This is a genomic window from Lichenicola cladoniae, assembly GCF_013201075.1.
Lineage (GTDB): Bacteria > Pseudomonadota > Alphaproteobacteria > Acetobacterales > Acetobacteraceae > Lichenicola > Lichenicola cladoniae.
Map to the genome: position 1 here is coordinate 2,698,415 of NZ_CP053708.1, position 461,373 is coordinate 3,159,787.

Consider the following 461,373-nt stretch of genomic DNA (forward strand, 5'->3'; position numbering starts at 1 on the left):
GGCGCAGTCACCTTCATCCCGTCGTGCATCGCGCGCAGGACGCCGTGGCAGCCGACCCGACGCGGGAGTGGTCGCTGGCCGAATTGGGAAGAGTCGCCGGGGCCAGTCCTCGCAACCTGTCCCGGCTGTTCTCGATCCATGCCGGCATGACCGTCACCGACAGCATCAGCCGAGCCCGCATCGCGCTCGCACGCGACCTGATCAGACAATCCGACCTCGGTATGGTACAGGTGGCCGAGCGGGCCGGCTTTGCCTCAGCGCGGCACATGCGTCGGGTGTGGCGGCGGTTTCATACGACCGCGCCGTCAGATACACGCAGAATGGTTGATCGTTGATATGAGACCGGTTTTCCAACATTCGCCCCGACTATACGTCCGGATCCGCCGTATCCGACAATCGCGCTGTCAGTGTCGCTCCAGGCATCGCGGACAGACCCGGCTGCGAACTCCCTAGCTTCAATCTGCAATTGACGACCAGGCCGCCAACGCTACGGAAAAATGACTGGCTGTCGGCACGCGGGCGTCCGGCACGTCCATCGTCAATCCGACAACGCGCCGTTCGATGTCGGCCACCGCGATATTTGCCGCTCCGCCACCCAACCACCCTGTGCCTCGGGCCCGATCGTCTGGTCCATTGCCGCCCCAATCGCATCCACGGGGCGATTATCCCAACCACTGGTTCGTCAGACCAAGGACCCGGCGCGACGGCTGACAGACCCTTTCGAACTGTGGGGCGGCATTTGGAACCCCAAGGTAACGGCGGCGTACGCAATTCCTGTATCCAGAAACTGGATAGGCGGCGACACTCCCCAATGAAGCGCTCACACGAAGCGCGGACGCTCAAAAATCAAGCCGGGGAGGCTATGATGCCGACTGCTTATGCCAGGCCCACCACGACCGCGGTCGATGAGACAAGAAGTGAACGGATCTCCGCGGACCCCGCGTTCCTGGAACTTGTACGGCGACGTGACAGGCTGGGCTTCGTGGTCGTCGGATCGATCGTCGTCATCTACTTCGGCTACATCCTGCTCCTGGCATTTGCGCCTGGATTGATGTGCAGCCATGTGACGACGACGATCACCGCAGGCTTCCCACTCGGTCTTGGGGTGCTGATCGCGACGTTCCTGCTCGTCGCGTTCTACGTTTGGCGGTCCAGGACGATCCTCGACCGGATGTCCGACGAGATCGTAAACAGGAGCGCACCGTGAACAGCCTCCTGCTCCTGTGCCGGCGCTCGGCAATCATGTGGTTGACCGCCGGAGTAGCCATCGCGGCTCCTGCCGTAGCCTGGGCCGCTACACCCACTGTTGCAGTGCACAAACAACCGCTCAACATCACGGCCATCGTGATGTTCCTGATTTTCGTGGCATTCACGCTGGGGATCACCTACTGGGCCGCGCGGCGCACTCGCACGGCCAGCGACTTCTACACCGCCGGCGGTGGGATTACCGGGTTCCAGAACGGCATGGCCATCACCGGCGACTACGTGTCCGCGGCATCCTTCCTCGGTATTTCTGCACTGGTGTATCTGAGCGGTTATGATGGTCTGATCTATTCGATCGGATTTCTCGTCGGCTGGCCGATCGTCGTGGCACTGCTCGCCGACAGGCTCAGAAATCTCGGCCGGTATACCTTCGCCGACGCCGTTTCATACCGGCTCGACGCGGGCCCGGTGCGGACCGTTGCTGCTGTCAACTCGCTCACCGTCGTACTGTTCTATCTCATCGCGCAAATGGTCGGCGCGGGGGCATTGATTCAGACGCTGTTCGGCCTCCCCTACAACTATGCCGAGATCGTCGTCGGTATCCTGATGATCCTGTACGTGACGTTCGGCGGAATGCTGGCGACGACCTGGGTCCAGATCATCAAGGCCGGCCTGATGCTGTTCGGGACGACCGTCCTCGTGCTATTGTCGCTGTCGCGGTTCGGCTTCAGTTTCGACAGGCTGTTTGCGGCCGCTGTCGGCATCCATCCGCTGCACGCGGCGATCATGGCACCTGCTGCACAGGTCGCACATCCGCTCTCCACGATCTCGCTCGGCATCGCCCTGATGTTCGGCACCGGCGGACTGCCGCATATTTTGATGCGGTTTTTTACTGTCCCGAATGCGCGTGCCGCCCGTTCGTCGATCCTGTGGGCGACGGGCCTGATCGGCTACTTCTACGTGATGACGTCGATCATCGGGTTCGGCGCGATCGCCCTCGTATCGAGCGATCCGTCCTATCTCGATGCAGCTGGAAAGCTGCGTGGCACGACCACGATGGCGGCACTCCACCTGGCACATGCGGTCGGCGGAAACCTGATGTTCGGCTTCATGTCGGCAGTTGCCTTCGCGACCATCTTGGCGGTGGTCGCCGGTCTGACGATCGCCGGCGCGAGCGCAGTCAGTCACGATCTCTATGCCAGCGTCCTTCGACAAGGGCGTGCGAACGAGCAGACGGAAAGGCGTGTGACCAGGGTCACAACGCTTGCGATCGGTCTCGTCGCGGTGATCCTCGGGATCATCTTCGAGGGCCAGAACGTCGCCTTCCTGGTTGGCCTGGCATTCGCCGTCGCTGCGAGCGCAAATTTCCCGGTGCTGCTGATGTCGATGTATTGGCGCAAGTTCACGACGCGCGGAGCGGTCGTGGGTGGGTGGCTAGGCCTGGTCAGTTCCGTCGGACTGACGATCCTCAGCAAGACGGTGTGGGTCAACATCCTGCATTTTCCTCACGCCATCTTCCCGCTCGATAGTCCGGCACTCTTTTCGCTGCCGCTCGGCTTCCTGGGATGCTGGCTGGGTTCAATCAGTGAGAACGGTCCACGTGCACTGGCGGAACGGGCACGATTCAACGAGCAATTCGTACGTTCGCAGACCGGCATAGGCGCGGCGGGGAGCGCCAGCCATTAGACGTGGGTCATCGCCCGATTGAGGATTGCGATACAGTTGATCTTTTCAGCAAGGTGCAAGGCCACGTGCCTTGCTAACCAAGTGACGATTCATCGCGGGCGAGAGCTTCCAGCTGGGCAAGCACAGACTCGTCGCGAATCAGATGGTCTTGGACAAGCATCAGGAGGTCGTCGACTATCATGTGCAATCGGACATCGTCGTGCAGCGCCAGGATGATGCGCGGTGGCTTCGGTTTGTCCGGAGGTGACCGGAGCGAAAGCACCAACTGGCGGTGGTCCGGGAGAACAAGTATCTCCCCGCTACCCAAGTGGATTTGATAGTCGTGGCGGCGGCCATGGACAATCGCGTGTTGTTCGCGGAGCTCAACGGTCCCAGTTGGCACTAGACTTGGCAATATCGTCTCCAGGACCTCTCGGCGGGTGCGAGCCACACCGCCGAAATGCGGCTCGCTCGGAAGAGGAATTTCCCCGAGCCCCGACTGGCGGCGCCACTCGCCGATCTCGGGGATGAACCGCAGATCCTCCGGTCCAACGTCGAGCGTGGTGGCGGCGACGCTGATCAGCAGGTCGATATCGCGCATGACCTCGGAGAAGACCACGGGGTCGACGTCGCCCAGCCGCACCGGTGTATCCGTGATGTGCAATTTGCGCGCACCGTCGTATCGCCAATTGCCGCGATCCTCGACCACACGGAATTGGACGCGGTCGGTGACGACGTGCGTGAAGCCTCGACCGCTCCGCCCAAGCTCGATGGCTCCCACGCCGGCGGTACGCAATTCAGCGCAGACCCCGAAGCCTGGGATCACCAGCATCCAGGGTTCACCCTCGCTGGAGGGAATATGGTGTACCAGGGTTCGGACCCTCCAGCCACGCGGCTGCGCCAGTTCGATCGCCTGGAACTGATGCAGGACACGGAATGCATAGCGGCGGCTATCCGGGGAGCTTTGGAGTTCGGCCTGGGTAACGACGTAGGTCTCGCGCCACGCCTGGCGGATTGGCTGCATGATCCCGAGGCGGGTGAGCGTCCGGCGCCACCGGGCCGCCAGGCTGCTGCCCGTCGCGTGGATCGGGTGCCACAGGCGCAGTACGGCGGCAGGATCGAGCGGCGGAGACGGCTCTCCGTCCGGGTCTATGACACTTCCATTATTTGCGAACATGCAGGTCCGGGTTGCATCGTTTGCGGTGGTCTCGGTCCAAATCTGCCGTCGCGCAAGCCAACCCAGCATCCCGTGATCGAGCCACCGCTCCTGAAAAGCCGCCGCTGACCAATTTTGCTTCGTCAACCACGACCGTTCCAGCCTCAGGCGGTGTTGCCTCATCTCCTCCGAGATCAACTTCGCATCCAACCGGAGCTTCCGGAGCACGCTCAAACACTTCGCGTCCTTCTGGATCGGAGATGGGAGTTTGCGGCAAGGCGTCCCGGTCGGGCTCTCATAATGAATCTTGCCTTGGCCTGATCCCGCGATCGTCAATACCGCCATAATCTCATCCGACACATGCTCCTGCCGGCCGAAAACGCCGATCAGTCCATGGTCCGGGGCTACGATCTCCTCCGCCTCGACCGTCGTCAGCCCGGATACCGCCGCCGCGTTTGCCATGGCGGCATCAAGTCGATTCAACATGGTCGTATGCCGTGTTCGCGTACGAAGTCGGGTCAGCCCGCGGATTGCCTCGTGTGTGCCGATCAATCCAATCGTCATTACCAGGCGGTTGAACGTCGTGACATCTTGTTCCGCCAACGCCTGTGAGCTCAGCACGAGCAGCCACTGGACGTCCTCCGCATGACATGCGGCAGCGATCGTCCAAAGACAGCCTGCCAATATGTCCGCGGAAATTTCGGGCACGATTAGCGGACCGCAGCAACCTTTCGATTTAACAACCGGTATCAATGGTTCGACTGTCCGAGGTCGAATGTGATCGTCCGCGCCAAAACGCATTGTGCCGGTGTCCGGCGGCTGACCATAGTGAAATGTGAAGCGCCAAGGGTGCCCTAGGATGCCCATAGCCGCCTCGTGAATCGACCCGGTCGTCTGAACCAGATCTGCAACGAACCCGGCAAAATGAGGTAGAACCGCAGCGCGATAAAGTTTTGGGGCCCTAAGGAAACCACCATACGTCTTTTCGATCTGAGTGTGCTGGCCTCTCTCTTGGACAAAGGATCTCGCGAACTTCAGGTAGCGCTGTCCATCGGGTTCGCCCAATGCCATCGCCAATCGTGCCAGCGTCTTTTTTGAAGGATGTGGTGCATCCGGAACCTGAAAGAAGTCGAGCAATGGATCCATAACGTCAACCGGAGTCGATACATCACGCCGCAGAACAACCTCGCAATACAGGCAAGGAAATTCCGATGATGTTTGCCTTGCATATACTAGGCTTTGGTCGAACCACTTCTCATCTGGAAGACTGCACAGGTTTTTGGAGAATGCATTAAAATATGCCGCCATATCGTTCCGCTTATGCATTCCAGCGTAAGATGGCGATTCGAACATTCGGCTGCTTTCTGGAAATATGCGGGAAGTCGCAAACCCGAGCGCGTGCGTAGTACTTTCTTTTGCAAAGTTTGTGAACCAGATGGGCGGCCGGGGAAGGCTGCTGAGTTCGAGAAGTTCGGGCATCATGCATGCCTGTAATGGCATGTGATACCGGGTCATATTATCAAGGAGCGGTTGCCGGGTGATATTGTACAGCGCTGCGATGCGCGACTTATACTGCTCTATCCAGGCTATTTCGATCTGGTAGAAAATGTTGGTTGAGACCTTCTCCATCTCCACCATCCAGTGAACAAGCTGGCGCTCATATATTCCGATCTCTACAAGGACCATCCGCGCAACTGCGAAATCAGGATCAAGGGTATCACCTTGCGTCAATACAGATACTCCGACTCTGTCCGAGTTTCAGAGGAGGCGTTCGGGTATAACGGTGGCGGATCACCTGTTACGATGGGTCGTTGTAGCTTTATATCCGAGAAAAAGCTCTGGAAGTTTAGAACTTTTCAGCCACCCCAGCACACCGGACATGCTCCTCGTCTCATGAACCCAGCTTTAGAGTTTCGCCGCGATGTCGTTTGAGGGAAGTGGGGCCGACGTCTGAAGCCGATCAGCAGGGAGAACGTCACGCGTGTGACGGTCGTGAACGCGCAGAGCCCGGTGCGTGCTATTTCCGCGCTGTGCGCCTATCAGATAGAACCGCGCGCGGACAACCGCGCGCGGTAGGAATCCAGGATCACCGCCAGGATAATCACCAGCCCAGTAACGATCTGGCGCACAAAGTCAGTAACCCCCATAAGGATCAACCCATTGGCCAACACGCCGATGATGGCCGCGCCGAGCAGCGTGCCAACCAGCGAGCCGCGTCCGCCGGACAGGCTAGTGCCGCCGATGATCACCGCGGCGATCGCGTTCAGCTCGAAGCCGATGCCCAGGATCGGGTTGGCGATGGTCAGGCGGGTCATGTAGACGATCGCGGCGATGCCGACGCACAGGCCGGTCACGGTGAAGGCCAGTACCTTGGTGGTGAACGGGCGATGTCCGGAGAGCCTGACGGCTTCCTCGTTGTTGCCGATCGCGTAGATCATCCGGCCGAACACGGTGCGGGTCAGCACCACCCAGCCGATGCCCAGCAGCACCAGCGCCAGCACGAAAATCACCGGCAGGCCGAGGATGCTGGCGGTGCCGAAGGCGTTGAAGCTGTCGGGGAAGTCGTAGATCGTGCGGGCGTTGGTCACCTCGAGCGCGGCGCCGCGCGCGACGTTCAGCATGCCGAGCGTCACGATGAAGGCCGGCACCCCCCAGAACGACGAGATAAAGCCGTTCAGCCCGCCGCAGATCATGCCGACCACCAGGCTGGCCAGGATGCCGAGACTGATCGCCTCGGGGTCCGACAGAAAGTCCAGCTTCAGGACGGTGCCGGCCACCACCGCGCACAGCGCCATGACCGCGCCGACCGACAGGTCGATCCCGCCGATCAGGATCGCGAAGGTCATGCCGGTGGCCAGGATCAGGTTGATGGTGATCTGCGTGAGGATGTTGGAAATGTTTTCGTGCGTGGTGAAGGACGGCGCCACGGCGGCGAAGAACACGATCATCGCCAACAGGGCGAGCCCGATGCCCGCCTCGCGCAGCACCGTGCGGGCGATGGCGTTGGCGCCGGGTCGGGCCGGGGTCTCGGGGGATGCGGTCGGTGGCAAGGATGCGGACATGTCGGGTTCAGGCTTCCTGGGCAGGCTGGCCGGCGTCTGACACCGGCTGCAAGAACTCGCTGTAGGCAAGGGAAAGGATGCGTTCTTCGCTGAAATCCTCTCGTGCCACCTCGCCGGCGAAATGGCCGCGCGACAGCACCAGGATGCGGTCGCACAGATGCATCAGCTCCGGCAGCTCGGACGAGACCACCAGGATGGCGCGGCCCTCGGCAGCGAGACGGCCGAGCAGCGCGTAGATCTCGGCCTTGGCGCCGACATCGATGCCGCGCGTCGGCTCGTCCAGCATCAGCACGCGGGCTTCGCCGAACAGCCACTTGGCCAGCACGATCTTCTGCTGGTTGCCGCCGGACAACTGAATCACCGGCTGCTCGGGGCCGCTCAGGCGCGTGCCGAGCTCAGTCGCCAGCCGCACGGAGGCGTCGCGCTCGACGGTCGGACGCAGGAAGCCGGCGGTCGATACCTTGTCGAGACGGGCCAGCGTGGTGTTCACCCGCGCCGCCATCGGCAGCACCAGCCCCTCGCCCTTGCGGTCCTCGGTCAGCAGGCAGATGCCGTGGCGGGTGGCGTCGCTCGGGCTGCGGATCGCGACCTCGCTGCCGTTTCGGAAGATGCGGCCACCGAGCCGGCGGTCGGCGCCGAAGATCGCCCGCACCGCCTCGGTCCGGCCGGCACCGACCAGGCCGGCCAGGCCGATGATCTCGCCGTAGCGGAGGCTGAAATCGATGCCGGGGCCCGGAGGCGCGCCGAGCGGACGCAGATGCTCGATGCGCAAAGCCTCGGCGCCGAGGGCAGCGCCGCCGATCGGAGCTTGGGCGGCGAGCGTGCGGCCGATCATCTGCCGCACCAGCTCGCCGGGATTGGTCTCGGCGGTGCGGCTGGTGCCGACCTTGCGGCCATTGCGCAGGATGGTGACGCGATCGCACAGCGAAAAGATCTCGCCCAGATGATGCGAGACGTAGATCAGCGTCATGCCCTCCGCCTTGAGCGCATGGATCTGCTCGAACAGGCGCCCGGCCTCGCGCGGGGTGAGCGTCGCGGTCGGTTCGTCGAGCACCAGCACCCGGCCGCGGGTGGACAAGGCGCGGGCGATCTCGACCAGCTGCATCTGGGCTATGCCGAGGCGCTCGACCTTCAGGCGCGGCGAGATCTCGTTCAGCCCGACCCGCGCCAGCAGCGCCTCGGCCTCGCTTTCCAGCCGGCCACGATCGACGAAACCGAAGCGGTTGCGGGGCAGATGCTCGAACAGCAGGTTCTCGGCCACCGAGAGCGCCGGCAGCAGGTTGAACTCCTGGTGCACCACACGGATACCGGCGCGGATCGCGTCGATCGGGGCCTGCGGGGCGTAGGGCTTGCCCTCCAGCGTGATCGAGCCGGCGTCGGGCCGGTGAATGCCGGCGAGCAGGCGGATCAGGCTCGACTTGCCGGCGCCATTCTCGCCGGCGAGCGCGTGCATCTCGCCGGCCTCGATCTCCAGGTCGACACCGTCCAGCGCGACCACGCCCGGAAAGCGCTTGGTCACGCCCTCCAGGCGCAGGATAGTGGACACTGGCTCAGCCGGCGGACTGGCCGGTGATCAGCTTGACCGGGGTCTTGATCCAGCCGGTCAGGTGCTGGCCGGCGATCTCCTTCATCGCGTTGTCGATGCCCATCGCGGCGAGCTGGGCGCCGAACTGGTCGACGGTCGCCAGCACCTTGCCGTCCTTGAGCAGTGGCTGGATCGCCGGGATGTTGTCGAAGCTGACCACCTTGATCTGGCCCGGCTTGCCGGCGGCGTCGATCGCCTTGACCACGCCAAGCGCCATAGAATCGTTGGCGGCCATGACGCCCTGGATGTCCTGGTGCGCGGTCAGCATGTTGGTGAAGACGGTGTTGGCTTCCTCGGTCTCCCAGTGGCCGGTGCGGCTGTCGATCAGCATCAGGCCGCCGGCGGCGATCGCGTCGGTGAAGCCGAGCTTGCGCTGCACGCCGTTCTCGGCGCCCGGATTGCCCTCGATGATCACCACCTTGCCGCCACGCCCGAGCGCCTTGGCGAGCACGTCGCCGGACAGGCGGGCGCCGGCACGGTTGTCCGGACCGACGAAGGCGATGTCCACGTGGTGCTTGCGCATCGAGGCGGGGTCGAACGCCACGTCGATGTTGATGATCTTGATGCCGGCCTTCATGGCGCGGACGATCGGCGACAGCAGCGCCCGGCTGTCGGCCGGGGCGATGACGATGGCATCGACCTTGCGGGTGATCAGGTTCTCGACCGCGGCGATCTGGCCGTCGATGTCGGTCTCGGACTGGATGCCGACCGGGATCAGGGTGAGGTCGCCACGCTCCTGCGCATGTTTGACGGCGCCTTCCTGCATGTCCTTGAAGAACTCGTTGGCGAGAGACTTCATGACCAGGCCGATGACCGGCTTGTGGCTGCCCTGCGCCCATGCGAAGCGAGGCGCAATGCCGATAGAGCCCGCGGCCGCGCATGCGGCCAGGAATGTCCGACGATCCATGTGATGTTCCCCCTTTTAGAGTCGGAGGTTGTTGTTCCTCCGTTTTGCGGGAGCGTAACGGCCTGCGGAGGCGGGCGAAAGGGGGCCTCTCATCGAGGCCGCTCCTCCCCGCGGCAGGGTCACAATCGCAGTGTACGAGACTTGTCGAAGAAACGGATACTACAGCTAGGCTAATCAAACGGCCTATATTTGCGCAATAACTCAAATATTACGCCTTTTCCGTTCAGTCGGCGTATGCTCTGCACTCGAAGGTTGGCTGGTAGGATCGAGAACGCCCGGAATGATCGAAGCCTTTGTCCACGAATATGATCTGCGTCTGGTTGCGCTAGCCGTCGTCATCTGCATCCTGGCCTGTTTCACCAGCCTCAAACTCATCTTGCGTGGACAAGCTACGGACGGAATTCCGTGGGGCTGGCTCGCCGCCGCGGCGTCCGTGTTCGGCTGCGGGGTATGGTCGCTGCACTTCATCGCGATGCTGGCCTACATGCCGGGCATGGTGATGGACTACGCGATCCGTCCGACGATCGTTTCGATTATTATCGCGATCGCAGGCACGTTCGCAGCGCTGCTGGTCTGGCAATCGACCAGGATAAAGTTCACGGGAGTCTGGTTCGGCGGGATCCTGCTAAGTCTGAGCGTCGCGGGGATGCATTATTGCGGCGTGGCAGCGGTGCAGGTATCGGACGGCATCCGATACGACCGCGCACTCGTGTTCGTGTCGATCATCGTCAGCACCGCCTTCGCACTTCTTGCTTTCGCGCGCGGAAGCGGACTGAGCCTGCTCACGCGACGCATCGAGATCACCGGCTGGCTCGTTATGTGCGTGTGCAGCGTGCACTTCATCGGAATGAGTGCCGTGACCATCGACGCACGCGACCCGATGTCCCTGCCCCGCGGCGTGCTGGGGACGGGCGCGCTCGCCGTTGCCGTCGGTTCGGTCAGTCTGGCGATCCTCGTGGTGAGCCTCGCCGCCACCCTCATGGAACAACATCTGCTGCAGCGCTCGGTGCTCGAACTCAGGCGAATGCAGCTGATGAGCGACATCTCCCATGAGATCCTGATCATCCAGAGAAAGGGGCTGATCCTCCAGGTCAACGAGGCCGGAGGCCGGTTGTTCGGGACCACGCCGGCAGACATGGTCGGGGGTCGGGTGAGCGACCTGGTGTCGATCGCGGATCATGCGATCGTGGAGCAGTACCTCAAGTCCGGGCCGGATCACCTGAAGCCGCAATCGATCCACGTGCGAGCCGCGGCCGGCCACCAGACCCCGGTTGAGCTAGCCGGCAGCACGATCGACTATGAGGGACGCCCGGCGATCCTGATGGCGATCCGCGACATGTCCGACCGGACCCGCGACGAGGCCAGGATCAGGCATCTCGCCCACCATGACGCGCTGACCGACCTGCCCAACCGCTTCCTCTTGCGCGAGCGCCTGACCTACGCAATCGATGCGGCGGCGAGGTCGCGCAGCAGGGTGGCGTTGCTGCAGCTCAACCTGGACCGGCTCAAGCCGGTGAACGAACTGCTCGGGCACATTGCCGGAGACGCGCTGCTGATCCAGGTCGCCCAGCGCATCCGCGCCGAACTCGATCCGACCGACACGCTCGCGCGGATCGGCGGCGACGAGTTCGCAATCGTCATGACGGCGGACCAGGTCGAACAGGTTGCCGGCCTGGCGGCTCGTGTGCTCGATACGATCGCGCAGCCTTTCGACCTCGATGGCAACCGGGTCAACATCGGGACGTCGATCGGGATCTCGCTGTTTCCCGACGATGGCGGGATTACCGAGACCCTGGTTCAGGCCGCGAATACCGCGCTGGATCGCGTCAAGGAAGAACGGGGCAATGCCTTCCGTTTCTTCGAAGCGCGGATGAACGAACATCTGCATGCCCGGCGCCAACTGGAACAGGATCTGCGCTATGCTGTCGAGCGTGGCCAACTCGAGCTCTACTACCAGCCACTCTTCAGTTGCTCGACAAACCTTGTGGAAGGGTTCGAGGCGCTGCTGCGCTGGAATCATCCCGCGCGCGGGATGGTGCCGCCGCTGGAGTTCATGCCGCTGGCGGAGGCGACCGGGCTGATCGACAGGATCGGGCATTGGGTGATCGAGACCGCCTGCGCGACCGCGGCCGGCTGGCAGCGTCCGCTTCGGATCGCAGTGAATGTCTCGCCGTCGCAGTTCAGGCGGGCCGGACTGGCCGAGACTGTCGCCGCGACGCTGGCGCGCGCCGGGCTGGCTCCGGACCGGCTGGAAATCGAGATCACCGAAAGTGTGCTGATGGAGCACACCGCCATCGCGCTCGATCTTCTCGGAGCACTCCGCGGCCAGGGCGTGCATATCGTGCTCGATGATTTCGGCACCGGCTATTCGAGCCTGAGCTATCTTCGCTCGTTTCGCTTCGACAAGCTCAAGATCGACAAATCGTTCGTCCAGGCACTCGGCAACAACGAGGATGCCACGATGATCGTTCGCACGATCATCGGGCTCGCGCATAATCTCGGCCTTTCGGTCGTTGCGGAGGGCGTCGAAAACCCGCGGCAGCTCGCGATCATCGGCGCTCATCTCTGCGATCAGGTACAGGGCTATCTGCTCGGCCGACCGATGCCGGTCGACAAGCTGGCGGCGTTCACCGATCAGGCTGCCGCCCTGCCCTCACGATCCATACAGACGCTGACCCCGACAGCGACGTTGGCCCACAGCGCGAGGCGCCACGACCGGACCAAGCCTGAGCATCATCCGATCGTTTCGCTCTCTCGATCGGATAAAGATGTTCGTTAAGACAAACCTCCAGGCCGGTGGCAGGCTTAGAGGTCGGCTACCTTTACAAGCAGCTTGCCGAAATTCCTGCCGGTCAGCTGTCCACGCAGGGCTGCGGGCGCGTTGTCTAGACCGTCGACGATCTCCTCGCAGTAACGCAGTTCTCCGGACGCGACGAGCGGTGCGGCCAGCGTCCGCCATTCGGCAAACCGGCCTGGCTTGTCACCGACGATGAAGCCCTCGAACCGGGCCCGCTTGTAGAGCAGCAGGTTGAGGTTGAGGACCGGCCGGGGATCGGGGTCGTCATACTGCGCGACCAGGCCGCAGACGGGAACGCGCGCGTGCGTGTTGAGGCGCTTCAGGATAGCCGCCTGCACGGCGCCACCCACATTCTCGAAATAGACATCGACGCCGTCGGGGCAGGCCTCGTCGAGTTGCGCATCCAGGTCGCCCCGATGATTGAGGCATGCGTCGAAGCGGGCTGTTTCCGTGACCCATCGGCATTTCTCCGGGCCGCCGGCGATGCCGATGACGCGGGCGCCTGCCCGGCGCGCGATCTGGCCGGCCGTGGCGCCGACGGGACCGCAGGCCGCGGAAACCACGACCGTCTCGCCCGGTTTTGGCTGGCCGATATCCTTCATGCCCGAGTAGGCCGTCGTTCCCGGCATCCCCAGGACGCCTAGGTAGGTCGAGAGCGGTGCGCCGTCACGCGGAACCCGGGTCAGACCGTCGCCACCGGACAGGATATGCGTCTCCCAGCCGAACGCGCCCGCGACGATATCGCCCGGCGCGAAGTTCGGGTGCGCGGATGCGACCACCTCGCCGATCGTCTCGCCGGTCATCACCGAACCCAGTGGAGTGCCGGTCGTGTATGTGGCGCCCTCGTTGAGACGGCCGCGCATGTAGGGGTCGATCGACAGCCAGAGCGTCCGGGTCAGCACTTCTCCAGGACCGGGGTCGGGGATGGTGCTGCTTCGAACGATGAACGTGTCGTCGGTGATCGCTCCGGCCGGCCGCTTCGCGAAGATGATGGACTGCCGGACCGACTGCGTCATGATCGTTTCCTCGGGGCTTACGCGCTCGCTGGAGCTGAGACATGGACGTCGTAATCCCGTTATCCAAGTGACGGGCCTGGGAGACTTCCTGCCGGTCGGGTGTCACGGTCACCCGATGCCGTTCGCGTCGTGACTCTTCGGTCGCGCGAGCCCCTGGCCGAACGCCTAGCTGATGAACATGCCGGCGATGGTGGCGCTCATCAGGTTGGAGAGGGTGCCGGCGAGCACGGCGCGCAGGCCCATGCGGGCGACTTCGGCACGTCGTCCCGGGGCGACGCTGCCGTAGCCGGCCAGCAGGATGCCGATCGAGGAGAAGTTGGCGAAGCCGCACAAGGCGAACGAGGCGATCGCGATCGCGCGGGTCGAAAATTCATGGGCGCGGATCATCGGCGAGAGATGCACGTAGGCGACGAACTCGTTGAACACGAGTTTCTGGCCGATGATCCCGCCGATCGGCCTGGCCTCGTGCCATGGAACGCCGATCATCCAGGCGAGTGGTGCGAACAGCGTGCCGAGCATGAGCTCGAGCGACAGTCCCGGATGGCCGAACCAGCTGCCTGCAAGTCCGATCAGCCCGTTCAGGCAGGCGATCAGGCCGATGAAGGCAATCAGCATCGCGCCGACTGCAACGGCCACGTGCACGCCGTTGGTGGTGCCGATGGCGATCGCCTCGAACACGTTGGCGGGGCGCTCGGCGTCGAACGACACGTTCAACTCGGTGATCCGCGACGGCTCGGTGGTCGGGACCAGCAGCTTGGCGAACAGCAGGCCGCCCGGAATGGCCATGACCGAGGCGGCAAGCAGGTATTCCATCGGCACGCCGAGGCCGGCATAGCCCGCGAGCACCGACCCGGCGACCGAGGCGGTGCCGCTCGACATCACAGCGAACAGCTCGGCGCGGGTGAGCAGCGGCACATAGGGCTTGAGCGCGATCGGCATCTCGCTCTGGCCCAGGAAGATGGTGGTGACCGCGGAGAAGCTTTCCACCCGCGACGTGCCGATCACCAGCCTGACCGCGCCGCCCAGGATGCGTGCCAGGGCCTGCATGATTCCGAAATAATACAGCAGCGCGATCAGGGCCGAGATGTAGATGATCTGCGGCAGCACACGGAGGCCGAACACGAAGCCGCCGTTGGGAAACAGCGTATCCATCCGGGGCGAGACGAGGCCGCCGAACACGAAGGAGATACCCTCGCTGCCATAGCCGAGCACTGCGTTGACCGCATTCGAGGCAACGTGCAGCACCGCGCGCCCGACCGGGACGAACAGGATCAGCGCCCCGAGGGCCATTTGGCAGCCGAGTGCGGCCAGCACCACGCGCGGCTGGATGCGCCGCCGGTTGGTGGAGAACAGGATGCCGACGGCGATCAGCAGCACGATCCCCGGCAGGCCGCGCAGGATGGTTTCAAGCAACCTCGGTTTCTCCAATCGCGCAGCCGGCCAGCACCATGCGCAGGATCATCGTTACGGCCGCCTCGTAATCATCCGGACGCAGACCGCTGCCGCGGCCGAGCACCGCCTCCATCTGCGGACTGAAATCGGCGTAGCTCTGGGTCATCGCCCAGATGCAGAACAGCAAATGCGGCGCCGAAACCGGCTGCATCAATCCCGCCTGGGCCCAGTATGCGAACACCTGCTCCATGCGCTGTACATGGGCGCGCAGATTGAAGCCGAGAAAGTGCCGGATCTGGTGGCCGCCCGCGAGCAGTTCGCCGGCGAAGATGCGCGATGCGTCGGCGCGGGCACGGGTCCAGGCCATCTTGGCGCGGATATAGCCAGTCAGTCCCTCGGAGGGCGTGCGTCCGGTCACGATCCAGATGTCGGCATCGCCGAGCCAGGTCGAGAGGATGTCCTCCAGTACGGCGCGGTAGAGCATGTCCTTGCTGCCGAAATAATAATGCAGGTTGGCCTTCGGCAGGCCGGCCGCATCGGCGATCGCCGCCATGGTGGTGCCGCCCAGCCCGTGCCGGGCGAACAGTTCCTCGGCGGCGCGCAGGATCTGGACCGTGCTGGTGCGGCGTGGAAGGCCCGGCGTCGCGGCATCGCGTGCCGGCGGGTCCGGCTGCTGACTGGTCGGTATGGTCATGGATGCCGCCCCGACCCCCGTCCTGGCTCCGTTCCTGGTCCTCGCTTGTCCGGCACAAGATGTCGGGACGCAAGGCCTGAATGTTGCATGAAGCGGTCATTGCGACGACCAATGGAGACGCTGGCCGTTAGGCCAGGCCCTGGTTCGCCATGCCCGAGGAAGCCCTGCCGATGCCTCACCCGGTCCCGCCACCGCTGCTGATCCGTGGCGGCACGATCCAGACCGCGGACACCACGTCGCGTGGCGACGTCCTGATCCGGGACGGCGTGATCGCGGCGATCGGTCGGGACCTCGAGGCGCCGACCGGAGTGGGGATCGTCGATGCGGGCGGGCTGCTGGTGATGCCGGGTGGGATCGATCCGCACACCCACATGGAAATGCCCTTCATGGGCGAGGTTTCCACCGACGATTTCCGGACCGGCACCGAGGCGGCCCTCTCCGGCGGCACCACGATGATCGTGGATTTTGCGATTCCGTCGCCTGGTGGTTCGCTGGTCGAGGCCTGGCGGGTCTGGTCCGAACGGGCGGCCAAGGCAGTTTGCGACTACAGCTTCCATGTGTGCGTGACGCATTGGTCGGACAGCGTGGCCGGGGAGATGGCGACCCTGGTGCGCGACCACGGGGTCAACAGCTTCAAGCATTTCATGGCGTACAAGGGTGCGCTGATGGTCGATGACGGCGTGCTGCTCGAGAGCGTGGGCCATGCGCTATCGCTCGGCGCCCTGTGCAACGTGCATGCCGAAAACGGCGATGCGGTCGCGCACTTGCAGAAGGCGCTGCTGGCGAGCGGAGTACGGGGCCCGGAGGGCCATGCGTTGTCGCGACCGCCCGCGGTCGAGGGCGAGGCGGCGCAACGCATCATCGCGATCGCCGATCTGCTCGGGGCGCCGATCTATATCGTGCATGTGTCGACCAAGGACGCGACCGACGCGATCGCCCGTGCCCGGGCCGGTGGCCAGCGGGTGTTCGGGGAGGTGCTGGCGCAGCATCTGGTGGTCGATGAGAGCGTGTATGCGTCGGGCGACTTCGGAAGCGTGGCAGCCCATGTCATGAGCCCGCCGTTCCGGCCGAAATCGCATCAGGCGGCGTTGTGGGCGGGGCTAGCTTCCGGGCAGTTGCAGACAACGGCGAGCGACCATTGCTGCTTCTGCGCGCCGCAGAAAGCCAAGGGCCGTGACGATTTCACGCTGATCCCGAACGGTACTGCCGGTGTCGAGGATCGCATGAGCGTGCTGTGGCATCACGGTGTCCGCACCGGACGTCTTACCCCGGCCGAATTCGTGTCGATCACCTCGACCAACACCGCAAAGATATTCAACATCCACCCGCGCAAGGGCGCCGTTTCGGTCGGTTCGGATGCGGATCTCGTACTGTGGGACCCGGACGGCAGCCGCACGATCTCGGCTCGCACCCATCACCAGCGGGTCGATTTTAATGTATACGAGGGCATGCAGGTGACCGGGCTGGCCCGCAGCACGATAACCGGTGGCCGGCTCGCATGGCACGACGGCGCGTTGCGCACGGTATCCGGGACCGGGCGCTACATATCCCGACCGCCGTTCGCACCGATTTGTTTCCCCGCAAGAGCCTAGAGAGTTTGTTCATGGACATGAGCCAGGCGACCCCGAACGATCTCGATGCGCTGTGGATGCCGTTCACCGCCAACCGTGCCTTCAAGCAGGCGCCGCGGCTGCTCGCCCGTGCGGAGGGCATGAGCTATTTCACCCCGGAGGGACGCGAGGTGCTCGACGGCACCGCCGGGCTCTGGTGCGTCAATGCCGGGCACGGACGGCGGCAGATCGTCGAGGCAATCCAGAAGACCGCGGCCTCGCTCGATTTCGCACCGGGATTCCAGATGGGGCATCCGCTGATGTTCCAGGCGGCGTCGAGGCTGGCGCAGATCACGCCGGCTGGGCTGGACCGGATATTCTTCACCAACTCGGGCTCGGAAAGCGCCGACACCGCGCTCAAGATCGCGCTGGCGTATCACCGGTCGCGTGGACAGGCACAGCGGATCAAGCTGATCGGCCGCGAGCGCGGATATCACGGGATCAATTTCGGCGGGCTTTCGGTCGGCGGCATCGGCGCCAACAAGAAGCAGTTCGGTCCGCTGCTGGGCAATGTCGACCATCTGCCGCACACGCACATGCAGTCGAACCTGTTCACCAGAGGGCAGCCCGAGCATGGGTTCGAACTGGCCGATGCGGTCGAGGACATGGTCCAGTTGCATGGTGCGGATACCATTGCCGCAGTGATCGTCGAGCCGGTCGCGGGGTCGACCGGCATACTCGTACCGCCGAAGGGCTATCTCGAGCGGCTGCGGGCCTTGTGCGACAAGCATGGCATCCTGCTGATCTTCGACGAGGTGATCACCGGGTTCGGTCGCATGGGAGCGAACTTCGCGGCGGATCTCTACAATGTCACGCCGGATATACTGACCATGGCGAAGGGGCTGACCAACGCTGCGGTGCCGATGGGCGCCGTCGCGGTCAGCAACGAGATCTATACCCAGGTGGTGGAGAATGCGGCGCCGGGGATCGAGCTGTTCCATGGCTATACCTATTCGGGCCACCCCCTCGCCTGTGCGGCGGCGATCGCGACCATGGATATCCATCGCGACGAGGCGTTACCGGCGCGAGCCAAGGCCATCGAGCCGGAATGGCAAGAAGCGGTACATTCCTTGCGCGACCGGCCGAATGTGATGGATATCCGGAATGCCGGGTTGATTGCCGGCATCGAGCTGAGGCCGCGCAACGGCAAGCCAGCCGATCGGGCCGGGCGCATCATGCAGCGCTGCTTCGACGCGGGCGTGCTGATCCGCACGACCGGCGATATCGTGGCGCTCTCACCGCCGCTGATCATCGAGAGCAGCCATATCGACCGTATCGTGACCACGCTCGGCGAGGCGATTGCGGCGGAAGCGGCCTGATCCAGGATGTGGGTCGGCTCAGCGAGCCCAGCGCTAATAGTTCGCGATGTCGGGTGAGACCACGGCTATCTTTTAGCTAGAGCGTCGGCACGGTCGCCGTAGCACTCGATGTCAGCACCAGTGGCGGTGCACGGCAGCTTTTACCTTGCACAACTTGATGACAGACGTGGCCCTCCGAAACGGAGCCAGATGCACTTCCGCAAAGTCCTGGATTTTGGCGGATACTCATATTTATCTACGGACGATTTGCACGCGACAGCAGGTTGCACCGCCGACGAACCGGCGAAAGAAACGAGAGACGGATAACGATCTGCGCCTATCGCCTTTTACCAATGACTGCGGCTTAGCCAGTGATACCGCATGTTAGGATGATGAAAGCGCAAACAGACTCATGCAAGCTATGCGTTTTCGGCAAGTCTGTTCCGACTCCGATCGTGGCGTCAAGGTGATAACGAGCGTTGCCCGGCAAGCGACTGGAAGGAGATGCCTGCAAGGAGCCTCGAAATCCCTGATCTTGCAGACCGAAATTCAGGGCTCAAGCTAGCGCCCCGCCCTTGCCTTTCTAAAGTTTCGAACCTGTTCGGCGTCTGTTGCATTATTGTGCAACAAAGTGCTAACCGGTTTGTCAGACAAGTCGGGATAACCCTGATGTCTGTAATCGACCTGTACGTATGTGAATAAAATATGCCGCTCAAGAACGGCATCACGAAACTCCAGGAGTCGAACAATGAAGAGACCAGGCATCCGCTACGGGCTGATGGCGAGCGCCGCCATACTGTCGCTGGCGGCGATAGTATCGGGCGTCCCGGCCCGGGCAGGAACGACCAGAAATGGCGTGAAGATAAACGCGCTGTCTGGAACGAGTTCGTTCACCCCGATCCGGCCGCCAGCTGTGCCGTTGGTCACGAGAGCCCCCTACAACAACGTCTGGCTCGAGACCCCGACCGGACAGGCGGCGCACACCTGGCCCACGCACTGGAACGGCAACGTCAAGGCGATCACCGGTGTCGCGATGATCGACAACAAGCCGTATCTGTTCCTCGGCGCGCCGAACACGGCGGGACTGGGCACGATGACGCAATCGTCGCTCACCACGACGGCAACGCAGTCGAAATTCATCTTCCAGGCGGGCGGCGTATCGCTGACAGTCGATTTCTTCTCGCCGGTGGAAGCGAACGACCTAAAGCGGCTGTCGATGCCGCTCAGCGACATCCTGACGAGCGCACAGAGCAGTGACGGCATTACGCACACGGTGTCGGTCTATTACGACATCAGCGGCGAATGGGCGCACGGCACCACCACGTCGCTGATCGACTGGTTGCCTAAAAGCATCAATCGCAACAGCGACGGATCGACCACCGGCGGCACGCTGTCTGCGTGGGAGGTAACGCCGACCAGCCCGACGGTGTTCGAGCAGACCAACGACTATCCGTCCTGGGGGACGATGCTGTTCGCGACCCAGGCCAGCGGGACGCTGACGGTACAGTCCGGCGCCGACGTCACCGTCCGCGCGCAGTTCGCCAGTTTCGGCACGCTGATGGGAACCAACGATACCAACCAGCCGCGCGCAATCAACAATGCCTATCCGGTGTTCGCCTTCGCCAACGATTTCGGCAGGGTCGGCACCGCCACCACCGTGCCGTTCAAGCTAATCCTCGGGCATGTTCGCGATCCTGCAATCAACTTCCACGGCACTGCGGTCAGTTCGTTGTGGCGGCAATACTTCTCCAGCCAGGAGAGCATGCTGGCGTTTGCCTACAACGATTCCGCGGGAGCGGTGAGCCGCGCCGACACCCTCGATACCAAGCTGTCCAGCGCTGCGAAAAGCGCCGGCAATGCGCATTATGCGGCGATCACCGCCACCGTACTGCGACAGGCGTTCGCGAGCACCGAGCTGACCGGAACGACGGCAAATCCGCTGCTGTTCCTGGAGGAGATCTCATCGGACGACAATGTGCAGACGGTGGATATCATGTATCCGGCGATGCCGGCGTTTCTCTACATGAACCCGGAGCTGGTGCGTTATCTGATGGAGCCGGTGATCGAGTATTCCGAGTCCGGATACTGGCCCGAGACCTTTGCACCACACGATCTCGGCAGCACCTATCCGAACGCGACCGGCCATGACGATGGCGGCGGTGAGAACATGCCGGTCGAAGAAACCGCGAACATGCTGATCATGGCGGACGCCTATATGCAGCACACGACCCCGGCGAATGCCTCGGCGTATGCGCTGCAGCATTATCGCCAGTTCAAGCAGTGGGCCGACTACCTGCTGGCCTATCCGGCGCCGAATGCGACCGAGTTCCCCTATCCGAACGCGCTGGATCCGCAATACCAGAACCAGACCGACGACTTCACCGGCAGGATCGCGCATAGCGCGAACCTAGCGCTGAAGGGGATCGAGGCGGTCGGGGCGATGTCGCAGATCTCGTCCTATGCCGGCAAGCCGGACCAGTCCACGCACTATCGCACCCGCGCCGAGCAGATGATCAAGATTTGGGGCAAGCTGGCGCAGAACAGCGACAGCACGCACCTGCTGCTGCAATACAGGGAGGTTGCCAACTCGCAGAGCCCGGATACCACGACCGAGCCGGACAGCTATTGGAGCCTCAAATACAACGGCTATCCCGACAAGCTGCTCAGCCTGAACCTGATCCCGAAGAAAATCCTTGCCGAGGAAGCTGCCTGGTATCGGACGCAGGAGCATCCGACCGGTATCCAGCTCGATCCGCGGACGCTGGCGGACAACAACGTCGTGCATACCTTTACCAAGGCGGACTGGGAAATCTGGACCGCTGCCAGCACCAATGATGCAACGCTGGCGAAGGACATCTATGACGAGGTATATAACTACGCGAACACCACGCAGTCGGGTGAACCGTTCTCGGATTACTATGATCCGAACAGCACATATGTCAGCGGCTTCCGTGCAAGGCCGGCAATGGGTGGAGCGTTCGCGCCGCTGACGCTCACGTTGAAGACGGGAAAGGGTAGCGGCCTTTAATTCCGAAGTTCGTAGAAAGCTCTTATCGACCCCGGATGAGGTTTCTCATCTGGGGGCTTGATGCTCAGGTTCGACACCATGCATTGAAGCGCTGCCTGCATCCCCAGGAAACGCCGATCCTAGGCCCCGCCTGCATAGATGATGGTCTTTCAGGATCGCTTAGTTATCGACGTTTGCCGGCGTGCTTCACGAGCCTATACCTGCAGAGGACACCGGCATCGCGAGCTCGCAATCGTGCTCGGGCGGCGGGTCTTCGCACCAAAGCACGCAAAGGATCCGCCGTGAACGAGCCAGGGACGATCCCACCTCTCGACCGCCGGCATTTCATTGCTGCCGCCTCCACGTTCGGGCTGGCGGCGTTGATGGCCCGTGCTGCAGTCGGGCGCGAGCCCACACGTCGCGCCACCGCGGACGGGCTGGCCTATATCGGCTGCTATACGCCCGGTCCGGACACGCAAGGCACGGGCTCCGGGGTGGCGCTGGTGCGGATGGATCTGCGGACCGGCCGGCTCTCGCTGGTCAACACGACACCGATGCCAAACGCATCGTGGGTGGCACTTGATCGGTCACAACGCACGCTTTACGCGTTGAGTGAGGACGAGGTCTATCATGACCCGAAAGCCGGAAGCGTCACCGCGTATTCCATAGATCCGGGCGATCATTCGCTCCGGAAGATCAATACCGTCAGCTCCGGCAGTCCGGTACCCTGCTACATCAGTGTCCATCCCTCAGGCCGCTATGTGCTGGTAGCGAACTACGACGGTGGATCGATTTCCGTACTGCCCATCCTGCACGAGACTGGCGGCCTCGGTGCCGCGATCTACGAGCAGAGCGACCAGGCGCCGCTCAATCCGGCCCATGCAAGAAGCAATCCTCCCGGCAACAACGCGCTGTCGGACCATTCCGGGCCTCGCATGCACATGATCCGGGCCGACCCGAGCGGAAAATTCGTGGTTGCTGTCAATGCCGGGCTCGACCGGATCCTGGTCTGGTCTATCGACCTCTCGACCGGGCATCTGATTCCGGCGACGGCTCCGGCGATCAGCCTGGAGCCGGGCAGCGCGCCGCGCCACCTGGTATTCGGACGGAACGGCCGGATCCTCTACGTCATCTGCGAACAGGACGCTGTCGTACGGTCGTTCCACTTCGATCCTCAGACCGGCAGCCTGGTACCGTTCGAGGTAGTCGGGACGCTCCCCAAGGACTACGCCGGCAGCAATCTCTCGGCCGAAGTGGTGATCTCCCCGGGCGGTCGATTCCTTTACGTCACCCAGAGACTGCACGATGCCATCAGCGTGTTGCGGATCGCGGAGGATGGCAGGCTAGACCTGATCGACGAGACGTGGACACGGGGCGACTACCCACGCGGGTGTGCCATCGATCCGCACGGCCGTTTCCTGTTCGCCTGCAACCAAAAAGCCGACAACGTTACCAGCTTCCGGATCGATCCTGACACCGGGAAGCTGTCCTTCACCGGCGGCTACCTCCCGCTTGGTAGCCCGGTGACGATGAGTTTCCTGAGCTGATCGTCCCGGGACCAGGCGTCGGTTTCAATGCATCATGACGCGATCATAGAGCGTCTGGAACATCCATGCGGTGAGGCCGATCGACAGGATCAGCAGCGGCACGTTCAGCATCAACGTCAGGGTGTTCCAGCGCTGGGCCTCGGAGAAGTTCAGGTGGAACAGGTAATACAGCTTGGCGATGGTGGTCAGGAAGGCGATGACCGAGATCGACGCCATCAGGTTGAAGGCGGACATCGCATGGCCCTGGACCAGCAGCAAGGAGATACCGAGCAGGCCCAAGGTTACCACATAGCCGATCAGGTAGCTGCGGCCGTTGGAGAAGGCGATCTCCGGATGTTCAGACGGTCGGGTATTGTCGACAGACATCAGATCGACCCTCGCAGGTAGACGAACGTATAGACAAAGGTCCAGATCAGGCCCTGGTAGAGCCAGTAGACCTTCAGGTTGGCGAGCCGGTAGGTGACCATCAGGGTGAAACCGTCGCGCGCGATCTGGAAGAACATCACCACCATCCAGAGCAGGCCGATCGCCAGATGGATACCGTGCACGACCACGACCGCCCAGAAGATGGACAGGAAGCCGCTTCGCTGCGGCGGTCCGCCGGCCGCGGCAATCCCCTGGAGCTCATGGACTTCCATTCCGATGAATGCGAGGCCAACCACCAGGGACAGCGACAACCATAGCATCGCGGGCCGGACGCGCTCGGCCTTGAGGTTCACCATCACCATGCCGTAGGCAAGCACGCTGGTGAACAGCACGATTGTCTCGGCATAGCCGTAAAGTGGGGACGCGACGTCGCGGGGCGTCGGGCCGCCCGCGAAGCTCATCGGAAAGCTCAGAACCTCATAGGCCGTGAACAGTGCGGCAAAGACGAGGGAATCGCTGAGCATGTAGAGCCAGAAGCCGAGCATGCGGGTGCTCATCATATCATGCTCGTGATCCGACTCCGCCCACAGGATGGGCTTGTCGCCGGGCAATGGGTCGTGCAGGCCCCAGTCCATGCCTTTGCTCACTCTGCGGCTCCTGCATTGAACGCGGTGACCGCACCGGGCACCAGACGGTCGGGTCGCCGTTCCGGTCCACGCGCGGCGAGGCGTTCCATACGGCGGACCTCGCTGCCCGGAATGGTCGTCCCGGTCGTGCCACCGAAGGAACGGAAGATGACAATCACGAAGATCGTAACCAGGGAGGCGATCGCCAGCCACCAGATGCGCCAGATCATCGCGAAGCCGAAGGCGGCCGTGCAGGCACCGATGAACATCGGCACCGGAGTGTTGACCGGCATTTCTATGTCGGAATACTCGGTCGGCATGATGTGATCGAGATGATGCTCGCGACGCCACGCCGCCTCGTCTCGGGCATTGATATGGGGGATGACCGCGAAATTGTAGTCAGGCACCGGGGAATGCGTGAGCCATTCGAGGCTTCGTGCGGTGCCCCACGGGTCCCGTCCGGCAAGGTTGCTGTTGCGGTCGCGGATGCTGACGGTGATCTGCCAGATGAACGCGGCCAGTGCCGCAATATCGACGAAAATACCGATTTCCTCGATCGCCAGCAGCGGCCACCAGGTCGCATACGGAACATAGGCGAGACGACGCGGCATGCCGGTCAGCCCGAGCATGAACATGGCGGTGAACACGATGAAGGACCCGCCGACCAGCAGCCAGAACACCCACTTGCCGCTGCGCTCGTCCAGGGTGAAACCGAACATCTTGGGAAACCAGAAAGTGGCACCGCCGATCGAGGCGAACACCGTCACCATCACGACGCAGTGGAAATGCGCGATCACGAACACGCTGTTGTGGGTCATGTAGTTGATTGCCGGGATCGCCAGCATCATGCCGGTCCAGCCGCCGATGATCTGCATGAAGATCGCCGACACCGCCCACAGCATCGGCGTCGTGAAGGTCAGCCGGCCGCGGACCATGGTCAGCGCCCAGTCGAAGACCTTCACACCGGTAGGGATGGCCACAAGCATGGTCGCGATGCTGTAGAACGCATTGACGACCGGCCCCGCACCCATGGTGAAGAAATGGTGCAGCCACACGGTCCAGGAAATGCAGCCGATGCTCATCGTCGCGGCGACCATGACCGGGTAGCCGAACAGTTTCTTTTCGGAGAATGTAGGGATGATTTCCGACATCATTCCCCAGGACGGCAGGATGATGAAGTACACCTCCGGATGGCCCCAGATCCAGAACAGGTTCGTGTAGAGCATGAAGTTGCCGCCGAGCCCGGTGGTGTAGAAATGCGTGCCGAGATAACGGTCGAGGCTGAGCAGGCCGATGGCGACGCCAAGCACCGGGAAAGCGGTGAGGCCGATCACGTTGGTAGTGAGCGAGGTCCAGGTGAACAGGGACATCCGCATCCAGGTCATGCCCGGCGCGCGCATCTTGATAATCGTGGCGATGATGTTCACTGCCCCGATGGTCGTCCCGATACTGCCGATTTGCAGCGCCCAGCTCCAGTAGTCAACGCCGACGTCGGGGCTGTAGGGAAGCTCGGTGAGTGGCGCGAGGCCGACCCAGCCGGCATGGCTGAAATCACCGACAAACAGTGACACCATGGTGAGCGCGGCGCCCACCGCGGTCATCCAGAAGGCGAGCGCGTTGAGATAGGGGAACGCCATGTCTCGAGCGCCGATCTGCAGCGGCACCAAATAGTTCATGAAGCCGGCAAGGATCGGGGTCGCGGCAAAGATCAGCATGATGGTCCCGTGGGACCCGTAGATCTGGTCGTAGTGATATGGCGGCAGGTAGCCGTGCTCGGCACCGAGGTATCCATGCGACAGGGGTCCGGCTGCCATCACCTGCTGCGTACGCATCATGATCGCGTCGACGAAGCCGCGGAACAGCATGACGGTACCGACGATCCCGTACATGATGCCGATGCGCTTGTGGTCGATAGTCGTCAGCCACTCGGTGTAGAGCCAGCCCCATTTGCGGTAATAGGTCAGCGAGCCGACGATCACCAAGCCCAGCACGGCTGCGAAGATGAAGGCGGTGCCCACGACCAGATTGTCATACGGCACCTGGGAGAGGGTCAGGCGGCCGAACAACCAGTCCCAATGGTCTTGGATATTTATCATCGCATATGGTCCTGCTCGGATGGGGCGGCGCCTTGGGTCGGTTGTCTGCCGCCGTCGACGTCGTGCGACTTCTTCTCGGTCATGCCGGAGGGAGTCTCATAGATGCGACCCATCATCACGTTGTAGACGACGTTGTCGAACAGGTTGTTCTGCACGCTGGAGAAGCGCAGGACGGTGTTCTTGGTGTTGATGGTCGGAGCCGCGAATTTCAAGAAGCCTGCCTCGTCGAGATGAGCGGGAGCATCCGCCATCGCTTTTGCCCAGATCTTGTAGTCGTCGGCCGAGACCACCTTCGTCTCGAAGCGCATCCAGGAAAACCCGGGCCCGTTATAGTCGGATGCGAAGCCCTGGTAGCTGCCGACGTTGTTGGCGATCAGCCCTTGCCAGGTCCGCATCCCGGGCATCACGTCGATCTGCCCGGCAAGCTGGGGGATGAAGAAATCGGTCGCCACGGTCGCCGAGGTCAGCCGGAACCTGATCGGGGTATGGACCGGGATGACGAGCTCGTTGGCAAGGGCAATGTGAAGCTCCGGATAGATGAAGAGCCACTGCCAATCGGTGGTGATCACGTCGATCTCCACGGCAGGAACCCTGGCGTCCGGGTTGTTGCCGACGGCCATGGCACCGGGATGCGTGGGCTCGGTCTGGAACGCGCCATAGGTGGAGTAGAAACCGAGGCCAATCACCACCAGCTGCGGCACGCCCCAGAATGTTGCCTCCAGCCCAACCGAATGGTTCCAGCCGGGAACGTACGCACCCTTTCCAATCCGGCGGTGGTAGCGCCAGATTGCCCACATCACCAGGAGCGTCGCCGGGCCGATGACCAGGAAGGTCGCGCCGGTATCGACTATCCAGGATTGTAATCCTGCTGCCGCAACTGGGCCGGCCGGGTGGATGAGCCAGAAACCCGCGGTCGAGCAACCGGTACAGAGCGCCGACAATGCCAGCGCGGCACTCCGAACGATGGCCTTGCCGTATCGATAAGCCAATCCGAACCTCTTGTCAGCTGATAGTGTCGGTGTTGCCGGGTGCGGTTCGGAGTGTGATTGGGCGGATCGCATGAAAATCAGTCTCACGACCGGAGATTCGATGACAGACGATATATAGTCAGACCTCACGGAAGCGGTCGGTTGGGCTGCATCACGCTTTCGAGTGGTGTTACTTAAAAGCACGGCCGACCTATTTCGTCTTTTTGCGCCGCTCTCGGGGGAACCAAACAAGAAGGTAATAATTGCGACGGGTACCGGTCGCCCGAATACAGCAAGGCGCGTGGTTACCAACCGAATATTGCAAGTCTTGGTCATGTAACAACAAGCGGAGCGGCCGTGTCCGTATGGGCCGGTCGCCAGCAATCCTGATCAGCGCAGGGAGCCCTTCCGGCAACACCAGCCGTGGTCCCTATGTCGATGCGGGATGCCCGATTGCAGTTTGGTAAGTGACATTGCCGTCAGGGACATGCAGTCGGGGCAGGCAGACACATCCGTGTTGCGGCCCCGCTCCATCGGCACCTCCATAATCGGCGCACGCCGCAGGCCGCTCCGCCCGCATTAGAATTCCGATCACAAGTCCGAACGAACTCACCGTTTTTCCAAAGTCGGTATGGTATCGGAACATTACGATGTTATACAGTTCGGGCGTTGCATCGCTTGGGCCGAAACTTTGCCCGCCCGTCAGATGCATCGGTGGAGCTGACTGCATGATTTCGACCCGATGGTTTCGTCGCGCACTATTAATGGCGCTGGGCGCCGTCGCCTTCACAGGGCCGGCCCGGGCAGTCGAGCCAACGGTGATCGGGTTCGACCCGGAGATGGTCCATCACGATCCGGACGGGTCGGCGTATCTATCGGTTCGTGACAGCTCCGGCATCTTCGACGCGATGGAACGTGGCGACGAGCCTGCCCTGCTGACCATCAAGGCACAGCTCGAAGCGGACTCGCCAGGGCGGCCATCCCTCGTCCAGACCATCGTTGCCGGTCTGTGCGATGTTGCGATTGCCCGGGTGCATGGCGATCTCGACACCGCGGACACGATACTAGACCGGTTGTCACGAAGCCTCGGACCGCTCGGCAGCCCCGGGCGATCGATCAATCCGCTCGGCTTCATGATCGACCTTACGCGAAGTGGGAACCAGCTTCTGCGTGGCGACGTGCGACGCTGGGCCGGGACCCAGGAGCAGCTTCAGCGCCAGTATTTCGAGCCGTTGCGCGCGGCCTACCACATGCCGGGATTGATCATCAGAAATGCCGACCTGATCCGGCTGGTGGTGCCGGCCGCATCCATCCCGGAACAGACGGTGGTTCTGTCGTCAACTGACGTCGTGCCGTTCACCCGGTGGAGCCCGATCATCGGCGGCAAGCAGGTCATCGACTCGATCGGCGACATCGTCATCGATGGTGACCGGCTGCCGGCCGTGTTCGATACGAATTCCTTCCTGGGGACCCTGCCGAAGAGCTACGTGACAGCGCACCGTCTCCGGGTCGTTGCCCAGTCCGGTGCGATGTCCGACGGGTCGGGACGCACCATGCTGCAGAGCCTCGTGCTGGTCCCGTCCATCACGATCGGCCACACCGTCTTCACCAACCAGCTCTTCTCGGTGGCGATGGTTGAGCGGCCCATTGTCGGCCTGCAGCTTCTCGCGCATCTGCGGCATGTGACGATGAACGCGAAGGGGCTGAGTTTCGGCTCTTCCGTCCCGTTCCAGTGCAGCCAGCCCTTGACGATCAGCTCGCTTCGGGGCGGCTACCAGGCAAGCCTTCTGCTACCGGTGATCCTCGACGGGCAGACGTTGATGGCGGCTTTCGGCAGCGGCGACGATACGCCGGAAGCCATGACCATCCGCACCAAGATGCTGCCCACCGGGCCGTCGAGCCATATCATCGACGAGAATGTCGAGACCATCCTGGGACGAAGCAGAGTGAAGATCGCGCTCGAGCATGCCGACCTGACGATCGGAGAGGCGAGAATGGCGGACATGGTCAAGTATGTCCTGACCGCGAAAGCCATGATCCCCAATATATCAACCCACGCATTTCGCTATGGAACGCTGCACTTCGACTGGACTGCGCACAGGGCCTGCTTCGACTAAATCAGACACCCCCTCTCCCTGGCGAGAGCAGTCATTTCCAACCTGCGATTGCGATCGCAGGTTGGATTACAACGGCTCAGCCTGCGTGCGCGTCGGCAAGGATCGAGGTGTCCGGCACGCTGACCGGCATCTCGTCGGTATAGACCGTGAAACCGGACAGGTTGCAGGAGCCGAAGGTGGTGGCGATCGCGACGTCGGTGGCGTCGCGGCCCCGGGCGATCAGGATGCGGCCGATGCGCGGCGTGTTGTTGCGGGCATCGAAAGTATGCCACGCGCCGCCGAGATAGACCTCGAACCACGCTGCGAAATCCATGACGCCGTAGGGCGGCGGCGTGCCCATGTCACCGAGGAAGCCGGTGCAGTAACGCGCCGGAATGTTCAGGCAGCGGCACAGGGTGACGGCCAGGTGGGCATAGTCGCGGCAAACGCCCCTTCGGTCGCGATCGGCATCGGACGCGGTGCGCGTGGAATCCGCATGCTGGTAGTTGAACACGATCCGCTCATGCGCGTAGTCGCAGATCGCCTGCACCAGCTCCCAGCCGGTGCGGCCGTCGTTGAACAGGGCCCAGGCGCGGTCCGACATGCGGTCGGTGTCGCAGTAGCGACTGCCGAGCAGGTAGACCAGCGTGTCGGCCGGGAGCGCCTCGACCGGGTGCTGCTGCACGCCGGGGCTGAGCGCATCGGGCAACCCGGTGTCGCTGACGACGATCCGGCTGCTGATCGTGAGGCGGCCCTGCGGTGCGAGGATGCGGGTGCAGACGTTGCCGAAGCTGTCGAAATATTGTTCGTGCGGAATGGGTGGGTCGAACTGCATCTGCTGTGGTGCTGCCAGATCTGCGTCCCGCGACGGATGCGGGCTCAGCAGCAGGATCATCGGCGTCGGACGCGGGCAGTCATAGACGATATCGTATCCGGCGTGGATCTGCATTTTGGATGGTTCCGGTTGCAAGGTTGGCGACGATCAGCTGCCGCAGCGGACCGACGGACCCCGAACGCAACAGCTTTGGACAGTCTACGAACATGACGATGCGGCGTCTGCCGGGCAAGCATTCTGTTCACCCGTCGAGCATGGGTGAGGTTCCGATCGACGACGACCGGTCGTAGAACGCCACCATGCCGCAACCGATCGCCGATCCAGCCGCACTCGAACCCGTGCCGCCCCTGCAGGCACCGCCGGCCGAGCATGACGGCCTGTACGGCGGGGCACGCACCCGCGCGATGCTTGCGGTGTCGTTGTCGGTGTTGCTGTCGGTCATGGACTACGCGATCGCCAACGTGGCCCTGCCGACGATCGCACACGACATCCATGCCACGACCTCGGCATCGATCTGGGTGATCAATGCCTACCAGCTGGTCTCGGTGATCTCGCTGCTGCCACTGGCCGCGGTCGGCGACCGGATCGGCTATGCGAGGATGTGCCGCTTCGGCCTGGCGCTGTTCGTGGTGGCGTCGCTGCTCTGCGCGGTCTCGACGACCCTGCTGGAACTGTCGCTGGCGCGCGGGCTGCAGGGCTTCGGGGGCGCCTGCATCATGAGCGTGAACGCGGCACTGCTCCGGTTCATCTATCCGACCCGGATCATCGGGCGGGGCATCGCGCTGAACGGGCTGGTGGTTGCCGCCGGTGTCGCACTCGGCCCGACCATCGCGGCCGGGGTCCTGTCGATCGCGAGCTGGCCCTGGCTGTTCCTGATAAACCTGCCACTGGGCGCGGTCGCCCTGCTGTTCGCGATCACCTCCCTGCCCCGCACGCCCACCCGCTACGTGGCGTTCGACGGCACCTCGGCGACGCTGAACGCGCTGGCCTTCGGCGGCCTGATCGTGGGGTTCGACTTCCTGGCGCACCGGGACGGATTGCCGGTCGCGCTGATCCTGCTGGGCATGGGCGTGGTGTGCCTGGTGGCGCTGATACGCCGGCAGTCCGGACGCAGCGACCCGTTGCTGCCGGTGGACCTGCTGATCCTGCGGGGATTCCGGGCGGCAGTGCTGACCGGGTTCCTGGGCTTCGTGGCGTCGAACTTCTTCATCATCTCGATGCCGTTCACCCTGGAACTGGTGCTGAATCGCTCGGCCGTGGCGACCGGGCTGCTGATCACGCCGTGGCCCCTGGCGATCGTGGTGGTGGCGCCGTTCGTCGGGCGCCTGTCCGACCGCTACCCGGCGTCGGTGCTGTCCTCGCTCGGGCTGTGCATGGTGGCCGGCGGCTTCCTGGCGCTCTGGCTGATGCCGGCACGGCCGACCAATCTCGACATCGCGTGGCGCATCGCGATGGCAGGCGCCGGCTTTGGACTGTTCCAGCCGCCCAACAATCGCGCGATGCTGCTGGCAGCACCGGTGACCCGCGCCGGCAGTGCCAGTGCCATGATCTCGGTGACACGGCTGCTGGGTCAGACCACCGGGGCAATGCTGGTGGCGATGACCTTCGCGCTGCTCGGAGCCGGCGCGAACCGGGCCTGCCTGGCGCTCGCCTCGCTGACCGCGCTGGCCGGGGCCGCGGTCAGTCTCGGGCGGCTGTTGCGCGCACCGGCGACCGCAGCTCCGGCCAGGTGACGTCGTAGGCTTCGATCATGAACTGCTCGAGGTCGATGGTCTCCGGCGGCGGCCCGAACTGCCCGGATCGCCGGTCGCCTCATTCGAAGAATTCGACGGTCCCGTCATCGAGGTCATAGCGGGCGCCGACGATCTTCAGCCGGCCTGCGCGCTGCGGCTCGATCAGCATCTGCTCGGTGGTGCGAAGGCGCTCGACGATACGCATCACGTTCATCCGAACCGAACGGTCGAGCAGGTCGTCGGTGCCGTCGCGGCGGGCGCGCAGCACGGCGGGGATGATCGGCTCGATCATCTGGCCGATGCTGCCAGGATAGGTCGCATCGTTCTCGACCACGTCGACCGCGGCCTGGACGGCGCCGCAGCGCTCGTGCCCCAGCACCACGATCAGTGGGGCACCGAGGACGGCGACCCCGTATTCGATGCTGCCCATGGCGGCGAGATCGACGACGTTGCCGGCGTTGCGAACGATGAACAGCTCGCCGAGCCCGCGTCCGAACAGATGCTCCGGTGAGACGCGGCTGTCGGAGCAGCCGACCAGGACGCAGAACGGACGCTGTTCCGTGGCGAGCATGGTGCGGCGCTCGTGCCCGGTCTGGTGCGGACGGACCGCATTGCCGCCGATGAAGCTGCGGTTACCCTCCTTCAGGATCGACAACGCCTGGTCCGGGGTCATCAGCGGGTGCGACGGTGGGGCATGGCTGGTCATGATCGGTGCCTCGTTCGGATGGGACCGGACGCCGGGACGCGTCCTACAACACCGGGACGCCGACCATCTTGGCCTTCGGCTCCGGCTCGACATGGATGTTGATCACGGCATCGCCGACCTGCTCGCGCAAGGCGGTTTCGATACGGTCGCAGATGACGTGGCTGTCGTCGATCGTCATCCGGCCCGGTACGACAAGATGGAACTCGACGAAGGTGACGCTGCCCACGGTGCGCGTACGTACGTCGTGCGCCTCGATCGCGCCGCCGGCATTCTCCGAGATCACCCGGCGCAGCACGCCGACCGCCTCCGGATCGGTCACCTCGTCCATCAGGCCGCCCACGGACTCACGCAACATGCCGTAGCCGGCCCACAGGATGTTCAGCGCCACGAATCCCGCGACCAGCGGATCGAGCCGCAGGTAGCCGGTCAGCGGCACCAGCGCGAAACCGACCAGCACGGCAACGGTGGTCCAGACGTCGGTCATGATGTGCCGGCCGCCGGCGATCAGCGCCGGCGACTTCCAGCGTCGGCCATAGCGGATCAGCACCAGCGCCCAGACGAGATTGATCGCGCCGGCGGCGCCGTTGAGCCCGATGCCGAGGAACGGCGTTGCCGGCGCATGCGGATGGACCCAGCCGAGCCAGGCCTCGCGCGCGATCGCCCCGGACGTCAGCAGCACCAGCGCGCCCTCGACCACGGCGCTGAGATATTCGGCCTTGTGGTGTCCGTACGGGTGGTTGGCGTCGGCCGGCAACGCGCTGAACCAGAGCGCGATCAGGGCGCCGATCGCGGCGACCACGTTGATCAGGGTCTCCAACGCATCGGAATAGAGCGCCACGCTTCCGGTCAGCAGGTAGGCACCGGTCTTCATGCCGAGAACGACGACGCTGATGGCAAGGCTGCCCCAGGCAAGTTTCAGGCTGCGATTCATGGTGGACTTCTACGCGGGCAAGGCCGGATCGTCATTCCCCGCCGCGTCCGCGCAGGCTGACCGCGATGCGAGGGCGGTGGTGGCCGGGACGAGGAGTGCGATGTCGTGGAGCCGGTCGCCGGCTGCGGCACCCGCGACCGGGAGGCGCCGGGCGGTTGCGGTCCCGCGGGTTTCGCATCGTTGCGGGACGAGGGTATCGCCGCCGATGAAGCCGGCTCCGGTCGGCGGCGTCTCGATGACCCGGGCCCTTATGTCTTGGCCGAGCGGAAACTCCTGCGCGGACGACACGGGGTTGCGACCTCGCATGGCCGCCCGCCTGAAGGGTCCAAGGCCGGCGCCTTGTTCTGACCACCGGCGATCCCAGCGGGTCGGGCAGGCCTGGATGCGAGCGATCACCAGCTCGAACGCGGGTAAACACATGTCGCGCCGACCGGTGACGGCGATCATGAAGCGGCCTTGACTGCGGAAGATGCAGGCCGTGCTCTAGCCAACGGGTGGATCGCGGCCAGCCGGCAAACGATCCGTTCCGTATCGGACGGCGGCCAAAACTAGTTGCCGACCGTTACGGTGCCGAGGCCGCTGATGTCCTTCTGCAGCGGGCCGTTCACCCGGGCGAGCCTGATGCTGCCGATGCCCGAAACCTGCGCGGTGGCGCTCTCGACGGGCGCGTCGATCCGGATGCCACCGGTGCCGCTGATGTCGAGGGTCGCCTGCCCGACCTCTCCGTGCGCGATGGTGATGTGTCCGGAGCCGGACACCGAGGCGGACAAGGCCGGCAGGTCGGCCTGGTCGATCGCCAGGCTGCCGGCGCCGGTCAGATCGACGCGCGCCCTGCCCGTCGCACGCGCAACGTCCACGCGGCCGAACCCGGATACCTGCGCATCGAGCGCAGTGACCTGGGCGTCCGTGAGCGTCACGCTGCCGGACAGGTCCAGGATGAGCGCACCCCCGATCGCGCCGACCTCATACCCGGCGGCTCCTGCCTCGTCGATCGACAGCGGCGTCCGCGATGGCACCCGGATCGTCAGGGCCAGCGTCTGCGTGAAGGATCGCGATCCATCCGGGCGCCAGCAGGCGGCCGGGCCGGCATGGATGTGCGGGCCGTCCTGGGTGTCGAACTTCAGCTGGGCGAGTTCCTCCGGATGGTCGGCGGTCGCATGGACAACGATTTCGGCCCGCAGCGTCGGATCGGGCTGGATGTCCACATGCCGGGCGCAGGGGCTGTCGATCGACAGGCGGTTACCGGCCAGGGTCTGGTCGCGATCGAGCGCAAAGGCGTGGACGGAGAGGATCGGCATCGCGAGAACCGCGAGCATGGTGGACAGCACGTGCCTGGGTGGCATGGCGTGGGACTCCAGATAATGGTCGTCATCTGAGTGCACGCTTCGTGCCGTGATCCAGGCCGTTGAAAGGCATAGGTCTTTTGGATCGCAGTCGGATCCGGCGCCGGGCAAATTGTGAAATACGCCAGCAACTGGCGTACCGGACCATGGCGTATCGCACGCCCCGGCACCGCCTGCCGATCGTCCTGGCGACGATGGATGTTCGATCCGAACCTGTAATAGACAGGGCGCCGGAGGTCCGGGGCCGCGACCTGTCCGGCGCGCGGCCCAGCTTCTTGCCAGGAATGGCGATCGGCGGGATTAGAGGTGGCATGGAACACGCAGAGGCGCCGCTCAACGACAACAGCCTGTATCGGATACTGGTGGATTCCGTCACGGACTACGCCATTTTCATGCTTGATCCGACCGGCGTGGTCATCAGCTGGAATGCCGGCGCCCACCGTTCGAAGGGATACGAAGCCGGCGAGATCATCGGCCGGCATTTTTCCCGCTTCTACACCGATGAGGACCAGGCAGCCGGATTGCCCGACCTGGCGCTGCAGACCTCCGCCACCAGCGGAACATTCCGGGGCGAAGGATGGCGGGTGCGCAAGGATGGCAGCCGTTTCTGGGCAAACGTCGTGGTGGATCCGGTCCGGAACGGCGCCGGGGAGATCATCGGCTTCGCCAAGGTGACCCGCGACGTCACCGACTGGAAGACAAGCCAGACGGATCTGGAGCAGGCGCGCGAAGGGCTGCTGCAGTCGCAGAAGATGGAGGCGATCGGACAGCTGACCGGTGGCATCGCACATGATTTCAACAATATGCTGGCAGGAATTTCCGGCTGCCTGGAGTTGATGCAGGCGCGGCTGTCGCAAGGGCGTATCGCCGACCTGGAACGCTATGTGGACGCCGCCCAGAATTCGACCAGGCGAGCGGCCTCGCTGACCCACCGTCTGCTGGCATTCGCGCGCCAGCAGACGCTTTCCCCGAAGGCAGTGGACGTCAACCTGCTGGTCAATGGGATGGAGGAGCTGATCCGCCGCACCACCGGGCCCGCGATCACGGTCACGACAGCTGGCACCGCCGAACTGTGGACCGTGCTGGTCGATCCGCACCAACTGGAAAACGCGCTGCTGAACCTCTGCATCAATGCACGGGACGCGATGCAAGATGGCGGCCGCCTGACAATCGAGGCCGCCAACAGGATGCTAGACGAGACCGCTGCGCGCACGCATGGCATGCTGCCCGGACGATATGTCTCCCTATGCGTCAGCGACACGGGAACCGGGATGACGCCGGAGACCATCCGGCGCGCGTTCGAGCCGTTCTTCACGACCAAGCCGGTCGGCAAGGGTACGGGGCTCGGCCTGTCGATGATCCACGGCTTCGCGAAACAGTCGGGCGGGCAGGTGCGGATCTATTCCGAGGCCGGTACCGGTTCCATGGTGTGCCTCTATCTGCCGCGCCATCACACCGACGCCGATCTCGACGAGGTGGCGGACCTGCCGCTGCAACACGTGAAGGCCGGCTTCGGGGAAACCGTGCTGGTCGTCGATGACGAGCAGACCATACGAATGCTGGTCTGCGATGTCCTGACCGACATGGGATACGCCACGAGAGAAGCGGGAACCGGCGCGACGGCGCTTGCGCTGCTGCAGTCCGATCTGCGGATCGACATGCTGATCACCGATATCGGCCTGCCGGGCGGGATGAGCGGGCGTCAGCTGGTGGATGCCGCCCGGGCAACCCGGCCTGCGTTGAAAGTGCTGTTCATCACCGGCTATGCGGAGAACGCGGCGACCAGGCACGGCATCGTCGAACCCGGTACGATGGTGCTGACCAAGCCGTTCGCGCTGGCGACCCTGGCCGACCGGATCCGGGGAATCATCACCCAGGACCAGGAGCCAGGCTCCGATCGGGATTCCCCCGCGGACTGAAGCGAGCTCTGGCCGGCGATCATGCGCGTGCCGGCAGGTGATGTGGACGCGAGGCTGCGATACCGGGGCTTTTGAGAAGCTTTGTGGCGGCAACATCGCCAGACCCACGGCGACTACCGCCGCGGCGGTGCGAAGCGAGTCTGCGCCTGGACGTGCCGTGCCGATGCCGTTCATCCTGGGCAAAACTCGGAGCTGCGGCTTGATGCGGATGTTGATGATTGCCGGCCTGGCAGGGGTGCTTGGCGGTTCGGGCCCGGCGGCACGGGCGGCCACGGCGGAAACCCCGCTGCACCTGTTCAAGACGGTGGCACTGGCGCCCGACGGCGCTCATGTCGCTGCGATCGAGAGCGACGACCTGCCGTCCGATACCGAGGTCCCGGTACGGCTGCTGATCCATGACCTCGCCGGCAATGCGGTGGCGATCCCGCTTCCCTGCGACGGCAAGCCCGGCTGTATTCCGTCGTCGCCGGCCTGGAGCCATGACGGAAGCAAGCTGGCCTTTCTGCTCGAGGAGCCCGGCGGCGCCACCAGCGATATCATGACCGTGGCTGCGTCGGGCGGCGTGCCGACGCAGCTGCTGGCGTTCAAGGGACCGCTCGACAGTCTCCGCTACGGCCCCGGCGATGCGATCGCGGTGCTGGCGACAGCGCAGGCGCATAAGCGACTGGGACGAAACCAGGCGGCGGCGGCGCTGCAGGGCGAGATCGGGGTCGAATCCGACGAGCAGCGGATCGCGGTCGTTGCATCGGGCGGGCTGCAGTTCGTCTCGCCGGCGGACCTGTATGTCTATGAATATGACTGGCGGCCGGATGGCGGGTTTGTCGGCACCGCGTCGCATGGCGACGGCGACGCCCACTGGTGGGTGGCCAGGCTGTATGCGTTCGATCGCGGAAAGGCCGCACGCGGGCTGTTCACGCCGGGTCCGCGCGAGCAGCTGGCGACCCCGAGCGTGTCCCCGGATGGACGCCAGGTTGCGTTCATCGGCGGCTGGATGAGCGATTTCGGCTCGACCGGCGGCGACGCTTTCCTGCTGGACCTGGACCGGCCGCAGGGTCCCCTCGATTTGACTCCGGGATCGCATGCGACGGTCACCGCACTGGACTGGCACTGCGGACCGGGATTGACGGCGGTGCTGCTGGCGGCGGGAAACACCTCGGTCATCACCCTGGAAACAGGCAAGGCAGCGACCCCGCTCTGGTCGGGGGATCGTGCGCTTTCCGCCGGCGGCGGCAACCAATCGCTGTCATGCGGACGGCACGCCACGGCCGCGGTCGCGCAGAGCTTCACCGCGGCGCCCGAGATCGTGGTCGGTCCGATCGGGGCCTGGCGGCCGGTCACCCATGCCAACACTGGGCTCTTGGCCCCGGCGACCGCGCGCTCGATCGTCTGGAAGAATGACGGGTTCGATGTGCAGGGCTGGCTGCTGCAGCCGGCGGGTGCAAGCGCCGGGACGGGAACGCCGGGCAAGCGGCCGCTGATCGTGGATGTGCATGGCGGGCCGGAAGCGGCAGCGGGACCGCGGTTTCCATCGACGCGCGGCACGGTCCGGGCGCTGCTGGCTCAGGGCTGGGACGTGTTCCAGCCGAATTATCGCGGCAGCTACGGGCAGGGCGAGGCGTTCGCTGCCGGCAGCATCGGGGATCTCGGCGGCGGCGACTGGCGCGATGTGCTCAGCGGCGTGGACGCGGTGCTGCGCCTAGGCGGCGTCGATCCGAACCGGCTCGGGATCACCGGCGGGTCCTATGGCGGCTACATGACGATGTGGGCGGTGACGCAGACGCACCGGTTCCGTGCGGGGGTCGCGGATGCCGGGGTGTCGGACTGGCTCTCGATCGAAGGCGAGGCGCCACAGGCCGGATCGGACCAGGTCAATTTCGGTGGATCGGTCTATGACGACCCGGCACCGTATCTGAGGGCGTCACCGATCACCCACATGAAGGGCGTCTCCACGCCGGTGCTGATCGCGGTCGGCGAACGCGACGTCGAGTGCCCGATGCCGCAGAGCCAGGAGTTCTATACGGCGATGATGGCCTTGAACGTGCCGACCAGCTTCGTGGTCTATGCCGGCGAGGGCCACATGCTCCGGCACCAGGCCAACCGCGACGACCTCAACCGGCGGACCATCGCGTGGTTCTCGCGATGGTTCGCGACATAAGGAGAGGTGGGGCCGGGCGGAAGTCGGGGCCGCCCGGTTCCGCTGGTTCGATAGCCGGGCCGTCGGCGTCGCCCCACCGTGTTAGGTCCGAGGAGCAACCGAACTGAAAACTATTACAATCACGGCACAATGGTCGCGCGACGGTTTTCTCTCATTCCGACGGGTAGCGGACAGGTTCGAGCGAAGCTCAGCAACTCCATGATGCGCTTGGAAGACTAAGAACCATTTCCTGGCCATCAATCCGTGTGTCTAATCTCAGGCGAACTTCTGGTTCCGTTAATACGCGCGCTGCTTTACGGTAAGCCGGCCCAGCATACCAGCTCCGCCACCATCGTGAAGAAGTTGCTGCGGTCTGGGCTGCAGTATCAAGCCGGACCGCACTCCTCAACTTTGGGCGCACAGCCGGCGGCTATTATTTTATCAACAGTTCCGGCTCGATAATCCATTCAACAAAGCGCTGAAGGGATTTACAGCTCTCTTAGAAGGCATCTCACGTTGAGGACCTCGAAGCCAAACCGTTGAGACATAGCCAAGTCTTGGTTTTTGCGAGCTTCTGCCCTTCTGTTAGAAATTGCCAATGCCTATGCGTGACGTGTGGAACTTCCGCATCAACAAATTTATCGGGAACGACCTCGTTCCAGAAACGCATAGTATGCGATGCGCAGATCGGGCACTTTGGATGCCTCCCGACAATAAACGCCCTACCTTCGTCATCCGGATCACAAGCCACTTCCCCATATAAGCGTTGAAGCAAATCGGCGCGCTTGTTGGCAGTTAAATGTGCCGTCTCAACTAGACCCCTCAAAAGCGTACTCACTTCCGGGTAGGTCGAATCAGCGAGAGCATCGAGATACGAGATCGATGTACCGCCTTCATCACGGAGCAGGAACTTTCCATAGGTGTTGAAGGGCAAGGCCGGAGCATTGAACTTGTGGCCAAGTGGCTCGCAGACATATTGGAAGAGTTGAAGTTTCATGGCTTTGCCGGAGCTGATGCTACAGGACTTGGTATCTCATTGTAGTCGTCCAAGATAACATAGTTCACTGTTCCTGGCACACGCTCGGAATAGAAACGAGGCGCATTATAGCCTCGTTCTCACGTCTGGGCACCGATGGCCTGAGTGCCTGAAGTGATCGGTCCGCCGACGTACTTCCACGCCGATGCGGTGTCAGGATTAGTTAGGCCTTGCACCGCCGACAATTCGGATCAGGTGGCGCTCTGGCCGCCATCCACGACCAGGACTTGGCCGTTGACGTAGGAGGCGCGGTCGGACAGCAGGAACAAGGCGACCTCGGCCATCTCTTCAGGTTCGGCAAGACGGCCGAGCGGGATGCCGTTTGCGAACGGATGGCTCTCGGCGCCTTCCGCATTGGTCTCGATCCGGGATGTCGTCATCGGCGTGCGGGTGATGGACGGGTTCACCGAGTTCACGCGGATGCCGAACGGGCCGAGCTCGACCGCGGCGGCCCGGGTCAGCGAACTGATGCCGCCCTTGCTGGCGCTGTAGATCGAGGTACCCGGGGCCGCGATGTTGGCGAGCACGGAACCGTTGAACACGATCGCACCACCGCCGCCCTGCTTGCGGATCTGGGCTACCTCGGCCTGCAGGCAGAAGAATGCCGATTTGAGGTTGGTGTCGACGATGCGATCCCACGCCGCTTCGTTCAACGTCTCGATCGGGCCGCCGCCGCCAACTCCGGCGTTGTTGAACGCAACGTCAAGGCGGCCGTACCGGGCCACCACTTCGGCAATGATACCCGGGATGCCACCGATGTTCCCGAGGTCGGCCTGGATGAAGACCGCCGTGCCGCCGGCTGCCTCGATCTCGGCCACCACCGCCCTGCCCTCCTCGATGCGGCGGCCGGTCAGCGCGACCCTCGCACCTTCGCGGGCGAACAGGATGGCGCTGGCGCGACCGATGCCGGATGTGCCGCCGGTCACGAGGGCGACCTTTCCCTCTAGCAAGTTCATGAAAGCTCCTTAAATTATGACTGACATCTAACGGTCGTTAGATGACGTTGATAATCTAAGCAGTCAAGGGGTGCTGGCGGTGGGCAGGGTTTCGCAGGAGCAGGCGGCGGAGAACCGGGCGAAGGTGGTGGCGACCGCCGCGTCGTTGTTCCGCGAGCGCGGCCTGGAGGGGGTCGGGATCGCCGAGCTGATGGCCGAGGCCGGGCTCACGCATGGCGGCTTCTATGGCCAGTTCGGCTCGAAGCAGGAGCTTGCCGGCGAAGCCTGCGCCCATGCGTTCGACAGCACCGAGCGGGCGTGGAGTTCGGTTGCCGTGGGCCAGGCGGCGGGACACGACACGAACCGGCTACGCCGGATGGCCGAATTCTACTTCACGCCGAGGCCACCCGCGGCCGGATGCCCCATGGCGACGCTCGCCGGCGATTCGGCCCGTGCCCCTGCCGGCGGACCGGTCCGGCGCGCGTTCACCGCCGGGTTGCGCCGGATGGCGGACCTGGTCGCCCGAACACCGCGCCAGCCGGTGGCCGGACCGGACGATGCGTGGGACGCGCATGCGCTGGCGGTCATGGCGGCGATGGTTGGGGCCTTGGTGCTGCGCCAGGCAAGCGACGATCCAGAGCTCGGCGATGCGATCGAGCGCGCGGTGATGCGTCTGGCCGGGGAGCAGCGGGCCTGACCGTGGCCCCGGCGGTGGCATCCGGCATTTCCCCCGGCCGGTAAAGCTGCTTCATCTGGCCACGAACAGGGCCGGCTCGACCGGCCCGCACGCGATGACGGAGCTTTCCACCATGGCCAAACCGACGATCTACGATTTCAAGCTCACCAGCCTTCAGGGCGAGACGCTCGACCTGTCACAGTTTGCCGGCAAGCCGCTGCTGCTGGTGAACACCGCGTCCAAGTGCGGCTTCACGCCGCAATATGAGGGCCTGCAGGCACTCTGGACCGGCGAGCGCGAGCGCGGGCTGACGGTCATCGGCATCCCAAGCAATAATTTCGGCAGGCAGGAACCGGGCGACGCCAATGATATCGGCGCCTTCTGCAGCAAGAACTACGGCGTCAGTTTCCCGATGACCGAGAAGATGCAGGTGCGTGGTCCGGACGCTCATCCGCTGTTCGGCTGGCTTGGCCGCGAGGGCGGGATGCTGTCGCGCCCGCGCTGGAACTTCTTCAAATACATCATCGCGCGGGATGGCTCGCTGGCGAGCTGGTTCTCCAGCATCACCACCCCCGACAGCAGCCGGTTCCGCACCGCGATCGACCGGGTCGTGCTCGGCGGCTAGCGCATAATCCATCGCAGGCGCCGTAAGAGGACACGCGCATCGTGCGATCGGCAGAATCGCCTTCGGCCTGATCTGTGCCGGCGCGCGGTCCGCCCTGGCCGATCCGCAGGGGTTGAACCTCGATCGACAGCCTGGTCCAGCTCACCGGAAACAGCCGCCTGCTGCCGGCATTGGCGCTGCACGGGTTCTACGAGATCCCCTGCGGCAGCGGACACAAATCCGCGCGGATACACGTTGTGCGGCATCGCCACCAGGCGACCCGACCAGATGGAAATTGCGGGCGGGATCTCGTTCCTGGTCGCCGCACACACGGCGATGGTGCTCGCCGTCGTGCAATGCGCGCAGGCGACGGTCGGCCACGACCAGAGCTTCATCGATGGGGGTTTCCTGCATGATATCGACGAGGACCGGTCGTTCGGCCTCGGAGCGGGAGCCGGGATTGCGCAGAATTCGCCGCAGCTCAGGGTGTTCGTGTCGCTGCAGCGCAGTTTCGAGCTGTTCTGACCGGGCGCCCTGACCGTCCGGGTCCACGTCTCGCCGGACTGACTTGCCGCGATCGTCGGACCCACGATCGTCGGTCAGGCGCCCACGAAGTAGAACGCCAGGCCGAACAGCAGGTACACCCCGATCAGCAGCATGCCCTCGAACCAGTTGGTCTCGCCGTCGGCGGAGATGGCGCGGACGATGAAGGCGGCACCGGCGATCGCAAACAGTTCGAGCGGGTTGAACACCAGGTTCATCGGGTGGCCGATCGCCCAGGAGGCCAGCACCAGGATCGGGGCAACGACCAGCGCCATCTGGATCGCCGAGCCGATGCAGATGCTGAACACGATGCTCATGCGATCCTGTCTGGCGAAGGCGACGGCGGCGAACAGATCCGCCGAGGTGCCGACCAATGCCAGCACGATGACACCGAGGAACGCCTGGGACACCTGCAGCAGCGTCGCCGTCGCTTCCACGGCGTCGGACACGAGCTCGGATTCGGCGGCGATGAAGATCGTGCCGACGATCAGCACGGTCAGCGACCTGGCGAGGCTCCAGGCCGAATTCCCGCTCGGTTCGTCGCCCGCGAACACGCCGCGATGGGTCACGAGGGTGAAGATCAGGTTCGCGCCATACAGCCCCAGCAGCACGATCGAGGCGCCGATGCTGAGCCGCTCGTCGACGGCGTCGGTGTTGGCCATGCCGGTATGCGCCTGGATGTCGAACATCGCCGGGAGCAGCAGCGCCACGACGACCAGGATCAACAGCGTCGACAGCAGCCCGGTATTGGCGCGGTTGAACGATTGCCGCTCGCGCCACAGCCCGCCGACCAGCATGGCCAGGCCCAGTCCGAGCAGGCTGGTGCCGATGATCGAGCCGGTGATCTGCGCCTTCACGACGTCGGCCTCGCCGTGCGCCAGGACGAACAGCGCCAGGACCAGCTCGGCGATGCTGCCGAAACTGACGTTGAGCAGGCCGCCGACAGCACTCCCGGCGCGTTCGGCAAGCTGCTCGGTGGCGCGCCGGACCCAATCGGCCAGGATCGCAACCGCGACCACCCCGGTCAGGAACAGCCAGATCGGCCCGGCCCCGACCAGATATTTCAGGGCCAGCGAGAGCGGGATGAAGAGCAGCAGGGCGAACGAGATCATTACGCGATCAGGCCATAGAACCGGGCGCTTGGCACGGTCGCCTGGCCCGATCGGACGGCGATGGCCGATCACTTAAGCGTTCGAAACAGGCTGCGTCCGAAGAGGAAGTTGCAGCTTCCGGATCGCGCGTGCCGGCATCGGCACCGGAGTGGAATTATTTTGAAATATTCGAAACCTTTACTCGGATTTGCAGTTCGTTACTACTTCGCTCGCCCTAACGGTCTTGAGTTATAATCGTGACCGGACAACCGGTCGACGTGACCTGAGACAGATCCAGAAACTTTAATGACGCCTCGCCAGGGCGGCAGAGTCATTCTCGTGACTAAGATAGCAGCATCGCGGGGCATCGCGTCCCTGACCGGTATTCGTGGCGTGGCCGCCAGCTGGGTATTCCTGCAGCATATCCAGGGCTTCGCGACACTTGCGCTGGCTGCTCCCTGGCTCATGCACCTGAGAGCGCTGGACGCGGCTCCGCGTGGCATCGAACTGTTCTTTATCCTGTCCGGTTTCATCCTCATGCATGTGCATGCACGGGAGTTCGTGCTCGTCGACCGCATTATGCTGCGCCGCTTCTATGTGCGGCGGTTTTTTCGCGTGTATCCGCTGAATACGGTCGTTCTGCTGGCGATCGTTCCGATCGTGCTGTTATTCCCAAGCTTCGTGGAGGCTTCGAAGCAATATCCAGGTGCGCATTACTCCTACAAGATCCATACGTTTGCGTGGCCCGGCCTGGTGCAGAGTCTGTTGCTTGTCCAGAGTTGGACCCTGGTCAAGCTCGGCGAATGGAACGGCCCGGCCTGGACCCTGAGCGCCGAAGTCCTGGGCTACATATTTTTCCCGTTCGTGGCCAGGTTCATGATGACCCAGCACAGCCTGCGTCGCTGCCTGCTCCTCGGAACGGGCAGCCTGCTGATGCTTTGCCTGGCGATGCTCGCAACCCATCATGTGTTCGAGAATACAAATCCATCCGGAACGATGGGTGCGGTCCGGATGCTGTTCTGCTCGTTCGCAGGCGTGTGCCTCTATCGCTGCTTCGCCATGATGGAGCGGCCGCCGGTTCATCCGGACCTGCTGTGCGGTATCGGCATCGCCGTGCCGGTCGCCACCATGTTCGTGCCGTTTGCCTCGATGCTGGATGTTTTCGGCTTCGCTGCCCTCATTCTTGGGCTTGCCTATCAGCGAGGCGCGATCAATCGCGCCTTCGCCAGCCGGCCTGCCCTGTTCATGGGAAAGATCTCGTTCTCGTTCGCGCTGGTGCACGGCGTGCTGATCGCGTTCACCGAATGGTGCCTGCGCAAGCCGTTCCTCGAACATTCGCGCCTGTTCGGAGCCGGCTGGCTCCTCGCGATCGTCCTGTCCTGCGTGCTGCTGGGGATATTGCTGCATGCGGCCGTCGAGATTCCGGGGCTGAGGGTCGGTCGACGTGTGAACGACGCTCTCGATCGTGCCGCCGGGGTTGCGCCACGGACCAGGCCGCTCACCACGAACCGATAGGCAACGGTGCCGGGATCGAGGTTCGGTCGTTGTCGCGAACGTCGATAGTTCGGCGGGCCAGGACGCAGGTGGGTGTACCGCCATCACGACCGACACCCTGTTCTTGTAGGGCCGCTATCGGCTGTGCCTGAGCGCGGCCAAGGCGAGCAGCCCGTCGATCATGATGTCGGCATCGTGGTTCTGGGTCCGATGGTTGACGATCGCGGCGCGGATGGCGCGAACACCGCCGATCGTGGTGGTGGAGGGGACCGCGATGCCGCTCTCGTGCAGGTCCTTCACCAGTTCGGCGTTGAACTGGTCCAGATCATCGGCGCCGCGACAGAACCGGAAGCAGACGATGTTGAGGCCGACCGGTGCGAGCAGTTCGAGATCGGGCTCGGCCTCGATCCGGGCGGCCAGGTGACGGGCGACCGCGCAGCACTGGTCGACCATTTCGCCCATCCGGTCGGCACCATAGGTGCCCAGCGTCATCCAGACCTTCAGGGCACGAAACCCGCGCGACAGGTCGGGGCCGAGGTCGCAGGGCCACGGTGCGTTGCCGGCGGCTCCGCGATCCTCGCGGCCGAGATAGGCCAGCGTCTGTGCGAAGGCGTCGGCCTGGGCGCCCGCGTCCCGCACCACGACGCAACCCGCGTCGTACGGAACCTGTGCCCATTTGTGGAAATCGAACGCCAGGCTGTCGGCACGCTCTATGCCGGCCAGGTGTTGTCGCAGCGTCGGCGACAGGGCGGCGAGCGCTCCGAACGCACCGTCAACGTGGAACCATATCCGCTCGCGGGCACAGAGCGTGGCGATCGCGTCGAGGTCGTCGATGGCGCCGGTATCGACCGAGCCGGCGGTGGCCACCACGATGAACGGATGCAGCCCGGCGGCGCGGTCGCGGGCGATCGCGGCTTCCAGTGCGGGCAGGCTCATGCGGTGGTTCGGGTCGACCGGGACCGCACGCAGCGCCTCGGTGCCGAGGCCGGCCATGTCGAAGGCGCGGGGTATGCAGCCATGCGCGCTGCTGCCGGCATAGCCCACCAGGCCAAGGCTGCCGACGCCGCCCGAGCGGACCGTGGGCCCGGCCCAGGCGCGACGGGCGGTGAGCACGGCGATCATGTTGGCCATGGACGAACCGGTCACCAGCAGGCCGGAACTGGTGTCCGGCATGCCGACCATCTCCGCCGCCCAGCGTATGACGGTGCGCTCGAGCTCGATCGGCGCATGGTCGCGGCCGCCGAGATTGGCGTTCAGCCCGGCGGCCAGCATCTCGGCCAGCATGCCGATGCCGGTGCCGCCGCCATGCACCCAGCCCATGAAGCGGGGATGGGTGTTGCCGAGCGCATACGGCACGATGCGCTGCTGGAATTGCTCATACAGCTCGGCAGGATCGGATGGTCCACGCGGCAAGGGCCGTCGCAGCGCCTGGCGTTCGGAGGCAGGCATCGGCTGCCAGACCGGGTTGTCGGCGGGATCGGCGTCGCTCGACTGGGTGGCCAGCCGGTCGATCATGTCGTCCAGCATGCGATGGCCGAGCGCCCGCAGGCTCCCCCAGTCTTCTGGATCCAGTCCGGCCATATGCACTCCTGCAGTTCCGAAGATCGGCGCTATGTGGCACGGATTGCGCCGGGACCCCATTCTGCCCGCGCTGAGGCTCTTCGAGGATGTGTTCGAGATGTTCTTCCCCGGCTTCCACTACGAGGAAATGACACTGTCCGGCACCCGTTACCGGATGCGTACCGGCGGCCTGGCCGGCTGGCGTTCGGTGCCTCTGCTGCTGCTGCATGGCCAGCCACAGACGCACGCGATGTGGCACCTGGTGGCGCCGGCACTGGCGGACGGGTTCAGCGTGGTGTGCGCCGACCTGCCGGCACACCTGACCCTGGCCGAACTCGCGCACGACATGCTGGTGCTGATGACCCGGCTCGGACATCGGCGCTTCGCGGTGGCCGGCCACGATTTCGGCGCCCATGTCGCCGCCCGGATGGCGCTGGATGCCCCCGACCGGATCGAACGGCTGGCACTGGTCGAGGCGGTGCCCCTGCTGGCGCATGACGGGCGCGCCGACATGGCATTCGCCCTGTCCGGATACGCCGCCTGCTGGTTCGCGCAGCTGCACCCGAAACCAGAGGCGCTACTGGTCAAGGCACCGGATGACTGGTTCCGGCTGGCCCCGGACGAGGCACGAGAGATCTTCCACCCCGAGGCGATCGCCGACTACCTGCTGGAAGGGCCTTGGAACGAGGATCTGCGCGGCCATGGGGCGGCGGCGGACGGACCGGTCCCGACGATCGACCACGAGCAGCGCAGCAGGCAGACCCGGATCACCTGCCCGGTCATGCTGGTCTGGGGCACCCGCGGCCGGATCGGCGGCTGGTACGATCCACGCACATTGTGGGCGGCCGGGATCGAGGGTGAGGTCTCCGGCGGACCGATCGAGGCCGGCCATTTCAGTCCTGAGGAAACGCCGGGGGAACTGGCGGGGCTGTTCCGGGAGTTCTTCGGGCGTGGGCGGAGCGAAGGCGGCGAGGCCACTGCGGTCGGAGAAACTACTTAAAAAGAAGTTTCCAGTGCGGTCCTCGTGTGTTCGCCAGTCGTCGGACGATGATAACCGGCCGTGGGATCGACGCGGCTTGGTGGATACCTTGATGCTTTCGGCATAGGTGTTCCCGATGCGCGGAAGTCGCCACACTATTCGCCTGAGTTCCGCCGTAGGATGATCGACCAAGGCTGTCGAGCGCAGAAGTCTACCGGTTGCACTGCTGTTCCTGCTTATTGGCAGCACAATCGTTTTATTCGTCCCTGGTAACCGGGGAGCGCTACCTCTCGAACCCGATCGCCAGTGCGATCTGACGACGGATGGCGGTAAGCTGGTCCTCCGTAATGCGAGAGGGCGTTGGCTCCTTCGCAGCGCGTCACCCCCGCCGATCGGCCAGCACAATCTGTCCGGCCCGGAGGACGAGAGGTGCTGCCTTAACCGGCATCGGTGCCCGGCGTGCACCAGCTCTCATAGAACGCGCGTGCTTCAGCGGAGGTCGCTACGTGACTGGCCACTGCTCCGCTCGCGTCACGGATCCGGGCACGCCGTGCTTCCCGCGCAGCCTGCGTTGCGAACTCGCGCGACAGGGTTCCGAGACCAATCCCACGGCTCCTGGCCTGAGTTTCAAGCTCGTGACGGACATCATCATCATCAAGGCGGATGGAGATCGGCACACCCATGACTCACCTCCACATCGCCAGAAATCCACTACATGAGTGTAGCGTGGATACACCCTGCAGATGCAGCGATCTGATCAGTAGCAGCGACCGCACGATCGACCTACGTGGGGCAGACCGGGGACAGCCTCGATTGATGCCGGCCATGGCCGATCCCGACACCCGTTTGATCATGCAGGCCTACCTCCAGCATCCCCATCCTGGACCCACCCTGAGCCGCTTCCGCACACGGGAGTGCGAAGCTACGGTGCAATGACCCAACGATCCGGAGCATCATGCGCCCTCTTTTTCCGCTCGCCCTGCTCGCCGCCACGTGCCTGGCAGGCGTCGTGCCGGCCGGTGCCGTGTCCACCGCCACCGGCTCGCCCGCCTACCTCACCGAGATCGAGGGCACGCAGGCGCTGGCCTGGGTGAAAGCCCACAACACGCAGACGCTTTCCACGCTGCAGGCCGACCCACATTACCAGCCGCTGTTCCAGCAGGCCCTGGCCCTGGCGCAGGATCGCGACCGCATTCCGGCCCCGTCGATGATCGCCGGCCAGGTCTATAATTTCTGGCAGGATTCCGACCATGTGCGCGGCATCTGGCGGCGCACCTCGCTGGACAGCTACCGCAGCGCGGCGCCGGCCTGGAGCACGGTGATCGATCTCGACGCGCTATCCGCGTCGGAGCACGCCAACTGGGTCTGGAAAGGCGCCGATTGCGCGGAGCCGACGGAGCATTTGTGCCTGGTGCATCTGTCGGATGGCGGCGAGGACGCGGTCACGCTGCGCGAGTTCGATTTGAGCACGGGCGGGTTCGTGAAGGACGGGTTCTCGCTGTCGCGCGCCAAGCAGGAAGTCGCCTGGGTCGACGACGACACGCTGCTGATCGCGCGGGACTGGGGCCTGGAACACGGCCACGCGACCGTCACGCCGTCCAGCTACGCCTTCGTGGTCAAGCAGTTGAAGCGGGGCCAGGCGCTCGGGCAGGCGACGGAGATCTATCGCGGCAAGCCGACCGACATGTCGGTGGCGCCGACCGAACTGGTCGATGGCGACGGGCACCGGGTGAGCCTGATCACCCGCGCGGTCAGCTTCTTCGAGTTCGAGTTCCGGGTCATGACACCGCATGGCCTGGTGCTGCTCGACCTGCCGAAGAAGGCGACCGTCGAAGGCCTGGTAGCGAACCGGCTGATCGTGAAGATCGACCAGGACTGGACCCCGAAGGGCAGCGCCATGGTCACCGCCGGAAGCCTGGTGTCTCTCGATGCCGGCCATCCCGACGCGCCGCCGATGGTGATCTTCAAGCCGACCGACCGGCAGTCGATGGACACCGTCTCGGTGTCCCGGGACCGCGTCGTCGCGGGGATCTACGACAATGTCCGCGGCCAGGCCTGGGTGTTCACGCCTGCCGATGCCGGATGGACGGCCAGGCGGCTGGCGCTGCCGGACAATGTTTCGATCGACGTGGCGGACAGCAACATCCATGACGAAAACACCTTCTTCGACGTCACCGGGTTCCTGAGCCCGACGCAGCTCTGGCTGGCGGACGCGGCCACCGGGACAGCCACGACCATCAAGTCGCAGCCTGCCAAGTTCGACGCCGCACCGTACGCGGTCGATCAGTACGAGGCCGTGTCAACGGACGGTACCAAGGTGCCGTATTTCGTGGTGCACAGGCGCGACCTGAAGACCGATGGCAGCAACCCGACGCTGCTGTATGCCTATGGCGGCTTCCAGGTCTCGATGACGCCGACCTACTCCGGGGCACTCGGCAAGCTGTGGCTCGATCGCGGCGGCGTCTATGTGCTGGCCAACATCCGTGGCGGCGGCGAGTTCGGGCCGCGCTGGCACGAGGCCGGCGTGCAGACGAAGCGCCAGCATGTGTTCGACGATTTCGCAAGTGTCGGACGCGACCTGATCGCCCGGAAGATCACCTCGCCGGACCGCCTCGGCATACGCGGCGGCTCGAACGGCGGGCTGCTGATGGGGGTCGAGTTCACCCAGCATCCCGAGCTCTGGAAGGCGGTGATCATCGATGTACCGCTGCTCGACATGATGAACTTTGAGACCATGTCGGCGGGGGCGTCCTGGGTCGGCGAATATGGCAGCGTGCATGTGCCGGCCCAGCGCAGGTTCCTGGCCGGGATGTCGCCGCTGCAGAACCTGAAGGCCGGGGTGAAATATCCCGAGCCGTTCATTTTCACCACGACCAAGGACGACCGGGTCGGACCGGTGCATGCCCGCCGCTTCGCGGCGCGAATGGAGGCGATGGGGCTGCCGTTCCTGTATTTCGAGCAGACCGAGGGCGGTCATGCGGCCGGCGCCAACCTGGTCGAGAAGGCCGAGGAACAGGCACTCGAATTCACCTACCTGACCCGGAAGCTGATGCCATGAAGACGATGAATTTTGCTGTCCCTGCGATGATGGGCCTGATGCTGGGCAGCTGGACCGCATCGCCCGCGTTCGCCCAGCCGGCGGATGTCCGGCAGGGCGGCATGGCGGCGCCGACGCCGGGCGTTGCCGCCAGGCGCGAGCGACTGCCGCCGGGGACCTACATGTCGGGCGCCCTGCTGCCGGATACGTCGCTGCTGCTGCCGCCGCCGCCCCTGCCCGGTTCGCCGGAACAGGCTTCGGACCAGGCGGTGTTCAGGCAGTCGCGGGCCTACAAGGACACACCGCGGTGGCGCCTGGCCCAGAACGACGCGCTGCTCTCGACGCCGGCCCTGCTGGCAGACTTCTCCTGCGCGCTTGGCTTCGCGATCGATCCGGCCAGGGCGCCGGCGCTCGTCTCTTTGCTGGAGCATGCCGGTGCCGACATGGGACCGGAAATCGACCGCACCAAGAATCTGTGGCAGCGCCACCGTCCGCATATCGGCAACGATGAGCCGATCTGCGTGGCACGGCATGGCAGCCTGGACCAGAGTCCGGCCTACCCGTCCGGCCACACCACCCTGGAGTTCGGGACCTCGCTGATCCTGGCGGAGCTGGTGCCGGACCGGGCGGCCGAGCTGGTCCGGCGCGGGCGGACGCTGTCGGAAAGCCGGATCGTCTGCGGCGTCCACTGGCTGAGCGACGTGCAGGCGGGCTTCCTGGAGGCGTCGTCGCTGGTGGCGGCGCTGCATGGGAGTGCCGCCTTCCGCACCGACATGGACAAGGCGCGCGCGGAACTGGCCACCCTACAACGACCCTCCCCGAAGGCACCGGACGCCGCTATGTGCCAGCTGGAAGCCGACGCCGCGTCGCACTCGCCACTGTTCCGCGAGCAGCCCGCCGGCCCATAATGGCCCATGACCCGGCGCGGCAAACAAACCTGTGTTCGGGCGTTTACTCCGGGAAGCCGGAGGGAACCATGCCAGCGACCGGAGGAAGCGCGCTCGGACGATTGAGCGCCATGCCGGTCGCCGATTGGACGAGGCGGATGTGGGAGCGTGTGCCGTCCCTGCCGCCGGGCTGGTTCGGTTTCTGCAGCCGGACCTGGATCGCCATCGTGCTGGCACTTGCGACCGCCTTCTGGCTGCAACTCGACAGTGCCGACTCCGCAGCCGTGTGTGCGGCGATCCTGGCGCAGCCGACCCGGGGCCAGTCGCTGTCCAAGGCGATCTACCGGATGGGCGGCACGGTGATCGGCGCCGCCGTGGCGCTGCTGCTGATCGGGCTGTTCCCGCAGGACCGGTTCATGCTGCTGGGTGGCGTCGGCCTTTGGGTGGCGATCTGCACCACCGTCAGCACGATGACCCGCGATTTCCGTGCCTACGCGGCGGTCCTTTCCGGCTACACCGTCTCGATCGTCGCCATCGCGGTCATCGACAATCCGAACGGCGCGTTCTCCAGTGCGGTGTCGCGCGTGGCGGTGATCGCGATCGGTATCGTCGCGATGACGGTGGTCAACGACGTGTTCGGGTCCCCGGAAACCTGGAAGCAGCTCGCCGACGGACTGAAGAAATCCACCGAGACGGTGTTCGGTATCGCCGACGCCGCGGTGCATGGCCGTGCCCTGCCGGCCGAGACGGACATTGCTGCCCTGGCCTCGGGCATACTGGCGCTGAGCACGCAGGCGAACTATTCGCGCACCGAACTGCAGGACGGGCAGCACCGGATTGCCGGGGCTGACAGCGCCATGCTCGGACTGCTGGACATGCTTTTCTGCGCACGGGCAATCGCATACGGCCTGCAGCGCGACGATGCGGATCCGGCGATCGTGCAGCGCCTTCCGGAACTGGCCGGTGCCCGATCGGATCGCGAGGCGTTCGCGGATGTCGAGATCCCGCATGAGCCGGTCGATGCCTTCCTGATCGAGCGTACAGCAGCACTCGCCCGCAACCGGCGCTGGGTCGAGGACGGGATGGGCGTGCTGTCAAACGGCGGGCGGCCGAAACGGTATGTGAGCCTGGAGTATCATCTGGATCGTTTCGCGGCCGGGCTGAACGCCACCCGGATCCTGATCGCGTTCGCGATCGGCGCCGCCTTCTCGATCCTGTCCGGGCTGTCGGACTCGACGCTGGCATTGATCCAGATTTCCGCCGTGTGCGCTCTGGCGGCGACCAACCCCAACCCAACCAGCTTCGCCTACGGCGTGCTGATCGGCGCGCCGCTCGCCGTCATTGCAGCAGCACTCATCAACTTCTTTCTGCTGACCCAGGGTTCGGCGATGCCGGTGCTGGCGATCGCGATCCTGCCGGCGGTGTTCATCGCCTGCACGCTGGTGATGTATCCGAAAACCGGCGCGATCGGCTTCATCATGCTGGTGTTCACCTTCGTGATGCTGAACCCGGCCAATCCGCAAAGCTTCGACCTGACATCGTTCGTCGAGCGCGCCATCATGTTCCTGTCGGCGGCGGTGATCGTGTTCCTGTCACTGGTGCTGATCCTGCCTGTGTCGCCGCGCCGGCGCGTCATGCGCGGGATGCTGGCGATCGCCCGGGATGTCGAGCGCGAGATGGACGGGCCGGCCCAGCACGAGGGACCTGCCCTGGCCAGCCGCCAGTACGACCGGCTGTCGCAGATGCAACAGTGGAACAGCCGGATCGGTTCGAGCGGCAGCCGGCGCTTCGTGCTGGCACGGCTGATCGGGCTGACCGATCTGGTCGGCGCGCTCGGCCGCGCTCGTGCCGGGCTGCATGGCATCGAGGCAGTCGAGCCGCTTTGCGACACCGCCACGGAGATCGGCGGCGGGTTGCGGAAGAACGACGTCGACGGGACGCTGGGCCGCATGGATGTCGCCGCACGGATGCTTCTGGACCAGGGCCATGCCGTTCCCGCAGTGCATCGTGGCGCGTTGCTTCGTGCGGTGTCCGGACTCTACGGCGCCGGGGCTGCCTTGCGCGCCAACCGGCGGATGCTGTTGCTGACCGGCACGGTCCGGACTTCTCACAAGTCGGCAGCGGCCTGAGCCATGACGCATGTGCTCGATCTCAATGGCATCCTGGTTTCCTCGTTCGTCGGACAGGCGTTGCTCGCACTGGTAATCCTGCTGATACTCCGGCCGATCCTGGCGCGGCTCGGGTTCCAGCGGGTGGTGTGGAACCCGCCACTCGCCGAGTTTGCTTTGGGCATTTGCATCCTCGGCGTCATCATTCTGTTGAGCTAGGAGCGCCGGGTCATTTTCCGTCGAGCAAGACGCCTGCTGCGTGTCATTTCAACCGTGACGATCCTGGTGGTCGCCGGGATCGTCATGCTGGCGTTGTGGGAGCATTACACCGCGCAGCCCTGGACCCGCGACGGCGAGGTGCGCGTGCAGGTCGCCAACATCGCGCCGCAGGTGTCCGGCCAGATCGTGTCGGTGGACGTGCACGACAACGAGTTCGTTCATAAGGGTGACGTGCTCTACACCATCGAACGTTTCGATTTCGAGGTCGCACTGGCTTCGGCCGATGCAACCGTGCGGCAGCGGCAGGTCGCCATGACGGTCAGCCAGACCCAGGCCGTGCGACGCAAGGAGCTGACCACCCTGTCCACGTCGCTCGAGGAAAAGCAGCAATACCAGGGAACCGCCGAGCAATCATCCGCCACCTACGCACAGGCGGTCGCGCAACAGTCGCAGGCGCGGATCAACCTGCAGCGGACCACCGTACGCAGCACCGTCAACGGCTACGTGACCAACCTACTGATGCGCGTTGGCAACTACGCGACCGAGGGAACGTCCAACATCCAGATCATCGACGCGGACAGCTACTGGGTCGACGGCTACTTCGAGGAAACCAAGCTGGAACCGATCCGCGTCGGCGATCCGGCACAGGTGATGCTGATGGGGTATCGCGACCCGATCCGGGGCCATGTGGAAAGCATCACGCGGGGCATCGCCACGTCGAACGCCGGTGCCTCGACGCAGGGACTTCCGTCGGTGGATCCGGTCTATACCTGGGTCCGCCTGGCACAACGCATTCCGGTTCGTATCCATATCGACCAGGTTCCACCGACGGTGGTGCTGGCCGCCGGCATGACGGCGACGGTCACGGTGCATCCGCTGCATCCGTTGCCGGCATCGAGGTACGATGGCCCGGGCGCCGGGCTGGTTGCGTGGACGAGCGACCAGATGGAACGGCAACGGACCGCACCGGCAACGACCGATGCCAAATAGGCTCAGGCTAAATTCGCAATCGCAAGACGGTACGTTGACCTCGCGGGATGAACCGATCCGTGTCGGGCTGATCGGCTACGGATATGCAGGACGAACGTTCCATGCGCCATTGATCGCGGCGACGGTGGGCCTGGAACTCGTTTCCGTCGCATCGAGCGACGCCGCCAAGGTCCGGAGGGACCTGCCGGATGTAGAAACCGTGCGCGACCCGATGGCGCTGGCCGGCACGGCCGGCATCGATCTGGTTGTGATCGCGTCTCCAAACGATACGCATGTCCAGCTTGCGCGGACGGCACTCGATGCCGGCAAGGCCGTCGTGGTGGACAAACCGTTGACCGTCGATCTTGCGGATGCGCGCGATCTCGCGGACCAGGCTCAACGACTCGGCCTGTTGCTGTCGGTGTTTCACAACCGGCGCTGGGACAGCGATTTCCTCAGTGTGAAGCAGGCGATCGAGGACGGCCTGGTGGGCCGTGTCACCCATTTCGAATCCCATATCGACCGGTATCGTCCGCAGGTGCGTGACCGCTGGCGCGAGAATTCCGGCAGCGGAAGCGGCATCTGGTTCGATCTCGGGCCACATCTGGTCGACCAGGCACTGCAACTGTTCGGCCTGCCGGATCGCGTCCAGGCCAACCTCGCGGCGCAGCGTACCGGCGCGAAGACCGACGACTGGGCGCACGTGCTGCTGGAGTGTGATTGCCGCCGGGTCGTGCTGCACGCGGGGATGCTGGTGGCGGGCGGCTCGAACCGGTTCGTCGTGCATGGCGAGACCGGCAGCCTGGTGAAGCGCCACTCCGACCGGCAGGAAGCCCAACTGGTGGCGGGCATGCGACCCGGCGCACCCGGATGGGGTGCCGACCCGGATGGGCTGATGGTCTACGATGCGGACGGTGCCGAACGGCTGCTCACGCCGGTCGATGGAGACTACCGTCACTATTATGCGGGGATCGCCAGGGCGCTGACCGGTAACGGCACCAATCCGGTGCCACCGGCGCAGGCGGTGGCGACCATGGCTATCATCGACGCGGCGATCGTGTCGGCGCGGACCGGGCGTGTCGTCGACATGGCGTTCACCGCGGCAGACCGTGCAGCGTTCGGCGTCTAGCCAGACGACAGGCCGACGGTCGCTGCAACCACGCCGGCGAGCACGATCCAGGGCGGAAGTTTCCACGAGACCAGTGCGACGAAGCCGGCCCCGGCCACCAGGAAATCCCGCGGCGCCAGCACTGCGCTGGTCCAGACCGGATCGTATAGCGCCGCCGCGAGAATGCCGACGACCGCAGCGTTGGCACCACGCAGTGCCGCCTGCGCCGACGCTCTCGCACGGAGACCGTTCCAGAACGGCAGGGCTGCCACCAGGATCAGCAATCCGGGCAGGAACACCGCGACCAGCGCCAGGGCCGCCCCGGCCACGCCGCCTGCACCCGGCTTTATCAGGGCACCAAGGTAGGCAGCGAAGGTGAAGAGCGGTCCGGGAACGGCCTGCGCGGCACCATAGCCGGCGAGAAACGTGCTCTCGCTCATCCAGCCCGGGTGGACGATCCGCGCCTGCAGCAGCGGCAGGATGACGTGACCGCCGCCGAACACCAGCGCGCCGGAACGGTAGAACGCGTCGAACACCGCGACGGGCTGCGAGCTGGTCGCGGCCTGGACCAGCGGCAGGCCGACCAGCAGCACGATGAACGAGACCAGGCACATGATCGCGGCTGCGGGCAGGACCGCAAACCGCAGCGAACTTGCTGCCGACGTGCGACCGTTCCGGCAGACCAACAGTCCAGCCAGGGCGCCGCCGGCGATCGCCCCGACCTGGCCGATCCCGCCACCGACCAGGGATACCAGGGCAAGCGCCGCGACCGCGATCGCGGAGCGGGCCCGGTCGGGAGCCAGGGTTCGCGACATGCCGAGCACGGCCTGCGCGACGATCGCCACCGCGACCAGTTTCAACCCATGGATGACGGCCTGGCCGAGCGGGCCGGAGAACGACGCCGCGCCATAGGCGAACGCGACCAGCAGCGCCGCCGAGGGCAGGGTAAACGCCGTCCAGGCGGCCAGGGCGCCGAGCGGTCCGGCACGCAACAAGCCGATCGCGAAACCGACCTGGCTCGATGCGGGGCCGGGCAGGAACTGGCACAGGGCGACAAGGTCGGCATAGTCGGCCTCATCGATCCAGCGCCGCCGGGTGACGAATGCATCACGGAAATAACCCAGATGCGCGACGGGTCCGCCGAACGACGTCAGTCCAAGCACGAGGAATGCCGCGAAGACCCCGCCGACGGAACCACGATCAGGCGCTCTGCCCGTATCCTCGACAGGCATCGCCACGGCCGCCGCCACCACGGCTCGCTCTATCGCATATCTGCGCAGAACCGCGCGATCCGGCGGCAGGCTTCGGCCAGGCTTTCGTCATCCGCCGCGACGCTGAGGCGCAGATACGGGCTCATGCCGAAGGCGCTGCCGGACACCACCGCGACATGCTGCTCGTCCAGCAGCGCCAGCGCGAAGTCATCGTCGGTGCGGATCGGCTTGCCCCCGGCACTGGTGCGGCCGAGGCAGCCGGCAATCCCGGGATAGGCGTAGAATGCGCCGTCCGGCATCGCGCAGGTCATTCCGGGAATAGAGCGCAACGCCTCCACCACCAGGTCGCGCCGGCGCCGGTAGGTGTCGCGCATCACCGGCAGCAGCTCCTGCGGTCCGTTCAGGGCGGCGACCGCGGCCGCCTGGCTGACCGACGACGCACCGGACGTGGCATTGCTCTGGATCACCAGCATCGCCTTGATCAGGCTGGCCGGGCCGGCGGCATAGCCGATCCGCCAGCCGGTCATCGCGTAGCTTTTCGACACGCCGGACAGGGTCAGGATGCGGTCGTGCAGCGCCGGCACCGCACACGCCAGGGACACATGCGGGACATCGCGGAATACCAGATGCTCGTAGATCTCGTCGCACAGGATCCACAGGTCGGGATGACGGAGCAGCACCTTGCCCAACGCCCGGAGATCGTCCGCCGGACACACCGCGCCGGTCGGGTTGTTCGGGAAATTCAGGATCACCCACTTCGTGCGCGGCCCGATCGCGCGCTCCAGCGCCTCGGGCTTCAGGCGAAAGCAATCGGCCTCCAGACACTCGGCAAACACCGGCACCCCGCCGAGCAACTCCACCGTCAGCGGATAACTTGCCCAGTACGGCGCGGGGATCACCACCTCGTCGCCGGGATCGAGCGTCGCCATCAGCGCATTGAACAGGATCTGCTTGCCGCCATTGGCAACCATCACCTCGTTCAACGCGTAGTCGAGGTCGTTCTCGCGGGCGAACTTGGCGACCACGGCCTGCTTCAGCGCGAGCGTGCCATCGACCGGCGGATATTTGGTCTGGCCATCCAGCGCGGCTGCGTGCGCCGCGTCGATCACATGCGTGGGCGTTGCGAAGTCGGGCTCACCCAAGGCCAGCGAGATCACGTCGTGCCCGGCGGCACGCAACGCCCGCGCCCTGATTGACATCGCGATCGTGGCGGGGGCGGATGCGTTTGAAAGCTTCGTTGCTAGCGCTGGCATGTTGTCCTCAGGCAGGGCGCTGCCCTGCACCCGCCAAAGGACGGTCGTCCTTTGGAAACCTGTTAATTCAAGGAGGCGCAGAAGCGCTGGATGCGGGTGCAGCCTTCGCGCAGGCTTTCGGTGTCGGTCGCGTAGGACACCCGGAAATGGCCCGGGAACACGAACGCGGTGCCATGCACGGTGGCAACGCCCTCCTCCTCCAGCAACGCGATCACGAACGCCTCGTCATCGACGATCGACGCACCACGGGGACTGGTCTTGCCGATACAGCCCTGCATCGACGGATACACATAGAACGCACCCTCCGGCGTGTGGCAGTTCAGCCCCGGTGCGGCGTTCAGCATCTCCACCACCAGGTCGCGACGCGCCTGATAGGTCGAGACCATGTCCGCAATGAAATCCTGCGGCCCGGTCAACGCCTCGAGGGCGGCGGCCTGGCTGATCGAGGACGGGTTCGACGTAGACTGGCTCTGCAGCTTGTCCATCGCCTTGATCAGCGACAGCGGTGCGCCGGCGAAGCCGATCCGCCAGCCGGTCATCGCATAGGCCTTGGAACAGCCGTTCATCGTCACCGTGCGGTTCCGCAGGCGCGGCTCGACCTGCACGATCGTCGCCGGGCGGAACCCGTCATAGACCAGCTTGTCGTAGATATCGTCGGTGAACACCCACACGTCCGGGTGGCTCAGCAGCACGTCGCAGATAGGACGCAATTCCTCCGCCGTGTAGGCCGCCCCGGTCGGGTTGTTCGGCGAGTTCAGGAAGAACCACTTGGTCTTCGGCGTGATCGCCGCCTCGAGATCCTCGGCCCGCAGCTTGAAACCGGAGTTCGGGCCGCACGGAACGATGACCGGCGTGCCTTCGGCAAGGGCGACAATGTCCGGATACGAAACCCAGCACGGCGACGGAATGATGACCTCGTCGCCGGGCTCGAGCGTCGCCAGCATCGCGTTGAAGATCACCTGCTTGCCGCCGGTCGAGACGATGATCTCTTCCGGCGAGTAATCGAGCCCGGAATCCAGCCGGAACCGCTCGGCGACCGCCTTCTTGAGGGCCGGCGTCCCCGACACGTCGGTGTATTTGGTCTGGCCCGCCTCGATCGCCCGGATCGCCGCCTGCTTGACGTTCGCGGGCGTGTCGAAATCCGGTTCGCCGGCCGACAGGCTGATGATGTCCCTGCCCGCCGCCTTCAGCGCGCGCGCCTTGGACGAGATGGCAATGGTCTGGCTGGGGCTGATCTTGTTCAGGCGGGCGGCGATGAGGTCCATGATGATCTGCCAGAGGCTCCGAATAATGCACGAGTGAAACGCCGCGAAAGCTAGTGCGAAATCGCCGCCTGGGGAAACCGGCGGTGCGACAGGGCTGCTGCCCGGATGGTCAGATACCGAGAGAGAACAGGTTGAACCCCCACGGCGGCAGGTCGAGGAACAGGCCGGCCGAGGCGATTTCGGCGCCGTCGCGCGTATAGCGTTCGGCATGCATCCGGTCGGTCAGCGTCACCAGCCCGTCCGCCAAGTTCGCACGCACCCGGCACTGGCCGCGATCCGGCCCGTAATTCACCACCAGCAGAAACCTCGGCCCGTTCGCGTCGTGCCAGAGTGCGGCGATGAAACGCTGGTCGCTGGGATTGCCGTCCCAGGCCGGCGACGGGGACAGCGGCTCGTACCGGCCCTGTCGAAACACCGGCTCGTCGAGCACCGGCAGCAGATGGCGATAGAACGCCAGCACCGCCTCATCCACCGGCTCGTCCGGACCGCGATCGAGATGGATCGGGATGTGCACCCGCATGCCTTCGAGTTGGCCCTGGTGCAGGAACCGCAGGCCGGGTGCGGCGAACGCCAGCATCGCCGCTGCCTGGTGCCGGGGCCAGTCGAACGCAGCGGCGGCGCGCGCCTCGTCATGGTTCTCGAGGAAGCGCGCCAGGTGCGCCTGCGCGGCGGGATCGACTGCCAGCAGCGCCCGCACCCGCCCGGCATCGCCCGCCTGCAGCGCGTCGTAGAGAGCCTTGTCGTAGGAGAGGTCGAACCCGTCCTCGATCAGCCTGTGCTCCAGGCCCCAATAGACCTCGGCCATGAACAGGAATTTGGGATGTGCCGCCCGGACGGCGCGGGTCGCAGCCGGCCAGAACGGTGCCACCATGCGGCCAGCGAGACTGGCCGCCCAGGTGCGCTCAAACACGTCCGGCAGCAGCAGCATCGCCATGTCGCAGCGCACGCCATCGCAGGCATCCGCCACCGACAGCAGGGTTTTCGCCATCGCCGCCTGGGTTTCCGGGTTGGCGTAGTCGAGCTGGACGGTGTCCGGCCAGCCGGAAAAGTATGGATCACGGCCATGCGCGAAGATGCCGGCCCCGAGCCTCACCCAATTGGCGCGCGCGTCCGCCAGGTCTGCTTCGGTGCCCTGGATGAACAGCGAGGGCTGGGCCGTGACCCATGGGTGATCGAGCGCCATGTGGTTCGGCACCATGTCCAGCATCAGGCGCAGGCCGGCCCGGTTGACGCGCGCGCGCAGCCTCGCCAGCGCGGCATCGCCGCCAAACGCTGCCTCGGCGGTGTAGCCGGCGATGGCGAACGGGGAGCCGCAGATATCGTCCGGGGTCAGGTCGGGCAGCGCCTGCCGGAAACCTTCCTGCCAGTCCGGGTTGGTGCGGGAGATCGTGCGGCCGGCCGCTCCGGTCTGCCAGACACCGAGGAACCAGACCCAGTCGACGCCCAGCGTCTTCAGCGCCGAAAGCGTCTCGTCCGGAACGTCGTCGAACCCGGCCGGCCGGCCGAGCAAGCCTGAGATGCTGCGCATCAGGACACGCGTGTTGATCTGGTAGAGCATCGGGTTTGACGGCAGGTCGGGCATGCAGGTTCCTCTGGCGGCGAGACTACGTCAGGGCATGGGACTCCCGCCAGAATTCGCATCGGTCCGAATGGTCCGCCGGGGTCACCCCGAGTCGCGCCTCAGGCGCTCCCAGCCAAGTGGCTCATGCGACAACTTGATGACGGGGATTGCCGAAAAGGTCACATGACTTGCGGAGGATGGGGGCGTCTGCAATAAAAGAGTCTGTTTCTAGACGGCGCACACTGACTGGCGTTTCGTTGGACTGATTGCCAGGCTTTCCATGCGGCGTCCTTGTAAGGATGCGCACTTGCCTGACGGCGGCCTGCACTTTCCTGCTCTTGTGCTCAACGCGGATTTTCGTCCGCTCTCCTACTTTCCGCTCTCGGTCTGGTCCTGGCAGGACGCGATCAAGGCGGTCTTCCTCGACCGCGTCTCGGTGCTGAGCGAGTACGACCGCGAGGTCCACTCCCCGAGCCTGTCGATCCGGCTGCCGAGCGTCATCGCGCTGAAGGACTACATCCCCTCCGCACGGCGCCCTGCCTTCACCCGCTTCAACGTGTTCCTGCGCGACAACTTCTCCTGCCAGTACTGCCTGGATCGGCTGCCCACGCACGACCTCACCTTCGACCACGTGGTCCCGCGCTCCCGTGGCGGCCGCACCACCTGGGAGAACGTCGTCACCGCCTGCGGCAGCTGCAACCTGCTGAAGGGGAACCGGCTTCCGCGCGAGATCCACATGCATCCGCGCAAGGTTCCGTGCCAGCCGACGACCTGGGAGCTCCAGGATAACGGCCGCGCCTTCCCGCCGAACTTCCTGCACGAGAGCTGGCGCGACTACCTCTACTGGGACACCGTCCTGGAGAACTGACAGCCATCACTGGGGCAGACAGTCTTCGTGCGGCTGCCAAATCGTTGGCGATGCTGCCGGCGGAACGATCCGGGCGCGACCGGCAATGTCCGCAGGGTCTCGTCCTTCATGCTTCGCACCTCCACAACTTGAGCCGGTTGCGGTCCAAGCGCCGCGTCGACCGAGGTGGCGCTGCTCGTTGGCGTCAACTGATCGGGTCGTTCACCGCGGCGACGGCGACGGCGGCCCGACCGGATGCCGCACCGCCGAGATCTCGGCGCTGGCCCGGGCGATCGTGCCCACCAGGATTTCCTGGACGCCGGAAACGACGATCTGCACGCCGATGCACAGAAGGATCAGCGCGACCAGCCGGGTGACGATCCGGGCGCCCGACCGGCCAAGCATGAGGACGAAGCGCGGGGCGCTGGCATAGGCGACCCAGACCATCAGACAGACAGCGACGGCAGCGAGGCACGTGCCCAGGCTGAACTCCAGCCGGGCCAGCATCCCGCCCGCTTCCGGCCGTTCGGCACCCAGCGCGATCGCCACCGAAATGCTTCCCGGTCCCACCGTGAACGGCATGGTCAGCGGAAAGAACGCGGTGGACGACACATCGGCGGCCGCGGTACGGCCCTCCTGGTGCGCCTGGCGTTCCTTGTTGGCCTCGTTCTCTTCCGGCGCCTGCAGCAGGCTCCAGGCGCGCACTGCCACCACCAGACCGCCGGCGATGCGCAGGGCGCCGATAGTGATGCCGAAGAAGGCGAGCAGGGTGCTGCCGATGAACAGCGACACCAGCAGGATCAGCAGGCCGTATACTGCCACCCGCCGCGCCAGCATCGCCCGCTCGGCACCGCTGCGGCCGTCGGTCACCTCCGCGAAGATGAGTGCCGCACCGATCGGGTTGACGATCGAGAACAGCGCCGGAAACGCCAGCAGAAAGGCTCCGGACAGGCTCGCGAAGTTTGCAGTCTCGGCACTCAGGTAGGCCATCGCTGCTCCGGATCAGGCGTGCGGTTGCCGGCAACCGGTCATAATGGAAAACTATGCGACGAGGCCGGACCGCCGGACCATAGACCGAGAGGACAGCATGTCGACATCCACCTCGAGGCGGCCGCACAAGGTGCTCCTGTTTACCGGCCTTCTTTACTCGCTTGCCGGCCTGGCCTTGGCTGGAGGCGGGCTGTGGCTCGCGTCGCTCGGCGGCTCGCTGTTCTACCTGATCGCCGGCCTCGGTATCCTGCTGACCGGCGTGCTGCTGGTCGCCAGGCGATCGGAGGCACTGTGGGTCTACGCTGCCGTGCTGATCGGCACCATGGCCTGGTCGATCTGGGAGATCGGCTTCGACTGGTGGCCGCTCGCCGCCCGTGGGGACGTGATCTTTCCGCTCGGGTTGTGGCTGCTGACGCCGTGGATCCGGCGCGGGCTCGACCCGGAATACGGACGCGGGTTCCATCGGAACCTGAAGCGCGCATCGGCCGGCGGGGCCTCGGCGCGGCCTGCACCGGTGCGTCGCGCCGGGGCCGGTCCGCTCTGGATCGGAGTCGCGGCCGGCGTGGTCGTGCTGCTGGTCGGACTGGTGACCACGCACAACGACCTGGCGGGCGTCATCGATAATGGCACGACCGGGCCGGCGCCGCAGGATTATGCCGGCCAGCCGGACGAGGACTGGCACGCGTATGGCCGCACCCAGTTCGGCACCCGCTTTTCGCCGCTGTCGCAGATCACCCCGGCCAACGCGAACCAGCTCAAGGTGGCGTGGGTGTTCCGCACCGGCGATGTCGGCAGCGACCAGGATCCGAAGGAGACCACCTTCGAGGTCACGCCGATCAAGGTCCGCGACACGCTCTATCTCTGCTCGCAGCACCAGAAGCTGTTCGCGGTGGACGCACGCAACGGCACCCTGCGCTGGTCCTACGACCCGAAGCTGTATCGCAACCCGACCTTCCAGCACCTCACCTGCCGTGGCGTCTCCTATTCCGACACGCCGGCCGGTTCGCTCGACACAGAGGGCAAGCCGGTGCCGGCCGAGTGTCCGCACGCTATATTCCTGCCGGTCAATGACGGGCGGATGGTCAAGCTCGATGCCGATACCGGCAAGCTGTGCGAGGGCTTCGGCGACCACGGCACGCTTGGCCTGATCGACGGCATGGGGGAGCGGACGCCGGGCTACTACGAGCCGACCTCGCCGCCGGTGGTGAGCGACCAGATCCTGGTGGTGGCCGGTGCGGTCATCGACAACTACTCGACCCACGAGCCGTCCGGCGTGGTGCGCGGCTTCGACATCCATACCGGGCGGTTGGTCTGGGCGTGGGATGCGGGCAATCCCGACGAGAACGAGATGCCGTCCGCAACCCACCACTACACCAACAATTCGCCCAATAGCTGGATGACCGCCTCCTACGATGCCAAGCTCGGCTTGGTGTATCTGCCGATGGGGGTGCAGACGCCGGACATCTGGGGCGGCAACCGCACGCCGGCGTCTGAGCGCTATTCCAGTGCGCTGGTGGCGCTGGACATCAAGACCGGCCATCGCGTCTGGTCGTATCAGACCGTGCATCATGACCTCTGGGACATGGATCTGCCGTCGCAGCCGACGCTGGTCGACCTCAACCGGCCCGAGGGTGTCGTTCCGGCGATCCTGGTACCGGCCAAGACCGGTAACCTGTTCGTCCTCAACCGCCAGACCGGTGCGCTGATCGTGCCGGCACCGGAAACCGCCGTGCCGGGCGGTGCGGCACCCGGCGATCACGTGTCACCGACGCAGCCCTTCTCGGAGCTGAGCTTCCGTCCGAAGCGCAACCTGGTCGGCGCCGACATGTGGGGCGCCACCATCTACGACCAGCTCGCCTGCCGGATCATGTTCCACCGGCTGCGCTACGAGGGTCCGTTCACACCGCCGAGCCTGCAGGGCACGCTGGTGTTCCCGGGCAATCTCGGCATGTTCGAGTGGGGCGGCGTGGCGGTCGACCAGGCGCGCCAACTGGTGATCGCCAACCCCATGGCGATCCCGTTCGTGTCGACGCTGATACCGCGCGGGCCGGACAATCCTGCCGCGCCGAACAACGCGCATCCGTCCGGGTCCGAGGTCGGCGTGCAGCCGATGTATGGCTCGCCGTTCGGGGTGAACCTGCACCCGTTCCTGTCGCCGATCGGACTGCCCTGCAAGCGGCCGCCGTGGGGCTACATGGCGGGGATCGACCTGAAGACGATGAAGATCGTCTGGCAGCATCGCAACGGCACCATCCGCGACGAGGCACCGCTGCCGATCCCGATCAAGATGGGCGTGCCGATGCTGGGCGGTCCGCTGACCACCGCCGGCGGCGTCGCGTTCCTGACCGGGACGCTGGACTACTACATCCGCGCCTACGACGTCCGTGACGGCCACCAGTTGTGGCAGGACCGCCTCCCCGCCGGCGGCCAGTCGACACCGATGAGCTACGCCGTCGACGGCAAGCAGTTCGTGGTGACTGCGGCCGGCGGACACGGCTCGTTCGGAACCAAACGGGGCGACTACGTGATCGCCTACACGCTTCAATAGGTCGCGCCGGCACCGCCGAAAGGGGCTTGCTTCCTCTTCGGCGGTGTTTTACATCCACCGCCACTGGCCATGTCCTGTTCGTCTAGAGGCCTAGGACGCTGCCCTCTCACGGCGGTAACAGGGGTTCGAATCCCCTACGGGACGCCAGTATTTCCACGCACTAGGCCCGACTTCCTCCAAACATCCTTGTGGCGGACATGTCGCTTGGCCGGACGGACGGTGACCCATGCATGGTTGTCATCGGGCCTATCGAGTGCAACCGTCGGCATCGGCATAACGATGACGCGGTAGCTCGCCATCATGACAACGACACCGACGTGGCTCGGCTACGTTCACTCATCATGATCCACGGTCGCGGTGCGCTCGGCCATCCTGCTGGCCCACCGATCCGTTCGCCCGGTTTAATCGACCGCCGCGCCGAAGAGATTGCGCGCTGTGATAGGTGTGGAGCCGGATCGCCGGGACGAAACCAATGAAGACTTTCTTGTCTGCAGCGTTGATGACGATCACGGCGTTGACCCCGCTGGCCGCATCCGCCGCTCAGTTGTCTGATTATTTCGGACATTGGAAGGTCGTTAAAATCGCGGGTTACGGGGATGCCAGCTCCGGTCAGGCCGGAGCCGACAAGGGACTTGGCAAATCGTATGTGATCTCAAGGACCAGCATCATGATGCCGTCCGGCCTGTGCGACAAACACGAGATCACCTATGACGTCGTGACTGTAGATGGCGTCATGAGCGAGGGATGGGAGGTCACGCGTAAGGACCTGGACCTCGGAGAGTTTCGCCTGGGAAACAAGGCCGGCTATATCAATGCCGTCTGCATGGATGGATTCGTGCTCGACAAGAATAACTTGCTGGTGCCCTCGGGCGACGGCGCGTTCTACATCGTTCGCCGTCAGACATAGCCTGGTCGGAGGCACTCGCATGGCAGGCCGAGAAAGGTCTGGATGCCATTCATCGCGATGGCGACCGACCCGTTCGTAAACGCGGCAGGCTTTTTCTCCATCCTGAACGCCGATCGCGCGGAGACGGTTCAAAGAATGCCTTCGGCAACCTGATGCGATCATCATTCAAGCCTGGCATGTGGAACCGGGCAAGCCGTGACCGGATATCCGTTGATCCAACGAATGATCCACACTTGCCAGTCGGAGAGCATGCCACGGCGGACGTGGATGACCACCTGATCGGCACCTGGCGCTTCGTGGAACAGGACGCGATCCTACGGGATGGGCAAACGACGCGCCCGCTCGAGGACCGTGCGGCCCGCACTTTGGCTGTGCTGTGCCGGCGTCGAGGCGAGATCGTCAGCCGGGACGAGCTTCTTGCCGAGGTCTGGCAAGGCCGCATCGTGAGTTCCAACAGCGTTGCCATCGTCATCGGCGACCTGCGACGGGCCCTCGGCGACGATGCCCGTCGCCCCACCCACCTCGTTACGATCGCCAAGCGGGGCTATCGTCTCAACGCGGAGCCCGCGCAGCCGCCGGAAATAGAGGCATTCTCGGGACATCAGCCACCAGATCGAGCCGGGCACCGATACGTCTGGGGCGTAGCGGCGGCCGTTGCAGTCCTGTTTGGGCTGTTGATGGTCGGTCTTCCGGCGCGTTACAGCCAGCTGCCGGAACTGGTCGTTGCGCCTGTGAGCAACGATACCGGGGTCGCAAGCTATCAACCACTGGCCAGCGCCTTGAGCGCGGTCGTGACTGATCGGGTGGCGCGCTTCGACTCGATCCGGATGATTGCGCCGGAAGCAAAAGCTGCGGCGCACGGCGCGGCCCCGGCTCTGCAACTGGTCTCGCACCTGATCCTCTGGAACGGGGTCCCCGAGTTGGCACTCAAGGCAACCGATGGTCGCACCGGGACGGTGCTCTGGTCCGGATTCGCTGCCGGCGGGGCGGCCGAGCTGGCAAAGTCGACGTCGCAACGCCTGGATGAGCTCGACCGCCGGCTCGACCCGAACGCACGGCGCCACAACCGATAATCCATTGATCATGAGGGGTTTATTGAAGGTTTACCCCTTCTTTACTCTTCCCCTGGGTCGGACCGTGCCACGGGAACCCTCCCCGACCGAGGAGATTTCACGTTGCGATACGCAAACCGGCCTTTCATGGCCGCCCCGATCCTCATCTTATGTCTACTCGCAACTCCCGCCCGAGCCCGGCAGGACACCAGCGGCGATACCGTCGATGTTCAGCATGTCATGGCTGCCTTCCATGCGGCCGTCGTTGCTCATGACGGAAAGAGGCTGGCTGCTTTGTTTACCTCTAGCGGAAGCAGCTGGTTCAACGTGCTCTCTGATCAGCGCTATGCGCTGGCTCGGGTGAAAGCGCCGGATGCAGCCAAGATCCGGATGAGTTCGTATCAGGATTTCGCCGACTTCGTGTCGAAGTCGAAAGCCTCGCTCGATCCCCAGCATTCCAACCTGCGGATCCAGACCGACGGTATCATCGCCTCGGCCTATTTCGACTTTCGCTTCATGATCGACGGCAAGGAGCAGAACCGGGGAAGCGAGACCTGGCAGCTGGTCAGGGGCGTCGATGGCTGGCGGATCGCGTCGATCTCCTACTCGTCCAACCTGCCGGGCTGATCAGAGCGTAATCGCCGTTCCGGCCTGGGCTCGATGATGCAAGGCCTGCCGGTGCGGCCCGCTACCTAGACGCGATGCTCGATGTCGCGATTTGGGCTTTCACCCTGTTACGGCCGGCGGATTTGGCGGAATAGAGCGCCCCGTCGGCAGCGGTGAACATCTCTTCCGCACTGGCCAGATTCAGTCTCGGAAACGCACTGGCCGCTCCGACGCTGATGGTCACGACATGCATCGGATTTGCATCGTGCTGAATTTGCAGGTTGAGAACTGCGCGCCGCACTGTCTCGCCGACCTCGATCGCGCCAAAAAGATCGGTGTTCGGGATGATCACGACGAACTCTTCCCCGCCATAACGCGCGACGAAATCGCCGGGACGGTGGACGCTGTCCTGGAGTGCCAAGGCGACCGCCTTGAGGACCGCATCTCCGGCCTGATGGCCGTACTGGTCGTTGTAGGTCTTGAACAAGTCCACATCGATGATGAGGATCGCGATCTCGCTCTCCGCGCGATAGGCGCGCTTCCATTCCTCGGCCAGGCGCGTATCGAAGGTGCGACGGTTCGCGACCTCGGTCAGGCTGTCGATGGCGGCCAGGCGGCCCAGTTCTTCGACCGCAAGTTTGAGTTTCAGCTCGGCTTCCTTGCGCCGGCTGACGTCGCGCAGAACCGCGATGAACCCGCCATCGCCGGCCACATAGCTGTAACGACCTTCCAACCAGATGTAGTGACCGTCTTTGTGGAGAATGCGGTAGTTCGTGTGGGTGTTCCGCAGTTCCCGTTGCGCCGACTTCGTGGTCGACTGGAATTCCAGCCAGTCATCCGGATGGATCCAGCTTTGCGGCGTCTTTCCGAGCAGGTCGGCCGGCTCATACCCATGCTTGCGGCATGACGGAGAAACATAGGTCCGGCGAAGCTGCCGGTCGAAGCGTATGATCATGTCGGACGAATTGTCGGCAAGCAGTCGATATCGGGTTTCGCTCTCACGCGCATTGTTCTCGGCCGCAAGCCGGCGACTCAACTCCGAGCGCAGTGTCAGCAGCAGGCAGAGGCTGATGACCCCCATGGTCAGCAGGCACAAGGTCACGAGCCATGCCCGCTGGCGCCAGGGCGCATAGACGTCGTTTTCCGACAGCCCGACATCCAGGACCAGTGGCCATCCACCCAGATGCGTGAACGAGTACACACGGCGCGTGCCGTCGAACACCGATCGCCCGGTATAGGTCCCGCTTCGTTTGAGCTCGAACTGCCGCATGATATTGGAACCGGCGACACTCTGTCCGACGTGCGTGGTGTCCGGATAGTGAGCGAGCATGGTTCCGTCGTCACGGAAAAGGCTGACGACATCGTGGGGTCCGAGTTTCAGCCGGCGGAACAGGTCGGCGAAATAGGCGACCTGGATGGTTCCGGTCACGATGCCGGCAAAACGACCGTCCGCCGTATCGAGGCGGCGCGACAGGGTGATGTCACCCCCGCCCGCCGTCCCAAGCCCGATTGGCCTGCCGATCGCAATTCCCATTGCATCGTGGTCCCGATGACGAAGCAATGCCTCCCGCTCAGCCGGACTAGCCGGCAGTGGAGCAAGCGTGGCCGCGTCATGGATCACATCTCCATCGCCGTCGATCACCCGGAGTGCGCCCTGGTAGGCGGCGGTGATGGAATGATCGAACAGCCCCATCTGCTGCAGATGCTGGTCGGCCGCCATGAGCGCCGGATCGTCCAGGGCCGATGACGTCGAACGCAGCGCGAGATCATAGATCGCGATGGTTCTCGCGATGTCGTCAGCCTCGGCGGCGAGGAGATTGCGCGAACTCTGGACATCATGCGCCCAGGTTTCCTGCCGCATCTCCAGCAACATTGTGCCTGAAAGCACCGAGAATCCGACGATGATCAGAACCGCTGCACCCGTGAGCAGGCTCAACTTCATCGCGGAGTGGCTTCCAATTTCGAACTACACTTCCTGCCCAGTCTCAAGTCTGAGCAAGGACGCATATCATGAGTTAAATTATATATTGCGACGCAGCCAATCGAAGGAAACCTTTGCTACATCGAGCTATAATTATAATCACATCTATCGATGATCGCAATACAATCTGGCAGTCCAGCCTTGCGCAGACTTGCTCGCTTTCTTTCCTTCCCCGACGCGTGTCTCGTCTTGAAAGACTACTCGGGCGACGTCGGGCCGGGGCCGAAGCCCCGACCGGTCATGGTAGCTCGGCGACCGTCAAAGATGCCCCTTCACCAGTTCATCCGCGACGGCCTGGTTCTTGTACACGGTCCTGAGCGCCGCCAGGATTGCCGACGTGTCCACCGCGACCGCCCGGTTCTGGCTGCCGTCATAGACGAAGTCGCCGCCGAGAGAGTGGATGTTGCCGTCGAAGATCAGCCCCACCGCATGTCCACGCGCATCGATCACCGGGCTGCCCGAATTGCCGCCGATGATGTCGTTGGTCGAGGCGAAGTCGAACTTCGTCTTCATGTCGAGGTGCGGTTTGGCGTCGATCCAGGGTTGGGTCAGCCGGAACGGGTCGCTGCCGGTGGCGCGGTCGTAGAGCCCGGCGAAGGTCGTGAAGGCGGGAACCTGCTTGCCGTTCTCGTTCCAGCCTTTGACCACGCCGAACGATAGCCGCTGCGTGAAGGTGGCGTCCGGATAGCTGCCGGCGCCATCGCGTGCGAACCGGGCCTTGGAGATGGTCTCGCTGGTCTGGCGCTGCACCGACACGATGTCGTTGTCCCACTGGTCGCGCAGCGCGCGTGCCGTCGGCTCGATGGTGCGGACGAGCACGATCATCGGGTCGGTCGAGGCATCGATCGCCGCCTGCCCGCCTGTCCAGAGCGCCATGCGCACGGCCGGGTCGGCGAGCTTCGAGCCATCGACCAGGGTGTTGGCCCGGATGTCCGGACTGTCCTGGCCGAGTACCTGATGCACGGTGGCATCGTCGGCGCCGAGCGCCTGGCGCAGCCGGGTCAGGGAGAAGGCGAGCAGCGTCCGGTCCAGGTCGGCATGCACGGGCGCCGGCGACTTGAGCGCGTCCTCGACCGCGGGCAGGTTGGCGTCGTGGAAGGCGGACAGGCGCTGCGCATCCGGCTTAGCCCGCTCGGCCGCACCACGAACCAGGATCTTGGCATAGTGGAACAGGTCGCTCTGGAAGCCGCGCGGATTACCGCGGGGCCCGCCTTCGATCATCGTATAGCGAACGTTGAGCGCGCGCTCCTTGTCGAGTGCCGAGCCCAGCTTCGTCCACGGATCGCCGTAGGTCGCCTTGCGGGCCGGATCGGCATCGATCCAGGCCCTCAGGCCGGTCTCGTATTTCTGCTTGGTTGCCATCATGGCCGGATCGGCCAGGGTCTGAAGCCAGCCCGCGTAGACCTTCAGACTGTTCTCGACGCCGAACAGCATGTCCTGCGCATCCTGGGTCTGCTGCGCGCCCTGGCGTCCGTACTGCCACAGCACGCCATCCAGCGTGGACAGGTAGCCATAGGTCGAGGGAAGCTCGAGATCGCGCGTGAGCTGCAACTGCGCAACCGGCTCCTCGCGGGAGGTCGAGCCCGGATTGCCGGAGGTGAACACCAGCTGGCCGTCCTTGGGACCCTCGGCGTCGAACGGGAAGTAGGTCACCTTCGCCGGATGGCCGTTCTCGTAGGCACGCAGGAAGGTCAGGTCGAGGTCGTAGCGGGGAAAGTTGAAATTGTCCGGGTCGCCGCCGAAGAACGCGGCGTTCTGGTCCGGTGCGAACACCAGCCGCACATCCTGGTAGCGCTTGTAGCGATAGAGGGCCGTCCGGCCGCCGTGGTAGAGCGTCACGACGTCGCAGCGCCAGTGGGTCGGGTCGCCGGCGACGCAGTCCTTCTGGATACCCGCCTCGGCGGCCTTCTGCGCCTGGCTGTAGGCAGCGCCCTGCTGGCCGGCGAGTGCCTTGCCCATGGTCGCGGTGACGTCGGTGATGCGGTCGAGCCGGTCGAGTTCCATGGCGGGGCACTGCGGCTCGGAGGCCTGGCCCTTGGAGGAGAAGCCGTTCTGGAACCAGTTTTCGCCCTTGGGCGACAACTCGGCCAGGCATTCGTTGGCGCAGTGGTGGTTGGTCATGACCAGCCCGTCCGCGGACACGAACGAGGCCGAGCATCCCAGCGTCAGCCGTGCGGAGGCCTGGGTGACCCGGCTGATCCATTCCGCCGAAGGGGTGAAACCATATCGCTGCTTGAGCTGCCTGGTCGGCAGGTTGTCCATGGTCCACATGCCTTCGTCGGCCCGTGCGGCCGCGCCGAAGGTGCTTGTCGCCAGCACCAGAGCCGTGGTCGATCGAAGAATATGCAAGCGGAATGTGCGGTATCGCATGGTGGGCCGATCCTGATGCGGTGACGCGCCCGGTTTGCGCAGCACCTAGGATCACCGCATGGGCCATTCCATGCATCGTCGAAGAGGCTGCCCAATACCGGAGCATTGCCACGACATCTAGAATATCCGGCCGGTCAAGTCACCGGCCGGCCCAGGCCCGATGGGGCCGGCTGCTCAGCTCATCATGATCCAGAGGCCGGCGCCGACGATGGCGGTGGCGACGACTGCGCCACAATTTATCAGGATCGAGCCCATGTCCCGGGTCGGGAGTGTGGGGGTCTTGGTGTGGCTCAGGGTGGTGGCCATTGGATGTCCTGCAGGTGTTTGGGCGGATCGATCCGTCCGGTTGACCGGAGAACTAGGCCGGCTCATCTGCCCGGTCCATGCACCAGTTTGCATAGCTTGTGTGCAGCGTTTGCTCGATTCTAGTGCAACCTTGTCTGAGCCCGGACTTGCCGACCATCACCAGGGGCCGCATGGCACCGTGTCTGCCCGCCGCTGCCTCGACAGCAGCATCGAGGCCTCGCCGCGATTGCAGGAAGCGCCGACCCCGACAACGTTGCTCGGGCCTATGACTGGCATGCTTCGGCAGGGCAACGTGGCCCGGGCAAGATCCAGGGACGGCGACGGCAGCGTCGATCGATGTCCAGCGGATCATCATCGGCGCAGACGGAACCGTCCGGCCGATGTAATCTGTACCGGATGCGATATGCCTGCGTACCACGGGCAGTCCGGATGCGGAGAAAGCGTTTATGACGGTCGAAACGGTCGCCTCATCGTCGGGCAAGCCTCGGGTGATGGTCGTCCATCCCCTCGTCGTGCGGATCACCCACTGGGTCAACGCGGTCGCCATTGTCATGATGGTCTGCAGCGGCTGGCAGATTTATAATGCCTCGCCGCTGATCCCATTCAGGTTTCCGGCCTGGATGACGCTCGGCGGCTGGCTCGGCGGCGGCATCGCATGGCACCTCGCCGCCATGTGGCTGCTGATCGCCAATTCGCTGGGGTATTTCGGCTACGGTCTGATCGGACGGCACTTCGTGCGCTCGTTCCTGCCGATCACCCCGCGCGCCTTCGGGCATGATCTCCGCGAGGCGCTGGCATTCCGGTTGAAGCACAAGCTCGGCACCTACAACGCGGTGCAGCGGCTGCTCTATATCGGTGTGCTGGTGCTGGGCGTCGCTGCCCTGGTATCCGGGCTCGGCATGTGGAAACCGGTGCAGCTCCAGCTCATCGACTCGCTGCTGGGCGGCTATCCGACGCTGCGCTGGATCCATTTCTTCGCGATGAGCGGGATCGTCCTGTTCGTTGTCGTGCATCTGGCGCTGGTAGCGCTGGTGCCGAAAACCCTGCCGGCGATGATTACCGGGCGTGCGCATCTCGATGCGTCCCCCGCCGAGGTGCAGTCATGAACGATATTAAACCGCAGGACGACCGAACGCCGGAGGCCCGGGCGGCCCGCCGGCAGCTGCTCGAGACGCTGCGGCCGAGACTGGAGCGGATCGAACGGCGGTCGTTCCTGCGCCAGGGCCTGTCGCTCGGCGCACTGACCATGCTGTCCGGCTGCAACCTCGCAGACGGAGATGCAGTGGACCGCGTGCTGCTGGCGATGTCGCGCTTCAACGACCGGGTGCAGTCGCTGCTGTTCAGCAAGACGACCCTGGCGCCGACCTATGCCGCCGACCGGATCACCAAGCCGTTTCCGTTCAATGCGTTCTACGGGATCGACGATGCACCCGACATCGACGGCGACACCTGGAAGCTGGAACTGTCCGGACTGGTCGCGGACAAGACGCCGTGGACGCTCGACCGCCTGCGAGCCCTGCCGCAGCAGAGCCAGATCACCCGGCTGATCTGCGTCGAAGGGTGGAGTGCCATCGGGCAATGGAGCGGCGTGCCGTTCCGCACCTTCCTCGAGCATATCGGCGCGGACCTGACCGCGCGCTATGTCGGCATCAAGTGCCTCGACCGCTACTACTCGTCGATCGACATGGAGACCGCGCTGCATCCACAGACGATCATCACGCTGGATTACGGCGGCAGCGAGTTGCCGACCGGATACGGCTATCCGATCCGGCTGCGCATCCCGACCAAGCTCGGCTTCAAGAACCCGAAATACATCGGCGCCATGTTCGTCACCAACACTTATCCGGGCGGCTATTGGGAAGACCAGGGCTACAACTGGTTCAGCGGCAGCTGAACCAGCGCGGCGAGCCTCAGGGCACCAGGTCGATCTCGGACAGTCGGGTGCCGCGGGCGAGGTCCCAGACCAGGATGCGGTCGGGACCGCCACCGGTCAGTGCGATCGACAACACCGTATCGGACTGACGGACCAGCGCGGTAATCCGGGTTCCGGCCGGCTCGCGCGCCAGGACCGGACGGTCCGACATCGGAGGCAATGGAGCGGCGGTGGCACCGAGCGCAGCCGCGTGGGATTGCGGATGGGCCAGCCGATGGATGACCACGGCGACCAGGCCGGTGGTTCCGGCGACGATCAGCACCCCCATGAAGATCACCAGCGCCATTAGCGCCTTGCTTGTACCCACTCCGGTCTCCCTGCGGCATCGTGCCGACGCGTCTTGTAGTCCGTCCCGGCGGTTTCGGATAAAGCACGCCGATGATTGAACCGGAGCATCCCGACCCGTCCCAGGAGCATGCCTCCGGACCAGGCGCGTTGTCGGTCGTGGCCGAGCCGTCGCATGACGGCATGCGGACCGACCGGTTCCTGGCCGAAGCGTCTCCCAGCCTGTCCCGGTCGCGCATCAAGGGCCTGATGGAAGACGGCCATGTGCGGCGCGGTGGCGCGGTATTGCGATCCCCGGCCGAAATCGTGCGGGCCGGCATGCGATTCGAGGTATCGCCGCCGGTGCCGGTCTCGGCCTGGCCGGCGTCGCAGTCGATCCCGTTCACCATCCTCTATGAGGATGACAGCCTGATCGTACTCGACAAGCCGGCAGGGCTGGTGGTGCATCCGGCCCCGGGCAACGAGGACGGCACGCTGGTAAATGCCCTGCTCGGCTATTGCGGCGAGACCCTGCCGGGGATCGGCGGCGAGAAGCGGCCGGGAATCGTGCACCGGCTCGACAAGGACACGTCCGGCACCATGGTCGTCGCCAAGACCGAACATGCGCTGGCGACGCTGTCCGCAGATTTCGCAGCACGCCGGATCGAGCGCAGCTACCTCGCTTTGTGCTGGGGCGTGCTGTCGCCGGCGGCGGGAGACCTGGAGGGCGCGATCGGACGCGATCCGCGCGACCGCAAGCGCATGACCATCGTCCCACGCGGCGGCAAATACGCCCTGACCCATTACCGGACGCTGGAGACCATCGACATGGCGGTCAGTTTGATCGAGTGCCGGCTGGCCACCGGACGCACTCACCAGATCCGCGTGCATTTCTCGCAGAACGGTCACGCGCTGCTGGGCGATCCGGTCTATCTGCGCCGGATCCCGGCCGTGTCGAAATTGCTGCCCGACCATGCAAGGCGGGCGGCGCTGGACTTTCCGCGCCAGGCCCTGCATGCGGCTATGCTGGCCTTCACGCATCCGGAAACCGGCGCCATGCTTCGTTTCGAGACGCCGCCGCCGGTTGATTTTCAGGATCTACAGAAAATACTGTTCACGGATCCTTAATCACGCATGGACGAGTGTTCAGGTCACGGAAAGGCCACATTAACTTGACCGGACCGCACCGGTCCGGTATCCCTTGTTCAATTCCGACGAGCGGGCGCGCCCGCCGGTCTGGGCGTCCTGAGCCGGCTCTGCCTTACATGGGGAGTATCTCGGGGACGTGAAGTCCAACCCGCGCCCATGCTGAACCTGCTGCGAAACATTGTCCCGTCTGTGCCGTAAGGACAGGCGAGATGCCGCAGCCGCTCAGGCGAAAGGAGCCTCCGATGGCAGTAGCCACCATTAATGTAAGTCCCGAAGGCAACCTCTCGCGCTACCTTCAGGAAATTCGCAAATTCCCGATGCTTGCGCCCGAAGAGGAGTTATCACTCTCCAAGGCGTGGCGCGACAGCGAAGATACCGCAGCCGCTCATAAGCTAGTGACGTCGCATCTTCGTCTCGTCGCCAAGATCGCGATGGGCTACCGCGGCTATGGCCTGCCGATCGCTGAGCTTATCAGCGAAGGCAATGTCGGCATGATGCAGGCGGTGAAACGCTTCGATCCCGAGCGCGGCTTCCGGTTGGCCACCTATGCGATGTGGTGGATCAGGGCGGCGATCCAGGAATACATCCTGCATAGCTGGTCGCTCGTGAAGATGGGCACCACAGCCGCACAGAAGAAGCTGTTCTTCAACCTGCGCAGGCTGAAGGGCCAGATGCAGGCGATCGAGGACGGCGACATGCAGCCGGAGCAGGTCGATCACATCGCGACGACGCTGGGCGTGTCCACCAACGACGTGGTGAACATGAACCGCCGCCTCGCCGCGCCGGACCACAGCCTCAACGCGCCGGTTCGTGCCGACAGTGAAGGCGAGTGGCAGGACTGGCTGGTCGACGATGCGGACAGCCAGGAGCAGACGCTCGCCGAAAGCGAGGAGTTCAGCGGCCGCAAGGCATTGCTGGGCGACGCGCTGCAGACGTTGAACGAGCGCGAGCGCCATATTCTGGTAGAGCGCAGGTTGAACGAGGAGCCTTCGACGCTCGAGGACCTGTCCCAGCATTACGGTATCTCGCGCGAGCGGGTGCGCCAGATCGAGGTGCGTGCGTTCGAGAAGGTGCAGAAGGCGATGAAGACGCAGGTGACCACGCGCCGGCTGGCGGATCAGGCCGCCTGACCGGGTCATCCCGGCTAAAGACCATGCGCCGCCGAGGGTAACCTCGGCGGCGTTTTCGTTTGTACTTGCCTGGAGCCTCAGGCCCGGGGTGGCAGCGGCCCCCATTCCTCTTCGAGCGTGACGATCGCGGCGGCCAGAGATCGACGAGTGCCGGCGGCCGCAATGTCGGAGCAGAGGCGCACGGCCAGTGTAGCAGCCTCGCTGGTGAACCAGCCGGCAAGGATCGAGACCCAGCTTGTCGCCAGGATCAGCGGCTGCCTGACCAGCATGATGGCGGCCGACAGGGTCGTGCCGTGGCTCCAGAACACGAGCAACGGGTGGACGCTGGCTGCCAGGCCGAACAGCGATGCGGCCTTCGCGACCCGTCCGGCCCCGCCATCCTCCGGTATTAGGGCGAACAGCGCGACCGGAACCATCAGGGTGGTCAGCAGCACGGCGCTGCCGGGCGATAGGACGACCATCGCCCCGCAGCCGAGGCCGCCCCACCAAAGCATCGCGCCATGCGGACCGGCCTTCGTGGCAGCGGAGATCGGCGCCGCCTCCTCGCGTGCGGCACGGACCATCAGAAGATGATCGCGGCCGCGACGGCGCCGAGAACGGCGACGATGCCGGTGGCCATCGCGATCTCGCGCCCGGCGACGCGGGCCGCCTGTGCACGCTGGGGGCCGGCTGCGAAAGACACTCGCTGGGCGGTCCGGAGTGCGTCCGCCTGGTTCCGCGCTGCGGTCAACGCGGCGTTGTCGGTGGACCAGGCATCGTCACGACAGGCGAGGTCGAGCATGGCGACGAGATCGCCCTCGATCGCTGCTTGCTCCAGCCGGACCAGACGCCGCTCGCGCCGCCCCTTCCCCGGCCACGCCTGCAGACGTTCCCGGGTCATCGGGAGCATGCGCGCCGCCAGTCCCGGGAGGCCAGGTGGCGTACACTCCGGGACACGGGACTGGCGGGGCGACAGCGCGAGATCGCGCGCCCTGGTCAACGCCTGAAGTTGCGCCTGCGCCAGCGCCTGCAGATCGAGCAGCCGTTCGTCGGCATCGGCGGGTATCGCAAGCTCGATGGAGACGGGCTGTTCCTCCGTCCGTGCCGCCAGCAGCGCCAGCATCTGCTGGTCAAGCAGGCGCGCGCCGGTCCCGAATGAAGCGGGCACGGATGCCATAGCCTCCAGTGCCAGGATGAGCTGCTGGGGAAGGACGACGCAGACACCGGCCAGGACCGGCGAGGTGCAGGCGAGATAGGGATTGAGGCTGTAGGCCAGCATCGGCAGGCGCAGGTTCGGGGCCGGAAGCCGCGCCGCCCGCGCCATGCGCCGCTCCAGATCGTCGATCACCACGCTCGCATTGCGACCGGTCAGGCTGGCCCAGCGTCGGAGCGCGCCGTAGCGCATCGCATCATGCAGCACGTCCACGCCGGTGCCGGCAATCATGTGCGCGGCCAGCATCGACGGCGCGGCATCCGGCCAGAACCAGGTTCCGGACCAGAACATCGGCGCCAGGGGATCGAGCAGCGCGATCGTCTGCATGAGGATCATGCTCTCGGCACCATCGACGCTGCGGTCGCGTGCCGACCGCACGGCCTCGTCGATGCGGCCTGCCGGCAGCGACTGTTCCAGCGCGCGCCGAAGCCACTGGTCGATCGTACCCGCCCGGAGCAAGGCCAATGCCTCGGCCGGCTGCGTGGCGAACACCATTGCCAGCATCCTGGCCGTCCATACCGGAGTCTTGCCCAGCATCAGTGGGCGCGGCGCACGCGGTTCCGGCCGCGGCGCCTTGGGCCGTTCGGCACCGATCCCGTTTTCCGACAATGCGGCCAGGGTGGGCCGGTTGCGGGGATCGTCCGACAGCATCACCCGCAACAGCGACACCAGCACCGGCGACAGCCGCTCGCCGTTGGTGAGTGCCTGGAAGCTGCCGAGCTCGAGCTTGCGGGCCAGGATCTGGTCGTCGTCCAGCCCGGCCATCGGCGGCCGTCCCAGCGCCAGCTCGAGCAGGACCACGCCTAGCGCATAGACATCGTCGGACAGCGCGCCATGGCCTCGTGCCGGCGGGCTGCAGACGCCGACCGACGGTGGTTCATAAAGGACCGGTTGTGCGAAGGCAGGCGGCATCACGCAACCGGGCGCCAGCAGGATCCGGCCGCTCTCGAGCGACCTGAACAGGTTGGCGGGCCGGACTGCGCGGTGCGCCAGGCCAAGCGACTGGAGGCGGCCGAGCGCCAGTGCCAGGGGCCGGAGATAGATCGAGGTCAGCTCGGCCTCGGTCGGCGGAAGCGCATTCTCGCCGATCGTGTCCCGCAGCGACGGGCCGGGCGGGGCATCGCAGACGATCCAGTAATCGGCGCCGCCCGGACCATGCGCCAGCGGCATCAGCAGGGAGATATTATAGGCGTTCAGGAAGTTGGGGAGGTTGGCGCGCGGCGGCGCATCGCGGCGTGTCCGGACCGCGATCAGTGGCGCCGGCGCCCGGTCCCGCCGGCGAGCGGGCTGGTCGGCGGGTTGATAGGGTTCCGCGACGAAGGCCGGCAGTCCCGCAAAGTCGCCGCACGGCATGTCGGGCAGGACCAGGAAGCGCTGGTCGATGAGGACCCCGCTGCCGTTCCGTCCATCATCCTGACGACCCTGCATGCTGACCCACAATCCCGAACCTCCGGGCAGTGTGGCGGCCGAGTGCTTAAGGCGTGGTTAATCACCGATTGCCGGAACGCCGGCAAGCCGTGGCATTCGATTGTCGTGTCGGTTCGGGCTTCTTGCAGTTTCGCCTGACCAGTTTCGATTATCTGCCTGTCATGGCCTGGGAATAGACGATCTCCAGGGCTGGGGAGCTGATGCTGACTTCGCCGCTGCAAGGATCGTCGAGTATGCCGACCCGGAAGATCATCAGGGTTGGCAGCGCGGGGATGAGGGCGGTCATCCAGAGATGCGTGCTGAAGCACGACCTATCGAAGAACAATGTGACAAGGCTCAGCCGTACTCGCCTGGCTTCCACCATTTTATTGAGTTGCCTGTGGATTGCTGCATGGAAGCGAAGCCACGGCGCTGCTGCGGACGGTTGATGTCGATCGCAGGGTGCGCGTGGCCTCCAGGATTACCTTCCAGCACATCCCGCCACGGTTCCGGGTAACCGTCCGCATTCGGTTCCCGGCGCGACGATCCTCAGACCGCCGACGCCTCGGCTTCCATGTGTGCGAACCTGACGCATTCGGAAACGGCTTCGGCCAGGCTGCCTGCATAGAAGTCGGCGCCGATCTGGCTCCTGAGTTCGTCGTCCGTCGCATGGTCGTCCGGAGCTCCCGATCTCGGATCACCCTCGGTCGAGGCCGGCCATAGACCCATCATGATCGGCACATCCGGGATACGCTGGCGCAGACGCCGGAGCAGACCGCGGATCCGGACGGGATTGCCGCTCAGATCGAGATACGAGACGCAGATCATCGCGATACCGGACACGTCGAACGTGTCGATCGTCTCGCGGGAAACATCGTTGTGCGATGCGACCCGCGCCCCGATCGCGTGCTTCTTGAGCAGCTGTGCCAGCATGGTGGATGCGGCGAGGTCGAGCGGGCCGCGTCCGGCAACGCACAGGATGGGACTATGCCCTTGCCAGTGGGACGGCAGCAATGTCCTGGCGGGAGCCGTATCAAGCGGCGGCGGCGTCACCGGCACTTCGCGGTCCTCGCGGCGCTTGCCGGCGAGCGGCTGCTCGGTCGCGCCCGGCGACGGGTCGAGATCGTCGTGCCCGTCCAGATCGTTCACCAGTTCCTGGACCGCCTGGTTGATCTGTATCGCCCGCTCCGGAAGCAGCGCGCCCCGCTGCATGTCGGCTGCCGCGAGCATCAGTCCCTTGAGCACGATGTCGTCGTAATACGAGGATAACGAGCGCTGTTTCAGCGACGTTCCTGCCTGGCGCAACATCTCGTCGTCGTCGTTGGCGAGCATGCGCTGGTAGAAGCTCTCGATCGGAGTCAGGGCCGGCCGGTCGCCGAGCAGGATATCCAGGAACTCCAGCCGCTCGATGTGACGGCCCATCACCACCAGGCATAGGGTCAGTGGCGTGGACAGGATCAGTCCGATCGGGCCCCAGATCCAGCTCCAGAAAATTGCCACCACGATCACCGCGACCGGCGACAGGCCCGTCGCATGGCCATAGACCAGCGGCTCCACGACCTGGCCCATCGCGCCTTCGGTCACCACGAACAGGGCGGCGGCCCAGGCGACCATCGACCAGCCCGGATCGACGGCCGCCGCGAGTGCGATCGGCAGGATCGCCGCGATCGCGGAGCCGACATACGGCACGAACCTGAGCAGCGTGCCGAGCACGCCCCAGAGGATCGGATTCGGAACGCCGATCAGCATCAGGCCGACGCCGATGATCACGCCGAACAAGGCGTTGATGCCGAGCTGGGTCAGGAAATAGCGCCCGAGGCGCGATCCTGCATCGTCGAGCGCCGCGGTCGTCCGGAGCAGGTCGTCCGAGCCGAACAACCGGATCATCCGATCGCGCAGATCCTCGCGCTGCATCAGGATAAAGATCGCCACCACGAACACGATGCCGATCGTCTCCAGTGGACTGACGATCGGGCTCAGCACCTGCTGCAGGAGATGGATCGGCGTCGGCGAGGGTTGCTGCACCACGACCGGCATCGGCTTCTGCCCGTCCGGCGCCGTTGGCGCCGTCGCCTGCGGCCCGCCGCCGGATGTTTCCTTGCCGATCTTGTTGGTGATCTCCCGCAGGTGGCCAGACGTGAAGCTCCTGACCGAGGCGACCTTGTGCTCGATCGTGCTCTGGTATCGCGGCAGATCGCTGCTCAAGGATGCAATCTGCGTCCCGATGATCCCGCCAAGGACCAGCAGGACGCCGAGCGCCGTGATGACCGATAGCAGCACGGCCGGAATTTTCGGAACCCACAGGCGCTGCAGCAGGAGAACCAGGGGTGCCAGCACGAAACTCAGCAGAACCGAGAGTGTAATCGGGATCAGCACCTCCCGGCCCAGATACAGCGCCGCGACGATCACCACGCCGGCCACGATCCCCGTCAGCTTCTCCGCGGGCGGCGTGTCTGCCGCCGGGACGCGGGCACGCGGAAGGTCGGCAGTTGGACGACTCGACGCGAACGACATGATGCACCTGCTGAGAATCGCCGGCCACTACGCCTGGTCGAGCGAGCGGTAACGTCGGCTGGTGCGATCTGTTGCTTGCAGATGGCCGAAGCCGCGGAACATGCCCGCCCCGGAAGCGACTTCCTCGCATTCGCGACTGTCGGGTATGCCTGCCGTGGCGGCGTCAGGACATTACCCGTAGTTCATCTGGCCGATCGAGCTTTGCTGTTATAGTAGAAGACTTGGCCCTGTATCGAGTTCGATCAGTCCTGGCCCGGTTTTGAAGGGTGACGTCAATCGTTCTACAAGATTGATCGCAAGTTCAGGATCAGGATCCCGAAGCCTGTAGCTCGAACCCAAGCGGTGCCGGGACTACGACCGTGTTTCCTGCGCCGCTGCGTCGTGCCGCTCAAGCTTCAGTGGTGTCCGAAGCGAAAAGGGCGGTAAACGAACGAGACTGTCACATATGCATCCTGGCCCGGTGACCAGCCAGACCACCTGCACGACCCGTCTTTGCTAAGGATCAGGCTGCCAATGTTCTCCTCGAACGTCCAGACGCGCGTAGAGGCATCGAGTCTCGCGGTGGTCGGTGCCGCCTGCCGCCTGCCCGGCGCGTCTAACGAGGACTCGTTCTGGCGCCTGCTGGATGGCGGTCAGTCCGCGATGGGGCCGTTACCGGCAGGCCGTTGGCATCCGGAACGCTATTTCCATCCGCGCCGGACCGAGGCGGGCTTCAGCTATTCGTTCGCCGGTGGCTACATTGCCGACCCGATGAGCTTCGATCCGGGCGTCTTCGGCATCTCGCCGCGCGAGGCCGAGGAGATGGACCCGCAGCAGCGGATGCTGCTCGAGACCGTCTGGAGCGCGCTGGAGGATGGCGGCATCTCGCCGGGCTCGATCGCCGGCACCAACGTCGGCGTCTATGTCGGAGCGTCCGGACTGGACCACGGCAACCTGCATGTGGCCGATCCAGGTTCGATCGACAGCCACTTCATGACGGGCAACACGCTTTCGATCCTGTCGAATCGCATTTCCTACATCTACGACCTGCGCGGCCCGAGCTTCACCGTCGATACCGCATGCTCGTCCTCGCTGGTGGCGTTCGCGCAGGCGCAGGCGGCAATCGCCTCGGGGCAGATCGACACCGCGATCGTTGCAGGCGTCAACCTGTTGCTTTCGCCGTTTCCGTTCATCGGCTTCTCGCGCGCGTCGATGCTGTCGCCGACCGGCCTGTGCCGGCCGTTCTCCGCCGAGGCCGACGGCTATGTCCGGGGCGAGGGCGTGGTGGCGATGGTGCTGACACGCCTCGAGACCGCGATCTCGTCGGGCCGCCGGGTGCGGGCGGTGGCCCTGGCATCGGGCGTCAACTCCGATGGCCGCACCAACGGCATCGCCCTACCCGCCACCGAAGGCCAGAAGATCCTGCTCGACCGGCTCTACGGGCACGCCGGGCTCGACCCGAACCGCTTGGCATTCGTCGAGGCGCACGGTACCGGCACCAGGGTCGGCGACCCCGCCGAGGCGACCGCGATTGGCCAGGCGCTGGGCCAGCGTCGCGATGCACCGCTGCCGATCGGCTCGGTCAAGTCCAACATCGGCCATCTGGAGCCGGCCTCCGGGCTGGCAGGCCTGTTCAAGGCGATCCTGGCGCTCGAGCATCGCCGGCTGCCGGCATCACTGCATCTGGCCGCGATCAACCCGGCCATCGATTTCACCGAGCTGAACCTGGCCCTGGCGACGCAGTCGCTCGCCTTGCCGGCATCCGGCACCTGGCTCGCCGGCGTGTCCTCGTTCGGTTTCGGCGGCACCAATGCGCACGTGGTGATCCGGCAGCCCGAATCGAGTGAACTGCCTGGACATCATTCGCATGACGCCCAGGGCCAGAGCGCCGAGTTGCTCGTGCTGTCGGCGCATTCCCGACAGGCGCTGCGCGATACCAGTCGCGCCTACGCGGATCTCATCGACGCGGGCAGCGATACCGCGCAGCTCGCCGCCGCGGTAGCCTGGCAGCGCGATCTCGCCGGCCATCGCATTGCCCTGCCCGTGGCCGAGGCCACGCCGGACGCGTTGCGCGGGTTCGCCGATAGCGGCGGGCTTGCCGGTGGCGCCGACGGGGTCGCGCCGTCGCAGCACCCACGGACCTGCTTTGTCTATTCCGGCAACGGCAGCCAGTGGGTAGGCATGGGCCGTGCGGCATTCGCCCGCAACGAGGCGTTCCGCGAGCGCTTCCGGGCCGTCGATGCCAGCTTCGCGCGCTATGCGGACTGGTCGCTGGTCGATGCGCTGCACGATCCGGACATCGCAAACTCGAAGAAACAGGCCGAGCTGGTACAGCCGCTGCTGTTCGCGGTGCAGTCCGCGCTGACGGCGGGTCTCGCGGCCTATGGCTGGAAGCCGGACATGGTTCTGGGCCACAGCGTCGGCGAGGTCGCCGCGGCTGAAGCCTGCGGCGCGCTGAGCCTCGACGAGGCGGTCCGCGTCATCTTCCACCGCAGCAGCCAGCAGGAGGCCGCGCATGGGCTGGGCGGCATGGCCGTCGCCAACATCTCACGAGACGGTGCCGAGGCGCTGTTCCTCGAGGGTGGTCTGCACGGCCTCGAGATCGCCGCGGTCAACAGCCCCGGTTCGGTGAGTATCGCCGGCCCGATGGACGCGATCCAGGCGTTCTCGCGGCTGGCGCGCAAGCGCCGGATCGCCGCACGCGTTCTGGAACTGCCCTATCCGTTCCATTCGAGCCTGCTCGAGAAGCTGCGCGAACCGCTGCTGGAGGCGTTCGGCACGATCGCGTCGCAGCCCGGCCGCGCCACCTTCGTCTCCACGGTCACCGGCGCGGTCACGCCGGGCGAGCGGCTGGATACCGACTACTGGTGGCGGAATGTGCGCCAGCCGGTGCTGTTCAGCGCCGCGGTCGAGACCGCCGGCCTTCAGGGTGCGACGGTCTTCGTCGAGATCGGACCCCGCCCGATCCTCCATAGCAGCATCGCCGACACGCTGGCTGAAGCCGGCTTCAGTGGCTCGGTGATCCCGAGCCTCATCGAGAGGCCGGCCGATGGCGACCCGTTGCTCAGGGTGCTGGCACGCGCCGTGGTGCTGGGGTGTGCCGTCGACAGGCCGCGCGTGTTCGGCGCCCGGCCATCCGGCCGCGTCCGCCTGCCGCCCTATGCGTGGCAGCGCAAGACATACCGGCAGGCGCAGACCAGCGAGGCGATGGACCTGATGGGGGATGCGCCGCGTCATCCGTTGATCGGCAGCCGCCTGCTGTCCGGAACGCCCGAATGGCGCAACCTGATCGATGCGACCGTGGTGCCTTATCTCGCGCAGCACCGTATCGACGGCGAGATCGTTCTGCCCGCGACGGCCTTTGCCGAGATGGCCCTGGCGGTCGCCCGCGAGGTGTTCCCGGCCGGCCCGATCGGGCTGGAGGATTTCGACCTGCTGCAATGGCTGACGCTGCAGCCGGACCAGATGCGCGAAATGTCCGTGCGGCTGCATGGCGACACCGCCACGGTCGAAATCTGGAGCCGTCCCCGCCACGGCACCATCGAATGGACGCTGCATGCGCGCGGCCGGATCGTCCAGGTCGCCTCGCCGGTGCCTGCGTTCATTCCACCGGTGCAGCTGCCCAAGCACCTGACCACCGAACAGGTATACGACGCCGCCAGCGCCAGCGGCGTCAGCTATGGGAAGTTGTTCCAGCGCGTGCTCAGCGGCGAGCGCAGCGATACGCTGATGGAAGTCGAACTGTCGCCATACGAGGAGGCGGCGGGCCTGTCCGGTCGTCGCCAGATCCTGCACCCGATCGCGCTCGATGCCGCCTTCCACGCCATGTTCGACAACATCAAGCGGCGGGCGGACGAGCGCTATGCCTACCTGCCGGTACGGTTCGGCGCGCTGCGGGTCGAACGCGACCACGCCATTCCCGCCCGCGCGCGGGTGGTGATCGACCGGGAGACCGACCAGTCGCTGTCGGTCGGCGTCACCCTCTACGACCGCGACGGACAGTTCATCGCTGGACTGACCGGTGGATTGTTCCGCGCCGTGGTGCTGGAACAGCGCGCGCGCGACAGCGTGTTCTTTCAGTCGCAGCCGATCCGCCTGTCGCGCGAGGCATCCGGGGTCGATCTGCATGCAGGCGTGATCGCGACACTCGAGCAGCTCGACGCTCAGACGGCGCCCGACTCCTGGCTCTATCTCGGTGCGTTCGCCCGGTCCCTGGCGTTCCAGAGCCTGCGCGGCCTGTTCGGCGATTCAGCGATCCGGCCGACTGCCGGAATCGTCGCGGCACGCTCGGTGCCATTGCTCAGGAGCCTGCTCGCCACCTTGCGGCACGCCGGACTTGCCACGGAGGCGGCTTCCGGCTGGACCCTGGCGGCCGAGAGCGGATTGCCGGACCCGCACGACATCCTGCAGACCTTGGCCGCCGAGTTTTCCGGCGCCAGCTCCGAGCTTGTGCTGGCCGCGCAGGCACTGGCAGGCACGGACCGCATGCTGCGGACCGGCGAGGCGCCGCAACGCAATGCCGGCACGACCGAGCGGTTCGAGAGCAGCTCGATCCTGCTGGTGCCGGTGCTGGATGCAGCACTTGCGATCTGCATCGACCTGCAGGCCCGGATCGCACCTGAACCCCTGCGCATCCTGGTTGCGGAGTCGTTCTGCCTGGGCATCCTGCAGAGCCTGGCGCCGCTGGTGCAGGATCGCCGCGTGACGATCACCGTCATCGGCACCGATCAGAAGCAGCTCAACCTGACCGCCGCACGGCACGGCGCGATCGCCGGCATCACCTTCCTGGCGGCCGATCCCGACGCGGCGGCCGCCATCGGGCCGTCCTTCGACTTGGCCCTTGGCCTGGCGCTCGGCCCGCTCTTCGCCGGCGATACGGCACTCGGGCGTGCCATTGCCCATCGCCTCGCCCCCGGTGCCCCTCTCTGTATCCTGCTACCTCCCGAAAACCCGGTGTTCGAGTGCCTGCTCGGCATGGACGAGGACTGGTTCGCGCAGTCATCCGGTGCGCGATCCGTCGTCGGTCGCATCGCGGCGGCACAGGATGACGGCCGGATGATCGGGAGCGCCGGGTTCGCCGACGTCCGGACGCATCGGCTCGGCGAAGAGGTCGGCAGCATCATCGTCGGCAAGACCAAGGCTCGCGATGTCTCTGTCGCCATGGCGGAACTGGCGCCAGTACTGTTGCTGCAGGACTGGCCGGATCTCGGCGAGGCGCTGGTCACCGCCGGTCGTACCGTCGTCGTGTGCAAGGGCGCCGGGATGGCGGCGATCGTCTCCAAGGCCAGCGGCATGAGCGAGCTGGTGTTCCAGGCCTACGGATCCGGGCAAGGCGGCCTGGACCGGTCGATCGCGGAGCTTTCGTCCGTGCTCGAACTCGTCCGCACCATGCAATGCCGGTTCTGGGTCGTCGTGCGCGGCCTGCGGTCCGACCGGGCGGCCGACATCGATCCGCTTGCGGAGGCGTTCTGGAGCTTCGTCCGCGTCGCGATCAATGAATATCCAGGACTCGAGTTCAGGCTGGTCGATCTTGCGCTGGAGCTCGACGTCGAGGACGCGGTGCGACGCCTGGTGGCACTCATGGCCCGGCCCGGTGAGGAAACCGAGCTGCTGCTGGACGCGACCGGCATCTCGGCCACCCGGATGGTCGCTGCCCCGCCTGCCACCGAAGCCGTCGAGGCGGTGCGCCTGCAGCTAGGCTCGCATGGCGCCATGGCGAGTTTCGGCTGGGTGGAAGCTGCTCGTCGCGCACCCGAGGCCGGCGAGATCGAAATCGAGATCGCCGCATCCGGTCTCAACTTTCGCGATGTCATGCTGGCCAGCGGCCTGCTCGACGACGACGTGCTGGATGACGGGCTGGCCGGCGCGGTGTTCGGTTTCGAGTGCGCCGGCCATGTGCTCAGGGTCGGTCAGGGCGTCACCCATCTCAAACCGGGCGACGCCGTCATGGGTTTCGGACGGGAGAGCTTCGCGACCCACGGCACCGCCGATTCGCGCGTGTTTACGCGGGTTCCGGATGGCATCCCGACCATTGCCGCCGCGAGCATTCCGGTGGCCTTCCTGACCGCCTGGTATTCCCTGGTCCACATGGCCCAGATCCAGCCCGGCGAATGGGTGCTGATCCATGGCGCGGCCGGCGGAGTGGGGATCGCCGCGATGCAGATCGCCCGACTGCGCGGCGCGCGCATCGCCGCCACCGTCAGCTCGCCGGAGAAGCGCGCGCTGGCCGCGGCGTTCGGTGCCGAGAAGATCTACAACTCGCGCAGCACCGCATTTCTCGACGAGATCCGCGCGGATATCGGCGGCGTCGATGTCGTGCTGAACTCCCTCACCGGGGAAGCCATGCTGGCGAGCCTGAAATGCCTCAAGCCGTTCGGTCGCTTCATCGAACTCGGCAAGCGCGACTACGTGCAGAATACGGCACTCGGACTGCGGCCGTTCCGTCGAAATTTAAGCTATTTCGGCGTCGATCTCGACCAGCTTCTCGCCGCCAACCTGCCGCTGGTCGAACGCCTGCTGGCGGAACTCGCGACGCATTTCGGCACCGGCGCGTTGTCGCCGTTGCCGCATCGCGCATTCGAGTGGCACGAGGTCGATCGCGCGTTCCACCTCATGCAATCGGCCGGGCATGTCGGCAAGCTCGTCGTACGCCCGGCTGCACGCCCGGTCGCCACACGCATCGCCCACATGCCGTTCAAGCCGAAATCCGGCGTGCATCTGGTCGTCGGCGGTGCCGGCGGGTTCGGCTTCGAGACCGCTGCCTGGCTTGCCGAACGCGGAGCCGAGACCATCGTCATCGCATCGCGCCGCGGCGTGATCGAGCAGCCGTTGCAGGCGCGCGCCGCGGCGATCCGGGCCGGCGGCACGACCCTCCTGGTCGAGACACTCGACGTGACCGACGCGGACGCGGTCGCGGCGTTGATCGACCGGCTGACGCGCACGCATAGGCGTCTGGCGGGCATCATCCATGCCGCCATGGTGCTGGATGACGGCATGATCGCCGGCATGGACCCGGTCCGCACGCGCGCGGTGCTGGCGCCCAAGATCGACGGCGCCGCCAATCTCGATCGTGCGACGCGCGGAACGGAACTTGATTATTTCGTGGCCTTCTCGTCGATCACCACGATGGTCGGCAATCCGGGCCAGGGCGCCTACGTCGCCGCGAACGGCTACCTGCAGGGGCTGATGGCGCAACGGCGTGCGGCAGGCCTTGCCGGACTTGCGGTCGGCTGGGGCGCCATCGCGGATGCCGGAATCCTTGCCCGCGATACGGAAACCGCTGCACGGCTGGCGCGGCTGACCGGTATCGAGGCGATGCAGTCCCGGGCGGCGCTGGCTCATCTGGAAACCTTGCTGTCCAGAACGGGCGAGTGTCCAGCAACAAACTATTGCGCGCTGCTCCGTCCGGGCGACGCGCTGCAGAGCCTGAAACTGCTGCAGACCCCGGCATTCGCAAACCTGTTCGCTACCGACGACGGTGTCGCCGTGATCGAGGTCGACCTTGCCACCCGCATCGCCGGCAAGAGCGCGGGCGACGCCCGTGCCCTGGTCGCCGGTCTCGTGGCCGCCGAGGTTGCACGTATTTTCCGCCTGCCCCCCGAAGAGATCGAAATGGCCCGCCCGCTCGACGAACTTGGACTGGATTCGATGATGAGCCTGGACTTACGCATGAGCATCGAGAAACGCTTCGGGATCGAACTGCCGGTCGTCGCGATCACCGCCGGTATCAGTGTGAACGATCTCGCCGCGCGGCTGATCACCAGCCTGCGCACCGGTCCGCAGACGGAGGACGATGCCGGCCTGCGCATGATGCAGCAGCACGGCCTGGACGACGCCAGCCTGGCCGCCGGAATGATCGCGATCGACAAGGCTGTCAGACAGCACGATGTCGCGAAAGTCCTGCTATGAGCATGGATGTTTCCAATGGTCGCCTGAGCGGGAGCGCGAAATCCGCCCTGCTCGACACCATGCGGCGCGCCGGTCCTGCGAAGGACACCGAGCAGGCTGCGTTCGTCGGGCACACCGGTCGCGACATGTCGTTCGAGAGCATCCCCGCGTATCAGAACCTGCGCAGTCAGCGGGCCATGGCCGACGCGTTGGGCCTGCGCTTCCCGTTCTATCAGCCCCACGATGTCCGTGCCGGCGCGCGCAGCGTCATCGACGGCAACCGCGTGGTCAACTTCGCCTCGTACGATTATCTCGGCCTCAACGGCCATCCCGAGATCACCAGCGCTGTCGCCGACGCGACCGCGGAATGGGGCACCAGCGTATCGGCCAGCCGGATCACCGCGGGCGAGCGCGATTTCCACCGGGATCTGGAACAGTCGCTTGCCGACATCTACGAGTCGGAAGCTGCGCTGGTGTTCGTCAGCGGCCATGCCACGGCGGTCTCGACCATCGCCGCGTTGCTGGGGCCCAAGGACCTGATCCTGCACGATGCCCTGATCCATAATTGCATCGTGGTCGGTGCACAGCTCTGCGGCGCCACGCGGCGGTCGTTCGCGCATAACGACATGGCGGCACTCGAGGATATCCTGGCCGGCAGCCGCGAGCGGTTCGAGCGCGTGCTGGTGGTGTCCGAAGGCCTGTACTCGATGGACGGCGACGGTCCCGATCTCGCGCGCCTCGTCGCCATCAAGGAGCAGTATGATTGCTGGCTGATGGTCGACGACGCCCACGCGTTGGGGATTCTCGGAAAGACCGGCCGCGGCATCTTCGAGATGGCAGGCGTCGATCCGAAACGCGTCGACATCTGGCTCGGCACCCTGTCGAAAACGCTGGTCAGTTGCGGCGGCTACGTCACCGGCAGCCGCGCGCTGGTCGACTACCTCAAGCTGACCGCGCCCGGCATGGTCTATAGCGTCGGCCTGCCCGCTCCCGCCTGCATCGCAGCATCGACCGCGATCCGGTTGATGCTGCGCGAACCGGAGCGTGTGGCACGGCTGCAGGCCAACGGCCGACGGTTCCTCGATACCGCCCGCGCGGCGGGCCTCGATGTCGGCACCAGCTGGGGCTACGCGGTCGTCCCGATCATCCTGGGCGATTCGCTTCGCACCCTCACCCTCGCCGACCGGCTGCTCGGCCGTGGCTACAACGCGTTTCCGATCATCCCGCCCGGGGTGCCCGAACGGTCGGCGCGGTTGCGTTTCTTCATCTCCTCCGAACATACCGACGCCGAGCTCGACGGGGCAGTCGTCGCCATCTGCGAGGAACTGGCCGTCATCGATGGCGGCGGAAATACGCCCCGCATGACGGCCAGGCCTAAGATGCCGGAGATCGTATCCTGACCGTGCCGGTGTTCGGCAACATTGTGATTACCGGTGCCTCCAGCGGCATCGGCGCGGCATTGGCGAAACTCTATGCCGGTCCCGGCGTCGCGCTGGGTGTGGTCGGGCGCGACCCTGGCCGGCTCGGTGCGGTCGGCACAGATCTGCGTGCGGCCGGGGCCGAGGTTCGCGAAGGCCTGTTCGACCTGCGCGATCGTCCGGCCCTGACCGGGTTCCTCGCCGGGTTCGAGGCAGACCACCCGGTCGACCTCCTGATCGTCAACGCTGGCGTTCTGGATGGCAGGCGGGCAGACGGCGCCCTGGAAACCGCCGATGCGGCGCGGCGTGTCATCGACATCAACCTGCTCGGCGCCGTCGATACAGTACAGGCGGTGCTGCCTTCCATGCTCGGTCGGGGCCGCGGTCATATCGTGCTGGTAAGCTCGCTGGCGGCCCTGTCGCCGGTGGCAGATGCACCCGCCTACAGCGCCAGCAAGGCCGGGCTGCTGGCCTACGGCAAGGCGCTGCGTGCGGCGCTGGCAGGGACCGGCGTCCATGTGTCGGTGGTGTGTCCCGGCTATGTCGAGAGCGCGATGACCGATAGCCATATCGGCAAGCAGCCCGGCAAGATGAGTTCCGAGGCTGCCGCGCGCCTGATCGCCACCGGCATCGCGCGCAGGAAGCAGGTGATCGGTTTTCCGCGCGTGCTCTACATGCTGGCCTTGATCACCCCGTTCGTGCCGGAAGCGATCAATCGGCTGGCGACCAAGGATATACGGTTCCACGTGGATCCACGCTGAACCGGCTGCGCGAACAAAGAGTGACGTCGAGCACGTGTGCGGACTTATCGAGCCGGGCGTCGTTTCTGCGGCGATCGACTCGTGGTGACGGTCAGCAAGCCGAAAGCGCACAGTACGGCGACGAAGGCGAACACGCTTCCCTCGGGTCCGACCACGCCACCCGTGATCAAGCCGGAGCCGTGCGGCGTGAAGTCGAGAAGGTGACCGCGATCGAGATATCCGCTGCCGGCCGCTCCGAACAGCGGGGCGCTCGCCCAGTTCCAGCCGGTATGATAGCCGGTCGCCCACCAGAACGACCCGGTGCGATAGACGGCATACGCAAGCAACGCGCCCTGCAGGAAAATCCGCAGCAGCCAGATCCAGCTCACCCCGGGATTGCCCAGATGCACAACCGAGAACATCAAGCCTGATACGAGAATGGCGCCTTTCCGACCGAACAGCCGCTCGGCGACAAGCAGGACCGCCACGCGTCCATAAAGCTCCTCCCCCATTGCACCGACAAAGTCGAAGAAGAGCCAGCCGGAGCCGCTGACCAAAGACGCAGCAGCCGACTGCTGAGCCAGTCGCACCGTTGCATGACCGGTCTCGATGATGAGCAGGATCGCGCCGGCCATGACGAGAAGACCGGTGGCGAAACCGAGCAGTGTCCGGCTCGCCATGCGAGGTCCGGTCAGCGGAAAACCGTTCAGCCGGCGGACCAGTATCGCGTGCACGCCGAATACGACGACGAGATCCAGACCGAGCCTCACCACCATGAGCAAGGCGTAGGGCGGCAGCCCCATCAGCCTGTCGGCGATCATGTGCCAGCCGAACACATGCGCCAGCGGCCGGTAGATCGCGTCTGCAGCAGGATCGAAAGCAAAGTAGGCGGCAACGAGAAACACGAGGCAGAGCCAGGATCTGATCGAACCCGCCCTGGTCGGCAACGACCCGCGCATCATCGGGTCGTTCGGTAGTCACCAGCGCCTTGCTCGACCAGAAGCAAGGCGGTTCGACGCTGGCGGGACGACAACTCGAACACGGATGGTCTTGTCAGCTCTCGAACGGGTCGCGCATCAGGATGGTGTCGTCGCGCTCGGGGCTGGTGGACAGCAGCGTCACCGGCGCCTCGACCAGTTCCTCGATGCGCTTCACGTACTTCACCGCCTGCGCCGGCAACTGCGCCCAGGAGCGCGCGCCGCGGGTGCTGTCCTGCCAGCCATCCATGGTCTCGTAGATCGGCTCGATGCGTGCCTGCGCGGCGGGGGCGGCCGGCAGATGGCGAACCTCCTGCCCGTCCAGCTTGTAGCCGACGCAAACCCGGATCTTCTCGAAGCCGTCGAGCACGTCGAGCTTGGTCAGGGCCAGCCCGTTGATGCCGCCGACGCGGACCGCGCGACGCACCAGCACCGCGTCGAACCAGCCGCAGCGGCGGGGGCGGCCGGTGACGGTGCCGAACTCGTGGCCGCGCTGGCCGAGCATCTGGCCGGTCTCGTCGAACAGCTCGCTCGGGAACGGGCCGGCGCCGACACGCGTGGCATACGCCTTGGCGATGCCGAGCACGAAGCCGACCGAGCCTGGACCGACGCCGCTGCCGGTGGCGGCGTTGGCGGCGACGGTGTTGCTGCTGGTGACGAACGGATAGGTGCCGTGGTCGACGTCGAGCATCACCGCCTGCGCGCCTTCGAACAGCACGCGGGTGCCGGCACGCCTGGCATCGTCGAGGCGTTCCCAGACCGGCTCCATGTACGGCAGCAGGCGCGGCGCCAGGGCGAGCAACCAGCCGAGCAGATGTTCCTTGGTGAAGGTCTCCCCGCCCAGGCCGGCCAGCAGGGTGTTGTGGTGCAGCAGGATCTCGTCGAGCTTCCAGTCGAGCGTTTCCGGCTCGGCCAAGTCGCACATGCGGATCGCACGGCGGGCGACCTTGTCCTCGTAGGCCGGGCCGATGCCGCGCCCGGTGGTACCGATCTTGCGGTCGCCGCGAGCCGCCTCGCGGGCACGGTCGAGCGCGCCGTGCACCGGCAGGATCAGGGTGGCGTTTTCGGCAATGCGTAGCGTCTCCGGGCCGACCGGCAGGCCCTGCGCCCTCACCCGGTCGATCTCGCCGAGCAGCGCCTCGGGATCGATCACCACGCCGTTGCCGATGATGCCCATCTTGCCGCGTACCAGCCCGCTCGGGAGCAGCGACAGCTTGTAGGTCTGGTTGCCGACGACGAGCGTGTGGCCGGCATTGTGCCCGCCCTGGAAGCGGACGACGATCTCGGCGCGGCTGGCGAGCCAGTCGACGATCTTGCCCTTGCCCTCGTCGCCCCACTGGGCGCCGATCACGGTGACATTGGACATGACGTGCTCCGGAGAATGCTTGAAAGAAAAGTCGGGACGGATCGGCGTTCGGGACGGTGTGAGACTGCGCTACGGCGGATTGGACGCGCTTCTATGCGCTGCCCGGCATGGGTTTGCGAATACCAAGGTGCTGGCCAGCCATTTACTCAGAGCAATGCGGCAGCCCCGTCGCGCAACAGATGGGTGCAACCGAGCCGTCTCGCCTCCCCGGCATCGTCCGCGACCGGGGATAACGATGCGACGGTAGCAAAGCCCTCGGCACGCAGTCGCCTGGCCACGTCCGCGTCCGCCTGCCAGGGCAACAGCAGGCGCGGACGCGCGGCACGCGCCGGTGCGGCGCGCAGCAGCGCCTCGGTTCGCAGGGTCAGGCCGCAAGCGGGCTCGTTGCCGCCGCTGAGGTAGCGTCCGCCACGGCCGAGCTCCTCGTGCCGCCCGGCCGAATAGACCGTGACGCAGATGCCGGTGTGGTAGCGCCAGCCCCGGAACTCGATCGGGTCGACGGTCAGGCGCAGGCCCGGCGCCCGCGCCTCGATGGCGGCGACGGTCGCTTCCAGGCGGTCGGTCAGGGCGCGTGCCGCCGGGGAAAGCGAAGCTGCGCGCAGCACGTCGAGCGCACGCGCGGCTGGTCCGGCGGACAGCAGCAGATCGGTCAGGATCTGCGCCAGCCGGCCGCCATAGCGGGTGACGTCGGCGGCATCCTTGCGGTCCAGCGCACGCAGCAGCGGCGCGCGGTCGGCGAGCGGCAACCCGGCCTCCTCGATCAGCGCGGGCGCCAGCGGCGGCAGGGTGAGATCGAAGCTGACCCGCGGAACGCCCAGCACCGCCAGCGCCTCCGCGCCGACCGCGACCATCTCCGCGTCGGCTTCCGGCGAATCCAGGCCGATTAGTTCGATACCAGCCTGGCTCACCTGGCGGTCGGAGCTGAGCGAGCCGCCATGCAGCTGGACACAGGCGCCGGTATAGGACAGGCGCAACGGACGTGGTGAATTGACCAGCCTGGTGGCGGCGATGCGCGCGACCTGCGGCGTCATGTCGGGACGCAGACCCATCATCCGGTGGGTGTCGGGATCCATCAGCCGGAAGGTCTGTTCAGCGACTGCCGCGCCGGATCCCGACAGCAGGCTGTCCTCGAATTCGAGCAGCGGCGGCTTTACCCGCTCGTAGCCATGCGACGCGAACACCGACATCAGTGCCTCGACCCCGAGCGCCTCGCTCTCGGCGTCGGGCGGCAGCAGGTCGCGCAGCCCGGCCGGCAGCAGCGCCGGGCTGGCTTCGGTCCCGAGATCCGGGTGTCGGGGCAGAATGTCCGTCATGCGCGGCCTTCTATCACCCGCAATGGGCGTCCAGTAAGTCGTGCCGTCACGCGAAAGCCGCGCGGGTCGAGGCGGCAGCCCAGTCGAACCATGGCAGGGCGGCTTCGATATCCGATGTCTCCACCGTGGCGCCACCCCAGATCCTGAGGCCCGCCGGCGCGTCGCGATAACTGCCGACATCGAGTGCCGCGCCCTCGGATTGCAGCAGCGAGACCAGGTGGGCATGCGCCTTGGCCTGGGTGGCGGCGGGCAATGTCAGGAACCAGTCGGCGGTCAGGCGCAGGCAGATCGAGGTGCTGGAGCGCGTCGAAGGATCCGGCGCCAGGAACGAGGCCCAGTCGGACCGGCTCTCCCAGTCCGCGACCGCGGCGAGGTTGGCGCGGCTGCGGGCAATCAACGCGTCCAGGCCGCCGATGCGCTCGGCCCATCTCAGGCCGTCCAGCGCATCCTCGACGCAGAGCATGGAGGGGGTGTTGATGGTGTCACCCTTGAAGATGCCCTCGATCAGCCGGCCCTTGGCGGTCAGGCGGAACAGCTTAGGCAATGGACGCAGCGCCGGCGTGGCTTCCAGCCGTGCCACGGCGCGCGGCGACAATGCCAGCATGCCGTGCGCAGCCTCGCCGCCGAGCACCTTCTGCCAGGACCAGGTGACGACATCGAGCCGGTCCCAGGGCAGCGCCATCGCGAAGGCGGCCGAGGTGGCATCGCAGATCGCCAGACCATCGTGAACGGCGGGGATGGAGTCCGCCCCGGCGAAACAGGCGCCCGAAGTGGTGCCGTTCCAGGCGAACACCACGTCGTGCGACCAGTCGATCGAGGCGAGGTCGGGAAGCGCGCCGTATTCCGCTTCGAGCACGCGGGCATCGGCCAGCTGTAGCTGCGCCACGATGTCGTGCGCCCAGGTGGCGGAGAAGCTCTCGAACGACAGCACGTCCACCGGCCGGGTTCCGAGCAGCGACCACAGCACCATCTCGACAGCGCCGGTATCGGAGCCGGGCACGATGCCGAGACGCCACCCGGCCGGCAGGCCGAGCAGAGCGCGGCTGCGGTCGATCACCTCGGCCAGGCTGGCACGGGTATCGGTGGCACGATGGCTGCGGCCGAGCAGCGCGCCGGACAGGGCATCCAGGCTCCAGCCGGGACGTTTGGCGCAGGGCCCCGACGAGAAACACGGGTTGGCAGGCCGGACGGACGGTCGGACGGGCGAGATCATGAAAGCCGGGTTCCGGACACGGGCTGGACGCTGAACAAGGACACGCCGAACCCATGCCCTGCGACGACCGGTTTTGGAAGCCCGGACAGTCGTGATGCGGCCGTTGCCGGGCCCGTCGGTGCGGCGCACAACGAGACTGCCGACATATCCGGTCAGGTAGCCGGCCGGTCGTTGCCGGTCATGTTCAGAGGAAAAGCGAAATGGTGGCCTACGCGATCTTCACGCGCGAGCGGACGACGAACCAGTCGGAAATGGACGTTTACTCGAGCGTTGTCGGTGCCGCCGGAGCCGGCCACGCCCTGACGCCGCTCGTGCATTATGGCGCATTCGAAGTGCTCGAAGGCGCGCCGATCGAGGGAGCCGTCGTACTGCAGTTTCCGACCATGGCGGAAGCGAAGGCCTGGTACGACAGCCCGGCCTACCAGGCGGCGGCAAAGCATCGTCATGCCGGCTCGGACTACCGCGTATTTTTCATCGAGGGAGTGGCGTAGGCGCGCAGGCAGCACGGCGATCGATGGTGCGGGTGGTCGGAATCGAACCGACACTCCTTGCGGAACCGGATTTTGAGTCCGGCGCGTCTACCAGTTCCACCACACCCGCACTGGTGCCTGATTAACAGCGGAGACGGCTGCGGCCAAGCCGGTCCGGTGACCGGCAGCCGTTAAAAGATGCGATCAGGCGACCGCCGAGGCGCGGTGGATGCCGCACTCGACCTTGGACAAGCCGGCCCAGCGCCCGGATCGCGCATCCTCGCCGACCGCGACGGACCGGGTGCAGACCGCACAGCCGATCGAGGCAAACCCGCGTTCGACCAGCGGATGGGCGGGCAGCCCGCGCAGCTTCATCTCGGCCTGCACCCGGGCACCGTCCCAGTCGGCGATCGGGTTCAGCTTGATACGATCGCCATCGCGCTCGACGAACGGCAAGGCGGTACGGGTGGCGCTCTGGAATCGCTTACGGCCGCTGATCCAGGCATCGAACGGTGCCAGCGCGCGATCCAGCGGCTGGACCTTGCGCAGGGTGCAGCAGGCATCGGAGTCGAAATACCAGAGCTCGCCGGTAGGATCCTCGTCAACCACAGACTGCATGCGTGGAGCGACGCTGCGGACGTCCGTCAGGCCCAGCATCGCGGCGAGTTCGTCGCGATAGGCCAGGGTCTCCGGAAAATGCTTGCCGGTCTCCAGGAAGATCACCGGGAGCGTCGGATCGATTTCGGCGATCAGCGACAGCAGGACAGCGGATTCCGCACCAAACGACGAGACGGTGGCGATCCGGGATGGCAGGACATCGCGGATGGCATGCAACAGGATCTCGCGCCCGTCGGCACCGGCTTGTTCCAGGGCGTGAAGCCGTTCGAACGCAACCTGAGTGCTGACCATGCACGGATCAGCCAAGCCGGACACGCGACGATCGAGTTGAGTGTCCGAAAACAGATCCATGAACCGATGCCTCTTGTGCACTGCCGTATATAGCTGTCGTCCGAACGTACGGAAGGGATTAAGCAGACCAACAGGGCAGAATTGTGTTTTTGTGGTAGCTTCGAGACACACCACGATTGCCGATCGGGGTTTGTAACAACCCGGCGGCTAAACCCGTCGCGTCAGGCGTGGACCACGGTGTCGCAGAATCGGCGCGCCAGCTTCGCGGAATCCTGCTCGTCGGGGATCAGTCCGATCAGCTTTAGCTCATCGACGTATTGTGCGACCTGCTCGCGTAGTTCCCGCCCGATCAGGTGCACGCCATGGCCCTCGGCGTGAAGCATCCGCTCGACCGCGGCGAGGTCCATGTCGGGAAGCTGGTCCGCCAACACGTTGGCGGCCACGTCTAGATGCAGCGCCACGGTCCGGGCCGCCTCCTGGATCGCCAGCACGAGCGCCACCGCCGCCGCCGGATCGGCCTTCAGGACATCCGCGCGCAGCCCGAGGGCGCGGACGATCCGGGTGCCGTAGCTGCCGGTCGTGCTGCTGGCCAGCTCGGTCAGGTGCAGAGACTCCCGGACCTGCCAGATGACCGGGTCATGCCCCACCACCGCCTGGACGCGCCGGCCCGCCAGCGCGTCGCCAAAATCGGCGGGAGGCACCTGGACCCAGTTCACGTCCCGGTTCGGGTCCATGCCCTTGCGGCGCATCATGACCGAGAAGAACAGCCGGTCTGCACTGGCGTGCGGGCCGGAACTGGCGTCGGGGATGCCGATCGACTTGCGATACAGGTCCTCTATCCGCTTGATCGGCGATTTCCGCGCGATCAGCAGGCGCGCGCTGCCGCTCTGAAGGCCGCCGACCAGTCGCGCATCGAGCCCGTCCATCAGCCGCGGCAGCCATGACAGCACCGGCGCGATGACCGCATCGGCGCCGCCGAGATGCAACTGGTCCAGCGCCTCCTGCCCGGATGCAAGCCCGTCGAGGATCCGGATGTCGAGGTTGTAGCGGGCAAAGATGCCCTGCCGCTGCGCGACGATCAGCACCGGATCATGCGCCGGATGCGGACAGGCAAGCGTCATTCGCCGGTAACGGCCATCCGGCCGCGAGGTCTTGTCGCGATGCGGGTGGCGGAACTGGTTGCGCACGACCAGGCCGGCGACGACTGCCGTGCCGATCCCACCCCCGATGATCGCGCGGCGGCTGACCTTCAGGGGCGTGGGCGCTGCCATGGCGAGACCTTTTGGACTGACGCGCGCCGGCGGGTGCTGCACGGAGCGCTGGCGGACCGCCACGCAAAGCTGTCCTCGAGAGGGCTTTACGTGCCGGCGCAGGCTCCGCTATAGGGTGCGCCGCCGGTCCCGGATAGCTCAGCGGTAGAGCAAGCGACTGTTAATCGCTCGGTCGTAGGTTCGATCCCTACTCCGGGAGCCAGCATTTTCCTCACGTCCCAGGTTGGTGATCAGTCACTGCGGTGCTTGGCAAGCGGCCGGGTTGGCGGCAAAACGTGCCATGACCGCCGCACCAGATCCCAACGCCCCCGCCGCTGCCCCCTCTTCGTCCGCAACCATGGATCACGACGCGTTCGCGCGCGTCGACATCCGCGTCGGCACGATCACCGATGCACAGCCGTTTCCCGAAGCCCGCAAGCCGGCCTTCAAGCTGTGGATCGATTTCGGTGCGCCGATCGGCATCAGGCGATCGTCCGCGCAGATTACCCGCCACTACAAGGCGGACCAGCTGATCGGCCGCCAGGTCTGCGCGGTGGTCAATCTCCCACCGAGGCAGATCGGGCCGTTCCTCAGCGAGGTGCTGACCCTTGGCATGCCCGACGCGTCCGGCGAGGTCGTGCTGATCCGCCCCGACCACAAGGTGCCGGACGGCGGGAAGCTGTTCTGATGGCGGTCAGCTACGCCACCGTCACCTGGGACCAACTGCACCGGGATGCGCGCCTGCTGGCCGAGCAGCTTATGCCGATGGGACCGTTCACCGGCATCGTCGCGATCACCCGCGGCGGCTTGATCCCGGCGGCGATCATCGGCCGCGAGCTGGATCTTCGGCTGATCGAGAGCATCTCGGTGATCTCCTACGACCAGGCGCGGGAGACCGGGGATACCGAAGGCGAGGAGGCGCAGGGACAGCCACGGGTGGTCAAGGCGCCGACCGCGGCCGGCGACGGCACCGGGTTCCTGATCATCGACGATCTGGTGGATTCCGGGGTGACCGCACAGGTGGTGCGCCGACTGCTGCCCAAGGCGACGTTTGCCTGCCTGTATGCCAAGCCATCGGGCCGGCCGTTCACCGACCTGTTCGTGGTCGAGGTGCCGCAGGAGACGTGGATCCTGTTCCCCTGGGATACCGCGCCGCTGTTCGTGCCGCCGCTCTCGCGCAAGGCCGCCGCCGCTGTCTGACCAGGGCATGCGCGCCGCGACCGAGACCGGCAGTCCGCGCCATGCGTGGCTCGATAGCTGGTCGGTGCGGGACCAGCTCGACGGGCTGTGGGAAAGCCAGATGGCGGCGGTGGCGGCGATCGGCCCGGCACTCGGGGCTCTCGCCGGTGCGGTGGAAGCATCCCTGCCCCGGCTGCGTGCCGGTGGCCGGCTTGCCTATGCCGGTGCCGGCAGTTCCGGGCGACTCGGCGCGCAGGACGGGGCCGAACTCGAGCCGACCTTCGACTGGCCGCGCGATCGGCTGGTGCTGCTGATCGCCGGCGGCATGCAAGCGCTGACCGAGGCGGTCGAGAATGCCGAGGACGATGCACCGGCGGCGCTGGCACAGGTGGCGGCGCACGAGATCGGACCGCTGGACGTGCTGATCGGTGTCGCGGCCAGTGGTGGGACGCCGTTCACGGTTGCGGCCATCCGCGAGGCCAGGCGGCGCGGCGCGTTGACGATCGGGGTGGCGAACAGCGCCGGCAGTGCGCTGCTGGATGCGGCCGAGCACCCGGTGCTGATCGCGACCGGTGCCGAGGCGATCGCCGGTTCCACGCGACTGAAGGCGGGCACTGCGCAGAAGGTGGCGCTGAACCTGCTCTCTACCGCGATGATGACCGGGCTCGGGCGTATCCATGCCGGGCGGATGGTCGACATGCAGGCCCGCAACGCGAAGCTGCGCGTGCGGGCGGCGGCGATGGTGGCGGAGCTGGCCGGCTGCGATGCGACGCAGGCTGCGGCGGCGCTGCTGGCGACGGGCCAGCGGGTCAAGCCGGCGATCCTGGTGGCGCTCGGGCTCTCGCCGACGGACGCCGCCGATGCGCTGGCCCGGAATGACGGCCATTTACGGCCGGCGCTGGCATCCGTTGCGAGTGGGCTTGCCAGCACTTAGGTCATTCCATAGGTTCCGCCCGGTTCGGGGCGTGGCGCAGCCTGGTAGCGCGCGTGTTTTGGGTACACGAGGCCCCCGGTTCGAGTCCGGGCGCCCCGACCAGTCAGATCGATTTCAGACAAGGTGGACGCCGATGCGTGCCCGGATCTTCCAGCAGCCGAAAAGCTCGATGCAGTCGGGTCAGGCGAACACGCATGACTGGGTTCTGGAGTATGGCCAGTCCGAACAGCGGCAGCAGGACCCGCTGATGGGCTGGTTCGGCAGCGGCGACACGCAGAGCCAGTTGCGGCTGCACTTCCCCGACAAGGAGGAAGCCGTGGCCTATGCCGAAGGGCACTCGATCCCATACGATATCGAACTGCCGCCGGCCCGCATCCGGCGCCCGAAAGCCTACGCCGACAATTTCCGCTTCGACCGCCGGCAGAACTGGACCCACTAGGTTCCGCTGCCTTAAGCCCGGTTGGATCGGGCGACAGCCGTCAAGGCGCTGTCCGCGCCGACCTGACTTCGCCGATCGAGGCGCGCCTGCGCCAGTCGGGCGGGGCATCCCGGACGGATCGGCCGACCGGCGATCAGTTCAGAACCTTTAATCTCGCGGCGGGATGGGCCGGTGGCGCGCCCGGAGGGAGTCGAACCCCCAACCAGCCGAGTAGAAGTCGGCTGCTCTATCCAATTGAGCTACGGACGCACGGCGCCGGTATAGGACAGCGTCCGATGAGCATCAACCGCCATGAGAACGGATCTGGCTACCGGCCGGTAGGCTGTTCCAGGGCTTCCCAAAAATCCGCGCCGCAGCACCTTCATGGTGGGATGTGCCCCTGCCCGCTCCGCCAGCTTAGCCGCGTGCGCATAAGCGGCTTTGATCGGCAAATTTATTGTTCCGGACCTGAAGCATTGAGCGTTCCACGGAGACCATGCAACCTGCGCTTCTAGGTTTTACAAACCACCGTGTCTTGCTTTCGTGGACGAGACTGTCTCGGGTGGCGTGCTCGCTTAGCGTATTACGATCGATGACGCAGATGGCTCCGAGAAACATAACGCGCGACTCACGACGATATCCACAGGATGGCTTGGATGCCGCCGCGTCGGCATAACATCAGCCATGCCGAAAACCTGAGACGAAATCATGATCGTCAGAGCCCCATGAAACCCGAGGGTCTCGAAACGGCATGAATTCGAGAAGGCTTGCCTGCACGTTTCCTATCTCTTCTCATGTCTGTGAACAGCATGGGTCTGTTTGAACTCTCGGTGTGGCAGTGGACGATGTCTACGCGGTGACGCCTTTGGTAGTCGCGTGCTGCGGGTCGGCGGATCGACCCTGCGAAGCGCATCGATACCAGCCCTGGCACGTTGCCGCGGCCCATCGTAAGCGGTGCCGGTAAAAGCTCCGATGACACGAGCGTAGAGTTTGCGAGCCTGCGTCGCGCAACCTCGTTTGGCAGTTGCGGCGGCTATGAGAATGTAGTCGTCGGCGGCAAGTTGCATGTCGCCTGGGCCATCGGAATAATGCAGTCGCAACTCGTGTTGGGCGCTCCTGAACTCCAGGTCGGGCATCATAATCAAAGCAGCGTATATTGGATCCGTATCGCAATCGGCCGTGCCGAGTGGGATTGATCCGGCGGCCAGGGCATTGGCCTGATGCTTTTGAAGCACCCCCTGGTGGAGGGCGGTCGCAACCGGATCGGTATCAGCGAGCGTGCCTTCAGGTGACGCTGCGAGAGACATGACTGTAACAAGGCCCGCGACAAGTCGTCTCATGCGATGCCTTTGGTCCAGAGCCTGGGCGGTAGTCCAAAGATCTAGCACAGCGACCGCTCAGGTCGAAATTCTAGGCTGACCGACATATTTTTGTGGCGAACGCTGGTCCCGAACTTGACCGGTACCGATGGTGGCGCTCGCGGTGCGGCGCTTCAGTCAGTCCGACCGACAAGGATGAATGGGGATAAAAATGACTTCTACCCACATCTGCTATTATTGTTGGAAACTATCTCAGGCCGCATCTCTACTTCCAAAAATGAAACAACTCTCGTCGCAATCCGGTTTAACAACGTTCTTTATTTTCCATATTCAACATCCAGCTCAGCCCGCGCTTCGTAAGGGGTCAGAGCCTGCAATTCGGCAGGCAACGTTCCGGACAAAGATCCATGGCGGGTATGTTGAGTAGTGAGCACGCAACCACGTCCAGCGGCTGCTTGATCCCGCTGATCGTGAATGCGCCGTCCGATGTCGTGCCGGGTTGTGAAACCAGTGGTTTCTTCAGCGGCATCGTCGTCGGGCTGGCTGCCATGGTCCCGTTCTGGACCACGACGATTTTGCTTGGAGCCAGGCTGTTAAATCACGTGTGAGAACCATCAGCGCGTTGCAGCCTGGCCGCGTCCCGAATGCAACGCGATGACCGCCGCATGTAAGCTTTTATCGGTTAACGTCGTCGAGCATGTCTGCAGAAACACGATAATACCATCAGGCTTCCGCGGCCGTCCGGACTCTCAATCCTGTCATGGATCGCACGGCTTTTAGTGACGCCGATTATTCCTACATGATCGCGCGCAGGTCGGTTTCACCCACGTTCAGCGTCAGCCATGACTTTACTGTCGCATCTCATCCCGCAGCACCCTCCGAAGCTCGTCCGCGACCGTCGCATCAGCATGCGCCTCGATCGCGTCACTCACGCGGCGCATGTGGCGGCGGGCGGCATACACCTGGTCCAGCAGCGACAACACCAGCGGCAGGGCCTCATCGTTGATGTGCATCTCGTCGCGCAATTCCAGGATCAGGTGGGCGCGGGCCTCGTCAATCGGGTGGAATAGATAATGGCCCGGCGCACCCTCGGGGCGCACCCAGGCACGCTCGATCCAGCCTTCCACCTCGGTGCGGCTGACACGTGCTAAGCGGATGCACAGGGTCTCGATGGTGATCATGAGGCGGCTCCCGCGCTGTCGGTGTCAGGGGTTTTGGGGGACCAATCGCGCAGGAAGGCCTTCAGCGCCTCGTCGGTCCGGCCGAGCACGACGCGCAAGGTGACATACAGATTGCCGGCCTCCCGACCACCATGCGCGGCGATACCCCGTCCGCGCAGCCGAAGCGTGCGGCCGGTGTCGGAGTCCGGCGGTACCGTCATTGCCACCGGTCCGGCCGGGGTCGGAATCTGCACCGAACCGCCCAGCACCGCCTCCTTCAGAGAAACCGGCAACTCCACCCGAATATCGTTGCCGTCGCGGGTGAAGCGCGGGTCGGGAGTGATCTGGATGCGGATCAGCGCGTCGCCGGCGGTGGCTCCTTCCTGCCCTTCGCCGCCCTTCCCGCGCAGGCGCAACGTCTGGCCGTCCTCGATACCGGGCGGCACCTTCACGTCGAGCGTCGCACCGGTCGGCAGGGTGATGCGGGTGGTGGCGCCGGTCACCGCGTCGGCGAACGAGACGGTCAGGCTGTAGCTGTGATCCTCGCCACGCCTCGGACCGCGCGGGGGCTGGGCCCTGCCGCCGCCACGGCCGAACAGGTCGCCGAAGATGTCGCCGAGATCCTCGTCGCCCCAGTCACCCGGGCCTGCTCCGGATGTCGAGGCACCGGCACCGGGTCCCGCCCGATAGCGTCGGCCTTGCGCGCCCTGTGCCTGCTCGCGGTAGTTGGGACGCGGTGGCGGTTTTTCCTGCCCGGAGCCGTCGATCTCGCCGCGGTCGTAGCGGGCGCGGGTCTCGGGATCGGACAGCAAGGCGTTGGCGCCGCTGATACGCTTGAAGCGCTCCTCGGCGGCCGGATCGCCCGGATGAAGGTCGGGGTGGCTCTCCTTGGCCAGCCGGCGGTAGGCCTTGCGGATCGCGTCCTTGTCGGCGTCGCGGCCGATCCCCAGGATCTCGTACGGCCCCTGCTCGGATTTATCGTCGGCCATGCCTCTCCTCGATCGCCTGCTTGGTGCAGAATGGTCCCAGGATGGGCGGCCGCGACCTCGGGATCAACTCGCGAGGCCAGCGGCTCAGCGCGGCGTTGGACGACAAGGTGGCAACATGGACATGACTCACGACGGGATCACCTCCCCCAGCCACTTCGCGCCGGCCTGGCGCCTGCCGACCGAGGCACGTCGACGCATCACCCTGGCGACGCGCCGCCCGGAGCCGGAATGCGTCGCCGAGCTGTTGCGCACCGCGCCAGTAACGCCGGACTCGGCTACGGCGATCGCGGTCAGGCTGGTCGAGGCGCTGCGGGCGCGTGGACGTCCCGGACCGGTCGAGGGCCTGATGCGCGAATACGCGCTGTCGAGCCAGGAAGGCATCGCGCTGATGTGCCTGGCCGAGGCGCTGTTGCGCATTCCGGACAGCGCCACCCGCGACCGGCTGATCCGCGACAAGATCGCTGGCGGTGACTGGCGCGCGCATGTCGGACGCAGCCCGTCGATGTTCGTCAATGCGGCAACCTGGGGCCTGCTGATCACCGGCCGGCTGCAGGATGGGCAAGGTTCCGCGCCAAAGACCGCCGGGTTGCAGGCGGCACTGCTGCGCGTGCTCGGCCGTGGCGGCGAGCCGCTGATCCGGGCGGCGATGGACCGGGCGATGCGTATCCTGGGCGAGCAGTTCGTAGTCGGCGAGACCATCGAAGCGGCGCTGAGTGCGGCACGCAAACGCGAGGCGGCCGGGTTCCGCTACTCGTTCGACATGCTCGGCGAAGCGGCGATGACCGATGCGGACGCGCGCCGCTATCTGCAGGATTACGAGCACGCGATCCGGGCGATCGGCGCGCACAACAACAAGCGCGGCCTGTTCGACGGGGCCGGCATCTCGATCAAGCTGTCGGCGCTGCATCCGCGCTACAGCCGGACGCAACAGCCGCGGGTCCGGGACGAGCTGTTGCCACGTGTTGCCGGACTGGCGAGCCTGGCCCGGCAGCACAATGTCGGGCTCAACATCGATGCAGAGGAAGCCGACCGGCTCGAAGTCTCGCTCGACCTGCTGGAAAGCCTGTGCGAGCAGGCGGATCTTTCGGGATGGGACGGGATCGGCTTCGTCATCCAGGCCTATGGACGGCGCACGCCGCTGGTCATCGAGCACCTGATCGAACTCGGCCGCCGGACCGGCCACCGGCTGATGGTCCGGCTGGTGAAAGGCGCCTACTGGGACAGCGAGATCAAGAAGGCGCAGGAAGCCGGCCTGCCGGACTATCCGGTGTTCACCCGCAAGCTGCACACCGATGTTTCCTACCTCGAGTGCGCACGCCGGTTGCTCGCCGCGCCGGACGCGGTCTTCCCGCAATTCGCCACGCATAATGCGCAGACGGTGGCGGCCGTGATGGCGATCGCCGGACCGGAGTTCGCTGTCGGGCGCTACGAGTTCCAGTGCCTGCACGGCATGGGCGAGAGCCTGTACGAGCAGGTGGTCGGCGCGGACCGGCTCGATCGGCCGTGCCGGATCTATGCCCCGGTCGGGACGCACGAGACCCTGCTCGCCTACCTGGTGCGACGGTTGCTGGAGAACGGCGCCAACAGTTCGTTTGTCAACCGGATTGCCGACCCGGCGGTGCAGGTGGCGGAGCTCGTATCCGATCCGGTGCTGCAGGCGGCAGCGTCGAACCCGATCGGTGCGCCGCACGCGACCATTCCGCTGCCGCCTGACCTGTTCGGTCCGGAACGCCGGAACTCGTCCGGGCTCGACTTGGCCTCGGAGGATGTACTGGATGAGCTTTCGCGGCAGATCGCCCGGTCCGGCGTGACCATTCCCTCGGCCGCGCCGCTGCTCGCGTTCCATGGACCGGCCCATGCCGGACGGGACTGTTTCGACCCGTCCGATCGTCGCCGGCTGATCGGGCACTGCCAGGATACCGATGCATCCGATGTGGGGCGTGCGGTCGGGGCCGCGGTCTCCGGCGGCGCGTTCTGGGCGACGACGCCGGCAGGCAAGCGTGCGGACTGCCTGGATCGAGCAGCGGAGCGGCTGGATAGTCTGCTGCCCGAACTGCTCGGACCGATCATGCGGGAAGCGGGAAAATCGGCGGCGAACGCGGTCGGCGAAGTGCGCGAGGCAGTCGATTTCCTGCGTTATTACGCGAGCCGGATCCGCGCGACACCCGGCATGGCGGGCGATGCGCTGGGCGCGGTCGTCTGCATCAGCCCGTGGAACTTCCCCCTGTCGATCTTCATCGGCCAGATCGCGGCATCGCTCGCCGCCGGAAACGCGGTGCTGGCGAAACCCGCCGAGGAAACTCCGCTGATCGCCGCGGTGGCCGTGCGCATCCTGCACGAGGCGGGCATCCCACGTAGCGCGCTGCAATTCCTGCCCGGCGACGGCAGCATCGGCGCGGCGCTGGTGTCGGACCCGCGGATCGGCGGCGTGCTGTTCACCGGCTCGACCGATGTGGCGCGCTCGATCGCGCGCGCTCTGGCGCCGCATGCGGATGGCGTGCGCGGGGCGATCCCGCTGATTGCCGAGACCGGCGGGCAGAATGCGCTGCTGGTCGATAGCGCGGCGTTGCCGGAACAGGTGGTGACCGATGCAATCGCGTCGGCATTTGATTCCGCGGGACAGCGCTGTTCGGCGCTGCGGGTTCTGTGCGTGCAGGAGGAGGCCGCGCTGCCGATCCTGGCGATGCTGAAGGGCGCGATGGCCGAGCTGGTCGTCGGCGATCCGCTGGTGCTGTCGACCGATGTCGGGCCGGTCATCAGCGAGGCCGCCCGGGAGCGGCTCGAGGCGCATGTCTCGCGGATGCAGGGCCTCGGCTGCCGGGTGACGCGGGCAACCCTGTCCGACGATTGCGCGAACGGTACGTTCGTGGCCCCGGCGCTGATCGAGATCGACGCGCTCGATCAGATCGGCGGCGAGGTGTTCGGGCCGGTGCTGCACGTGCTGCGCTTCGGCGAGGACCGGCAGGATGCGATGGTCGACGCGATCAATGCGACCGGCTTCGGTCTGACCTTCGGCGTGCACACCCGGATCGACGAGACCATGTCGCGGCTTACCGCGCGCAGCACCGCCGGCAACATCTACGTCAACCGCAACATGATCGGCGCGGTGGTGGGTAGCCAGCCGTTCGGCGGCACCGGCCTTTCGGGCACCGGGCCGAAGGCGGGTGGTCCGCTGATGCTGCATCGGTTGCGCCGTGCCTGGCATGCGGAGCCGCTGCTGCCGGGGCACGCCCCGCCGCCGGCCTTGCGGTTGCTCGAGTGTCTCGATGGGCATCCGGTTGCGGCGGCCTGCGCGGCGCTGGTGCAGCGAAGCCCAGCCGGGTTCAGCCGAGTGCTGCCTGGTCCGGTCGGCGAGCGCAACGTCTATAGTCTCGGTGCCCGCGGGGCGATCCTGTGCGTAGCCGACGACGAGGCGAGCCTGTTGCTGCAGATCACCGCTTCCCTGGCGAGCGGCAACCAGGCCGTCGTGCGCATGCCCGAGGCGGCCATGCCGACGCTGGACCGGGTGATGTCGGTATTGCCGCAGCATGTTTTGGACGAAACCGAGCGTTCGATCGTTTCGGCAGCACTCGCGACCGCATCGCGTCTGCCAGCACTCGTAGTCGACCTTGGCCGGTTGGAGGGCGCGATCGTTCCGGCGCACCGGCTCGACGAGCAGGAGACCGGGATGGCGCTGGAATGGCTGATGCACGAGCGCAGCCTGAGCATCAACACCACGGCGGCGGGTGGAAATGCCAGCCTGATGGCGATCAGCTAGGCGTCGGCTTGGTGCGCCGTCTGCCTCGCTGTAATGATCGGATCGCTATGAAACGGGACCGCACAGAATGAAGCCTTGGATGAACGTCGTTCTGCTGATCGGCGGGTTGTTGATCTTTCTCTACCTGATGAGCCTGGTCGGCGACCGGATCCCGACCTGAAAAACCGCCGGAGAAAGCCACCAGGTCGATGAGCCGACGCTGCGCTCCGAGCGGTCAATGGTCCGGATCGTCGGGGCGCCTGCCCACATCGGTCTCGAACTCGGTTTCGGAATCGGCGATCACCGTTCCACCCGTCTCGCGCTCCCGGCGACGACGCAGGATATCGCCGCCAGTCGATACGATCCCGAACGCGACAATCACGCCGAGTATCAGGACCAAGCCGATGATCAGGATGTAGTATCGCACTTGCTGGACACCAATCATCGTTGAAACAGGCGTGCCCCCCGCAGAAAAGCGGAGGGCTGCTGCTGTAGTAGTAACGAGAACGGATGTTACGGGTTGCTGGCGGTCTGCGGGAGGCCCGCCGGGGTGGCGAACGGAGCCGCCACATAGCGATAGACGATCGGGGTGCCGTTCCCGGTCGTGAAGTTATAGTTCCGAATTTGCGCGTGGTTTGTAACAACGCCGTTATAGCCGGGGATACGGCGATGGAAGGCAGTGGTCGGCAGGCTCGAGTTGTTGCCGAGCACGTTCTGCAAGGCGCCAAGCCCGTATATGTAGTAATTCAGGTTGCCCATGCGCCCGTACTGCTCGATCAGCATGGCGGTCGCGCCGGCCAGTTCGGGCGAGGCAACGCTGGTGCCGATCAGGCCATAGAACGCACCCTGGATCGCCACCATCACATATGATCGGTCGGTATTGCCGCTGCCGTTGAGCGGATTGTCGCCGCCGTTGCAGGGAAGCACGGCGATGCCGCCGGGGCAGCCACCGACCTGCATGCCGATATCAGGCAGCGTCCGGGCGGTGCTCGATCCGGTGTTGGTCAAAAACTGGTAGAGCGGCTTCTTGAACACGGTGCTGACGCCGCCGCCTGGTCCCCATGCGCCGCCGGACACGTTCGAGCCTTCGCCATAGATATCATACGCGATCTCGGGATCGCTGAAGGCATTCTCGCCGACATAGGTGGAATCCAGCGAGCCGGGCGTGTGTTTCGTGACGACGTTGGTGCCGCCCACGGCCGTGACGTTCGGATCGGAGGCCGGTGACGACACGCTCGGCACGAACACGCCGGCGGTGCCGCTGTCGACGTAGTTCTCGCTTGGGCATTCGAGGCCGGCTTCGTCGCCCGAGGAGGCCAGGAACGAGATGCCCTGTGCGTTACCCTGAACATACAGCTCGTGTTCGTAGCGCAGGATCTGGGCGCTCTCGGCGTAGGGCAGTTCACACCCGCCGAACGACGACGAGACGATATCGCTCTCGTTGTCGTCGATGATCCTGGTGTAGCCGTCGATGATGCTCTGATCCGACAGGTCGGGGATGTCGTAGAGAATGACGTGCGAACCCGGTGCGCCGGTCAGCGCCTCCTGCGTGTCGAGCTCGACCTCGTCGAGCGCGTTGCTGTCGGTCGTGGCACCGCCATCGACATACACGCGCTTGAACAGCTTCGGGTTGGAGGCCTGGCCCGAGTTGGCCTTGAAATGCTCGTGGTTGAACATCGCATCGATATCGCTGTCGAACACGTCGCTCGACATGAGGATCCCGATTGTGGTCCCGGTGCCGTCGAGCCGCTGCGTCTTGCCGTTCTTGCTGATGAACGTTTGGTAGGACGGATACTGGTAGGCCTGCTTGAGGTCGCCATACCAGTAGCCGCCGGTCGTCGATGTCCGATTCGAGGGCGCACTGAACGGGATCGGCGCCATGTTGGCACGACGCGACTGCGGATGCATCAGGTTCACCGACGAGGCAAAATCGACCACGAACGCACCGGCCTGCTTTGCCTCGGCGGGCATCGACAATGCGCTGGTCGCGACCAGATGCTGATGGCCATTGGGAAGCGCGCCGATGGCGAGCGAGGTATGCAAGGCGCTGCCAACGCCGGCGGCGGTGCCGCTGACATGAAGCGAGCGCGTGCCGGCCACGACGGTAAGCCCGCGTGCCTGGAAGCTTTTGGTCACGCTCGCGACCGTCGCGGCGTCCGGACCGAAGCGTTCGGAGAACTGCTGCGGCGTCAGCCATTGGTGGAACATCGGCGACGTGTTGTCGTGCATCTGCCGGATGAGCGTGTTGAGTTCGGCCTTGTTGCGCAACGGCAGCACGACGTTGAATTCGACGGGGCGGCTCGCGGCCGCTTGGCCGACCAGGGACAGGGTGGCGGCACTCGCCGTCGCGAGGCTGGCCAGCCCCGTGGCAAGTGCCGCGCCGAGGGAAATGGAGAAGGTGACGGAACCGGATTGTCTCATAAGGCAGCCCCTCTGTTACAACATATTGCAACGACCCTGACAGCCGAAACCGGGGTGTGCAAGCACGATAAGGCGCGCGTCCAGCTGCGAGTCTTGACGACGTGCCGGCAACACGCCAGGTGAATCGTATGAAGCGCATGATCCTGTTCTGGCTGTGCCTTGCTTGCACGAGTACCGCGCTCATCGGCTGCGCGGCGACTCCGCAGCAGCGCGGGCCTTTTCATGAATATCTTCACGATCACGCGCTCGAATAAGTGGCAGTCACCTTTTGGTTACGCGTTGATGGCATCCTGCTGACAGGTTCACTCTGAAGCTCTCCTGTCGGCGAGTGTGTACGGGATCAATCGACGTGGACGCGCTGAACATGCCCGGCCTGCACCGCCTTTTGGCAGCACGAAGCCGAATACCGTTTCCGGAACGGCGGTGCCGCCCTATCTCCAGCTGATGGCCACCCGGAGACTACGCACCAGCAACCGGACAGAAGTCGCCATCGTTGCAAGCCCGGCCTCGAAGCTGCCGGCCCGGTTCGCCGCTTGGTTCGCCAAACGCGGTTGGGCGGCACGGCCGCATCAGCTTGCGGTGCTGGAAGCCGTCGCGAGCGGAACAGACGTATTGCTGGTGGCACCCACGGGCGGCGGCAAGACGCTGGCGGGCTTCCTGCCGAGCCTGGTCGAGCTCGCGGATACCGGCGAGCGGGATATCCTGCACACCCTCTACATCAGCCCGCTGAAGGCGCTCGCCACCGACATCGCGCGCAACCTGACCGCGCCGGTCGAGGAGATGGGATTGGCGATCCGCATCGAGACGCGTACCGGCGATACCCCCGCCGACCGGCGTGCCAGACAGCGCGAGCATCCGCCGGATATCCTGCTGACCACGCCGGAGAGCCTGGTGCTGCTGCTGTCCCGGCGCGACGCACCCGCGATGTTCGCCGGCCTGCGAACCATCATCATCGACGAGGTGCACGCACTGGCCGGGCTGAAGCGCGGCGACCAGCTGGCGCTGTGCCTGGCGCGGCTGTCGATGCTCGCGCCGGGCGCGCGCCGGATCGGGCTGTCCGCGACGGTGGCGCATCCGGAGGCATTGCGCGCGTATGTCGGCCTGCCCGACCGGCCGGCGCGGCTGATCGAGGCCCCGCCCGGCGCGCCGCCGTCGCTGGCGATCATGCTACCGGACGCACGGGTGCCGTGGTCGGGACGGATGGGCATCGCCGGCGCATCGGTGATCCTGGAACGGATCGCGGCGTCCGGCATGACCATCGTGTTCGTCAACACCCGTGCCCAGGCCGAGCTTCTGTTCGCGGCGATCTGGCGCATCAACGATGACACGCTGCCGATCGCCCTGCATCACGGCAGCCTCGATATCGGCCAGCGCCGCAAGGTCGAAGCCGCCATGGCGCGCGGCCCGGACGCGAAGGACGGGCTGCGCGGCGTGATCGCCACCTCGTCGCTCGATCTCGGGATCGACTGGGGCGGGGTCGACCAGGTGATCCAGGTGGGCGCGCCGAAGGGGGTGTCGCGCCTGCTGCAACGGGTCGGGCGTGCGAACCACCGCATGGACGAGGCCTCGGACGCGATCCTGGTGCCGGCGAACCGGTTCGAGGTGCTGGAGTGCCAGGCAGCGATCCTCGGCGTGCAGGCGATGGAGCTCGATGGGGAGGCGCCACGGCCGGGTGGGCTCGACGTGCTCGCGCAGCACGTGTTGCTGATGGCGGCGAGCGCGCCGTTTACCGAGCAGGCACTCTATGACGAGGTCAGGCGGGCGGCGCCCTATGCCGGGCTGAGCCGGCGCGATTTCGAGGATGTGGTCGGCTTCGTCGAGGATGGCGGCTACGCGCTGGTGGCCTACGAGCGCTACCGCAAGCTGTTCCGGGACTCCGAGGGGCTGATCCAGATCCGCGGCGAGCGGGTGGCGCGCCAGGCAAGGATGAATGCCGGCACCATCGTCGAATCGCCGGTACTGAAGGTCCGGCTCGGCGGCGCACGTGGCTTCAACCTCGGCGAGATCGAGGAGAGCTTCGCCAACATGCTGAGCCCGGGCGACGCCTTCATCTTCGCCGGCCGCACCCTGGCCTTCACGCGGTTGCACGAGGGTGCGGTGGAGGTGACGGAAGGGGCCAGGGGCCAGCCGCTGGTGCCGACCTATGCCGGTAGCAAATATCCGCTGACCAGCGGGCTGGCGGCGCGGGTACGGCAGATGCTGCACGATCCGGCGGCCTGGGCACTCTATCCCGAGCCGGTGCGCGAGTGGCTGCAACTGCAGCAGGAGCGCTCGGTGCTGCCCGGACCGGACGACCTGCTGGTCGAGATATTTCCCCGCCACGGTCGGTTCTTCGTTGTCGCCTACTGCTTCGAGGGCCGCAACGCGCACCAGACGCTCGGCATGCTGCTGACCCGCAGGCTGTCCCGCGAGGGCGCGGCGCCGCTCGGCTTCGTGGCGACCGACTATGCGATCGCCCTCTGGTGCGCCAACCCACCACGCGATATTCCTGCTTTGTTCGCGGCCGACATGCTGGGCGACGACCTGGAGGCGTGGATGGCGGAGAGCTCGATGTTGCGGCGGACCTTCCGCAATGTCGCTGTCATCGCCGGCCTGATCGAGCGCCAGCATCCGGGCCAGACCGGCACCCGCAAGCAGGTCACCGTGAACAGCGACCTCGTCTACGACGTGCTGCGCCGGCACCAGCCGGACCATGTGCTGCTGCGCGCCACGCGGGCGGAAGCGGCTGGCGGCCTGACCGACGTCGACCGTCTCGCCGACATGCTGCTCAGGGTCGAGGGCCACATCAAGGTGGCACGGCTGGAGCGGGTATCGCCGCTGGCGATCCCGGTCATGCTGGATATCGGCCGCGAGTTCGTGCGCTCCTCCGAGGACGAGGACGCTCTGCTGGAGGAGACCGAGACGCTGCTCGCCGAGGCGATGGGCGAGGCGGAGCCTTCGACCGAGGAGCTGGTGCTGGCCCCCGGCCATGCGCAGGAGCTGCGCCGCCTCACCCGCACATCCGGCCAGCGCACCACCCGGCCGGATCGGGCCGCACGTGGGCGCTCGCGGTCGCAGCCACGCACGAAGCCGGTCTCGCCGTGAACCCGGCGCCGTTCCATATCGCCGGCGAGCGGGTGATGCTCGATCCGGCCGGGGTGCTCTATTGGCCGGCGGCCAAGCTGCTCGCGGTCGCGGACCTGCATCTGGAAAAGGGCAGCGCCAGCGCCCGTCGCGGCGCGCTGGTGCCGCCCTGGGACAGCCGCATGACGCTGGACCGGCTGGTCCAGCGGGTCGGGTTCTGGCGGCCGGACATCGTGGTGGCGCTCGGCGACAGCTTCCACGATCGCGACGGCCCTGCACGGCTGCCGACCGCCGAGGCCGACCGGCTGCGGCGCATTGCCGCTGCCGCACGGCTGTTCTGGGTGCTGGGCAATCACGATCCGGTCCCGCCGGCCGGCCTGCCCGGCGAGCACGGCGAGACCTTCCAGCTCGGGCCGCTCGCATTCCGGCACGAATCGCATGGGCGGCGGCCGCTGCCGCGAGACGAGGCCGAGCGGGCGGAAATCTGTGGCCACCATCATCCCAAGGCCAAGATCACCACACGCGGCGGGACCATCTCGCGTCCCTGCTTCGTGGCCGATGCCGGACGCATGATCATGCCGGCGTTCGGCGCCTATACCGGCGGCCTCGACGTGCTGCATCCGGCGATCTCCGGGCTGTTCCCGCGCGGTGGACGCGCCTTCCTGCTCGGGTCCGAACGGCTGTTCAGTTTCGGCCTGGCCGAGATCCGCGCCGCGTCATCATGACGATATCGTATCGCAACCCGACCGTGGGCTGAGCTGTTTCTCTCGAAATGGACGATCAGGGACGATGCAGGCGATGGTGGCCGACAAGGCAGGCGTGAAGACCAAACGACACGGTACGGGCGATCGGCTGGCTCTGCTTTGGCTCCGACAGGATCTGCGGCTGGCCGATAACCAGGCCCTGCATGCCGCGATGGCAGACGCCGACCGGGTGCTGCCGGTGTTCGTCCTCGACCAGGAAGCGGGCGGCCCGTGGGCACCAGGCGGCGCATCGCTCTGGTGGCTGCACCACAGCCTGGCCGCCCTCGGCGAGGCCTATGGCAAGCTCGGCACCCGGCTGATCCTGCGCCGCGGCGATGCAAGCACGATCATCACGGAGCTTGCGCGCGAGACCGGGGCGGACATCGTGCATTGCGGCATGGCGCACGAGCCGTGGCTGCGCCGACTGGACGCGGGTGTGGCTGCGTCGCTGCAGGCCGATGGACGAAAGCTCGCCACGCATCGGGTTGCGACCCTGTTCGACCTGGATGGAATCCGGTCCAAGACCGGCACCCGCTACGGCGTCTACACACCGTTCGCCAACACCTGCCGGGCACTGCCCGATCCGGAACAGCCGCTGCCGGCACCGAAAAAGATAGCCGGGCCGGTGCGGCTGCCGAACAGCGACCGCCTCGAGGATTGGTGCCTGCTGCCGACGGCCCCGGACTGGGCCGGTAGCATGCGCGACACCTGGACACCCGGCGAGGTGGGTGCCTCCAGGCGCTTGCACGATTTCCTGGACAGCCGGCTCGATGGCTATGGCGCCTCACGCGATATCCCCGGCGATCCGAAAGGGACCTCGATGCTGTCGCCGCATCTGCATTGGGGCGAGTTGTCGGCGACCCAGGTCTGGTATGCGGCGCGCGAGGCGGCGGCAAAGCTCAATGGTGTGCGGGCCGGCGGATTCGAGCGGTTCCAGGGCGAGCTGCTCTGGCACGAATTTGCGGCGTACCTGCTACGGCACAATCCGGCGATGCCGGAGGACCCGCTGCGGCCGGCCTTCGCCCGCCTGCCCTGGCGCGACGATGCCAAGGGCCTTCAGGCCTGGCAGCGCGGTCGGACCGGCATTCCGATCGTCGATGCCGGGATGCGGCAGCTCTGGCAGCTCGGCTGGATGCATAACCGGGTGCGGATGATCACTGCCTCCTACCTCGTGAAGCACATGCTGGTCTCGTGGCAGCAGGGCGAGGCCTGGTTCTGGGACGCACTCGTGGATGCCGACCTCGCGACGAACTCGGCAAGCTGGCAGTGGGTGGCCGGGACGGGAACCGACAGCCAGCCGTTCTTCCGGGTGTTCAACCCGGTGACCCAGGGCAGGAAGTTCGATGCCGATGGATTGTACGTGCGCCAATATGTGCCGGAACTGAAGTCGCTCCCGGACCGGTGGCTGCATGAGCCCTGGGCTGCCCCGGATGTCGTGCTGAAGAAAGCCGGGATCGTGCTGGACCACGACTATCCGCGGCCGATCGTCGGACTGGACGAGGGTCGCGATCGCGCCCTGAAGGCCTTCCGGGAGACGGTGCAGCACCGGTCGGACGAGCCCGAAGCCGACGAGGCGCAAGACGCGGCCGAATGAACGGTTCGCCCACCTCGGACCCGGGCTTCGAAGCCGGCGCTCTGGCCAGCCCCGGGATCGCCATCCCGGCCGACAGGCCGCTGCGGATCGTCGGCGACGTGCATGGCGACGCCAACGCGTTTAGCCACGCCGTGGCGACCGACCGGTTCGTGGTCCAGCTCGGCGACCTCGTCGATCACGGGCCGGACAGCGCCCGCGTGCTGCGCACCATGTTCAGCCTGATCGACGAGGGACGCGGGCTGTTCCTGCTCGGCAACCATGACCGCAAGCTCGGTCGTGCACTGGCCGGCCGCAAGATGCGTCCCGACCCGCCGCTCGAAGCCACGCTGGCACAGCTCGACGAACCACTGGCGGCCCGTGCCTACGAGGAGATCGGGCGGGCGCCGGCCTGGCTGACCCGTGGCCACGCGGTGTTCGTGCATGGCGGGTTCCACACCGGGATGCTGCACCAGGATCCGCCGCCCGGGCTCGAGCGGGTCACGCACCTGCTGTCGCGGGCCCTGTTCGGCGAGACCACCGGGCGCATGCAGGAAGACGGATTTCCCGAGCGCCGTTTGAGCTGGATCGACCACATTCCAGATGGCTTCACGGTCTATTGCGGCCATGACCAGCGCAGCACCGATGGACGTCCATGGCGCAAGCTGGGCCGGTCCGGCGGCCTTGCGGTCTTCACCGACACCGGCGCCGGCAAGGGTGGACATCTCGCCTGGATCGACCTGCCGGCGATGAACCCCCGCGGCACTTGATGCCGGGCCTTTAGGCGTGCAGGGATCGCGCCGGGTAGCAGGACAGGAAGATCGGGTTGGATTTGGGGCGGGAAACCATCAGCACGACGCAGCCAGACATCGTCGCCGAGGCCTCGCCCGGCGAGATGCTGACCTCGCTCCGCCGCAGCATCGACAACATCGACGCCGCCCTGGTGCACATGCTGGCCGAGCGCTTCCGGTGCACCCAGACGGTCGGCCGGCTGAAGGCACGCCACGACATGCCTCCCGCCGATCCGGCGCGCGAGGCGCAACAGGTGGCGCGGCTCCGCCGGCTCGCCGACGAGGCTCAGCTCGACCCGGATTTCGCCGAGAAGTTCCTGGCCTTCGTGATCCGCGAGGTGATCCGCCACCATGAGGCGATCGCCCGTTCGACCGGCCCGGCATGACGCGCCGGTTGCTGCTGCTGCGCCATGCGAAAGCAGTGGCCATTGCCGGCCCGGCCGGCGAGGCAGGCGACCATGCCCGCGACCTGTCGGACCGTGGCCGGCAGGATGCCTCGCGCCTGGGCGACGTGCTGCGCAGCCAGGGTCTGCAACCCGACCTCGCGCTGGTCAGCAGTGCCTTACGCACGCGACACACCTGGGATCTGCTGGCACCGTTCGTCGAGCCCGTGCCGACGCTGGTGATCTCGAAACGCATCTACCTTGCGGAAGCCGAGGACCTGTTGTTCCTGCTGCGTGAAACCGCCGAGGAGATCGGGGCGGTCATGCTGGTCGGGCATAATCCGGGGCTGCATGAACTTGCGCTGCATTTCGCCCGGGCCGGCGGCGATACGGTCGGCCTCGACAGCGGGATGCCGACCTGCGCGCTGGCGCAGTTCGACGTGATCGGACGATGGAGCGACCTGAAACCACTGAATACGGAGCGGTTCCAGATGATCCGAAGCTAGAAGCCGGGCCCGGTCCTGGCAGGTCGCTCTACACCTCTTTTCAGGCCCCCGATCCAGTCCCTATTCTGAGACGACATTCGAGCGTAATCGACGTTCGCAGCCGCCATCCTCCAGCGGCTTGCGGGCCTCATTGGCAACAGGAATTTCTCATGAGCGTGACCGCTACGTCCAACGCCACCATCAGCTACGATGGCAAGACCGCGACGCTTCCTGTGCTGACGGGAACGCTCGGGCCGGCCGTCGCCGACATACGCAAGCTGCAGTCCGAGCTCGGCGTCTTCACTTACGATCCGGCCTACGGCACCACCGCTGCCTGCGAGAGCAAGATCACCTTCATCGACGGTGACGAGGGGGTGCTGCTGCATCGCGGCTACCCGATCGACCAGCTGGCCGAACAGGCAAGCTTCCTCGAAGTGGCCTACATGCTGCTGAACGGCGAACTGCCGACCGGTGCGCAGAACGACGCGTTCGTCACCCAGATCAAGCAGCACACCATGCTGCACGAACAGCTCAGGCACTTCTTCAACGGGTATCGCCGCGACGCCCATCCGATGTCGATGCTGTGCGGCACGGTCGGTGCGCTGTCGGCGTTCTATCACGACAGCCTGGACATGCATGATGCGGAGCAGCGCGAGCTCGCTGCGATGCGGCTGATCGCCAAGCTGCCGACCCTGGCCGCCTGGTCATATAAATACACGCAAGGGTTCCCCTTCGTGTATCCGCGCAACGACCTCTCCTACGCCGAGAACTTCCTCTACATGATGTTCGCGATGCCGTCGGAGCCGTATACGGTCAGCCCGGTGCTGTCCCGCGCGATGGACCGCATCCTGATCCTGCATGCCGACCACGAGCAGAACGCTTCGACCTCGACGGTGCGCCTGGCCGGCTCGACCGGCGCCAATCCATTCGCCTGCATCGCCGCCGGCATCGCGGCCCTCTGGGGCCCGGCGCATGGCGGCGCCAACGAGGCGGTGCTGAAGATGCTCGCCGAGATCGGCACCAAGGAGAACATCCCCGACTTCGTGGCCAAGGTGAAGGACAAGAACAGCGGCGTGAAGCTGATGGGCTTCGGTCACCGAGTCTACAAGAACTTCGATCCGCGCGCGAAGATCATGCAGCAGACCTGCCACGAGGTGCTGGCCGAACTCGGCATCAAGGACGAGCCGTTACTGGACCTTGCGGTCGAACTGGAGCGGGTGGCGCTCGAGGACCCGTATTTCGTGCAGCGCAAGCTATACCCGAACGTCGATTTCTACTCGGGCATCATCCTGAAGGCGATGGGGATCCCGACCAGCATGTTCACGGTGCTGTTCGCGGTCGCCCGGACAGTCGGCTGGGTGAGCCAGTGGAAGGAAATGATCGAGGAGCCGGGCCAGCGCATCGGCCGCCCTCGCCAGCTCTACACCGGCGCGCCGCGCCGCGACCTGGTGCCGCTCGCCAGCCGCGGCTGATCCTGTAGCCAGGCGCCGGACATGTCCGGCGCCGCCTCAGACCGGATGCGTCAGTCGCAGTCGCAGCCCGGCGTCTGGCCTTCGGCTTGGCGGACCACGTGATGGTCGATCCACTCGGCCACCAGACGGCGGGCTTCGTTGATCGAGGCTTCCGGATGGTGGATGCGGTACAACGTCGTGCAGGCATGGAATGCCTGCATGTCGACCGTCCCGCAGTCCCGCAACTCACGATACGCGGTGACCACTGCGCGCTCGCAGCTTCGCGTGATGATGGGTGGCTGACCGTTCAATGCCCGGTCCTCGTCTCGAGAAGCATGTTGCAAACCGTTCTCAATTGCTGCCGACATGTTATGCACAGGCTCGACCGGCTAATTCAAGCACTCCGCTGCTCCAAAGAGTTGTCTGGATGCGATTGGAGGGCGGGTCGCCATCGTTGTAGAGATCAGATCATGAAGCGTCGGCGGATGGCCCGGGCGATCCGGCCTGCCTCATCCAACGGCGTGCGCGGCCACGGTTGCAGGCTGGACTGGAACAATCTTGCCTGGTCGAGGGCGATGAGCCGTTCCATCAGCCGTCGGCGCCGGCCGCGCGGTGCCGGCAATACGAACACCGGCGCGGTGCCGGCACAAGCCTCGCTGAGCGATTGCGCGCTGCTCCAGGCCGCCACCACCGCGTCCGCGCCGCCGAGGAAGCCGAGGGTCGGGTTTTCCCCGGGCTCGCCCTCGCGATAGATCAGGTGGATGCAGCCGGACAGCCCTGCACTGAATGTATCGGCGATCTCCGGCCGGCATTCCGACGAGGCCGATAGCAGGATGCAGCCGCCCTGCTCGCGGGCCATCCGCTGCAACTGGACGGCTGCGGTGTATGCCTCGGCCGGATCGGATACGCACCCTCCCAGCAATACCGCGATCCGCGGAGTCGGCAGGTGCGACAGCCGCTCCTCCCAGAGCTGGCGGGCCCGTGCCAGCAGTGCCGGCGATACCACGTGCGGCGGTCCCAGCGCCGGCATCAAACGTCCCGGACGGTTCAACGGCGCAGCCTGCGGCCCCGGTGGCTCGAGGCCGGCCAGCACCATCAGATCGAACGGGTAGCCGGCCAGCCGGTCCGGCACGGGCGGACGCGTGCTCGCACAATGCACGACGCGACAGCCATGCCTCGCCCGCAGCAGCAGCGCCCGTGCGCCCGACCGTGTGCCGGCGGTCAGCACAAGGTCCGGCAGGCTGCCCGGCCTGACCCTGTCGTCGGTTGCGCCGAAGCCGATCCGGCGGAACGGCAGGCCGAGCCGGCCAGCGATCGCGGAGGCCTGGCCTGCTGCCAGGGCGCCCTTGTCCTCGATGACCCAGACCGGGGCGTCCGGCAGCATCAACAGCCTGGCAATCCCCATCGACGCTTCTCTCCGACTCATGCCGAATTCAGCTCCCGTGTTGCGGCGTCCGCCAGCTTCTGGCGAATGGCGACCCTGGAGTTCTTTCGTCATGCTGGATAGTGGAGACTGCGCAGGCAGGAATGAAGGGATTATGATGATGAGCGCGAGCGATGGGCGCCAGGGGGCCGACCAGCCCGGCTATGCGACACCGGTGCGGACGGCCATGACCGACTGGGACCGCGATGCCGCGCTGACCACGGCAAGGCTGCTGCTGGAGATCAAGGCGGTCAACTTCCGCCCCGAGGAACCCTACACCCTCACCTCGGGCTGGAAGTCGCCGGTCTATATCGATTGCCGGCGGATTATTTTCTTTCCCCGCGCCCGGGCCAAGATCGTCGAGCTCGGCGTGGAAAAGATCGGCCGCCATGTCGGCTACGAGAGCATCGACGTGGTCGCCGGCGGCGAGACCGCCGGCATCCCGTTCGCGGCCTGGATTGCCGACCGGATGCTGGCGCCGATGGCCTATGTGCGGAAGAAGCCGAAGGGGTTTGGCCGGAACGCGCTGATCGAGGGCGACGTGCCGGAAGGCAAGCGCACCCTGCTGGTCGAGGACCTGACCACCGATGGCGCCTCGAAGATCATCTTCGCGAAGTCGTTGCGCGATGCCGGGGCGATCGTCGAGCACACGTTCGTGGTGTTCTTCTACGGGGTGTTTCCCGGCGCGCATCGCACGCTGAGCGACATGGGCATCACGCTGCACTCGCTCTGCACCTGGTGGGACGTGCTCGAGGCCTGCGCCGAGCGGCCGTATTTCTCGGAAGCCGCGGCGGCCGAGGTGAGGCGCTTCCTGGAGGACCCCTGCGCATGGTCCGCCAAGCATGGCGGCGTCGCCAGCGTCGAGGAGGCGATGGCGCTGAAGCAGCGCAAGCTCGCCGAGGGCTGACGCGCCGGCGATGACGCACCATCGGCTGCTGGCATTCGACTCCGGGATCGGCGGGCTTTCGGTGGTGCGCGAGTTGCGCGCGCTGCTGCCTGGGATCCCGATCGACTACCTCGCCGACAATGCGGTGTTCCCGTACGGCGAGCTGCCGGACGCGGTGCTGATCGAGCGGGTCTGCATGCTGGTCGGCGCGGCGCTGGTGCGCTTCCGGCCGGATGCGGTGGTGGTTGCCTGCAATACCGCCAGCACCGTGGCGCTGTCGGGCCTGCGCGCACGGTTCGACGTGCCGTTCATCGGCTGCGTGCCGCCGATCAAGTGGGCGGCCGAGGTCAGCCGGACCCGGACGATCGGGCTGCTCGCCACCTCGGCGACGGTGCGGCGGCCCTACCTGCGCGACCTGCAGAGCCGGTTCGCGCCGGACTGCACACTTCTCGCCCATGGGGCCCGGGGTCTTGCCGATATTGCGGAGGCGGCGTTCCGGCATCGCGCTGTCGATCAGGCGGCGATCGCGCACGAACTCGACCAGTTGTTCGGGCAGGATGGTGGTGACCGCATCGACGTCGTCGGGATCGGCTGCACGCATTACAGCTTCCTGCTGGATACGCTGCGGGAGCTGTCTCCGGCCGGCATCACCTGGCTCGATCCGGCAGCCGCGGTGGCGCGACGGGCGCAGTTCGTCTTGTCCACGCTCGCCCTGGGACTGTGCATGGCTGCAGGTCCGATTGATAGGGGGCGGGCCTGGTTCACCGGACCGGCCAAGGATGCCGAGCGCCTGCTGGAGGGTCTCGCCGGGTTCGGCTACGCGGAGATCATGCCGTTCGACGTGGATGCCGCACTGCCGGCTGCCACGCATCACGCTGCGGCCCCGCCGGCATCCTGAGCGACGGGACGATCTTCGTCTCCGCGGCGTCGCGGTAGGCGGGCACTCCGATCTCGGCGGCATCCCGATCGGGATCGCGGCGAAACGTCCCGTGCAGGTGGTCCCACAGGCTGAAGCCGCTCGACCAGTTGCTGTCGGTCTGCGAGTGGGTCGCCGTGTGGTGGGTCCCGTGCATGCGCGGCGTGGTCAGGAACCGTGACAGCAGAGCCTCAATCCCGACCGGCAGGCGCAGGTTGGAGTGGTGGAACAGCACCGACAGGAAAAAGAATGTCTGCCACCAGCCGAGTGCGCGCTCGGATACCCCCAGCAGCACGACCTGGCCGGCGCGCCACGGAACCGAGACCAGCATGTCGACGGCGTGGAAGCGCAGCGCGGTGCTCGAATCCAGGTCCAGGTCGATGTGGTGCACCAGATGCAGGCGCCACAGCAGCGGCACCTTGTGGGTCAGCACGTGCCAGACATAGATCGTGTAATCCATCGCCAGGACGGCGATCAGGTCGCGTGCCAGCTTCGGCAGCCTCAGGCTCTGCACCAGGCCCGACCGGTTCCGCTCCGCACGCCGCGCCAGCCGGCTCACCACCGGGCCCTCCACCGCAGCGACCACGATCATGCTGGCAGCACCGAGCACGAGATTGCCCAAGAGACGGTCGGGCTCCTGCTGCGTTTGCCGACGCAGCGGCAATCGCCGTTCGCCGGCGACGATCGTGACGACCGAAGCAAGCAGAAGCAGCGGCCTGATCGCCCTGGAGGGAAAAGACGCCATGCCCGCAAAAGTGCTTGCGGTCGCCGGCCGGCACAAGTCCGGTCCATCGCGATGGTGACCGCCCTGCCCCGGCTCGTGCTGTTCACCCGCTATCCCGACCCGGGCCGCGCCAAGACGCGGCTGATCCCGGCGATCGGCGCGGCGGCCGCAGCCTCGCTGCACCGGCGCCTGACCGAGCGCGCCGTCGCCACGCTGCGTGCCGCTGGCCGCAGCATCGAGTTGCGCACCACTGGCGCCGATCCTTGCCGGTTCTCGGCCTGGCTCGGTGACGGGCTGGCGCCGACCGATCAGGGAGAAGGCGACCTCGGGCAGCGGCTCGATCGCGCAGCCGCGCTACCGCCGGTCATCCTGCTGGGGGCCGACGTGCCCGACCTGCAGGTGCGGCATCTGGAGGCCGCGGCCTCGGCGCTGGAAACGTACCCGGCGGTGATCGGCCCGGCCGAGGATGGCGGCTACTACCTGCTGGGTCTCGCCCGGCCGATGCCGTTCCTGTTCGACGCCATGCCGTGGGGAACCGAGCGGGTGCTGGCGGAAACGATGGCGCGGCTCGACCGGCATGGGGCCTCGTATGCTACTCTGGAGACGCTGGCGGATCTCGATCGGCCGGAGGATCTGGCACGCTGGCCCGATCTCGCTGAATGACCGGCGTGGCGATCGTCATCCCGATGCTGAACGAGGCGGCGGCTCTTCCCCGGCTGTTGCGGTCACTGGCCGCCCTTCACCCTGCGCCGGACGAACTGATCGCGGTCGATGGCGGCAGCGGCGATGGCTCGGTGGCCTTGGCGCTGGACGGCGGCCTGACGGTGATCGAGCATCCTGTCCTGGGCCGGGCGACGCAGATCAACCGCGGCGTCGATGCCTGCCGGTCGCCGATCGTGTGTGTCCTGCACGCGGACACGCTGCTGCCGGATGATGCCATCGCGGTGATCCGGCGGACCCTGTCCGACCGGCGAACCGTGCTTGCCGGCTTCACGCCGCTGCTGTGCGGATCGGACACCATCCGGTGGGGCACCAGCGCACATAATTGGATCAAGACCTGGTACGCGCCGCTGCTGTTCCGGCCGCGCCTGTTCCTGCGCGGCTGCCGGTTGCTGTTCGGCGACCACGCGATGTTCTTCAGGCGCGAGCAGTTCCTCGAGATCGGCGGCTGCGACGAGCGCCTGCGGATCATGGAAGATGCCGCGTTGTGCATTGCGTTCACCAGGCTCGGACGCACCCGCCTGGTCGATCGCGTTGTGATGACGTCGGACCGGCGGGTCGCGGCCTGGGGCGGCCTGCGCGCCAACTGGATCTATCTGAAGGTCGGGGTCCAGTGGGGACTGGGTCGCAGGCAGGGTCTCGAGCGGCATTACCCCGATGTCCGGTGAATCCGGCTTCAGCAGCAGGCGGCGGGAACACCAGAGGCTTGGTCGAACGGGAGGGCGGTGCCGCAACCGGCGAAGATGCCGAGATGCCGGCCGCCGCCATCGAGAAACTCGAAATGCGGCCTGAGGCGCGTGTCGGCCAGCATCGACCAGGTGTTGCGGCACACTGGGAACACCCGCCCGGTCTCGAGCCGGTGGTGCTTGTCGAACAGGTAGAATGCCTCGGTGTCCGGCAAGGTGCCCAGGTAGCGCACCGCCTGGCCGTAATCCTCGCAGGCGGTATCGAGGCCCGAAAGACGGAACAGCCGCCAGGTCGCCGAGAAGAACCGGGCGCCGCCGAGCCTGGATGCGATCGCCGGATCGTCGATACCGAGCAGACGATCGGTGACGAGGCGCGGATCGATGAAGCCCGCCTGCCTGGCCTGGCCCATGAAGTCGCCCCAGTAGGATGCTCCGGCCAGGCATTCGCCATGCAGCACGGGATCGTCGCGCAAGCCGGGGGGCAACCGTCGATCGGCATAGACATCGGCGAAATGCATCTCGCCGCCTTCGCGCAGCAGCCGGTGCGCGCTCCGGAACACCGCGCCCTTGTCCGCCACCAGGTTGATCACGCAGTTCGAGACGATGAGGTCGAAGCTGCCTGGCGCCAGGTCGAGCCCGTCCAGATGCTCGATGTCGCCATGCAGGAACGACACGTTGGAGCGCGCATAGCCGAAGCGGTCGCGATGCCAGGCGAGATGCCGTTCGGCGACCGCAAGCTGCTCCGGGGTCGCGTCGATGCCGACTACCTCGCCATGCTCGCCGACCAGCTGCGCCAGCACGTATGAATCCTGGCCGGCGCCACTGCCGAGGTCGAGCACCCGCTTGCCGGCGATCGCTTCGGGCGCCACCAATCCGCAACCATAGTAGCGGCCTCGCACTTCCGGATGGACCTGCTCGAGTGCCAGGCGGATCGGTGCGGGCGGCGGGCTCATGGTGCAGCATGCATCGGTGCGCAGGTCCGACGAGCCCTGCAGCACCTGGCCGTAATAGTCGCGACTATTCTCGATGTTCACGCGGGCGTTTCCCAACCGATCGAACTCAAGGTAGTCGCTGGGCGAGCCGGCGGTAAGCGGCAGGAGGAAGGCCCGAGTGCGTTTTTCCCACGACGTGATCGTGATCGGCGGCGGTTCGGCTGGGCTCACCACGGCTGGCGGTTGCGGTCGGCTCGGCCTGCGCACCGCGCTGATCGAACGCGCACGCATGGGCGGCGAGTGCCTCAACAGCGGCTGCGTGCCATCCAAGGCGCTGCTTGCCGCGGCCGCGCGGGCGCAGTCGATGCGGGACGCCGGACGCGTCGGCATCCAGCCGGTCGCGCCGGTGGTGGTCTGGGCGGAGGTGCGTGCCCATCTGGCACGTGTGCAGGCGGCGATCGCGCCGCACGATGGGCGAGAGCGGTTCGAGGCATGGGGTGTCGAGGTCATTGCCGGGGAAGCCAGCTTCACGGGCCACAGGACGATCCGCATCGGCGAACGCGCGCTGTCGGCCCCGCGCATTGTCGTTGCCACCGGTTCGAGGCCGCGTATCCCGCCGATCGACGGGCTCGCCGAGGTGCCGTTCCTGACCAACGAGACGCTGTGGGATCTCGCGGTGTTGCCGGACCATCTGGTGATCCTCGGCGCGGGCCCGGTCGGGATCGAGATGGCTCAGGCGTTTCGCCGGCTCGGCAGCGCGGTGACGCTGGTCGGCCAAGTACCGCCACTGGCCCGCGAGGATCGCGATGCGGCATCGTTGCTGCTGGCGTGCCTGGCGGCCGAGGGAGTGACGTTGCGGTTCGACGCTACTGTCACCGCCGCCCGTGCCGTAACCAATGCGGTCATGCTCACCCTCGCCGACGGATCGGTCGTGCGGGGTAGCCATCTGCTGGTCGCAACCGGGCGGGTCGCCGATCTCGACGCGCTCGACCTGCTGCAAGCCGGTGTCGAGGTCGGACCGGACGGGATCGTCGTCGATGCGGGACGGCGTACGAGCAACCCGGCGGTCATGGCGCTCGGCGACTGTCGGGCCGGCCCGCGGCTGACCCATGCGGCCGGCGAGGATGGCGCGATCGCGGTGGCGCGGATCGGCTTCGGCCTGCGATCGCGCGTACAAACGAACGTGCCACGGGTCATCTACACCGAACCGGAGCTTGCACAGCTCGGGCCGACGGAAGCGGACGCGCGCGGGCGGCACGCCGAGGTCAGGGTGATACGGCAGGAACTGGGGGATAACGACCGGGCCCTGACGGCACATAGCGCCGGGGGCTTCGGCAAGCTCATACTGGTGCGCGGGCGGCTGGTCGGGATCACCCTGGTCGGCGAGCACGCGGGCGAGCTGATGCTGCCCTGGGTGATGCTGATGGGGCGGCGCACGTCGCTCTGGGGCCTGTCGGGGGCGGTCGTGCCGTATCCGACCCGGAGCGAGATCTCCAAGGCGCTCGCGTTCGCGGCCTACGAGGACCGCCTGTTCGGCCGGCACGCACGATGGTGGGCCGGGCTGCTCGCCTGGTTACGGCGCGGGCTGGCCGCACACTCCGAAAGCACTGCACGATGACGATATCCGCACCCGGCCCGTCGCCGTTCTTGGTTCCGGCGGCGTTGCCGATCGACCCTGCGAAATTCCGTGATCCGCACGTCACCGCGCGTGGCGAGCCCCGCGCCGGCGTTGCGTTCGACGGGCTGCGGACGCTCTGGTTCAACACCGGCACGCTCTGCAACATCGCCTGCGCACACTGCTATATCGAGAGCTCGCCGACCAACGATGCGCTCATCTATCTCGGTGCAGCCGACGTCTCCCGCTATCTGGACGAGATCGACGCCCTTGGCTGGGATACCGGGGAGATCGGCTTTACCGGCGGCGAACCGTTCATGAACCGTGAACTACCCGCCATGCTCGGCGATGCGCTCGGCCGGGGTCGCCGGGTGCTCGTGCTGACCAATGCAATGCGGCCGATGCGGCGGTTCGAGACGGACCTGCTGGGGTTGCGCTCCCGGCACGGCGACCGGCTGACGCTGCGGGTCAGCCTGGACCACCATACGCAGGCCGCCCACGAGGCTGAGCGCGGCAGCGGCACATGGGCGCCGGCGATCGACGGGCTGCAGTGGCTGGGGCGGAACGGCATCCGGCTTGCGGTAGCGGGACGTCATCTGGCCGGCGAGACCGACGCGCAGGCCCGCCATGCCTATGCGGCGCTGTTCGCATCGCTCGGCATCGCGATCGACGCGCAGGATCCGGCGCGGCTGACGCTGTTTCCGGAGATGGATGCGCGGATCGATGTACCTGAGATCACCGACGCCTGCTGGGGCATCCTGCACCAGCGACCCGATACGCTGATGTGCGCGAGCAGCCGCATGGTGGTGAAGCGGCGGGGACAGGAGCCGAGCGTGGTCGCCTGCACGCTGATCCCGTATGCGGCGGAGTTCGAGCTCGGGTCGACCCTCGAGGGCGCGACCGGGCGGGTAATGCTGAACCACCCGCATTGTGCCCGCTTCTGCGTGCTCGGAGGCGCCAGCTGCAGCGGCTAGGCTGCAGCAAAGGTGCTTCGGTGCGAGGTAGAGCACGACCCGGCCTACGGTAGCCGCCGGGTCTGGTGAGGACGGCGCAACGTGGCCCTCTCCAGTCGGTGGCCTATCCGTTCAACCCGACGAAGCCGCTCACCGTAGGCGGCCGACCATTCTTGGTCGAACCGCAAGCCGCTGCACGCGCCGGGGAAGAAAACCGACGTCCGCCATCGATGGATCAGGGATTCCCAAACCATCGACGGCGGCTTCGAGCATTGCATGCACCTACGGCTGCACGGGCAGATACACAGCACTTGCCTGGCCGGGGGCGTGGAACACACGCTGGGTTGCGGCATGATAATCCGAGGGCTGGGCGAAGAAGATGTTCGGCACGAACGTCTGCGGATTGCGATCGTAGAGCGGGAACCAGCTCGACTGCACCTGCACCATGAGACGATGGCCGGGCAGGAAAACGTGGTCGATGTCGGTCAGCGGCAGCTTGTATTCCACCACCTTGCCGGCGGGGATCGCGGTCGGATTGGCGGCGTCGTCGCGGTAGCGGCCGCGCAGGATATCCATCGAGACGGCGAGCTGGTAGCCGCCCATCTCCGGCTTGTCGGGGACGATGTCGGGGTAGACGTCGATCAGCTTGACCACCCAGTCGCTGTCGGTGCCGCTGGTCGAGGCGAACAGGTCGGCACGCGGCCGTCCCGCGATGTGCAGCGGCTTGTCGAGCGGGGCTGAGGTATACACCAGCACATCCGGCCTGGCGGCGGCGAAGCGCTGGTCGTCGACCAGCCAGCTGTGCCAGGTCGAGCCCTTCACGTAGGGGGCCTGGTTCGGGCGTTCTCGGTAGGTGACCGGCTTGGCCGGGTCGCTGATGTATTCGTCGAAGGCGGCGCCGGACGTGGGCGCGTGATCGAGGGCGAGCGTGCCGCCTGCGGCGAGATAGAGCGGCGTGGTCGCGTCGGCAACGGGCCAGTCGGGCAGCCGTGCCCACTCGTTGGTGCCGGTCACGTAGGCGGTGACGCGGGCGGTGTCCGCGGCTGGGGCACCGTCCTTCAGATGCGCGTCCAGGAACGGGATCATAACGTTCTGGCGGAACCACTTGCCGGTATCGGAGCCCCAGTCCAGCGCGCCAAGCTTGGAGCCGTCGCTGTTTTCCTCGCCGTGATACCAGGGGCCGAGCACGAGATGCAGGTTGTCGTCGCCCGGCTTGCCCTTGAGTGCGCGCCAGACGGAGGGCGCACCGTAGATGTCCTCCTGGTCCCACTGGCTGTCGACCAGCAGCGTCGGGACTGTCAGCGGCGCCTTCGCCAGGATCGTATCGACCGCCTGGCCCTGCCAGAAGGCGTCGTAGGCGGGATGCTGGCTCAGGCGCTTCCAGAACGGCAGCTGCTGCATGCCCATCGATGCGCCGAACGCGCCGGCGGAACCGGCATGCATGAAGGTGTCGTAGTCGTCGTAGTGCAGCGCGAACCAGTCCTCGCCGGAGTCCTTCTTCGCGGTCTGACCGTAGACGTAGCTCATCATCTCCTGGCGGAAGGCGCCGTTGTGGAACCAGTCGTCGCCCTTCCAGACATCGACCATCGGATTCATCGGCACCGATGCCTTGAGGGCCGGGTTCGGATCGACCAGGCTCATCAGCGCGGTGAAGCCGTCATAGCTGGTGCCGATCGTGCCGACCCGGCCGTTGCTCTCGTGCACGTTCTTCACCAGCCAGGCGATGGTGTCGTAGGCGTCGGTGGAATGATCCACCTTGGTCGGATTCAGCGACCCGCGCACCGGGCGGTTCATCACGTAGTCGCCGCCGGATCCGTATTTACCGCGCACGTCCTGCGCCACGATGATGTAGCCGTGCTGCGCAAGCTCGGCATAGGCGGGGAACAGGATCTGGGCGAGCAGCGGGCCGCCCTCGCCGCGCTTGGTCAGCTTCGACGCGCTGTAGGGCGTGCGGTCCAGCATCATCGGTGCATGCGTGGCGCCTTTGGGAACCACGATGACGGTGTGCAGCTTCACGCCGTCCCGCATCGGGATCATCACCTCGCGCTTGACGTAGTCGAAACCGTCGCGGACCGGCGTGAAGGTGCTGGGGATGTCGCCGGCGGCGACCGGGGCAACCCGTTCCACTTTCGCAGTGGTCTGAGCGATGGCAACGGGCGCCATGGTCATTGCCACGACTGCGCAGGCCATGCCCGGCCGAAAGGTCTTTTTCATCATCGTCGCCCCTGCCATTCGATTGCAGCGATTGAGCATGCGTCGGACGGCGAAACCAGAAGTGGAGGCTGTAAACAATTGGTAAGGAAGTGACATCCGTCCCCGATCGGCCTGGACCTGGCGTCTCTACCGGGCGCGGCTGACGGTGTACGCGGCGACATCGCCGAGCAGGCCGCGCATCTCGGATTCGGCGAAGATCGACAAGGCTGCCTGGGCTCGTGCAGCGTAATCGGATGCGTGGCGCAGGGTGATGCTGATCGCATCGGTCGCCGCGATCAGCCCGAGCGCATGCTCGAGGTCGGCCGGCTCCTGCACGCTCTCCTCGATCACCCGGCGCCAGAACACCCGATCCTCCTCGGTGCCGGCATCGTATGCCGCGAGCACCGGCAGGGTGATCTTGCCCTCACGGAAATCGTCGCCGACGGTCTTGCCGAGCAGCCGCTGGTCGGCGGCGTAGTCGAGAGCATCATCGACAAGCTGGAACGCCATACCGAGATTGGTGCCGTAGGCGTCGAGCGCCATTTCCTCGGCCCGCGGGCGATCGGCGACGATCGCACCGACCCGGCAGGCGGCCGCGAACAGGGCCGCGGTCTTGCCGTGGATGACCTGCAGGTAGCGCTCCATCGAGGTCGACAGGTCGTTCTGCGTCGCCATCTGCAGCACCTCCCCCTCGGCAATGGTGGCGGAGGCCTGCGACAGGATCGCCATGACCGGCAGCGAGCCATCCTCGGTCATCAGCTGGAACGAGCGCGCGAACAGGAAATCCCCGACCAGCACCGAGGCCTTGTTGCCGAACACCGCGTTGGCGCTGGCCAGGCCACGCCTGAGATGGCTCTCATCGACCACGTCGTCGTGCAGAAGGGTGGCGGTATGAATGAACTCGACGCACGCGGCGAGATTAACGTGGCGGGCGGCGAGCTCCTCGGCCGGATTGGCCGGGTAGCCGCACAGATGCGCCGCGGCCAGGGTCAGCAAAGGACGCAGTCGCTTGCCGCCGGCGGCGATCAGGTGCGCCGCCAGCTGCGGGATCAAAGCGACCGGACTATCCATGCGAGCTACGATCGCACGGTTGCAGGCCTGCATGTCGGCGGCCAGGAGATCGGACAGCGCCTTGAGGGCAGCCTCGTCGGCGCCTGCAGCACGCTCCGGGACAACGGCTGCATCGGTCGACGCGGGCTGGCCGTGACTTGTGGTCCCGGCAGAAACCGGCAGACTGGCGGCTAGGCCCACGCGGTTTTTCTCCAACTACTCCGGGCGTTCAACGAACGGCGAGGCACATATGAGCGGCGGCGGATGGGTGGTCAAGGCGGCTGGGCCGGCTCGTTGCTGATGCTGACGGAGGCCACCACGCACGGCACGCTGCTGGGCGGACGCGTGTCGTATCGTCAGTTCAGGGACGGCTACCGCACCGGTATCGAGCCGGTCCTGCTGGCCGCGACGGTGCAGGCCCGGCCGGGTGCAAGGGTGATCGAGGCGGGCTGCGGCGCCGGGGCCGGCCTGCTGTGCCTTGCCTCGCGCTTGCCAGGCGTATCCGGCGCCGGGATCGAACAGGATCCGGCAACCGCGGCACTGGCCCGGCGCAACCTGGACGAGAACGGGCTCGCCGACTGGCCGGTCCTGGTCGCCGGCGTCGAGGATCCGGCGATTCCCATGCTGGTGGAGGCGATACCTCGGTTCGACCATGCGATCGCCAATCCGCCCTGGCACCGAAACACCGCGACGATGTCGCCCTCGCCGCGCCGCGACCTGGCGCGGCGGGCGCCCGAGGGCGCATTGGCCGGCTGGACCGCGTCGCTGGTGCGTCTGCTGCGCGATGGCGGCACGCTCACGATGATCCTGCCGTCGGCACTGCATGCACGGGCGACGGCATCGATGACGGCCTGCGGTCTCGGCACGATCAGGTTGCTGCCCCTCTGGCCGCTCTCCGGCAAGCCGGCGCGCATCGTGCTGGTGCAGGGAACCGTCGGCGGGCATGGCGACGGCGTGGTTCTGCCGGGCCTGGTGCTGCACCGGCCGGGCGGCGGCTATACCGATGCGGCGGAAGCGATCCTGCGCTCCGGTGAGGCACTGCCGATGGACCTGTCGGCCTGACGAGGCCGATGACCGGCCAGACAAGCAAGCCCTCTGGATCGGCGGACGCAATCACCACATCCGGTGCACAGGAGAACACGATCATGAACGCTTCGAGAACCAGAATTGTGCTGATCGGGCTGATGCTGGCCGGTCTGTGTAGCCCTGCGCTAGCACAAGGCGCCGCACCGGGTCTTGGAAGCAGCCCGAGCGCCGGACTGGGCTCACCGGCCGCTGCGGGGCTAGGCCAGGCACCGCTCGGGAGCCCGAACATCGGGCAGAACAGCACGTCCCTTGCCGCCCCCAGCCCGAACAGCCTGGGCAATCCACCGATCGCGCCGCTGCCCAGTCTCGGCGCCACGGACCCGGTCACCGGAGTTCCGACCATCAACCCCTACAACCTGCCGGGACGCGCGGTCCGCCGGTCCGCACCAGCACCCCGCGGACACTAAGGTGTCCTATAGATCGAGGTCTGACAGGCCCGGATGATCGGCGGGCCTGGGACCGGCCGCGTCCCAGAAGAACCTCCGGTCGGAGCCCAGGATGGCCAGGTCGTTGATCGAGGCGAGCCGGCGCCGCATCCGGCCATCCAGGGCGAATTCCCAATTCTCGTTGCCGTAGGACCGGAACCAGTCTCCGGCGGCATTGTGCCATTCATAGGCGAAACGCACGGCAATTCGGTCCTCGCCGAACGCCCACAGCTCCTTGATCAGACGGTAATCCAGTTCGGCCTGCCACTTGCGGGTCAGGAAGCCGACGATCTCGGTCCTGCCGCGGATGAACTCGGAGCGGTTCCTCCAGTGGCAATCCGCCGTATAGGCGAGCGAGACGCGCTCCGGATCACGTGAGTTCCAGCCATCCTCGGCGCGCCTGACCTTCGCTATCGCCGTGTCCACCGTGAAGGGCGGCGCCGGCGGCATCGGATGGGACATCGAAGGCTCCAGGCATCAGTTCAGGCGATCATGTGTCGCAAGCCGCCCATGTCGCAAGCCACTCGTGTCGCAGGCCACCCGTGTCGCAGGCGTACCGCTTTATCGCACGCTGGCCGAGAGCACGGCCTCGCGCAGGGGCTCGGGTCGATGCAGCAGGTATCCCTGCCCAAAATCGATGCCAAGTGCGGTCAGCGCCTCGCGCTGGTCGTCACGCTCGATGAACTCGGCAATGGTTTTCACGTCGACCATCCGGGCGACGTCCCGAAAACATTTCACCGCAACAACGTCCAGGCCATCATGGGTAATCTCCTTGATGAACTGTCCGTCTATCTTAAGGAAATCGACAGGCAGCGTCTTGAGATAACCGAACGACGAAGCCCCGGCGCCAAAATCGTCGAGTGCCACTTTCACCCCTAGGCCACGCACCTCGTCGATGAATGATTTCGCGTCGTCGAACCGGGTGACGGCTGCCGTCTCGGTAATCTCGAGGCAAAGCTTGCCCACGTCGAACCGTGCATTCCGGATCATCCCGCAGAGCTCGCGATGAAAGGATTTGTCGGCAATCGACTGTCCGGACAGGTTAATTGAGATCATGTCGATCCGGTCCCGCAGGTCCGGCTCCTTTTCCATCCAGGCAATGACCTTCTCGGTCATACGCCGGTCGATCCGCGATGCCATGTGGAAACGTTCGGCCGCCGCGACGAAATCCCCCGGAAGGGTCAGGCTCCCGTCGGGCTCCCGGAGACGCAGAAGCACCTCGCAGCACACGCCGGCGCCCGGACCGGCCAGGGCCTCGATCCGCTGAGCGAACAACTCGAACTGGTCCTCCTCGAGTGCCTGCCCTAGCCGCGCCACCCATTTCATGTCCCCGAACCGGAGCTTGGTAGAGCGGTCGGCCTCGTCCCACACGTGCACGCGGTTGCGGCCGGCATCCTTGGCAGCGTAGCACGCGACATCGGCCGCCTGGATGATCAGCATCCGGTTCGCCCAGCGCCAGTCGAACTGCACGAGGCCAATACTGGCTCCGACCCTGAAACGACGGCTGTCCTGCTGGAAGCGATGCTGGTCGACCTTGATCCGTATTCGCTCCGCGATCCCCTCACCGCCCTCGATCGAACACCCTTTGAGGAGGATGCAGAACTCGTCTCCCCCGAGCCGGGCGACAGTGTCCACGTCCCGGACGCATTCCTTCAGCAGTGTCGCGACCTGGAGAAGCAGCATATCCCCGGCAGCATGCCCGCAACTGTCGTTCACGATCTTGAACTGATCCAGATCCACGTAGAGCAACACGTGCGACAGGCTCCTGTCGACATGCGCCTGGTTCAGCAACTCGTCGAGCCTCGTCTCGAAGCCGGACCGGTTAACGGCACCCGTCAGCGCGTCGTGATTGGCACGATACTCCAGTTCGCTGCTCCGCCGGGATTGCTCCGAGATGTCGACAAACACCACGACCGCGCCCAGCACCCGGCCGCCGGAGTCGCGGATCGGCGCGGCAGAGTCCTTGATGCTGTATTGAGCCCCGCCCCGCGACATCAGGATCACGTTGTCCCCAAGGGACACGACCTGGCCGAGGCGAAGGCATTCGCGAACAGGATCGGCATTTATCCGCGCATCGGACTCGTCCATGATGACGAGGACATCGGGCAACTCGCGTTTCTCGGCATCGCGGCTGGTCCAGCCGGTCATCCGCTCGGCCGCAGGGTTCATCCAGGTCACCCGCGCATCGAGATCGGTGGTGATCAGCGCCGCGTCGATCGAATTCAAGGTGACCTGGATAAGCTCCCGGCTTTCGGCGAGGTCACGCTCCAGCAGCTTCCGCGACGTGACATCCTGGAGCGTGCCGAATATTCGTATCGGCTTGTCGTCGATCACGTCTAGCGATCCGACGACGCGACCCCAGAATGGCCGGCCGGTCGCCGAGACGAGCTGAAGCTCGAGGTCGAATGGCTGTCCGGTCTCGAGACATTGTTGAAGCGCGTGCTCGATGACTGGCTGATCTTTTTGCATGTAGCACGCCAGTGCCTCCGCCAGGGTCGGGGCATATCCGGGCTCGCGATCATGCAGGCGGCAGAGCTCCGCCGACCAGACCACCTGCCGGGTCACGCAGTCGAACTCCCAGCCACCGATCCGGGCGACGGCGTTGGTCCGCTCAAGAAATTTCTGGCTGGAGACCAACGAGGTGCGCGCGGTATCCCGGGCGGTGACGTTCTCGATGACCGTGATGATCCGCAATTTCATACTGTCCAGGTCCCGGTCGGCGACCGATGATATCTCGACGTCAATGATGCCCCCGCCCTTGCAGGCCATCCGCGCCGGGACGGGCCCGTTGTCGACAGGCTCCCGGTCGCTCTGCAGGAGGCTGAAGCCCGAGCCGGGTGCGACCAGCTCGTCGAAACGGCGCCCCAGTATCTCGGACCGGTCATAGCCGAGCTCGGCGAGCCACCGGTCGCTGATGGTGACCAGGCAGCCGTGCTCGTCTGTCGACTGCAGCATCGCCGGGGTGGCCGCGTACAACCGCTCCAGTCGGGACCGTGTCAGTTCCATCGCCGCCACCGCGGCGATCGCCTTCTTGCGGGTTTCCAAGGCCCTGACGACAATGGATGCCAGCCGGCGCAGGGCCGCCAGCTGGTGGGTCGTCAGCTTCCTCGGAACCTGATCCACTACACAAAGAGCCCCGACGCAGGTGCCGTCGCCCAGGACCAAGGGCGCCCCGGCATAGAACCTCAGCGTCACGTCGCCGACTGTAACAGGGTTGTCCTTGAACGCGGGATCGAGCGCCAGATCCTCGATTTCCAGGACATCCCTGCCGGTTATGGTCGTAGTGCACACCGACAGCTCCCGCGGCATCTCCGGCAGCCCGAGCAGGCCGATCATCGCCTTCGACCATTGGCGGTCCCGATCGATGAAGTTGAGCATTGCCATGTCGACGCCACAGATGTCGGCGGCGATCTGAGTGAGAGAGTCGAATATTTCCTCTGGATGACTATCGAGGATCTCGAGTGCGACCAGACGCTTGACCCGAGCCTCTTCCGCAGCCATTTTGCTAGCTAGTTGATCCACAAGGAGCCTTTCCGAACCTCCCCGAAAGTCCGATCATAGGGCGGCGCTGGTGAACGATCACAGTATAGATCTGCAGGCTCTTAACGAAACGATTTATTGAGACTTGCTGTTTATGATTACTGTCCAATGGTTTTAAGATTTTGTCTCAACATACGATTAATCGTCTGCGGGGTGAAATCGCTTGCGGGTAAAGGCCCTGCCCGCAAGACCGAACTAGCCGGCGGAAAAAGGGACCGCGCTCCTGCCATAATTGAAGCAAAGCGGAGGCTGATCTAGGCTCAGGAGCTATTAAATTGCTTGCAGGATATGGATTGGCTGATTCTTTCGATGGCATCGAGGCGTGCTGCCGTGAATGATCTGATCTGGCTGTCCAAGGCGCGGATGCGGCGGATCGAGCCGCACGTCCCGCTGTCACACGGGGTGCCACGGGTCGATGATCAGCGGCATCATCTTCGTGATCCGCAACGGTCTGCGCTAGCGCCAAGCGCCCCGAGAGTGTGGACTGCATAAGACAATCTACAACCGCTTCATTCGCTGGCTTGAGCCCCGAAGGGGATCAAGCTCTGGTGTCTTCAACCGCATCTTTGCTGCTCTGGCCGCCAAGGCTTGCAAGCCCATCCAGTCGATGATCAACGCAACACACCTGAAGGCGTTCCGGACAGAGGCCAGCCTTCTGGAAAAAGGCCTCGACATAGACGTCGAGCCCCGACGTATCGGACGCACCAACGGCGGCCTGGACTGCAAGCTCCATGCCGTCTGTGATGGCCAGGGACGACCACTGGTCATGCTGCTCAGCGAAGGCCAGATGAGCGCCTACAAGGGCACTGCACTCATGATCGAGGCACTTTCCAAAGCTCAGCTCATGCTCGGCGACCGGGGCTACGACGCCGACTGGTTCCGTACTGCACTGCGAGAACCGGCATCACGCCGTGCATCCCGTCAAAGGCAAATCGCAAGCTGGCGGTGCCACACGACCGCATCCTCTACCGTCAGGGCTACAAGATCGAGAACATGTTCGGCAAGCTCAAGGACTGGCGGCGCATCCATACAAGCTACGATCGCTGCGCTCACACCTTCATGTCCGCCATCTGCATCGCCGCAACCGTCATATTCTGGCCGTGATCAGTGAGTCCTGAGCCTATTTACTTGAGCAATACGGATTCTGCACGTTCCGCGTATGCGGTCACCGGCGACGGTCGAAGACAGCCAGCTGCGCATGCACAATTGATCACGGAGCGATGGTGAGCACGAAGCCGGGGCACCCAGGGTGTCTACATGGCCGCAGCGGCGATCATGCGACACCGACAAACGGAAAGCGCCGGCCGACATGACGGCCGGCGCAACTTCTGGATCCTGCGGCTAGAACGTAAAGTTGACGCGGCCGTAATAGAAGCCGCCGGTGATCGGCACCTGGGACGAGGTGGTGTCGTAATAGGCGACACCGAGATAGGAGACGTCCAGCGGCTGGCGTCGCGGCCGCACGTTGAACAGGTTGTTGCCGCCGACTGCCATGTGCCAGCGCGGCGCGATCTGGTAGCCGACTTCGAGATCGGTAAGCCAGCGCGGCGTGTTCTTGAACTCGTAGAACTTCGAACCGGAATACTGAAGCTCCTCAGGTGCCTGGTCCTCGTAGGTCACGTCGTTGGTGGTCTGGCCATAGCGGGTCTGGCGCAGGTTGACGTCGAACTTCCCGATTTTCCAGAACGCGTTCAGGATGATCTTCGAGCGTGGCGAAGCCGTGGTCAGGTAGCCAACGCCCTGCGCGGTCAGGAATGGATTGCCGAACGCATCGGTGCCGACATGGTGGATGCGGGTACGGTTCAGGTCGATGCCGGCACTCCAGTTGACGGTGCCGTATTGCCGGAAATCGGTGAAGTAGTTGGCGTTGATGTCGATGCCCTGAGTGCGCGTGCTGGCACCATTAGCGAAGTAGTAGGCGGAGATGTCGTTCGTCTGGATGCCGGACGGCAACGTGGCGCCGGTCAGTGCGATGGCACTTTCTGCGCCGGAACCGGTGACGCCGCCGGCGCCGACGATGCGATCGCGGAGGTTGATCTGGTAGATATCGGCGGTGATGCTCATGTTGCGCATGGGCTCGATCACGAGTCCGGCGCTGGCATTGGTCGAGCGCTCCGGCTTGAGGGGCACGGCGCCGATCGATTGCGCACCCGTCGAGCTGACCGCGAGAATTCCGCTGGCGCCGGTCGGCGATACGTTGAGCGAGCTGTAGTTCTCTTCGGCAAGCGTCGGCGCGCGCGTGCCGTTGCTGATCGTGCCACGCAGCGCGAACCATTTGGTGAAGTCGTATCGGGTCGAGATCTTGCCGTTCTCGGTATTGCCGAAGTCGGTGTAATGCTCGAACCGGCCGGCAATGTCGATGTCCCAATGCTGCATGGGATGGATGTCGTAGTCACCGTAGACGGACCAAACATTGCGGCTGAAGCGTCCGGCATTGGCGGGTAGCAGTCCGGCAAAACCCTGTGTGCCACCTAGCAGGTAGGAGGCCGGGCTGCCGGCGCCGAGCGAGTAGTTCTCGCTGCGCTCCTCCGCTCCGAACGCGATCGTCGAGTTCTTTCCCATGATGGTGAGCGGCCTGGCGAAATCGGCGTTGTTGGTCCACTGCGCGTTGGTCTGGCTCTGCGCCAGGACGGTCGTCGGACTGAAGCCGATCGGATAACCGTACTGCGAGTTTCCCTGCTCGTAGAGATTGGGATTGCCGGTGTGCTTGTTGCCGATGTTGGTCTGGTCGGCGCCGTAGGTCGAGCTCAGGTCGACACGGAACCCGAAGAAGTCGTCTGCCTTGACGCCGAGCGTGGCTGCGTAATCGTTTTCCTCGTTGGTTTCCAAGGGTGAGAAGCCGTTCGGATAAATTTCCGGAAGTACGGTCGGTGTCCGGTAGTTCTCGTATGCCTCGCTGTGCCGATGGCCATAGGTGATCAGCCCGTAGCCTCGCACGCCGCCGAACAGGTCCGGGATCAGGGTCTTGCCGGCTTCGATACTCAACGTCTCCCGCGTTTCCTCTGGCTGGCCATTGATCTTGTTCGAGTTGCCGGGGAAATTACCCGCCGCGGCGCGGTCATCGACGGCAGGCGCCACGAAATGGTCGGCGTGATAGAACTGCCCGCCGATGTGGACATAGCCGTCCTCGCCGAACGATGCGCCCTTGTCGGCATCGAGCTGGTATTGCCAGCCATCGCCGTTATAGGCGTTTGCGCCGCTGAAGGCGCTGGCGGAGCCGCCATGGTCGGTCTTCTTGAGAATGATGTTGACCACGCCGGCGATCGCATCGGAACCATACTGTGCGGCGGCGCCGTCGCGCAGTACTTCGATATGGTCGATCGCGGCGGCCGGGATCATGTTGATGTCGACCGGCGTGGCACCCTGCAGGGGACCGGCATCGGCAGTGATGTTCGCGGTCGTGTGCCGGCGCTTGCCGTCGACCAGCACTAGGACCTCGTTGCCTCCGAGACCGCGTAGCTGGATCGACGAGGTCAGCGCGGCGGTATCGGAGCCCATCGCGGCGATGTTGATCGAGGGGTCGGTCCGGACCAGCTGGTCGCCGAGGTTCGGCTGGCCGGAGCGAGCCAGCGTCGTCGCCGAGATCACGTCGATCGGACTGGTGCTGTCGCGGGCTCTCTTGTTGAGGCTTCGGGTGCCGGTGACGATGATGCTCTCGCCCGCATCGGCTGCGGCGCGCGGGGTGCTACCGGAAGAACGAGCGTCAGCCACGCGGATAGGCGCGCTGCCGGCCGGGACGGCGGAGGGGTCGATCGCGGCAGCGGTTCCAGTCGCAGCAACTGCGCCAGTCGTTGCGGCCGAATGTGCCGAATGCCGGCGTGCGTGATGCTGGTGAGTGGCGACGGGTGCGGAGGTTGCTGGTGGCGCTACGGTTTGCGCGCGGGCTGACACGGACGCCGCTGCCACGGCGACGGGACACGCACTCAACAGCAACAGGCGCCGGAAGCTGACGATGGACCGCATCCCGGTTTGGCGCCTCATACGAACCACCGGGTTTTGCTCTCCAGCATGAGCGGCGGGACCGGTTCGAGTGAGTCGTCTGGCAGTCATGGTCATCCCTTTTAGTCGAGTACGGAAATGCAATGTCCTCGGCGGCCGGAACATGCCGATGTCGATCCACAGCTGAAATTTTTTCGAGAACAGGGGCGTGCTCTGGCGGACATCCCAGCTGTGGCTCTCGAACCAGCTTCTCCTTCATCCGAGACGGCATGATTTGCCAGACTGCTCAATATAACGGCTTCGATCAGAACTGGCCAGCCTTGCGCAACGTATTTCCGTCGCTTTTTTAATCGTTTTGACCGTAACGGTGTAACCCCCAAATTTCTCAGCCTGTTTTGCAGGCTTATGCTTAGTAAATAAGCCATGTGCGAGGTGAACTCAGTTCCGGACAGGTATCGTGGGCTGTGTAAAGCTACGGGCTGACGACCTCTTAATGGAGGCGCCAAGCGCCACGTCCGTTCAGGAAGTTTAATTCACCGGCTACGACAAATATCCTGGAGCGGCTTTCCAGCTTGACGAGCCGATGAGCGTTTAAAGAACTTGTCGGGATGGCATCGCCAATGCGGTCGAGCCCACCGCGAGGCGATCGATTGCTTCGTTCAGCATCCAGACCCGCAAGACGTTTCTCAGGCGACGCCGACGTGGCGACCAGGTCCGAAGCCATACGGATCGGACCGAGGGCCGGGCATTTGTTCCGTTCGACATCCCTGCGGGAAACTGAAATCAACGCGGCAGACAGGAGCGAGCCCGCGGTCGCGAACTTCAAAACCGATCTTTTAATCTATCGGATTCCCAATCACCACGGGCGGGATACCCGGGCTTATAAGGAATGTTGTTTTATCGCAACGGAACGGCACGATTTCGAATATTGCCTGGCACCGATGGTGCGGCCGCTTTGTCTAAACAGCGCAACCGCATGATGCAGGCAGACTGCAGGAAACGAGCCGGTCGCCTCAGCGTGCGGCGAGGCTCCGCCGCAGCCGGGTGATGGCGCTGGGTAAGCCGCGCACCTTCAGCACCCGGCCGATTTCGTCGTGTTCCTCGGACAGTACACGCGCGCTTTCATAAATCTCGCCAATCATGCCCTGCTTGGCATACGGCAGCACCAGCACGTCATCCACCATCTCCGCTTCGAAGAACGCGATGATGGTGTCGCGCAACGCACTGACATCCTCGGGCGCGTGGGCGGAGAGCAGGATGGCCTCCGGATGCTTCTCGATCAGGGCGGCGCGCCCGGCCTCGTCGACGCGGTCGAGTTTGTTCAGCACCAGTCGGGACGGCACCACGTCCGCGCCGATCTCGCGCAGCACGCTGCGGCTGACCTCGAGCTGCGCCTCGTAGGTCGGGTCCGACGCATCGACCACGAACAGCAGCAGCGAGGCCTCCAGCGCTTCCGCCAGCGTGGAGCGGAACGAGGCGACCAGGTCGTGCGGCAGTTGCTTGATAAAGCCGACCGTATCCGAGACCAGCACCCGGGGCCGGGTTTCCGGCTGCAGGGTGCGGACCGTGGTGTCGAGAGTGGCGAACAGCTTGTCCTCCACCAGCACCTGGCTCCCGGTGAGCGCCCGCATGAGTGAGGACTTGCCGGCGTTGGTGTAGCCGACCAGCGCCACGCGCAGCTGGTCGCGGCGGGCGGAACGGCGCTGGTCGCTGTCGCGCTGCACCGCCTCGAGCTGGTCCTTCAGTTCAGAGAGCCGGTCGCGGATCTTGCGGCGATCGAGCGCGAGCGCGCTTTCGCCGGCACCCGCACCCTGCTGGCGCCCGCCGCCGGAGGAGGATTCCCGCATGCGTGGCGCCACGTATTTCAGCCGCGCCATCTCCACCTGCAGCTTCGCCTCGCGCGTGTTGGCGTGGCGGTGGAAGATCTCGACGATGACGCCGGTGCGGTCCAGCACCTGGGCGCCGGTGGCCCGTTCGAGATTGCGGATCTGGCTGGGCGAAAGCTCGTGGTCGACGATGACGAACTCGGGCTTGCGGGCGGCGTCCGGATCGGGCTCGGCCGGCTCGAAGCTTCCCGTGGCCCCTTCGAACCTGGCCCGCGCCTTCGATTTCGGAGGCGGCGCCATCGTGCTGACCACGCCGGTGCCGCCGGTCAGTTCCGCCAGCTCGGCCAGCTTGCCGCTACCCAGCAGCGAGGCGCTTCCGGTGCCCGCGGCCTTCTGCGACATCGTGCCGACCACCTCGTAGCCGAGCGTCTTCACCAGACGCCCGAGTTCCTCGAGGCTGGCCTCGTGGGCGACGTCATCGACGTCCGGGGTCTGGATGCCGACGAGGATGGCGAGAGGAATCGGTAATTTGGTCTCCATGCGCGGTGACGTAGCACGGATAGGGCCGCACGTTCGGGCGTCAAGCGCTCCGAACGCGATCAGCCGGCGGGAACTCGCGTCCGGCAGAGTTCGGTCACGGCGGTCAGAGGCCCTGGAGCAGGGCGATCGACTTCAGGGTCGGGTATCCCAGCCGGGCGGCAAGTGCCTCGAAATCGGCCGCCTGTTCCGGATGCAGCACCGACGCGGACGCCAGCAGACGCGGCAGTACGCCGAGCACCCAGCCCGGCACCGGCCGGTCGGCGACCACCCACTTGCGGATGATCCGGTAGTCGAGGGTCGGGCGGGCCGACAGCGCATGATAGCGCCGGAGCTCGGTCGCCATTTGGCGGTGCCAGTCCTCGCCATAGAGAGCCTCGCCGCACAGGGTCAGTTGCTCCACGGGTGGTATCTTGGGCGGTGCCACGATGGCCTCCTGATGTGCCGCCCGGTCGGCGCGCGTGAACGGCCACGGGCCTGGAATGACAGGCCCTGGAACTGGAACAGGGCGTGAAATAGCCGTCGGCACCGGCCCTGTCCATCGGAGCGGGCCCGTTGGCCCTGCCCCGCTGCGCTGCGGCTTCCGTTAGCGCTTCAGCCTGTAGCCGGTCCTGAAGATCCACCAGATGACCGCAAGGCAGATCGCCATGAACACCAAGGTCATGCCGAGGCTGGTGCCGACGTTGATGTCCGAGGTGCCGAAGAACGACCAGCGAAAGCCGCTGACCAGATAGACCACTGGGTTGAACAGGGTGACCGTCTGCCAGAACGGCGGCAGCATGCTGATCGAATAGAAGCTGCCGCCCAGGAAGGTCAGCGGCGTCACGATCAGGGTCGGCACCAGGTTGAGCTTCTCGAAACTGGTCGCCCAGATGCCGATGATGAAGCCGAACAGGCTGAAGGTGATCGAGGTCAGCACCAGGAAGGCGATCATCCAGATCGGATGGGCGATCCCGAACGTGACGAACAGCCGCGCCGTCGCCAGGGTGATCAGGCCCAGGATGATCGACTTGCTGGCCGCAGCGCCCACGTAGCTGACGACGACCTCCACCGTCGAGACCGGTGCCGACAGCATCTCATAGATGGTGCCCGTGTATTTCGGCAGATAGATCGCGAAAGAGGCGTTGGCGACGCTCTGGGTCAGCAACGACAGCATGATCAGGCCCGGCACGATGAAGGCGCCGTAGCTGACCCCGTCGATATGGGTCATGCGCGAGCCGATCGCGGCGCCGAACACCACGAAATACAGCGACGTCGACAGCACCGGGGACGCGATGCTCTGAAGCAGCGTCCGCCAGGTGCGGTTCATCTCGAACAGGTAGATCGCCCGGATGGCGTGGAAATTCATCATGGTTCGGCGTGCACCAGGCTCACGAATATGTCTTCCAGGGAGCTCTGCCGGGTCCGCAGGTTGGCAACCTCGATGCCGAGCGCGTCGAGCTGGCGCAACAGGGCGGTGATGCCGGTGCTCTCAGCCTGGGCATCGTAGGTATAAACCAGCTCGCTGCCATCGTCGGCGAGCGCCAGCTGCCAGCCGGACAGGGAGTCCGGCAGCGTCTCCAGGCGCTGCTGCAGGTGCAGCAGCAGTTCCGACTTGCCGAGCTTGTTCATCAGCACGGCCTTGTCCTCGACCAGGATGATGCGGCCCTGGCTGATCACCCCGATCCGGTCGGCCATTTCCTCGGCCTCCTCGATATAGTGGGTGGTCAGGATGATGGTGACGCCATCAGCGCGCAGGCCGCGCACCATCTGCCACATGTCGCGCCGCAGCTCGACATCGACGCCGGCGGTGGGCTCGTCGAGGAACAGGATTCGGGGCTCGTGCGACAGCGCCTTGGCGATCATCACCCGGCGCTTCATGCCGCCCGACAAGGTGATGATCTTGCTATGTCGCTTGTCCCACAGCGAGAGCTCGCGCAGGGTCTTTTCGATGTAGACGGGATCCGCAGGCTTGCCGAACAGGCCACGGCTGAACGTCACGGTCGCCAGCACCGTTTCGAAGGCGTCGGTGCTCAGCTCCTGCGGCACCAGGCCGATCTGGCTGCGGGCCGCCCGGTAGTCGGTGACGACATCGTGCCCGTCGGCCAGCACGACGCCGCCGCTCAGATTGACGATGCCGCAGATGATGCTGATCAGCGTGGTCTTGCCGGCGCCGTTCGGGCCGAGCAGCGCGAAGATCTCGCCGGCACGGATGTCGAGATCGATCGCGTGCAGCGCCTGGTAGCCGGACGCGTAGGTCTTGGTCAGGTTCCTGATGGAGATGACCGGCGGCGCATCGGCGCGCCCGGCCCGTTCGGCGGGATCGGAAAGTGTCATGGGCCTCACATGCTGGATCGGGCCGGACCGCCCTCACCCGGCTTGTAGCAGACGTCGACGGTCAGCGCGCGAGTTGCCCTAGGTCGCGCACCGCACCACGGGCCGCCGATGTGGTCATCGCGGCATAGGCGCGCAATGCCATCGAAATCCGGCGCTTGCGCGGACCCGGCTGCCACGCCTCGGCGCCGCGTTCGACCATCGCCGCGCGACGGCGGGCCAGCTCGGCATCATCGACCGCGAGATGGATGGACCGCGACGGGATGTCGATCTCGATGCGGTCGCCCTCCTCCACCAGCCCGATCGCACCGCCTTCCGCCGCCTCGGGCGAGACATGGCCGATCGACAGGCCCGACGAGCCGCCGGAAAAGCGTCCGTCGGTGACCAGGGCGCAGAGCTTCCCGAGGCCCTTCGATTTCAGGTAGCTGGTCGGGTAGAGCATTTCCTGCATGCCGGGACCGCCCTTCGGGCCCTCGTAGCGGATCAGCACGATGTCGCCGGCAGCGACCCGGCCACCGAGGATGCCCTCGACCGCGGTATCCTGGCTCTCGAAGATGCGGGCGGTGCCGTTGAACACCAGGATCGCGGCGTCCACGCCGGCGGTCTTCACGATGCATCCGTCCTCGGCGAGGTTGCCGTACAGCACGGCCAGGCCGCCATCGGTGGAGAAGGCGTGCGCGGCATTGCGTATGGCGCCTCCGGCACGATCCAGGTCGAGTTCGCGGAAGCGGCGATCCTGGCTGAACGCAACCTGGGTAGGCACGCCGCCGGGTGCCGCCTTGTAGAAATTCTGCACGCCCTCGCTGGCGCCGCGCTGGATGTCCCAGCGGTCCAGGCCGGCCGCCATGGTCACGGCATGAACGGTAGGACCTCCGGTCTGCAGCAGGCCGGCGCGGTCCATCTCGCCGAGGATCGCCATGATGCCGCCGGCCCGATGGACGTCCTCCATGTGCACGTCGGCGACGCTGGGGGCGACCTTACAGAGCACCGGGACACGCCGTGACAGCCGGTCGATGTCGGCCATGGTGAAGTCGACCTCGGCCTCGTGGGCGGCGGCCAGAAGATGCAGCACGGTGTTGGTGGAGCCGCCCATGGCGATATCGAGCGACATCGCGTTCTCGAAGCTCGCCCGGTTGGCGATGTTGCGCGGGAGCACGCTGTCGTCGTCGCGTTCGTAGTAGCGCTGGGCGAGATCGACGATCGTCCGCCCGGCTTCCTGGAACAGTCCGCGGCGGTCGGCATGGGTTGCCAGCACGGTGCCGTTGCCGGGCAATGCCAGGCCGAGCGCCTCGGCCAGGCAGTTCATCGAGTTGGCCGTGAACATCCCGGAACAGGAGCCGCAGGTCGGGCAGGCCGAGCGCTCGATGACCGCGACGTCGGCGTCGCTGATGCTGCTGTCGGCCGCCGCAACCATGGCATCGACCAGGTCCAGGCTGCGCGACTTGCCGCCGATCATGGCCTTGCCGGCCTCCATCGGACCACCGGAGACGAAGATCGCCGGGATGTTGATGCGGAGCGCCGCCATCAGCATGCCCGGCGTGATCTTGTCGCAGTTGGAAATGCAGACCATGGCGTCCGCGCAGTGCGCGTTGACCATGTATTCGACGCTGTCGGCGATCAGTTCGCGCGACGGCAGGCTATACAGCATCCCGTCATGGCCCATCGCGATGCCGTCATCGACCGCGATGGTGTTGAACTCCTTGGCGACGCCACCGGCCGCCTCGATCTCGCGGGCGACCAACTGCCCGAGATCCTTGAGGTGGACGTGGCCGGGGACGAACTGGGTGAAGGAGTTGACGACGGCGATGATCGGCTTGCCGAAATCCGCGTCGGTCATTCCGGTCGCCCGCCAGAGGCCGCGCGCGCCGGCCATGTTGCGGCCGTGGGTCGTGGTGCGTGAACGATAGGCTGGCATCGGGCGGGTCCGTCTCTGATCAGTCCGTGGGACGGTTTTGCCTCCAGGGTCCGGGTTTATGCAAACCGGGGCCCGGTCCGGCCTCATCACGGACTGGTGTGGAGGTTTGAGTTTACCGGTCGGCTTTGCGTCGCCCCGGCCGCCTCGCGGCGCCGGACGATGTCGAAGTCCAGCCTGACGGACCAGCGTCTTTCTCATGGTCCCTCACGTGATGACCATTCTCCTTGGACCGGCGGTCGCCAGACGTGCGGCAGCCGATCGAACCGGCGGGGAGGTAAGCAGGATTAAAAGAGACAGGCTCGTTCGTGCAGAGACAAACAGGAGACCGATGAGTCGACCAGCGTTGCACCGTCCGGCCTACGATCGAGCGCAGTGAGCCAGTCACCATGCCTGGATAGAACGACCGGTCGACCAAGAAACCTGCATCCAAGCTTGCTTGGTGGCGACGATCGCAACGGACGGAATGCCTGTTCCAAATGGTTGTGCTATCGGAACGGTAACGCCTCGTGTGCTCGGATGTTACGGTTTCAAAATATCTTATCGGAGGCTCACAAACCTGTAGTCTTTCCTGTGGGCGTCGTTATGATGTGTTATTAACGTGTTTCACTCATTTCGCTCTTGACTTTTCATTATCTATTTCGAGCAAGTGGATAACCGCAACCGATGACCGGCACCAGACGGATCGTTATTTTCACGATCGGCACCGAAGGTGATGCCCGACCCTATGCGGCGCTTGGAAGGGGTCTCGCCGATTGCGGACATGACGTGACGCTGGCGACCAGCCGTGAATTCAAACCGCTTGTGCTCGAACATAATCTGAAGTTCGCGCCGCTGACTGCGGATTTCCTGGAAATGATGCGTCGGAACAAGTCGGTCATGGACCAGCGGCATCAGGTGGCGATGCTGAGAATGCTGATGGCCGAGACGCGGCGGATGGCAAAAGCCTGGGCGCATGAAGCGCTGGATGCCGCGAACGGCGCCGACCTGGTGATCGGGTCCGGTAATGTTTCGCTGCTGGCCGCCAGCGTCGCGGAAAAACTGTCGATCCCGTTTGTACGCTCGCAGCTGCAACCTTTCGATCCGAGCCGCAGCCTGCCTCCGGTATTGTTCCGTCCGCCCTCGAAGCCGCTACCGGGCTGGATCAACCTGGCGGTTCACCGCATTCTTCGCGTGATGGTCTGGCGTTTCATGAAACGCTCGGTTGATGGAGTGCGCCGCGATCTCGGCCTGGCCCCCTATCCATGGGTCGGCCCCTGGGCGCTCCCGCTCGGTGCGGGTGGCAACATACTCTATGGCTTCAGCCGCCACGTCGTCCCGCGCCAGTCGGAATGGCCGGATCGGATAGCGATCCCCGGCTTTTTCTCGAACGACCGGGGCGCGGCCTTCCAGCCGTCGGAGCCGCTTACGCGCTTCCTCGCAGACGGGCCGAAGCCGATCTATATCGGATTCGGCAGCATGGTTACCGAACGGTCGGCGGAGATGGTCGCCGTGATCGTCGATGCCGTTCGCGCCACCGGGCGACGCGCGGTGATCGCCAGCGGCTGGGCGGACCTGGCGAGCGCTGCAGGCAATTCCGACTACCTGTTCTTTATCCAGAACGTTCCGCATGCCTGGCTGTTTCCGCGTGTGGCGCTCGCCGTACATCATTGCGGTGCCGGTACGTCCGGAGCGGCGATGCGGGCCGGCATCCCGACGATTCCGGTTCCGTTTGTCGGCGATCAGTTCTTCTGGGCCTGGCAGATGAAACGGATCGGTGTCGCCACACCGCCGCTCAACCGGATCGGCCTGAAAGCCAACCAGTTGGCCGACGCGATCGACGAAGCGAGCGGAACCGCAATGGTCGATGCGGCAGCCCGCCTTGGTGAAAAACTGTGCGGCGAGAACGGGGTGGCCGCCGCGATCGCGCAGCTGCAAGCCTGGTCCCTGCTTCCGGCGCCCGGCGTCGCGGTTTCCGTCCGCCAGCCCGAACTCTTAACGGAGCCACTGTGATGCTGATGTTCCCTGCAATCGAGGCGAATCTGGTCGTGGCCGAGCCGGCCACGTTGCCGCTCTCGACGGCGCAGCGCGGCATGTGGGTCGGCGAGCAGCTGGCGCCCCCCGGTGCGATCTTCAACGTCGCCGAGGCGATCGGGCTGGACGGCGAGATCGATCCGATCCTGCTGCAGACGGCATTGCGACTGCTGACCGAGGAGGTCGAGACGACGCGCGTGCGTCTGGTGCGCGGCGTCGGCCTGCCGCGGCAGATCGTGATGCCGACCTACGAGCATCCGATCGATGTTCATGATTTTTCCACTGACGTCGATCCACGTGGCGCGGCCCGCCGCTTCATGATGGACGAGTTGTCGGGAAAGCCCGATTTCGAGAACGGGCCGCTCTGGTTCAGCGCCATTCTCAAGCTGTCGGACCGATCCTGGTACTGGTATCATCGCGCCCATCATATCGTGCTCGACGGGTTCAGCGGCGGCATGATCGTGCAACGGGTCGCCGAGCTCTATTCGGCGCTGCGACAGCAACGCGATCCGGTACCAGCCGGGTTGACCAGTCTCGGCGCGCTGGCGGCTGCAGACGAGGCCTATCGAAGTTCCGATCGTTTCTTCAAGGACCAGGCCTACTGGCACACGCATCTTGCCGACCTGCCGGAAGCCGTGACGCTCTCGCATCAGACGCGTCCACTTCAGGGTGGTCTGCTGCGTGCGACGGCGCATTTGCCGAACGCGCTGGTCCTGCAGCTTCGCGAGCGCCTGTCCGGAACCGCGATCACTCTGCCGCAAGCGCTGATCGGGCTCGTTGCGATCTACTACCATCGCATCTCCGGGGTCGCGGACCTCGTGCTCGGCATGCCCGTCACCGGGCGGTTCGGCGGCATCATGCGGCGCTGCCCGGGAATGGTGGCCAATGCGGTGCCGATCCGGCTTCGCTTCGCGCCGGATGACACCATCGCGACGATGTTCGCGCAGACTGCCCGTGTCGTGCGCCAGGCGTTGCGGCATCAGCAATATCGCTACGAGGATCTGCGTCGCGATCTCAACCGGCTGAAGCACGGCCAGCAGATCGCCCGCATCGGCGTCAACATCGAGCCGTTCGACTTCAGCTTCGATTTCGACGGCGTGCCGGTGGTGCTCGACAACCTGTGCAACAGCCAGATGGAAGACCTGACCATCTTCGTCTACGACCGTCACGACGGCGGCGGTCTGCGGATCGATCTCGACGCGAACCCGGCGCTCTACAGCCAGGCGGAGCTCGGCCGGCACAAGCAGCTTCTGTGCCGCCTGATCGCCCAGGCGGTTCAGGACCTGGAGGTGCCGGTCGTCGAACTCGATCTGCTCTCCACCGATGACCGCGCGCGCATCTTGCACCAGTGGAACGATACCGCGCCGCTCGCGACATCGACGGATCCCGATGTGGTCACGTTGTTTCGCAGGCAGGCGCTGATGACGCCGGACGCGCCGGCGGTCCTGTCCGAAGCCGGCTGCCTCCTCGACTACCGCGAGCTCGACCGGCGCTGCGCAACGCTTGCTGCGCGCCTGACCGACGGCGGGATCAGCGCCGGTACGCTCGTGGCCGTGGCGTTGCCCCGTTCGGAACTGCTGCCCGAGGCGCTGCTGGCGATCCTGAGGGCGGGCGCAGCGTATCTGCCGCTCGATCCGGATGGACCGCCGGAACGACTGGCGATGATCCTGGCAGACGCGCGCCCTGCCCTCGTGCTGACCGTGGAACGCCACGCTGCCCGCTTCGAGGGCCTGGGCATGCGATGCCTCCTGCTGGACCGGCCTCCAGGCATCGTGGCCGGCATGGTGCCCGATGCACCGCTCGACCCCGCGGCCACCGCCTACGTGATCTATACTTCCGGCTCCACCGGACGCCCCAAGGGGGTTTGCGTGTCGCACGCCAACCTGTCCAACTTCCTGCAGGGCATGGTCGACCTGCTGCAACCCGGTGCGCACGACCGGCTGCTTTCGGTCACCACGGCCACCTTCGATATTGCCGGTCTGGAACTGTTCCTGCCACTGATCAGCGGCGGACGGCTGGTGATCGCGACAGGCTGCACCGTGCGCGATCCGCTTGCGCTGGGCCGCCTGATCGCGGCGCACGGCATCACCGTGCTGCAGGCGACGCCCTCGCTCTGGCGCAGCCTGCTGGCCAATCGTGCCGCGGTGCTGAGCGGTGTGCACGCGCTGGTCGGCGGCGAACCGCTATCGGCCGAGCTTGCCGGCCGGATGCTCGAGCGCTGCGGTCTTGTCATCAACATGTACGGCCCGACCGAGACCACGATCTGGTCGACCGCGATGCGGCTATCGGCCGGCGATATCGAACCGCCGCCGATCGGCCGGCCGATCCGCAACACGCGCGTCTATGTGCTCGACGGCCGGATGCGGCCGGTGCCGGAGGGGGTGGCGGGCATGCTGTATATCGGTGGTGCCGGTGTAGCGCAGGGCTATCTCAACCGTCCCGAGCGCACGGGAGAAAGTTTCGGGCCGGATCCGTTCTCGGATGATGGACATTCAGCTGGGCGCCTTTATCGTACGGGCGACCTTGCACGCTGGCGGGCGGACGGGGTGCTGGTCTATCTCGGCCGGGAGGACCAGCAGGTGAAGCTGCACGGCTACCGGATCGAGCTCGGCGAGATCGAGACGGCCTTACAGCGTCACCGTGCCGTGGCGGATGCAGTGGTCGCGGTGCGGCCCGACCTGCGCGGCGAGCCGGCGCTGGTGGCCTATGTAGTCATTCCTCCCGGGCAGGATGGCGTGTCGGATGCGGCGTTGCGGCTGCATCTCTCGCGACACGTCCCGGACCACATGATCCCGTCGCTGTTCATGACGCTCGATGCGCTGCCGCTCAACGGCAGCGGCAAGATCGACCGCATTGCACTGCCGGAACCGTTCTGGGCCGACCGCATGGTCGTGCTGCCGGAGGAGCCGCGGACCGAGACCGAGCGCCAGCTATTCGTCATCTGGCAGGCCGTGCTGGGCCGGCAGGGCATCGGCATCCACGACAATTTTTTCGGCCTCGGTGGAGACTCGTTGAGCGCCGCGCAGATGCTGGTCGAGATCGCTGAGACGTTCTCGGTGGAGATCCCCCTCGACAGCCTGTTCCGCGCCGCCACGATCGCCGATCTTGCGAGCGTGCTGGATGGCGGCCGGACGACCGGTTCGCTGGACACACTGCTGCCGCTCAGCCAGGCCGGCGAGAAGCCGCCGCTGTTCTGCGTCCATCCCATCACCGGCATCGGCTGGGCCTATGCGGCACTGACCTCCCAGGTCGATGCCGGGCGCCCTCTCTATGCGCTCCAGGCGAAGGGGCTCGTGCAGCAGATGGCGGCGGATGCCTCCTATCCGCAGACCATCGAGGAAATGGCGGTGAGCTACGTGGCGGAGATCCGCACGCTGCAGCCTGAAGGACCCTACCACCTGCTCGGCTGGTCGCTGGGCGGACTGGTGGTGCATGCCATGGCGGTGCAGCTTCGTCAGGACGGCCACGAGGTGGCGTTCCTGGGTCTGCTGGACAGCTATCCGTTCAGGATCGGCGACGAAGCCGATGCGATCGACGAGGCGGCCCAGGTCAGGCTGGCGCTGCAGTTCCTCGGCCTGCACCAGAACCCACAGGACCCCGGCGCGACGATCCCGGACACGATGGCCGGGCTCGCGGACTTCCTGTGCATGAAATACGACCTGCTCTCGCAGCCGGTCATGCAGGCGATCATGCGGACCGACGAGGGCATCGTGGCGCGGCTCGAACAGGTGGTCGGCAACAACCTGGCACTCGCCCGCCGCTATGCGCCCAAGCCGGTCGATGTCGATGCCGTCTTCCTGTCGGCATCGGTGCGCACCGGAACCGGGCTCGACAGCGTGATCGAATACCAGCCGTCGGTGTGGCAGGACCTGGTCCGGACCCTGTCGATCTACGAGGTCGATTGCCATCACCAGGAGATCCTTTCGGCCGGCGCGGTGGATCAGGTCGGCCTGGTGCTGCGCACGCACCTGAAGGCCGCAAGCGCCATCGCGGCCAGCGCGTGAGTGGACCGCGACCGGGACCGGCCGGCGGTCGCTGGCAGGACCTGCCGCACGGGGTGGCGGTCATGGCGGGAATGATCCTGCGCGACCTGGCGCGGCCGGCCCCGATGCCGCTCTCGACGGCGGAACGGCTGGCCATGCTGCCGACATCCGGCCTGCCGGTCGCAAAGCCGGTCACAATCCATTGGGACCGGCACCAGATCCCGTTCATCGAGGCCGGCAGCGATAGCGACCTGGCGGTGGCGCTCGGCGCCGTGCACGCGCATCTCCGGCTCGGCCAGATCGAGACAATGCGACGGATCGCGCTCGGGCGGGTCGCGGAGATGATCGGCCCGCTCGGGATCGGCATCGACCGGAGCATCCGGATGATGGAACTCGGGCGCGCGGTTCCGGACATGATCGCAGCGCTGCCGGCGGCGACGCTGCAATGGGCGGAAGGGTTTCTTGCCGGGATCAACCATCACCTCCGCCACGCGGCGGAGCTGCCGCGGGACTGCAGCATCCTGGCGATCCGGCCCGAACCCTGGACCTTGACCGAGCTGATGACGCTGATGCGCCTGTCCTCGGCGGACATCAGCTGGCTGATCTGGTCGAAGCTGCTGCGCATCCGCACGCGCATGGCGCCGCGGGACTGGGAGTCGCTCTGGCCACGCCTGCTGGCGGGCGGCGCACCGGCCGACCCGACGCCGCGATCAATGGCAGCACGGGTCGCCGGGAGCATGGCACGGGCCGGCAGCAACGCCGCGGCGGTGTCCGGCGGGCGAACCGCCAGCGGTGCCGCGTTGATCGCCAGCGATCCGCACCTGCCGTACGGATTGCCCAATCCGTGGATGATCGTCGGCATGCGGTCGCCGGGATACGACTGCATCGGCATGATGATGCCGGGGCTGCCGTTCATGGCGCTGGGCCGCAACCCGGATGCGGCCTGGGGCGGCACCAGCCTACACGCGCAGAGCAGCGACCTGTTCGAGATCGACGGGCTCCCGGACGACGCGATCGAGGAGCGGTTCGAAACCATTCGCGTGCGTGGCGCCGCACCCCGCCGGATTCGGTTGCGGCGCACGGCGCACGGCCCGCTGGTGTCGGACGGGCTGCTGCTGCCGTCGCCGCGGCGCCTGGCGTTGCGCTGGATGGGGCACCGCCCGAGCGACGAGCTGACCGCGATGTTGGCCGTCGCGCGCTGTCGCGACTGGCCGGGCTTCCAGGCGGCGCTGAAGGGTTTCGCCGTGTCCGGCCTGAACATGGTGTTCGCCGGACGCGACGGCCAGGTCGGCCATCTGCTGGCGGCCTACCTTCCCGTGCGACCGCTGGCCCCGTCTGCCGACCTAAACCTGCCGCTGGCATGCGAGGCTGCATGGGCCTCGCATGCCGATGCGTCGGACCTGCCTGTCAGGACCAGCCCGCGCCACCCCCACGTCGTCTCGGCGAACCAGGCTCCGGTCGGGAGCGCGGTGCCGGCCGGATTTTTCTTCTCGCCGCCGGACCGCGCCCAGCGGATCGCAGCGCTGCTGGACGACGTCCCTACCGTCGGCGTGGATACGCTTGCGGGCCTGCAGTCAGATGTGGCGAGCACGCGCAGCCTGGGGCTCCGGGACCTGCTGCTTGCCCATCTCGCCATCCGCCGATGGACGCCCGGGCAGCAGGTGCTGCTGTCTGCGCTGAGCGTGTGGGACGGGCTGTACAGGGCGGATTCGCGCGGGGCGCTGGCGTTCGAGCTTCTGCTCGCCGGCACGGTCGGCAGGCTGCGTGGGTTGCAGTCGCGCCGGGCCTACGATGCCGTCTGGATGACGCAGACGCTGCTCGCCGACGATCTCGACGGGCTGCCGTCAGGGGCGCTCAGCCGGGCGATGACACGGGCGATGGCACCAACGGCGCGGCGGTTCGAGCGGCTGCATGACTGGGGCGGGCTGCATCGGATTACCCTGACCCATCCACTGGGACGCCTGCCGGCAATCGGGCGTCGCTATCGCCGGCCGGCATTCCGGGCGGACGGTGGGAACAACACCGTTCACAAAAGCAGCCACACGATCGGGGTGCGGCCGCATCATGCGCGCTTCGGCTCGTGCGCCCGCCATATCTCGGACATGTCCGATCCGGACGCCAACTTCATGGTGCTGCTTGGAGGCCAGGATGGCTGGTTCAACAGCGAGAACTTCGACGACCTGACGCCGCTGTGGCGGCGTGGGGATTATGTCAGGCTGCCGCTACGAGCCGGCTCGGTGGCGGCCTGGTCCGTGTTCAGGACCATCCTCGAGCCCTGACCGCCAGACTCAGTAGCGGATCACCACCGCGATCTTGCCGGTGATGAAATTCATGTGCGAACCCGAGCCGAAGCCCTTGGCCACGCAGACGGCCTCGTCCGCGGCCGGGGCAGCGGCGTCATGCTGAACGATGAGCTGCCGGACCGCGCCTTCGAAGGTCAGGTTATGCACGGCCTCGCGATGCTGGGTGCCCCTGATAGGATCGACCGGTGCGACTGAGAAAACGGGTTGGGTGGTCATGTCGGTCTCGCTGACGTCTGCCCGATCCTACCAAGGCAGTTACCCGATTCGAAACCCTGGATGCACGATCGAGGCAAAATCGAACCTCCCGATCACGGTTCGTTCTCGGTCGGCCGCAGCTGATCCAAGCCGTCTGGACCCGGACGGCCTGCCCGGAGGATGAGCCCGCCGGACAGTTGCAGGCGCCATGTGCGATTGAAGGATAGCGAGACACCGGCCAGAGGCGGCGCATCGACATGCCAGTATGCGGAGAGTGGTGCGCCCAGCACGCGCATCATCGTCAGGCGGATGACCGACGCATGCGTCACCACGAGCCACTGCCCGGAACCGTCCGCCTGCTGCGAAAGCCACGCCGCGCACCGTGCCGAGACATCTTCCAGGCTTTCCCCGCCATGCGGTGCGGCGGCGGGATCGGTCATCCAGTCTGCCAGGGCCCTGGCCTCGGTCCGCTGGATGTCGGTGAAGGTACGGCCTCGCCACCGTCCATAATCGCAGTCGCGAAGCAGTGGATCGATGACCGGTTCGAATCCCAGGCCGATCGCGGTCTGGCGTGTCCTGAGTTCGGGCGCAGCCATGCAGCGATCCGCTGGTCTGGGCCGGTGCGGCAGGGACCTCAGTCCCACTGCCGCCTGTGCCTCGATCGGCTCGTCATCCGAGAAGCCGGCGGCGCGCAGTGTCGCGGTCATGGCATGGACCGCCAACCTCAGCTTGATCGGCATTGGGAACATCTCCGATCAACCATGGGAAGTTGCGTGAACTCGAGAAGCAGAGACCTGCGTGTCCGGCTTGCATGATGCACTGCGTCTATCGGAGCAATCATGTCGGTCCCGTCGCGGGAACATCGCATGCGTCTTCGGCGAGGCATTTGTCACCGGACACTTGGCACGCGCCTCCTCCCAGCCATCTGCACCAGTTTACCGGTGTCCTGAACTATGCCGGCAGGAAACAAGGTGGCGCATGTGCCTGCCATGTCCATTCTTGCGGTCGATGGTTGGAGGAACCGCCTCCTCCGACGCCAAGGGTCGTTGCAGCATGCCATCGTCGAGACCGATGGTCACGCACGGTAAAGTGCGTGCATGATCGACCGTACCTGCTCGAAGCGAGCTCGACATCGGGAGAAACATTGTGAGACCGCCGACCATCATGGAATTTCGTACGCCAGGGTCCCGGGGTCGCGCTCCCCTCATAGGTGGCGGCATCGTCATAGCGGCCATCATAGTTGGTTTCGTGGCCCTCAATCCGTTCTACTCGGTCTCGTCGGGCTACATCGGCGTCAAGACGGTTTTCGGCGCCATCCAGCACGAGCAGCTCGATCCAGGCCTGCATTTCCGCACGCCGTTCATCTCGTCGATTCACGAAATCAGCGTGCAGCCGAACACCTCGGTTACGGACGAGACGGCGGCAACCCACGACCAGCAGAACGTCACCACACGCACCGCGGTGACCTGGAGCATCGATCCAGGCTTTGCCGATATCATCTACCAGAACTACCGAAGCCTGGACGCGCTGCAATCGATCATCCTGGCTCCGATTGTTGCAAACGATATGAAGGCCGTCATCAGCAAGTACGATGCGCAACAGCTTGTCACCGAGCGCGCCGCCGTCGCCGAGGAGATCGCCACGATCATCCTGAGGGATTTCGGCAGGTATCATGTGCTGGTCAGCCTGGGCGGCGTGAACATAACGAACCTCACCTTCTCGCAGCAATACGACCAGGCGATCGAGGCAAAGCAGATCGCGCAGCAACAGGCCTTGCAGGCGAAATACACGCTGGAGCAGACGCAGACATCGTCGCAGGCGCAGGTCGTGCAGGCCAAGGCTGCCGCCGATGCGACGGTCGCGACGGCCGAGGGCCAGGCCAAGGCGACTATCCTGCAGGCCAATGCCGACGCCCAGGCCTACAAGGCAAAACAGGCAGCACTCAGCCCTGAGCTTCTACAGCTCACGGCGATGCAGCGCTGGAACGGCGTGTTGCCGACCTACATGGGCGGACAGGCACCGCTGCCGTTCCTGTCGATCCAGCCTCACCCGTAATCGGATGGGCGCTGCCGCCGCATGCCTGTTCGTGTCGGTGCCGGGCTTGTCCCTACACCGACCCGCGGTTCTCGGCGTCGATCAAAGCCGCGATGCGTTAAAGTCCTGCGACTGACGAACTCCTTTCCCGGCACGTCTCCGAAGCAAGGATTTTCAACCAGGCCTCCGATCAGGGCAGACCGGAAGCTCCGCTAATGAACCGCGGAATGGTGGGGCCATTGCGGGCCGCCGAGCATTGGCGGAATATCCGCCAGGGGACGCGGGGGTGCGAAGAAATAGCCCTGTCCCTCGGAACATCCCAGACTGACAACCTGCTCCAATTGCCTGCGGGTCTCGATCCCTTCCGCAGTCGTTGGAATGCCGAGACTCCGGCACAATTCCACGATTGCGCGGATGATTGCAGCACCACTCTTTCCCTCGCCCGCGGCAATAAACGAGCGGTCGATCTTTACCTTGTCGAATGGGTATTTCGAGATATAGCTCAGGGAGGAGTAGCCGATCCCGAAATCATCCATCGAAATCGACACGCCATAATCATGGAGCCGCCGGAGCATCGCCAGGGTAGCGTCGTCTTCATCGAGCAGGAGGCTTTCGGTAATTTCCAGCTCCAGGCGTCCCGGCGTCAGCCCCGCCCCTTCCAGGGCAGCTGCGACCGTTGCGGCCAGATCGCCCTTGGCGAACTGCACGGCCGAAAGGTTCACCGCCACCTTCGTGTCGGGCAACCACCCGACAGCATCGGCGCAGGCCTTGAAGAGAATCCATTTGCCGATCGGCTCGATCAGGCCGGTTTCCTCGGCCAGGCGAATGAATGCGTCTGGCGGCACGAGGCCGCGCACCGGATGCCGCCATCGGACGAGCGCCTCGAAAGCAATGACCCGGTTCTGTGCCAGGTCGACGAGTGGCTGGTAATGCAGCTCGAATTCATTCCTGACCACCGCAAGACGAAGGTCCGCCACCAGTTGCCTGCGTTCTTGTGCACGGGCCTGCATTTCCGGCTCGAAGAACCTGAACCGGCTCTCGTCGTCCGACTTGGCATCGTATAGTGCCAGGTCGGCGCATTTCAGCACCTGCTCCACCTCTGTTCCATCCGTCGGCGCAATGGCGATGCCGATGCTGACCCCGGTGGTGACCTCATGCCCGTCTAACTCGTGCGGCTCGCCGAGCATCGTGACGATCCGCGTTGCCAGGGTCTCGGCATCCTGTGGCTGCCGCAGGCCGAACTGGATGACGACGAACTCGTCGCCGCCGGGCCGCGCCACGACGCCGGTCTCGCGCGTGGCATCGAGCAGGCGGTTCGCCACCGAATGCAGCACCCCATCGCCGACGGCGTGCCCCAGCGTGTCGTTGACGTCCTTGAAGCGGTCGAGGTCGAGCGCAAGTATTGCGCAGCCTTCGCCACGCTGGCTCCGGAGCAGCGCATCCTCCAGCCGCTCCCGCAGCGCACGTCGGTTGAGCAGACCCGTCAGCTCGTCGTGCCGGGCCATGTGAGCGATACGTTCCTCGGCGTTGCGGCTGATCGTGATGTCCTGCGTGACACCGGCGAGGCGCATGGGCGCACCTTTCGTGTCGAACTCCGCATGCCCGGTCGATCGCAGCCAGCGCACCTCACCCTGTGGAAGCGTGATCCGGAACTCGATAGTCAGGCTGCCCTGGGCGTCTCCGCGCAACGCGCGATCCAGAGCAACGGTCAGGGCCGGCCAGTCTTCCCGGTGCACGACCTGCCTGAGAGACGCCATGCGCGGCAAGGTGCCGACCTCCTGTCCATGGAGGGCCTCGAAGCCGTGCGAAAACCGAAGCGTGTCGCTCGCCGGATCCCACTCCCACGTGCTCATGCCTGCAGCCGAAATGGCACGAGCCAGCCGGGCCTCGCTTTCACGCAAGAGGGCTTGCCCCTGGCGGACGTCACCGATGACGCGAAACCGGTCCACCGCGGGCGCTAGAAGATTGGCGTAGCTGCTGAGGAAGATAGTGTCTTCCTCGGTGAACTTGCGCGCCGTGCGGCTGTCGACCTGCAGAATGCCGAACGGCGGCCTGTCCTTGCCGCCCTTGATGATCACATTGACGAAGGCCCTGACGCCATTGTCCGTCAGGTAGGCCGGATACCTGAACCGTGTCTCCGTCTCGATATCGGGAGAGATTACCGGTTCTTGCAGCTTCAGGGCGTGGCCTTCGGAGGTGTCGTCGGCGGCGTAGATGGTTGCGATGCCGACGACACCGGGTTTCCAGCCTACCCCCGCGCGCACGAGTAGCGTGACCTGGTCTTCCTGTAATTCGATGACCTTCGCGAGATCCGTGTCCAAGGCCTCGCGTACCAGATGGCAGGCCTCGGTCAAGATTGCGTCAAGGTCGTCCGAGCGAAGGGCGAGCTCTCCAAACCGCGTCAGGACGATCTGCCGCCGCAGGAGCTCTTGTAGCATCTCATGCTTGCAGGGCTTGCCGTCTTTCAGAACACACTCCGTCTTGTCGGCGCTATGGGACGCTAGCAAAACGAAAAACCACAATCCAGTCTCAATCGTGAGACTGCCGAGGCCTGTGGGCTGTCCCTTCACAAGGCGTCCGCTTGCGCATCGGCCCTGCAGATCCGGGGAAGGCGACCTTTACCTTGGTCGAGACGGCAGGATCCGGGTTCGCTGCCTATCAGCGGGGAAGATCGGAACGGCCGCGTCCGATGACGCGAACTTCTCTCGCCTCGGCTGCAGCATCGATCGTTTCAGGTTCTTCGTCGATGAGCCGTCGTCATCCTGAACACGCGAATTTCGATGCTGTGTGATCAGGATCAGGCTGTGGAGCGGCGTGGGTCGAACCTTCGTGTGCCACCCGGGAAGTCTGGTGCGTTGATGAGCAGTCGTTGGCCTGCTCATCGACTTCCGCCGACGAATGTTGTCAGCGTATGGCCCGATTGCGAGCCTTCGGGCGCCGGCGGTTCTCCGGAGTGGGACAGCCCGACAGGCCGTCCCACTCCGTGCGCCATCGAGGCCCTACCGGGATCAGGAGTCCACGGTCTCCCGCGTCGATACCGCAACCACGCTTCTGCGGCGCAGGAACAACCGGACGGCAGTGTAGAATGCAGGTGTGAACAGCAGGCCGAAGCAGGTTACCCCGAGCATCCCGAAGAACACCGCGGTGCCGAGCGACTGGCGCATCTCGGCGCCGGAGCCGGTCGCCACCGCGAGCGGTGCCACGCCCATGATGAAGGCGAGTGACGTCATCAGGATCGGGCGGAGGCGGGTGCGTGCCGCGTGGATGGCGGCGCGATCGGGAGGAGAGCCCGCATCCTCCTCCTGCTTGGCGAACTCCACGATCAGGATCGCGTTCTTCGCGGCCAGGCCCACCAGGACGACGAAGCCGATCTGCGCCAGGATGTCGATCGGCATGCCGCGCAGCGACAGGCCGGTGACCGAGGCGAGAAGGCACATCGGCACGATCAGGATGACCGCGAGCGGGAGACGCCAGCTCTCATAGAGTGCGGCAAGGACCAGGAACACGAACAGGGCGGAGGCGCCGAAGACCAGCAGGGTCGGGATGCCCTGCTGCTGCTGCTGATAGGCAAGCTCGGTCCATTCGAAGCCGATGCCGGGCGGCAGCACCTCGTGGGCGAGCTGTTCCATCCTGGCGAGCGACGTGCCGGTCGCCACGCCGGGCGCCGCGGCACCCATGACCTCGGCCGCCGGGAAGAGGTCGTAGCGCGGTACGCGGTAGGGAGCGGTCTGGCGCGTGATCCGGGCCACGGTCCCGATCGGCACCATTTCGCCTGACGAATTACGAGCCTTCAGCCGCGTGATGTCGCTGAGATCACGACGGAAGGCGCCGTCGGCCTGGGCGATGACCTCGTAGGTCCGTCCGAGATAGTTGAAGTCGTTGACGTATTGCGAGCCCAGATAGACCTGCATCGCATCGAACACGTCGTTCGGGGTGAGCCCGACTTTCTCGGCCTTCTCGCGGTCGATGTCGGCGAAGACGGACGGGGTACGGGTGCTGAAGAGGGTGAAGACGCCGGCGAACGAGGGATCGTGATTGGCAGCGGCAACCAGCTTGTTGGCGGCGGCGGCCAGTGCATCGGGACCCAGTCCCGCACGGTCCTGCAACATCATCTTGAACCCGCCCGCGGTGCCGAGGCCCTGCACCGGCGGCGGCGGGATGGTGAGCACGAAGGCGCCCTGGATGACCGAAAGGCGACGCCGCAGATCGGCGAGAACCGTGGTCGCCGTCACACCGGGGATGTGATGGTTATACAGCGTCGGCAACCCGGAGAAGATCGTGCCGGCGTTCGAGGCGACGGTGAAGGTCGTCGCATCCAGCCCGGCGAAGGGCGCCACATGCTCGACGCCCTTGGTCGTCATGATGATCTCGACCGCCTGCTTGACGACCGCCTCGGTCCGCTCGAGCGTCGCACCGGGCGGCAACTGCACGACGGTGATCAGGTAGCCCTGGTCCTGTTCCGGAATGAACCCGGTCGGGGTGCGCGCGAACTGGATCCCTGCCACCACGATCAGCAGGACATAGGCCACGATGACGGCGCCGAGCAGGTGCACGAGCCGGCTCGTCAGGCGTCCATACACGTTCGAGAGGCGTTCGAAGCCCCTGTTGAACCCTCCGAAGAACCCGTCGATCCCGCGCGCCGCGAGCGAGCGCCTCCCATGGTGCTCCTGGTGCGGCTTGAACAGCAGTGCGCAGAGCGCCGGGCTCAGCGTCAGGGACACCAGGCACGAGATGACGGTCGAAGCCGAGATCGTCACTGCGAACTGGCGGAAGAACTCGCCGCTGATCCCGGAGATGAAGGCGGTCGGGACGAACACGGCGCACAGCGTCAGTGCGATCGCGATGAGGGCGCCGCCCACCTCGTCCATGGTGCGATGGGCCGCCTCCTTCGGGGCCATGCCGAGTCGGATGTTGCGCTCGACGTTCTCGACCACGACGATCGCATCGTCCACGACGATGCCGACCGCGAGCACGAGGCCGAAGAGGGACAGGTTGTTGAGCGATATGCCGACGGCCGCAAGGATGGTGAACGTGCCGATCAGCGAGACCGGGATCGCCACCACCGGAATGAGCGAAGCGCGCCAGGTCTGCAGGAAGAGGATCACCACCGCCACCACGAGAAGGATCGCGATGAAGATCGTCTCGATGACCTCGTGGACCGACTTCGCCACGAAGATCGTCGGGTCGTAGATGATCTGGTAGCTGAGCCCGGCCGGGAAGTCCTTGGAGAGGGTCTTCATCGTCGACAGGACTTCGTGCTCGACCGCCAGTGAATTGGCACCCGGCTGCGCGAAGATCAGCAGCGGTAGGCCCGGGCCGCGGTCGGCATACGCGGTCGCGCCATAATCGGCCGCACCGATGGTCGCGTGTCCGACGTCGCGGAGCCGGGTCACGCGGCCGGCGCCATCGTTCTTGATGATCACGTTGTCGAACTGCTCGGGCGTCGACAGCCTGCCCAGCGTCTGCACGTTGAGCTGGAATGCCTCATGCGAGGGCACCGGCGGCTGGTTCAGGATACCGGCGGAAACCTGCACGTTCTGTGCCCGGAGTGCCGCAAGCACCTCGCCCGCGTTAAGGTGGTAGGCGGCGATCCGGTCCGGATCGAGCCAGATCCGCATTGCGTAGTCGCGCGTCCCGAACAGCTGGACATCGCCGACGCCGGCAAGCCGGGCGAGCATGTCCTTCACGTGCAGCGTCGCGTAGTTCGACAGATAAAGGTCGTCGCGCGACTTGTCGGGCGATACCAGATGGACGGCCAGCAGGATGTTCGGGGTCGATTTCCTGACCTGGACACCGAGGCGCTGGACGTCGTCGGGCAGACGCGGCTGGGCGTCTTCGACACGGTTCTGCGTCAGCATCTGAGCGACGTTGAGGTCGGTGCCGATCTTGAAGGTGACGGTGATGGTAAGCTTGCCGTCACCGGTCGATTGGCTGCTCATGTAGAGCATGTTCTCGACGCCGTTGATCGACTGCTCGAGCGGCGTCGCGACCGTCTTGCTGACTGTCTCGGCCGAGGCGCCGGGATAGGTCGTGGTGATCTGGACGGTCGGCGGAACGATCTCGGGATACTGCGCAATCGGCAGGGTAAAGAGCGCACCAAGGCCGATCAGCGTCACGAACGCGCTGAAGACGGTTGCCAGGATCGGCCGTTCGATAAAGACGTGGGAGAGGCGCATGGTCGTGCCCTTCGATTTCGCTCGAACTCAGTCGCGGCCGTCGTCGGCGGCGAAATGGATAGCGCTCGCCGTCGGCGTGACCTTGGTGCCGGGCATCGCGTGCATCAGCCCGTCGACGATCACCCGGTCGGTCGGCAGAAGACCGCTCTGGACGACGCGAAGTCCCTTGTAGAGGGCACCGACCTCGACCGGCTTGGGGATCACGGTCCCGTCCGGCCCGACAGTGAGCAGGAGCGACTGCGACTGGTCGAGCATCACCGCCTGGTCCGGCACCAGCAGGCTTGGAGTGGGACGGCCGATCTCGACGACCAGTCGCGCAAACTCGCCGGGCACCAGGAACAGGTCGTGATTGTCGACCAGCGCGCGGGCGTGGATCGTGCCGCTGCTGCGGTCCAGGGTATTGTCGATGAAATCGAGCTTGCCGGTGTGGGTCGCATGCTTCTCGTCCCCGAGCCGGAACCGCACGGTCTCGCCGAGTTGCCCCGGTGTGTGGGCACGCTGGAAGGCGAGGAAATCGTTCTCGCTCATGTCGAAATCAAGGTGGATCGGGTCGAGCGACACGACGGTGGCGAGCAGGGTGGTGGCGCTCGCGCCGGCGCGGCTGCCGCTGACCAGGCTCCGGACCGAGACCTGGTGGTCGTTGATCCGTCCGTCGAACGGCGCGGTCACGCGGCAATATTCAAGGTCGAGCTGGGCATCGCGGACCGCCTCATCGGAGGTGGCGAGCGCAGCGGTGGCCGCGCGGAGGTCGTTCGAGCGCTGGTCGACGTTCTCGGCGGTCCCGAAATCGGTGCGCTTGAGCTGCTGGGCCCGCCAGAGCTGCGACGTTGCGAGATCAAGGCGAGCCTTCGCGGTCTGGACCGAGGCGACCGCACTCGCGAGCTTGATCTCGTACGGGCGCGGGTCGATGACGAACAGGAGGTCGTCCTTGTGAACGATCTGCCCATCCTTGAAATCGATCTCGGAGAGCGTCCCGCCCACCTGGGCCCGCAGTTCGACGCGATCGACGGCGGAGAACTGCCCCAGCAGATGGACCTCCTGGGAGACGTCCTGGCGCAGCGGCTCGCTCACCAGCACGCTCGGCGGCGGCGGTGGCGCCTGGATGGCGTGGCTGGGTCTCGCGGCGCCATCGAGCACCAGGAACCCCGCGGACAGGGCCAGGACCGCGAGCGCGGTCGACCCGGCCAGGATGCCGGCGCGACTGCGGCGGGGACCCCGCGCGGGCTCGTTGCCTGCAGTTTTGGTCGTCTTGATCGTTTCGATATCGTTCATGCTGCCGAACCTCAGCCTCACTCAAACTTGCACGAGTAAAAGATATTATACCGTTCGGTATCAAAACTGGACGGGTGTCGTCAAGCGTTGTATGCCGGAGTGACGATGCCGCCGGGGTGGCGAGAGGGCGATCGGCGGTGGGGCGACACAAGAAATTCGATCCGGACATCGCCCTTGCGGCAGCACTTGACGTGTTCCGGCGACAAGGCTTCGAAGGCACGTCCCTGACCGACCTGACGAAGGCGATGGGAATTCAACGGCCAAGCCTCTATGCCGCGTTCGGCAGCAAGGAGGAGCTCTTCCGGAAGGCACTCGAGCGTTACCGGTCCGAATGCCCGGTGTTCAGCGCAATCGCCTGTGGCGAAAGCAGCGCGAGAGCCATGGCCGAACGACTGCTCTACGGCTCCGCGGACCAGCAGCTCGACGGCGCACAGCCACCAGGGTGCCTTATCACCCTGGGCGCGGTGCTCTGTTCCGATGAGCATTTCTCCGTGAGGCAACTCCTAGCCGATACGCGGCGGACGACGCAAGAAGCATTACAGACGCGTTTTGATCGGGCTGTCACGGACGGCGAACTGCCTGACGGAACGGATACCGCGTCGCTCGCCTGCTACCTGATGGCCGTCGTCCACGGCATGGCGGTCCTGGTGGCTTCAGGAACAAGCCGGAGCGCCTTGCGCGACGTCGCCGCGTTCGCGCTGCGAGCGTGGCCGACGAAGCCGGATTGTCACTAAAGGTTTTTCCGGTCGAGTAGAGAGTTAGGCAATGGCAGGCTGCCTGGGGTGGCGTGCGCGCCTGACGTGCTGGACGCTTTGTACAGGAGATCCCCGCCTGTTAGGCTGGGCGCCTGTGGCGTGTCTGGATCGTATTTCGCCGAGAACGCCTGCTCAGGACGTTCTACAGCGTTCTTTCAGCCAACACTCGTTATTTCGAAAGATCGAGCCGCTAATCGTCCTTTAATGCAAACTTTCAAAGCACAGGCGACCAAGTCCCAAATGGGAATGGACTACAGCTTTAGCTCATGCCCTGACCGGCTGACCCAAAGACGACCAGTCACGTTCGCCCCCACCGGCTTCTATGATCGCATCCATCCGCGTTGCGAGGAGATTGGCCAACGGCAACTCCGCGCCGTCGGAGTTCATGATCGCCAAGCCGATGTCTTTCCTGCCCAGCCGAAGCGGAAACCCTGCAGGCTCGAAGTGCTGTTCCGCAATCATCGGAGCGTAGCTGGCAAAGATCCGCGCACCGAAATCGGTCTCGATCAGCAGCTCCGCCATGCACCCATGCGAAACGCCCTGTGCCGCGGCGATACGCATCTGCTCGCTGATCGTCTCGATGATCGCGGCAATACCGAAATTTACAGTTGCCTTGGCCGCCGCCGCCATCGCCGGCCGGTCACCCACGCGCAGCGTCTTGGAACCGATGGCGTCGAAGAACGGCTGCGCCCTGTCCAGATCGCCCGCCGGACCGGCGCTGATGATCGCCAATTCGCCGGAAGCAGCCACGTCGGGCCGGCCAAGCACCTGCGCCGAGTTCAAGCGCTGACCTGCCGCCGCATGCGCTTCTGTACGCTGATTGGTCAGCGCGACAGTGACCGTACTGCACGACACATGCAGGATGCCCGGCCCTGCCGCGAGCAGCCCTGCGTCGCCGAAGGCCACTGCCTCCAGCGCGTCGTCGTTGGCCAGCATGGTGAACACCGTATCAACCCGTGCTGCCGCTGCCGGATTGGCCGCTGACGACGCACCGCGCTCGACGAACCGCGACGTCTTTGCGGGGCCCCGGGGAGACGGAATTCATGGCCGCGCGACCTACCGTCGTCGCGGCCATGCGGGAATTAGCCGGCTTACCTACCGCTGCAAAGCCATAGACGAAGCTCACGTCTTCTACTGAGGTTACGACCGACCAGTCCCTGGCGCCCTTACAAGGTGGCAGGGTGACTGCATCAGTCGAGCGGCTGGCCAGCCGTTTCACGAAACATCAGCACCGCTGGGAGCGAGACCAGCGCGCCGAGAATGACGTAGTAAGTCACCGCAATAGCTTGACCCGTCAGAGAGATAAGCCCGGTAGCGATGAAGGGTGCAAATCCACCAAAGACCATCGATGCAAGATTGTAGGCGGTATTGAGCCCGGTCAACCGCCGGCGAGTTGGAAACATCTCCACCAAGGCGGTGGTCATGCTGCCGATGAACAGGCCGCAGTTAGCGCTCAGGATGACTTGCACCGCAATTCCAAGGAATATGGAATGCACATGCAGCATCAGCCAGACGAGCGGATACGACAATAGCAGAAATACTGAGCAGCTGAACAACAAAGCCGGCTTGCGCCCGATCCGGTCGGAGAGGAAGCCGGACCCCACGACTGCGATACCTGTGGCAATGGTGGCAAGTGCTGTTGACCATAAAGAAAGGCTTGGCGTCCAGCCAAGGTTTCTCTGCAAGAAGGTCGGGAAATAGGCGAGAAACACGTAGATCGAAACAGACTGCACCGCGACGAAACAGAACGCGAACATCATCGTGCGTATCGGCATCCGCGTTGCTGCAATGGATGCTGCTGACGCAGATGACTGGGATATCCTTAGAAAGACCGGGGTCTCGTCGATCCGCCGACGCGCGAGTAGGCCAAGCGGTCCGATCAGTGCGCCAAGCAGGAACGGCACACGCCAGCCCCAGCTTTCCATCGAGGCAGATCCCAGCAGGGTAGTGAGTGATGCGGCCACACCCGTGCCGACAAGCTGTCCGATGAAAATGCTGCCGGTATGGCAGCTACCGATCAAGCCGCGTTTTTCGGCCGGCGCCCATTCGACCAGGAACGATGCTGAACTCCCCCATTCCCCACCTGCGGAAAAGCCCTGAAATGCACGCGCCAGCACCAGGAGGGCCGGGGCTGCCAGGCCGATACTGGCGTAGCCTGGCAGCAGACCGATCGCTACGGTTCCGACGGCCATCAACATAATCGTCAACAACAACGCCGGTTTTCGGCCCGCCCGGTCGCCGACGAAGCCGATCAGCACGCCACCGAGTGGCCTGGCTACGAAGCCGATACCGAACACTGCGAAGGTGGCCAGGAGTGCTACGGTGTCGGTCGACTTTGGAAAGAACTGCCGCCCGATGATTGGCGCGAGAAATGCATAGATGGTGAAATCATACCATTCCAGCGCGTTCCCGAACACCGCCGCGGCGATGATCCGCAAGATCGAGCCCCTCGGGGTTGCCGATGCCGGCGTCGAACTCGTCATCGGCAATCGGTCGACCCCTCAACGTCAGGTTCATGGCTGTTGACGCCCCATCAAACAGTCTGAGAAGCATTGTCACGTCGACAGACTAAGTTCAATAACCACTCGATCCAGCAAATCACCACGTCAGTGCGCTCTAGCTGAGCAATGGACAGCATGATGCCAACATGACCGTTCATTACGGAGCGTCGATTTCCAATGCTTCGTCAGTATCGTCATCGGTTACATGTCTGTGTGTCATATACTATATAGACGTCCTTATACTTATCGTGGGCACAGCGAAGTGCCCACCAGCGGACCAGGCACTTCGCTGAGAGGTGGCCGGGCGACGAGCACCTAGCGAATTACTCGCCGTAGAGGGCCAAATTAACTTTAGGCAGTCGGTTCGTGAGGCCGCGCTACCACATGACCCGCAGGTTGGCGCCGGTCTTTGGCGTCGCAGTAGCCAGGACCGAGTTTGTGCCATAAACCTGCTCGACCACCGGCTCCTCCTCGACGGCGAAACCTTCTTCTCGGAGAAGGCGAACCGTCTCGTCCACTTGGGCTCGTAAAGCCACAGCTGGGGAACACGGTTCGCCAACACCGATAACAAGATGATTCTGGCGCATCTCCGCGGCAGCCTTGAAGTGCTTCAAATGTGCGGACAACGAAGTTCGGGCTTTCGCCACCCCGGCGGAACGAAATTCGGCATCCTGCTGCTCTGACGTCAGCCCCGGTTTGCAGTGGGCGTGTCGCATGCTTTCAGTGGCTTTTTCGCTGATAGCCCGTGTTTGCGAAGCGGCGTTCATGGCCAGTCCCCCTAATTTTATTACCGACAGTGTCTGCCGGTGGGTAGCAAACTTCAAGCCGATAACCACGACCGGACGGCCTTAATGGCCGCGATTGGCCAGCCCTGCCGCTGCCCTTGGCGATGTCCAGGGGGTGTTTCACTCGGCAACAGGTAGCTGCGCCTGCGTTGTCGGGAGTAACCGGTGCAGAGGCAGCCTCAGGTCCGCTTCTGCCATATGTCGCTCAAGAACGGACCGTCCGGTATCGGCCAGAACTCCGCGTTCACCGTAGATCTGAAGTTTCTATCGTTTTGTCTGATGTCGTTACTCCCGACGGTTCACAAACAGGCACTCAAGGAGCTGCTCATAACCAAGCTCGACCCCTTCACCGACGACGCGGCGTCGATGTCCATCGACAAGCTGACGATTGAGAACGATACGGATCAGGTGACGCTCTATGGCAGCCTGGACATCACTCGCGATCAGGCAGGCTTGACCCATGCACGCCACATGAAGGCGCTGCTGGACCGGATCGTCGAGGTGCTCGAGGCGAAGCCGTTGCCTGCCGAAGCGGCGCCAGCATCGGCACCGAAGATCGTGAAGAACCCCTTCAGATGATCTCACTGGCCGCTCTGGGCGTCGTGGCCGCCGCCCCTTAAGACGACGAGAACCTACAGCCCGAGGCAGCGGCAGTAGGGAGACCTTCTCTCAGAGGGCGGTAAATGGCCATCGCGGCGCAAATCATGCGTGATCGGCCTGATATCGCCGCGGCGCATGCTCAACGGCCAAAGTGAGAAATGGAGCCTGAATCAGCCGAAACATCTCACTGGGGTAGCCGATGGGGTAGAAACTAAAAAGGACCGCTTAACCCGTTGACTTTACAAATACATTTGGCGGAGAGGGTGGGAGACCCCTTAACCGCTTGAAATCCAAGGCTTCCGGGCGTTGAACGCGCCGTCCTTCCCTCCCCTGCTACATCGGCACGCCACATCGCACAAGAGCCTGACCACGCCGCCGCACCGGCTCAACCAGTCCCTTGGATGTAATGACATTGAGGTTCGATCTGAGTAGGGTTTGGTTCCAGGGTCATTATCAAAGGTGAAGCATGTCAACGCTGAGCTACGATGGAACGGCCCATCAGATAACCTTCAAGGATCGTGGCGGACGCACGGTCGGCACCTGGACCGCCTATAACAACACGGACCGCCATGCCACGCTGAACTTCGTGCCCAGTGGAACCTACTCGTTCGCAGACACGCACAAGGGATACCCTCACAGGTCCGACCCGAATGGCCCATACGGATCGTTTGGCATCCTGCGGTTCAACGTGCCCGGTCATACGGGTGTAGGGGTTCACTCAGGCCGAGCCGCTGCGGTCTTTATGCCAGGTCCTCCCCATCAGACGATGGGCTGCATCCGCACCACCGATGAAGCTATGGGCAAGATCACCGCGATCATCGGCTCCGACCCGCTGTCCACAATCGCCGTCACTCGAAACAGCGCGATGGTCGCCCAGCACGGTGTCCACATCGAGGCTCACCATGCACGCTAGAACAATTGTTGCCGGCCTGATGATGCTCATGGGTTCAGCACAGATGGGATGTGCGCAATCGAAGGCGTGCCCGCAAGGCAAAGCCGATGCAGCGGAGGGGCTGGCCGCCCAGCTTGCCGACTGGCATCAAGTTGCCTCCTACATGACGCGTTTTCATGCATGCGACGAGGGATCGATGCAGGAGGGCTCATCTGATTCGGTAGGGCGCATACTCGCTGATAGCTGGCAAACCCTACCACAGCTCGCCAATGAAATCGTTAAGGAGCCGAAGCTTCGAGGCTTCGTGCTGGCTCACATCAACGGCACCTTGGACACCGCTCAGATCCAGAAGATCCAGCACTATGCGACCACAGCTTGCCCGAAAACTGATGAATTGCTCTGCAAGCAGATCGCTGGTGCCGCACACGAGGCGCTAAACTGACCTTGAACCGCAAAAAAGAGACTTTTAAACGCCCGACTAGTAGCGATCGGCGGGTGACTACCGACCTGTCGGGTCTGCAAACCTGACCCTGAATTCTTCTGTGAGCTACGTGACGAGGTGCGCCGCTTCAACGTGAGCAGAACAACATGCGCTCCCGTCCCTTGGCAACGTTCGACCGGATCAAGCGCCTGGAGCGTCGCCTACAGGAAGTCCAGGACGATTTCGAAAGCACCATCAAGGCCAGATCACGAGCCGGCCACGTAACTTCCAGACGGAGATCAAGCGCCACGTGGAAGAGCTGCGACCGCACCCCTAACGCAACGGCACATCAGCCATGTAACTCTGTGCAGTGCGCGGCAGATCAGCGCGAGTGGCAAAACGTAGCCGGGGACCGTAGATGTCAAAGGCAACGGCAGCTTTTACGAATGGCTTTGAAGCAACGCGCAGGATGACAATGGCGAGCTGGGCTCCGTCAGCAGTCAGTTCCCCTTTCTCGATCATACTGTCGAGATGACGGCAGACGGCTACAAATGCGTTGTAGCGCTTGCTCATTGAGGCAAAGCCAATACCCGGCATGGCTCGCCTGACTTCTTCCGCTGCCACTGCGGCGTCATCGTAGCTATTAAGATCAGGATGATTTTCATCATAGTCCGGGATCAGACGACGCATTCTCGCTGCGAACTTTGTCTTGGAAAGTATCATGCCATTACCGTAACAACACTGATTTTTGATGCCAAGCCTAATCTAGGATGTTCGTTTTGGAAGGGCGCTTATCTAGCCATCCATCCACCGCCAGACCTACTATGGGCTTGCACGACTGCCTCCCGCGATATCTGCATGCCGCGTGGCTTTATGTGTCCGCACTCCAGGTTCGGGCAGACATGGGCCTTCTGGGCTTCCTTCCAGAGCATGATGGACGATGGGAAAGTGCACTGGCAAAGCGGGAAACCGAGATCTTTGGCCAGGAGCGCATTGCTCTTGCGTAGGGCCACCTCAGCATCCTCGATCTTGCCCTCGATCTCTGCCTTTTTCTCTCCCTTTGGCAGCAATCCTCCTGCTGCCTTTAGAAGAGCCACCGCATCTCTGCCGGTGCTGAGCCAAGCCGGAATATCTGAAAACTCCATATCTTTCCTCCTATGACCGATCCCGACTACTATATATGCCAATCCGGATTCGTTTTTCCACTACATCTTGTTCAACGGCTCGCACTCCTCTTAACGACCGTTCGCCCTCGATCACCAGGCTTCCCTTGCGCCAAGGTGATCACCGCAGGCGGAACGATCATCGATCAGCCCTCCAGCGCCGCCGCTATCGAAATCAGAGCCATCCTCGCCGAGATCGAAGGACTCCTTGCATGACCCGCTTCCCCAAGCCGAACCGCCAGCACGACGATGACGCAGCAGACAGGTTCGTGAAGGGCATCGCAGCACCGGCTCCAGCTCCAGCTCCAGCTCCAGCAGCTAAGCCCGACCTCTCACGGCCCACGGTAGACATCCCGACCGAGCTGCACCGCCAGTTCAAGGCGCGTTGTGCCACCGATGGAACCACCATGGGCGAGGTAGTCGCCAAGATCATGCAGAGCTGGCTCACGGACGCGCAGACCAAAAGCTAGACCACCGTCTCAATCGGAACGAGCAAGTTAGTTCGCTTGTCCAAAGGGTTGTCAGATTGACAACCGAATTACGCTAAAAAGTTATGGTTTTTATTTGCGCTGGAAAACGAGTCTGTTTTAACGTTCCGATTAGAGGATTGGGGTTCACCGACCAAAGATCACCCCGCTCCCTTGTTAAAGGCTACAAATGGTGCAGGAGCACTGAGGCCGCGACGACCGCGTTCAGTGCTCCTGTTGCCGCCCGAATAAGGGAAGCAACTTCGCCAAGAGTAACCTTCGGTCTTGCCTTAGACATGGCAAACCTCCGGCTTTTAGATTCCCGTGTCATAAAACCCGAGCAGACTAGCTAGTGGGTCGAGAATCAATTGCGACTGCCTAATAAAAGGGTATCGCTGCGCAAGCGCGCGATTCAACTAAAATTACAGAAGTGGCGTGCACAACCTCTGGAAGTGCGCCCTTTGAACACACCATCCATTATGCCGGGATCATTAGCTTTTATGGCACCTATGCCGGCCCCATAAGGCTGAGGACGTCGCTGTCGGTGTCCATGCGCGTCAGCAATGTCCCCTCGATCTCCACTCGACCGGTATTCTCCCGGAGACCCTTCAGCACCCGATCAGGCCGAATAGCATCCCGACGACCTACACGACGATGCTCTCAGGGATGGCTGCAACACCGCTCAAAGGCGCCTATAGAGCGTGCTCGACCTCGTGCATGACGATAGGAAGCACCTGGAGCTGGTGACTGGCCAAGTGTCGGGAGGCAGGCAAAATCCTAACCACACAACCAGGTGCTACAAGCCTGCAATTCATCCAATCTCAGACCAGACAATAGTATATAATAGGCGAATCATACAATCCGAAAAGCATAAACTGCCATGGCACGCCGCTACACCAAGCTGACTAAAGACGAGTGGTCCTGCATTATTGATCGATATGCATCCGGCGTCACCACAATACCGGAACTTAGCGCACGTTACAGCGTCTCGACCAGCTCGATTGCCCAGAAGGTGCGTGCGGCAGGCAAAGTCCGCACAGCATCCTTCAAGCCCGGTGCTGGTATCGCTGCCGCCGCTGCTGCCGTCGCCGGCATCAAGCTCGCCCCGGAGCCGCCGATCGGCGCCGGCAAGCCCACCACGGCAGAGACGGAGGCCCGCATCATAGCCACCAACGCGGCGGCTCTCAGCGGCGCACTCATGATCCAGAGGATGCTCCAGGCCAGTCTTGCGGTGATGACCCTGCCGACCACCCCGCATGACGTAGCAGCCACCGTGCGGATGCTCGATCAGGCGGCGACCGTGGCAGAGCGCGTGAACAAGATCAGGCGCACAGTATTGAGAATGGACCGCGAGAACAGCCAGTCCGATGCCATCCTGCCCGAGCTGCCGATCCGTGACATGACCACCCTGGAAACCAAGTCGTTGCGCCTTGAGCAGGCGCTGTTCGACCTGAACCCGCTTGCTGACCCTGACCACCTGGACGACCCCGACCAGCAGCTTGACCAGCCCGACGATGAAGCCGAGCCGGATCACATCGAAGGGTTCGACCTGGATCTCGCAGCCTAGACGTGCATGTTTCCGTCTCATTTGGGTATACGCATTCGATGCGTCCCGGCGAGACAGTCCTCCCAGGGTTTACCTGTCTCGTTAGGGATTCCAACGATAAGTCGGGAAGCTATTAAGGATGGTCCCAACCCAAACGAGACGGAACCGCTTGATGGTCAGCGTCTGCGGCTACGCCCGCATCAGCGCTAGCAACCAGGACCTAACCATCCTACGCGACGCCCTCATGCCGGCCGGTTGCTCCATCATTCGCGAGGATAAAACGTCGGGCACCAGCGCCACTGAGTGGACCAAGCTGCGAACCCTCCTAAACTTCATCCGCAAGGGTGACAGCCTCTCCATAACATGCGCCAACCGTCTAGCCGCTCTATCGGGGACCTCCAGGTCATCATCACGGGCGCTAAAGGCTAGGGGCGCCAATCTACGATGCACGGAATAGCCTGTGGAAACCAAAACGGTGGCAGGTAAGGCATCCATCCCGCCCAATCGAGGGGGCGCTTCTCTGTCCTTCCTGGATCTACACAGAACGAAACTAAGTCGAGCGACTGTGGACCAGGCTAAGGAACGGCGTGCGGTTGTCACACAATGTGGGAAGACCGCGCGTTACTTCATGGGCGTCCTCCGTCTTTCTGCCGCACGAAACTAGATCGAACGTTGACAGGCCCGAGATAAACCGGTCGTAATATACCTCACTAAACGTCAGCCAGTGTAAAGATCATGGTATCATCAGAGCAGTCACCTGAGCCCGCCTGGGATCGCACCACAACTTATTACTCGGTTGTTGCAAGATTTGAGGAGAACGGCAACCTCGACTTATGGCCACTCAGTTCAGAACAAATCAAACACGATCCAACCAGGGTCGCGCTCCAGGGGTGGCGCAGCTTCATCTTTGAGCTGCGGTCTCCAATTGCCTGTTTCAGGAACCCAGTCCAAGTTATCACTACACCTCGATTTCGAATATATCCGCCGTTTGATCTCAATAAGAAATCGTCTTTAGCGTCTGTGTTAGATGAAGTCCTCGTTCCGATGGGAAGTGATCATGTAAATAATTATGTTGCCATACCTGATCATGCGACGAAAGGCCTACGTGTTGACGTAACGAAAGAGGGTTGGAATGTCTGCTACGGCATTCGCATTGATGCAATCAATAGTGAGGATGTATCTTCTGTTCTCCAGAGATTTTTGAAACTGGTTCGGCAATATACTCGGCAGTGGTGGGTCGCATCTCCAACTAATTTCTTTGATACCGGGATCCGTCTTCGCTTCGACATGGACCAGAGTTTCCGACCGCGCGAGGTTTCTAGCGCTCGCGATATAGGCCCTCTAGAGTCAACCTGGGCTGGTATGGCTAGTGTCCAACAGCTGATAAACATTGAAGAGCCGTTAGGCGCCGATGCTTGGAAAAACGTTGGCCTTTGTCTTCAGCAAAACATTGAACCGGATCCATGCTTATCTTTCTTTCTAGCGGCTATAGAAGATTACAAAGGTCATAGTGATTCACAATGTATATTAAATCTTGCACTTATGTTTGAAATTGGTGAGAACAAGGCGCGGATGATACATAAGATGAAGACGTTTTCCAGGAACAAGGACCTGTTAAATAACGCCACAGTTTCCTTAGCCGCAGATGTAAAGGTTTTTAGAGATTTGATTACCGACCGCGACAACATCGCTCATGGAAAAGCAGCGGTGAAGGCTCGTAATGATCAGGCCCTTCAAAAGTATTTGAGTGCGTCCTTTCGATTCATGCAAAAATATCTGCCGCTATTACAAGTTTCTTAAGAATTTGTTTGGTGACTTAGTCCACTCCTGATAGCAGGTGTGCTAATGGCATGATGTGTAGCGCCCGTCAGAACCCGACCAAGGAACCGGGCACAGGTAAAACCCACGCGTGGCATGGTTCCGATGCTGCTGCCAGACTACTTCACAGCGAATACTTTCCCCTGCCTAGGGCCTATTAGCTTCTGGATCTATCTAAGGCTTACAAAACACCGCTACGTTACCGCCGCCGAGGGCGATCACCCTCATGCTTTCGGACCCCGCATCAACACCAGCGTCCCATCCCTCGTAGCCAGATGAATTGTTGAAGATGTCGATGCGGATCGTGGACCCAAAGTGCAGCGTAAGGTCTGCCGTCTGCCTGTCGACCCGCGCTGAGGTGACAAGCCTGTTGCCGATAAGCTTGCGGCACATCTCTTCGCCATCGACTGGAACTGATAAGCCGAACAGATGCCCATGATCCTCCGACCCGAACTCGATGCATCCCTGGGAAACAACCCTCCATGGAACGCTAACCGCTAGGTCTCCGTCACCGGAGAGGGCGAAAAGCCAATCATGCTCCCGACGACTGATCGCACATTCCTGACCGACTAGAATGGCCTCGAATTCAAGTAGATAATCACGATTCATTGCCAGATAGTCGCACCCTACTGCTCGGGCCGCAATCGGCATATCAAAGCATCCCATGGAGCTTCTCAATCAACAGCACTAATGATCAAAGTCGCTGGACTCTAACGCAACCAGATTCTAGATGGTTACGAGTAACCTCGAGCGCTAGGGGTCAAGTGCTGACCGCCTGCGCGTCCTAACACGTTGCCCTCTAACGAACGCCAGATCTCGCAAGTAGATAAGAGTGCGTTGGTGCAGTCTGATTTATCCTCGAAATTCGCTGCGCCTAGAGGCGGGCCAGCACCCTCTGCACCGCGGCGGCGGTCCAGGCTCCACCGCGTGCCGTTTGGATCTCGCTGCCAGACAGCTCGGCGGCGATGGCACGCAGTGACAGGCCACGGCCCTGCATCTCGCTCAGGCGGCTATGCAGGCTGGCGGCGCGCCGATCGGCTGCATCGCTCTGTGCATCACATCCCAGGCCGCTCTCAACCTTGCTGCCACCGCGCCAGCCGCCGAGCACGGTGCCCTTGGCCTTGGTCGCCGCCAGCGCTGCCTTCGTGCGTGCGCTGATCGCCTCGCGCTCCTGCTGTGCGACGAGTGCCATGATCCCGACCGTCAGCCGGTTCGCGTTCGGCATGTCCACCGCAACAAAGTCTACACCAGCATCGGCTAGGTTCATCAGGAAGGCGGCATTGCGGCTGAGCCGGTCTAGCTTGGCGATCACCAGCGTCGAACCCGTCAGCTTGGCCAGCTCCATCGCCTTCGCCAGCTCAGGGCGGTTATCCGCTGCCTTGCCGCTCTCAACGTCGGTGAACTGACCCAGCAGCTTCCAGTCGCCGCCGTTCAGGTAGGCTTGCACCGCGGCACTCTGTGCAGCGAGACCGAGACCAGACTGACCCTGCTTCGCCGTGCTGACTCGAAAATAGGCAACGAACCGACCCTGTGCCATGTGACCCCTACGCGTATCAACTTAGACTACCTTCGTTGTCCATGTTGATACGCCCTGCCTCATGGCCTGTGACTCCCGTCATTGTGCATGGCTCGGTGCCCCGTCATGCGTCCTGCGAATCCCTCGTCACGTAGGCGCAGTTCGATCATCAGCACAGCCACTGCTCGACTCTTGTTCTTGATTCGTTCTCATCTGGTCGGTAGGCTCTCAGCCGAGCAACCGGAGAACGACCCATGCCACATGCTGTTGACCTCAACGCCTCACTGCGCCCGCTGGACTATCGCGCCACCGCCGACGCGCTACAGGAAGCCCTTGAGCTACGTAGGCCGGGCCTAGCCGATGCGGCGATGCACAGCACCATGACGGGCGTCGTGGCAGAGCTTCTCGCTGACGCATTGATCGGCGCTGGCTACGTGGTCGCACTGCCACGTCGTGTCACCACCCAGCAAGGACTGACGGCAGAGACGCTCACGAAAGGGTAAAGTCTTAGGTGGTGAAAAAGGGCTCTACCGGAAGGTGACTCTAAAAACATGCTGATTTACAAAGCAACAAATCAAGGCTTCCGGTAGCTACTCCGGAGGTGCTTCCCAAAAATCCGGGCAGCATGATTTCAGATCGACAATCTCAGGCGACTAGGCGGGGCCGGCTTGCAGTGAAGTCGGACCAGTCCTTCAGCATTTTGGATGTTCGACCATCGGGTCGTCCGATGATGCGACCATCGGCCCAGCGAGTGATGAGCCTGCCAGTTCCAACTCGTGCCGCCTTCTTAATCCAGTAAGCGGGGATGATGCCGTCATAGATGAACCAGGTTTCCGCCTTACGGTCACCGCCACCGGAGTCGACCAGACCAGCAAACCAGACAGGGTTCACATTCTTCCGCGCCCACGGCACCCATGCAGTTAGACGATCATCGCTGTTAGATATGTCAACAGTCAGTCTAACTTCACGCTTTTCCTTCGAAAGGCCGTGCTCTTTAAAGCATGTGTCTGTCGTCAGCCATACAGCATTTGCAGTTGCAAGTAGCTCGCCCGGACGCTCTGTTCCGAGAACTACATCGCCCTTCCAAAGGCCATGAACGCTAATGGGCCCTAGCCTGGTCAGCGAAGTGTAATGATAAAGCAGCATCGTCTTTCTCCCGTCGCGTCCGTCTGACCTCCAGCAGCCCCGCAGCGAACGGACCTATCGGGCAGGAATTGGCAAAGCAGCCGATCTTTCTAGGCAAACTTAGATTGTATCCGGAATGACACCGACACCAGAATCCGGGCGGCTATCGTTCCGAATCTGCAATCGGAATCAGTCAGCCAGCCCGGCACCAACTCGCCCGATCGTCCTCGCCAACGATGGTCCTTATCCAGGTGCCGCCGTCAGCCTCGACCACCTGGAGAACCTTCACCCGGCTATTAAGGGCAAGGTCCTGGACGTGAACGGCGGCAACCAGCCGATCGGCATCAGCCTCAAGATCCATATAGAGCGTGGTGTTGGCAGTATGCGCATGAGCGAGCATGTATTGAGAACCTACATTGCCGGGTGGTTAAGACGACTTCCAGTTGTGCCCCGGCAGTGGGCTACTCACTAATCCTATTTCAAGTTGTCGCATAGACTTGAAGTAGCTTGTTTCGTAATAATTCCAATCTTTTATTATAACTAGCTACTTACTTACTTTTTTTATGGTTGGTTAACAGATGGTTGGCATTTTCTGTTCTTTCAACCTGTGTTACCTTCTAGGCGACGACGACCGGGTGTTGTGCCCCGATCGTCGTCACCCTGCCTGCTGCACCCGCGTCAGCTCCGCTAGGTCGGCATCCAGCTCTGCCTCCCTGATCGTTTCGATCAGCACCCTCGCATCCAGCTTCATCAGGGCAGCGGCGATCAGCCCAACTCCAGGCGGAATGGCAGGCTTGCCACGTAGCCACCTGTTCACCTGGGCAGGCTGGACACCGATCAGGACAGCGAACTCGACCTGCGAGTAACGGGCCTGCGTGAGCATCCACCGGAGATGGCTCGGCTTGATCGTCGGTGCCGTCTGCCGGGCCTTGGTAGTCTTAACAGCCATAGTTCAGGGCTTCCTCGCCTACGGGCCGGGATATACCCGAAGCCACTGGCTTCAAAGGCCGTATTTATAGCCTTAAAGGCAACTGTTGCCGGGAAGACTCACAGTCAGCGAAAGAGACACTTATAATGTTCGTGGTTCATTAATTTCACTACAATATTAGCTATATAGGCTATGGTTCGCATATCGAGGGTCATGTCTCGACAGGGCTGGCAGAGAGAAAGAGTGGGGATCTCTGCCAGCCCGCTACCTCCACCCGCCAAGGATTGCCCGCCGATGTCCGCCGACGCCGCTGAACCCGATCTCGCTGCCACTGGCAGGCGAACACTTGATGAGATGGTCGCGGGTCTCTTCACGTCCAAAAGCGCGAAGCCGTTCAAGCTGGTGCTCCCGCGCATAGTGATCCGCACCGATGACCGTCCCGCCGATGACGTTCCGCCTAAACAGATACCGCTCGATGCCAAGACCATTGCTGCAATCGACCGGATGTTTGAGCGCGCCGAACTGGCCAGTTCCGCACGTATCCTTGTAGGTGAGGAAGTTAGGTCCAAGGAAGTTACGTCACCGATCCTTGTAGGTGAGGAAGTTACGTCGCCGAGCATTTTGGAGATAATTAGCTCGCCGAGCCTTGTAGGTGAGGAAGTTACGCAGCCCCGAAAAGGCAGTGAACCCGTTGTTTTTGTTGACGGAAGTGACCCCTTGACTAGCATCGCCTTTAGAGAGGCCCCCTTTTCACCCGGCGGATTCAAGTTCCGGAGCGAACACCCACGCCGAAGACTTTGTTTACACCAGCCTGCCCGGCCAGCAACATGCTGAATTGCTCGCTTGGCGTCGCGTAGTCGAGCGTCTTTCGAGGACGGCTATTCAGGCTGTCGGCAACGATGTCGAGATCGTCCTGATCCAAGCCCGACAGAGCCGTGCCTTTCGGGAAATACTGGCGCAGCAGACCATTGGTGTTTTCGTTGGAGCCACGCTGCCAAGGTGAGTGAGGGTCGGCGAAGAAGATCCTCATGCCAGTGCTCAGCGCCACGCTTTCGTGCTGTGCCATTTCCTTGCCTTGGTCGTAGGTCAGCGTCTTGCGCAAAGATGCGGGAATGGCATTCAGCGCGCCGGAGAAAGCGCTCGCCACCACATCGGACTTGCGCGTAGGCATGTGCACCAGCACCACAAAGCGGCTTGTCCGCTCGACCAACGTGCCGATGGCACTCGCTCCGCCGGTGCCCAGAATAAGATCGCCTTCCCAATGGCCCGGGACCAGCCGGCCCTCGATTTCCTCAGGTCGTTCCTTGATGTTGGTCATGTTGCAAAGTTTGCCGCGGCGTTCGCTGCCCTTTGGCTTGCGGCCGCGCATTGGCTTGTCCTGTCGCAAATACGAGATCAGCTCACGGCGTAGTTCACCGCGCGGCAAGGCGTAAATCGCCGTGTAGATTGCCTCGTGCGATACCGACAGACCAGGTGGCTGCTCCGTTCCCGCCTCCATCCGCTTACGCCTGCCCGATATCTGCTCGGGGGACCAACCCAGACGCAAAAGCCCCGCCACACGGCCGAACAGCTCACCATCATGCGCCAGAACAGGCCTGCGTCCAGTCAGGCGACGATCTGCCTCGGCCTGCGTCGCCGCAGCCTGCGCCCGGTAGGAGGTCGCGCCGCCATGCCGATTGATCTCGTCCGAAATCATGCCCGCAGAGCGATCCAAGTCGCGTGCAATCGCCCGCACGCCCCAGCTATCACAAAGGCGAACCTCGATCATCGATCGATCAAACACCGTTAGCTTACGTCGTTGCCCTGCCATCCCACCACCCTACACCCGTTGGCCCGGCGTGGGTGTTCGCTCCGGAACTTGAATCCGCCCCCCTAAAACCGGAATTATCACTATCTGCAATGAAGATCCTGCCTCCTGAAACTACCCTCTCAGAAGCATCATTCAGCGTGACCGAACCTCCTAAGTCCAAGGAAGTTACGTCACCGATCCTTGTAGCTGAGGAAGTTAGGTTCAAGGAAGTTACGTCGCCGATCCTTGCAGCCAAGGAAGTTAGGTATCGTGCACCGAGCCCCCTCGACCTTTCCGCCAGAACGGCGCTCCGCGCCAGACAGGCGTTTTTGGTCGCAAGGGCTCTTGGCACCGTGCCCAACGTCTTCATTACGATCAATGTGACTTGCCTGCCTCTCTACAAGTCACCGGCAGATATTGGCGCAGCCAGCGATCATGCATTCAAGAATCTGGACAATCTCTTCCGGCTCGCAGGCATCACACCTACTTACATAGCGATCCCTGAAAGACCGAAGAATAAGGGAACCGGCTACCACTGGCACAGCTTGGTCTACATCGACCGGCAGAGGCTAGATGATGCCTGCTTCCGGATAGAAGATAGGTTCCGGGATCTTTGCGGCATCTCTGTCGCCGATTGGAACGCTCGCAAGGCCGGCAACTTCGCCGAAGGCGATTGCCGCCGGTTGCCCATCCACATCTCGACAAATCAGACGCACGCAGAAATCCTCACAGCTCGCCGTGTGGGCCTGTCTGTAGCCGAGGCTGAAACCAAGCTGGTCTATTCATGCAAGACGGTCACAGGCACCGCTCTAGCCTCAATTAACGGCATACTGCTGCCGCTCTCGGAACATCGCGCCGACCCCGACAACCACTTGCCGGAATATCAGGCCAGCGCCGATCGGCCCGGCAGGCGCATCCGTATGTCGAACAACCTCAATCGCAGTGCAGCTAAGAAGGCAGGCTTCACCACGGAGGAAGATCTTGCCGCAGACCTTGGCTGGATGGACTCAGCAGAGCGAGCCAGACGAGCTAGCAGACCTGTCACAGCCATCATGCCGATGTCCTACGCGGATACTCGTGAGCACTATACCTACGCAAGATCACACCTCTTGCCGGATGATGACTTTGGTATTCTTCCCGACCTGTAAAAGAACAATCTGGATTGTATGCTTCCAATCTTACCGTCGTTAGGTTATAATATACCATGGACACAGCAGCCGCCCCTCTCGAAACTCGTAAGATGGCAGCCAATGGAAAGCTGATCGGTGCGCACCACCGTTTCACCTACGAGCCGATGGACCTGTCGTTCGTCCGCGAGTTGCTGGCGCACACGCTGGCGACCACCGGCAAGAAGTATCTCCGTGGTGAACTGGACCGGGGCGAGGTCGAGCCGATCACTACGCTCTGGGTCAACGCGCCAGACGGAGTTGAGTGGACGATCAGCTACGAACCGTCTTGGCCGCGATACTTCACGGTCAGCACCGCCGCCGACCTTGAAAGCTACCGCGAGCATCAGGCCCGCAAATACATGTATTTCGAGAATGCGAGGCGGTTCGCGGCGGCAACCGAGAACGATCTCGAGACTGCCATTCATACCGAATCATCGTGATGGCCAGCCGCAACACCAAACGCTGGTTGAAGCGCAGAGCCAATCGACAGCCCCGACGACGTGCGACCCCTACGCGCACGCCTCGCCGAGAACCGACCAAGTGCCCCGACAGCATCACTCCACAGCATCTAGGAATCTCGACTATGACCGCCTCCACCATCACCAGCGGCGCACATAGCGCCATCGGCATCTTCCAGCCGCGACACGGCACCATGCGCGGTATGCCTGTCTTCGCGCCCGATGGTGACGAAGGAACAGCCGCCGAGGCGACAGCCGAACCTGGCAAGAGCATGAGCCCGGAAGCTCACAAGCTGCTCAAGGAACTCATGTCACTCAAGGCCGATATCAGGGCGAGCAAGAAGGCAACCAGCGAGCGGCTTGCAGCTTTTGAAGCCGCCGGAATCAATCCTGACACTTACCACGCCGACCTCGCCGCCCTCAAAACCTCCATGGCAGCATCCGCCGCTGCCGTCGCTGCCGCCGATCAGGATAAGGCGATCACCGCTGAAAACTGGAACGGCATTCGGGCGAACCTGATCGCGGCGAACAAGGCCGAACTCCAGACGGTGCATGACCAGCTCGCCGCCAGCGGCAACGCGCTCAAGGAGCGCAACAGCATCATTGCCGACCTGACACTCGGCGCAGCCTTCGCCGGCTCGAAGTTCATTGCCGACGAGACCGTGTTCACCGGAAGCAAGGCGCGCAAGCTTTTTGAAGACAGGTTCAGCACCGAGAACGGCAAGGTCATTGCATACGACGCGCCGCACGGAACAGAAGGCCGATCGCCTATGGTTGACGGTGCCGGCGAGCCGGTCTCATTCGATACTGCGATGCGTGCGATCATCGATGCCGATCCTGAGCGCACCAGCATCATGCGCGCCAGCCGTCTCAAGAGCGGCACCGCGCAGAAGCCGGTCCCGGTTCATGTAGGCGCTGGCATCGATCGTATTGCGGTGGCACTCCACGAGCGGCACGGCACCCAGAGCCAGTCCGAAGATGGCGCGGCACCCGTATCGTTGAACCATCGCGACACGCACAAGCCGCATGGTGTGAACACGGTCGCCAAGCGGGATGTCGGACCGTCACGCATCAGCGACGCACTGAAAGCCGGAAGCCTGCCCCGTTCGAGCCAGGGCGGTCCTGTTCGCTCTGCGACACCGTAAGGATTGCCATCATGCCGGGATCACTCGGAAGTCTAGCCGTCGTCCTCACGCTCGACAGCACCGGCTTCACACTCGGCATGGCCAATGCCACCAAAGCTGCCACCAACGCCGAGAAGGCCATCCAGAGCCTTCGCACCATCGCACAGGGAAGCGGTGCCACCTTCGCCACTGCCGGCGCAGCAGCACAGGGCTGGGGATCGGCTCTTGCTGCTGCTGCCGCCAGTGCGACCAGCTCACTCAACGCGAACGTCGTCGCCATGAAGCAGATGCAGGCGGCATCAGCAGCGACAACTCAGGCCATCAATGCCCAGGCGGCAGCCATGTCGGCACTAAAGACAGCAAGCGGTGGCATAGGTGCCGCTGGAGCTGGCAAAAATACTTTAGGCATCAGTCTAGGCAGTCTCGCTGGCATCGCCGGGGGCCTGATCGGCATCGGCACCGCCGCCGAGATAGCCATCACCGGATTCGAGAAGATCTCTGCCGCGTTCGCTGAAGTGATAACTGCCGGCGACGCCATGACGGCAGCACTCAACCAGATCCAGGCGACCACCGGCAGCACACGCGCCGAGGCCGCGACGACGTATGACGCGATCACCGCCGCCGCGATCAGGACCGGCACCGCGACTGCCGACCTGACGAAGCAGTTCACCCAGATGTTCACCAGCCTTGGTCCGATCGGCCAGACGAAGGCACAGGTGCTCGATCTCGCCACCACCTTGTCAGAGCTGGCCACGATCAGCGGCACCAGCGGCGCAGCATCGGCGCGTGCCGTGCGTGAGCTGAATGAGGGACTAGCCATCGGTGCTATCAACCTTCGTCAGCTCAAGATCGTCGGACAGGACAGCCCCGCATTGCTCGCCGCCTTGGCAAAAGCCGTTGGCGTGACGACCGGGGCACTGGAGGCAATGGCAGGCGCCGGCGAGCTGACCAGCGCCCGCGTTGTCGCCGCCCTGGAGAAGATGAAGGTCAACGTCGATGCTACGTTCAACTCGATACCCCGCACCTTGGAGTCATCTCGCACGGCGCTGACGGACAGCCTGAACAAGCTCGCTGCCGATATCGATCAGACCCTCGGCGCGTCACAGACGCTTGCTCGCTGGGATAGGTTTTGGGCATCGGTCGTATCCAGTCTCGACCATGCCGTTGACAGCTCGATCACGCCGAAGCTTGCCGAAGCCAATCGGGAAGTGGCCAACTTCCAGGCCCAGCTTTCGAAGCCGACCACCGCAACCGCGTTCGGGCTTCCTGACGACAAGGGCGCGATCAGAGCATCACTCGCCGATGCCGTGGCGTATCGTGACGGATTGCAGCGCCAGCTCGACACGCAGAATGCCGCCAGCGATGCGACTGCCAGGGCCAACAAGGTTTCAAACGACCAAGCGGTCGCAGTGGAAGCTGCAAGCAAGGCGATGAACGCCCTTGGCCTGGAGCATTCCAAGACCACACCCGAAATCGAGACGCTGACGGCAGCGCTGGCACGCGGGCAGGACGTTACCGTGCCGTATAACGATGGCGTGCTGCACGCTTCCCAGTTGCTTGACCTGTTGCGCCAGAAGGCCACGCCAGCCGCTCAGGCGATTGCTACCCTCAACGAGGAACTTGTGAAGGCCAGCGCCGCGAATCTCGGTGGCGCACAGGCGAAGCTGACCGACATTCTCCTGAAAGCCGACCCCGCCGACAAGACCGGCAAGGGCATCGATCTATCCGCTACTCAGATGGACGCCCTGACAGCAGGGAACAACGCGCTCCTGGCAGCTCAGGGACAAAAGGATGTCGCCGAGGCACAGAACAGGCTCAAACTTGCTCAGGCAGCAGCAGCCGGTCGTGCTGCCAATGATCACGGTCTCGCCGAAGCCAATGAGCGCATCCGCCAGACCCGCGAGAAATTCCTGAAGGATCACGGCAGCTCGCCCGCATCCGTTTCCGAGGCGAACCAGATCAGCACCGCCGATACCACCGCCGCGCAGCTCACAGCATCGTCCAAGGCCATCAAGGCTGCACAGCCGGGCATCAACGTATTAACCGACCTCAAGGCGAAGGTGGCAGAGGCAACGGCATCGATCCATGGCAGCGGAACAGCCGTTGCGGAATGGACCGAGAAACTCAAAACGGCATCGCCCTCGGTCAAGGCTCAGGGTGCCGCCATCCTGGCCTATGCCGCGCAGCTCGACGTAGCAACCGCAGCTCAGAAACGAGCCGAGGCAGCACAGGAAGCCTTGCAGCGTCTACAGGGCAACGTTGCCAAGGCAAGCGAAGATGCCGCCACCGCACAGGCGGAATCCGGCGATGGTGCGCGCAGTGCGTTGCAGCGCCAGATCGATAATTACAAGCGCCAGCAGGACGCGCTTGTCCGCACCGCGACCGCCGACACCAGCAACCCGGAGCGCGGGATCGAAGCCAGCAGCGATGCCGCGAAGGCAACGAGCACGGAAGCCCAGGCCCTCATCCAGCAGCAGGTGACAGCCAATTCCACCGCGACGCTGACGATCCGGAAAAGCTGGGACGATACGTTCACCGGACGCAGGACAGCAGCACTCGCCGAGGTGTCCGAAGAGGGCAAAGCGCTCCAGCAGACGATCGATCTCTATGTGACCAATGCCGACGATAAGAAGCGGCTCACGGATCAGACCAACGCATACATCACCGCCAAGACCCAGGAAGCGTTGCGACAGACCGAATCTCAGACTGAGAAGCTGGGTCGGACATGGGCAGACACGACCGCCGCTATGGATACCGCAACGGCATCGTTCGCCAGCGGCTTCGTTGACGCGACGGTCGATAGCCTCAACGGCGGCAAATCAGCATGGTCCGACTACGCGAGTTCCGTCATCAAGGAGCTGGAGAAAATCGCCCTGCAGGCAGCTCTGTCGCCGTTGCTCAAGATGGCAGGCGGCTCGACCGGCGGCATCCTCGGTCTCCTGACCACAGCAGCAACCGGCATCTTCGGCGCAGCGGCAGGACTGCCGACTGCCGGCATGTCGTCAGGCGAGGTTGCGTTCGTAAACGCCGCTGGCCACCACAAGGGCGGCATTGTCGGCAGCGAGCCGACATTCATGCGGAACGTGCCGGCTTCTCTGTTTGCCAACGCACCCCGCTACCACACAGACGGCATCGTTGGCGGGGAAGTTCCTGCGATCTTGCAGAAGGGCGAGGGCGTGTTCACCGCTGGTCAGATGGAGGCGATCGGTTCGCAGGCAGCGTCTATGGCAGCACTCAGTCAGGTAGTCAGTGCGTTCTCGGCATCACGCATGACACCGCCCTCGGATCTCGGCAGCAGCCACGGAGCCCCGGCGAACTACAACTACAACATCGGCTCGCCGGCAAACGTCGGTGGCGGCACCAGCTCGACCGCAGCAGGCCCCAGCTCGCCGCCGATCTCCATCAACTTCCACAACCAGACCGGTCAGAACCAGACAGCTACGGCCAGCCAGCCCAGGTTCGACGGAGAAAAGATGATCATCGATATTGTAACCAAACACGTTAACCAGCCTGGGGCACTGCGCACAGCTATCCGCAGCTAAACATACCGAAGACGGTTAAGGAAGGTGCTGCAACAACTCATTCAGCTTCAGTGAGCAGGCCGTAAAATCGTCCGCAAGATCGTTGATATCACTTATTTGCAGGGCAATGCCATTGCGGACTAGGCGCTGGTCATTTCCGATTGTAGCAGGGTTAGCATGCATGAGATCATTACGACGCTTCACAAGCGCTACAAGCTCACTAACGGCAGCTTGATAACTCGCTTGCTTGATCGAACCACTGACTAACGGAGCGAAGCCAAGGATCTCATTGGCAATCACACCAGCCGTCTTCGTAGAAACATCATTGACGTAGCCGGGCTTAAGCTTCTCACCGCAATAGACGGCGTTCCACTCCATCGTTGCAAAACAATAAGTCGCCATACCAATAGCCGCGAGGTAGTCCGCATCTACAGGCACTCTAAGTCGATCATTTTTCATAGTTATTGTTATAATAGAGAAGATCCTGTTTTCTAGACTGCTCACGATTTCGTTAACTAATTTAAATCAAATTTGCTCACGACCAGAGGCTCCATCAGGAGCTAGAGGCCGTATTAGCGTGCTTGCGAAGAGGCGGGAACGAGATCGCGATAGAAAGGCCCGGATAGCTGATCTTCTCGACGGCTTCTGCAATCACAGACAGCGAATAGCCTTCGCCATCCTCGTCCAGCCCATAGCGTTCGGCAACGTCGCCGGGATCATGACCCTGAATGGCATCACGTAGGGTCTTGTCCACCCCTGCGTTCCGTAGCGCGAGCTTGGCTGTGTGTCGGAACGAATGGAAGACCTTGCGCGTGTCCGGGATCGCCTTGCGGGCATAACGGCCCCACCATTTCGAGAACGGCGCTGTTGCCTCGTCCAGATCGCTTCGAACAGATGGGAAGACGTAGGTATCGGGCCGCGATCCCCGTGTCTTCACGTAGTCGAGGAAGCCTAGTCGTATGACCTCACTATGGATGGGGATCTTGCGCCTTGCATTGATGGTCTTCCCATCCTTGATGAACAGGAATCGGACGCCATCCCGTTCCCGCACGTCGCCAACCGTAAGCGTGCCCAGCTCATCCAGCCGTGCACCGGTGAAAAGAGCAAGGATCGGCAACCAGATCGCCGCCTCGCCGCCGCCCGCAACGGGTCGATCGCCCACCGTGAAGATCGGCAAGGCGAAAATGGTTTGAAGATCAGCCGGATCGTATGGAAGACGACTCGGCCCGGCGTTCTTCTTCACCTTAACCGCTACCCGCGCTGCCACGTTCTCTCGAACCAGATCGCTATCGAGCGCGTAGTTGAGCGTCGCCTTCAACGCCGCCAGCGACTTCTCATTGATCGTAGTCGGGGCCAGCCGGGGAACGTCCTTCCCGTCGCTCGCCGCCAGAAGTTGCGGCACCGTTAACCCGCGCCCGCCATTCCTCGGCAACCGGATCATGGCGTCCCGGAACTCAATCACATGGCGCTTCTGGATATGGTGAAGGTCTAGGTCGCCATGAACCTCGATGAACCGCCGTATGGACACCCCGAAGTCAACTTTGGTCCCTGCCGTCATATGGCTGGCGCTCGTATAGCGCTCAAAGACTTGGCTCAACGTCACCCCAGACGCCTTCGGACCTGCGTCTACAGGAGACGGAGCAACAACCGCTGCCGCTGGCATCACAACCGGCACCGGGCGGGGAAACAACGCCTCTGGAAGATCAGGCGTCCAAGCCGGGGTATGATCTTCCTGGCCTTCTGCCCAATGCACCTGAGCATTCGCCAGCTCGCCCTCACCCAGCACGACCTCGCGGGCGATAAGCGTGAATCGCCGGTCGTCCTCGGCTATGGGCGCGTCCAGCTCGCTAAGAATTTCGCGAACTGCTGGATAGGCGTCGCGGTAATCCTTGGCGTGATAGCTCTCTGACAGCCGATCGTAACGCTGATCCGCCAGCTCACTCATCAAGTGGCGGCTCTGTGCCCGTTGCTCGCCGGGATCGTCAATGTCAGCAACCAGCGCCGCAACCTGAGTCCCAGCGGTGAACTGCTTCCACGCGACCTCAAGCTGCCGTTCGAACCAGTGTCCGATCAGTCGCTTGATCTCGTTCTCGGGACCACCCATCGCCAGCTCACTCCATAGCCCATCGAGTCTGAGGCTTATGGAAGCCGCTAGGAAGCGGGCAGTCGCGGCATCGCTGGTCTTCAGCCGTCGAATGACATGCCGACCCGGCACGCACCCAGACAGCCTCAAAGGCACCCAGCATCGGAATGAGTAGGTATCGCCACGCCGGTAAACCAGCGTTCCCAGATTCGCGCCTATCACATCCCCCTATCACAAAGGACGCTTTCAAGCCGAATTTCTAAGATTTCCAAGCAATAACAATAGCTTGGCGGAGAGGGTGGGATTCGAACCCACGGTACCGGTGAAGGCACAACGGTTTTCGAGACCGCCCCGATCGACCGCTCTGGCACCTCTCCAAAGGCGTGCGGCGGCCGGCTTATAGGGCGGGCGCGATCGGGTGGCAACTGCCTTGACAGAGGAAACTGCGATCGGATACATCGCGGTTTCGTTGCTCGTGGTCCCTTGGGATCGTGAGGGGCGCCGCCGTGCGTTCGCGCAGGGCCCATGACAAGAAGCGACTAGGTTCGACGGCCTCTGCCCGCCCAGGCAGCGCCGGATGGATCGAGAGATCGGAAAGCAGAGACACATGTTCGCAGTCATCCGCACTGGCGGAAAACAGTATCGCGTCAACCCGCAGGACGTCCTCAAGGTCGAGAAGCTCGACTACGAGGCCGGCGCCACCGTGACCTTCACCGACGTGCTCGCCGTCGGAAGCGCAGAGGGCGGCATCACCATCGGCGCCCCGCTGGTAGCCGGCGCCACCGTGACGGCCACCGTCATCGCGCAGGACCGGCTCGATACCATCATCATCTTCAAGAAGCGCCGCCGGCAGAACAGCCGTCGTCGTAACGGACACCGCCAGCCCGTCACCGTGCTGCGCATCAACGAAATAAGCGCCGCCTGAACCCGTCCGGGGTTGATCCGTCAGGATTGGCCCCGAACGACCGTCGGCAGCTCGTTAAGGCACAGGAGTTCAGGTCATGGCACATAAGAAGGCAGGCGGATCGTCCCGCAACGGTCGCGATACCGCAGGACGCCGCCTCGGCGTCAAGAAGTTCGGCGGCGAGAGCGTCATCGCCGGCAACATCATCATCCGTCAGCGCGGCACCAAGATGAAGCCGGGCCGCAATGTCGGCCTCGGCAAGGACCACACCATCTTCGCGCTGATCGATGGTCACGTGAAGTTCGAGACCCGCGCCGAAGGCCGGGTTCAGGTTTCCGTCGAAGCCATGGCGATCGCGGCTGAATAAGCCCGCCTCGCCGACCGGACAGCAGATCAAGGGTCGGCCCTCAGGGTCGGCCCTTTTTCGTCTCCGGGGGCCGGCCAGATCGCCGTACGCCGGCGCGTTATCGGACCAGTGAAATGAAGTTTCTCGACCAGGCCAAGATCTACGTAAAGTCCGGTGACGGTGGCGACGGCGCCATCGCCTTCCGTCGCGAGAAGTACGTCGAGTTCGGCGGCCCGGACGGCGGCACCGGCGGGCGCGGCGGCGACATCACCTTCGAGGCGGTCGCCAACCTCAACACGCTGATCGACTTCCGCTACACCCAGCATTTCCGCGCCCGCAAGGGCGGCAACGGCTCGGGGTCCGATCGCACCGGCGCCGGCGCCGACAACGTCGTGATCAAGGTGCCGATCGGCACGCAGATCTTCGACGAGAGCAAGGACCTGCTGCTCGCTGACCTCGACGAGGCCGGCAAGAAGATCCTGCTCTGCAAGGGCGGCGACGGCGGCCATGGCAACGCGAACTTCAAGACCAGCACCAACCGCGCACCGCGCCGCGCCGACAAGGGCTGGCCCGGCGAGGAACGCTGGATCTGGCTGCGGCTGAAGCTGATCGCCGACGCCGGACTGATCGGACTGCCCAATGCCGGCAAGTCCACCTTCCTGTCGGTGGCGTCCGCGGCCCGGCCGAAGATCGCCGACTATCCGTTCACCACCCTGCACCCGCAGCTCGGCGTCGTTCGGCTGTCGGACTCCGAGGAGTTCGTGCTCGCCGACATCCCGGGTCTGATCGAGGGCGCCCACGACGGCGCCGGCCTCGGTGACCGCTTCCTCGGCCATGTCGAGCGCTGCGCGGTGCTGCTGCACCTGATCGACGGAGCCTCCGGCAATGTGGTCGATGCCTGGCGCACCATCCGCGAGGAGCTGATCGCCTACGGCAACGGCCTGGCCGACAAGCCCGAGATCGTCGCGATCAACAAGACCGATGCGATGACCCCGCAGCAGATCGGCACCCGCCGCCGCGCGCTGGAGAAGGCGACCGGCAATCCGGTGCTAATGCTGTCCGCGGCCACGCATGGGAAAGTGCCCGAGGCGCTGCGCATGCTGCAGGACCGGGTGACCCAGTTCCGCAAGGACGGCGCCCCTGCCCCGCGACGCCGCATCGTCGAAGATGGAGCATCGAGCCGGCTTCCCGAATGAGCGCGCCGGCCGGCGTGATGTTGCCGAATGTCGGTCAGGCCAGGCGGCTTGTGGTCAAGATCGGCAGCACCCTGGTGGTCGATGCCGAGGCTGCCTGTCCGCGCGCAGATTGGCTGGACGGGGTGGCCGCGGACATCGCGGCGCTGCGGGCCCGCGGCGTCGAGGTGATCGTGGTGTCCTCCGGCGCGATCGCGCTGGCGCGGCATACGCTGGGGCTGGTGCGGCCCGTGCTGCGGCTCGAGGAGAAACAGGCGGCCGCCGCGGTCGGGCAGATCCGCCTCGCGCATGCCTGGAGCATGGCGCTGTCGGCGCACGGACTGGTCGCGGCGCAGCTTCTGCTGACCCCCGGGGATACCGAGGACCGGCGCCGCTACCTCAATGCGCGGGCGACGCTGTCGACCCTGCTCGGGCTCGGCTGCATCCCGGTGATCAACGAAAACGACACCATCGCCACCGCCGAGATCCGCTTCGGTGACAATGACCGGCTGGCGGCCCGCGTCGCCGAGATGATCCAGGCCGACCAGCTGGTGCTGCTATCCGACATTGACGGCCTCTACACCGCCGATCCCAGGCGCCAGCCGGACGCGCGGCATATCCCGGTGGTGCGCGCTCTCACCCCCGAGATCGAGGCGATGGGCGGCGCCCCACCACCCGGCTACTCGTCCGGCGGCATGCGCACCAAGCTGCTGGCCGCTGGCATCGCCACGCGGGCCGGGTGTGCGATGGCGATCGGGCTGGGCGCGATCGACCATCCGCTGCAAGCCTTGTCCGACGGCGCACGCTGCACCTGGTTCCTGCCGCTGCCCGAGGGACGATCCGCCCGCAAGCGCTGGATCGCCGGCAGCCTGCAACCGGCCGGCAGCTTGGTGATCGATGGCGGCGCCGCGGACGCCCTTGCCCGTGGCAGTTCGCTGCTGCCGGCCGGCGTGTCTTCGGTCGATGGGACGTTCGAGCGCGGGGATCTCGTGCTGATCCTGTCCAGGACGCAGCAACTGCTAGGGCGTGGACTCACCGCCTATGGCAGTGCCGACGCCGCCCGGATCATCGGCCACCGGTCCGATGCGATCGAGGCCCTGCTCGGCTGGCGCGGCCGCGACGAGATGATCCACAGGGACGATCTTGTCCTCGACGCGAGCCCGACGGGTCCGTCTGGCCGTTCGTGACTCGGGTGGCAGACTTGCGAATAGACTGGCGAGACTGCGGCGCTACTGGAAGACAGTTCTGAAACCGTGCGTCTCGGGCACGTGACGGTAATCAGGAACTGGAGCACAGATCGCGTGGGGCCGTGACTATAGGAAGCGTGGAATGCCGCGGCCGCTCGCAGCTTGTCGGCTGCAGAACCCCGGTATCCTTGTCGGCCACGCCGGATATGGAGCTCCAGGCGCTCGTATCTGCGCTGAACCATTACGATCGCAGCATCTGGTCCGATGCGCTTTGCCTGTTGTCCGACCCGGCCCTGTTGATATCCTGGCGGCCTCGCGAGGCTTTCGGCGACCAGCGTCCTCTCAAGGCTTCGGCGTAAGTCCCAGGGTGCAAGTCGACCACACACTGCGTCATCCATGTCAGGCGGCAGGCGCAAGCCGCCCGTAGTTGCGCTGGAACAATGCGATGGCGGCATCCGCTCCAACACGCTGCACCTGTTGTTCGACCCAGCCTTGCTGATAGCGGAACGGTCTGGCGACGCCCTCGTCGACCATCGTCTTCCCGAGGCTCGGGCTGGTCGCCAAGTGGATCGAGCCATCGAGATGGATGTGGCCTAACTCCTCCTCACCGACATAAAAGTCGATCCCATCGACCTCGGACGGGCGGAACGGGTTCCAGTGGGTCGTGGAAATTACCCCCGGCCAGCTGCGGACAATTCGGGCGACAGCGTCCAGGTGCTCGTCGAGGACCGGCGGCGGGCAGACCGGCCCCTTCTCAGTACGTGCCAGGGTTCCTTCTGCGCGCTCAGTCATCGGCATGTCTCCTTGGCGTCTATCCACGTCCGGCAAAAACCCCGGTTGCATCCTGCCGGACGAAGCTTCGGATGCAGCAGGTCCTCAAATGCTTCGCACGAACGGATCGGTCAGCGCGGCGGTGGCCAGCGGAGAGTGGGCTCGGACCGGTTGCGCTCGACCGGACGCGGCTCCGGTTCGCGCGGCGCCCTGAGCGTTCGCCGTGGGCCGTCCTCATCGTCGTAGGAGGCGGGTTCGCGGGAGGACCAGTCATCCGCCGCCCGGGGACGTCGCGGCGCAGGTGCCATTTCGGATGGCGTCGTTGCGAACGGCTTGGACGGTGCTGCGGTCCGGGTCCGGAGCGGCAACGGAGGCAGCGGTGCGCTGGCGATTTCCTTCACGATCGGCTCGGACGGGCGCGCGGGACGACGATCTGCATCGGGAAGGCGCGTGGCCAGCATGCGAAGTTCGGCATGGATGTCGTCGAGTTGCGCCTCGAGGAAGTCCAGCCGGCCCTTCAGGCCGAACACCGCGAACGGCATCATCAGGAAGGCGAGCCCGAACAGGATCGCGATCACGAGGATCATCAGTTGCCCCCACCAGGGCACCCAACTCGGCAGTGGCAGCGTCAGAGGCATGTGTTCACCATACGGACCCGGCAGCGATCTCGCCAGGGCCCGTGACCGCGACTGGCAGGATCGTCAGGACCCCGATCCTGGCCGTCGCTCGCCAGCGGGCCGATGTTCAGGCGGTTGATGCGAATGCAGCGGCGCGGGACGGTGTAGGCGGTATTGCGCGATGGCCTCACCAGCATGCCCTCTGACGCGCAGCACCACTGCAATGAAGGGCCGACCGACCATCGCGGATGTCGAGCCGATGTCGACGGCGACAAGGCGGTCGAACCGCTCGGCCGTCATGCCGGGAATGGTGCCGCGGTGGGTCAGGCCGAGGGCGGGGACCAGGGTGTCAAAGGCGGCAGGCCTCGCGGGTGCCGCCAGCGATCAACGCTTTCGGGGCGTCGGCAAGGTCGGCCTAGGGATTTGGGAGTGCCGCAGGCATCTGGCACGGCGGCGGCGATAGCTTCGCCTGTGGCCCGGGAACGGCCAGGGAATGAGGCCGGCCGCACAACCGGTCGCAAGCACATCAGCGATCGCAGCACCCGGCTCCCCGGGTGCCGCCAGGAACGAGGGCGATCTAACCGTCCAGCATCGCCGTCACGACAGCCGCCGCCCGGCCTGCGCGTGCAAGGCTTCAAGGAAACGGGAGGTGTCCCAGCCTTCGGTCAGGGCTTCACGAACAAGGTCCTGCTGGCTCTGCGGCGCGAGGCCTCCGATCGGTGGGTCGCGGTCGAGGTTGGTGGGGAACGAATACCCCTCTGCGCAGGCAGCAATGGCGTGGTCTATCCCCTGCCCGTCCATCCTGCGCAGCACCGGGTAGAGTGCCGCGATCATGCGGGTGCGGTCGATGCTCTCCATCGCGCGGCCGTAGGCGGAGGAAACCTGCAGCAGGTTGGCCATCCGGCGGATGTCGGCGGAGCGGTTGGTGCCGGCGGCATGCAGCAAGGCCGGATTGAAGAACACGGCATCGCCCTTCCTGAGCGGGAGCTGGACGCAGTTCTCGTTGAACCAGCCACGGATCTCGGGGTCTTGCGCCGCGAGATAGCCGGGGCCGTAAGCTTGGCTGAACGGCATGTAGAGGGTCGGGCCGGATACCAGCGGCATGTCGCAATGGGCGACGGCGCCTTGCAGGGTCAGCATCGGCGAGAACAAATGCACGTGGACCGGGAAACGGGCAACGACCTCGCTGGACTGGAAGCCGAGATGGTAGTCGCGATGCGCGGTCTGGGCGGTGCCGCCGGGATTGACGACATTGATCTGCGACGTGACCTGGTAGCATGGCCCGAGCCAGGCTTCGCTGATCAGCGCGATCATCTCGTTGGCGTAGTAGCGGGCGAAGCTCTCGGGAGATTCGAGGCAGAACTTCTCGAGCGCATTCCAGATGCGGTCGTTGGCACCGGGCTTGGCGAAATGGTCGCCGCCACCCGTCCCGGCGACACGCTGGGCGGCGATCATGCGCTCGAAGGCGGCGGTCGCGGCGTCGACCGGCCCGGTGTCCGGAAAGGCGCCGTCGAGGACGACGATGCCGGGGCCATCGCGCAGCACCCAGATCCATTCGGCCATGATCTGGCGGCGGCCGTCCTCGGTGGCGGCCAGGACGCGCACCTTGTCGCAGTCATAGACCGGCGCGTTGTTGGCGATGCGCGCGGCGAGCGGCACGTCTGTAGCTTCAGTGGTGCGGGCGACGCAGGATCTGAGATCTTCAAGCGTGCAGGAGTCGGGGCCGTAATAGGAACTGGCAGCGCGGATCGCGGGGACGTTGTCGGCTTTCATGATGGCCTCCCTTTGTTGCGGGGAGCATGAGCGTTTGTTGGTAACGAGGGTAGCGGGGGAACCATGCAAGCCAGTTATCACTCAGATATGGCGGCATTGTTGATCCGCTACGGATACGATCATCCCGTCCACCAGCACCGTCGATGCATACGCATGCGCTGAGGAAGTTCGATCATAGATCGGCATCAGTGGCGAAAAAGACCCGGTGGGGCGAACACAGCAATACTGACTGCGGAACAGGAACCGGGAATCTCGCAAAAACGGGGACGCGTAAATGAAGAAAGTAACCTCAGGCGTCGTGCTGTGGCCGCAGACTTTCGTCGGCGGAGGCCAGTATCGCCTGTGCCTGCTTCAGGTGTGGCAGATCCAGCATCCGCCCATCAAGCGACACCGTGCCGGCGGTGGGATTGGCCGCGAACAGCGCAACCACCTGCCGGGCATGCTCCAGTTCCAGCGGCGCCGGCGTGAACGCCGCGTTGATGACCGGCACCTGTCGCGGGTGGATCGCCAGCATGCCGACGAAACCGTCGCGGCGTCCGCGGGCCGCATAGGCCTCCAACCCGGCCGTTTCGCGGAAATCCGGATAGACCGTCTCGATCGGCAATAGTCGCGCGGCCGCGGCGCCGGCCAGGCACAAGGTGCGGGCCATTCGGCACAAATCGCTATAACCGCCATCGGCATTCCGATTAGTGGAAGCTCCCACCGCCGCGGGCAGATCCTCGGCGCCCCAGGTCAGCCCGACCAGCCGGCCGCCGACATCGCGGTAGCTGTCGAGGGTGAACAGGGCGCGCGGTGTTTCGGTAGCGATCGGCAGGATACGAATTTGTCCGGCCGGCAGTCCTGCGGCCGCCTCGAACGCATCGAGGTAATGGCCGAGCCGGATTGCATCCTGAGCACTGTCCGGCTTCGGCAGAACGATCCCATCCGGTCCGGCCGACACGATCGCGGCCAGGTCGGCCAGCGCATGCGGCGTGCCGAGCGGGTTGATCCTGACGAAGATCGACGAAGAACGCGGTGCGGGATGCGCCATCAGGAACTGGTTCACCAGCCGGCGCGCATCCGGCTTGCGCGTCTCGGTCACCGAATCCTCGAGATCCAGGATGACGACATCGGCGCCGATGGCCAGTGCCTTCTCCAGCTTCGAGACCACGTCGCCGGGAACGAACAGCCAGGAGCGGAGCCTCATCCGGGTGTCTTCTGCATAAGGGCGGTGCGCCGGCATTGGCAGACGATCTCGTCGCGCTGGTTTATCGCGCGGTGTTCGAACACCACGATCCCGTTGCTCGGCCGCGATGTGCTGTCACGCATCTCGACCACTATCGTCTCGACCCGTAGCGTATCGCCGACAAAAACCGGCTTCGGCATCACCACCGCGTCGTAGCCGAAATTGGCCACCAGCGTACCGAGCGTGGTGTCGCCGACCGAGATGCCGATCATCAGGCCGAAGGTGAAGATGCCGTTGACGACGATACGGCCGAACTCCGTGGATGCGGCATACTCCGCGTCCAGATGCAGTGGCTGCGGGTTATGGGTCAGCGTGCTGATGAGCAGGTTGTCGGTCTCGGTCACCGTGCGGCGCAAATCATGCTGCACGCTCCAGCCGACTTTAAGCTGGTCGAAATATTTACCGGCCATGGTCGACAACCTCCGGTTCCATTCGGATCAGCATCCGGCCCTCGGTGACCTGTTGCCCGACCTGCGCCGCAACTTCGGCCACGCTACCGGCAAACGGCGCGTACAGGGAGAGCTCCATCTTCATCGCCTCAACGACGATCAGTGCCACGCCCTTCGCGACGCTGTCGCCGACCGCCACGCTCACCGCCACCACACGCCCGGGCATTGGCGAGATCACCGCCCCACTTCCCACCCCCATCTGCGCCTCGGGAGTGCTCGCCAGGGCCGGATCGCGGAAGAGGTACGGCTCGCCGCCCTCGAAGACGACGATCTCGCCATCCTGCTCGAACACTGGCAGCAACTCCGGATGCCGCCCTGGCGGCAGCGTGATCCGCCGGGTTTCGCCATCGTGCCATAGCCAGACATCGATGCGCGGCTCGGCGTTGAGCCGGAACCCGGTTGTGTCTCCGGCGAAACCAGCGAGCCGGCGGCTGGCCGCGGTCTGCAGCGCTGCCGCGGACGGCTGGCTCGGCGGCATCAGCTCCTGCAACCGCACGTCGATGAAGCCGGTATCGATCCGGCCGGCGGCAAAATCGGCATGCGACAGCGCACGGGCGAGGAAACTCGCGTTGGTCTTCACCGGCCAGACCTGGACCTGCCGGCAGGCGGCGGCCAGCGCGGTCGCGGCTTGCGCGCGCGTGGCGGCATGCACGATCAGCTTGGCGATCATCGGATCGTAGAAGCTGGTGACCTCCGACCCCTCCTCGACGGCGCTGTCGACGCGCACTGTGGCAATGGGAAGCCGAAGATGATCAAGCCGCCCGATCGACGGCAGGAACCCAGCCGACGGGCTCTCTGCGTAGAGCCGCGCCTCCATCGCCCAGCCATCGACGCGCAGCTGCTCCTGTGTCAGCGGCAGCCTCTCGCCGGAAGCGACCCGCAGCTGCCACTCCACCAGATCCTGACCTGTGATCGCCTCCGTGACCGGATGCTCGACCTGCAGCCTGGTGTTCATTTCCATGAACCAGATGCGATCGGCGCACAGGCCCTCGCTGGCGTCCGCAATGAACTCGACCGTGCCGGCGCCGCGGTAATTGACCGCCTGCGCCGCCTTGACCGCCGCCGCGCAGACCGCCGCGCGTACGTCTGGGTCCATGCCGGGCGCCGGCGCTTCCTCGATCACCTTCTGGTGCCGGCGCTGCAGCGAGCAGTCCCGTTCGAACAGATGCACCGTGTTGCCGTGATTATCGGCGAAGATCTGAACCTCGATGTGGCGAGGCCGTGCGACATAGGTTTCGATCAGCACCCGGTCGTCGCCGAATGCGGCACTCGCCTCGCGACGGCAGGACGCCAGCAGGGCGGAGAACTCCTCCGGCCGGTCGACCCGTCGCATACCCTTGCCGCCGCCGCCGGAGATGGCCTTGATCAGCACCGGATAGCCGATCCTGGCAGCCTCCGAGGCCAGCCGCGGCTCGCTCTGGTCGTCGCCCAGATAGCCCGGCGTCGTCGGCACGCCGGCGGACGCCATGAGCGACTTGGCGGCGTCCTTGAGGCCCATGGCGCGGATGGAGGAGGGCGGCGGCCCGACCCAGATCAGCCCGGCGGCGATGACGAGATCCGCGAAGGCAGCATTCTCCGATAGGAAGCCGTAGCCGGGATGGACCGCCTCCGCACCCGATATCCGTGCGGCTTCCAGGATGCGATCCGCGACCAGGTAGCTTTCGCGGGCGGGCGGGGGTCCGATCGCGATCGCCTGGTCGGCCTCCGCGACGAACGGTGCGTGCGCGTCGGCTTCCGAGAACACGGCGATGCTGCGGATACCGAGCCGCCGGCAGGTGCGGATGATGCGACGGGCGATTTCGCCGCGATTGGCGATGAGCAGGGAGGAGATCATGTCCGTCCTACATCCGGAACAGGCCGAAGCCGGTCGTGCTCGGGATCGGCGCATTCAGCGCCGCCGAGATCGCCAGGCCCAGCACGTCGCGTGTCTGCACCGGGTCGATGATCCCATCGTCCCAGAGCCGGGCAGTGGCATAGCGCGCGTCTGACTCGACCTCGTAGCGTTCCCGGATCGGCGCCTTGAACGCCTCCTCGTCCTCGACGCTCCAGCTGCCGCCCCTGGCTTCGATGCCGTCGCGACGAACCGTTGCAAGCACGCTGGCCGCCTGCTCGCCGCCCATCACCCCGATCCGCGCGTTGGGCCAGCTGAACAGGAACCTCGGGCTGTAGGCACGGCCGCACATGCCGTAATTGCCGGCCCCGAAGCTGCCGCCGATCAGCACGGTGAATTTGGGAACGGTCGCGGTCGCGACCGCCGTCACCATCTTGGCGCCATCCTTGGCGATGCCACCGGCCTCGTAGCTGCCACCGACCATGAAGCCGGAGATGTTCTGCAGGAACACCAGCGGGGTGCGCCGCTGGCAGGCAAGCTCGATGAAATGCGCCGCCTTCTGCGCGCTCTCGGAAAACAGCACGCCGTTATTGGCCAGAATAGCCACCGGATAGCCGTGAATGCGGGCGAACCCGGTCACCAGCGTCGGGCCATACAGCGGCCGGAATTCGTGCAGGTCGGAGCCGTCGACGATCCGCGCAATCACATCCCGTGCGTCGTACGGTGTGCGCCGGTCGGCCGGCACGATCCCGTAGAGCTCGGCCGGATCATACCGCGGCGGCACTTGTTCGGCGACGTCGATGTCGATGCGCTTGACGGTGTTGAGGCGCGAGACGATGTCGCGCACGATCTGCAACGCATGTTCGTCGGTCTGCGCGACATGATCGACCACGCCGGACTTGCGCGCATGAGTGTCGGCGCCGCCGAGGTCGGTGGCACTGATGATCTCGCCGGTCGCGGCCTTCACCAGTGGCGGGCCGGCCAGGAAGATCGCGCCCTGGCTTTCGGGACCGAGGCCGCGGACGATCACCGCCTCGTCACTCATCGCCGGCATGTAGGCGCCACCGGCGGTGCTGAGACCCATGACGCAGGCGATCTGGGCGATGCCCTGTGCGCTCATGCGGGCCTGGTTGTAGAAGATGCGCCCGAAATGGTCGCGATCGGGAAACACCTCGGCCTGGTGAGGAAGATTCGCGCCGCCGCTATCCACCAGGTAGATGCATGGCAGTCGGTTCTGTTCGGCAATTTCCTGTGCCCGCAGGTGCTTCTTGACCGTCATCGGGAAGTAGGCGCCGCCCTTCACCGTCGGATCGCTGGCAACGATCATCACCTCGCGCCCGCACACCCGGCCGATGCCGGTGATGATCCCGGCCGACGGCGCCTCGTTGTCGTACAGCCCCCATGCCGCCAGCTGGCTAAGTTCGAGGAACGGCGCGCCGGGATCGAGCAGGCGCTCCACCCGATCGCGTGGCAACATCTTGCCGCGTGCGACATGACGGTCGCGCGAGGCCGCCGGGCCGCCCAGGCCGGCAATGCGGACATCCTCGCGCAGCGCTGCCGCAAGGCCACGATTGATTTCGGCATTGCCGGCGAAGGCGGCACTCCCGGGATCGATCGTGCTGATCAGGCGTGTCACCGCGGCGTTGCTCCCTCGATGAGTTCGCGTCCGATCAAGAAGCGACGGATCTCGTTGGTGCCGGCGCCGATGTCATAGAGCTTGGCATCGCGCAGCAGGCGCTCGACAGGCCATTCCCGCGTATAGCCGGCGCCACCCAGCGCCTGGATCGCCTCCAGCGAGGTCTTCACCGCGTTCTCGCTGGCGAGCAGGATCGCCGCTGCCGCATCCGTCCGCGTGGTCTTGCCGGCATCGCAGGCCTTCGCAACTGCGTAGACATAGGCACGCGAGGAGTTCAGCGCCACATACATGTCGGCGATCTTGGCCTGCATGAGCTGGAACCCGCCGATCGGCTTGCCGAACTGTGTACGCTCACGGACATACGGCAGGCAGACATCGAGGCAAGCCTGCATGATGCCGAGCGGCCCACCGGCCAAAACGGCACGCTCGTAATCGAGACCGGACATCAGTATCTTCACGCCCTGGCCTTCCTCTCCCATGATCTGCTCGGCGAAGATCTCGCAATCCTGGAACACCAGCTCGGCAGTGTCGCTGCCGCGCATGCCCATCTTGTCGAGCTTCTTCGACACCGTAAAACCAGGCGTGGCCTTCTCGACCAGGAACGCGGTGATCCCTCTCGGGCCGGCGCTCGGATCGGTTTTCGCATACACCACCAGCACATCGGCATGCGGGGCATTGGTGATCCAGAACTTGGTGCCGTTCAGCACGAAGCGGTCGCCGCGCCGTTCGGCTTTCAGCCGCATCGACACGACGTCCGAACCCGAACCCGCCTCGGACATGGCGAGCGCGCCGACATGCTCGCCGGAGATCAGCCCCGGCAGGTATTTGCGCTTCTGCGCCTCGGTTCCCCAGCGGCGGATCTGGTTGATGCAGAGGTTCGAATGCGCGCCATAGCTCAGCCCGACGGAGGCGGAAGCCCGCGACACCTCTTCCATCGCGACGACATGCTCGAGATAGCCGAGCCCGAGGCCGCCGTGTTCCTCCTCGACGGTGATGCCGTGCAGCCCGAGCGCACCCATCTCGGGCCAGAGCCAACGCGGAAAGTTGTTGGTCTCGTCGATCTCCCGGGCAACCGGCGCAATCCGGTCGGCGGCAAATCTTGCCGTGGTCTCACGGATCGCATCCGCATTCTCGCCGAGCGAGAATTCAAGGCCGGTGCTGCTGGAATTCAAGCCGGATGGCATTGCCGGACCTCGTGTTGAAGGGTGGATATGGAACGCGATCGCTGCTGACGCAGGCAACATCAGTCTTGGACATTCGGTTTATGGAGTTACACGAACAGCAGCGCCGGCCGCTCGATCAGCCGCTTGAGGCCCTGCACGAACCGGGCGGCATCGAAGCCGTCGACAATGCGGTGGTCGAACGAAGAGGAGACGTTCATCATCGTCCGGATGACGATCTGCCCGTTGATCACCATCGGCCGGTCCATCAGCTTGTTTGGCCCGATGATCGCAACCTCGGGATGGTTGATCACCGGCGTTGCGGAGACGCCGCCGAGTGCCCCGAGACTTGTGAGGGTGATCGTCGAGCCGGCCAGGTCCTCGCGCCGGGCGCTGCCATCCCGCGCGGTCCGGACGACGCGTTCGAGCGCCACGGCGCTCTGCCACAGATCGAGCGCCTCGGCGTGGCGAACGACGGGAACCAGCAGGCCGCCTTCGGTCTGGGTGGCGATGCCGACATGCACGCCGTCATAGGTGCGCAGGATCCCGGCCTCGTCGTCGAACCGGGCGTTCACCTGCGGGAACTGCGGCACCGTCCGCACCAGGGCACGCATGAAGAACGGCAACAATGTCAGCTTGGGCTGATGCGCGGCCTTGCCGGCATTGAGTTCCCGGCGCAGCGCCTCGAGTTCGGTCAGGTCGAATTCCTCGACATAGCCGAAATGCGGGATGCGGCGCTTTGCCTCCTGCATCCGCTCCGCAATCCGGCGGCGCAGGCCGACGATCCTGATCTCCTTGATCCCGGCCTCGACCGACACCGTCTCGGCCGGGAGCACCTCGTCGCGCCGCGCAACATAAGCGTCCAGATCCTCCGGCGTGATGCGACCATCGGGGCCGGTGGCGGGTACGAGCTTCAGGGCAATTCCGAGCGCGTCGGCGCGATGGCGGGTGGCCGGCGCGGCGAGCGGTGCCTCGACGTGTTCGCCAATCGGAGCCGGAGCCGCCACTGCGGCGATCACCTCGGGCAGTGTGGGAGTTTCCGGACCTTCCAGAGCGTCCACGGGCAGACCCGCCGTCACGTCGGGCGCCTGGTCGCCGGCGCCGTCGAGCCGCAGCTCGATCAGCGGCGCCCCGACCGGCACCATCTGGCCGATCTCGCCGTATAGCGCGATCACGACCCCCGAGACCGGGGTGGTCATCTCGACGGTCGCCTTGTCGGTCATGATGTCGATCGTTGGCTGATCTTCCTCGATCCGATCACCGACGCCCACGTGCCAGACAACGATTTCCGCCTCGGCGACACCTTCGCCGACATCCGGCAGGCGAATGACGTAATTATCCATCGTCAACCCTTCAGGGTGCGTTGCATAGCCACGACCACGCGGTCGGGGCCGAGAAAATAATCGCGTTCGAAGGCGTGAGGATACGGCGTGTCCCAACCTGCTACCCGCTCGATCGGCGCCTCGAGATGATAGAAGCAGCGCTCCTGCACCAGCGCCGACAACTCCGCGCCGAAGCCGGCGAAGCGCGAGGCCTCATGCACGATCACGCAGCGCCTGGTTTTGCGCACCGACTGGAGGATGCTGTCGAGATCGAGCGGCACGATGCTGCGGAGGTCGATCACCTCCGCATCGATACCGCTTTCCTCGACGGCGGAGAGCGCCACATGCACCATCGTGCCATAGGCCAGCACCGTGACGGCGGCACCATGACGGGCGATCGCCGCTTTTCCGAGCGGCACCGTGTAGTACCCTTCCGGCACCTCGCTTGCCGGATGCTGCGCCCAGTTGCTGACCGGTCGATCGAAACGACCATCGAACGGACCGTTATAGATACGTTTCGGCTCCAGGAAGATGACCGGATCGTCATCCTCGATCGCGGCGATCAGCAGACCCTTTGCGTCGTAGGGGTTGGACGGAATGACGGTCTTGAGCCCCGATACATGCGCGAAGATCGCCTCCGGGCTTGAGCTGTGCGTCTGGCCTCCGAATATCCCGCCGCCATAGGGAGAGCGTACCGTGATCGGCGCCCAGAACTCGCCGCCTGATCGATAACGCAGCCGCGCCGCCTCCGACACGAGCTGGTCATAGGCCGGCAAGATGTAGTCGGCGAACTGGATCTCCACCACCGGCCGGAGCCCGTATGCCCCCATGCCAATCGCCGTGGCGACGATGCCGCCTTCCGAGATCGGCGCATCAAAGCAGCGGGCGACGCCGTGCCGCTCCGCCAACCCGTCGGTGACGCGAAACACCCCACCGAAATAACCGACATCCTCCCCGAAGATGAGAACGTCGGGGTCACGCCCGAGCATCACGTCGAGCGCCGAATTGATCGCCCGGACCATGTTCATTGTCGCCATGATCAGCAGCCCATCTCGCGGCGTTGCTCGACGATGCGCCAGTCGGCTTCCTTGTAGACATCCTCGAAGATCTCGCTGGTGTCCGGCTTGGATTGTCCGAGCGTGCCGACCGCCTCGCCGGATTTCGCCGCTGCACGCACTGCCTGCCGCACCGCCGCCTCGAGCTCCTCGTGCTGTGCGTCCGACCAATCGCCGAGCCCGATCAGGTGCGTCTTCAGCCGGTCGACCGGATCGCCCAGCGGCCAGTGCGCAGCCTCGTCCGCCGGGCGATACCGGGTGGGATCATCACTCGTGGAATGGCCCGCCACGCGGTATGTGAAGAACTCGATCAATGTCGCGCCGCCATTGCTCCGCGCCCGGTCGGCCGCCCAACGCGTTGCGGCGTGCACGGCCAGGAAGTCGTTCCCATCGACCCGCAGCCCGGGCAGGCCATATCCGATCGCCCGTGCCGCGAACGTCGTTTCGTTACCCCCGGCAATGCCCTGGAACGACGAGATCGCCCACTGGTTATTGGTCACGCACAGAATGACCGGTGCACGATAGACCGAGGCGAATGTCAGCGCCTCATGGAAGTCGCCCTCCGCCGTTGTACCCTCACCGATAAACGAGATCGCGATCTTGTGGTCGCCCTTGTAGGCCGACGCCATCGCCCAGCCCACCGCATGGCCGAAACGGCTGCCGACATTGCCGGACAGCGAATAGAACCCGTATTTCCGTGCCGAGTACAGGATAGGCAGCTGCCTGCCTTTCAACGGGTCGTCGGCGTTCGAAAAGATCTGGTTGATCAGGTCGAGCAGGGGATAGTCCCGCGCCATGAGGTAGCTGACCATTCGATATGTCGGGAAGCACATGTCGTCCCGACCCAGCACCATCGATGTCGCGGCGCCGACAGCCTCCTCGCCGGTCGACGTCATGTAGAACGACGACTTTCCCTGCCGGTGCGACTGGAACATTCGCGAATCGAATGCACGGGTCAGCATCATTGCCCGGAGGCCGCGCAGCAGCTCGGAAGGACTCAGCCCTGGATCCCACGGACCCACCGCGCCGCCTTCGTCATCCAGCACCCGCACCAGGCCATACGGCATGTCCCGCAGATCGGGTTCTGCCGCGAGCACGTCAGGGCGCCGCGTCGAGCCCGCGGGCGGAACAACGATGTGGCTGAAGTCGGGACTGTCGCCAGGCCTGACCGCAGGAACCGGGACGTGAAACCTGAGCGGGGGCCAGTTGGACATGCCGGAGTGATCCCTGGAGGCAAGACAGCTTCCGATCCGGACTCTCGCACCGATTACCCTATCGAGGAATTGCTTTTAACGGCGCCGCGCGGCAGACCAGCGCAATAGAAAGCGCGAAAAGCGCTCTGAAGGAGGAGGATATTGCATGGACGAGCTCGACCTCAGAATTCTTCGGCTGCTACAGGAGCTCCCGGGCATCTCCGCGGCCGACTTGGCGCAGAAGGTCGGGCTGTCGCACACGCCGTGCTGGCGCCGGGTGAAACAGCTCGAGGCCAGCGGCGCGATCCTGGAGCGTGCGGTCATCCTGAACCCGCGGGTCATGGGGCTCGACATCACCGTCTTTGCCAATGTCAGGCTCAAGGTGCACGACGAGGAAACCCTGGTGGCGCTGGAGCAGGCGGCACACGACCGGGGAGAGATCGTCGATTGCTTCTCGATGAGTGGAGAAAGCGACTACATCCTGCGTATCGTCGTCCCGAGCATCGAAAGCTACGAGCAGTTCCTCAAGAAGGTACTGCTGCACTTCCCGGGAGTGGCATCGGTCAGTTCGCATTTTGCTTTGAAATGCGTCAAGAAGACAACGAAACTTCCCATCTAGCATTGGCCGCATGTATGCTTGTTGTTGCCGGCGTTGATCCTGATCCCAGGTTTGCTAGCCTGGCTGGGCACCCGCGAGATCGCGCAGATCGGCGGCGAGCGCTTGCACGTTTCGCATTTCCGCGTCCCAGGCAAACATGAAACGGGCCCCGCCGCCGATGAAGGTGTAGAACCGCCAGCCGCGGGCTCGCATCGCATCGACCAGTTCCGGCGCCAGCCTGAGAAACACGCTGTTGGCCTGAACCGGGAACATCAGTACCACCCCGGGCAGGTCCGCGATCTCGGCCGCGAAATACTGCGAGCAGGCATTGCCATGCTGGGCATTGCGTAACCAGGCGCCGGTCTCCAACATCCGGACCCAGGGTGCGGACAGGAACCGCATCTTGGAGGCAAGTTGGCCGGCCTGCTTGCAGCGATAATCGAAATCCTGCGCCAGCGACCGATTGAAGAAAATGATGGCCTCGCCGACTGCCATTCCATTCTTCGTGCCACCAAAGCACAGCACGTCGATGCCGGCGCGCCAGGTGATGTCCGCCGGGCTGCACCCCAGCGATGCGCAGGCATTGGCGAAGCGTGCGCCGTCCATATGCAGGTTGAGGCCGAGATCGCGGCATGTCGCCGAAATAGCCTGCAACTCCTCGATGCTGTAGATCTGCCCGGTCTCGGTGGGCTGGCTGATCGTCACCACGCGCGGCTTCGGGAAATGGATGTCCTTGCGGTTCGACGCGATCCTGGCGATCGCCGCCGGGGTCAGCTTGCCGTCCTCGCTCGGCGCTGCCAACAGCTTGGAGCCGTTCGAAAAGAACTCCGGCGCGCCGCACTCGTCGGTCTCGACATGGGCCACGTCTGAACAGATGACCCCGTGATAGGACTGGCACAGGGCAGCGAGTGCGAGCGAGTTCGCCGCGGTGCCGTTGAAGGCAAAAAAGACCTCGCAATCGGTCTTGAACAGGTCCCGGAAGGCATCCGCTGCCCTGGCCGTCCAGCTGTCGTCGCCATAGGCCGGCTCGTGCCCGACATTGGCAGTAGCCATGGCCTCCCACGCCTCGGGGCACATCCCGGCATAATTGTCGCTGGCAAATTGTTGGGCGATGTCGACCATCTTATCCATGACGAGCTTTTCGTTTGCCGCGCCCGGAGGGTCAAGGGGCTCCGCACACACGTCGGATGTCACATTATTCGGCAGATCAGCTCGCTGATGCCGACGTGACGCGAGAAACGTGCAGCCAGAGCCGCCGCATCCAGGACGCAGCTCTCCGGGATCTCGAACACCGCCGACATGTGGCGCGTATCCGGGTCCGTGTCGCAGGGCCTCACGCTGATCCGGCGCAGGATCAGGCTGAGCCGCCCGGCGTCGGTCAGGATGCGCAGCAGGCTGTGCGAGTCATGCGACACATGCGCCCGCATCGCGACAAGACGCCGCCGGGCCGGCGCCCGATCCTCGGCCGGATCATGCGCCCTAGCCACCTCAACCGGCCGTCCGGCGCGCGGCGTTGCGCATTGCCAACCCAAAGAACAGCGCCGACACCAGCATCGCGGGAGCCGAGATCGCGGCGATCGCCAGGCCGAGCCGATCCTCGCCGCCGAGCAGCCGGCTGACCACCGCCACCGCCGCCGGCGCCGTGGCGGTTCCGAACAGCGCCACGATCAGCACATAGACGCCGATGCCGAGGCCTCGGATCTCGTTCGGGATGTTGAGGGTGAAGGCCACGACCCCGATGGTCTGGATCATCCCGCCGCAGAACAGCGACAGCCCGAGCAGCAGCGCGAACACCGGCACGGTCGGCGCCAGGCCGAACAGCGCCAGCGGCACGCTCGCCAGCGCCGCGACCAGCGCTGGCAATAGCACGCCGCCCGATCCCAGCCGGCGCCGCCCGAGCTCGGCCAGCCTGCCGCCTGCGAGCGCGCCGAGGATGCCGCCCGCCAGCGTGATGCCGCTCAGCCAGCCCGCGAACTGTCCCGGGGTCTGGCCGAACCGGCGGATCAGCAGCGGCGCCGCCCAGACCATGGTCGCCTGCAAGGCGATCACGCTGAACAGCATGGCGGCGATCAGCGGGCCGATGAAACGCCGGTATGACCACAGCTCCAGCAGCGCCTCACGGCCGGAAACCCGTGTCGCGTCACGCTCATGGCGCACCGGCTCGTCCATCGTGAGCAGCAGCGGGGCCAATACAAGGCACAGGACGCCGGCGCCAAGATATTCGACCCGCCAGGGCGACAGGCCGTGGAAAGCCTCCGGGGCCCAGGCGACCAGCCGGGTGAGCCGATCGAACACCAGACCGCCAGCGAGGATTCCGAACGCCTGGCCGCAGGCCTGGCCGGTCGCGAACAGGCTGGTCGCCACAGTGCGCTGTGCTGGCGCGAAAAGGTCAGCGATTAGAGAGATTGAGGCTGGCAGCACCAATGCCGTCACTACCCCAAGCAGTAGGCGCCAGACGACCAGCATTTCGACGCCATGCGCCAGCGCGGTTGCCGCCATTGCCACGGCCCAGACCAGCATTCCCGCCAGGAGCAGGCGCGTCCGCGTCCGGCTGTCGATCAGCCGGCCCAGCGGCATCGCACTCAGGCCATAGCCGATGCCATAGACCGTCCCTTGCAGGAACCCGATCTGAATATCGCTGAGCGCCAGCTCCCGCTTCATCGGCTCGACCAGAAGCGACGTCATGGTGATGTCCATCGACGTGACGAAGGCGAGCAATGCCAGCACCAGGAGGGCGAGATGTGCCGTCCGCCAGCCTGGGAAGGCCGACGGCGCGTTGTCCACCTGCGTCAAGTCGTACGATCGAAGGCAAGGCGGCGCGTGCGTCCGGTGCTCAGGCTGAACCCATCTGCGGTAACTTCCAGCGTGAATACCAGCGGTAACGCCCCGGTGGCGCGTGCCTGCCAGAGTACCGGACCCAGCCGGGTCAGCGCATAGGACAGGCCACCAAGCTCGCCGGTCATACGCAGCAACGTCTCGCCGGCGGCGTCGGTTCCGATCGTGGCGGTCATGGCGACGGATGGATTCTCATAACGGCCGGTCAGCTCCGCGCCGGTGTGGTCTTCCGGCGGGTCGAGCCGGTCCAGCCGGTCGACGTTGCCGAACTCGCTCGCCTCGAGAGCCACGATCGCATCGCCCTGATGCACCGGCCGGACCCGCAGGTCGCTCGGCAGGATCGCTACCGACAGGCTACCATCCGGCTGGCGCCGCGTCGGCAACGTCGTCCCGCTGATCGCAAGCGCCTGGCGACCTTCGTGATCGACCATCGACAATACCCGCCCGGTGGTCGCCGAGTGGAACGTGGCAACTGTGGCCGGTCCCGGGGCCGGCTCGGCTACCGGCGGCAATTCCGGAATGCAAGCGTCGATGATGGCGTCGACCAGGCCGTAAAGATCGAGACCGCTACGGCCGTTGCTCATGATGATCAGGTCGAGCTCGTGGTCCAGCACCTTGAGCATCTGGCTACAACCGCCGACCACACCGCCTGCATGATGGAGCGTCCGCAATCCGCGATGCGTGTCCATGAACAGGCCGAGCCCGTAACCGTGCGTGGTGAGCGGCGTGCGCATCGCGGCCCAGCTCTCCGCTGTTCCGACCACGGGGCGGCTCATATGCGCCAGCCACAGCAGCATATCGTCGACCGTGGAAACCAGGCCGCCCATGCCGCCAATCGGCACTCCGAAGATGCCGCGGTTCCACCCTCCTTGCGGGGTTGGCACGTGCAGCGTCGCACTGTTCGCCAGCAGGTCAGTATCGAGGGCGCGCATCGTCGTGTCGTGCATGCCGGTCGGCCGCAGGATCCGCTCGGTCAGGAAGTCCGCAAAACTCCGGCCGCTCAGGCGCTCGACGATCTCGCCCAGCAGGACATAGCTGCCGTTATTGTAGCTCCACGTGCTTCCGGGCGGGGCGTCGACATCGTCGATCGCGATCTGCCGGTTGAACAGCATGTCCGGTGCGGCGGACAGCCCGGGCCCCGACGCATGCAGAATCAGATCGAACGCGTCGCGCATCCCGCTGGTGTGCGCCATCAACTGGCGCACCGTCATCGCCTCGGCCCACTCGGGCATCTCCGGAATATGACGCCGCGGCGAGTCATCGAGCGAAAGCCTGCCCTCCTCGACCAGCAGCATCACTGCGAGCACGCAGAAATGCTTGGTCGTCGAGCCGATCCGCATCCTGATCGTCGGCGAAAGAGCGACCGGCAACTCGATGCTCGCCATTCCGAAGCCGCGGCGATAGGGCGCCATACCAGGAAGCGATACGCCCACCGCGAAGCCCGGTGCATCGGTGCGATCGAACGGCGCGAACAGCGCGTCGAGCGCCGCCGGATCGAGGTGGGCCTGCGGCATCATGAAACTCCTGGATCGCGCGGCACGGACTGCGCGTCGTCAGTTGGCGCGCAGGCAACTGTCGACCAGCGCGTCCAGCGCCGCGCCGGGGCGCATCGGGTCGGCGGCCGGAAGACCGAGCGACCGTTCGGCTATGTCGAACGCCTGCCGCCGCTCCGCCTCGTCGAGATGGGCCGTGTTGAGGCTGATGCCGGCGCACCGGATGGACGGGTTGGTGCGACGCCCGAGGCGCAGCGTCATGTCGATGGTGTCCTCGAGAGACGGGACCGGATAGTCCGGCAAGCCGCTCATCGTTGTCCGTCCGGGCTGGTGGCAGACCACGACGATGTCCGGCTGGCTGCCATGCAGCAGCCCAAGCGACACGGCGGCGAACGCCGGATGGAACAACGACCCCTGCCCCTCGATGATGTCCCAGTGGTCCGCCGCAGCGTCCGGACTGAGCAACTCGGCAGCGCCCGCCTCGAAATCCGCCACCACCGCGTCCATCGGAATACCGCGACCGGCAATGAGGATGCCGGTCTGGCCGGTGGCCCGGAACTCGGCGTCCACGCCACGGGCCGCAAATTCTCGCGTCAGGGACAGGGCGGTGTATTTCTTGCCGAGCGCGCAGTCGGTGCCGACCGTCAGCAACCTTCGGCCGGTGCGCCTGGCGCCGGTGGCGACCGGGATCGACGCGGGTGGCTTGCGGACGTCGATCAGCCGGCGGCCATGACGATCCGCGGCCTCGCGGAGCGCTGGCACCGACGAAAGCGGGCTGTGCATTCCGCTGATGATGTCGAGCCCGCTGGCAAGCGCCTCGACCAGGCTGTCCAGCCAGCTCGGCAGAATGACGCCGCCGTAATTAGCGACGCCGATGACCACGGCCCGGGCACCCTGGGCATAGGCCGCGGCCGGCGACAGCCGCTTCAGACCGGTGCTCACGGTGTCCTCGGTCAGGGCGAATTCGCCGATACAAAGCTCCGGCGCCCAGTCGCGCAGACCGAATGCAGTCTTGGCGTAACCAGGCTCCCGCGTATCGCCGAGGAACAGCAGATAGGGTTTCGGCAGGTCGAGCAGGGTGGCGATCGCGGCCGGCCTGGCGGACATCATGACGGCGTCAGTTCGATGGTGCGCGTTCACGTGCCGGTTCTAGAACTTGACACGGGCGGTCATGCCGATGGTCCGTGGCTGGATGAACGCCGCCTGCCCGGTTTCTCCGGCGCCGCCATTACTGGAATAGTAGGTGAGGCCGCGCTCGTCGCTGAGGTTGGTGATGAAGGCTTCGAGGCTGTAACGCCTGTTCTCCAGTCCTGCGCGCAGTGCGCCTGTGCTGTAGCTTGGAAGCTGCGCGTGCGAGGTGGTGACTCCGCCCGTCGCGAAGTCGCTGTAACGCGTACCGGTGAAGCTCCAGGTGCCCGACACATAGGCATTGAAGTCCTTGAAGGTATGCCAGCGATATTCGGCAGTGACGCTTGCGCTGATGTTCGGCACATACGGCAGATAATCGCCTTTCAGGCCGCCGAGCTGGGGCGCATCCTGTGTCAGGCGCGTATCGCTGTAATCACCCACGGCACTCAGAGTGAGTCCGTGCAAGGGCACCCAGTTCAGGGTCCATTCTACACCTTTGCTGACGGCGCCGCCGGCGTTGCCGATTGCGGTGAACGGACCGACTGAGGTGTTGACGACCGATGGTACCTGAACGCCGAGCCAGTTGATATAGTAGGCGGTAATGTCGACGGAGACCGTCTTGTGGAAAAGGTCCTGGCGCAGACCGATCTCGTAATTGACCGTCTTGTCGGGCCCATAGGACGGGATGTTGGTAACGCCCGGGACCGAGAGGTTCGGACCGCCCGGGCGGTAGCCGGTGGCGAGGCGACCATAGATCATGGTGTCGTCGCTCAGGTGCCAGCGAGGTGCCACGGAATAGAGCGCGTCATGATCGTTGGAGGTCACTGACGGCGACACGCTGTCGGACCCGTATAGCTCACAGCAGAAGCGGCTGGTCTGGGAATGTTGGGACGTCCCCTCGAAACGTCCGCCGAATGCCACGTCGAAACTCGGCAGGAAATGGTAATCCACCTGGCCGAACACCGCCCACTCGGAGAGCTGGCCGAACTGCTTCAGGCCGCCTGTCGCAGGCGAAAGCACCGTGGCGTCCCGGGGGTCCTGCGCATCCAGGAACTGCAACAGGGAGGAGCTTTCATGTGTGTAGAATGCCCCGCCGATCCAGTCGAACTGACGGCCCAGCAGCGTCGAACCCGTATCAGACGATAGTCGCAGCTCCTGGTTGAACTTGTCGGTATTCGAGTTCTGCCTCTCGCCGACCAGAACCGGTCCGCCGTAGAACGTCTGTCCGACATAGTTGCCATAGTCGAGGCCGGCGGCAACGTTCGTGTTGGTGGCGTCGAGATTGTTCTTGAAGTTGTTGTAGGCGAAGCTGGTGATGGAGGTCAGCGTCGCCCAGTGCATGTCGTAATCGACGTTTGCGTAATAGACCGCGGACTCGTTCTGGCTGGTGTTCGGCAATATCGTGGAATTGCGCAAGCCGTTCAGGATGTTGAGTTGCCCGGCCGGAGGCGTTGTCGGCGTCAGCGCCGCGCCCTCCACCTGAACCAGGTCGGCATTGTCGCTCAGCAACGTCTGACGCTCGGCGGTGAGCCGCACGGTGAGGTCCGGCACCGGCAGCACCAGCAGCGATGCGCGCCAGCCATATTGCTGAGCGGTGTTGGTGTTGGTCTGCGCACGGGCGGGATTGTCGATGTAGCCAGGCGTGAATTCGTTCCATGCACTGATCCGGACGGCCGCCTTGCCATCCCAGAACGGCACGTTGACGAAGCCCTTGGTCGATCCGCCGAGACCGCCTGCGGTGGCGCCGGCGATACCACCTTCCAACGCCCCGGAATACTTGGTCACGTCGGGTGGGTTGGTCACGTACTTGATCAGCCCACCTTCCGCGGTCGCTCCGTACAGCGTGCTCTGCGGCCCGCGAAGCACCTCGATGCGTTGCAGATCGTAGGTGTCGAAATTCGGCGAATTGACCGCGGCGTTGTTCTGCGCGCCGGCGGGATTGACCGGCACGTCGTCGATGACCGATCCGACGGTGGTTCCCGCACTGCCGGCGTTAAGGCCGCGCAGCACGATCCGGACGGATGTCTTGTCGGCTGCCTCCAGCGCCAGTCCCGGAACCTGCGATACCAGGTCCTGCAGCCTGACCTCCTGCTTCCGGTCCAGTTCCGCCCCGCTGATCGCCGAAACGCTGTTCGCGACGTCGCGCTGACGTTCCCGGCGCTTGTTCGCGGTCACCACGATCGACTCAACGGCGCTGGCGTTCGTCACCGGTGCCGCGGAACCGACTGCGGCTGCAGGGGCGGACGCCGGCACCGACCGGGCCCCGCGATTAACCGCGCTCGTGGTCTGTGTGCTGGCGGTTTGGGCTGCAGCGGTTTGGGCTGCGGCGGATTGGGCCGCCACCGGCGTCACGATCAACGAGAGTACGGCAGCCGCGGCGACGCGTGAACCAGAACATGAGGGCTGCATGTGTTCCCCGAAATCCGCCGGTTGGCCGATCTAGATTATTATTCTCTAGCACGGACGCTATTATCCTAACCAGGATATCGTCAACCGTAATCGTCGGCTCGGGAGGGGAATGTTCGCGACCGTGATGACGGTCAGGCGGATCGCCGCGGCTTTTTCGATCGTGCCCGGGCGGGTGGCAGCCGCGGCACGTCGGTGACTTGGCGCGAGGCGTTGTCGAGCAGTTCTTCCTGGGTCGTCGAGCACACGCAGAGCGCCAGCGCCTGGTCGCAGCCTTCGGCCAGGACGTAGGCGTGCCCCATCCTGCTGTCGAGGTAGATCGAGCCGCCGGCCGACAGCGTGGTGGGACCGTAGAACTCGGTATGCACGACGATCTCGCCCTCCAGGACATAGAGGAACTCCTGGCCGTCATGGCGAACCATGTCTCCGAACTCGGCCAGCGACCGGGCCTTCACGCGCGACACGATCGGGATCATGTCCTTCTGCCGGAGCTCGGGCGATAGATAATAATAGTCGTAGTTCGAGGTCTCGACCGCCAGCGCATTGGCCAAGGTACCGACGCTGCGCCGGCTATTGGCCACCACCGGCACCTGGTCGTCGGGTTCGGCGAAGAGGTCCGCCATGCGGACGTTCAATCGCTCGCTGACGATCTGCAACTTGTCGTAGGACAGGGTCAGGCGGTCATGCTCGACCTTCGCCAAGGTAGAGAACGGGATCCCTGTGATCGTGCTCATCTGCCGGAGGGTCAGCCCCTGCCGGCTGCGCAGCGCGCGCATCAGCGAGCCCAGTGTCGGAGGAGTCGCGTTGCTCATCGTGACCAGATCCAGATCAATGCCGCCTCCCCCGGAAACGCTACCCGGCCCCTGACGAGAGTGATGATCCCAGTCGGGACACAGGTCAACGACGCCCTCCCACCCGGCCGGCGCCGATCTGTTACGGGAACAGCCCACGCAGCGTCTTGCCGGCGCGGACCTTCTGCACGCCGATCGCCATGGCGGCGTTGCGCATCGACACGCCGTTGCTGCCGGCATAGCCGACCACCCGAGTGAAGGCCTGGTCCAGCAGCTGGTACAGCTTCTCGTTGACCTCCGTCTCGCTCCAGAACAGCCGCTGGAGATCCTGCACCCACTCGAAGTAACTGACGATCACGCCGCCGGAGTTGCACAGGATATCGGGGATGACGAACACCTCGTCCTGGCGCTGGGCCAGGATCTCGTCCGCGGCGGGCGTCGTCGGCCCGTTCGCGCCTTCGGCGAGGATGCGGCACCGCAGTCGCCCGGCATTGGTCTCGTCGATGACGCGCTCGACCGCGCAGGGGGCCAGGATGTCGCAAGGCTGCAGCAGCAGTTGATGCGGATCGATCCCCATCTGGCTGGTGAAGCCGGCCAGCACGCCATGCCGGCGCATATGCGCCTCGATCGCCTCGAGCGGAAGGCCCGAGGCATCGTGGATCGCCGCGGTGTGGTCGCTGATACCGACGATCTTGACGCCATACTGCCGGGCCAGTGTGTAGGTCGTGACGCTCCCGACATTGCCGAAACCCTGGATGACGGCCGTGCAGTCCTGCGGCTTGATCTCGAGCAGCGAGCAGGCCCGGCCGACCAGGTGAGCCACGCCACGCCCGGTGGCTTCTCGCCGACCCTCGGTACCGCCCAGGGCGACCGGCTTGCCGGTGACGATCTCGTTGACCGAGTGCCCCTCATGCATCGAATAGGTGTCCATGAACCAGGCCATCACCTGCTCGTCGGTTCCCATGTCCGGCGCCATAACGTCGGTCTGCGGGCTTACGAACGGGATCATCTCCTGCATGTAACGGCGTGAGACCGCCTCGAGCTCGCGACGCGACAGACGCGGCGGATCGCAGGCCACACCGCCCTTGGCGCCGCCGTACGGCAGCCCGGCCAGGGCGCATTTCCAGCTCATCCAGATCGCCAGCGCCGCGACCTCGCCCACCTCGAGATTGGCCGAGAACCGTGTGCCGCCCTTGGTCGGGCCGAGCGTCAGATGGTGCTGCACCCGGTAGCCCTGGAACACTTCGGTCCGCCCGTCATCCATATGGATCGGCACGGAAACGGTGACGGCACGCTTTGGATAGAGCAGTCGGGCCCGCTCATCCTCCGGTATCTCGAGATGGTCCGCCGTCAGATTGAACTGCCGCCGCGCCATCTCGAAGACCGGTCCGGTATAGATGGTCATTTCAGGCCCATTCCCCGCTCATGCCGACATCTCGGGATTTCAGCCGACATCTGCCCGATCACACCACGGCCGATCGGTGCGGACAAACCCGGTCGGCCGCTGGGCGCACCCGCATCGCGACAAGCGATGTCGTTGACTGTGTTTCCTAGTAGGATATTGTGATCCTGGATAGAGCACTCGGCGATGGCCGCCGGTGCTGCATCGGAGTGGTTGATGGTTTCCTTACGGATGCTCGTCCCTGCGGGGCTTGTCTGGCTGGCGGCGGCGGCACCGGGACCGACGGTCGATCCCCTCGCCCCACCGGTCGCGGCCTCCTCGCCCGCGGCGGCGGCACAGCCCGTCGCTGCCCTCCCGGGCGAGACAGGCGCGCATGCCCTGACCAAGGAAGATATCGATAGCTGGCTTGACGGCTACCTGCCGTTCGCGCTCAGCGTCGACGACATTGCAGGCGCGGACGTCGCGGTCGTCAAGGACGGTCATATCCTGACCGAGCGCGGCTATGGCTATGCCGATGTCGCCAGGCGTACTCCGGTAGACCCCGACCGGACATTGTTTCGTCCCGGTTCGGTCTCGAAGCTGGTGACCTGGACCGCGGTCATGCAGCTTGTCGAGCAGCACAAGCTGGATCTCGACCAGGACGTCAATACATACCTGGATTTCCATATCCCGGCATTTGACGGCAAGCCCATCACCCTGCGCCAGATCATGACCCACACGGCAGGGTTTGCGGAGCGGGCGAAGGACATCTCGTTCTACAATCCAGCCTATCTGCAATCACTGGGAGACTTCCTGAAAGCCTGGACGCCGGCGCGCATCTTCGCGGCGGGCACCACGCCGGCCTACTCGAACTGGGCCACCTCACTGGCCGGCTACATCGTGCAGCGCGTGTCGAACACGCCGTTCGACGACTATGTCGAGCAGCACATCTTCAAGCCGCTGGACATGCACAACTCGACCTTCCGGCAGCCGCTACCGGCCGGGCTGGCGTCGCAGATGGCGACCGGTTACGGGCAGGCCTCGCAACCTGCAAAGAGGTTCGAGATAATCGGTCCGACACCGGCCGGCGCTCTATCCTCGACCGCGGGCGACATGGCGCGTTTCATGATCGCCCACCTCCAGAACGGCGAACTCAACGGCACGCGCATCCTTGAGCCTGCCACTGCCGAGATGATGCATGACAGCCCGCTCGACCGAGTGGATCCCACCTCGCTGATCCCCCCGCTCAACCGGATGGAGCTCGGCTTCTTCGAGACCAACATCAACGGCCACGAAGTGATCGGCCATCTCGGCGACACCGAGAATTTCCACACGATCCTGCATCTCTTCATCAAGGATGGCGTCGGGCTCTACGTCTCGTTCAACAGCGCCGGCAAGGGCGGTTCGGTACAGCCGCTGCGTGGGGCGCTGTTCCAGGATTTCGCCGACCGCTATTTTCCGCAGACCGTGCCGGATGGCCATGTGGCAGCGGACCTCGCCATGCAGCACGCGCGCATGATGACAGGCCAGTGGGACGCCAGCCGGAAATCGGCCGGAACCTTCCTGGTGTCTTTGAGCCTGCTCAGTCAAACCACGATCTCCACCGGACCCGCGGGCGAGCTCGTCGTCTCCGGCCTGACCGATCCAAGCGGGGCGATCCGTCATTGGAGAGAGATCGCGCCCTTCGTCTGGCGCGACGTGAACGGGCATGACCGGCTTGCCGCGAAGCTGGTCGATGGCAAGGTGGTGCGCTGGAGCTGGGACCTTGCCTCGCCGTTCGAAGTGATGGACCGCGTGCCGTTCGGCCGTTCATCCGTCTGGCTGTTGCCAGCGCTGATGACGAGCCTGGCCATCCTGCTGCCGGGCTTTTTGTTCTGGCCGGTCCGCTGGCTGCTGCGCCGGCATTACCGAGCGTCTGCACTGCCCGCCGGGCCGCTGCTGCTGGCCGACCGGCTATCGCGTCTCGCCGCCGGGCTGACACTTGCGGTGCTTATCGGCTGGGCCCTCACCGTCTCCCGCATGCTCTTCAACCCCGATGCGCTGACCCGGGCCTCGGATCCCATCCTCTGGACGCTGCAGATCGGCGGCCTCGTGGTGTTCGTGTCGGCGGTGCTGTTGAGCGGCTGGAAGACCTGGCTCGTCTGGCAGCCCGGTCACAGCTGGCCCGGTCGAAAATGGCCCAGCCGCATCTGGAGCATCCTGATGCTGCTGTCGTCGCTGCTGGTGCTTTATGTCGCCACGGCCTTCGGCCTGCTCTCCATGACGGTGCATTACTGATGTCCAGCCTTCAACTCGACGTCGCGATCGAACAGTTGCGCCTCGCCAAGCCGTTCCGTATTTCCGGCCATGTGTTCGAAATGGCCGACATCGTCGTCGTCACGCTTCGGGACGGCGTGCACTCCGGGCGCGGCGAAGGCGGCGGCGTCTATTATCTCGGCGACGACCTGCACCACATGCTTGACGCGTTCGACACGGCAAGGACACGCATCGAACAGGGCCCTTCACGCAGCGCACTCCGCGAAATCATGCCGCCGGGCGGGGCACGCAATGCGGTCGATTGCGCGCTGTGGGAACTGGAGGCGGCACAGGCCGGCGTGCCGGTGTGGCAACTGGCCGGGCTGGACGCGCCGAAGCCGCTGCTGACCACCTTCACGCTCGGCGCCGACAGCGCGGAGATCATGGCGCAGGGCGCACGCGACTATGCGGACGCGAAGGCGATCAAGATCAAGCTTACCGGTGAGCTCGATCTCGACATCGCACGCGTGGCCGCGATCCGGCAGGCGCGGCCCGATGCCTGGCTGGGTGTGGACGGCAACCAGGGCTTCACCCGCGGCGATCTCGACCGGCTGGTCGCGGCACTGCACGAGCAGCGCGTGTCGCTGCTGGAGCAGCCACTGGCGCGCGGCCGGGAGGCGGACCTCGCCGGCTACCGCGCGCCGCTTCCGATCGCCGGCGACGAGAGCATCGTCAGCCTCGAGGATGTCGCCGGCGCGAGCGGGCGCTTCGACATGATCAACATCAAGCTGGACAAGTCCGGTGGCCTCACCGAGGCGCTGCTGATGGCGGCGGAAGCACGCCGGCTGGGCCTCGGGGTCATGGTCGGCAACATGATCGGCAGCAGCCTGGCGATGGCACCGGCCTTCGTGCTCGGCCAGCTCTGCGACGTGGTGGATCTGGACGGTCCGACCTTCCTGGCCGCGGACCGCGACCCCGCGGTCCGCTACAGCGACGGCACCATCTGGGCCGGTCCGGAGGTCTGGGGCGGAGGGATCGCCATTCGCCCATGACGGAACAGCGCTCCTGGTTCGGGCAGCCGCGCGGCCTGACGATCCTGTTCCTCACCAACATGTGGGAGCAGTTCTCGTACTACGGCATGCGTGCGCTGCTGGTTTATTACATGACCAAGCACCTGATGCTGGGCCAGGGCACGTCGTCCTTCGTATATGGCGCCTACACCGCGTGTGCCTATTTCACCCCCCTATTCGGCGGCGTGATCGCCGACCGGTTCCTCGGCAAGCGACGCGCGATTATCGTCGGTGCCAGCATCATGGCCGCCGGCCACTTCATGATGACGTTCGACGCGCTGTTCTATGTGGCACTGGTGACCATCGCGCTCGGCAACGGCCTGTTCCTGCCCAGCCTGCCCAGCCAGATCGACCAGCTCTACGAACCGGGTGATCCGCGTCGCGCATGGGCGTACAACGTCTATTATGTCGGCGTGAACGTGGGCGGCTTCCTGGCGCCGGTCCTGTGCGGCACGATCGGCGAACTGTATGGCTGGCACTACGGTTTCGGCGTCGCCGGCTTCGGCATGCTGGCCGGGTTGCTGATCTACGTGTCCGGCCGGCGCTATCTGCCGCCCGAGCCGGAACGGTCGCCCCCGGTCGTGCGCAGCCTCACAGGCGGCGGGCTCGAGTATCGTACGGTGCTGGTGCTGCTGGCGGTGGCAGTGTCGGCGACGGTGTTCCGCAGCGCCTACGAGCAGGTCGGCAACACGGTAGCGCTCTGGACCGATACCGGTGTCGATCGCAGCGCCGGCCACTTCCTCATTCCGATGACCTGGTTCCAGTCGCTCAACTCGCTGTTCGTCATCGTCTTCACCCAGCCGCTGCTGGCAATCTGGCGGCGGCAGGCCAGCGCCGGACACGAGCAGCGCCTGGCACGCAGGATGGCCCTGGGCGCCCTGATCGTGGCCGGGGCCTATCTGCTGCTCACGGCCCTCACCTGGCAGGACGGCGGAGCGCGTGCGGACTGGATATGGCTGGTCGCCTTCTTCGCGATCTTCACCCTCGGCGAGTTGTTCATCCTGCCTACCGGCCTCGCCGTGTTCGCGAGACTGGCGCCCCCGGCCTTCGCCGCGACCACAGTCGCCTGCTGGTTTCTCACCATCTTCAGCGGCAGCCTGTCCGCCGGCCTGGTCGGCATCCTGTGGAGCCGGATCGACCACACGACCTTCTTCCTGTTGCTGACCGTGCTTGCCGCACTGGCCGCACTGATGCTGCGCCTTCTCGACTCTCCCATGCAGCGGGCACAACGGGCGGAACGGCAACCCGATCGCCTGGAGGCCGAACTGTCGTGAAACGCCCACACCGTTCGGCATCCGCCGCCCTGCTGCTCGGACTTCTGATGCTGCCCGCTGCGGCGATCGCGGCACCTCCCGACGGCTTCGATAGCCGCGTGGAAGCCCTGCGCCGCACCACCGGCATTCCCGGGCTCGCCGTCGCCATCGTCGAGAACGGCCAGACGACCTTCCTGCACGGCTATGGCGTGCAGGGCCTGGAGCATCTGCGGGCCATCGACGTGCACACGATCTTTCCGACCGGCTCGACCGGAAAAGCCGTTACCGTCGCCGCACTGGCAACACTCGTCGATGCCGGCAGGATCGGCTGGGACGACCGGGTGATCGATCGTCTTCCCGGCTTCCAGATGTACGATCCCTGGGTCACCCGGGAAATCACCATCCGCGATCTGCTCGTGCATCGCAGCGGGCTTGGGCTGGGCGAAGGCGACCTGCTCTTCGTCCCACGCAGCAACATCACGCGCGCGGAGGCGGTGAAACGCCTGCGCTACCTGAAGCCCGCCACGAGTTTCCGCTACGGATTTGCCTACGACAACGTGCTCTACATGGTCGTCGGGCAGATGATCGAGGCGGTGACGGGCATGCGCTGGGAAGATTACATGCGCGACCATGTGCTGGTCCCCGCACGCATGATGGATTCGACTGCCGACAGCGAGCCACGCTTCGCGGACGCAAATCGTGCCTATCCCCACGCACGGACCGACGGTGTCGTGCGCGGGCTGGGTTCGCAACGGGCACTCGACGAGCGCGACGAACTCGGCCGCAGTGCCGCACCGGCGGGCGGCCTGGCGATCAGCATTTCGGACATGGCGAAGTGGCTGAAACTGCAGCTGGCGGACGGCAAATTGCCGGACGGTAGCCGGTTGTTCAGCGAGGCCGCGCATACCGAGATGTGGAACCCGACCGTCCTGCAGCCGATCGACCCGGAGCCACCGGAACTCGCCGGCACGACACCCATTTTCAACACCTACGCGCTTGGCTGGGGAGTGCGCGACTACCACGGTGCGAAGATCGTGTGGCACGAGGGCGCGGTGCTTGGCTTCAAGAGCATCGTGGTGCTGCTGCCGGAAAAGAATGTCGGGTTCGCCGTCGAGATCAACAGCGAGGATGGCCAGATCCTGTTCGGCCTCATGTACGAGCTGCTGGACCATTATCTCGGCCTGCCACCCGGCGACTGGCCTGCGAAATACCAGGCCTATGCGACAAGGCGGCTGCAGGACGCGGCGAAACTGGTCGAGACAAAGACGGCAGACCCGGCCAGGGGAGAATCGTCGGTGCCGCTTGACAACTATGTCGGGGTCTATCGTGACCCGTGGTACGGCGACGTTGTCATCGCGCGCGCCGGCGGCGGTCTCTCGATCGACTTCAGATCGACACCGCGCATGTCGGGGCCGCTGGACCATGTCCGATATGACAGCTTCGTCACCCGCTTCACCGATCGCACGATCGAGCCTGCTCTGGTCAGCTTCGCCTTCGATGCCGACGGGCATGTATCGCGGATCGCCATGAAGCCGGCCTCGCCGGTTGCCGATTTCAGCTACGATTATGGCGATCTCGATTTCCGGCCAGTTCCGCCGCGCTAGGCCGTCATGCCGCTCGGCGAAGCGGTGGATGGAGCCGGCTGATGCCGCTGATCCCTCGATCTGATGCAGGTCCTGAAAAGTCGGGCGTCGTGCGCTTCTCGAATTCTGCCTTGAGGGTTGCTTGCGTGGTTCAGGTGTTCCCGCAAGCACATGCACCTGCCGCGCTTTGCATTCGGCCCTGGAGGGGGGTGCTCTTCGCAACTCAGGACAAGCCGCTGTTTCAGCGTTTGGGCGGGCGATCCGATGAAACCACCCAACGGTCGGCTAGTTACCGTGCCGGGGGGTGTAAGATGGATGTAAGACTGAGGACAGGAGCGATGGCACTCGGTTTGATGACACTCATGGGAGCCACTCAGTCACCCAGCCGGCTGGTAATAGTGGTGGGGCAGCCTAATGATCCGCGGGTAATCCAGCAGCACGCCACGCTGGATCAGGACGCCGCAGCATTGCGCGAGCGGGACGTGGTGGTTCGGGGCATGACGCCTGAGGCTGCACAGCACGAGTGGCCTGATCCAGGGGATAAGCCAGAGGTGATATTCGAGGTGCTGCTGATCGGAAAGGACGGTGGCGTGAAATTGCGTCGCACAACGCCGGTAGCTTCATCTGAAATCACGAGACTTATCGATACCATGCCCATGCGGCAACGTGAGATGAAGTAGAACAAGTCAGCCTTCTTGCGCCTGCGAATGTATCGATTGTGTGAACATTCATCATCGGTGGGGCTCCCCCGGGTTCGCATCGCTCGGAAAGCTTACTCGATCGCATAATCATAGCGGCCCCTGGGCTTTGCCGTCGGGCTGGCCTTGCATCGCAGCTATTGCCCGCAATCGGGCAACTCAGCCACGAGACGCCCGGACCGGCAGAACCAGCCGCTCGAGGAAGTTACGGAGCTCACGCTGCCGCCGGGCTGTCTCCGTAATCTCGTCGTTCACGCCCAGGCGCCACTTCAGATCGCGGCGTACAGGTGCTTCGTCCAGCGCATCGAGCAGCGCGGCCTGATGTTCCACCTCGTCCTCGTCACGTGCCACGCCCTGCTGCAGAAGATCGTCCGACTGGCGGCGCATGGCGGCGGCGATCTCAGCCAGCGTGAGCTCCGGATGATACTGCACGCCCCAGAAGATGCCGCGATCGAGGCGGATTTCCACAGCCTGGACCGGGCATATCGCATTGCCGGCCAGAAGACTGGCGCCGGGTGGCAGGGTCTCGACCCGATCGGAGTGGATGCTGAGCGCATCCCACGAGGCCGGACGACCACTGAGCAAGGGATGCCCTTGCCCTGTCGCCGTCGCCGTGATGCGCCGCGCGAAGCCGATCTCGTGCCGGGCAGCCTTGCCCACCGTGCCCCCGGCTGCAGCGACCGCGACCTGTAGTCCCGCACAGGACCCGAAGCTTGGGGTGCCGGATGCGAACACGGCGCGCATGAAGGCGAGCTGCCGTCGCGTTTCTGACGTATCCTCGTACACGTGCATCGGGGATCCGCTGAGGAACACTGCGTCGTAGTCCCCCAGCGCATGCGGTGGAGTGGCCTCAGCGCCGATCTCGTGTGGCCTGACGATGTCGCAGACGGCCCCGGGCGCGATACTCCGTAGCGTGGCAATGTAGCTCTCGCCGGACGTGCGCCCCACGGTGGCGCGACGTGCGGCGCGTGCCTCGGCGGACTCGCTTTCTGCCACCAGCAGACGGAGCGGGGTATCCATGAAGCACCTGATGATCGTGAGGCGCCGAGATATGGATCCCGCTCGACCTTTTCAACCGGCCGGGGGCTGGGAAGCCTACCAGATCTGCACCCGCCATGACCGCTACACCCACACCGTTAACGTCTCCCTACGATCAACGATGTCCTAACCCGACAAGGAAGCGCTCCTACACTCTCGACGGCGGCATGCGCGGCAGGATTATGTGCATGAGCAGAAGCGCGAGGAGATAGGCGCTCGCCGCTGCAGCGAACAGGATCACGTAGCTGCCGGTGGCCTGCAGCGTATAGCCTGCAGCTTCGGCCACACCCATTCCGCCGATTGCACCGGCCAAGCCACCGATGCCCACCACGGAGGCGACGGATTGCGGCGGTGTCGTGTCGGATACCAGGGTATAGAGGTTTGCCGAGAAGCCCTGATGTGCAGCGGCCGCCAGCGCAATCAGCAACGTTGCCGTCCATAGGCCGCTGGTCAGTGGGGCCAGGAAGATCGGAACGACGCAGAGCGCGCAGACCAGCAACGCGATCTTGCGGGCGGATAACGGACTTACGCCGCGACGGATCAGCGACGACGAAAGCCAGCCGCCCGAGATGCTGCCGATGTCGGTGATGAGATAGATCGTCACCAGCGGTGCGCCCATCGCGCTGATGTTCAGCCCGTGCGTCCGGTGCAGGAAATCAGGCACCCAGAACAGGTAGAACCACCAGACCGAACTGGTCAGGAAGGTGCCGACGGCGTAGGCCCAAGTGGCACGGTAGCGCAGCAGCTGCAGCCAGGTCTCTCGCGGGCCGTCCAGGAAAGCTGCTTTGTCACCCCGGATGTAATCGCGTTCGGCATCCGACACCCGCGGATTATCGAGGAGCGGGCGATAGACCAATAGCCAGGCAACCACCCAGAAGAATCCAAGCGCGCCGGTGACGTAGAATGCCGAGTGCCAGCCATAACGCAACGTCAACCAGGGCACCAGCAGCGGTGTCAGCAAGGCGCCGACGTTGCTACCCGAGTTGAACAGACCGGTGACCAGCGCGCGGTCCTTCTGCGGAAACCATTCCCCGACGGTCTTGATGGCGGCTGGGAAATTCCCGCCCTCCCCCAGGCCTAAAGCGAACCGTACCACGCTGAAGCCTGCAACACTGCGCACCAGACCGTGTGCGACGGCGGCGAAACTCCAGAACGTGACGGCGCCGGCGAGGCCGAAGCGCACGCCAATCCTGTCGATCAATCGCCCGACGCCGGCGTAGCCGGCTGCATAGGCAAGCTGGAAGAAGAAGACGATATTGCCGTAGCCGATCTCGCTCCAGCCCAATTCCTTCTGAAGATACGGCTTCAGGATGCCGATGACCTGACGATCCATGTAGTTGATCGTCGTGGCCGCAAAGAGCAACGCACAGACCGTCCAGCGGTAGCGCGTCATGACCCCAACCAACGGAGCAACTGGCCCGCCGACCCGTTGTTTCGTATTTGGAGCGAGTGCAGTTTTCATGGTCCGTTTCCTTGCCTATTATTATTATCGGCTTTGGCAACCCTGAATTCTTTTGTAGTCGCTGCGTTTAACCGCCCGGTAATCCTTTCCTGCTCGTGTAGTCCGTGGCCGCAAAAGTACCGCCCTGGTAAAAGAAGGCCACTGGATCTACCGAAGCGGCGGCGGCCAGGATGGTCCCGGCAAAATCCTCCGCGTTCTGAACCGGCCTGTAGCCAAGTGCAGAAACGGCATCGTTGCTCCACCAGCGTCGCGTGTTGTTCGAGACGCCCCACACCGCCAGGCAATCGACGTCGCCTGCCTCGATGCAGCAACGCACAAGCTGCCGCAGATCCTCTTCGCCGAACCATGTACTGAGATGTCGCGTCTCCGTTGGCCGCGGCAGGGCGCTGCCGATCCGTAGCGAGATGCCCTCGATACCGTGCTTCTCCCAGTAGAGACGGGACATCGCCTCGCCCCAGACCTTGCTAAGCCCGTACAGGCTGTCCGGACGATAGGGCGCATCCAGTTCCAGCAGCTTGCCGCTCGCATGCATGCCGAACGCATGGTTGGAACTGGCGAACACCACCCGGCGCACGCCATGCCGGCGTGCGCCCTCATAGAGTTGGTGCAGTGCCGACAGGTTATTCTCGATGATCTCGGGTAACGGCCGCTCGACGCTGGTACCGGCAAAATGCAGGACCATTTGCGCGCCCGCGAGCGCCCGATCGATCACGGCCGGGTCGCGGAGATCGCCCTGCAGCACTGTTTCCGTCTCGCCGAGCGACGTGAGCGGCACCACATCGACGGAGCGCACGGCATATCCGCAAGCCAGCAGATACGGCCTGAGCACCCGGCCTATGGCGCCCCCGGCGCCGGTCATTGCCACCTGCATGATGCCCGTCTCCGCTGTATCAGTGGATCTCGGGCTCGGCAATCTGACCTGCAGCCTGCAGGAAATCCAGATCGCAGCCGCTATCCGCCTGCCCGGTGTGAGCGGAGAACAGGGCGCCATATCCGCGCGGATAATGCCTGGCAGGCGGCGTCCAAACGGCACGGCGACGTGCCAGCTCATCTTCGGCCACAAGCAGGGTCAGGCGCCGTTCAGGCACGTCCAGCTGGATCATGTCGCCGTTCTGCACCAGTGCAAGCGGACCGCCGACGAAACTCTCCGGTGCGATATGCAGGATGCAGGCGCCATAGCTGGTACCGCTCATCCGCGCATCAGACAGCCGCACCATGTCGCGCACGCCGGCCTTCACCAGCTTGGTCGGGATCGGCAGCATTCCCCATTCGGGCATGCCCGGACCACCTTGCGGACCAGCGTTGCGCAGCACCATCACATGATCGGCCGTCACGTCCAGGTCTTCGCGGTCGATCGCTGCCGCCATCTGGTTGTAGTCGTCGAACACGATCGCCGGGCCGGTATGCTGCAGCAGCCGCGGTTCGGCCGCCGACGGCTTCATCACGCAGCCATCCGGCGCCAGATTGCCGCGCAGCACGGCCAGGCCGTCGAGGGTCGAAACGGGCTTGTCCAGCGGACGGATGACCTCGTCGTTCCACACCGTCGCGCGGTCCAGAATTTCGCCGAGGGAACGGCCGTCGATATTGCGCTGCGTGAGGTCCAGCCGGTCGCGCAGCCGGGTCAGCAAGGCCGGGAGACCGCCGGCATAATAGAAATCCTCCATCAGGAAGCGTCCGGACGGCCGGATATCGGCAAGCACCGGGACGCCTGCGGAGAGTTCGTCGAACCGGTCGAGTGCCAGTGGCACACCGCAACGGCGCGCCAGGGCAATCAGGTGAATGATCGCGTTGGTCGACCCCGCCAGCGCGGCACTGGCGCGGATCGCGTTGTCGAACGCCGCCGGGGTCATGATGTCGGACGGCACGATGTCGGCCCAGACCAGCTCGACCGCCCGCCTGCCGCAGGCGGACGCCATGCGCGGGTGGTTGGCATCGGGCGCCGGGATCGATGACGAGCCGGGCAACGCCATGCCAAGCACCTCGGCCAGCGCCGTCATGGTCGCGGCCGTGCCCATCGTCATGCACACGCCGTCGGAGCGCGCGATACCGGCTTCCATTTCTTCCCAGTCGGCATCGGTGATGTTGCCGGCGCGTCGCTCGTCCCAGTATTTCCAGATGTCGCTGCCGGAACCCAGGACCTGGCCGCGCCAGTTGCCGCGCAACATCGGTCCAGCCGGCATGAAGATGGCGGGCAGTCCGGCGCTGGCTGCGCCCATCAGCAACGCCGGCGTGGTCTTGTCGCACCCGCCCATCAGGACGGCACCATCGATCGGTTGCGACCGCAGGTTTTCCTCCACCTCCATCGCGAGCAGGTTGCGATAGAGCATGGTCGTCGGCTTCACGAAATTCTCCGGAAGCGCCATGACCGGAATTTCGACCGGGAAGCCGCCGGCCTGCAGCACGCCGCGTTTCACATCCTCGACCCGTTGCGGGAAATGCGCATGACAATGCGCGAGTCCGCTCCAGGTGTTCACGATCGCGATCACCGGGCGCCCGGTAAACTCTTCCGGCGCGTAGCCCATCTGCTTCATTCGCGAGCGGTGGCCGAACGACCGGAGGTCGTTGATCCCGAACCAGCGATGACTGCGTAGATCCTCCGGGGTCCTTGGCGGATGCCGGGCCGCACGGTCCTGCACCCGATCGGTGTTGGTAGTCATTTGACCCCCCGGTCGCAGTCGCTGATTTTATACCGAAAGACTGCTCTGATCAGGACAACACGTCAAACGACATGACAAATCCATGATACACGTCAGACCGGATTGCGGAGGCCGCCATGGATCATAGCCCGGCAGGGCCGCCGGAGTTTGTGCTGCAGCCTGGCCGCCGGCAGCGGCTTGGCGACCAGCTTTATGGACAGATCCTGGAACAGATCGTTTCCGGCCGGCTGCGCGAGGGCGAGCGTCTGCCGTCCGAGTTGCGGATTTGCGAGATGTTCGGCGTGTCGCGGCCCGTGGTCCGGGCGGCCCTGTCACGCCTGCGTGCCGATGGGCTGGTTCAGGCGCGGCAGGGCGCCGGCACATTCGTGCTGCATCGGCCGGCGGACCGCCTGACCCGGTTCGCCGAACCCGGCCAGATCGCCCAGTTCCTGCGCTGCGTCGAGGTGAGGCTGCCACTGGAAGCCGCCGCCGCCCGCCTGGCAGCGGAACGACGCCAGGAGGCAGACCTCGTGCGGATCGAGGCCGCGCAGGCAGTGTGCCGCCGTGAACTCGACGAAGGCAGCCTGCGTGTCGAGGCCGATCTCGCGTTTCATGCCGCCGTAGCCTCCGCCTCCGGGAACGAGATGTTCACCGACATGTTGCATCACATCCAGGGCGTGCTCAGCGGCTTCATGCGTCTCTCGCTCAACCTCACCCGGACCGGCTCGACCGCACGCGCGCAGGCTGTGCTGCAGGAGCACGCCCACATCCAGTACGCCATCGTGAGCGGCGATGCCGAAGGCGCGGAAACGGCGATGCGGTTTCACATCGGCCAGGCGCGCCGGCGAATGACGGATCGTAATCGCGACCTCTGACCCCGGGCGGGCGGGCGGTTCCGTCAGGCGCTGCGTCGGCTGGCGCCATCGCGGCAAGTGGCTTCCACCGCAAGCAGTCCTTCCGTGACCGCACGCACTGCCGGCCTGTCGGCTTCGGCAATATTCGAAAGCATGGGCAGGATCGGTCCCATGTCGGCAATGCCCGACAACGAGACGGCATCGTGCAGCACGCTGATACCGCCGAGCGCCATGCGGACCTTCTCGAACGCCAGGAACGGCGCACGCAGGCGCTCGGCCTCCTCATGGTCATGCGCCCGATAGGCAGCGAGCAACGCCGTGGCCGCCGCGGGTGCGATGCACACGCCGCCCGAGGTCCAGGTGGCGAGACCATCCTCGACGATATGGGCATGCAGCGGTGTCTCGCCCATTCCGCTGGCGACATGGTCCGCGCCGACCGCCGAAACGATATCGGCGAGATAGGCATCGCCGAAGGGATCGTCGCGTTCGACGGCGTATTTCACGAACCGTATGACGCCATCCTTCATCAGACGTTCGATGCCCGCCGGCTCCAGATAGCCATCACGCTTGACATACAGCACGAGGCCGAAGCCGGTCGCCTGGACCGCGAGCCGCAATCCGCGCTCGATCCCGGCAGCATCGGAGGGGAAGCCGGCGGGCAGAGCCATGGCGTGGTGGAAACCGGCCTGGCGCAACAACGGGGCGGCATCGAGCATACGGCCGAGATCCGGACCGATCGAGGGAAGAACGACGGTCTCGCTCCCGGTTTGCGTGACCAGGAGGTCGAGCAGCACGCGTAGGCGGCCCAGATCGATATGGTAAAGATTGGCGTTGCCGCCATAGAGCAGGATGTTCACCCCGCCGCGCTCGATGTGCCGGATCAGCGTGCCGTTCGCCTCGGCATTGATGTCGAGCGTCGCGGTGAGAGGCAGTGGCGGCACTGCAACCACGGTCCTGCGATAATCCTGAGGCTCCAGGGGTGTGGCGCGCATGGTCTGGCCTCCGTTCGCGCCGGCGGCGCTGCTCCGTCCGATGTTGCGCTTCCACCCCCACTTGTCAATTTAAATAACCAATTTACCGAATGCGGTTCCAGGCCTAAGAGCTTGGTCCTCGTCATTCGAGTGGAGCCATGATGGACGCAGCACGGATAGAGGAGCGGCCCTCCAGGACGCGCTTCCTGGTGATGGCGATGATCTTCGTCACTGTCGTCATCAATTATCTCGACCGCAGCAATCTCTCGATCGCGGCACCGTCCTTCTCGAAGGAACTGCACATCGACCCGGTGCATCTGGGCATCGCGTTTTCGGCGTTCGGCTGGACGTACGCGGCACTGCAGATCCCGATGGGCTGGCTGGTCGACCGGATCCATCCCCGCGTGCTGTATGCCGCCGCCCTGGCGATCTGGTCGGCGGTCACCTTCTGCATGGGTTTCGCGAGCAGTTTCGTGGCGCTGCTGCTGCTTCGCCTTCTGGTCGGCGCTTTCGAGGCGCCCTCGTTCCCGATCAACAATCGTGTCGTGACGACGTGGTTTCCCGAACGCGAGCGGGCCGGCGCAATCGGCTTCTACACATCGGGGCAATTTGTCGGGCTCGCATTCCTGACACCGGTGCTGGCCTGGATGGATGTGGAATTCGGCTGGGCGTCGGTGTTCATGGCAACCGGAGCGCTCGGCCTGATCTGGGCGGTGATCTGGTTCCTGATGTACCGCGACCCGGTGAGTTTCCGAGGCACCAACCGCTCGGAAGTCGCCCTGATCACCGAGGGCGGCGGCGGCGTGTTCGGCGCTGGCCGCCAGCCCTTCAGCTGGCGCGATGTCGGCGTGGTGCTCGGGCGGCGTAAACTCTGGGGCATCTATATCGGACAGTTCGGGCTCAACTGCACGGCCTGGTTCTTCCTGACCTGGTTTCCGACCTATCTGGTCCACTACCGCCATCTCAGCTTCATCAAGGCTGGTTTCCTCGCATCCGTGCCGTTCTTTGCCGCCTTCGCCGGCGTCATGTGTTCGGGCTTCCTGTCCGACCTGATGTTGCGTCGTGGCGCATCCCTCGGCTTTGCGCGCAAGGTGCCGATCATTACCGGACTGCTGTGCTCGACGGTGATCATCGGCGCCAACTACGTCGATAGTCCTGCGGCGATCATTGCCTTCATGACCCTCGCCTTCTTCGCCAACGGCCTTGCCTCGATTACCTGGTCTCTGGTGTCCAGCCTCGCGCCGACCCGGCTGCTCGGACTGACCGGCGGCATCTTCAACCTGATGGGCAACCTTGCTGCCGTGGTCACGCCGATCGTCATCGGCCGATTGGCCACCGGCGACAGCTTCACGCGGCCCATCATGTTCGTCGCCGCAACGGCGTTGATCGGCGCGCTCTCCTATATTTTCCTGGTCGGCAAGGTCGAACGCCTGGAGGGATGATCATGCAGGATTGGCAGCAGAGTTCTTACCCAGACCCTGCGGTGCAGGCCTACGAACCCGCCTTCTCGCGGCTGGTGCTGTTCAACGCCGCGGTCGAACGTCTTGCGACGGGCTTTCGCTGGTGCGAGGGCCCGGTCTGGTTCGGCGACACACGCACCCTGTTCTGGAGCGACATACCGAACAACCGCATCATGAAATGGGATGAGGAAACCGAAACCGCCTCGGTATTCCGCAAGCCGTCCGATTTCGCCAACGGCAACACCCGCGACCGTGCCGGGCGGCTGGTCACCTGCGAGCACGGCACGCGCCGCGTTACTCGCACCGAGTACGACGGCAGCATCACAGTCCTGATGGATAGCCTGCGGGGGCAACGGCTCAACTCGCCGAACGACGTGGTTGTGCACAGGGACGGGACGATCTGGTTCACCGACCCACCCTTCGGCATCGCCGGCAACTACGAGGGCAACCAGGCGCAGTCAGAGATGCCGGAACGGGTCTACCGGATCGATCCTGCGACCGGTTCCATCACCATCGTTGCGGACGATATCGCAGGCCCCAACGGCCTGTGCTTCTCGCCTGACGGGCGCATACTTTACATCGTGGAATCACGCGCCAGTCCACGACAGATCCGCGCGTACACGGTAACCGCGGTAGGCGGTCTTACCGATGGACGCGTGCTGATCCGCGCCGACGATGGTGGCGCCGCCGATGGCATACGCTGTGACGTGCACGGCAATATATGGGCCGGCTGGGGCAGCGGCCCGGCGCTGGACGGTGTCATGGTGTTCGCTCCGGACGGAATGCGCATCGGACGGATCCGGCTTCCGGAACGCTGCGCCAATTTGTGCTTTGGCGGGCTGAAGCAGAACCGGCTGTTCATGGCTGCCAGCACCTCCGTCTACGCAATCTACGTCAACACGCAGGGAGCATCCTGATGCCGATCGATCCGGCGACACGTGCCAAACTGAAATCCGTCTCGACAGCGACCCTCGCCACCGCGCTGTATCGTCGCGGCCTGCGCAACCAGGTGATCCAGGGCGTTCGTCCCCTCTCACCGCCGGGCGCGGAGAGCATGGTCGGCCAGGCTTTTACACTGCGCTATATACCGGCACGGGAAGACCTCAACCCGCTGACCGCGTTTCGCGATCCGGCGCATCCACAACGCGTCGCCGTCGAGCGCTGCCCTCCAGGTGCCGTGCTGGTGATGGACAGCCGCAAGGATCCGCGCGCCGCATCCGCCGGTGGCATCCTGGTGACGCGGCTGATGATGCGGGGCGTTGCGGGGGTCGTCACGGATGGCGGCTTCCGCGACTCTGCCGAGATCGCCGCCCTGGGGTTACCCGCCTACCATCAGCGTCCATCCGCACCGACCAACCTCACCTTGCACCAGGCGGTCGACATCGACGTTCCGATCGGCTGCGGCGATGCGCCGGTCTTTCCGGGCGACGTGATCGTCGGGGACGCCGACGGCGTCATCGTGGTGCCGATCGACATTGCCGCCTCCATCGCCGACGAGGCGGTCGAGATGACGCAGTTCGAGAACTTCGTCATGGCTCAGGTCCGGGGCGGCCGCAGTATCGCCGGCCTCTATCCAGCGACGGACCCGATGACATTGATCGAGTTCGAGACATGGCGACGGGACCAAACCTGACGCAGCGGATTGGCTGGAACGACTTCCGGTGATAGCTGTGCCGGATCACCGTGACCTGGCCTTCTCGCCGCTTCCATGGTGTTCGTGCGGGACGAGCGGTCCTTCCACGTACTCAGGCTCCTGTTGGGACTGCCGAAACGGGCCAATTCGATCGAGTGCGAGACTGTAGCTTTTTTCGGATGCGTTCTACGGGCAGTTGCGGGTAGGGCGCGTGGTCGCCACCGGTATGCACGATGTGGGTGCCGCCGCTGTGAGACGTGTATCCGGCATCCACGACATCATCGTGCCAAGCAGGCTCCGGCCGCTCACGATGAACCTGAGCCGCTGGCCGGCATGTAAGACAAGCCCAACGGGAAGCATATCGATCTGGACGTCGACAATTTTTCCTCTGGCGAGCTTGTCGGTCCCGTCGAAGGCGTGAGCGGAAATGTCGTCACCGACCCTCAATAGTGCGCATCGAGTGCAACGATGCCCTCGGTCGATGAACACGCGGCACCGAGCGTTCAAGCCGCGAGAAGTCGCGCGACCGCATGCGCGATGGCTTCTGCCGCCGTCGCGAAAATGCCCTCGACACCCTTCGCCATCATCAGGTTGTCGGCCAGGCCGAAATCCTCGACCTGCATTCCGTCGCTGTCCCAAAGCTTCCCAGCGGATCGGGTCACTCTGGTGTAAGCACCAACTCGCTCCACGTAGGACCGCGGATCCGACGTGTAGCCGACGACCAGCTTCCCGAGAGCGGCCCCGACACCCATCTCGTATGCAGTGCCCGGATCCATCGACGGACCACGGAACGGCACCATGTCCGCGATGACGGCGTCGCACTGCCGGATAAGCTCCATGTTGGCGGCCCGGATCGCGCCGCTCAGGCCTGACTGCCCGGTCGTCTCGTCGATCTCGTTATCCAGCGGATAGAGGCCGATTGCGCCGTGTGCAGAACAGATGTCCTTTAGCTTCAAGCCTTCGGCGGTCGGGTCCGGGGCGAACACCGACGGACCGGCAAGGTAGAAGCGGAAGGGCGACCCGGGCCTGTGTTTGGCGTCAACGTTCTGCGACATCCCGCGTCCTCTCCAGACTAAAGCACCATCGGCCGGCTCAACCCGGCGATCGCGGCAGGATGAAGCCGTAGGCCGGATACATCGTACGACCCATGGACCGGCTCGGACGCCACCAGACACGAACCAGGCTCCAGTCGTTGACGGCCGATACATCGATGACTGGTGAGGCACGGTCGATACGACCCGGCTCCCAGTTTGCCTGCTCGACAACGATCTGGCGCGGTCCCAGCACGGCGCGTACGACCGACACGTGTCCGTCCGGAAGACGACTGGTCGAGCGCAGGACCAGGACCGCACCCGGCACCGGGCGATCCGCATGGCTGAAACGGCCTTCCGACTGATCCCACCAGCCCGCCGCCGGGCCGTTCAGGGGCAGCCCCGTCACCAATCGCGCGTAGGGCGCGCATTGCAGCCCACTCGCGCAGCCCGACAGCATGAAGCCAAGCAGGACGAAGCTGAACAGCTTTCGAGGCAGGCGACCGCAGAATCCTGCCATGTTCAGACCTCGCCCGGCGTCGCTTTCAGGAATTGGACGATCCCGTCGTAGCGCCAGTCCGATGGGTGGAAGGCGGTCAGACCTGGATGCCAGCCGGCTTGTGCCAGAACCGGACACACCTGCACATCTCGGCTTCGAGATCGGCGTTCAGGCACATCGTTGCGGTCCCAGGCATACGGTCGCATCGTGCTGATGACGTCGTCCTCCGGACTGTTCGGCAGTTCAAGATAGCGCGCGTCGGACTGATGCAGACACTGGCGAAGGCGAGCGGCAGGGCCTCGGGTGATGTGCTCGATGATGTCGTGGTCGGCTGCGCATTACCGCAGGGTATCCAGGCAACGATCGGGCGCAACGTCGTGTTCGGGCCGAACTGTCCGTCGGAGTGTCGACATGACGCTCAACCTGTAAGCGCATGCAACGAGCAGGTTCCGGTAGAGCTTTGTCGTTGACTGATTCAATATCAGCCTCCGAGGCCGCCGGCATCGCGGAGTAGCGGCACGAACACCTATCGGTCATGCGTGATAAACTGGTTCCACAAGATTGTTAGCGTAACTCGCAAAACGCTCGGGCAGCTGCTGGCGGCACGCACTCCAACCAAGGCAATGCATGCCATCAGCACACAGCCAGTTTGCTGCCGCGGAAGCGGCTGTCGGCGAGCGGTTGTTCGCAAGGGCGACATGCTTCGGACGCCCGGTCAAAGATTACCAATGGCTGCCGGAGAGCATGCGAGAAGCGGATCTTGTCGCCTCGGTGCGCCTCATGCTCAAGCAGCGGCAGTAAAATATCCGCAGACGCTTCCAGATCAGCAGACCGCGACCTGGGCCTACAGCTTCACATGCTAACCTGGGCAGCGAGATAGATCTACGCGCAGCGTGGTTACAGACTACATCCCCAACGCGCGGCGATATATCTCCAGGAGGGACTCCTGTTCCTCGACTTCCGCCGGCTCCTTCTTCCTGATCCGGATGAGCTGCCTGATGACGCCCGGGTCGAAGCCGCTGGACTTGCTCTCGGCGTAGATATCCCGAATGTCGCTTCCGAGCGCCTTCCGTTCTTCTTCCAGCCGCTCGATCCGCTCGATGATCGAGCGAAGCCTGTCCGCAGCTATCCCTCCGACGGTGGAATCAGGGTCTGCGGCCTGCCGGTCGCGGCTGATCTTCGCATCGTCCGACGTATGAGCTGTCATATCATCTGCCATATTCTGCCTCAGAACCGAACGTTCACTAAGATGTATTCCACGCTCGATCCTGGTGACGACCATGCATTACGCAACACTTGGACTACCTTAACCTATTGATCGAACTATCTTTGTTTCTGGTAGCTCGACGGGAGCCGTTGAATCCAGCCTAGCGTCGAGTTGCGGCCGTGGCTAATCGAGTGCCTTCCGTCCCTATGGGGAGCTGCGCACCGGGAGCACCAGCGCCAAAGCTTTCGGTCACGGATGCTCGGGTGCCAGCAAGCTTGGATGGCGCTTCCGTTCTGCGTCGAGCAGAGCTCGAATGCCGCCTACCGAACCTGCCGGCGGGTCGTCATGCCCGGCTGCGCGGCTGGCGCTTCAAGCGTCATGATCCCGTCTGTCTCCAAACATCACTGGCCACCCGTCCCCATCGACCGGCAAGGTCGCGGGGCTTACCTTGGCAGGACGCGCGCGGTCAATGAGTATGGACGGACCTCCCGGCTACCCGAGAACGCCCCGCCCAGGGGACCGTGCCGCCCCCGGACGAGCAGGAACTGACAGGATGCCTTCGATGAGCGCGATCGACACATTCGACTACGTGGTTTTCGGTGCGACCGGCGACCTGACCATGCGCAAGCTGCTGCCGGCGCTCTATCACCGGTTCCGCGACAAGCAGATCCCGGAAACCGCCCGGGTCATCGGGGCTGCCCGGTCGGTCCTGTCCGACGACGAGTACCGCGATCGTGCCGACAAGGCGCTGCGCCGGTTCGTGAAGCCGGACGCGCTCGACGAGGACCTGATCCATCGCTTCCTCGGCATGATCTTCTACGCCAGCGTCAACGGCGCCGAGGCGGACAGCACCTGGGAGAACATGACCAGGCTGTTCGACGACAGCGTCGCGGACAAGATCCGGGTGTTCTACCTGGCCACATCCCCGGAGCTCTACGGCCGCATCTGCGGCAACCTGGCCGCGAAGGGGCTGGTCACCGAGAGTGCCCGCGTCGTGCTGGAAAAGCCGATCGGACATGACCTCGACTCCGCCCGCGCGATCAACGACGAGGTCGGCCAGTATTTCGTCGAGACCAAGATCTTCCGGATCGACCATTATCTCGGCAAGGAGACGGTGCAGAACCTGATCGCGCTCCGCTTTGCCAACCCGGTCTTCGCCCGCCTCTGGAACGCGGACGCCATCGACCATGTCCAGATCACCGCGGCCGAGACGGTCGGCGTCGAGGGGCGCGGCGACTACTACGACCATTCCGGCGCGCTGCGCGACATGATCCAGAACCATCTGCTGCAGGTGCTGTGCCTGGTGGCGATGGAGCCGCCGGGCTCGCTCGACGCCGACAATTTGCGCAACGAGAAACTGAAGGTGCTGCGCGCGCTGAAGCCGATCAACGCGGCGGATGTGCAGCACGTGGCGGTGCGCGGGCAGTATGGCCGCGGCATGGTCGGCAAGGAGATCGTGCCCGCGTATCTCGAGGAGCTCGGCGAGGGCCGCCAGAGCGACACCGAGACCTTCATCGCGATCAAGGCCGAGGTTCATAGCTGGCGCTGGGGCAATGTCCCCTTCTACCTGCGCTCGGGCAAGCGCCTGCCGAACAAGGTGAGCGAGGTGGTCGTGCAGTTCCGGGAGACGCCCTGGTCGATCTTCAACACCAAGCTGGAGCCGAACCGGCTGATCATCCGGCTGCAGCCCGAGGAGGGGATCCAGCTCTCGATCATGAGCAAGGATCCCGGCCCGGACGGCATGGTGCTACGGCCTGCCAACATCGACATCTCGTTCGAGAAGGCGTTCGCAACCCGTTACCCCGACGCCTACGAACGGCTGCTGATGGATACCGTCCGTGGCGACCCGGTGCTGTTCATGCGCCGCGACGAGGTCGAGGCGGCCTGGACATGGGTCGAGCCGATCCTGAAGGCGTGGAAGGAGCATCCGGGCACGCCGCACCACTACACCGCCGGCTCCTGGGGTCCGGACGCGGCACGCACCCTCATCCAGGAGACCGGCCATGTCTGGCACGAGGACATGAAGTAGCCGCACGCCATGATCGGCGCCCCGACCGACTGGACCAGCACCCGGCTCGACGCGAAGGTCAGGCTTGTGGTGGATCGCACGGCGCCGACGCTGCCTGCCGAGATCGAGGCGATGATCGCGGCGTTCTGGGCCGAGCAGTGCGCATTGAGGCCATCCCTGTTCAACGGCCGGGTGTTCTGCGCTGATCGGGTAACCGCGTCCGAGATCGGCGGGCACTGGACCGAGTATCGGCGGACCTTCGCGCAACTGCTGCAGCCCTCGCTGTTTCCGCTGCTGTCGATCCGGGCGCTGGCGGTCAACGGGCTGGTCGAGTGCGCGGACGGGTTGATCCTGGGACGAAGGCAGCCTGGGTCGATCTATCTGCCAGGCTGCTGGCAGGCAGCACCGGCCGGGAACGTCGAGGCACGCGAGGATGACAGCCTCGACCTCGAGGACCAGCTCCTTGCGGAGTTGCAGGAGGAGCTCGGGCTGGGTCGTGACGACGTCGACCTGCTCAGGGCGGTCGCGGCGATCGAACATGGGGTGAGCCATGTGATCGATGTGGGCTTCCTGCTCCGCACGCGGCTGGACTTCGCACAGGTCCGGGAGCGCCACGCGCAGTCCGGGAATGACGAGTATGACGTCCTGAGGCTGGTGCCGGTCGCTGGGATCGAGCAGTTCGTCGCCGAAACCGGACCGGCCTTGCTGCCCTCGGCCCGTATCCTGATTGATCGCTGGCAGGCTCGCTGACGCCTGTTCGGCGCGCCGGAACCGACCGGCTATCCTCCGGCTTGTTGCGTGGCGTGGTATCTGGTGATGTCGCCGGGCCGTTCGGATAAGGCTGGCCCTGCATCTGGCAAGGTATCGGGTCGGTAAGCCGGCGCTTTGCTCAATCGGCGGAAAACTGCAGACTATGGGCCACCCGGTCCGGGACAATAGTGCGACGAGGCTATGGCGTTCATGTTCCAGTTCGTCTCGATCGGCGGCGACTGCCAGCCTGCCGCCCAAATCAGGAAACACCGGGTCTCGACCGCAAGCCATTTCTTCGACTGGATCGGCATTCCGATCCGGCAAACCATCGCGTTGATCGAGAACGACTTCAAGGGCTTTCTCGATCGCGAGAACATGCATCCGATCTTCGCCGGAGACGGATTCTACGGGATCGTCGACACGCGCTACAGGACCGATGTCCGGCACGAGATGAGCGAGTTCAAGCCGGCCGACATCCGGACGATCCAGGCGATGTATGCGCTCCGAAGCCGGTGGTTCATGGAAATGCTCGAACCGGACGAGCCGCCGGTCTACCTGGTTCGACTCTGGGGTCTGCGGGACGGAGACGAAAACGAGGCCGACGCGCGGGAACTGTACGAAGCGTTGCGCGCCAGGCGCCGCGACATCCGCCTGCTGTATCTGCACAACGATCCGACCAGGGGCGAACTGATCGAGGGCGCCTACCGGAGCAGCTATCTTCGCCAGCCGACGAACCCCTACTCGTGGCAGGGCGACGACGAAGCCTGGCGTTATGCCCTCAACGACTTCGCCTTGCGGATCACCGAGGGGCCCGACGAGGGCTTTCCGCTGCCCAGGCCCAGGCAACCGAATTTCACGACGACGAGACTGCGCAGCCGGCAGATCGCGTAGAGCATCGTCGGCATGAGTTCGGTTCGGTCTGGTCGGGTGAACGACATCATGCTGGCCAGGAACGTGCTCCGCGGCGGCTTCAAGCGTCTACACTTCCCGAGTATATTCGTTACAAAAGGATTGTGTTTCGGCATCGGGTCGCTCTATTGCATCCTGCCAGCAGCCAGCGCCGATGGCGGCCGCAATCCACCTTGCAGAGTGAGTCGTTGATGCCAGCCGCGATGGGTTTCTTTCGGCCAAGGACCCGCGTCCTCGAGCTTGTCCGTGTTGTGCAAGCCATGTTCCCCCAGCCGCCCCTTCACCCATACCGAAGCCGGCGGTGGAAAGATGCCTACGACGCCGGCGATGCCGTCTCGCCCGCGACATCGGAGACGCATCGAGCCGAACTCCTGCTTCGCGCTCCCGCAGGATATGAGGACGCGTTCGCGATGGGGCTCGATCACGGGACCGGCGAGGCGAACACCTGGTAGGCCCGCACGACCTGCAGCTGATCTTCGAAGCCGCTTCCCTGCCGGCCCCTTGCCCGCACGAGGTTGGCGGTCGTCGGTCGCCAGCCGCACGAGGCGTCGGTATTTGGATATCCCGTCCCGAGTTTGGATGGCGCGATTGCGGGCCGCCAAGCATTTCGGCGAGCTGGCTGACCGCTTCGCGACGGATATCGAGCGGCATGCGCAATCGATGCGTAGACGCACACATTGGAACGCCTCCAGGCATAGACAGCAAGAGTTCACCTGCGGCTGCAGCCAACGGCACCGCAGCTGCTGCGGTGCCGCGGACCGTCGCCCATGCAGGAGAAAGGCGCGCTGCGAGGCGATCGAGGCCAAGCCGTATGACCTCCTCGTCACGGCTGCACACGATCAGGAGCCGGTGCAAGCGGCTCTCGCGGCGCCGGCCCGGTTTAGCCAGGACGGATGATGATGGCCCGGAAGTCGTTCACGTTGGTGCGCGTGGGCCCGGAGACGAGGAGATCGCCGATCGCCGCGAAGGCGCTTCCCGACTGATGCCTGGCAAGCACCGTTTTGGGATCGAAGCCGGCGAGCCGCAGCCGGGCCACGCTCGTCGTGTCGAAGAAGGCACCCGCACCGCCGCTCATGCCATCGATCCCGTCGGTGTCGGCTGCCAGGCCGGTGATGGCCCCGGGTCCGCCCTCGACACCGATCGCGGCGGCGAGTGCGAACTCGGTATTGCGTCCGCCCTGGCCCGCTTCGCCGGTCACCGTGACGGATGTCTCGCCGCCCGAGAGCAGGAGTATGGGGGATGCGAACGGACGACCTCGCGCGGCGACCTCGTGGGCGATCGCCGCATGGAAGCGTCCAGCGTCGCGCGCCTCCCCCTCCAGCGCGTCGGACAGGATCGCGCTCGGCAACCCGTAGGCACGTTGAGCTTCTGCCGCCGCTGCTTCGAGCGAGAGCGCGGCCGATCCGATCACGTGCACCTCGTGGCGCGCGAAGTCGGGATCGGACGGGCGGGGTGCATCCGACGACGGATCGTGCAGCCGCTGAAGAAATTTGTCCGGAAGCGGCAGCCGCGCCCGCTCGACCAGAGCCAGCGCATCGTGGCGCGTGGCGGCGCTGGGGATGGTTGGCCCGGATGCGACTTCAGCGGCGATGTCCCCCGGGATGTCGGACAGCACCAACGTGACCACGCGGGCCGGGAAGGCCGCTCGGGCAAGACGTCCGCCCTTGATCGTCGAGAGATGCTTGCGGATGAGGTTCATCTCGCCGATTGGCAGACCGCTCTCGAGAAGCAGCCGGTTCAGAAGCTGTTCGTCAACCAGCGTCAGTCCGGGAGGTGGCGACGGCAGCAGGGCCGATCCGCCGCCCGACACCAGTGCCACGACCAAGTCGTCCGGCCCAAGCCCACGTACCGCGTCGAACAGGGCAATGCTGCCCGCCACCCCTCCTTCGTCCGGAACCGGGTGCGCCGCCTCGAGAACGGCGATCCGCTCGCACGGCACCGCATAGCCGTATCGCGTCACCACGACACCGGTGAGCGCATAAGGCCACGCCGCCTCGAATGCCTGAGCCATCACCGCGGACGCCTTGCCGGCGCCGACCACCACCGTCCGTCCGCGCGGCCTCTCCGGCAGGAAATGCGGCAGCGATCTCGCAGGGTCGGCGGCAGCGACGGCCACGTCGAAAAGCGACCGGAGAACAGCGCGAGTATCCATGTTCCGTCCTATCATCCTGTCGATCCGGGCGATCGGTCCTGCGACACCTGCAGCGCGATCAAGACGCGTCGCATCCTATGTCATCGAGGTATCTGCGCGGTGTTCGGTCGCGCGCGGCGAACCAGGGTTAGTCATGGTCGTGACGGCGGTGATGAAGCCGACACAGGAAGCTCAGGCACCGGCGAACACTGGAACGACATAGGGCCCTTCCGGAATAAATGCGATCTCCGGATCGTCGTGGCGCGCGATCGCATCGCGCAGGGCCGCCTCAATGTTGTTCGTAATGACCACCCCGGTGATCCGCTGCTCATCCGCGGTCAGCCCTGTCGTGTAGAGCTCGACGCGGCCGAGGCGCATGGCCTTGATCTGCATTTCGGTCTGCCACTCGTCTATCTCTGCCAACGACTTCGCAGTCAGCGTCGCGATGAAGCGATCGCGTCCCAACTCCATCAATCGCTCCTGCGCCTCGCGAAATTCGACCGAACCAAAGCCTTCGGAACAAGCGGACGCCATGATGAGGGTGCCTCCGGGCTCCAAGATGTCGAGTGGCGTCACCATGCCTTTCACGGTCTGGTAATAGGTCTTGTCGAGCGGATATCCGGCCGAGGACGTCACGATCGTCCTGAAACGCCGGGGCGAGTCGATCCTGGTGGATGCGGCGACGAAATTCACTGCCGCCAGATGGCTCTCGATGATCTCGCCGAAGGTGACGTGAACGAGGTGGCGATCCTCGTCGATGATCGTGTTCAACGCATAGCAGGCGCCAAGCCGGCGAACGATCTCGAGCTGCTCCTCGTGCAGGGGATTGCCGACCAGGTTGCACTGGACTGCAAGCGGATCCTCCATGAAGCGCGCCGAATGGAACGTTCGAATGGTATGGTGATGCGCGACGCCGGGCGCGACCACCTTCCGGCCACCCGACCAGCCGGCCATGAAATGCGGTTCGACGAGGCCGGTAGCGATCCGCAACTCCGCCTCCACGAAGCGACGGTCGATCCCGATCGGTGTCCCGCGGGTCGACGTCACCCCGAGGTCGACATGCATCGCATCGTCGCGAGCGAAATGGTTCTCGACCCGCACCCGTGCGAGCACCCAGGGATCGCCGATCAACTCGGCCAGCTCGTCGCCCTCGTTCGGACGATGCAGCCCCGTCGCGACGAGGACGATGATCCCCGAGAACGGGATCCCGGCCGCGACCAACGTCTCGATCATCGGGCGCAGGAACAGCCCGTTCGGCACCGGGCGGGTGATGTCGCAGATCAGGATGCAAGCGCTCGCCTTGCCGCGCGCCAATTCGGACAACGGTGCCGCCCCGATTGGCGCCGCGAATGCAGCCATGATTGCGTCGTATGGGTTCGACAGCTTGGGCAATACGCCTTTGCGGATCACGGTCGCGCGTGCGCCTGTCGGGAGGGCTACGGCCAGATGGCCTTTTCCGAACAGCAGGTCGATGTGCGACACTGTCATTTTCCACTTCATCCGCGATGGTGTCTCAGCCACCGGCCTCGATCGTTAATGGCACGACGATCTGGCTGGCGGCTCCGGTCATCCTGGGCTCATCCTGGGGTCGTACGGGATCGAGACGTCAGGTCTTATCACCCATGTTTCTTGCAAGAGCGGCCGCGACCTCGTCGGCAATTTGCTGATCCTCGACGGGAGCGAGACCGCTGATACCAATGCCTCCGATTATCGCGCCGCTTTGGCTGCAAATAACAGCCCCGCCGGGCAACCCCGTCAGCGTCGAATCCGCGAAATAGCTGGCCTGCACGCCTTCCCGCACCAGGCGCGCATGGAACGCGGTTGTGGTGACGCCGAGTCTCGCGGCGCTGTATGCCTTGGCCTCCGATAGTTTGATACTCCTGACCGGCGCCCCATCCATGCGTGAGAAGGCCAGGAGCGCGCCGCGCTCGTCGGTCACCGCGACACACATGGGGCGGCCCAATATGTTCGCCTGGATCACTGCTTCCTCTATAAGGTGGTGAGCGTCCGATCGATCGAGCTTCATGGCGTTGGGACCCTTGATGGTGTTGTCGGGGTCGGATGACCGCACCCCGTGAATTTTACCCAGCGCTCGCCGACTTCGCTATCGTCTGGAAAAAGCCTGACCGGAGTTGCACTCCTCGTTCGCACGATAAAGGCGAGCCGCTCAAGGGGACATTTCTCCAGGGACCCATCGCCCGATTTGATGGCTCGCAGGCAGTGGGGCCAACGAACCATCAAAGGGCACTTCTACGATCGTCCGGCGTCGAGCGAGCGTCTCGATCAAATCCTAGAACGCGTTGGTCTTTGGCAGATATTGCTCCAGCAAAACCAGATCGAGTTTCCCGAGTCGGTCGCTTGCGGTCATGGCCTGATGCCAGTACGGGTAGAGCAACGGCAACTTGCTCACGGCGTTCAGCCGCTCCATGTCGCTCTCGTTCAGCCGCAGATCCACCGACTTGAGGTTGGTCAGAAGCTGTGCCTCGGTATTCGCGCCGATCACCACCGACGACACTGCCGGCCGATGCAGCAGCCAAGCCAAAGCGACCTCGGCAGCAGAAACGCTGTGCTCGTCGGCAATCGCGACCAGCACCTCGATGATATCGTAGAGCCTGGTCTCGTCACGGATCGGCGGTTCCGGCCAGCCGGCGAAGTTGCGCCCGTCTTCCGGACCGGCCTGACCACGGCGATATTTACCCGACAGAAGGCCACCGGCAAGCGGGCTCCAAACGAGGATGCCCAAACCCTGGTCCAGCGCGATCGGAACCAGTTCGTATTCTGCCTCGCGCGCTTCGAGGGTGTAGTGGATCTGCTGGCTGACAAAGCGCGCGCTGCCAGCCCGATCCGCAGCGCCCAGCGCCTTCATGAGTTGCCAGCCGGTGAAGTTCGACACCCCGACATAACGGACCTTTCCGGACGAGACGAGCGATTCCAGCGCCGCCATGGTCTCCTCGACCGGGGTGAGGCCATCCCACTCGTGAAGCTGGTACAGATCGATGTGATCGACCTTGAGACGCTTCAGGCTCGCCTCGCAGGCACGCATCAGATAGTGGCGCGAAAGCCCGCCATCGTTCGGGCCGGTTCCCATCGGGAAGCGGGCCTTGGTCGCCAGCAACACCTGGTCACGCCTGCCTCTGATCGTTTCGCCGACGATCTCTTCCGAGGTTCCGGACGAATAGATATCGGAGGTGTCGAGCAGGTTGACGCCGGCGTCCAGCGCGATATCGACCATGCGTGTGGCCCCGGCCTGGTCGGTATTCCCGACATGGGAGAACCGCGCCTTTCCGCCGAATGTCATGGTGCCAAGGGTAAGGGCGGAAACCTTCAAGCCGGACCGGCCAAGTTGGCGATATTCCATGGTCGTCATCTCTTTCGTTGTTGCTGGAGTGTCGGTCAGGTGCGTAAATCGCCGCTACTTGATAATCCCGATCTTCTTGCGATCAATGGTTATGAAGACCGCAGTGACCAGAACGAAACCTTTGATGATGTTCTGAAAATAGGGGTCGACTCCCCCCATGTTCATGCCGCTCGAAAGGAGCGTGATGATCAATACTCCGAGCATGGTATTCATGATGCTGCCGAGGCCACCCGTCAAAGGCGTGCCGCCGACCACCACAGCCGCGATAACATCCAGTTCGAGACCGAGACCGAGCTGCGATGTCGCGGCCATCGTGCGCGCGCCCTGCAGCAGCCCAGCCATGCCACACAGTGCTCCGAGTAGCACATACATCAAGATCTTGACGCGCCTGACTGGGATGCCGGTAAGGATCGAGACACGCTCGCCACCACCGATCGCCCGTACCTCGCGACCGAAGACAGTATAGTTTATGATGCACCAGGCGACCGCCGCAAGAGCCAGACCGATCACGACCTCATGGGGAATACCGTAACTGATCCCGGAGTAGGCATCGAGGAAACCGTCATTCTCGATCGAAACCGGCGCGCCACGCGTGAAGTACAGGACCAGACCGCGATAGACGACCATGGTTCCCATCGTCGCGATGAAAGACGGAACCTTCCCGACCGCCAGCAGCAAGCCGTTGAGACAGCCGCACATCGCTCCGACCGCAATCGCCGGGATGATTGCCCAGGCACCGAGCGTGTTCGACGTCACGGCTGCCACCAGCGCTGACACGGCGACGATCGCGCCCACCGAGATGTCGATTGACCCCGCCATGATGATAAAGGTCATGCCCAGTGCAGCAACGAGAAGCACGGTTCCCTGTTCGAGCACGGTGGAGAGATTGTCGAGCGACAGGAAGCGGCGCGACATGGCCGTGAAGACCGCAACCAATACGACGAGAAAGATGAGGGGGAACCCCCGTCGCAACAGCTCGATCCGCGGAATATTCCATCGCTCGGCTGGGATGACCTTCCTGTCCAGGTCGGTTACGGTGCTGATCTTGTTCATCATCATGCCTCAGGTCATGTACTTCACGATGTCATGCTCTTCGACGCCGTCCAGCGAGGGGTATTCACGGGCTACTACACCTTGCCGAAGAACGACGAGACGGTCCGACATGCCGATGAGTTCCGGCATATCCTCGGACGAGAGAAGAATGGCGAGGCCTTCGGCCGCCTTCTGGCGCATGAGCCCGTAGATTTCGACGCGGGCACCCATGTCCACTCCACGCGTGGGATTGTTCAGCAAAAGGAGCGACGGACCGACGGCGAGGCACTTGCCCAGCACCACCTTCTGCATATTCCCGCCCGAGAGCGAACGACACGGTGCGTCGGCGCAGGCCGTCCGGATGCCGATCTGCAAGATGAGATCGTCGGAGATCTCGCGGGCACGCGACCTGTCGAAGAACGGTCCGTGCGACGGCGGCCGCGCCATGACGAGATTATCCAGCACGCTGAACCCCGCAATAAGCCCCTCGTTGCCGCGATCGCCCGGAAGGTATGCGATCCCCTGCTGCCAGGCCGCGCGCGGCGTCGTGGGGTGATAGTCCATCCCCGCCAGATTCAGGTCGCCGTGAACTAATTTCTCGTCGCCGACGATGCCGGCGAACAGCGCCTCCGCGCCGGCGCCTTTCAGACCCGCAAGTCCGACGATCTCGCCACGCCGCACCTCGATGCTGAGGTCGTTCAACTCCCGGCCTACCGCGACCCCGCGCGCGCGCAGGATAGCGGGTGCGGCGAGACCAGGCGGCCCGCGCGGCGGATACGTGCCGTGCGACAGATCCCGCCCCACCATCAGGCGATGAATTTCATTTGCCTCGATGCTCGCGGCCAGGAAGGAACCAACGAACCGCCCATCTTTGAGAATGGTGAGATCGTCAGCCGCCGCAAGCACCTCGCTCAAATGATGCGACACGAAGCCAATCGTCATGCCCTGCGATTTCAGCTCCTGCATGACGTTCAGTACCGCATCCACTTCGCGATGATCGAGGTAGGCCGTCGATTCATCGAGTAGAAGCGTGTTGGGGTCCGATGAGATGGCGCGCGCAATCTCCACGCATTTCAGCTCGCCAAGGTTGAGCCGATCGATATTGGTCGAGACCGAGATTTTGACGCCAAGCCGGTCGAGGGCAGCCTGTGCCACCGTCGCCATCTGTTTCCGCTTCACGATCCCGAGCGGCCGCGCATATCGGCGCAGGCTTCCAATAAAGATGTTTTCGGCGATCGTCAGCGACCGGTTGATCGTGATTTCCTGATGAACCAGCGCCACACCGCGCGCCGTGGCATCGACGATGGATTGCGGAGCGAAGGGCGCATCGTCCAGCGTCATCGCGCCACTGTCGGGACGCATCGCACCGCCAAGCATGCGGAGCGTCGTGGACTTGCCTGCTCCATTCTCGCCGACGATGGCATGAACCGTACCTGTACGGAGCGTGATAGAGACATCGCTCGCCGCGAGGGTAGGGCCGAACCGCTTGTTCAGATTGACTGCAACGAGCGTCATGGAGCGCAACCATTCATGAAATAACCGGAAATACAGGAGGTCCTCGCACCACGACGGATGCGAGGTTGCCTTGTCGTTCAATTACTGGGAGTAGTGTACCTCGAAGGCCGGGGACAGGGGCGCGTCCTTGTTGTAGACCTTCGAGTGAACCTTGAAGTCGTAGTTCGGCTGTCCGCCAGGGAAGTCCCTCACGTAGCGGGGAACATCGGCCTTCGTCATCGGCAGCAGCTTGAGCTTGATATTCGCCTGGTCAGCCGGAATCTTGAAGCCGTGAAGATAGTTGTACATTATCTCCAGCGCGATACCGCCCTGTACCCAGTGACCGCCAATGTCGAAGATCTGTTCGCCGTTTTTGACCTCCTCGACATTTTCGGGATTGAGATCCATTCCGACGACGATCACGTCCTTGCCAGGTACCTTGCCCTTGCTCTTCAGCGCCGCAAGTACGCCCATCGCGGTCGGGTCGTTTCCGCACCATACTCCAGCTATATCGGGATGACCCTGATAGAGGGATTCAAAGGCCGTCTGTGACTGGTCGCGCACGAAATTTCCGTCCACCTCGCCAACGATCGTGACGTTGCCATCTTCATCGACCGCTTTCTGGAAACCTTTGCGGCGGTCAATCGCGACCGATGTACCGGCCGTTCCGTTGACCACACCGATCACTTTCTTCCCTTGCGGGTCAGGCTTGACCGCGGCAAGCAGTGCCTTGCCCATGTGGTAGCCGGAGTCGAAGTCGCTCGGTCCGACGAATGCGATATAGTTGGTGTGCTCTCCGGACTGCGGTGCGAATGTAGTATAAGTGTCCGTGATGATAACGGGGATGTTCGCACGCTTGGCGAACCTGATAGTGGCGGGCGCAGTCGACCAGTAACCGACCGAGATGATTCCATCGACTTTACGAGCCACGAGATCCTGTGCGGCCTGGGTCATCTGATCCGGCTTGTTGTCAGCATTCAGGACGACGAGGTGGACGCCGAGCTGGCTCGCACCCGTCTGCAGGAACGTGATGTCTCTGTTCCAGAATTGTGAGTCCAGTGTCGGCACAACGACGCCGATTGTCGGCTCGTCGGCTGCCACAGCCGCCGTGGATAGGCCGCACATCGCGACCGCCATGAACATTGTCTTATTGACGCCTGAGAGGCGAGGCATGTTTCTATCCCTTCGCTTTTCTTGCTTTGTGGTACTCGGGTTGATCAACGGTAGCGTATCCGAGTCCGTTTCTGACACGATATCGGTTAATGATAGTGTAGTCGCTGGTTCACACATGGTGCCATCACTGGCGACCGCGTGGCGAATGCCGTAATCTGGGTCACCATCCCCAGCTTAAGAGAAGCCTCCAAGAGGCCTGGCGTCGTGGGCGCCGACAACGGTCTCGTAACGATCGACTATTGCAGGTGCGATATTCGCACTCATTATCTATTCCCCCAAGCGGTCGGGTCTCAGTAGCCCAACGCGCTCTGCTGCAAAGTGCCTTATTTACTACGTGACGTCATCAGCCGATTACGCTTTTCCAGTTCAGTTAGCGTGTAAACGGTTCAGATGATCGTGTGTCTGAGTTATTTCCGAAGGCATGCCACCTGCATCGCTTAACTGTAACTCGCCGAGACGGAAGTGATAGTTGTGTTGTTTCAATGTTTTGCGTCTCGGGCCAAGGCGTGTTTCGATGCAGTTGGCACCGCGCATCATCATCCTGGCGCATGCGGCTGCCGTGCAAAGCGTTGACGACGCTGATCCCGAAACCAGAGGCGATCGCCCTGGCTGCCTCATCCCGAGAAGAGCCGTGGGTGTTCGAGTTCCGGGCGTTCAACGAGACGATTCCCGTTCGTCGGTGCCGATCGGCATCGGATTGACAGCCGTTTCCGCCAGGTCGATGCACCGGCGCCTGTCGGACGAGTTTCTCCGGTAGTACGCGGGCGCTGCAGTCGTTGGATCTGGAACAGGCGTAACTGCCCCAAAGCCAGCAGGCAGAGCGAATACCGGTTGCGGCATGGCTTTTTTCCTCCTGGTGGTCTGCAGGCGTCTGTCCCCTGTGGGCGACCTCCAGTGAAGGCGGGGGTCAAAGAGCTTTCCTTGCCAATTACATGACTGTTTGCGACGCGTCGCGACGGGTCAGTGCGTCTGCATTGATGCAGATATCAGGTGGCCTGCCAGACAGCACAGCCAGTACGTTGCGCGAGACGATCTCGCCCATCTGCAGCCTGGTCTCCTCCGTCGCGGAGGCAATATGCGGGACGATCACGAGATTTGGCAGGTCTATCAGGCCTGGTGCGAGCTTGGGTTCGTCCTCAAAGACGTCGAGTGCCGCACCCCAGATGCGATGCTCGCGCAAGGCCTCGACAAGCGCCTTCTCGTCGACAACCGGGCCACGGCTCGCGTTGATCAAGATCGCCGTCGGCTTCATCCGCCCGAATTCATGCGTACTGACGTAGTGGTGCGTTTCTGGCGAAAGCGGCACGTGTAGTGTCAGAAAGTCCGATCGCGTGAGGAGCTCGTCCTTGCTGACGAAACGCGCGCCGGACTCCTCTTCAATCTCGCGATTTGGTGCCACGTCGCTGTAGATGATCTCCATATCGAAGCCACGCGCCTTTCGGGCCACGTTGCGTCCGATCCGGCCCGCCCCAGCGATACCGAGGACCTTCCGATCGACATCGACGCCTATGAAGAACATCGGCTTCCACCCGTCCCACCGTCCCTCGCGCAGGAAGCGCTCGGCTTCGGGAATGCGGCGCGCCATCGCGAGCATAAGAGCGATCGTGTGCGTCGCCGTCGCGTCGTCGAGCACGCCGGGCGTATTGGTCAGTGCGACACCGCGGTCGGTGGCCGCAGGCACGTCGAAATTGTTCGTGCCGACCGCATAGTTCGCGACGATCCGGCAAGCCGGCCCCGCAGCGTCAAGAAGGGGACCGTCGATGCGGTCGGTCAGTAGCGACACGATGGCGGCACAACCGGAGACGTTGCGACGAAGCTCCTCGGGCGAGAGTGCGCGATCCTCGGGGTTCACGGTAACGTCGTGCTCCGCCTCGAGGGCCTTGATCGTCAGATCGGGGATCGCCCGCGTAACGTAGATTTTATGTCTCATTAATCTTGCCTCGTCCGTAAGCAGCAGCGGCGTCTCTTGAGAGCTGTGTTGTTCTTCTCCGTCTACTCCGCGGCATCTTTAGCCATGGATTGTCCGATCTCGTGGTTGGCGAGCAGTTCGAGGGCTCGAACCATGGACGAATGATCGTCGCGGCCGCCACCATGCGCCTCGCACGCGCTGAACAGCGACCGAGCCAGAGCCGTTGCGGGAAGCGACACTCCGAGTAACCGGGCATTCTCAAGTGCGAGATTGAGATCCTTCTGGTGCAGTTCGACGCGAAAGCCCGGCGTGAAATTGCGCTTGATCATCCGTTCGCCATGAACCTCGAGAACGCGGGAGCTGGCGAAGCCGCCGAGCAGCGCCTCGCGCACGCGCGCCGGGTCTGCACCTGCACGCGACGCGAACACCAACGCTTCGGACACTGCCTCGATCGTAAGCGCGACGATGATCTGGTTGGCTACCTTTGTCGTCTGACCGGCGCCGTGCTCCCCGACCCGGTTGATGTTGCGCCCCATCAATTCGAGGAGCGGCCTCACGTGCTCGAACAGGTCGGCCGGGCCGCCGACCATGATGGTCAGCGACGCCGCTTTTGCCCCGACTTCGCCGCCAGATACCGGCGCGTCGAGGCACCCGATGCCACGCTCACCGAGACGCGCAGCGAACTGCTTGCTCGCAAGTGGCGAGATGGAGCTCATATCGACGACAATTGACCCGGACTTCGCGGTCTCAATCACGCCTGCGGGTCCGAATATCACGGCTTCGACATCAGGCGTGTCTGGCACCATGATGATGATAACGTCCGCATCCGCCGAAGCCTCGGCAGCACTCGCGCATCTCAACACGTCGCCGTCGCCCATGTTGGATGGTACGCCCGAACGGCTTGCAAGGCTAACCCTATGACCGGCCTTGATCAGGTGTTCTGCCATCGGGCGCCCCATGACGCCCAAACCGATAAATCCAATATTCAACGCCCCTTCTCCCTAGATTTGGCCGCTCGCGATTTCGGCGGCTTCGTTATATCTGCGGATGTGCAGTATACGGATTCGGATATAGCGTTCGCTGCCGCCATTACTTGTGCTGCTAGCGCATCGAACCGTTTGTCCTCGACCTGCTCCAGCGTTCCGACCGCACTGATTGCAGCGATAACCATGCCATCGCGATCACGGATCGGTGCGGCGATGCAGCGGCAGTTCGGCGCCTGTTCCTCGTCATCGATCGCCCAACCCCGGCGCCTTACATCTGCGAGCTGGAGACGAAGACCCGCGGCACTCATGACGGTCTTCGGCATCCGCTTTTCGAAAGCAAGGCTCGCTATAACAATGTCGAGCAGTTCGGGCGGCATCCAGGCGATCAGGCTCTTGCCAAGGGCACTGCAGTTGACGGGAAATCGTTGGCCGACGTGAGATTTCACGATTATGTCGCGCGCACCTTCGACGCGTGCAAGATAAACCGCCTCGTTCTGCTCGAGTACACCCAGATGACAGGTGAGCTGGACCCGCTTTGCAAAGTCGCGAAGTATCGGCATCGCGTCCCGTTGGAGATCGTTGCTCTCGTTTGCGATACCGGCAAGCTCGAACAACCTGAGCCCCAGACCGTATCCGCCCAACGATCTCCGCTTGATCAAGCCAAGTTCACACATAGTCGAGATAAGATGATGCGTGGAGCTCTTTGGCATGCCGAGCCGTTCCTGGATACCGGTGAACCCAAGGCCAGGTTCGCGGGCAACCGCTTCCAGAAGGGCGACACCCCTCCCAAGCGCCGGAACCTTTAGATTGGATACTTCCCCGACTTTGTTCATTACCTGGAACTTAAGTTTCTTTTGTTGAGTTGAAGCTGCGCGCCACCAAATCGATTGTCAACGACCTATACTCAATGATGAATTGTCGGCAGCTCACGGCAAGAACTTGTGCAATGCAAAATCTCCGTTCGTTCCAATTGCCGTGCTGGTCCGGTCGATCCTGGAAAATGGCACACCAGCCCTTGGTGGCAGCCATCGCCGCGGGCGCCACAAGAGACCCATGCTTTTGGACGCGCCCTAGCTGTGCAATGTCGCCATGGAGGACAGCCTCGGTCGGAAGTTCGTCGATCACTCGGGGTCGGGCTCGGAAGGGGTTCTTGTCTTCGATACAAGGGTCCGATGCGGGCCCATCACCCAAGGTTCGCGAAGGTCTCTGCACACACTGCAAGGTTAGCGGTACGGTAAGGGTTAATCTCGTGATTCTGCACAGAATGAATAGCCGGGACTGTCGGCGGTAGACGAGATCGTCTGGATTTCCGAACGTGAGGATAAGTGGATATTTCGTGTTGGTTGGTATGGCACGGCACGGTTCTCCGACACTTGCCAGCCTCGACCTGACCTTCAGGGTAATCATCGGCCAGGCATCACAGTATGATGTCTGATCAGACAGCTTAACCGATCGGGTGGCATTAATTTTATTTCAGCGGAAAAGCCGCATATTATTAGGCGCTCCAAAGAGAGGCACTCTGATTATTATTTAATCTACAGACTTTATCGAGGCCAGTGGCTAGGGGTCGCACGAAAGAAGTCAATGCGTGGAAACACCCAACCTGTCGTCTGCGCCAGATCTCCCGCTCAGAGGACCGGGTATCCGCGCGAGGAGCTTGTAACGGCGGGCTTCGGTATCTGAATAAGGAATGGATTGATCCGGAAAAAGGCGAAGGCAGTATGGACTGTAAGAGCGACCCTCATAATTTTTCTGATGTAGACGGATTCACGTTGATTTTGGCATCCTGATGATTATTGCATTCTGTATTTTTGGCGAACGACACACATGCCAAACTAGGCTTCGCGATTTGCTGCGCTCGTAGCCGGATGCTGCTACGGGCCATTTGCGTGCATAGTAATCTCACTGCTTTAGGGGTGTACTCTTAAAACGTACGAGCCTCGCCGACAGATACATCACACATCGTCATAATGCAGCTTCGATCGGATCACTCGTAGGTCTGTCTTTGCCGAGGCAGATCATGAGTGCTCGGCGTCCCATGACAACTAGGCCGCCCTTACCTCCGACGCCTAGATAGGGTTTACCGTCGGTTTTTATAGCCGGTCGCAATTCTATTCGCTTCTGCGTCACTAGAACTTCAACCGATTAGGCGGCGTTGCAAGTTTTCACTCCAATTCGGCATAGTCATAAATGTACGCCGGCTATATTCGAGGCGCTGGCGGGGGCTAGTCACTGCGGGTACCAATCCCAACGGAAGGATACCGGGGCAAGTACAAAAACCCTGCTCGAAACTCAACGTGGTGTTCATGATCGTTTCAACCAGGGCGCTGGTGGCCGGTCCGACCTCGGTCCCGAATGCCCGGATCTGCGCCGGATCAGACGCGATGGGAGCGAGTAGACGTGGCCGTGCAGTTCGACATGGCCGTCGCGTGCGACCCGGCAGCGCGTCCACTCTGCATAGGCGCAGATTGCCAGGGCTACCGGCCGGCACCGGGCTTGCGCATCAGTCGAGCATTCATGTCGCCCTCGAGGTCTTCCGGCATGTTCCGGCCAATCACTGAGAGCGGATATTTCCTGCAACCGGTTCCTTATCCGCAGGAATGTTGAACAGAACAGGCACCCATTGTTCTCATCACCGACAAGAGCCACTGCCTGGTCAAAGGTTGTTGGCAGTCCCTAGCTGAAATTGCTGCCAATCTGCTTGATGTCCACGAACCGCAACTCGGCGTTCATTTCCGCGGTTCGGCGCATCATGAAAGCTGAGCTTGCGAGAAACACCGGGTCGCCATCCAAATCGTCCGCCATCGCGGTCCGGTTGGTGGCCACAAAGTTCGCCAGTCGCAGCTTGTCGCCGTCCACCCAACGCGCGAGCGAGAACGGCGTGGATTCAAAGCCGATCCCAACCCCGTATTCGCCGGCAAGGCGCGCCTGCAACACGTCGAGCTGCAGCGTGCCGACCACGCCGACGATCGGCGGGCTGCCATCCTGCGGTCGGAACAACTGCACCACGCCCTCTTCCGCCAGCTCCTGCAGCGCCTGACGCAGCTTCTTGGCCTTCATCGCATCGTCGAGCCGCACGCGCCTCAGGATCTCGGGCGCGAAATGCGGCACGCCGGTGAAGCGGAGCTCCTCCCCCTCGGTCAGCGTGTCGCCGATCCGGAGCGTACCGTGGTTCGGAATGCCGACGACGTCGCCGGCGTAGGCTTCCTCCGCAAGCTGCCGATCGCGGGCGAAAAAGAACTGCGGCGTGTGCAGCGCGAACTGCTTGCCCGACCGCACGTGCTTGACCCGCATGCCGCGCGTCAGCTGGCCGGAACAGACACGCGCGAACGCCATGCGGTCCCGGTGGTTCGGATCCATGTTGGCCTGGATCTTGAAAATCAGCGCGGTCATGGTCGGCTCGTCCGCCTGCACGACGCGGCCGTCGGTCGCCTGCGCGCGCGGCTGCGGCCCGAAGCTCACAAGCGCGTCGAGCAGGTCGGTCACGCCGATCTCGCGCATGGCGCTGCCGAAATAGACCGGCGTCAGATGGCCGGCGTCGAAGCTTTCCCTGTTCCATTCCGGCAACGCCGCCTGCACCAGCTCGAGTTCCTCGCCCAGGGCGATCATGCGTGGGTCAGACTGCTCCAACGGCACCGACACATGCACCTCGCGAGCGCGCAGGTCGTAGGTCCCGACGAAGTTGGAGGCACGTCCGATCGGCCAGGTCGCCGGCGCGGTGTCGAGTGCCAGCGCCTGCGATACCTCTTCCATTAACGCGAACGGGTCCTGCGCCTCGCGATCCATCTTGTTGACGAAGGTGATGATCGGGATGTCGCGGAGACGGCAGATCTCGAACAGCTTGAGGGTCCGGGCCTCGATGCCCTTGGCAGCATCGATCACCATGACCGCGGAATCGACTGCGGTCAGCGTCCGGTAGGTATCCTCGGAGAAATCCTCATGGCCGGGCGTGTCGAGCAGGTTGAAGATGCAGCCGCCATACTCGAACGTCATTACCGAGGTGACGACGGAGATGCCGCGGTCGCGCTCGATCCCCATCCAGTCGGACCGGGTGCGGCGTCGCTCGCCTTTTGCGCGCACGTTGCCGGCGAGCTGGATCGCGCCGCCGGCGCGGAGCAGGCGCTCGGTCAGCGTGGTCTTGCCGGCGTCCGGATGCGAGATGATCGCGAAGGTGCGGCGGCGGGAGATTTCGGATGCTAGGTTGGACAAGGCCAAGGGGCTCCGCCCCTGGACCTAGCCCAAGGGCTGTCGCCCTTGGAACCCAGGGTTTAGATAATTGGGTGTCCAGAGGGCGACTGCCCTCTGGTGGAGTTGCAGGAGGTGGAACCTCCTGCGGTAACCATCAGCGCGAGTAGAACTCGACGACCAGGTTCGGTTCCATCGACACCGGATACGGCACGTCCGACAGCTTCGGGCTGCGCTGGAACTTGCCCTTCATCGCACGATGATCGACCTCGAGATATTCCGGAACATCCCGCTCGCCGCTCTGTGCGGCATCGAGCACGACGGCCAGCTGCTTCGACTTCTCGCGAACCTCGATCGCATCGCCGTCGCGCACCAGGAAGGACGGAATGTTGACCTTCTTGCCGTTGACGGTGACGTGGCCATGGTTGACGAACTGGCGGGCGGCGAACGGCGTCATCGCGAACTTGAGGCGATAGATCACCGCATCCAGCCGGCGCTCGAGCAGGTCGATCAGGTTCTCCGAGGTGTCGCCCTTGCGACGGACGGCCTCGTCATAATACTTGCGGAACTGCTTCTCGCTGATGTTGCCGTAATAGCCCTTGAGCTTCTGCTTCGCCATCAGCTGGACATTGAAGTCCGAGGGCTTCTGCTTGCGGCGCTGGCCGTGCTGGCCCGGGCCGTATTCGCGCTTGTTGATTGGCGACTTCGCACGACCCCAGAGATTGACGCCGAGGCGGCGGTTGATCTTGTACTTGCTTTCGAGGCGCTTGGTCACGAGCGCGCTCCTTTCTTTTCTTCGGTGCGGCGCGCGTTCAGGCCAGAAACCCGTCGCCCTGTTCCGCTTGTTGCACCGGTAGGCCGCGACCGGATTTGGTCGCGACGGGCGCAGTCCGTATCATTGGGGCCGCTGCCTCGTATGCAGGTGCAGCACCAACCGGACCGTCCACGTTCCCGGCAGTGCGGCGGCGTATAGGTGCGACAGGCGGCCAAGTCAATGTTTGGCGAGTCAGCTGGCCTCGTCGCGACCGCGCAGCCGGCGCCCCAGGGCGAGCTCCGTCACCACACCGTGCAGCGTGCGCAGCTCCTGCTGGGTCACCTCGCCGCGCTCGAAGAAGTGCCACAGGTTGCGCACCATGCCGGGGCGCTTGGGCATGTTGCGCAGGAAGCCGCAGGCGTCGAGCTCGCGCACCAGATGGGTCATGAAGTTGCCAAGCTCGCCCTTGGTGGCGACCTGGGTCTCGTTGGTCATCAGCACGCGGGCGGGGATTTCCTCCTCGCCATTCTCCCCGGCGGCACTCAGCCACCACTCGTAGGCCATAATCATGACCGCCTGGGCGAGATTGAGAGACGAGAAGTCAGGGTTTAGCGGATAGCGGATCAACGCGTCGGTCCGCGCCATGTCGTCGTTGTCGAGCCCTGCCCGCTCCGGTCCGAACAGCAGGCCGACGCCGAGGCCGCGCCGGCTGATCTCGCGGATCTCGGCCGCCCCGCCGCGCGCGGTCAGGATCGGCTTCACGATATGGCGCGGCCTCGGGCAGGTCGCGAACACCCGGTGCAGGTCCGATACCGCGTCGTCCACGTCGGGATGCACCGTGGCCGCGTCCAGGATGCGATCAGCGCCGGAGGCCGAGCGCCAAGCGCGTTCCTGCGGCCAGCCATCGCGCGGCGCCACCAGCCGCAGGTGGAACAGGCCGCCATTGGCCATGGCGCGCGCCACCGCACCGATATTCTCGGCCAGTTGCGGACGCACCAGCACCACGACCGGGCTGTTGCCGATCGGGCTGAGGTCGGCGCCGCCGTCGCGGCCGGTCATGCGCGGCGCCAGCTCGTGCCGTCCGGTCCATCCTCGAGCACGATACCGTCGGCCAGGAGCGTGGCGCGGATCGCGTCCGCCCGGGCAAAATCACGCAACTTGCGGGCCTGCAGCCGTTCGGCGATGGCCGCCTGGATCGCCGGCTCATCGACGCCTGACCGGAACCAGGCTTCGGGGGTCAGGCGCAGTATGCCGATCGCGCGGCCAGCTGCCCGGAGCCCGAGGCCCGATGCGGCATCACCGGCCAGTGCGGCATCAGCCAAGCGGTGCAGCACGGCCATCACGCCGGGCGTGTTGAGGTCCTGGCACAGTGCGTCGACCACTGCCGCCGGAACCGGCTCGTCGCCGCGCTCCGGTGGCAGGTTGCAGGCGGCGATCGCCCGATAGAACCGGTCGAGCGTTCGCCGTGCGTCGACCAGGCCGGTGCGGGTGAAGTTCAGCACCGACCGGTAGTGGGTCTGCATCAGCAGAAGGCGCAACGCCTCCGGTGGGGTATCGGCCAGGATCTCGCGCACCGTGAAGAAATTCCCGAGGCTCTTGGACATCTTCTCGCCATCGACGAGCAGCATCGCGTTATGCAGCCAGATGTTGGCGAACCGGCTGCCAGGATAGCCGCACAGGCTCTGCGCGCGCTCGTTCTCATGGTGGGGAAACAGCAGGTCGTCGCCGCCACCGTGAATGTCGAAGCTGTCGCCGAGATAGCGGTGCGCCATCGCACTGCATTCGATGTGCCAACCCGGGCGGCCACGGCCCCATGGGCTGTCCCAGCCGGGCAGCTCAGGCGTCGAGGGCTTCCATAACACGAAGTCGCCGGCATCGCGCTTGTAGGATGCGACCTCGACCCGGGCACCGGCGATCAACTCGTCAGGATCCCGCCCGGACAGCCGGCCGTAATCGCCGAAATGCCGTACCGAGAACAGAACGTGCCCGTCTGCCTCATAGGCATGGTCGGACCCGATCAGGCTGCCGATCAACGTGATCATGTCGGCGATATGGTGGGTGGCGCGCGGCTCGATGTCCGGCGCCAGAATACCGGCGGCGGCGAGATCGGCATGCAGGTCGGCGATCGTCTCGGCGGTCAGCACCTCGATAGCGATGCCGCGCTCGGCGGCGCGCGCATTGATCTTGTCGTCCACGTCGGTGATGTTGCGCACGAAGGTGACACGCGGGTAGAGCAGCCGCAGCAGCCGGACCAGCAGGTCGGCGGATAGCGCCGCCCGCAGGTTACCGATATGCGCCAGGTCATAAACGGTCGGGCCGCAGTAATAGAGACGGACATGGTCGGGATCGAGCGGCACGAAGGGTGCCGTTCTCCTGGTCAGGCTGTCATGAAGCACAAGTTCGGGCATTGGCGGGTTTTGCGGCATCGGTGCGGTGCCGGCAAGCACATCCGCATGTTCGGGCGCAGCCGCGCGACCGTGCGGAGGAGACCGCATGAGCACGCACCTCGCTGCGCGAACGACGATGGCCGGACACGCGAAGGCGCTGCTTCGGCTCGCGGTTCCGCTCGCCCTGTCGAGCCTGTCGCAGATGGCGATGGGCCTGACCGACAGCGTCCTGCTGGGCGGAATCGGCGGCGGTGCGCTGGCGGCCGGCGGGCTGGCGGCGTCGTTGTTCTTCACCGTGTTGGTGATCCTGCAGGGTGCCCTGATCGCCGCCGGGGTGCTGGCGGCGCAGGCGCTCGGCGCCGGGGACGATCGTCGGGTGGCTTCGCTGTACGGGACCGGGCTGGTAGTGGGATCGGTGCTCAGCCTGATCGCCTTCGCCGGCTTCAGCCTGGTGAAGCCGGCGCTGCTGGTTATGCACGAGCCGCCGGTGCTGGCGAATGATGTCGGCATCTACATGGATGTCTTGCGCTGGGGGTGTCCCGCCTCTCTTGCGTGCCTCGGCATGCTGCGGGCGATCCTGCCGGCGATCGACGAAGCCGGGCTGCTGCTCTGGGTGATGCCGCCGATGGTGGTGGTCAACGGGCTGCTGAACTACGGCCTGATCCACGGGTTCGACCTGTCCGGCTGGCACCTATTGCCGGCACTCGGGCTCCGGGGCTCGGCCCTGGCAACCACGCTCACGCTCTGGCTCACCGTCACGATCCTGTTCGTCCTGCTGCATAGGAGCCCGGCCGGCCGACGGCTGGTGACCCCGCCACGGTTCTCGCCCGGTGAGATCCGGACGATCGCCCGCATGGGCCTGCCGATCTCGGTCACGATCGCCGCGGAGACGCTCTTGTTCCTGGTGGCTGGGCTCGCGGCCGGCCGGCTGGGGGCATCGGCGCTCACGGCGCACCAGGTGGTGCTGAGCATCACCGCCTTCATCTTCATGGTGCCGCTGTCGCTTGGCCAGGCGGCCAACGTCCGGGTCGGCCTGGCCTTTGGCGCCGGCGACATGGCGGACGCCAGGCGGGCCGGCTTCGCGGCAACCGGGGTGGTCGTTATGGTCATGACAACGATCGGCCTTGTGCTGCTGCTTGTCCCGCACCGGCTTGCATCGGTGTTCCTGGACCCGCACGTGGCGGCAAACGACGCGTCGATCCGGACCGTGGTGGCCCTGCTCGGCATCGCGGCACTGTTCCAGGTGGCGGACGGGATCCAGGTGGTGGCGCTCGGCGCACTGCGCGGCCTGGGCGACACCGCGGTCCCAATGGTGCTGGCGACGATCGGCTACTGGGCGATCGGTGCGCCGCTCGGCTGGTGGACCGCATTCCGGCTCGGGCTGGGAGCGGCGGGGCTATGGATCGGTCTCGCGGTGGCGCTCGGTGCGGTGGCGGTGATGATGATGCTGCGGTTCATCGCCAGGACCGGCACGAGACGCCGAAACGAAAAACGCCTGCCGCGGTGAGCGGCAGGCGTTTCAGACGCGCGAGGATCGGCGGGGAGAGCTACATGCCCCCCATGCCACCGGGCTTCGGCTCGGTCCCCTGGGCCTGGCTTGCAGTCGGGACGGCCGGGACCTCGGGGGTCATCATGTTCTCGGAAATGTTGTGCATGATCCACAGCGAGCCGGTGATCAGGATGAACACCACCAGCAGCGCAAAGCCGAACGCCGTGACGTTCCAGCGCTGCTCGGAGGCTGCACTCATATGCAGGAAGCAGACGAGGTGCACGAAGATCTGGATGATCGCCAGCAAGGCGATCGTCGGAACCAGCCACCCGTTCGGCAACGTGCCGGGCACCATGATCGGATAGAAAGCCGCCACGGTAAGGATGACCGAGAGCGTGAAGCCGACGCCGTAGGCACCGTATCCGGCATGGCCGGCACCGCCGGATCCCTCGATGTGGGTCTTGTGGGAGTGTCCGTGCAGGGCAGGATGATCCATCACCGGACCCCCATCAGATAGACCAGTGTGAAGACGCAGATCCAGACGATGTCCAGGAAATGCCAGAACAGGCTGAGACACATCAGCCGGTTCACGTAGACGGTGGTCAGGCCCTTCTTCAGCACGACCATCTGGAAGATCAGCACCGACATCCAGAGCAGGCCACACGTGACGTGCAATCCGTGTGTCGCAACCAGGGTGAAGAATGCGGACAGGAACGCGCTCTTGTCCGGGCCATGACCCTCTGCCACCAGATGATGGAACTCGTTGATTTCCATAGCCACGAAGCCGGCGCCGAGCAGGAACGTCACCGCCAGCCAGGTGATGACCTGGCGGAGGTTACGCTGGTAGGCGCCGATCATGGCGAAGCCGTAGGTCGATGAACTGACCAGAAGCAGCGCCGTCTCAACGCCCACGTATCTCAGGTTGAAGATGTCTCGCCCGCTGACGTCACCCGCATACTGGTGACGCGCTACAGCGAAGCCGGCGAACAGGGTCGCAAACAGAATGCAGTCGGTCATCAGGTAGAGCCAGAAGCCGAACACGTTGTTCGGCTCGTGGGAGTGATCCTCAGCGAACTCGCCGTGATGTGCGACGAGTGAATCAGGCGACATGAGTGAACTCCAGGCTGGCGACGCGGGCCTTATGCAGCCCCTCGATGCGGGCCACCTCGGCCGCCGGCACGTAGTAGTCGATATCGTCGTTGCACGAGCGGACGATGAAGGTGCCGACCACGACGAGCATGCCGACGATGGCGAGCCACCAGATGTGCCAGATCAGCGCGAACCCGACCACGCCGGCAGCGACCGACATGATGAAGCCGGCCGGCGTGTTCCGCGGCATGTGGATGTCGGAATAGACCGGCGTCTCACGTGCTTCGATGCCACGCTTCTTGGTCTCGTTGAAGGCGTCGAGTGCGTCGACATGCGGCAGAACGGCGAAGTTGTAGAAGGGCGGCGGCGAGGAGGTGGACCACTCCAGGGTCCGGCCGTTCCACGGATCGCCAGTCACGTCCATGTTCTGGGCACGATCGCGGATGCTGACATAGAGCTGGATGATCTGGCAGATGACGCCGCCCAGCACGATAAGCGCGCCGAGTGCCGCCACGACCAGGTATGGGGTCCAGGCCGGGTTGTCATAATGGTTCATGCGGCGGGTCATGCCCATGAAGCCAAGCGCATAGAGCGGAAGGAAGGCAACGTAGAAGCCGACGAACCAGCCCCAGAACGACGCCCTGCCCCAGCCATCGTGCAGCTTGAAGCCCAGCGCCTTCGGGAACCAGTAGGCGTAGCCGGCGAGGTAGCCGAACAGCACGCCGCCGATGATGACGTTATGGAAATGGGCGATCAGGAACAAGCTGTTGTGCAGCACCCAGTCGTTGCCCGGAAGTGCCAGCATGACGCCGGTCATGCCGCCAATTGTGAAAGTCACCATGAAGCCGACCGTCCACAGCATTGGCGCCGTATAGCTGATGCGACCACGATACATGGTGAACAGCCAGTTGAAGATCTTCACCCCGGTCGGGATCGAGATGATCATCGTCGTGATGCCGAAGAAGGCATTCACGTTGGCGCCCGAGCCCATCGTGAAGAAGTGGTGGAGCCAGACGACGAACGACAGGAAGGTGATGCAGACCGTCGCGTAGACCATGGCCACGTAGCCGAACAGCCGCTTGCGCGCGAAGGTCGGGACCACCTCGGAGAAGATGCCGAAGGCCGGCAGGATCAGGATGTAGACTTCCGGATGACCCCAGCACCAGATGAGGTTCATGTACATCATCTGGTTCCCACCAAGGTCGTTGGTGAAGAAGTGCATGCCCAGATAACGGTCCAGCGACAGCATCCCGAAGGTGACGGTCAGGATCGGGAACGCCGCCATGATCAGGATGGAGGTGCACAGGATGGTCCAGGTGAAGATCGGCATGCGCATCCAGGTCATGCCCGGGGCACGCATCTTCACGATGGTGACGAAGAAGTTCACGCCGGTCAGCAGTGTGCCGAGACCGGTGAGCTGGAGACTCCAGATATAGTAGTCAACGCCGACACCAGGGCTGAACTTGAGCTCCGACAGCGGCGGATAGGCTAGCCAGCCGACCTGTCCAAACTCGCCGATCACCAGCGAGACGTTGACCAGCATCGCACCGACCGCGGTCATCCAGAAGCTGAACGAATTCAGGAACGGGAAGGCGACGTCGCGGGCACCGATCTGGAGAGGCACGGCGATGTTCATCAGCCCGATCATGAACGGCATCGCCATGAAGAAGATCATGATGGTGCCATGGGCGGTGAAGATCTGGTCATAATGGTGAGGCGGCAGGAAGCCTGGCCGGCCGCCCGAGGCCATGACCTGCTGCGAGCGCATCAGCAACGCATCCGAGAAGCCACGGAGCAGCATGACGAGCGCAACGATGATGTACATTACGCCGATCTTCTTATGATCGACCGAGGTGACCCACTCTGTCCAGAGATAGGCCCACTTCTTATAATATGTGACAGCGCCCAGCACGACCAGCGCCACGACGCCCATGAAATAGGCGGCGCCCATTTCGATCGGCTGGTCGAACGGAATGTCCGCGAGCGAGAGCTTTCCCAACATTGGTCTACTCCTTCATGCCGGAGTGGAAGCTCTCGGCCTTGCCAAGATACTTGGCGATGATCTCGTTGAAGAGGTTCGGCTCTACCGTGGAAAAATACCTCACTGGGGCTTTTTCCTCGGGTGCCGCGACCTTCGAATAGTCGGCGGCATCGATAACAGCAGGAGACTTCTTGGCATTGGCCACCCAGTCGGCGAATTTAGCGTCTGTCGTGGATATGGCGTTGAAGTGCATGTCCGAAAAGCCGCGACCACTATAGAAAGACGACAATCCCGGGAATGTTCCTTGCTGATTGGCGATCAGGTGCAGCTGGGTCTTCATTCCGGCCATCGCGTAGATCTGGCTGCCGAGCTCGGGGATGAAGAACGAGTTCATCACCGCGTCCGAGGTGATATGGAAGGTGACCGGAGTGTTCACCGGGAAGGCGATCTCGTTGATCGTGGCGATTCCCTGGTCCGGGTAGATGAACAGCCACTTCCAGTCCAGCGCCACGACCTCGATGTTGATCGGCTTCTTGCTGCTGACCAGCGGCCTGTACGGGTCGAGCTCGTGGGTGCTGGTCCAGGTCAGGACGCCCAGGAACAGGATGATCGCGCAGGGAATGCCCCAGCAGAAGATCTCGATGATGCTCGAATGCGCCCAGTCGGGCTCGTAGCGCGCACCGGCGCCCTCGCGGTAGCGCCAGGCGAACCAAAGGGTCAGGATGATCACCGGGATGACGATGACCAGCATGGCGTAGGTCGAGGTTAGAATGAGCGATTTCTGCGCCATGCCGACCGCGCCCTTGGGATCAAGGATCGAATATTTGCAGCCGGTCAGCATCGTCAGTGCCGCCAGAGCGAGTGCTCCGGGTAATGGCGGCAGTCTCTTGGTTCTCATTCCATCCCTCGTCGATCTCATCAGTCGTGTAATCCCAGGGCCGTCACTGCGACCAGCGAACGGCTCAGGGCGACGAACCGGCTCGGATTGAGCATGCAGGACGTCATACACCCTGTTTTGGACCTGTTTCCGCGTTACCGCACTGCACAAAAAGCGTTTCGCACTCATCGCTGGATTGCATCTGCGTCATGAATGCCCGGTAACTCAACTTGCAGCCATCCTGAGGCGCCCGGACACGCGTTCGTGACCCATGATCGGCAGCAGATCGCGGAGTTCCGGTCCCTTCTCTTCCCCGGTCAGCGCCAGCCGGAGCGGATGGAATAGGGCGCGGCCGGTGCGACCGCTGGCGTCGCGCAATGCCGTCGTCCACTCGGTCCAGGTCGTCTCGCTCCAGGGCCGTTCCGCCGAGTCGTCCGGAAGTGCATCGAGCGCCTGCAGCAGGAACCCGACCTCATCCTCCTGGACCGGCGGGACGATGCTGCCGCCGACCACGTCCCACCAGTGTCGCATCTCGGACAGCATATCGACGTTGCCGCGGACAGCGTTCCAGAACACTTCGGTGGCGCCTGCCGGCAACCGGTCGCGCACCTGCTCGAACGACATGTGGTGGGTAGTGCGGCGGTTCAGCGCCAGCAGTTGGCGCATGTCAAAGCGGGCCGGCGACTTCGACACGCGGCGCACGTCGTAGGTCGATGCCAGTTCCGCGAACGAGAGAGGGTGCGGATCCTCCGAAGTTCCGAGCCGTGCAAGGTACGATACCAGCGCCGCCGGCTCGATCCCGTCATGACGCAGGGCCCGCAGCGACAGCCCGTCGAATCGTTTCGACAGCTTGCCGCCGGCCTCGTCCAGCAGCAGCGGCAGATGGGCGAAGGTGAACCGGTCCGGCCGCCCGCCGAGGGCTTCCAGGATATCCAGCTGCACGCCGGTGTTGGTGACGTGGTCCTCGCCGCGCAGCACATGGGTGATACCGAGCTCGAGGTCGTCGACCACCGAGGCCAGAGTGTAGAGTACCGTGCCGTCGGCGCGGATCAGCACAGGATCCGAGATCGACGGCAGCTTCACCTGCGACCGTCCGAGCACCAGATCGTCCCAGGTGACCATCCCGTCCGAGAGGCGGAAGCGCCAGTATGGGACCTTGCCGTTGGCCTCGGCCTGGGTACGCTGCTCGGGGGTTATACGCAGCATCGCCCGGTCATAGACCGGCGGTTTCCGCTGGCGCAGCCTGAGGTCGCGCTTGGCCCGCAGCTCTTCCTCGCTCTCGAAGCAGGGATAGAGCCGGCCGGAATGCCGGAGCCGCTCGGCTGCCGCCGCATAGCGCGGCTGCCGCTCGGACTGCCGCACCATCTCGTCCCACTGGAGCCCGAGCCAGCTCAGATCCTGCTGGATCCCCTGCACGTGCTCCTCTCGCGAGCGTTCGACATCGGTATCGTCGATACGCAGCAGGAAGCCCGCACCGTGCCTGCGCGCATGCAGGGCGTTGGCGACAGCCTGGCGCGCATTACCGACATGCAGCAGCCCGGTCGGGCTGGGGGCGAACCGGAGCTTCACGACGGGCGCCCTGGCAACGGCCACGATCCGTCGTCCGGCTCGCCGTGCTCCTCGTGCTCGTCCGCGTCGTCGTCATCCTCGTCGTCGGCAGCATCTTCCTCGTCGTCCGGCTCATGGCCCGAGACCAGTACATCGCCACGCGGGTCGATCGACCGCCAGTCACGCTCGATCTCGGTGCTGGGAGTCGCCGCGAAATCCTCGAGCTCGCCGGATGAACGCCAGCCGGACTCCCCGGCATCGACCACCTCGGCATCCTCCCCGAACGCGAACCAGGAGGCGAGCACCTCGCGCGCGGTCGCACCGGCGACGCGGCAGCGCTCGACACTGTCCCGCACATAGGCCTGGCAGAACGCGTTCGCCTGCATCAGCGTCGGGAAGCCCTTGATCTCCTCGACGACGTCATCGTCGGAGGCACCGGACTGGTCGAGAAGGCGCACCACCCAGCCACCCTCGGGCGCAAACAATCCGCCTTCCGACGAGAACGGCTCGCCTTCGGGAGGAAACGACTCGTCACTCATGCATCGTCTTTCGTAGCGGACCGGCCGCGCCCCGAACGGTCCTCGATTTTCCGCAACAGGAACTCGCGTCCCACCTTGACCCGCGGGACGCCGTCATAGGCGACGATGTCGGCGGTGGCATAGGTCTCCGACCAGCTGTCGGGGATGAAGCTGCCGGTGCCGACCACGTCGATCGGCGCCCTGGCGTCGGCCATGACCCTGCACTTGTCCACGCCGAAACCGGACGACGCGATGATCCGGACCGCCGGGAAGCCGGCCTCGTCCAGCGCTTCGCGCGTCCGCCAGATCGCCGCCGCCGATACGCCGGTCCCGACCAGGTGGCGCAGTTCGGTCTCGCTGCGGTAGCGGCGGATCGCACCTGGAACGTGCCGTTCGATCACCGCGTAGCTCAGCTGCGGGTCGAGCCCCTCGAGGAACCGGCCGCCATGCGTGTCCAGCCTGACGCCCATTCGGCCGGCCGCCGCCAGTTCCGGAAACCGGCGGCAGACTTCGAGGCCGTCGGTGATCTCGCGGCCGAAATAGTCGGTCAGGACGGTGAGGTCGGCATCCGGGAAGCTCTCGTGGAACATCTCGGCCGCACGCAGGGTCGAGCCGGCATAGCCGATCAGGGCATGTGGCATGGTGCCGAAACCGGAGATGGCGCCGTAGAAGTGGGCGGTCGCGTCGTTGGCGCAGCCGATGAAGCCGAGCGCGCCTTCCTTCTCTGCCGCACGTCCGCCGACCGACGCGGCATAGGCCATCATCTCCTGCATCTCGAAACCGGCGCAGTGCCTGGCCTCCATCGCCAGGAAGCGTACCTGCGGCAGGCCGAGGCACATCTGGTACGCATTGTGGGCGGCAACGCAGGCCGGCCCGAGCTTCTGCAACAGCAGCGTCTCGAGATCGACCAGCCCGTGGAAGCTGCCGGTCACATACACCAGTGGCTCGCCGGCCCCGACCCAGTCGCCCTCCGCGAAGTTCTGCTCGACCTCGATATCGAGGCCGCGCACGGCGGCGACGCCGAGCAGCCAGTCGGTCATCAGCCGGCAGGCGGCGATGACCGGACGGCGCAGGAACAGCGCGTAGGTGACGCGAACGTCGCCATAGCTGCCGACGATCGTCCGGGTCCGGTTGAAATAGGCATCGGTCCGCGCGGCGATCGAAGGGTCGTCGGTCACCGCTGAGACGCCGGAGACATTGCTCATCGGACGATCACCTCGCATGGGCACGACGTCGCGCGGTCAGTTCCTCGGCGACCAGGAACGCCATCTCGAGCGACTGCTCGGCGTTCAGCCGCGGGTCGCAGAAGGTCTCGTAGCGGTTGCCGAGATCGGCCTCGGTCAGGCGATGCGCACCGCCGACGCATTCGGTGACGTCCTGGCCGGTCATCTCGACATGGATGCCGCCGGGCCAGGCACCCTGCGCCGCGAAAACGTCGAAGAAGCCGCGCAGCTCGGACAGGATCGCATCGAACGAGCGGGTCTTGATCTTGGAGGCGGTGCTGATTGTGTTGCCGTGCATCGGGTCGCACAGCCAGACCACCTTGCGGCCGGCCTTCTGCACCGCGCGCAGCAGCGGCGGCAGGTGGCGGGCGACGCCCTCGGCACCCATCCGGCTGATCAGCGTCAGGCGACCGGCCTCTTCGTGCGGGTTGAGCAGGTCGATCAGCCGCAGCAGGTCGTCGGTCGTGGTGGTCGGTCCGACCTTCAGGCCGATCGGATTGCGCACGCCGCGGAGATATTCGACATGCGCGCCGTCCGGCTGGCGGGTGCGGTCGCCGATCCACAGGAAGTGCGCCGAGCACCCATACCAATCGCCGGTGGTGGAATCGATCCGGGTGAGCGCCTGCTCGTACGGCAGCAGCAGCGCCTCGTGACTGGTGTGGAACTCGGTCTCGTTGACCTGCGGGGCATTGGCCGACAGGCCGCACGCGCCCATGAATTCCAGCGTCTCGTCGATCCGCTCGGCGAGATCCCGGTAACGGGCCGCGAGCGGGCTTCGCTCGACGAAGCCGAGGTTCCAGCGATGCACCTGGTGCAGGTTTGCATAGCCGCCGCCGGCGAAGGCACGCAGCAGGTTGAGCGTGCCGGCCGACTGGAAATACCCGGTCTCCATCCGCGCGGGATCGGGCACGCGGTCAGCGGACGTGAAGTCCGGGCCATTGATGATGTCGCCGCGATACGATGGCAGGCTCTCGCCGGCGATGGTCTCCATGCCGGAGGAACGCGGCTTGGCATACTGGCCGGCCATGCGGCCCAGCTTCACCACCGGCACCTTGGCGCCGAAGGTCAGCACCACCGCCATCTGCAGCAGCACGCGGAAGGTGTCGCGGATGATGTCGGCCTTGAACTCGCCGAAGCTCTCGGCGCAGGCGCCGCCCTGCAGCACGAAGGCGCGGCCCTCGGCGGCGAGTGCCAGCTGCTGCTTCAGCCGGCGTGCCTCACCGGCGAACACCAGCGGCGGATAGCCGCGGAGCCGTGCCTCGACGGTCTCGAGCGCGTCCTGGTCCGGGTAGGACGGCGCCTGGCTGATCGGGGACGAGCGCCATGTGTCGGGGGTCCAGGCTGCCTGTACCGAGGCTGAATGTTCCAGGGTTGGGCGGGTCGGGCCTGTCGCAGATAGAACAGCACTCATCGGTCTGGCTTCCGGATCCTCTGTCAGGCAGGCGAACCGCGCGAAACAGTCCTCATATGCCTGGGATGGCGCCCTTATCCTCCCATTCGGACAGGAACGAAAGGACGGCGGCCGGGAGTTTACCTCTGCGCACCGGCCCCTGCCCCCGGTTCGGACATCACCTTGCGGAAGGTCAGGTTGTAGCGGAACTCCCCCGTCAGGCCGTGAGCCCCGGCGGCGAGCGGCGCGATGCCGTGGAACGCCAGCCTGGACACCCCGCCCCAGACGACGACATCGCCGCTCTGCAGGCGATGCCGCGAGGCGCATGCGCCCCGGGCCTGGCCGCCGAACATGAAGACCGCCGGCAGCCCAAGCGACACGGACACGATCGGCGCATCGAGATCGAGCTCGTCGCGATCCTGATGCAGCGACAGTTTCGATCCGGGACCATAGCGGTTGATCAGGCAGGCGTCCGGGGCAAAACCCGGGAAGCCGGAGGCGTCGGCAGCGCGCCGCGCCAGCTGCAGGAACCGCTCCGGCATTGCCGGCCAGCGCCGCGAGGTCAGCGGATCGACCTGCTCGTAGCGATAGCCACGACGGTCGCTGATCCAGCCCAGGCTGCCGCAGTTGGTCATCGCCACCGACATCGTGGCTCCGCCCGGGGTGACCAGGTGGCGGAACGGAGCTGCCTCGGCAACGGCGAGCACGGCGGCCAGCAGCGACGGCACCTCCCCGCCGGCAAAACCCGGGCGCAGCCAGGCGCCGGGAGCCAGGGCCACGGCTTCGCCCGGCCCGGATGTCAGGGTGTCGAACAGGTCGGCCATCATGCTCTCCACACTTAGTCGGTTGCGCCTACAGGGTCGCAGGACGATCGCCAACGCCGGGAGTGGAACCACGTCGCAACCGGGAGCAGAACGGCGTCCATGCCTTATCTTACTCTGCTGATCGCCATCCTTGCCGAGACCGCGGCCACCTCGGCGCTCAAGGCGTCGGCCGGCTTCACTCGGCCGTGGCCATCGATCATCGTCGTGCTCGGCTACGGTATTTCTTTCTATTGCCTCTCCCTGACGCTGCGCACCATGCCGGTCGGCGTCGCCTATGCGATCTGGTCGGGCATCGGCATCGTGCTGATTTCCATGCTCGCATGGCTCCTGTTCGACCAGGTCCCTGACCTCGCCGCGGTCATCGGCATGGCGCTGATCCTGTGCGGCGTCCTGGTGGTGAACCTGTTCTCCCGATCCGGCTCGGCCGGATAGCGGCCGGTAACGCGCCTACTTCGTCATCCGTCCGATCGTGGCCACCAGCTCGCTGATTTTATGCTGCTGGTCGACCAGGTCACCGGACGAGAAGGCATCGGCGACGCAGTGCGACACGTGGTCCTCGAGGATGCGACTCTCGATGGTGTGGAGCGCAGCGCGGGCGGCGCTGATCAGGGTCAGCACGTCCACGCAGTAGCGATCTTCCTCGACCATGCGCAGCAGGCCGCCGATCTGGCCCTCGACCTTCCTGAGCCGGGTGGACACCTGTTTCTTCGTGACCTCGTGCATGCTTGATACCATACCCCCATTGGGTATATGCGACAAGTCGCGACTGCCGATGTCCGAAGACAGTTATCACCAAGGACTTTCCGTGACCGACCATCATTGCGATCACCCACACCATACCGCGCCGGCACGGACCATCGACCCGGTGTGCGGCATGACGGTCGATCCGGACACCTCGAAGCATCGGCACAATCACGCCGGCACGCAGTTTCATTTCTGCTCGGCGGGCTGCCGCACGAAGTTCATGACGGATCCGGATAAGTATCTGCATCCGGAGCCGGCCGAGGCCGCACCGCCTGCCCTTCCGGGCGCGCTCTACACCTGCCCGATGCATCCCGACGTGCGCAACGAAGGCCCGGGTAGCTGCCCGTTCTGCGGCATGGCACTCGAACCGATGACGATCACCGCCGAGGCTCCGCCGAACCACGAACTGACCGACATGACGCGCCGGTTCTGGATCGCGCTGGCCCTGACGCTGCCGGTGTTCGTGCTCGAAATGGGCGGCCACATCCCGGCACTCGGCCTCGATGCGCTGGTGCCGCCACGACTATCGGCCTGGATCCAGCTCGTCCTGTCGACGCCGGTGGTGCTCTGGGCCGGGTGGCCATTCTTCCAGCGTGGCTGGGCCTCGGTCATGCATCGCAGCCTGAACATGTTCAGCCTGATCGCGCTCGGGACCGGGACGGCCTACCTGTACAGCCTGTTCGCGACATTCCTGCCCGGCATCTTCCCGATCGGGTTCCGCGGCATGGGCGGTGCGGTTGCGGTCTATTTCGAGGCGGCAGCGGTCATCACTGTGCTGGTCCTGCTGGGGCAGATATTGGAGTTGCGGGCCAGGGATCGAACCGGCGGCGCGATCAGGGCACTGCTCAATCTCGCGCCGAAAACCGCGTGGCGTCTCGGCACCGACGGCCATGACAGCGAGATCCCGCTCGGCGAGGTCGAGACCGGCGATCGGCTCAGGGTGCGTCCCGGCGACGGGGTTCCGGTGGATGGCGTGGTGCTGGACGGCAGCGGATCTGTGGACGAGGCGATGGTCACCGGCGAACCCATGCCGGTGTTCAAGCAGGCCGGCGACCGGCTGATCGGCGGCACCATCAACGGCACCGGCGCCCTGGTCATGCGCGCGGAAAAGGTGGGCGCGGACACCATGCTGGCACGGATCGTCGCCATGGTCGCCGAGGCACAGCGCAGCCGCGCGCCGATCCAGCGGGTGGCCGATCACGTCGCCGGCTATTTCGTGCCGGTTGTGCTTGCCGTTGCCGTGCTCGCGTTCGTCGCATGGGCGATCTGGGGACCGTCGCCGGCACTCGCCTACGGGCTGGTTGCCGCTGTGTCGGTGGTCATCATCGCCTGCCCCTGCGCCCTTGGGCTGGCAACGCCGATGAGTATCGGGGTCGGGGTCGGCAAGGGTGCGGGCATCGGGGTGCTGATCAGATCCGCCGAAGGGCTCGAGCGGCTGGAGAAGGTCGACACCCTGATCATCGACAAGACCGGAACCCTGACCGAAGGCAAGCCTCGCGTCACCACTATCGTCGCCGCCACGGGCAGCCTGCCGGAAGATGAACTGCTGGCGCTGGCCGCCGGTGTGGAACGATCCAGCGAACACCCGTTGGCGGCTGCGATCGTCGCGGAGGCGAAGCGACGGGGTTTGGCCCTGCGGGACCCGTCGGACTTCACATCCAAAACCGGCAAGGGCGTGTCGGCGACGATTGCCGGACGATTCGTGGCTCTGGGCAATGCCACGTGGATGCATGAGCTGCAGATCGATTTCCAGCAGTTCGGCGAGCAAGCGGACCGGCTTCGTCAGGATGGCACCACGATCCTGTTCCTGGCGGTGGATCGTGCGGCCGCAGGGATTATCGGCATAGAAGATCCGATCAAGGCCACCACCCATGCAGCCCTGGAGGCCCTGCGCGCCGATGGGATCGGCATCGTGATGCTGACGGGCGACAACGCGATTTCCGCAGCCTCTGTCGGCAGGGCGCTGGGCATCACCGACGTGCGCGGCGACATGCTGCCCGAGGACAAGCATCGGGTCGTTCGCGAAATGAAGGCGAAGGGTCATGTGGTCGCGATGGCCGGAGACGGCGTCAACGACGCGCCGGCACTGGCGGAGGCGGATGTCGGCATTGCGATGGGCACCGGCACCGAGGTGGCGATCCAAAGCGCCGGCATAACATTGGTGAACGGCGACCTGGCGGCCCTGGTGCGGGCCCGCTCGCTCAGCCGCCTGACGATGCGCAACATCCGCCAGAACCTGGTGTTCGCATTCGCCTACAACGTCATCGGCATCCCGGTCGCAGCGGGCGTATTCTATCCGATCTTCGGCGTCCTGCTCAGCCCGGTGGTCGCGGCACTGGCGATGTCGCTTAGCTCGGTCTCGGTGATCGCCAACGCGTTGCGCTTGCGGACGGCGCAATTGTAGCGGGTCGGGCTGCCAACGCGGTCGCTGGCATAATCCCGGGGCACAAGCTCAAACCGGACCGACGCGAACCAGTGTCGTGCGTATCGGCCCGGAGGTTAAGGCGGACCGCGTCAGAAATAACGCTCGTAGATCGTTATGACGTCACCCGGCTGCAGATAGGTGGCCCGACCGACCTTGCCCTCGATCGCATGTCCGGCTTCCTCACCCTGGCTCCTGACCGCACCCGCATAACCGGTAATCGCGCGGTAGGTGAATCCCCCCGCCAAGGCAACGCCGCTCAGCATCGTCATCCCGGGCTGGTAGGGATATTGCCCGGGATGAGAAACCTCGCCCAGCACGAAGATCGGCCGATACTGCGTGATCTCGACGGACACGCTGGGGTCGCTCAGGAGCTTCTTCTGAACCAGCGATGTCGAAATCGTGGAGGCAACCTCGTTGGCAGCCATGCCGGCGGCATGAACAGTGCCGATCAGCGGGAAGGCAATGGTTCCCTGGTCGCCGACCGTGAAGGTGTTCGTGAGCTGCGGCTCGTTATAGGTAATGACGCGAATCTGGTCGCTTGGCCCGAGAACATATCCCGCGTCCGTAGCCGGAGGTAGCGGAGCCAGCTTCGATCCCGGCGCACACCCTTCCACGCCTATCGCGAGAGAAAGCATGATTGCGACGGACACGATCGGTTTTGCCGTCAAAGATCGCCGAACCGGCGGATGCTGAACAAGGGTCATTTTGCTCTCGGTGGAATGAGTTAAGTTTTTGCAGATCAGGCAAGGTCGGGCATGCGACGGATTTACTCGAACAGGCTGACGCTGATCGAGACTGTATGACTGGTGAAGCTGTTTAACGTCGTGCCGAACGCACTGACATTCTCGAGCGGGGAAACATTCGATGAACTATGGCTATGGTTGTAGCTATAGGACAAGCTAGTGCTCATATGGCGGTTCACCAGCCAGGTCCCGGAAGCACCGGCCTTGTACTGGGTCTGACCATTATTCTGTTGTCCGACTACGTTCGACTGGGAGTCGGTTGCGCCGAGAGTTCCGGTCAGCCGGAAATACAGGTTCTGCCTGAGCTCGTGATCGTATTGCAGCGACCCGAAACTGATGGTCTGGTTCCGGGCGAACGGAGATTCCGGATCGTCGAGGCGACGGAAAAGGCTTGCCGTCACGGTGTCCAGTCGCGTGGGCGTCCAGACCGCGTCGATTTCGGCGGTGGGCGTGCTGGCGGATACGAATCCGGCTGACGAGAACTTGCGGTGTTCGCCACCGACCAGCACCCGGTATTGCACGAGAGCATCCGCGCGGAAATCGAGGCCGATGAATGCCTCGATGTCGTCGTAGTTGTTCGGAGACGTTCCCGGCACGCGCGTGAACTGGGCGGTCGACCCGCGAAGGATCGCAACAACCGCATTTCCCGTGGATAACTGGTAGCGCGTCTGCAACGAGCCGGACTCGAGTTGGTGGCTCAGCGAGTGATAGTTGATGTCCGTCTGGCCGCTACTCGTACCGAAGGAGAAATCCTGATACTCGAAGCCAGGCGTGACACTGAAGCGGCCGAACGTGCTGTTATACGCGAGCCGCACGACGTTGACGTTATACGGAGCTGGCGTCGTCACCCCGAATACGCCCAGGTCGGTTGCCGAAAGATGAAGTGCCAGGTGGGAATAGCCGAGGCTGAGGGAATCCCGGCCCAAGGCGACCGCTCCGCCGAGTGCGGCGTTCCAATTGGTGAAGCTTGCGATCGGAATATCGAGATAGCGCTGGTCGGCGACACTGACCGAGGCACCGAGACTGTCGCGACCCCAGTTCGACTTGACGCCGATCGCGGCCGACGTCGACTCACTCGAACTCCCGGTTCCGGGAAGCCCGAGTGTACTGCTGTTGTAGCCAAACGATTGCGACGCACTCGGCCGCACGACGAAGCTGCCGACATTGATCCCCTGCGCCTGGTTTTGTGTGGTCAGGCGGTTCACGACGGACGCACTGAAGTCGGGGGCAAAGCCCGGTACGTCGACCGGAAAATACTGCTGAACCAGTTGCTGCGCCAGCGCACCTTGCGGCACCAGCGACGCAAAGCCTGCAAAACTCAGCACGAACAGAAAAACACGCTGTGGAGCTTCGACCGATTGTTTCATCAGAACCCGTAGCGACCTGGAAATAGAAGCCCTGCTGCCACGTTCATGGCAAAGATGCTCAGGAGAAGGATGGGCCGGACATGCGCAATGTCGCTGGCATATCATCCAAGCGGCTGACTTGTTGTCGCATGCGTCGATCGCCGTCGGGACAGTACGTCATCGTAGACATCCGTATAAAGCCGTGCGACTGCGTTCCAGTCATAGCGCCGGACTGCGTGCATGCATTGCGCCCGGCGCGCTGTGAAGCGTTCCGGATCGGTTGTAAAGCTCGAAGCGATCGCGGCTGCGGTTTCCGTGACGTTATCCGGGTCGAGGATAAGGCCGACCGCCGAGGCTGAAATAAGGCGTCGGAACGGCTCGATACCGCTCAGGATCGGGAGCAGCCCGGCGGACATCGCTTCCACGGCAGCCAGGCCGAACCCCTCATGGGCGGAGAAGCTGGCGAAATAGCCACATCGAGCGATGAGAGCCTTCAACTCGCCGTCACTCGGGCCAATCACGAACTCGACCAGATCCTTGACGCCTGCCGAGGTAGCCGAATCACGCAATTCCGCTTCGGTTTGATCGCCGTACGACCCGGCGATAATGAGACGCCATGCCGGATCGTTTTCATGGAGCTGCGCAAGTACGGGAAACAACGCGTCGAGGCGCTTGTGCCGGGCGAAACGTCCGTAGCTGATGATCGTCCGGCTTGGCGTCCTGGACGACGCATCAGCGAATTTAGACTGGTTGATGCCGTTCTCGATCGTAGTCAGCCGGTGGCCGGCAACCGGCTTGAACAGCTCCGCATCGTGGTAGCTACACGCGACGATACGCTGATACGCCGTGATGGAGGCGCGCGTGACCGTCGAGAACCAGACACGTTTCAGCCGTGCAAGCTCCTGGCTGTGAAAGAACCCGCCATGGGTCGATGCGACCATCGGACGCCGATGGAGCGGCTTCGACAGGGCAAGGAAGTCGAAGAAGAAGTCGATCGCATGCACATGCAGCAGGTCGAACGAACGGACGTGACTGAGCACGGACGGAGCCAGCGGGTAACGGGTAGAACCTGCCCAGGGTAATCTAAGCACCGGGATCCCGTCTACGACATCGTTCTTCGGCAAATAATCCGGTTTGTCGAATATGCGGTTCAACGTGATGATGCGCGCGTCGATCCCAAGCTGGTCGCGTTGTGCTCGAGCGATACTATGCACCGCCTCCTCCAGCCCGCCGACCGCGGGACTGAACTGACGAACGACATGCGCAACTTTCATCTACGGCTCCTAGGAGCCGTAAAACTTCTTGATCAACGCCAGTTCCCGCCGATTGTAATCATCGTATCCGTTATCCTCGAAGCCCTTGCTGACCATCGAGACGACGACGCCGGAAATCCGTGCGCCACAGGTGCGAAGACGATCCAACGACGTCATGACAGCCTGCCGTGAGGTCTGCTGCCAGCGGCAGACGAACACGGTCTGGTCTGCAACTCGGGCAAGCGCCAGAACGTCGCTACTCGAAAGAAGCGGCGGACTGTCGATAATGATCATGTCATAGGAGAGCTTCAGGGTATCGATCAGTTTCCGCAACCGGGTGATACCGGCGCTTCCTCTCGAGTAGGAAGCCGTTGTACCAGGCGAGATGAAGTCTATCCGTGTCTCGGCATCCGTCTGGATCGCCTCTTCCGGCGTTGCCGTGCCGGCTATCAGGTCCGTGAAGCCCGGGTGGTTGTTCCGGACCTTATGCAGCCCGGGCGCGATACGCCGGCGATCGGAATCGATGATCAACACACGCAGGCCGTTCGGACGAACCACCAGCGCCAGCCACATGGCGAGCGTGCTCTTGCCTTCCTGCGGCGTAGCCGAGGTGATCACGACCGCCATCGGAGCGTCGACTTTGGGCGAGAGCAAAGACAGCTGCAAGGCGAGCTCATGTACGGCGTCGCTGACACGCGAGCTGGGCTCATCCAATACGTATCGCGCGATCTGCTGGTCGCGACGCCGAGTGATCAACGGAATGGTCCCGAGCAACGGGAGCTGAACCGCAGCGCGCAGATAATCCGCGTCCTCGAAACCGGTCGCGAAAAGGTTTTTAACGAGAACCGTTGCTGCAGCGATAGCCAGCGCAACGACAAAGATGCCGAGGCCGAGCTTCATGTGATTAGGGAATGTCGGTGTGCGCGATGCAACCGCGGACGACACCACGACGACCGGCGGCTGAAGCAGGGCGGCGCGATCCACCACAGCTTTCGAATGCTCCAGGAACGTCTGATACACATCGCGGGCACTCTGTGATTCCTGGACGAGGCTGCGATATTCGGCCTGTGGCGGGCTCTGCTGGCCAGCCTGGGCACGCAGGGCGTCAAGACGCTGGGTTAGCTGACGGACCTCAGCCTGTGCAGAGACACTATCCTCGCGTATCGACGCAAGTGCGGCGCCGGTTTCCGATCGAAGCGCTGCCTGCGTGCTCGCAATCTGCCGATCCAGCGCCTTGATCCCCGGGTAATTGGATCCGAACTGCGCCGCCTGCTGGGCGCGTGTTGCCTGGAGCTGCATAAGTGCATTGGACGCTGCAACAAGTGTCGGCTGTTGCGCCATCGCTATCGCCGCACGGCCGGAGCCTTGGCCCGATGCATCGCGCAGTGCCGAGGAACGTGCGAGAGCTGCAGCCAGACGAGCCTGCGCCTGACCGAGTTCGGACGAGATCTCGGCGATCTGACTATTGATCAGCGGGTTCGCCGTGGTGCCGTCGCCGGTATTGTCGAGGTTGTGCGACACGTTGAAATTATCGGCCCTGTGCAGGGCATCCAGCCAACGCTGGCGCAACTGATCGGTCCGTGCGTCAAGCCAGTGTGCGACGCGATCGATATTGGTGGTCTGCTGAGCCAGGGCAAGTCGTTGATAGTTCGCCACCAAGGCATTGGCGAGCGTCGCAGCCTGGTAGCCGGTACCGGCCGTCGCACTGACATCGATGATGCGGGAGCGCGGACGCGGCAGGATCGTCAGCTTGGCCAAAGCCGTATCGACCTGCTGCTGGAACTGCTCTTCTGGATTCAATGGCACGGTAGCCGGCTTCGGGCATGCCATGTTCAAGCCCAGAGTGCACAGCTGAAACATTAGCCCGTGCGGCGGCTCAACGAGAAGCTTCGGATACTGCCTGACCACGGCACCGACGACATCGCGCGATTCAAGCTTTGCCGCTTCGGTAGCCGGGACATCGTCTTCAAGACGATCCGCGACCTGCTGGCCGGATGCGGCTAGCGGATCGGCGTCCTGATTCGCGATCGCGACACTTGTTATAGCGGTGTAGCTCGGCGTGAGAAGTGCGACCACCCCCGCGCCCAGGAGGCAAATACATAGAAACACGCAGAGGAAAAGGACGATGTGCCTGCGCAGAAGACGGAAGGCCCGGGTAACAGCCTGTACGCCATCAGCTTCCGGACGCTCCCTCGAAAAGGCGCTTTCGTTCACAAGGAGGTCGCTCACGGTGCTAATGTATCCTCAGTAGTTATAATGTACGACGGATCTGTTTCAGTTAAGTAGAGTTTAACCGAACACGGCTGGATCAGCTAGAACGTTTCGTCGGCGTCAAGCGGTAGCGCAGCAGATAAATCCCGAAGACTGGCAAGCCCAGAAGATAACGGCGCCATAGCCTGCGTGGCTCACGGATAAGCCGCACGAGCCATTCGATCCCCATGCTCGCGACCCACCTCGGCGGACGGCGCACACTGCCAGCTGCATGATCGACCAAGGCGCCGGCGGTGATTGCAACCCCGGGCTGAAGCTGGTCCCAATTGTCCCATAGCCAGCGTTCCTGTTGCGGCATACCCATGTTGACGAGCAGGATCGATGGTCTGGCAGCGTTGATGTGTTCAACGACGGCCTTGGTCTCAGGCGATCCAGGAGACACATCGAAATAACCGTGCTGAGTACCGGCAGTCGCGACGCCGTATCGTGTCGAGAACGTTTCAGCCGCGGCAGTGACAGCCGCCTCGGTACCGCCAAGCCAGAAAATTGACGCGTCCGGCCCAAGACGGTCCAGAACACTTCCGATCCACTCCGGCGGCGTCGTTCTGTTCAACCTGCGGCCACTCAGGATCAACGCGGCCAACTGGACACCTGCACCGTCGCAGAATGCAATATCCGCGTGCTTGAACATCGAGCGCAGCCAGGTCTGCTTCTGCGAAAGCACAACCAGATTCGCGTTGGCATTGACCACGAGCATCTTGCGCTTCGCCGATGCTGCGACAAAAACACGGTCTGCAATCGTGTCCCGATGGAGGTCATGTAGCGGAATGCCCATCACATCGAAGCGGTCATCATCGCGTTGTAACGAAGAACCGTGAGCCTCGGGCATTGCAGGTGATCTACTAGTAAGAATGACGGCTCACCACTTCCCGAATGACAGTAAGAAACATGATCTTGATATCGAACCAGATCGACCAGCGTTGCATATATTCGAGATCGAGCGTAACCCGCTTGTGTAGGTCCTCGGTTGTAACAAGCTCTCCGCGAGAACCGTTGATCTGGGCCCATCCGGTAATGCCGGGTTTGACCTGATGACGAATGACATACTCGGCCAGGGCATCGTCGAGAAGCTTGCCTCCAGCCCGGGTGTGTGGCGCATGCGGCCTGGGGCCTACCAATGACATTTCGTTGCGCAGGACATTCAGGATCTGCGGCAACTCGTCGAGGCTGAGTTTACGCAGCCACTTTCCGACCCGTGTCACTCTCGAATCATTGCGGCTGGTCTGCTTCATCGCGGTCGGGTCGGCCATGTCCGCATACATGGAACGGAACTTGAAAACCTGGAACGACCGGTTGTTGAAGCCCAGGCGCGACTGCTTGAAGAAAACAGGTCCCGGGGAGTCCAGCTTGATGGCGACCGCAATCGCAAGCAGCAGCGGGAACAGGATTACCAGAGCTATTGTCCCGAACAGAACATCGATGCCCAGCTTGGCTAGCGTCTGAAGCTCGGTTAGCGGTCGCCTGCGCAGCACCATCAGGGAGACCGGGCCGACCGCCTCGATCGGCAATGCTGAATCGAACTCGGGAACCAGGTGGGGCATGACGTAGATATGGGCCAGGACGCTCCGCAACTGCCAGACGATCTGCTCGATCTGCTGCTCGTTATCCTGTGCAGGTGAAACCGCGATGATGATGCCATGCAAGGTGCGCTCCCGACTGAGCGAGACGAGCTCAGATAACGAACCGCGTACCGACGCGGCACTCAGCTCGTAAGGCGTGTCGGTGAAGATGCCGAGCGTCGAGATCGTGCCGGCCGTTCCGCGGTTCAGGCGTTCGGCTACCCCTGCGGCCTGGGGTCCATTGCCGACAATCGCGATCTTGCAGGACAGCCGGTGCCGTACCGACGGCTTGGTTAGCACGTAGATCATGCCGGCACGGACGAGCAGGAGAGTCAGACTGGTCGTAACGAACCAATTCAGCGCCGTCGTCGCAGACGGTGCAGGCGCCCACCCCAACACCCATAGGATGATGAACTGAGACGCTGTCGCGACGAGCAGCGCAGGTCCGATATAACGGACCTGATCCCACAACCGTGTGACCTGGGGAATGTTGAGCAGACGTTCGGTCTTGGGCCAGAGGAAGATGATCAAGATCGAGACCAGATCCGCGGTCACGCGAACACGGTCCTGCAGGTGCATCAGGAGATGACCGCCGACCCAGGTCAGCAGCAACGTCGAGGCTACCGTCGCAATGACGTCGATGATCTTGATGGTCCAAGGAAGCATCGGATGCTTGTAGCCATACACGTCGATGGGATCATCCTTCACCTGAGCAGCGAATGACGAGGGCGACGCGTCCTGGTTCGACTCCAGTTTCGCCGTCTGGAGCAGATGCTTGGTGGAGGAAACGGTCTGCCTCATCTGAAACACTCTGCCCTGGGTATTGCGTGAATCAGCACGACGCTCATGAACCGGTGGCGCTAACATCGATGTCGACAGAGTCCGAATCCGCGAAATCCATTATGGTTGCAGTCAACCGATGACTCCCGAGATTCGATCCAGATCAGCACAAATCCAAGTGTATCTAACACAGGCAGCCCGAAACGAGGCTATCAAATCGACTATAAACAGGCCTCATAACCCGCGCTATAAACGTTTTCTTGATCAAGTGTGGCACTGTCTACTGGCCCCTCGGGTCAATTATACAATAACGAATCACGAGCGATCGCAACGATCAAGCCAAAACCCGTCTTAATAGTTCAATTGTAACTCATTATTCTGTCAGCCCGATCTGGGTCGAGAGACCTCGTATAATCTTCTTCCTCTTGTCGCAGTATGCTCACAATTGAAGTCTAGCCAGCAACTTTGGCAAATTCGTGGCACCGATGTTTGCCTGGAAACTGTAAAGACCATGTCAGTTTGCGATAAAATTAAGTCAATGCAACGTTAGCCAACAATTTCATCCGTCCGGACTTGGCCGTTGCTTCGCGTTGATCTGCCCATAACCTTCCTGAACGTTACGGGATCCACTGGTAGCACCCCCGCCCGTGAAGCAGCCTCGGGTGGAAAGCTGTAAATCTATACCCCGATCTGTCAGGGAACACGCGTTATGGACAAGGCTATTCCACGTCACATCCTGCGGCCCAGAGTCCGATCTTTACCTGGGCAGGAACCTGCCTGTGGACGTGAAAATACCACAGCCTGAATGTCGCGCAAGCACATGAAACGACCGGAGACGATCCCCGCCGGCAATCACTTTCCGACCAAAAAGACCCACGCCGGCACCACACGTATGACGGGTATATGGAAGCGGCTCAAATCTCCAGGTTGCAGGTTTCAGTTGTAAGTCTGAAGCATACTAGGAAGATAGCTTGCGGATGTTTCGTCGGACACGCAACTGAAAGTTGGTAATGGGTGACGATTGGCCTCTCCTGCATTGCGCTGTGGTTCGCGCTGAATTCGCTTACTCGCCAAGCATCGTGGCGCCAAAGCGATCTTCACGAACTGTAACTTCCGAGTAACGCTGCTCTGTGCCTACGACGCTAGTTGTGCCGCCACCGTCAAGGAGATGGAGCCCAACTCCGGCGCACAGCAACGCCTGCCCCTGCGCAATTCAGCCGTCCAGCCAACCATGAAACCTGAATCATCTCAGCGGCTGGAGGTGAATTTTAGAATATGGACGGTAATCACCTCGCGTTCCGCGAACATCGAATTCAAAGATCGCTAGCTAGCAACCCAGCAGCAGTTGGTTTGTCCAGAAAATCGGATGCTGAAATTCTAGACATTATCTGGATACAGATCTTGTTTATTGTTTTTGCGACACGTGGAACGGACTGTCGCTGCGTGTGTCGCTTCAGAGATATTCTCAGAATTCAGGGCACATCCTAAGCCTTATCAAACTGTTAGCGGTTTAAATAGCTGAATCTACAAGGGCTTCTTGAGGCATCGCGAAGCCAGGCTAGCCCTTAATAGCGGCAATCGCCGAAATAAACGGCAGATTTCTATCGTTATTAAATGATTAATCTTGTTTTCACGTGGCCGCTCAATGTAGAAGCGTTCATCACCGCCGCGTGATCGGTGCCGAAAGAAGATTGAGAATTTTCATGATGAATCTGAGAACAAGTTTGATTATCGGAACATGTCTCGGCGTAATGGGCGTCTCATCGGCGCATGCCGCGACACCGACGATGTCGGCAGGCGTCAACCTCTCCGGCCTTGAATTCAACTCGAGCGTGCTGCCAGGCGTGGTCAATCACAATTACGTCGCGCCGTCCGACGGTGAACTTGCCTACTACCAGAGCAAGGGCGTGATGATGATCAGGCTGCCGGTCCTCTGGGCTCGCCTGCAGCCCAATCTCCTGGCGTCGAGCCCGAGCACCACCCTGGATCCTGCTTACCTGGGCCTCGTGAAGAAGATCCTCGCGCAGGCTGCCGCCCGCAACATGCAAGTCATTGTAGACATTCACAATTATGGTGGTTATGCCACTCATAAGATCGGCGACGGAACCGTCACTCAGGCACAGTTCGCCCAATTCTGGCAGATCCTCGCGTCCGCGCTGCAGGGCTCGCCAGGCCTGGGCGGTTACGACCTGATGAACGAGCCGAGCAACATGCCGTCACCCGATGTCTGGCCGAGCGCCGCCCAGGCCGCGGTCACAGCGATCCGGACGGTCGATAATGCCTCATACATCTTCGTCGAAGGCAACAATTGGGCTTCAGCCGGTAGCTGGACATCCAACAACGCCAACCTGACCATGAACGATCCTCAGTCCCGGATTATCTACGAGGCTCATGTCTATGGCGACCGCGATTCAAGCGGCACGCATTTCGACTGGACGACCGAGGCGTCCTACGGAGTCACCGTCAACACTCTGGCTCAGCGGATCGGTGTCTTCTCGAACTGGTGCCAGGTGAAAAGCCGCATGTGCATCATCGGTGAGATCGGCGTCGGAAACAACGATGCCAACTGGAACACGCAACTCGTCAATGGGCTGGCTGCGATGCAATCGGGTGGCCTACTTGGGTTTACCTACTGGGCGGGCGGTCCGTGGTGGGGCAATTATGCAATGAGCGTAGAGCCTGCCAACGGGGTCGATGCAAAGCAGATGCCGGCGATCGCCAAGTACAAAAGCAGCCTCTAAGGTCTCCCATGTTTGATCACGACGGGATCACCCTTCTAACGATCCGGCGTGATCGCCACGCGGTCGCCGATATCGACCGATGTCGCTCGAGTGTCGTTGTCCTGTTTCCGGGATCGACACCGCGCCAGACGCCCAAATTTCAGGCTGCAGCAGTGCCACGCTCCAGTTCGATACGACGCTCCGGTCGTCCGACGCTGCTATAGTCGAAGCCCGCCCGAGCCATCGAACTCGGCTCCCAGATATTCCGAAGATCCACCACGACCTTGCCGGTCATCAGGTCGCGGTGCCGGTCGGGAGAGATCGCCCGGAACTCGTTCCATTCGGTCAACACAAGGACAGCGTTCGCGCCGGTGGCTGCATCGATGGCGTCTGTGCAATACGTGATGTCATGCTTTGGCAGGAGCGGCCGGGCCGCCGTCATGCCAGCCGGATCGAACGCACGAACAAGCGCGCCATTCTCGATCAGACGATGAATGATCGGGATCGACGGCGCGTCACGCATGTCATCGGTTCCGGGCTTGAAGGTCAGGCCGAACACCGCGATCGTCTTGCCGCGCACGCTGCCGCCGCAGGCCGACATGATGCGGGCGCCCATGCTGGCCTTGCGTGCATCGTTCACCTGCACCGTCGCCTCGACCAGGCGTGACGAGGCACCGGCCTCCTGGGCGATCCGCATCAGCGCCAGCGTGTCCTTGGGGAAGCACGACCCGCCATAACCGGGGCCGGCATGCAGGAACTTGCGTCCGATACGGTGGTCCATGCCGATGCCGCGTGCGAGCTCGTGCACGTCCGCACCGACGCGCTCGCACAGGTCCGCCATCTCGTTGATGAAGCTGATCTTCATCGCCAGGAACGAGTTGGCCGCGTACTTGATCAGTTCCGAGCTTTCCAGGCTGGTAAACAGGATCGGCGCCTCGATCACATATAGCGGCCGGTACAGGCGCCTCATGATCTCCTGCGCGCGTTCCGTCCCCCCGGGCTGGTCGGTGTCGGTGCCGATCACCACCCGGTCCGGCTTCATGAAGTCGCCGATCGCGTTGCCTTCGCGCAGGAACTCCGGGTTGGAAGCGACATCGAACGCGAGGTCCGGGCGCAGGCGCCGAACCGTCTCGGCGATGCGGCGGCCCGTCCCGACCGGTACCGTCGACTTGGTGACGATGACCGCGTAGCCGGTCATGGCGCGCGCGACCTGCTCGGCGGCGGCGAACACATAGGTCAGGTCGGCATGGCCGTCACCGTTGCGAGGTGGCGTACCGACCGCAATGAAAATCGCGTCCGCCCCGGCAACGGCGGCCGCCACGTCGTTCCCGAAGGAGAGCCGGCCAGCCTCGATGTTCTCGCTGACGAGCTTGTCGAGACCAGGTTCGTAGATCGGGATCTCGCCCTTCCGCAGCGTCGCCAGACGACCGGGATGGGTTTCAACGACCGCGACCTCGGTGCCGAACTCCGCGAAGCAGGCGGCGGACACGAGGCCGACATAGCCGCCACCAATCATCGCGATACGCATCAGCTATTCATCCCCAACCCTGTCCGTCCATGAACAAACGCGAGTGGAACGAACAAGATCAATGACAAGCACCGTTAATCACATCATCTTTCCCAGGTATCCGAACGTGAAACGTTATATTACCGTTGTTACTGCCGGCAAAAGCATCGTCACTATTACGGCGATCTTTCCAGGTCGACCCGACGAGATAGATACGAGCGGCGTTCGAGGCATTGGACTGATGCACCACGACCTGCATCACGTGGCATCCAGGCGGCAAGGTCCCCATCACCGGCACCGCCTGAGGTCCCTGTAGCCGGCTGGCCTGGACATGCGCGTCGTCTGCGACAGCCCGACCGTCCAGCCTGATCGTCACCACCACCTCCGGCACATCGGGATCGGTCGCCAGGTAGACCTGCTCGGGCGCGATCTGGTGTTCGAGCACCGCCATCTGCGGCCGCATGACATGGTCGATCGGATCGAGCCGCATCGGGTAGTTCGGCTTCCACCAGGGTCCGGCGCCCCACAGGGCCACACCCCAGAACACATCAGGCGCGGCTGCCACCTGCGAAAACATATTCGCCAGCGCAGTAACGCCGATGGGCGACGCGGGTCCGCCGGTCTCGCCGAGGAAGATGCGGATATGGCTCTGCCGGGACCACGCGATCGCGCCCGCTAGCCGTGAGACGCCGATATCCGGCGACAGGACCGCCTGCCGGTAGGTCCCGGTTCCATCCGGATCGAGATAGGAGTGCAGCTCGAGGACCCAGTTCCTCTGCAGATCCACGATACCATCCGGAAACGGCCTGGCCGGGCTTATGTCGGATGCGGCACTCCAGTGCGCGTGCGGAACGAGCACCGTACCGTGGAAGCCGGACTGGCGGATCGCTGCGATCGCGTCGTTCCAGATCGGGATGTAGGCCGGATCGCCGCCTGCATGGGGTTCATTCATCAGACCCAGGGCGACATGGCCGTCGCCGGCGAACGCCTGCCCGAGCCTGCGCATGAGATCGACGTAGTCGGCGCGCCCGCTCTGGTCCGTCAGGATGTCGCGCGGGTGTCCATCCTTGTTCATGTAGCCGTAGCCGTGCGGATCGACCACGGTAATGGCGCCTGCCGCCGTATCCGCTGCGACGATCCCGCGGAGCTCCTGCAACACCGCGACGTTCAGCTCGTGACCGGGATCGGGAACCAGCCGGTCGATCTGTACCGGCACACGAACGAGTTGAACGCCATGTTGCAGATAGTACGCAGGATCCGGCACCGCATAGTTCGTCTGAGCTTTCATACCCCGACCGAATTCCATGCCGCTATCGTTGATGCCCCATAGGATGCCTCGGTCCGCCGAAGCAAAAGCTGCAGGCCGCGCCAGGATCAGGCCGATGGCCGTCGCAGCAACGACGCGCGCTGCGAGACGCGGGATCGCCGCGTGGACCGATCTTGTCGATCCTGCATGGTGTGTATGCGTGGAGTGCTCCGACTTTTTCGTCCTCATTCGCCTGGTCATGTTCAAAGATGGCGGACCGTAGTGGCCGGGACAGCCGAAGGAAAGCGCTTTCACAATCGTTCCGCATGCGTGATGCAGCGTTGTCGCGGCATGGTGTCTCGCCGTGTATTGTTGAGCGAGCAGAGTGGTCCGGGACGATTTGAATAGATGAACGCTACATTCGAGGTGATCCAGTGGTTCACCGACTTCGGGGACCAGGCGATCGTGCTCCCGACGTCGGTTTTCGTCCTGCTCTTCCTGCTCCTGAGCCGTTGCTGGAAAACAGCACTTGCCTGGGCAATCTCCATGGGAGGAGTCCTGGCACTCATGCTGCTCCTGAAGCTTGGGATCGGTGCATGCGGGCCCGCTCTCGGGGCTGGCGCGCTGGATAGCCCAAGCGGTCATACCGCCAGTGCCACGATGCTCTATGGCGGCATCGCGGCGATCCTGTTCCCGAGGCTGGGCTCCAGGGTGCGGTTCATGTTGGCGATCAGTGTGGCGCTGCTGTTCGGCGCATCACGCGTCATCCTGCACGATCACAGCGTGATCGAGGTCGTGATCGGTGGCCTCGTCGGCCTGGGCGGGCTTGCCATCTTCATGCGCCTTAGGGGACCGGGGCCGTCCCGCCTCCCCCGTGTCTGGATCATGCTGGTGCTGGCCGGCATCACCCTGCTCGAGCACGGTCACCGGATGACGATCGAACATCGCATCCACTCGTTCGCGACGTTGCGGCTGCGGGCGCTCATCTGCCCAAGCCAGCCACATATCGGTCTCTGAACGGCGAGCTCCAGACCTGGGGGCTATCTTGAGGCGCTCAAGTGTCGCCGTTCCTCGGGTAGCGCTTGCCGCTTCGGGCCTGAGCTTCCGTTTGGGACCACTGGATGGGTGCTACCCCCCTGCTGCAGAGACCGGGCAACCGGCTCGCCTCTCGATGCCCTCACCCGGATCATCGGTTCGCTACTGAATGCCGAAGACGGTTCCGACCATGATACCGAAAGTTCGGCAAGAGGCTGGGTATCCCGCCTGCCTACCAGGATGTCCAGCCACCGCATCAGACGCGAAGTCGTCGCCGGAGTGCGGTGCCGATCTGGCGCAGCATGCGCGGCAGGAAGGCCGGATCGTTCAGGCAACGCCGAACGATCTGCCCGATCTTCCCCCCATGCAACGCCTTCGAGACGAAATCCGCGTCGTCGAGGCGCGCAAGCCCATGGGCCCTGATCCGGAACAACTCGACCAGCTCCGGATCCGATTTTAACCGCTCGTCGCGGCTCATCTCCAGGGCGGCGTCCTTCAGGGTGCCGTAGGCAACGGTGGTGCGCGTCATGCCGGAGGCGCGTCCGCTGACCGCGCCCTGACGCTGCGTGTAGAGATAGAGAGGCCGGTTCAGGATCCTGAACGTCAGGCCGGCCATCAGCAGCTCGACCGCAAGCTGGAAATCCTCGCCGTGACGGACCTCGGGGTTATAGAACAACCCGTTATCGATCAGCGCCTGCCGACGGAACAGCGGCTTCAGCAGACCCCAGTCGAAGCTCTTTCCGTCCGCCCGGTTGTGCTCCAGGAAGTCCCGCAAGCCGATCGGCCGGTCGGGAATGATGGCGTCATCGGCTAGCCCGGTGCCGGTGACCTGCCCGGCCTGCGCGTCGTAGAACGCCAGGTTGTCGGTCACCACGTCCGCCTGCGTCGCAATGGCGAAAGGCACCAGTTCGGCCAGCCGTTCCGGCGCGAAGGCATCGTCGGCATCCAGGATCGCAAGCCATCGGCTGGTTGCGAGCCTGATCCCCGCGTTGCGGGCAGCGGACGGCCCGCCGTTGCGGGGCATAAGGACCACCCGCACCCGGGGATCCTCGCCCGCGATGCGGTCCAGGATCGCCCGCGTATCGTCGGTCGAGCAATCATCGACGATAATGATCTCGTCGGCTGGACACGTCTGGGCCTGCGCCGACGTGATCGCACGGATCATGAAGGCTTCGGCATTGAAGGTCGGGATAATGATGGCGACGCTGTCGATACCGTTCACGACGCAGTCCCGGATGCGAGATCGTAAACGCGTTCCAGCCGCGCAGTACACTTCAAGAGGTCGTGCTCCGCGGCGATGAAACCGGGAGCCGCCTCGGACATGCGCGTCGCAAGCACATCGTCGGTGAGCACGTCCGACAGGTACTGGGTCATGGCGGCAACGTCGCGCTCGGGAAACGCGAGCCCGGTCTCGCCGTCGCGTATGCCTTCCTCGGCGCCACCGCGCGCGGAGGTCACCACCGGCACGCCGCTGGCCTGGGCCTCCAGGATCACCAGCGGCAATCCTTCGGCATCGCCACTCTCGGCCGTGATGCTGGGCAGGCAGAAGACCCGAGCCTGCTGCATGAGCGCCCGGACCTCATCGTGCGACACGCTGCCGGCGAAACGCACGCCGTCGAGGCCGGCGGCCTGGGCCTCGAGGTCGGCACGCAGGGGCCCGTCCCCGGCAACGACCAGCTGGCAACCCGGTATCTGGCGCCGGAGCGTCTTGAAGGACTCGATCAGAAAGCTGCAGCCCTTCTTCTCGACGAGGCGGCCCAGGAACAGGATCATCGGTTGTCGCTTTGCGATCGGCAGGCCGCCCGGCGCGAACCCGCCGGTGTTCACGCCGATCCGCTCCACGAAGATCCTCTCCGACGGAAGTCCGGCATCCAGCGCGGCGCGGCGGATGTTCTCCGAGATGGCGACGAAACTGACCCTGCGCTCCTTGGCGAGCCGGGCAAGGCGCGACGGGTAGGCGGCCCAGCGTCGCCCGGCCCGGCCTGAGGTGAACCATTCCATGGTCGTGGTGATGTCCGACCCGTGCAGCGTGACCAGGAGCGGCAGCCCGAGCCGCTGCGCAATTGGCCAGGCCTCGACCCCGTCGAAGCCGAAATGGGCGTGGATCAGCTTAGGCGCCGCGCGCCGGACCAGGGCGACCATCGATGGCGACGGGCGATCGAGCCGGCGCCACGCCAGGCTCGCGACGCGTTGGGCCACGGTTGCCGGGCCGGAATGGCAGGTCGAGACGGCGAGACCGGACAGCGGCAATGCGTTTATCTGCCGCTCGCCGACCAGGATGGGCTGCCAGCGTCGGAGCGCCAGTGCCTGATCGCGAACGAAAGTCTCGGAGAGCGGGAGCACCTCCGTCCGGTAGATCGCAACCACGGAACGAGCCGCGCCCGCATCGGTCGCGACACGGGGACCGTCGCTCGGGGGCACGGTCAAAGCCTTGTATCCGGGTAGGCCTGTGGTTCGAGAATCCGCTCCACGACTTCCGCCCAGGAGCACGATGCGTCGACGATCGGCGCCTGGTTTGCCAGTGCGGCGGTAATGGCCTCGCGGATCGATTCTGCATTGCCGGGCACATAGCCGAAGCGGCCCGGTTCGGCACCGAGAGCGAAATTCGGGCATACCGCGGGAATGCCGAACAGCCCGAACTGGCGCAGCTTGAGCGATGTGTCGATCAGGTAGCGCGGGGTTTCCGCGTCGCGATACGGCGCGATGCCGAATGCGGCGTGTTGCAGGTAGCCAAGTGTTTCCACGAATGCCAGTTCCGGATGCACAATGATGTTGTTGCGGGCAAGCGATGCGGCAGACTTGCCTGCGCCAATCACATGGAAGTCGATATCGGGAAACTGAGATGCGGCGGTTGTGAAGAACGACGCATCGAACAGCATCGATCCGACCGACACGGCTGCAGTCCGTCCCTTGTATGGGTTCGGATAGCTCTTCGAGGCCATGTCGCGATCGATGCCATGCGGAACGAAAATGGAACTTCTGGTGTGTGGCATGCCGCTGGCGAGGAAGCGCGAGGGCAGCCTCACCGTGTCGATCTTGTCGAAGTTTCGAGCGAAATCCCGTTTGATGGTCGACGCGCAGTCCACGACCTCCAGATCATCCGACGCGAGATAGACGATCCGTGCGGCCGGGTTGATCCGCTTGACGTCGGCAATGAAAATGGCGGCGAGCCCGGACTCGATGAACACTATGTCGGCTTCCCGTATCCAGCGCCGCGGGACGGAGGGCAGCAGGAGCCTGTAGAGCCTGAACAGGGCCGATTCCGGCACCGCAAGCTGCGCGCGGCGCATGTTGAACGGGTGCCAGGCCTTCTTCCAGAGGTAGCAGTCGACGCCCTCATGCCGTTCCACGCGGTTCGCGCGATCTGCCAGATTGGCGCGCGTGTCGCCCCGACGCATCGAAAGGCGGGACAGGCCGATCGAGAAAAAGCGCGTGGGCCCCCGATGCGCGAGCTCACCTGTGATGAAGTGGACACTCGCTTTGCGGAGGCTGCGGAAATCATGAACTGAAATGACTAGGGAATTGAGCATGGAATGGTGCCGTTACCCTTCATCAGTATATCCCGCAACCGTATTGCCGGCGTTGTCGTCCACTCTTCACAGTACGAGCATAGCCGAAAATCTCTACCATGACGACACACCCCGGAGCGGCTGTGCTCACGACCTGTTCATCGGACAGGCAATCGCTTTGACCGGCTTCCCGCAGCAGATTCTGGGACCGTTTGGTTCCCGGACAAAATGATCGTCGTCTCCTACCGTTATTCTAACGATATTGCCTACACACCTTAGTCGTTCTGGCAGTCAGACAGGTTCAGTAAATCGTATCTCTCTCCCGCTCGGAACACGATCATCCGGCACCAATGGCTGTCCAGCTCTTTTGTAACGAGTGAAAACCTGCGTCTGAAGCAAAGTCCAGGCACCGGTTAAGCTACGATCACGCCGGATTTGCGAATATAGGCACCGTCCGAGGTGGTGCAGGCGTTCCGGAGCTGGCATCGAGCCGTGTGCCGCGGCCGATACGCCCGGAGCCCGGCGCAGGAGCCTGTTTTTCATGGGCAAACGCTCGTGCAGCGTGTATTTGCTGCACCTGCAATGGGCCACCGGGACGCCTACTCCTTGCTACCGCCAGCAGCGCGGGCGCGTCCGGGCCCGCTTTCGCTCAACCAGCCATGGCAGTCATGATCACGTTATCCGGTCCCACTCACCGTCTTCTGGAGGTTAAACTGTCTCATCGCATGCGGCCTGACCGGCGGACCTACTCCATCGCGATGTCGACAGACCTGAAGCCGGCGGGCAAGGATCGGACCGGGTGCGAGATGCCGGAATGCGAACCCGACATTGCGAACAGGAGAGGGTGAATGCGCGCCAGCCCGGCAAGATCATCCCCACGGGGAAAGCGCCTGGACATTGGTTCCTGGCTGATCATCGCATCGATGATGTTCAACATGGCTCTGTGCTTCATCAAGACGCGTGGCTGGGCGCATATCGGGAGCCTGCCGATCATCGCCACCGAGCTGCTGATCATGCTGGTCGGGCTCCTGGTCATCCGCAAGGACGTGGCGCTGTGGGTCAAGCAGCTCATCGTCATGAGCGTAGTGTTCATGATCGGCATGAAGCTGATCAATTCCGAGGTGAACCTTAAAATCCTACATGATCTTGGGATCATGTATATTTTCTACAAGCTCGGCAGGATGGCGACCCCACGCCAGGCCAGTTACCTGGCCTGGACATTGATGGTGATCGTTCTTGCAGTCGGGTTCTTCGAACTGTTGTTCACACCGACATTCGGCCAGATCTTCGACGTGTGGTCCTACTATGTGGACAAGGGCGTCATCGCACCCGGCACCGTAAATTACAGCGGCACCAACCTGTATCTCAGCGGCGATCGCGGTGCGTTGTCCCGCACCTTCTTCCCGACGCTGCTCGGATCGCATCGGGTCTCGTCGATCTTTCTCGAGCCGGACTCGCTCGGCAACTATGCAGCCATCATGTTTGCATGGTCCATCACCACGAGCATCGGATCGCGACGGAGCAGAGGCTGGATGCTGGCCCTATCCTTGTTGTGCGTCGTTATCGCGGATAGCCGCTTCGCCGGCGGATGCTGCACCGCCATGCTGCTCGTGCGCCTGACGCCACTGGTACGGTCTCGCATCGCCGTTTTCGTGCTGCCGATCGCGGTGATGGTGTTGATGACCGTCGTCGGGTCGCTGAACGAGCTGACGGGGGTCCTTCCGGCCATCATGAGCGACAACCTTTCGGGACGCCTCCTGTTCTCGAGCCGGCTCCTGAACTATTGGCACCTGCCGCAATGGTTCGCGATATTGCCGTCGCAGGTTTATACCGCCGACACCGGGTATGCGTATGTCGTGAACAACATGGGCCTCCCGCTGACCCTGCTGTTCCTGGGCCTGTTCGCCTATAATCGATCGCTGCGCCGCGAAGCGACCACCATGAAGGTCATGATTGCCGTCTACCTGTCGACGTCCCTGTGCATCGGTGCATCGATCTTCACGATCAAAACCGCGGCACTGCTGTGGTTCCTGTATGGCGTAGCCAACTGCCCTGCGACGCAGGCCGTTAAGGCGCGTGCCCGGGCCATGCCAAGCCTGCAACGGTTTGCCCGCCCGGCCATCGAGGGCAGTCTCGCATGAGGCGGCTCGCAACCCTGGTAGGATCGGCTGTCATCGTGCTGTGCGCCCTCGGCCCGTCACGCGGCCAGGCACAGGATCTCAAGGGCGTGAACCTGGCAGGCGCCGGCTTCGCATCGTCCAAGGTGCCCGGGATCTACGGCAGGGACTACCTCTATCCGAAGACGGACGAGGTCGCTTACTTCACGCAGAAGGGCATGAACGTCTTCCGGATTTCGGTGCTCTGGGAGCGCCTGCAGCCCAAGCTGCTCGGTCCACTCGATGCCAAGGAACTGACGCGCCTCGCCGACCTGATCCAGACGGTACGCCAGCACGGCGCCTCTACCATCATCGACATCCATGATTACGGACGCTATCGCAGCATCCCGATCGGCACCGGAAACGTGCCCATCGAAGGCTTCACGAATCTCTGGACCAGGCTGGCGCAGCGCTTCGGCCACGATGACAGCGTCCTGTTCGGTCTCATGAACGAGCCGCAGATCCCGGATCCGCTCCGCTGGAAGGACATCCAGCAGCAGGCGATCGACGGCATCCGGCACGCCGGATCGAACAACCGCATTCTGGTCTCGGGGGTGGGCTGGGACGGGGCCCATAACTTCGCTTCCCTCAACGGAGATGCGCTGGCCGGGTTGAAGGACCCGCGCCACCGCATAGTGTTCGAGGTGCACCAGTATTTCGACCACGACTCGTCGGGAACCAAGGATGTCTGTGTCAGCCCCGACGAAGCGGTCGCGCGACTGACCTCCATGACGGAGTGGCTACGCACCCACCACGCCAAGGGACTCCTGGGCGAATTCGGCGTGAGCCGCCGGCCGGAGTGCGTCGCGGTTTTGGACCACGTCGTCGCGTATATGAAGGCAAATTCCAGCGAATGGCTCGGGTGGACCTATTGGGCCGCCGGACCGCTGTGGGGCAACTACATGTTCACCCTGGAGCCGGATCACGGAGTCGATCGCCCCCAGATGACCGCGCTCCTGCCCTATCTCCACGCGCCAGGCGCGAGATAAACTCGCCTCGGGATCGCCAAGGCGAGTGTGCCTATCAGACCTAGTTGAAGACCCGCATTCCGAGCCAGATGAGTCCGCCCCAGACAGGGACGACTGCAGCGAAGCCGACCACGATGCCGCGAAAGAACCCGTTGGTCGCACCTGTCGTCGTGGCAACCGGAACTTTGCGTTCCGAAGCCATCGTTGCAGCGCCGAAAGTGGCGAGGTGATTGCCGACAAGTACACGGTTCATGGGCGTTCGTCCGGAATATCGCTTTGCCGAATTGATACATGGCTCGACTGCCAACGCTGCTCCGGACTTTTCCTAGGTTCGGACGCGCAACTTCATCTTGATCCTCCTGAGGCCCAAGTCAAGAAACGCTTTTGAACAATCTTGATTGTGTGCACTGCACCATTACTCGAAATTGAGACGGAATCGGAAACCGTTTCAATACCGATGCTAGAAATGGAAATAAGTAGCCAATCGTTTACTTCCATTAATACTTGTAAGTACGAAATCATCGTGGCACTCGGCACTGCCACTGCATGAAGATGTTGAGGGCCGTTGTTCGCGGATTGAAGTATTGTGTCACCAAAGCTTATTTTGGCTCCGACTCTGGATGCTTGACACATCCATACGTTGCGTGGTCGCGCGGTAGCCAAGGCGGCCCGAAACAACGGATTTCGCTTACCTGCTATGCAAGATCCAGTGCGGCTCCGCCGTGCCGCTCGACCATGCCGGCGCTGGCCTCGTTCATCCCGACCAGTTCGACGTGCAGGCCGTGGCGCTGCATCTTGGTGACGACCGACTCGAGAGCGCCGACTGCGGTGATGTCCCACAGATGCGCCTGCCGCAGGTCGATCCGCACCGCCCGCACGGTATCGCGCAGGTCGAAGCGATCGGCGAACATGTCGGCCGATGCGAAGAACACCTGGCCACGGACCGTATACAAGCGGGTATCGGTATCCGCGTCGTAGGCAATCTCGACGGCCATCAGCCGCATCACCTTGAACGCGAAGAAAACACCGCTGAGCAGGACCCCCACCACCACGCCGATCGCGAGATCCGAGGTCACCACGACCACAGCGACGGTGACCAGCATCACCATGCTGGAGGTCTTCGGATGGACCACCAGATCGCGCAGCGACCCCCACGAGAAGGTGCTGATCGACACCATGATCATGATGGCGACCAGGGCGGCCACCGGGACCTGCGCCACCCAGGGCCGCAGCACCACCATCAGGAGCAACAGGAACGCCCCCGCCACGAAGGTCGAGAGCCGTCCCCGTCCGCCGTAACGCACGTTGCCCACCGTCTGGCCGATCATCCCGCAACCGGCGATGCCGCCGAACAGGCCTGCCGCCACGTTGGCAATGCCGAGACCGGTGCATTCGCGCCGCTTGTCGCTGTTGGTCTCGGTAAGATCGTCGACGACGCTCGCCGTCATCATGGATTCGAGCAGGCCCACCACCGCCATCGCCAGCGCGTACGGCGCGATGATGCCAAGCGTCGCCAGGGTCGGCGGCAGCGATGGCCAGTGCAGCATCGGCAGCGAGGACGGAAGCCGGCCGAGATCGGCCACCGTGCGCAGGGGCATCGGCAGCAGCACGGACACCAGTGTCAGCACGACTACGCAGATCAACGGTGACGGGATCGCGGTGAACAGGCGGGGTACCAGGTAGATCAGCGCCACGCCGGCCGCGATCATCACGTCGTTCTGCCAGCCGAACTGCGCGCCGAACCCCCAGTCCGGCCCGACGATCTGCGGCAACTGGGCCGAGAAGATCAGGATCGCCAGCGCGTTGACGAAGCCGGTCCGCACCGAGCGGGACACGAACCGCATCAGCACGTCGAGCCGGAGCAGCCCGAACAGGATCTGGATCAGCCCGGCCAGCAGGGTGGCTGCGAGCAGGTACTCCAGGCCATGACCGCGCACCAGCGCCGCCGCCACCAGCGCCACCGAGCCGGCGGCACCCGAGATCATCGCCGGGCGCCCACCGGTTATGGCGATCACCGTGCCGATCACGAACGAGGCAAATAGCCCCACTTCCGGATCCACGCCGGCCACGAACGAGAAAGCGATCACCTCGGGGATCAGGGCGAAGGTACCGACCATCCCGGCCAGTACGTCACCCCGTACGTTGCCAAGCCAGTCAGTGCGCAAGCGTGTAAAATTCATGCCTGATCATCCCGGCAGGCGGCACGCGCGGCAACCCGCCGATTGGCCAGTACGATCACCGAGCAGTGAGAATCACCGAGCTTTATCGAGTTCCGGACGTATCGGGGGCCCAAGTTTTCGCTATCCTGCCGCAACGCCATGGGAAAGCCGGCACGCCATGACCTCGTTCCAATCCGCACCGGCCCGTATCCTGTCCGAGGCATCGCCCTGGTGGCAGCCGGACCCGAACCACCTGCTGTCGATCGAGGGCGGGCGTCCGCTGTCCGGCCGCTATCCGATCAGCGGCGCCAAGAACGCGGTGCTGCCGCTGATGGTCTCCGCCCTGCTGACCCCGCATCTGGTGACGCTGCAGAACGTTCCGCGCAGCCTCGACGTGGCCGTGCTCGGGGCGCTGCTGCACCGGCTCGGCGTCGGTGTGTCCTGGTCGGACGGTGACCCACGCGCCCCGCTCTCCCTCACCCTATGCGCCGATCGCGTGCATCCGGGCGAGATCGAGGCCGGGCTGGTCATGCGCATGCGTGCCTCGATCCTGCTGCTCGGCGCACTGCTGGCGCGTTGCGGCGAGGCCAGGATGCCGATGCCCGGCGGCGACTCGATCGGCCTGAGGACAGTGGATTTCCATCTGGCCGGCCTCAGGGCGATGGGCGCGGAGATCACCCTCGAGCATGGCATCATCGATGCCCGCGCACCGGACGGGCTGCATGGCGCCGAAATCCAGCTCGAATTCCCGTCGGTCGGCGCCACCCAGAACCTGCTGCTTGCCGCGGTCCTGGCCAACGGCACCTCCATCCTCGGCAACGTCGCACGCGAGCCCGAAGTGGTGGATCTGTGCACGTGCCTGATCGCCATGGGTGCCCGGATCGAGGGGATCGGCAGCTCGACCCTGGCCATCGAAGGCAGGCACGCGCTCGGCGGCGTACTGCACCGGGTGATGCCGGACCGGATCGAGCTCGGCACCATCGCCTGCGCCGCGGCCGCGACCGGTGGAGAAATCCTGCTCGAAGGCGGCACGCTCGGGCTGCTCGGGGTAGCCGCGCCGCTGCTCGAACAGGCCGGGGTCGGTCTGCGCGAGGTGCCGGGAGGCCTGGTCGCCGTGCGTGCGGCGGGCGGACTGGTCGGCATCGATGTCGTAACGCAGCCCTGGCCCGGCTTCGCGACAGACCTGCAGGCGCCGACAATGGCGTTGCTGTGCATCGCCGATGGCGCCGGGACGGTGACCGAGACCATCTTCGAAAGCCGCTTCCGCCATGTCGACGAACTCCGCCGCATGGGGGCGGTCATTACCGTACGTGGCCGTACTGCGCTGGTCCGCGGCGTCCCTGCCCTGGACGGCGCGTCCGTCATGGCAACGGACGTGCGGGCGGGTGCTGCGTTGGTCATCGCCGGCCTGACCGCGCGCGGGACCACTCTTATCGATGGCCTGGACCATATCGACCGGGGCTATGACGGTCTGGCGTACAAGCTGGCCGCCTGCGGCCCTCGCCTCAAGCGCTGCACCGGCTAGGAACCGGCTCCTGGCGAGTTCGCTCCGACCCATGCCACCGCCCGAGGACCCGCTCTGGCAGGTTCGCCTCGAGGGCGACGATGCGATCCTGGTGTTCGGTGGCGACTGGCGCCATGCGACCGACCTCGTGCCTGCGATGCAGGCGGCGGCGATCCGCCGCGCGATCGCGAATCCGCGGCGGTTGCGCTTCGAGGCGCAGGCGCTAGTCGCCTGGGACAGTCTGCTGGTCGCGACCCTCTGGCGACTGCGTGGGCTCCTGCAGGCCGACGGCACCATGCTGGACGAGGACGGACTGCCGCCTTCCGCGCGCCGGCTGCTGGCCCTCGCTGCCAGCACCACCGAACTCCCCGAGCCTCGCCGACCGCGGCCGAACCTGTTCGCGGTGATCGGCACGATCTGCCTGTCGGCCCTCGCCTCGGTGGGCGCCGGCACGATGCTCGCCGGCGACATTGTTCGCGGCCTGTTCAGCAGCGTCCTGCCGCGCAGCCGTCGCACCCGCATGCAGGGCGCCGACCTGCTGGATGCGGTGCAGCGGGCCGGTCCCAGCGCGCTGCCGATCGTCGGCGTGGTGAACTTCCTGCTCGGCGCGATCCTGGCCTTCATCGGCGCGGTTCAGCTCAGGCGGTTTGCCGCCGAGATCTTCGTCAGCAACCTGGTCGGGCTGGCCCTGGTGCGGGAATTGGCGGCGGTGATGACCGCGATCGTGCTGGCCGGCCGCACCGGTGGCGCCAACGCCGCGCGCCTGGCCACCATGCAGGGCAACGAGGAAATCGATGCGCTGCGCGTGCTCGGCATCAGCGAACAGACGTACCTGGTGCTGCCGATGACGCTCTCGCTGATGCTGACCATGCCGTTGCTCTACCTATATGCCTGCCTGATCGGCATCGCCGGCGGCGCGCTGGTCGCGACGACCATGCTCGACCTGTCCCCCCTCGCCTTCGCGACGGCGGTGGCCCATGCGGTGCCGCTCGGCCAGTTCGTGTTCGGGCTGGTGAAAAGCATCGCCTTCGCCGCCCTGATCGGACTGGTGTCCTGCCAGATCGGCCTCAATGCCGGCCGCAGCGCGGCGGCGGTCGGCGAAGCCGCAACCCGCGCGGTGGTGGCTGGCATCGTCGGCGTCATCGCGCTCGACGCCCTGTTCGCGGTCGTTGCCAACATTTTTGGGTTCTGACCCGAATGATTGACGTGTCGTTCAAGATCGAGACACGCGGCCTGACCCTCGCCTTCGGGGACCGGGTGATCCAGCGCGACGTCGCGCTGCGGATCCGCCCGGGCTCGATCTTCGCACTGATGGGCGGCAGCGGCTGCGGCAAGAGCACGGTCATGAAGGGACTGTTTGGCCTGCTACGGCCGATTGCCGGCACGGTGCTGATCGATGGCGAGAGCTACTGGGACGCGAGCGACGACCGGCGCATCGAGATCAACCGCCGCTATGGGGTGCTGTTCCAGAGTGCGGCCCTGTGGAGTTCGCTCACCGTGGCGGAAAACGTCGCCCTGCCGCTCAAGCTGTTCACCCGGCAGAAGCCCGCCGCGATCGCCGACCTGGTGCGGCTCAAGCTGGCCCTGGTCGGCATGGAAGCGGCCGCCGACCTGATGCCGTCCGAGCTCAGCGGCGGCATGCGCAAGCGCGCCGGCCTGGCCCGCGCCCTCGCGCTTGATCCCGAGGTGCTGTTCTTCGACGAACCCTCGGCCGGCCTTGACCCGATCACCTCGCGGCGCCTGGACGATCTGATCCTGGAACTGCGCGGAGGTCTCGGCACCACCATCGTGCTGGTCAGCCACGAACTGCCCAGCCTGTTCGCAATCGCCGACGATGGTGCGTTCCTCGACGCGGAGACCCAAACCGTGATCGCGTCCGGCTCGCCCACCGAACTCCGTGACCATTGCGCTCATCCGACGGTGCAGGCCTTCATGCACCGGGAGCGCACATCTGAAAGCCGGACACCGATAATGCAATCGAACGGGGGTGATGCGGATGGCAGCTAGACAAACGCTGGTCGGACTGTTCGTGCTGGTCGGTCTGGCCCTTGGCATGGGCGTCATCCTGGTGTTCGGCCAGCTGCATCTGCTGACGCCGGTGGATCGCGCGGTCATCTATTTCCATGGCGGCGTCGGCGGGCTGGCCCCGGGCGCCCCGGTCACCTTCCGCGGCGTGCGCGTAGGCTCGGTCGGGACCATCTCGCTGCACGTGAACCCGGTCGACCTTGAGGCGCGGATCCCGGTCGTCATCCAGCTCGATCCCGGCCGCGTGGTGCTGGACCGGCCGGCCAGCGCGTCCGAGCGTCTCGACCTGGACCAGCTGGTCGCGGCCGGCCTTCGTGCCCAGCTCATCATGCAGAGTTTCGTCACCGGGCAGATGGCGGTCGATCTCGACATGAAGCCGAATTCCGGTGCGGTGTTCTCCGGCCTGAAAAGCAGCCTGATCGAGATCCCGACCGTGCAGTCCGACTTCGAGCGGCTGCGCGAGCAGATCCCGAAGCTGCCGTTGCGCGACCTCGCCGACAGCACCACCCGCACCCTGCACGCAATCGAGCATCTCGCGATCACGCTCGACACCAATCTGCCTCCGCTGATCGCCAGCCTGCAGGTCACCGCGGACGGGCTGCACGATACCGGGCCGATCATCAACCAGTCCGTGCTGTCCGTGCGCGACCAGGCGCTCAAGACGCTGCATGGCTACCAGGCCCTGTCGCTCCAGTTGCACGACCAGGTCGCCGGCCGCGGGCCGGAACTCAAGCGCCTGATCGCCACCGCCAACCAGGCGGCCGATAACGCGAAACAGCTCACCGTGACGATCAACGCCGTCGCCGGCGAGCGCTCCGAGGTTCGCCTCAATCTGGAAGCCAGCCTGCGCGACCTTGCCGCCGCCGCCGACAGCCTTCGCGGCATCGCCCGCGACGTCGAGAGCGACCCGTCTTTGGTCCTGCGAGGACGCAGCCGATGAAACCGACCGTGTCCCTGCTGCTCGCGTCACTCGCTCTCGCCGGCTGCGCAGCACCCGGCCTGCGGACCTACGTGCTGACCGGGCCGGAGTTCGCGACGGCCAGGCCGGCGGTCGAGGCGCTGTCCACGACAATCATCGAAGTGCGGCCGGTGCTGCTGCCCGACCATCTCGACAGCCGCGACATCCTGAGGCGCGTTGGCGCCAACGAACTCGTTGCCAGCCATAACGGACGCTGGGGTGACCGGCTTTCGGTGGGGATACGACTGGCGATTGCCGCCGACCTGCAGGCGCGGCTTCCGCAGGACTCGATCGTCACCACCTCGCCGATCCAGCCGGACTTCCGCAGGTTGAACCTGACCATCACCAGCTTCGAGCTGGATCAGGCCGGCACCCTTGCCGTGGATGCGAGCTGGAGCATCGAGACCACGAGACCACCCGCCATCCTGGCTCGTCGGCGAGCCCGGATCGTGGTGACGGGCGTCGCGATGGATGATCGTGCGCAGGTGGCTGCGATGAGCGGGCTGCTGGATCGGCTGGCTTCGGTGATTACGCCTGGGCTTTAGCGCGAGGAAGGCAAGGGGCGCTGCCCCTTGACCCTGCCAGAGGCGGAGGCTTTGGAAATGGGTGTCAGGGCGCGTTCGGCCAGGGCGCCGAAGCCGAGACCAAGCACCGCCCAGACCACGAGATTGGTGCCGATCGAGGCGAGGCGGAAATGCCACAAGGTGACCGCAACGAATGCTGCCGGCACCTCGTCGACAGGCGGCAGCACCAGCATCGTCACGATCATCGCGACAAGATAGACACCGACCCCGGCCAGAACCGCGTTCCAGCGCCCGAACTGTCCGGCCAGCTTTGTTGCGACGCGGACGCCGGCAATGGCCGCCACCACCGACAACGCGATCATCTCGAAATACAGCCCGGTCCGGAGCCCGATCGTCGCCGGATCACCCACTGACGGCGGATTGGCCGGATACTTGATCTGCGGCACCAGGATCAGCACCACCAGGCCCGCAAGTGCGACGATCGCGGCCGTCGCACGCGGGCTCAGCCGGATGATCCGTCCCTGCACGGTGGCAAAGACCAGCGAGAGAATGCCGCCGAGCGCGCAGCCATAGACCAGCATGCCGGTCAGCAACCCGATCGTGCTCTGCACCGCGCGGCTGACCAGTTCCGGTTCCGGAGCCTCGCCGGCCAGTTGCCGCACATGATCCTCGAACGCGATCGCCAGATCGATCTGCGTCTCGCCGAACAGCCAGGCGAACGCAAAACCGCACAGACCCGCGAGGATGCCGACCAGCATCCCCCGGATCAGGAGTTGCCGAACCACGATCCCGGCCGCTCAGTGGCAGGGAAAACCGAGCACGTGGCGGCCGTCATGCACGAACTCATGCACGTACATGCCCTTGATCAGCGATGTCGCACCCTGTTCGGCACCCACGAAATAGAGCGCCAGCAGGGCGATCAGGCCCGCGAAGATCGCCCATGGCAGGATCTCCCGGACCGGGATGACGATCGGTTCCGCTACCGGAATGGATGTGGTTGCACTCATGACGTCTCCTCGGGGAATCAACGCGTCCCGCTCGATTGCACAGTGTCCGGGAGAGGTCTGACTTCTGGGCGGCGATACAATGCCGTCCAGATACAGTGGCGCGACCGTGCCGGAATTACGCCGGCTTCCCATCTCGAACACGGCGAAACTCCGCGCTGACCCCGGGCATGTCAATCCGGTCCGGTCCAGGGATTAGCCAGGACCAGGCCTGCCCGCTCGAAGTCGGCAATGTTCCGGGTGACCACGCCCAGCCCATGCACCAAGGCGGTTGCTGCGATCAGGGCATCCGGCTGGGAATAGGTGTATCGGGCCTTCTGGCCATCCATCACCAGCCGCCGGCAGGTCATCAGCACGGCCTCGTCCGGCACCAGGACACGATCTCCGAACCAGATGCGAACGCCGTCGCGAAGCCATGCCTCGAGTTCGCCGCGAGACTGCAGATCCGCGACGCGCTCGATCCCGAAGCGGATCTCCACCACTGTCACCAGGCTCAGGAAGCAGGCAGCCGGGGGCACCGCCTCCGCCCAGGATCGGACCCCCGGGTCAGCATTGCCACCCTTGCGAAGTTCGGAGACGACATTGGTATCGAGCAGCCAGCCGCGCGGCCCATCAGCCACCGGTCAAAACTCCAGGGGCTCCCGGAACGAGGCGTGCTCCCGGACAGGCTTTTCGTCGAAGCTGTCCATCCTGGCGAACGGACTATCCCCGAACAGCGCAGCAAGGGTCGGCTTGGCGGCTACCGGCGCGAGATGGGCATAATCGGCCGCGGACAGCACGACGACGGCATCCTGTCCGCGCACGGTCACCCGTTGCGGACCACGCTCGCGCGCAAGCCGGACCAGTTCGCTGAAGCGGGACTTGGCGTCCTCGAGTTTCCACACCGGCAAGCCGGCTCCGGAAGCTGGATGCCTGTTCGATGACCGAGCCGACATAATCGCCCTCCTGACCAGACTAGTCAGATAAGTGATGCCAGCTCGATCTTCAAGCACGATCGACGGCCCGGAACCCCGGGCCGCCGGTCGTCATGGTCGGAAATCAGCCCTCGGGGTCGGGCGCGACTGCAACCATCGCCTCGGTGGTGATCAGCAGGCCGGCAACAGATGCCGCGTGCTGCAGGGCGGCGCGAACCACCTTGGTCGGGTCGATGATGCCAGCCGCGACGAGATCCTTGTACTCGCACAGGTTCGCATCGAAGCCCCAGTCCGGTGCATCATTGTCGAGCACATGGCCGGACACGACGGCACCATCCTCGCCGGCATTCTCGGCGATCTGGCGCAGCGGGGTGAGTGCCGCGCGGCGAACGATCTCGATGCCGAACTTCTGGTCCTTGTTGTCGGGAACCAGCGCCGCCAGCACCTTGGAGGCGCGGGCGAGTGCCACGCCACCGCCGGGAACGACGCCCTCTTCGACCGCGGCGCGGGTCGCATGCAGCGCGTCGTCGACGCGATCCTTGCGCTCCTTCACCTCGATCTCGCTGGCCCCGCCGACCCGGATGACCGCAACGCCACCGGCCAGCTTGGCCAGACGCTCCTGCAGCTTCTCACGGTCGTAATCGGAGGTGGTCTCCTCGATCTGGGCGCGAAGCTGGGCGCAACGGCCCTGGATCGCTTCCTTCTCGCCGGAACCGCCGATGATGGTGGTGGTGTCCTTCTCGATGACGATGCGGGTCGCCGTGCCGAGCATCTCCAGCGTGACGGTCTCGAGCTTGATGCCGAGTTCCTCGCTGATGACCTGGCCGCCGGTGAGGGTGCCGATGTCTTCCAGCATCGCCTTGCGACGATCGCCGAAGCCCGGTGCCTTCACGGCGGCGACCTGCAGGCCGCCGCGCAGCTTGTTGACGACCAGGGTCGCCAGCGCCTCGCCATCGACATCCTCGGCGATGATGAGCAGCGGACGGCCGGACTGCACGACCGCCTCGAGCAGCGGCAGCATCGGCTGCAGGCCGGACAGCTTCTTCTCGTGCAGCAGGATGTAAGGCTGCTCAAGCGTGACCAGCATGCGCTCGGTGTTGGTGACGAAGTACGGCGACAGGTAGCCGCGGTCGAACTGCATGCCCTCGACGACATCGAGCTCGGTGGCGATGCCCTTGGCTTCCTCGACGGTGATGACGCCTTCCTTGCCGACCTTCTCCATCGCTTCCGACAGCATCCGGCCGATCTCTTCCTCGCCGTTGGCCGACACGGTGCCGACCTGGGCGATCTCGGACTGGCTGGTGATCGGACGCGAGATGCGGGCGAGCTCGGTGACCAGGGCCTGGACCGCCTTGTCGACGCCGCGCTTCAGGTCCATCGGGTCGACGCCGGCGGCGACGGCCTTGCCGCCCTCGCGGACGATCGCCTGGGCCAGCACGACCGCGGTGGTGGTGCCGTCGCCGGCCAGGTCGTTGGTCTTCGAGGCCACTTCACGCACCATCTGCGCGCCCATGTTCTCGAACTTGTCCGACAGCTCGATTTCCTTGGCGACGGTGACGCCGTCCTTGGTGATGCGCGGTGCACCATAGCTCTTGTCGATCACCACGTTGCGGCCCTTGGGACCGAGTGTGACCTTCACCGCATCGGCGAGCAGGTCCACACCGCGCAACATGCGCAGGCGCGCCTCGCTACCGAAACGGACGTCTTTGGCTGCCATGGAGATATTCCTATTGGAAGAAGTGTCGGGCCCGCCAGCCGGACGATGAGACTGGCCGATGGGCTGGACCGTTCAGGATGATGGAAAAATCGGCCATCCAGGGGCCGGCAGATCCTCGGAAGCCCTTCCGGCACCGAGGATCGGTATCAGCCGAAAACCGCGATCAGTTTGGCTTGCGGGCAGTCTTGGTCGGCAAGGCGCTTTGCGGGCTGGAAAACTGCGATGCCGCGACGGCGACCGGCTTCTTGTTCGCCTTCGGTTTCTTGGCCTCGCGATTACCGCGATTCTGTTCCTTGGACATCAGTTGCTCCCGTCTGCATGTGTAACGGCGTCATCGGATGTCCGGCACGGACACCGAACCTGGAGGCATTCAGGCGCTTTGCGCGGCACCGGTCGGTGCGCGCCCGTCCTCGACGTCGTCCGCCCAGATGCTGACGAATCCGGAAACGGTCTCCGGCCTGATCCGAAACTTGTTTGCAGCGATTTCCTCGATACGAGCCCGCACCTCACCGAATCCGCGAAGCAGGTCGACCGGGGCAAACCGCCTGACGCCGCTGATGTCCTGGAGGGCGGACCTGGAAATCGCGCAATCCACGATCTCGCCGTCGACATCGATCTCGAACACGACGCGACTCCCGTCCCATCGTGGCTTGGCCAGCACCAGCTTCGGCTCGGGAGTAGTCATGGGAAGTATCCTTCCAAAGGAAGCGATATACAGCAAAATATTCGAAATTAATGCGGTAAATGCGATGTGGGGATCGACTGATTCGGCTTCTAGGCCGGTCACAGACGGAGCAGACCGATTTACTGGCTGACCCGTCTCATAACACTACTCTTTCCGCGCATGCGGCGCCACTGCTCAGATTGGCGCCAGCGCGGACGCGATCCGGGTGCGCACGCGCAGGGTGACGAACTCCTCCGCCGAGGTCGGATGGATGCCGATCGTACGGTCGAAATCCTCCTTGGTGAGACCTGCCGTCACGGCGATCGCCATGCCTTGCATCATCTCCGGCGCGTCCTCGCCGAGCATATGCACGCCGACTACCTTCCGGCTGGCCTGGTCGACCACCAGCTTCATCACGTGCTGCCGCTTGCGCCCACTCAGCGTGTGGCGCATCGGGGTGAAACGGGTGAGATAGATATCGGCCGGCCCGCGCTCGGCCGCCTCGTGCTCGGTCAGGCCGACGCTGGCGAGCGGCGGCGAGAAGAACACCGCTTTCGGCGTCGTATCGAACGACCATTCCCGGGTCGTGCCGGCGAACAGCCGGTCGGCCAGGATGTGCCCCTCGGCGATGGCTACCGGCGTCAGGTTCATCCGGTTGGTGACATCGCCGATCGCGAAAATCCCGGGTTCATCCGTCTCACTCCCACCATCCACCAGGATGCGTCCCTCCTCGGTGGTCCGCACGTCGGTGGTTTCGAGCCCGAGACCCGCGACGTTCGGCATCCGCCCGACCGCGAAGAACACCAGGTCGGTATCCCACTCCCGCCCGTCGGTTAGACTGACGCGCAGCGCGCCCTCATGGCGGCGGATCCGGTGCAGCAGCGTGCTCGGATGGGCGATGATGCCGCGCTCCCCGATCGCCTCGGCCAGGGCGGTGCGCATGTCCTCGTCGAAGCCGCGCAGGGGCAGCGTCTGGCGGTAGATCATCTGCACTTCGGACCCAAGCCCCGCGAAGATCCCGGCGAACTCGACGCCGATATAACCGCCGCCGACGATGGTGACCCGTTGTGGCCGTTCGGCCAGGTGGAACGCCTGGTCCGAATTGATGCCGAGCTCCTGCCCCTCGATATGCGGCTGCACGATCGGGGTGCTGCCGGTCGCGATCACGATCCGCTCGGCGGTGATGCGTCTCGGCTCGAAATGCGGATCGAGCGGCCCCGGCTCCAGGATCAGCGTATGCGCATCCTCGAACCGCGCGCGCCCCTCGAACAAGGTGACGCCGGCCCCCTGCAGCAGCTTCACATAGATGCCGTTGAGCCGGGTGATCTCGTGGTCCTTGGCGGCGATCAGCTTCGCCCAGTCATGCGTTCCCGGTTCCGCACTCCAGCCGAACCCGCGACCATCCACCGCATGCGCGCCGTATTCACTGGCCTGGACCATCATCTTCTTCGGCACGCACCCCAGATTGACGCAGGTCCCGCCCCAGTGCCGGCTCTCCGCCACCCCGACCCGAGCCCCATGCGCCGCCGACATCCGCGCACACCGAACCCCACCGGAGCCCCCTCCGATGACGAACAGATCAAAATCATACGCCATCAGGAAACGCTCCTAGACTCGAGTTGCCGTAGACGGTCGAGAATGCGCTGTGCCGAGTGAGAGCGAAGCGCCCGTCGTGGCTGTCGAGAACCGGAGCGGAGCGGCCTCCTGGCCGTGAGCACCGGAAGCGGAGACAGCCGCGTCGGCTCGCCGGCACAGTAGCATTATCGACCGTCTACCTTTGGGCGAAGGCTTTTTCTACGACGTATGCCCCCGGCTTGGCGTTGTTGCCCTCATCGAAGCCGCGGGCTTCCAGCAGCCTCTCGAGATCGGCCAGCATCGCCTCGCTGCCGCAGATCATCACGCGGTCATGCTCGGGATCGAGCGGCTCAATCCCGAGATCGGTGAAGATCTTGCCGCTCTCGATCAGGTCGGTGATGCGCCCGGTGGTCTGGTAGTCCTCGCGGGTCACGGTCGGATAGTAGCGCAGCTTCGCAGCTACCTCCTCGCCGAGGAACTCGTGCTTCGGCAGCTCGTGGCGGATGTGGTTGGCGTAGGCGAGCTCGCCGGAGATCCGGACGCCATGCGCCAGGATCACCTGGTCGAACCGCTCGTACACCGCCGGGTCCTTGATCAGCGCCATGAATGGCGCCAGGCCGGTGCCGGTGGCCAGCAGGTACAGGTTGCGGCCTGGACGGAGGTTGTCGACCAGCAGCGTGCCGGTCGGCTTGCGTCCGACCAGCACGGTATCGCCCGGCTGGATCTTGCAGAGCTGCGAGGTCAGCGGACCCTCCGGCACGGCGATGCTGAGGAACTCGAGCTGTTCCTCGTAGTTGGCGCTGGCGATGCTGTAGGCACGCAGCAGGGGCTTGCCGCCCAGTTCCAGGCCGATCATCGCGAATTGGCCATTCTCGAACCGCAGGCTCTGGTCACGTGTCGTGGTGAACGAGAACAACCGATCGGTCCAATGATGCACCGTCAGCACCGTCTCCGGGTTCAGGTGCGCATAGCTCCTGCTCGGGGGGGGCAGCGCAGACGATGATAGGCCGATGGCCATGTCGGACATTCCAAGCGAGCTCCAGGTTGTGTCGCAAGGCGTTGATCTATGGTCGAGACGGGCCACTTGCCAGCACAAAACGCTCATGGCAGGGGCCGGCATGACGATTGGGTTGCAGCGCAACATCGATGGGGCAGGCAGAGTTTCGGCATGACCGACCCGGATAACGGCGGAACCACAGGGTTCAGCACCAGCGACGCGGTCAACCGGCTGCTCGGCTCGCAATGCCCTGTCATGCATGAAGGTCACGTCTGGCTGGCCGGCGCCGGACCCGGCGATCGTGGCCACCTGACGCTCTACGCGCTCTGCGGCCTGATCCAGGCGGACATCATCGTCTACGACGCGCTGGTCGATCCCGGGGTGCTGGGCCTGGCCCGGCCAACGGCGGTGCTGGAATTCGCCGGCAAGCGCGGCGGGCGGCCGTCGATCCACCAGAGCGACATCTCGGCCCGGCTGGTCGCACTCGCTCGGGAGGGCCATCGCGTCCTCAGGCTCAAGGGCGGCGACCCGTACGTGTTCGGCCGCGGTGCCGAGGAAGCGCTGGTATTGGCACAAAACGGCATCCCGTTCCGGATCATACCCGGGCTGACCGCGGGACTCGCCGGGCTGGCGGCGGCCGGCATCCCGGCCACGATGCGCGGCGTGAACCAGGCGATCGTGCTCGCCACCGGCCATAGCGCCGAGGGCGAGGCGGATCCGGTGGCGGCCCTGGACTGGGCGGCGCTGGCCAGGCTCGGCCAGCCGATCGTGCTCTACATGTCGGTGCGCAATCTCGGGGTCATCGCCGGCCGGCTGATCGCCGGCGGCATGCGGGCGGACATGCCGGCCGCCGCCATCTCCCGTGCCGCGTCGCCCGAGCAGACGCTGCTGGTCGGGACCCTGGCCACCCTGCCCGACCTGCTCGACCGGCACCCGCTGCCTACGCCGGCGCTGATCGTGATCGGCGGCATCGTCGCGATGCGGGACGCGTTGGGCGGCCTCGCCGCGGATGCGATGGCGGTGCTGGAGACGTTCTAGCGGCCGAAAGCTGACGGTCGAGACCCAGGGGCAACGCCATTCACAACCTGAAGCAGACGATTCCCGCGTGTGTTCTCGAATTGAAAGACAAGACACGGGATGCCGATCGTCTTGTCACAGATGAACATGCGGCCAGGGGAGCACTCGCATGGCCGCATTTCACTGTATCGCTATCAAGACCGAAATCGCCGACCGTTTTCGTCGCACCGGCCAGGATGATAACGGGAACCGAATCAAACTGATCATGGCAACCGCAAGCGGTACCTTCCCGTGCCGCCATTGCCTGCGTCTGGGTAAGCCCGGCGAGACCATGCTGCTCGGGTCCTATAACCTTCCGCGGCCAAGCGGCATCTATTGGACGCCGAGCCCGATATTCGTGCATCAGACTGCGTGCACGCGCGCCGAGGCTGAGAACGAGGTCGCCCCGATCGTCCGGGCTAATCCACTTGTGTCCGTCCGTGCCTACGATGAAGAGGACCAATGCCTGTACGACCTAGGCCAGGTCTGCGCAGGCCACGATGTTGATGATCCGCTCGAGCGCGCTCTCGGTGATCCTCGAACGGCCTTCGTCAACATCCACACCGCCCGACCGGGCTGCCTGTTGGCGCTTGTGGAACGTCTGCCGATCAACTCGATCGACGCGACCGCCGGAGTAGGTTTTCCCTGACCTTGGCATCGCGAGTTTTATGCAGGGCTCCCATCATGCGATCGCACAGGGTGAAGTGCGGCGAGTAGGTACAGCTGAAGAACTGATGATGCTGGTCACGCTGTTCATCGGCGACGGCGGCAGGCAGATCCCACCACCGTGCTCGACGCCGGAATGACCGATGATCCCGGTAATATGGTCGTAGAGTTTATGTAACAGAGGAACCATCGGACTAATCGCGTCATGAAGTTCGATCGGAAGCTGGTCGGACACGGTGTGTGGCTGCAAAGCAGACGCGAAAGTCGTAGTCAGGCTAGACTGACCTGTCGCGAGCCATCCAATCTCATGTGTTTCCGGCTAGCGAGGTGAGTGGCCGCTGCGCGTCCACCCGACCCTCCGTCGCCAGGTAGTCGAGGAACACACGTATCCGAGCGGGAAGCTTGCCAGACTTTCCTACATAAACTGCATGAAACGGCTCCAGCTTCATTTCGTGCTCTGTCGTTGGCAGCACCACGAGATTGCCACGTGCAATTTCGGCCCGGATCGTAAACTCGGCAAGCCGAGCCGGAGCTATACCCGCCAGGGCGAGGCGCCTGATACCCTCGCCGTCGCTGACACGGACCCTTGCGGGCACCGCCTCTCCAGTCCGCAGCCAGTCTCCGGCTGCACGCGCATACGCGAACCCCATGCGATCTCGCGCCGGCAGATCATCGGCATTTGCCGGCATTCCATGACGCTCGATCCAGACCGGGGCCGCGACAACAACCAAAGCGCTCTCGCCAAGTGCCCGGGCAACGAGACTGGATGTCGGGAGGGGGCCGGCCCGGATCGCGACGTCGGTGCCATCCTTGAGCAGATCCGACACGGCATCCGTCTGGATGATCTCTATTCCGATGTCGGGATAACGCTCGAGGAACTCGAGCAGGATGGCGGTCAGGACATGGGAGACATAGCTCGCCGAACTGTTGATTCGGATGCGGCCGGACGGAAGACGCGACCCTGCCGCCTCACGCTCCGCCAGATCGATCTCGGCGAGTATACCCAGGGCGCGACCATGGAACAGTTCGCCCTCGGGGGTAAGCGCGATCCGACGGGTCGATCGCCGCAGCAGCGTCACGCCGAGGCGCTGCTCCAGCCGGGTGATCAGCTTGCTCACCGCGGACGGGGAGAGGCCCACGAGACGACTGGCCTGCGTGAAGCTGCCATTCTCGACGACCTGGGCGAACACCGCCATCTCGCCGGCACGGTTCGGTTCCTGACGCATTATCGCAATTCACTTCATCAATCATGTTCCGGACTGCACTCTAATTCGCTTCAAGGCCTTCTGCCATGTTCGTCGCATGGCAACACGCTCCGGCATCCCCCTCCCTCTCTTGGCCCTGGCCGCCGGCGCATTCGCCATCGGAGTGACCGAGTTCGTGATCATGGGCCTGTTGATGCAGGTCGGGGCCAGCTTCGGCGTCTCAACCAGCACCGCAGGCCTGCTGATCTCCGGCTACGCGCTCGGCGTGGTGGTCGGCGCGCCGGTGCTCACGCTCGCTACCGCCCGCTGGCCTCACAAGCGAACCCTGCTGGTGCTCATGGCCGTCTTCGTCGTCGGCAATATCGGCTGCGCGATTGCGCCGACCTACGAACTGATGATGGCGGCGCGGGTGGTCACCGCGTTCGCGCACGGCACGTTCTTCGGCGTGGGCTCGGTCGTCGCGAGCAATCTGGTTGCGCCCGGTCGTCGCTCCTCGGCGATCGCTGTTATGTTCACCGGCCTCACGGTTGCCAACATCCTCGGCGTGCCGATCGGCACATGGATCGGCCAGCTCGCCGGCTGGCGGGCGACGTTCTGGGCGGTCGCCCTCGTCGGGGTGTTGGGCTTGGCCATCATCGCCAGGCTCCTCCCGGCCGATCGGCCGGAATGTGGCGGCTCCAGCATGCACGACGATCTGCGGGCGATCCTGCGGCTGCCGGTCTTGATGGGTCTATTGATGACGGTCCTGGGCTATGCGGGAGTCTTCGCCGTATTCACCTATATCGCTCCGCTGCTGACGCAGGTAAGCGGTTTCGGGGCGCGGGCGATCTCACCCATCTTGCTCCTCTTCGGCGGTGGTCTGGTGCTCGGCAACTTGGCCGGCGGCCGGCTGGCCGACCGCTCCCTCGTGGCCGCGATCTTCGGAACGCTTGGCCTTCTGCTGGCGGTACTTCTCGTGTCTGGGCCGCTGTTCACCTCCCGGGTCGGGGCCCTGTTCGCCGTCGCGGCGCTCGGGTTCGCGACGTTCTCGACGGTAGCCCCCCTTCAGACCTGGGTGCTGAGGCAGACACGTGGTGCCGCCGAGAGTTTGGCGTCGAGCTTCAACATTGCCGCCTTCAATCTGGGTAATGCGATCGGCGCCTGGATCGGTGGTATCGCGCTTGACCGGCTCGGGCTGCTTTCGCTGACGTCGGTCGCGGCGCTCTTTCCGCTTGCCGCCATCGTCGCCGCAGGCTTGGCAGTGACCCTGCAGAGATCCCCGGTCGCGCGGCGGGCTGCCTGATGAGGAGCCGTCTTGCCAAGTCGAGGCAGCAAGCGCCGGAAGGGTATCCACTGCAATGGGCCCCCGCCTGGTTTGCCAGTCCGCAGCCGGTCTGGTCGGACGGCCTTCCACTGGCCGCCGACCTGCCGAGCGACCTGCATGATGTCACACTCCGGCAGGTGGTTCAGCTTGGATATGCCGGGCATCAAATCAGGTTGCTGATCAGCAATCGATACGGGGCAGTCCCGACGTCGTTGGACAAGATCGTTGTCGCACCCTCGGTCGGTGGCTGTCGGATCGACGCCGCTCGAAGCAGGGTTGTGACGTTCAGCGGTGCGGAAACAGTCACCATTCCGCCGGATGCCGTCGTGGCAAGCGACGCCGCAGGCCTGGAGGTCGCGTCCGGCGACAGTCTCGCCATCTCGATCAGGCTGCGAGATGCCCCGCGGCTCGGCGGGTTTCACTGGGATGGCCGGCGCACCGGTTACATCCTGCAGGGCGATCAACTCGATGTCGCTTCGCCGGTCAGTCGTGCCACAACCGAACGACGACTGCTGCTGAAGGCGATCTACGTGGCCTGTCCTGCACCGCTGGGAGTCGTCGCGGTCATGGGTGATTCGATCACCGACGGTGCTGGCGCTACGCTCGATCGTGACGCGCGTTGGCCAGACTTCCTAGCGCCGGCGGCCGCCAGGAATGGTTACGCGGTCGTGAATGCGGGCATCTCCGGGGCTCGCCTGTTAAGCGACGGCATGGGCGAGCACGTCCTCGCACGGTTCGACAGCGACGTCGCAAGCCAGCCTGGTATCTGCGCGGTGATCCTGCTGATCGGCATCAACGACATTGCCTGGCCCGGGACTGCCTTTGCACCGCGTGAAGCGCCGATGACCTTCGAGCGCATGATTGCGGGATATGCCGCTGTGATCGCGCGCGGCCATGCGGCAAATCTCCGGATAATCGGCGGCACGCTTTCGCCCTTTGTAGACGCGCTTCCGGATACGCCGATGGCCTCAACTTATTACAGCCTCGAGAAGGACGTGCTCCGGCGTCGGGTCAATGAATGGATCCGGACGTCGGGGGCCTTCGACGCGCTGGTCGATTTCGATCGCGTGCTTGCCGATCCCCAAAGTCCGAGCCGACTGCTGCCACGCTTCGACAGCGGTGACCACCTTCACCCCGGTGATGAAGGCAATCTCGCAATGGCTGCGGCCGTCGATCTCGAGAGTTTCAGGGGCCGCTGATCGCGGGCCCAAAGACTGATCACAGGAGATAAACAATGGAATATCGCCAACTCGGCAACTCTGGGTTGAAGGTGCCTGTTCTGAGCTTCGGTGCCGGGACGTTCGGCGGGTCAGGTCCTTTGTTCGGGGCGTGGGGCAATACCGAGGGTGCCGAGGCAAGGCGTCTCGTCGACATCTGCATCGACGCCGGCGTTACCCTGTTCGACACGGCGGACGTATACTCGGCCGGCGCTTCCGAGACCGTGCTCGGCGAAGCGATCAAAGGGCGTCGCTCGCAGGTGCTTCTGTCAACGAAGATGGCGCTGCCGATGGGGAATGGTCCGAACGACGCCGGGACATCGCGCGCCAGGATACTTCGATCGGTCGAGGAAGCTCTGCGGCGGCTGGGAACCGACTATATCGACCTGCTCCAGCTGCACGCGTTCGACGCCGCAACGCCGGTCGATGAAGTGCTCGCGACGCTCGATCAACTCATTCGGGTGGGCAAGATCAGATACACCGGGGTCTCCAATTTTTCTGGCTGGCAGGTGATGAAGTCGCTGGGCGTTGCCGACCGCAACGGCTGGACGCGCTATGTCGCTCACCAAGTCTATTACTCGCTTCTCGGCCGCGACTACGAATGGGAGTTGATGCCGCTGGCCAGAGATCAGGGTATTGGTGCCCTGGTTTGGAGCCCGCTCGGCTGGGGGCGGCTGACCGGCAAAATACGTCGCGGTGAGCCCTTGCCTAAAGGCAGCCGGTTGCACGACACGGCATCATTTGGGCCGCCGGTGGAAGACGAACATCTCTATCGGGTCGTGGACGCGCTTGAGGCTGTCGCCGAGGAAACTGGCAGAACTGTCCCGCAGGTCGCGCTGAATTGGCTTACCCAACGCCCGACGGTAAGCTCGGTGATCATTGGAGCAAGAAACGAGGAGCAGCTTCGCCAAAATCTCGGAGCGGTGGGGTGGGCTTTGACGCTTGATCAGATGCGCGCACTGGACGAAGCCAGCACCGTAACCGCGCCCTATCCATATTTTCCGTACTTGCGACAAGAGGGCTTCGCGAGGCTCAATCCGCCGATCTGCTAGGCGCACGAAAGAGTTCTTCGAGCAGTCGTCCAGGTTCGCTCTGTCGGCGGTTCACCCCGAGGCCGGCGTATATGCCACGAGAGTCTGCCTTGAGTCGAAAGCCGCCAAGATGTGAGTATCAGCTTTTATCCGCTCTGCACGGCCTCCCACACCAAAGCCGGCTGTCGGTTTCCGGCCAGGTCCGGCCCGTCCGCCGGATGTTCCTGCGAGCGTTGTTCGAGTCTGCGGCTTCCCAGGAACTGCAAATCCCGCGCCTGGCGTTCCTCGGCCAGGACGCTTGCGGTCGAAGATACGAGGCTGTAGAGCTTTCGAACCGTAAGTCAGGTCTTTCGTTTCGATAGGCTTGCATGTTTTGACAGGTCTGGACCGTCCCAGGTGTCGATCGGATCACGCAGCGTCGTTCTGCAGCGCAGATTGACCATCGCCGACCGGATCCGCCGGCATGGGATCACCCGTGTCGAGGCGCTGAGCAAGGAGCTCGGCGTCTCCGTGGTGACGATCCGCGGCGATCTGGCGTACCTCGAGGAACAGGGCCTCGTGGTGCGCTCGGCCGGCCAGGCACGTCCCAATCCGACGGCCGGGATCAAGGTTGCCGCCCTGCCCGACCTGTCCCGCACCGAAGCGCTGCCGATGCTCCGGATCGCCGCGGGGCTGGCGGGCCAGGACATGGCGGTTCTTCTCGGTGCCGGCAGCCTGACCGGACAACTGATCCCGCATTTGCCGACCGGCATCGACTTCAGGCTCGTGCTGTCCGACCTGAACGCGCTGGCGATAGCCCGTGCCTGCCTGGACGGGCCGTTGCATCTGCTCGGCGGGGAGCTCGACCGGGACAGCAACAGATTGGATGGGCCGCAGAGCCTGCACGCGCTCAGCCTGCACGTGATCGGGCTGTTCGTCCTGCAGGTGCAGGCGATCTCGCCGGCGGCGCTGCTGCTGCCGCCCGGTGCGTCCGAGCCGTTCAACCGCGCCGCTGCCCGGCGTGCAGGCCATGCCGTCGCACTGGTGAATGGCAACGGCCTGCACACCGCGGTCGGCCTGCCGCAGCTTGCGACACAGTGCGTCGACCACGTGATCCTGCCAGCGAGCGCCCATCGGGAGGCGCTCGGGCACCTGGCGGAAACCGGCTTCCATCAGGTGCCGCTGCCGAAAACCACCGCCTATCTCTTCAGCAAACCAAAATAAACGACAGGAACGCTCCCATGAAGCTCTCGACGACACTCACCGCCACTGCCTTGCTGCTTGCCGGCGCCGCCCTGGCGCATCCAGCCCAGGCCGCCGGGGTCATCGGCGCATCGTTGCTGACGCAGCAGCATCCTTTCTATATCGAGCTCGGCCGCGCGATGCAGGAAGAAGCCACGAAGGATGGCGTGACGCTGCAGGTTTCGATCGCCAACCAGGACCTGAACAAGCAGATTGCCGATGTCGAGGACTTCATCACCAAGAAGGTCGACGTCATCATCATTTCGCCGGTCGATTCATCCGGCGTCCGGGGCGCCGTTCGCAAGGCGCAGAAGGCCGGCATCAAGGTCATCACCGTCGACGTGCCGGCAAAGCATGCCGACGTTGCCGCCTATGTCGGCACCGACAACTATGCCGGTGGCGAGAAGGCCGGCGAACTGATGGCGAGCCAGCTCGGCGATACCGGCCAGGTGGGGATCATCGACTACCCGACCGTGCAGTCCGTGGTCGACCGGGTGAACGGGTTCCGGCACGCGCTCGAAGCGCATCCGAACGTGAAGATCGTGGCGGATCAGGCTGGCATCACCCGCGCCGAGGCGCTGTCGGTCGCACAGAACATGTTGCAGGCCAACCCGGGCATCACCGGGATCTTCGGATTCGGCGACGACGCAGCCCTCGCGGCCGTGTCCGCGGTCCACAGCGCCAAGCGGGCCGGCACGGTCAAGGTGATCGGCTTCGACGGCATGCAGGAAGCACGGACCGCCGTCGACCATGACCCGGTATTCGTCGGTGTCATTCGCCAGTATCCGGATCGCATGGGCGCACAGGCGATCGACAGCGCCGTCGCGCTGATCGCCGGCAAGACCGTGGAGCCGAAGCAGTTGATCGTTCCGGGCGTCTACACCAAGGCCGACGCGGCGAAATAGGAGGCGCAGGCGATGTCCGCATCATCCGTCGGGACGATACCGGTGATGCGGATCCGCGACCTTGCGAAGTCGTTCGGGCCGGTTCATGCGCTTTGCCAGGTCAGCCTCGACCTGCATGCCGGGCAGGTCCACACGCTGCTGGGCGAGAACGGCGCCGGCAAGTCGACCCTGATCAAGATCATGGGCGGGGTGCTGCAGCCGACTGCCGGCAGCATGGAGCTCGACGGGCGGCCGTTCAGCCCGGCGTCACCTACCGAAGCGATGCAGGCCGGCGTCTCCATCATCTTCCAGGAGCTCAGCCTGAGCCCGAACCTGAGTGTCGCCGAAAACATCTTCGCGGGACGTGAGCCCAGCCGGTTCGGCTTCCTGCAGACGCGCCGCCTGCACGATGCGGCGGCGTCGCTGATCGAGCGGCTGGGGTTCCGCCTGGATGTGCGTCGGCCGGTCCGGCACATGCGTCTGGCGGAACGGCAGCTGGTCGAGATCGCCAAGGGGCTGAGCCGGCCTGCGAAGATCGTGGTCATGGACGAGCCGACCTCCTCGCTGAGCGACAACGAGGCCGACCAGTTGTTCCGGGTGGTGGAGCGGCTGAAGCAGGAGGGAGTGGCGATCGTCTACATCTCGCATCGGATGGACGAGCTGATGCGCATCTCCGACACGATTACCGTGATGCGCGATGGCGCCCACGTTTCCACCCAGGCTCGTGCCGGAACCAGTATCGGCAGCCTGATCACCCAGATGGTCGGCCGGCCGATCGACGAGCTGTATCCGCCACGGACCGTCCCGGCGCCGCCGCCGGATACGCCATCGAGGCTTTCGGTGCGCGGCCTGACCGCGCCCGGACTGTTCCGCGACATCAGCTTCGAGGTACGTCCCGGGGAGGTGCTCGGCTTCTTCGGATTGATCGGCGCAGGCCGGTCCGACGTGATGAAATCATTGTTCGGCCAGCAGGTCGTCACCGAAGGGCAGATCCTGCTCGACGGCGTTGCGGTGGCACCCAGGCATCCGCTCGAGGCGATCAGGCTCGGGATCGGCTTCGTCACCGAAAACCGCAAAGAGGAGGGGCTTGTGCTGCAGCACAGCGTCGAGCGGAACATGGGCGCGGTCCGTCATGCGGCGCTGGCGCCATCGTTCGGGCTTGCGCATCCGCGCCTGGAACGTGACACCGCGCACACCGAAGTGCGCCGTCTCGCGGTCAAGACGGCAAGCCTTGCGACAGCGGCTGGAGCGCTTTCCGGAGGCAACCAGCAGAAGATCGTGCTCGGCAAATGGCTGGCGGTATCGCCGCGCGTGCTGATCCTCGACGAGCCGACGCGCGGCATCGACGTGGGCGCCAAGTACGAGATCTACCGGATCATTCGCCAGCTTGCAGCCGAAGGCACGGTCATCCTGCTGGTCTCATCGGAATTATCGGAAGTGCTCGGCCTGAGCGATCGCATCGTCGTCATGCATGACAAGGCGCTCGCAGCCACCCTGCCATCGGCCGGCCTAACCCAGGAAATCGTCATGACCCACGCCGCCGGCCTCGCGACACGCAGCGCCGCATGAGCATTCTAGCCGCTGGACTGAACCGCACGATGCCATCCGTGCGGGCCAGTGGCCGTCAGTATGGAGGCATCGTCGCGGCGCTGCTGCTGCTGGTCATCGTGTTCTCGTGCCTGAGCCAACGCTTCCTGGCGCTGGATAATTTCGTCAACATCATGCAGCAGGTCGCGGTCATCGCCGTCGCCGCGTTCGGCATGACGTTCGTCATCATGCTGGGCGAGATCGACCTCTCGATGGGCTCGATGATCGCCGTTGCCGGCATGGCGGCCGCACAATGCATGGCGCACGGCACCGGCATCGGTCCTGCCATCATCGCGGCACTCGCCGCCGGGCTGGTGATGGGCGCGATTAACGGCGTGATCGTGGCAAAGCTGGGGATGCCCTCGTTCATCGTCACGCTCGCAACGATGGGCGCGTTCCGCGGCCTGGTCAGCCTGCCCACGGGTGGATTGCCCACCGCCATCGACAGCGATACCTGGCTCGACATGGGCTCGGACCAGTGGCTCGGCGTTCCGGTGCTGGTCTGGATCATGCTGGCGCTGTTCGTCATCGCCTACGTGCTGCAGGTCAAGACCGTGTTCGGTCGTCGAGCTTATCTCACCGGCGGAAATGCGGAGGCAGCGACTTATTCCGGCATCCGGATCGACCGGATCCGCATCGTCGTGTTCATGCTGAGCGGCGTTCTGGCAGCGGTGAGCGGCATGATGCTGTCGTCGAGGCTGTCTTCGGCACAGACCAACGCCGGCACCGGCTACGAACTCGATGCGATCGCGGCGACGGTGCTCGGCGGCACCAGCCTGTCCGGCGGTTCCGGGTCGATGGTCGGCACGCTGCTCGGGACTCTGGTCATCGGCGTCATCAACAACGGCATGAACATGCTGTCGGTCCCGTATTTCTATCAGCTGATCGTCAAGGGCATCGTCATCCTGGTGGCGGTCTGGCTGGATATCCGAGCCAAGAAGGCACAATCCTGATGGACACCACCACGAAAAGCGTCGTCACGATCGGCGAGGTTCTCGTCGAGATCATGGCCGATACGCGGGGCGACGGGTTCCGCGAACCGCTGTCCCTGCGTGGACCATTCCCGTCCGGTGCGCCGGCGATCTTCATCGACCAGGTCGCGCGGCTCGGCCAGAAGGCCGGCCTGATCTCGTGCGTCGGCAACGACGATTTCGGCTGGCTCAATATCGAGCGGTTGCGCGCCGACGGCGTCGATACCTCGGCGATCCGGGTACATCCCGACCAGGTCACCGGCAGCGCCTTCGTGCGCTATCGCGAGAGCGGCGAACGTGACTTCGTGTTCAACATCAAGAACAGCGCCTGCGGCCAGACGCGGATCACCGAGGAAGGCCAGCTTCTCCTGGCGCAGTGCGCGCACCTCCACATCATGGGCTCGTCGCTGTTCTCGTTCCGGCTCATCGACGAGGCCAAGAAGGCGATCGAGCAGGTCAAGGCGCAGGGCGGCACGATCAGCTTCGATCCGAACGTCCGCAAGGAGATGCTGAACATTCCCGAGATGCGAGCGGCACTCGAGATGATGCTGCAATATTGCGACCTGTTCATGCCGAGCGGTCCGGAGCTGATGCTGCTGACCGAGGCGACGACGGAAGAGCATGCGATCACCGAGATCCTCGGCCTCGGCGTATCCGGCATCGTCGTCAAGCGCGGCAGCGAGGGTGCCTCCTGGCATGACGGCACGCAGAATTTGTTCGTGCCTGCCTTCAAGGTTGCCGAGATCGACCCGACCGGCGCCGGCGATTGCTTCGGCGCCACCTTCGTCACCTGCCGCCTGCAGGGACGCAGCATCGCCGACAGCCTGCGCTACGCCAACGCCAGCGGCGCCCTCGCCGTGGGCCAGCGCGGGCCGATGGAGGGCACGTCGGATTTCGTAGCACTCGACGCGCTGATCGCAGGAGACGCCGCATGAGCATCGATACGTTGAAGCGGCTGGCGACCGATCGCGCCGCCGGACGCCCCTCGGGCATCACATCGGTCTGTTCGGCGCATCCGCTGGTGATCGAGGCGGCCCTGCTGCAGGCGCGGGAAGACGGCACCGAGGCGCTGATCGAGGCGACCTGCAACCAGGTCAACCAGGATGGCGGCTATACCGGGATGGACCCGGCGGCCTTCCGCGATTTCGTCATGTCGATCGCCGATCGCGTCGGCTTCAACCGAGACCGGATCATTCTCGGCGGCGACCATCTCGGTCCCAACCCCTGGAAGCATCTGCCGGCCGAGGACGCGATGCAGCGTGCCGAGGACATGATCGCCGCCTATGCGCTGGCGGGCTACGAGAAACTGCATCTCGATTGCAGCATGGGGTGCGCCGGTGAGCCGGCAGCGCTGGCCGACGAGCTCACCGCCGCCCGCGCGGCCCGGCTGGCGGCGCGGGCCGAAGCCTGCGCTCCGGCAGCCCCGGTCTACATCATCGGCACCGAGGTCCCGACGCCGGGCGGTGCCACCGAGGCGCTCGACCATCTGGTTCCGACCGAGGCGGGTGCGGTGCGGGCGACCTACGACGTGCATGAGCGCGCCTTCCGCGAGGTCGCTCCCGGCGCCTGGAGCCGGGTGATCGCGATGGTGGTGCAGCCGGGCGTCGAGTTCGGGCACGAGGAGGTGGTGATCTACCGGCCGGATGCGGCGCGCGATCTCGCCGCGACGCTGACCGGGCTACCCGGGCTGGTATTCGAGGCGCACTCGACCGACTACCAGCCGGAGGCCGCCCTGCGACGGCTGGTGCTGGACGGGTTCCCGATCCTGAAGGTCGGTCCGGGCCTGACCTTCGCCCTGCGCGAGACGCTGTATGGGCTCGACGCCATCGCGCACGCGATGCTGCCGGCGGCGCCCCGCCTGCCCGCCGAAATGGAGACGCTGATGCTGGCCGAGCCGAAGCACTGGCAGTCGCATTATCCCGGCACGCCGAACGAACAGCGCCTGCTGCGTCATTACAGTTATAGCGACCGCATCCGTTATTACTGGCCTGATCCGCAAGCCCGTGCCGCCACCGACGCGCTGATGCAGCGGCTTGGCGATACCAGGTTGTCCGAGACACTGATCAGCCAGTACCTGCCGCGCTTCTATGATCGCGTGATGACCGGCGCATTGACGCCGGATGCCCGCACGCTGCTTATCGAAGCCGTCCGCGACGTGCTGCGGCTCTACGCCCGCGCCTGCGCCGCCTGACCAACAAACCGCAATCATCCCAGGGAAATACCGGACATGGACAAGAGACTCGACGGCAAGATCGCGGTCGTCACCGGCGCCGCCCGGGGCATCGGCCGCGCCATCGCCACGCGCTACGTGGCGGAGGGTGCCACGGTCATCATCGGCGACCTGAACGAGAGCGGGGCCAAGGCCGCCGCTGCCGAAATCGGCGGTGCCTGCAGCGGCATGGCGCTGGATGTAACGCGGCAGGACTCGATCGACGCGATGATCGCCGCAGTGGTGGCCGAGCATGGCCGGCTGGACATCCTGGTGAACAATGCCGGCATATTTGACCTGGCGCCGACAGTGGAAATCACCCGCGAGAGCTATCGCCGCGTCTACGCAGTCAATGTCGAGGGGCTGTTGTTCACCCTGCAGGCGGCCGCAAGGCAGATGATCGCGCAGGGTCGGCCGGCTGGCGGTGGTGCCGCCGGCAAGATCATCAACTTCGCCTCGCAGGCCGGCCGGCGCGGCGAACCCCTGGTGGCGATCTATTGCTCGAGTAAGGCGGCGGTAATCAGCCTGACCCAGAGCACCGGGCTGGACCTGATCAAGCACGGCATCAACGTCAATGCCATCGCGCCGGGCGTGGTCGATAACGACATGTGGGAGCATGTCGATGCGAGCTTCGCCAAGTACGAGAACCTGCAGCCCGGCGAGAAGAAGCGCATGGTCGCGGCCGCGGTGCCGTTCGGCCGCATGGCCCGTCCGGACGAGATCGCCGGCCTGGCCGCCTTCCTGGCCTGCGCCGACGCCGATTATATCGTGTCGCAGACCTACAATATCGACGGAGGCAACTGGATGAACTGAACTCGTTACCGTAACGTTGGGCCACGGTCGGGACTCACCGGCCAAACGATATCCGGGTTCTGGGGAGGATCCACACCATGACGACACATAATCGCCTGCTAGCGACCGTAGCGGCCGCCGGCCTGGCACTGGGAGCGGGTGCCGCTTCCGCCGACACCACCCTGACCATCGCGACGGTCAACAACGTGCAGATGATCGAGATGCAGAAGCTCTCTCCGGTGTTCGAGAAGGCGCATCCCGACATCCACCTGCGCTGGGTCGTGCTGGAGGAAAATACACTGCGCCAGCGCGTCACCACCGACATCGCCACGCATGGCGGCCAGTTCGACATCATGACGATCGGCAACTACGAGGTGCCGCTCTGGGCCAAGCAGAAATGGTTGCAGAGCTTCGACAACCTGCCGGCGAGCTATGACGAGAACGACATCATCGGGCCGGTGAAGGACGGGCTGAGCTACCAGGGCCACGTCTACGCGCTGCCGTTCTATGCCGAGAGCGCCATGACGCTCTACCGCAAGGATTTGTTCGACAAGGCCGGGCTCAAGATGCCCGAGGCACCGACCTACGAGCAGATCCGCCAGTTCGCCGACAAGCTGACCGACAAGTCGCAGAACGTGTTCGGCATGTGCCTGCGCGGCAAGCCGGGCTGGGGCGAGAACATAGCCTATTTCAGCACGCTGGTGACGGCGTTCGGCGGCCAGTGGTTCGACGCCAACTGGAAGGCGACGCTGAACACCCCGGCATGGCACACGGCGCTGACCTATTATAGCGACATCCTGAAGGCCGACGGGCCGCCCGGCATCAGTTCGAACGGCTTCAACGAGAACCTCGCCTTGTTCTCGTCGGGCCATTGCGCGATGTGGATCGACGCGACGAGTGCCGCGGGCACGGTCTACGACAAGAAGCAGAGCCAGGTGGCCGACAAGGTCGGCTTCGCGGCAATCCCGACCGGTTCGTTCCAGGGCGGTCCGACCTGGCTGTGGTCGTGGAACCTGGCAATCCCGTCCTCCTCGAAGCATGTCGATGCGGCCAAGACCTTCATCACCTGGGCCACGTCTAAAGAGTATATCGCGCTGGTCGCCGAGACCGATGGCTGGGTGAACATCCCGCCGGGCACGCGTATCTCGGCGTACCAGTCACCCGACTATAAGCAGGTGGCCCCGTTCTCCGACTTCGTGCTTGCCGCGATCCAGCATTCCAATCCGAACGGCAAGACCGCCAACCCGCGTCCGTATGTGGGTGCGCAGTTCGTCGACATACCCGAGTTCCAGGGTATCGGAACCCAGGTTGGCCAGATCATCGCCGCGACGCTGACCGGTGCCACGACGGTCGACAACGCGTTGTCGACCGCGAACACCGCCGCAGAACGGACGATGCATCAGGCGGGCTATCCCAAGTAAGAACCTGATCGATCCGGCCGGGATGTTTCCTGTTCCGGCGACGTTGCGCTCCACCCCGGGCGCAACGTCACCGGGACGATCGATCGCCGGTGCGCGTGACGAACCAGACTTTAGTGGCCGGCGGCAGCCGATGAGGAGTGATCCGGCATCCGCTTGTAGTTGTAGCGGTGCCCCAGCCAGCGGACATCGCTTCCGTCCGCAGGGCTGAAGTACTGCTCCTTCACGTCATGATCCTCATCGACGAAACGAATGACCTGATCCAGCCGCAGAAACTGTCCGACCGCGTCAGGCCCGGGACGGGGACTCGCGAACGGTGCGAAATCGAGCACGATGCTGCCGTTCCCGCCCCGGTCGCGGCTCCAGGCGACCATCATTCCGTCCGGCCCGCGCGTGTCGAACGACATGTAGTCCCAGCGTCCTTCGAGCCGGTTGAACGTCAGGAGGTCGGTCCGGCGCACGTCGCGCGACTCATCGTCGCCGGCTGGACGGATGATCTCCTGCGACAGGGTTCCCATCATCCGCCGCACCGCGATCAGCCCGCTCGTCGTCACCGGAACGGCGCCCGGTGCAGACCACGCGGACTCCGTAACGAGCCAGCGTCCCGTCCGTCCGGCGAGCAGATCCGCTTCCGGACCGGCCTGGTTCAGTCGCTCGCCTGCCGACAGCCCTGCCGATGCCATCGCGCGGGAAACCGGGACGGCGGCGAACAGACCGACAGCGGCAAGGCGAACGATGTCTCGACGATCGAGCATGGCGTGGTTCCAATCCTGGCGGGGCGCCCGTCATGTCTACCAAGTGCCTGATGACCACGGTCGCGCCATCTCGGCTCCACTTTGTCGCGCTGAGGTCTACAATCCACGGATGATCGACATCTATGAGGACGTCCCCACCTTTGTCGCCGTTGTCGAGTTCGGCGGATTCGCTGCGGCCGCGCGCCATCTCAACCTGTCGCGGTCGGCGGTCGGGAAGGCGATCGCGAGGCTCGAGATCCGGCTCGGCGCCCAGTTGCTGCAACGGACCACGCGCCGCGTCACCCTGACCGAGGATGGCCATGCGTTCCACGTGCACTGCCATCGCGCCCTTGCCGAACTTGAAGCCGGACGTTCGCAGCTCGAGCGGGGACGTCGCGAGATCAGCGGAATACTGCGCGTCTCGATGCCGGTCCTCTATGGAAGACTGAAGGTGGCGCCCGTCCTCACCAGGCTGGCGATACGACATCAGGCTCTTGCCCTGGAACTCGATTTCCGCGACGGGCTGGTCGACCTGATCGGCGATAGGGTCGATCTCGCAGTCCGGATGGGGCCGCTCGACCCTGTGACCGGCCTGATCGCGGTAAGGATCGGCGAGGAACGCACCATGCTGTGCGCGTCACCCGCCTATCTCGATCGTCACGGCCGTCCCGAGGGACCGGACATGCTCGACTTGCATGTTGCCATCACCTACTCCCGCGGCGGCCGCACGCACCCGTGGACCTTCCCACGCACGGGCGATGCCGCTCTCGTCGTGCGCCCCGAATCCAGGTTCCGGCTCGACGATTTGGGCGCGATCATGGACGCGGCGATCGCCGGCGTCGGTCTCGCGTGGCTGCCCGACTGGCTTGTCGAGGATGCGCTTATTCGCGGCGTCCTGTTGCCTGTGCTGCCACAATTATTGCCGGCGACCAGCCCGATCCACGCCGTCTGGCCGGCAGCCAGCCATTTGCCCCTGGGCGTTCGCACCGCGATCGACGAGTTGAAGACCAGCCTCCAGGTGCCCGAGCCGCGCGGCCGCTGAGCGACGCCGGCCGATCGCACCTAAGCGCAAATCGCGGCAGCCACCCGTGATCGCTTGCGGCGGCAGTGTGCCATCGAGGATCACAAGCCTAGGCCATATGGTTCAACTTGTTGTCGCGAGCGATCCTGACGTGATGGGCAATGTTTCCTGTGCCTGACGTGTGCGCCCCGACACGATGGCAGCGGCGAAACGAACCGACAGCCCTCACCCCTTGCAATCTGCGCGAAACGCGCAAATATTTGCTTGATCAGCCGGGAGTTCCGTATGCAGATCGCCATCAAGCGGGGGCTCGACCGGATCCCCGGGGGCATGATGGTCGTGCCGCTTGCGATTGGCGCTGCCTTCGCGACGCTGGTCCCTCAGACGGCATCGTTCTTCGGCTCCTTCACCGGCGCGCTGTTCCACGGGGCGCTGCCGATCCTCGCCGTCTTCTATGTCTGCATGGGCTCCACGATTGCGCTCGGCGCCCTGCCTCGCGTGGCGCGGCGTGGCGGCGTGCTGCTGGCGACCAAGATCGCGCTCGGTATCGGAGCCGGCCTGATGCTGGGCCACGTGCTCGGCGAGCAGCCGGTCACGTCGGGATGGTTTGCCGGACTCTCCACGCTGGCTGTGGTGGCAGCGATCAACGACACCAACGGCGGCCTCTACATGGCGCTGATGAACCAGTTCGGCCGCCCGGAAGAAGCCGGCGCCTACGCGGTGATGACGCTCGAGTCCGGACCCTTCCTGACCATGGTGACGCTGGGTGTCGCGGGCTTGTCGGCGTTCCCATGGCAGACGCTGGTCGGTGCCGTGTTGCCACTGCTGGCCGGCATCGTCATCGGCAATTTCGATCGCGAGATGCGCAGCTTCCTGGGTGTTGCGGCACCGACGCTGATCCCGTTCTTCGCCTTCGCGCTCGGGACGACCCTTGATCTGCACCGGGTCTGGAGCGCCGGCCTGCTCGGGGTGGCGCTTGGGCTTGCGGTGGTCGCGGTATCCGGCGTGGCGCTGATCGTGACCGACCGGCTCTCAGGGGGTAACGGAACAGCCGGCATCGCAGCCGCCTCGACAGCCGGCAACGCCGCGGCGGTGCCGGCCCTGATTGCCGCCGCCAATCCCGTTTACAAGGCCGCCGCGGCACCGGCGACGATCCTGGTCGCATCTTGCGTGATCGTCACCAGCCTGCTGGTCCCGATCCTGACCGCCCGCTGGGCGCGCTTCGTCCAGCGGAAGATACCGGTCGATCCGACATGATCGAGATGGTGATCATCGCCGACGATCTGTCCGGCGCCGCCGATTGCGGCATCGCGTGCACGACAGCCGGCTATGGGACGTTGGTGGTGCTGGGCGAGCGAGAGGACGAGCTCGATTGCCAGGTACTGGCTATCGACGCGAACACACGGGGCGGCTCGTCGGCGGATGCGGCAGCCGAGTCCGCGCGGTTGGTGCGGCTGCACGGGACCCCGGACCGGATCCTGTTCCGCAAGCTGGACTCGACCCTGCGTGGCCACGTGGCGACCGAGCTGGCCGCGACGCTCGCCGCCCGGCGTGAGTTCGGGCCTGCAATCATCGTGCTCGCACCCGCATTTCCCGCTACCGGGCGCACGACCCGCGACGGCGTTCAGCTGCTCGATGGCATTCCGATGGAACAGACCGTCATCTGGCAGCGCGAGCGCATGCAGGGCCCGGCCTACCTGCCTGAGATGATGGCATCGGCGGATCTGCGCTCGGCGGTGTTCGACCTTGCCGCCGTGCGGGATAGCCGGCTTTCCCGGGCGATGACGGCCGCCGCCGGGGACGCGATCGACGTGCTGTGCTGCGACGCCGAGAGCGAGGATGACCTGCGCCGGATCGCGCAGGCCGGCGCCGCACTCGGGCGGCAGGTGATTTGGGCCGGATCGGCCGGTCTCGCAGGCCACGTCCCGGCTTCCATGCTGCCGCAACTCGCCACGGGCCGTTCGGCTGGCGGCCCGGTCGCTGCAGTGTCCGGCCCGATCCTGTTCGTGATCGGCTCGCTCTCCGCGGTGTCCGCGCGGCAGGTCGCGTTGCTCGCCGAGCGTCCGGACGTGGAACACCTGCTGGTGCCCCCCGCGGCGCTTCGTGACGGCGCCCGGACGACCCGGTGGCGCGGGATCGAGCGCGAACTGGATGCGGCGCTGGAGACCGGACATGATGTGGTGGTGTCGCTGGAAGCCGAGCCGGACGCCGATCCGCGCGACGGCCTGGTTCTGTGCCACGCGCTGGCCAGCCTGACCGCACCGCATGCCGACCGCATCGGCGCGCTGGTTTCGGCCGGCGGCGAGACTGCCCGGGCGGTGCTGCTCGCATTCCGCGCCGCGGGGCTGCGCCTGTGCGGCGAGATCGAGCCCGGCGTGCCGCTGTCCCTGGCCGAAGGCTGGCGGCGCCTGCCGGTCGTTACCAAGGCCGGGGCGTTCGGCTCCGAGCAGACCTTCCTGCGCTGTCGTGCATTGCTGCACGCCGGCTACGTTCCAAACCGTTCCCGACCGGAGTTTCTTCCATGACGCTGCCCCTCATTGCGATCACCATGGGCGATGCCACCGGTGTCGGCCCCGAGATCATCATGAAGAGCCTGGCCCATGCCGAGCTCTATGAGCGGTGTCGCCCGCTGGTCATTGGGGATGCGAAGCGGCTCGAACGCGCCGGACGGATCGTCGGGTCCGACTTGGTGGTGCGATCGCTGTTCGCCGTCGAGGATGCGAAGTTTGAGCCGGGCACGGTGGATTGCATCGACCTGGGGCTGATCCCGGACGACCTGCCGTTCGGCAAGCTGTCGCCGGTCGCAGGCGATGCCGCCTATCAGTATCTGCGCGTGGCGACGGAACTCGCGGTTGCCGGCAAGGTGGCGGCGATCTGCACCGCCCCCCTCAACAAGGAGGCGCTACAGGCCGGCGGTCATCATTATCCCGGCCATACCGAAATGCTGGCGGCGCTGACTGGGACCGAGGAGGTTTCGATGATGCTCACCGCGCCGAACCTGCGCGTCATCCACGTCACCACCCATATCGGTCTCATGGACGCGATCCGGAAGATCGAGCCCGGCCTGGTGGAGCGTACCATTGCCCGTGGTCACGAAGTGCTGGTGAAGGCAGGGCTGTCGCGGCGCAAGATCGGTGTCTGCGCCATCAACCCGCATGCCGGCGAGAACGGCCTGTTCGGCCAGGGTGAGGAGGCGGAGAAGATCGTTCCGGCGATCGAGGCGTGCCGGGCCAAGGGCTGGGATGTCGAGGGGCCGCTGCCGGCGGACACGCTGTTCTTCCGCGCCGGTCGGGGAGATTTCGACATGGTGGTGGCGATGTATCACGACCAGGGCCACGGACCGGTGAAGGTCCTGGGTCTCGAATCGGGAGTGAATATCACTGTCGGACTGCCGGTGATCCGCACCTCGGTCGATCACGGCACCGCCTTCGACATTGCCGGCAAGGGCATCGCCGACGAGCGTTCCCTGCTCGAGGCGCTGCGGCAGGCGATCGCGCTGGCTCCAGCGGACGCGTGATCCTGCCAGGGCGAAACCGCGCATGAAGGTGGCACGTGCCCGGCGGCTGGACATGCTCCGGCATATCGGTGCCGGTATGGCGAGCGCCGAGGCGCTGGCGGAGCAGCTCGGCATCTCGCTCTCGACGGTGCGGCGCGACCTCGCGGTGCTGGCGCGCGAAGGCGCGTTGTTGCGTACCTATGGAGGGGCGGCGCTGCCCGGCCCGGTGCAGCCCGAGCAGCCGCTCACCGAGCGGCTCGGTGAGCGAAACGCGCAGAAAAACGCGATCGCGGCGCTGGCGGCAGACCATGTGCTTGATGGCCAGACCGTTATCCTGGATGCGGGCAGTACTGTCGGCGCTCTCGCCAACCGGTTGCGCGACCGCAAGGATTTGCGCGTCGTGACCAGCGGCCTGACCAGCCTGCAGGCGCTGAGCGGCCTGGATCGGATCGATCTCGTTTCTCTCGGCGGCACGTTGCGGCCGATCAGCCTGGGCTTCACCGGCCCGCTGGCCGAGCAGGCCATGCGGCGAATTACCGCAGACAGCGCCTTTCTCGGCGCGGACGGCGTCGTCGCGGGTCGCGGCCTCTGCGAAGCCAGCGCGGAACAGACCTCGCTGAAGGAGCTGATGACCGCGCAGGCAGAAACGATCTACGTGCTCGCAACCTCCGACAAGCTGGGCAAGGCCGCGTCCCGCGCCTGGGCGCCGCTGGACCGGCCTTGGACACTGGTCACCGACGCCGATGCCAGCGAGGCCCAGCTCGAGCCGTTCCGCCGGCTCGGCACGGTCACCATCCTGATTGCGTCCGGCGCCTGACGGCCGGGTGGACGCGCTCAAGGCCGCAGCACCAATTATTTCCCCACGACTTCACCGCCCGGAAACGCGATGACCTTACCGGCGGTCATGGTCGACACTGCGCGTTGCGCCTCCAGGCTCAGGGTGCTGAGGTGCGGGGGCACCACCACGTTCTCCAGAGACCAGAACGGGTGATTCGACGTCGAAAACCGGCGGTCGCATGACACGGCCGGCAGGGCTGGAGGAAGACGCTGACCATGCTGATCGCAATCGTATCGAAAGCGTCCCGTCGATCAGTCGGATAGCAAGGTCGCAGACCATTGAGCCCGCAAATCATCTTCCCGAGCTCCGTCATCGTAGGCAGGTGTCGAGAGCGACTTGGCGTATAGTACGTCGATCAAAACGATGTGCTCGATGCGATTGGCCATCGTTCCCCACCGGTCGAAGCGCGCCCGATGCAGACGGTAGATATCGCTGTCCCGAGCATGGATCGTCGCGGTTCCCCTCGCGCGAAACCCTTTACGGCGGAGCGGATCGACAAAATTCACCTCCACGGCGGGGCTGTGGCAAAGATTGGCGATCGTCCCCGGTGAGCGGATATCGCCAAAAGCGAGCGTCCGGTCGTCGACGACGACGAAGGTCCCCTTCGGCGACAGGTTCGGCTCCCCCGTTTCGGAGACGGTGGCAACGAAACCGAGACGCTGCTTATGCAGCGTGTCTTTCATATCTTGCGTCAGCATCGAATGGCTTTCCCGATGGTCACCGGCATGATGACACTAAATAAAAGGAAGTTCATCTAGCGTGCAGTCCGGACGGCAGCGGGCGATAATTATCGTTCTTCCAAAGGCAGAAGCGGCCATGGCGCTTTTATCGGTGAACACCACAACGCTTTGACAGGCATGCCGATGAGACAAGCCATAGCCGGGACATGCCCTGGTCAGGTCGCTCTCACCGAAACGACGGCGACCTTGTCCTGACTACGCTCGCCGCTACCGATCAGCATGCTCGACACGATCATTCCGGAATACCGAGTAGCCCGGCAATTGCTGGACCAGCTTCATCGGCCACCAGATCGGCGAGGGTGTAGCCATCCAGTACCGCAAGGAATGCCGCCAGTGCCTGGCTCAAGGCATGGCGAAGGCGGCATGGCACGGTAATGACGCAGGCACCGCCGGCGAAGCACTCGACCAGCGCTAGATCTCCCTCGGCTTGTCGTACCACGTCCCCGATATTGATCGCGGCTGGCGCGCGGCCTAGCCGTAGCCCGCCCCCGCGACCCCGGGTGGTCTGGATGAAGCCCATCTGACCCAGCTGATGCGCCACCTTGGTGAGGTGGTTCTCCGAGATACCGTATGCGGCAGCGATCCCGGCGATGGAGCTTTGCTGTGGTTCCTGCACCGCCAGGTACATCAACACGCGAAGCGAATAGTCGGTGTAGCGGGTGAGGCGCATGATCGGAGAGTCCTGATACGTCAATAGGTGTATATCTATTGCATCTTTAAGGCCAGGCGCCTAAAGGTGGATCGATCATACACCTTATGGAGCATGTCATGAGCCAGTCGCTCTCTCCGGAAACCGTGGCCATCGTGAAGGCGACCGAGCCGGCCCTCGCGCAATACGGCGAAGCCATCAGCCTGCGCATGTACGAGCGGCTGTTCCAGGACGAGGCTGTGCGGGCCCTGTTCAACCAGGCCAACCAGGGCAAGGACGGCGCCCAGGTCAAGGCATTGGCGGCAGCGGTGCTGGCGTATGCGCGAAACATCGATGCCCTTGAGACGCTGGGGTCGATGGTGGAGCGGGTAGCGCAGAAGCATGTCGGCTTCCACGTGCTGCCCGAGCACTATCCGATCGTGGGAGCGGCTCTGCTGGCTGCCATCGCCGATGTGCTGGGCAAGGCGGCGACGCCCGCAGTGATCGAGGCCTGGCGACAGGCATACTGGCATCTCGCCGACATCATGCAGGGCCGTGAGGCAGCCATTCGTCGCAGCATCGAAAGCGCTCCGGGCGGCTGGAGTGGCTGGCGCGACTTCGTGGTCGTGCAGAAGAAGCAGGAAAGTACGACGATCACCTCCTTCGTGCTGCGTCCCAAGGACGGCGGCTCCGTGATCCGGCACCTGCCGGGGCAATACCTGACGGTGCATATCCCGCAGCCGGCCGGCCCACCATTGACGCGGAACTACAGCATCTCCAGCGGCCCGGGAGATGACAGCTACCGGATCACCATCAAGCGCGAGCCGGGTGGAACCGCGTCGAACTGGATGCATGACCGGGTGGATGTCGGCGATGCGATCTCGGCCACTCCGCCTGCCGGCGACTTCTGTTTGTCCGAGCGCCCCGAGCGCCCGCTCGTGCTGCTGAGCGCCGGCGTCGGGCTGACGCCCATGGTCAGCATGCTGGAAGCAATCGTTGGCCATTGGCCAGGACTGCAGGTCGACTACGTGCACGGCACCGCAAGCAGTGGGACCCATGCAATGGACCAGCATGTTCGGGACCTGGCGCGACGGTATGGCGGCATCGACGTCCATACGTTCTACAGCAGGCCCGGTGCGCATGATCTCGTGGGAACGACCCATGACGTGACCGGCCGGATCACCGTGGATTGGCTGCGGGACCATACCAGCCTTGCGGATGCGGACTTCTACCTCTGCGGTCCCTTACCGTTCCTGCGCTTCCTGATCAGCGGTCTCGCAGGTGCGGGCGTCGGCATCCAGCGCCTGCATTACGAGTTTTTCGGGCCGGCTGCGGAAGCATTGGCGGCTTGACCAGGGAGAGTCTCATGTCTGTTCTCGATCGTCTCGCGCTCAGGCTGCCGATCGTGCAGGCGCCGATGGCAGGAGTATCGACGCCGGCACTGGCCGCCGCGGTCTCGAATGCGGGTGGACTGGGCTCGCTCGGACTGGGCGCAACCGATGCCGCCGGCGCCCGGGCGATGATCGGAGCACTGCGGGCACTGACCGGCCGGGCGTTCAACGTCAACCTGTTCGTTCATGCAAACGCACAAAGCGACCAGGCGCGCGAAGCCGCCTGGCTGCAGGCGCTCGCACCTCTGTTCCGGAGCTTCGGCGCCGAACCTCCTTCCACCCTCCGGATTATCTACAAGAGCCTGATCGACGACGACGAGATGTTCGCGGCTCTTCTGGATCTCGCGCCTCCGGTGGTCAGTTTCCATTTCGGACTGCCGCGTGCCGATCAGGTCGCTGCCTTGAAGGACGCCGGCTGCGTGCTTCTTTCAAGCGCTACAAGTCTGGGCGAAGCCGCCCTGGCAAAAAAAGCCGGAATCGACGCAGTGGTGGCCCAAGGCTACGAGGCAGGCGGGCACCGGGGGAACTTCGATCCCGAAGCGACCGATGATTGCCTGGGTATGACGGCGCTCACGCGACTGCTCGTAGCCGGATCCGGGCTGCCGGTGATCGCAGCCGGTGGCATCATGAACGGACGCGACATCCAGGCGGCGCTCGACCTGGGCGCGATCGCAGCACAACTCGGCACCGCGTTCGTCGCGTGCCCGGAAAGCGGTGCCGACCAGTCCTACCGCGAGGCCCTGGCCGGACCCGGCGCGGCGCACACGGTGATGACCAGGTCGATCTCCGGCAGGGCCGCCCGCTGCATCCGGAACCGCTTCACCGACTGGGGGACGAAGACCAGCCTCGCGAGCCCCGACTATCCGATCGCGTACGATGCCGGGAAGGCGCTCAACGCAGCCGCCAAGGCCGCCGGAGAGAATGGATATGGGGCGCAATGGGCCGGCCAGGGCGCACCCTTGGCCCGCGCAATGCCTGCGGCCGCATTGATGGCAACGCTGGCTGCCGAACTCAGAGAAGCCATCGTGAGCTTTTCCGAAGTCTAAGGTCGGTAGGCATCCGAATGATGACGCGAGCCGCTATTCGTCCACCTTTATCTGAACCACCTTCGTCTGGTCGAAATGTATCCTTGTCGCAGCAGGCAGAATGTCGGTCGTCTGCCTGAACACGAATTTCTGGTTTTGAAAGTCGAACGTCCCTACGCCGAGATCAAAGAAGTTGAGCCCGAGCATTGCATAACTTACATCATCCTCGACGTCGAACGCGACATGCTGCATCTGCACGCTGCCAACATCGAGAATGTCCACATAATGGCGTCTTCCTAAGACGCCTCTTCCGAATTTCGTTACGACTGACGGATCGTTCGCGAGGTCCGCATCGCTGATACCAGCCTTGTTCGCTAGTCCGGTTGGAAGGATGCTGACCGGAAGGTCGGGTTCCAGGACTGCCTGGATCAGCTGCCCATTGATCCGGATCGGGACCAACAGAATTTCCTGCTGCATGTCGATCGAGCCGGGCGGAGCAAGACGCGGAGGACCCTGGCAAGCGACCTGAGGGGTAGCGATAGTCATTCGGCGGCCCGGTAGGTCCAACTCCACGATCGAGCCTTCCCGCAGGATATCGCGCCCGAGCATGCCAACGATCGGGCGCTTTTCCAAGGTCCGATCATCGGGCTCCGGCAAAAGATAGCCTGCTCGATCTGCGGCTTTTCTGCCACCAATCGAGAGATCCCGTGCGATCGATGCGAAAACCGGCTGTACGTCGCCATCCTGCTGACGCAAGCTCAGACGCCGATACTTCGGAAAAACAACCGCGCCATTGTTTCGAAACAACAACGGGACAAAGCCCGGCGAGAAGAACATCGCAGCCGCAGTCCCGTGCAAATGGACGGGAAGGATCGGGCTGTCGCCGGGCATCCCGAGCAAAGGCAACGAGATAGAGGACGGGATGCAGGTCGCCGAGCCAATCTGGCTCGGTTCACGGATCGACTGATCGCTGCATGAGGCAAGCAATAGCGCTGAAACAACAAGCAATCGTGCGTAGTTGGATTTCTTCACCGCGCTCGTGCATCGCAGGCGATGACGAGCCAGCTGCATAAGCAGCACATCCGACCGCTACCGCACCCACAGCACATCGTTCCGCCCGTCGTCGTTCAGGCGGCGGGCCAGCACGAAGGCGTAATCGGACAGCCGGTTCAGCGCGCGCGTCACCTCGGGATTGACCGGTTCCACTGCGGCCAGCGACACCACCCGGCGCTCCGCCCGCCGGACGACCGTCCGGACGACATGCGCCTGCGCGGCACCGGCGCTTCCACCCGGCAGCACGAAACTGTCGAGCGGCTTCTGGCTGGCGGCCATGGTCTCGATCGCCGCATCCAGGGTTGCGAGCAGGCGGCCGTCGATCCTGAGCGTGTCGCCCATCTCGCCCGGCATGCACAGGTCGCCGCCGATATCGAACAACCCGTTCTGAATTCGCTGCAGCAGGACACCATCGGGCGAGCCCGCGTCGAGATGCAGACGCAGCACCCCGATCGACGCATTCGCCTCGTCGACCGCGCCCAGCGCCTCGATACGCAGGGCATCCTTGGCGAGGCGGGTGCCATCGCCGAGACTGGTATGGCCTTCGTCGCCGGTGCGGGTGGCGACCTTGTCGATGCGGATCATGGGGATGCTTCTCCGTTCAGGTCTTGTCGACGGTCTGCAGGACTTCAAACCCCTCGAACTGCGGTGGCCCGAGATAGAGCGAGCGGGTTCCGGTCTGGCCGGCATTCTTGTGCGCCTCACGGAAGGCGTCCGAACGGGTCCAGTCCTCGAAGTGCGCCTTGCTCGACCAGATCGTGTGCGAGGAGTACAGCACATGGTCTTCGTGCTGGGGTCCGCGCAACAGATGGAAGGTCTCGAATCCAGGCACGGTCTTGAGGTGCACGTCGCGGTTGAGCCAGACCTGCTCGAAGTCGGTTTCCGACCCCAGCGCGACGCGGAAGCGGTTCATGGCGATGAACATGGGACGACTTTCCTTGAATGAAGCTGACCGGCGCCGAAACAAAACCGCCGCCCGGACGGATCCGGGCGGCGGGACTATTCAGCTTCTGGTCGAGTGATCAGCTGGCGGTGTGGTGGTGCATTCCCTTATGCATGCCCTTGTGCATTCCGCCATGCTCGAGCGCGTTCGCCGCATCGAGATGCGCCTGCACGACCGGTACGGTATCGGCTGCGAACTTCTTCAGGTCCGGATCGGTACCGGACGCCGCTTCGGTCTGGAACAGCTGCAGCATTGCCGTATGACCGGCAATCTGGTCCTCGATGTAGTCGTGATCGAACTTGCGGCCCATGTCGGCCTGGAGCGCGGTCATCTGCTGCATCTGCATGTCGTTCGGCGCTGTCGGCACCATCGCGCCCTTGGCGGTCGCGATCTGCTTCAGCTGGTCGTTCGCGGGGGTATGATCGGCAACCATCTTTGCGCCGTAGGCCTTTACCCGCGAGCTGCGTGCCTTGCTCTGGGCAAGCTGTCCGGCCTGAACCTCGGCCAGACCGCCCTGGGCGGCGTCCTGGATGAACGTCGCGTCTGCGGCTGCCAGCGGCGGCGGGCCCGGTGGTGTCATCGGCGCAGGTGTCGACTGGTTTGCGCAGGCAGCCATCGGAAGAATGACCAGGGCGATGCCCCAGCGAGCGTAGCGGTTCATATTGCGGTCCTTGAAACCTGAGCGGATCTTGGGGTTCGTCACCCGATCGTGCCGGGGTGACGAGGTCGGCGGCAGTCAGTCGGTCTAACGCAATAATCCGAGGAAGTATTCATCCCGAATAAGGTGTTTCGGAGTCATCCCCGGAATCGTTCCAAAGCCGCGATCAGCGCCCGCCTGGTGCCCGGTTCCAGGGCCGAGTGGCCGGCATCGGGGACCATCGTCAGGCGGGCGCCGGACCATGACGCTGCAAGGTCGAACGCACTGACCGGCGGGCACACCATGTCGTAGCGGCCCTGCACGATCTCGACCGGCAGGTGGGCAATACGATCCATGCGTCCCAGCAGCCCTTCCGGCGGCAGGAACAACCCATTGCGGAAATAGTACGCCTCGATCCTGGCAAGGCCCAGCGCGGCGCGATCCCGCGAGAAACCGGTCACCGGCCCCGGCGTCGGTAGCAACGTCGAGCAGGTTCCCTCATAGACCGACCAGGCTCGGGACGCCGGTAGGTGTATCGCCGGATCGGGATCCACCAGGCGGCTCAGATACGCTGTCAGCAGGTCGCCGCGCTCAGCCTCCGGGACATGCTGCGCGAAGATGGCGTGCGCGTCCGGGAACACCGAGCGCAGGCCATACAGGAACCAGTCCATTTCCGGCGGCCGGCCGAGAAAGATGCCGCGCAGCACCAGGGCGACCACCCGCTCCGGGTATGCCTGGGCATAGGACAAGGCCAGCGTGGACCCCCAGGACCCGCCGAACAGCACCCAGCTCTCGATCCCCAAATGCCTGCGCAGCGTCTCGATGTCGTTCACCAGCGCGTCGGTGTCGTTGGCTCGCAGCGACCCCTGCGGACGCGACCGGCCAGCGCCGCGCTGATCGAAAATCACCGCGCGCCATACGTGCGGATCGAAGAAGCGGCGATGCACGATACCCGCCCCTGCCCCCGGACCGCCATGCAGGAACAGCACCGGGCGCCCATCGGCGCGACCGACCTGCTCCCAGTACATGACATGCGGCATTTCGCCGTTGGTTGTCCGCCCGTCGATCACGGGTTCCAGCGGCAGGAAGCCGGCGGCGAACGGCTCGATTTCTGGGAACAGGTCGCCACGTGACATGGGCGGACTATACGCGAGGCCTTGCCGACAGCTAGAAGCCGGAGATCATGAAAGCCCAAGCGGATGCCGGATTGCCCCCGGTCGCGGTCACGTTGCAGCCAGCGGACTCCACCCTCTCGCCTTGGGCCAGGCTTTTCCTGGCGTGCGGCGCGCTGCTCGGTTTCGCGACCGTGGCAATGGGCGCGCTTGCGGCGCACCTGCCGGACCGGTCGCTGGCTCCGGGCGGGCGCGAACTGTTGCGCAGCGCGGTGCAGATGCAGGGCTGGCACACGGTCGCCCTGCTCGTCGCCGGAATACTGGCCGACCGCCGCCCAGGCCTGCCGGTCCGGCTTGCGGGTGTCGCATTCCTGCTGGGGATCACCTGTTTCTGCGCCGGGCTGTATGCGCTCGGCTTCGCCGGCGATAGCGTCTGGGCGCGGACGCTTGGGCATCTGGCACCGTTCGGCGGCAGCGTGCTGATGCTGGGCTGGCTCCTGCTGGCCCTCGCGTGCCTGCGCCGATGAACGAGTCGTCTAACACCAGCCCGTCCGAAATCGTGGTGCCGAGCGTGATCGGCGCCGCCTATCTGGCTTCGGAAGGCAATGAGGCGGTGCTGGCCGAGGAGATGTCGCGCCACGGCCTGACCATCTCGGCCTGGCATGGCAGGCTGGCACTCTCGCCCGAACCACCGGCACCGGTGCTGTGGTCGCTCGACACCTGGACCGCGCCCGAGCTGGTCGCTTGCGCCTCGATAGGCGACGCGGCGAAGGCACTGCGCGACCGACAGCGCAACTGGAGCCACCTGCCCCTGCTGCACCATCGTCGCTCGGCCTTGATCGTGGACCGGCTGCCGAGCGTGAAGTCGGCACCGCTGGTGTTTCCGGCCGCCGCGCCGACCGCCCCGCTCGGAGCCTGGACGCTGCTGGAACCGGGTCTGCTGCTGCTCAGCACCACCAAGACCAGCCCGTTTCCGAACGGCATTGCCCGCTTCGTCGAGGACAGGGTCGGGCCGCCGAGCCGCGCCTACCTCAAGCTATGGGAAGCCTGCGCACGACTGGGGATGTGGCCGCAGCCGGGTGACGCGTGCCTCGACCTCGGCGCCACGCCGGGCGGCTGGACCTGGGCGATCGCCAGCCTCGGCGCAACGGTGATGGCGATCGACCGCGCCCCGCTCGACCCGACGGTGGCCTCCATGCCGGGCGTCGGCTTCCGGCGGGAGAGCGCGTTCGGTCTCGAGCCCGCGAACGAGCCGCCGGTCGAGTGGCTGTTCAGCGACATCATCGCCTATCCGGACCGGTTGCTGACGCTGGTGCGACGCTGGATCGAGGCCGGCACCGTCGGCCGCATCGTCTGCACGATCAAGTTCCAGGACCCGACCGACCACGATGCCGCACAGGCATTCGCTGTGATCCCGGGCGGAACGGTGCTGCATCTCTCGCACAACAAGCACGAGCTGACGTTCCTGTGGGCGAACGAACGTCTATGATGGAAAGTTCGTACCGTTAGCGTTGACTTCTAGATGTAGTGACTTAATCGGACTGCGTGAAGGATGAGCGTGACACGACACCACTCTGAAGTCTGAGAAGCGATTATCCGGGAGAAAGCACATCAGCAGCCCGGCCATCCTTCATTTGCGTATAGTTCTACGATATACCAGTCGTGCTCGAGCTGATGCACATCCACAACTTGGCAGCCGTAAACGGATTTGTTGTCGTGCCTACTTTTGGCCGCGGTCTGCGCAACAGCGGCGCTATGGTCGAACACGAGGTCCGCCTCCGTATCCGCCCCGAAGCCACCCCAAACCCGCCAAAGCATATGTGGTGGGTAGAGACCGGCAGGATTGTCGGACGGAGCATTCGCTAGATACAAGTTTCGTTTATAACTCGACGACCAGGCTGCCCAGTGCAGATCATCACCAAAATGGTGTCCTGCCCTGAAGAGGTAGCCCCATAATACGGCCACGCATACTGCGGCGAAAAGGCGGATCAACTTAGGTTTCTTTGTCGGCTGCAAGCTGAAGCGAATCAGGCAGACAATAAAAAAGACCGCCACGACGGGCAGCAGGAGCAAAAGGAATACCATGTCTATATAAAAAAATGCGCTGGTGATCGTGGCGAACGCGAGACATGCAGGAAATGTAAGCTGCTGCATACGAAAGATCGGTTCTAGAACTACCGGCATTCGCATTCCTTAAAAAGGTCGGATGCTGGTATCTGTATCTCCCCCAGCCCCGGCTGACCACCTGTCAAGGTCCGATTAAGTTTGCGGATTCCCGAGGCTGAATACGATGGATGCGGGTTACAGGCTCAATCGTCTACTCCCTCAACCGGACGTTGCGCCGCCGAATGCAGCGCGTCATGACCAATATGGTCGTATGCTTTCATCGGTATGAAGCGGTGACGCGAGAACCCGACCTTTGTCTGGGTGAAACTTCGTCTGTCACCGAACCTTGAGATGGGTCGAACCAGTGACGCGCGGGCCTTCGCTGCGCGATATCCACTGCTGCTCTGGCCATCTTACGGCCCCTGGTGTGAAATGGCTGGATGATCGCCTCCTGCCGAACAGGACCCCGTTTGCCATGAAGATACCTCACCTGAAGTTTGCCGAGATCCACGCCGAGCGCCCGACTCGCGAGGGACTGGAAGCGGCCTACGGCACCATCAACGCCATGCTGGATAGTCCGGGCTCGCTCGGACAGGCGCTCGAATTGTGGGACCAGGAGCGGCGGCGCTACGATAGCTGGGCGGCGCTGGTGCATCTCCGGTTCGCGCAGGATACCACCAGCGAGACTGCCCGCGCCGACCGCGACTACGCCGATGGGCTGGGTCCGGTCGCGACCGGCTATGAAACCGACGTGAAGCGCCGGCTGCTGGCAGCCGAGGATCGCGCGGCGGTCGAGGCAGTGGTCGGCGCGCATGTCGTCAGGCTTTGGGAGAGCGACGTCACCACCTTCGATCCGGCAATCGCGGCCGACCTCGAGGAGGAAGCACGGCTCGGCGCGCGCTATACCGAGCTGCTGGCTTCTGCCAGGCTCAGTGTCGGCGGGACCGTGACCAACCTGTCCGGCCTCGCACCGTTCGGGGAGTCGCTGGACCGCGACCTGCGGCATCAGGCGGAAGCGGCGCGCTGGGGCTTCTTTGCCGAACACGCCCGGACGCTGGACGGCATCTATGACGACCTGGTCCGCCTGCGCACCACGATGGCGCGCAAGCTCGGCTTCGAAACCTACGTGCCGCTCGGCTACCGGCGCATGCGCCGGGTCGATTACGGCCCCGAGCAGGTCGCATCCTTCCGTGACCAGGTGGCTGCGCACGTGGTGCCGCTGGTGGCGCGCCTGCTCGAGCAGCGGCGAGCGACGCACGGCTGGGATAAAGTGCAGTCGTGGGATGAGACACTGATCGACCCCGCAGGCAATCCGAAGCCGGCCGGCGATCATGATTTCATGGTGACGCAGGCGAAAACCATGTTCGAGCGGCTCGACCCGGAGATGGGCGAGTTCTTCGCGATGATGGCCGACGGTGGCTTCCTCGACCTCAAGAACCGCGAGGGCAAGGCCGGCGGCGGCTTCTGCACCTCGTTCCCGACCGAAGGCGTGCCGTTCATCTTCGCCAACTTCAACGGCACGCACGGCGACATCAACGTGTTCACGCACGAGATGGGACACGCCTTCCAGAATTGGAAAAGCCGTGACCTGCCCGGCATCGACGTGTTGTGGCCGACCATGGAAGCGGCCGAAATCAACTCGATGGCACTTGAATTCCTGACCTACCCGCAGATGGCGCTGATGGTCGGCGAGGACGCGGCCGACCGGTTCCGGCGCATGCACCTGATCGGCTCGCTTGCGTTCCTGCCCTACGGCGTCTGCGTCGATCATTTCCAGCACGAGGTCTATTCGAACCCGGATCTCACCCCGGCGGAGCGTAACGCCGTCTGGAAACGGCTGGAAGCGCTCTACATGCCGTGGCGCGACTATGGCGAGCTGTCCCACCCGGCGAAGGGCGGACGCTGGCAGGCGCAGCCGCATATCTATCGATCGCCGTTCTACTATATCGACTACACGCTGGCCCTGTGCTGCGCGATGCAGTTCTGGCTGGCATCCCGAAAGGCGCCGGCCGAAACTATGCAGCGCTACAGCGACCTGTGCGCGGAAGGCGGCTCGGCGCCGTTTACCGAACTGGTCGCGTCTGCCGGCCTGATCTCCCCCTTCGCCGACGGCGCGCTGGAAGCGGTGGTGCGTGAGGCGGAAGCCGTGCTGGCCGCCTGACCGTCCGATGCTCCGGCTCACGCTCCGGGTCGACAGGGATGGCGAACGCTGGCTCGGACCCGGCAAGATCCGGCTGCTCGAGCTGATCGCGGAACATGGCTCGATCTCCCGGGCTGGCCGCGAGATGGCCATGTCCTACCGCCGGGCGTGGCGACTGGTCGAGGCGATGAACGACAGCCTCGGCCAGCCGGTGGTTGCCGCACGTCCTGGCGGGGCCGGTGGTGGCGGGGCGACGGTGACACCGGCCGGGGCCGCCCTGATCGACTGCTACCGGAAGGCCGAAGCGGACGCGATCCGTTCGGCCGGGCCCGCGCTGGCAGCACTCGAGGCGATGCTGACGCACTGAGCCGGCTGCACCGACAACGGTATCGGCAACATAACCACCGAATGCTGCTTCATCTAGATCTTCTCCGCCGTGGTCACCGGCGATGTCGGTGCGACGCTGAGCCTGATCCGTGCGCCGCGTATAGGATCGGCGCCGCCGGTTATGGTTCTCCGGCAACTACCTTTGAAGACTGAAACCATCGAAGCCGGTGGTTGATCTAGAAGTTCCCGATAAGCACGCAGCCGCAAGAAAGAGTTGTTGAAGCGGATGAAGCAGAGAAAGAATCGGGTCAGACCCTTAAAAGGTCGATGACTATATAGATTTGTTAGAGACTTACGAGAACGTAATAGAATACTCTATAAGTGTGTTTTACTTCGCTCAGAATCGTGCTCCGGCTACTTGGATGCGCCCAGCATCACGGTTGCGGGTGCGATGCCTAGATAGCTGGCTTTCAATTCTTTGGAGCCCCCGAATGCCAACGCTGCATAGCGCTCAGATCGGGCCTTGATTGCGCTTTGAAGAGGACTGGTGGATGTGGTCCTGGATCTACACCGTGTTCGCGGAAGATCTTGCGCATGGCCATATCCATGGAGATAGCCGCGGAGTCGTAGAGCACACAGTTTCGGATGAGTTGGATACCGAAACCCGCGGTGTCGTGGCAAGTCGCCACGTCCCTAGCAATGCCTTGTACGCCTGAAATCTTCAAGCCCACCTTAAACCGGGCGCTGACCTGACTAATCGAGGCCGGGGTTGGGTGGTCCTGCAAAACGACTGTTGTGGAATCCGAAACTTTTACGTTGTTTGGGTCACCGTTGGAATCAAAGGTAAGGGGCTAAGCAGCCCCATCTTCGTCGATCGCTTTACAGGAAATCGTCGACCAGACTGTTTTATCTGGCGAGATAGTGATCAGGCACTGACCACCGACATTGGCGGCAAAATCGCTTCCCAGCCTGGCGATGCGGACCCGCGAGAGGTACATGTAGTAGGTCTGGGGCTGAGGCTGGGCATCCTTTTCATTAACAAATGCGGTGACACGACCACCCCTACGACAAACGCCAACATGGCGCGGCCATTATCTAACAGCGAATATTTGACCTGAGCGATGTTCATGCAGCGATCGAGTTTGCCAGCAATTATTACTGTCCGGCAGCTTCCCGTAACCACAATGTCGGCCCTATCCCCGGCGCAGGCAGATAAGCCACTATCATGGCGAGAAGCAGGGTTAAGCGATGCACGAGGTTCTCCATCTATGTTGCGCGCCTAAACGCCTAAGGCTTGAGCCCGTGCCCTAGCGGCTAGATCAACTCCATCCTTCACCATAGAACAAACGGGCGCAGCAATGACTAACGCACTTTGGTAACGACAGGAAACGCCTTCTTGAGCCCGACAGTCCTTCCCCTCCCATCGTCCGGTCTCGACGGTCAAAGTGGATCAGGTCAGCATTCTTTTCGACTTACCGGGGAGTGGAAAAAACCCGGACGATCACGCAGCCAGAAATCGACCGAGTGGCAGACCGAGGCGGCCGTCGATGTCAGACTGCTGGATATCGCTGGAAATGGTTGCTTTCTCACGGTCCACTGCACTCAAGTCCCGGAAAGTCCGACCGGTCCTTTTAAAACTTCAGTAAAGTCGACACTAGACTCGTGGAGCGATAACAGTGGGTTAAACTAGTTTCGACTGATTGATCTAACTTAATTCATATTGCAACGTTTTAAGCGACTTCGTCCAGAGTTTTGTGCAGTTAGATTAGCACCTGTCGCAGATATCCAGCAGCATTTCTCAAACATTGATCGTCTAACGTACTCGAATCATGCGTTCCAGGTTCCACCGAATGACTGCAGCGCGACATCCAGACTCTCGTGCAACCTGACGTCGGATAGAAGGCGCGTATACCGTTTGCGTCATTAAAATCAATCACCGCCCTACAGCGAAGCGACTGCTCGGGCTCGCTTTCAATCATTTGCAGGGTTTATCGCGACAGGTGCCTCCGCTCCATCGAACTGAACGAGAGGATTGGCCCTGAAATGCTCCCGTATGGCTTTAACGAAAATGGCTACGTTGGCTGATCCAATGCGCCGCGCCTGGTAGGCGACACTGATCGGCACCGGTGGCGCCATGAACTTCTGTAGCACAAGCGTGAGACGCTCGGCGTGCACGGCGTCCCAGACCTGGTAGGACAGCGTTCGTGCGATACCAACACCAGCCTCTGCCGCTGTTATCGCTGCGTCGGCACCGTTGACAGTGAGGCGAGGCTCTACCCGTACTGTCTTTCTATCTGCGCCAAAGGGCCATTCATTAACGGAACTGATACCTCCGAAGAGGATAATATCATGCGATGAAAGTGCTACCGGCGATGCCGGCACGCCGCGTTTTTGCAGATAGCCGGGGCTGGCGACGAGGACCGGGGTGGCGAGACCCAGCGTGGGCGCGATCAGGCTGCTATCGGCAAGCTCACCGACGCAGACGGCAACGTCCACGCCTTCCTCGAAGAGATGGACGTTGCGATCTGATAATGTGAGATGGATCGAGAGAGCCGGATGCTCGTGCAAAAGCGAATTCACGATCGGCAACACATACAGGCGTCCCAGCAGAACCGGTGCGGTGACGCGTAAGGTACCGCGAGGTTTCGCATCTTCGCCGCGGACCCGCCGCTCCGCCATCTCCAAATCTTCAAGTATTTGTTTGCAGTCTTCCAGGTAGATTTGGCCGCGTTCCGTCAACTGCACCGATCGAGTGGTGCGGTTGAGCAACACTATGCCCAGCTTCTCTTCGACCTGTGAGATAGATCTGGTAACGACGGAAGGCGACAGCCGCATGCGCCTAGCCGCTTCGGTGAAGCTGCTTTGTGTCGCGACAGAGACAAAAATGCGCATCGCTTCGAGACTGTCCATATACTATTGCTGAAACAGCAATAAGGTTTTGTCAACTCAACGGATTATCGCGTTAGCACTGCGGTCCTACACCTCCGGTCACGCCGCAACTGGCGGTCCACTCGTAGGAGAGACCAATGTCAAGCAATACCGGTCCAACCCTTGACATCGCCCCTGCCGCCCAAGTCAAGCCAACGGTCATCCTTGTGCACGCGCCCTCCAAGAGGCGTCGATCTGGCATCAAGTGCCCGCCGGGCTCCAGCGTGAAGGCATCCCCGTCATCACCCACGCTGGCGATCACCCCGGGGTCAAGGGCCTCGTTTACGCGGCCTCCCCTACGCTTGCAGTGGTCGAATCCACGACGGACACGCTTCAGCGTCTCTTCGCTGGTCACGGGGGAGCCAGGCACGATGCCCTGGCACGCGACGAAGTTAAAAGCTGATCCCGAGGCGTAAAGAATCTTTAACAGTTTCGATGATGAGGCGGTAGCGGAGGCACTCCTTTCTTAGGCTCCCAAGGTTTACCGGATCCAGGTGATCACCGAGACATAAAGCCCTGTAACGGTTGATCAAAGCGAAAGAGACGATGATCTGGGACGGCTTGGCGCGGTGTACAAGCCAGCCGCCCGTCCCTCCGCCCTCCTAGAATAGATTGTAATAAAACCTACAGCTAATTGCTAACACTTGGACTGGTATCTGATTTAACATTTCTGGAGACTTGGAAGATGGACATTGATACGAGTGCGCTCTTTGCGCCGATCATCATAAACGGCCATACCCTGAAAAACCGCCTCGCTGTCGCGCCGATGACGCGCATCAGCGCGACCCAGGACGGCCGGGCGACCGAGACCATGACCCGCTACTATGAGCGTTTCGCGCGGGGTGGCTTTGGGACAGTCAGCACCGAAGGCGTTTATACCGATCAGGCGTTCTCGCAGGGCTACGCCCATCAGCCCGGCATGACTGACGAAACGCAAGCCAATGCCTGGAAGCCTGTGGTGCGGGGCATCAAGGCGGAGGGCGCGTTCGCCATCGCCCAGGTAATGCATGCCGGCGCAATCAGCCAGGGCAACCGCTTTCGCGACACGACACTAGGGCCGTCCGCCGTCCAGCCGAAGGGCGAGCAAATGGCATTCTATCACGGCCATGGCCGCTACGCGTTACCGGCCGCGATGACTGAATCGCAGATCGCCGATGCCATCCACGGCTTTGCGGAGTCAGCAGGGCGCGCCATCGAGGTCGCAGGCTTTGACGCCATCGAGATCCATGGTGCCAACGGCTATCTTCTCGACCAGTTTTTGACCGCCTCTACCAACAAACGAGTGGATCGTTGGGGGGGCGCCACGCAGAACCGCGTGCGATTGATCCTCGAGACCTTCAAAGCGGTACGTTCCAAGGTTGGTGCCAAGGTGCCGGTGGGCGTCCGCATTTCGCAAGGCAAGGTGAACGATCACCATCAAAAATGGGCAGATGCAGAGCGCGACGCTGAAATCGTCTTTGGTAGCCTTGCGCAGGCTGGCGCGGACTTTATCCATGTCACCGAATATGAGGCGTGGAAGCCGGCGTTTAAGCCCGGAGGTCCATCGTTGATGCACCTCGCCAAACGTTACGCACCCGAGGCGGAAATCTTTGCCAATGGCGGTCTGCACAAAATCGAGCAGGCGATTGCGGCGCTGAATGATGGGGCCGATATCATCACCATCGCCCGTGGGGCATTGGCGAATCCGGACTTGCCGAGGCGTTTGTCTGATCGACGCATTCTTAACGACTTCGACCCGGCCATCCTCGGCCCCATCGCCAACATCAAGGATAGCGAGCTGGCGATGTGATGTCCTTACGACTGCCACGTGATCGAATGCCATCCATAATTGCTGAGAACGCAATAGAGTTTTATCAACTTAGTGGATTATCGCGCCGGCAGTCGCGGACTAGACTTCTATCGATCGAAGCAGATCGGAAGAGATCTCAAGGTCGGTGTTTTATTCGGTATTTCGTCCGATGCAGAAATTAAGACGATCGGATGATGCTCTAGCTGTTAGTCACGCCGTAATTCATTCTTCAATTAAGGAGAGACCCATGTCCCGCATTACCGTTCCTACCTACGAGACCGCCCCTTCCGCCTCGCAGCCTATGCTCGAAGCCGTGAAGAAGCAGCTCGGCGTTGTCCCGAATAGCTTCCGTGTGCTTTCCCTGAGCCCGGCAGCGTTGCAGGGCCTGCTCGGGCTGAATGCCGCCCTGGTGAAGGCGCTCGACCTTAAAACCCGTGAGCGGATCGCCATTGCAATTGCAATTGCGCAGAGTAATAGCTGCGACTACTGCCTCTCGGCGCACAGCTATATCGGCCTGAACCTCGCCAAGATCGATGCCGCTGAAATCGCCCTGAACCGCCAGGGTACCTCGTCCGAGCCTAAGGCAGCTGCCGCCGTAGCCTTTGCCGTAAAAGTCAACGAGAAGCGCGGCAAAATCAGCGATGCCGATGTGCAGGCTATCAAGGCAGCGGGGTTTAGCGACGCCCAGATCGTCGAAATTATTGCGGTCGTAGCTGAGAACATTTTCACAAACCTCATCAACATCGCTGCCGGCACCGAGATCGACTTTCCGGTCGTACATACCGCCGACGCAGCGTAATCGCTGAGGGGTTGGCGGCGCGTGTCGCAAACCCCTGGTGCCACTTGTGAACAATGCGACGTATGGGCCCAAAAGAAGTCGACCCGGTCGCGACACCGGCTCAAGGTAAGAGCCGGAACCGAAAGGCAGTTTGATGAACTCTACCTCCAATGCCGACGCCCCTGTTGCACAGCAGGGATGGCTACCAAAGACGCCCGCTCCCGAAGACAATCCGCACATGACGATCGCCTTTGCACGCGCTTACGAGAAAACCGCCACGAGGATCATGGCGCCTGTCTCGTTTGCCGCGCTGCAGCGGATGGGGCCGATTGGGCGAGGGACGCGCATCATCGATATCGCAGCGGGTACGGGAGCATTGAGCATACCCGCCGCGCACTCGGGTGCCTCCGTGACCGCGATCGACATCGCGCCGGGCATGGTCGAACTGCTGGCCGAACGCTTGAGGCCATTTCCCACGTCGGTGGCACACGTGATGGACGGGCAAACGCTGGACTTTCCTGACGAAAGTTTCGACGCTGCTGCGTCGATTGTCGGTGTCAGTATATTCGAGGATTGGAAGCGCGGCTTAGCAGAACAGGTGCGTGTCTTGCGGCGCGGCGGAAGGGCTGTTGTGGCAACGTGGCGCACCCTGCCCGGCGGGGGGCCGTTCGTCATCATGGCACAGGCACTGCGGACGATCTTTCCAGACCGGCCCCCGCCCACGCCACCCGAAGGTTTCCTGGTTCTCGCCGACCCCGACCGGATGGCGGACGCAATGCGGGATGCCGGCCTTGCCGACGTGAAGGTCGAGGAGATCGAGGCCGTATGGGAGGGACGCGCTGGCCCAGCGTATCTGGCTGAGCTTCGCGATCTGCATCCCTTCATGGGTCCTTACGCGGCGCTTGATGCTGACATGCGCGCCCGCCTGGACGAAGCGGTTCTGGCAGTCGTAGATCGAATGGCGGTAGACGACAGGATCGTCTTGACGACATCCGTCGTCTTGGCGACGGGAACACGGCCCTGATAGATGGCGGGTTGCTGAATACCAGACATGGTTATTCCATTTCTCAATCCCAATCGGAAGCGCCCTCCACATCCCGATTGTAGTTCTTATTTAAGACGAAGGCCGCCCTTCTCGATCTCAGCTCTCTATCGATCGAAACAACCATAAATGCGCTTCAGGAACACACTGCTTGTTATATCCTCGATAAAGCCGCGGAAGCGCGATAAGGCATGAGCTTCATTCTTAGAGAATAATAATGCCGAATACTTAATCCAGCGTGGCGGAAGTCAACAATCGTGTGGTCATCGAGCCTTTTGAAGGCGCCATCAATCACCGTAAGCCGGACGCCATTGCGCGTACCATAGCGTTCAACCGATATATCGATCGCGACGGCCCTTAAGGGGGTGGGCAGGAGTGCCGAGGATGGTACGCAGCGAATGCAGGCGATGTTTGATCGCGTCCCGGACTTCCACGTCGATCCGCTCAGCGTCGTAGCCGAGGGTAATATGGTCATCGTGCGTGGAATATGGTCCGGCACGGATACAGATACTTCTGCTCGCATTTCCTTTCGCGCATTCGTAGGCTCTCGTAGATCGCTATACCGGACACGTGCGCTACACGGGGTCGGTATATAGAACGGGCACGGATATACTCTAAGCTCTCCATGATTTGCCTGTAAGTAGGTGAAAATTGGCTTAAGTGCTTTTGCTGATGTGGCGTGGGTGGAATTGTGTTCCCAATATTCATGGATCGACTGTATGCGTCGAAGATTCCAGCCTTTCAAAGGCATCCATCGGACAGTCGTAGCATCTTTCGTCACGGAGCCGACATATCGTCAGCGACAAAACAGCGTTGTCAGAAATACGCGTAAGCATTGTGTCGGCAATGCCGTCCAGAACGAGGTGGTCAGCATTCGGTACATTGCTCAAATGTTTCGATAAAACGCTGTTTTGTTGTTACAAGATCTCAGAAATACAATTCCCGCCTGCCTCAGTGAGTACTAGCGCCACTGCACGACGGTCGCGGAGCGCTTTGGATCGAACAGAGAGCCCGGCTGCAACCAATCGATCGACAAGTCGTACCGTCCCTGGGTAGGACAAGCCTAGCACCCGTCGTAATTCATCGATCGACAGGCCGGTCGCGTGACCGATAATAACAACCGCCGCATTGGTTTTGCTACTGCCGGGGATCATCGGGGCGAATGTTGCGTTCTTCGTACGATCCATGGTGCCCATCGCCAATGCACCGAAAAGACTGACCATCCGGTCCAATAGTATGTTCAAAGGGTTGTTCTAATTTTCAACATAGTTTAAAGATGTAGGCGTCGCGCATATATAATTACCTGTCTAATCATGAAGGCAGGTCATGCGCCATAATGAAAGCGAGGCACCATGTTTCCGACATTACATATAGCTGAAAAGACGACTGGCTCTCGCGGGTCACTCGCGTTGCTGCGCTGGGCGTTGGTAGTCATCTTTCTCTGGTTCGGTTGCATGAAGTTCACGAGCTACGAAGCGATGGGCATCGCGCCGTTGATGCAGAACAGTCCGATCATGAGCTGGATTCCGGCCGTCTTCGGGGTGCAGGGTGCAAGCTATTTCATAGGCACCGCCGAGCTAGTGACAGCTGCTGCACTGATCATCGGTACTTTTAACAAAATGGCCTCCGCTTTTGGCGCGACGATGTCCTGCCTGGTCTATGCCGTGACACTAACATTCTTCCTCAGCACGCCCGGCGTCGCCGAGCCGACCGCTGGCGGATTCCCGGCGATTTCGGCGGGAACCGGACAGTTCCTTTTGAAGGACCTAGTACTTCTTGCGGCATCAGCATGCCTTTTACTTGCGTCCATACGGCCAGCAGACGCGTGACAGCAAACACATGATAGCCGACACTCCCGACCAGCACCCGGGTCGCTTGATAGGCGTGGATACCCGCTGCCATTAGGTTCGGATAGACGTTGAGCCCGGCAACGAGTTTTCAATTCTAGTCGAGCCGCCGAACACTACATCTAGTCCCATCGAAAAACGGTCTCATATCGGCTTACTAAAAGCCCGCGCTGCATCCGGCCCCGGAGACCGGCGACAACCCTCCGGAAACTATATTGGGAACCTCATTACTCGATATCCCCATGTTGAGATGAGTTTCCGGAGGGTCGCATGTTAACGAACCATTGCATGCCAAGCATCGGTTGTACTACATCTCTCCACTACATGCCGGGCAGATGCGATGGGTGAGTTACAGCCTGTTCGATCTCTCGACGCGTCAACTCGGTATCAATGCGGAGGCCGCGCAGATGAGCCTCTTGGTCGGACATGGGGCCGGTCAGACTTGTCTTCGAAGCGACGATCGCACAGTCTAAGGAGGCAATGAGGGTCGGATTGCTGCTCCGCACAGCTTCGGCCTGCAGCCTGTCACGCACCTCACTACCAAGGTTGCGACCTTCGAGATCCATAGTATCCAGCCTGTGGCCACTCTGCATGAAGGGGTCACTACACTCCGGGACTAAACACCTCTAATGTTCGCCACTTCAAGCTGCAGGCATGGTGAATCTGCGCCCGTATGACAGGCTGTTCAGCATAGCCGCAGCTGGGTAAGGCAGGAGGCACGATCATGAAACGACGGTTGATCATGCTCTGATACGCGGGTTGGTTACCGCCGGACCGGGGATACGTCGCGGAGCGTCCTCTGTCTAGAAAACCAGCGTCGGACAAAAATCCGGCTGTAGATGTTTCCGAGGGTTCTCCTGGCCGTGACCGTGCCTCCAGCCCTGCCCAGCTTTGGATGCATCGAGGTGCTGCTGTTCTCCTTACCGTCGTGTTCAATCAGATAAAACAGATCAGGCGGCGGCAGCCTCGACATGCTTGGCAATCGCCCAAACAAAACCACTCAATTCACGTGCGATTGCCGTGGTCACGATCTTTGCCGACTTGCCGGTATGAGAGAGTTTGCGATAGCGCCCGCATAGTCGGGTCTGGGCCTTCCACGCCGTTTCGCGGATGGGCCCGGACACGCCTTCCTGCCGCAACAGCAGATCCCGGCTGATCCGGGCCGGGAACCGGTAGGTCCATGCAGCCTCGATCAGCATCCGTCGTGCTGCACCGTTGCCCGCTTTGGTTATCCCTCCCTGGCGCCGTTTGCCGCCGCTCGAATGTTCCGATGGCACCAGACCCAGGTAGGCCATGAGCTGGCGCGGGTTGGTAAAGCGCGTCATGTCGCCAAGCTCGGCCACCAAGGTTGCCGCTGCCACCAGGGCGACGCCACGCAGAGCCTGCAAGGCGCGCACGACCGGGCCGAGCGACCAGTCCGCCAATGCCGCCCGAATGTGAGCCTCGAGACGATCTCGCCGTGCCGTCGCTGCTTCGATGACGGCAAGACAATCTTCCAGGACCAGATAATGCACGGGTTGTTTGAAACGCAGCTCCGCCAGCCAGCGTCTGTGCATCAGCGTCCAGGCCGGGCGGCTATAATGCAGGCTGTGCCGTAGCAGAAACCCGGACAACTGCTGACGAGCCTGGCGTAAGCTGCGCACAGCCGCCAAACGGGCACGCACGAGATCGCGGACAGCTTCGTGCGCCTGATCGGGGATCCAGACCGGCGTCAACTCGCCAGCCCGGTGCAACTTGGCGAGGTTGATCGCGTCCCGCCGGTCCGTCTTGATCCGGTCGCCTGCCTTGATCGGGATCAGCGAGGGTGCAACGACAATACATTCGTGCCCGGCCACACTCAGCTGACGCTGGATACCGTAACCGCATGGCCCGGCCTCGTAGCAGAACTTCAGCTCACGACCATCTTTTGCAAGCTTGTTCACCAATTTTGTCAGAGCAGCAGCGGTGTTGGCGATCGTGCCATGCTCACGCACATCTCCCCGCTTGCCCTCGTCTGCAAGCGCCACGGCGATTGTCTCTTTGTGAACATCAAGCCCGACGTAGGTGATAAGCTTTTCCAAGACCCGTCTCCCTATGCATGAGGCTCTGCGCTGAACGATCCAGCACAACCCTCGACAACCTGCATATTGTGAAACGGGTCGCCCTGTCTCAGGCGAACATGTGGTCTAGACTTATCCGGCTGACGATGCGAACGTGGAGGCAAGCTTTCATGTGTCGGTAGAAAAGACGGTATCAACACGCTACCATCTTCCAAAGCAGCCACTAGCTCTGGTAGGAACACATGATAGCCGACCGGAGACATTCGATAACGCTCGAAACTTCCGGACTGGTTTTTCGACAGCCAGCACATCGCACTGTGCTTTAACGGTCTGGGGCTGGCATCGCCGGGGAGATGTCATACCTCCATGGCCTACTCCAAAAAGCCAATGCCGACTTATAGTCAATCGACCGGCGCTTTTCCGTCATAGGGCCTATCCGAAGGAAAAACGAACAACATGGTGGACGACACGAATGTTCGGACCGGCCAGTGCCATTGCGGCGCGGTACGGTTCGAGGCGACGCTCAGCGACGGCTTCAATTTGATCCGCCGCTGTACCTGTTCCTATTGCCGGATGCGCGACGCCGTCGTTGTCATGGCAGGAACAGGCGGGATCAGGATCCTGCAGGGCGAGGATGTGCTGACGCGCTACCGCTTCAATACCGGATCCGTGCAGCACTTCTTCTGCTCTTGTTGCGGCATATACACCCACCATCAGCGACGATCCGACAACAGCCAGTATGCCTTGAACGTCGCCTGCCTCGATGGGGTTAGCCCATTCGATTTCTTTGAAGTGCCCGTCACGGATGGCGTCAACCATCCGAACGACACCGGAAAACCCGCGCGCCGAGCAGGTATCCCTTGCTTTGTTCCAGCCGGCTAGGCTGACACCCTGACGGTTGAGTCCTTCGCGTATTTGCTTGGGCGGGAGCGGCGACATTTCAGTGCCTCGATCACGCCCGAGGACCAGTCGGAAAGGCAGAGCAATGTGCCGCGAGTGCGATCGCGAACGCGACCAGCGCCAGCACGGCAACCGCAGGTGGTAGCAGCCGCGTTCCTCCGGCCGTAAGAAGCGCCCCGCCGAGCGCGCCCCCTGCGGCGATCGCCAGGTTCCACGCCGTCGTCACCATCGCCTGTGCCAGGTCGACACCATCGCCTGCTGCGTCCGCGGATGCGGTCTGCATCATTGCCCCAGCACCGCCGAAGCCCAGGCCCCAGATAATCGCGGCGGCGTAGAGGGTGAGGCTCTGTTCCCCGGTAAGCGTGAGAAGGATCGCGACAGCAGCGAACGAACCAATCGCCAGCAGCATCAACCGGCGCAGCATACGATCCACCAGTCGTCCGACGATCCAGATCCCGATAAGCGAGCTGACGCCGAACGCCACCAGAACAAGGTCGACGCGCGCGGCCGCGGCCGCCGCGACCGGCGCGATATATGTGTAGAGGATGTTGTGCGCCGTCATCCATGCCAGGATGGTCAGCAGGATCGGCACGATACCCGGCGTCGCCACGACGCGGCGGAGCGAGGGTCGATCGTCACTCGTCCGACCAGGTGCATCGGGCACCCTCGCGACGATCCACCCGACCAGCACGACACCAAGCGCCGACAGTAGCAGGAACGAGCCGCGCCACCCGACCAGTCCACCCAGAAACGTGCCGGCAGGAACTCCGAGCGAGAGCGCCAGAGGGACGCCGACCATCGCCAACGCCATCGCTGGTCCCGTCTGATCGGGGCGCACGATGCTACGGGCGTATCCTGCGATGATTCCCCAGGCCAGCCCCGCTGCACACCCTGCGACGAAGCGCGCGACGAGCACCACAGCAAGCGACCCGGCCACAGCCGTCAATGTGTTGCCAATCACGAAGCAGACGATCGTGGCGAGCAACACAGGTCTCCGCCGGTATCCCTGCGTCAGGCTGGTGAGCGGGATCGCGGCCAGCAGGGATCCAAGTGCGTAGACGGCGACCAGCTGCCCCGCGATCCCCTCCGATACCGCAAGGCCCGACGCGATCTGTGGCAACAGCCCGGCGGGCAGCGTCTCCGTGACAATGCACAGGAAGCCGCTTGCCGCGAGACCGGACAGGGCCGCGGCCGGCAGGGGCGCAAGCGGAATCGACGCCTCTACTACGGGGCTTGGCGATGGAGAAGACGGCATGATCGTCCTTAGCAATTCGGTGTGAGATCAGCCCTGTCGACATGGAGATCGGAGGCTTGGATATTTCCATTAAAGCTCACTATATAAATACGATCACCGACGCAAAGGATTTCTATAGTGGTTGATAAGGGAAATAAACGACCACGTGGGCGTCCGCGCGGATTTGCCCTCGAAACTGCGATCCTGGCGGGGCAGCATCTGTTTCACGAGCACGGCTACGAGAGTGTCAGCGTTGCCACGCTGACCGAGGCGATCGGGATCACCCCGCCCAGCTTCTATGCGGCATTCGGCAGCAAGGGGGCGTTCTTCGAGGATACGTTGCGACTCTACTCGGCCACCGTGGTGCCGCTGGATCGCTTCCTGATCCCGGGTCGATCCCCCCGGACCGCCCTTGCCGCCATGCTGACGGCGACGGCGCGTGCCTATACCGCCCATCCGCAGCGGCGTGGTTGCTTGATCCTCGAACACGCCAGAAACGGGGTGACGGACTGGGGTATCGCCGCCACGCGGATCGCGGGCGGGAACCGCGACAGGGTGCTCGCATTCCTCGAAGCCGCAGACATCCCGACGCCCGCGCGTGCCGCTGATTACGTTGCTGCGACCATGCTCGGCCTGTCGGCGGCCGCGCGCGAGGGATGGGACGAAACGAGACTGTCTGTTGTCGCAGAAGCCGCGTCGACGGGATTAGACCAGGTCTTATCGGGTGGCCAATCGTCAGCTTGCGCGTCTTCATGAACCAGAGCTAGTTTCCGGTGCGGTGCCGTAACGGACTGGAGCTTACAAACGGCAGGAAGTGGTCGATCACTGCCGCCGCGCGCCGACGGATCGACGTCCGCTTCTCCCAGATCCGGTTCCAAGACCGACGCTTCGATATGGGCAGATCCAATTGGCCGAGCCGATGCCACGGACGCACGCTTCGTATCGAAACCTGCTCAGGTAGCACCCTCCCGAGCGTCAAACTTGAGCCCACTAGGTCCCGCGGGCATCCCAAGATGCGATCAGGTCGACTGCGGCCTGCGGCGACATGGTGCGCGCGTTGCCGAGCGCCAGGGTGCCATCGGCGTTCAGCAGCTTGCCGTCCGGGGTAAGGATCAGCACGGTTGGGATCGCCTTCACCTTGACGCCGTAACGCGCCGGGATGTCCATGTTGACGTTGAAGCGGTCGACATTCACCGCGACGGCGGCGAAGTGGCTTTCTTTCCAGGCCTTCACCTGCGGCATCTCGAACACGCTCGAGAGCAGGCGGCAATCGGGGCACCAGTTGGCGCCGAAATCGATCATGACCTTCTTGCCGGTCCGTTTCGCTTCCGCAAAGGCAGCATCGACCTGGGCCTGCGCGTTGGCGGCCGTGTCGTAGGGATGCGGATCTGGCGCCGGCTGCTGTGTAGGCAGATCGACCGGCTTGGCGAGGCCAGCCGCCATGACCGGCGTCGCGAGGCCGACCAGCAGGGACGCCGCGAGAACGACGGATTTCAGGGTGCGCATGATCAGCTCTCCAGGAAACGATTGGGCGGACGTGGCAGGCCGAGATTTTCGCGCAGGGTGCGGCCTTCATACTCGCGCCGGAACAACCCGCGACGCTGAAGCTCCGGGATCACCCGGTCGACGAAGACGTCGAGGCCGGCAGGCAGGAACGGGAACATGATGTTGAAACCGTCCGACGCATCGGTCATCAGCCATTCCTCCATCTGGTCCGCAATGGTGACAGGCGTGCCGACAAAGGCAAGGCCCGCATAGCTGCCGACCTTTGCCGCCAGTTGGCGGATCGTCAACTGCCTCGATCGGGCCAGCTCCAGGATGCGCGCGCGACCGCTCTTGCTGGCGTTGGTCTCGGGAATTTCGGGCAACAGCCCATCGGGATCGAAGCCGGATACGTCGTGACCCAGCGTGCTGGACAAGGTGGCGATGCCGCTATCGTAATGCACACGGCTGTCGAGCCGGTCGCGCATCGCCTGCGCGTCCCCGATGCTGTCGCCGACGACGACGAACGCGGCCGGCAGGATCTTGAGATGGTCGGGGTCGCGTCCGAGCACCGTCATCCGGCCCTTCACGTCGGCGTAGAAGCGCCGCGCCGCGCCGATGTCGGCCTCCGCCGCGAACACGACTTCGGCGGTCTCGGCTGCCAGCTGCCGCCCCGGCTCGGACGATCCCGCCTGCACCACCACCGGCCAACCCTGGATCGGCCGGGCGATGTTGAGCGGACCGCGAACGTCCAAATGCGCGCCGTGATGATCGAGCACATGCAGCCTGGCCGGATCGAAGAAAATTCCGCTCTCGACGTCACGGATGATCGCGCCGTCCTCGAAGCTGTCCCAGAGCCCGGTGACCACGTCGTAGAACTCGCGGGCTCGCACGTAGCGTTCGCCATGATCCATCTGCGTGCTCTTGCCGAAATTGAGCGCGGCATCAGGGTTGGCGGTGGTGACGATGTTCCAGCCGGCGCGGCCATTGCTCAGGTGGTCGAGCGAGGCAAAGCGCCGGGCGACGTGATACGGCTCGTCGAACGTGGTCGATGCGGTCGCCACCAAACCGATATGCTCGGTGACGGCGGCAAGGTACGACAGCAGCGTGAACGGCTCGAACGAGGTGACCGTATGGCTGCGCTTCAGCGCGTCGACCGGCATGTTGAGCACCGCCAGATGGTCGGCCATGAAGAACGCGTCGAAGCGTCCCCGCTCCAGCGTCTGGGCAAGACGCTTGATGTGCTGGACATTGAAGTTCGCGTCGGGCCATGCACCCGGATAACGCCAGGCCCCGGTGTGGATGCTGACCGGACGCATGAAGGCGCCGAGCCGAAGCTGTCGCGTGGAACTCATGACGAATGCTCCAGGGAGTGTGCGGCCAGGATCGGGTCGAGCAGACCCGGAAACCTCGTCTCCACCTCGTTCGCACGGGACAGGTTCATGACCTCGCTGCCGCGACGCTCGGACCTCACCAGCCCGGCCTCGCGCAGGACCTGGACGTGACGCGACAGGCTCGATTTCGGCATGTCGGACGGGGCGCAACCGATACAATTGACCGGGCCGGCTTCGCTCAAGCAGATCCGGCGGAACAGCGCGAGCCGTTCCGGGTCGGCCAATGCATGCAGCACGCCTTGCAGGCTGATCTCTTCCGATCGAGGGTGGAGAAACGGTCGCATGGCATCCATATCGGTCAGGCCGCCACCGTGTTCAAGAGTTCGGAACTCTTGAACATTAGGTCGGGGTTGCCACATGCCTGCGAAGCCAGGGAGCCACACACATGATCGACCTGTATTACTGGACCACGCCGAACGGTCACAAGGTGACGCTCTTCCTTGAGGAGACCTCGCTCCCCTATCGGATCGTGCCGATCAATATCGGCAAGGGCGAGCAGTTCAAGCCGGAGTTCCTGGCGGTCGCGCCCAATAATCGCATTCCGGCGATCGTCGATCATGAGCCTGCGGATGGCGGCGCGCCGATCTCGATTTTCGAGTCCGGGGCGATCCTGCTCTACCTGGCAGAGAAGACCGGGCAGTTCATCCCGGATACCGCACGCGGTCGCGTCGAGCTGCTGCAATGGTTGTTCTGGCAGATGGGCGGACTCGGGCCGATGGCCGGTCAGAACCATCATTTCCGCAACTATGCGCCTGAGAAGATTCCATACGCGATCGATCGCTACGTCAACGAGACCAATCGCCTTTACGGCGTGCTGGACAAGCGTCTCGCCGATCGCCCGTTCATCGTTGGCGAAGAGTATTCGATCGCCGACATGGCGAGCTACCCGTGGATCCTTCCCGACGCGCAGGGCCAGGACATGGAGCAGTTCCCGAACCTGAAGCGCTGGCATGCCACGATCAAGGCGCGGCCCGCGACGGTCCGTGCCTACGACATCATCCAGTCCATCAACGCGAACCCCGGCATACGCACCGAGGAGGAGCGCCGTATCCTGTTCGGCCAGAAGGCCGCGCCGAAGGCAGGTAAGTCGTGAGCCCGGCCTCACTGCCCTATCGGACGGCGTTGATCGTCGGCGCCGGCCCGGGAATCAGTGCCTCGGTCGCACGTGCGCTGGCATCGTCCGGGGTGACGGTCGGGCTAGCGGCACGCGATCCAGGCAAGCTGGCAGCGCTTGCAGCCGAGACCGGTGCCGAAAGGTTCGCGGTGGATGCGACCGATCCGGACGCGGTGGCCCGGCTGTTCGACGACGTTGACCGGCGGATCGGGCAGCCGGACCTGGTAGTCTACAATGCGAGCGGCCGCGTACGCGGCGCGATTGCCGATCTCGATCCAGGCGCAGTGCGTGACGCGATCGCGGTGTCGGCGTTCGGGGCGTTCCTGGTGGTGCAACAGGCCGCGCGTCGCATGGTGCCGCACGGGCACGGCGCGATCCTGCTCACCGGCGCCAGCGCCAGCGTCAAGGGCTTTCCGCTCTCGTCGGCATTCGCGATGGGCAAGTTCGCGTTGCGCGGGCTGGCCCAGAGTGCCGCGCGGGAGCTTGCGCCGAAGGGCATCCACGTCGCCCATTTCATTATCGATGGCAGCGTGCGCAGCGATGGTCGGGCCGATCCGTCCGCGAACCCCGACAGCACGCTCGATCCGGACGCGATCGCCGAGAGCTATCTCGCCACCCTGCGCCAGCCGCGCAGCGCCTGGAGCTGGGAGATCGAGCTCAGGCCCTGGACAGAGACTTTCTGAAGCGCATCAAACGGCAGCATCCCGTGCCTGCTGCCGCTGTGCCCTGGTCCGGTCGTTCGCCGCCGGACCCGGCGCTGTCCTGAACGACCCGTCCGACAACAGCTTGCCACTAATGCGGTCGGTCATCACCGGGTCCGCCACCGCACCCGTTTCGGTATCGGCCAGGACCACGCTCGCCCCCTCCGGCGCGAACTGCCGGTTTCCCCAGGCGAGCAGGGCGTGGACCACCGGCCGAAAATCCCGTCCGCACGTCGTCAGCCGACGGACACTGACGTGATGGAACTCCGGCTTCGCCGGTCATGTTGATGGACGCGCTAAACCACGGCGCGGAGACATCATTTGGCGGCGCAGGAGAAGTTACGCGGAGCCGACGCGGTCAATGGCGAACTCGAGGTCGGCTACAACGAGCAGTTCGAGGCTCGCTGGCACGCGGCACAAATCGTCGGGCTCGTCTGCATGGTCGTGTTCCTGTCCGCCTGTGCAGCCGGCGTGTTCGGGCGTGGCGTGTTCAGCCACCGGAGCAAGGCCTCCGCGGATGGCTCTCTGCATGTCGATTACGAGCCGGTCGCGCGTGAAGGCACGGGCACGCAGGTCACGTTCCACGTCTCGAACATGCGGGACAAGGCGGTTCCGGTGGTCATCTACGTGTCGAGCCATGCGGCCGAACCACTCGGGCTGGATCACACGCTTCCGCTGGCCCAGTCCGCCGTCATCAGCGACCACGGCCTCCTGTTCCGGTTCATGATCGGGGCGCATCAGGCGGACAGCAAGATCCGGTTCGCCACCATGCCGACGGCGTTCGGCGTGGCCCATGTGAAGGCATGGCGGGTTGCAGATACCAGCCTCGCCGACAGTCAGGATCCGACTTCTGATCCGGCCGCCACTGTGGAATGGTCGCAGGTGATCGTGCCATGAACGTCGTCCTGCGTGCCGCGGCCGCCTACTGGATCCTGCTGTTCGTGATCCGGCTGCTCGGCAGGCGTACGTCCAGCCAGCTAGCGCCGTTCGACCTGGTTGTGCTGTTCCTGGTCGCCGGCACCACCATCTCCGGCGTTCTCGGCGACGAGCGCTCGCTGACCGCCGCGGTCAGCGCGATGGTGACGTTCGGACTGATGCACCGGCTGGTCGCCTGGCTCAAGGCGCGGTTTCCGACCTTCGGTCGGATCGTCGATGGCACCCCGGTCATTCTCTACGAGGGTGGGGCATTCCAGGAACAACGCATGCGCCGGCTGAACATCCAGACCGAGGACGTGATGTACGCCGCCCGCCAGCGCGGGCTGCGCGAACTCGCGCAGGTTCATTACGCGATCGCCGAGCGTGACGGCCGGATCTCGATCATCGTGAAGGAGTAGTTCCCCGCCCCGCGGATCGTGATCTGGCGCTACATTTGCATCCACTGCCTACCGGGAGGATGCGGATATGGACCTGAACACGATCCAAACCGTGCTGCGGCCGTCCGGGCGCGACGAGCTGCCGGTTCACGCAGCCGGCGATGCCTTCCTGGCAGGCGGCACATGGCTGTTCTCCGAACCGCAACGGGACCTGACCCGCCTGGTCGATCTGCAGGCGCTTGGCTGGCCGGCCATCGTCATGGCCCGCGAGACCCTGTCGATCGGAGCCACCTGCACCCTCGAGCAGCTCGAGCGTTTCGCCAACGAGGCCGGCTGGCCGGGATCGGCGCTGGTGCGGGAGTGTTGCCGCGCGCTGTGGGGGTCGTTCAAGATCTGGAACGCGGCCACGGTCGGCGGAAACCTCTGTCTAGCCCTGCCCGCGGCCCCGATGGCGGCGCTGCTCGGGGCGCTGGACGGCAATTGCGTGGTCTGGAGAGCGGACGGCCGCACCGGGAGCGTCGCCGCGCCCGACTTCATCCGGGCGCCTCAGGTGAACTGCTTGCAGCCCGGCGACATGCTCCGGCAGATCGACATACCGACGGCCCGGCTGCATGACCGATACGCGGTCCGCCAGGCATCGTTGACGGTGGAAGGCCGGTCTGCCGCGCTGCTCGTCGGCCGCGCTGACGGCAACGGGATGGTGCTGACGGTGACCGCCTCGGTGCCGCGACCGCTGCGCCTGACATTCGAGACCATGCCGGACCGGGCGTCGCTCGCACTCGAGATCGACGATGCCGCCAGCACCGACGGCTGGTATCACGACGTGCATGGCGCTCCCGACTGGAGACGGCACATGACGCTGCGCCTCGCAGACGAGATCAGGCGCGAGCTGTCCGCATGAAGCTGACGGTGGATGGCGCCGAACGCGAGCTGGACCCGCGTCCCGGCCAGTGCCTGCGCACCGCATTGCGCGAGGACGGACATTTCGGCGTCAAGAAAGGCTGCGATACCGGCGATTGCGGTGCCTGCACGGTGCTGCTCGACGACGTCCCGGTGCATTCCTGCCTGGTGCCGGCATTCCGCGCCGAAGGCCGGAGCGTCACCACTGTGCATGGCCTGGCCAGCCCGGACCGGCTGCATCCGGTGCAGCAGGCCTTCCTCGACCACACCGCGTTCCAGTGCGGCTTCTGCACGCCCGGCCTGCTGGTCACCGCCGCCAGCCTGGACCAGGCCCAACGCCAGGACCTGCCGCGCGCGCTCAAGGGCAACATCTGCCGCTGCACCGGCTACGGCCCGATCGCCGACGCGATCCGCAGCCTCGACGATCCCGGCCTGACGCCGATCGCCCGCGATGCGCGCAGTCCGCTGGCACCGGCGGCGCATGCCATCATCGGCGGCAAGGCAGCCTATACGCTGGATGTGCCGACAGCAGGGGTGCTGCACCTCAAGCTGCTGCGCTCGCCGCATCCGCATGCGCGGATCGTATCGATCGACACGTCCGCAGCACGCGCAATACCAGGCGTGCAGCTGGTGCTGACCCATGCGGACGCGCCGGCGCAGTTGTTCTCCACCGCACGACATGACCGTTTCGAGGACAGCCCGCTCGACACCGCCATTCTTGACCGGGTGGTGCGGCATGTCGGCCAGCGCGTCGCGGCCGTGGTCGCCGACAGCGTCGCCGTCGCGGAACAGGGTTGTGCCGCGTTGCGCGTGGAGTACGAGCTGCTGGTCCCGGTGCCGACGCCGGAAGCAGCACTCGCGCCCGGTGCGCCGGTCATCCACGACAAGGACCCGGCGACATCGGGAATCGAGCGTCCCGACCGCAACATCGTCGCATCGGTGCATGACGAGATCGGCGATGTCGCGGCGGCCTTCGCCGGAGCCGACATCGTGCGCGAGGGCGAATATTTTACCCAGCGCATGCAGCACGGACATCTGGAAACCCATGCCTCGCTGGCCTGGGTCGACGAGGACGGCATCTTGGTGGTGCGGACCAGCAGCCAGGTGCCGTTCCTGACCCGCAATGCACTGGTCCGCGTGCTCGGATTGCCGGCCGATCGCGTCAGGGTGTTCTGCGAGCGGGTCGGTGGCGGGTTCGGCGGCAAGCAGGAAATGCTGACCGAGGATATCGCGGCGCTGGCGGCATTGCGCACCGGCCGACCGGTGATGATCGAGTTCACCCGGGAAGAACAGTTCATGGGTGCCACCTGCAGGCATCCGATGCGGGTGCGCACGCGCGTCGGCGCGAAACGGGACGGTACCCTCACCGCGATCAGCCTCGACATCCTGTCCGATACCGGCGCTTACGGGAATTTCGGTCCGGCGGTGATGTTCCACGCGACCAACGAGTCGATCGCGCTGTATCGCTGCGCGAACAAGAAGGTCGATGCCACCGTCGTCTACACCACGACGCCGCCGGCCGGGGCGTTCCGCGGTTTCGGGCTGGGCCAGGCGATCTTCGCGCTGGAGCAGACCATCGACGAGGTGGCGGCAGGCCTCGGCATCGATCCGGTCTCGTTCCGGGAACATAACGTCATCCGGCCGGGTGACGCGATGGTGTCCACCAGCCTGGCGCTGCACGATGTGGAATACGGCAGCTACGGGCTGGACCAGTGCCTGGCACATGTCCGCGAAGCGCTGTCGAACAATGAGGTGCCCGGGGAGATAATCGGCGATCCGGACTGGTGCATCGGCACCGGCGTCGCCGCCTCGATGATCGACAGTGCGCCGCCGATGGGGCATTTCGGCGAGGCGCGCATCAGCCTGACCGCGGACGGCTACGAACTCATCGTCGGCACCGCCGAATTCGGCAACGGCTCCACCACGACGCACGCGCAAATCGCCGCAGCCCGGCTCGGCACCGGCGTGGATCGCATCCGTATCCGGCAGTCGGACACCGCCCTGCTCGGCCATGATACCGGCGCCTTCGGCAGTACCGGCACCGCGATCGCCGGGCTCGCGACGCAGCGCGCCGCCGATGCGCTCGCCGCCGCGATGCGCGAGGCCGCAGCGGCGCTGACCGGAACACCGGCCGGCGAGTGGGAGGTCGGGCGCGACCATGTGGTGCGCGGCCGGCAGCGCCTGGCGCTGCACGCGCTGGCACCGCTGTCGGCACAGGGACTATCGACCGGCACCCCGCGAACGGTATGTTTCAACGTGCATGGGTTTCGCGTAGCGGTGCACCGCCCGACCGGGCTGCTGCGCATCCTGCAGAGCGTGCAGGCAGCCGATGCCGGCCACGTCATCAACCCGGTCCAGTGTCGCGGCCAGGTCGAGGGCGGTGTCGCGCAGGGGATCGGTAGCGCGCTGTTCGAGTGGATCCGGCTGGACGAGACCGGAGCGGTGACCAACCCGGCGTTCCGCAGCTACCACATGCCGCGACTGGCCGACCTGCCGCGCACGACGGTGTTCTTCGCGGACACGCATGACCGGCTCGGGCCGCTGGGCGCCAAGTCGATGAGCGAGAGCCCGTTCAACCCGGTGCCCGCGGCCCTCGCCAACGCGCTGGCCAATGCGACCGGCCACCGCTTCCGCCGGACCCCGTTCACCCGCGACCGGATCTGGCGGGCGCTGAACCCGCCAGCGGGCGATCCCGACATGTCTTCTGTTCAGCGGGCAGAGGCGGCGGCAACCATGTTGGGCGAGAAGAAGCCGGGGTCGAACGTGGCCGGCACCAGCGCACGCTCGTCCGGATGATCCGACGTCACCCCGTGCGACAGGCAATAACCCGCCTTGTGCGTATCGTAGATGACGGTGGTATCGGCAATCAGGGCCGGCAGGGCCGGCGCCATGTAGTTGAAGGCCTGGCCGATCCTGGATAGGCGGCCGTCCGCGCCGTAATCCTCCGACACCAGCGCTTCCCAGCTATCTTCGTCGAGATACAGCCGGCGATGCGGCAACAGATGGTGTTTCCCGGCCGCCAGGGTCAGGTCCAGCACCCAGACGCGATGCAACTCCCAGCGCACGTCATCGGGGTTCAGGTAGTTGGGGCCGAGCAGGTCTCCGGACCGATGCAGGAACATGCCGTTATCGTCGTATGGGACGTACATCTCCTGCTTGCCGACCAACGCGATGTCGTAGCGATCAGGGGGGCCACTGAAGAGCGACCGCTCGTCGACCGTCATGATGGCCCCGCAATCCACGCTCGCGCCGTCGTAGGTGAGTTGCCGCGCCCTGCGCAACCGGCGCTGCCCGGGCAGGAATTGCCAGGTGATCTGCGGCACCATGGTCTGGTCCATCGACTGCCAGGACAGCACCACGTCGCCCGCCCGCCCGGCCGGTCCGGTGATGTCGTCAAGCTCGGTCTGGTAGTAGCCGACGAAGGCTCCGGTCCGGTAGCTCATGTCGGCATACGGGCTCCAACGCTGCCCGACCACGGCTGTCGTCAGCGTGGGGGTGCCGTCCGGCGGCACGACGAACGAACTGGTGATCGACTTGGTCTGCACGCCGCGCCAGCCGAGGTTCAGGTTCCAGATCGCCTCCTTGCCGGAATGCGGGATCGGGAACGGAATACCGCCCTTGGCGTCCGACACCCAGTTGACGTTCCTGGCGTCGGCCGAAATCGCGTTCGCACCGGTCGCGTCATAGAACCAACGTGGGGCGGCGGCAGGCCGGTGGGTCGGGTAGATCTCGATCCTGTAGCCGTCCTGGTGCGTGAGCAGGTAGATCGTGCCCGGCGACAGCCGGGCCTCATACCCGTCCGCGTTGCTGCCGTCGATGGTCAGGATCTTGCGGTCGTCCTTGTAGAAGTCCGGCATCCGGTCGGTCGCGGCCACACCCGGCGGAAGTCGGGTGAGACCGCCGGTCCAGGCCGGGATGGTGTTGTCCGCGTTGCCGGCCTTCTGGGCACCGAACGGTGTCAGCGTGCTGCGGAGCTGCCGGGCCTCATCGGAAGACACCTTCGCCCAGGCCCAGTGCGCGCCAAGGCTCGGGCTCGCCAGGGCAACCGGCAGTATCAGGGCCAGAAAACGGAAGGGTCCGAAGCTCATCCGCAATCGTAGCGTCCACCGGCGAGAGCGGTAGTCCTGTCGGCAACGGCCGATTTCCCACCCGGAACCGATCTGCTTTACACAAGGCCATGCCGCCGAACCGAAAACGCCCGACCCTCGCCCCCTCGCCCGTCCCCATCAAACCGTCTCCGGCCCAACGCCGGATGTCGACGCGCAGCCGTCTGGTCAGGCGGGTGCTGATGGCTTTGCTGGCAGGCGTGGCGATCCTGTTGCTGGAACGGACCGGGGTGATGGAACATTTCCTCAGCCAGGTCGCGCCGGCCCGCTTCGACTGGAACAACGACTACCAGCTCGTGGAACATCTGCGTAGGGTGGTGGTGGATGAGGGTCTGACCCACGACCGCAAGGACTGCCTGCTGTTCATCATCAACGGCAACGATCCGCCGGACGCGAGCCGGCTGCAGGTCATGGAGAAGCATTCCGGTAGCTGCCCGGGCGCCAAGGGCGAGCTGCCAAAGCTGTTCACCGTCCGGGTCAACCGGCTGACGCACACGGTACAGACCGATGCCGGGACCACCGGCACGTTCCACCCGCTGCCTTGATCATGAGCCAGGAACCCGACATGCCGTCGCAGGACCTTCCCATGCATGACGAGCCCGGCACGAATGCCGCCGCCGAGCCGGTCAGGCGCGATTTCCTGACCCTGCTGACCGTCGCCACCGCCGCCGTCGGCGCCTGCGCATTCGCCTGGCCGTTCATCGACAGCCTGGATGGTACCGGTTCGGGCGATGCGGCCGACGCCGTCGTCGACATCGACCTGACCCACCTCGCACCGGGGCAGCAGGTCGAGACGGTGTGGCGCGGCCATCCGGTCTTCGTCGTCCATCGCACGCAGGATGCTTTGCAGGCGCTGCAAACCTCGGAATTGCAGCGACGGCTGCGCGATCCGGTGTCGGCGGAGCACCAGCAGCCCGACTACGCGGTGAACTGGCATCGCTCGATCGTTCCGGAATATGGGGTGATGGTCGGCGTCTGCACCCATCTCGGCTGTATCCCGCGCTTCCGTCCGACCGTGGATCTGGCCGCACCGGGAGGCTACGCCTGCCCATGCCACGGATCGCGCTTCGACCTGGCTGGCCGCGTCTTCGCCGGCGCACCCGCTCCATACAACCTGCCGGTGCCACCACACACGCTGGTCACGCCGACGCACCTGCGCATTGGGGTGAACCCGGACGGAGACCACTTCGATTTCGATACGATCAAGCAGATCTGAACGGCCGGACACGACGATACCGACGTCGATGATCCCTTTTCCGATCATCGGGCAGAGATCCGAACGTTAATCTTCCTTCCAGGTGTCACCGCAGGAAGCTGGACGATGCGAACCGTATTCGCCTCGCTCAGTCGAGTTCTGTCCGCCGTAGGCACCCTTGCCAGACCTGCAGTCTATCCGCACCTGGACCGTTCAAGTTGAAGCAAGGAGGCCCGTGTCGAGACTTCTGGACATGCCAGTTGCGACAGGCAAAGTGTCATATTTCCAGTATTTTCGTTGCCATATCGGTCTGGATCTCTTTGTCCGAAACTCTGGCGGAAACTATTTCTCCGCTGCCAGTTCCGGCGCATCTGCCAGATGACGGCTTGGTCAGTCGGGTCCTCTGCAACGGCAATCGATATTTCTTTGCGTGTCCTGCCGGGAGGGCTTTCGCGAGTTCGTGGCGGACGTGCCGATGGCCTGTCCGTAGATGAACCACGCCAACCTCGCGTGGCCATGTCGATGATCAGGGTGCAGACCGAAACGCCGGCGCCGGGAACCGGCTGCGCGGTCGACCCCGACCGATGCCGCCGCCCTGGTCCCGATCGAACCACCTGCCCAATCGATCGTGCTCGAACCGGGGTGTCTGGAAGACCGGACCGAACCGCTTGACGGGACCACCTCCCGCCGTCAGGTTCCGGCCGCCAGACGGCTGGACGGTCGCTGTTGCAAGGGGGTGCGCTCTTCGGGGCTTGCTCGCGCGTGATGGAGGAAAGTCCGGGCTCCACGGAAGAACGGTGCCGGCTAACGGCCGGCGGGGGCGACCCTAGGGAAAGTGCCACAGAAAACAAACCGCCCGCACGGGGTGGCGGCGGCAACGCGGTCATCTTGCAGGTAAGGGCGAAACGGTGCGGCAAGAGCGCACCGCGCTTCCGGCAACGGCGGCGGCAGGGCAAACCCCACCGGGAGCAAGACCGAATAGGGACGACAGGGATCGGCGCTTCGGCGTCAGGTCCTGGAGGCTCTTCCGCCTCGTCGTCCGGGTTGGTCGCGCGAGGCACGCAGCAATGCGTGTCCCAGAGGAATGATCGTCCCGCAGGTTCGCCTGCGGACAGAACCCGGCTTACAGGCCGTCTGGCACTTCGAGAAAACACCCGGAAACCGCTCACGAAACGGGCATTGCGTCTGGTTCGTCTCGCGTGCACCCATCCAATCCCAGGGCCTGGGATCAGCATCGCAAGACCACTCGCAAAACAAGAACATAACAAGAACAAGTAGTGGTTGGTAACTGTTCCGGATGCGGATTGTCCATTCGCGAAGCTGCACTTGGGATTCGTCAGGAATCGCGGTTTTCTGCGGTTTTAACAGCCGCTTTAGTTTGACCCCCCATGTTTTCCCATGATATCCCATGATCACCCAAGACGATTCTGGTCACCTCGGCTGTAACCAGCGCAGCCGGCGGAAAACGCGATCGTCTCTGGGTTGATGCAGTTCGATCGCATCAGCGACGCATACCGCGGGGGCGGTTTCAACCGGCAGAACCGGTTGTGGTTAAGGGGGGGACAACGGTGAGTGTGTTCCTTGGCACGCACCAGAACAAACTGGATGCCAAAGGGCGGGTCTCTATCCCTGCCGGCTTCCGTGCGGTTTTGCGCGTCCAGGCGGAGCTATCCAGCCCGGGCGAGCCACTCCTGGTCCTGCGCCAGTCCCCGAAACACGCCTGCATCGAAGCCTGGCCGATGACCGCCTTCCTGGCGCTTGGCCCAACCCTGAACCGGCTCGATATGTTCAGCGACGATCAGGAAGATCTGGCACTCTCGCTCTACGGCGATGCCTATACGGTCGATGCGGACAAGGAAGGCCGCATCGTTCTCCCCCAGCCGCTGACCACGCATGCGGGCTTGACCGATTCGGTCGCCTTCATGGGGCTCGGCCGTCATTTCCAGATCTGGGAACCGGAAGCTGCCGAGCGCCGTCGCGCAGAAGCGCGAACCAAAGCCCGCAGCGTGACGCTGCCGGCCGGCAACGACACCGTTCGCGGAGCCGTCTCCTGAGCCCGCAGACCGCCACCGGCGGACCGCACGCCAGCGAGCCGGGCCACAAGCCGGTGATGCTCGGCGAGGTGCTTGCGGCACTGCGTCCGGCCGACGGTGCAACGTATCTCGACGGCACATTCGGCGGCGGCGGTTACGCGCGGGCAATTCTCTCCCACGCACGCTGCACCCTGTGGGCGATCGATCGCGATCCGCAGGCGATCGCCCGTGGCGTTGCGATGGCTGCACAGTTGCAGCAGTCCGACAGCGTCCAGCGCCTGCATCTGGTCCAGGGTGGGTTCGGCGACATGCTGTCGCTGCTGGCCGCACAGGGTGTCGACGGGCTCGATGGGGTCGTGTTGGATCTCGGTGTGTCCTCGTTCCAGATCGACGAGGCCGAACGCGGCTTCAGCTTCCGCACCGACGGGCCGCTCGACATGCGCATGAGCCTCGAAGGCCCCAGTGCCGCGGACCTGGTGAACACGCTGCCGGAAGCCGAGCTTGCCGACGTGCTTTACGAGTTCGGCGAGGAGCGGCTGTCGCGCCGCATCGCGCGCGCGATCGTGGCGACCCGCGCGGATGCACCGATCGAAACCACGCTGCAGCTCGCCCACATCATCCGGCGCGTGGTGCCGCAGGAGAAATCCGGGCTCGACCCCGCCACCCGTTCGTTCCAGGCATTGCGCATCCGCGTGAACGACGAGCTTGGCCAGATCGAGGAAGGCCTGGCACAGGCGGCCCGACTGCTGCGCCCGGGCGGCCGGCTGGTGGTGGTGTCGTTCCATTCGCTGGAAGACCGCATCGTGAAGCGCTTCATGACCGGTGCCGCCGGGCGCCTGCCCGCGCCGTCGCGTCATGACCCGCGCGGTCTGGCCCTGCCGAGCGCACCGGCCGCATTCAAACTCGTCGCCAACCGGGCATTGCGTCCGGGCGAGGACGAGTGCCGCACCAACCCGCGTTCGCGAAGCGCCAAGCTGCGCGCGCTCGAACGTGTCGTTCGTGCCGCGTCGGAAAATCCGACGGATCCGGCAATGCCGAGTTCTGGTTCGTCGTCTACAGACTTTTCGAACAACCCTATATCGGCCGGAGCCGCACGATGATCCGCCCTTTCACCTGCGTCTGCGCCCTGCTCGCCGGTGCGTCCGGTCTGTATCTCTATTCCGAGAAGCACCGCACCACGCTGCTCGACCAGCAGATCTCGAAAATCGTTGCCGATACGCAGGCGACACGCGAGCGGACCGCGATGCTGCGCGCCGAATGGGAACTGCTGAACCAGCCGGACCGGCTCGGCACGTTGGCGACGCGCTTCCTTCCGCAACTCCAGCCGATGGCGCCGACCCAGTTCGTCCAGCTCGCCTCGCTCGACAAGCGGCTGCCGCCCCCCGGGCCGGAGACGCCGCCGCATCCGATCCTCACCCCGGAGACCGCGCCTAATCTGGTCGGCCAGTCCCCTGCCACAACCCCGGCGCCGAACAGCCTGGCCCCGGCACCCGATACCGCAGCGATGGCGATCGCCCAGGCCGACGCGCACAAGACTTCGCAGAAGCCGGCACCGCATCGCCAGACCGAGCTGGCCGATGGCGGCAACACCCAGGATGTGGTCGCGAAGGCGGCGGTGCGCCGGGTGGCGGCCCACGCCGTCGTCCGGCCGCAGCCTGCGCATGTCGATGTCGCCCGTCTCGAGGCGACACGCGCCGAGGCGGTGCGGCGCGCCTGGAGTGCGCGCGCCAGCGGTCAGGCAGTCGCCTCCGAGGTGGCGTACCACCCGAGCGCCCCGGCGCGTTATGCCTCCTATACTCAGCACGCGCCGGCCGGCGCGACGGCACCCGCAGTGTCTACGGCCAGCTCCTATGTCCGGCCGCCGACTATCGCCGCGGCAGCATGGCGTCCAGCACGGGCGACATGGCCGGCGCCGCAGCCAGCCAGCTATAACGGGTCGTCGCTCGGGTCCTCGCACGGCACGCTGGCCGCACCCGTACCTCTGTCCGACGGCAACTGATCCGGATGAGCGGCAACAACAGCGACCGGCCCGGTCCAGAGGACCCGCAGCAGGGACCCGATCCGTTGCTCGGCCGCGAGACCGTGGTCAGCGTCACCGGCCGTGACCTGGCGCAGCGCGCGTCGCTGGAAAAGATGCGGGTCCGGCTGCTGGTGGCGTCGGTCGGTTTCGCCTGCCTGTTCGGCGCGGTGTCGTTGAAGCTCGCCGCCGCAACGGTGCTGTTCCCGATGGCGCCGGCCAAGCGCCAGATCGCGTCGCAGGTGCCGCAGATCCCGGTCATCAACACCGATCCGCACAGCATGTTCGCCGACGATACCGGGCTGCCGCATGTCCACCGCGCCACCATCACCGACCGCAACGGCCAGATCCTCGCAATATCGCTGCCGCTGGCTGCGGTGTTCGCGAACCCGCTCGAATTGATCGACCCGGCCGGCGCGGCGGCGAAGCTCAAGACCGTGCTGACCACGCTCGATCTCGACGATACCATCCGCCGCCTCTCGTCGAAGAAACAGTTCGTCTACATCGCCCGCGACATTCCGCCGGACCAGGAACTGGCAATCAACGATCTCGGGATTCCCGGAGTATATTTCGAGCCTGGCGAGAAGCGTCATTATCCGCTCGGGCGGACCGCCGCCCAGGTCATGGGCGCGGTCGATGTCGACGATCACGGTGTCGCGGGCGTGGAGCGCTTTTTCGACAAGCGGCTGAGCTCGGAACATACACCGCTCAGACTGTCCCTGGACGTGCGCGTCCAGGGTGTGGTGCGTGACGAACTGCAGGCTGCCAAGGACAAGTTCCACGCGATCGGCGCCTGCGCGATCGTGATGGACGTCCGCACCGGCGAGATCATCGCGATGGTCAGCCTGCCTGACTACGACGCCAATCTTTTCAACAAGGCGCTCGACGATCAGCGCTTCAACCGTGCGGTCACCGGCCTGTACGAGCCGGGTTCGACCTTCAAGCTGCAGACCGCCGCAATGGTGCTGCAGGATAACGTGGCTCATGTCTGGGACAAATTCTCGACCGCCCCCATCCATGTCGGCCGCTTCACCATCAGCGACATGAAGACCGACCATTTCGCACCGTGGCTGGCGATGCCGGAAGCGCTGGCGCTGTCCTCGAACCCTGCCGCCGCGCACATGGCGCTCGATGCCGGCGCCAAGCGCCAGCAGGACTGGCTGCGCAACATGGGCTTCTTTGATCGCGTTCCGGTCGAGTTGCCCGAGGCGGCACGTCCGTTGGTGCCCCGCCTGAGCAACTGGGGATTGTCGACCGTGATGACGGTGGCGTTCGGGCACGGCGTCGCGGTGGCGCCGCTGGCAATCGTGCGCGGCACGGCCGCAACCGCCAATGGCGGTATCCTGATCAAGCCGACGCTGATTGCCCGGACGGAGACGCAGCCGGCTGACACCGCGGGCGCGACGTCCCTGCAGCCGCTTCTCCAGCAGGTCAACGATCAGGTGGGAGGCGACCCGGCCGCTGCGCCGGAACCGAAGATCGTGCCGCAGGGCGAGCGCTTGCTGTCGGAGGCGAATTCGTCCCTGCTGCGCCGCATCCTGCGCATGGTCGTTGCGGGACCGGACAACGAGCGTACCGGAAAGCGCGCCGATATCCCGGGCTACTTCGTCGGTGGCAAGACCGGTACCGCGGAAAAGGTCGGTGCGAATGGCGGCTACCTCAAGCACGTCAACGTAACCGCTTTCACCGGTATCCTTCCGCTCAACGACCCGCATTACGCGGTGTACGTCATGCTCGACAGCCCGATCGCGATACCCGAGACGCACGGCTGGTACACCTCCGGCTGGAACGCGGTTCCGACCTGGCAGAAGATCGTCTCCCGCATCGCGCCCATGCTGGGCATGTTCCCGGTCACTACCAATGTCGACGCGATCGAGGCATCGCTCTCGATCCCGATGTCGCCGGCAGTCGGCACTGGATACCGCGCACTTGGCCCCGGCAACGACCCGGGCGACCCCCGGGTCCAGGCCCAGCTCAAGCAGCACGAAAAGGAGGCCGCCAAGGCCGCCGCCGCGCATACCGGGGTTCCGGTGGTGGCGCCGCACATGCTGCATCCCGTCGCCGGCACCCACCCGGTATCGCCGCAGGGCGAGCGCGAGGCCGAGGGCCGTAGCGCACTCGGCCACGTTACACCGCTGGCGCCGCCGGTCCCGCTGGCGCCAGCGCTGCGCCGGCAGGTCAGCTACGTCAGGCCTTCCGGATGAGTGCCGCTCTCGTCCGCGATGCTGGTCCCGGCGCCCCGCCGACGCGGACGCTCGGCACCCTTGCGCGCAATATCGTCGGCTTGCCCGCCGGCGCCGCCGATTTGCCGGTGACCGGGGTTGCCATCGACAGCCGACAGGTCCAGCCGGGCTTCCTGTTCGCCGCCCTCCCCGGTGCCGCCATCGATGGACGCCGTTACATCGCCGAGGCCGTCTCGCGCGGCGCCGTCGCGATCCTGGCCCCGGAGGGCACCGACTGGCCGGACAACGTCGCGGCTCGCCCGCTGATCACCGCCCCGCTGCCGCGCCATGTGCTGGCCCGGCTGGCTGCCGCGTTCGCTGCCCGCCAGCCGGACCGGATGGTCGCCGTCACCGGCACCAACGGCAAGACCAGCACGGTCGACTTCCTGCGCCAGATCTGGACGCTCGGCGGACTGCCGGCCGCCAGCCTCGGCACCCTTGGGGTAATCGCCGGGATGGCGCTGCCGGATGCCGGCCCGGCCCTGACCACGCCCGACAGTATCGATCTGGCCAACCTGCTGGGTGCGATGGCCGATGCCGGCGTGCGGGCAGCGGCGATCGAGGCCAGTTCGCATGGCCTGGACCAGTTCCGGCTCGATGGCGTCCGGCTCGCCGCCGCCGGCTTCAGCAACCTCACCCGCGACCATCTCGACTATCACGGCACGCTGGATGCCTATCGCGACGCCAAGCTGCGGCTGTTCTCGGATCTGCTGCCGGAAGGCGGCCTTGCCGTCGCCAACGCCGACATGGACCCGGAGACGCTGGCCCATCTGCGCGGCATCGCCCTCGTGCGCGGGCTGACGCTGCGTTCGGTCGGCATGCTCGGCGAGACCATCACGCTGCATCGCGCGGTGCCGCTGGCGGACGGACAGATGCTCGAGATAGAGGCGGACGGCCGCCGCCACGACATCAGGCTCGCCCTGCCCGGCCGGTTCCAGGCCGACAACGTGCTGCTTGCCGCCGCCCTTGCCGAGACCGACGACGCGGCACTGCCGTCGGTTCTAGCCCGCCTCGATCGTCTGGTCGGCGTGCGCGGGCGCATGGAACTGGCGGCCAGCCTGTCGAACGGCGCTGCCGCCTATGTCGATTACGCACACACCCCGGATGCGCTGGAGCGGCTGCTGGCCTCGCTGCGTCCGCACGCGGAACAGGCCGGCGGCCGGCTGGTGATCGTGTTCGGCGCCGGTGGCGATCGCGACCGCGGCAAGCGTCCGCTGATGGGAGCGGCGGCAGCCCGTCTCGCCGACCTGGTCATCGTCACCGACGATAATCCGCGCAGCGAGACCCCGGCGGCGATCCGCGCCGAAATCATGACGGCATGCCCGGACGCGCTCGAGATCGGCGACCGGGCGAAGGCGATCGCCGCCGGCCTCGACGCATTGCGGCCCGGCGACGTGCTGGTTGTCGCCGGCAAGGGCCATGAGCAGGGCCAGACGATCGGCGGCGAGGTGCATCCGTTCGACGATGTCGCGACCGCGCGCCGGCTTGCCGGTATCGCGCCGGAAGGTGCCGCATGAACGCCCTATGGACCGGACAGGCGCTGGCGCTGGCGGTGGACGGGCAGTTCGGCGGCCCGGCCCCCGCCTCGATCACCGGCGTCTCGATCGATACCCGCACGCTCGCTCCCGGCGACCTGTTCGTGGCCCTGGTCAGCGAGAGTGGCGACGGGCACGTGCATGTCGCGACGGCTCTTCGCAACGGCGCTGCGGCGGCTCTGGTCCACCCGAGCGAGCACCTGCCCGAAAGCCTGCGCGACGATCCGCGTCTGCTGCATGTGGCGGACACGTTCCGGGCGCTGCATGCACTCGGCCGCGCCGGTCGCGCCCGCTTCAGGGGCCGCGTGGTCGCGGTCACCGGCAGCGTCGGCAAGACGACGACCAAGGAAATGCTGCGAACCGCACTGTCGGCGATCGGCGAGACGCATGCGTCGGCGGCGTCCTACAACAACCATTGGGGCGTACCGCTGACGTTGGCGCGGCTGCCCGAGCACGCCGCATTCTGCGTCAGCGAGATCGGCATGAACCACCCGGGCGAGATCGCCCCGCTGGCGAATCTCGTACGTCCGGACGTCGCGGTAATCACCACCGTCGCGGCCAGCCACATCGGGCACATGGGCAGCCTGGCCGCGATCGCGACCGAGAAGGCCTCCGTTTTCGCCGCCCTGTCGCCGGGCGGCACCGCGATCTATCCGGACGATGCGGCGCATGTCGACCGGCTTGCCGGCGCGGCGACGCAGGCCGGTGCCCGGATCAGCCGGTTTGGTACCACCGCCGGCGCCGAGGCCCGGATCGAGGATCTGGTTCTGGCAGCCGATGGATCCCGCGCCAGCCTGTTGAACGGCGGACGCCGGCACCCGTTCCGGCTGGCGGCACCCGGGCGCCACATGGCGATGAACGCCGTCGCCTGCCTCGCTGTCGTCTGGGCCTTGGGCGAGGATATCGCGCTGGCCGCGAATGCACTAGCCGGATTCGTTCCGGGCGAGGGCCGCGGCGCATTGCGTCCGTTGCTGCAAGGAACTGCATCTTTGCTGGACGAGAGTTACAATGCCTCGGGTGCCTCGATGCGTGCGGCCTTGTCGGTGCTCGGGCTGCTGCCGGCAACGCGTCGTGTGGCGGTGCTCGGCGACATGCTCGAACTTGGCGCTTTCGCACGGGCGGAGCATGAAAATCTCAGTAAAAGCGTGCGCGAATCGGCAGACATCGTTTATTGCGCAGGCGACATGACGAAATTTCTCTTCGACGGCCTGCCTGCGGAGATCCAGGGCGCCCATGCCGCCGATGCGCGCTCGCTGGCGCCGATCGTCGCGGCCGGACTGCGCGCCGGCGACGTCGTGCTGGTCAAGGGCAGCTACGGCAGCCGCATGCGCGACGTGGTGTCCGCCCTGGTCGCCACGCCCGGCACGACCTCACTCGATACTGATCAAGCAGCCTGATGCTCTATAACCTCGCCCATCCATTCGCCGAGCACTTCGCGCTGTTCAACCTGTTCCGGTACATCACCTTCCGGTCGGGCGCCGCTTGCCTGACCGCGTTCGTGCTCAGCTTGGCAATGGGCCCGCGTTTCATCGCCAGGCTGCGCAAGATCCAGCGCGACGGCCAGCCGATCCGCACGCTCGGTCCCGAGCGCCACCTGATCGAGAAGGCCGGCACCCCCACCATGGGTGGCGTACTGATCCTGACCGCATGGTTCGTCTCCACGCTGCTGTGGGCAGACTTGTCCAACGGCTTCGTCTGGGCGGTGATGTTCGCGACCGCTTCGTTCGGCGCGGTCGGCTTCGCCGACGACTATCTCAAGCTGTCGCGCCGCAACACCAAGGGCGTGTCCAAGCGCATGCGCCTCGGCTGCGAATTCGGCGCGTCGCTGATCGCCGGCTACTGGATCGAAAGCCTGATGCCGGCGTCGATCGCCAACACGCTGACCTTCCCGTTCGTGAAGGAAGCCGTGCTGCCGCTGTCGTATGCGTTCCCGATCTTCGCAATGCTGGTGATCACCGGTTTCGGCAATGCGGTGAACTTCACCGACGGACTCGATGGCCTGGCGATCGTGCCGGTGATCATCGCAGCCGTGGTGTTCGCGCTGATTTCGTATCTGGTCGGCAACCGTATCTTTGCCGACTACCTGCAGTTGCATCCGGTTCCCGGGACCGGCGAACTCGGGGTATTCCTGGCGGCGCTGATCGGTGCGGGCCTCGGCTTCCTCTGGTTCAACGCGCCGCCGGCCGCAGTGTTCATGGGCGATACCGGCAGCCTGGCCCTCGGCGGCGCGCTCGGCGCGGTCTCGGTCGCGGTCAAGCATGAGATCGTGCTGTGCATCGTCGGCGGACTGTTCGTGGTCGAGACGCTGTCGGTGATCATCCAGGTGTTCTGGTACAAGCGCACCGGCAAGCGCGTGTTCCTGATGGCGCCGCTGCACCATCATTTCGAAAAAATGGGCTGGCAGGAGCCGAAAATCGTGATCCGCTTCTGGATCGTTTCGATGGTGCTCGGCCTTGCCGGCCTGGCCACGCTGAAGATCCGATGAGCACCGGCTTCCCCGATACCCTGTTCTCCGGCCGCCGCTACGCCGTGCTCGGCCTCGGCCGCAACGGCCTGCCCGTGGTGCGCGCACTCGTCGCCATGGGTGCGACGGTGCAGGCCTGGGACGACAACGAGGCCGGACGGCTGGCGCTCGGCACCATGCAAGGCCTGACGCTGGCCGATTTCAACAGCATGGCCGGCTTCGACGCGCTGGTGCTGTCCCCCGGCATCCCGCACCACCTGCCGGCGCCGCACCCCGTCGCGCTGATGGCGCGCGAGCTCGGCATCACGATCCTGTCCGACGCCGACCTGCTGTTCGAGGCGGTGCGGGCTGCCGGCAGCCGCGCCCGCTTCGTCGGCATCACCGGCACCAACGGCAAGTCCACCACCACCGCCCTGGTGGCGCATCTGCTGACCACGGCCGGCATCCCGAACGCGGCTGGCGGCAATCTGGGCCCTGCCTCGCTGGCCTTGCCGCTGCTCGGCGACGACGGCGTCTACGTGCTGGAGATGTCCAGCTACATGCTGGAGCGGATCGACACGCTGCGCTTCGACGCCGCCTGCCTGCTCAACCTGTCGCCCGACCATCTCGACCGGCATGACGGCATGGACGGCTATACCCGCGCCAAGCTCGAGATCTTCGCCCGCCAGACCCCGGCGGACCTTGCGGTGATCGGTTTCGACGATGCCGCCAGCCGCGCGATCGCGGCACGCGGCACCGTCGCCCAGCTGTTGACCGTCTCCGGCCACAGGCCCGGCGCGCTCGCTGCTGCGCTGGACGGTGCCATTGCCCTGCCGGGCGCGCACAACGCGCAGAACGCCCTCGCCGCCGCCGCCATCGCGCGTCATCTCGGGATGAGCGACGCCGCCATCGAGGCCGGCCTCGCCAGCTTCCCGGGGCTGCCGCACCGCCAGCAGCGGGTCGCCAGCATCGGCGGCATCGACTTCATCGACGACAGCAAAGCCACCAATGCCGATGCCGCCTCCCGCGCGCTCGGCTGCTACGACCGGCTGGTCTGGATCGCCGGCGGCATCGCCAAGTCGGGCGGCATCGACGCGCTGGCGGCGTTGTTCCCGCGCGTCGAGCTGGCCCTGCTGATCGGCCGCGACGCACCCGTGCTGGCCGAAACCCTCACCCGCCACCTGGTATCGCACCGGATCGTCGAGACACTGGAGGCCGCCGTGCCGCAGGCGCTGCATGCCGCCCGGTCGCTCTCCGCTCCGGTGGTGCTGCTGTCTCCGGCCTGCGCCAGCTTCGACCAGTTCGCCAGCTTCGAGGCGCGCGGCCAGCGTTTCGCCGAGCTTGCCCGAGATCTCGGGGAAGCACGCTGATGTCGCAATCCGCACGCTCCGACAACTCGATCATCGGCCGCTGGTGGTGGACGGTGGATCGCTGGACGCTCGGCTGCGTCGGGCTGCTGATCGGTTTCGGCTACGTACTGATGCTGGCCGCCAGCCCGTCGGTCGCGGCCCGCATCGGCGCGTCGCGCGACATGTTCATCCTCAAGCAGGTGGTCTTCCTCGCGATCGCCGGCCTGATCGTGGTGACCAGCTCGATGCTGTCGCCGAAAGGCGTGCGTCGTGTGGCGCTGGCCGGTTGCCTGGTTGCGCTGGCGCTGACCGCACTCACGCTGGTGCACGGCATCGAGATCAAGGGCGCCCGCCGCTGGATTGCGCTGCCGATGATGTCGGTGCAGCCGTCCGAGTTCCTGAAGCCCTGCTTCGCCGTGGTCACCGCCTGGCTGCTGGCCGAAGGCAAGCGCAGCCGTGGCTTCCCCGGCATGCTGCTGGCGTTCGGAGTGTTCATCGCGATCCTGATGCTGCTGAAGTCGCAGCCGGACATCGGCATGCTCTCGGTGATCACCTGCGTGTTCATGGCGCAGCTGTTCATCGGCGGGCTGAACCTGTTCCTGGTCGGATGCGGCATAGGCAGCATGATCGCCGCCTTCGCCGCCGCCTTCGTGATGTTCACCCACGTGCGCAGCCGGGTGATGCGGTTCCTGCATCCGGGCCAGGGCGACCACTACCAGATCGACACCGCGATGCAGGCGTTCGGCAATGGCGGCCTGCTGGGTCGCGGCCCGGGCGAGGGCCGCGTGAAGGACATGCTGCCGGATGCCCACGCCGACTTCGTGTTCGCAGTCGCCGGCGAGGAATTCGGATTGCTGGTGTGCCTGTTCATCATCGGTATCTTCTGCTTCATCGTGATCCGCACCCTGCTGAAGCTGCTGGCCGAGGACGACCCGTTCATCGTCCTGGCCAGCACCGGCCTGGTCACCGGCTTCGGCCTGCAGGCTTTCGTGAACATGGCGTCCAGCCTGCACCTGATCCCGACCAAGGGCATGACGCTGCCATTCATCTCCTATGGCGGCTCGTCGGCGATGTCGGTGGCGCTCACCATCGGCATGCTGCTCGCCCTGACCCGCAGACGCCCGCGTGGCCGCGCCCAGGAGCTGGGCCGTCCTGCATCCGACCGTCGTTCGACCGCCTCGCGCCGGAGCGTGGCCGCATGACCGCTCCGATCGTCATCGCCGCCGGCGGTACCGGCGGGCACTTCTTCCCGGCCGAGGCGCTGGCGACCGAGCTTGCGGCGCGTGGCCATGCGCTCGTGCTGATGACCGATGGCCGCGCGGGACGTCGCACCCAGGGCGTGTTTGCCAACACCGAACAGCACGTGCTGGCCGGGTCCGGGATCGCCGGGCACGGCATCGGTCGCAAGCTGGGGGCTGGCGTGGCACTCGGGCGCGGCACGATGTCTGCCCGCTCGATGCTGGCGCGGTTGCGGCCCGCCGCCGTGGTCGGATTCGGCGGATATCCGTCGGTGCCGCCGCTGCTGGGCGCCCGCCTGCTCGGCAGCCGCCGGCCGGTGATCATCCTGCACGAAGGCAATGCCGTGCTTGGCCAGGCGAACGCGCAGCTCGCCCGCTTCGCCGACGCCATCGCCACCAGCTTTCCCCTGGTTGCCCGGCTCCCGTCCGGCGCGAACACCGTGCTGACCGGTATGCCGGTGCGGGCCGAGATCGCCGCCGCCGCGAACAGCCCGTATCCGTCGGCCGGCGGCGAGTTGCGCCTGCTGGTCTGGGGCGGTTCGCTCGGCGCCCGCGTGTTCAGCGACATCGTGCCGCAGACGCTGGCCGCCCTTCCCGAGCTGCTCCGGTTGCGGCTGTCGGTGACGCAGCAGGCACGCGCCGAGGATGTCGAGCGTGTCCGCGCCGCCTACGCAGCCGCAGGCATCTGCGCCGAGGTGGCTCCGTTCTTCGACGCCGTGGCCAAGCGGCTGGCCGACAGCCACCTGGTGATCGGCCGCGCCGGCGGGTCGTCGGTCGCAGAACTCACGATGGTCGGCCGTCCCTCGATCATGGTGCCGTTGCCGATCGCCGCATCCGACGAGCAGGGCGCCAACGCCGCATCGCTGATCGAGGCCGGCGGCGGCTGGATGCTGCGCCAGCCGGACTTCACCCCGGCCGCCCTCGGACTGCTGCTCGCCGGCCTGCTCGGCGACCCGGCTCGGCTTGCCGCCGCCGCGACAGCTTCTGCCGGGCTGGCCCGCCACGACGCCGCCCGGCGGCTGGCCGATCTGGTGGAATCGACGGTGGCCGCAACCGCTTCCACCCGCTTGCGCCCGGCTGCCGAAGGCGTCATCCCCGCCCACTTGCAGCGGGACATCCCCGCCCGCTCGCAACGGGAGATGCACGCTATGGACTCGACCTCATGAGAGCCCTTCCCCTTTCCATCGGCACCATCCACTTCGTGGGGATCGGCGGCATCGGCATGTCCGGCATCGCCCAGGTGCTGCATACGCTCGGCTACCTGGTCCAGGGCAGCGACATCGCCGAGAGTGCCAACGTGCAGCGCCTGCGCGCCACCGGCATCAAGGTGATGATCGGGCACGAGAGCGCCAATCTCGGCGATGCCCGCGTGGTGGTGACCTCCACCGCGGTGAAGCGCGACAATCCCGAAGTGGTATCCGCCCGCGCCCGGCTGATCCCGGTGGTGCGTCGCGCCGAAATGCTGGCCGAGCTGATGCGGCTGCGCTGGTCGATCGCGATCGGCGGCACCCACGGCAAGACCACCACCACCAGCCTGGTCGCCGCCGTGCTCGATGCCGCCAAGCTCGACCCGACCGTGATCAACGGCGGCATCATCGAGGCCTACGGCTCCAATACCCGCATGGGCGAAGGCGACTGGATGGTGGTCGAGGCGGACGAGAGCGATGGCTCGTTCCTGCGCCTCCCTGCCGTGATCGCCGTGGTCACCAACATGGACCCCGAACATCTCGACCATTGGGGCACCGGCGAGGCGATGATGGCCGCCTACGACCAGTTCGTCGGCAACATCCCGTTCTACGGCTTCGCGGTGCTGTGCGTGGACCACCCGAACGTACAGCAGATGATCCCGCGCCTGTCGGATCATCGGGTCATCACCTACGGCTTCTCGCCGCAGGCCGACGTGCGTGCCGAGCGCATGGTCGCCGACAAGCGCGGCGCCACCTTCGAGGTCATGGTCACCGACCGGGCCCGCAATCGCAGCCGCAAGATGGGTCCGTTCCGCCTGCCGATGCTGGGCAGCCACAACGTGCAGAACGCGCTCGCCGCGATTGCCGTGGCGGTCGAGATGGAGATCGACGAGGGCACCATCCGCAGCGCGCTGGCCGACTTCCGCGGCGTGAAGCGCCGCTTCACCCGCACCGGCGAGGCGGGCGGCATCACCGTCGTCGACGATTACGGCCATCACCCGGTCGAGATCGCCGCGGTGCTCAAGGCCGCACGCCAGGCCGGCGCCCGCGACGTGGTGGCGATCGTGCAGCCGCACCGCTACTCGCGCCTGCAGTCGCTGTTCCCCGAGTTCTGCACCTGCATGAACGATGCGGGCACCGTCATCATCGCCGACGTGTATGCGGCCGGAGAGGCGCCGATCGAGGGGTTCGACCGCGACAGCCTGGTCGACGGGCTGCGCGCCAGCGGCCATCGCAGCGTGGTGCCGCTGCCCGGGCCCGAGCACCTGGCCGAGATGGTGCATGCGATCGCCCGCAGCGGCGACTTCGTCATCTGCCTGGGTGCCGGCAACATCACCGCCTGGGCGCAGGCACTGCCCGCCCAACTGACCGAGCTGCAGCGTGCCCGCGGAGGCCATGCCGCATGATGGCAGCCGCCAACCCGATCCCGACCACCGGCATCGCCGGACTGATGCCGCCGGTACGCGGACGGCTGGAGGCGAATGCTGCCCTGGGGCCGCAGACCTGGTTCGGTGTCGGCGGTCCGGCGGAAGTGCTGCTGCGTCCGGCGGATGCGGACGATTTGTCGAGCTTCCTCGGCGCGCTGCCGCCGGAGTTGCCGGTCGTCACCCTCGGCAAGGCCTCTAACCTGATCATCCGCGATGGCGGCCTGCCCGGCGTGGTGATCCGGCTGGCCCGCGGCTTCTCCGGGATCGTGGTCGAGGCGGACGGCATCGTCTGCGGCGGTGCCTGCCTCGACATGACGGTGGCCGAGCATGCCGCCGGCGCCGGGTTGCGCGGGCTCGAGTTCCTGGCCGGGATCCCCGGCTCGATCGGCGGCGCCGTGGCGATGAATGCGGGCGCCTACGGTGCGGAAATCACCGACGTGCTCGACTGGGCCGAGATCGTGAACCGCTCCGGCGAGTTCCTGCGGCTGCCGGTCGAGGCGCTCGGCTTCGGCTATCGCCGGTCCAGCCTGCCCGAGGGTGCGGTGGTGGTCCGGGTGCGGCTGCGTGGCGAGCCGGGCGATCCGGCCATCCCGCGCGCCCGCATCGTCGAGATCCGCGCCGCCCGCGAGGCGTCGCAGCCGACCCGCGCCCGCACCGGAGGCTCCACCTTCCGCAATCCCGACCCGGCGACGACGCCGCTGAAGGCGTGGCAGCTGATCGACGAGGCCGGCTGCCGCGGCCTCGAGATCGGCGGCGCCCAGGTCAGCGAGAAGCACTGCAACTTCCTGCTCAACACCGGTGCCGCCAGCGCCGCCGACATCGAGGCGCTGGGCGAGGAAGTCCGCCGCCGCGTCGCCGACAGCTCGGGCATCGACCTGCACTGGGAAATCAGGCGCCTCGGCGTGCCAGGTCACCTCGCGACCCTCGGCGGTGCGGCATGAGCCACGTCAAGCCGACCGTCGCCGTGCTCATGGGTGGCTTCTCGAACGAGCGGGAGGTGAGTCTCAGCTCCGGGCGCGGCGTGCTCGCGGCCCTGATCGAGGCCGGCTACGACGCCCGCGCGATCGATGCCGGCGCCGACCTGTCCGCGCTGGTCGACACTCTGACCCGCGACCGTCCCGGCGTGGTGTTCAATGCGCTGCACGGGCCGTTCGGCGAGGACGGCGCGATCCAGGGCGTGCTCGACTGGATGGGCATCCCCTACACCCACTCCGGCATACGCGCCTCCGCCGTGGCGATGGACAAGGAAGCGGCGCGGGCAGTGTTCGCCAGTGCCGGCCTGCCGATCGCACGCGGCACGGTGATCGCCATCGACCGGTTCGCCGACGCCGACCCGCTGCCGTTGCCCTACGTCATCAAGCCGCTGAACGAGGGCTCGTCGGTCGGCGTCTCGATCGTCCGCGCCGGCTCGAACCGCCGCGGCGAGATCGTGGCCACCTGGCACTACGGCCCGACCGCCCTGGTCGAGGAGTTCATTCCCGGCCGCGAGATCACCGTCGGCGTGATGGGCGACCGCGCGCTCACCGTCACCGACATCACGCCCAATTCCTCGGCTAGCGACGGCTTCTACGACTACGAGGCCAAATACTCGGCCGGTGGCTCGGAGCATGTGCTGCCGGCCGACATCCACCCGGATGCGTTCGCCGAGGCGATGCGGCTGGCGCTGGTTGCCCACCAGGCGCTCGGCTGCCGCGGCGCCTCCCGTGCCGACTTCCGCTACGACGACACGCTTCACGGTCGTGCCGCGCCCGGCCGGCTGGTGCTGCTCGAGGTGAACACCCAGCCCGGCCTGACGCCGACCTCGCTGCTGCCCGAGCAGGCCGCCTATTGCGGCATCTCGTATGCCGAGATGTGCGCCTGGATGGTGGAGAACGTCGCATGCCGCGCGTGAAGCCCACCCCACCCCCCGCCGGCGGCAGCCTGATGGACCGGCCCTCGCGCTTCGGCATCTTCGCACGCCGCCAGCGCCGGCTGGTGCGGCCGATCCTGGTGATGGTGCTGGCCGGCGTCGGCATCGGCGGCGGCATCCACCTGACCCACCTGATGCGCAGCGAGGAAACCTTTGCGCCGCTGCGGGCCGAGTTCGGCCACAAGGTGGCGCTGCACATCACCACCATCACGGTGATCGGCCGCGACATGACCCCCGAGCCGATGCTGATGGCCGCCCTGGGCGCGCAGGTCGGCGACGACATTCTCGGCTTCTCGGTCGAGGAAGCCCGCAAGCGGATCGACAGCCTGACCTTCGTCGAGCACGCCACGGTGGAGCGCCGCCTGCCCGGCACCATCGTCGTGCAGCTGACCGAGCGGCGCCCGTTCGCGGTCTGGCAGAACCAGGGCCGCTTCGTGCTGATCGACCGCAAGGGCCAGATGGTCGCGGACCAGGGCATGAACGGCAAGGATGCGGAGGCTTTCGCACAGCTTCCGCTGGTAGTCGGCGCCGGCGCGCCCCAGGCGGCCGAGACGCTGATCACCGCCCTCGACGCCGAGCCGCTGGTGCATGCGCACGTGGTCGCCGCGGTCCGCGTCGGACTGCGCCGCTGGAACCTGACCCTGCGCAACGGCTGCGACGTGCTGCTGCCCGAAGGCGAGGAGGCCGCCGCGCTGCACCGTCTGGCGCAGCTGCAGTCGAGCCAGCAGCTGCTGATCCGGCCGCTGGCGGCGATCGACATGCGCCTGCCCGACCGGCTGGTCATCCGGCCGCGCCCGGTCGCGGCGGTCGACCCGAACGACCCGACGCTGAAGGACGAAGCGCTTACCCCGGGCGCCACAGCTCCGCCCGGCAGCCTCGGTTCCACCGGCCATACGACCGGCCAGATCACCGGTGACGCACGCCAGGCCGGCGGCATGCCCGACACTCTCGGCAGGAGGCCCGCATGAACGAGCTCGTCCGCCCACCAGACGAACGGCTATTCGCCGACCGGCCACCCGATGAGCGGATGGTTGCCGAACGTGCGCCTGCCCGGGGTGGACGTCGCGTGGCGCGACGGACCCAGGAGCCAGCGGAACCCGGACTGCTGCCGCGGCTGGCCGCACCAGCGCCGGAGCAGTCGCGCCTGCTGGCGTTGCCGCCGCCGGACACCGCGCAGATCATGCGCAAGCGCACATACCGGCCGGGCATCTTCGGCGTGCTGGATATCGGCACCACCAAGATCACCTGCCTGATCGGCCGCGGCGACAGCGACGGGACGCTCCGCGTCATGGGCTGCGGCTGGCAGCGGAGCCGTGGCGTGCGTCTCGGCGGTATCACCGACCTCGCCGAGGCAGAGCGGGCGATCCGGGCGGCGGTCGGCCAGGCCGAGAGCCAGGCGGACCACCATCTGCGCTCGGTGACCGTCAACCTGTCCTGCGGCCAGCCGGAAAGCCGGCTGTTCAACGTGCGCTGGCCGGTCGGCGGGCGTGCGGTGACCGACGCCGACATCCGGCGCGTGGTGAACGAGGGCCGCAACCGGGCCGTGACGGACGGGCGCGACGTCATCCATGCGCTGCCGCTGGCCTTCTCGGTCGACGAGACCACCGGCGTCGAGGATCCGCGCGGGCATCACTGCGAGCAGCTGTCGGCACGGCTGCACGTTATCGACGCGTCGTCGATGGCGCTGCGAAACCTCGCCGCCGTGCTGGCCCGCTGCGACCTCGACATTACCGAGCTGGTCGCTGCCCCGCTGGCGTCCGGCCTGTCGGTGCTGGTCGAGGACGAGCGCGAGCTTGGCGCCACCGTGGTCGACATGGGCGGCGGCACCACCTCGATGGCGGTGTTCGCGGAAGGCCAGATCCTGCACACCTCGCAGCTTCCGGTCGGCGGGCTGCATGTCACCAAGGACATCGCGGGCATGATCTCGACGCCGCTGGGCAGCGCCGAGCGGCTGAAGGTCATCTACGGCAACGCCGAGACCAGCTCCGACGACGACCGCGAGATGCTGAACGTCCAGCTTATCGGCGAGGACGAGCACCAGTTCACCCGCATGGCGCGCAGCCGGATCGTCAGCGTGATCCGTCCGCGCATCGAGGAGACCTTCGAGCTGGTGCGCGACCGGCTCGACGGCGCCGGCCTCGGTCGCGCCGCCGCCGGGCGCGTGGTGCTGACCGGCGGCGCCAGCCAGCTCGACGGGATCACGCCGATGGCGGCGCGCATCCTGAACCGGCAGGTCCGGCTCGGACGCCCGATCGGCGTGCGGGGCCTGCCCGACAATGCGACCGGTCCGGGGTTCGCCACCCCGGTCGGCCTGCTCGCATGGGCGGCCGGCGCCGGCCGCACCCTGCACGACATCGATTTCAACGAGCCGCGCCCACCAGGCCTGGTGCGGCGGCTCGTCGAATTCTTGCGGGAGCGTGTCTGACATGACGCTCTCCGCAACGATCCAGAACACCAGGCCGCCGTCGGCGGTCGATTGCCAAGCCTCCAGAACCCGGGGAGACCGCCTATGACTCTCAACCTGACGATTCCGCAGCAGACCTATTCGGACTTCACTCCGCGGATCACCGTGATCGGTGTCGGCGGCGGCGGCACCAATGCGGTCGACAACATGATCCAGCTCCAGCTCCAGGGCGTGGAGTTCGTGGTCGCCAACACCGACGCCCAGCAGCTCACGCACAGCCGCGCCGACCGGCGCGTGCAGCTCGGGCCACACCTGACCCAGGGCCTGGGCGCCGGAGCCAAGCCGGAGATCGGGCGCGCCGCCGCCGAGGAAGCCGCCGACGAGCTCGCCCGTCACATGGACGGCGCGCACATGATCTTCATCACCGCCGGCATGGGGGGCGGCACCGGCACCGGTGCGGCGCCGGTGATCGCCCGCATGGCGCGCGAGCGCGGCATCCTCACCGTCGGCGTGGTGACCAAGCCATTCACCTTCGAAGGCATGCGTCGTGCCAAGGCGGCCGATGCCGGCATCATCGAGCTGCAGCAGTTCGTCGACACGCTGATCGTCATCCCGAACCAGAACCTGTTCCGCCTGGCCAACGAGCGTACCGGCTGGAAGGAAGCGTTCAAGATGGCCGACCACGTGCTCTACATGGGCGTGCGCGGCGTCACCGACCTGATGGTCGCACCGGGCCTGGTGAACCTCGATTTCGCCGACATCCGCACCGTCATGGCCGAGATGGGCAAGGCGATGATGGGCACCGGCGAGGCCGACGGCGAGAACCGCGCGATCCGCGCCGCCGAGGCCGCGATCTCCAACCCGCTGCTCGAGGATACCTCGATGGCCGGCGCGCGCGGCCTGCTGATCAACATCACCGGCGGCGAGGACATGACCCTGTTCGAGGTCGACCAGGCCGCCAACCGTATCCGCGAGGAAGTCGCCGAGGACGCCAACATCATCTTCGGCTCGGCGATCGACGAGAACCTGACCGGCCGCGTCCGCGTGTCGGTGGTGGCGACCGGCATCGATACGCCGATCGCCCAGTCCGAGCGTCCCCGCCTGGTCGCGGTCGGCGGGATGCAGCCGACCGGGCTGCACGCCGTCAGCAGCCATCCAGAGCAGGCGCAGCCCGGCCACCAGCCGGTCCATACCGGACCGATCGGTGCGCCCGTGCTGAACCAGAGCGCCGCAGCAGCGGCGGCCTATGCCGAGCAGGCCGCTCACGCGCCGGCGCCGGCTTCGTCGCCGGCAATGTCGCATGGCCCGACACATGCACTGTCGCAATCGTCGGCGGCGCCGACCCAGATCGGTGCGCTGCGTCCATCGATGCCGCAATACTCGAACGAGGCATCCGGCAGCCAGGCACCCTCGGCGCACGCCTTGCCGCACCAGCTTCCGAATGCACGGCCCGCCTCGCCGCGCTCGGGACTGTTCTCCGAGCCGCCGCGTCAGGCGCCCGAGCCGGTCGTTCCTGCACCGTCCCGCAGCTTGTTCGGGATCGTGACGGGTGCTTTGCGTGGCCGGGCTGCACAGCCGGCTCCGATGCTCCGTTCGGAACCATCGGTGTCGGAACCCGAGCCGTCCGCGACGGTCCGTCCGGCAGCGGGCGAGGAAGTCGGTCTCGACATCCCCGCCTTCCTGCGCCGCCAGTCGAACTGAGCTAAAGGTTCGGGGTCTTTCTGAAGGTTCAGAACAGGCCCCGGACCTCGTTCGGCATCGGTTCTCGTCCAGCCGTCGGCCTTACGCATAAGGGCCGCCGAAACGTCCCGCCGACGAGATCAAAAGCCGGAAACACGGCGCTCACCTGCGCTACCCCGAAACGACCACCGAGATCGTTTTCGACGCGCTCGTGCAGCTCATGGCACGGCTTACCGGTGCCTCACCCGCGATGATCTCCTTTATCGATGCCGACTATCCGCCTTTAAGGCGCGTTTCGATACAGAGGCGATCAAGACTTTAAGCAACTCGGCCTGCTCGATGGCATCGAAGTCCAGCGAGGAGGCTGTTGTGCCGGAGTATCGGGCAGCTACCTTAACCACGCTGCGTGGTAGGCCGTCATCAGGGCAGTCTTCTCCTGCGGATCAGGTTTGGTGCCCCTGCAGGATCGACTTCTTGATGGAGGCACCGAGCGTATATTTTGGATCGACCATGTTGCCGAGCCGGACACGGCCACACTGCGTCAGCAACATGTAGGCTTCAATTTCGTCGAAGCCGAAATCCGCCGCGAGCCAGCGCACAAGCTCAAGATAGGCGATACGCGCGGCATCCTCCATCGGACGAGCCGACCCGATGGTCATGTAGAATTCTGAATTCTCGAGGCGCGGCCAGCGGATGGTCCACTGCTTGATCAGGTCAACCTGTATGGTCGTCACCGTGGGGTGTTCCAGCGCCACTCCGCAGAGCTCGCCATCACCCTGCGTAGCGTGGCAGTCACCCAGATACAGCAAAGCGCCCGGCACCTGTACCGGCAAATAGATTACCGAGTCCGGCGCCACGTCGGGCACGTCCATGTTCCCGCCATAATAGTCGGGGTGCAGCGACGAGATGGCTTCGATCTCGGGCGACGTGCCGATCGTGCCGATGAAGGGCTCGTAGGGTAGCGTGATCCGGTCGCTCCACACGGTGCCATGCTCGGCGGTTACATGGAGCTTCTTGACCCGCTCTGGCAGCGCCGGATTCAGCAGCGCGGTACTGCCGGTGGAAACAAGGCCCCCGAACTCCGGCATGATGAGAGTCGTGCCAACGGGCTGCGGCCCACGCGGGCGGATTGACTTGATATAGACCGCAAGACAATCCCCCTTTTCTGCCCCTGCGACGTAGATCGGGCCGTTCTGTGGATTCAGGAACGGGAAATTGAGGATCTCCGATGGGCTGTCGGTTTCCGATTGGATTTTACCCTCGAAGGCGTCATGCGTTTCCACCGACACGACAGCGCCTGGTTCAACTTGCAGGACCGGCGTTGCATAGGGCCCATAGACGTAATGATACTTTCCCTGATCGGCTTCCGTCATGCTGTGTTCGCTGGTGACCTGTCCGCCCGCGACGCCCTTGCGCGCCATGATCGAGTTCCCGAACCAAGACATCATGTGTTCTCCTGTCTGAAGCATGGCCACATCATCATGCTGGACCTTGCAAATTAACTGGATAGTCAAACGGCGAGGTGCCGCCGCATCGCCGCACGGTCGTGCAGATCGGTGGCCGCGAGTTCGGCCGTGATCCTTCCCTTGTCCATCACGTAGCAACGTTGAGCGACGGTCTGGATCATGTCGAGATTCTGCTCCACGAGCATGACGGTGATGCCGGTTTCCCGGTTCAACGTCATGATGATGCGGGCTATATCCTGCACCACGGACGGCTGGATACCTTCCGATGGTTCGTCAAGCAGCAGCACGTTCGGCTGACCGATCAATGCGCGCCCGATTGCCAGTTGCTGTTGCTGCCCACCGGACAACGTGCCCGCGCGCTGCCGCCTGCGTTCGTGCAGGATCGGGAAATAATCATACACCCGCTGATAACCGCCCGGCTTGCCTGCACGCTTGGATTCGGCGACCTGAAGATTTTCCTCGACGCTCAGTCGAGGGAAAACGTCCCGCCCCTGCGGCACATACCCGAGGCCTCGTCGTGCGCGAAGATGCGGCGTCAGGCCACCGATCGGTGTCCCATCGAGGTGAATATCGCCGCTCATGGTGGGCAGCAATCCGATCAGGGTTCGCATCAGGGTGGATTTCCCGACGCCGTTGCGGCCGATCACCGCGACGATCTCCCCAGCCTTCGCTTCGAGATCGACGCCCTGCAGCACCGGCTTGCCGCCGTACCCTGCCCGCAGACTTTTAACGTCGAGAAGCGGATCAGTCATGCGACTCTCCGAGGTAGATCTCAGCCACCCGCTCGTCTGCGACGATGGTATCGATCGAGCCCTGGGCAAAAATACGACCCAGGTGCAGCACCGTTACCGTATGCGCAACCTGGCGCACGAACTCCATGTCGTGCTCCACCGCCAGCACGGTGACGCCATCGGCATTCAGCGCCTTCAACAACTCTCCGGTCGCATGCGTCTCCTGCGGCGACATGCCCGCGGTCGGTTCGTCGAGCAGCAGCAGGCGCGGCTTCAGGGCGACCGCCATGCCGATCTCCAGCCACTGCTTCTGCCCGTGGCTGAGATTACCCGCAGGTTGCGAGGCGGAATTTCGAAGGTCGAGAAATTCTAGGAGACGGTCGGTCTCCGCATCCAGTCGATGCCGCTCGATATGATGCTGCAGGGCGATTTCCAGATTCTGCCGGGTACTGAGCGCCTGAAAGATCCCGGGCACCTGGAATTTGACGCTGATCCCCATGCGTATGCGCTGAAACGGCCTGAGTGCCGTGATGTCCTGTCCCGCATAGAGGATATGGCCACCTGACGGCGCGTAGACGCCCAGGATGAGCCGGAACAATGTACTTTTACCGGCGCCATTGGGGCCGATCAGGCAATGGATCTCGCCTTCCTGCAGAGCGAGATCCACATCGTTGGTCACATGGAGGCCGCCAAAACGCTTGTTCAGGCCCGTCGTCTGCAACAGCGCTGTCATAACGCGTCGTCCCGGCGGAGCCGACGCCGCAACAGCGTGTAGATCGGACCGGCAATCAGACCTTGCGGTGCAACCAGAACCGTCACGACCAGCAGGAACCCCATCACCACGAGCGCATACTGGCTGCCGTAGATCGTGAGAGCCTGGAAACCGGCCAGCACGATAAGCGTCCCGACCAGCGTTGCCGTCAGGTCGCCGCGACCGCTGACGGCAACCCATACGATCGGGAGTGCGGCTGCCGCGAGTCCCATGCTGGACGGTGTGATATACTGCCCCCAGGACGTGTAGAGCGTCCCGCTGAGGCCAGCCAGCGCACTGCCGATAACGAAGGCTGCCAACTGGTATCGCCGGATGTCGTAGCCGAGCATTTCCGCCCGTTCCGGGTTTTCACGGATAGCAACCAGGACGTTGCCGAAACGCGAATTCACCAGCATCCGGAGACCGAGATAAACCAGCACGACCAGGGCAAGGACGAAATAATAAAGGCCGATATCGGGGAAAAGCACAAGATCACCGCCGAACCAGGGCAGCGTGAGCGGCGGCATATTGTTCATGCCGTTATAGCCATTCAGGCGCGCTTTCCCGATATGCCATTCGGGACCCGCGGTCTGCGACATGAACCGCTCGAACACCAGGGTAATCGAAAGCGTCACGATCCCCAGGAAAACCCCGCTGATCCGTCCGAAGAACATGAAATAGCCCAGCACCGTGGCGAACAGGGCGGAGACCACCACAGAGGCCAGCAATGCCGCGATCGTCAGGCCATGGGCGCTGCCCAGGTCGACGGTCATCACCCCGTAAACATAGCCCGACAACCCAAAAAACGCGGTCTGTCCGAAAGAAAGGGCGCCGCAATAGCCCCAGATCAGGCAGAGCCCGAGTGCCATGAACACCCAATCGAGAAAATAAACCGTATTGCCGACCGTGTAGCCGTCGGTCATCACCGGGAAGCCGATGGCAATCAGCAGGACAAGGATAAAGCCGGCCCAGAACAGCCTGCCACGTCCGAGGGTCTGCGGCCCTTCCAGCAGGTGGATCAGTCGGATCATGAGCTGCGCTTCTGCAACAGCCACCCGGAAACACCGTTCGGCAGTATCCGGATCATGGCGATCACCGCGACCAGCAGGGCGATCTGGCCCGCCAACTGGCCCTCCCAGGACGTTGCGACGGCCTTGATCACGCCGAGCGCCGCTGCCGCAGGTGCCGTACCGATGAACACGTCGGCCCCGCCGATCACCACGGTCGCGAATGCTTCCATCAGGAACGTAGCGCCCATGGTCGGCACGATGGTCATGGTCGGCGCGTAGAGACCGCCGGTCAGACCTGCCAGCGCGGCTCCGAGGCCGAAGGTCAGGCTATAGACAAGACGGGTATCGACCCCGAGCGCCTCGGCCATGTGCGGCACCTGGATGGTGGCCCGGGCCACCGTGCCGTAGCGGGTGGCGTTGAACAGGATGTAGAGGCCGACCAGAAGCAAAACCGCGGCGCCGATCAGCACCAGTCGATAGATCGGGTAGGAGTAGCCCCCGAACGGTACGCTGCCGAAAGGCGTTCCGATCCCGGGAAGGCTGGATCCCAGGACGATCAGCGTGCCTTGCGTCGCGATCAGGCTGATGCCCCAGGTGGCGACGATACTGTCCAGCGGCCGGCCATAAAGGTGGCGGATAACCAGTCGCTCGAGCGCGATGCCGACGATCCCGGCTACCAGTGCACCGGAAAGGATCGCGAACGGGAGCGGCACACCGAGCCGGGTGACGCTGACCGTCACATAGGCGCCGCACATGATGAACTCGCCATGGGCGAGATTGATCACACCCATCATGCCGAAAATCACCGCAAGTCCCAGCGAGGACAACACCAGGAAGGCGAAGGCATCGCCGCACTGGTAAAGCAGGTTGATCAGGTCCGTCATGCAGCCTCCACTGGGTCGCGTCCGATCAGAGCTTCGGCGGTGGGCTGCTGGGAGTGTATTGGGTCTGCGGATCCTTCTTGGTCAGATCGCATCCGGAGTCGCCGAGCCAGTAGGGCTTGATGTCGTGCCAGACCTTCGGAAAACTGATCGAGTGATCGTCATTCACTTTCGCAAGGTAGATGGTGTGCGACACGTGCTGGCTCTTGGGATCGATGCACATCCGTCCCTCCGGCGCATCGATACAAACGTCGCCCTGGTCGATAATCGCACGGAGATCACTGCGCTTGGTGGAACCGTGTGCGCGCTCCACCATCTGCTTGTAGAGATACAGCGCAGCATATGAATTCTCGGCTTCTTGGTTGACATAAGGCTCATGCGGGAACTTCGCATGCCAGCGGGCAAGGAATTCCTTGCTCGCCGGGGTATCGACTTCCTCGATATAATTGGTCGTCACATACATGTTCGCGAGGGTGGGCGGCGGGAAGCGCTTGTGCTCGTAGCCTTGGCCGATATTGACGGAGCTGCCCATCGGAACCTTGAGGTTTGCCGCGGCGGCCTGGCCGTAATAGGAGGCCTGAGCCGTTCCTACCAGGAGCGTCATCAGGATGTCGGGTTTGGCTTTCTGGATGTTCTGGATCGTCTGCGAGAACTGCGAAACGCCGAGAGGGATGAATTCCTCCCCGACCATCTTTCCGCCGTTCTTCTTGACGATGTTGCGGACCCATTCGGCGGAGATCTGGCCGAAATTATAGTCGGCAGCGATCGTGTAGATGTTCTTTCCGAACTTCTCCATCATCCACGGGATCAGGGTCGAGAATTGCTGCTCCGGTACAGCTCCTGTGACGACCATGTGGCTGTCGCAGACGCCGCCTTCATACTGATTATTATAGAAGGCAAAACCATCCAGCTGATCGACGATGGGCCGGTAGGCCTCGCGCGACGCACTGGAGAAACCAGCAAAAACGACATCCACCTTATCACGCTGGAGCACCCGGCGCATAAACTGCTGGTAGCGCGTGTTGTCGGACTGGGTGTCGTAGATTACGAGATCGATCTTCCGTCCGGCAATGCCGCCTTTCGCATTGATCTCGTCGGTGGCCAACTCGATGCCATGCACCTTGCCGATCGTCGCAAGTGAAAAGTCTCCCGACTGGTCCTCGAGCACGCCAAGCTTGATCGGGTCGGCCGCCAGGGCTCGCTGACCTGCGAGACTGGCCATCATCAAGGCACCGAGGCATGCGCTACGCAGCAACAGATTACGCACGATCTCTCTCCTGTGTGTTTATTGCAGAGCAAGTGTCGCTCGACGCAGGCTGGTTGTCCCGCAGCCAGGCTTCGCAGAAATCCTCGATGCCGAGGCGGCTTCGCATTGCCGCGCGGCGCAATACGTCGAAGGCGGTCTCATCGTCCATTGCTTCACGTTGCATCATGAGCAGTATTGCCTTCACCAGATGACGGCGGCCACGCCGCCGCTTTTCATTGTCAGCCAGAAAGTCCTCGGCCTGCTGTCGGCGCCGGAAGGCATTGATCCCCAGGTAGAGGGACGAATAGACGGCTCCACCATGCACGGGTTTGTGCAGGAATGCCGTCGCACCGGCCTCTGTCAGCATGCGCAGGCGGCTCGGCGCCTCGCTCCCGACCAGGCCGATGACCGGGACGGGCAGCCTGCTCTCGGTCATGGCGGTCACGAAGGCGACCGGCAGGCCGGGATCACCGTCGATGATCACGACGTCCCGCTCTGGCAGCAGGGTCGAGTTGACGGCTGAGAGACTCTGCTCATGGACGTGCTCGACATCGAGTCCGAGCCTCGTCAGGGTAACTCGCAACACATCCGGCACGACCGGACTGACGACGATGGCGCGGAAGCCCTGAAAGTTCTGGATCAGGCGCGTCGGCGTCATGAAACGATCCTCAGCTTCGGTATCTGGCTGATCTCCAGACGAGGTGCATTGCAGACCAGGTACGGATCCGGCTTCAGGGGCACGGCTGCGGCCTGTACGATTCCAAAACTACCGTCGGCCCGTGACAGTCCGATACGCGGGGTGAGAAAGGCATGCATGGTATTGGGATCGAGATGTATCTGACCCTGTGGAGCCTGTAGCACCTGCTGGCCTGCGACCGACAGCACTGCATCGATGGCATCGGTTCCCGCAGCTTTCAGCGCAAGAGCCAGAAGATGGACTGCAACATAGGATGCCTCCGCGTCGGCGGAAACGACCGGGCCGATCGGGAAGCGCTGGCTGTAACGAGTCACGAAGCGCCTATTTTCGGGGCTGTCGATCGACGAGAAATAAACGCTGGAACTGATATGGCCATCACGCGCCGCCGGCTCGATTTCGGCGAGTTCCGGTTCGGACAGGCTGCAGCTCAACACTGGAAATGTTCGTGCCTGATCGATGTTCCGGCGTGCGCAGGCGTCGCGGAACAGACTGAAAAAACGGTAGGCCGAACGGCCAATCAGGGTATTGAATACATAGTCCGGACGCGCGGCGAATATAGTATCGATGACATGGCTGAAATCCTCGTCACCGACTGGAAAATAACGCTCTCCAACAATCGAGCCGCCGCGCGACGACAAGACCTCACGTACGACCCGGTTGTTTTCCCAAGCCCAGATATAGTTGGAACCGATACAAAACAGGCGGCGATGCGGCTGGTCCAGGACGTAATCTATGAGGGGGACGATATGCTGGTTCGGCACAGCACCGGTGTAGACAACGTTGGAGGAGCTTTCGAACCCTTCATAGTGCGACGGATACCAGAGCAAGGCCTCGCGCTTCTCCATCAGGGGGATCAGTTCCTTGCGGCTCGACGAAGTATAACAGCCGACAACATGCCGGGTCCCTGCATCGAGCAGATCGCGGCAGATCGGCGCATACCGCGCAGTTTCGCCCTGAGGATCGGCCATGATCGGCTTCAGCCGCACACCATGGTCCGTGGCATTATTGACCTCCTCCAACGCGAGGATCGCACCGTTTAGTATAGATCGCCCGACAACGTCGTACGGTCCTGTCGATGATGAAAGCAGGCCTATTGGATAAGTCGCCACGGATCTGCCTCCATATGCCTGCACAAGCGACTAGTGGCGTAAGCTGCCACGGCCACGGTGCCCATTTATTAAGTTGTGTGGGATGTTTGTAGGCGCCCTGGATAAGCTACGGTGCTCAGCGCCTAAAGATTAGGCTGTAAGATCGTCGCGCGGCTGTCAAGCAGATAAAACCCGCTTGATTGCCCGATCGAGGTTGTTTTACCAATGCTGCCGCAAATGAGATCGTCAGGTTGGAGTGCGACCTCAGAGGGTCAGGCCGGACCCGGATGAGCAGGCTTGCGGGTAGCGATCCGCACCGCCCCCGACCGTGCAAAATCGACAGCATAAAGCGGCGCCTTGTAATATACCGACGGCAACCGGAACTCCGCTGCTTAGTATCAAGCACGCCAGAACCCAGTCGTCTTGCTTCGGACGGTAGATGCACCGCGTTGCCTTCAAGCAAAGGCTCCGGGAAGGCGGCAGGAGCATCGGTAATCGTTACCGTAACGACGCCTCGCATTGCATCGGCTGGTTGTAATGATCAAGGTGGCGACACCAGTCCCCGTGCAGCTTGAGCACGATTGCGAAGACCCGGCGCACGGCTGACCGTCAGCTCGGACGCAGGCTGTCTAGATAGGCTTCCCGGCGGGCAAACAGCGGTGGCGCCGCACGCCGCGCCTCGGCGATGATCTCGGCCAGGTCCGCAGTTTTCAGAACGCCGTCCTCGACCACCACGTGCCCGTCGATCATCGTCAGCGACACGTCGCTGCCACGCACGGCATGCACCAGGTTATGATGCAGGTTGGCATAGCGGCCACGGTCGAACAGCGGCGTCATCCTTGGCGTATCGCTGCGCACCGCGATCAGGTCGGCCTTCTTGCCCACTTCCAGCGAGCCGATCTCGTGATCTAGCCCGATGCAGCGCGCGCCCTCGATCGTCGCCATCTCCAGCGCGTCCCACGCATCCAGCGCCGTAGCGTCCATGCGGCTCAGCTTGGCGAGCAGGGACGCGGTCTTCATCTCCTCGAACATGTCGAGATTGTTGTTCTCCTTCTCCCCGTCGGTGCCGAGCCCGACAGCCACGCCCGCCGCACGCAGGTCGATCACCCGTGCGGCGCCGCTGGCGAGCTTCATGTTGCTGACCGGATTATGTGCGACCGCGACCTTGTTGCGCGCCAGCGTCCCGATGTCCGCATCGTCCAGCCAGACACAATGCGCCAGCAGCACATGGTCCGGTTCCAGCAGGCCGAGCCGCTCCAGCGCCTGCACCGGGCGGCACCCGAACTGCCGGGTCACCTCGGCCGCCTCCATCTGCGCTTCGGCAATGTGGGTGCTGAGCCCGGTGCGGAAACGCTTGGCCATTTCTACGGCGCGGCGCCTTCCCGGCTCGTCGGTGTAGAAAAGATGCTCCAGCCCGACCCACGCATGGATGCGGCCCGACTGCTTGCCGTGCCAGCGCTCCAGCAATGCCTCGTTATCGTCGAGCGTATCGAAATACGTGTAGTCCGGGTGGGCACCGACATACGGCACCATCACCAGCCGGTTGCCGATCCCTGCCGCGGCCCGCGCGCTGCCGTCCATGAACCGCCACATATCGACCACCGTCGTGGTGCCGCTCAGCACGCTCTCGGCGTAGCAGAGCCAGGACGCCGCCTCCGCCTCGGAGGCAAGCAGCACCCGATGCATCGGGTTGATGTAGGTCTCCAGCCAGTCCCACACCGGCAGACCTTCGGCGGTCCCGCGCAGCAGCCCGGAGTGGCAATGCGCGTTCACCAAGCCGGGCAAGACCACGTGGTTGCGCAAGGCAATGTGGGTCGCGTCCGCGGCCGTCGGGACAACATCGCGCGCCGGTCCGATCGCGAGGATCCGGCCGTCATCGATGAGGATGGCCGCATCCGTGATCACTCCGCGTTCGGGCCCGGGTGCCATCGTGAGGATGTGGTCGGCGGTCAGGAGCTGTCGCATGAGGCCTCGAGGCTGGGGCGGGTTTAGGCAATATCACTGGAACGATCCGGCCATCCCTGGCTGCCAGCCAACCGGTAGGACAGCAATAAGCATGTCGAATCAATTGCTTGCGACGAAATACTCGGCAATAATCATTGACTGGCCGGCTATGCAGTCCACGTTTAAAGACCCCTCTACGCAATGATCGTTCCGCAGCGTGCGTGGTCGCGGTCAGGTTGCAGGGAGTAGTTCATGGACGGTATGTCTTCCGGCCTGGTCGTCGATTTCGCCCATGAGCCGGATCAGCTGTTCATCGGCGACGCGCCTGCCTCCGAGGCGCATAGTGTGGCGCTCGGCCACCCGGCAGGCTACCAGCCGCGGATCGGTCGTACACGCCAGTTCACCTTGTCCAATCCGATCTCCTGCACCGGTGTCGGGCTGCATTCCGGACATCCGGTTACCCTGACCTTGCGGCCTGCGGCCGAGGATACCGGAATCGTGTTCAGGCGCGTCGACCTCGGCCTGGACATGCCGGCGCGTTTCGACCGGGTCATCGATACGCGGCTGTGCACGATGCTGGCACCGGCGGATCGTCCGGACGCCCGAATCGCGACCGTCGAGCACGTCATGGCCGCCTTGTCGGCATGCGGCGTCGATAATGTCGTGGTCGAGCTGGACGGACCCGAAGTCCCGGTTCTCGACGGCAGCAGCGCGCCGTTCGTGTTCCTGATCGATTGTGCCGGCCGGACCGAGCAGACGGCGGCCCGTGCCGCGATAGAAATCCTGAAGCCCGTCCGCGTCGAGGAGAACGGCGCGTTCGCCGAGCTTCGTCCATCGCACGCACCAGGTCTGTCCATGTCCATGTCGATCGCCTTCTCGGCGTCGGCCATCGGACGCCAGGCCTATACGATGCGGCTGAGCGAGCACGGATTTCGCGGCGAACTCGCGGATTGCCGTACCTTCACTCTGCGCAGCGAGATCGAGGCACTCCGCACGGCCGGCCTGGCGCGTGGCGGCAGCCTGGACAACGCCGTCGTAGTGGATGGCGGAACCATCCTGAATCCTGCGGGCCTGCGCCGCCCGGACGAGTTCGTGCGGCACAAGATGCTGGATGCGATCGGCGATCTCGCATTGGCGGGACATCCGATGCGGGGCGCGTTTATCGGCAACCGGTCCGGTCATGGTCTGAACAACCGGCTTCTGCATGCCCTATTCGCCGACCGTGGCGCCTGGCGCCTGTCCGGCCGCGCCATCACCGACCAGCGCACGGTGCAGCCGACCGCCTGACATCGGTCGATCTTGACACCGGCCTGTCCGGAACGCCTTCTCGCGGCACGACCGCATGGTATAAGGCGGTCCTCAACTCAAGAGCCGGCAGGTCTATGTCGTCCAATACGTCACATGTCTCCCGGCTGTTCACGGTCCCCTTCCTGCTGGCACTGCTGGGCGGGTGCTCCACGCTCGACAGCCTGAACCCGTTCTCCGACTCCAAGCCGGCCCCGCAGGCCGAGAACGTGCCGCAGACTCCGGAAGGCCTGTATAATAACGGGATCGATGCGCTGCATGGCGGCCGCTACAAGCTTGCGGTCACGCAGTTCGAGAACATCCAGCAGAACTTCCCCTATTCTGGATACACGGCGAACGCCCAGCTCATGGAGGGCTACGCCTACTATCTGCAGAACCAGTATTCGGACGCCGTTTCGCAGGTGGACCGGTTCCTGCAGCTGCACCCGACCAGCGGCGATGCGGCCTACGCGTACTACCTGCGCGCCCTCTGCTACTACGAGCAGATCGCCGACATCCAGCGCGACCAGCAGGGCACCGTCCAGGCGATGAACGCACTGCAGGACGTGATCACCCGGTTCCCGAACACCTCCTACGCCCGCGACGCCCGCCTCAAGATCGACCTCTGCCGCGATCATCTCGCCGGCAAGGAGATGCTGGTCGGACGTTATTACGAGGGCCAGCATTATTACGAGGCGGCGATCAACCGCTACCAGCGCGTCGTGCAGGACTTCCAGACCACCAATCACGCTGCCGAGGCACTGCACCGGCTGGTCGAGGTCTATCTGAAGCTCGGCCTGACCGACCAGGCCCGCAAGACCGCCTCCGTGCTCGGCTACAACTATCCGGGCAGCACATGGTATCAGGATAGCTACGCCGATCTCCGCAGTGCCGGGGCACTCGACGCCTCGGTCAGCGAGCCGGGACAGCCGCCCGTTCCGGCGCAGCAGCGTGGGTTCTTCGGCCGCACCTTCCATTCGATCTTCTGACGATCGTCGGTTCCGGACCCTCGAACCCGTGTCCGGGACGACCATCTCTTTCCCATGCTGACCCAACTCTCGATCCGCGACGTCGTGCTGATCGAGAAGCTGGACCTCATGCTGCACAAGGGCCTCACGGTCCTGACCGGCGAGACCGGTGCCGGCAAGTCCATCCTTCTCGACAGCCTCGGCCTGGCCCTCGGCGAACGATCGGCGACCGGCCTCGTGCGCGCCGGTGCCGAGCAGGCCAGCGTCAGTGCATGCTTCGACATGGGGCCGAATCATCCGGTCCATGACCTGCTCAACGAGCAGGGTATTGGCCATGAGCCCGGCGAACCGATCGTGCTTCGGCGCATCGTCACCAGGGATGGCCGCTCGCGCGCCTATGTGAACGACCAGCCGGTCGCCGTGTCGCTGCTGCGGCGCACCGGCGCGCTGCTGGTCGAGATCCAGGGCCAGCACGAGCAGATGGGCCTGGCCGATCAGGCGACCCATCTCGACCTGCTCGACGCGTTCGGGGTGAAGCCCGCCCTGCGCTCGGCGATCGCCACCCGGCACAAGGCCTGGATCGCGGCCCGCGCGGAGCTGGCCCAGGCCCGCAGCCGGATCGAGGAAGCCGCGCGAGAGGAGGAATGGCTGCGTCGCGCAGTACAGGACCTTGCGGCGCTCGGAACCCAGGAAGACGAGGAGAACCAGCTCGCGGCGACGCGGCTGACATTGCAGCAGGGCGAGCGCCGCGCCGAGGCGATCACCGCCGCGATGTCCGAGCTGACCCCGCGCGACCGGCGCAGCGGTGGCGGTCCGGCGGCCGCGTTGCGAGCAGCCAGCCGCGCGCTGCAGCGATTGCTGCCGGCCACCACGGCGGTCGCCAGCGCGGATGCCGAAACCATGCTGCAGGCCGATGGTCCGCAAGCGCAGGCGCAGGCGGCACTCGACGCATTGGATCAGGCCGAGGCCGCGCTTTCGGATGCCGAAGGGCTGCTGTCCCGGCTCGCATCCGACCACGATGCCGACCCGAAGCTCCTGGAACAGACCGAGGAGCGCCTGTTCGCGCTTCGTGCCAGCGCCCGCAAGCACGGCGTGTCGGTGGTCGAACTGCCCGGCCTGCTGCTCGAGCTTCGGTCGCGCCTCGACGCGCTCGAGACCGGCAATGCCCGGATCGAGGCGCTGGAGCGTGCGGTGACCGAAACGCGCCGGGCGTTCGAGACGGAGGGTGCTGCCCTGACGGCAGCGCGCACCACCGCCTCAAAGCGCCTGGAGACCGCCGTCATGGCCGAGCTCAAGCCGCTCCGGCTGGAACGCGCGCGCTTCATCGTCTCGCTCGAGGCGCTGCCGGCCGAGTCCTGGACTGCTCGCGGCATGGAGCAGTCCTCGTTCCTGATCGCCGCCAATCCCGGCCAGCCGCCCGGGCCGCTCGCGCGCGTAGCCTCCGGTGGCGAGCTGTCGCGGCTGATGCTGGCACTCAAGGTCGTTCTCGCCGGACGCTCGGCGATCCCGACCCTGGTGTTCGACGAGGTGGATTCCGGCGTCGGCGGCGCTACGGCGGCATCGATCGGCGAACGGCTGGCGCGGGTGGCGGATGGGGTCCAGGTGCTGGTCGTGACCCACAGCCCGCAGGTTGCTGCACGCGGCAACAACCATCTGCGTATCGCCAAGCAGGTGACGCGCGAACGAACCGAGACCCGCGCCGAGCCGTTGGACGGCGACGCTCGACGCGAGGAGATTGCCCGGATGCTGGCCGGCGAAACCATCACCGAGGCGGCCCGCAAGGCGGCCGACAGCCTGCTCGGGATCGCGTAGTGGCGGCCAAGGCGCCGCCAACGGAAGCGCGCGAGCTGGGCACGATCGAGCCGGACGGGCTGGACGAAACCGAGGCAGCGGCCGAGCTGTCCAGCCTTGCGGTGGCACTGGCGCGGCTGAGCCATGCCTATCACGTGGACGATGCGCCCGAGGCGAGCGACGCCGAATATGACGCGTTGCTCCGTCGCAACGAAGCGATCGAGCGCCGCTTTCCCAGGCTGGTCCGGGCCGACACCCCATCGGCCAAGGTGGGTGCCGCGCCCGAGGGCGGCTTTGCCAAGCACCAGCACCTCGTGCCGATGCTGTCGCTGGACAATGTCTTCGATCGCGCCGAGTTCGAGGCGTTTGCCGCCCGCGCGCGCCGGTTCCTCGGGCTGAAGGACGAGGCCGATACCAGGCTTCGGTTCGTCGCCGAGCCAAAGATCGACGGGCTGTCGATCAGCCTCACCTACGAGGATGGGCATTTCGTTGGCGGCGCCACCCGTGGCGACGGCACCACCGGCGAGGACGTGACCGCCAACCTGCGCACGCTCAAGGGCCTGCCGGAGCGCTTGGCCGGCAAGGCCCCCGGCCTGATCGAGATCCGTGGCGAGGTGTTCCTGCAGAAGGTGGACTTCCTGGCGCTCAACCAGCACCAGGCCGATGCCGGGCAGCGCCTGTTCGCCAACCCGCGCAATGCAGCCGCGGGATCGTTGCGCCAGCTCGACCCGGAGATCACCGCGGGCCGGCCATTGTCGTTATTTGCCTACGCACAGGGCCGTTCCAGCGAGCGGATTGCGGACACCCATTCCGGCTATCTGGACCAGCTGCGCGCGTGGGGGTTCAGCGTAAATCCACTGTCGGACGTGCTGGAGAATGCCGAGGAGGCGGAGCGGTTCCAAACCGAGCTGGCCCTGAAACGATCGGCCCTCGCCTATGATATCGACGGCGTCGTCTACAAGATCGACGACATCGCCCTGCAGGAGCGGCTCGGCTTCGTGGGGCGCGCGCCACGCTGGGCGGTGGCTTGGAAGTTCCCGGCCGAGCAGGCCGTCACCCGGCTGCTCGAGATCCGCATCCAGGTCGGACGCACCGGCGCGCTGACCCCGGTCGCGGTGCTGGAGCCGGTCAATGTCGGAGGGGTGCTGGTCACGCGGGCGACCCTGCACAACGAGGACGAGATCGCGCGCAAGGACGTGCGGCCGGGCGACCGGGTCCAGCTGCAACGGGCCGGCGACGTGATCCCGCAGATCCTGGGACGGGTGCCGGAAGATGGCGTCGAGCGTGGCGAGCCCTACGTGTTTCCCGACCATTGCCCGGCCTGCGGCTCCAAGGCAGTGCGGCCTGAGGGCGAGGTGGTGGTGCGCTGCACCGGCGGCCTGGTCTGTCCGGCGCAGACCGTCGAGCGGCTGATCCACCTGGTGTCGCGGCCCGCGTTCGACATCGACGGGCTTGGCGACAAGTCGATCCAGGAGTTCCACGACGCGGGGCTGATTCGAACGCCCGCCGATATCTTCCGGCTGAAGCCCGAGGACCTGGACGGGCGCGAAGGCTGGAAGGCCACCTCGATCGCCAAGCTGATGCGGGCCATCGAGGCGAGACGCACCATCCCGCTGGCCCGCTTCATCTACGGGTTGGGCATTCGCCGCATCGGCGAGACCAACGCCAAACTGCTGGCCCGTCATTATGGCAGCTATGCCGAGTGGCGGGCGCAGATGCTGCTCGCCACCACGATCGGCTCTGACGAACGGTTGGCGCTTGGCAGCATCTCGCGCGTGGGCCCGTCCATCGCCGACGAATTGGCGACGTTCTTTTCGGAGGAGCACAACCGCATTGCCGTGGACGAGTTGGCCGCCCTGCTGACGATCACCGACGAGGTCGCCCCGGAGAGTGCCGCCCTCGCCGGCAAGACCATCGTATTCACCGGCACGCTGGCGACCATGACCCGTCCGGAAGCGAAGGCGATGGCCGAGCGCCTTGGCGCCAAGGTGACCGACACCGTCAGCCAGAAGACAGATCTCGTGGTGCTCGGCGCGGAAGCCGGATCTAAGGCGAAGAAAGCCGCTTTGCTCGGGATCGCCACGCTCGACGAGCCGGCATGGCGGGAGCTGGCCGGATTAGCCGATTGAGTGACAAGGGGATGCCATCACAAAAGTTCCGTGACAATTCGGTTGATACGGCATCGGAACTTATAAATCATTGACTTTTGACGACGTGTCGTTGCAAATATGGGACGAAGCGTGGTCATCCGCCGCTCCCGTTCCAGATTATTCCTGTTCGACCGACTGCAGTCATTCTGCGGACCGAACGCCATGACCTAAGCGGGAAACTCGTTGACTGCAACTCGATCTGCAGTGTTACCATAGGTAGCGTATCGGTTGGCGCAGCTGATAATCTCCTGGTTCGGCTGAGCCGCTTGAATTCCTGGAGAAAGTAGATGGCAGATCGGCGGACGCTCTGTCGCGCCGCCGAACCGGACCGCGGCCCTCTGGTTGCAGCGCTCCTCGTCCTCATGTTCGGGACGATGGTCCTGGTGGCGCGGCTCTTCTGCGCAGACTTGGACGGATATACGTCGTTCTGGCCGGCCAATGCCGCCATGGTCGGTGCGCTGCTGACGCTGAGGTTGCGTTACTCGATCCCAGTCCTGATCGGCTGCTTCTGGCTGAACCTCGGCCTGAACGTCCTGGGTTTTCTCTCGCCCCAGGAGAGCCTGCTTGCCTGCATCGTGAATGTTGTCCAGGCGGTTATCGTCGCGGTCCTGACGCGACGATATTGCGGTGCGCTGACCGACCTTACCCGCTTCCGCAGGTTCGCGACGTTCACGCTTATCGCCTTGGCGGTCACGATCGCCGATTCTGCGGTTGGGGTGAGCATCGAGAAACTGGTCCTGCACGACGATAGCAGCGTCGTTCGCGACTGGGCGCAATGGGTCCTGTGCGACCTGTTCGGCTTGCTGGTCGCGACGCCCGTGGTCATCCTGGTGATCAGGAACATCGGCAGGAGCTGGCGGATCACCCACGCGCTGGTCGAACCGGTGATCCTGCTGGTGCTGACCGTTGTGCTGACGTTCGTCAGCTTCATGTTCTCCCACTCTCCGTTGTTCCTGTTGATCTTCCCGGTGATGGTCATGCTGGCCTTCCGGGCCAGGCCGATCTGGGTCCTCACCTCCGTGCTGGTCGTCTCGATATTCGTCTCCGCGATGACGGCGCATAATCTCGGGCCGATCGCCCTGCTATCCCCCGATGGGCAACTCATGCGCGAGAACATGCTGCAGCCGTACCTGCTGTCGCTGTTGCTGTCCGCGTTGCCGGCGAGCAACGCACTCGGCGAGAAGCTCCGGACGTCGCGACGGCTCGCGCAGCTGACCAGCAACCTCGAGCACGCGGCGACCCACGACCCGCTGACCACGCTGATGAATCGTCAATTGTTCAAGAAGCACCTGGCTGGTTGCGTTCGGGCCGGAAAGAACGGGGTCGTCCTGTTTATCGACCTCGACCATTTCAAACGGGTAAACGACGTGCACGGCCACCAGACCGGCGACGAGGTCCTGTGGATCTTCGGCAAGCGGATCGGGGAGTGCGCGCGCCGTCTTGGCGGCGAGGCCGCCCGCTTCGGCGGCGACGAGTTCGCGATGCTGATCCCCGACCAGGACTCCGGACAGGATATCGACGCCCTCTGCGGGTCGATCCTGCGGACCGCGCGCATACCCTACCAGGTCGGCCACGTGACCGTCCTGATGTCGGTCAGCATCGGCGCGGCGGGCATGCAGGTCGGCCATGGCGACACCGACACGTTGCTACGGAACGTGGACCTGGCGATGTACTCCGCAAAGAATACCGGCCGCGACAACTACCGGGTCTTCAACGACGAGTTGAAATGGGCGATCACCTACGCAAACGAGAACGAGCCTCGTCCGGATCAGCGCACTGGCCTGTAGAGCGGCATCGGTCTGATGCCTGTCATGATACGACACGCAACATGCGGAACCGTGCGGTCGTTCTTCCTGCTACCGATACCGCTACAGGATGACCGACATGGCCGAGACCGAGGATGACGCGCGCGAACGGCGGCTACGACGTCTGATCGGCCGGCTGCCGGCGCGTGTCGGGCGATGGATCGAGTGGCTCCGCCGCCCCGCCAACCTCGTCGTGCGCATCCCGGCCGGCCTGCTGCTGATCGCGGGCGGCTTTCTCGCGATCCTGCCGGTGTTCGGGCTCTGGATGCTGCCGCTGGGCATCGTGCTGCTGGCCGAGGACATTCCCTGGCTGAAACGCGCGACCGGCCGTTCCCTGGCCTGGATCGAACGCCGCCACCCGACCTGGCTCGGGCCGGCCGAGGCGGACGGCAACCAGCGATGAGCCGCGCCGGCGATCAGTCCAGCCAGACCGGCAGCTTCAACTGGGCGACGAAGGCCGCATGCGCTTCCAGTTCGGCCGGCGTGGGCACGATCGGGCGTGGCTGACGGGTCCGGGACAGCGCGTAGGAGATCGACGACGATCCCCCCTCCTCCCGCGCCAGCTCGAGCCCGCGCTGCCGCCCGCCCATGAGCTCGACATAGACCTGCGCCAGCAGCTTGCAGTCGAGCAGCGCGTTGTGGGTCGTGCGCTCGGCGAGGTCGATCGCGAACCGCCGGCACAGCGAGTCCAGGCTGTTCGGCAGGCCGGGAAAGCGGATCCGGGCCATGTCCAGCGTATCGATCATCCGCGCCAAAGGCAGCGCGGGCATGTCCAGACGCGCGAACTCGGCATTCATGAAGCCGAAATCGAACCGCGCGTTATGCGCGATCAGCATGTCGTCACCGATGAACTCGAGGAACGCCTCCGCCACCTCGTGGAACTTCTTCTGTCCGAGCAGGTGCGCACGGGTGTAGCCGTGTACACGCGACGCCTCCTCCGGGATGTCGCGTTCCGGGTCGATCAGCACATGGTAGTGCCGCCCGGTCGGCAGGTCCCCGACCAGCTCCAGCGCCGCGATCTCGATCACCCGGTCGCCGGTCAATGGGTTGAGCCCGGTGGTTTCCGTGTCGAACAGGATCGCGCGCATCATGGCGTTGTTGTTTCCGGGTCGGTCAGGTTCGTCATCATGCGCCTTATCTGCCTGAGGCTGTGCCAGCGGGACAGCCCGGTGCTGATGACCAGGTCCGCGCGGCGGCGCTTTTCCGCATCGGGCATCTGCCGGGCGATCAGGGCCAGCGCCTCGGCCTCGCTCATCCCGCGTCGCCGGCGGACGCGCTGCAGCTGCAGGGCTCGCGGCGCCGACACCACCACGACCAGGTCGCACGCCCGGTAACCGCCGCGCTCGAACAGCAGCGGGATATCGAGCACCGCCCAGCACCGCCCGGCCCGGCGGGCACGCCCGAGAAACCGGGCCTGAGACGCCCGGACCAGCGGATGCATGATCCGCTCCAGCTTCGTGAACAGCGACGCGTCCGCGATCACCGCCCGGCGCAGGACGGCACGATCGATCCGTCCGTCCCGCACCGCATCGGGGATCAGGCGCGCGATCGCCGGCACCGCCTGGCCGCCCGGCGCCTGCAGGGCGTGCACCTCGGCATCCGCATCGAACACCGGCAGCCCGGCCCGGCGCATGGCGGCGGCGGCAGTCGATTTGCCCATGCCGATGCCACCGGTCAGGCCGATGATCTTCATCAGGGACCAGGGACGGGATCGGCCGACACGAAGTCGAACAGGCTGGCATCCACTGCCGGATCGACCCCGAACCAGGCAGCGAACCCGATGCGTGCCTGATGAAGCAGCATCCCCAGCCCCTCGACCGTGACGAGACCGCCCGCCCGCGCCAGGGACAGCAGCGGCGTGACCCGCGGCGCATACACGATATCGGTGACCACCAGCCCCGGAGCCGCATGGTCGAGGCTGCACGGCAAGGCCGCATCCCCCATGCCGAGCGACGTGGTGTTCACCAGCAGCGACTGTTCCCCGAGGGCGATGTCGCGCGATGCCCAGTCCAGGACACGCACCGGATTGCATCCGTCCGTCAGCGAGGCCGCCAGCGCATCCGCGCGGTCCCGGGTCCGGTTGGCGAGATGCACGGCGACGCCCTCGGCCTGCAGCGACGCGGCGATCGCGCGTGCAGCACCACCCGCGCCAAGCAGCAACGCCGGGCCCGCGGCAGGATCGACCCCGGCCGCGCGCAGGCTGTCCAGGAATCCCTGGCCGTCGCTGTTGTCGCCGTGCAGCAGGCCATCCGGCCCGAACACCAGCGTGTTGACGGCTCCACAGCGCCGGGCGGCGGGCGAGAGCACGTCGCTCAGCGCGAACGCCTCCTGCTTGTGCGGAATGGTCACGTTCACCCCGGCGAACCCTGCCGCCCGCAGGCCGCGCAGGGCGGTCCCGAGCTGCCCGGGTGCGACCGGCAGCGGCAGGTAGGCGCCGTCGATCCCGTAGCGACGCAGCCATTCGTTATGCAGCCGCGGCGATCGGGAGTGCGACACCGGCCATCCGACCACGCCGGCCAGCCGCGTGCGCCCGGTCAAGGTCGTGATGCTCACCCTGACGGACTCGCTCCGGCGTCCCGGCACAGGGACAGCGCCTGCGGCAACAGCCTGGCCAGGCGTTTGGCCCAGTCACGCTGGCCTTCCGGCGTCGCGATCAGATCCTGCCTGATCTCGAGCTCGACATGCAGCAGGCCGCGTCGCTCCCCATGCACCGGAACCGTGTAGTCGTCCGTATCGGACAGGGCATACGGCTCGTTGTCGCCGACGACGAGATCGCCTTCCGCCTCCAGTAGCGCACGGAGGGCGCGGCCGTAGCGCGGGTCGTGGTTGTAGAGAACGCCGGCATGCCAGGGCCTGACATGGCCGGCCATCACCGGGGTGAAGCTATGCACCGCCACCAGTACCGGCGGCCGCCCCGCCTGCAGTCGGGCATCGACCAGGGCGGTGATCGCGTCCTGGTATGGGGTGAATATCTCGTCGCGTCGGGCGTCGCGGGCTGCGTCGTCCAAGCCCCGATTGCCGGGAACGTCGGTGCCGTCGCTGCGTGGCGCGATCGAGGTCGGGTGCCGGGGCGTCCGGTTGCAGTCGATCACCAGGCGCGAATAGCGCTGCACCACCGCCGTCGCATCCAGCAGCGTGCACAGATGCTCGCCGACTCCGAGGACACCGATGTCCCAGGCGATGTGCCGCTCGAATTCGGCATCGGGCAGGCCGAGCCGGCCGAGCGATGCGGGCACCGCGCGTCCGGCATGGTCGATCACCAGAAGGATGTCCGAACCGGACTGCTCGTGCAGGATTTGCACCGGGCCCGGATCGGCTTGGGTCAGCAGACCGCGAGGGGCCGGCTTCGAGTCGCGGCTCACTGCCAGCCACGCCGGGTCACGATTGGTCCAACTTTTGCTGCATTTCTTGCTCCCGACGTTGAAAGGCGTGACGCTGTTGATGAGGCGTCGATGCCGCCGATGCTAGCCTGATCTCGATGACGCCCCCGATTGCACCCCATGAAGCGCGGAAGGACCGCACATGCCGGTTCTGACTGTCCAGCACGTAACCACCTACAGCTACCGCCGCGTCGTCGGTTTTGGCGAGCACCGGATGTTGTTCCGGCCGCGCGACTCGGCCGATCAGCGGCTGCTGTCGTGGGACCTCGCGATCAGCCCCAAGCCGGTCGACTTGCGCTCGATCCCGGATGCGTTCGGCAACATCGTGACAATTGCCCGGTTCGCCGGCCGGGCCCGCGAGCTCAGGTTCGAGAACCGCCTGGTGATCGACCACACCCCGACCGCACCGAACGCGGATCGGCTGGCGCCGTATGCCCGCGCCTGGCCGTTCACCTACGACAAGGACGACACCGCCGACTTGGCTCGGGTCCGGGAGCGGCACTACGACGACCCCGACCATGTGGTGGATGCCTGGGCGCGCAGCTTCCTGCAGAACCACCCGACCGGGAACACGCTCGACCTGCTTGTCGACATTACCCAGGAGATCCGTCGCAGCTTTACCTATTCGGCCCGGCACGAGGAGGGCGTGCAGGAACCCGCTCGCACCCTGGCGCTGCGGAACGGTACCTGTCGCGACTACGCGGTGCTGATGATGGAGGCTGTGCGGGCACTCGGCATGGCGGCTCGCTTCGTGTCCGGCTACGTGTATTCACCGGGCGCCGACGGTACCGCGAACGTCGGCGGCGGCTCGACCCATGCGTGGGTGGAGGTTTATCTCCCCGGCTGCGGCTGGACCGAGTTCGACCCGACCAACGGCATCGTCGGCAGTCGCGACCTGATCCGTGTCGCGTCGGTGCGCGACTGGCACCAGGCAGTGCCGCTCGCCGGCACATGGACCGGCTTCCCCGCCGACAGCATCGGCATGAAGGTCGCGGTAACGGTGGCGCGCCGGCCCGAGCAGCCGGCGACGGACTCATCCCTCGTCGATCGCAACCGGAGCGGAGATGCCGGAGGGGGCGTTGTGCAGTTGTCGCCGCGCGATCCAGGGCCGGACAGCGGTTCGGCACGAGCCTCGGGAAGCATCGCAACCCGGCTCGAGTCCGACCGTTCGACGGTCTATGCCGGCTGACCGCCCAAAATCCGCTCAGGAAAAGGCTGTTTTTCTATAACCGGAAGGCGCATCGAGGAACGAGCGCCCGGCTAATGCGAAAGGGACACCGATGCTGATCCGCGCCGGATACGACATCGCCTTCAATGCCCCCAATCCGACGCCGCTGCTGCTGATGCTGAGCATCCATCCCGAACGCGAGCCGGATCTGCAATCGCCGCAGCAGATGATGTTCGACCCGCCGGTGCCGGCGCATCATTATCGCGATGTATTCGGCAACGTCTGCACACGGGTCGTCGCACCGCCGGGACTGTTGCGGATCACCAATGAGTTCACCATCGCCGATAGCGGGCAGCCAGACCTGTATGCGCCGGATGCCGAGCAGTCGCTGGTCGAGAATCTGCCCGACGATGTGCTGGTCTATCTTCTCGGCAGTCGCTACTGCGAGACCGACCGTCTGTCGGACACCGCGTGGTCGCTGTTCGGCCACGTGACACCGGGCTGGTCGCGCGTGCAGGCGATCGTCGATTACGTCCAGGATCGCATCAGCTTCGGCTACGAGCACGCGCGCCCGACGCGGACCGCCTACGAGGGCTTCATGGAGCGGAGGGGCGTGTGCCGCGACTTCGCGCATCTGGCGGTGACGCTGTGCCGCTGCATGAACATCCCGGCGCGCTACTGCACCGGCTATCTCGGTGACATCGGCGTGCCGGCCGTGGACGACCCGATGGATTTCAGCGCCTGGTTCGACGTGTATCTCGGCGGCGCCTGGTATGTGTTCGACGCAAGGCACAACAAGCCGCGCATCGGCCGCGTCCTGATGGCACGCGGACGCGATGCGACCGACGTCGCCATCTCGACGGCATTCGGTACGGCCTGGCTGGCCGGCTTCGAGGTGATCACCTACGAGCAGATGGCCTCGTCGCCGGCCCCGGCTTAATCCCGGCCGGCAGGGGCGAACATCCCTAGCCGATGAGTTTCGTGACCAGTGCCGCAGCCTGGGGCGAGGCCCAATCGACCGGCCCCTGCAGGCGCGCGACCTCCAGGCCGGTCTTGCCGACCAGCAGGGTGGTGGGAATGCCGTCCAGTCCCAGAGCACCCAGCAAGACGCTGTGCGGATCGAGCAGCACCGGCAGCGAGTTGATCCCGTGCGCCGCGTAGAAAGGCCTAACCGCCGCCGCACCGCTGCGGTCGAGCGAGACGGTCAATACGCGTATTCCGGACGGCGCCAGGGTTCGGGACAGGGCATCGAGCGCCGGCATTTCCGCGACGCAGGGAACGCACCAGGTCGCCCACAAATTCAGGACCAGGCCGTGCCCGGCATACTGCTCCAGCGACTGCGCCTTGCCATCAGCATCCAGGAAAGTGAGCCGAGGCAGGATCGTCGGCGGATGCGGTTTGATGATGTCGAGCGGCTGGACCGGTGGATGGCCGGGGTCCGCCTGTTCCGCCTGGCCGGGCTCGACCAGATATTTGCGCGCGACTGCGCCGGCCAGTAGGGTCCCGCCGGCCGCGAGCACGGTGCGGCGAAGAGTTTTTTGCATGATCCTGGACATCGCATGTCTTTAGAAGACGACGGCAATAGCGCAAGGCCGGTAAATGCCGGAGTGGGTGCAAAGCCGGCGAACGCACAATGGGGCGGCCGTTTCGCGGGCGGCCCATCCGCCATCATGCAGGAGATCAACGCCTCGATCGGCTTCGACCAGGTCCTGTGGCGCCAGGACCTGCGCGGCTCCAAGGCGCATGCGCGGATGCTGGCGCGTGCCGGAATCCTGAGCGGAACCGACGAGACCGCGATCCGCGACGGGCTCGATGCGATCGGCGCGGAGATCGAGGCCGGCACCTTCGTCTTCGAGACGGCGCTCGAGGACATCCACATGAATATCGAGGCGCGCCTGTCCGAACGGATCGGCGAGGCTGGCAAGCGGCTGCACACGGCCCGCAGCCGAAACGACCAGGTTGCCACCGACTTCAGGCTCTGGGTGCGCGATGCCATCGACGCGCTGGACCGGCAGGTCGCCTCGCTGATGCTGAGCCTCGCCATCCGGGCCGCCGAGCACGCCGCCGACCCGATGCCCGGCTTCACCCACCTGCAGACCGCGCAGCCGGTGACGTTCGGCCATCACCTGCTGGCCTATGTCGAGATGCTATCCCGCGATCGCGGACGGCTGGCCGATACAAGGCGCCGGCTGAACGAGTGCCCGCTCGGCTCCGCGGCGCTGGCCGGCACCTCGTTCCCGATCGACCGCGCGCTGACCGCTTCCCTGCTGGATTTCGACCGGCCGACGCAGAACTCGCTGGACGCGGTATCGGACCGCGATTTCGCCCTGGAGTACCTGTCGGCGCTGTCGATCATGGCGGTGCACCTGTCACGGCTGGCCGAGGAGATCGTGACCTGGTGCTCGGCGCCGTTCGGTTTCATCCGGCTGTCCGACGCCTTCACCACCGGCTCCTCGATCATGCCGCAGAAGCGCAACCCGGATGCCGCCGAACTCACCCGGGCAAAGACCGGGCGCATCGTCGGCGCGCTGATGGGTCTGCTGACGGTCATGAAGGGACTGCCGCTGGCCTATGCCAAGGACATGCAAGAGGACAAGGAGCCGGTGTTCCAGGCCACCGACGCGTCGGCGCTCTGCCTCGCCGCGACCGAAGGCATGGTCCGCGACCTGGTCGCACGGACTGACCGGATGCGCGCTCTCGCCGGCTCCGGCTACTCGACCGCGACCGATCTCGCTGACTGGCTGGTGCGGGTATTGAGGCTGCCCTTCCGCACCGCCCACCACGTTACCGGGCGGCTGGTCGGACGGGCCGAGGCACGCGGGGTCGAGCTTGCGGAGTTGTCGCTGGAGGAGATGCAGGCGGAGGAGCCGGGGATCACCGCGGAGGTGTTCGCGGTGCTGACGGTCGATGCCTCGGTCGCGTCCCGGACCAGCGAGGGCGGGACCGCTCCCGACAACGTGGCGAGGCAGGCTTCGGCCTGGATCGGACGCCTGCAACACCCGCACGGAGCTGCTTCATGAAGATTTCCCCAGCCGCGCGCACGAAGCTGGTCGCGCTGGTGGTGTGCCTGGCGATGGGCACCGGGCTGTCGGCCTGCGGCAAGAAGGGGTCGCCGGAAGCGCCCGGCCCCAGCAATCACATCACCTATCCGCGGGTCTACCCGACCCAATAGCGGGATCCGGCGTGCCGACCAGCGGGACCGCACGTCCCCCTGCCCCGGCCGCCGCTTCTATCTGGATGCCGACCGCCGCCCAGCGTCCGTCAGGCCGCTGCCAAAGCAGGGGCGCGCCACTGGTCCCGCGGGTCGCCTCGCAATCATGGACCAGCAACGGCCTTCCCTGCCCGTCGCTGGCCTGTCCGACCAGCGCGCAGGTCCGGTCCGCGATCGCGACCTCGTTCCGGTCCTGTCCGTAGCCGCCGAGCAGGATCCGGGCCGGCATAACCGGCACCGGCGCCTCCGGCAGCGTCTCGGCTTCCGGCAGCAGACGCTGGTCGAGCACCAGGACCGCACGATCGGCACCGGCAGTACCGGCCTCGTCGAGTGGATTGTAGGCCGCCGGCACGACGAAGCGGAGCACCAGGGCGTGCGCCGCATAGTTCCCGTCACGATAAGCAAGCAGCACGTGCACCGAAGCCGGCTGGATGAAACGCCGCACCCGCGGCAGGAACAGGCAATGGGCTGCCGTCACCACGACCTGGGGCGACACCACGAAGCCGGTGCAGCGTTCGCCAAGCTCGGTCTGTACACGCACCAGGCTGTTCCACGGCTTGGCGCTTATATCGACCGGGATGCGGTGATCGACGGCACCGACGCCCGGGCGTAGCGGAAGGGTAGCGGCACCGGTCGAACGGGATAAGAACAATCCGAGCAGTGACCCTAAAGTCACAACCTGTCGCATATTCATCAATTGATCGCTGACTCCCGTTACAAGGACGTTGAACGCCATGAATGCGCCACAGAGCGCGTCCACCGTCATTCCGTCGAGCAGGACAGGAGTTCAGGGTGACCCGATCCGACCAGCCTCCATCGAACGGGATGTTCAGCACTGGCCTTGCGTCGCCCTCCTGGGCAATGCTCGACCGGATTGCCGCGCGCGCGTTGCACGACTCCGTGTCCGGTATAAGAATGCCTCTATCCGACGAAGCCAAGGATCGGCTCTATCGCCGCATGTTCCCCGACGACGTCTGCATTGGACCAGGACTAAATGACAAGAGCTGATACGCGACCCGAGCCGCGCCGCGGCGTAATCGTCATGCACGCGTTCGGGCCGTACCAGGAGGGCCAGTTTCTCGAAGATCCCGTGCTGATCGACAAACTCGTAGCCGACGGTGAAAGCTGGCGGATCAACGAGGCGGTCCTGCTGGTACCGCCCTCCTGATACAGAAGCTGGCTACGTACCGATGAAGGCGAGCAGATCCGCGGTCAGGCGCTCCCGCTCGGTATAGAAAAGTCCATGTGGCGCGCCGTCATATTCGATGTATTGCGCGCCCGGTATCAGAGCAGCAGCCCGTGTTCCGGATACGCCGGCGGGAACCGTCGCATCCGACGTTCCATGTATCACCAGGGTCGGCTTGTCGAACGCCTTCATGTCGGCACGGAAATCCGTCTCGGAAAACAGCCTGACGCAATCGATCGTCGCACGCGGCGACCCCGTCAACGCCATGCCGCTGTTCCATTCCAGAAACTCGGACGAAACAGCAAAACTGAGCAGGCCGGCGCCATAGAACTTCTTTCCGAAGCCCGCCAGGAAATGCGGCCGATCGGTTTTGAGTTGTTCGACCATCTGGTCGAAGATGCCACGATCGACGCCCTCAGGATTGTCGGGGGTTTCCATCAGGTATGGCGTGACGGCGGAGACCAGGACCGATCGCGCGATGCGTGCACTGCCATGTCGGGAGAGGTAGCGGGCAACCTCACCACCGCCCATCGAGAAGCCGACCAGAGTGACGTCGTTCAGATCGAGCGCCTCCAGCAGCGCATGCAGATCGTCCGCCAGGACATCGTAGTCATAGCGGCCACCAGGCTGGTCCGATCGCCCGAACCCGCGACGGTCATACGCGATGGTGCGAAGGCCACGCCGTGCCATCGGGTCCATCTGGTATTCCCACATGTCGGAATTGACCGGCCAGCCATGGATGAACACCACCGGCTTGCCCGTACCCCAGTCCTTGTAGAACAGGTTGATCCCGTCGGGCATTTTGACGAAGGCCATGTACCATCACTCCTGGTTTCTAGCCGTCGAACGATCGTGCAGGGCCCCCGGTTCCACCTGGCGAGGTCTGTCTCGTTAACCGCGACTTAACCGCTCGAGAATACCGTCCGCTCAATAAACAGGGCGAAGCGATGGCAGCGGATGCAATGGCCGACAGCATGACATCGGTCGAAACACGGGCGTGGGCCGGCGGCACTCATTCCGGCTTGGGAGACGTCCGCGAACAATCCGCGCGGCCCGACCGCGCGGCGCTGTATGCCATCCGGCTGCTCTTCGATCGCGGCTTCTACCTGTCGCAAAACCAGGATGTCGCCGCGACCGGAATCGATCCGCTGGATCACTTCCTGACACTCGGACTTGCCGAAGGCCGGTCGCCCTGCGCGCTGTTCGATCCGGATTTTTATCTCCACCAGGCAGGCGCGCCGGCCGAACGTGCTTTCCTTTTCCTGCATTATCTCGAAACCGGCATCCAGGCCGCCCTCGATCCGCATCCTCTGGTCGATGCCCGTTTCTATATGCGGCAGAGTCCGGCGCTGGCTCCCGGCACCAATCCGCTGACGCACATGCTCGGTGCCGGCCGGCGCGAGAACCGGCGGCCGAACCCGTTATTCGACCCGGTCTATTACCGGCGCCGCCAGCCGCGCATGGACCAGGCACTGCATCCGTTGATCCACTACGTAGCGCAAGGCTGGCGCGAGCGGCTGCAGCCGCATCCGCTGTTCGACCCCAGGGCGTATCTGGACCAGCGGCCGGATATCGAGGCCGCCGGAATCGATCCGCTTGCCCATTACCTGCAGCAGGGCTTTCGCGAGCAGGCTCGCACCCACTGGCTGTTCGATGCCGGGCACTACGCCGCAAGCTGCTCGGCGCCGGTGGCACTTTGCGACGCCCTGCTGCATTGCGCCTCGAACGGTTGCGGCCTCGAGCGATCGCCGCATCCGCTGTTCGATGCCAGGCACTACGTGCTCCAGCATCCGGACCTTGCCGATACCGGGATCGATCCGTTCCTGCATTTCCTCGAATTCGGCCTCGTGGAAAATCGTGATCCGCATCCGCTGTTCGATACCTGGTTCTATCGCAACCAGAACCCGGACGTGATCGATAGCGGCCTGCCACCGTTCGTTCATTATGTCCGCGACGGCATAAGGGAGGGCCGCGACCCGAACCCGTTTTTCCCCGCCGTGATCTATCAGGTTCGAAATTCCGGTGCGCGGGACGAAAGCGCTGGTCCGCTCGCGCACTTCCTGCGCACACCGGAGACCCATCTGCTGCCGCTGAGCGACGAGTTCGACCCGGCCTTCTACCGTGCCTGCCATCCATCCTGCGCCGCGGCGACGGGCACGCCGCCGCTCGGCCACTATCTGTCGGTCGGTCGTGCGCAGCGCCTGTCGCCGCTGCCGCGCGCCATCGAGCGGCATGACTGGATCCTGCCGGCGACGACAGGCCACTTCCCGTCACCCGCCCCGATCGCCGGAGCCACGTCGATCCTGCTCATCGTGCAGCAGGCATCGCATGGCGATGCGGGCATCTGCGCGTTGCGCGCGTTGCAGCAGCTGGTCACCGATCCCGAGCTGAGTTGTCGCGTGATCGTTCGTCATGACGGGCCGCTCTCACCGGCATTCGCAGCACTCGCTCCGACGATCGTCCTGCCGGCGGACATGGAGGCATCGGCCGACGTCGATACGCTGGCAGACATCCTGCACTCGTTCCGTGCGCTGCCGACGCCGCGCCTCGTCATCATCAACAGTGCCGCGATGCCTGACGTGGCGCGGCTGATCGGCTCGCTCGGCCTGGAGCTGCTGGCCTGGCTGCACGAAATGCCACTCCTGATCGACAGCCTGCCCGGTGGCGACAGCGCGATGCAGACACTTGCGCGGACGGCATCGTGCATCGTGACCGGCTCGGAGCCCGCCCGCGAGGCGCTGATCCTGCACTACCGCCTCGACCCGGCGCAGGTAACGGTGATTGCCGACGGCATCGTGCAGCCGCCGCCCAACCTGACTGTCCGCCAGGCAAGGCTGACCCTGCGTCGCCAGCTCGGGCTGCCGCTCGATGCGCTGATCGTCATGGGTAGCGGCGACGTGGCGTTCCGCACCGGCACCGATCTGTTCATCCAGGTGGCGGCCCAGGTCATTTCACGCAGCCTCTCCGAGGTGCCGGTGGAGAATCCCCCGCGGCAGGCCTTCTTTCTCTGGATCGGGGCCACCGAGGATCCGCTGTTCGCCGGACTGTGCCAGAACGATATCGACCGGCTCGGGCTGGGTGCACATGTCCGGCTGCTGAACCCGGATGCGGCGCCCGCGGAACTCCTGCTCGGGGCCGACCTGTTCCTGCTCACGTCCCGCGAATGTGCAACCAGCGTCGCCGGGATCGAGGCGCGGACCAGCGGGCTGCCGCTGGTGAAGTTCAGGTTCCCGAGAAACCGCCCGGCGGAAGCTGGAGGTGGCCGCGACCCGAAGACCTCGGAGGTCGCCTATCTCGACGTGGATGCGATGAGCGACATCGTCATGGCGCGCGGCGACCGCCCGTCCCGGAGGCACCGCGATCATTCGGAACGTGGCGGCAATGCCCCGAGCTGGGAAACATGGCGGCAAGGCCTGCGCCGGCTGCTCGCGAACAGCTTCGGTGTTCCGGTCGAATAATCGGACCGAGAGAGCGAGGCGACCGGATGATGTTCTAGCCGAGCGATTCCGGTCCGAACGAGTCCGGCAGCAGCTCGGCGAGGCTTCGCACGAGAAGGGTGCGTCCATCGGGATCGACGATCCGGATCCTAACATCCGGACCGGCGAACTCGCGGATCTTCTGCCGGCAGCCGCCGCACGGCGTGCAAGGTCCCGTGCCGCCGCCGGCGATCACCACCTCCTCGATCTGCCGGCTGCCGGACAGGATCATCGAGGAGATCGCCCCCGCTTCCGCGCACACGCCCTGCGGATACGCAGCGTTCTCGACATTGCATCCGGCATGGATGACGCCACGCTCGCACCGGATCGCGGCCCCGACCAAGAATTTCGAGTAGCGCGCATAGGCATGCTGCCGCGCCGCCAGCGCAGCCTCGATCAACGCATCCGCCATGTCCCCGCCCCTTCGCCGCAGCAGCCGGGAGCGTATCGCCGCCTGCCACACGAAGCCATCGCCGAACCGCAACCGGCACTTGGAGACGAACCGGCCCGCCCCTACTCTGATGTCCATGCCAAGCGTGTCCGCCCCGCCTTCGAGCTCCATGACCGACCCGAGCGTCGCCGACCTGCTCGCGGCGCGTCCGCATCTCCGCATGCATGCGCTCGAGGGGCTGATGCTGGAACAGGTGCCGCTCGCCGCCATCGCGGATGCGCTGGGAACCCCGGTCTGGGTCACCGGGGCCGGAACGCTGCGGTCCCGCTATCGGCGCCTGGAAGCAGCACTGGCGGAGCCAAGCCTCGGGGCCTCGATCCATTACGCGGTCAAGGCCAACGACCATCTCGCGATCCTTCGGATCCTGTCCATTGAAGGCGCCGGTGCGGACGTCGTGAGCGGCGGCGAGATGCGTCGCGCGATCGAGGCCGGCATCCCGCCCGCCCGTATCGTGTTCTCCGGCGTCGGCAAGTCGGATGACGAGCTTGGCCTCGCTCTGTCGCTTTCGATCAGCCAGATCAACGTCGAAAGCCGTGAGGAGCTGGAGCGCCTTTCAGGCCTGGCAAGCGCCTGCGGCCGGACCGCTCGGATCGTGCTGCGGGTAAACCCCGACATCGACGCAGGCACCCACGCCAAGATCACCACCGGGCTCGCGGACAACAAGTTCGGCGTCGCCTACGACGAGGCGGCGGACCTCTATGCGCTGGCCGCCCGCCTGCCCGGCATCGAGCCGATCGGGTTCGCGGTGCATATCGGCAGCCAGATCAACGACCCGGCGCCGTTCCGCGCCGCCTATGCACGCATCGCCGACCTGGTCCGGCGGGTGCGCGAGGCGGGCCAGGCGGTGTCGCTGGTGGATTGCGGCGGCGGCCTCGGCATCAGCTATCGCGACGAGATCGAGGGATCGCCGCGGGCCCTGGCGCATGCCATCCGCGTCACCCTCGGCGATCTCGGACTGAAGCTGGTGGTCGAGCCCGGCCGCTGGCTGGTGGCGCCGGCGGGCGTGCTGCTGTCGCGCGTGCTGCTGGTCAAGCAGAGCGCCGGACGTGCGCCGTTCGTGGTGCTGGACGCCGCGATGAACGACCTGCTGCGTCCGAGCCTGTACGAGGCCTGGCACGGGGTGGTGCCGCTGTCGGCTCGCGACGCCGTGCAGCCGGCCGGACCCGCCCATCTGGTCGGACCGGTCTGCGAGACCGGCGACACGTTCGCGCTCGACCGGCCGCTGCCGCACCTTGCGGCCGGCGCCCGCGTCGCGATCCTGGATACCGGCGCCTACGGTGCGGTGATGAGTTCGACCTATAATTCGCGGCCGCTGGCAGCCCAGGCGCTGGTCGACGGGTCACGTTGGACCACGATACGGCCCCGCCAGCCGGTCGAGCAGCTCTGGGCCGGCGAGCTCGTGCCCGACTGGATCGCCGCGGGCGAAACAGGAGCCGGACGAGCCGCCGAATGAGCCAGCTTCCCGTCCTCGCACGGGCGCGCCGGCAGGCGGGCCGGGTCCTGTGGATCGAGCAGATCTGGCCGAGGTTGCTGCCGGCGATAGGCGTGCTGATCGTCGTGCTGATCGCATCGTTGCTGACGCTGCCGCAGCGCCTGCCGCTCTGGCTGCATGCGGCCCTGCTGCTCGCGATCGTCGCCTGCACCGGCCTGCTCCTGTATCGCCGGCTGGTCCTGCTCCGCGCGCCGGGCCTGCGCCGCCGCGACGACCGCATCGAGCGCGCGTCGGGACTGGCCCACCGTCCGCTGCTGGCGCTCGGCGACCAGCCCGCCTTCGACCACGCAGGCAACGATGCCACCAGCCGGATCTGGCAGGCCCATCTGCATCGGACCGAGGCCGGCCTAAGCCGCTTGACCGCCGGGCCGCCACGGCTGGGGCTGCGTCGCCACGATCGCTACCGCCTGGGGTTGCCGCTGCTCGGAGTGCTGGTGGTCTGCCTGCTGCTGGCGGGGCGTGAGGCACCGATGCGGATCGCGTCCGGCTTCTGGCCGGGCCTGGACATTCCACTGGGACCCAGGCCCGCCCTGCAGGCCTGGATCACCCCGCCGGACTATGCCGGCGGCGCGCCGATCTTCCTGACCGATCCGCACGGTCGCTACGACGTGCCCGCCGGTGCCACGCTGATGCTGAGCCTGACCGGGCTCGCATCGCGGCCCAGAGTCTCGATGCAGGGAACCGGCCCGGTCCGTTTCGTCCGGCTCTCGCCGACAAGCTGGACCCTCGGACAGCCCCTCACCGGCAGCACGGTGGTCAGCGTGCGCGGCGCCGGCTACCGGCTGGCGGACTGGACCATCACCGTGCAGCCGATCCTGGCACCGGTGGTGAGCTGGGCCTCACCTCCCGGTCCGGCCACCAACGAACCGTGGCAAACCAAACTGCCCTGGTCGGTGTCCCACCGCTACGGCGTACAGACGCTCATGGCCGAGCTCAGGCTGACCAAACCAGGCCGGCGCGACCAGCCGGAGCGGGTCGTTCGCGTGCCGATCCCGATGCCGGGCAGCACGAAATCCGCCAAGGGGGTGGCACTGCCCGACCTTTCGGCCGACCCGTGGGCGGGCGAACCGGTGACCGCGCGACTGCTGGCGACCGATGCATCGGGACAAACCGGCCGCAGTGCCGACGCGGCCTTCACCCTGCCGGCGCGGCCGTTCCGCAATCCGCTGGCGCGCGCGGTGCTGGATGTACGGCGGCGGCTGGCGCTCGGCCGGGAGCAGCCGGCGGAGGCCGCCGACGACCTGCAGGCGCTCGGCGACACGCCGGGTGCCTTCGCGCAGGATAGCAGCCTGTTCCTGAACCTCAGTGCCGATGCCTCGCTGCTTCGGCTTCAGCCTGCATCGCCCGCTGCGACCGACGAGGGCGTGTCCAGGCTGTGGGAGCTGGCGCTGGCACTCGAGGATGGCCTGCACAACGACCGCGACGGAGCGCGCGCGGCGCTCGACGTGCGGGCCGCCCAGGACGGGCTGTCGGCCCAGCTCGAACACATGCGGCAGCTCGGCGACCGCGGCCAGTCGGATCCGGAGCAGGCCAAGCTGCGTGCCAGGATCGATGCGCTGACGGCGGCGATCGCCCACCGGATGCAGGCGCTGGCGGCCCAGGCGCAGCGCGAACACACGGCGCTGCCGCCGATGCCGGACCAGAAGATGCTGGGAGGCCAGGATCTGGCCCGCATGCTGCAGCAGATGCGGGATGCCGCCGCCGCCGGGCATCCGCAGGAGGCGATGCAGATGCTGTCGCGCATGCAGGCGATGCTCGAGCACATGCGCGCCGCGACGCCGCGGGACCTGGAGAGCGCGCGCCAGCAGGCCCAGGCCCAGCAGCAGGCCAAGGAACAGATGGAGGCCGTGCAGGACCTGGTGCAGCGGCAGACCGCGCTGCTCGACCATGCCCAGTCCAGGCAGAACCAGGCCGACGCGGCGGAACAGGCCCGGGCCGGGACGCAGCAGGACGGCGAGGATGCCGTCGACCCGGCCACCCGCGACCTGATGCGCCAGCTCGGCATTCCGGAGGCAAGCCTGCCACCCCGGCGGGCGCCACCGCAGGCCGGATCGCCTCCAGGATCGCCGCAGCAGTCGCCATCCCAGGGAACGCCGCAAGCCGGTGCGACCGGACCGGACCAGCAATCCAGCCAGAAGTCCGACGGCCATGCCCAGCATGTGCTGCGCCGCGCGCTCGGCGAGTTGTCGACCGAGTTCAAGTCGTTGACCGGCAAGGCAGCGGCCGGGCTCAACGACGCCTCGAAGGCGATGGATCGGGCTCGCGACGCGCTGTCCGCAGGCCAGGATGCGCCGGCCGTGACGGCACAGATGCAGGCGCTCGCATCGCTCCAGAAAGGCGCGCAGCAGATGCGCAGTGCGATGTCCGGCAGCGGCAGCGGCGGTGGCAGCGGAATGGCGCTGCTCCCGGGCGACGGCCAGTCCGGGTCCGGCACGGGCAGCGAACCCGGCCAGGACGAGGCCAGCGGTGCCGAGCAGGACGGCAAAAAGGATCCGCTCGGTCGGCATCTGGCATCGGGCCATGCAGGCATGGATGATGGCTCGGACACCCACGTGCCGGACGCGACAGAGACCGGTCGTTCGCGCGAGATCGAGCGCGAGCTGCGCCGCCGGGACAGCGACCGTACTCGCCCGCAGCCCGAGCTGGACTATCTCGACCGCCTGCTCAAGCCGTTCTGATGATCAGCCGCCCGGGATGGTACCCTGCATGAAGTCGAGCTGTATCGTGCGGAACCCGGCACGAGCGGCGATGGTCGGACCGAGTTCGAGATAGGGATCGCCGGTCCCGCCCGCGCGCGGCCACCGGGCGGAGGACACGGACGCCCCGTCCCCGTTCGGATCGCCGGTCGTGGCGAACCGGGTCCAGGCAGTCATCATCGTTTCCGACAATGCTCGGTCCTGGGCGGATGCCAGGCGTCCGAGCGTGCCGAACACGAACGCGACCTCGGCTGCGTGGCGCGGCGGCAAGCCAAGGATCGGTTCGGCAAACACATACCTGAACGCGCGCGGCTCACGCGACGCGCCGGCCCGGCCGAGCATCCGCGCACCCTCGTAGAACAGGCCGTCGCCGATGATGTCGGCACCGGAACGCAGGGCGGATTCGGGATCGTGCGCAGGATAGACCAGTGCCGCCTGCGCGGCCTGCGTGCCGAACAGCAGCGACAGGCGCTGGGCGTAGGCCCCGGGCGACAGGCCGCGCCAATGTGCCGCGAACGACAGGCCCTCGTCGGCATTGGTGCCGATCATCATCGGCATCCGGAACCCGGCCGGTGATTCCAGCAGCGCGTTCGGCTGGTCCGGCAGCACCTGCCCGTCGACCACCGGGAACGGCAGCGGTACCGGTGCCATCCGTGGCGCCCGCGACTGGATCATGAGGTTCGCGGCCACCAGCGACTGCGCCGGGGCACGCCGCAGCGCCGCGAGATCGGACCCGATCGAGAGGCCGGTGCGCTCCGCCTCGGCCAGCGTCATGAAGCGCCAGCCGAGCGCCGGGCTCTCCAGGATCGCCCGGGCAAAAAGCCCGCGCGCCAGCGGCGACGCCAGCAGCATCGCGACCGAGGTGCCGCCGGCGGACTCGCCGAACAGCGTGACCCTGCGCGGATCGCCGCCGAATGCGCCGATATTGGCCTGTATCCAGCGCAGTGCCCGGATCTGGTCGAGCAGCCCGTAATTGCCGGACGTGCCGCCCCCCTCGCGCGTGAGCGCCGGATGGGCCAGGAAGCCGAAAACCCCGAGCCGGTAGTTCAGCGTGACCAGCAACACCTTGTGGCCGGCCAGCGCGGTTCCGTCATAGACCGGCTCGGCGCCGGAGCCGAACACGAAGCCGCCGCCATGCACGAACACCATGACCGGCAGCGGCGGGCCGTGACGCCGAAGCGGCGCCCACACGTTCAGAGACAGGCAATCCTCCGACGGGATCGCGGTGACGTCGCCACGGTGCGACTGCATGCAGGCGGGCCCGGCGCGCGTGGCATCGCGGACCCCGGACCAGGGTAACGGCGGCTGCGGCGGACGCCAGCGCAGTGGTCCGACCGGGGGCACCGCATACGGGATGGCCATGAAGGCCTGCACCCCGGGGTCGTTGGTCGCGCGCCCGAGCAGCGCACCATCCGCGACATGCACCACCGGCCCGGCATCGCCGGCCACCGCCCCGCGCAGGCACACCAGCAGCAGGAACAACAGGAAACAGCCCCGTGGCGATCGGTGCGGGCGATAGCGGTCCGGCAAGGTCATGGCGCGGTCAGTCACCCTGCAGCAGATCTGGACACGTAAGGCAGTCTACCCGATGCCGGGGGCGTTCCGGCGGACGGCATTGCCGCAGACAAACCCGAGAAACGTCCTGACTGCGCGCGACTGATTAAAAGCCCGACTATCGAGAGCACGGACATGGCTGGCTCCGGGACAAGGGCACGATGCCCGGTTCTGCAGGCAAGAGGCACATCAGTCTATCGCAAGGCCGCGATCCGGCAGGCGTCGTCGCTGCCAACATCCAACGGATCCAATTGCGCCCGCGGGTCAGCCGAGCAGCGCACGGACCTCGTCGAAGGATGGGGCCGCGTCCGCCGCACCTCGTCTGGTGGTCGCGAGCGCACCGCACGCGGCAGCGAACCGCACCGCGTCGCCCAGCGTGTCGCCGCGCGCCAGTGCCACCGCCAGCCCGCCATTGAAGCAGTCCCCGGCAGCGACGCTGTCGATCGCCTGCACCTGGAACGGCGGCACGAACCCACTATCCCGTCCGTCGCGCCAGAACACTCCGCGTGCGCCCAGCTTGACGATCGCCCGCGTCAGGCCCTTCGCCTGCAACCGGTCTGCGGCGAGTGCCGCCGAGGCCGCATCGGTCGGCCGGATACCGACCAGCCGTTCGGTCTCGGTCTCGTTCGGCGTCACCAGATCGACCAGGCTCCAGGCCTCGTCCGGCAGGCCGTCCAAAGGCGCGGGTGCCGGGTCCAGGATCACCAGCGCACCGGCGGCCCGCGCACGTCGTGCGGCCTCCAGGCTGGCCGGCATCGGGATTTCGAGCTGCAGCAGCAGCACGCGCGTCTGCCTCAGCAACGCGTCGATGGCATCGACGTCGGTGACATCGAGTTCCATGTTCGCGCCGCCGGCAAAGGTGATCATATTCTCGCTGTTGGCATCGACGCCGATCAGGGCGATGCCGGTCGGATGGTCCGGGTCGCTGCGCAGCGCGGACAGGCCGACACCGAAACCGGCCAGATGGGTCCGCGCGAGCTCCCCGAACGCATCGGTGCCGGTACGCCCGGCCAGCTCGACCCGCAGCCCGAGCGACGCCGCCAGCCTGGAGGCGGCGGCTGCCTGATTGGCGCCCTTGCCGCCGAGCCCCATCGCGTAGCGGCTGGCATGGATGGTCTCGCCCGGACGCGGCAGTCGGTCCGAATAGGCGATGATGTCGATGTTCACGCTGCCGAGCGACAGGATGAGCCCGGCATCCCGCTTGGTTTCGGAAGACATCGATCCTGCTCCTGTCCCGGCCTTTGCAGGAGCTTCTGGCATGTGCGCCGGAGCCGGTCGAGACGTCGCGTCAGCCGGTCGATTCCGGCGCAAGGAACACCGCCGCCAGTCCGATCGCCGCGACGCCGGCCACGTAATGCGCCGGAGCCAGCCTATCGAGATGAACCAGCCACGACACCAGCAACGGGGTGGCGCCGCCGAACACCGCATAAGCGACATTGTAGGAGAAGGAGAGGCCGCTGAACCGAACCGAAGCCGGGAACGCGCGTACCATCAGCACCGGCGTCAGGCTGGCCACGCCGGCACCGGCGCCGGCCAGCAGGTAGAGCCAGACCAGCGCATCCGGCCTGGACGCCGCACCCAGGTAAAGCGCGTAGGTCGAGCCGACCAGCAGCAGCGTGACCGGCACCGCCGTCCGCCTGAGCCCGAACCGGTCGGTGGCCATGCCGACCATGACCGCCGATACGCACAGCGATGCGGTCCCGGCGAGATTGGCCAGCAGCGTATCGCGTGGCGACAGCGCGAACAGTTTCTGCAGCAGCGACGGCGTCATCAGGATCACCACCACGATCGCCGCGGTCAGCATCCAGGTGCTGGCCATCGAGGCCACCACCGCCGCACGGTGCCGCCGCAGCACCGCACGCAGCGGCATCTCACGCGCCTGCCTGGCGCGGCCGCGCATTTCCAGGAACACCGGCGTCTCCTCGAGCCAGCGCCGCAGCACCATGGCGGCGAACCCGAACACCCCGCCGACCAGGAACGGCAGCCGCCACCAGCCGCCGGCGATCTGTGCCGGGGTCAGGGCGAGGTCGATCGAGGTCGCCATCAGCGATCCGAGCAGGATGCCGCCGGTCAGGCCGCCGGTCAGCAGCCCGACGGCCAGCCCGACCCGTCCCGGAGCCGCATGCTCGGCGACGAACACCCACCCGCCGGGCGCCTCGCCGCCGATCGCCGCACCCTGCATCACCCGCATCGCCAGCAGCAGCAGCGGCGCCAGCGCACCGATCCGCGCGTAGGTCGGCAGCAGGCCGATCAGCAGCGTCGGGATCGCCATCAGCAGCACGCTGAAGGTGAACACGCGCTTGCGGCCGACGGTGTCGCCGAAATGCGCCATGATCACCCCGCCGAGCGGACGCGCCAGGTAGCCGGCGGCGAACAGCCCGAAGGTCTGCAGCTGCCGCAGCCAGTCCGGCAGGTCGGCCGGAAAGAAAAGCCTGCCGATCACGCCCGTAAAAAACACGAAGATCACGAAATCATAGAACTCGAGCATGCCGCCGAGCGAGGCGAGACCGAGCGTGCGTATCTCGATCGGCGACAATGGCCTGCGGCGCGGGGAGGTGGTGGTGCTCATTCTGAGGATCGGTCTCCGGTGCGTCGCCCAAGCAGTGCCGACCCGGCCAGCAGCGCGCAAGCCACGTAGGCGGCCACGCCGACGAACCACACCGTGCCGGGCAGCGTGTGCAAGGTGGCGGCGAACAGCAGCGTCACCAGCAGCGGCCCGACCACGCCGGCGAGGTTGGCCAGGCTCGACAGCGTGCCCTGCAGCTCGCCCTGACGCGCCGGACCGACCGCGCCGGATAACGATGCCTGCAACGCCGGCAGACCGACCCCGCCGGCCGACAGCAGCGGCATGATCGCGAACGGCATCCAGCCACGCGTCGCCAGTCCCATCAGTGCGTAGCCGCCGGCATCGAGCACCATGCCGAGCAGGATGGTGCCGCCCTCGCCCATCCTGCGGGTCAGCGGACCGGTCAGGAATGCCTGGCTCAATGCGAACAGCAGCCCGTAGCAGGCGAACGACCAGCCGACCACCAGCGGCGTCCAGCCGTAGCGGGCCTGGCCATACAGCACCCAGATCGACATCGGGATCTGGCCGACCAGGCACATCACGCAATAGATGCCGATCATCGGCAGCAGCAAGGGCATCGAACCAAGCCGGCGCAACGAGGAGAACGCGTTCATTCCGGACAGTCGCAGCGGCGAGCGGTCGCGCAGGCGATCCGGTTCCGGCAACAGAAACCAGGCCAGCAGCAGGTTGAGCCCGTTGAGGCCTGCCGCCGCCAGGAACGGCAGGGCAAGCCAGATCTGCCCCAGGCTGCCGCCGAGGATCGGACCGGCTATCCAGCCGATGCCCATCACCGCGTTCAGCGTGCCGTAGCGGCGCGCGCGATCGGCTTCCGGGGTGAGGTCGGCGATGGTAGCCGAGATGACCGCCATGTTGGCGGCCGTGACCCCGCCGAGCACCCGGGCCAGATAGAGCACCCATAGCGAGCCGGCGAACCCGGTCAGCAGGTAGTCGGCGGCACCGCCGGCCAGCGAGAGCAGCAGGATCGGCCGCCGTCCGAACCGGTCGCTGAGCGCCCCGAGGACAGGTGCGCACAGGAATTGCATCAGAGCGAACGTCGAGATCAGCGCGCCGTAATGCACCGCGATCGGGCGGTCGCCGGCCAGGTGGCGCAGCAGCGCCGGCAGGATCGGGATGATCAGCCCGACCCCGATCGCATCGATCAGCGCTGCAAGATAAAGCACGGCGAGCGCGCGATTCATGGAAGCTCCCGCCGCCGTGTCGATGATTCGGGCGATGGCCGCCGTCGCCAGGAGCCCATCCGATCATGCGGCCGGCGCGTCAAGCGAAACGGTTGTCTCGCCTGATCGGCTCCCGGCGGTGCATCATGCCGCGGACCGCGGGAGCCTTACGGATGCTGAACACACTCGTCGCCTTGCTCCTGGCCAGCGTGCTCGCGGTGCCGTTGTCGCGCCGCGCCGGATTCGGCAGCGTGCTCGGCTACCTGGTCGGGGGCGTGGTGATCGGCCCGTCGGTGCTGGGTCTGGTGTCGGGCGTCTCGCAGATCGCCACCGTGTCCGAGTTCGGGGTGGTGATGCTGCTGTTCCTGATCGGGCTCGAACTGCGCCCGGCCCGGCTCTGGACGCTGCGCCGCTCGGTGTTCGGGCTGGGGTCGGCGCAGGTGCTGGTCAGCGCCTGCGTCCTCGCCGCGCTGATCCATTATTGGGGCGGGCTGGACTGGCCGGCCTGCGCCGCCCTGGGCGCCGGCCTGGCACTCTCCTCGACGGCGATCGTGCTGCCGATGCTGGCCGAGCGGCAATTGCTGGAAACACGGGCCGGACGCGACAGCTTCTCGGTGCTGCTGTTCCAGGATCTCTCGTTCATTCCGCTGGTGGCACTGGTTCCGCTGCTGGCGAACGGACACGCGCATCACCTGTCAGCCGGGCTGCCCTGGCGCACCGTCGGGCTGGCGCTGCTGGCGGTGGGTGCGATCCTGGTCGGCGGACTGGTGCTGCTGCCGCGGGTGTTCCGGTTGATCGGCGGCGCGCGCACCCCGGAAGTCTTTACGGCAATGGCGCTGCTGACCGTCGCCGGCACGGCATGGCTGGCCGACGAGGTCGGGCTGTCGATGTCGCTCGGCGCGTTCCTCGCCGGCGTGCTGCTGTCGAACTCGGAATACCGGCACGAGCTGGAAGCCGACATCCAGCCGTTCGAGGGCGTGCTGCTCGGATTCTTCTTCATGTCGGTCGGCATGACGGCGCGGCTGGACCTGCTGGTGTCGGACCCAGGCAGCATCCTGGCTGCGGTGGGTGCGCTACTGCTGGTCAAGGCGGCGATCGGCTACGGGCTAGGGCGCATCGGCGGCCAGGACAGTGCCACGGCGATCCGGTTCGGCCTGGCCCTGCCGCAGGGCAGCGAGTTCAGCTTCGTGCTGTTCGGCGCGGCGGTGACCGCCGGCAGCCTGGCCGGACCGGTCGCCGATCGCGCGACCCTGGTGATCGCCTTGTCGATGGCGGCGACCCCGATCCTGTTCGCGATGTCGGAGCGGTTGCTGCTGCCGCGCCTCGAACGCCGCAAGAAGGAACCGGTCTACGACATGGTGTCGACGCAGAACGCACCGGTGATCATCTGCGGTTTCGGCCGCATGGGCCAGATCGTCGGACGCGTGCTGCGCACCCAGGGGATCGCCTATACGGCACTGGAGCAGGATGCGACGCAGATCGAGGTGATCCGGCGGTTCGGCACCAAGGTCTATTACGGCGACCCCGGCCGTCCCGACCTGCTGCGGGCCGCCGGCGCCGAGACGGCACGGCTGCTGGTGGTGACGCTGGGCGATCCGGACGACGTGCTGCGGGTGGTGGACATGGCGCGGCGCACGTTTCCGAACCTTCGGATCATGGCGCGTGCCCGCAACCGGCGGCACGCACACCTGCTCATGGAGCGCGACATCCCGCTGATCGTACGCGAAACGTTTCATTCGGCGTTGCAGATGACCGAACTGGTGCTGGGAGAACTCGGGCTTGACCAGGCGCGTGCTCATGACGCGGTCGAGGCGTTCCGCGAAGCCGACGAGGCGACGCTCATCCGCACCGTCGCGATCCGTGACGACGAGAAATTGCTGATCCAGAGTTCCAAGCAGCAAAACGACGAACTGACCGAGCTGTTCAGCGCCGACCGGCCGGCGCTCTGACGACGCGCCATCCGGACAGGTTTGTGAATGCCAGGGTTCTTGTCCTTCTCCATGTGCTGGCGCAGGTCCACGGCACAACTCCATACCGGCAACGAGAGCCGGCGGTCCAAGAACCGGGCCTGATTGCGCGCCGGGGTTTCCACCCATAGACCACAGGCAACTCCCGATTGAGCACAGGCACAAACCTGCCAGGGGTTTCCGTTTGGGCGCCGATACCGGCTGATTCGATGCGGACCGACAACGGATTCAGGCTTGAGCATGACGAAACCTGATACTGGCGCGGCTGGCATCGTCATGTCTCTCTCGTCACGCTCACCTTCGACATGATGGTGCTATCCGCCATCCGGCGAAAAGGCTGTTGCCACGCGAACGAGATGCCGCGCAACCAGAGGCCGCCCGACCTCATCCGTCGGTCGATCCAGGAAGTCCCGATTATGGTCCGGCGTCTGGCGCAACGGCGCATCCATTGGGATGCCGCTCGAAAAGCGCATATTGAAAGCAATCGTATGGGTAGCACCAAAGGATTTCAAAACCGAAGTCAGACGCCGTGTTCTGCCACGTCGAGTGCTGCGTCGGTGCTTACAAAGGTTTTTTTGTCCTACTGCTCTCCGGATCCCTTCACTACGAGTTCCCGCCGACTGGTCATCACGCATGGCATATGAACAAAGCGCGACAGCTGACTTAGAGACTGTGTTTGTGGAAGGTGGTCTGGTAGCCAGTAGTTGAGAGCAAGGATAAGTATGTGTACTCTGCGATTAGAAGCTTTGATAATTCGTCCGTGCTACAAAACGTTTCTTTAACGGAGCTCGGTGGCGATATAAAACGGACGCTTCAGAACCTTAATATTTCGTTCGAGAACACAGATTGGGATCTATATGAGCAGCGGAGCCGTCAGCTGGCTGTCGCCCGGAGAATTCTGGGTGCCGACCTCGCCGAAGGCGAATTCGGACAGGACTTCATGCGCGGGGTCCAAACCATCGGCAGCCTTCTTGAAAACAGTTCTTTTACGGAAGAGAACTATAATGAGATACTCGCAATAAGACCTCGGCGGAAGCGCGCCATTGCTGACTTCCATCTGCGCAAGTCCGGGGTGGCGTCGCAGCCTTGGACCATCGATCGCCTGATGAACCAATCATTCAAGCAGGCTCAAAGCCGCTTCTTCCCAGGTGAGCGCAAGTTCGCGGCAATGTCCGAATGGGCCACAGCCACGTCGGAATTTTGCGGACTGCTCCAGCTGATCGCACGCCGCGTTGCGCAGATCGACAGCTCGATACAGCAACTTGCCATGACATGCCATCAGGTCACGCTGCTCGCGGAACCCGGAGACACGGGCGACGGATCACCTGAGGGTATACACCAGGACGGTGCGGATTTTATCGTTCCCGCGCTGGTGGTCTTGCGCGAAAACACTGCCGGTGGCGTCAGCCGCCTCTACCAGAGGGTCGACGGCATTTTCACCACCCTGAACGAAGAAACGTTGATGCCAGGGTATGGGTGGCTTCATCCGGACCGCGGCACCGATTTCTGGCATGACGTCAGCTCCATCGTATCGGCAGATGGAACCCACGCCTGCTTGCGTCGTAGTCTCGGGTTCGACGTCAATATCGTGAGGACTTGAGGCGATTTATCCACAGGGCGGTTTCCTCGGGACCTACAGGAACGTCGCATGGTCCATCGAGTGGGCGTCCGCGGCGGCGAGGGTAAGCGGAGCGAGATCATTCAATCCTAGAAGCTCTACTGAGGTTTCCTTGGGAGGTCGCCGGTTGCTGCAAAGCGCTACCGGGTCCACTTCCTGTGTCGAGGGCGGCGATCGCCCCGTCGACGAAGGAAATGATCATGCTTGCCATTGGCTACCAAACGCCCGGGCCCATTGCGGACGATGCCTCGCTGGTCGATATCGAGCAGCCGGTGCCCGAGGCGCAAGGCCGGAATATCCTGGTTGCGGTGAAGGCGATCTCGGTCAACCCGGTCGATACCAAGATCCGGAAGACCGCTGGGCCCACAGCCGGCGAGTGGAAGGTTCTGGGCTGGGATGCCGCCGGAACCGTGGTGGCGGTCGGGTCCGATGTGGTCGGCTTCAAGCCCGGTGACGACGTGTTCTATGCCGGCGACCTCCGCCATCCGGGCACCAATGCCGAGTTCCACCTGGTGGATGAACGGATCGTGGGGCGCAAGCCGACGTCGCTCGGCTTCGCAGAGGCCGCTGCCCTGCCGCTGACGGCGGTCACCGCCTGGGAAGCCCTGTTCGATCGGCTCGACATCAGGAACCCGGTCCCCGGAGTGAAGCCATCGATCCTGATCGTCGGCGGTGCCGGCGGCGTCGGCTCGATCACCATCCAGCTCGTGCGCCAACTGACCGACCTGACCATCATCGCCACCGCCTCCAGGCCGGAAACGCAGGAGTGGGTGCGTACGCTCGGCGCGCATCACGTGGTCGACCATTCGAAGCCGCTTGCGGCCCAGGTCGAGGCGCTCGGTATCGGCGCACCGCCCTTCGTGTTCTCGACCACCAACACCGATGCGCATCTCGCCGAGATCGTCGAGCTGATCGCACCGCAGGGACGCTTCGCCGTCATCGACGATCCAGGCACGCTCGACATCATGCCGTTCAAGCGCAAGAGCATCTCGATCCATTGGGAACTGATGTTCACGAGGTCGCTCTACGAGACCGGCGACATGGCGGAGCAAGGTGCGCTGCTGAACGAGGTCGCGGCACTGGTGGATGCGGGGAAGATCCAGACCACGCTCGGCGAGAATTACGGCACCATCAACGCTGCCAACCTGAAGCGCGCGCATGCGCACATCGAGAGTGGAACCGCCAAAGGCAAGATCGTGCTGGAAGGGTTCTAGAGCCAGCGCCCCGGCCTGATCCCGTTTGTCATGGCGTGCCGAAAGCGCCCATGAGCGAGACCGGGATCAGGCCGGTCCGCGTCGTCCTCGATCAGACTGTCTTGAGCATTCCCCCGTCGACGAAATACGCCGAGCCGACGCTGTAGCTCGCTCTTCGGGAACACAGGAAGACAAAGAAGTCGGCCATTTCCTCCGGCGTGGCGAAGCGCTTGATCGGTGCGTGTTCTTCCGCAACCTGTTGCAGGTATCCTTCCCAGTCACCGCCGCTCGTCGCGGTCAGCTCCTTGGCGGTCTTGATCCAGTCCGGGGTCAGCACGAGACCGGGGTTGATGCAGTTGACGCGTATGTTGTCCTTGACGACCTCGACCGCCAGCGTCTTGCTGAACATCATCAACGCCGCTTTCGTCACGTTGTAGATCGGCTCGTACCAGAGCGGCTGTGCAGCGCAGATCGACGCGTTGTGCAGCACCACGCCACCGCCGCGCTCACGCATACCCGGGATGATGCCGCGTGCCAGCCGGACCGCGGCCATGACGTGCAGTTCCCAGTAGAACTGCCACTTCTCGTCGGGCGCTGCCTCGATCGTCTCGTTCGAGCCGGAACCGGCATTGTTGATGAGAATATCGACACCGCCTTCTTCACCAGCCGCATGGATGACCGACTGGACACCATCTGAGGTTGCGATGTCGGCAGCGACCGCACGTGTCTTGACGCCGTGCTGCAACGCGATCTGCTCCGCTACCGCCGTCAGCCGGGCGCCATCCCGGGCGACGAGGATCAGGTCGACACCTTCTTCCGCCAGACCCTGGGCGACGGCTAGGCCGATTCCGATGCTGCCGCCGGTGATGATCGCACGCTTGCCCCGCAAACCGAGATCCATGACGCTCCCCTTCAAGTTATTGGTGTGACGGCTTCTTTATCCGGCCGTCTGCCATCCATACCCGGCCACAATGACATCGTCGACCGAAAGCCCCATCAAATTGCGGGAGCGTGCGCACGCCTCATCCCGCTGACTTAAACCTCGGCTCCGCAGGGAGCAGGGTGACTTACTCGCGAATATCGACAAGTCTCGCCGCAGCCCCGAGCCTCGTCAGGTTGCTCGGTTGATCCCCAGGTCTGGCCCGCTCGCAGTGGTTGTCCCGATCCGGCAACATTGTGGCCCGGCATGGTCGGGCATGCAGCCGAACACGCTGATCTCGATCCAAAATGAAGCAGCGGTCACTCGCCACAGGCAGGTCCTGCTCGGTCGCTGTCGGTCCCAATACCCTTCACCGGATCGCATGTTTCAGAGCCGGCAAACGCACCCGGGTGGTAATCGCCTACTTGCGGCCAGTCGATTCATGCGCAACAACATGACCAAGCGTATGTCCCCCACTAGGCCAACGAGCGATCGTCTGGTCTCGATATGCCGCGGTCGGGTGTCTTTTCTATTGGTCGACACTGCGAACTTGCGGAAACGAACCCGGCATATGCATCGGGTCGGCGACGGGCTTAGTTGCCAACACGGAACTTCTACCGGGTATGCTGTGGAATGTAACGAAAGTATAATGTGCCCGGATCAGCGACTCATTCAACTTCAACTGTTTCCAGCCAAACCGACAGTCATCGACATCATTTTGGCCAGCTCGATTCCCTGAGAGGTCTGGCCGCATTGGCCGTCGTGATCCATCACGCCGTGATCCTGACGGTTACCGGCAACGACTTCTGGCATAACCACGCGCAGCCGCATCAATGGTGGGAATGGGTTGCATTCAGAAGCCCGGTCATGCTGCTCGACCAGGGTATCAGCGCGGTCTACCTCTTTTTCGTTCTGAGCGGCTTTGTCCTGGCGCTTCCCTGGTTTTCCGGCCGGCACCAGACCTATCCGACCTTCATTATCCGCCGCGTCTGCCGCATCTACATCCCCTACCTCGCATCGATGCTTTTCTCGGTTCTGCTGTTGCTGGCCGTTGGGCACCCGGTCATCTCGAACGTGAGCACGTTCTACGCCTCGATCTGGCACAGCGCGCTCGATGTTTCGACACTCGGTCGCACCCTGGCCGTCGACACCGACAACAGCCTCAACTTTCCGACCTGGACGATCGCCTGGGAACTTCGCATAGCCCTGATCTTCCCGATCCTGCTTGCGCCGGTCGTGTTGCTGAAACGGAACGGGCTGCTGCTGAGCCTGGTGGTCATGCTCGTCGCCTGTATCGGCCTTCGCGTTGCCGGGCCGGTTGCTGCCGAATTCGGACGCGTGGCCTATGCCTACATCGCGCTGTTCATCATGGGCGCCGCACTTGCCTCGATCGTCGACCGGATCCAGACGTTCGAGCCAGGATCCACTCGCTCGACCACCGCGCTTCTTGGTCTCGGTGCGTTGCTCCTGTTTCCTGTCTGGTCGACAAAGCCGCTTGTGGCTTTCATCCCGTTGGGAGCCGGATCCATGCTCGTCATGATTGCGGCGCTGAGAACGGGATGGTTCTCGTCGTTTCTCCAGCGCGCGACGCCGCGTTGGCTCGGGAAGATTTCATTCAGCGTCTATCTGATCCACGTGCCGATCATCACTGCCTTTCTGGCTATTACGCAGGAATGGCTTCCTGTACCGATCGCCTTGATCAGCGGTGTCATCCTGAGCTTTGCCGCCGCGCCGATCTTCTATCGCCTTGTCGAATATCCCGCCCAGCAACTCGGTCGAAGGTTGAGCCGGCCGAAGCCGAGCGCCAAAATCCTCGACCGTGCGGTTACGGTGTGAGCTGGGTATAGGCTCGGCCGGTTGCAGGCACCCGCCCGCAACCGGAAAGGAATGCCTACCTGTAGCGCGCCAGCCAATGCGCGTACGGCGCCGGCAAGGTCGCCCAGGCGGGGTTTTCCACCCCGAGCGCCTTGGCTGCGGCATACGGCCAGTGCGGATCGGCCAGCAATGGGCGGCCCAGCATGATCAGGTCGACCTTGCCGTCCCGCACGAGCGCATCCGCCTCGTTCGGATTGGAGATGTACCAGCTCGTGGTGCCGGGCAGCCCGGTTTCGGTCCGGACCTGCTGGGCGATCGGTCCCATGAAGTTCGGCCCCCATGGGATCTTCGCATCCGGCGTGTTGAAGCCGATCGAGACGTCGATGAAATCCAGCCCTTCGCTCTTCATGCGGCGCAGCAGTTCGATCGCCTCGCCCAGCATGGCGTCGTTGCCATCGAACTCGACAACACCGAGGCGAATTGTCAGCGGACGATCCTGCGGCCAGACCTTGCGCACCGCGATCAGCGTTTCCAGCAGGTAGCGCGCCCGGTTCTCCGCGCTGCCGCCATACTGGTCGCTGCGATGGTTGGAGATCGGCGAGAAGAAGTTCTGGGCCAGGTAGCCGTGCGCCATGTGCAGCTCGAGCCACTCGAAGCCCAGCTCCCGCGCCCGGATCACCGCGTTCACGGTATCGGCCTGCACGCGGGCGATGTCGTCCACGGTCATCTCGGTTGGCACCCGTCCGAGGCCACCGCCGAACGCCAGCGGCGACGGCGCGATCGTGCGCCAGGCATGCTCGCCGCCCTCGGGAATATGGTCGTCACCCTCCCAGGGGCGGTTCGCCGACGCCTTGCGGCCGGCATGGGCGATCTGGATCCCCGGAACCGCGCCGGCCTCGCGGATCGAGGCGACGACGGGGCGCAGGGCCTCGGCCTGCGCATCGTTCCACAGCCCGAGATCGCCCCAGGTGATACGCCCCTCGGGAGCCACCGCGGCGGCCTCGACGACCACGAGGCCGGCGCCGCCACGGGCGAGCGATGCGTAATGCACGCGGTGCCAGTCGTTGATGACGCCGTCGATCGCCATATACTGGCACATCGGCGAGACCGCGATGCGGTTGCGCAGCGTCACACCCTTCAGCGTGTAGGGGTCGAACAGGCCTGGCATGGATAACCTCGATAGAACTGACAGATGCTTAGTTCGATGTTATTCGAACGAAGACAAGGGCTGGGGACGATGAACGCGCCGGAAAGATCGACAGACCAGGGTCCTGCCCCGCTCAAGCCTCTGAGCCTTGAGAAAGTTCTGCATGCCCTCGGCGACCCGGTCAGGCTCGGGATCGTGCTGCAGCTGGAGCGCGAGGGAGAGAGCAGTTGCGCCGCGCTCGATGGCGGCCGTCCGAAATCGACCATGTCGCACCAGTTCCGGGTGCTTCGGGAGGCTGGCCTGGTACACACGCGCAACCAGGGGGTGACGCACATGAACATGCTGTGCCGCCCATCGCTCGATGCCGCCTTCCCCGGGCTGCTGGACGTCATTCTCGCCGCTGCAGACAAGCGACCGAAGCCCAGCCATGCAACTTCGCGATCAACGTCGAGAACTTTGCAACGCGCGGGTTAGCTGACAAACACCTTCTGCAGAAGGTGGATCCATATGGACGAAACGTCCGCAATCGATGTCTTGCAAGAAGCCGCTCGGCGCGCCGTAGCCTATGTCCAATCCGTCCGCGACCGACCGGTGGCCGTCTCGGCAATGGCGCTGCAGCGCCTCGACGAACTGAAGCATCCGCTGCCTCGGACAGGCCTCGATGCCGGTGAGGTCGTGCGGCACCTCGACGAGATCGGGTCCCCGGCAACGGTCGCCACGACCGGTGGCCGGTATTTCGGCATGGTGATCGGCGGCGCCCTGCCGGCCACCGTCGCCGCGAGCTGGCTCGCCACCGCATGGGATCAAAACGCCTCCTTCCGGCATACCTCCCCGATCGCCGCGGTTCTGGAGGACGTCTCTCTCCGATGGCTGACCGATCTGTTCGGGTTGCCGGACAGTGTCGGCGGCGCCTTCGTCACCGGCGCCTCGATGGCAAACATGGCGGCTCTTGCGTCGGCCCGCCATGCACTGCTTGCCCGCCTCGATTGGGATGTGGAAGCCAAGGGGCTCTATGGCGCCCCAGAGCTCCGCGTGATCGTCAGCGGGGAAATTCACGTCACCCTGTCGAAAGCGCTCTCTTTGCTGGGCCTCGGGCGCGACCGGGTGATCCGCGTTCCGACCGACCGCCAGGGTCGGCTGCTGCTCGACGAGCTCCCGGCGCTCGATGACCGGACGATCGTCTGCATCCAGGCCGGCAACGTGAACACCGGCGACTTCGACCCGGCGGCCGAAGTTTGCCGGCGCGCCAGGGATGCTGGGGCCTGGGTGCATGTCGATGGCGCATTTGGCCTCTGGGCTCTTGCACATCGCGATTTTGCAGACTTGGCCGAGGGCGTTTCGGAGGCAGACTCGTGGGCGACGGACGCGCATAAGTGGCTCAATGTTCCCTATGATAGCGGCATCGTCCTCGTGCGCCGACCGGCCGATCTGCGTGCGGCGATGTCGGTCAGCGCTGCTTATCTGGCCGAAAATGTCGACGGGGAACGTGAACCGTCGCATTACACCCCGGAATCATCGAGGCGTGCGCGCGGCATCGAGATATGGGCCGCACTTCTGACCCTTGGTCGGGACGGCATCGCGGATCTCGTAGAGCGCAACTGCCGCCATGCCCGCGCCTTTGCCCGGGGCCTCGAGGCAGGCGGGTTCGAGATCCTCAACGATGTCGTGCTGAACCAGGTGCTTGTCTCGTTCGGATCGCCGGAGACGACGCGAGCTGTGATCTGCCTTCTACAGGCTGGAGGCGTCTGCTGGTGTGGCGGGACCGTATGGCAGGGTCGCACGGCAATGCGCATCAGCGTCTCCAGCTGGGCGACCACGAACACCGATGTGCAGCTCAGCATCGACGCAATGATCCGGGCTGCCGAGCAGGCGCTCAGGGCTTCACCAGCATGAGCTGACACTGGCTTCGGACAGGATGAGAATGGCGGATTGAGCATCCAGCGGGATGGAGACCAAGGCTGACCTGGACCGGGACGGCCTCTTCACGCGCCCTGATGGGCGAGGATTTCCGAAATATGCCTTCGACCGATTGTCACCACTCGACCGGATGTTCGTTCTTCTCCTCGATCACTTTCAGGACCGTTCCTGCGCGATCCTGCAGCTATGGTCCTCCAGTTCCTCGCCGGAACCCGGCCCGAGCTTGATCCGTGGCGACAGCGTTGTCGACAACGCACCTGCCCTGCCGTCGAGCAGGATGAAGCCCGACTGGCCGTGCCGTTCGGCGCCGACCAGGACCAGCGTGTGGCGTGCCATTTCGATGCCGGGATCGGCCAGCGAATGGGCCAGCACCTGGAACGGATTGGTGTCGCCCAGTTCCTCGCCCGGCAGCCAGATCGCCCGATAGCGGTGCAGCGCGAGCCGCCGCGGCAGCATCTGCCAGTGCGTGCCGATATGGACCGCGGCGCGATCGAGAGCGGCACGGGCGGACACGCTGATGCAATCGACGTGGATGTGCAGCTGGTTCTGGCTGCGGCCGCGTTCCGAGTTGATGGCAAGCGCCAGATCCCGGCGCGGCAGCACGCGGCCCAGACGTTCGCCGACCAGCGTAACCGCGTCCCAGGCATGCGCAAAATAGTTGGTGGCATCCGGTGCCAGGATCGCAGGTGATTCGATGCCGGTTATTTTCGCTGTCGGGATCAGCAGATATTGTGACGCGCCTTCGATGTCCTTCAGGATCGCGAAACCCCGCGTCTCGCCGCCGGCGAGATCGACGCTGACGCATGGCGCCGGCGTATGGGTCGCCTGCAGGCTCGGCAGGCAGCGCCCGTGAACGATCTTCCAGATCGCATCGGAATCATGCGCGAACGCCGGCCTGCCCGGGGCGGCCAGGCCGAACAGCATGCCGGCAATCAGGCCTGCATGAGCAAGACCCCTCACGCGGTCGCAATCTCCGGCTGCAGCCCGACCGCCTGTGCCAGGCGATCCAGGCGGCGAACCACGCTTTCGCCGGTGAAGTCGCCACGGTCCTGCGCCAGCCGCAGGACCAGCCGGCCCGGTTGCGTGGTCAGGCTGGTGCCTTCCAGGAGCTCCGGCACACCGGCGCAGAGCGTGTAGGCTAGGCGCAAGGCCAAGCCGAGTATTTCCGCGCGGCGGAACCAGTCATTGTCCAGCAATCGCCTGGCCGGCTGCAGGAACGGCTGGTCGAGTTCCGCCTCGTAACGCATCGCCAGGGTCAGAGCCAGGAACGCACGGGTCGGGTGATCGAAGGCCATGCCGGGCTGGCGCAGCACGCGCAGGAACGTCTGCTCGGCGCGATATTCCGGATGATCGAACGAGCCGTTGTCGGACATCCAGCAGGCGCTCGCCCGCAGGCGCTTCTGCCTCGGGGTCTCTCGGCCGCTGGTCGGATGCCCGGGCAGCGCCATCTCCGACAGGCCCTCGGTCCATGCGATCAGCGCCGGTGGCAGATCGGCATTGCGGCCGAGGCGCGTGGCCATGTCGCGGGACGCCGCCTCGAGCGGATCCTGCGACATCACCTCCGGCGCGACGTGACGCATGAACCAGCCTTCGCGAAGCCCGTCGACGCAGAACACCACGCGCTCGGGTGCCGCCTTGCGCAGCAGCCGACGCAGCACGATCGCCGCGTAGGGCAGATCCTCCAGGCGCTTGCGCGGCGCGCCCGGCAGCCGCTCCAAAGCCCGCTTGCTGGCGCCGATGATCCAGCCGGTCATCTCGCGGGCCTCGTCGGCGCGCAGTTCGTACTGATGGACGATGTTCAGGGGATAGAAGGTGCGCGCGATCTGCAGCCGCGCCAGTGCACGGAATGCACCGCCGACCAGATACAGGGTGCGACCGTTCCCCTCCTTGAGCCAGCTGACCTCCGTGAGGTCCTGCTCGACCAGGCTGCGCGCCTTCTCGAGATCGCCGCCGGCGCGGTCGCTCAGCCTGATCACGCCGAGCTTCAGGGTCCGTGCATGGTGCTTGCGGCCGTCGGCGAGCCGGATCAGCTCCAGCGATCCGCCGCCGATATCGGCCACCACGCCGTCCGCATCGGGCAGGCCGCACAACACGCCGGTCGCCGAGTAGTCGGCCTCCTCTTCGCCGGACAGGATCCGGATCGGCACGCCGGGCATGATCCGGCGCAACTCCTCGACGAACTCCGGACCGTTGCTGGCATCGCGCACCGCGGCCGTTGCCAGCACCTCGAACGGATCGGCGCCCATGCTTTGCGCCACCGCGTAGAAGCGCCGCATCAGCACGAACGCCTGGCTCAGGCCGTCCGGGTTCAGCTTGCCGGTCTGTTCGAGTCCGCGGCCGAGCCGGACCACCGCCTTCTCGTTGAAGATGGTGACCGGATTGCGGGCCTTGCCCTCGAACACCACCAGCCGAACCGAGTTGGACCCGAGATCGACCACGGCGGCGCGCTGCGGCCGGGGAGGACCGTTCGACATGGCCGGGTCGGGTCGGGCAAAAGCATCCATCGGCATCAATCCTGCAGGATCCGGTCGGGCCGGCGCGGCAGCGGCCGGACTACCGGAAGTGCCGCCTTCTGGCCAGCCGATCCACGACCGGAGAGCGACGGATTGGTCATGAAATACTCATGCGCCGAAAACGGCTTCGGACCCGGATCTAGACGCAGCCAGCGTCCGTCCGGACCGAGCTTCCAGGATTGCAGGTTGTCCTTCAGGTCCATCACCATGATCTGGTCGAGCACCTGCGCATGCACCGTCGCGTTGCGGATCGGCACCATGGTTTCCACGCGCCAATCCATGTTGCGTGCCATCCAGTCGGCACTGCTGATGAACACCAGCGCCTCGCGCGACGGCACCCGGCTGCCGTTGCCGAACACGAAGATGCGGCTGTGCTCCAGGAACCGTCCGACGATCGACTTGACCTGGATGTTGTCGGACAACCCGGGCACACCGGGACGCAGGCAGCAGATGCCGCGCACGATGATCAGGATGCGCACGCCGGCATTGGATGCCTCGTACAGCTTGTCGATCAGCTCGTCGTCGACCAGCGAGTTCATCTTGAGCCAGATCTGTGCCGGCTTCTTGGCGACCGCAAAGGCGATCTCCTTGTCGATGAGGCTGACCAGCGTGCTGCGTACGGTGAGCGGACTGAAGGCGATCGCGTCCATCGAGTTCGGCTTCGCATAGCCGGTCATGTAGTTGAACAGCCGGGCCGAATCCCGCGCCAGTCCGGTGTCGCATGTGAAGAAGCTGAGGTCGGTGTAGATCCGGGCGGTGATCGGATGATAATTCCCGGTGCCGAAATGCGCATACGAGCGCACGCTGCCACCCTCGCGCCTGACCACCAGGCTGAGCTTCGCATGCGTCTTCAGCTCGGCGAACCCGAACACCACCTGCACCCCGGCGGCCTCCAGCGTACGGGCCAGGCGGATGTTGGCTTCCTCGTCGAAGCGCGCGCGCAACTCGACCATGGCGGTCACCGACTTGCCGTTTTCCGCGGCCTCGATCAGCGCCTTCACGATCGGGCTGTCGCGGCTGGTGCGATACAGCGTCTGCTTGATCGCAACCACGGCGGGGTCGAGTGCCGCCTGGCGCAGGAACTGCACCACCACGTCGAAGCTCTCGAACGGGTGGTGGACGACGATGTCCTTGGCCCGGATCGCCGCGAAGCAGTCGCCACCGAAGTCGCGGATGCGCTCGGGGAAGCGAGGCACGTACGGCGGGAACAGCAGGTCGGACCGCTCGTCGACGATGATCTGCTTCACGTCAACGACGCCAACCAGCCCGTCATGCACCAGCACTTCGCCGAGCGGCACGTCGAACTCGTCCGCCACCAGCTCGGTCAGGTCGTCCGGCATGCCGCCGACGATATCGAGATGGATCACCACGCCACGCCGGCGCCGCTTCAGGGCGGTCTCGTAGGAGCGGACCAGATCCTCCGCCTCCTCCTCGAACTCGACGTCGGTATCGCGGATCACCCGGAACACGCCGCCGCCGCCGACATGGAAGCCGGGGAACAGGCGATCCAGGAAGATCGTGATCAGGTCTTCGAGGATGATGAACCGCGCCCGCACCGGGCCCTTGTTGGTATTGGTGCCGGTCTTGTCGGTGCCCTGGCCGCGCGACGGCAGCCGGATGAAGCGCTCGACCTGGCCGGGCAGCATGATCAGGCCGGTCATCGCGTGCCGGTCGTTCTCGTTGTCGAGCAGGCGGAACACCAGCCCGAGACCCATGTTCGGGATGAACGGAAACGGATGCGCGGGGTCGATCGCGATCGGCGTCAGGACCGGGAATATCCGTTCCATGAAACAGGTATCGAGCCAGGCGCGATCCTCGTCATCGAGGGCGGTCGCATCGAGCACGGTAATGCCGACATCGCCGAGCGCATTGCACAGTTCGCGCCAGATGCGCTGCTGCTCGGCCAGCAGGATGCTGGATCGATCCTCGACCGCGGCCAGCTGCTGCGACGGCGTGCGCCCGTCCGGCGACCGGGTGGTCAGCGACTCACGGACCTGCCCGACCAGTCCGGCGACGCGGACCGAGTAGAATTCGTCCAGGTTGCCGGCGCTGATCGACAGGAAGCGCAGCCGTTCCAGCAACGGGTTGCGCGGGTTATCCGCCTCCTCGACGACGCGCTGGTTGAAGTCGAGCCACGACAGCTCGCGGTTGATGAACCGCTCCGGAGAACCAAGTTCGAATGCCTCAACTGACACCGCAGCCGGCTGGTGCGGGGCGGGGCTCCCGCTTGCACGCGCTGGAGTGCGATTGGTCAGCGAGCGCGTCCTGCCCCTGCCCTTCGTCGTCGCTGGCGGCTTCGCTTCGTTCACCTCTGGTCCCCTGTCTTGGCCGCTCCAAGCCTAAGGAGTGTTGGCAAGGGTGGGAATAGTCGGCCTCGTCATCGAGTGTGCACATTGTCCAGCGATCCGGGCATGGCGGCATCCAGCGCGTTTGATAATCTGATGACAACATCCTCCACGTGGCGTTTCCCGGTTACCACTCGCCGATAAACGCTGGACGTAACCCCCGCCCGGGCGTGCGGGCGCAGTGCGATGAGCCCGGTAAACAGGACCGCGAGAGCTTCGCCGGCCGCCGCGTGTCAATGTGTGTCGGCCAGCTCCGCTTGTCGTTGCCCACCTCGACCTCGAAGCAGCGGAAACACCACATCCGATGGTCGATCAGTCTCGGTTTCACGGACTTTCAGTGTGTTTGCCCAACTCGTGGTGATCTCGACTAAGTTTTCACGGTTTTCGATCGATTGAGCGAAAGCATGATCGCGCGCTTAAGATTTATATCGTCTTTACAGCGTGTTAGAACCGCACCCTGTTGGCACAGCTCCTGCTGATGAGAGATCGCTGCCGATCTTCCCAAGGAGCTTTGCGCCATGACCGTTCACTCGCGTTCCTTCAACCTCCGCGCTGCACTGTCGACGATGCTTGCGGTTTCCGTCCTTTCCTGCGCCGCCGCTCGCGGCGCCGACCCCGACGTCGATACGCACTCGGTGTCTGTCGATCTAAGCGGTATCGACGTGTTCTCGCCGACCGGACGGGCCGCCGCAAAGGACCGCATCGCAATCGCGGCGAGCAGCGCCTGCGGCGGACCGGACTTCAAGGATCTGTCGACGTCGATACAATTCGATCGATGCCGCGAAGAGGCCATGTCGACTGCCCAGAATGATCTGGATCTAAAGATCGCGGCGATGAACCGGGCTGACAGTTCAGCTTCAACCATCGCCAGTCGCTGATCGCCGAACGACAGTTCTGGCTCGGTTAGAATGGTCAGCAGGGTACCCGCGGGAAGCTATGGATAAACTCCGACTTCGCCTGACCCGCAATGACACTCAGGGTCGGCGTCCTGCGGAAGTATCTCCAAGCCCGGCCTCACGAGGCATCTGGGTTGTGGGAGGGGAGATCAACCTGCCGTCGCCCAAAGGTCGGGCTGTCACCTTGTCGTAACCCCCTCGATCGGGTGGCCGGCCATTAATCCGCCACCGCATCTTCTGGATGCGGTGGCGTCGAGACGAGACTCGATGACGGCCGGCTGAGCAGCGTGTTGGATCAGAGGACGCGTTTCTGCGATCCGATCGACCCACCGGCGCCCTCTTGCGTCGCCGCGCTTACCCGATATGTGCACCCGATGCTTGGTTCGCATTGGGCACGTAGGACTGGAAGGTGACGCTTGAGCCGTCATGCAGATGCATGACCAGACTTCCGCCGACGACGGCCTGACTATCGACGTTCGTCACGTTCAAGGTGGCGTTGCTGCCAGTATAGCCCATGATGTTGACCGCGCCGCTTTTGCTGCCGTCGATGTTCACCAGGGTGTTCACGGAAGCGGCCAGATCCAGACTGAAGTTGCCGGAACCGCCCGTAAGCGTGTCGTTGCCGCCTCCTGCCTGGACGAAGGCGCCCCCTGCCCCCAACGTGATAGCTGTGTCGTTGCTGGCGTATCCGCCCCAGAATTCGAGACTACCGGTGGACCCGGGAGCGACGACGACGGTTTGCAGCCCTGACACGGTATCGGAATTCGCCATGATAAGGGAACCGTTGCCGTTCAGATTTACGGTCTGGCCTGCGGTTCCGCCGAAAACGGTCGCCTGCTCTTGGCCGATCGAGATGGAGGCCGCTTTTGTGCCGCCATCATATTCGAACCGGCCGGTTCCTCCGTCGTCGGCGATCGTCGTCGTCCCGGTCGAGGGTGCGAATGTGCCATGCACCACCGTAGTTCCGCTGCCGGCCAGCACGACGGTGTCGCTTCCGCCGGTGCCCTCGTTGAACGTCACGGCGGAGCTTCCGGTCCAGACCGTGTTGCCGCCTGTGCTCTGGACGGTAAGATTTCCGGTCTGGCCCGCCCCGTTCACGATGATCAGCGAGTTGCTACCTGTGAACGCGATGTCCGAACTTCCACCGAAGATCTCGGTCGCGCTGGAACCGAGGTTGTTGATCGTTTCCGTGGTGCCGGTAGTACCCCCGACATCGATCAGATTGAACGCCGATCCTGCAGTATTGAGGTTCAGGGTTCCCGACGTCGGGCCGGTTCCGCTGAGGACCATCCGGTTACCGCTTACGCCATCCACATCGATCGTGCTCTGGCCACCCCAGACGAAGTCATTGCCCAGGCTGTGAATGGTTGCTGCGTTGGTCTGTCCTGGGCCGTTCATGATCACCAGGGCATTTCCGGCGGTCAGGTTCAAGTCTGCACCGCCGCCAAATACGGTGACCGGTTGTGCATTGTTGGTCAGGTCTATGTTAGCTGTCGAGCCAGGCTTGTCGAGGACCACGAAGACGGTCGAGGTGTCGTCGATATCATTGACGTTGCCGGTATAGATATGGTCCAGGGTCACGGCCACCGTCGCCGCCCCGGTGTTGCCGGCGGCATCCGTTTGCGAGGCCGTCAGGGCATACGTGCCATCGGCAAGAGCGCCGGTCGTGTAGTTCCAGTTTCCGTTCGCGTCCGCCGTGACGGTCGCGATAGCGGTGCCGCCATTCTCGATGGTGACCGCGCCGTTGCTTTGAGCGGTGCCAGTCAGAATTATGTCGTCGCTGCTGACCGCTCCATCATGAACCCCCAGCATCGCGGTCACGACCGGGGCCGCCGTAAGCAGGGTGAAGGCAACCGAAGCGCTACTTGTGATCCCCGCTTGGTTTGTCTCCGCCGCCGTAACCGTGTGGTTCCCGTCCGCAAGACCCGTCGGCGTGAACGCCCAAACCCCATTTGCGTCTGCCGTCGTTGTTCCGATTACAAGGTTGCCTTCCGAAATCGAGACGATACTCCCCGCCTCTGCCGTGCCATTCAGCGCATCGCTGGTCGTGATCCCGTCCGTGTTCGACGTACCGGTATCGGAGGTCAACGCAGTGGTGACGTTGCCGTTGAAGAGGATGTTCTCGATGCTGGTGAGGGTGTCGTTCTCACCATTCCCGACGACCGTGATCACGCCGTCGGTCGTCGTGATGGTATAGTCAGAACGGGGCGCCGAAAAGATCATCGAATCGTAGCCGGCGCCGCCATTTACGACCGACTGGTCGCCAGGCGCGCCATAGAAGAAGTCCGCGCCGGCACCGCCATTCGCAATATTCGCCCCTACTCCAAGATAGACCGAAACGGAGTTGGCGGCAGACACCGCAGACGCGTCTACCGTGCTTCCTCCAGACGCCTCGACAACCTTGATCGATGCTCCGGGAACGCGCGTAAAATTGGCATCGGTAAGGCCGAGCGTGGTAGCCCCACCAGGTGCCAGGTTATAAACTCCGAAGCCGCTTACGTTCGCTGCGTTCGCGATCCCGGCCGTCGTCAATACCAGCGTGTTGGGTACAACACCGGTGCCGCTTAGGTTGCCGAGGATCGAATCGCCACCGAGTGACCCGGCAGCGATGGACAAGGTATTACCGCCGGATTGGGTGTTGACGACACCCCCGGTTCCAGTTCCAAGGAAAAGTGTGTTGCTCCCAGTACCGACGGTGATGTTGTCGTTGATACCGTTTCCGGCAGTGATGACGCTGTTTCCGTTACCAGAGGTCACGGAATCGGAGCCGTTTCCAAGGACGACGCTGTCGTTTCCGTCGCCGACGGTGATCGTGTTGTTCCCGTCCGTCGCAGTGATCGAGTCGGTTCCGGATCCGGTGGTTACCGTATTGTTTCCGACGCCGAGAACGATCTGATCCGGGCCGTTGGCCAGGGTCAGCGTGTTGTTTCCGTTGCCCAGGGTAACGGTGTCGGTTCCGTTTCCTAGAGTTAAGGTGTTACTTCCATCGGTGCCGGTCACATTGTAATCAGCATCGCCAAGCGTCAGCGTATTGTTGGTGGAGCCGAGATCAATTGCGGTTACCATTGTGCCCTCGTAAATTTTGAATTGCCGATGACCCCGGCCGAAGCCGATATCTGCCCGGAGCCCGGGGAATAGAGTTGCGTCGGTGCCAGCGGCCGCATGCGTGAACGGGAAGTTCCTGAAACTACTTCAGGTTGATTGGCTGAAGGCTATTCCACCACGGAAAGAACTTTTCTCACGACGTTTCTCGGCAGTGTTGTTGTGCGGCGATCGGCCGTGTTCTCTATTTCTAATCCGGCTACATCGGGCGCGCTAAGACGAAAGCTGAGATGTCCGCCATCAGAAAGTAACTATCCCGCAGTCAGTTTCACCCGAACGCGGCAGTTCAAAAGCAGTTTCATACGTATGTTGCCCCTAACATGAGCGATCAAGATTCTTATTTAACGGTGATCATCTCAGCTCGTGAAGTTTTGAGACCGGACCGTCATGATGTTGGCTGGTAGCGCTCTAAAGCGTTGCGATCCTAATCGCTCGTGATTCGGCACACGGTATGATCCTACCTGACACTCTGTTCCGATTTTGGGATCTGTATTTGGTCTGACTGATTTCAGTTGGGTCTGCTGTTCTACCATCGGGTATTGTGGACGTTTCATCAGCTTTCGGCATGCTTGAGCATGTGTCCGACGAAGGCGACGATGATGAAATCTGCGAGCGCTGTGGCATGCCGCTCGTGTCTATAACCAGGCGGCGACACCGTGCGGCCGAGGCAAAGAACCGTTCCACGACCCAGCGTGCTGGTAGTAGAACAAAACCTCCTTTGCTTCTGGTGGCTTCACGATGGGCAGTTGATACCGTCCGCTACGGCCGCATCTGCTGCTGTTTCGCTGGTGGACATGCAGGGCGAGCACATGGCTGAGCGTATTGACAACTATATATACCTGTCAGCCACGCTGGCATGTGGCGCCGTCATGACCGGCGCGGGTGCCGCTTTCCGGGATCGAACGTTGGGTATGGCTGTCGTCGATTGCCGACGACGGCTCCTCTGCGCGGCCGGCGGCCACGCCCAGCAACCCCCGCAAGTCCGGCGCCAACGTCTCAAACATAAAATCGCCGGCAAGCGTGGGACTTCTGATACACCGCCGCCAAAGCTGGAAAGTTGGTGGACATCGCGCGCGGCGCAACGACCTTGCAGTCACGTAACGGAGCGCGTCGAACAACTCCGGCATAGACTGCTCATATTGCGGATTGGCCTCCGTCATCAGTGTCAGATACAGAACAACCAGGAATCGTTCTGCGCCGCTGACCTTAAACGGATACGGCTTAGTTACTGGCGGGACACATCTATTCCAATTAACTAATACCAAAGCTTGCGAAGGCTGACTCTCGGGGCTTCCGCGGCGGGTGCTGATCTGATTCGATGGCTTACCCTGAGGAGGCGGGCCATGCCGATTCCGCTGAGAGCCGACTATGACGCCGCGCACCTGCGGGCGGCTGCGCGCGCGAGCAAGAATGCTGGCCAGACCCGGCGTCTGTTGGCGCTTGCCGCGATTTACGATGGCGCGACCCGCACGGAGGCGGCCGCGATCGGTGTTGTGACGTTACAGATCGTTCGGGACTGGGTGCTGAAGCTGAACGCACACGGGCCTGCTGGCCTGATCAACCTGAAGAGCCCCGGCCCCGCTGCGATCCTTGCGGGTGAGCATCGCCGGGCCTTGGCGGCTGCGATCGAGGATGGGCCGATCCCAGCCGTCCACGGCGTGGTGCGTTGGCGTGTGATCGATCTGGTGCAGTGGCTGTCCGACGAGTTCCAGGTGGCTGTGTCCAAGCAGACGCTGAGCCGCGAGCTGCGTGCCATGGGCTACCACCGCCTGACGGCCCGGCCGCGCCACCATGCGCAGGCGGCAGGCGCAATCGAGACTTTTAAAAAGTCTCCCCGCGCGTCTGGACGCGATCGGGCGCGCGCAGGGTGTCGATCGTAGCGCCGTAGAGGTCTGGTTCGCGGACGAAGCCCGTGTTGGCCAGAAGAACAAGATTACCCGGCGCTGGGCCAAGCGCGGCACCAGGCCGTCAGCACCGCAGGACCAGCGCACGGCGTCGACCTATATCTCTGGCGCGATCTGTCCAGCAACAGGAGCCGCGGCGGGCCTGATCCTGCCACGGTGCAACACCGAGGCGATGGGCCTGCACCTGGCCGAGATCGCCGCACATGTCACACCGGGCAAGCACTGCGCCCTGCTTGTCGATCAGGCCGGGTGGCACATGTCGGAGCGGCTTGCCGTGCCAAAGAAAATCACCATCGTGCCGCTTCCCGCCAAATGCCCGGAACTGAACCCCGTCGAGAACGTCTGGCAGTTCATGCGAAATAACTGGCTTTCGAACCGGGTGTTCGCCTCATACAACGCAATCGTCGATCACTGCTGCGATGCTTGGAACCGCCTCACGGATCAGCCATGGCGCGTCATGAGCATCGGACTGCGGCAGTGGGTGCCAGGTCATGTGCCATGAGTCCTGGTATAACGCCTCGCAGAAGCGCATAATACTTGCTCGGTATCAACTACAGTTGTTACTAACGTTGTTTCTGATTGCTGGCACAATAAAACCGTATATAATTACGACCATCAGTAGTATAATGGTCCTTTTCGAATATGACAGGCTCGCGTTGTATCCCAATTTCTTTAATCTTGTCGGTATTATAAAACAACAGTAAAGAAGGCAGATTGAGCCTATTGTTATAAACAATATACTAAATACACCGACCACCGACCTCGCCTTTGCAACCATACACGCCGGAGTTGCCATAACATATGTGTAATATATTACTGACAAGACAGCGAGGATCAATGAACAAAGCAAAGATCTGCTTCCTCTGATCATGTTCCATACGGCTTTATTCATTTTATCCGGTTTTTCCATAGCGTTTTGGCGTCCCGCGCTTTCACGGTGTTGCGATACACACAATCAATAGTCAATCGCTTAGTCAAAGATCTAATTTATGGCTGCTCATCTCAATAGCGTTCTGAGCGATTTCCGCCGTAGGGTTCCAATCAAACCAACAGATAGCAGTCGTAAACATCGGCGCAGGCAGATACCTGGTGAGGCTCTCCACACTGCCTGAGATTTCGGCGCCGGCACTGATATGGATGGCGTTCGTGCTGCTCGACACGGGGGTAGTGGTGACGACAGCATGCTTGTCGATGCTGTGACTGGTCAAAAAGAAGTTGGACCGGCGACGGTGCGTGCTCGGGCATTGAGGGCGCAAGCCGATTCAAACGCCAAGGCGCGTGCAGGCCGCAATCGGTCCTCGCGAACAACTTGTGTTCACACCCAGCAATATTCACGACCACGAGGTCGACGGTCGCTGTCCTGCCAGATGATCCCAGAGACGACCTCGCACAAGGGCTATGCTGCTCGTTGTTGGCACTTACAGTGCTGGCAAGAAAGGGCATTCCGCACGTCGGACGGGCTGCAGATCTCAATAGTCTGGAAGTGCTTGCAAAATGTAGTGTTGGCGACCGCGCCCCGGTGCGTCGATTGATGCACAACAGATGGATCCAAGGTCGGGCGAAGCCGTCATCCCGCCAGAATATCGCGATTTGCTCGCCCGGATATCGGACCGCCCGGCTTGTCCGTACCGGTAGCTCCGAGAATAATGGGATGCAAACGATGCAAGCGCCGCTTTCATCGTAATCTGTGGTGTATCGTCTCGCCCTGCCTTCTTGTCGTTCGCTGCGCTGAACCCTGTGTGGCCCGCACTGTCAAGCGTCGCCCGCAGGGTCCGGATGCACGGCACGTTCACCGACCCCCGCCCGGACCCTCGTCAACAGGGGACGGCACTCATACGCTAATGGTTCCTGCCCCCGACGACTCCATAGGAGCCTGACCCTTGCGCCGCAGAGCTTTCATCGCCGCCTTGCCAGTCGTCGCCCTGCCTCTTGGCCGGGCCGCCGGAAACACGCCCGCCTCGCCCGCCGCCACCACCGACGGGCCTGGACAAGGTGGGGCGGCCCACGCCCCGGCGACGAGCCTGCCCGGTTTCCAGCCAGAGGGTGCCGAACGCTTCATCCGCCCGGACGTGCACGCCGGCGACCGGCCGTCGGGTGCCAGTTTCGCCAGCCGCTCGGCGGCGATGGGCCTCAACGGCGCCGCCGGCACCGCGCATCCGATCGCCACCCAGACCGCGATCGAGATCCTGAAGCGCGGCGGCTCGGCGATCGACGCGGCGGTGGCGGCGAACGCCTGCCTGGGCTTCCTGGAACCAACCAGCGCCGGGCTCGGCGGCGACTGCTACGCCATGGTGTGGGACCCCAAGCTCGGCCGTGTCGTCGGCCTGGCCGGATCTGGCGCCAGCCCGCGCGGGTTGAGCCTCGAGACCGTTCGCAGCCGCGCGAAGAATGGCGCCTTGCCGCCGCTCGGGGCCGTCAGCGTCTCGGTGCCCGGGGCGCTGGATGCCTGGTGGTCGTTGCACCAGCGCTACGGGAAGCTGCCGTGGGCCGACCTGTTCCAGCCGGCGATCCGGCTCGCGACCGAAGGCGTGCCGGTGCCGCAGATCATCGGCTACTACATCTATCGCAACATGCGCGCCTTCGTCCGGCCCGGCTCGGGGGTCGAGGAAACCGCCAACGCGCTGCACACCTACGCGCCCGGGGGAAACCCGCCGCGCGAGGGCGACGTGTTCCGCAATCCCGATCTCGCCCGCACCTACGGCATGATCGCCCAGGGCGGACGTGACGCCTTCTACGATGGGCCGATCGCCGACACGATCGAGCACTACTTCAAGCGCATCGGCGGCTGGATGACGCGCGACGATCTGCGCCGGCACCATTCGGAATGGAACACGCCCCTGGTCACGACGTATCGCGGCGTCGAGGTGTATGGCATGGCGGCCAATACCCAGGGGCTGGCGACCTTGCAGATGCTCAACATGCTGGAGCATTTCGACCTGCGCCAGATGGGCTTCCAGTCGCCCTCGTCGTTGCAGGTGCAGATCGAGGCCAAGCGTCTGGCCTACGAAGACCGCGCCCGCTACTACGCCGATCCGAAGTTCGCGAAAGTCCCTGTCGAGTGGCTGAACTCCAAGGAGTATGCCGCCGAGCGGGTCAAGCTGATCCGGCCGGACCGGATCAATCCGGACGTCCGCCCCGGCAACGCGCCGAGCCACGGCGACACCACCTATTACACCATGTCGGATCAGTCCGGGATGATGGTGTCGATGATCCAGTCCAACTTCCGCGGCATGGGATCGGGCCTGGTCGCCGACGGGCTCGGCTTCATGTTCCAGGATCGCGGCCAGTTGTTCTCGCTGCGCGACGGCCATCCGAACCTCTACCAGCCCGGCAAGCGACCGTTCCAGACCATCATCCCCGGCTTTGCCACCCGGGGCGGCCAGCCGTGGATGAGCTTCGGGGTGATGGGAGGCGACATGCAACCGATGGGGCAGCAGCAGATCATCACCAACCGGGTCGATTACGGCCTCGACATCCAGGCCGCCGGCGACAGTCCACGCTGGCACCATGAAGGGTCGTCGCAGAGCATGGGCGAGGATCATCCGGGTCTGCCGCCGACCGGAATCCTGCGGCTGGAATCCGGGGTCCCGGACGCGACCCGCAAGGCGATGGTCGATATCGGCTGGACCATGGCGCCATCGGATGGCGGCTTCGGTCGCTACGAGTGCATCGAGCACCGGATGAACGGACGCGATCGGGTCTACGCGGCCGCCAGCGAGATGCGCGCCGACGGTTGCGCTCTGGCGTTCTGAAACCTCTCCAACCGCTGCAGGATCGCATCCGGCCTGACGAGGCCAGGAGATCTGCGCAGGTGACGCCATGGCTGGCGATTGCTAGATCCCTGCCATGGCCCCCGACCAAGACCTCGCAGCTTCCGGCTCCCCCACCCACTCCGGGCATGACGATGCGGGGGACCGGCAGCATCGGGCGATCTTCGAGAGCGCGGTCGACTTCGCCATCATCGCCACCGGTCTGGATGGCCGGGTGACCGACTGGAATATCGGCGCCGAACATGTTTTCGGCTGGTCCAGGCAGGAGATGCACGGCGAGCCGATCGACCGGATCTTCACTCCCGAGGACCGGGCTGCCCGGCACCCGGAACAGGAGATGCGCCAGTCGCTCGAGCTTGGGCGGTCGATCGGCGAGCGCTGGCACGTGCGCCGGGATGGCACGCGGTTCTGGGGCAACGGCGAGATGATGCCGCTCCGGGACGCATCCGGGACCCATCTCGGCTTCCTCGAGATCCTGCGCGACCGCACCGAGCACTGGGCGTCCGAGGAACGGCACCGGGCCAGCGCCGAGTTCCTGACCCGCGTCCTGGCCGCCTCCGCCGACTGCATCAAGGTGCTCGATCTCGACGCCAGACTGGTCTTCATGAGCGAGGGCGGACAGCAAGTCATGGAGGTCGAGGATCTCGATGCCATCATCGGGTGTCCGTGGCCAAATTTCTGGCGCGACGAGGGCAACGTCGCTGCACTGGCGGCGATCGAGGCGGCCAGGGCCGGGGGTACCGGCCACTTCCAGGGCAGCGCCGAGACCATGGCCGGCAACCCGCGATGGTGGGACGTGCGGGTCACGCCGATCCTGAGTGCCGATGGCGTGCCGGAAAAGCTGCTGGTGGTGTCGAGCGACATTACCGAGCGCAGGAAGGCGGATGCCGACATCGGCAACCTGGCCGGGCTGGTCGAGCAATCGAGCGACTTCATCGGGATCGCCAGCCCGGAGACGCGCGTGCTGTTCGTCAACCCGGCCGGGCGCCGCCTAGTGGGCCTGGGCGGCGGGACGCTGGAGCTCGGCGTTATCGACTTCTTCACCGAGGACGACCGACGCACCGTGATCGACACCGTGCTTCCTGCCTTGCACCGGCGCGGCTACTGGGAAGGCGAGCTCCGGTTTCGCCATTTCGCCACCGGCGCGGCCATTCCAGTGCTCTACACGGTCTTTGCGCTCCGCAATGCGGCAGGCACCATGACCGGCTACGGGACCATCACCCGCGACCTGCGCGAGCGGCACCGCGCGGACGCCCGCCGGAACGCGTTGCTGGAGCTGGGTGACCGGATGCGCGACCTGGCGGATCCGGTGGAGATGGCCTTCGTGGCAGCCGAGATCATGGGGCAGACACTGGAGGTCAGTCGAACCGGTTACGGCACACTGGATGCATGTGGCGAGAGCGTTCTTGTCGACCGCGACTGGACCGCGCCGGGATGCGGAAGCGTTGCCGGGGCACATCGGATGGCGGATTACGGCGCCTACTACAAGGATCTGCAGCGTGGCGACACCGTCGCGATCGCGGACGTAGCCAAGGATCCGCGCACCAGCGCCAACCTGGGCGCGCTGCAGCGCGTCGGGATCAAGGCGCTGCTCAACCTGCCGCTGATCGAACGGGGCCGGCTGGTGGCGCTGTTCTACATCAACCATTCCGAGCCACGTGCCTGGACCGAGGACGAGCTCAGTTTCGTGCGCAACGTCGCCGAGCGCACGCGCGGTGCGATCGAGCGCCGGCTTGCCGAGAAGCGCCTGCGCGACCTGGCCGCGCTCCTGGAGCAGCAGGTTGCCGAGCGCACGCGCGAGCGTGACCGGATCTGGCGCGTGAGCCAGGATCTGCTCGGCGTGGCCGACATGAAAGGATGCTGGATCAGCATCAACCCGGCCTGGCATGCCCTGCTCGGTTGGAACGAAGACGAGATCGTCGGCCGCACCCTGGAATGGCTGGAACATCCGGACGATCGCGCGACGACGCGAGCCGCGTTCGCAGGCCTGGCCGATGGCAAGCCCACCCATGCCTACGAGAACCGGGTCAGGCATCGCGACGGGCATGACCGCTGGCTGGCCTGGACCGCCGTGCCGGAAGCTGACCTGATCTATTGCGTCGGTCGCGACGTCACTGCGGAAAAGGCGGCGGCCGAGGCGCTGCGCCAGGCCGAGGATCATCTGCGCCAGAGCCAGAAGATGGAGGCGGTCGGCCAGCTGACCGGCGGCCTTGCGCACGACTTCAACAATCTCCTTACCGGCATCACCGGCAGCCTCGAAATGCTGGGTAACCGCGTGGCACAGGGCCGGGTCGGCGAGGTGGATCGCTTCATCTCGGCGGCCCAGGGGGCTGCGCGGCGCGCCGCTGCCCTCACCCATCGGCTCCTGGCCTTCTCCAGGCGGCAGACGCTCGATCCGAAGGCGACCGGCGTCAACCGGCTGGTGTCCGGTATGGAGGAGCTCATCCGCCGCACGGTCGGGCCCTCCATCGACATCGAGGTGGTCGGCGCGACGGGTCTGTGGACCGCCCTGGTCGATCCGAACCAGCTCGAGAACGCGCTGCTGAACCTGTGCATCAACGCCCGCGACGCGATGCCGGACGGCGGCCGCATCCTCATCGAGACCGGCAACACCTGGATGGACCAGCAGGCCGCCGGGCCTCGCGACCTGGCGCCCGGCGCGTATCTGTCGCTGTCGGTGACCGACACCGGCAGCGGCATGACACCGGAGGTGATTGCGCGGGCGTTCGATCCGTTCTTCACCACCAAGCCGCTCGGCGAGGGCACCGGGCTCGGGCTGTCGATGATCTACGGGTTCGCACGCCAGTCCGGCGGCCAGATCTGCATCCAGTCCACGCCGGGCGCCGGCACCACGATGTGCCTCTATCTTCCGCGCCATCTCGGCCCCGAGGATACGGTGCCCGAGATCCGGAAACCGGCTGGCACGGCGCGAGCGACCGAGGGTCAAACGGTGCTGGTGGTCGACGACGAGCCGATCATCCGGATGCTGGTCCGCGAGACCCTCGGCGATCTCGGCTACGTGGCGATCGAGGCATCGGACGGTGCAGGTGGCATGGCGATGCTGAGTTCCAAAGACCGGGTCGATCTGCTGGTGACCGATGTCGGCCTGCCCGGTGGCTTCAACGGCCGCCAGCTGGCCGATGCCGGCCGCGCGCTGCGCCCCGGGCTGAAGGTGCTGTTCATCACCGGCTATGCCGAGAACGCGGTGATCGGCAACGGCGCGCTGGATCACGGCATGCAGGTGCTGACCAAGCCGTTTGCAATGGACGCGCTCGCCGACCGGATCGAACGGCTGATCACCGGCTAGGTCATCACGTTCGGCAACCGAACAGGATCGTTGGACTGCACTGAGATGCCCTGCCCCTTACAAGCTCGGCTGAAATCCGTGAGCCCTTGCGAGCGGGATCATGCACTGGCGATCCACAGCGTCGTTCCCAACGAGGCCGAGGCCGGCTCGAGCCCTCTCCCCAACCCTAACCCGAGCCGCCCGACTACAGCAGGAACTCCATCTCCGCGTCCCGGTCCGCCGCCATGGCAACCTCCGTCGATCCTGGCAGCATTTCCGCCAGGACCGAAGCCGCCAGGGGACGCGTCACGCGTCGGCCGAACGCCAGTGCGGTCTCGTCCAATCGGCGTGCGGCCTCACGCATGGCGCCGGCTGTGCGCGGCAGACGCGGCAGCAGCCAGTCCACGACGGCAGCACTCACCGCCAGCTGCCGCTCGACCAGCAGACGCATCAGCAGGATCCGCAGCAAGGTCTCCTCGGGACGGCCGAGTGCCACCGCCTGGGTCGCACGCAGACGGCTGCTCAGGTCCGGCAAGGCCACCAGCCAGCGCGCCGGGGCGGACCGCCCGGTCAGCAGCACCGGCAGCCCGGTCTCGTGCGCTGCATTCAGCAGGTGCAGCAGGGCCGGCTCGTCGACGCTCGCATCGGCATCGTCGACGGCAACGCCGCCCCAGCGGTCGGGCGCCCGGAACAGGATGGTGAGATCGCGCAGTGCCGTGCCCGGCAGCAGCAGCGCATCGTGCTCGCGCGCCCAGACATGCAGCAGATGGGTCTTGCCGCTGCCGGCCTCGCCCCAGAGCGCCAGCCGGCGCGACGGCCAGGCGCCATGGCGGCGCGGATCGAGCCAGGCCATGGCCTGCGCGTTCGATCCGGCGGCCAGGAAGTCGGCGCGCTCGAAGCGCGGCCGGTGCGCGAACGGCAGGGCGAGCTGGCGCAGGCCGGTCTCCACGCTCGCCTCCGCCATTCGCCTGCCTTCTCCCGCGTCGATACGACCACGCCGCTTTGCGCGTCGCGCCGGCTGACGTAAATGGTCCGGATCAATACCGTAGCTGCGCCAGCACTTCGATCCCCGGCCTCGACCCCCGGCTTCGATCAAGCCGGCGAGCCGCGAACACCGGCACCGCCAGAGGGCTAGTCCATGAGTTCAATCCCGGAAACTGCTTCCTATCGTGGCTCCGGCGTCGATATCGCTGCCGGCGACGCACTGGTCGAGGCGATCAAGCCGGCGGCAAAGGCCACCGACCGTCCCGGCACGATGGGCGGGCTGGGCGGATTCGGCGCGCTGTTCGACCTGAAGGCGGCAGGCTTCCTGGACCCGGTGCTGGTGTCCGCCACCGACGGCGTCGGCACCAAGCTGATGCTGGCGATCGAGAGCGGCCGCCATGAGACGGTCGGCATCGACCTGGTGGCGATGTGCGTCAACGACCTGGTCGTGCAGGGTGCCGAGCCGTTGTTCTTCCTGGATTATTTCGCCACCGGCAAGCTCGCCATCGAGGATGCCGCCAAGGTGGTGCGCGGCATCGCCGAGGGTTGCCGGCTGTCCGGCTGCGCGCTGGTCGGCGGCGAGACGGCCGAGATGCCCGGTATGTATGCGCCCGGCCATTACGATCTCGCCGGCTTCTCGGTCGGCGCCGCCGAACGCGACGCGCTGCTGCCGAAACGGATCGCGCCCGGCGACATCATCCTCGGGCTACCCTCCAGCGGCGTGCACTCGAACGGCTTCTCTCTGGTGCGCAGCATCGTCGCCGCCACCGGCCTCGCCTGGGACGCGCCGGCGCCGTTCGCGCCGATGATGTCGCTGGCGGAAGCGCTGATGACCCCGACCCGGCTGTACGTGTCGCAGGTGCTGGCGCTGCATCGCGCCGGCCTGCTCCGGGGTGCGGCCCACATCACCGGCGGCGGCCTGCCGGGCAACCTGCCGCGGGTGCTGCCCGACGGCGTCGTCGCGGTGCTCGACGGCAGCGCCTGGACCGTGCCGCCGGTGTTCCCGTGGCTCGCCCAGGCCGGGCCGGTGGAGCCCGAGGAGATGCTGCGCGTGTTCAATTGCGGGATCGGCATGGCGCTGGTGGTGTCGAACGTCGCCAGTGCCAGCGCCCTGCTGGCCGAACTCGGCGAGGCGTTCGTGATGATCGGCCGGATCGAGGCGGCCCCGTCGCCGGACGCTCCGGCCAGCCTGCGCTTCAGCTACATGCCGTCGTTCGGGCCGGCCCTCTGAGCATGGCGCCACGGACCCGGGTCGCCATCTTCATCAGTGGCCGCGGCAGCAACATGACGGCGCTGATCGAGGCCGCCCGCGATCCGGCCTTCCCGGCCGAGATCGCGCTGGTGCTGAGCAACAACCCCGACGCGCCGGGCCTGCGGACAGCTTCGGATACCGGCATCCCGACATTGGCGATCGACCATCGTCCGCACCGCCGCGACCGCGAGGCGCATGAGCGGGAGATCGACGCGGCCCTCGTCGAGGCGGGGATCGGGCTGGTGTGCCTCGCCGGCTACATGCGGCTGCTGACCCCGTTCCTGACCTCGCGCTGGCAGGGAAGGATGCTGAACATCCATCCCAGCCTGCTGCCCGCGTTTCCCGGATTGCACACGCACGAGCGTGCTCTGGCGGCCGGGGTGAAGCTGCATGGATGCACGGTGCATCTGGTGACCGAGATCATGGACGAGGGGCCGATCGTCGGCCAGGCCGCGATCCTGGTGCGGCCGGACGACACGCCTGCCCTGCTCGGGGA

General features: G+C 64.7%; 385 protein-coding genes, 6 tRNA genes, 1 other RNA gene, 3 pseudogenes and 1 riboswitch (2 of these 396 only partly in view). Of the genes and pseudogenes, 190 read left to right on the forward strand and 205 right to left on the reverse strand.

All coding sequences use genetic code 11. The features are described from left to right. The 3 genes from HN018_RS12425 to HN018_RS12435 all read left to right on the forward strand — a co-directional run. On the forward strand, positions 1-335 hold the 3' portion of the coding sequence (locus tag HN018_RS12425) for a GlxA family transcriptional regulator (protein WP_171836381.1). The gene continues 661 nt to the left of window position 1, outside the view; the window shows 335 of its 996 coding nt (coding positions 662-996); the start codon falls outside the window, past its left edge; its stop codon occupies positions 333-335. 527 nt (positions 336-862) lie between these two features. After that, positions 863-1,207 (forward strand): DUF485 domain-containing protein, encoded by a 345-nt coding sequence (locus HN018_RS12430; protein ID WP_171836380.1) that lies wholly within the window; start codon positions 863-865, stop codon positions 1,205-1,207. Beyond that, positions 1,204-2,889 carry a cation acetate symporter gene (locus tag HN018_RS12435; RefSeq protein ID WP_456306996.1) on the forward strand — a complete coding sequence of 562 codons (1,686 nt, stop codon included), beginning with the start codon at positions 1,204-1,206 and terminating at the stop codon, positions 2,887-2,889. The genes HN018_RS12430 and HN018_RS12435 overlap by 4 nt, the downstream gene beginning before the upstream one ends. A gap of 73 nt (positions 2,890-2,962) precedes the next feature. Here the strand turns inward: HN018_RS12435 and HN018_RS12440 are convergent, their stop codons facing one another. The 4 genes from HN018_RS12440 to HN018_RS12455 all read right to left on the reverse strand — a co-directional run bounded on the left by HN018_RS12440 (position 2,963) and on the right by HN018_RS12455 (position 9,578). Further along, positions 2,963-5,755 (reverse strand): DUF4132 domain-containing protein, encoded by a 2,793-nt coding sequence (locus HN018_RS12440; RefSeq protein WP_171836379.1) that lies wholly within the window; start codon positions 5,753-5,755, stop codon positions 2,963-2,965. 308 nt (positions 5,756-6,063) lie between these two features. Continuing rightward, positions 6,064-7,086, reverse strand: a complete 1,023-nt coding sequence (locus HN018_RS12445) for an ABC transporter permease (RefSeq protein ID WP_171836378.1) — start codon at positions 7,084-7,086, stop codon at positions 6,064-6,066. Positions 7,087-7,093: 7 nt separating this feature from the next. Then, positions 7,094-8,632 carry a sugar ABC transporter ATP-binding protein gene (locus HN018_RS12450; RefSeq protein ID WP_171836377.1) on the reverse strand — a complete coding sequence of 513 codons (1,539 nt, stop codon included), beginning with the start codon at positions 8,630-8,632 and terminating at the stop codon, positions 7,094-7,096. A gap of 4 nt (positions 8,633-8,636) precedes the next feature. Continuing rightward, entirely contained in the window at positions 8,637-9,578 is a 942-nt protein-coding gene (locus tag HN018_RS12455; protein ID WP_171836376.1) for a sugar ABC transporter substrate-binding protein, read from the reverse strand. 280 nt (positions 9,579-9,858) lie between these two features. Between HN018_RS12455 and HN018_RS12460 the strand changes: the two genes are divergently transcribed. Further along, positions 9,859-12,357 (forward strand): EAL domain-containing protein, encoded by a 2,499-nt coding sequence (locus HN018_RS12460; RefSeq protein ID WP_171836375.1) that lies wholly within the window; start codon positions 9,859-9,861, stop codon positions 12,355-12,357. 26 nt (positions 12,358-12,383) lie between these two features. On the opposite strand, the gene HN018_RS12465 is transcribed toward HN018_RS12460, so the two are convergent. The 3 genes from HN018_RS12465 to HN018_RS12475 form a co-directional block, all read right to left on the reverse strand. Then, positions 12,384-13,391, reverse strand: a complete 1,008-nt coding sequence (locus HN018_RS12465) for an NADP-dependent oxidoreductase (RefSeq protein ID WP_171836374.1) — start codon at positions 13,389-13,391, stop codon at positions 12,384-12,386. 165 nt (positions 13,392-13,556) lie between these two features. Then, positions 13,557-14,804: a NupC/NupG family nucleoside CNT transporter gene (locus tag HN018_RS12470; RefSeq protein WP_171836373.1), complete on the reverse strand. Its 1,248-nt coding sequence runs from the start codon at positions 14,802-14,804 to the stop codon at positions 13,557-13,559. Continuing rightward, complete coding sequence (locus tag HN018_RS12475; RefSeq protein ID WP_171836372.1) at positions 14,797-15,477, reverse strand: TetR/AcrR family transcriptional regulator; 681 nt, start codon at positions 15,475-15,477, stop codon at positions 14,797-14,799. Before HN018_RS12475 ends, HN018_RS12470 begins: the two co-directional genes overlap by 8 nt. 170 nt (positions 15,478-15,647) lie before the next feature. On the opposite strand from HN018_RS12475, the gene hydA reads away from it, so the two are divergent. The 4 genes from hydA to HN018_RS12495 all read left to right on the forward strand — a co-directional run bounded on the left by hydA (position 15,648) and on the right by HN018_RS12495 (position 22,939). Beyond that, positions 15,648-17,069 (forward strand): dihydropyrimidinase, encoded by a 1,422-nt coding sequence (gene hydA, locus HN018_RS12480; protein WP_171836371.1) that lies wholly within the window; start codon positions 15,648-15,650, stop codon positions 17,067-17,069. An 11-nt stretch (positions 17,070-17,080) separates the two neighbouring features. Next, positions 17,081-18,406 carry an aspartate aminotransferase family protein gene (locus HN018_RS12485; protein ID WP_171836370.1) on the forward strand — a complete coding sequence of 442 codons (1,326 nt, stop codon included), beginning with the start codon at positions 17,081-17,083 and terminating at the stop codon, positions 18,404-18,406. 727 nt (positions 18,407-19,133) lie between these two features. Beyond that, a complete protein-coding gene (locus HN018_RS12490) occupies positions 19,134-21,413 on the forward strand; it encodes a glutaminase family protein (RefSeq protein ID WP_171836369.1) in 2,280 nt (759 codons plus the stop codon). A 281-nt stretch (positions 21,414-21,694) separates the two neighbouring features. Continuing rightward, positions 21,695-22,939: a lactonase family protein gene (locus tag HN018_RS12495; RefSeq protein WP_171836368.1), complete on the forward strand. Its 1,245-nt coding sequence runs from the start codon at positions 21,695-21,697 to the stop codon at positions 22,937-22,939. 24 nt (positions 22,940-22,963) lie between these two features. Here HN018_RS12495 and HN018_RS12500 read toward each other — a convergent pair whose 3' ends face one another. Genes HN018_RS12500 through HN018_RS12515 form a run of 4 tightly spaced genes read right to left on the reverse strand, consistent with a single transcriptional unit; the run spans position 22,964 to position 27,016 of the window. Beyond that, positions 22,964-23,305: a cytochrome C oxidase subunit IV family protein gene (locus HN018_RS12500; RefSeq protein WP_171836367.1), complete on the reverse strand. Its 342-nt coding sequence runs from the start codon at positions 23,303-23,305 to the stop codon at positions 22,964-22,966. Then, positions 23,305-23,952, reverse strand: coding sequence for a cytochrome c oxidase subunit 3 (locus tag HN018_RS12505; protein WP_171836366.1), 648 nt, complete (start codon positions 23,950-23,952; stop codon positions 23,305-23,307). Before HN018_RS12505 ends, HN018_RS12500 begins: the two co-directional genes overlap by 1 nt. Further along, complete coding sequence (locus tag HN018_RS12510) at positions 23,949-25,997, reverse strand: cbb3-type cytochrome c oxidase subunit I (RefSeq protein WP_408886800.1); 2,049 nt, start codon at positions 25,995-25,997, stop codon at positions 23,949-23,951. The genes HN018_RS12505 and HN018_RS12510 overlap by 4 nt, the downstream gene beginning before the upstream one ends. Before the next feature lie 26 nt (positions 25,998-26,023). Then, positions 26,024-27,016, reverse strand: a complete 993-nt coding sequence (locus HN018_RS12515; protein ID WP_171836364.1) for a ubiquinol oxidase subunit II — start codon at positions 27,014-27,016, stop codon at positions 26,024-26,026. Positions 27,017-27,723: 707 nt separating this feature from the next. On the opposite strand from HN018_RS12515, the gene HN018_RS12520 reads away from it, so the two are divergent. After that, entirely contained in the window at positions 27,724-29,112 is a 1,389-nt protein-coding gene (locus HN018_RS12520; RefSeq protein WP_171836363.1) for a hypothetical protein, read from the forward strand. A 76-nt stretch (positions 29,113-29,188) separates the two neighbouring features. Here the strand turns inward: HN018_RS12520 and HN018_RS12525 are convergent, their stop codons facing one another. After that, a complete protein-coding gene (locus tag HN018_RS12525; protein WP_171836362.1) occupies positions 29,189-30,040 on the reverse strand; it encodes a transglutaminase-like domain-containing protein in 852 nt (283 codons plus the stop codon). Positions 30,041-30,225: 185 nt separating this feature from the next. On the opposite strand from HN018_RS12525, the gene HN018_RS12530 reads away from it, so the two are divergent. Then, positions 30,226-31,659: an MFS transporter gene (locus tag HN018_RS12530; protein ID WP_171836361.1), complete on the forward strand. Its 1,434-nt coding sequence runs from the start codon at positions 30,226-30,228 to the stop codon at positions 31,657-31,659. 79 nt (positions 31,660-31,738) lie between these two features. On the opposite strand, the gene HN018_RS12535 is transcribed toward HN018_RS12530, so the two are convergent. From HN018_RS12535 to HN018_RS12550, 4 genes are all read right to left on the reverse strand, one after another. Continuing rightward, the gene (locus HN018_RS12535; protein ID WP_171836360.1) at positions 31,739-32,365 is read right to left on the reverse strand and encodes a carbonic anhydrase; all 627 of its coding nucleotides are present in this window, start codon (positions 32,363-32,365) and stop codon (positions 31,739-31,741) included. Positions 32,366-32,408: 43 nt separating this feature from the next. After that, entirely contained in the window at positions 32,409-33,296 is an 888-nt protein-coding gene (locus HN018_RS12540; protein WP_171836359.1) for a cation diffusion facilitator family transporter, read from the reverse strand. A gap of 9 nt (positions 33,297-33,305) precedes the next feature. Then, positions 33,306-33,743 (reverse strand): hypothetical protein, encoded by a 438-nt coding sequence (locus HN018_RS12545; RefSeq protein WP_171836358.1) that lies wholly within the window; start codon positions 33,741-33,743, stop codon positions 33,306-33,308. Positions 33,744-33,844: 101 nt separating this feature from the next. Next, on the reverse strand, positions 33,845-34,639 hold the full coding sequence (locus HN018_RS12550) for a GIN domain-containing protein (RefSeq protein WP_171836357.1): 795 nt from the start codon (positions 34,637-34,639) through the stop codon (positions 33,845-33,847). 146 nt (positions 34,640-34,785) lie between these two features. Here HN018_RS12550 and HN018_RS12555 point away from each other — a divergent pair, with 146 nt between their 5' ends. Both HN018_RS12555 and HN018_RS12560 read left to right on the forward strand, forming a co-directional pair. Continuing rightward, the gene (locus tag HN018_RS12555; RefSeq protein WP_171836356.1) at positions 34,786-36,558 is read left to right on the forward strand and encodes a PAS domain-containing sensor histidine kinase; all 1,773 of its coding nucleotides are present in this window, start codon (positions 34,786-34,788) and stop codon (positions 36,556-36,558) included. A 202-nt stretch (positions 36,559-36,760) separates the two neighbouring features. Next, positions 36,761-38,713 carry a S9 family peptidase gene (locus tag HN018_RS12560; RefSeq protein ID WP_239479298.1) on the forward strand — a complete coding sequence of 651 codons (1,953 nt, stop codon included), beginning with the start codon at positions 36,761-36,763 and terminating at the stop codon, positions 38,711-38,713. 490 nt (positions 38,714-39,203) lie between these two features. Here HN018_RS12560 and HN018_RS12565 read toward each other — a convergent pair whose 3' ends face one another. Together HN018_RS12565 and HN018_RS12570 are read right to left on the reverse strand one after the other, a co-directional pair. Then, positions 39,204-39,689 carry a hypothetical protein gene (locus HN018_RS12565; protein ID WP_171836354.1) on the reverse strand — a complete coding sequence of 162 codons (486 nt, stop codon included), beginning with the start codon at positions 39,687-39,689 and terminating at the stop codon, positions 39,204-39,206. 230 nt (positions 39,690-39,919) lie between these two features. Beyond that, entirely contained in the window at positions 39,920-40,684 is a 765-nt protein-coding gene (locus tag HN018_RS12570; RefSeq protein WP_171836353.1) for an SDR family NAD(P)-dependent oxidoreductase, read from the reverse strand. Positions 40,685-40,763: 79 nt separating this feature from the next. Here HN018_RS12570 and HN018_RS12575 point away from each other — a divergent pair, with 79 nt between their 5' ends. The 3 genes from HN018_RS12575 to HN018_RS12585 all read left to right on the forward strand — a co-directional run bounded on the left by HN018_RS12575 (position 40,764) and on the right by HN018_RS12585 (position 42,468). Further along, entirely contained in the window at positions 40,764-41,360 is a 597-nt protein-coding gene (locus HN018_RS12575) for a TetR/AcrR family transcriptional regulator (protein WP_171836352.1), read from the forward strand. Between the two features lie 112 nt (positions 41,361-41,472). After that, positions 41,473-41,964: a glutathione peroxidase gene (locus HN018_RS12580; protein WP_171836351.1), complete on the forward strand. Its 492-nt coding sequence runs from the start codon at positions 41,473-41,475 to the stop codon at positions 41,962-41,964. A gap of 234 nt (positions 41,965-42,198) precedes the next feature. Beyond that, the gene (locus tag HN018_RS12585; RefSeq protein WP_171836350.1) at positions 42,199-42,468 is read left to right on the forward strand and encodes a hypothetical protein; all 270 of its coding nucleotides are present in this window, start codon (positions 42,199-42,201) and stop codon (positions 42,466-42,468) included. Positions 42,469-42,542: 74 nt separating this feature from the next. Here the strand turns inward: HN018_RS12585 and cax are convergent, their stop codons facing one another. Then, positions 42,543-43,598, reverse strand: a complete 1,056-nt coding sequence (cax, locus tag HN018_RS12590; RefSeq protein ID WP_171836349.1) for a calcium/proton exchanger — start codon at positions 43,596-43,598, stop codon at positions 42,543-42,545. 318 nt (positions 43,599-43,916) lie between these two features. Here cax and HN018_RS12595 point away from each other — a divergent pair, with 318 nt between their 5' ends. Continuing rightward, positions 43,917-45,092 carry an acyltransferase family protein gene (locus HN018_RS12595; RefSeq protein ID WP_171836348.1) on the forward strand — a complete coding sequence of 392 codons (1,176 nt, stop codon included), beginning with the start codon at positions 43,917-43,919 and terminating at the stop codon, positions 45,090-45,092. A 114-nt stretch (positions 45,093-45,206) separates the two neighbouring features. Here the strand turns inward: HN018_RS12595 and HN018_RS12600 are convergent, their stop codons facing one another. Beyond that, positions 45,207-46,652 (reverse strand): pyridoxal phosphate-dependent decarboxylase family protein, encoded by a 1,446-nt coding sequence (locus HN018_RS12600; RefSeq protein ID WP_171836347.1) that lies wholly within the window; start codon positions 46,650-46,652, stop codon positions 45,207-45,209. A gap of 31 nt (positions 46,653-46,683) precedes the next feature. On the opposite strand from HN018_RS12600, the gene HN018_RS12605 reads away from it, so the two are divergent. Then, positions 46,684-47,631 (forward strand): alpha/beta fold hydrolase, encoded by a 948-nt coding sequence (locus tag HN018_RS12605; RefSeq protein ID WP_171836346.1) that lies wholly within the window; start codon positions 46,684-46,686, stop codon positions 47,629-47,631. 416 nt (positions 47,632-48,047) lie between these two features. Here the strand turns inward: HN018_RS12605 and HN018_RS12610 are convergent, their stop codons facing one another. Further along, entirely contained in the window at positions 48,048-48,293 is a 246-nt protein-coding gene (locus tag HN018_RS12610; RefSeq protein ID WP_171836345.1) for a hypothetical protein, read from the reverse strand. Positions 48,294-48,565: 272 nt separating this feature from the next. On the opposite strand from HN018_RS12610, the gene HN018_RS12615 reads away from it, so the two are divergent. From HN018_RS12615 to HN018_RS12640, 6 genes are all read left to right on the forward strand, one after another. After that, on the forward strand, positions 48,566-50,668 hold the full coding sequence (locus tag HN018_RS12615) for a prolyl oligopeptidase family serine peptidase (RefSeq protein WP_171836344.1): 2,103 nt from the start codon (positions 48,566-48,568) through the stop codon (positions 50,666-50,668). Then, positions 50,665-51,555 (forward strand): acid phosphatase, encoded by an 891-nt coding sequence (locus tag HN018_RS12620; RefSeq protein WP_171836343.1) that lies wholly within the window; start codon positions 50,665-50,667, stop codon positions 51,553-51,555. Before HN018_RS12615 ends, HN018_RS12620 begins: the two co-directional genes overlap by 4 nt. Before the next feature lie 68 nt (positions 51,556-51,623). Continuing rightward, a complete protein-coding gene (locus tag HN018_RS12625) occupies positions 51,624-53,663 on the forward strand; it encodes an FUSC family protein (RefSeq protein WP_171836342.1) in 2,040 nt (679 codons plus the stop codon). 3 nt (positions 53,664-53,666) lie between these two features. After that, on the forward strand, positions 53,667-53,861 hold the full coding sequence (locus tag HN018_RS12630; protein WP_171836341.1) for a DUF1656 domain-containing protein: 195 nt from the start codon (positions 53,667-53,669) through the stop codon (positions 53,859-53,861). 12 nt (positions 53,862-53,873) lie between these two features. Then, entirely contained in the window at positions 53,874-54,851 is a 978-nt protein-coding gene (locus HN018_RS12635) for an efflux RND transporter periplasmic adaptor subunit (protein ID WP_171836398.1), read from the forward strand. A gap of 34 nt (positions 54,852-54,885) precedes the next feature. Beyond that, complete coding sequence (locus HN018_RS12640; protein WP_239478637.1) at positions 54,886-55,959, forward strand: oxidoreductase; 1,074 nt, start codon at positions 54,886-54,888, stop codon at positions 55,957-55,959. Here HN018_RS12640 and chrA read toward each other — a convergent pair. The 4 genes from chrA to HN018_RS12660 all read right to left on the reverse strand — a co-directional run bounded on the left by chrA (position 55,956) and on the right by HN018_RS12660 (position 61,249). Next, complete coding sequence (gene chrA / locus HN018_RS12645; RefSeq protein ID WP_171836397.1) at positions 55,956-57,170, reverse strand: chromate efflux transporter; 1,215 nt, start codon at positions 57,168-57,170, stop codon at positions 55,956-55,958. The genes HN018_RS12640 and chrA overlap by 4 nt on opposite strands. Positions 57,171-57,199: 29 nt before the next feature. After that, on the reverse strand, positions 57,200-58,402 hold the full coding sequence (locus HN018_RS12650) for a pyridoxal phosphate-dependent aminotransferase (RefSeq protein WP_171836339.1): 1,203 nt from the start codon (positions 58,400-58,402) through the stop codon (positions 57,200-57,202). Between the two features lie 62 nt (positions 58,403-58,464). Further along, the gene (locus HN018_RS12655; protein WP_171836338.1) at positions 58,465-59,667 is read right to left on the reverse strand and encodes a pyridoxal phosphate-dependent aminotransferase; all 1,203 of its coding nucleotides are present in this window, start codon (positions 59,665-59,667) and stop codon (positions 58,465-58,467) included. 109 nt (positions 59,668-59,776) lie between these two features. Continuing rightward, positions 59,777-61,249, reverse strand: a complete 1,473-nt coding sequence (locus HN018_RS12660) for an alpha-amylase family glycosyl hydrolase (RefSeq protein ID WP_171836337.1) — start codon at positions 61,247-61,249, stop codon at positions 59,777-59,779. Positions 61,250-61,535: 286 nt separating this feature from the next. Here HN018_RS12660 and HN018_RS12665 point away from each other — a divergent pair, with 286 nt between their 5' ends. Then, positions 61,536-62,096, forward strand: a complete 561-nt coding sequence (locus tag HN018_RS12665) for an HNH endonuclease (protein WP_171836336.1) — start codon at positions 61,536-61,538, stop codon at positions 62,094-62,096. Between the two features lie 201 nt (positions 62,097-62,297). Here the strand turns inward: HN018_RS12665 and HN018_RS12670 are convergent, their stop codons facing one another. Continuing rightward, on the reverse strand, positions 62,298-63,065 hold the full coding sequence (locus HN018_RS12670; protein ID WP_171836335.1) for a MarC family protein: 768 nt from the start codon (positions 63,063-63,065) through the stop codon (positions 62,298-62,300). A 97-nt stretch (positions 63,066-63,162) separates the two neighbouring features. On the opposite strand from HN018_RS12670, the gene HN018_RS12675 reads away from it, so the two are divergent. The 5 genes from HN018_RS12675 to HN018_RS12695 all read left to right on the forward strand — a co-directional run bounded on the left by HN018_RS12675 (position 63,163) and on the right by HN018_RS12695 (position 68,199). Further along, the gene (locus HN018_RS12675) at positions 63,163-65,613 is read left to right on the forward strand and encodes a glucose/quinate/shikimate family membrane-bound PQQ-dependent dehydrogenase (protein ID WP_171836334.1); all 2,451 of its coding nucleotides are present in this window, start codon (positions 63,163-63,165) and stop codon (positions 65,611-65,613) included. A gap of 71 nt (positions 65,614-65,684) precedes the next feature. Beyond that, positions 65,685-65,760 (forward strand) — tRNA-Glu (locus HN018_RS12680). 325 nt (positions 65,761-66,085) lie between these two features. Then, positions 66,086-66,520: a hypothetical protein gene (locus tag HN018_RS12685; protein WP_171836333.1), complete on the forward strand. Its 435-nt coding sequence runs from the start codon at positions 66,086-66,088 to the stop codon at positions 66,518-66,520. Between the two features lie 233 nt (positions 66,521-66,753). Beyond that, entirely contained in the window at positions 66,754-67,593 is an 840-nt protein-coding gene (locus HN018_RS12690) for a winged helix-turn-helix domain-containing protein (protein WP_171836332.1), read from the forward strand. Positions 67,594-67,899: 306 nt separating this feature from the next. Continuing rightward, positions 67,900-68,199 (forward strand): hypothetical protein, encoded by a 300-nt coding sequence (locus tag HN018_RS12695; protein ID WP_204259520.1) that lies wholly within the window; start codon positions 67,900-67,902, stop codon positions 68,197-68,199. 61 nt (positions 68,200-68,260) lie between these two features. On the opposite strand, the gene HN018_RS12700 is transcribed toward HN018_RS12695, so the two are convergent. From HN018_RS12700 to HN018_RS29110, 3 genes are all read right to left on the reverse strand, one after another. Continuing rightward, a complete protein-coding gene (locus tag HN018_RS12700) occupies positions 68,261-70,120 on the reverse strand; it encodes a diguanylate cyclase (protein WP_171836331.1) in 1,860 nt (619 codons plus the stop codon). 297 nt (positions 70,121-70,417) lie between these two features. After that, positions 70,418-72,529: a S46 family peptidase gene (locus HN018_RS12705; RefSeq protein WP_171836330.1), complete on the reverse strand. Its 2,112-nt coding sequence runs from the start codon at positions 72,527-72,529 to the stop codon at positions 70,418-70,420. A 174-nt stretch (positions 72,530-72,703) separates the two neighbouring features. Beyond that, the gene (locus HN018_RS29110) at positions 72,704-72,835 is read right to left on the reverse strand and encodes a hypothetical protein (protein ID WP_275434010.1); all 132 of its coding nucleotides are present in this window, start codon (positions 72,833-72,835) and stop codon (positions 72,704-72,706) included. 446 nt (positions 72,836-73,281) lie between these two features. Here HN018_RS29110 and HN018_RS12710 point away from each other — a divergent pair, with 446 nt between their 5' ends. Beyond that, entirely contained in the window at positions 73,282-73,941 is a 660-nt protein-coding gene (locus HN018_RS12710) for a cytochrome b/b6 domain-containing protein (protein ID WP_171836329.1), read from the forward strand. Further along, a complete protein-coding gene (locus HN018_RS12715) occupies positions 73,938-74,729 on the forward strand; it encodes a molybdopterin-dependent oxidoreductase (protein WP_171836328.1) in 792 nt (263 codons plus the stop codon). Before HN018_RS12710 ends, HN018_RS12715 begins: the two co-directional genes overlap by 4 nt. A gap of 16 nt (positions 74,730-74,745) precedes the next feature. On the opposite strand, the gene HN018_RS12720 is transcribed toward HN018_RS12715, so the two are convergent. Further along, positions 74,746-75,075 (reverse strand): hypothetical protein, encoded by a 330-nt coding sequence (locus HN018_RS12720; RefSeq protein ID WP_239478640.1) that lies wholly within the window; start codon positions 75,073-75,075, stop codon positions 74,746-74,748. A gap of 71 nt (positions 75,076-75,146) precedes the next feature. Here HN018_RS12720 and HN018_RS12725 point away from each other — a divergent pair, with 71 nt between their 5' ends. After that, the gene (locus tag HN018_RS12725; RefSeq protein WP_171836327.1) at positions 75,147-76,160 is read left to right on the forward strand and encodes an RluA family pseudouridine synthase; all 1,014 of its coding nucleotides are present in this window, start codon (positions 75,147-75,149) and stop codon (positions 76,158-76,160) included. 263 nt (positions 76,161-76,423) lie between these two features. Continuing rightward, on the forward strand, positions 76,424-77,311 hold the full coding sequence (gene rpoH / locus HN018_RS12730) for an RNA polymerase sigma factor RpoH (RefSeq protein ID WP_171836394.1): 888 nt from the start codon (positions 76,424-76,426) through the stop codon (positions 77,309-77,311). Positions 77,312-77,388: 77 nt separating this feature from the next. Here the strand turns inward: rpoH and HN018_RS12735 are convergent, their stop codons facing one another. From HN018_RS12735 to HN018_RS12750, 4 genes are all read right to left on the reverse strand, one after another. Further along, complete coding sequence (locus HN018_RS12735; RefSeq protein ID WP_171836326.1) at positions 77,389-77,874, reverse strand: hypothetical protein; 486 nt, start codon at positions 77,872-77,874, stop codon at positions 77,389-77,391. After that, complete coding sequence (locus HN018_RS12740; RefSeq protein WP_171836325.1) at positions 77,874-79,931, reverse strand: hypothetical protein; 2,058 nt, start codon at positions 79,929-79,931, stop codon at positions 77,874-77,876. The genes HN018_RS12735 and HN018_RS12740 overlap by 1 nt, the downstream gene beginning before the upstream one ends. Before the next feature lie 148 nt (positions 79,932-80,079). After that, positions 80,080-80,217 carry a hypothetical protein gene (locus HN018_RS12745; protein ID WP_171836324.1) on the reverse strand — a complete coding sequence of 46 codons (138 nt, stop codon included), beginning with the start codon at positions 80,215-80,217 and terminating at the stop codon, positions 80,080-80,082. A gap of 242 nt (positions 80,218-80,459) precedes the next feature. Next, on the reverse strand, positions 80,460-82,424 hold the full coding sequence (locus HN018_RS12750) for an AI-2E family transporter (RefSeq protein ID WP_171836323.1): 1,965 nt from the start codon (positions 82,422-82,424) through the stop codon (positions 80,460-80,462). 513 nt (positions 82,425-82,937) lie between these two features. Here HN018_RS12750 and HN018_RS12755 point away from each other — a divergent pair. From HN018_RS12755 to HN018_RS12765, 3 genes are read left to right on the forward strand one after another with little or no spacing between them, the layout of a single operon-like run. Further along, a complete protein-coding gene (locus HN018_RS12755; RefSeq protein WP_171836322.1) occupies positions 82,938-90,311 on the forward strand; it encodes a type I polyketide synthase in 7,374 nt (2,457 codons plus the stop codon). Next, complete coding sequence (locus tag HN018_RS12760) at positions 90,308-91,690, forward strand: aminotransferase class I/II-fold pyridoxal phosphate-dependent enzyme (RefSeq protein WP_171836321.1); 1,383 nt, start codon at positions 90,308-90,310, stop codon at positions 91,688-91,690. The genes HN018_RS12755 and HN018_RS12760 overlap by 4 nt, the downstream gene beginning before the upstream one ends. Before the next feature lie 8 nt (positions 91,691-91,698). After that, the gene (locus HN018_RS12765; RefSeq protein WP_171836320.1) at positions 91,699-92,469 is read left to right on the forward strand and encodes an SDR family NAD(P)-dependent oxidoreductase; all 771 of its coding nucleotides are present in this window, start codon (positions 91,699-91,701) and stop codon (positions 92,467-92,469) included. Positions 92,470-92,513: 44 nt separating this feature from the next. Here HN018_RS12765 and HN018_RS12770 read toward each other — a convergent pair whose 3' ends face one another. The 4 genes from HN018_RS12770 to HN018_RS12785 form a co-directional block, all read right to left on the reverse strand. Further along, a complete protein-coding gene (locus HN018_RS12770) occupies positions 92,514-93,410 on the reverse strand; it encodes a CPBP family intramembrane glutamic endopeptidase (RefSeq protein ID WP_171836319.1) in 897 nt (298 codons plus the stop codon). Between the two features lie 91 nt (positions 93,411-93,501). After that, entirely contained in the window at positions 93,502-94,791 is a 1,290-nt protein-coding gene (locus HN018_RS12775) for an adenylosuccinate synthase (protein WP_171836318.1), read from the reverse strand. A gap of 146 nt (positions 94,792-94,937) precedes the next feature. Next, a complete protein-coding gene (locus tag HN018_RS12780; RefSeq protein ID WP_171836317.1) occupies positions 94,938-96,104 on the reverse strand; it encodes an ATP phosphoribosyltransferase regulatory subunit in 1,167 nt (388 codons plus the stop codon). A 46-nt stretch (positions 96,105-96,150) separates the two neighbouring features. Further along, positions 96,151-97,317 carry a phosphoserine transaminase gene (locus tag HN018_RS12785; RefSeq protein ID WP_171836316.1) on the reverse strand — a complete coding sequence of 389 codons (1,167 nt, stop codon included), beginning with the start codon at positions 97,315-97,317 and terminating at the stop codon, positions 96,151-96,153. Positions 97,318-97,517: 200 nt separating this feature from the next. On the opposite strand from HN018_RS12785, the gene HN018_RS12790 reads away from it, so the two are divergent. Then, positions 97,518-97,808, forward strand: coding sequence for a DUF1330 domain-containing protein (locus tag HN018_RS12790; protein ID WP_171836315.1), 291 nt, complete (start codon positions 97,518-97,520; stop codon positions 97,806-97,808). Between the two features lie 24 nt (positions 97,809-97,832). Here the strand turns inward: HN018_RS12790 and HN018_RS12795 are convergent. The 3 genes from HN018_RS12795 to HN018_RS12805 all read right to left on the reverse strand — a co-directional run bounded on the left by HN018_RS12795 (position 97,833) and on the right by HN018_RS12805 (position 100,030). After that, positions 97,833-97,917: transfer RNA gene (locus HN018_RS12795), tRNA-Leu, on the reverse strand. Between the two features lie 74 nt (positions 97,918-97,991). Then, entirely contained in the window at positions 97,992-98,696 is a 705-nt protein-coding gene (locus tag HN018_RS12800; RefSeq protein WP_171836393.1) for a phosphoadenylyl-sulfate reductase, read from the reverse strand. A gap of 221 nt (positions 98,697-98,917) precedes the next feature. Then, positions 98,918-100,030, reverse strand: a complete 1,113-nt coding sequence (locus tag HN018_RS12805; protein ID WP_171836314.1) for an ABC transporter substrate-binding protein — start codon at positions 100,028-100,030, stop codon at positions 98,918-98,920. A 64-nt stretch (positions 100,031-100,094) separates the two neighbouring features. Between HN018_RS12805 and HN018_RS12810 the strand changes: the two genes are divergently transcribed. From HN018_RS12810 to HN018_RS12835, 6 genes are all read left to right on the forward strand, one after another. Continuing rightward, positions 100,095-100,169 (forward strand) — tRNA-Asn (locus tag HN018_RS12810). A 135-nt stretch (positions 100,170-100,304) separates the two neighbouring features. Continuing rightward, the gene (locus HN018_RS12815; protein ID WP_338034021.1) at positions 100,305-100,634 is read left to right on the forward strand and encodes a tRNA-binding protein; all 330 of its coding nucleotides are present in this window, start codon (positions 100,305-100,307) and stop codon (positions 100,632-100,634) included. Continuing rightward, positions 100,634-101,146, forward strand: a complete 513-nt coding sequence (gene gpt / locus HN018_RS12820) for a xanthine phosphoribosyltransferase (RefSeq protein ID WP_171836312.1) — start codon at positions 100,634-100,636, stop codon at positions 101,144-101,146. The genes HN018_RS12815 and gpt overlap by 1 nt, the downstream gene beginning before the upstream one ends. Before the next feature lie 7 nt (positions 101,147-101,153). Beyond that, positions 101,154-102,059, forward strand: a complete 906-nt coding sequence (locus HN018_RS12825) for an N-acetylmuramic acid 6-phosphate etherase (protein ID WP_171836311.1) — start codon at positions 101,154-101,156, stop codon at positions 102,057-102,059. Positions 102,060-102,084: 25 nt separating this feature from the next. Further along, positions 102,085-102,161 (forward strand) — tRNA-Pro (locus HN018_RS12830). Positions 102,162-102,192: 31 nt separating this feature from the next. Then, the gene (locus tag HN018_RS12835; protein ID WP_171836310.1) at positions 102,193-102,498 is read left to right on the forward strand and encodes an ETC complex I subunit; all 306 of its coding nucleotides are present in this window, start codon (positions 102,193-102,195) and stop codon (positions 102,496-102,498) included. A gap of 172 nt (positions 102,499-102,670) precedes the next feature. Here HN018_RS12835 and HN018_RS12840 read toward each other — a convergent pair. Continuing rightward, positions 102,671-102,747, reverse strand: a tRNA-Arg gene (locus HN018_RS12840). 1,456 nt (positions 102,748-104,203) lie between these two features. Between HN018_RS12840 and HN018_RS12845 the strand changes: the two genes are divergently transcribed. After that, positions 104,204-104,404 carry a hypothetical protein gene (locus HN018_RS12845; protein ID WP_171836309.1) on the forward strand — a complete coding sequence of 67 codons (201 nt, stop codon included), beginning with the start codon at positions 104,204-104,206 and terminating at the stop codon, positions 104,402-104,404. Between the two features lie 240 nt (positions 104,405-104,644). Here HN018_RS12845 and HN018_RS12850 read toward each other — a convergent pair whose 3' ends face one another. Together HN018_RS12850 and HN018_RS12855 are read right to left on the reverse strand one after the other, a co-directional pair. Next, positions 104,645-104,977, reverse strand: coding sequence for a chaperone modulator CbpM (locus HN018_RS12850; RefSeq protein WP_171836308.1), 333 nt, complete (start codon positions 104,975-104,977; stop codon positions 104,645-104,647). Beyond that, positions 104,974-105,945 carry a DnaJ C-terminal domain-containing protein gene (locus tag HN018_RS12855; RefSeq protein WP_171836307.1) on the reverse strand — a complete coding sequence of 324 codons (972 nt, stop codon included), beginning with the start codon at positions 105,943-105,945 and terminating at the stop codon, positions 104,974-104,976. The genes HN018_RS12850 and HN018_RS12855 overlap by 4 nt, the downstream gene beginning before the upstream one ends. Before the next feature lie 121 nt (positions 105,946-106,066). On the opposite strand from HN018_RS12855, the gene putA reads away from it, so the two are divergent. Next, entirely contained in the window at positions 106,067-109,702 is a 3,636-nt protein-coding gene (gene putA, locus HN018_RS12860; protein ID WP_456307027.1) for a bifunctional proline dehydrogenase/L-glutamate gamma-semialdehyde dehydrogenase PutA, read from the forward strand. A gap of 214 nt (positions 109,703-109,916) precedes the next feature. Here putA and HN018_RS12865 read toward each other — a convergent pair whose 3' ends face one another. Together HN018_RS12865 and HN018_RS12870 are read right to left on the reverse strand one after the other, a co-directional pair. Then, positions 109,917-110,126 (reverse strand): hypothetical protein, encoded by a 210-nt coding sequence (locus HN018_RS12865; RefSeq protein ID WP_171836305.1) that lies wholly within the window; start codon positions 110,124-110,126, stop codon positions 109,917-109,919. Positions 110,127-110,194: 68 nt separating this feature from the next. After that, positions 110,195-112,102 (reverse strand): S53 family peptidase, encoded by a 1,908-nt coding sequence (locus HN018_RS12870; RefSeq protein WP_171836304.1) that lies wholly within the window; start codon positions 112,100-112,102, stop codon positions 110,195-110,197. Positions 112,103-112,230: 128 nt separating this feature from the next. Between HN018_RS12870 and HN018_RS29115 the strand changes: the two genes are divergently transcribed. The 8 genes from HN018_RS29115 to gltA all read left to right on the forward strand — a co-directional run bounded on the left by HN018_RS29115 (position 112,231) and on the right by gltA (position 120,609). Then, the gene (locus HN018_RS29115; protein WP_275434012.1) at positions 112,231-112,356 is read left to right on the forward strand and encodes a hypothetical protein; all 126 of its coding nucleotides are present in this window, start codon (positions 112,231-112,233) and stop codon (positions 112,354-112,356) included. A 169-nt stretch (positions 112,357-112,525) separates the two neighbouring features. Next, on the forward strand, positions 112,526-115,186 hold the full coding sequence (locus HN018_RS12875) for a ligase-associated DNA damage response DEXH box helicase (RefSeq protein WP_338033968.1): 2,661 nt from the start codon (positions 112,526-112,528) through the stop codon (positions 115,184-115,186). Continuing rightward, on the forward strand, positions 115,183-115,890 hold the full coding sequence (pdeM, locus tag HN018_RS12880) for a ligase-associated DNA damage response endonuclease PdeM (RefSeq protein WP_171836303.1): 708 nt from the start codon (positions 115,183-115,185) through the stop codon (positions 115,888-115,890). The genes HN018_RS12875 and pdeM overlap by 4 nt, the downstream gene beginning before the upstream one ends. Positions 115,891-115,954: 64 nt before the next feature. Further along, a complete protein-coding gene (locus HN018_RS12885) occupies positions 115,955-117,502 on the forward strand; it encodes a cryptochrome/photolyase family protein (protein ID WP_338033969.1) in 1,548 nt (515 codons plus the stop codon). After that, a complete protein-coding gene (locus HN018_RS12890) occupies positions 117,499-118,248 on the forward strand; it encodes a metallophosphoesterase (protein ID WP_171836302.1) in 750 nt (249 codons plus the stop codon). Before HN018_RS12885 ends, HN018_RS12890 begins: the two co-directional genes overlap by 4 nt. Before the next feature lie 125 nt (positions 118,249-118,373). Beyond that, positions 118,374-118,655, forward strand: a complete 282-nt coding sequence (locus HN018_RS12895; RefSeq protein ID WP_171836390.1) for a chorismate mutase — start codon at positions 118,374-118,376, stop codon at positions 118,653-118,655. Beyond that, positions 118,652-119,158, forward strand: a complete 507-nt coding sequence (locus tag HN018_RS12900) for a SixA phosphatase family protein (RefSeq protein WP_171836301.1) — start codon at positions 118,652-118,654, stop codon at positions 119,156-119,158. Before HN018_RS12895 ends, HN018_RS12900 begins: the two co-directional genes overlap by 4 nt. A gap of 149 nt (positions 119,159-119,307) precedes the next feature. Beyond that, positions 119,308-120,609, forward strand: a complete 1,302-nt coding sequence (gltA, locus tag HN018_RS12905) for a citrate synthase (protein ID WP_171836300.1) — start codon at positions 119,308-119,310, stop codon at positions 120,607-120,609. A 50-nt stretch (positions 120,610-120,659) separates the two neighbouring features. Here the strand turns inward: gltA and HN018_RS12910 are convergent, their stop codons facing one another. Both HN018_RS12910 and HN018_RS12915 read right to left on the reverse strand, forming a co-directional pair. Then, positions 120,660-120,956 (reverse strand): hypothetical protein, encoded by a 297-nt coding sequence (locus HN018_RS12910; RefSeq protein ID WP_239478643.1) that lies wholly within the window; start codon positions 120,954-120,956, stop codon positions 120,660-120,662. A gap of 95 nt (positions 120,957-121,051) precedes the next feature. After that, positions 121,052-122,014, reverse strand: coding sequence for an ELM1/GtrOC1 family putative glycosyltransferase (locus HN018_RS12915; protein WP_171836298.1), 963 nt, complete (start codon positions 122,012-122,014; stop codon positions 121,052-121,054). A 184-nt stretch (positions 122,015-122,198) separates the two neighbouring features. On the opposite strand from HN018_RS12915, the gene HN018_RS12920 reads away from it, so the two are divergent. Together HN018_RS12920 and murI are read left to right on the forward strand one after the other, a co-directional pair. Next, complete coding sequence (locus HN018_RS12920) at positions 122,199-122,918, forward strand: orotate phosphoribosyltransferase (RefSeq protein WP_171836389.1); 720 nt, start codon at positions 122,199-122,201, stop codon at positions 122,916-122,918. Positions 122,919-122,928: 10 nt separating this feature from the next. Continuing rightward, a complete protein-coding gene (murI, locus tag HN018_RS12925; RefSeq protein WP_171836297.1) occupies positions 122,929-123,795 on the forward strand; it encodes a glutamate racemase in 867 nt (288 codons plus the stop codon). Here murI and HN018_RS12930 read toward each other — a convergent pair. Next, positions 123,725-124,558, reverse strand: a complete 834-nt coding sequence (locus HN018_RS12930) for a sterol desaturase family protein (RefSeq protein ID WP_171836296.1) — start codon at positions 124,556-124,558, stop codon at positions 123,725-123,727. The two genes, murI and HN018_RS12930, sit on opposite strands and share 71 nt — an antisense overlap. A 51-nt stretch (positions 124,559-124,609) precedes the next feature. Here HN018_RS12930 and HN018_RS12935 point away from each other — a divergent pair, with 51 nt between their 5' ends. Then, positions 124,610-125,200, forward strand: coding sequence for a TIGR04282 family arsenosugar biosynthesis glycosyltransferase (locus HN018_RS12935; protein WP_171836295.1), 591 nt, complete (start codon positions 124,610-124,612; stop codon positions 125,198-125,200). Next, positions 125,197-125,925, forward strand: coding sequence for a glycosyltransferase (locus tag HN018_RS12940; protein ID WP_171836294.1), 729 nt, complete (start codon positions 125,197-125,199; stop codon positions 125,923-125,925). The genes HN018_RS12935 and HN018_RS12940 overlap by 4 nt, the downstream gene beginning before the upstream one ends. An 8-nt stretch (positions 125,926-125,933) precedes the next feature. On the opposite strand, the gene HN018_RS12945 is transcribed toward HN018_RS12940, so the two are convergent. Beyond that, on the reverse strand, positions 125,934-126,977 hold the full coding sequence (locus HN018_RS12945) for a methyltransferase domain-containing protein (RefSeq protein WP_171836293.1): 1,044 nt from the start codon (positions 126,975-126,977) through the stop codon (positions 125,934-125,936). A gap of 76 nt (positions 126,978-127,053) precedes the next feature. Here HN018_RS12945 and HN018_RS12950 point away from each other — a divergent pair, with 76 nt between their 5' ends. After that, positions 127,054-128,493, forward strand: coding sequence for a dihydrolipoyl dehydrogenase family protein (locus HN018_RS12950; protein ID WP_171836292.1), 1,440 nt, complete (start codon positions 127,054-127,056; stop codon positions 128,491-128,493). Next, complete coding sequence (locus HN018_RS12955; RefSeq protein WP_171836291.1) at positions 128,490-129,464, forward strand: radical SAM protein; 975 nt, start codon at positions 128,490-128,492, stop codon at positions 129,462-129,464. Before HN018_RS12950 ends, HN018_RS12955 begins: the two co-directional genes overlap by 4 nt. 261 nt (positions 129,465-129,725) lie before the next feature. Here HN018_RS12955 and HN018_RS12960 read toward each other — a convergent pair whose 3' ends face one another. Together HN018_RS12960 and HN018_RS12965 are read right to left on the reverse strand one after the other, a co-directional pair. After that, positions 129,726-131,660, reverse strand: a complete 1,935-nt coding sequence (locus tag HN018_RS12960; RefSeq protein ID WP_239478646.1) for a CocE/NonD family hydrolase — start codon at positions 131,658-131,660, stop codon at positions 129,726-129,728. Between the two features lie 123 nt (positions 131,661-131,783). Next, positions 131,784-132,869 (reverse strand): polyprenyl synthetase family protein, encoded by a 1,086-nt coding sequence (locus HN018_RS12965; RefSeq protein WP_408886801.1) that lies wholly within the window; start codon positions 132,867-132,869, stop codon positions 131,784-131,786. An 81-nt stretch (positions 132,870-132,950) separates the two neighbouring features. Here HN018_RS12965 and HN018_RS12970 point away from each other — a divergent pair, with 81 nt between their 5' ends. Both HN018_RS12970 and HN018_RS12975 read left to right on the forward strand, forming a co-directional pair. Continuing rightward, positions 132,951-133,748: a tRNA1(Val) (adenine(37)-N6)-methyltransferase gene (locus HN018_RS12970; protein WP_239478650.1), complete on the forward strand. Its 798-nt coding sequence runs from the start codon at positions 132,951-132,953 to the stop codon at positions 133,746-133,748. An 83-nt stretch (positions 133,749-133,831) separates the two neighbouring features. Further along, a complete protein-coding gene (locus HN018_RS12975) occupies positions 133,832-134,179 on the forward strand; it encodes a hypothetical protein (RefSeq protein ID WP_171836290.1) in 348 nt (115 codons plus the stop codon). Positions 134,180-134,185: 6 nt separating this feature from the next. Here HN018_RS12975 and HN018_RS12980 read toward each other — a convergent pair whose 3' ends face one another. Both HN018_RS12980 and HN018_RS12985 read right to left on the reverse strand, forming a co-directional pair. Further along, on the reverse strand, positions 134,186-134,659 hold the full coding sequence (locus tag HN018_RS12980) for a nuclear transport factor 2 family protein (protein WP_171836289.1): 474 nt from the start codon (positions 134,657-134,659) through the stop codon (positions 134,186-134,188). Between the two features lie 99 nt (positions 134,660-134,758). Continuing rightward, complete coding sequence (locus HN018_RS12985; RefSeq protein ID WP_171836288.1) at positions 134,759-137,698, reverse strand: EAL domain-containing protein; 2,940 nt, start codon at positions 137,696-137,698, stop codon at positions 134,759-134,761. A 369-nt stretch (positions 137,699-138,067) separates the two neighbouring features. Between HN018_RS12985 and HN018_RS12990 the strand changes: the two are divergent. Further along, a pseudogene (locus tag HN018_RS12990) lies at positions 138,068-138,841 on the forward strand (IS5 family transposase). 237 nt (positions 138,842-139,078) lie between these two features. Here the strand turns inward: HN018_RS12990 and HN018_RS12995 are convergent. The 6 genes from HN018_RS12995 to ilvD form a co-directional block, all read right to left on the reverse strand. Continuing rightward, positions 139,079-141,448, reverse strand: coding sequence for a TonB-dependent receptor plug domain-containing protein (locus HN018_RS12995; protein WP_239478651.1), 2,370 nt, complete (start codon positions 141,446-141,448; stop codon positions 139,079-139,081). Positions 141,449-142,689: 1,241 nt separating this feature from the next. Continuing rightward, positions 142,690-144,042 (reverse strand): GTPase HflX, encoded by a 1,353-nt coding sequence (gene hflX, locus HN018_RS13000; protein ID WP_171836286.1) that lies wholly within the window; start codon positions 144,040-144,042, stop codon positions 142,690-142,692. A gap of 103 nt (positions 144,043-144,145) precedes the next feature. Then, complete coding sequence (locus HN018_RS13005; protein WP_171836285.1) at positions 144,146-144,466, reverse strand: hypothetical protein; 321 nt, start codon at positions 144,464-144,466, stop codon at positions 144,146-144,148. Positions 144,467-144,625: 159 nt separating this feature from the next. After that, positions 144,626-145,390 carry an ABC transporter permease gene (locus tag HN018_RS13010; RefSeq protein WP_239478652.1) on the reverse strand — a complete coding sequence of 255 codons (765 nt, stop codon included), beginning with the start codon at positions 145,388-145,390 and terminating at the stop codon, positions 144,626-144,628. Next, positions 145,387-146,355, reverse strand: coding sequence for an ABC transporter ATP-binding protein (locus HN018_RS13015; RefSeq protein WP_171836284.1), 969 nt, complete (start codon positions 146,353-146,355; stop codon positions 145,387-145,389). Before HN018_RS13015 ends, HN018_RS13010 begins: the two co-directional genes overlap by 4 nt. 61 nt (positions 146,356-146,416) lie before the next feature. Further along, the gene (gene ilvD, locus HN018_RS13020; protein WP_171836283.1) at positions 146,417-148,267 is read right to left on the reverse strand and encodes a dihydroxy-acid dehydratase; all 1,851 of its coding nucleotides are present in this window, start codon (positions 148,265-148,267) and stop codon (positions 146,417-146,419) included. A gap of 663 nt (positions 148,268-148,930) precedes the next feature. Here ilvD and HN018_RS13025 point away from each other — a divergent pair. Genes HN018_RS13025 through HN018_RS13035 form a run of 3 tightly spaced genes read left to right on the forward strand, consistent with a single transcriptional unit; the run spans position 148,931 to position 156,539 of the window. Next, entirely contained in the window at positions 148,931-150,256 is a 1,326-nt protein-coding gene (locus tag HN018_RS13025; protein ID WP_171836282.1) for a glycosyltransferase, read from the forward strand. Next, complete coding sequence (locus HN018_RS13030; RefSeq protein ID WP_171836281.1) at positions 150,256-154,281, forward strand: non-ribosomal peptide synthetase; 4,026 nt, start codon at positions 150,256-150,258, stop codon at positions 154,279-154,281. The genes HN018_RS13025 and HN018_RS13030 overlap by 1 nt, the downstream gene beginning before the upstream one ends. Further along, a complete protein-coding gene (locus tag HN018_RS13035; protein WP_171836280.1) occupies positions 154,278-156,539 on the forward strand; it encodes a penicillin acylase family protein in 2,262 nt (753 codons plus the stop codon). Before HN018_RS13030 ends, HN018_RS13035 begins: the two co-directional genes overlap by 4 nt. A gap of 9 nt (positions 156,540-156,548) precedes the next feature. Here the strand turns inward: HN018_RS13035 and HN018_RS13040 are convergent, their stop codons facing one another. Further along, positions 156,549-156,779 carry a PIN domain-containing protein gene (locus HN018_RS13040; RefSeq protein ID WP_171836279.1) on the reverse strand — a complete coding sequence of 77 codons (231 nt, stop codon included), beginning with the start codon at positions 156,777-156,779 and terminating at the stop codon, positions 156,549-156,551. Between the two features lie 92 nt (positions 156,780-156,871). After that, positions 156,872-157,498 carry a histidine phosphatase family protein gene (locus HN018_RS13045; RefSeq protein ID WP_171836278.1) on the reverse strand — a complete coding sequence of 209 codons (627 nt, stop codon included), beginning with the start codon at positions 157,496-157,498 and terminating at the stop codon, positions 156,872-156,874. Positions 157,499-158,006: 508 nt separating this feature from the next. On the opposite strand from HN018_RS13045, the gene HN018_RS13050 reads away from it, so the two are divergent. Then, entirely contained in the window at positions 158,007-158,813 is an 807-nt protein-coding gene (locus HN018_RS13050; RefSeq protein ID WP_171836277.1) for a prohibitin family protein, read from the forward strand. A gap of 191 nt (positions 158,814-159,004) precedes the next feature. On the opposite strand, the gene HN018_RS13055 is transcribed toward HN018_RS13050, so the two are convergent. The 3 genes from HN018_RS13055 to HN018_RS13065 form a co-directional block, all read right to left on the reverse strand. Then, positions 159,005-161,362, reverse strand: a complete 2,358-nt coding sequence (locus HN018_RS13055; RefSeq protein WP_172443480.1) for an EAL domain-containing protein — start codon at positions 161,360-161,362, stop codon at positions 159,005-159,007. Between the two features lie 438 nt (positions 161,363-161,800). Next, entirely contained in the window at positions 161,801-164,968 is a 3,168-nt protein-coding gene (locus tag HN018_RS13060) for an efflux RND transporter permease subunit (protein ID WP_171836275.1), read from the reverse strand. 27 nt (positions 164,969-164,995) lie between these two features. Next, entirely contained in the window at positions 164,996-166,240 is a 1,245-nt protein-coding gene (locus HN018_RS13065; RefSeq protein ID WP_171836274.1) for an efflux RND transporter periplasmic adaptor subunit, read from the reverse strand. 137 nt (positions 166,241-166,377) lie between these two features. Here HN018_RS13065 and HN018_RS13070 point away from each other — a divergent pair, with 137 nt between their 5' ends. Next, positions 166,378-166,974, forward strand: a complete 597-nt coding sequence (locus HN018_RS13070) for a TetR/AcrR family transcriptional regulator (protein WP_171836273.1) — start codon at positions 166,378-166,380, stop codon at positions 166,972-166,974. Between the two features lie 285 nt (positions 166,975-167,259). Here the strand turns inward: HN018_RS13070 and HN018_RS13075 are convergent, their stop codons facing one another. From HN018_RS13075 to HN018_RS13085, 3 genes are all read right to left on the reverse strand, one after another. After that, positions 167,260-168,036, reverse strand: a complete 777-nt coding sequence (locus HN018_RS13075) for an NAD(P)-dependent oxidoreductase (RefSeq protein WP_239479300.1) — start codon at positions 168,034-168,036, stop codon at positions 167,260-167,262. Between the two features lie 149 nt (positions 168,037-168,185). After that, on the reverse strand, positions 168,186-169,433 hold the full coding sequence (locus tag HN018_RS13080; protein ID WP_171836272.1) for an MFS transporter: 1,248 nt from the start codon (positions 169,431-169,433) through the stop codon (positions 168,186-168,188). Between the two features lie 440 nt (positions 169,434-169,873). After that, complete coding sequence (locus tag HN018_RS13085) at positions 169,874-170,320, reverse strand: hypothetical protein (RefSeq protein WP_171836271.1); 447 nt, start codon at positions 170,318-170,320, stop codon at positions 169,874-169,876. A gap of 159 nt (positions 170,321-170,479) precedes the next feature. Here HN018_RS13085 and HN018_RS28455 point away from each other — a divergent pair, with 159 nt between their 5' ends. The 3 genes from HN018_RS28455 (at position 170,480) to HN018_RS28460 (ending at position 172,215) form a co-directional block, all read left to right on the forward strand. Then, positions 170,480-170,860 (forward strand): hypothetical protein, encoded by a 381-nt coding sequence (locus HN018_RS28455; RefSeq protein WP_204259522.1) that lies wholly within the window; start codon positions 170,480-170,482, stop codon positions 170,858-170,860. 487 nt (positions 170,861-171,347) lie between these two features. After that, positions 171,348-171,794, forward strand: a complete 447-nt coding sequence (locus HN018_RS13095; RefSeq protein WP_171836270.1) for a L,D-transpeptidase — start codon at positions 171,348-171,350, stop codon at positions 171,792-171,794. Beyond that, the gene (locus tag HN018_RS28460; protein ID WP_204259523.1) at positions 171,784-172,215 is read left to right on the forward strand and encodes a hypothetical protein; all 432 of its coding nucleotides are present in this window, start codon (positions 171,784-171,786) and stop codon (positions 172,213-172,215) included. Before HN018_RS13095 ends, HN018_RS28460 begins: the two co-directional genes overlap by 11 nt. A gap of 312 nt (positions 172,216-172,527) precedes the next feature. Here HN018_RS28460 and HN018_RS13105 read toward each other — a convergent pair whose 3' ends face one another. Beyond that, a complete protein-coding gene (locus tag HN018_RS13105) occupies positions 172,528-172,884 on the reverse strand; it encodes a hypothetical protein (RefSeq protein WP_171836269.1) in 357 nt (118 codons plus the stop codon). A gap of 101 nt (positions 172,885-172,985) precedes the next feature. Continuing rightward, on the reverse strand, positions 172,986-173,339 hold the full coding sequence (locus HN018_RS13110; RefSeq protein WP_171836268.1) for a hypothetical protein: 354 nt from the start codon (positions 173,337-173,339) through the stop codon (positions 172,986-172,988). Positions 173,340-173,569: 230 nt separating this feature from the next. Here HN018_RS13110 and HN018_RS13115 point away from each other — a divergent pair, with 230 nt between their 5' ends. The 4 genes from HN018_RS13115 to HN018_RS13130 all read left to right on the forward strand — a co-directional run bounded on the left by HN018_RS13115 (position 173,570) and on the right by HN018_RS13130 (position 177,170). Then, the gene (locus HN018_RS13115; protein ID WP_171836267.1) at positions 173,570-173,827 is read left to right on the forward strand and encodes a plasmid partition protein ParG; all 258 of its coding nucleotides are present in this window, start codon (positions 173,570-173,572) and stop codon (positions 173,825-173,827) included. Positions 173,828-174,704: 877 nt separating this feature from the next. Next, positions 174,705-175,391, forward strand: a complete 687-nt coding sequence (locus HN018_RS13120; protein ID WP_171836266.1) for a hypothetical protein — start codon at positions 174,705-174,707, stop codon at positions 175,389-175,391. 151 nt (positions 175,392-175,542) lie between these two features. Continuing rightward, the gene (locus HN018_RS29385; protein WP_408886802.1) at positions 175,543-175,827 is read left to right on the forward strand and encodes a recombinase family protein; all 285 of its coding nucleotides are present in this window, start codon (positions 175,543-175,545) and stop codon (positions 175,825-175,827) included. A 278-nt stretch (positions 175,828-176,105) separates the two neighbouring features. After that, positions 176,106-177,170 (forward strand): hypothetical protein, encoded by a 1,065-nt coding sequence (locus tag HN018_RS13130; protein WP_171836264.1) that lies wholly within the window; start codon positions 176,106-176,108, stop codon positions 177,168-177,170. A gap of 192 nt (positions 177,171-177,362) precedes the next feature. Here the strand turns inward: HN018_RS13130 and HN018_RS13135 are convergent, their stop codons facing one another. Further along, positions 177,363-177,839 carry a hypothetical protein gene (locus HN018_RS13135; RefSeq protein WP_171836263.1) on the reverse strand — a complete coding sequence of 159 codons (477 nt, stop codon included), beginning with the start codon at positions 177,837-177,839 and terminating at the stop codon, positions 177,363-177,365. A 223-nt stretch (positions 177,840-178,062) separates the two neighbouring features. Then, entirely contained in the window at positions 178,063-178,725 is a 663-nt protein-coding gene (locus tag HN018_RS13140; RefSeq protein WP_171836262.1) for a recombinase family protein, read from the reverse strand. A 233-nt stretch (positions 178,726-178,958) separates the two neighbouring features. Here HN018_RS13140 and HN018_RS13145 point away from each other — a divergent pair, with 233 nt between their 5' ends. Continuing rightward, positions 178,959-179,207, forward strand: coding sequence for a hypothetical protein (locus HN018_RS13145; RefSeq protein ID WP_171836261.1), 249 nt, complete (start codon positions 178,959-178,961; stop codon positions 179,205-179,207). A gap of 142 nt (positions 179,208-179,349) precedes the next feature. Here HN018_RS13145 and HN018_RS13150 read toward each other — a convergent pair whose 3' ends face one another. From HN018_RS13150 to HN018_RS13165, 4 genes are all read right to left on the reverse strand, one after another. Continuing rightward, complete coding sequence (locus HN018_RS13150; RefSeq protein ID WP_171836260.1) at positions 179,350-179,850, reverse strand: hypothetical protein; 501 nt, start codon at positions 179,848-179,850, stop codon at positions 179,350-179,352. Between the two features lie 172 nt (positions 179,851-180,022). Continuing rightward, positions 180,023-180,229, reverse strand: a complete 207-nt coding sequence (locus HN018_RS13155; RefSeq protein ID WP_171836259.1) for a hypothetical protein — start codon at positions 180,227-180,229, stop codon at positions 180,023-180,025. Between the two features lie 255 nt (positions 180,230-180,484). Beyond that, on the reverse strand, positions 180,485-180,778 hold the full coding sequence (locus HN018_RS13160; protein ID WP_171836258.1) for a helix-turn-helix domain-containing protein: 294 nt from the start codon (positions 180,776-180,778) through the stop codon (positions 180,485-180,487). A 742-nt stretch (positions 180,779-181,520) separates the two neighbouring features. Next, on the reverse strand, positions 181,521-182,567 hold the full coding sequence (locus HN018_RS13165) for an IS30 family transposase (RefSeq protein ID WP_172443453.1): 1,047 nt from the start codon (positions 182,565-182,567) through the stop codon (positions 181,521-181,523). An 89-nt stretch (positions 182,568-182,656) separates the two neighbouring features. On the opposite strand from HN018_RS13165, the gene HN018_RS13170 reads away from it, so the two are divergent. The 4 genes from HN018_RS13170 (at position 182,657) to HN018_RS13185 (ending at position 188,839) form a co-directional block, all read left to right on the forward strand. Beyond that, the gene (locus HN018_RS13170) at positions 182,657-183,694 is read left to right on the forward strand and encodes a hypothetical protein (RefSeq protein WP_171836584.1); all 1,038 of its coding nucleotides are present in this window, start codon (positions 182,657-182,659) and stop codon (positions 183,692-183,694) included. A 92-nt stretch (positions 183,695-183,786) separates the two neighbouring features. Further along, positions 183,787-184,155 (forward strand): hypothetical protein, encoded by a 369-nt coding sequence (locus HN018_RS13175; protein ID WP_171836585.1) that lies wholly within the window; start codon positions 183,787-183,789, stop codon positions 184,153-184,155. Positions 184,156-184,298: 143 nt separating this feature from the next. Then, positions 184,299-185,318, forward strand: coding sequence for a DUF6651 domain-containing protein (locus tag HN018_RS13180; protein ID WP_171836586.1), 1,020 nt, complete (start codon positions 184,299-184,301; stop codon positions 185,316-185,318). Positions 185,319-185,575: 257 nt separating this feature from the next. Beyond that, positions 185,576-188,839 (forward strand): tape measure protein, encoded by a 3,264-nt coding sequence (locus tag HN018_RS13185; RefSeq protein WP_172443481.1) that lies wholly within the window; start codon positions 185,576-185,578, stop codon positions 188,837-188,839. Between the two features lie 15 nt (positions 188,840-188,854). Here HN018_RS13185 and HN018_RS13190 read toward each other — a convergent pair whose 3' ends face one another. The 4 genes and pseudogenes from HN018_RS13190 to HN018_RS13200 form a co-directional block, all read right to left on the reverse strand. Continuing rightward, positions 188,855-189,256 carry a hypothetical protein gene (locus HN018_RS13190; protein ID WP_171836588.1) on the reverse strand — a complete coding sequence of 134 codons (402 nt, stop codon included), beginning with the start codon at positions 189,254-189,256 and terminating at the stop codon, positions 188,855-188,857. Between the two features lie 115 nt (positions 189,257-189,371). After that, positions 189,372-190,922: a site-specific integrase gene (locus tag HN018_RS13195; RefSeq protein WP_171836589.1), complete on the reverse strand. Its 1,551-nt coding sequence runs from the start codon at positions 190,920-190,922 to the stop codon at positions 189,372-189,374. Between the two features lie 15 nt (positions 190,923-190,937). Next, a pseudogene (locus HN018_RS29390) lies at positions 190,938-191,123 on the reverse strand (DUF6538 domain-containing protein); the annotation flags it as partial. Positions 191,124-191,188: 65 nt separating this feature from the next. Then, positions 191,189-191,278: transfer RNA gene (locus HN018_RS13200), tRNA-Ser, on the reverse strand. Between the two features lie 230 nt (positions 191,279-191,508). Between HN018_RS13200 and rplU the strand changes: the two genes are divergently transcribed. From rplU to proB, 4 genes are all read left to right on the forward strand, one after another. Continuing rightward, positions 191,509-191,826: a 50S ribosomal protein L21 gene (gene rplU, locus HN018_RS13205; RefSeq protein WP_171836590.1), complete on the forward strand. Its 318-nt coding sequence runs from the start codon at positions 191,509-191,511 to the stop codon at positions 191,824-191,826. A gap of 76 nt (positions 191,827-191,902) precedes the next feature. Continuing rightward, positions 191,903-192,172: a 50S ribosomal protein L27 gene (gene rpmA, locus HN018_RS13210; RefSeq protein WP_171836591.1), complete on the forward strand. Its 270-nt coding sequence runs from the start codon at positions 191,903-191,905 to the stop codon at positions 192,170-192,172. Positions 192,173-192,285: 113 nt separating this feature from the next. Further along, the gene (gene obgE / locus HN018_RS13215; protein WP_171836592.1) at positions 192,286-193,347 is read left to right on the forward strand and encodes a GTPase ObgE; all 1,062 of its coding nucleotides are present in this window, start codon (positions 192,286-192,288) and stop codon (positions 193,345-193,347) included. Further along, entirely contained in the window at positions 193,344-194,510 is a 1,167-nt protein-coding gene (proB, locus tag HN018_RS13220; protein WP_171836593.1) for a glutamate 5-kinase, read from the forward strand. The genes obgE and proB overlap by 4 nt, the downstream gene beginning before the upstream one ends. Before the next feature lie 399 nt (positions 194,511-194,909). On the opposite strand, the gene HN018_RS13225 is transcribed toward proB, so the two are convergent. The 11 genes from HN018_RS13225 to HN018_RS13275 form a co-directional block, all read right to left on the reverse strand. After that, positions 194,910-195,302, reverse strand: coding sequence for a luciferase domain-containing protein (locus HN018_RS13225; protein ID WP_171836594.1), 393 nt, complete (start codon positions 195,300-195,302; stop codon positions 194,910-194,912). 110 nt (positions 195,303-195,412) lie between these two features. Continuing rightward, positions 195,413-195,919, reverse strand: coding sequence for a hypothetical protein (locus tag HN018_RS13230; RefSeq protein WP_171836595.1), 507 nt, complete (start codon positions 195,917-195,919; stop codon positions 195,413-195,415). Positions 195,920-196,495: 576 nt separating this feature from the next. After that, entirely contained in the window at positions 196,496-197,671 is a 1,176-nt protein-coding gene (locus HN018_RS13235) for a phytanoyl-CoA dioxygenase family protein (RefSeq protein WP_171836596.1), read from the reverse strand. A gap of 289 nt (positions 197,672-197,960) precedes the next feature. Next, entirely contained in the window at positions 197,961-198,857 is an 897-nt protein-coding gene (locus tag HN018_RS13240; protein WP_171836597.1) for an HpcH/HpaI aldolase/citrate lyase family protein, read from the reverse strand. After that, positions 198,854-199,306 (reverse strand): MaoC family dehydratase, encoded by a 453-nt coding sequence (locus HN018_RS13245; RefSeq protein ID WP_171836598.1) that lies wholly within the window; start codon positions 199,304-199,306, stop codon positions 198,854-198,856. Before HN018_RS13245 ends, HN018_RS13240 begins: the two co-directional genes overlap by 4 nt. Then, positions 199,296-201,179, reverse strand: a complete 1,884-nt coding sequence (locus HN018_RS13250) for an acetyl/propionyl/methylcrotonyl-CoA carboxylase subunit alpha (protein WP_171836599.1) — start codon at positions 201,177-201,179, stop codon at positions 199,296-199,298. The genes HN018_RS13245 and HN018_RS13250 overlap by 11 nt, the downstream gene beginning before the upstream one ends. A 7-nt stretch (positions 201,180-201,186) precedes the next feature. Further along, positions 201,187-202,812, reverse strand: a complete 1,626-nt coding sequence (locus tag HN018_RS13255) for a carboxyl transferase domain-containing protein (protein WP_171836600.1) — start codon at positions 202,810-202,812, stop codon at positions 201,187-201,189. Continuing rightward, on the reverse strand, positions 202,809-203,996 hold the full coding sequence (locus HN018_RS13260) for an isovaleryl-CoA dehydrogenase (protein ID WP_171836601.1): 1,188 nt from the start codon (positions 203,994-203,996) through the stop codon (positions 202,809-202,811). Before HN018_RS13260 ends, HN018_RS13255 begins: the two co-directional genes overlap by 4 nt. 86 nt (positions 203,997-204,082) lie before the next feature. Then, positions 204,083-205,315: a dihydrolipoamide acetyltransferase family protein gene (locus HN018_RS13265; RefSeq protein WP_171836602.1), complete on the reverse strand. Its 1,233-nt coding sequence runs from the start codon at positions 205,313-205,315 to the stop codon at positions 204,083-204,085. A gap of 2 nt (positions 205,316-205,317) precedes the next feature. Next, on the reverse strand, positions 205,318-206,331 hold the full coding sequence (locus HN018_RS13270) for an alpha-ketoacid dehydrogenase subunit beta (RefSeq protein ID WP_171836603.1): 1,014 nt from the start codon (positions 206,329-206,331) through the stop codon (positions 205,318-205,320). A 2-nt stretch (positions 206,332-206,333) separates the two neighbouring features. After that, positions 206,334-207,563, reverse strand: a complete 1,230-nt coding sequence (locus HN018_RS13275) for a 3-methyl-2-oxobutanoate dehydrogenase (2-methylpropanoyl-transferring) subunit alpha (protein ID WP_171836604.1) — start codon at positions 207,561-207,563, stop codon at positions 206,334-206,336. Positions 207,564-207,708: 145 nt separating this feature from the next. Between HN018_RS13275 and HN018_RS13280 the strand changes: the two genes are divergently transcribed. After that, positions 207,709-208,161: an Lrp/AsnC family transcriptional regulator gene (locus HN018_RS13280; protein WP_171836605.1), complete on the forward strand. Its 453-nt coding sequence runs from the start codon at positions 207,709-207,711 to the stop codon at positions 208,159-208,161. Positions 208,162-208,215: 54 nt separating this feature from the next. Here HN018_RS13280 and HN018_RS13285 read toward each other — a convergent pair whose 3' ends face one another. The 8 genes from HN018_RS13285 to HN018_RS13320 all read right to left on the reverse strand — a co-directional run bounded on the left by HN018_RS13285 (position 208,216) and on the right by HN018_RS13320 (position 218,198). Further along, positions 208,216-209,271 carry a threonine aldolase family protein gene (locus tag HN018_RS13285; RefSeq protein WP_204259524.1) on the reverse strand — a complete coding sequence of 352 codons (1,056 nt, stop codon included), beginning with the start codon at positions 209,269-209,271 and terminating at the stop codon, positions 208,216-208,218. A gap of 59 nt (positions 209,272-209,330) precedes the next feature. Continuing rightward, on the reverse strand, positions 209,331-209,627 hold the full coding sequence (locus HN018_RS13290; protein WP_171836606.1) for a hypothetical protein: 297 nt from the start codon (positions 209,625-209,627) through the stop codon (positions 209,331-209,333). Position 209,628: 1 nt separating this feature from the next. Beyond that, positions 209,629-210,924 carry an MFS transporter gene (locus HN018_RS13295; RefSeq protein ID WP_239479301.1) on the reverse strand — a complete coding sequence of 432 codons (1,296 nt, stop codon included), beginning with the start codon at positions 210,922-210,924 and terminating at the stop codon, positions 209,629-209,631. A gap of 5 nt (positions 210,925-210,929) precedes the next feature. Then, the gene (locus HN018_RS13300) at positions 210,930-212,492 is read right to left on the reverse strand and encodes a serine hydrolase domain-containing protein (RefSeq protein ID WP_171836608.1); all 1,563 of its coding nucleotides are present in this window, start codon (positions 212,490-212,492) and stop codon (positions 210,930-210,932) included. A gap of 36 nt (positions 212,493-212,528) precedes the next feature. Then, positions 212,529-213,578 (reverse strand): DUF1611 domain-containing protein, encoded by a 1,050-nt coding sequence (locus tag HN018_RS13305; protein ID WP_239478653.1) that lies wholly within the window; start codon positions 213,576-213,578, stop codon positions 212,529-212,531. Positions 213,579-213,617: 39 nt separating this feature from the next. Then, positions 213,618-215,849 carry a TonB-dependent receptor gene (locus HN018_RS13310; RefSeq protein WP_172443482.1) on the reverse strand — a complete coding sequence of 744 codons (2,232 nt, stop codon included), beginning with the start codon at positions 215,847-215,849 and terminating at the stop codon, positions 213,618-213,620. 287 nt (positions 215,850-216,136) lie between these two features. Next, a complete protein-coding gene (locus HN018_RS13315; protein ID WP_171836610.1) occupies positions 216,137-216,814 on the reverse strand; it encodes a helix-turn-helix domain-containing protein in 678 nt (225 codons plus the stop codon). Positions 216,815-216,935: 121 nt separating this feature from the next. Then, positions 216,936-218,198 carry a Glu/Leu/Phe/Val family dehydrogenase gene (locus HN018_RS13320; protein WP_171836611.1) on the reverse strand — a complete coding sequence of 421 codons (1,263 nt, stop codon included), beginning with the start codon at positions 218,196-218,198 and terminating at the stop codon, positions 216,936-216,938. A gap of 228 nt (positions 218,199-218,426) precedes the next feature. Here HN018_RS13320 and HN018_RS13325 point away from each other — a divergent pair, with 228 nt between their 5' ends. From HN018_RS13325 to HN018_RS13345, 5 genes are all read left to right on the forward strand, one after another. Continuing rightward, the gene (locus HN018_RS13325) at positions 218,427-220,451 is read left to right on the forward strand and encodes a serine hydrolase domain-containing protein (RefSeq protein ID WP_171836612.1); all 2,025 of its coding nucleotides are present in this window, start codon (positions 218,427-218,429) and stop codon (positions 220,449-220,451) included. Continuing rightward, positions 220,451-221,461 carry a dipeptide epimerase gene (locus tag HN018_RS13330; RefSeq protein ID WP_171836613.1) on the forward strand — a complete coding sequence of 337 codons (1,011 nt, stop codon included), beginning with the start codon at positions 220,451-220,453 and terminating at the stop codon, positions 221,459-221,461. The genes HN018_RS13325 and HN018_RS13330 overlap by 1 nt, the downstream gene beginning before the upstream one ends. Continuing rightward, positions 221,458-222,753, forward strand: a complete 1,296-nt coding sequence (locus HN018_RS13335) for a peptide MFS transporter (RefSeq protein ID WP_171836614.1) — start codon at positions 221,458-221,460, stop codon at positions 222,751-222,753. The genes HN018_RS13330 and HN018_RS13335 overlap by 4 nt, the downstream gene beginning before the upstream one ends. After that, positions 222,750-224,336 (forward strand): serine hydrolase, encoded by a 1,587-nt coding sequence (locus HN018_RS13340; protein WP_204259525.1) that lies wholly within the window; start codon positions 222,750-222,752, stop codon positions 224,334-224,336. The genes HN018_RS13335 and HN018_RS13340 overlap by 4 nt, the downstream gene beginning before the upstream one ends. 317 nt (positions 224,337-224,653) lie before the next feature. Continuing rightward, on the forward strand, positions 224,654-224,995 hold the full coding sequence (locus HN018_RS13345; protein WP_171836615.1) for a DUF4174 domain-containing protein: 342 nt from the start codon (positions 224,654-224,656) through the stop codon (positions 224,993-224,995). A 177-nt stretch (positions 224,996-225,172) separates the two neighbouring features. Here HN018_RS13345 and HN018_RS13350 read toward each other — a convergent pair whose 3' ends face one another. The 4 genes from HN018_RS13350 to araD form a co-directional block, all read right to left on the reverse strand. Then, the gene (locus HN018_RS13350; RefSeq protein WP_171836616.1) at positions 225,173-226,033 is read right to left on the reverse strand and encodes a type 1 glutamine amidotransferase; all 861 of its coding nucleotides are present in this window, start codon (positions 226,031-226,033) and stop codon (positions 225,173-225,175) included. Positions 226,034-226,199: 166 nt separating this feature from the next. Further along, on the reverse strand, positions 226,200-227,513 hold the full coding sequence (locus HN018_RS13355; RefSeq protein ID WP_171836617.1) for an MFS transporter: 1,314 nt from the start codon (positions 227,511-227,513) through the stop codon (positions 226,200-226,202). Between the two features lie 67 nt (positions 227,514-227,580). Then, complete coding sequence (locus HN018_RS13360; RefSeq protein ID WP_204259526.1) at positions 227,581-228,384, reverse strand: NAD-dependent epimerase/dehydratase family protein; 804 nt, start codon at positions 228,382-228,384, stop codon at positions 227,581-227,583. A 19-nt stretch (positions 228,385-228,403) separates the two neighbouring features. Next, complete coding sequence (araD, locus tag HN018_RS13365; RefSeq protein ID WP_171836618.1) at positions 228,404-230,170, reverse strand: L-arabinonate dehydratase; 1,767 nt, start codon at positions 230,168-230,170, stop codon at positions 228,404-228,406. A 116-nt stretch (positions 230,171-230,286) separates the two neighbouring features. On the opposite strand from araD, the gene HN018_RS13370 reads away from it, so the two are divergent. Beyond that, a complete protein-coding gene (locus HN018_RS13370) occupies positions 230,287-231,024 on the forward strand; it encodes a FadR/GntR family transcriptional regulator (protein WP_171836619.1) in 738 nt (245 codons plus the stop codon). A gap of 23 nt (positions 231,025-231,047) precedes the next feature. Here HN018_RS13370 and HN018_RS13375 read toward each other — a convergent pair whose 3' ends face one another. Further along, the gene (locus HN018_RS13375; RefSeq protein ID WP_171836620.1) at positions 231,048-231,995 is read right to left on the reverse strand and encodes a beta/alpha barrel domain-containing protein; all 948 of its coding nucleotides are present in this window, start codon (positions 231,993-231,995) and stop codon (positions 231,048-231,050) included. A gap of 137 nt (positions 231,996-232,132) precedes the next feature. On the opposite strand from HN018_RS13375, the gene HN018_RS13380 reads away from it, so the two are divergent. The 3 genes from HN018_RS13380 to HN018_RS13390 are packed head-to-tail and all read left to right on the forward strand — an operon-like array spanning position 232,133 to position 235,067. Beyond that, positions 232,133-233,416: an MFS transporter gene (locus tag HN018_RS13380; RefSeq protein ID WP_171836621.1), complete on the forward strand. Its 1,284-nt coding sequence runs from the start codon at positions 232,133-232,135 to the stop codon at positions 233,414-233,416. Between the two features lie 2 nt (positions 233,417-233,418). After that, the gene (locus tag HN018_RS13385; protein WP_204259527.1) at positions 233,419-234,351 is read left to right on the forward strand and encodes an SMP-30/gluconolactonase/LRE family protein; all 933 of its coding nucleotides are present in this window, start codon (positions 233,419-233,421) and stop codon (positions 234,349-234,351) included. After that, positions 234,351-235,067, forward strand: a complete 717-nt coding sequence (locus HN018_RS13390; RefSeq protein WP_171836623.1) for a ribonuclease activity regulator RraA — start codon at positions 234,351-234,353, stop codon at positions 235,065-235,067. The genes HN018_RS13385 and HN018_RS13390 overlap by 1 nt, the downstream gene beginning before the upstream one ends. Before the next feature lie 503 nt (positions 235,068-235,570). Here the strand turns inward: HN018_RS13390 and HN018_RS13395 are convergent. The 3 genes from HN018_RS13395 to HN018_RS13405 form a co-directional block, all read right to left on the reverse strand. After that, positions 235,571-236,122 (reverse strand): nucleoside 2-deoxyribosyltransferase, encoded by a 552-nt coding sequence (locus HN018_RS13395; RefSeq protein ID WP_171836624.1) that lies wholly within the window; start codon positions 236,120-236,122, stop codon positions 235,571-235,573. Between the two features lie 37 nt (positions 236,123-236,159). Beyond that, on the reverse strand, positions 236,160-236,618 hold the full coding sequence (locus HN018_RS13400; protein ID WP_171836625.1) for a CHAP domain-containing protein: 459 nt from the start codon (positions 236,616-236,618) through the stop codon (positions 236,160-236,162). An 883-nt stretch (positions 236,619-237,501) separates the two neighbouring features. Further along, positions 237,502-237,804, reverse strand: a complete 303-nt coding sequence (locus HN018_RS13405) for a DUF2312 domain-containing protein (protein WP_408886803.1) — start codon at positions 237,802-237,804, stop codon at positions 237,502-237,504. A 553-nt stretch (positions 237,805-238,357) separates the two neighbouring features. On the opposite strand from HN018_RS13405, the gene zwf reads away from it, so the two are divergent. The 3 genes from zwf to HN018_RS13420 all read left to right on the forward strand — a co-directional run bounded on the left by zwf (position 238,358) and on the right by HN018_RS13420 (position 241,453). Then, a complete protein-coding gene (zwf, locus tag HN018_RS13410) occupies positions 238,358-239,833 on the forward strand; it encodes a glucose-6-phosphate dehydrogenase (protein ID WP_171836626.1) in 1,476 nt (491 codons plus the stop codon). Positions 239,834-239,842: 9 nt separating this feature from the next. Then, positions 239,843-240,562 carry an NUDIX hydrolase gene (locus HN018_RS13415; RefSeq protein WP_171836627.1) on the forward strand — a complete coding sequence of 240 codons (720 nt, stop codon included), beginning with the start codon at positions 239,843-239,845 and terminating at the stop codon, positions 240,560-240,562. A 210-nt stretch (positions 240,563-240,772) separates the two neighbouring features. Beyond that, a complete protein-coding gene (locus HN018_RS13420) occupies positions 240,773-241,453 on the forward strand; it encodes a DUF1796 family putative cysteine peptidase (RefSeq protein ID WP_171836628.1) in 681 nt (226 codons plus the stop codon). A gap of 898 nt (positions 241,454-242,351) precedes the next feature. Here the strand turns inward: HN018_RS13420 and HN018_RS13425 are convergent. The 15 genes from HN018_RS13425 to cysS form a co-directional block, all read right to left on the reverse strand. Continuing rightward, the gene (locus HN018_RS13425) at positions 242,352-243,623 is read right to left on the reverse strand and encodes a glycerate kinase type-2 family protein (protein ID WP_204259528.1); all 1,272 of its coding nucleotides are present in this window, start codon (positions 243,621-243,623) and stop codon (positions 242,352-242,354) included. Between the two features lie 171 nt (positions 243,624-243,794). Then, the gene (locus tag HN018_RS13430) at positions 243,795-245,090 is read right to left on the reverse strand and encodes a nickel-dependent lactate racemase family protein (RefSeq protein ID WP_171836630.1); all 1,296 of its coding nucleotides are present in this window, start codon (positions 245,088-245,090) and stop codon (positions 243,795-243,797) included. A 118-nt stretch (positions 245,091-245,208) separates the two neighbouring features. Further along, the gene (locus HN018_RS13435) at positions 245,209-245,628 is read right to left on the reverse strand and encodes a GlcG/HbpS family heme-binding protein (RefSeq protein WP_171836631.1); all 420 of its coding nucleotides are present in this window, start codon (positions 245,626-245,628) and stop codon (positions 245,209-245,211) included. A 264-nt stretch (positions 245,629-245,892) separates the two neighbouring features. Continuing rightward, complete coding sequence (locus HN018_RS13440; RefSeq protein WP_171836632.1) at positions 245,893-246,960, reverse strand: aldo/keto reductase; 1,068 nt, start codon at positions 246,958-246,960, stop codon at positions 245,893-245,895. 54 nt (positions 246,961-247,014) lie between these two features. After that, the gene (locus tag HN018_RS13445; RefSeq protein WP_171836633.1) at positions 247,015-248,019 is read right to left on the reverse strand and encodes an ABC transporter permease; all 1,005 of its coding nucleotides are present in this window, start codon (positions 248,017-248,019) and stop codon (positions 247,015-247,017) included. Positions 248,020-248,022: 3 nt separating this feature from the next. Continuing rightward, the gene (locus tag HN018_RS13450) at positions 248,023-249,507 is read right to left on the reverse strand and encodes a sugar ABC transporter ATP-binding protein (protein ID WP_172443483.1); all 1,485 of its coding nucleotides are present in this window, start codon (positions 249,505-249,507) and stop codon (positions 248,023-248,025) included. An 81-nt stretch (positions 249,508-249,588) separates the two neighbouring features. Continuing rightward, entirely contained in the window at positions 249,589-250,623 is a 1,035-nt protein-coding gene (locus HN018_RS13455) for an ABC transporter substrate-binding protein (RefSeq protein ID WP_171836635.1), read from the reverse strand. 964 nt (positions 250,624-251,587) lie between these two features. Further along, positions 251,588-252,589, reverse strand: a complete 1,002-nt coding sequence (locus HN018_RS13460) for a 2-hydroxyacid dehydrogenase (protein WP_171836636.1) — start codon at positions 252,587-252,589, stop codon at positions 251,588-251,590. A 62-nt stretch (positions 252,590-252,651) separates the two neighbouring features. Beyond that, a complete protein-coding gene (locus tag HN018_RS13465; RefSeq protein WP_171836637.1) occupies positions 252,652-253,557 on the reverse strand; it encodes a 2-hydroxy-3-oxopropionate reductase in 906 nt (301 codons plus the stop codon). Continuing rightward, entirely contained in the window at positions 253,554-254,387 is an 834-nt protein-coding gene (locus HN018_RS13470) for an IclR family transcriptional regulator (RefSeq protein WP_171836638.1), read from the reverse strand. The genes HN018_RS13465 and HN018_RS13470 overlap by 4 nt, the downstream gene beginning before the upstream one ends. A 1,471-nt stretch (positions 254,388-255,858) precedes the next feature. Continuing rightward, positions 255,859-256,203: a Mu transposase domain-containing protein gene (locus HN018_RS29395; protein ID WP_408886717.1), complete on the reverse strand. Its 345-nt coding sequence runs from the start codon at positions 256,201-256,203 to the stop codon at positions 255,859-255,861. A 27-nt stretch (positions 256,204-256,230) separates the two neighbouring features. Next, positions 256,231-257,769, reverse strand: a complete 1,539-nt coding sequence (locus HN018_RS13475; RefSeq protein WP_171836639.1) for a peptide chain release factor 3 — start codon at positions 257,767-257,769, stop codon at positions 256,231-256,233. Positions 257,770-257,896: 127 nt separating this feature from the next. After that, on the reverse strand, positions 257,897-258,514 hold the full coding sequence (rpsD, locus tag HN018_RS13480) for a 30S ribosomal protein S4 (RefSeq protein ID WP_171836640.1): 618 nt from the start codon (positions 258,512-258,514) through the stop codon (positions 257,897-257,899). Positions 258,515-258,745: 231 nt separating this feature from the next. After that, a complete protein-coding gene (locus HN018_RS13485; RefSeq protein ID WP_171836641.1) occupies positions 258,746-259,552 on the reverse strand; it encodes an RNA methyltransferase in 807 nt (268 codons plus the stop codon). Continuing rightward, on the reverse strand, positions 259,549-260,901 hold the full coding sequence (cysS, locus tag HN018_RS13490; protein WP_171836723.1) for a cysteine--tRNA ligase: 1,353 nt from the start codon (positions 260,899-260,901) through the stop codon (positions 259,549-259,551). The genes HN018_RS13485 and cysS overlap by 4 nt, the downstream gene beginning before the upstream one ends. An 85-nt stretch (positions 260,902-260,986) precedes the next feature. On the opposite strand from cysS, the gene HN018_RS13495 reads away from it, so the two are divergent. Continuing rightward, positions 260,987-262,387: an MATE family efflux transporter gene (locus HN018_RS13495; RefSeq protein WP_171836642.1), complete on the forward strand. Its 1,401-nt coding sequence runs from the start codon at positions 260,987-260,989 to the stop codon at positions 262,385-262,387. 40 nt (positions 262,388-262,427) lie between these two features. Here the strand turns inward: HN018_RS13495 and cyoD are convergent, their stop codons facing one another. From cyoD to alkB, 9 genes are all read right to left on the reverse strand, one after another. Then, positions 262,428-262,865: a cytochrome o ubiquinol oxidase subunit IV gene (cyoD, locus tag HN018_RS13500; RefSeq protein ID WP_171836643.1), complete on the reverse strand. Its 438-nt coding sequence runs from the start codon at positions 262,863-262,865 to the stop codon at positions 262,428-262,430. Next, positions 262,865-263,479 carry a cytochrome o ubiquinol oxidase subunit III gene (gene cyoC / locus HN018_RS13505; RefSeq protein ID WP_171836644.1) on the reverse strand — a complete coding sequence of 205 codons (615 nt, stop codon included), beginning with the start codon at positions 263,477-263,479 and terminating at the stop codon, positions 262,865-262,867. The genes cyoD and cyoC overlap by 1 nt, the downstream gene beginning before the upstream one ends. Beyond that, positions 263,469-265,460, reverse strand: coding sequence for a cytochrome o ubiquinol oxidase subunit I (gene cyoB, locus HN018_RS13510; protein ID WP_171836645.1), 1,992 nt, complete (start codon positions 265,458-265,460; stop codon positions 263,469-263,471). The genes cyoC and cyoB overlap by 11 nt, the downstream gene beginning before the upstream one ends. Before the next feature lie 4 nt (positions 265,461-265,464). Continuing rightward, entirely contained in the window at positions 265,465-266,337 is an 873-nt protein-coding gene (gene cyoA, locus HN018_RS13515; protein WP_171836646.1) for a ubiquinol oxidase subunit II, read from the reverse strand. Between the two features lie 204 nt (positions 266,338-266,541). Beyond that, on the reverse strand, positions 266,542-267,885 hold the full coding sequence (gene gltX / locus HN018_RS13520; protein ID WP_171836724.1) for a glutamate--tRNA ligase: 1,344 nt from the start codon (positions 267,883-267,885) through the stop codon (positions 266,542-266,544). Then, positions 267,882-268,403, reverse strand: a complete 522-nt coding sequence (locus HN018_RS13525) for a hypothetical protein (protein WP_171836647.1) — start codon at positions 268,401-268,403, stop codon at positions 267,882-267,884. Before HN018_RS13525 ends, gltX begins: the two co-directional genes overlap by 4 nt. Next, complete coding sequence (locus tag HN018_RS13530) at positions 268,400-269,587, reverse strand: beta/alpha barrel domain-containing protein (protein ID WP_171836648.1); 1,188 nt, start codon at positions 269,585-269,587, stop codon at positions 268,400-268,402. The genes HN018_RS13525 and HN018_RS13530 overlap by 4 nt, the downstream gene beginning before the upstream one ends. 7 nt (positions 269,588-269,594) lie before the next feature. Next, the gene (locus HN018_RS13535; protein WP_171836649.1) at positions 269,595-271,016 is read right to left on the reverse strand and encodes a class II 3-deoxy-7-phosphoheptulonate synthase; all 1,422 of its coding nucleotides are present in this window, start codon (positions 271,014-271,016) and stop codon (positions 269,595-269,597) included. A gap of 119 nt (positions 271,017-271,135) precedes the next feature. Next, the gene (gene alkB, locus HN018_RS13540; RefSeq protein WP_171836650.1) at positions 271,136-271,822 is read right to left on the reverse strand and encodes a DNA oxidative demethylase AlkB; all 687 of its coding nucleotides are present in this window, start codon (positions 271,820-271,822) and stop codon (positions 271,136-271,138) included. A 96-nt stretch (positions 271,823-271,918) separates the two neighbouring features. Between alkB and HN018_RS13545 the strand changes: the two genes are divergently transcribed. Then, positions 271,919-272,251, forward strand: coding sequence for a DMT family transporter (locus HN018_RS13545; RefSeq protein ID WP_171836651.1), 333 nt, complete (start codon positions 271,919-271,921; stop codon positions 272,249-272,251). 15 nt (positions 272,252-272,266) lie between these two features. Here HN018_RS13545 and HN018_RS13550 read toward each other — a convergent pair whose 3' ends face one another. Then, positions 272,267-272,542, reverse strand: a complete 276-nt coding sequence (locus tag HN018_RS13550; protein ID WP_171836652.1) for a metal-sensitive transcriptional regulator — start codon at positions 272,540-272,542, stop codon at positions 272,267-272,269. An 82-nt stretch (positions 272,543-272,624) separates the two neighbouring features. Here HN018_RS13550 and HN018_RS13555 point away from each other — a divergent pair, with 82 nt between their 5' ends. Continuing rightward, positions 272,625-274,967 carry a heavy metal translocating P-type ATPase gene (locus HN018_RS13555; RefSeq protein WP_275434039.1) on the forward strand — a complete coding sequence of 781 codons (2,343 nt, stop codon included), beginning with the start codon at positions 272,625-272,627 and terminating at the stop codon, positions 274,965-274,967. Between the two features lie 110 nt (positions 274,968-275,077). Here HN018_RS13555 and HN018_RS13560 read toward each other — a convergent pair whose 3' ends face one another. The 6 genes from HN018_RS13560 to HN018_RS13585 all read right to left on the reverse strand — a co-directional run bounded on the left by HN018_RS13560 (position 275,078) and on the right by HN018_RS13585 (position 283,027). After that, the gene (locus HN018_RS13560; protein ID WP_171836725.1) at positions 275,078-275,623 is read right to left on the reverse strand and encodes a polysaccharide biosynthesis/export family protein; all 546 of its coding nucleotides are present in this window, start codon (positions 275,621-275,623) and stop codon (positions 275,078-275,080) included. A 131-nt stretch (positions 275,624-275,754) separates the two neighbouring features. Next, a complete protein-coding gene (locus HN018_RS13565) occupies positions 275,755-277,098 on the reverse strand; it encodes an outer membrane beta-barrel protein (RefSeq protein ID WP_171836654.1) in 1,344 nt (447 codons plus the stop codon). A gap of 101 nt (positions 277,099-277,199) precedes the next feature. Beyond that, positions 277,200-278,351 carry a glycosyltransferase family 4 protein gene (locus tag HN018_RS13570; protein ID WP_171836655.1) on the reverse strand — a complete coding sequence of 384 codons (1,152 nt, stop codon included), beginning with the start codon at positions 278,349-278,351 and terminating at the stop codon, positions 277,200-277,202. A gap of 9 nt (positions 278,352-278,360) precedes the next feature. After that, positions 278,361-280,559 carry a GumC family protein gene (locus HN018_RS13575; RefSeq protein ID WP_171836656.1) on the reverse strand — a complete coding sequence of 733 codons (2,199 nt, stop codon included), beginning with the start codon at positions 280,557-280,559 and terminating at the stop codon, positions 278,361-278,363. A gap of 79 nt (positions 280,560-280,638) precedes the next feature. Continuing rightward, positions 280,639-281,430: a WecB/TagA/CpsF family glycosyltransferase gene (locus tag HN018_RS13580; RefSeq protein ID WP_171836657.1), complete on the reverse strand. Its 792-nt coding sequence runs from the start codon at positions 281,428-281,430 to the stop codon at positions 280,639-280,641. Between the two features lie 13 nt (positions 281,431-281,443). Further along, complete coding sequence (locus HN018_RS13585; protein ID WP_171836658.1) at positions 281,444-283,027, reverse strand: exopolysaccharide biosynthesis polyprenyl glycosylphosphotransferase; 1,584 nt, start codon at positions 283,025-283,027, stop codon at positions 281,444-281,446. Positions 283,028-284,610: 1,583 nt separating this feature from the next. Between HN018_RS13585 and HN018_RS13590 the strand changes: the two genes are divergently transcribed. After that, positions 284,611-285,681, forward strand: a complete 1,071-nt coding sequence (locus tag HN018_RS13590) for a glycoside hydrolase family 5 protein (protein ID WP_171836659.1) — start codon at positions 284,611-284,613, stop codon at positions 285,679-285,681. Between the two features lie 139 nt (positions 285,682-285,820). On the opposite strand, the gene HN018_RS13595 is transcribed toward HN018_RS13590, so the two are convergent. Together HN018_RS13595 and HN018_RS13600 are read right to left on the reverse strand one after the other, a co-directional pair. Next, positions 285,821-287,188 carry a UDP-glucose dehydrogenase family protein gene (locus HN018_RS13595; protein WP_204259530.1) on the reverse strand — a complete coding sequence of 456 codons (1,368 nt, stop codon included), beginning with the start codon at positions 287,186-287,188 and terminating at the stop codon, positions 285,821-285,823. 58 nt (positions 287,189-287,246) lie between these two features. Then, positions 287,247-288,473 (reverse strand): cellulase family glycosylhydrolase, encoded by a 1,227-nt coding sequence (locus HN018_RS13600; protein WP_171836660.1) that lies wholly within the window; start codon positions 288,471-288,473, stop codon positions 287,247-287,249. 348 nt (positions 288,474-288,821) lie between these two features. Between HN018_RS13600 and HN018_RS13605 the strand changes: the two genes are divergently transcribed. Further along, on the forward strand, positions 288,822-289,430 hold the full coding sequence (locus HN018_RS13605; RefSeq protein WP_171836661.1) for a phosphatase PAP2 family protein: 609 nt from the start codon (positions 288,822-288,824) through the stop codon (positions 289,428-289,430). 274 nt (positions 289,431-289,704) lie between these two features. Here the strand turns inward: HN018_RS13605 and HN018_RS13610 are convergent, their stop codons facing one another. From HN018_RS13610 to HN018_RS28670, 3 genes are read right to left on the reverse strand one after another with little or no spacing between them, the layout of a single operon-like run. Then, a complete protein-coding gene (locus tag HN018_RS13610; protein WP_171836662.1) occupies positions 289,705-290,670 on the reverse strand; it encodes a glycosyltransferase family 2 protein in 966 nt (321 codons plus the stop codon). Continuing rightward, complete coding sequence (locus HN018_RS13615) at positions 290,667-291,869, reverse strand: glycosyltransferase (protein WP_239479305.1); 1,203 nt, start codon at positions 291,867-291,869, stop codon at positions 290,667-290,669. Before HN018_RS13615 ends, HN018_RS13610 begins: the two co-directional genes overlap by 4 nt. 2 nt (positions 291,870-291,871) lie before the next feature. Continuing rightward, on the reverse strand, positions 291,872-292,978 hold the full coding sequence (locus HN018_RS28670; protein ID WP_239478659.1) for a GumK N-terminal domain-containing glycosyltransferase: 1,107 nt from the start codon (positions 292,976-292,978) through the stop codon (positions 291,872-291,874). An 827-nt stretch (positions 292,979-293,805) separates the two neighbouring features. Here HN018_RS28670 and HN018_RS13620 point away from each other — a divergent pair. Both HN018_RS13620 and HN018_RS13625 read left to right on the forward strand, forming a co-directional pair. Beyond that, the gene (locus HN018_RS13620) at positions 293,806-295,098 is read left to right on the forward strand and encodes a polysaccharide polymerase (protein WP_204259531.1); all 1,293 of its coding nucleotides are present in this window, start codon (positions 293,806-293,808) and stop codon (positions 295,096-295,098) included. Further along, positions 295,095-296,102: a glycoside hydrolase family 5 protein gene (locus HN018_RS13625; protein ID WP_171836664.1), complete on the forward strand. Its 1,008-nt coding sequence runs from the start codon at positions 295,095-295,097 to the stop codon at positions 296,100-296,102. The genes HN018_RS13620 and HN018_RS13625 overlap by 4 nt, the downstream gene beginning before the upstream one ends. A gap of 40 nt (positions 296,103-296,142) precedes the next feature. Here the strand turns inward: HN018_RS13625 and HN018_RS13630 are convergent, their stop codons facing one another. Then, positions 296,143-296,334, reverse strand: coding sequence for a hypothetical protein (locus tag HN018_RS13630; protein ID WP_171836665.1), 192 nt, complete (start codon positions 296,332-296,334; stop codon positions 296,143-296,145). A 442-nt stretch (positions 296,335-296,776) separates the two neighbouring features. Beyond that, complete coding sequence (locus HN018_RS13635) at positions 296,777-298,261, reverse strand: SulP family inorganic anion transporter (RefSeq protein ID WP_171836666.1); 1,485 nt, start codon at positions 298,259-298,261, stop codon at positions 296,777-296,779. A 157-nt stretch (positions 298,262-298,418) separates the two neighbouring features. On the opposite strand from HN018_RS13635, the gene murA reads away from it, so the two are divergent. The 5 genes from murA to HN018_RS13660 are packed head-to-tail and all read left to right on the forward strand — an operon-like array spanning position 298,419 to position 303,272. Then, positions 298,419-299,765 carry a UDP-N-acetylglucosamine 1-carboxyvinyltransferase gene (gene murA, locus HN018_RS13640; RefSeq protein ID WP_171836667.1) on the forward strand — a complete coding sequence of 449 codons (1,347 nt, stop codon included), beginning with the start codon at positions 298,419-298,421 and terminating at the stop codon, positions 299,763-299,765. Between the two features lie 31 nt (positions 299,766-299,796). After that, positions 299,797-300,936, forward strand: a complete 1,140-nt coding sequence (locus HN018_RS13645; protein ID WP_171836668.1) for an MlaE family ABC transporter permease — start codon at positions 299,797-299,799, stop codon at positions 300,934-300,936. 5 nt (positions 300,937-300,941) lie between these two features. After that, positions 300,942-301,751, forward strand: a complete 810-nt coding sequence (locus tag HN018_RS13650) for an ABC transporter ATP-binding protein (protein WP_171836669.1) — start codon at positions 300,942-300,944, stop codon at positions 301,749-301,751. Continuing rightward, entirely contained in the window at positions 301,741-302,709 is a 969-nt protein-coding gene (locus HN018_RS13655; RefSeq protein WP_171836670.1) for an MlaD family protein, read from the forward strand. Before HN018_RS13650 ends, HN018_RS13655 begins: the two co-directional genes overlap by 11 nt. Next, positions 302,706-303,272: a PqiC family protein gene (locus tag HN018_RS13660; protein ID WP_171836671.1), complete on the forward strand. Its 567-nt coding sequence runs from the start codon at positions 302,706-302,708 to the stop codon at positions 303,270-303,272. Before HN018_RS13655 ends, HN018_RS13660 begins: the two co-directional genes overlap by 4 nt. Here HN018_RS13660 and HN018_RS13665 read toward each other — a convergent pair. The 9 genes from HN018_RS13665 to HN018_RS13705 all read right to left on the reverse strand — a co-directional run bounded on the left by HN018_RS13665 (position 303,269) and on the right by HN018_RS13705 (position 310,152). Next, positions 303,269-304,036, reverse strand: a complete 768-nt coding sequence (locus tag HN018_RS13665) for a CbtA family protein (RefSeq protein WP_171836672.1) — start codon at positions 304,034-304,036, stop codon at positions 303,269-303,271. The genes HN018_RS13660 and HN018_RS13665 overlap by 4 nt on opposite strands. Positions 304,037-304,048: 12 nt before the next feature. After that, complete coding sequence (locus HN018_RS13670; RefSeq protein WP_171836673.1) at positions 304,049-304,258, reverse strand: CbtB domain-containing protein; 210 nt, start codon at positions 304,256-304,258, stop codon at positions 304,049-304,051. A 15-nt stretch (positions 304,259-304,273) separates the two neighbouring features. Next, a riboswitch (adenosylcobalamin (AdoCbl) riboswitch) is annotated at positions 304,274-304,414 on the reverse strand. Between the two features lie 14 nt (positions 304,415-304,428). Next, a complete protein-coding gene (locus tag HN018_RS13675; protein WP_171836674.1) occupies positions 304,429-304,875 on the reverse strand; it encodes a type II toxin-antitoxin system VapC family toxin in 447 nt (148 codons plus the stop codon). 3 nt (positions 304,876-304,878) lie between these two features. Beyond that, positions 304,879-305,139: a type II toxin-antitoxin system prevent-host-death family antitoxin gene (locus tag HN018_RS13680; protein WP_239479306.1), complete on the reverse strand. Its 261-nt coding sequence runs from the start codon at positions 305,137-305,139 to the stop codon at positions 304,879-304,881. Between the two features lie 154 nt (positions 305,140-305,293). Beyond that, the gene (groL, locus tag HN018_RS13685) at positions 305,294-306,886 is read right to left on the reverse strand and encodes a chaperonin GroEL (protein ID WP_171836676.1); all 1,593 of its coding nucleotides are present in this window, start codon (positions 306,884-306,886) and stop codon (positions 305,294-305,296) included. Positions 306,887-307,049: 163 nt separating this feature from the next. Further along, a complete protein-coding gene (locus HN018_RS13690; protein WP_171836677.1) occupies positions 307,050-307,187 on the reverse strand; it encodes a hypothetical protein in 138 nt (45 codons plus the stop codon). A 69-nt stretch (positions 307,188-307,256) separates the two neighbouring features. Next, a complete protein-coding gene (locus tag HN018_RS13695; protein ID WP_171836678.1) occupies positions 307,257-307,571 on the reverse strand; it encodes a DUF1488 family protein in 315 nt (104 codons plus the stop codon). Positions 307,572-307,745: 174 nt separating this feature from the next. Continuing rightward, positions 307,746-309,146: a glutathione-disulfide reductase gene (gene gorA / locus HN018_RS13700; protein WP_171836679.1), complete on the reverse strand. Its 1,401-nt coding sequence runs from the start codon at positions 309,144-309,146 to the stop codon at positions 307,746-307,748. A gap of 175 nt (positions 309,147-309,321) precedes the next feature. Next, positions 309,322-310,152 carry a ferredoxin--NADP reductase gene (locus HN018_RS13705; protein ID WP_171836680.1) on the reverse strand — a complete coding sequence of 277 codons (831 nt, stop codon included), beginning with the start codon at positions 310,150-310,152 and terminating at the stop codon, positions 309,322-309,324. 141 nt (positions 310,153-310,293) lie between these two features. On the opposite strand from HN018_RS13705, the gene cobA reads away from it, so the two are divergent. Both cobA and HN018_RS13715 read left to right on the forward strand, forming a co-directional pair. Further along, positions 310,294-311,160, forward strand: a complete 867-nt coding sequence (cobA, locus tag HN018_RS13710) for a uroporphyrinogen-III C-methyltransferase (protein ID WP_239478661.1) — start codon at positions 310,294-310,296, stop codon at positions 311,158-311,160. A 148-nt stretch (positions 311,161-311,308) separates the two neighbouring features. Beyond that, positions 311,309-311,827 carry a DUF1203 domain-containing protein gene (locus HN018_RS13715; RefSeq protein WP_171836681.1) on the forward strand — a complete coding sequence of 173 codons (519 nt, stop codon included), beginning with the start codon at positions 311,309-311,311 and terminating at the stop codon, positions 311,825-311,827. Positions 311,828-311,860: 33 nt separating this feature from the next. Here HN018_RS13715 and HN018_RS13720 read toward each other — a convergent pair whose 3' ends face one another. Both HN018_RS13720 and HN018_RS13725 read right to left on the reverse strand, forming a co-directional pair. Beyond that, positions 311,861-312,079, reverse strand: coding sequence for a hypothetical protein (locus HN018_RS13720; RefSeq protein ID WP_172443484.1), 219 nt, complete (start codon positions 312,077-312,079; stop codon positions 311,861-311,863). Positions 312,080-312,149: 70 nt separating this feature from the next. Beyond that, positions 312,150-313,070, reverse strand: coding sequence for a LysR family transcriptional regulator (locus tag HN018_RS13725; RefSeq protein WP_239478662.1), 921 nt, complete (start codon positions 313,068-313,070; stop codon positions 312,150-312,152). A gap of 76 nt (positions 313,071-313,146) precedes the next feature. Between HN018_RS13725 and HN018_RS13730 the strand changes: the two genes are divergently transcribed. The 11 genes from HN018_RS13730 (at position 313,147) to HN018_RS13780 (ending at position 325,685) form a co-directional block, all read left to right on the forward strand. Then, entirely contained in the window at positions 313,147-314,331 is a 1,185-nt protein-coding gene (locus HN018_RS13730; RefSeq protein ID WP_239478663.1) for an MFS transporter, read from the forward strand. Then, the gene (locus HN018_RS13735; RefSeq protein ID WP_171836682.1) at positions 314,331-315,551 is read left to right on the forward strand and encodes an SGNH/GDSL hydrolase family protein; all 1,221 of its coding nucleotides are present in this window, start codon (positions 314,331-314,333) and stop codon (positions 315,549-315,551) included. Before HN018_RS13730 ends, HN018_RS13735 begins: the two co-directional genes overlap by 1 nt. A 35-nt stretch (positions 315,552-315,586) precedes the next feature. Further along, on the forward strand, positions 315,587-316,621 hold the full coding sequence (locus tag HN018_RS13740; RefSeq protein WP_171836683.1) for an aldo/keto reductase: 1,035 nt from the start codon (positions 315,587-315,589) through the stop codon (positions 316,619-316,621). 375 nt (positions 316,622-316,996) lie between these two features. After that, positions 316,997-317,803 carry a DeoR family transcriptional regulator gene (locus tag HN018_RS13745; protein WP_171836684.1) on the forward strand — a complete coding sequence of 269 codons (807 nt, stop codon included), beginning with the start codon at positions 316,997-316,999 and terminating at the stop codon, positions 317,801-317,803. 17 nt (positions 317,804-317,820) lie between these two features. After that, positions 317,821-318,726 carry a substrate-binding domain-containing protein gene (locus HN018_RS13750; RefSeq protein WP_171836685.1) on the forward strand — a complete coding sequence of 302 codons (906 nt, stop codon included), beginning with the start codon at positions 317,821-317,823 and terminating at the stop codon, positions 318,724-318,726. Positions 318,727-318,738: 12 nt separating this feature from the next. Further along, a complete protein-coding gene (locus tag HN018_RS13755) occupies positions 318,739-320,274 on the forward strand; it encodes a sugar ABC transporter ATP-binding protein (protein WP_171836686.1) in 1,536 nt (511 codons plus the stop codon). After that, on the forward strand, positions 320,271-321,245 hold the full coding sequence (locus HN018_RS13760) for an ABC transporter permease (RefSeq protein ID WP_204259533.1): 975 nt from the start codon (positions 320,271-320,273) through the stop codon (positions 321,243-321,245). Before HN018_RS13755 ends, HN018_RS13760 begins: the two co-directional genes overlap by 4 nt. Further along, positions 321,245-322,198, forward strand: a complete 954-nt coding sequence (locus HN018_RS13765; protein WP_171836687.1) for a tagatose kinase — start codon at positions 321,245-321,247, stop codon at positions 322,196-322,198. Before HN018_RS13760 ends, HN018_RS13765 begins: the two co-directional genes overlap by 1 nt. Continuing rightward, positions 322,195-323,454: a D-tagatose-bisphosphate aldolase, class II, non-catalytic subunit gene (locus tag HN018_RS13770; protein WP_171836688.1), complete on the forward strand. Its 1,260-nt coding sequence runs from the start codon at positions 322,195-322,197 to the stop codon at positions 323,452-323,454. The genes HN018_RS13765 and HN018_RS13770 overlap by 4 nt, the downstream gene beginning before the upstream one ends. A gap of 36 nt (positions 323,455-323,490) precedes the next feature. Next, positions 323,491-324,285: an L-iditol 2-dehydrogenase gene (locus HN018_RS13775; RefSeq protein ID WP_171836689.1), complete on the forward strand. Its 795-nt coding sequence runs from the start codon at positions 323,491-323,493 to the stop codon at positions 324,283-324,285. Between the two features lie 77 nt (positions 324,286-324,362). Then, positions 324,363-325,685, forward strand: coding sequence for an ABC transporter substrate-binding protein (locus HN018_RS13780; RefSeq protein ID WP_171836690.1), 1,323 nt, complete (start codon positions 324,363-324,365; stop codon positions 325,683-325,685). A gap of 110 nt (positions 325,686-325,795) precedes the next feature. On the opposite strand, the gene HN018_RS13785 is transcribed toward HN018_RS13780, so the two are convergent. After that, positions 325,796-326,437, reverse strand: a complete 642-nt coding sequence (locus HN018_RS13785) for a hypothetical protein (RefSeq protein WP_171836691.1) — start codon at positions 326,435-326,437, stop codon at positions 325,796-325,798. A gap of 109 nt (positions 326,438-326,546) precedes the next feature. Between HN018_RS13785 and HN018_RS13790 the strand changes: the two genes are divergently transcribed. The 5 genes from HN018_RS13790 to HN018_RS13810 all read left to right on the forward strand — a co-directional run bounded on the left by HN018_RS13790 (position 326,547) and on the right by HN018_RS13810 (position 331,750). Then, positions 326,547-327,458: a LysR family transcriptional regulator gene (locus HN018_RS13790; RefSeq protein ID WP_171836692.1), complete on the forward strand. Its 912-nt coding sequence runs from the start codon at positions 326,547-326,549 to the stop codon at positions 327,456-327,458. 264 nt (positions 327,459-327,722) lie between these two features. Then, positions 327,723-328,694 carry a 2-keto-3-deoxygluconate permease gene (locus tag HN018_RS13795; protein WP_171836693.1) on the forward strand — a complete coding sequence of 324 codons (972 nt, stop codon included), beginning with the start codon at positions 327,723-327,725 and terminating at the stop codon, positions 328,692-328,694. Next, the gene (locus HN018_RS13800) at positions 328,691-329,962 is read left to right on the forward strand and encodes a four-carbon acid sugar kinase family protein (protein ID WP_171836694.1); all 1,272 of its coding nucleotides are present in this window, start codon (positions 328,691-328,693) and stop codon (positions 329,960-329,962) included. Before HN018_RS13795 ends, HN018_RS13800 begins: the two co-directional genes overlap by 4 nt. Beyond that, on the forward strand, positions 329,959-330,954 hold the full coding sequence (pdxA, locus tag HN018_RS13805) for a 4-hydroxythreonine-4-phosphate dehydrogenase PdxA (protein WP_171836695.1): 996 nt from the start codon (positions 329,959-329,961) through the stop codon (positions 330,952-330,954). The genes HN018_RS13800 and pdxA overlap by 4 nt, the downstream gene beginning before the upstream one ends. A 22-nt stretch (positions 330,955-330,976) precedes the next feature. After that, positions 330,977-331,750, forward strand: coding sequence for a DeoR/GlpR family DNA-binding transcription regulator (locus tag HN018_RS13810; protein ID WP_171836696.1), 774 nt, complete (start codon positions 330,977-330,979; stop codon positions 331,748-331,750). 272 nt (positions 331,751-332,022) lie between these two features. Here HN018_RS13810 and HN018_RS13815 read toward each other — a convergent pair whose 3' ends face one another. Then, positions 332,023-332,469: a pyridoxamine 5'-phosphate oxidase family protein gene (locus tag HN018_RS13815; protein ID WP_171836697.1), complete on the reverse strand. Its 447-nt coding sequence runs from the start codon at positions 332,467-332,469 to the stop codon at positions 332,023-332,025. A gap of 274 nt (positions 332,470-332,743) precedes the next feature. After that, positions 332,744-333,181 carry an Rrf2 family transcriptional regulator gene (locus HN018_RS13820; protein ID WP_171836698.1) on the reverse strand — a complete coding sequence of 146 codons (438 nt, stop codon included), beginning with the start codon at positions 333,179-333,181 and terminating at the stop codon, positions 332,744-332,746. 98 nt (positions 333,182-333,279) lie between these two features. Here HN018_RS13820 and hmpA point away from each other — a divergent pair, with 98 nt between their 5' ends. Beyond that, the gene (hmpA, locus tag HN018_RS13825) at positions 333,280-334,491 is read left to right on the forward strand and encodes an NO-inducible flavohemoprotein (protein WP_171836699.1); all 1,212 of its coding nucleotides are present in this window, start codon (positions 333,280-333,282) and stop codon (positions 334,489-334,491) included. Positions 334,492-334,505: 14 nt separating this feature from the next. Continuing rightward, positions 334,506-335,576 carry an NAD(P)H-dependent flavin oxidoreductase gene (locus HN018_RS13830; RefSeq protein ID WP_171836700.1) on the forward strand — a complete coding sequence of 357 codons (1,071 nt, stop codon included), beginning with the start codon at positions 334,506-334,508 and terminating at the stop codon, positions 335,574-335,576. A 33-nt stretch (positions 335,577-335,609) separates the two neighbouring features. Here HN018_RS13830 and HN018_RS13835 read toward each other — a convergent pair whose 3' ends face one another. From HN018_RS13835 to pip, 5 genes are all read right to left on the reverse strand, one after another. After that, complete coding sequence (locus HN018_RS13835; RefSeq protein ID WP_171836701.1) at positions 335,610-336,587, reverse strand: retropepsin-like aspartic protease; 978 nt, start codon at positions 336,585-336,587, stop codon at positions 335,610-335,612. A 57-nt stretch (positions 336,588-336,644) separates the two neighbouring features. Further along, positions 336,645-337,193 carry a cob(I)yrinic acid a,c-diamide adenosyltransferase gene (locus HN018_RS13840; protein ID WP_171836702.1) on the reverse strand — a complete coding sequence of 183 codons (549 nt, stop codon included), beginning with the start codon at positions 337,191-337,193 and terminating at the stop codon, positions 336,645-336,647. 16 nt (positions 337,194-337,209) lie between these two features. Beyond that, a complete protein-coding gene (locus tag HN018_RS13845; RefSeq protein WP_171836703.1) occupies positions 337,210-337,533 on the reverse strand; it encodes an antibiotic biosynthesis monooxygenase family protein in 324 nt (107 codons plus the stop codon). A gap of 97 nt (positions 337,534-337,630) precedes the next feature. Further along, complete coding sequence (locus HN018_RS13850; RefSeq protein ID WP_171836704.1) at positions 337,631-338,212, reverse strand: DUF4142 domain-containing protein; 582 nt, start codon at positions 338,210-338,212, stop codon at positions 337,631-337,633. Positions 338,213-338,346: 134 nt separating this feature from the next. Continuing rightward, positions 338,347-339,324, reverse strand: a complete 978-nt coding sequence (gene pip / locus HN018_RS13855; protein ID WP_171836705.1) for a prolyl aminopeptidase — start codon at positions 339,322-339,324, stop codon at positions 338,347-338,349. A 47-nt stretch (positions 339,325-339,371) separates the two neighbouring features. On the opposite strand from pip, the gene HN018_RS13860 reads away from it, so the two are divergent. Both HN018_RS13860 and HN018_RS13865 read left to right on the forward strand, forming a co-directional pair. After that, the gene (locus HN018_RS13860; protein ID WP_171836706.1) at positions 339,372-339,827 is read left to right on the forward strand and encodes a DUF423 domain-containing protein; all 456 of its coding nucleotides are present in this window, start codon (positions 339,372-339,374) and stop codon (positions 339,825-339,827) included. After that, positions 339,824-340,789, forward strand: coding sequence for an SAM-dependent methyltransferase (locus HN018_RS13865; protein ID WP_171836707.1), 966 nt, complete (start codon positions 339,824-339,826; stop codon positions 340,787-340,789). The genes HN018_RS13860 and HN018_RS13865 overlap by 4 nt, the downstream gene beginning before the upstream one ends. Before the next feature lie 122 nt (positions 340,790-340,911). Here HN018_RS13865 and HN018_RS13870 read toward each other — a convergent pair whose 3' ends face one another. Next, complete coding sequence (locus HN018_RS13870) at positions 340,912-341,454, reverse strand: hypothetical protein (protein ID WP_171836708.1); 543 nt, start codon at positions 341,452-341,454, stop codon at positions 340,912-340,914. Positions 341,455-341,881: 427 nt separating this feature from the next. On the opposite strand from HN018_RS13870, the gene HN018_RS13875 reads away from it, so the two are divergent. Then, a complete protein-coding gene (locus HN018_RS13875; RefSeq protein WP_171836709.1) occupies positions 341,882-343,567 on the forward strand; it encodes a M3 family oligoendopeptidase in 1,686 nt (561 codons plus the stop codon). Positions 343,568-343,574: 7 nt separating this feature from the next. Next, positions 343,575-343,913 (forward strand): winged helix-turn-helix domain-containing protein, encoded by a 339-nt coding sequence (locus HN018_RS13880; protein WP_171836710.1) that lies wholly within the window; start codon positions 343,575-343,577, stop codon positions 343,911-343,913. A 1,931-nt stretch (positions 343,914-345,844) separates the two neighbouring features. Here the strand turns inward: HN018_RS13880 and HN018_RS13885 are convergent. Then, complete coding sequence (locus tag HN018_RS13885) at positions 345,845-346,783, reverse strand: LysR family transcriptional regulator (RefSeq protein ID WP_171836711.1); 939 nt, start codon at positions 346,781-346,783, stop codon at positions 345,845-345,847. A 703-nt stretch (positions 346,784-347,486) separates the two neighbouring features. Between HN018_RS13885 and HN018_RS13890 the strand changes: the two genes are divergently transcribed. The 4 genes from HN018_RS13890 to HN018_RS29400 all read left to right on the forward strand — a co-directional run bounded on the left by HN018_RS13890 (position 347,487) and on the right by HN018_RS29400 (position 351,006). Next, positions 347,487-348,590, forward strand: coding sequence for an NADH:flavin oxidoreductase (locus tag HN018_RS13890; RefSeq protein WP_171836712.1), 1,104 nt, complete (start codon positions 347,487-347,489; stop codon positions 348,588-348,590). Positions 348,591-348,837: 247 nt separating this feature from the next. Then, a complete protein-coding gene (locus tag HN018_RS13895; RefSeq protein ID WP_171836713.1) occupies positions 348,838-349,389 on the forward strand; it encodes a carboxymuconolactone decarboxylase family protein in 552 nt (183 codons plus the stop codon). Between the two features lie 217 nt (positions 349,390-349,606). Further along, positions 349,607-350,392, forward strand: coding sequence for a class I SAM-dependent methyltransferase (locus tag HN018_RS13900; RefSeq protein ID WP_171836714.1), 786 nt, complete (start codon positions 349,607-349,609; stop codon positions 350,390-350,392). Positions 350,393-350,808: 416 nt separating this feature from the next. Then, positions 350,809-351,006 (forward strand): nuclear transport factor 2 family protein, encoded by a 198-nt coding sequence (locus HN018_RS29400; RefSeq protein ID WP_171836715.1) that lies wholly within the window; start codon positions 350,809-350,811, stop codon positions 351,004-351,006. 321 nt (positions 351,007-351,327) lie between these two features. Here the strand turns inward: HN018_RS29400 and HN018_RS28675 are convergent, their stop codons facing one another. Next, positions 351,328-351,633 carry a MarR family winged helix-turn-helix transcriptional regulator gene (locus tag HN018_RS28675; protein ID WP_338034023.1) on the reverse strand — a complete coding sequence of 102 codons (306 nt, stop codon included), beginning with the start codon at positions 351,631-351,633 and terminating at the stop codon, positions 351,328-351,330. Between the two features lie 129 nt (positions 351,634-351,762). On the opposite strand from HN018_RS28675, the gene HN018_RS13915 reads away from it, so the two are divergent. Then, positions 351,763-352,239, forward strand: a complete 477-nt coding sequence (locus HN018_RS13915; protein ID WP_171836716.1) for a YkgB family protein — start codon at positions 351,763-351,765, stop codon at positions 352,237-352,239. Positions 352,240-352,577: 338 nt separating this feature from the next. On the opposite strand, the gene HN018_RS13920 is transcribed toward HN018_RS13915, so the two are convergent. Beyond that, positions 352,578-352,823 carry a hypothetical protein gene (locus HN018_RS13920; RefSeq protein ID WP_171836717.1) on the reverse strand — a complete coding sequence of 82 codons (246 nt, stop codon included), beginning with the start codon at positions 352,821-352,823 and terminating at the stop codon, positions 352,578-352,580. A gap of 384 nt (positions 352,824-353,207) precedes the next feature. Continuing rightward, on the reverse strand, positions 353,208-354,317 hold the full coding sequence (locus tag HN018_RS13925; RefSeq protein ID WP_172443485.1) for an IS110 family RNA-guided transposase: 1,110 nt from the start codon (positions 354,315-354,317) through the stop codon (positions 353,208-353,210). A 435-nt stretch (positions 354,318-354,752) separates the two neighbouring features. On the opposite strand from HN018_RS13925, the gene HN018_RS29725 reads away from it, so the two are divergent. After that, on the forward strand, positions 354,753-355,178 hold the full coding sequence (locus HN018_RS29725; RefSeq protein WP_171833476.1) for a GFA family protein: 426 nt from the start codon (positions 354,753-354,755) through the stop codon (positions 355,176-355,178). Positions 355,179-355,248: 70 nt separating this feature from the next. On the opposite strand, the gene HN018_RS13935 is transcribed toward HN018_RS29725, so the two are convergent. After that, positions 355,249-356,451 carry an MFS transporter gene (locus tag HN018_RS13935; RefSeq protein ID WP_171833475.1) on the reverse strand — a complete coding sequence of 401 codons (1,203 nt, stop codon included), beginning with the start codon at positions 356,449-356,451 and terminating at the stop codon, positions 355,249-355,251. A 117-nt stretch (positions 356,452-356,568) separates the two neighbouring features. On the opposite strand from HN018_RS13935, the gene HN018_RS13940 reads away from it, so the two are divergent. Next, the gene (locus HN018_RS13940) at positions 356,569-357,186 is read left to right on the forward strand and encodes a TetR/AcrR family transcriptional regulator (protein WP_171833474.1); all 618 of its coding nucleotides are present in this window, start codon (positions 356,569-356,571) and stop codon (positions 357,184-357,186) included. 234 nt (positions 357,187-357,420) lie between these two features. Here the strand turns inward: HN018_RS13940 and HN018_RS13945 are convergent, their stop codons facing one another. The 3 genes from HN018_RS13945 to HN018_RS13955 are packed head-to-tail and all read right to left on the reverse strand — an operon-like array spanning position 357,421 to position 359,590. After that, a complete protein-coding gene (locus tag HN018_RS13945) occupies positions 357,421-357,936 on the reverse strand; it encodes a thioredoxin family protein (RefSeq protein WP_171833473.1) in 516 nt (171 codons plus the stop codon). A 2-nt stretch (positions 357,937-357,938) separates the two neighbouring features. Beyond that, positions 357,939-359,267 (reverse strand): LLM class flavin-dependent oxidoreductase, encoded by a 1,329-nt coding sequence (locus HN018_RS13950; protein WP_171833472.1) that lies wholly within the window; start codon positions 359,265-359,267, stop codon positions 357,939-357,941. Next, entirely contained in the window at positions 359,264-359,590 is a 327-nt protein-coding gene (locus HN018_RS13955; protein ID WP_171833471.1) for an ArsR/SmtB family transcription factor, read from the reverse strand. The genes HN018_RS13950 and HN018_RS13955 overlap by 4 nt, the downstream gene beginning before the upstream one ends. 101 nt (positions 359,591-359,691) lie before the next feature. Here HN018_RS13955 and HN018_RS13960 point away from each other — a divergent pair, with 101 nt between their 5' ends. After that, positions 359,692-360,399 carry a glutathione binding-like protein gene (locus HN018_RS13960; RefSeq protein WP_171833470.1) on the forward strand — a complete coding sequence of 236 codons (708 nt, stop codon included), beginning with the start codon at positions 359,692-359,694 and terminating at the stop codon, positions 360,397-360,399. Beyond that, a complete protein-coding gene (locus HN018_RS13965) occupies positions 360,396-361,103 on the forward strand; it encodes an SDR family NAD(P)-dependent oxidoreductase (RefSeq protein ID WP_171833469.1) in 708 nt (235 codons plus the stop codon). Before HN018_RS13960 ends, HN018_RS13965 begins: the two co-directional genes overlap by 4 nt. A gap of 6 nt (positions 361,104-361,109) precedes the next feature. Here HN018_RS13965 and HN018_RS13970 read toward each other — a convergent pair whose 3' ends face one another. Then, positions 361,110-361,331, reverse strand: coding sequence for a hypothetical protein (locus HN018_RS13970; RefSeq protein WP_171833468.1), 222 nt, complete (start codon positions 361,329-361,331; stop codon positions 361,110-361,112). A 111-nt stretch (positions 361,332-361,442) separates the two neighbouring features. Here HN018_RS13970 and HN018_RS13975 point away from each other — a divergent pair, with 111 nt between their 5' ends. The 4 genes from HN018_RS13975 to HN018_RS13990 all read left to right on the forward strand — a co-directional run bounded on the left by HN018_RS13975 (position 361,443) and on the right by HN018_RS13990 (position 366,130). Continuing rightward, positions 361,443-362,018 (forward strand): hypothetical protein, encoded by a 576-nt coding sequence (locus HN018_RS13975; protein ID WP_171833467.1) that lies wholly within the window; start codon positions 361,443-361,445, stop codon positions 362,016-362,018. Next, positions 362,015-362,455, forward strand: coding sequence for a DUF421 domain-containing protein (locus HN018_RS13980; RefSeq protein WP_171833466.1), 441 nt, complete (start codon positions 362,015-362,017; stop codon positions 362,453-362,455). Before HN018_RS13975 ends, HN018_RS13980 begins: the two co-directional genes overlap by 4 nt. A 67-nt stretch (positions 362,456-362,522) precedes the next feature. Continuing rightward, entirely contained in the window at positions 362,523-363,335 is an 813-nt protein-coding gene (locus HN018_RS13985; protein WP_171833465.1) for an FAD binding domain-containing protein, read from the forward strand. Beyond that, entirely contained in the window at positions 363,332-366,130 is a 2,799-nt protein-coding gene (locus HN018_RS13990; protein ID WP_171833464.1) for a molybdopterin-dependent oxidoreductase, read from the forward strand. Before HN018_RS13985 ends, HN018_RS13990 begins: the two co-directional genes overlap by 4 nt. Here the strand turns inward: HN018_RS13990 and HN018_RS13995 are convergent. Continuing rightward, positions 366,043-367,422: a DUF1329 domain-containing protein gene (locus HN018_RS13995; RefSeq protein ID WP_171833463.1), complete on the reverse strand. Its 1,380-nt coding sequence runs from the start codon at positions 367,420-367,422 to the stop codon at positions 366,043-366,045. The genes HN018_RS13990 and HN018_RS13995 overlap by 88 nt on opposite strands. A gap of 164 nt (positions 367,423-367,586) precedes the next feature. Between HN018_RS13995 and HN018_RS14000 the strand changes: the two genes are divergently transcribed. The 19 genes from HN018_RS14000 (at position 367,587) to ftsZ (ending at position 390,100) form a co-directional block, all read left to right on the forward strand. After that, entirely contained in the window at positions 367,587-367,985 is a 399-nt protein-coding gene (locus HN018_RS14000) for a hypothetical protein (RefSeq protein WP_171833462.1), read from the forward strand. A gap of 20 nt (positions 367,986-368,005) precedes the next feature. Then, positions 368,006-368,656: a ubiquinol-cytochrome c reductase iron-sulfur subunit gene (gene petA / locus HN018_RS14005; protein WP_338033972.1), complete on the forward strand. Its 651-nt coding sequence runs from the start codon at positions 368,006-368,008 to the stop codon at positions 368,654-368,656. 683 nt (positions 368,657-369,339) lie between these two features. After that, an RNA gene (gene rnpB / locus HN018_RS14010) (RNase P RNA component class A) lies at positions 369,340-369,777 on the forward strand. A 426-nt stretch (positions 369,778-370,203) separates the two neighbouring features. Next, entirely contained in the window at positions 370,204-370,689 is a 486-nt protein-coding gene (mraZ, locus tag HN018_RS14015) for a division/cell wall cluster transcriptional repressor MraZ (RefSeq protein WP_171833461.1), read from the forward strand. Then, on the forward strand, positions 370,686-371,768 hold the full coding sequence (rsmH, locus tag HN018_RS14020) for a 16S rRNA (cytosine(1402)-N(4))-methyltransferase RsmH (RefSeq protein ID WP_275434343.1): 1,083 nt from the start codon (positions 370,686-370,688) through the stop codon (positions 371,766-371,768). Before mraZ ends, rsmH begins: the two co-directional genes overlap by 4 nt. Continuing rightward, complete coding sequence (gene ftsL, locus HN018_RS14025) at positions 371,765-372,667, forward strand: cell division protein FtsL (protein WP_239478666.1); 903 nt, start codon at positions 371,765-371,767, stop codon at positions 372,665-372,667. Before rsmH ends, ftsL begins: the two co-directional genes overlap by 4 nt. A 5-nt stretch (positions 372,668-372,672) precedes the next feature. After that, positions 372,673-374,889, forward strand: a complete 2,217-nt coding sequence (locus HN018_RS14030; RefSeq protein WP_171833460.1) for a peptidoglycan D,D-transpeptidase FtsI family protein — start codon at positions 372,673-372,675, stop codon at positions 374,887-374,889. Continuing rightward, positions 374,886-376,424: a UDP-N-acetylmuramoyl-L-alanyl-D-glutamate--2,6-diaminopimelate ligase gene (locus HN018_RS14035; RefSeq protein ID WP_171833459.1), complete on the forward strand. Its 1,539-nt coding sequence runs from the start codon at positions 374,886-374,888 to the stop codon at positions 376,422-376,424. Before HN018_RS14030 ends, HN018_RS14035 begins: the two co-directional genes overlap by 4 nt. Beyond that, the gene (locus tag HN018_RS14040) at positions 376,421-377,839 is read left to right on the forward strand and encodes a UDP-N-acetylmuramoyl-tripeptide--D-alanyl-D-alanine ligase (protein ID WP_171833458.1); all 1,419 of its coding nucleotides are present in this window, start codon (positions 376,421-376,423) and stop codon (positions 377,837-377,839) included. Before HN018_RS14035 ends, HN018_RS14040 begins: the two co-directional genes overlap by 4 nt. Further along, a complete protein-coding gene (gene mraY / locus HN018_RS14045; protein WP_171833457.1) occupies positions 377,839-378,927 on the forward strand; it encodes a phospho-N-acetylmuramoyl-pentapeptide-transferase in 1,089 nt (362 codons plus the stop codon). The genes HN018_RS14040 and mraY overlap by 1 nt, the downstream gene beginning before the upstream one ends. After that, entirely contained in the window at positions 378,924-380,255 is a 1,332-nt protein-coding gene (gene murD / locus HN018_RS14050) for a UDP-N-acetylmuramoyl-L-alanine--D-glutamate ligase (RefSeq protein WP_171833456.1), read from the forward strand. The genes mraY and murD overlap by 4 nt, the downstream gene beginning before the upstream one ends. Next, the gene (locus HN018_RS14055; RefSeq protein ID WP_171833455.1) at positions 380,255-381,436 is read left to right on the forward strand and encodes an FtsW/RodA/SpoVE family cell cycle protein; all 1,182 of its coding nucleotides are present in this window, start codon (positions 380,255-380,257) and stop codon (positions 381,434-381,436) included. Before murD ends, HN018_RS14055 begins: the two co-directional genes overlap by 1 nt. Further along, positions 381,433-382,638, forward strand: a complete 1,206-nt coding sequence (gene murG / locus HN018_RS14060) for an undecaprenyldiphospho-muramoylpentapeptide beta-N-acetylglucosaminyltransferase (RefSeq protein WP_171833454.1) — start codon at positions 381,433-381,435, stop codon at positions 382,636-382,638. Before HN018_RS14055 ends, murG begins: the two co-directional genes overlap by 4 nt. Then, positions 382,635-384,065, forward strand: coding sequence for a UDP-N-acetylmuramate--L-alanine ligase (gene murC / locus HN018_RS14065; RefSeq protein WP_171833453.1), 1,431 nt, complete (start codon positions 382,635-382,637; stop codon positions 384,063-384,065). Before murG ends, murC begins: the two co-directional genes overlap by 4 nt. Beyond that, positions 384,065-385,027 carry a UDP-N-acetylmuramate dehydrogenase gene (gene murB / locus HN018_RS14070; protein WP_408886804.1) on the forward strand — a complete coding sequence of 321 codons (963 nt, stop codon included), beginning with the start codon at positions 384,065-384,067 and terminating at the stop codon, positions 385,025-385,027. The genes murC and murB overlap by 1 nt, the downstream gene beginning before the upstream one ends. After that, a complete protein-coding gene (locus HN018_RS14075; protein ID WP_171833451.1) occupies positions 385,024-385,977 on the forward strand; it encodes a D-alanine--D-alanine ligase in 954 nt (317 codons plus the stop codon). Before murB ends, HN018_RS14075 begins: the two co-directional genes overlap by 4 nt. Beyond that, on the forward strand, positions 385,965-386,963 hold the full coding sequence (locus HN018_RS14080; RefSeq protein ID WP_239478668.1) for a cell division protein FtsQ/DivIB: 999 nt from the start codon (positions 385,965-385,967) through the stop codon (positions 386,961-386,963). The genes HN018_RS14075 and HN018_RS14080 overlap by 13 nt, the downstream gene beginning before the upstream one ends. A gap of 212 nt (positions 386,964-387,175) precedes the next feature. Continuing rightward, entirely contained in the window at positions 387,176-388,420 is a 1,245-nt protein-coding gene (ftsA, locus tag HN018_RS14085; RefSeq protein WP_239479309.1) for a cell division protein FtsA, read from the forward strand. An 84-nt stretch (positions 388,421-388,504) separates the two neighbouring features. Continuing rightward, positions 388,505-390,100, forward strand: coding sequence for a cell division protein FtsZ (ftsZ, locus tag HN018_RS14090; protein ID WP_171833450.1), 1,596 nt, complete (start codon positions 388,505-388,507; stop codon positions 390,098-390,100). A 422-nt stretch (positions 390,101-390,522) separates the two neighbouring features. Here the strand turns inward: ftsZ and HN018_RS14095 are convergent, their stop codons facing one another. The 9 genes from HN018_RS14095 to HN018_RS14135 all read right to left on the reverse strand — a co-directional run bounded on the left by HN018_RS14095 (position 390,523) and on the right by HN018_RS14135 (position 399,914). After that, on the reverse strand, positions 390,523-391,500 hold the full coding sequence (locus HN018_RS14095) for an acetamidase/formamidase family protein (protein WP_239478669.1): 978 nt from the start codon (positions 391,498-391,500) through the stop codon (positions 390,523-390,525). Between the two features lie 89 nt (positions 391,501-391,589). Next, the gene (locus HN018_RS14100) at positions 391,590-392,240 is read right to left on the reverse strand and encodes an ABC transporter ATP-binding protein (RefSeq protein WP_239478671.1); all 651 of its coding nucleotides are present in this window, start codon (positions 392,238-392,240) and stop codon (positions 391,590-391,592) included. Positions 392,241-392,289: 49 nt separating this feature from the next. Next, positions 392,290-393,009 carry an ABC transporter ATP-binding protein gene (locus tag HN018_RS14105; RefSeq protein ID WP_171833448.1) on the reverse strand — a complete coding sequence of 240 codons (720 nt, stop codon included), beginning with the start codon at positions 393,007-393,009 and terminating at the stop codon, positions 392,290-392,292. After that, entirely contained in the window at positions 393,006-394,058 is a 1,053-nt protein-coding gene (locus HN018_RS14110; protein ID WP_171833447.1) for a branched-chain amino acid ABC transporter permease, read from the reverse strand. Before HN018_RS14110 ends, HN018_RS14105 begins: the two co-directional genes overlap by 4 nt. Beyond that, positions 394,055-394,921: an ABC transporter permease subunit gene (locus HN018_RS14115; RefSeq protein WP_171833446.1), complete on the reverse strand. Its 867-nt coding sequence runs from the start codon at positions 394,919-394,921 to the stop codon at positions 394,055-394,057. The genes HN018_RS14110 and HN018_RS14115 overlap by 4 nt, the downstream gene beginning before the upstream one ends. Positions 394,922-394,946: 25 nt before the next feature. Next, positions 394,947-396,143 (reverse strand): urea ABC transporter substrate-binding protein, encoded by a 1,197-nt coding sequence (locus tag HN018_RS14120; protein ID WP_171833578.1) that lies wholly within the window; start codon positions 396,141-396,143, stop codon positions 394,947-394,949. A 34-nt stretch (positions 396,144-396,177) separates the two neighbouring features. Next, positions 396,178-396,822 (reverse strand): ANTAR domain-containing response regulator, encoded by a 645-nt coding sequence (locus HN018_RS14125; RefSeq protein WP_171833445.1) that lies wholly within the window; start codon positions 396,820-396,822, stop codon positions 396,178-396,180. After that, entirely contained in the window at positions 396,819-397,994 is a 1,176-nt protein-coding gene (locus tag HN018_RS14130) for a transporter substrate-binding domain-containing protein (RefSeq protein WP_338033973.1), read from the reverse strand. Before HN018_RS14130 ends, HN018_RS14125 begins: the two co-directional genes overlap by 4 nt. 564 nt (positions 397,995-398,558) lie before the next feature. Then, a complete protein-coding gene (locus HN018_RS14135) occupies positions 398,559-399,914 on the reverse strand; it encodes an amidohydrolase family protein (protein WP_171833443.1) in 1,356 nt (451 codons plus the stop codon). A 240-nt stretch (positions 399,915-400,154) separates the two neighbouring features. Here HN018_RS14135 and lpxC point away from each other — a divergent pair, with 240 nt between their 5' ends. The 6 genes from lpxC to HN018_RS14165 all read left to right on the forward strand — a co-directional run bounded on the left by lpxC (position 400,155) and on the right by HN018_RS14165 (position 408,294). After that, positions 400,155-401,180 (forward strand): UDP-3-O-acyl-N-acetylglucosamine deacetylase, encoded by a 1,026-nt coding sequence (lpxC, locus tag HN018_RS14140; RefSeq protein WP_171833577.1) that lies wholly within the window; start codon positions 400,155-400,157, stop codon positions 401,178-401,180. Positions 401,181-401,275: 95 nt separating this feature from the next. Beyond that, a complete protein-coding gene (locus tag HN018_RS14145) occupies positions 401,276-402,166 on the forward strand; it encodes an outer membrane protein assembly factor BamD (RefSeq protein ID WP_171833442.1) in 891 nt (296 codons plus the stop codon). Positions 402,167-402,220: 54 nt separating this feature from the next. Further along, positions 402,221-403,957 carry a DNA repair protein RecN gene (gene recN, locus HN018_RS14150; protein WP_171833441.1) on the forward strand — a complete coding sequence of 579 codons (1,737 nt, stop codon included), beginning with the start codon at positions 402,221-402,223 and terminating at the stop codon, positions 403,955-403,957. Positions 403,958-404,016: 59 nt separating this feature from the next. Continuing rightward, entirely contained in the window at positions 404,017-406,065 is a 2,049-nt protein-coding gene (gene ligA / locus HN018_RS14155) for an NAD-dependent DNA ligase LigA (protein ID WP_171833576.1), read from the forward strand. A gap of 308 nt (positions 406,066-406,373) precedes the next feature. Then, a complete protein-coding gene (locus tag HN018_RS14160) occupies positions 406,374-407,873 on the forward strand; it encodes a diguanylate cyclase domain-containing protein (RefSeq protein ID WP_171833440.1) in 1,500 nt (499 codons plus the stop codon). 97 nt (positions 407,874-407,970) lie between these two features. Further along, positions 407,971-408,294, forward strand: coding sequence for a hypothetical protein (locus HN018_RS14165; protein WP_239478675.1), 324 nt, complete (start codon positions 407,971-407,973; stop codon positions 408,292-408,294). A 13-nt stretch (positions 408,295-408,307) separates the two neighbouring features. On the opposite strand, the gene dnaQ is transcribed toward HN018_RS14165, so the two are convergent. Genes dnaQ through HN018_RS14185 form a run of 4 tightly spaced genes read right to left on the reverse strand, consistent with a single transcriptional unit; the run spans position 408,308 to position 411,220 of the window. Next, the gene (gene dnaQ / locus HN018_RS14170) at positions 408,308-408,982 is read right to left on the reverse strand and encodes a DNA polymerase III subunit epsilon (RefSeq protein WP_171833438.1); all 675 of its coding nucleotides are present in this window, start codon (positions 408,980-408,982) and stop codon (positions 408,308-408,310) included. Beyond that, positions 408,979-409,584 carry a dephospho-CoA kinase gene (coaE, locus tag HN018_RS14175; protein ID WP_171833437.1) on the reverse strand — a complete coding sequence of 202 codons (606 nt, stop codon included), beginning with the start codon at positions 409,582-409,584 and terminating at the stop codon, positions 408,979-408,981. The genes dnaQ and coaE overlap by 4 nt, the downstream gene beginning before the upstream one ends. Continuing rightward, a complete protein-coding gene (locus tag HN018_RS14180) occupies positions 409,584-410,444 on the reverse strand; it encodes a shikimate dehydrogenase (protein WP_171833436.1) in 861 nt (286 codons plus the stop codon). The genes coaE and HN018_RS14180 overlap by 1 nt, the downstream gene beginning before the upstream one ends. Beyond that, positions 410,441-411,220, reverse strand: a complete 780-nt coding sequence (locus tag HN018_RS14185) for an N-formylglutamate amidohydrolase (RefSeq protein ID WP_408886805.1) — start codon at positions 411,218-411,220, stop codon at positions 410,441-410,443. The genes HN018_RS14180 and HN018_RS14185 overlap by 4 nt, the downstream gene beginning before the upstream one ends. Before the next feature lie 193 nt (positions 411,221-411,413). Here HN018_RS14185 and HN018_RS14190 point away from each other — a divergent pair, with 193 nt between their 5' ends. Both HN018_RS14190 and HN018_RS14195 read left to right on the forward strand, forming a co-directional pair. After that, positions 411,414-412,460 carry a transglutaminase family protein gene (locus tag HN018_RS14190; protein ID WP_171833435.1) on the forward strand — a complete coding sequence of 349 codons (1,047 nt, stop codon included), beginning with the start codon at positions 411,414-411,416 and terminating at the stop codon, positions 412,458-412,460. Positions 412,461-412,551: 91 nt separating this feature from the next. Continuing rightward, positions 412,552-413,379, forward strand: coding sequence for a transglutaminase-like domain-containing protein (locus tag HN018_RS14195; protein ID WP_171833434.1), 828 nt, complete (start codon positions 412,552-412,554; stop codon positions 413,377-413,379). Between the two features lie 25 nt (positions 413,380-413,404). Here the strand turns inward: HN018_RS14195 and HN018_RS14200 are convergent, their stop codons facing one another. After that, entirely contained in the window at positions 413,405-413,983 is a 579-nt protein-coding gene (locus HN018_RS14200; protein WP_171833433.1) for a TlpA disulfide reductase family protein, read from the reverse strand. 15 nt (positions 413,984-413,998) lie between these two features. On the opposite strand from HN018_RS14200, the gene argH reads away from it, so the two are divergent. Next, on the forward strand, positions 413,999-415,459 hold the full coding sequence (gene argH / locus HN018_RS14205; RefSeq protein WP_171833432.1) for an argininosuccinate lyase: 1,461 nt from the start codon (positions 413,999-414,001) through the stop codon (positions 415,457-415,459). Further along, on the forward strand, positions 415,456-415,611 hold the full coding sequence (locus tag HN018_RS14210; protein WP_171832866.1) for a lipoprotein: 156 nt from the start codon (positions 415,456-415,458) through the stop codon (positions 415,609-415,611). Before argH ends, HN018_RS14210 begins: the two co-directional genes overlap by 4 nt. Here the strand turns inward: HN018_RS14210 and HN018_RS14215 are convergent. After that, positions 415,580-416,338 carry a trypsin-like serine peptidase gene (locus HN018_RS14215; RefSeq protein WP_171833574.1) on the reverse strand — a complete coding sequence of 253 codons (759 nt, stop codon included), beginning with the start codon at positions 416,336-416,338 and terminating at the stop codon, positions 415,580-415,582. The two genes, HN018_RS14210 and HN018_RS14215, sit on opposite strands and share 32 nt — an antisense overlap. Positions 416,339-416,644: 306 nt before the next feature. On the opposite strand from HN018_RS14215, the gene HN018_RS14220 reads away from it, so the two are divergent. Then, positions 416,645-416,818: a hypothetical protein gene (locus tag HN018_RS14220; protein WP_171833431.1), complete on the forward strand. Its 174-nt coding sequence runs from the start codon at positions 416,645-416,647 to the stop codon at positions 416,816-416,818. A 12-nt stretch (positions 416,819-416,830) separates the two neighbouring features. Here HN018_RS14220 and HN018_RS14225 read toward each other — a convergent pair whose 3' ends face one another. Continuing rightward, positions 416,831-417,652 (reverse strand): alpha/beta fold hydrolase, encoded by an 822-nt coding sequence (locus HN018_RS14225; protein ID WP_171833430.1) that lies wholly within the window; start codon positions 417,650-417,652, stop codon positions 416,831-416,833. Positions 417,653-417,783: 131 nt separating this feature from the next. Between HN018_RS14225 and HN018_RS14230 the strand changes: the two genes are divergently transcribed. Further along, a complete protein-coding gene (locus HN018_RS14230; RefSeq protein WP_171833429.1) occupies positions 417,784-420,294 on the forward strand; it encodes a glycosyltransferase family protein in 2,511 nt (836 codons plus the stop codon). A 34-nt stretch (positions 420,295-420,328) separates the two neighbouring features. On the opposite strand, the gene HN018_RS14235 is transcribed toward HN018_RS14230, so the two are convergent. Next, complete coding sequence (locus HN018_RS14235; protein WP_171833573.1) at positions 420,329-420,724, reverse strand: cytidine deaminase; 396 nt, start codon at positions 420,722-420,724, stop codon at positions 420,329-420,331. Positions 420,725-420,872: 148 nt separating this feature from the next. On the opposite strand from HN018_RS14235, the gene lysA reads away from it, so the two are divergent. Together lysA and HN018_RS14245 are read left to right on the forward strand one after the other, a co-directional pair. Continuing rightward, positions 420,873-422,216 (forward strand): diaminopimelate decarboxylase, encoded by a 1,344-nt coding sequence (gene lysA / locus HN018_RS14240; RefSeq protein WP_338033974.1) that lies wholly within the window; start codon positions 420,873-420,875, stop codon positions 422,214-422,216. Continuing rightward, on the forward strand, positions 422,213-424,933 hold the full coding sequence (locus tag HN018_RS14245) for a DUF4175 domain-containing protein (protein WP_171833427.1): 2,721 nt from the start codon (positions 422,213-422,215) through the stop codon (positions 424,931-424,933). The genes lysA and HN018_RS14245 overlap by 4 nt, the downstream gene beginning before the upstream one ends. Before the next feature lie 3 nt (positions 424,934-424,936). On the opposite strand, the gene HN018_RS14250 is transcribed toward HN018_RS14245, so the two are convergent. The 4 genes from HN018_RS14250 to HN018_RS14265 form a co-directional block, all read right to left on the reverse strand. Beyond that, positions 424,937-426,487, reverse strand: a complete 1,551-nt coding sequence (locus HN018_RS14250) for a carboxylesterase/lipase family protein (protein ID WP_171833426.1) — start codon at positions 426,485-426,487, stop codon at positions 424,937-424,939. Between the two features lie 282 nt (positions 426,488-426,769). Then, positions 426,770-427,723: a ribokinase gene (locus HN018_RS14255; protein WP_171833425.1), complete on the reverse strand. Its 954-nt coding sequence runs from the start codon at positions 427,721-427,723 to the stop codon at positions 426,770-426,772. Positions 427,724-427,793: 70 nt separating this feature from the next. Further along, positions 427,794-429,074, reverse strand: coding sequence for an MFS transporter (locus tag HN018_RS14260; protein WP_171833424.1), 1,281 nt, complete (start codon positions 429,072-429,074; stop codon positions 427,794-427,796). After that, positions 429,071-430,270 carry a TCR/Tet family MFS transporter gene (locus HN018_RS14265; protein ID WP_171833423.1) on the reverse strand — a complete coding sequence of 400 codons (1,200 nt, stop codon included), beginning with the start codon at positions 430,268-430,270 and terminating at the stop codon, positions 429,071-429,073. The genes HN018_RS14260 and HN018_RS14265 overlap by 4 nt, the downstream gene beginning before the upstream one ends. A 152-nt stretch (positions 430,271-430,422) precedes the next feature. On the opposite strand from HN018_RS14265, the gene HN018_RS14270 reads away from it, so the two are divergent. From HN018_RS14270 to HN018_RS14280, 3 genes are all read left to right on the forward strand, one after another. Continuing rightward, positions 430,423-432,198, forward strand: a complete 1,776-nt coding sequence (locus HN018_RS14270) for a monovalent cation:proton antiporter-2 (CPA2) family protein (protein WP_171833422.1) — start codon at positions 430,423-430,425, stop codon at positions 432,196-432,198. Between the two features lie 742 nt (positions 432,199-432,940). Beyond that, positions 432,941-433,816, forward strand: coding sequence for a 2OG-Fe dioxygenase family protein (locus tag HN018_RS14275; protein WP_171833421.1), 876 nt, complete (start codon positions 432,941-432,943; stop codon positions 433,814-433,816). Positions 433,817-434,034: 218 nt separating this feature from the next. Continuing rightward, the gene (locus HN018_RS14280; protein ID WP_171833420.1) at positions 434,035-435,048 is read left to right on the forward strand and encodes a zinc-binding alcohol dehydrogenase family protein; all 1,014 of its coding nucleotides are present in this window, start codon (positions 434,035-434,037) and stop codon (positions 435,046-435,048) included. 91 nt (positions 435,049-435,139) lie between these two features. Here the strand turns inward: HN018_RS14280 and HN018_RS14285 are convergent, their stop codons facing one another. Further along, entirely contained in the window at positions 435,140-435,928 is a 789-nt protein-coding gene (locus HN018_RS14285) for an SDR family NAD(P)-dependent oxidoreductase (RefSeq protein WP_171833419.1), read from the reverse strand. 669 nt (positions 435,929-436,597) lie between these two features. Here HN018_RS14285 and HN018_RS14290 point away from each other — a divergent pair. Further along, positions 436,598-437,782, forward strand: coding sequence for an acyltransferase family protein (locus tag HN018_RS14290; protein ID WP_275434064.1), 1,185 nt, complete (start codon positions 436,598-436,600; stop codon positions 437,780-437,782). Between the two features lie 55 nt (positions 437,783-437,837). Here HN018_RS14290 and HN018_RS14295 read toward each other — a convergent pair whose 3' ends face one another. Then, a complete protein-coding gene (locus tag HN018_RS14295; protein WP_171833417.1) occupies positions 437,838-438,929 on the reverse strand; it encodes an NADH:flavin oxidoreductase/NADH oxidase in 1,092 nt (363 codons plus the stop codon). 69 nt (positions 438,930-438,998) lie between these two features. On the opposite strand from HN018_RS14295, the gene HN018_RS14300 reads away from it, so the two are divergent. Next, on the forward strand, positions 438,999-439,382 hold the full coding sequence (locus HN018_RS14300) for an ArsR/SmtB family transcription factor (RefSeq protein WP_171833416.1): 384 nt from the start codon (positions 438,999-439,001) through the stop codon (positions 439,380-439,382). A 33-nt stretch (positions 439,383-439,415) separates the two neighbouring features. Continuing rightward, the gene (locus tag HN018_RS14305) at positions 439,416-440,801 is read left to right on the forward strand and encodes a pyridoxal phosphate-dependent decarboxylase family protein (RefSeq protein WP_171833415.1); all 1,386 of its coding nucleotides are present in this window, start codon (positions 439,416-439,418) and stop codon (positions 440,799-440,801) included. 180 nt (positions 440,802-440,981) lie between these two features. Here the strand turns inward: HN018_RS14305 and HN018_RS14310 are convergent, their stop codons facing one another. The 3 genes from HN018_RS14310 to HN018_RS14320 are packed head-to-tail and all read right to left on the reverse strand — an operon-like array spanning position 440,982 to position 445,647. Continuing rightward, on the reverse strand, positions 440,982-441,785 hold the full coding sequence (locus HN018_RS14310) for a CDP-diacylglycerol diphosphatase (RefSeq protein ID WP_204259534.1): 804 nt from the start codon (positions 441,783-441,785) through the stop codon (positions 440,982-440,984). Then, positions 441,782-443,329: a Ppx/GppA family phosphatase gene (locus HN018_RS14315; RefSeq protein ID WP_171833414.1), complete on the reverse strand. Its 1,548-nt coding sequence runs from the start codon at positions 443,327-443,329 to the stop codon at positions 441,782-441,784. The genes HN018_RS14310 and HN018_RS14315 overlap by 4 nt, the downstream gene beginning before the upstream one ends. A 5-nt stretch (positions 443,330-443,334) precedes the next feature. Continuing rightward, positions 443,335-445,647: an RNA degradosome polyphosphate kinase gene (locus HN018_RS14320; protein ID WP_408886719.1), complete on the reverse strand. Its 2,313-nt coding sequence runs from the start codon at positions 445,645-445,647 to the stop codon at positions 443,335-443,337. Positions 445,648-446,201: 554 nt separating this feature from the next. On the opposite strand from HN018_RS14320, the gene HN018_RS14325 reads away from it, so the two are divergent. Then, a complete protein-coding gene (locus tag HN018_RS14325; RefSeq protein WP_171833413.1) occupies positions 446,202-446,561 on the forward strand; it encodes a UrcA family protein in 360 nt (119 codons plus the stop codon). A gap of 372 nt (positions 446,562-446,933) precedes the next feature. Here HN018_RS14325 and HN018_RS14330 read toward each other — a convergent pair whose 3' ends face one another. From HN018_RS14330 to HN018_RS28465, 3 genes and pseudogenes are all read right to left on the reverse strand, one after another. Further along, complete coding sequence (locus tag HN018_RS14330) at positions 446,934-449,645, reverse strand: beta strand repeat-containing protein (RefSeq protein ID WP_171833412.1); 2,712 nt, start codon at positions 449,643-449,645, stop codon at positions 446,934-446,936. 669 nt (positions 449,646-450,314) lie between these two features. Further along, a pseudogene (locus tag HN018_RS28680) lies at positions 450,315-450,400 on the reverse strand (IS5/IS1182 family transposase); the annotation flags it as partial. 123 nt (positions 450,401-450,523) lie between these two features. Beyond that, positions 450,524-450,685: a hypothetical protein gene (locus HN018_RS28465; protein WP_204259535.1), complete on the reverse strand. Its 162-nt coding sequence runs from the start codon at positions 450,683-450,685 to the stop codon at positions 450,524-450,526. A 339-nt stretch (positions 450,686-451,024) separates the two neighbouring features. On the opposite strand from HN018_RS28465, the gene HN018_RS14340 reads away from it, so the two are divergent. The 3 genes from HN018_RS14340 to HN018_RS14350 all read left to right on the forward strand — a co-directional run bounded on the left by HN018_RS14340 (position 451,025) and on the right by HN018_RS14350 (position 458,662). After that, a protein-coding gene (locus HN018_RS14340) for an IS630 family transposase (RefSeq protein ID WP_204259536.1) occupies positions 451,025-452,087 on the forward strand; the annotation gives its coding sequence in 2 pieces (ribosomal slippage) (positions 451,025-451,515 and positions 451,514-452,087; 1,065 coding nt in all). A 1,378-nt stretch (positions 452,088-453,465) separates the two neighbouring features. Further along, positions 453,466-455,337: a gamma-glutamyltransferase family protein gene (locus HN018_RS14345; protein ID WP_171833410.1), complete on the forward strand. Its 1,872-nt coding sequence runs from the start codon at positions 453,466-453,468 to the stop codon at positions 455,335-455,337. A gap of 94 nt (positions 455,338-455,431) precedes the next feature. Then, positions 455,432-458,662, forward strand: coding sequence for a PAS domain S-box protein (locus HN018_RS14350; RefSeq protein ID WP_171833409.1), 3,231 nt, complete (start codon positions 455,432-455,434; stop codon positions 458,660-458,662). A 184-nt stretch (positions 458,663-458,846) separates the two neighbouring features. Here HN018_RS14350 and HN018_RS14355 read toward each other — a convergent pair whose 3' ends face one another. After that, positions 458,847-459,605, reverse strand: coding sequence for an HdaA/DnaA family protein (locus HN018_RS14355; RefSeq protein ID WP_171833408.1), 759 nt, complete (start codon positions 459,603-459,605; stop codon positions 458,847-458,849). Positions 459,606-459,779: 174 nt separating this feature from the next. On the opposite strand from HN018_RS14355, the gene purM reads away from it, so the two are divergent. Beyond that, positions 459,780-460,856 carry a phosphoribosylformylglycinamidine cyclo-ligase gene (purM, locus tag HN018_RS14360; RefSeq protein WP_171833407.1) on the forward strand — a complete coding sequence of 359 codons (1,077 nt, stop codon included), beginning with the start codon at positions 459,780-459,782 and terminating at the stop codon, positions 460,854-460,856. Positions 460,857-460,858: 2 nt separating this feature from the next. Beyond that, positions 460,859-461,373 carry the 5' portion of a phosphoribosylglycinamide formyltransferase gene (gene purN, locus HN018_RS14365; RefSeq protein ID WP_171833406.1) on the forward strand. The gene runs 106 nt beyond the window's last position, so the window shows 515 of its 621 coding nt (coding positions 1-515); the start codon lies at positions 460,859-460,861; its stop codon lies beyond the right edge, outside the window.

Excerpts from the sequence above, each read along its gene's own strand:
- HN018_RS12430 (WP_171836380.1), top strand. The coding sequence starts at position 863 with ATGATGCCGACTGCTTATGCCAGGCCCACCACGACCGCGGTCGATGAG.
- HN018_RS12445 (WP_171836378.1), bottom strand. The coding sequence starts at position 7,086 with ATGTCCGCATCCTTGCCACCGACCGCATCCCCCGAGACCCCGGCCCGA.
- HN018_RS12455 (WP_171836376.1), bottom strand. The coding sequence starts at position 9,578 with ATGGATCGTCGGACATTCCTGGCCGCATGCGCGGCCGCGGGCTCTATC.
- HN018_RS12460 (WP_171836375.1), top strand. The coding sequence starts at position 9,859 with ATGATCGAAGCCTTTGTCCACGAATATGATCTGCGTCTGGTTGCGCTA.
- HN018_RS12465 (WP_171836374.1), bottom strand. The coding sequence starts at position 13,391 with ATGACGCAGTCGGTCCGGCAGTCCATCATCTTCGCGAAGCGGCCGGCC.
- HN018_RS12475 (WP_171836372.1), bottom strand. The coding sequence starts at position 15,477 with ATGACCATACCGACCAGTCAGCAGCCGGACCCGCCGGCACGCGATGCC.
- hydA (WP_171836371.1), top strand. The coding sequence starts at position 15,648 with ATGCCTCACCCGGTCCCGCCACCGCTGCTGATCCGTGGCGGCACGATC.
- HN018_RS12485 (WP_171836370.1), top strand. The coding sequence starts at position 17,081 with ATGGACATGAGCCAGGCGACCCCGAACGATCTCGATGCGCTGTGGATG.
- HN018_RS12490 (WP_171836369.1), top strand. The coding sequence starts at position 19,134 with ATGAAGAGACCAGGCATCCGCTACGGGCTGATGGCGAGCGCCGCCATA.
- HN018_RS12500 (WP_171836367.1), bottom strand. The coding sequence starts at position 23,305 with ATGTCTGTCGACAATACCCGACCGTCTGAACATCCGGAGATCGCCTTC.
- HN018_RS12520 (WP_171836363.1), top strand. The coding sequence starts at position 27,724 with ATGATTTCGACCCGATGGTTTCGTCGCGCACTATTAATGGCGCTGGGC.
- HN018_RS12525 (WP_171836362.1), bottom strand. The coding sequence starts at position 30,040 with ATGCAGATCCACGCCGGATACGATATCGTCTATGACTGCCCGCGTCCG.
- HN018_RS12530 (WP_171836361.1), top strand. The coding sequence starts at position 30,226 with ATGCCGCAACCGATCGCCGATCCAGCCGCACTCGAACCCGTGCCGCCC.
- HN018_RS12535 (WP_171836360.1), bottom strand. The coding sequence starts at position 32,365 with ATGACCAGCCATGCCCCACCGTCGCACCCGCTGATGACCCCGGACCAG.
- HN018_RS12540 (WP_171836359.1), bottom strand. The coding sequence starts at position 33,296 with ATGAATCGCAGCCTGAAACTTGCCTGGGGCAGCCTTGCCATCAGCGTC.
- HN018_RS12545 (WP_171836358.1), bottom strand. The coding sequence starts at position 33,743 with ATGATCGCCGTCACCGGTCGGCGCGACATGTGTTTACCCGCGTTCGAG.
- HN018_RS12550 (WP_171836357.1), bottom strand. The coding sequence starts at position 34,639 with ATGCCACCCAGGCACGTGCTGTCCACCATGCTCGCGGTTCTCGCGATG.
- HN018_RS12555 (WP_171836356.1), top strand. The coding sequence starts at position 34,786 with ATGGCGTATCGCACGCCCCGGCACCGCCTGCCGATCGTCCTGGCGACG.
- HN018_RS12560 (WP_239479298.1), top strand. The coding sequence starts at position 36,761 with ATGCGGATGTTGATGATTGCCGGCCTGGCAGGGGTGCTTGGCGGTTCG.
- HN018_RS12565 (WP_171836354.1), bottom strand. The coding sequence starts at position 39,689 with ATGAAACTTCAACTCTTCCAATATGTCTGCGAGCCACTTGGCCACAAG.
- HN018_RS12570 (WP_171836353.1), bottom strand. The coding sequence starts at position 40,684 with ATGAACTTGCTAGAGGGAAAGGTCGCCCTCGTGACCGGCGGCACATCC.
- HN018_RS12580 (WP_171836351.1), top strand. The coding sequence starts at position 41,473 with ATGGCCAAACCGACGATCTACGATTTCAAGCTCACCAGCCTTCAGGGC.
- cax (WP_171836349.1), bottom strand. The coding sequence starts at position 43,598 with ATGATCTCGTTCGCCCTGCTGCTCTTCATCCCGCTCTCGCTGGCCCTG.
- HN018_RS12600 (WP_171836347.1), bottom strand. The coding sequence starts at position 46,652 with ATGGCCGGACTGGATCCAGAAGACTGGGGGAGCCTGCGGGCGCTCGGC.
- HN018_RS12605 (WP_171836346.1), top strand. The coding sequence starts at position 46,684 with ATGTGGCACGGATTGCGCCGGGACCCCATTCTGCCCGCGCTGAGGCTC.
- HN018_RS12610 (WP_171836345.1), bottom strand. The coding sequence starts at position 48,293 with ATGGGTGTGCCGATCTCCATCCGCCTTGATGATGATGATGTCCGTCAC.
- HN018_RS12615 (WP_171836344.1), top strand. The coding sequence starts at position 48,566 with ATGCGCCCTCTTTTTCCGCTCGCCCTGCTCGCCGCCACGTGCCTGGCA.
- HN018_RS12620 (WP_171836343.1), top strand. The coding sequence starts at position 50,665 with ATGAAGACGATGAATTTTGCTGTCCCTGCGATGATGGGCCTGATGCTG.
- HN018_RS12625 (WP_171836342.1), top strand. The coding sequence starts at position 51,624 with ATGCCAGCGACCGGAGGAAGCGCGCTCGGACGATTGAGCGCCATGCCG.
- HN018_RS12630 (WP_171836341.1), top strand. The coding sequence starts at position 53,667 with ATGACGCATGTGCTCGATCTCAATGGCATCCTGGTTTCCTCGTTCGTC.
- chrA (WP_171836397.1), bottom strand. The coding sequence starts at position 57,170 with ATGCCTGTCGAGGATACGGGCAGAGCGCCTGATCGTGGTTCCGTCGGC.
- HN018_RS12650 (WP_171836339.1), bottom strand. The coding sequence starts at position 58,402 with ATGCCAGCGCTAGCAACGAAGCTTTCAAACGCATCCGCCCCCGCCACG.
- HN018_RS12655 (WP_171836338.1), bottom strand. The coding sequence starts at position 59,667 with ATGGACCTCATCGCCGCCCGCCTGAACAAGATCAGCCCCAGCCAGACC.
- HN018_RS12660 (WP_171836337.1), bottom strand. The coding sequence starts at position 61,249 with ATGCCCGACCTGCCGTCAAACCCGATGCTCTACCAGATCAACACGCGT.
- HN018_RS12670 (WP_171836335.1), bottom strand. The coding sequence starts at position 63,065 with ATGGCCTACCTGAGTGCCGAGACTGCAAACTTCGCGAGCCTGTCCGGA.
- HN018_RS12675 (WP_171836334.1), top strand. The coding sequence starts at position 63,163 with ATGTCGACATCCACCTCGAGGCGGCCGCACAAGGTGCTCCTGTTTACC.
- HN018_RS12685 (WP_171836333.1), top strand. The coding sequence starts at position 66,086 with ATGAAGACTTTCTTGTCTGCAGCGTTGATGACGATCACGGCGTTGACC.
- HN018_RS12700 (WP_171836331.1), bottom strand. The coding sequence starts at position 70,120 with ATGAAGTTGAGCCTGCTCACGGGTGCAGCGGTTCTGATCATCGTCGGA.
- HN018_RS12705 (WP_171836330.1), bottom strand. The coding sequence starts at position 72,529 with ATGCGATACCGCACATTCCGCTTGCATATTCTTCGATCGACCACGGCT.
- HN018_RS29110 (WP_275434010.1), bottom strand. The coding sequence starts at position 72,835 with ATGGCCACCACCCTGAGCCACACCAAGACCCCCACACTCCCGACCCGG.
- HN018_RS12710 (WP_171836329.1), top strand. The coding sequence starts at position 73,282 with ATGACGGTCGAAACGGTCGCCTCATCGTCGGGCAAGCCTCGGGTGATG.
- HN018_RS12715 (WP_171836328.1), top strand. The coding sequence starts at position 73,938 with ATGAACGATATTAAACCGCAGGACGACCGAACGCCGGAGGCCCGGGCG.
- HN018_RS12725 (WP_171836327.1), top strand. The coding sequence starts at position 75,147 with ATGATTGAACCGGAGCATCCCGACCCGTCCCAGGAGCATGCCTCCGGA.
- rpoH (WP_171836394.1), top strand. The coding sequence starts at position 76,424 with ATGGCAGTAGCCACCATTAATGTAAGTCCCGAAGGCAACCTCTCGCGC.
- HN018_RS12735 (WP_171836326.1), bottom strand. The coding sequence starts at position 77,874 with ATGGTCCGTGCCGCACGCGAGGAGGCGGCGCCGATCTCCGCTGCCACG.
- HN018_RS12740 (WP_171836325.1), bottom strand. The coding sequence starts at position 79,931 with ATGCAGGGTCGTCAGGATGATGGACGGAACGGCAGCGGGGTCCTCATC.
- HN018_RS12745 (WP_171836324.1), bottom strand. The coding sequence starts at position 80,217 with ATGACCGCCCTCATCCCCGCGCTGCCAACCCTGATGATCTTCCGGGTC.
- HN018_RS12750 (WP_171836323.1), bottom strand. The coding sequence starts at position 82,424 with ATGTCGTTCGCGTCGAGTCGTCCAACTGCCGACCTTCCGCGTGCCCGC.
- HN018_RS12755 (WP_171836322.1), top strand. The coding sequence starts at position 82,938 with ATGTTCTCCTCGAACGTCCAGACGCGCGTAGAGGCATCGAGTCTCGCG.
- HN018_RS12760 (WP_171836321.1), top strand. The coding sequence starts at position 90,308 with ATGAGCATGGATGTTTCCAATGGTCGCCTGAGCGGGAGCGCGAAATCC.
- HN018_RS12770 (WP_171836319.1), bottom strand. The coding sequence starts at position 93,410 with ATGATGCGCGGGTCGTTGCCGACCAGGGCGGGTTCGATCAGATCCTGG.
- HN018_RS12775 (WP_171836318.1), bottom strand. The coding sequence starts at position 94,791 with ATGTCCAATGTCACCGTGATCGGCGCCCAGTGGGGCGACGAGGGCAAG.
- HN018_RS12780 (WP_171836317.1), bottom strand. The coding sequence starts at position 96,104 with ATGACGGACATTCTGCCCCGACACCCGGATCTCGGGACCGAAGCCAGC.
- HN018_RS12785 (WP_171836316.1), bottom strand. The coding sequence starts at position 97,317 with ATGATCTCGCCCGTCCGACCGTCCGTCCGGCCTGCCAACCCGTGTTTC.
- HN018_RS12790 (WP_171836315.1), top strand. The coding sequence starts at position 97,518 with ATGGTGGCCTACGCGATCTTCACGCGCGAGCGGACGACGAACCAGTCG.
- HN018_RS12800 (WP_171836393.1), bottom strand. The coding sequence starts at position 98,696 with ATGGTCAGCACTCAGGTTGCGTTCGAACGGCTTCACGCCCTGGAACAA.
- HN018_RS12815 (WP_338034021.1), top strand. The coding sequence starts at position 100,305 with ATGGATCACGACGCGTTCGCGCGCGTCGACATCCGCGTCGGCACGATC.
- gpt (WP_171836312.1), top strand. The coding sequence starts at position 100,634 with ATGGCGGTCAGCTACGCCACCGTCACCTGGGACCAACTGCACCGGGAT.
- HN018_RS12825 (WP_171836311.1), top strand. The coding sequence starts at position 101,154 with ATGCGCGCCGCGACCGAGACCGGCAGTCCGCGCCATGCGTGGCTCGAT.
- HN018_RS12835 (WP_171836310.1), top strand. The coding sequence starts at position 102,193 with ATGCGTGCCCGGATCTTCCAGCAGCCGAAAAGCTCGATGCAGTCGGGT.
- HN018_RS12845 (WP_171836309.1), top strand. The coding sequence starts at position 104,204 with ATGGCGGGTATGTTGAGTAGTGAGCACGCAACCACGTCCAGCGGCTGC.
- HN018_RS12850 (WP_171836308.1), bottom strand. The coding sequence starts at position 104,977 with ATGATCACCATCGAGACCCTGTGCATCCGCTTAGCACGTGTCAGCCGC.
- HN018_RS12855 (WP_171836307.1), bottom strand. The coding sequence starts at position 105,945 with ATGGCCGACGATAAATCCGAGCAGGGGCCGTACGAGATCCTGGGGATC.
- putA (WP_456307027.1), top strand. The coding sequence starts at position 106,067 with ATGACTCACGACGGGATCACCTCCCCCAGCCACTTCGCGCCGGCCTGG.
- HN018_RS12865 (WP_171836305.1), bottom strand. The coding sequence starts at position 110,126 with ATGATTGGTGTCCAGCAAGTGCGATACTACATCCTGATCATCGGCTTG.
- HN018_RS12870 (WP_171836304.1), bottom strand. The coding sequence starts at position 112,102 with ATGAGACAATCCGGTTCCGTCACCTTCTCCATTTCCCTCGGCGCGGCA.
- HN018_RS29115 (WP_275434012.1), top strand. The coding sequence starts at position 112,231 with ATGAAGCGCATGATCCTGTTCTGGCTGTGCCTTGCTTGCACGAGTACC.
- HN018_RS12885 (WP_338033969.1), top strand. The coding sequence starts at position 115,955 with ATGCAGGCGATGGTGGCCGACAAGGCAGGCGTGAAGACCAAACGACAC.
- HN018_RS12890 (WP_171836302.1), top strand. The coding sequence starts at position 117,499 with ATGAACGGTTCGCCCACCTCGGACCCGGGCTTCGAAGCCGGCGCTCTG.
- HN018_RS12895 (WP_171836390.1), top strand. The coding sequence starts at position 118,374 with ATGCTGACCTCGCTCCGCCGCAGCATCGACAACATCGACGCCGCCCTG.
- HN018_RS12900 (WP_171836301.1), top strand. The coding sequence starts at position 118,652 with ATGACGCGCCGGTTGCTGCTGCTGCGCCATGCGAAAGCAGTGGCCATT.
- gltA (WP_171836300.1), top strand. The coding sequence starts at position 119,308 with ATGAGCGTGACCGCTACGTCCAACGCCACCATCAGCTACGATGGCAAG.
- HN018_RS12910 (WP_239478643.1), bottom strand. The coding sequence starts at position 120,956 with ATGTCGGCAGCAATTGAGAACGGTTTGCAACATGCTTCTCGAGACGAG.
- HN018_RS12915 (WP_171836298.1), bottom strand. The coding sequence starts at position 122,014 with ATGAGTCGGAGAGAAGCGTCGATGGGGATTGCCAGGCTGTTGATGCTG.
- HN018_RS12920 (WP_171836389.1), top strand. The coding sequence starts at position 122,199 with ATGACCGACTGGGACCGCGATGCCGCGCTGACCACGGCAAGGCTGCTG.
- murI (WP_171836297.1), top strand. The coding sequence starts at position 122,929 with ATGACGCACCATCGGCTGCTGGCATTCGACTCCGGGATCGGCGGGCTT.
- HN018_RS12930 (WP_171836296.1), bottom strand. The coding sequence starts at position 124,558 with ATGGCGTCTTTTCCCTCCAGGGCGATCAGGCCGCTGCTTCTGCTTGCT.
- HN018_RS12935 (WP_171836295.1), top strand. The coding sequence starts at position 124,610 with ATGGTGACCGCCCTGCCCCGGCTCGTGCTGTTCACCCGCTATCCCGAC.
- HN018_RS12940 (WP_171836294.1), top strand. The coding sequence starts at position 125,197 with ATGACCGGCGTGGCGATCGTCATCCCGATGCTGAACGAGGCGGCGGCT.
- HN018_RS12955 (WP_171836291.1), top strand. The coding sequence starts at position 128,490 with ATGACGATATCCGCACCCGGCCCGTCGCCGTTCTTGGTTCCGGCGGCG.
- HN018_RS12960 (WP_239478646.1), bottom strand. The coding sequence starts at position 131,660 with ATGATGAAAAAGACCTTTCGGCCGGGCATGGCCTGCGCAGTCGTGGCA.
- HN018_RS12970 (WP_239478650.1), top strand. The coding sequence starts at position 132,951 with ATGGGTGGTCAAGGCGGCTGGGCCGGCTCGTTGCTGATGCTGACGGAG.
- HN018_RS12975 (WP_171836290.1), top strand. The coding sequence starts at position 133,832 with ATGAACGCTTCGAGAACCAGAATTGTGCTGATCGGGCTGATGCTGGCC.
- HN018_RS12980 (WP_171836289.1), bottom strand. The coding sequence starts at position 134,659 with ATGTCCCATCCGATGCCGCCGGCGCCGCCCTTCACGGTGGACACGGCG.
- HN018_RS12985 (WP_171836288.1), bottom strand. The coding sequence starts at position 137,698 with ATGGCTGCGGAAGAGGCTCGGGTCAAGCGTCTGGTCGCACTCGAGATC.
- hflX (WP_171836286.1), bottom strand. The coding sequence starts at position 144,042 with ATGGAGACCAAATTACCGATTCCTCTCGCCATCCTCGTCGGCATCCAG.
- HN018_RS13010 (WP_239478652.1), bottom strand. The coding sequence starts at position 145,390 with ATGATGAATTTCCACGCCATCCGGGCGATCTACCTGTTCGAGATGAAC.
- HN018_RS13015 (WP_171836284.1), bottom strand. The coding sequence starts at position 146,355 with ATGACACTTTCCGATCCCGCCGAACGGGCCGGGCGCGCCGATGCGCCG.
- ilvD (WP_171836283.1), bottom strand. The coding sequence starts at position 148,267 with ATGCCAGCCTATCGTTCACGCACCACGACCCACGGCCGCAACATGGCC.
- HN018_RS13025 (WP_171836282.1), top strand. The coding sequence starts at position 148,931 with ATGACCGGCACCAGACGGATCGTTATTTTCACGATCGGCACCGAAGGT.
- HN018_RS13030 (WP_171836281.1), top strand. The coding sequence starts at position 150,256 with ATGCTGATGTTCCCTGCAATCGAGGCGAATCTGGTCGTGGCCGAGCCG.
- HN018_RS13040 (WP_171836279.1), bottom strand. The coding sequence starts at position 156,779 with ATGACCACCCAACCCGTTTTCTCAGTCGCACCGGTCGATCCTATCAGG.
- HN018_RS13045 (WP_171836278.1), bottom strand. The coding sequence starts at position 157,498 with ATGCCGATCAAGCTGAGGTTGGCGGTCCATGCCATGACCGCGACACTG.
- HN018_RS13060 (WP_171836275.1), bottom strand. The coding sequence starts at position 164,968 with ATGCGCCTCTCCCACGTCTTTATCGAACGGCCGATCCTGGCAACCGTC.
- HN018_RS13065 (WP_171836274.1), bottom strand. The coding sequence starts at position 166,240 with ATGAACGATATCGAAACGATCAAGACGACCAAAACTGCAGGCAACGAG.
- HN018_RS28455 (WP_204259522.1), top strand. The coding sequence starts at position 170,480 with ATGTCGCTCAAGAACGGACCGTCCGGTATCGGCCAGAACTCCGCGTTC.
- HN018_RS13095 (WP_171836270.1), top strand. The coding sequence starts at position 171,348 with ATGTCAACGCTGAGCTACGATGGAACGGCCCATCAGATAACCTTCAAG.
- HN018_RS28460 (WP_204259523.1), top strand. The coding sequence starts at position 171,784 with ATGCACGCTAGAACAATTGTTGCCGGCCTGATGATGCTCATGGGTTCA.
- HN018_RS13105 (WP_171836269.1), bottom strand. The coding sequence starts at position 172,884 with ATGCGTCGTCTGATCCCGGACTATGATGAAAATCATCCTGATCTTAAT.
- HN018_RS13110 (WP_171836268.1), bottom strand. The coding sequence starts at position 173,339 with ATGGAGTTTTCAGATATTCCGGCTTGGCTCAGCACCGGCAGAGATGCG.
- HN018_RS13115 (WP_171836267.1), top strand. The coding sequence starts at position 173,570 with ATGACCCGCTTCCCCAAGCCGAACCGCCAGCACGACGATGACGCAGCA.
- HN018_RS13120 (WP_171836266.1), top strand. The coding sequence starts at position 174,705 with ATGGCACGCCGCTACACCAAGCTGACTAAAGACGAGTGGTCCTGCATT.
- HN018_RS29385 (WP_408886802.1), top strand. The coding sequence starts at position 175,543 with ATGGTCAGCGTCTGCGGCTACGCCCGCATCAGCGCTAGCAACCAGGAC.
- HN018_RS13130 (WP_171836264.1), top strand. The coding sequence starts at position 176,106 with ATGGTATCATCAGAGCAGTCACCTGAGCCCGCCTGGGATCGCACCACA.
- HN018_RS13135 (WP_171836263.1), bottom strand. The coding sequence starts at position 177,839 with ATGCCGATTGCGGCCCGAGCAGTAGGGTGCGACTATCTGGCAATGAAT.
- HN018_RS13140 (WP_171836262.1), bottom strand. The coding sequence starts at position 178,725 with ATGGCACAGGGTCGGTTCGTTGCCTATTTTCGAGTCAGCACGGCGAAG.
- HN018_RS13145 (WP_171836261.1), top strand. The coding sequence starts at position 178,959 with ATGCCACATGCTGTTGACCTCAACGCCTCACTGCGCCCGCTGGACTAT.
- HN018_RS13150 (WP_171836260.1), bottom strand. The coding sequence starts at position 179,850 with ATGCTGCTTTATCATTACACTTCGCTGACCAGGCTAGGGCCCATTAGC.
- HN018_RS13155 (WP_171836259.1), bottom strand. The coding sequence starts at position 180,229 with ATGCTCGCTCATGCGCATACTGCCAACACCACGCTCTATATGGATCTT.
- HN018_RS13160 (WP_171836258.1), bottom strand. The coding sequence starts at position 180,778 with ATGGCTGTTAAGACTACCAAGGCCCGGCAGACGGCACCGACGATCAAG.
- HN018_RS13165 (WP_172443453.1), bottom strand. The coding sequence starts at position 182,567 with ATGGCAGGGCAACGACGTAAGCTAACGGTGTTTGATCGATCGATGATC.
- HN018_RS13170 (WP_171836584.1), top strand. The coding sequence starts at position 182,657 with ATGAAGATCCTGCCTCCTGAAACTACCCTCTCAGAAGCATCATTCAGC.
- HN018_RS13175 (WP_171836585.1), top strand. The coding sequence starts at position 183,787 with ATGGCAGCCAATGGAAAGCTGATCGGTGCGCACCACCGTTTCACCTAC.
- HN018_RS13180 (WP_171836586.1), top strand. The coding sequence starts at position 184,299 with ATGACCGCCTCCACCATCACCAGCGGCGCACATAGCGCCATCGGCATC.
- HN018_RS13185 (WP_172443481.1), top strand. The coding sequence starts at position 185,576 with ATGAAGCAGATGCAGGCGGCATCAGCAGCGACAACTCAGGCCATCAAT.
- HN018_RS13195 (WP_171836589.1), bottom strand. The coding sequence starts at position 190,922 with ATGGGTGGTCCCGAGAACGAGATCAAGCGACTGATCGGACACTGGTTC.
- rplU (WP_171836590.1), top strand. The coding sequence starts at position 191,509 with ATGTTCGCAGTCATCCGCACTGGCGGAAAACAGTATCGCGTCAACCCG.
- rpmA (WP_171836591.1), top strand. The coding sequence starts at position 191,903 with ATGGCACATAAGAAGGCAGGCGGATCGTCCCGCAACGGTCGCGATACC.
- obgE (WP_171836592.1), top strand. The coding sequence starts at position 192,286 with ATGAAGTTTCTCGACCAGGCCAAGATCTACGTAAAGTCCGGTGACGGT.
- proB (WP_171836593.1), top strand. The coding sequence starts at position 193,344 with ATGAGCGCGCCGGCCGGCGTGATGTTGCCGAATGTCGGTCAGGCCAGG.
- HN018_RS13225 (WP_171836594.1), bottom strand. The coding sequence starts at position 195,302 with ATGACTGAGCGCGCAGAAGGAACCCTGGCACGTACTGAGAAGGGGCCG.
- HN018_RS13230 (WP_171836595.1), bottom strand. The coding sequence starts at position 195,919 with ATGCCTCTGACGCTGCCACTGCCGAGTTGGGTGCCCTGGTGGGGGCAA.
- HN018_RS13235 (WP_171836596.1), bottom strand. The coding sequence starts at position 197,671 with ATGAAAGCCGACAACGTCCCCGCGATCCGCGCTGCCAGTTCCTATTAC.
- HN018_RS13240 (WP_171836597.1), bottom strand. The coding sequence starts at position 198,857 with ATGAGGCTCCGCTCCTGGCTGTTCGTTCCCGGCGACGTGGTCTCGAAG.
- HN018_RS13245 (WP_171836598.1), bottom strand. The coding sequence starts at position 199,306 with ATGGCCGGTAAATATTTCGACCAGCTTAAAGTCGGCTGGAGCGTGCAG.
- HN018_RS13250 (WP_171836599.1), bottom strand. The coding sequence starts at position 201,179 with ATGATCTCCTCCCTGCTCATCGCCAATCGCGGCGAAATCGCCCGTCGC.
- HN018_RS13260 (WP_171836601.1), bottom strand. The coding sequence starts at position 203,996 with ATGCCATCCGGCTTGAATTCCAGCAGCACCGGCCTTGAATTCTCGCTC.
- HN018_RS13265 (WP_171836602.1), bottom strand. The coding sequence starts at position 205,315 with ATGGATAATTACGTCATTCGCCTGCCGGATGTCGGCGAAGGTGTCGCC.
- HN018_RS13270 (WP_171836603.1), bottom strand. The coding sequence starts at position 206,331 with ATGGCGACAATGAACATGGTCCGGGCGATCAATTCGGCGCTCGACGTG.
- HN018_RS13275 (WP_171836604.1), bottom strand. The coding sequence starts at position 207,563 with ATGTCCAACTGGCCCCCGCTCAGGTTTCACGTCCCGGTTCCTGCGGTC.
- HN018_RS13280 (WP_171836605.1), top strand. The coding sequence starts at position 207,709 with ATGGACGAGCTCGACCTCAGAATTCTTCGGCTGCTACAGGAGCTCCCG.
- HN018_RS13285 (WP_204259524.1), bottom strand. The coding sequence starts at position 209,271 with ATGGATAAGATGGTCGACATCGCCCAACAATTTGCCAGCGACAATTAT.
- HN018_RS13300 (WP_171836608.1), bottom strand. The coding sequence starts at position 212,492 with ATGATGCCGCAGGCCCACCTCGATCCGGCGGCGCTCGACGCGCTGTTC.
- HN018_RS13305 (WP_239478653.1), bottom strand. The coding sequence starts at position 213,578 with ATGATGTCCGCCAGGCCGGCCGCGATCGCCACCCTGCTCGACCTGCCG.
- HN018_RS13315 (WP_171836610.1), bottom strand. The coding sequence starts at position 216,814 with ATGAGCAACGCGACTCCTCCGACACTGGGCTCGCTGATGCGCGCGCTG.
- HN018_RS13320 (WP_171836611.1), bottom strand. The coding sequence starts at position 218,198 with ATGACCATCTATACCGGACCGGTCTTCGAGATGGCGCGGCGGCAGTTC.
- HN018_RS13325 (WP_171836612.1), top strand. The coding sequence starts at position 218,427 with ATGCTCGTCCCTGCGGGGCTTGTCTGGCTGGCGGCGGCGGCACCGGGA.
- HN018_RS13330 (WP_171836613.1), top strand. The coding sequence starts at position 220,451 with ATGTCCAGCCTTCAACTCGACGTCGCGATCGAACAGTTGCGCCTCGCC.
- HN018_RS13335 (WP_171836614.1), top strand. The coding sequence starts at position 221,458 with ATGACGGAACAGCGCTCCTGGTTCGGGCAGCCGCGCGGCCTGACGATC.
- HN018_RS13345 (WP_171836615.1), top strand. The coding sequence starts at position 224,654 with ATGGCACTCGGTTTGATGACACTCATGGGAGCCACTCAGTCACCCAGC.
- HN018_RS13350 (WP_171836616.1), bottom strand. The coding sequence starts at position 226,033 with ATGGATACCCCGCTCCGTCTGCTGGTGGCAGAAAGCGAGTCCGCCGAG.
- HN018_RS13355 (WP_171836617.1), bottom strand. The coding sequence starts at position 227,513 with ATGAAAACTGCACTCGCTCCAAATACGAAACAACGGGTCGGCGGGCCA.
- HN018_RS13360 (WP_204259526.1), bottom strand. The coding sequence starts at position 228,384 with ATGCAGGTGGCAATGACCGGCGCCGGGGGCGCCATAGGCCGGGTGCTC.
- araD (WP_171836618.1), bottom strand. The coding sequence starts at position 230,170 with ATGACTACCAACACCGATCGGGTGCAGGACCGTGCGGCCCGGCATCCG.
- HN018_RS13370 (WP_171836619.1), top strand. The coding sequence starts at position 230,287 with ATGGATCATAGCCCGGCAGGGCCGCCGGAGTTTGTGCTGCAGCCTGGC.
- HN018_RS13375 (WP_171836620.1), bottom strand. The coding sequence starts at position 231,995 with ATGCGCGCCACACCCCTGGAGCCTCAGGATTATCGCAGGACCGTGGTT.
- HN018_RS13380 (WP_171836621.1), top strand. The coding sequence starts at position 232,133 with ATGATGGACGCAGCACGGATAGAGGAGCGGCCCTCCAGGACGCGCTTC.
- HN018_RS13385 (WP_204259527.1), top strand. The coding sequence starts at position 233,419 with ATGCAGGATTGGCAGCAGAGTTCTTACCCAGACCCTGCGGTGCAGGCC.
- HN018_RS13390 (WP_171836623.1), top strand. The coding sequence starts at position 234,351 with ATGCCGATCGATCCGGCGACACGTGCCAAACTGAAATCCGTCTCGACA.
- HN018_RS13395 (WP_171836624.1), bottom strand. The coding sequence starts at position 236,122 with ATGTCGCAGAACGTTGACGCCAAACACAGGCCCGGGTCGCCCTTCCGC.
- HN018_RS13400 (WP_171836625.1), bottom strand. The coding sequence starts at position 236,618 with ATGGCAGGATTCTGCGGTCGCCTGCCTCGAAAGCTGTTCAGCTTCGTC.
- HN018_RS13405 (WP_408886803.1), bottom strand. The coding sequence starts at position 237,804 with ATGACAGCTCATACGTCGGACGATGCGAAGATCAGCCGCGACCGGCAG.
- zwf (WP_171836626.1), top strand. The coding sequence starts at position 238,358 with ATGCCTTCGATGAGCGCGATCGACACATTCGACTACGTGGTTTTCGGT.
- HN018_RS13415 (WP_171836627.1), top strand. The coding sequence starts at position 239,843 with ATGATCGGCGCCCCGACCGACTGGACCAGCACCCGGCTCGACGCGAAG.
- HN018_RS13420 (WP_171836628.1), top strand. The coding sequence starts at position 240,773 with ATGTTCCAGTTCGTCTCGATCGGCGGCGACTGCCAGCCTGCCGCCCAA.
- HN018_RS13425 (WP_204259528.1), bottom strand. The coding sequence starts at position 243,623 with ATGGATACTCGCGCTGTTCTCCGGTCGCTTTTCGACGTGGCCGTCGCT.
- HN018_RS13430 (WP_171836630.1), bottom strand. The coding sequence starts at position 245,090 with ATGACAGTGTCGCACATCGACCTGCTGTTCGGAAAAGGCCATCTGGCC.
- HN018_RS13435 (WP_171836631.1), bottom strand. The coding sequence starts at position 245,628 with ATGAAGCTCGATCGATCGGACGCTCACCACCTTATAGAGGAAGCAGTG.
- HN018_RS13440 (WP_171836632.1), bottom strand. The coding sequence starts at position 246,960 with ATGGAATATCGCCAACTTGGCCGGTCCGGCTTGAAGGTTTCCGCCCTT.
- HN018_RS13445 (WP_171836633.1), bottom strand. The coding sequence starts at position 248,019 with ATGATGATGAACAAGATCAGCACCGTAACCGACCTGGACAGGAAGGTC.
- HN018_RS13450 (WP_172443483.1), bottom strand. The coding sequence starts at position 249,507 with ATGACGCTCGTTGCAGTCAATCTGAACAAGCGGTTCGGCCCTACCCTC.
- HN018_RS13455 (WP_171836635.1), bottom strand. The coding sequence starts at position 250,623 with ATGGCGGTCGCGATGTGCGGCCTATCCACGGCGGCTGTGGCAGCCGAC.
- HN018_RS13460 (WP_171836636.1), bottom strand. The coding sequence starts at position 252,589 with ATGAGACATAAAATCTACGTTACGCGGGCGATCCCCGATCTGACGATC.
- HN018_RS13470 (WP_171836638.1), bottom strand. The coding sequence starts at position 254,387 with ATGAACAAAGTCGGGGAAGTATCCAATCTAAAGGTTCCGGCGCTTGGG.
- HN018_RS13485 (WP_171836641.1), bottom strand. The coding sequence starts at position 259,552 with ATGACCGGCCGCGACGGCGGCGCCGACCTCAGCCCGATCGGCAACAGC.
- cysS (WP_171836723.1), bottom strand. The coding sequence starts at position 260,901 with ATGCCCGAACTTGTGCTTCATGACAGCCTGACCAGGAGAACGGCACCC.
- HN018_RS13495 (WP_171836642.1), top strand. The coding sequence starts at position 260,987 with ATGAGCACGCACCTCGCTGCGCGAACGACGATGGCCGGACACGCGAAG.
- cyoD (WP_171836643.1), bottom strand. The coding sequence starts at position 262,865 with ATGGATCATCCTGCCCTGCACGGACACTCCCACAAGACCCACATCGAG.
- cyoC (WP_171836644.1), bottom strand. The coding sequence starts at position 263,479 with ATGTCGCCTGATTCACTCGTCGCACATCACGGCGAGTTCGCTGAGGAT.
- cyoB (WP_171836645.1), bottom strand. The coding sequence starts at position 265,460 with ATGTTGGGAAAGCTCTCGCTCGCGGACATTCCGTTCGACCAGCCGATC.
- cyoA (WP_171836646.1), bottom strand. The coding sequence starts at position 266,337 with ATGAGAACCAAGAGACTGCCGCCATTACCCGGAGCACTCGCTCTGGCG.
- HN018_RS13525 (WP_171836647.1), bottom strand. The coding sequence starts at position 268,403 with ATGAGTGACGAGTCGTTTCCTCCCGAAGGCGAGCCGTTCTCGTCGGAA.
- HN018_RS13530 (WP_171836648.1), bottom strand. The coding sequence starts at position 269,587 with ATGAGCAATGTCTCCGGCGTCTCAGCGGTGACCGACGACCCTTCGATC.
- HN018_RS13535 (WP_171836649.1), bottom strand. The coding sequence starts at position 271,016 with ATGAGTGCTGTTCTATCTGCGACAGGCCCGACCCGCCCAACCCTGGAA.
- alkB (WP_171836650.1), bottom strand. The coding sequence starts at position 271,822 with ATGATGGCCGACCTGTTCGACACCCTGACATCCGGGCCGGGCGAAGCC.
- HN018_RS13545 (WP_171836651.1), top strand. The coding sequence starts at position 271,919 with ATGCCTTATCTTACTCTGCTGATCGCCATCCTTGCCGAGACCGCGGCC.
- HN018_RS13550 (WP_171836652.1), bottom strand. The coding sequence starts at position 272,542 with ATGCACGAGGTCACGAAGAAACAGGTGTCCACCCGGCTCAGGAAGGTC.
- HN018_RS13560 (WP_171836725.1), bottom strand. The coding sequence starts at position 275,623 with ATGCTTTCTCTCGCGATAGGCGTGGAAGGGTGTGCGCCGGGATCGAAG.
- HN018_RS13565 (WP_171836654.1), bottom strand. The coding sequence starts at position 277,098 with ATGAAACAATCGGTCGAAGCTCCACAGCGTGTTTTTCTGTTCGTGCTG.
- HN018_RS13570 (WP_171836655.1), bottom strand. The coding sequence starts at position 278,351 with ATGAAAGTTGCGCATGTCGTTCGTCAGTTCAGTCCCGCGGTCGGCGGG.
- HN018_RS13580 (WP_171836657.1), bottom strand. The coding sequence starts at position 281,430 with ATGCCCGAGGCTCACGGTTCTTCGTTACAACGCGATGATGACCGCTTC.
- HN018_RS13585 (WP_171836658.1), bottom strand. The coding sequence starts at position 283,027 with ATGTTAGCGCCACCGGTTCATGAGCGTCGTGCTGATTCACGCAATACC.
- HN018_RS13595 (WP_204259530.1), bottom strand. The coding sequence starts at position 287,188 with ATGCGTATCGCGATGATTGGTGGCGGCTATGTCGGCCTCGTGTCCGCC.
- HN018_RS13600 (WP_171836660.1), bottom strand. The coding sequence starts at position 288,473 with ATGGAATTCGGTCGGGGTATGAAAGCTCAGACGAACTATGCGGTGCCG.
- HN018_RS13605 (WP_171836661.1), top strand. The coding sequence starts at position 288,822 with ATGAACGCTACATTCGAGGTGATCCAGTGGTTCACCGACTTCGGGGAC.
- HN018_RS28670 (WP_239478659.1), bottom strand. The coding sequence starts at position 292,978 with ATGCTCAATTCCCTAGTCATTTCAGTTCATGATTTCCGCAGCCTCCGC.
- HN018_RS13620 (WP_204259531.1), top strand. The coding sequence starts at position 293,806 with ATGCGCGCCAGCCCGGCAAGATCATCCCCACGGGGAAAGCGCCTGGAC.
- HN018_RS13625 (WP_171836664.1), top strand. The coding sequence starts at position 295,095 with ATGAGGCGGCTCGCAACCCTGGTAGGATCGGCTGTCATCGTGCTGTGC.
- HN018_RS13630 (WP_171836665.1), bottom strand. The coding sequence starts at position 296,334 with ATGAACCGTGTACTTGTCGGCAATCACCTCGCCACTTTCGGCGCTGCA.
- HN018_RS13635 (WP_171836666.1), bottom strand. The coding sequence starts at position 298,261 with ATGAATTTTACACGCTTGCGCACTGACTGGCTTGGCAACGTACGGGGT.
- murA (WP_171836667.1), top strand. The coding sequence starts at position 298,419 with ATGACCTCGTTCCAATCCGCACCGGCCCGTATCCTGTCCGAGGCATCG.
- HN018_RS13645 (WP_171836668.1), top strand. The coding sequence starts at position 299,797 with ATGCCACCGCCCGAGGACCCGCTCTGGCAGGTTCGCCTCGAGGGCGAC.
- HN018_RS13650 (WP_171836669.1), top strand. The coding sequence starts at position 300,942 with ATGATTGACGTGTCGTTCAAGATCGAGACACGCGGCCTGACCCTCGCC.
- HN018_RS13655 (WP_171836670.1), top strand. The coding sequence starts at position 301,741 with ATGGCAGCTAGACAAACGCTGGTCGGACTGTTCGTGCTGGTCGGTCTG.
- HN018_RS13660 (WP_171836671.1), top strand. The coding sequence starts at position 302,706 with ATGAAACCGACCGTGTCCCTGCTGCTCGCGTCACTCGCTCTCGCCGGC.
- HN018_RS13670 (WP_171836673.1), bottom strand. The coding sequence starts at position 304,258 with ATGAGTGCAACCACATCCATTCCGGTAGCGGAACCGATCGTCATCCCG.
- groL (WP_171836676.1), bottom strand. The coding sequence starts at position 306,886 with ATGGCAGCCAAAGACGTCCGTTTCGGTAGCGAGGCGCGCCTGCGCATG.
- HN018_RS13690 (WP_171836677.1), bottom strand. The coding sequence starts at position 307,187 with ATGTCCAAGGAACAGAATCGCGGTAATCGCGAGGCCAAGAAACCGAAG.
- HN018_RS13695 (WP_171836678.1), bottom strand. The coding sequence starts at position 307,571 with ATGACTACTCCCGAGCCGAAGCTGGTGCTGGCCAAGCCACGATGGGAC.
- gorA (WP_171836679.1), bottom strand. The coding sequence starts at position 309,146 with ATGGCGTATGATTTTGATCTGTTCGTCATCGGAGGGGGCTCCGGTGGG.
- HN018_RS13705 (WP_171836680.1), bottom strand. The coding sequence starts at position 310,152 with ATGTCCGACATGGCCATCGGCCTATCATCGTCTGCGCTGCCCCCCCCG.
- cobA (WP_239478661.1), top strand. The coding sequence starts at position 310,294 with ATGACCGACCCGGATAACGGCGGAACCACAGGGTTCAGCACCAGCGAC.
- HN018_RS13715 (WP_171836681.1), top strand. The coding sequence starts at position 311,309 with ATGGCCGCATTTCACTGTATCGCTATCAAGACCGAAATCGCCGACCGT.
- HN018_RS13725 (WP_239478662.1), bottom strand. The coding sequence starts at position 313,070 with ATGCGTCAGGAACCGAACCGTGCCGGCGAGATGGCGGTGTTCGCCCAG.
- HN018_RS13730 (WP_239478663.1), top strand. The coding sequence starts at position 313,147 with ATGGCAACACGCTCCGGCATCCCCCTCCCTCTCTTGGCCCTGGCCGCC.
- HN018_RS13735 (WP_171836682.1), top strand. The coding sequence starts at position 314,331 with ATGAGGAGCCGTCTTGCCAAGTCGAGGCAGCAAGCGCCGGAAGGGTAT.
- HN018_RS13740 (WP_171836683.1), top strand. The coding sequence starts at position 315,587 with ATGGAATATCGCCAACTCGGCAACTCTGGGTTGAAGGTGCCTGTTCTG.
- HN018_RS13750 (WP_171836685.1), top strand. The coding sequence starts at position 317,821 with ATGAAGCTCTCGACGACACTCACCGCCACTGCCTTGCTGCTTGCCGGC.
- HN018_RS13755 (WP_171836686.1), top strand. The coding sequence starts at position 318,739 with ATGTCCGCATCATCCGTCGGGACGATACCGGTGATGCGGATCCGCGAC.
- HN018_RS13760 (WP_204259533.1), top strand. The coding sequence starts at position 320,271 with ATGAGCATTCTAGCCGCTGGACTGAACCGCACGATGCCATCCGTGCGG.
- HN018_RS13765 (WP_171836687.1), top strand. The coding sequence starts at position 321,245 with ATGGACACCACCACGAAAAGCGTCGTCACGATCGGCGAGGTTCTCGTC.
- HN018_RS13770 (WP_171836688.1), top strand. The coding sequence starts at position 322,195 with ATGAGCATCGATACGTTGAAGCGGCTGGCGACCGATCGCGCCGCCGGA.
- HN018_RS13775 (WP_171836689.1), top strand. The coding sequence starts at position 323,491 with ATGGACAAGAGACTCGACGGCAAGATCGCGGTCGTCACCGGCGCCGCC.
- HN018_RS13780 (WP_171836690.1), top strand. The coding sequence starts at position 324,363 with ATGACGACACATAATCGCCTGCTAGCGACCGTAGCGGCCGCCGGCCTG.
- HN018_RS13785 (WP_171836691.1), bottom strand. The coding sequence starts at position 326,437 with ATGCTCGATCGTCGAGACATCGTTCGCCTTGCCGCTGTCGGTCTGTTC.
- HN018_RS13790 (WP_171836692.1), top strand. The coding sequence starts at position 326,547 with ATGATCGACATCTATGAGGACGTCCCCACCTTTGTCGCCGTTGTCGAG.
- HN018_RS13795 (WP_171836693.1), top strand. The coding sequence starts at position 327,723 with ATGCAGATCGCCATCAAGCGGGGGCTCGACCGGATCCCCGGGGGCATG.
- HN018_RS13800 (WP_171836694.1), top strand. The coding sequence starts at position 328,691 with ATGATCGAGATGGTGATCATCGCCGACGATCTGTCCGGCGCCGCCGAT.
- pdxA (WP_171836695.1), top strand. The coding sequence starts at position 329,959 with ATGACGCTGCCCCTCATTGCGATCACCATGGGCGATGCCACCGGTGTC.
- HN018_RS13810 (WP_171836696.1), top strand. The coding sequence starts at position 330,977 with ATGAAGGTGGCACGTGCCCGGCGGCTGGACATGCTCCGGCATATCGGT.
- HN018_RS13815 (WP_171836697.1), bottom strand. The coding sequence starts at position 332,469 with ATGCTGACGCAAGATATGAAAGACACGCTGCATAAGCAGCGTCTCGGT.
- HN018_RS13820 (WP_171836698.1), bottom strand. The coding sequence starts at position 333,181 with ATGCGCCTCACCCGCTACACCGACTATTCGCTTCGCGTGTTGATGTAC.
- hmpA (WP_171836699.1), top strand. The coding sequence starts at position 333,280 with ATGAGCCAGTCGCTCTCTCCGGAAACCGTGGCCATCGTGAAGGCGACC.
- HN018_RS13830 (WP_171836700.1), top strand. The coding sequence starts at position 334,506 with ATGTCTGTTCTCGATCGTCTCGCGCTCAGGCTGCCGATCGTGCAGGCG.
- HN018_RS13840 (WP_171836702.1), bottom strand. The coding sequence starts at position 337,193 with ATGATCCGCATCGACAAGGTCGCCACCCGCACCGGCGACGAAGGCCAT.
- HN018_RS13845 (WP_171836703.1), bottom strand. The coding sequence starts at position 337,533 with ATGTTCATCGCCATGAACCGCTTCCGCGTCGCGCTGGGGTCGGAAACC.
- HN018_RS13850 (WP_171836704.1), bottom strand. The coding sequence starts at position 338,212 with ATGAACCGCTACGCTCGCTGGGGCATCGCCCTGGTCATTCTTCCGATG.
- pip (WP_171836705.1), bottom strand. The coding sequence starts at position 339,324 with ATGTCACGTGGCGACCTGTTCCCAGAAATCGAGCCGTTCGCCGCCGGC.
- HN018_RS13860 (WP_171836706.1), top strand. The coding sequence starts at position 339,372 with ATGAAAGCCCAAGCGGATGCCGGATTGCCCCCGGTCGCGGTCACGTTG.
- HN018_RS13865 (WP_171836707.1), top strand. The coding sequence starts at position 339,824 with ATGAACGAGTCGTCTAACACCAGCCCGTCCGAAATCGTGGTGCCGAGC.
- HN018_RS13870 (WP_171836708.1), bottom strand. The coding sequence starts at position 341,454 with ATGCAGCAGCTTACATTTCCTGCATGTCTCGCGTTCGCCACGATCACC.
- HN018_RS13875 (WP_171836709.1), top strand. The coding sequence starts at position 341,882 with ATGAAGATACCTCACCTGAAGTTTGCCGAGATCCACGCCGAGCGCCCG.
- HN018_RS13880 (WP_171836710.1), top strand. The coding sequence starts at position 343,575 with ATGCTCCGGCTCACGCTCCGGGTCGACAGGGATGGCGAACGCTGGCTC.
- HN018_RS13885 (WP_171836711.1), bottom strand. The coding sequence starts at position 346,783 with ATGGACAGTCTCGAAGCGATGCGCATTTTTGTCTCTGTCGCGACACAA.
- HN018_RS13890 (WP_171836712.1), top strand. The coding sequence starts at position 347,487 with ATGGACATTGATACGAGTGCGCTCTTTGCGCCGATCATCATAAACGGC.
- HN018_RS13895 (WP_171836713.1), top strand. The coding sequence starts at position 348,838 with ATGTCCCGCATTACCGTTCCTACCTACGAGACCGCCCCTTCCGCCTCG.
- HN018_RS13900 (WP_171836714.1), top strand. The coding sequence starts at position 349,607 with ATGACGATCGCCTTTGCACGCGCTTACGAGAAAACCGCCACGAGGATC.
- HN018_RS29400 (WP_171836715.1), top strand. The coding sequence starts at position 350,809 with ATGCAGGCGATGTTTGATCGCGTCCCGGACTTCCACGTCGATCCGCTC.
- HN018_RS28675 (WP_338034023.1), bottom strand. The coding sequence starts at position 351,633 with ATGGTCAGTCTTTTCGGTGCATTGGCGATGGGCACCATGGATCGTACG.
- HN018_RS13915 (WP_171836716.1), top strand. The coding sequence starts at position 351,763 with ATGTTTCCGACATTACATATAGCTGAAAAGACGACTGGCTCTCGCGGG.
- HN018_RS13920 (WP_171836717.1), bottom strand. The coding sequence starts at position 352,823 with ATGGATCTCGAAGGTCGCAACCTTGGTAGTGAGGTGCGTGACAGGCTG.
- HN018_RS29725 (WP_171833476.1), top strand. The coding sequence starts at position 354,753 with ATGGTGGACGACACGAATGTTCGGACCGGCCAGTGCCATTGCGGCGCG.
- HN018_RS13935 (WP_171833475.1), bottom strand. The coding sequence starts at position 356,451 with ATGCCGTCTTCTCCATCGCCAAGCCCCGTAGTAGAGGCGTCGATTCCG.
- HN018_RS13945 (WP_171833473.1), bottom strand. The coding sequence starts at position 357,936 with ATGCGCACCCTGAAATCCGTCGTTCTCGCGGCGTCCCTGCTGGTCGGC.
- HN018_RS13950 (WP_171833472.1), bottom strand. The coding sequence starts at position 359,267 with ATGAGTTCCACGCGACAGCTTCGGCTCGGCGCCTTCATGCGTCCGGTC.
- HN018_RS13955 (WP_171833471.1), bottom strand. The coding sequence starts at position 359,590 with ATGCGACCGTTTCTCCACCCTCGATCGGAAGAGATCAGCCTGCAAGGC.
- HN018_RS13960 (WP_171833470.1), top strand. The coding sequence starts at position 359,692 with ATGATCGACCTGTATTACTGGACCACGCCGAACGGTCACAAGGTGACG.
- HN018_RS13980 (WP_171833466.1), top strand. The coding sequence starts at position 362,015 with ATGAACGTCGTCCTGCGTGCCGCGGCCGCCTACTGGATCCTGCTGTTC.
- HN018_RS13985 (WP_171833465.1), top strand. The coding sequence starts at position 362,523 with ATGGACCTGAACACGATCCAAACCGTGCTGCGGCCGTCCGGGCGCGAC.
- HN018_RS13990 (WP_171833464.1), top strand. The coding sequence starts at position 363,332 with ATGAAGCTGACGGTGGATGGCGCCGAACGCGAGCTGGACCCGCGTCCC.
- HN018_RS13995 (WP_171833463.1), bottom strand. The coding sequence starts at position 367,422 with ATGAGCTTCGGACCCTTCCGTTTTCTGGCCCTGATACTGCCGGTTGCC.
- HN018_RS14000 (WP_171833462.1), top strand. The coding sequence starts at position 367,587 with ATGTCGACGCGCAGCCGTCTGGTCAGGCGGGTGCTGATGGCTTTGCTG.
- petA (WP_338033972.1), top strand. The coding sequence starts at position 368,006 with ATGCCGTCGCAGGACCTTCCCATGCATGACGAGCCCGGCACGAATGCC.
- ftsL (WP_239478666.1), top strand. The coding sequence starts at position 371,765 with ATGATCCGCCCTTTCACCTGCGTCTGCGCCCTGCTCGCCGGTGCGTCC.
- HN018_RS14030 (WP_171833460.1), top strand. The coding sequence starts at position 372,673 with ATGAGCGGCAACAACAGCGACCGGCCCGGTCCAGAGGACCCGCAGCAG.
- HN018_RS14035 (WP_171833459.1), top strand. The coding sequence starts at position 374,886 with ATGAGTGCCGCTCTCGTCCGCGATGCTGGTCCCGGCGCCCCGCCGACG.
- HN018_RS14040 (WP_171833458.1), top strand. The coding sequence starts at position 376,421 with ATGAACGCCCTATGGACCGGACAGGCGCTGGCGCTGGCGGTGGACGGG.
- mraY (WP_171833457.1), top strand. The coding sequence starts at position 377,839 with ATGCTCTATAACCTCGCCCATCCATTCGCCGAGCACTTCGCGCTGTTC.
- murD (WP_171833456.1), top strand. The coding sequence starts at position 378,924 with ATGAGCACCGGCTTCCCCGATACCCTGTTCTCCGGCCGCCGCTACGCC.
- HN018_RS14055 (WP_171833455.1), top strand. The coding sequence starts at position 380,255 with ATGTCGCAATCCGCACGCTCCGACAACTCGATCATCGGCCGCTGGTGG.
- murG (WP_171833454.1), top strand. The coding sequence starts at position 381,433 with ATGACCGCTCCGATCGTCATCGCCGCCGGCGGTACCGGCGGGCACTTC.
- murC (WP_171833453.1), top strand. The coding sequence starts at position 382,635 with ATGAGAGCCCTTCCCCTTTCCATCGGCACCATCCACTTCGTGGGGATC.
- murB (WP_408886804.1), top strand. The coding sequence starts at position 384,065 with ATGGCAGCCGCCAACCCGATCCCGACCACCGGCATCGCCGGACTGATG.
- HN018_RS14075 (WP_171833451.1), top strand. The coding sequence starts at position 385,024 with ATGAGCCACGTCAAGCCGACCGTCGCCGTGCTCATGGGTGGCTTCTCG.
- HN018_RS14080 (WP_239478668.1), top strand. The coding sequence starts at position 385,965 with ATGCCGCGCGTGAAGCCCACCCCACCCCCCGCCGGCGGCAGCCTGATG.
- ftsA (WP_239479309.1), top strand. The coding sequence starts at position 387,176 with ATGCGCAAGCGCACATACCGGCCGGGCATCTTCGGCGTGCTGGATATC.
- ftsZ (WP_171833450.1), top strand. The coding sequence starts at position 388,505 with ATGACTCTCAACCTGACGATTCCGCAGCAGACCTATTCGGACTTCACT.
- HN018_RS14095 (WP_239478669.1), bottom strand. The coding sequence starts at position 391,500 with ATGGCGCGCAAGGGCGTCGCGGGCGGACAGGTCACCAGCGAACACAGC.
- HN018_RS14105 (WP_171833448.1), bottom strand. The coding sequence starts at position 393,009 with ATGACAGCGCTGTTGCAGACGACGGGCCTGAACAAGCGTTTTGGCGGC.
- HN018_RS14110 (WP_171833447.1), bottom strand. The coding sequence starts at position 394,058 with ATGATCCGACTGATCCACCTGCTGGAAGGGCCGCAGACCCTCGGACGT.
- HN018_RS14115 (WP_171833446.1), bottom strand. The coding sequence starts at position 394,921 with ATGACGGACCTGATCAACCTGCTTTACCAGTGCGGCGATGCCTTCGCC.
- HN018_RS14120 (WP_171833578.1), bottom strand. The coding sequence starts at position 396,143 with ATGATGGCCAGTCTCGCAGGTCAGCGAGCCCTGGCGGCCGACCCGATC.
- HN018_RS14125 (WP_171833445.1), bottom strand. The coding sequence starts at position 396,822 with ATGACGCCGACGCGCCTGATCCAGAACTTTCAGGGCTTCCGCGCCATC.
- HN018_RS14135 (WP_171833443.1), bottom strand. The coding sequence starts at position 399,914 with ATGCGACAGCTCCTGACCGCCGACCACATCCTCACGATGGCACCCGGG.
- lpxC (WP_171833577.1), top strand. The coding sequence starts at position 400,155 with ATGTCTTCCGGCCTGGTCGTCGATTTCGCCCATGAGCCGGATCAGCTG.
- HN018_RS14145 (WP_171833442.1), top strand. The coding sequence starts at position 401,276 with ATGTCGTCCAATACGTCACATGTCTCCCGGCTGTTCACGGTCCCCTTC.
- recN (WP_171833441.1), top strand. The coding sequence starts at position 402,221 with ATGCTGACCCAACTCTCGATCCGCGACGTCGTGCTGATCGAGAAGCTG.
- HN018_RS14160 (WP_171833440.1), top strand. The coding sequence starts at position 406,374 with ATGGCAGATCGGCGGACGCTCTGTCGCGCCGCCGAACCGGACCGCGGC.
- HN018_RS14165 (WP_239478675.1), top strand. The coding sequence starts at position 407,971 with ATGGCCGAGACCGAGGATGACGCGCGCGAACGGCGGCTACGACGTCTG.
- dnaQ (WP_171833438.1), bottom strand. The coding sequence starts at position 408,982 with ATGATGCGCGCGATCCTGTTCGACACGGAAACCACCGGGCTCAACCCA.
- coaE (WP_171833437.1), bottom strand. The coding sequence starts at position 409,584 with ATGAAGATCATCGGCCTGACCGGTGGCATCGGCATGGGCAAATCGACT.
- HN018_RS14190 (WP_171833435.1), top strand. The coding sequence starts at position 411,414 with ATGCCGGTTCTGACTGTCCAGCACGTAACCACCTACAGCTACCGCCGC.
- HN018_RS14195 (WP_171833434.1), top strand. The coding sequence starts at position 412,552 with ATGCTGATCCGCGCCGGATACGACATCGCCTTCAATGCCCCCAATCCG.
- HN018_RS14200 (WP_171833433.1), bottom strand. The coding sequence starts at position 413,983 with ATGCAAAAAACTCTTCGCCGCACCGTGCTCGCGGCCGGCGGGACCCTA.
- argH (WP_171833432.1), top strand. The coding sequence starts at position 413,999 with ATGTCTTTAGAAGACGACGGCAATAGCGCAAGGCCGGTAAATGCCGGA.
- HN018_RS14210 (WP_171832866.1), top strand. The coding sequence starts at position 415,456 with ATGAAGATTTCCCCAGCCGCGCGCACGAAGCTGGTCGCGCTGGTGGTG.
- HN018_RS14215 (WP_171833574.1), bottom strand. The coding sequence starts at position 416,338 with ATGCGACAGGTTGTGACTTTAGGGTCACTGCTCGGATTGTTCTTATCC.
- HN018_RS14220 (WP_171833431.1), top strand. The coding sequence starts at position 416,645 with ATGACAAGAGCTGATACGCGACCCGAGCCGCGCCGCGGCGTAATCGTC.
- HN018_RS14225 (WP_171833430.1), bottom strand. The coding sequence starts at position 417,652 with ATGGCCTTCGTCAAAATGCCCGACGGGATCAACCTGTTCTACAAGGAC.
- HN018_RS14230 (WP_171833429.1), top strand. The coding sequence starts at position 417,784 with ATGGCAGCGGATGCAATGGCCGACAGCATGACATCGGTCGAAACACGG.
- HN018_RS14235 (WP_171833573.1), bottom strand. The coding sequence starts at position 420,724 with ATGGCGGATGCGTTGATCGAGGCTGCGCTGGCGGCGCGGCAGCATGCC.
- lysA (WP_338033974.1), top strand. The coding sequence starts at position 420,873 with ATGACCGACCCGAGCGTCGCCGACCTGCTCGCGGCGCGTCCGCATCTC.
- HN018_RS14245 (WP_171833427.1), top strand. The coding sequence starts at position 422,213 with ATGAGCCAGCTTCCCGTCCTCGCACGGGCGCGCCGGCAGGCGGGCCGG.
- HN018_RS14250 (WP_171833426.1), bottom strand. The coding sequence starts at position 426,487 with ATGACCTTGCCGGACCGCTATCGCCCGCACCGATCGCCACGGGGCTGT.
- HN018_RS14255 (WP_171833425.1), bottom strand. The coding sequence starts at position 427,723 with ATGTCTTCCGAAACCAAGCGGGATGCCGGGCTCATCCTGTCGCTCGGC.
- HN018_RS14260 (WP_171833424.1), bottom strand. The coding sequence starts at position 429,074 with ATGAGCACCACCACCTCCCCGCGCCGCAGGCCATTGTCGCCGATCGAG.
- HN018_RS14265 (WP_171833423.1), bottom strand. The coding sequence starts at position 430,270 with ATGAATCGCGCGCTCGCCGTGCTTTATCTTGCAGCGCTGATCGATGCG.
- HN018_RS14270 (WP_171833422.1), top strand. The coding sequence starts at position 430,423 with ATGCTGAACACACTCGTCGCCTTGCTCCTGGCCAGCGTGCTCGCGGTG.
- HN018_RS14280 (WP_171833420.1), top strand. The coding sequence starts at position 434,035 with ATGCTTGCCATTGGCTACCAAACGCCCGGGCCCATTGCGGACGATGCC.
- HN018_RS14285 (WP_171833419.1), bottom strand. The coding sequence starts at position 435,928 with ATGGATCTCGGTTTGCGGGGCAAGCGTGCGATCATCACCGGCGGCAGC.
- HN018_RS14295 (WP_171833417.1), bottom strand. The coding sequence starts at position 438,929 with ATGCCAGGCCTGTTCGACCCCTACACGCTGAAGGGTGTGACGCTGCGC.
- HN018_RS14300 (WP_171833416.1), top strand. The coding sequence starts at position 438,999 with ATGAACGCGCCGGAAAGATCGACAGACCAGGGTCCTGCCCCGCTCAAG.
- HN018_RS14305 (WP_171833415.1), top strand. The coding sequence starts at position 439,416 with ATGGACGAAACGTCCGCAATCGATGTCTTGCAAGAAGCCGCTCGGCGC.
- HN018_RS14315 (WP_171833414.1), bottom strand. The coding sequence starts at position 443,329 with ATGGATGCTTTTGCCCGACCCGACCCGGCCATGTCGAACGGTCCTCCC.
- HN018_RS14325 (WP_171833413.1), top strand. The coding sequence starts at position 446,202 with ATGACCGTTCACTCGCGTTCCTTCAACCTCCGCGCTGCACTGTCGACG.
- HN018_RS14330 (WP_171833412.1), bottom strand. The coding sequence starts at position 449,645 with ATGGTAACCGCAATTGATCTCGGCTCCACCAACAATACGCTGACGCTT.
- HN018_RS28465 (WP_204259535.1), bottom strand. The coding sequence starts at position 450,685 with ATGTTTGAGACGTTGGCGCCGGACTTGCGGGGGTTGCTGGGCGTGGCC.
- HN018_RS14350 (WP_171833409.1), top strand. The coding sequence starts at position 455,432 with ATGGCCCCCGACCAAGACCTCGCAGCTTCCGGCTCCCCCACCCACTCC.
- HN018_RS14355 (WP_171833408.1), bottom strand. The coding sequence starts at position 459,605 with ATGGCGGAGGCGAGCGTGGAGACCGGCCTGCGCCAGCTCGCCCTGCCG.
- purM (WP_171833407.1), top strand. The coding sequence starts at position 459,780 with ATGAGTTCAATCCCGGAAACTGCTTCCTATCGTGGCTCCGGCGTCGAT.